Origin of the sequence: Paenibacillus thalictri, assembly GCF_004307995.1 — a bacterium.
GTDB lineage: Bacteria > Bacillota > Bacilli > Paenibacillales > NBRC-103111 > Paenibacillus_AF > Paenibacillus_AF thalictri.
The window spans coordinates 115,344-551,458 of sequence record NZ_SIRE01000003.1; the positions used below are offsets into that span (position 1 = coordinate 115,344).

A 436,115-nucleotide genomic window follows, 5' to 3' on the forward strand; every position below is an offset into this window, starting at 1 on the left:
ATCTTATTGTAAAAACTTTCGTCCGGCGCTGTCAATCTCGATCCGTTTTGCTCCTCCCGGAAGGAAAATGTTGACTGCTGATGCTCCTTTTAATATACTTCTAAACAATTAGATACTTTGTTGGTTACAATTAGCCGGCAAAGAAAATAAAGGAGATGAGCCATGTGTCAGTTAAGCCTTTGCTTGTGATCGTTGGATCGGGTCCGGGAGTCAGCTCCGGCATAACGTCGAAATTCGGCGGCAATGGATTCCGTATCGTACTTGTAGCTAGAAACGCAGCATCGCTGGAGAGCCGTGTTAAAGAACTGCATGAGCAGCATATTGAAGCTTACGGCGTTCCCGCTGACGCTTCTGACTCGAACTCGCTGAAAACAGCGTTCAGCCATATTCAATCGGTCTATGGAACCGTGGATGTGCTGGTGTACAATGCGGCCAACATTGTACCGGGAGATCCGCTTTCGTTAACCGAGCGGCAGCTTATCGATGATTTCAAAGTGAACACAGTTGGCGCCCTGACGAGTGCCCAGCAGGTGATTCCCGAAATGATCGAACGCAAGCAAGGCACGTTATTTTTCACCGGGGGCACTTTGGCTCTTAAGCCTAATCCGAAATATGCTTCATTGTCCGTAGGCAAGGCGGCGCTGCATTCACTCGCTCAATCGCTGACCGCAACGTTGTCACCGCACGGTATTTATGTTGGGCAAGTATTAATCGGCGGCTATGTTCAGAAGGGCAGCTTTTACGATCCGGAGCGCATTGCCGACATCTTTTGGGATTTATATACAACCCAAAGCCAAACCGAAGTTGTGTTTGAGGAATCATAAGATCGGCTGATTGCTGTAAAGCGATCGGCAACCGGAGCCTGCCAGAAATGGCGGGCTTTTTGTTTTTTTATTTCGTTTTACCGCGATTTTACTTTGCGATGTTAGCCTTAAGTGAAAAGTGTCAGCATTTACAACATAACACTTAAGGAGAGGTTCAAGTGCGTAATATTATAAAAATGTGGAAGGTATTGTTGGGACTGGCTATTATTGCGGTCGGGACGGCATGGCAGCGAAGCGATACTGCTTTAGCCAGCGAAGCAGCGTTTGTTGTGCAAGTAGCCGCCGGGAAATCGACGGGCACCGGTACGGCCCCTTCTCATAGCCTTGGTTTAAAAAGCGACGGCAGCATATGGGCATGGGGGGATAACAGCAAAGGGCAGCTCGGCGACGGCACAACGACCAACCGGACAGCCCCCGTACAGGTGACGGGCCTTGGCGGCGTCAAAGCGATCGCTGCAGGCTCCGAGCATAGTTTGGCGTTAAAAAGCGACGGCACGGTGTGGGCATGGGGAAGTAACGGAAACGGTCAAATAGGCAATGGCACGACGGTGAACGAATCATCTCCCATACAGGTAGCGGGACTTAGCGATGTCATTGCGATTTCCACCGGATATTATTACAACATAGCGCTGAAAAACGACGGCACCGCCTTCGCCTGGGGCGCCAATAACAGAGGGCAGCTCGGCGACGGCACGATGACCGATCGGCTGACTCCGGTGCAGGTTAACGGCCTTACGGATGCGGCGGCGATTTCGGCCGGCGGGACGTTCGCTTTGGCTTTAAAAAGCGACAAGACCGTGTGGGGATGGGGATTTAACTCAGTCGGCCAGCTTGGTATCGGCACAACCGCCACGAAGCTGGCTCCGGTGCAGGTGCCGGGGGTCAGCGATATTAAGGCAATTGCGGCAGGGGCTTCGCACGCTTTGGCTCTGGCAAGCGATGGCACGGTGCAGGCGTGGGGATATAATAGCAGCGGCCAATTAGGCGACGGTACCACTACAAATCGGTTGACTCCCGTCGCGGTGCCGGGTTTAAACGGCGTGACCTCCCTCTCCGCCGGGTTTGCCTTCAGTTTGGCTTTAAGAAGCGACGGCACGGTAAAAGCATGGGGCAGCAACAGTAAAGGACAATTGGGCATCGGCTCCTATACAAGCTCGTATACCCCCGTTTCGGTAGTAGGGCTTAGCGATGTGACCGCGGTCTCGGCCGGGGAATTTCAAAGCCTTGCTTTGCTGAAGAACGGCATGGTTGCCGCCTGGGGAGAAAACAAAAGCGGTCAGCTTGGCATAGGGAACGCCGTCTTCAGGACAAGTCCTGCGCAAGCGGCGATCACGGATGTCGTTTATTTGGAGGCCGGCTCCAATTACAGTCTTGCTTTAAAACGCGACGGTACGGTATGGGCTTGGGGATCAAACCAATACGGCATACTTGATGACGGTACGACGGTCAATCGTCCGGAACCATCGAGGACATCCGTTGCCGGAGCTGTATACATAGCGGCCGGGAGTTACCACAACTTGGCTTTAAAAAACGACGGCACGGTGTGGGCATGGGGGAATAATAGCTCGGGCGAACTGGGCATTGGCACGACAGATACGCAGTCAGCTCCTGTACAGACGTCAGGGCTCACCGGTGTCAAAGCGATTGCAGCCGGGGACAAATTCAATTTTGCCGTCAAAACCGACGGTACGGTGTGGGCGTGGGGGGCCAATTTTTACAATTCATTAGGGGACGGCACATCGACAGCGCGGTTAACTCCCGTGCAGGTTCCCAATTTAAGCGGAATTACCGCAGTATCGGCCGGATATGCCCATGGCCTGGCCCTAAAGAACGATGGCACGGTGTGGGCGTGGGGGTTTAATATGTATGGCCAGATGGGCAACGGTGTGGCAGGCGATTCGCAAGCAACCCCTGTACAGGTTGCCGGGCTGACCGACGTTGTTGCGATTGATTCGGGAAGTTACACTAATGTGGCTGTCAAAAGCGACGGTACGGTGTGGGCATGGGGTTATAATTCGGCCGGCCAAATCGGAAATGGCGTAACGGGCGGCAACCAGACGACCCCCACGCAGGTGACGGGTTTAACCGGAGGTACCGTTAAAGCGATTTTGGGGGGACTGTCGCACGGTCTGGTCTTGAAGAACGACGGCACGGTCTGGTCTTGGGGAACCAACAAATTTGGACAATTGGGTGACGGCACGACAGTCAATCGGACATCGGCCACGCAGGTACCGGACTTAAGCGGTATCACTGCAGTTTCCGGAGGAGCTGCGTTCAGCTTGGCATTGAAAGACGACGGTACGGTCTGGGGATGGGGATATGAATACGATGGACAGGTTGGCGACGGGGTCATCGGTTATCTCGTTTTGCCGGTTACTTTGTCCGCATTTCCTTCGAATAACGCCGACTTGTCGGATCTGCAGGTGAACGGCACGACGGTGGCGGGATTCACTTCCGGCAGTACCGGACCTTATCGCGTGAGCGTTCCGAACGGCTCCACCGCTGTGAGCGTAGCTTATACGAAAGCGGACAGCCAGGCAAGCGTTACGGTGAGCGGCGATACAAACTTAGCCGTAGGAGATAATACGGTCACGGTTACGGTGACAGCGGCGAACGGATCGACAAAAACGTATACGGTGATCGTGCATCGCATATCGGGCAATGCCGATTTGTCGGACCTTCAGGTGAACGGCACGACAGTGGCGGGATTTACGCCGAACCAAACCGGTCCGTATCGTGTAAACGTTCCAAACGATGCGACCGTTGTTAGCGTAACTTATACGAAAGCGGACAACCAAGCAAGCGTTGCGGTGAGCGGCGGTACGAATTTGTCCCTGGGGGACAATACGCTAACCGTAACGGTGACGGCAGAGAACGGAGCGACCCAGACGTACTCCGTGATTGTACGGAGATTATCGGACAATGCGGGTTTGACGGATCTGCAAGTAAACGGCGTAACGGTAGCGGGATTTGAACCGGGCAACACCGGTCCGTATCGTGTAAGTGTCCCGAACAGTTTCATCTCTGTCGACGTGGCTTATATTCAAGCGGATAGTCAAGCAAGTGTTGTGGTGAGCGGCGGTACAAATTTGTCCGTAGGGGACAATGCCGTGACCGTCACGGTGACGGCGGAGAACGGAGCGGCGATAACGTATTCCATCACGGTGCGGAGATTATCGGGCAACGCGGATTTGACGGACTTGCAGGTGAATGATTCGACGGTGGGGGGATTTGGATCGGACAATACCGGTCCGTATCGAGTTAGCGTCCCGAATGCGTCCGGCACGGCAGCCGTGACGTATACCCAAGCAGATAGCAAGGCAAACGTTATGGTGAGCGGTGATACGAACTTGACGGTTGGGGACAACGCATTTTCGGTGACGGTGACGGCGGAAGATGGAACAATTAAAACGTACAGCGTGATTGTAAACAGAGCGCAGATTTCCTTTTACCCGTCGTCGTCAAGCGGTTCCGGCAATTCAAGTCCTTCCCAGGGTTCTGTGAACCCATCCGATCCGTCAGAAAGTGCGGGCGGTGCAGCATCCGTTAGTCTGAATGGCGTACAAGTAAAAACCGCAGTAACCAAGGAAACGGCAAGTGGCGGTCAAACGGCCCTGAGGTTTACCGTAGATGGAGAGCAGTTGGAAGCGGCTCTTACAACGGCATCAAGCCCGGTGAAAGTGCTTGTTATTGATAATACGGATCCCGTCGTCATCGTGGATCTGCCGGTTAAGGCACTTCTGGCTGGGGCCGGAAGTAACCCGAATACGGTGTTCCAGATCAAGGTAAACGGAGCCTCTTACAGCCTTCCGAGCAGCTTGCTTAACTCTATTCCAAAAGAAACGTCGATTACCGTTACGATTGCCCAAGTGTCAGGGGCGGCGAAGGAAGCGGCGGATGCGGCGGCAGCCCGCCTGGGTGTACAGCCGTTGCTGGAACATCCGCTGGATTACTCCATAAGCACCGACGGCGGGGTGCCTGTATCAGACTTTAACGGAACGTTTGTGGAACGGACGATGACTGTAAACAAGCAGGTGGATCCGGCTAAAACAACAGCGGTATGGGTGGATGAAGACGGCCAAATGCATTTTATCCCGTCTTATTTTGAACAAGAGGGTGAAGCTGCTGTTGTAACGATCCGCTCGCCGCATGACAGCGTATATACGGTAGTTCAAGCAAATAAAACATTCGAAGATGTCAAAGGCCATTGGGCCCAAACGGCGATTGAATCGCTGGCTTCCAAACTCGTCGTAGACGGCGTGACCAAAACCGACTTTGCGCCAAACGCTCCAATTACACGCGCCGAATTCGCCGCTTTGCTCATCCGCTCCTTCGGTATATCCGCGAATGACCGTGGAAAGCCGTTCAGCGATGTCAAGCCGGACGATTGGTTTGCGGCGAATGTTCAGGCTGCGGTAAAAGCCGGGCTGGTCGAAGGATTCGAAGACGGGACATTCCGCCCGAATGCGCCGATTACCCGGGAACAGATGGCGGTTATGATTTCCAAGGCATTAAAATTCGCCGGGTATTCCGGCAGTTCCCCGGAATCGAAAGCTGTTCAAGGGCAGCCGATAGCCCGGTTTACGGATGCATCCACGATATCGGGTTGGGCTAAAGAAGCTGTCAATCTATCGGTTCAGGCAGGTGTTATCAACGGCAGAACCGATGCGATATTCGCGCCGGGGTCCAATGCGACACGCGCCGAAGCGGTCGAGATGTTGGACAGGATGCTGCGCAGCCTGAAGTTTATCAATTAGCGGCTTTCATAATCAAGGGGCAATTATGGAGATGATTATGGACTCCAATAAAATCAATTGCTTTCATAAAGTGGAATTATTCAATAAAGGATGATCTTGCAGTGCGGGTCCACGTCCATTAGGGCGTGGATTTCTTTTTGTTTACAACAGAAATTGTAAAATAGTACAATTAAACAAAAATATGGATCTGTTTTTTATTCGCATAAAAAGAGGTGGCAGCGATTGAGGAAAAAAGGAGCGTTATTGTTCGGAGCGTTTGTTTTGCTGGCGGGGATGTTGGCATTTCTGCTGAGATTCGACAAACAAGTTCAATCGTGGCTGGAAATGAACTCGTCTCTTCGCAGTGTGGAGTCCAAAGCTGCGAAACTCAAGCAAAGCAAGGACAAGCCTACTTTGGCTCAACTGGTCGACACATACAATGATTTGGGGCTGATCGACGCCCATAATCATGACGCCAGCGATTCCAAATATGCAAGCATGTTGGGAACTTGGAAAAGCCGCGGTGTGCACAAAGTCGTATTGTTCGGAGACGTATCCGAACCAAGCGCCATACAGACCGATATGAATGCGTGGCTTGCTTACCGGCAAAATCCGGAGCAGATCATTCCGTTTTTCTCGGGATTCGATCTGCATGACAAATGGAGCCTGGATACGGTGAAAAAATACTTGGAGAAAGGTTACTTCGGGCTGGGGGAAATCGCCGCCGCCTCGACCGTTTCGCCGGTTGTGTCGAAGGTGGCTTGGAAGGCGAGCGATCCGCTGGACGGGTACCTTCCGCAAATTTATGATCTTATCGCCGATTACAAAGCACCAATCCTGCTGCACATCGATCCGCCGAGCGGTCTGCCCGTTGCCAAGCTGGAACAGGCTTTGGAGGAACACCCGAAGACGATCTTTATTTTTGGGCACATCAATGCGTACACAACTCCTGAGCAAGTTGATCGGCTGCTCGCGAAACATCCGAATTTATACGCGGATTTTTTCGCCGGATTTTCAGTGTACGACCCGGCCGGAGGAAAGAAGCCGGAGCAGTTTATCCCTGTGATCAAAAAGTACGCCGACCGGTTTATGTTAAGCACCGATTCGGGATACGGCCTTGAAAGCGAAGAATTGGCGATTGACGCTATGTACAGGATCATCCACCTGCTGGACGATCCGAAGCTGGCCAGAAAAATAGCCCATGACAATCTCAATGCGATTATTCGCGCCCAGCCCGCTACAAACACGCAGCTTGAGTTGCTCCGCCAGCTAGAACAAGATACGGGGAAGAAATATCCGCTGGAGAACTTATCGAAGCTGGAAGCCGGCAAAATATTGGCGGAGATGAAAAAAGGGTGACGCGGTTGGTTGGAGCGCTAGGCGATGAACGGGACGGGATCAAGTCCGCTGTCCGCGAATTATATTCGCGAGCTTCAAAAACATTTCGACATTACGTCATTTCGTCACTCCTGCGTCCTATTCCTTTACTTTGGTCCAAATCTCGACGACGTTCTCGACCTCAAGACCGCCGAGATTCCCGACAGTAGTGGTCAATCGCAAGGTACCAGGGGAGAGCGAATCCCAGTGGCATTGGTCAATCAGTAGGCTACCGGGGGAGAGCGAATCCCAGCAGCCGTGTTCAATCACAAGCTAATCGCGGCAGAGGTTCGACCACTGCTGTGCGGCACCGGGATGCGCGTTTGGGAATCACGCACCTTGGAAAATTGGCGCACCCCGGCAGCCAAGAGGTCCATGGAGAAGGCCAAGAGGATCGGTCACAAATTCCTTACGGACACAGGAGGCGCTATATCTTCCTGAAGTGCTCTTTTAGAAAGCTAACGGACGCCAGATACCTTAATCGGGTATAAACTCCATAAAAGATGTCCATTTCCAGTGAATAGCGTCCTCTGCGTCCGTTAGCTTTTCAAAATCTCCAATCCTAAGCATATAGCGTTCCCTGTGTCCGATAAAATCATTTCGAGATCAGCTTGTGCGATCAATCCAAGATAAACCGTTTGAACACAGCGTAGCGGGCTCCGATAAATAAAAAAATCGAATCGGTGGTCTATTATTTGTTTCCAATGAATTACAACCGAAACTGGTAGTATAGTTAGTAGTCTCCAATAAATAGAAACCCGAACCAGTATTTTATTAGTAGTCTCGAATAAATCACAATATCGAACCATCGCTGTATTAGCAGTCTCCAAGAACTAACAACTCCAACCAGTTGCATAGTTAGTATCTTCCAATAAATCGCAACTCCAACCAATAGCACATTAGTAGTCTCCAAGAACTAACAACTCCAACCGGTGCGTTTTTAGCTGGCCGTCCATTAGCCGCTGCCCATTAGCTCACTGCGCATTTAGCCGCCGCCCACTAGCTCACCGCCCCACTAGCTTACCGTCCATTAGATTACAGCTTCAACTGAAATGTCCGATAACGCTGATGTCCTCCGGCTACAATGAAGATTTGTTTTTCAACTAATCGATGCAAAATTCGCCTGGTATGACGGTCGGTTAGATGAAGATGGGCAGCAAGCTCTGACGGCGTGAACGGCCGCAGCAGACGACGGGCGAAGCGCAAACTTTCGGCTTCCGCCCAATCCAATTCGGCTGACACGTCTGTTGATAGGAATTTTCCAATAAATGCGAGAATAAGCTGCTGGCATTGTTTAGGTTCTTCTTTAATCGAAGGAAACGCAACAGGCAAAAAAATCCACCCATCAAGAGCCAGCAAGCTGTGCCGCATGCATAAGTCCTTAAATCGTTTAACGTCGAGGTCTCTCGCATGAGAACCATATCCTTGAATTTCGATCCCTCCTTTCATCCCTCCGGGCATATAAGCAAGATCCAAATATCGAAATCCGTTATTGAAATCGCGCACCTCCCACTCCGGGTACAGGTAGTTAAAGTTTCCGATTGCAGGATACCAAACGCACCGTAGAAATTCGATGGTTCCGTAGCCCAAACCTTTCTCAAGCAATTCGCGCCTTCTGTGATTCACAGGTTCTGCAAGATGAGATTTTATCCAATCTTCTAACTTTTGCTCAAACATCGATAATGCCCTCCTTCAACAACTGGTCATAAAAAAAGCCGTTCCATTGCACCGCCCATAACGAGCTGAGTGCAAAGAAACGGTGTGTGCTTCACTCCGTGTATATCATACATAATCTGTAAAAATAGTATAAAAGAATAAGAACCGAATCACAAGTGAACTGTTTGACCGTTAACCGGAGCACCCTTTAGTTAATGTACATCGCAGTTTTTGAATCCATTTTCCAAATTGGATCTAAAAGTCCCGGTCACTTCGACACGATTCGTAGCATAATTGAGTGAAAAGCCATATTGAATCGCAGGGGTGGAAATACAATAATTACATTATGCTATATGTAAATTAGGAGGGTTTTCCATGCGGATGAACAGGGGCTGGGTATGCAGTCTGCTCGGATTATCGATGTGCTTCGGATGTATCACCGCACCCGTCTCGGCAGAACTCAAGCTCGATCCTTCTACGTTTGTGATCCCGGCGCCTATTATCGAGATCAACCCCGCCATCAAGGATTTGGTTACGTTCCAAAATTCCAGCGACGTGCGGTTGAAATGGAAAACTCCAACGCTTGCAGCCGTTTTTACCGGTGGTCCCGCTGTTGGACCCGATCATTCGCTCTATGTGGGATATTCGTTTCCTTATATACTTGTTGTAGTACATTTTATCACTGCATTTCATTCCGATGGGACGAAAAGCTGGACCTTCCAGCTCGATGAGGCCATCTTAACGCCTCCCACCGTTGGACCGGACGGTACGATCTATGTAGGTACTGGAAGCTATAATTCGGGTAAAATGACAGCCATTCGTCCGGATGGAACTAAGAAATGGGCTTTCGCATCGGGGCAATATATTACTTCTGCTCCTGTGTTTGGAGCGGACGGTACGATATATGCGGCATCCAAAGACGGCATCCTTCATGCCCTGAATCCTCAGGACGGATCGGAAATTTGGTGGTTGGATATGGAGACCCAGGCCCAGGCTTCCCTTGCGATGGGTCCCGACGGGACGATATACGCGACCAACGGTACTCCAACTCTTTATGCGATCAAACCTAACGGTACGTTGAAATGGAAGGTTCAAACAAGCGGAGCGTTGAGTGCGAATCCCGCTCTAGGGCCGGATGGCACCATCTATACCGGATCCGCCGATCATAACTTATACGCCATCTCGCCCAGCGGAGTTCAGAAGTGGGCTTACGATCAGGGCAGCAGCGTATATTCTCCTGCGGTTGGACAGGATGGGACTATCTTGTTCGGGTCAGAAGATACGAAGCTGAATGCCGTACTTCCCGATGGCAAGCTGAAATGGCAGTTTGCCGCAGGCGGCTCGAAGACTCCTCCGGCGCTCGGCCCGAACGGCCTTGTTTATACCCATTCTGCAAGCAATAAGGCGATTTATGCGCTTGGTCCGGATGGTACTGCACGATGGCAATACAGATTCGAAACCGAAGACCCACTGCCTTTTGCAGTTGGGAATGATGGTACTTTGTATGATGTATCCACCAAATTCCCCAAGGTGTATGATATTAACGATTTAGAGCACACTTTCGTAATGTACATTTATGCACTCAAGGTACCTGTGAAGACGATAACCTTGAATCAAACGGCGATTACTCTAACGGAGGGACAAAACACCAGCCTTACGGCCACCATGACCCCAAGTTATGCTTCCAATCCCAATGTGACTTGGAAAAGCAGTAATCCGAATATAGCTTCCGTGGACAGCAAGGGCAACGTGAGCGCTCTTATCACCGGTACCGTAGTGGTCACGGCAAGTTCAGGAGACGGCCCTCTTGCTCAGTCTAAAATTACGGTCACCAGCCGTCCGGTAACGACAACCGAAGTAAGCAGTGTTGTTGTGAACAAAAATGCGCTGTTCCTGCATGTCGGAGATAGCGAGTCACTTACCGCCAAGGTGATCCCCGATAACGCTTCGAATCAAAATGTATTGTGGATGAGCAGCAATCCGGGAGTGGCTGCCGTGAACATCAATGGAAAAGTAACTGCAAGCTCCACAGGTTCGGCGGACATTACGGTGAGGACTCAAGATGGGAATTTTACAGCTATAAGCAAGGTTGTCGTATCGGCGGGGGCTGCTTCGGACTCCAGCCCTTTCACCGACATCAAGGGAAATTGGGCCGGCCCCGAGATTGTGCGAGCGAACGAGATTAAAGTGGCTAGCGGTTATCCGGACTTCACTTTTCGGCCGAATGCGAACATTACCCGTTCTGAATTTACCGTTATGCTAATGAACGGATTGAAGCCATCTGAAGAAACTGCGAATCTTACGTTCAACGATACGGATCAGATCGAGGACTGGGCGGCAAAGGCCGTGAAGCAAGCCGTAAAGCTGGGTATCATTAGCGGTTATCCCGACGGAACTTTCCGGCCAACGGCAAATATTACCCATGCAGAGATGATTTCCATGGTAGTAAAAGCTTCAGGCATAACGCTCATTCCTGGAATAGCGACAGATTATGCCGACGACGCTGATATTCCCGACTGGGCCAAACCGGCGGCGGTTATTTCCGGCAAAAACAACCTGCTTGGCGGTACAGCTGACAATACATTTGTTCCCTCCGCTATGGCTACACGTGCCGAAGCGGTAACAGCCATTGTTAGGATGCTTGAGATTAAGCCCTGACTTCTCAGGTCAGCCAATGCTTGTCTGTAGTAAGAGCGGCCAACTTTAGGAATGGACCTTTCACGGTAAAATGAAGCGAACCGTTGGAAGGTCTATTTTCTTTTTCCAAAGCAAGGGCTGAGTGGGGGGAATGATGGATGTGAGTCGCATAAAGCGGATAAATGGAGCATGATTCACCATAATGGTTCTGTTCAAAATAGCCGGGAGCAACTACATTATTTATTGTAAGAACAAATTCGTTATAAAGGATTTGTAGAGGTGGAGAGCATATGACGACCAATAAACAGCTGTTAAATATGGAAGGCATAGTTACTGTCTTAAATACGCCATTTACCGCCTTGGATACAATTGATACGGACGCCGTCCGCGCTAATGTGAACCTGGCGATTCGCGCCGGGGTTGCCGGATTCCTTGTTCCCGCCATGGCCAGCGAAGTCGGCAAGCTGAGCGGCGAAGAAAGAAAGCTGCTGGTGCAAACCGTGGTAGAGGAAACAAAAGGCAGGGTGCCTGTCATCGGCGGCGGGTCTGCCCCGACAAGCGAAGAAAGGGTCTACACGGTAACCGGGTTGATTGAGCTGGGCTGCGACGGTGTGCTGGTCAGCATCCCTTATGAAAATGACGAGCAATACGAAAGGGAAGTATGGAGTATTGCCGAACTGAAGCCGCCTTTTCTTATGCTCCAGGATTGGGATTTTGGCGGTTACGGCATCCCCTTGCCGCTCATATGCAAGTTGTTCCGGGAAGTGGATGTGTTTCGCAGCATCAAAATCGAAGTCGTTCCGGCGGGTACCAAATACAGCGAGGTGCTCGCGGCAACGGAGGGCCGGCTGCATGTTGCCGGCGGATGGGCGGTAAGCCAAATGATCGACGGATTGGACCGCGGCGTGCACGCCTTTATGCCTACCGGCATGCACGATATTTACACGTGCATCTATTCCTTGTACAAGCAAGGCGAGCGGGACCGGGCGGTGCGGCTGTTCCACGATCTGCTGCCGGTGCTTGCTTTTGCCAATCAGCATCTGGACATCTCGATCCATTTTTTCAAACGGCTCTTATTTGCCCAAGGTATTTATTCGACGCCACACGTGCGGGAGCCAATCCTGCCGTTTGACAAGTACCACGAGAGAAGTACGGAAGAACTAATTGCGCTTGTGCAGAGATTATCCAAGGAAATAAGCGGGCTATTGTAATATGCTGTACTTCGGATATTCCGATTGCTATTTCTATAAAAATAGATATAATAAACGACATGGATACTTTATCTGTGATCAAAGCGTTGTCCAATGAGACAAGATACCATATTCTCGAATGGCTGAAGGACCCGGACCAGCATTTCGGTTCCATAAATCAGATGCCAAGCGGCTGTGATTTCGCAGGCGGCGTATGCGTCGGGGCGATTTCGGCGAAGTCGGGCTTGGCGCAGTCTGTCATCTCCAGTTATTTGGTGAAGATGCAGAAGGCCGGTTTGCTGGAAGCGAGAAGGCACTGCCAGTGGACCTATTACCGCCGCAATGAGCAAGGTATCGCCGCATTTAAAGAATCCATTCTTAAGGACCTGTAACGATGTGTCATTGTCTGAGAAGGGTCCATTGTTTTTAGCATGTGTATCTATTTTTATAGATATATAGAAATACATACAAAGATAAAGCTGGAGGGATTCCTATGGGAAATCAAGAGAAAACAACTGCAAGCGTGAAACCATTATTTACGCCGTTTGTGTCTGACAAGCTGGCGTTATCAAGCCGTATCGTCATGGCGCCGATGACGCGAAGTTTCTCACCCGGTGGCGTTCCGGGGCCTAACGTAGCGGCTTATTACAGAAGACGCGCGGAGAACGGCGTCGGGCTGATCGTTACCGAAGGAACGGTCATTAACGAACCGGCATCGACGGGAGATCCGAACGTGCCGAACTTCTACGGAGAGCAGGCTTTGGCGGGCTGGGCTCATGTCGTGCAGGAAGTGCACGCAGCCGGCGGCAAAATCGTGCCGCAGCTGTGGCACGTAGGCATGACGCGCAATAACGGCTCCCTGCCGTTTCCGGATGCTCCGTCGATCGGACCTTCCGGCTTGAATTTGGCCGGTGAACAAGTCAACGAACCGATCAGCCGGGAAAAAATCGGCGAGCTGATCCAAGCATTTGCGCAAGCGGCCGCCGACGCGAAGCGGATCGGCTTCGACGGCATCGAGCTGCATGGCGCTCACGGCTATTTGATCGACCAATTTTTGTGGGAGCAAACCAACCAGCGGACGGACGAATATGGAGGCAATCTCGTGAATCGCACCCGCTTTGCGGCGGAAGTCGTGAGCGCTTGCCGCGAGGCGGTTGGACCCGATTTTCCGATCATCTTAAGGTTATCGCAGTGGAAATCGGGATCTTATGATGCGAAACTCGCGGCGAATCCCGACGAGCTGCTGCAACTGCTCACACCGCTGGTTGAAGCCGGCGTTGATATATTCCACTGCTCGACCCGCCGGTTCTGGGAGCCCGAGTTCGCAGGTTCGCCATTGAACTTTGCCGGCTGGGTGAAGAAGCTGACTGGCAAACCGGTTATTACCGTCGGCTCCGTCGGACTGGATTCGGAGTTTATCAATTCGTTCCGCGGAGAAAGCGCCGGTACTTCGGATATTGATACATTGCTTTCCCGCTTGGAAGCTGAAGAGTTTGACCTCGTGGCAGTGGGCCGCGCCTTGCTGGTCGATCCGGCATGGGCTGCAAAAATTCGCGACGGTCGGCTTGACGAGCTTGTGCCGTTTACCGCGGAAGCTTTTAGAACGCTGAGTTAAGTACAGGAAGAGAAGAGGGTGCAGTTCAAAGTCATATCATGGCTCTGAACTGCACCCTCTTTTTCTTTGGAACAGCCTTATCTTGCGCAGCAGAGATACGTCATGCCCACCACTGCAGCGTAGTTCCGTTCGGCTTGTGTCAGCATGTCAGATGATTGTGCTGGCCGGCCGGCCGGCGGATTATACGCGATCAGTTAAGCGTGATCGAAGCGATGCTGCCGTCGGTAGCAAAATCGGTCGTATACACGACGTTGGCCGTTGCGGTGAATTCCCCGGCGGGGCCTTTGATTTTGATCGTCGGGGTAGAAGAATAACCGGCACCGGCTTGCACGACGGTTACTCCGGTGACAACGCCATCGGTAACTGTTGTAGCGAATTCGGCGGGCACTCTTTTCCAGACTTCACCTTTAACCCCGCTGTAACGGTAGTAGTTGGATACTTCATCCAGACGCTCGTTAGTGATGCCGTAAGGCGCGAGCACTTTCATTAAAGCGGCTTTGTTCGCCTGCGCTTCCTCTTGTGTCGGGCCGGAGCTTCCGGCTCCTGCAGGCCTTACGCCGCTGAATGCTTCTCTGAATACTTCGGACGGTACGCCCAGTGCGGCGGCGATAAGCACGATCGGTCTGCCGTGATCTTGAGGGTCGGTGTCATATCCCCCGGAGATCGTGATCGTGTAGCCATTCTGATCGGTGATGCTCGTACTTTCCGTTCCGTGCTGCGCCTGGTTTACAGGAGCAGTCGGCCTTGGTTGGCCGCTCTCCGGACCTGGAGGTTGTTGCTGCTGACCGCTGCCTTCAGGAGGTCTTGGCCCTGCCGGTTTTTGCTTTCGGGGAGGATTCTGGCCGGCTGCTTGTGCTTGTACGCCGTTTTTGTTATCGGATGGATCGCTGCAAGCATAAGCAAGCGGAACGGAGATGGCGCTGGCGGCGAGCAGAACGGTTAAAGCGGTAAGTACTTTTTTAGTTTTCATAATAAAAGCTCCTCTCGAATAGGGAATGGATGTGTTGTTGATAGACCTAGAATAAAGCGCCAATGTGTCAGTAATACGTCCAGATCCTATTCGCGAGAAAAAAGTTTGTTAAGCCGGCGGAAAGGCCTTGATCGGCCGGGGGCCACTGAAAAAGTAGCGTAGTGAGCGAAATCATGCTGGGGAAGCGCCAGCATTCGCTTTTGTCCCCGAATTTCTTGAATTTCACCTGCCAAAAGCAGGTAAAATTCAAGAAATTCGGGGACAATTGGCGATCGTAAGCATGATTCGTTCATGCAGCGTTCACTTTTTCAGTGGCCCCAACGACCGGGGGGCTTTTTATTCCGGCCGCTGTCCGGGAAGCAGGAACTCAAACGTGGTGTTTCCGGGAGAACTGCCGGCCAGACGGAGCTGGCCATTCATGGCGGTAGCGAGCATCCGGCTGTAGGTGAGCCCAAGCCCGAGGCCGCCGACGGCAAGTTTCTTTTGCCCGCCCCGGTAATATCTCTCAAAAATGTTGGCCTGCTCGTTTTCCGGTATGCCCGGCCCGTTGTCCCTGACTATGATTACATACCCGTGGTCCGAACGTTCCGATAACGCGACACGAATCGTGCCTCCGTTTTGGAACGCTTGCCTGCTGTTATTCAGCAAATTGACAATAATTTGCTGGATGCGTCCGGCATCCCCTACGGTCATGCAGGTACGGTCGGGAATATCGGTAACGATCTCCAGTCCTTCGTCTTGATAAAGCTGTTCCCATTGATAGACGATTTCGCCGAGCAGCTTGCCCAAATCGATGCGCTCCTGCCGGACTTTGATCGAACCGGAAGCAAAAGCGTTAAAATCGAGCAGGTCGGTGACCATATGCTGCAGCCTGCGTGTTTGCTCCAGCGAAATATCGAGAAATTCCTCCGCTTCGCGGTCTGCCACCACTTGGTCGCGAACCGCGCGAATCAAGCCGTGAATGGAGGCGACAGGCGTTTTGAGCTCATGGGTAACCCCAGCGAGCAGCTCCGTCCGCAGCTCCTCCAGCTTGCCCAGACGCGCGGCCAGCGTCCGAAACGATACAAGCAGCTCATGAATTTCTTTTTCCTTTACGTGATCCGGCACATCGACATCATAATCCCCAGCTTCCATCTTCCTCAGCGCTTCGGACAAGCGGACAACAGGCTTGCGCAAATTCCAAATCAGCAAATAAATGATCGTCCAGCCCAGCAAACCTGCGCACAAAAGCAAGGAACCGATCAGCATGTAGTTCTGGTTTACACTGGAAATATCGTGATAAGCGTAAGCGATCACCATGGTTCCGACAGGGGATTGTTTGTACAACACGGGAACGTTCAGGAGGTAATAATCTCCCGTTATTCCGGCGCTGAAACGATCGGGGGACGGCGGTTTCGCGCCGATATCCAGCGCCTGCGAGCCAGGCGGGCCTGGCGCTATTTTGTAAAACACGGGAGCCCCGCCGCGGTCAAATAAACTTAAGGAGAATTGCCCGGGAAGCTGATAACGGCGCTGCGTGCTGTCGATCCACTCATAGAAGCCGGGAGGAACCGCAATTTCGCCTTGTTTTTCGTCCGTTACATATCGGGCCGCCTCTTGGGCAAACTGCTCGAGGGATTGCTTGCGCTCACGAATCGTATCCTCCCTGATCCAAAATATACAGGTTAACCCGATTGTAAGCAGGCCGATAAAAAGTGTAAGCACGTACCGGAACGTCCACCGTTGAAGCAACGTTTGGCGTTTAATTGGTTTTGGCTGCATACAGCTGGTACCCCGTCCCTCTCAGCGTTCTGAGTTCTCCTTCTTCCGGGGGCCAATGCAGCAGCAGCTTCCGCAGCCGCTTGATCGCCAGATCTACGGCCCGGTCGCTGCCTTCGTAATCGATGCCCCATACTTTCTCAATCAACTGCTCCCGGCTGAAAATCTGATTCGGATGCTCGGCAAGGAACATCAGAAGCGACAAGTCACGGGGCGTGATCGACAAATTAGCCCCATTCAGAAAAACGCTGCGCGATTTAAAGTCGATGCGGAAGCTCCCGAATGTAACTTGGTCGGAGCCGACAATAGAATGGGTAGGACGTCTGAGCACAGCATGAATACGGGCCACGACTTCATCGGGCTCAAACGGCTTGGACATATAGTCGTCCGCTCCTTCGTTTAGCCCCATGATCCGGTCGCCGACTTCGCCTCGGGCGGTCAGCATAATGACCGGGCATGCGCTTTTGCGGCGGATATGCTGCAGCACCTCCCAGCCGTTCATACCCGGGAGCAGCACATCAAGAACGACAAGCGAAGGCGGATCGGCGTCAAATGACGCAGCGGCCTGTTTACCGTCCCGGCAAATACGGCAATCGTATCCCGCTTTGCGGATATAGGCGGCAAGGACCCGGGAAATGGCGTCTTCGTCTTCAACAATCAGAATTGTTTTCATAACGTGTCCTCCGATAAAGCTCAATGTTTTTGAAGCTATGATAAGCGAGCCATATTTGCCTAGCATTATATCAGGCAAATGTGTCAGCAGCGTGTCGGCGGCAGCCCAGGAATCCTGTATATCCGTAGGGACCTCGTTTTTCGTTTGTGCAAGAGCCGCCGCAGGCATTAAAGCGGAAAGCAAGACCACCCATAACGCCAAACCCTTTGCGGATCGGAATAAATGATGTGTCATTCATCTGTATAAAATGGCTATGAATAAATCCTTCCGTTCATTCAATAAGCCCCCCCATGGTAAAATTAGGGCATTATGTGTGGAAAGGGTGTTTTGATATGAAAACAAAAGCACAAGCCCAAATCAATTATTTTTGGAGGGCGGCTATGATCTAACCCTCCAATTAAGATGGAGGTGATGTCTTGAATTCGCGGACAAAAAAATTTTTATCGTATTATAAGCCCTATTTAGGTTTGTTGATTGCGGACATGGCATGCGCGGTTGCGGTATCGGCGATTACGCTGGCGCTCCCGTTGTGCGTGCGGTACATCACGGTGGATGTATTGGAAAAAAATCTGCCTGACGCACTGGGTCAAATTTATATGATGGGCGCAATTATGCTTGTATTGGTCATACTTCATACGGTTTGCAACATGTTTATTTCTTATCAGGGGCACATGATGGGGGCTATGATGGAAAGCGATATGCGCAGCGAACTGTTTGACCATTACCAGAAGCAGTCGTTTCGGTTTTACGACGAGCAAAAAACAGGGCAGTTGATGACCCGGACGACAAACGACATTTTGTCCTTGACCGAGCTGTATCATCACGGTCCCGAAGATCTGATGATCGCAGCTATGAAATTTATCGGCGCTTTCATCATTTTAGTGAATATCGATTTGAAACTTACGCTGATCGTTTTTCTTTTTTTGCCGGTTATCGCCGTTTATGCGGTTTATTTTAACAAGAAAATGAATGCGGCGTTAAGAAAAAGCAAAGACCGGATCGGCGATATTAACGCCCAGGTCGAAGATACGTTATCCGGCATCAGGGTGGTGCAGTCGTTTACAAACGAGCATATCGAACGCAGCAAGTTCGCTTATGAAAACAGCCGTTTTGTTGAAAGCAGGCGCGAAGGGTACAAAAGCGAAACTTATTTCCATGAAGGGCTGATCGCGTTTACGCAGCTCATCACCGTTGCTGTGGTCGTATTTGGCGGAGCCGCCATGCTGCACGTGGAATTGGCTTTAGCCGACCTGCTGACGTTTGTTTTATGTATCGGCATCCTAATCGAGCCGATTCAGCGTCTTGTGAACTTCGCCAGGCTGTATCAAGAAGGACTCACTGGGTTCGAGCGGTTTATGGAAATGCTGGAGATCGAACCGGACATTCAGGACGCGGCGGATGCTGCCGAGCTTGCTTGGGTGGAAGGAAACGTGGCGTTTCGTAACGTAAGCTTCAAGTACCAGAAAAACTACGTCTTGAAAAATTTGTCTCTCCATATCGGAGCCGGCGAATATGTGGCGCTGGTAGGCAGCTCCGGCGTCGGCAAAACGACGCTGTGCTCGCTGATTCCGCGGTTCTATGATGTGAGCGAAGGGGAAATTTTGCTGGACGGCGTGAATATCCGCGATATCCGCTTGCGCTCGCTGCGAAGCAGTATCGGTATCGTACAGCAGGATATTTATTTGTTTGCCGGAACCGTCTTGGACAATATCCGTTACGGCAGACCGGATGCCAGCAGGGACGAAATCGTCGAAGCGGCCCGTAAGGCCAGCGCGCACGATTTTATTATGCAGCTGCCGGATGGCTACGACACGGATATCGGCCAACGCGGCGTGAAATTGTCCGGGGGGCAGAAGCAGCGGCTGAGCATTGCGCGTGTTTTCTTGAAAGACCCGCCGATCCTTATTTTTGACGAAGCGACCAGCGCCCTTGACAATGAAAGCGAGAGAGCGATTCAAGAGGCGATGGAGAAGTTGTCCGACAACCGTACGACATTGGTGATCGCTCACCGTTTGTCGACCGTGCGTAACGCCGGGCGTATCGTTGTGCTGACGGAAAACGGGATTGGCGAGCAGGGCACGCACAAGGAACTGCTAGCGAAAGGCGGCGCTTATGCGCAGCTTTATAACATGCAGCTGACCATATGATCTATACGGAGCGGGGCTCATTTTGCACCGCAAGCAAAACACGCCGATTTTGGCGTGTTTTTGCTTTTGCGCCGATCAGCCCTGCAAGTCAGAAGCTGCAAAATTTGTTTTTAATTTATGTCACATCCGGGTTCCCTTCTCCGTCATACGTGTACAAAACACGAAAGGGATGATCCTGTGATGGAGAAATGGGATGTAGCGGTTGTCGGCGGAGGGATGGCGGGATTAACGGCCGCCGTTTATGCGGCTAAAGCGGGCAAACGAACGGTGGTGCTGGAGAAGCAGGAACGATTGGGTGGTCGCGCGATGACTAACCGCAAGCAAGGGGCTTATTTTAACTTGGGCGGCCACGCTTTGTTTGATGGGGATGCGCTTGCCACTTTTCGCGAGTTGGGGGTGCGCCTGCAAGGGAACCGGCCTTCGATCGACGCTTATGGGATTTGGAAAGATAAGTTGAATGTGCTGCCGACGGGAATCGGTTCATTGCTCGCCACGCCGCTATTGACTTGGAGAGGGAAGATGGAGTTTGCGTTATGGCTGGCCAAATTCGGCAGATTGGATACGCAGGCATACGACAGGATCAGCCTTCGCGAATGGCTGGAAGCCGGCGTGCAGGATCCGATGGTGCGGAACATCATGTATTCGCTGCTGCGCACAGCCAGCTATGTGGCGGCGCCCGATCTGCAGGCCGCTGGTCCGGTGCTAAGACATCTGAAGAACGCTATGCGCGGCGTGTTGTATTTGGATCGCGGCTGGGGCGCCATGATCGACGAATTAAGACGGCTGGCAGCCGCTCACGGAGTACGGATCATGACGGGCAGCCAAGCGGTTTCGGTCGAGCACATCGGCGGGGTTGCAAGCCATATTGTTTGCGATGACGGTGCGATGATCCAAGCGGATCATATCATCCTCGCCTGTCCGCCCGATGCCGCTTACAAGCTGGTGCCTCACGCGGATGCAACACGTCTTCGCGTATGGAAGGAACAAGCGATTGAAGTTACTGCCGCCTGTTTGGACGTCGCTTTGCGCCGTCTCCCGCAGCCGGAGCATCAGCTCGTGTATGGCATCGATCAGACGATTTTTCTCAGCAATCATTCTCGTGCCGCTTATCTCAGCGATGACGGCGCGCAAGTCGTTTCGTTAATTAAGTACCATGGAACGGATAAAAATCCGCAAAAGGATTTACACGATTTGGAGCACGCTTTAGACTTAAGTCAGCCGGGCTGGCGGAATGAAGTTGTGGAGAAGCAATATCTGCCTAACATCGCGGTTTGCTGCGATTTTCCCCATATCCGCAGGCAAGCGGCGCCGGGACCGGACGTACCGGAAATAGCCGGGTTGTATGTGGCCGGGGAATGGGCTTCCCACGGCGAACTGTTGGCGGACGCCGCCACGGCAAGCGCCAAAAGAGCCGTGAGCCATATTTTGCTGCAAGAGAGCATAGAGAGGACAGACGCCGATGATGGATATAGAAACGTTATATAAAACGTATCGCACGCCGCTGTTTTCACTGGCCTACCGGATGCTGGGAAGCGTTATGGACGCAGAGGATATCGTGCAGGAAACGTTTCTCGCTTACGGGGGGCTGCAAGACCCTGCCGCCATTCAAAATGAGCGGGCGTATTTATACAAAATCGTGACGAACCGCTGCCTGGATCTGCTGCGTTCGTCGGCCAAAAAACGGGAGCTGTACGTCGGACCTTGGCTTCCGGAGCCGTTAATCGGTAATGCTCACACCGAAGATGATCCATCCGGCGCCTACTTGCAGCGCGAATCGATTACAACGGCGTATTTGCTGCTTCTGCAGCAGCTGAACGCGGTGGAGCGGGCGATTTTCCTGCTTCGTGAAGTTTTCCATTATTCGTATGAGGAAATTGCCGAGATGACCGGCAAATCCGCCGCAAACTGCCGTCAAATTCATCACCGCGCCAAAAAAAGCATCCATTTCGATCCCGACCAGCGGCCGTCGATTACGGTTGCGGAGAAGCAAATCAAACAATTTGCAAGTTCATTGCTTGAGGGTAATACGAAAAAGCTGCTTGAGCTGCTGAGTGAAAATGTAGTGTTTTATTCGGACGGCGGAGGCAAGGTGAGAGCCGCGCGAGTTCCGGTTGCCGGAAGCAACCAGGTCGGCGTATTTTTGCAAAATCTGCTCAAAATGTATGCGGGCGCATTCAGCTATTTTTTCATTACCGTCAATGGACTGCCGGGCATACGTATCGTGATGGATGATAACATGCAATATGTATTTTCGTTCGCATTTCGAAATGACCGGATTGAGGCGATATATAGCGTAGCGAATCCGGATAAACTCCGGCATGTGTAGCCGCCCAAGGTTATGGTATAATTCCCATTAAATCCGAGGCATGAAATGAGCTGCGAGGAGCTGTGCGATAAATGCTTGATGATATCCGTTTCCATTTGGCCGGGGATGTGACCGTAAAAGCCGGGTATCAATTGCCTGAACGTGTAATTACCGACTATGAGCTGGTGTATTTTCCGGCCGGCACCCAAACTGTGTATACGGCCGCGGGCCAACGGGAAGTGCTCAGCCGTCCATGCGTCATTATGACAAGACCCGGCGAACCGCATTCGTACCAGTTCGATCCGAAGAAGCCGACCCGCCATATTTATATCCATTTTGACTGCGTGAAAGAAACGATTCAAGAGCGGTTCACGCTGCTGAACAGTACCGCCGTAACATCGGTTGCACTGCAGGATTATTCCCTTGTTCCCATATTAGCGAAGCAGCTGCTTTTTTACTTCCATCGCCGTCCGGAGAAATGGAAACGCCTTACGGAGTCGCTTTTTTTGGCCATTTTGGAAGAGCTGGAGAATCTTATTTTCCCCGATGCCCATTTAGCCGCTGACATCCCGATGCCGCTGCAGATTCATGATGCGCTGCAATATATAGACGACCACGTGACGGAAAAAATCGACATTTTGCTGCTCGCCAGGACCGTCGGATGGTCCCATGAGCATTTTACGAGGACGTTTCAACATCACACCGGTTATTCCCCCAAGAAGTGGATAACGAAACGCAAGCTTGATTGGGCGGCGCAGCAGCTGCTCCAAAGCACGGACAGCATCAAGGAAATCGCTATGAACGCTGGCTTCGCCGACGAATATTATTTTCATCGGCTGTTTAACCAACGCATGGGCATGACCGCAACCGAATACCGGCGCAGTTACGGGGACCGGAAGATGCTGGAGCTTGCTCCTCCGGAAGCGCACGGCCGATTTTATCCGCTGAATCATTTCTTCACTTTGGAACAACGCCAGAAGAAATAGCATATCAAATTTGTCCATCATTCCATCGGTTGCATCCATTGTACAGCGGCGGTTTCTCAAGCAAAATGAGGGTAAGTTAAAACGATATTTGCTAAGAGGAGCTGTATACGTATGACAAACCCGACAGTGGCTCGAGAACGTTATCTGGTATCCGTAGATGAGTATATCCGTTACCACCGGGACGGATTTCTTATTGTGAAAGGGATGCTGCCCGACGAAGATACGAAACGTCTTCAGGAATGGATGCAGCATATATACACCGGAGAAAATACTCAGCTGGATCATTTGACCCATTCCCCGAAGTGGACGACGGAAGCCGAGAAGCAGGCAAACCGTCTTCCATCGGCACGGCTGCACATGCCGCACCGGGAAGACGAAACCGCAGAATGGGGACTGCTGCATCCGCGTATTCTGGATGTGCTGGAAGCATTGATCGGACCGGATGTGCTGGCGCTGCAATCGATGTTGTTTTTTAATCCTCCGCAAAAAGGCGGGCAAGGCTGGCATCAAGATTCGTTCTACATTCAGACTCAGCCCGATTCCTTGATCGGGGCATGGATCGCGCTGGACCGCGCTGACACCGAAAATGGCTGCTTATGGGTCGCCCCCGGCTCGCACAACGAGCCGATCTACCCGCCGATTCAGATGTCCAATGCGTATATGCACGCGAATGAAAAGCAAATCAAAGGATTATTTCCCGCAAGCGCCGCCAGTGTGATGGACGATTCAGTGAACAAACTGTCCGAGGTCGCCGCTAAATATGGTGAAGCTGTTCCGGTTGTTCTGGAGCCTGGAGACGTACTTTTCTTCCATTCCCACCTCCTTCACCGTTCCTACAGGAATGAAACCAAAGAACGGTTCAGAAGGGCGTACGTGTGCCATTATTGTAACGCCCGTTCTTGGGTGCCGTGGAGCGGCGGGAATAAGCGGCACGTTCTGGCGCGGGGACGGACGCATCTGCCCCATGCTTTGCCGCAGTTTGGCACACCCGTAGAGCTTGCTTCCGAGTCGGATCAGCAAGGGGAAGGGGATAACGGCTCGATGATGGTAGCCATGCCGGACGATCTGATGGGGAAAATGCAGATGTAATGGATGGCGGACAAATTCAAGTAAGTGTTAAGAGAGGCCGGCAAAGTCATTTTGCCAGCCTCTTTTTTCGTCTGACGCTTTTATTTTTGCAATTGCCTATATGGCTGTTCGGTACTATGATAACACTGGGGGACAGGCTTCCGCCCGTCCGCAGCTTAAGAGGAACCGTTTCGGTTTTTACAGCCGCTTTTCGAGCGGATTGATTTTATACGGGAAAGTAGGACGGGCATGTTAAACGTATTCAAAATGGGATCGGGCAAAAGATCGGTGCGCTTTTACAAGCTGTTTTTGTCTTATTTGCTGCTTGTGCTGTTTGTTGTGACGGCTGTGGGCGGCATGGTCTATATCAACATTATCAGCGCGCTGCAAAACGAGGTGGAGCAGGCCCAGCTGTCTTCCGTTGCCCAATTCCGCGATACGATGGAGACACGGCTGCGTGAGCTGCAGCGGATTTCCGTGCAAATCTCGACCAACCCGCTGCTCACGCCGTATGTCCTGTCCCAATACGGCTACGATTCGTACCAGGCCGTAGCGGAGCTAAACAAATATCGCACCAGCAACTCGTTTATCCATAATATCGTGCTGAAGAACATGTCGTATGACAGCAGCAGGTTGTTTGCCGCCAGCGGCGTATATGAACAATCGGAATTTTTCAGCCGGATATACTCATACGAAAATTGGGGGGCCGAAGCGCTGGAGCAGCAAATCCGCACGATGACCGGTCCGGTCGTCAGACCGGCCGAGACCGTATATACATCCAGCCGCACTCAATATTCGACGTTTGTTACCTATATGTATCCGCTGCCGGCTTATTCGGGCAAACCTTATGGCGCCATCTTGTTTCTGCTGGACGTCGATGTGCTGCAAGCGATGGCGGAGCATCTGGTCAGCCGCCCCGGGACGTTCCTTTATTTGCTGGATGAAAAAGGGAACACCGTGTTTTCGGCGAACCGCGACAAGCTGGCGAATCCCCCGTTCGAGCGGGCTAACGCGGACAAACGGTCGATCTCGACACGTTCGGTCATGGGCATCACCTACACCGTAATCCGTCAGGAGTTCGCTTCGAACGGCTGGAGTTTGGTGCAAATGGTTCCGACTTCTCAATTTATCGAAAAGGTGGACGAGAGCCGGCGTTTATTTGGCATCGTGCTGCTCGCGCTGATCGTGATAGGCACTGCGCTTTCCTTTTTGCTGGCCAACAACAATTACCAGAAGCTGCGGCAGCTTGTACAGATGTTCTCGGACGGAAAAGGCCGCGTCAAGGAAAACGGCTCCATGGACGAGATGGTGTATTTATCAAATGCGATTCGCGAAATGTCCGGACAGGAAAGCATGATGATCGAGCTGAAGAGCAAAAAAAGCCTGATCCGCGAAAACGTGCTGTTGTCGCTGTTCAAAAATAAACCGCAGCCGCCGGAAGGGCTCGCTGCTACGCTGGAATTGGCCGAGATCCGGTTCGACTACGACCATTTTGTCAGTCTGCTGCTGGCAATTGACGACTACACGGGTTTTCAGACCGCTTATTCCGGCTCCATGCAGGAACTGCTTAAATTCAGCATTTTAAACGCCGCGGAGGAGCTTGCGTCGGAAACCGGCAGAGGTTACGGCGTCAGCATCGTTGACGACCGGGGAATCGCGCTGGCGATCAATATCAAGGACACTTCGAGCTACAAGCAGCAGTTGGAGTCTTTTGCATCGCGGCTGCAGACGTTTTTTCAATCCCACTATAAGTTCACCTTGAGCATCGGGGTCGGCAGGCTGTACCGCGAGCCGGGTTCGATCGGCCTTTCGTTTGAAGAGGCGCGTCAGGCGCTGCAGTACCGTTTTGTCAAAGGCAGCAATCAAATTTTGTTCCATGAACTGCTGCCGGCCGCGTCCAGAGAGCAGGCGCGCAGCTACCCGCATGAGCTGGAGGACCGCCTGTTCAAAAGCATGCGGCAGGGCAACGCGGAAGAAGCGGAGACGACGATCCGCAGCATGACCGATTCCATTCGCGTTTTATCGGTAACGCCGGAGTCGGCGCGGCTCGCCTGCGCCGGTCTGCTGCATTCACTGATGAAAATATCGGAGGAATTGCAGGGACACGTGCCGGAAGGGCTTTATGGAGATACGGGTTCGCTGAATGTGCAGCGGGCGGAAACGATGGATCAGTTGGAAACCGAAATGATCGGCATTTGCCGGCGCGTGTGCGAACATGTATGCAGCCGCATGGAAAGCCGCAATTTCAAGCTGCGGGACGATATTATTCAATTTCTGCATGAGCGTTATGCGGACAATTCGTTATCGCTGGATACCATCGCCGATCATTTCGGGATGTCGCCGTCTTATATCACCCGTTTCATCAAGGATCAGACAGGGTCATCGCTCATCCGTTATTTGGATCAGCTGCGCATGGCTAAAGCGAAGGAACTGCTCGTTACCGGAACTTTAAATTTGGCGGATGTCACAAGCGAAGTCGGTTATGTGGATGTTTCCAACTTCATCAAAAAATTTAAAAAGCAGGAGGGCGTTACGCCCGAACAGTATCGAAAGCTGCATGCAGCGGTTGAAAACCGGCCGAAACATAGCGAAAATCACGAAATGTAAAAAATAGACGATCCCGGAAATTGGTTTGTAAAACGTAGAATATCCCCACCCCATATTGCTTATGGTGGTCTCTGCTTAAGTTTTGCTATGCTGAGCGCAACTTAACGAAAGGAGAGACACCCATTGCCCGCAGTTCCTTCACCGCACGCGCCGGAAAGGGCAGCTTCCGGTCTCGGGTCCGTCCGTGCCCGCAACGGCACGTTAAAGACGGCAGCGAAAAACTGGCAGCTGTACCTGCTGATTGCCCCTGTTTTGGCGTACTTCATTATTTTTCATTATGCGCCGATGTACGGTCTGCAAATCGCTTTCAAAGATTTTATCGCCACCAAAGGAATTACCGGCAGCAGTTGGGTCGGGTTCAAGCATTTTAAGCAATTTTTTCAGTCGTATTATGCTTCCCGCATTATTCTCAATACGCTGGGGGTCAGCGCAATGCAGCTGATTATCGGTTTCCCGATGCCGATCCTGCTTGCGATCATGATTAATGAGCTCAGAGGCAGCAAGTTCAAAAGGACGGTGCAGACCGTTACGTACGCGCCTCACTTTTTATCGGCCGTCGTATTGGTCGGGATTATGATTATCTTTTTGTCGCCGCGAAGCGGGCTTGTTAACCAAATCATCGCGTTTTTCGGCGGAGAACGGATCGCTTTTTTCGGCGAACCCGGCTGGTTTAAAACGCTGTATGTGTTATCCGACGTTTGGCAAAATATGGGCTGGGCTTCGATTATTTATCTTGCCGCGCTCGCAGGCATCGACCCGCAGCAATATGAAGCGGCGGTCATCGACGGAGCCGGTAAACTCCAGAAAATCATCCATATAACGATTCCCGGTCTGCTGCCGACGGCTATTATTTTGCTGATTCTGAATTTGGGCACGCTGATGAGCGTAGGTTTCGAGAAAGTATATTTGATGCAAAACGATCTGAACCTGGACTCGTCGGAAATTATTTCGACATACGTGTACAAAAAAGGCTTGCTTGGCGCGCAATACAGCTTTAGTGCAGCCGTAGGTTTGTTCAATTCGGTCATCAACTTTATTTTGCTGATTGTTGTCAACGGCTTGTCCCGGCGGGTCAGCAAAACAAGTCTGTGGTAAAGGAGGCACCGTCATGTCATCAGGAGTATCCTCGGGAGCCCCTCAAAGCGGAAGCGACCGCCTGTTTGATATCATCAACTTTTTGCTGTTATGTCTTATTCTTGTCATTATTTTGTATCCGCTCTATTTTGTCGTGATTGCTTCGGTCAGCGATTCGATGCAGGTGATTTCCGGCAACGTATGGCTGTGGCCCAAAGGGATCAGTATGGAAGCATATGCGCGGGTATTTCAAAACCAGGACATTCTGGTCGGTTACCGCAATGTGATTGTATATACCGTGATCGGCACGCTGGTGAATGTGGCGCTGACAATTGCCGGAGCGTACCCGCTGTCGCGCAAAGATTTTGCCGGACGCAATGCGATCATGCTGCTTATTACCTTTACGATGTTTTTCAGCGGCGGGATCATTCCCACTTATATGGTCGTCAGAAGCCTCGGGCTGGTCAATTCGTTCTGGGCGCTGATTTTGCCCGGCGCGGTATCGGTGTGGAATCTGATCATCATGCGTACGTTTTTCCAAAATACGATTCCTCCGGAATTGCAGGAATCCGCCTTTATGGACGGCTGCTCCGATTTCAGGCTGCTGCGCAGCATCGTGCTTCCGCTTTCGATGCCGGTGATTGCCGTTGTTACCTTGTATTACGCCGTCGGGCATTGGAATTCGTATTTTCAAGCGCTTATTTATTTGTCGGAACGCGGCAAATACCCGCTGCAGATGTTTCTGCGGGAGCTGTTGATCCAAAATCAGATGCAAAACATGATGGAAACCGATTCGGAAACGATGGCCCGCCAGGTGATGGTGGCCGAAGGCCTGAAATATGCGGTTATCGTCGTATCCAGCTTGCCGGTGCTGATGTTGTATCCGCTGCTGCAGCGGTATTTTGCCAAAGGGGTTATGATCGGGGCCGTGAAAGGCTGACTTATTACATAAACAAAGGGGAGATTCATGATGAAATTCAAATCCAGGGACATGGTGCTTGGCGCGACTTCGCTGCTTTTGCTTGTCGGCGGCTGCTCCTCGGAGAGCAATAACGCGCCGGCTCCGGCTCAACAGAACGGTAAAGAGTCCGCATCGGCTAAAGAAGTGACGGCCAGCGGGTTTCCGATCGTCAATACGCCGGTTACGCTGACCGCGATGGCCGCTAAATTTTCCACACATGGCGAATGGAAAGATATGAAGGTATTAAACGAATATGCAAAAAAAACGAACATAACGATCAATTGGCAGACGGTGCCGGAAAACGCTTTTGAAGAGAAACGCAACATTGCTTTGGCCGGCGGGGATTTGCCGGATGTGTTCTACCGTGCTAAGCTGACGCCTTACGACGAGGTCAACTACGGTTCGCAAGGCGTGCTGCTGCCTCTCAACCAGCTGATCGATCAGTACGCGCCTAATCTGAAGGCGCTGTTCCAGAAATATCCCGAATTAAAGCGGAGCATTACCGCGCCGGACGGCAACATTTATTCGCTTCCTCAAGTGGCGGATTATCTCGCCCCGCGGATCGGCAGCAAGCAGTTCATCAACAAGAAGTGGCTGGATCAACTGAAGTTGGCCGTGCCGACGACAACGGAGGAATATTACCAGGTATTAAAAGCGTTTAAGGACAAAGACCCGAACGGAAACGGAAAAGCGGATGAAATCGGCTGGTCGGGCGATAAGTCGATGACGCTGTGGGCAGGTTTGCGCGGATCATGGGGACTTGGCACCGCCGGGGACAAAAACGCCAATATCGATATCGGGCCGGACGGCAAAATCCGTTTTTATACGATGGACCCGAACTACAAGGGGCTGCTGGAATACCTCAACAAGCTGTACAAGGAAGGCCTGATCGATAAAGAGGTATTTACCCAGGAAACGGCGCAGTTTCTCGCCAAAGGCACAGAGGGGCTGGTCGGCAGCCTGCATGTGTCCAATACGGGCATATTGGGACCGAAATATATGGACGATTACGTGCCAATGCCGGCCTTAAAGGGTCCTAACGGCGACCATCTGTATTCGCCGGTTAATCCGCTGACGCAGGTTCAGGGCACTTTTGCAATTACGAAAAACAATAAACACCCGGAGGCGACGATACGTTGGGTTGACTACTTCTATGGCGAAGAAGGCTCGAAGTTTTTCCGCATGGGCATCGAAGGCGAGACGTACGAGACGTTGCCTGACGGCAATGTGCAATACAAAGACCTGATCGTCAAAAATCCGAAGGGGCTTTCGCTGGACCAAGCAATCGGTCAATATACGCCGTGGCCCGGCGGCGGACTGCCGCAGCTGCTCACGGAGAAATATGACAAAACCGGCAATAGTCATCCGGCCGCGCTTGCCGGCGCCAAGCTGCTGCAGCCCGATATTCCGAAGGATGTTTTCCCAAGTTTCCTGTTTGCCAAAGATGAGCAGGACCGCCTGAATGCGCTCTCGAGCGATATTACAACTTATGTGAACGAGTCGCGGGTAAAATTCATTACCGGAGCTTTGCCGCTCACGGAATACGACAACTATGTGGCGACGCTGAAAAAGATGGGCGCCGAAGAGCTCAGAGGCATTTACCAGAAAGCTTACGACCGCTATAAGTGAGAGTTCAAAAAGTCGGCTTTTCAGCACCGAGGCTGGTCGTTCGCCTGACGGCGAACTGCTCGCCCATGCAACCAGGAAGGTTGCGAGAACCTGAAGAAGGAGGAGCGGAGTGTAGGCAAAACCTACATGAGCACCGGACTTCGAAGGTGAACGCAAGATTCGATGCCGATTCGCTTCCTGGCTTGCTTCGTGATCAAAAGACTCCTTTTTGAACGACCGATATAAGCAGAAATGAGGTATCCGCGATGAATATTGTTTACGTTCATTCACATGATACGGGGCGTTATATCGAACCGTACGGCCATGCCGTTCCGACGCCTTGCCTGCGGAAGCTGGCCGAAGACGGCGTGTTGTTCCGCCAGGCATTCTGCGCCGGGCCGACCTGCTCGCCGAGCCGCACAGGGCTGTTGACGGGCATGGCGCCGCATACGGCCGGCATGCTTGGCCTCGCCCACCGCGGTTTCCGCCTGCACGACTACTCGCAGCATCTGGCTTCGTTTCTTACCCGCAGCGGGTATGAAACGGCTTTGTGCGGCGAGCAGCATGAAGCGGCCGCCGATGAGATCGGGCGGCTTGGCTATAAGCGCAATTTAAGCGCGCTGAACACGGAGCCGGCGCATGAGGCGCGCGATGTGCAGACCGCGCGGATCGCCGCGGATTTCATCCGGGAGCGGCATGACAAGCCGTTTTTCGCTTCCGTGGGCTTTTACAATACGCACCGGGCCAAGGCGGGTTTCCCGGAGACGGGCGCGCCGGCCGATCCCCGCTACGTGATGCCGCCTTATCCGATGTACGATACGCCGGAAAATCGCGAGGATATGGCCGGCTTTATTGCCTCAGCGGGTGTCGTTGACCGCGGTGTCGGCATCGTGCGCCAAGCTTTGGAGGAAACGGGGCAATGGGAAAACACCATATTGATATACACGACCGACCATGGCATCGCTTTTCCGCACATGAAATGCAATTTGTACGATACCGGCATCGGCGTTTCGCTGCTGATGCATATCCCCGGAGTAGCCAAGGGTCAAGTGATCGATGCGATCGTTTCCCAGCTCGATCTGTTTCCGACGTTATGCGAGCTGGCGAAGCTGGAGAAGCCGGATTGGCTGCAAGGGACATCTATGGTGCCGCTTCTTACGGGCAGCGCGTCCGAGATCCGCAGCGAGTTGTTCGCCGAAGTGACGTACCATGCCGCTTACGAGCCGATGCGCTGCATCCGCACGAAACGATACAAGCTGATCCGCCTCTACGACGATTACGACAAGCTGGTTATGCCGAATATCGACGATGGCTTAAGCAAGCGCTTCCTTGTCGATCACGGTATCCGCGAGCGAACGCGCAGCAAAGCGATGTTGTTTGATTTGTACCTTGACCCCGTAGAACGTGAAAATGTGATCGGCGAGTCTGCTTATCGCGCTATTGCCGAAGAGCTGTCGGAGCGGTTGGATACGTGGATGCGGCAAACAGGCGACCCGCTGCTGAGCGGATCGGTGCCTTTGCCTGACGGGGCTTGGGCGAACGGCCTTGACGAGCTGAACCCTACCTGACCAGGGCAGCCGTCTCTCCTCGTGCGGACACCCTGCACGTAGCGTATCTCTATTCTTATAGCGATGTTCTCCATTGATCTTTGAGATGCTGGCCGGGATTCATTCCCGGCTTATCATCCCGGGGGCTGATGAAGTGGGGTTATTCGCCGGTTGCGAATCCGATGCTTAATATATCATGGAAATAAATGGTATCAATTCCGTCTTCATGCGAAAGTTTAAAGCAGCTCTGCTCCCGGTCGAATTTAATAATCAAACCGGTGATACTGCTGTCCCCGCATTCGTTATACAGTTTGACCGTTACGAACTCCTGACTGGATAATGCTGATTGTACAATTTGGCTTACCATGGCTTCATCGTTATGAAATGTAGACATAATTTCTCCTAATCCTATATGATTTTGATCCGACCAAGTCTTGAAACAACAAGAATCTTCGTGCGGGATGAGTATATATTAAGAAGTATACTATGACATACTAAACAAATTCTAAACCATTCATGTGAGAAAAGACCTCGAGCATGCAGGGCTGTCAAAAATCTTCCTTCAACAGCCCCATTCGCTGAGGTCTTTTAAACGCTGAGGTTCCATTTCAACCGGGTACCGTTTCCGTACATTGGAGCAAACCGAATGCGCAACTTTGACAGAGGATCGCTCTTATGTGATATCTCCGGTGTTTTTAATGATGCTTTCAATCGTAAACTCGGTTTCCAGTGTAGGATAATATGTGTCCCGCCAGTCCTGCAGCTTGTGGAACGGCATTTTGCTTCTGAAATATTGTCCGGTTCCCAAAGCGTCGGATTTGAGCGTTTTCAGCTGCTTGAACAACTCTTCATATCGTTTGGTCATATCTTTGGAGAAAGCGGCTTCGATTTGCCGTTCGTTGAAATTTCCGTTGTTTTCAATAAGATGCAAGGCCAGCTGCATATGGATTTGGAGCACGGGATGCTGATCGCGCCAATCGGCATGAATGCGGTTTTTGCAGTTGACAATGGCCACGCTCGCCTGATTGGTAACCTGTACCACCGAGTCTTGGAACAACTCCTCGTATAAATTGATTAATAGCGACTGCTCCCGCTTGATTTCGCCTTTCATTTTGCCTTTGGCCATCACCGCCGAGCCCATAAATTCAAGCATGGTCGACTTTCCGGAGCGCAGGATCGGGATAGTGACGTCTTCCGTATCGGATTGGATGGCGCCGAAGGTTTTCCAAAGATAAGCCAGATTAATTTCCGGGCTCCAGCCTGCATTTTTATTGAAAAAATTGATCAGCGAACTTCCGTCGGTTTGAATGACCCGTCCCGTATGGTTCAGAAACTCGCCTATTTCTTCCGAGGTGATAGCCAGAAGCGCTTTTGTAGGCATCTGCTGGCTTCTCATGATAAAGGTGACCGCTTCTTGAATTCCGTCTTCGGCCACTTTGCGGTCGAAGACAACCAGTTGCAGATGCATAAAATCGATGCCGGCTTCAATATCGGTGTCAATTTCGGTGAGTGCTTTACTGATGGTGTCGGCTTCCTTGTAATACACTCTCGAGACAAGCCCGCCCTGCATCGGAAACGGGATTTGAATATGGACTCTGTACTTGTTGGTTTTGCCGTAAGAAACGCCCATCACGATAGGAAGCACGCGGTGGTTTACGTCCTTGATGTCCCAGCAGCCGGCTAATACGGCAGAGCAGGCAATCAGCAGAGCGGCTGTACGAAGCTTATGAATCATTTTGAACAACCTGCTTTCTTGCCTGTTTTTGAATAAATTGACCGCGTATATAGACGGCAACCGGAATGCTTACAAAGATAATCATGCGAAACCAAGTATCGACGGTATAAATGTCCACATACCAGTCCCAATTCGGAATCATCAAGGCTGCTGTATAAATAATCAAGCTAAGGCAAGGTCTGATATACGATTCCTTCCAGCGCGGCACCATCTTATGAATCAGCACAGCGGAAGCCCATTGACTAAAGGAAGAGATGATCAGAATAAAGGCAAGCAAGGCGACGGCATAAAACAACGATACCCGGTTAAATATGGACCAGGTGATATTAACCGAGTCGATGCTTGTCACCAAAGGAAAATTCATCAGCACAGCGGCATTGACCCCATACACAAGAATAGGTATGTAAACGATATATACATACAATGCGCTTAAAGGCAGCATCGTCATCAGAATAGGCTTGATCCGAATCTTGCAAACGGGGGGCAGCATACCCAGAAGAAGAAAAGGACAGATGGAAAATAACGAAACGAGCAGCTTGCCATGCTGCAGAAAGTCCATGGTTGGATTCACAACCGGGAAGATGTTGAGCAGTTTAGAATTGTTGATACATGCGAACAGTGCAAATAAAAGAGCGGGAATATGCAGCAGCGAAAATAACGTGCTGGCTCTCATGATGCCTTGAGAGCCAATGGATGATCCAAGCAGCGTAATCAGGCACAACAAAGCCAATATGGCATATAACGGCGAACGCGCAACAAACACAATAATCATCAATTCGGCAAAACCGCGAAGCACCATGATGGCTATAAGAAGGATATAAAGGATAAGCGGCAGGAGCAGAGGGGTGCTGATCCATCTGCCAAGCGGAAGAAAAAGATCTGCGAAATCCTGATGACCTCCCTTTTTTAATCCATGAAGCAAAATGACCAAGAGAACCAGTTCTATCAGCATATTGATAACAGCCGGTTCCCAATGACCGTATTGGGTTGTATGCAGCAGCGCCCGGGGATAAAGCAGGAATATAATGCTGAAGTGGGTCCCTAGAAAAAATAAAGGGATAGTCAAGCTTGAAATCCATCGAGGGTTCAACTGGCAGCCTCTTTCCTGATTAAATTCATTGCCCTAGCTTCCTTGAGGCTAGAAAACTCATAAACGGGATACCGAAGCGTTGGATGCTGCAAGCATATAAACATATGGCTAAAAAAGCGGCGAACAAGCCATAAATACCGAAAATACCGGATAGTACCACGATGACGCATCTCATCACGCGAATGACCAGTGTGTTTAAATAGTTTGGAAAGGCGAAGTTGGCGGTTACGGAAGCGGACAACACGATAATCACAAGGCTGCTTACCAGCTTGGCTTCGACAATGGCCGTTCCCAGCACAATTCCCCCGATAACCGTATTGGCTCCGGCGATGCTTTTGGGCAGCCGCTGGGTCGCTTCAATGCTGATTTCGCTAATAATGAGCAGCAGCAGCATTTCCAAAAATGTAGGCAGCGGGATGCCGATCCGGCTTGTCGCAATGGAAAGGGCCAGCTCGATGCGCAGCGTCTCCGGATTCACCGAAACAAGGGCTACATAAAGTCCGGGTGTCAGCAGGGCAACCAACAAGCTCACTAGACGTAAAAAACGCAATGCGAGCATAATGAGCAAAGGGAATTGTTTATCCCACTCCAAAGCAATAAAATCGCTGAATATCAAGGGAAGCACATAAGCTACGGGTTCTCCGTCCATCATTAGCAGCACTCTTCCGTTCGTCATCGAAGAGACGGCTTGGCTGGGAACTTCCGTTTTATAATAAGGCGCCAGCAGTTCCAGCCGATTGTAGCCGAAAATTTGCATAAGTTCTTGTCCGTTATGTATAGCTTTACCCGAGGTTTTCTGCAAAGCGCTTTTCACTTGTTGTAGTAGCTCTTGGTCCACATGTTCCGTAAGGTAGATGAGGGAAGCCTCTTTATTGCCTACTCCTGTAAATTGAAAGCCCTCAGCTGTAAGCGACGGCGAATTGATCATTTTACGAAGGATTCCGATATTGGTGGCTAAAGGCTCCATAAAAGCGATCGCAGGAGCATACGGCATGGATTCGTTCTCCGGCCTGCTGACAGCTCTGGTCAACGTGTTGAGTTTTCCTTGAAAACTGAATGCATGCCTGCCGCCGGCATCGATAAAGACGGCTTGTCCTTGCAGCAGCTCATCCATCGCTTCGGGGCTCCATTCCTTGCCTGTCAAACGGCTGCATATGTCGCTGTAGGAGGCTTCAGGAGCAATGCCGGAGTTCCAAATATAAAGGATCGTTTCTTCCCAATCTACAATCGATTCATAAGCTACCATCCACATGTTTTCAGATCCGACTTGCAGCAGCTTCATTTTCAGATCGCGCTGGGATTCGGATTTTTGGCGTACGATCTCTACATATTGAGACATGGCATACCTCCTACAGGTAGTATTTTCTAACACATGAATAATATTCAGGGAAGACAATCCGCCGCGGCTGCCTTTCGATCCGAAATTGCGGCAATGCACGGTCTGCATGTGTGGACCCAATCATGGCGCTTGCGCAAAAAGCAGGGGCCGTCATTGCGGACCCTGCTTACGTACGTTCTGAGGCGGTTATTCCGGTCATTTCGCTGATTTCGGCAACCGCCTATGGGGAATTGTCTGGAATCCGGCGTGGGAAATGAATGATCAGATCAGGCGCCAGGTTATTTGAAATTGGCGGCTATCGTCTCTAGGTATTCTTCAATCGGCATGGAGCTGCGGAGAGCCAGCAGCTGCTTGGTAGTATCGCCAACCGGCGTTCTGAACTGTGTGCTGGCTCCAGTTGCAAGGTTGTAGATTGCGTCCACAATATCCTGCGGATCGTCCAAACGGCCGGCTACCGCTTGCTCCATGACACTTTTTAATTTGGCGGTCAAATCGTCGTAAGCGGTAATTTCTTCGTTTGTGTTCCAGATGATATTGTTCAAGAAATTGTTGCCGTTCGAGCCGGCCTGCTCAACTAGCCGCAGTTCAATATTCAGCGGCTTTAATTCGTAATACAGGGCTTCGGTCAAACCTTCCAACGCAAACTTGGACATGGTGTAAAGCGACCCAAGCGGCACGCTTGTCGTCAGTCCTACCTGCGAGCTGATATTAATGAACATGCCGCCTTGGTTGGCGCGGAAGTGCGGGAGGAAAGCACGGATCACATTGATGGGGCCACGTACATTAACGGCAAATTGCCAATCGATGGTTGCTTCCGCGGCTAATTCCAAAGCCCCGTAACTTCCCAATCCCGCGTTATTGACGACAACGTCGACGGTACCGAACGTTTCGATCGCCTGCTTCACCGCTTCGCCCACCTGCGGCACGTCGGTAACGTCCAGCTTAAAAATCCGTATGTTGTCATAGCCGTTAAGCTCTGTTTCGTTCTCCGGAGTGCGCATCGTGGCGGCCACGTTCCAGCCAAGTTTGGCGAAATGAATGGCGGTCAATTTTCCTAAACCTGAACTTGCTCCTGTAATAAAAACCGTTTTGCTCATGATTAATCTCCCTCTCGTTATTAAAATAGTCATTTTTTATAAAGAAATAGATCGAACGTTCATTCTAACCAATTTAAAAAAAGTTCCGGCGAATCGATTATGATTCCCCGGCATCCCAAGGCGTGCGGCTTACCGAATTCCAGCTCGATTGCAGCAATTGGCGAATGAAAGCATCAGTCAGCTCGAATTGTCCCTGAAGATGGCCTTTCATCAAAAAAACGATCGAACCGTAATGCATTTGAACCGCAAGCTGAGGGTCAAGAGCGATAAAAAGCCCTTCATCCATCGCATCTTGGTACAGCTTGTTCATGGGAGCGCACCATCCGCCGGTGTATGCTTCTTTTTTGATCTCCTCGTTAATATAAGGCGAGAAGGAATATTGCTCGATGAATTGGAATCCTTGAGGGTACATACGGCTTAATTCAATTACTTTGCCCCAGCCCAACTCGAATTTTTGACGGATGTCTTTGCCTTGATTTAAGCCTTGAATGACAAAATCTCCGTTGAAAGTTACAATTGCTCTGTACAGCTCGTTGACAATGTCTTCTTTACTGCGAAAATAATGATAAATATTCCCGGTGGAAACGCCGGATTCCTTGGCGATCAATGCCATGGACGTTGCCTGAAGTTCTTTCTGGATGATGATGCGAAGCGTAGTTTCCAATACGGCCTGTTGGGCTTTGTTATAACGGCCGAACATCAAATGCCTCCTTTCTTTTTTTATATCCTTAGATCGAATGTTCATTCTAATCGTATCATCTAAAATTCAAAATGTCAAAGCACTTTGCTGAAAAACGATATACTTCACCAAAATAACATTACAGCGGTAAGCTCAAGAGCAGCTTGCATGGATTGTTTGTGTGTTTGAAGGGGATGACGAATATAAAGCGAATCTGGAAAATAACGAAGAAACTTATGTATTGACTCTCCTCTCAGGGGAGCCTTTACACTCAATAACAGAAAGGAGCGAAACCACATGTTATATACGGTAAAAGAGGTATCGTCCATGTCGGGCGCAACCGTCAAAACGCTGCACCATTATCACAAAGTCGGTCTCCTTATGCCAAACGAGATCAGCGAATCCGGTTATCGGATGTACGGGAACAAAGAGCTGGAGCGTCTGCAGCAAATTCTCGTATACAAGGAACTGGATTTCACTTTGGAGCAAATCAAGCAGCTGGTGGACGAGGAGCAGGACAGAATCACCGTACTTCTGAAGCAAGATGAGCTGCTGCAGCTTCGCAAGATCAGGCTGGAGAACATCATTGAAACTTTGAGAAACACCATTTCTTGCTCGAAGAAAGGAGAAACTATGAACGAAAAAGAGATGTTTAGAGGTTTGGCAAGCGAAGATGCGTGGAAAGAGGCGTTAAAGGAGCAAAATGAACATTTAAAACAAACCTATGATTTTGATATGGTAAATTCGGCGCAAATCAATGTCCAAGAGATGAACGCGATGGCGGCGGAGGCCGTATCGTTTATGGGAGGCATGGCTGATGCATTGCGGGAAGGGGTTAAGCACAATGATGAACCTATTGCAGGTTTGCTGCGCAGCCATCTTGAGTTTTTGAATGAGCACGGCAATACCATAACCGCCGCCGACTTTGCTGTGCAAACCCAATTTTTCCTCGGCGACGATTTCCATCTTCGCATGCTTGAAGACCAACAGACCGGTCTCGCTTATTATTTATGCGCGGCGGCGGAATCATTTGCGGCCAGAGGTTAAGACAAACGGTGATCGCCGGCGGTATCCCGCTTAAGGATACTGGCCGGCGATTTTTGTTGCGGGCGGTGTGCATGTTGCTTCAGCGGCCAGAAATAGCCGAGGAATGCACATACTTGTTAAAAACCACGCAAGCTACCTCCGGTTATAGTTTGTAACCGAGCAGGACACCCTACTAAAATCCGGCTGCGCTGATCGTCCGTTTCTCCGGTTTTCCAGCCGCTGATCTTTTACATAATTCTTGAAGCGGTCGGCAATAAAAAAATAGATCCTTGAAGGAGAGATACAGCAATGGAAAACCAGCGTAAAATTGCACTTGTCACGGGCGGAAGCCGCGGACTGGGGAGAAATTCCGCTCTTGCTTTGGCCGATAAAGGAATTGATGTCATTATCACATACCATTCGCAAAAAGAAGAAGCCGCTTCGGTAGTCGAACAAATCGCAAATAAGGGCGGCAAAGCGGCCGCATTGCAGCTGGATGCAGGCCTGGTATCTTCCTTTGATGTATTTGTATCCGGGCTGCAAGATTTGCTGAAGGAAAAATGGGGCCGGGAGCATATCGATTTTCTCATCAACAACGCCGGATTTGGCATTAACACGCCTTTTCTCGAAACGACGGAAGAGCAGTTTGACAGCTTGATGAACGTGCATTTTAAAGGAGTTTTCTTCTTAACGCAGAAGCTGGTTCCGCTGATTGCCGAGCAAGGCGGCATCGTTAATATTTCAACCGGCTTAACCCGCTTCTCTATGGAAGGGTCCAGCGCATACGCGTCGATGAAAGGCGCAATCGAAGTGTTGACCAAATATATGGCTAAAGAGCTGGGGCGCCGGGGAATCCGGGTTAATGCAGTAGCGCCTGGAGCGATATTGACCGATTTCGGCGGCGGCCGTTTGAAACAAAATCAGGCGATAAGAGAATACATCGGTTCGCAAACGGCGTTAGGAAGAGTGGGAGAAGCCGATGACATCGGAGGTGTGGTCGCTTCGCTGTGCAGCGGCGATATGGGATGGGTCAATTCACAGCGGATCGAAGCTTCCGGCGGTATGTTTTTGTAAGATAAGGATATTGCTCATAGTTTAATAGATCAGCTCGCGAAAACGCGCGACGGTATGCAGTGTTATCAGGTTACCGTTATGCGCGTCTTTTGCATGCTCGTCTCCGGAGCGGCTTAAGATCAGCAAATCGTCGCCGTTGATCGCCATGCTGGCGTAATGGCGTGCTTGCCCCGCGGAGCGGGTCATACATACAAGACCGGCAAAACACCAATCGATACAGTTGCGCGAGAAATGCAGCTGCAGCCGATGGCGCTCGTTGTTCGGCAGATCGAACCGGTCTGGCGGCAGCTTGTCGATACGCGTCATGCTGTCCGTAGCTTGGGAGCTCAGCAGCCAATACAACTTCGTTGGCTCATCGTATAAGATATGGAATTTCATTTGCCCGCCGGGACAAGGGACAAAAACGACCGTTTTGCCGGATGGGACCGTTTCAAGCATCGTGGTCATCGAACCGTCTTCCTGCTCCACCACTTTGGCGATGGCAGCGTAACCCGTACCTCCTGTGTGCGCACGCATCCACAAGTGGAACGTCCTGCCCGTCGGGTCATGCCAGCAATGGTCCGGATCTGTAAACTGTACGACGTTGGTTTCCAGCCAGCCGATCGGCGCACAGTTTGCTTGGCTTGTCTTGGGTCCGGTATGCTCCGTATAAAAAGGCACTCCGAAATAATCGAGCTCAGCCGAGCTGAACGCATCGCGGGCAACAAGCGTTGTGGCGAATGTCCAATTCGCCGGGTCGGTCAGATCGTTTTGCACAGCGCCTCTCATCAACACCGGCGCCATCAGGCTGACGGGCCAGTTGGCCACATCGTGGTAATAAATGCGTTCCATGGCCAGGTAAACATGGCCGCCGGCCATATGCACATTACACGGGGCTTGGTGCCAGTCGCCTCCGGTTGTCAGCCGGACGGGCTCCGACCACGTATCTCCGCCATCGTCCGAGCGGACGATCATCAAGTCGCGGCAGTGACCGAGCACGTATAAAGCGCCCTCTACGAAGAACGGCCTGGCATGCATAAACGGGAAGCGGAGCCGCTGCCGCCACGTCCGGCCCCGGTCGTCGGAGACAAGCACACGGCCCTGAACTTGTTTGCCCCGGTTGGATACGCCAAAAGGGCCTCCCATCTGCGCCATGCCGGGACCGCCTAGATCAAGCGTCGCCACCAGCCGGCCGTTTGGCAGCACGGCAATGCCGGGACTGAAGCAATAGATGTGCGTTGGATCGGGAGATGCAAATACAGTGATATATTCATCGGCTAACGATTCTATCCTTTTCATAAGCGCGCCTCTTTTCTGATGGGACCAGCAACCAAAAATTAAAGTAATTGTATACCTCTTTTTACAAAATTTCTATGGTTTTCGCACAAAAATAAACGTTGATTTCATCCAGTTACTGGTATATACTTTGGATAAGTTTAATGATTAAGTAAATATTCTGCACTTACAGCTTGAATGATTAGGGAAAGATCGCTACTATATCTTAATCATTAAATTAAATTAAGCAGTGAGAAAAACAGTTGGGTCTCCGGCAGTACCGTCCATTTGTAAGCGCTTTAAAAAATGTGACGGATGAGAAGAGGTGGTTAGTTAGCGGATCAATAACGGATCGGATTTAAACATGAATTACCCGATTAGCTTATCTGCAATTAGATGCTTGTGCCGTGCGGCCATCACGAATAACTGCAAATTGTGTGAATTTTGTTTCCGTGCGGTATCGCGGAATACCTGCAATTCCAACAAATTTACAGGATAGGGAGGCTGTTTTTAGCATGAGAACCCAATTCAGCGTATCGTTTAGAACGATGATGATCGCTTCATTATGCGGATTGCTTTTTGGCTGCAGCTCAGGAACGGGCAATGGGAACACCGCTGCGGGCAGCGGCAGCGCGCCGTCCGCAACGCCGGCCAGTCCTGCCGCTGCTGCGGATAATGCGGCCAAACCGGCCGCCGACAGCAAACCTTTGACCATCACATTTTGGCACGACAAGACGGGTGTGGCAGGCGATGCGGTCAATCAGGTGGTCAAAGATTTTGAGAAGAAATATCCGAACATTAAAGTCAACAGCGTGTACGTTGCGCAAACCAAAGATGAGCGCTTATCGCAGAAGCTGCTGATTTCCATCGCCAGCAAAACGCCGCCGGACGCCGCTTATTTCGACCGCTTTCTTGTCGGCTCTTATGCCGGGGAAGATGCGCTGACCGACCTGACGGAAAGAGCGAAGAAAGACAATATTACGGCGGGCGATTATTATCCGTTTGCCTGGGATGAAGCGCATTACAAAGATAAGCTGTACGCGCTGCCGCTGGATACGGACGCAAGAATGATCTTCTACAACAAAGATTTGTTCAAAAGCGTAGGCCTTGATCCCGAGAATCCGCCCAAGACGATCGCCGAGCTGGATGCGGCAGCAGAAAAGCTGACCGTCATGAAAGGCAACAAAATCGAGCGGATGGGTTTTATCCCATGGTACAGCCAAGGCGTGTTGTACAGCTGGGGCTGGTCTTTTGGCGGCCAATTTTACGACGAGAAAACCGGCAAGGTTACGGCTAACGATCCGAAGATCGTTGAGGCGTTGACCTGGATGAACAAATATGCCGACAAATACGGCATCGAGAACGTCAACGGCTTTGTCGATTCTACGGGAGCGGATGCGCTTGACCCGTTTATTACGGGGCAGATCGCCATGGTCGCCGGGACGAACTCGAACATTTCGAAATACACGAAATTCAAGCCGGATCTGAAATACGGCGTTTTCCCGTTTCCGAATCCTGCGGGGGATAAATTCACGACCTGGTCCGGCGGACATGCGATGATCATTCCGAAATGGGCCAAAAACGAAGACGCCGCTTGGGAATTCATCAAATATTTTACCGGGCCGGAGGGCCAACTGACGTTTAACAAAGGAATCGCCGGTCTTGCCGTGACGCCGAAGCTGAACGATACGCTGGGCTACAAAACGGATCCGGTTCTGAGCAAGTTTATGGATTTGCTGCCTGTCGCGCATTTCCGTCCGGTGCTGCCGATCGGGGCGGTAATGTGGGATCAACTGCTTAAAGCGCCCGATCAGGTGGCCAGAAAAGCGGGAACGCCGCAGGCTATATTGGATAAAATCACAAACGATTTGAATGCGGAATTGGCGAAAAAGCAGGCGGCGAAGTAAGGAGGCAGGGCCATATGTCGAAGGCGATAACGGGCGGAGCACATCCACAGGCGAAGACGGTCAGCAGAGCTGGCGCGCTCGCGGGAAGGAAACTCAACCTGTACGGGTTGCTGTTTGCGTCTCCCTGGATACTGGGACTATTGATTTTTTATGCGCTGCCTCTTGTATTGTCGATTTATTACAGCTTTACTTCCTACAGCATTCTGAAGCCGGGGGAATGGGTCGGGCTGGACAACTACCGCAATCTGATGAACGATAAAAGCTTTTGGATCGGGATTTACAACACGATTTATTTCACCGTGATTTTTGTGCCGCTCAGCATCGTGATCGGTGTCGGCGTCGCCGTGCTGCTGAATATGAAAATCAAAGGCATGTCGGTATACCGCACGATATTTTTCCTGCCGACGCTTGTGCCGCATGTCGCCATTGCGATCATTTGGCTGTGGATTCTGAATCCCCGTCTCGGACTTATTAATTTGGCGCTCGAATGGGTCGGAATCCAAGGTCCGGCTTGGCTGAGCAGCGTTGCCTGGTCGAAGCCGGCGCTGATTTTCATGTCGCTGTGGGGGATCGGTAACGCCATCGTGATTTATTTGGCGGGTTTGCAGGATGTGCCGCAGGACTTGTACGACGCCGCTGCCGTAGACGGGGCAAACGCGTCGCAGCGCATTCGCCGGATTACGATTCCGATGCTGACGCCGGTTATCTTTTTTAACTTGGTCATGGGGATGATTCATGCCTTTCAGCAGTTCACGCTGCCTTATGCGCTGACGGGAGGGCAGGGGACGCCCGGCACATCGATGTTGTTTTATGTGATGTATTTGTACAACAACGCCTTTATTTATTTAAAGATGGGTTACGCTTCGGCGATGGCCTGGATTTTGTTTATCGTCATTATGATTCTGACGTGCATTATTTTTGTTACATCCAAACGGTGGGTCCATTATCAGGGGAAATAGGAGGTGTGGAGATATGGTCAAACCCGCGAGATGGAAACGCCTTTTTGCGCATGTTGTGCTGGTCATGATGAGTGTGTTTTTTATGGCGCCGTTTGTGTGGATGTTGTCCACCTCCTTAAAGCCGATTACCCAAGTGTTCGCATATCCGCCGGAATGGATTCCGCGTCCGTTTGAGTGGTCGAATTACGTCAAAGCGGTGAATTACATCCCCTTCTGGACGTATTGGAACAACACGTTGTTGATTGCCGCGGCCAGCACGGCCGGTGTCGTGTTATCGTGTCCGATTGTTGCGTACAGCATGGCGAGACTGCAATGGGCCGGGAGAAACGTGCTGTTTATGGTGACGGTGGCGGTGATGATGATCCCGGGCCAAGTGACGATGGTGCCGCTGTTTCTGATCTTCCGCGAGCTGAATTGGGTCGGTACGCCGCTGCCGCTCATTGTGCCGCATTTTTTCGGAGTGCCCTTCTATATTTTTCTGATGAGGCAGTTCTTTATGCAGATTCCTAAAGATCTGGAGGACGCGGCGCGGATCGACGGCGCTTCGGAATGGCGCATTTACTGGAACATCATGTTGCCCCTGGCGATGCCAGCGGCGCTGACGACGGGGTTGTTTCAATTTATGGCGAGCTGGACCGACTTCCTCGGGCCGCTGCTTTACTTGAAGGATCAGAAGCAATACACGTTGTCCTTGGGCTTGCAGCAGTTCCAATCGGAGCTCGGAACCGAATGGACGATGCTGATGGCGGTCAGCGTGATGATGACGCTGCCGATTATTATTTTGTTTTTCCTGCTGCAAAAACGCTTTATCCAAGGGATCTCGTTTAGCGGAGTCAAGGGCTGATTGCGGGCTGGCCGGGGCGATCGCACAAGGGCATATCCACAATGGGAGATGGTAACGGATGGACAGTATGAATCCGATGATGCTGACGAAAAAAAAGCTGGAACGGCGTATCGAGGAACTGGAGAAATACCGCTACAAGCAGCATGTGCCCATTCCCCAATACGAGTTTTGGGTGGATGAGCAAGCGGAGGTTGGCGTGATGCCGCCGCCGGAGGCGATCTGGAACACCATTCGGATCGGGGATCGCTGGAGAGGCCGGGACGTTACGGCCTGGATGCGGGCCGAAGCGGTCATTCCCGCCGAATGGGCGGGGCTGCGGACGCTTGGTTTATTCGATTTTGGCAAAACCAACGGCGGGCACACCTCCGGCTTCGAGTCGCTGCTGTATGTCAACGGCAAGCCGTTTCAGGGCGTCGGCGGATACCATCAGGAAGTGTTTTTTCCCGCTGAGCTGAGCGGGCAGAAGGTGCAGCTGCTGTTCAAAATATGGTCGGGCTTAAACGGCAATACCGGCATCCGCAGCGATCTGGAGCATGAAGTGAAAACTTCCGCTTTGGCCGTGCTTGACGTTGACTGCGACGATTTGTACTACACGGCGCTGGCCGCGCTTCACACCTTGGCTGTCGTGGAGCCAAGCGGCTACGAATACGACAGGCTGCTGCAGGCGTTGGACCGGGCGTTCCTGCTGCTCGACTGGCGCGAGCCGGGCGGCGCCGCCTTTTATGCCAGCGTTAGCGCAGCCTGCCGCAAGCTGCACGAGCAGCTGCGCGATATTCCGAAGACGGGTGAGGTGACGGTGCGCTGCATCGGCCATACGCATATCGACGTCGCTTGGCTGTGGAGGCTGAAGCATACCCGCGAGAAATCGGCCCGCTCGTTTTCCACGGTGCTGCGCTACATGGAACAGTTTCCCGAATACGTGTTTTTGCAAACCCAGCCGCACTTGTACGACGATCTGCAGCGCGATTATCCGGACATCTACGCGCAAATCGCGGAACGCGTCAAGGAAGGCCGCTGGGAGGCGGGCGGCGCGATGTGGCTGGAATCGGACTGCAATATTCCATCCGGCGAGTCGCTGGTCAGGCAGTTGGTGTACGGGCAGCGTTTTTTCGAAAAGCATTTCGGCGCGCGCTGCGAATATTTATGGCTTCCCGACGTGTTTGGATACAGCTGGGCGCTGCCGCAAATTTTGAAAAAAGCCGGGCTGCGTTATTTCATGACGACGAAAATCAGCTGGAACGTGTATAACCGCTTTCCGCACGATACGTTTTATTGGTCGGGCATCGACGGCACCGAAATTCTCACCCATTTTATCACGACGCCGGACCCGTTCCGCAGCCCGGAAAGCATCATGAAGTTTTATACGTACAACGGCCATGTGCTGCCGCAGACGGTGAAGGGCATATGGCGCGATTACCGCGACAAAGAAATCAACAACGAGCTGCTGTTGTCCTTTGGTTACGGCGACGGGGGCGGCGGGCCGACCCGCACGATGCTGGAGATGAGAAGGCGGCTTGAGCATATGCCGGGACTGCCCACCGTAACGACAGGCCGCGCCGATGAATATTTCAACAAGCTGGAGGAGCGGGTTGCTTCCACGGACCGGTATGTGCACCGCTGGGACGGCGAGCTGTATTTGGAGCTGCACCGGGGAACGTACACATCACAGGCGTACAACAAAAAGATGAACCGCCATATGGAAAACTTGCTGCGCAATGCGGAGATGGCTTCGACGTTTTACGGCACGGTAGCCGGATTCTCCGGTTACCGGCAATCGGCGCTGTACGACAGCTGGATTATCGTGCTGCGCAATCAGTTCCACGACATTTTGCCGGGATCGTCCATTGCCGAGGTATACGAGGACTGCCATATGGAGTACGCGGAAGCGGAGCGGTTGGCGCAGGCGCCGTTGCGGGAAAGCTTGCACGGACTGGCTCAGTCCATTGATACGGGGGGTGAAGCGGGCTATTTGCTGTTTAACGCTTTGCCTTGGGACCGCGAAGAGGTGATCGAGCTTGAGTCGGTTGCGGCTGCAGGGGCAGGTACTGTCGAAGATAGGGTAGCAGCTAAATCCGATAATGTAGCTGCAGAGGCAGCCGTAATTGCGGGCTTGGATGAGGCGGCAGGCACAACTGCGGCTGTAGGGGCAAACGAGGTCGAAGCCGCAAATGCAGACGCAGGTGCAGCGTCAGACGCGCCCGCTGGTGTGGCTGGAAAGACGGATAGACAGCTTGTGCAAGTCAAGGTTCCGGCGCTTGGATATGCGTTTGTTTCAAAAGATGAAATAGAGGCTCATCAAGCGGAATCGAATGGCCGAGTTTCTGCCGCTCAACCCGTCGGGCCAATGGCTATCACCGAATCCTGCGCAACTACGCCCTATTACGTGCTGGAATGGAACGAAACCGGGCAGCTGACGCGTCTCTACGATAAGGTCAACGACCGCGAGGTACTTGCGCCGGGCGAAACGGCCAACCGTTTCGATGTGCACGAAGATAAGCCGGCGGCACACGACGCTTGGGATATCGATATTTTTTATTATGAAAAAACCCGGTGTATCGATGATCTAAAATCGGTGGAGGTGGTGGAGGCGGGTCCGCTCCGCGGGATGGTCCGTTTCATCTGGTCTTACGGCAGGTCGGAGATCCGTCAGCTGATGACGCTCTACGCGGCCGATCCGCGGATCGACTTTGTAACCGAGGTGTCGTGGCACGAGCCGCAGCAGCTGCTGAAGGTGGCATTCCCGGTTAACGTCCGTTCCACCACGGCGACTTACGAAATTCAATACGGCAATGTCGAGCGGCCGACGCATTGGAACACCAGCTGGGACTTTGCCCGTTTTGAGACGTGTGCGCAGCGCTGGATTGATTTGTCGGAGCGCGATTACGGGGTCAGTCTGCTCAACGACTGCAAATACGGGCATGACGTCATCGGCCGGACGATGCGGATCACGCTGATCAAAGCGGCGATCAGTCCGGACGCGACGGCGGATATCGGCGAACATGAGTTTATATATTCGCTGCTGCCGCATGCCGGCGACTGGTTTGAGGCCGGCACGCAAAGACAAGCGCAGCGGCTGAATACGCCGCTGGTCGTTTGCCCGGTTGCAGCATCAGTGCATGGAGAGGCGGTAGCGGCCGGGGGTTCGGCACCCGGGCACGGCGGTGCGCCTGCGCCGCGGACGGCGGCGGCCTCTGCCGGGAAAGCTCCGCTGCCGCGGAAGCTCAGCTTTTTTGGCTGCAAAAGCAATCATGTGGCGGTTGACGCAATCAAGAAAGCGGAGGATGCCGACGCTTGGATTGTACGCTGCTACGAGTACGGCGGCAAACGCGGAAGCGCGCTTTTCAGCAGCTATGCGGAAATGGAGCTGGTCGAGGAAGTCAACCTGATGGAACGGGAAGAAGAACCGGTGGATGCCGACGTTCATCATTTTCAGGCGTATTTCAAGCCATATGAATTAAAAACTTTCAGAATCAGGATGAAAATGACATGACGATTAGGAAGATACCAATCAATTTGCGTTCCGTGTACAACAAGAACATTGCCGCTTTAACCGTAGACGATTGCTCGCAGACGGTCGTTGCCAACCGGCATCATTTATTGACCGGCGAGCAGGAGTTGTGGGGCATTCCTTTTCTGCTTGGACCGGACGGCGGTGCAGCCGAAAAATCGGATGCCGCCGCTAGCCCGGGATCCGAACCGACTTCACCTGCGGTGCCTTCTGTTGCTGCTGACCCGGCCAATGTGATCCTGTTGAAGGATGCCGACGTGCATATCCCGCTGCCGGGAGGTGTACATGACCGACAGCTTGTGTTTGTGCATGCCGCCGATTTCAAGGAAAGCCCGGCGCAGCCGGATGGAATGACAAGCCCGATGCTTGGCACGCCGAGACTAGGGGAAGTTGTCTGCACCTACGTGTTGAACTATGATGACGGCACCCGCGTTGAGGTGCCGATCCGGCGGCGTTACGAGATCAGCGAGTTCAACACGGCATGGGGGGAGAACAGCTTCGAAGCGGTGAAGCACCTGAAGCCGTTTGCGATTCCCGACAAATCGCTGGAGCGGGAAGGCATGGCGTCGTATCCGTGGGGCAAAACGCAAATCGCTACGACGTTTCAGGGGGAAGGAAGCCCGATGCACCACTGGCTGTACGCATTGGAAAATCCTTATCCGCAAAAGCTGCTGATTGCCTTGACGTTGCATCCTGTAGATGGCGCGGCATTTATTTTTGGCATCACCGGAGCTAACGCCTCTTCCCATCCGCTGCGCTGGGGCGAAAGAAAAAAGCTGAAGCTGAAAAGCGCCGCTGCGTTAAACCATTACGGAAAAGAAGCGGACATCTATATCGATATGGGAGCGGTCATTTCCGTAACGCCCATGCTCCGATACGATAACGAGCGGTGGTGCGGGGCAAGCCGCGATCCGCAGCCTGTGCCTTCGGCTGACGAGTGGATTGTGGAATACACCGCCCATCCCGACGCCTGCCTGCATGTGCGGGGAGCGCGTCCGGTCAGCTTGCCTATCCGTGAGTGGGAGCGGCGCGGCGAAGCGGAATTTGGTGAAAGCCAAACGTTGCCTGTCCGCTTGCGGGTGCTGGAGAAAAGCACAAACAAGCCGGTTGCGGCCAAAGTGCATATTCATGGCCGATGGGGCGAATATGTGGCTCCGGTGAACGGTCACCGGCAGCCTAACCCGCGCTGGTTCGAGGATTACGGTGCCGAGCATGTAAACGGCTTCCATTATTCCGTATATATCAACGGTGAAGCGGATTACAAGCTTCCCCGGGGCGAAGTATTTCTTGAAGTGACTAAAGGGCTGGAGATCACCCCAATCCGCAAGCGCATCGTGATCGACGAACATACTTCGGAGATTATCGTCGAATTGGAACGGGTGCTGCCTTGGCGGCAGAAGGGCTGGGTGACCGCGGATACGCATGTGCATTTTTTGTCCCCGCAGACGGCTTTGCTCGAAGGTGAAGCGGAAGGGGTTAACGTGGTCAATTTGCTGACCAGCCAGTGGGGCGAGATGTTCAGCAATATCGGCGATTTCGATGGGAAAACGACGATCGGCAGCGTGCAAAACGGCGGCACGGGCGAATATTTGGTCCGCGTCGGCACGGAGAACCGCCAGCACATTCTCGGCCATATTTCTTTGCTTGGTTATGAGGGCAGCATGATCCTTCCTTTATGTACGGGCGGTCCCGATGAATCGGCGCTGGGGGATCCGCTGGAGGCGACGATTACCCAGTGGGCGCGCATGTGCCGCGAGAAATTTGGCTTAGCTGTGCTGCCCCATCTGCCCAATCCGCGTGCGGAGGGGGCTGCGTCGATCGTGCTTGGGGAAATTGACGCGGTGGAGATATGCTCCTTCGAGGTCAGCGGAATCAGCCCGTATTCGTTGTCCGATTGGTACCGCTATCTGAACTGCGGTTACCAGGTGCCCGCGGTGGCGGGGACCGACAAGATGTCGCAGTCGACTGCCGTAGGGACAATCCGCACGTATTCCTTGATCCGGGGCGAACCTTTCACTTATGAAAGCTGGATGCGGTCGGTGCGTAAGGGATTGACGTTTGTCACTTACGGGCCGCTGATGGATTTTACGGTTAACGGCTGTGAAGCGGGGGCAACGATTGAAATGGCGGCTTCCGGCGGGACGGTCGATGTTGTCTGGCATGCCGCATCGGTGACCGTGCCGATTACCAGAATTGAGCTGGTGGTGAACGGCGAGCAACGTGAATGCAAGACAGCGGATGGCGAGCAGCCCAGTTGCGCCGGGGCGTGGACGGTAAATGTCAGCGAAAGCTGCTGGATTGCGCTGCGGATTAGAGGGGCTTACCCCGGCCAAGCGGAAATCATTACCGCCCATTCGAGCGCTGTATTTGTGAAAGTCGACGGCAAACCTGCCTTCCGGGCCGCTGACGCCGTCACCATTCTTGAGCAAATCGAAGGTTCGACCGCATATATTAAAACGCTGGCGACAAGGGCCGATGAACGCATCTTCAAGCAATTGCTCGATACGCTGCACAGCGCCCATTCGGCGCTGCATCGGCGGATGCATGAGCGCCATATTTACCACCGTCACGCCACACACGAGCATCACCGGCATTAGCGTAGGCGTCAGCGGCGCTTCGATACCGCTTTGCCGCCGACGGACTGCGAAAAAATTGTATAAGGCAGAGAGGGCTGATCCGTCATGGAATTGTTTATTATCCGCCACGGCCAATCGATCGGCAATCTGATTAAGGAAGATATGCCGGACGGCGAATTGACCGAGCTTGGCAGGCAGCAGGCTGCCGAGGTATGCGAAGGCATGAAAACGGCCAATGTCGCTTATATTGTATCCAGCCCTTTAATGCGGGCCATAGAGACGGCGCAGCCGCTGGCGCGCTGGATGAACTTGCCGATTGAAGTATGGAAGGACACGTGTGAAGTCCGCAGCAAAGGCCCTTACAAGGGGCCGTCCCCGCAGCGGCTTGCGGAAATGTACCCGGAAACGGTGTGCGGACCGGAGATAGAAGAGGACGGCTGGTTTTGTTCCGGCGACGATACCGAGGACACGGCCGCCGTCCGCGCTAAAGCGGTATACGCCCGGCTGCGCGAGCGGTTTATGGGTAAGCGGGTTGCATTGTTTGCCCATAGCGGCTTTAACCGCCACCTGCTGCTGGCCGCGCTGGGATTGAGCCATCATAACGGCGTTTCGTTTCATAATGATAACGGCAGTATCTTTTGGCTGACGGTGCAGCCGGATCGAACGGTATTAAATTATGTGGGCGGCCCGCGGGTCATATTGGAGCACGAAAATGTGAAGAAACCGAAGCTGAATTAACGGCCCAAGGAGGTTGACGATGGAACTGTATATCATTCGCCACGGCGAATCGCAGGGCAATCTGGTCACAAAGGATATGCCGGATGCGGAGCTGACCGAGCTTGGCCGGCGGCAGGCTGCGGAGGTTGCGGATTGCATGGCGCGTGTGCCGCTGGATCGCATTATCGCCAGTCCGCTGGTTCGAGCGATCGAAACGGCGCGGCCTCTGGCCCGCAAGTTGGGGATGCCGATTGAAATATGGAAAAACACCTATGAAGTCCGCAGCAAAGGACTCTATGTCGGCCCGGCGCGGCAGCAGTTGAAGGCTGCTTATCCCGAAGCGGTGTTCCCCGAGGAGATGGAAGCGGACGGCTGGATTTACCCGGGCGATGAAACGGCGGTAACGGGCAACCGCAGGGCAAGGGAGGTATACGCGGAACTGGTTCGCCGCTTCTCCGGGGAGCGGGTCGCAGTATTCGCCCATGGCGGGTTCAACCGCCATCTGCTGCTGGCCGCATTGGGGCTGGACGGCGACAGCGATGTGTACTTTCACCAAAACAACGGGTGTATTTATCATCTTTCCGTGCAAGCGGAGCGGACGCGCCTTCAATATTTGGGAGGCATGAAAGAGATGAGCGGGTAGCGAAAAACACGCCAATACGAGGCGTGTTTTATTTATTTTTTTGGTGGAAATATTGCAAATAAAAAAAACAAGACGCGGCTAGAAGCAAAGGCTTGGTTTGGAAATATATATGGTAAATTATGTAAAAAAATTGTTTTGGGCCCATAAGGCTGGGCTGGATCCGGCGGAGCAAGCGGCCAATAAGGTCGATATTTCGCTGTCTATCGATTTTTGGGAAAAAGCAGTGGAACGGCGGAAACGGCTGCAGAAATTGCTGGCATCCGCTTATTTCGGCAGGGTTGATTTTACCGAGGACGGAAGCGATGATCCAATTCTCCGAGCGAGTCTGAAATAAGGAACCATTATATGAATACGTAATAAAATAAATGGACTGCTTGTTTCTTCTCCAACCTGTTTACGGGAGGGATCATATGAACGACGACAAGGTTAAGATTACTGTTATCATTCCTGTGTACAACCGCGCGGCGTATTTACCTTTTGCCATTAAAAGCGTGCTGGCACAAAGCTTCGCAGCCTGGAAGCTGATCATTGCCGATGACGCTTCCACTGACAAAACTCAAGAGGCGGCCCGGCCTTTTCTCTCCGATCCAAGAGTCGAATATATACGGTTTGCCCAAAATCGCGGAACCGGGGCTAATCTTGCCGCTGCGCTGCAGCTCGTTCAGACGCCTTATTTTGTCATATTGGATTCCGACGATTGGCTGGACGTACGGGCTTTGGACATATTGCTGCATGAGATGGAAAACCAAGACGATTCGACAGGACTTGTGTATGGCAACAGCATCCATTGGTCTGAGCAAAAAGGCCGCATTCAAGCCAAGAAGGTAGAGAAGTACCGGACCTTTACAGACAAATATGATTTTATGCTGTATCATCCGATGGTCAGACCGAGATTTTTCCGCACGCAAGCCGTACGTGAGGTTGGCGGCTTCGAGCTGGACGATCCCCATCAGGGACGTTTTATGGAAGATCGGTATATTTTGCTTAAACTGATAGCCAAGTACCGCTTCCATCACGTTGACATTGTTTTATATAACCTGAGGCTTCATGAATCCAATATTTCCGGCGCCAAGAACATCGTCAAATTCGAAGAAACCCGTTTATATGTGTATCCGAAAATATTAAAGATGTGGAACGACGAATATGAGCCCGTATTTGAAAGGATTAAAGGCTGGCTGCACCTGAGCAAGCTGCTGCCTAAACGTAAGGGTATTCCCGTACGGCAACCCGCCGAGACCGCGGCGAACGCCGATCAAACGGATGCTCCAGGGCCCAAGGTGACGGTCGTTATGCCGACCTACAACCGCGCTCCTTTTATTAAAGAAGCCGTACAAAGCGTGCTGGACCAGATGTTGCAGGATTGGCGACTGCTCATAATCGATGATGCTTCTGCTGACGGGACGGAAGAGCTGCTGAGCGAATACTGGAGCGACCATCGGATTACTTATGTGAAACGTCCGATCAACGGAGGGATTGGCCCGGTTCTTAACGATGCATTAAAGCTGGTGACCACCCCTTATTTTATGCAGCTAGACGCGGACGATTGGATCGAGAAGGAGACGTTAAGCTTATTGCTGGGCGGGATGGAGCAAGCCGGAGAACATACAGCCTTGGCCTACGGAAACTCGATTTACCATAAGAAGAAAAAGGACGGCATCATAACCGATCCCCCCTTTAAGCATCGCGAGTTTACGGATAAATACGATGTGCTGCTGTACAGGTGGATGGTGGTACCCCGTTTTTACCGGACACAATCGGTCCGGGCGGTGGGCGGCTGGGATTTGAGTGTGCCGTTCCATGGGCGTTATATGGAAGACCGGCAGATGTTTTATAAACTGGCGGAGCACTTTAAGTTTCTGTATATCGACCGGGAGTTCTACCATTACCGTCTTCATGACACGAATCTTTCGCTGTCGAATAGAGAAAAGTATGCCGAAATCAGAGTGTATTTGGTACAATATTTTTTTCATAAATGGAAGGGCACAGAGCAGACGCATTGTGTCATTGAATGGCATTTGAATGCTGAAGGCTGGCCTCAGTTTCGTCTTGTTCCGGTCGAACAGCGGAAAAAACATCTATTTGTGCTTGCGTCAGCATCACGGGATGAGCTTACGGAACGGGTGAAACACCGTATTGCAGAACAAAGCAAAGAATACTTGCTGCGAGGATGTTCTGTCGTCGTGTTTACTTTGGATGGGGTGAATGAAAGAGGGAGATATATAAGAGGCATACCATTGGAGCAACTGAGCGGCAATCCTCCCAAAGAAGCGTTGTATCCCTTGCCTGACAAGCTTTATCTGGAAAACGCCAAGCTGTATGAAAAAGCCAAAAAGTGGGGAGAAACCGCCGGTTGCGAAGTATTGCTTAATTTCCCCCTTCTTCCGCCTCCATGATGGTCTCTACACAGCCTAGGAACTGCTTGGCACGAATGGCGGCGGAATGATGATTGTGTATGAAATGAAATCCGGCATCCGCAATCCGCTGCCGTTCCGCTTCGTGGTTTAAGTAATATTCGGCTTTTGTATAAAAATCATCCTTGGTGATCGGTACGAAATGTTTATCCGGCTCAAATCCCAAGTCCGTCAATTCTTGAACGTATGGAGCAAGCAGCAAAGTCCGGCAGGCCAGAACCTCAAAATATTTACGTACGGGATAATGGAAGACAGAATCGCATGTCAGGAAAATTTTAGCCTGATTGATTGTTTGGGCGTAAGTTTCACCAATCAAAATGTCTTTCTCCTCATCAACCGTGAAGTTACGGTAACCCGGGTGATTTTTGTGAAAAAAGCCGGAATGGTATTTCAGTTTATTCAGCATGTGCCATCTGAGCGGGTATATCGTTGGAGCGGTTGAGCCGAGCAGCATATAATTTACATGTTTCGGCTGTCCGTAGTCGCGGAATACGTTGGTATCCGCAAAGTGAGGAAACCAGTGAAGCCGGTCTGCAAATTGGGGATACGCCTGGAGAAACGGATCTCTGTAGATGGAAAAAATATGCCGTACGCCGTTCGAACTCAAATACCGTTCCCGCTCTTTTTTTCTGTTATGGATATCATGAACGATTACCCCGAAGGGGATAGCCAATTGATCCAAACCTTGAATAGCGGGGCTATGACCACGCCCACCCTGATACAATTCGTTGATCAGGATGAAATCAGGCTTGTACGGCAGCCGGTCCAAAATATCGCGGATGTGTCCGGGCTCGTGCCATTGTGTCAAATCCGCCAGCTTGGCAAGCTCTAGGGCAAAATAATGAAAGCTTCTTTGCACATATTTGCTGAAGTCGTGAGTAATAAATAAAATCCGTTTTCTCGGTATCATGTCCGTTCTCCTTCATACCCGCTGGTCACATACTAATTTATTCATGGGGGCCAATAGTGATACACAGAAGTGAGGGAGAGCGGAATGGTTCGGGCGGCGGCGAGAAACGAGCTTCAAGTTGCGTGGCCCGGCAAAAATGGAGCACAACGGAAGTTAAATATCTTGAATCGCGAATCGTCCTATGTCTATAATGAGACCAGTAAGGAAAGGAGAAGGGGCATGCGGCTTGCCGGCACATATATGGATTTAAAAATCAAACATAAGCTGTTTCTGTCATTTGTCGTCACGATTCTGTTTACGGTCTTGATCCTAAGCGTTGTTAACTATAATGTAAGCGCATTAACGATCAAGGAAAATACGCTGGAGCAATCGAAATATACGTTAAATCAAATATCGGTGAATTTGGAAAACAAAGCACGGTATGTCGACGAAAAAATATTTGCCCAATACAAGGATCAAATGTTGTACAAGTATGTAAGAGAAGGCGCCGATGCCGACTCGATCTCGTTTTCCAACGCGCTGCTTAATTTTTTTAATTATTTGGAGCCATATGTGCAATCCGCGCTGATTGTCGATCAGCGGTATAACGAACATTATATCAGCCGAGACGGTCAGCCTAACCCTAAACCTGATGACAGGCAGCGGAAGAGCGAGCTGGAAGGCGAGCTGCGCGAATTATGGGGAGCGGCCCGCTGGGCGAAGGGCTCCAAGGACACGGTATATCTGGAACGCGCATTGTACGATATCGAAACGACAAAATACATAGGGTACCTCATTGTTGGCGTCGATGCACAGTATTTGGCCGACGTATACAATCAACCAAGCTCACGGCCGATGGGCGACATTATCGTGCTGAATTCGCACAAAGAACCGATGTTGTACAAGGAGGACACGGAAGCCGGCATCGCACGCCAGCTTCTGGCCGGGGAGCTGCCGTCAAACATGAGCGGCGCCTTTATTTCCTCGACGGTTCCGTCGCCCAACAATGAATGGATTTTGCTGAATAGGATTCCTGTGAAAGACATTACCGGCAATTTGGATTCTCTGCGTTATTGGAGCGTGCTGACCTTCGCGGCTGCGGTCATTGCGGCTTCGGTATTGGCTTTGCTGATCTCCAGCCATATATCGGGCAATGTCAAACTGCTGCTGTCCAGTATCCGTTCGGTATCGAAAGGCGATTTCGAAGTCCGTATCCGTCCCAGAGGCAAAGACGAGGTAGGTTTGCTGGCCGAAGAATTTAACCGGATGTCGGAGAAGATCCGGGAGTTGATGGAGCAGGTCAAGGAGGAGCAAACGTTAAAGCAGCAGGCGGAGTACAGAATGCTCGAATTTCAATATAACGCGCTGCAAGCTCAGATGAATCCGCATTTTCTGTACAACACGCTGGAGTCGATCAATAGTTTGGCCAAAATTAGCGGGAATAAAGAAATCAGCAAACTGGTCATTGCGCTTGGCAATTTATTGCGGGAAAGCATCCGCAAGAAAAGCAAGTTTGTGACGCTTGAGGAAGAACTTGAGTATGTGAAAAATTACTTGTCCATCTATAAAATCATCTACGAAGACCGGCTTGAAGTGCGGTATGAATGCGATTTGCAGGAACGGGACACGACGATTCCCAATTTTATTTTGCAGCCGATTGTTGAGAATTGCATTGTTCATGGCATCGAGAAACAAACGGGTAACGGATTAATTCACATTCGGATTTATGCGCAGGACGCCTATTGCTGCATCGAAATCGAAGATAATGGGGTCGGCATGACGGAAGATCAGGTGGAAGCGCTCCGCAGGCTGGAGGATCACGGGAGCTTGCAGCATACAAAGCATACACGTGTGGGGATTCGCAGCGTAGCCGAGCGGCTGATGCTCATATACGGAACAAATTGCCGATTTGAAATTCAATCGGTTGTGCAGCAGGGAACGACTGTGCGGCTGACGCTGCCGCTTCACGCCAAAGTATCGTAGGGGGTTCAAGCAGATGAACAAAGTGATGATAATCGACGATAACGCCTTAATAAGAAAAGCGATCCGCAGCACGATGGACTGGAAGGGCATGGACTGCGAGGTCGTAGGCGAGGCCGGCGACGGGATGGAGGGCATGCAGCGGATACTGGCGAACGCGCCGGACCTTATTATTACGGATATCAAAATGCCCGGCATCGACGGTTTGGACATGATCCAAGCGATACGTTCCGCGCTCCCCGGCAGCAAAGTTATCGTCATTACCGCTTATGCGGAATTCGAATATGCTCAAAAAGCGATTCAGACGGGGGTTGCCGATCTGATCGTCAAGCCGATTGACGACGATCAGTTAGAGAAATCGATCCGCAAAGCGGTCGAAGAGCTGAGTGCGTTCCGGGAGAAACACCGGCAAATCGCCCATGTCGAGATTGAAAAAGAAAAGCTGGCGGGAATGGTCCAGGATGCGCTTCCGCTGATTCGCCAAGATTTTCTGCGGCAGCTGGTTAACGAGGACTGTACGGATAGCGGCAAAACACGCCAAACCGCCGACAGCTTGGGTCTGCATTCAAACGTGTACGCGCTGCTGTTGATTCGCGCCAAGAAACAAAACGACAGCGTCGCTAAAGTCAAGTCGATGGCGGCTGCCCGGTCCTTGAGCTGTGTCGAGTTATTGTCGGATGAGGTGCATATCCTGCTGCTGTATCCTTTTCATTCCGGATCTGTAGCGGAACCGGAATTTTCCGGCATCGTCGCCAAAATTCACGCTGCTCTGGTGTCTGAGCCGCATGCCGGCGAAGAGGCGGCTTGCAGCGCCGGCTATAGCGATTTGGCGCAAACACACGTGGTGTATGCTGCAACGGTCCGGAGCTGGCGGGAACAGCCGTACCGTTATGCCGAAGCGGCGGATGCGTCTTATTCCCTGTTGACCAGAAACGTATTAAAGTACGTCTCCGAGCATATTAAAGAGGACCTGACGCTCAGCCATACGGCGGCGTTGTTTGACATCAGCCCCGGCTACTTAAGCAGCTTGATTAAAAAAGATACCGGAGACACGTTCACCGAACTAGTGAGCCGGGGGAAAATTCAGCTGGCCAAACGCCTGCTGCTGGACCCCAAATGCCGCATCGGCGAGGTCGGGGGCATGTTGGGCTTCAAGGATTACGCTTATTTTTATCAGGTGTTTAAAAAATACGCCGGCTGCTCGCCCAAAGAATATCAGAAGGGGGCTATTGAGTGAAGGCGGCATGGGGCATCCCGTTTTGCTTATTGGCCTTGACGGCCGCAGCCGGGTGCAGCGCTTCAACGGAAGTCGCTCCCGACGTCCAACAGCAGGCCGCAGCCGGACAACCGGTAACACTGCGCATTATGCATGTTATGGACGGCTCGCATCCCGATGCGTTAAAAGCGGTGACCGATTCCGTGACAAGGCGGAATCCGCGCATCAAATTTGATATCCAGCAGACCAGCACGGTCCAATATGCCGAATTGCTTAAGACAAAGATGGCTTCCGGCGCCGCACCCGACATTGTGTTCGGGAAGGTCAGCGAATACACGGACATCGTAAAGGCGGGACAAATATTCGATCTGAGCGGCCAACCGTTTGTCGACCGCATGACCGATGAAGTGAAAAAGATGATGACCGTCGACGGCAAGATATACGGCATAGCTGAGGACGTATTTACGCTTGGGGTATTTTACAACAAAGACATGTTTAAGCAATACGGCCTTGAGGTGCCGGCGACGTACTCCGAATATGTGCGTGTGATGGAGACGTTTCGGAATAACGGCATACCGCCTTTCGCCAGAACTTATAAAGAGCAGCAGTGGATCCGGCTGGAATTTTTGAGCGAATGGCGGGTTATTGCCGCTCAGAAGTATCCGAACTTTTTCCTCGACATTCAATCCGGAGCGGCGAAGCTGTCGGACTATCCGGAGTTCAGAGATACGCTGGCCCGTTTTGCCAAGCGGCTTTCCTACAAATCGGGCGACGAGCTTGGCATGTATGCATATCAGGCGCTGCAGTCGTTTGCCGGAGGCAAATTTCCGATGATGATACTGCATTCGGGCAATTTGACGGATATCCGCAAAAATAACCCTGAAGGCCATTTCGGATTTTTCGCTTCCGCATTTTCCGACAATCCGGATGAAAACAAAATTTTCGAAAGCCCGGACAGCGCGTTTATGATTACTTCGCAAAGCAAACATAAGGCGGAGGCGCTGGAGCTGTTCGACTACATGTTGTCTCCCGAAGGCTGGAACGATTGGAGCACGCATGTATCCGCGATCCCGGCGATGAAAAACGCGGCTCCGGCCAAATCCGAGCCGATGATCGACGACATCCTTGCCTACCAGAAGGCCGGTAAAATAACCGGGGATGTGTTCCTGTACACGGGCGAAGCCAAAAAGAAAGAGTTTGAGATGTATCAGCAATTCGCTTCAAAGCCGGGCGTCAATGTGGACGAATTTGTCAAACAGTGGGAGAAGCAATTCCAGGGAACAAACGCTCCGTAACACGTCGTATGAATGTGGTTATGCGAAGTATCGCGTATTTGAAAAAAGCATCGCCTTCCGGTTGAAGCGCAAGCCGCGACCAAAGGAGGCTGCTGAAAAAGTGAACGCTGCATGAGCGAATTATTCCTCCGATCGCCGATTGTCTCCGAATTTCTTGGATTATACCCGCTTATGGCAGGCGAAATTCGGGGACAAAAGCGAACGCTGACGCTTCTCCGGAATAATCTCGCTCACTTCGCTGCTTTTTCAATGGCCCCCAGCCGGAGTGCGGTGCTTTTTGTCGTTCCAGTCGTTCCGATCGTGCTGGCGTTCCATTGCGGTTCGATTTGCCGAAACATAAAAATATCTAATAAATTCGCAAATGGCTCATATATGTTTTCTTCTGCAACCGCTTTAAAATAAAACTTGTTCGCGCGAATGCAAATACGGCTCAAATACGGATAACCGGAAAACGAATATACGCAGGGGGGATTCAAGGTGAATAAGAAGGCGGTATGGTTTGCCGGCGCAGCGCTTTTGTTGGCGCTCACCGGATGCAGCAGCGGCAATAGCAATGGCGGAAGCAGCGCGCCAAAGCCGGCGGACGGCAAAGGAACGGCGGAGACAGCGGCGCCTGCCAATACGGGAGCTGCCGGCGCAGGCGCTGCGGTGGGCAAGTCAATCGAGCTGAGAGTATCTTGGTGGGGTTCGGCGGCGCGTAATGAGAAGATGAATAAAATATTCGATCTTTACGAAAAGCAAAATCCGAATATTAAAATCGTCAGAGAATCTGCCGCAGACAATGGACCCAAGCTGCTGACCGATGCGGCGGCCCGCAATTTGCCGGATATTTTCGGCAATCAACTGCAAATTAACGGCGCGGAATACGCCAACAAAGGATTGTATGAGCCGCTGGACGATTATGTCAAAAAAGGGCTGATCAATCTCGACGGGTGGGATCCGAACTATGTGAAGGCCGGAATGATCGGCGGCAAGCAGGTTGCCGTTCCTTGGGGGCTCAGCTACCGGGCCATTCTGGTTAATGCGGACGGGCTCAAACGGGTGGGAATGGACCCTCCTCCTGCGGATTTAAGTTATAAAGACTTTATCGCGTACGGGGAACAGTTGAAGAGCAAGCTGCCAAAAGACGTCTATGTGATCGACGATGTTGGGGGACATATGGAGACGCTTGCCGTTTATTTGCGCCAGAAAGGCAAAGATTGGTTTACGCCGGACGGCAAAAGCCTTGGCTTCAGCAAAGAGGATCTTGCCGAATATTGGTCGTTCTGGACCGAGCTCCGCAAGAAAGGAATTGCTCCGCCGGCACAGTTTACAGCGGAGAATGCATCGGCGCTGTGGGAAAATTCTCCGATTGTCAAAGGCAAATTGATGCTGCAGAACGCCAACGGCAACTGGGCGAAAATTGTGCAGCCTTTCACCAAGGATAAAATTTTGCTGCACCGCGCTTTTGTGATGCCGGAAGGCAAATCCGTCGGCGGCGAAGAGATGCTTATCTTCGGCTTCGGCATCTCCCGGGATTCGAAACATAAGGAAGAAGCTGCGAAGCTGCTCAACTGGTTTGTGAACGACAGCGAAGCGCAGAAGCTGTATAACGCCGAGCTTGGCGTAATTGGCTCGCCTAAAGCGAAAGCGGCGATTGCATCCACATTGGACCCGCTGGACGCGGAAGGCTTCAAGCTGCTGGACACGATCTTAAAAACGGTGCCGAATACCGGCATCAGACCGGAAATCGAAAAATCGCCGAAGGTGCTGGACACGATCGGCAAATTTTACGAGCAGGTGATGTTCGACAAGATGACGGTCGATCAAGCGGCGGAGGCCGCATATAAAGCGGCGTCGGATGTGCTGAAATAACTGTGTAAGAAAGCGGCCTTGGTTCCTTTAACCGGACCAAGGCTGTTCATTTACAGCCAACCGCACAAATGCAATAAGGGGGTATATCATGCAATCGGCTTATGCGGATGTGAAACCGAATCGCCGTGCCAAATCTGCGGGATTATGGCTGAGATTGTGGCGGAAAAACAAATGGGCGCTGCTTTTTTTATCGCCTTGGTTCCTCGGACTTGTCGTTTTTAGCCTGGTGCCGATTTCACTTTCGCTTTATTTCTCGTTTACGAGTTACGATCTGCTCAGCACGCCGCATTGGAGCGGCATGGACAACTATAAGAAGCTGCTTGTGAACGACACGCGTTTTATTCAAGCATTAAAGGTCACGTGCCAATACGTATTTATCGGCGTTCCACTGCAATTGATCATGGCGCTTTCGCTGGCGCTTGCGTTAAATAAAGGAATCCGCGGCTTGTCTGTGCTGCGGGGTATCTATTACATTCCTTCTTTGCTGGGGCCCAGCGTCGCCATCGCTTTGCTGTGGAGGCAAATCTTCGGCCAAGATGGCGTGTTTAATCATGCAGCCGGGCTGCTCGGGATCGCCTCCAAAAGCTGGATCTCCGACCCAAACACGTCGCTTTTCACTTTGATTGCGCTGCTTGTTTGGCAGTTCGGCTCGCCGATGGTCATTTTTCTGGCGGGTTTAAAGCAAATACCCGGCGAATTGTACGAGGCGGCCGACATCGACGGCGCTTCCAAGCTGCAAAGCTTTCTCCGGATCACGTTGCCTTCGTTGTCGCCGGTGCTGTTTTTTAACCTGGTGATGCAGATGATCAACTCCTTTCAATCGTTTACGTCCGCTTATATCGTGACAAACGGAAGCGGGGGCGCGCTGGACTCTGCATTATTTTACACCTTGTATTTGTACATCAGCGCGTTCTCTCATTTCGAAATGGGCTACGCTTCGGCGATGGCGTGGGTGCTGCTGATTATTATCGCGGCATTTACCGCGCTTCTGTTCCTGACCTCGAGAAAATGGGTCCACTACGAGAGCTGAGGAGGCTGGAAACCGATATGAAAAAACATCGTCCGCTGCGGCAGGAAATTACGTTTGTATTTGTCCTTCTGGGGGCTGTGATCATGACGTATCCGCTTCTGTGGATGCTCGGCAGCTCCTTTAAGCCGGTATTTTGTATTTTCAACGATTCGGCCTCCTTATGGCCGTCGCCTTTCACGCTGGACAATTACATCAAAGGCTGGAAGGGCATTTCCGGCATTACTTTTTCCGCGTTTTACCTGAATTCCTTCGTGCTGGTCGCCTTGACGATCGCCGGCAATGTCGTCAGCTGCTCGCTGACGGCTTACGCTTTCGCGCGAATCGAATTTACGCTCAAAAGCTTGTTTTTTGCTCTGATGCTGGGAACGCTGATGCTGCCGCATCATGTGACGTTAATTCCGCAATATGTGTTTTTTTATAAGCTGGGCTGGATCAATACGTTCCTGCCCTTGACCGTGCCGAAATTTTTCGCTACGGACGCTTTTTTCATTTTTCTAATGGTGCAGTTTATCCGAGGATTGCCGCTGGAGCTGGACAATGCCGCCAAGATGGATGGCTGCAATCACGCGCAGACGTTTGTGCGGATCATTTTTCCGCTGCTGCTGCCTGCGCTTGTCACGACCGCTATTTTTACGTTCATATGGACGTGGAACGACTTTTTCAGCCAGGCGATTTATATCAGCGACCCTCATTTGTTTACGGTAACCTTGGCGCTGCGATCTTTTGTTGACACTTCCGGAGGCGAATCGTTATGGGGGTCGCTGTTTGCGATGTCGACCTTATCGCTGGTGCCGATCTTTGCTTTTTTTGTGATCTTCCAGCGGTTTCTTGTCGATGGCATTGCCACGTCCGGCATTAAGGGGTAAGCGTCTTAAGGAGTGTGTTGAACATGGGCTACGTGGAACAAATTACTGAAGATATGTACCGCTATCTTCCTCCACTAACGAAAAAGGACGATTTTGACGCGTTTTGGGCGGGGACGATCCGCCAAGCAAGGAGTGTGCCGCTGCGGCCGGAAATACAGCCGGTCGATTATCCGAGTCGTCATGTGAAAGTATACGATATTTCGTACAATGGGATGGATGAAACCCGGATTCATGGCTGGTTTCTTGTGCCGGCATTTGCCAAGCAGGATCGTTACCCTTGTCTGATCCATTATCACGGTTTTACCGGGAGTCGCGGGATGCCTTCCGACTTTATGCATTGGACGGCGATGGGGCTGGCCGTGCTGTCGATTGACTGCCGCGACCAAGGGGGCCGAACGGGCAACCACACGGCATACAGCCACGGGTTTGCGCTGAATGTGGCAAGCAAAGGCGTTCACGACAAGCTGGAGTATTATTACCGGTTTGCTTACATGGACTGTATGAAAGCGATCGATTTGGCCTGCGGGTTAGAGGAAGTGGATGTATCCAAAATCGTCATTGAAGGCGCCAGCCAAGGGGGCGCGTTAGGGATGGCGGTGTGTGCGCTGGACGGCAGGCCGGCGCTGGCCATGGTTGATGTCCCCAGCAACAGTAATCTGGTCAGCCGCATCGACGGGTATCACGGGGCTTTCTCCAGCGTTGCCGAATATTTGAAAAAACACCCGGACCAAACGGATCTTGTGTTGGATAATTTAAGTTACTTCGATACGATGAATATGGCGGACCGCATCAAGTGCCGTGTGTTGGCTTCGGTTGCGCTGAAAGACGAAGTATGTCCAGCGTTGATGTATTTTGCCACGTACAATCGGCTGCGCTGCGACAAGGAGATCGCGATCTACCCGTTTAACGGGCATGAAGGCGGAGGGGCGCTGCATACGGAACGGAAAATGGCTTTTTTGTTCAAACATTACCCCGGCTGGTTTGCTTAAGGCCACGTGGGGTTCGACCGCTGCTATGCGGCGCCGTGATGCGTGCTTGACTCGCTCGCGTTGGAATTTTAAATAAAATAAAGCGGCAACGAGCTGCCCCCAAGACCTGCCAAAAGGATTGGAGGCCACTGAAAAAGTAGCGTAGTGAGCGAAATCATTCTGGAGAAGCGCCAGCGTTCGCTTTTGTCCCCGGATTTCACCTGCCAAAAGCAGGTACAATTCAAGAAATTCGGGGACAATTGGCGATCGTAAGAATGATTCGTTCATGCAGCGTTCACTTTTTCAGTGGCCTCAAGGATTGGGGGCAGCTCTTTTTTGCCTATTGCCCGGATGCTGCGGGGCCCGATTTCACGCTTCCAGGCCCGGCTGTTTGGCTTGTCCGGCTGTTTTGCTGCTGCTGCGTCTCGGCAGGTTCGCTCCCAGTACCCCGGTAATGACCAATACGGAACCAATCAGATGGTACCACGTGATGATTTCCCCAAGAAACAGCGCCCCTGCGGCAATCGAAACAACGGTCGATAAGTTATTGAAGGCGCTCATTCGGGCCGCTTCGATTTTGGACAAAGCATAATTCGACGACAACGCGGTAACAAGTGAAGAAAGTATCCCCAAATAAAGCATGGCAGCGATAAAGGAACCGCTGGCAAGCGGGGCGAACAGGCGGTCGAGCGTTCCGGCAGCCGTATGGCTGAAGAAGGAAGCGGCCAAATAAACGGCGAATCCGGTGCCCAGCATAAAATAGGTGATTTCCGCCGGGCTGTACGACTTCACGAGCGAACGGGCCAGCACGCTGTAGCCGGCGGATGCCAAGCACGACAAGGTGAGCAGTAGGATGCCCGTCAGGTTGGATAGATTAAGGCCGCTGCCCTTCATGATAAAAATAAAGGCAACGCCAAACACCGACAGAAAAATCGCAAGCTGCTGCCGCACGGTTGTTTTTTCCTTCAGAAAGGCAAAAGCCAGCAGCATCGTCAGCACCGGCGTGAAGGCGAATAAAATGCCGCCTTCGGCGGAAGTCGCGTACTGCAGCCCAAACGCTTGAAACGTAAAAAATCCAAGCGGGTAAAAGACGGTCAGCAGCACCGCTTTAATCAAAGGTTTTCCGCGATAGTTCAACTTGACCCGGCCGCATGCGACGAGCAGCGTCATCACGCCGAACGATATGGCAAAGCGGTACGCCAGCGTGTCCAACGGACTGGCCTGTTCGAGCGCCACCTTGGTGAACAAAAATGAAAAGCCGACGATTATCGCGTTTAGGACCACACATACATATGCGAGTTTACGTCCTTGTTGTTGGAGCATTACGCCACCTCATCTCTAAAGTCGTTACTTGAATCGTAGAACAAACAGAGGAACCGAACAATACGATTTTCATGCAACTGTATCGATACAGTTGATCCGGGTAGTATATAATGAGAGGAAAAAGAGGAGGGGCGGCATGAACAAGTATTCGTTCATTTTGTCCGATATGGAGTTGAAAATTACGGAAGGGCAGTACAGGCCGGGACAGAAGTTGCCCTCGGTCCGCATTGCCGCGAAATCGTACGGCTGCAGCATTAGCACTATTGTGCGGGCTTACGCGGAACTGGAGAAACGCCACGTGATTTATTCGGTTTCGCAAAGCGGTTATTACGTAGTTGATAAGCCGGGGGAACAGGAGGCGGACAAGCACGACGAAACGATCGATTTTGCTTCGGCGTCCCCGGACTTAAACGTGTTTCCGTATTTGGATTTCCAGCATTGTTTAAATAAAGCGATCGACACTTACAAATACCATCTGTTCACTTATGGCGATTCGATTGGGCTGAAAAGTTTGCGCAGCACACTTTCGTCTCATTTGGCGGGAAGCCAGGTGTTTGCCCAAGCGGAACGGATTGTCGTTACCTCGGGTGTACAGCAGGCGCTTAGCATTTTGGCTAAAATGGAGTTTCCAAACGGGAATTCGACCATCTTGGTCGAGCAGCCAAGCTATGACATCTACTTGCGTTTTCTTGAGGAGGAAGGTTTACCGGTGCGCGGAATCGCCCGTACGTCGGCGGGCATCGATTTGCGGGAATTGGAGGAGACGTTTAAGCATGGCGGCATTAAATTTTTTTACACGATGTCAAGGTATCACAATCCGCTGGGCACTTCCTACAGCATGGAGGTGAGGAAGGCGATAGCCGGATTGGCAAGCAAATACAACGTGTATATCGTGGAAGACGATTATATGGCCGATCTGGGCGAAGAGCGCAGCTTTGACCCGATCTACACTTACAGCAAATCATCGCATGTCGTTTATTTAAAAAGTTTTTCCAAAATCATTTTTCCCGGCCTGCGCCTAGGGGCCGCCGTGCTGCCGGAACCGCTGCTCGCGGCGTTCTGCGCGCATAAAAGATATGCCGACACCTCGCTGTTATCTCAAGCGGCGCTTGAGGTGTATATCAAAAACGGGATGTACGAACGGCACAAACGCAAAATATATACGCAGTATACAGCACGCATTCAAGCGCTAAATGAGGCGGTGAAGCGGTACAACCATGCGGGACGGTTGGAGGTGTCGCAAGTAAGCTCAGGCGTTTATATGCAGTTTAAGCTGCCGAATACGGTCAATCTGGAACGGTTGATGAAAAGGCTGGCGGCGCGAAAAATTAGCGTTGTCCCCGGCAAAGGTTTTTATTTGGCCGGCTACTCGGAACGGGAGAAGTTTCTGCGTATCAGCATTTCGCGTGCCCGGCTGGAGCAAATCGAAGAAGGCGTTCAAGCGATCGTGGAGGAAATAAGCCGGGATATGCAGGTATTTTCGTAAAAAAGTCGTCCATTCATTCCAAAGATTAACATTTGTTATTTACAAACCGACGGTCTGTATATATAATGAGTGATAACAACATTTTATCCACGGTAAACGATGACGGAGGTTTGGCCATGAAACAGGAAGAACGCAGAGAACAAACGACACGCCAATTGCTTGACGCGACCAAAGCGCTGCTGCAGGAAAAAGGCTGCCATGCCATCACGATGAAGGACATTGTCGAGCGGTCGGAGTTGTCCAAGGGGGCGATCTTTCATTATGTGAAAAGCAAAGACGAGATTTTTGCCTGGGTGCTGCAAGACCGGCTTGAGGAAACAAACCGCAATTTTTTGCATGAAGTGGAGCGGGGACCGTCCTTCGAAGGGCCGATGGAGGTCATTTCCCGTAATCTGGCTTTATTGGAGAATACGCAAGATGTGACCAACAAGGTGCTGATGTATTTGCTGGGCAAGGAAGACGAACCCGCTGTCGCGGAGGTGCTGAAACAGTTCTATGAGCGTTCGGTTTCGCTTTCCAAGTCGTGGATTGTCAGCGGACAACATCATGGGGTTATTCCGGAATCGGTAGACCCGGAGCATGCCGCCGAGATGTTTGTGCTGTTATCGCTTGGCCTGCGTGTCCGCTCATCATTCCCGGTCATACCTCAATCCAGCAAAGCTGCGGATGTATCGTCTTTTATCGTCAGTATTTTGCAACGCCAATAATCATTGAACAGGAGAGGTTGTTGATGAAGCTGCTGCTGCTTTTACATTTGTTAGGTGTCGTGTTGTTTGTGGGGAACATCATTACGGCCGCTTTCTGGAAAGTGCGGGCGGATCTGCAGAAAAATCCCGCGCTCATTCATTCTGCGGTAAAAAACGTGATGCTCGCCGATTATGTGTTTACCCTCCCGGGACTTGTGCTGATCGTCGCCTCGGGAATTGCGATGGCCGTCCAGGCCAACTATCCGATGCACGGCTTTCATTGGCTGGGTTTGTCGCTGCTGCTGTTTGCAATTACCGGCGTCATTTGGCTGGCGGTCCTGATCCCTTTGCAGCGGGCCATGATCAAACACAGCGCGGCGTGTATCGCCAGCGGCAGCATGTCCAGCGCTTATTCGCGGGCGTCGCGATTATGGGCCGTATTCGGAGTTGCGGCCACGCTGCTGCCTATTGTCATTCTTTATCTGATGATCTCAAGGGGCTTTTAACGGCCGTTTACTGCAGCTTGAAGTTACCGTCAAGACACTTTAGCAAAGTGTATTGGCGGTTTTTTGCCGTGTTATTGCGACGAAGAAGGCGGTTGACGCGGATCGCTGGAAAATTGATGGAAAAATCGCCTTTCGCAGAGCGCTAATTTACAATTGAGCAATCGGTAAGAAATCCGCGCTTCTAAATCGTGGTAGTATAGCTGTTATAACCCTATTGGCGGAAGGTGGCATGTCGGTAATGACCAAAAGAATCTCGAGAGGCCGGCTTTGGACGGCACGTGTGATGAGCTGGCTTGTGATTTTATTTATGTTGTTTGACAGTATTTCCAAGCTGTTTAAACCGGCTCCCGTAGTTGAAGGAACCGTATCGCTTGGTTTTGCCGAGCATCATATTGTTGTACTTGGCATTCTGGGGCTTATTTCAACGATTCTTTACATCATTCCGCGGACCGCGTTTTTAGGCGCATTGCTGCTTACCGCTTATTTCGGCGGAGCGATTGCGGTTCAGGTTCGCGTGGATGCGCCGCTGTTTTCCAATATTTTGTTCTCCGTCTACCTTGCCATATTGGCATGGGGCGGACTATGGCTCAAGGATGAAAGAATCCGTAAACTGCTGCCTTTGAGCAATAAAGAAGATTAAAGAGCTGCAGATCTGCACGGCTGTAAAAGCCGCTCATGGTTGAAGCGCATCTCCCTCGGCAGCATTAGGTGTCCGGAGGATGGCGCTCCAAATGAGCGGCTTTTTTTTACTGCCGGGAGGCCCGGCGATTTCTTATCTTCTCGTGCAGCGCAAAAAACCGCCCGGAAAGGCGGTCTTTAATAAGGTTGAGCGAAGCGGTTATTCGTAAGTGTGATGGTAATAATACCAGCCGTTGCCGATCACCGGCTGCTGCGGATACTCGGGATATTGGCGGTGCATATTGACATTCGGCTGATTGGGATATATCGGATAGGTTTGATTGGCCGATGCGCCAACCTGCTTATTGGTTTGGCAGTCGCTTGGAGGCCCGATGACCACCGTTTGGGTGATTGGCGCCAAAGTCGCTTTGACTTGGGCTTCGTCAAGGCAATACGTATGCGCCAATACTTGAGCGGGTGTCAGCCGCAGCACATCCGAGCCGGGAATGAATTCCGGAATCGGCGCGTCGAAGATGGCCAGCAGATGCGTGTTGTCTACGGTAGCAATTTCGTAATGCCACCAGCCTTGCGGCACGTTGGCGACTTGGCCGGGCTGGATCGGGAAATTCAGCAGTTCTTTGGTGAACGGATTGATGATTGAAACGACGGCTGCTCCGGAAATACAGTAGACCAGCTCTGAAGCGTTCTGATGCGTATGAGGTTCAACGACATTGCTTGTGCTCAAAAAAATATCAAGCAGGGACGTATTGCCCAGCGTATTGAGCTGAACGACAGATAACGCATTAATGTAATTCTGGTTGTCTTTTTTGAAAAACTGGTTATTGTTTAAATCATAAGTAAACTGGACTGTAGGCGAAGTATAGTCCATATAAGAAACGGACACGGTATTCCCAACCCTTCATGTCATAATAGGCTTTTGACTTATGGAATACTTTATGTCAGTTCCTTGCCGGAGGTGCCGCTTTTCTGAACAGGATATTTGACGACAGGCGATTTTTCCTTATGCAGCGCGTCCAGCAGCTCGGGTCCGACGTTCAGATTGGATTTCACAAGCTCGCGTGGAGTAAGCGCCATCCATTGGTTTAAGGAAACATCGACAAATCGGTCGCTTTTGAACATCTCCAGAAACCACAACGTCTCGTCTCCCGTGTTCTGAATGTAGTGGCCGAACGCAAACGGCACGTAACCGACATCTCCGGCTCGATAGTCAAATGTTCTCGCTACGCCGTTGCCTCCGAAAACCGTCATGCGCCCTTGGCCGGTAAGGTAATATTGCCATTCATCGTTATTGGGGTGCCAATGCAGCTCTCTCATCCCCCCCGGTTTAATTTCCACAAGCGCCGCGGCGACCGTCCGCGAAATCGGGAAATTCGAGGAATCCGCAATCCGCACGCTGCCGCCGGAGAATATCATGGGAGGCTGCGCAAGCAGCCGATGCTTGAAGCTGAGCGGAATGGTTCCGTACGGCGATTGAACTTCCTGGCTTTTTAACGGAGGAGGCACTTGGTCTTGAAATATGTACACCTGGTCCGAAGGAATGGAGTGAAACGCGCTGGCGGGAACTCCGAAGTTGGCGGACAACACATCTTTGGGAGTATGCGCAAACCAATCGGATATGGATAATGTGTTCAAATCGGAGAAATGGCCGTCGTCAAACACGAGCAGAAATTCGCAGCCTTTCTCCAACCCTTGAATGGAATGGGGCAATCCGGCGGGAAAATACCACAGATCTCCCGGCCCAATATCGGCGATAAAATTGCGCCCGTCCTGGTCGACGGACGTGATCCGGGCGCTTCCCCATATCATATACGCCCACTCGGCTTGCTGATGCCAATGCAGCTCGCGCACTCCCCCGGGAGTAAGGCTCATATTGACGCCGGCCAGCGTGGTCGCGATCGGAAGATCGCGCACCGTAATTTCGCGCGACCAGCCGCCTTGATTCAGCTGCATATGCGTGTCGGAATACGAAAATTTCAAATTAGGCAGCAAGCCCGCATCCGTGACGGGAGGCACCAGCATATTCGGATTTTCGATATCGCGCATCACATCGCGCGGCCCGAAATCGGGACCGCCTGCGCCGTCGCTTCGGATGGGCTGCGGAATTTCCGCAGAACGGCCGTTTGGCCGGGACGAATTGCTCATCTCATGAGTCTCCTCTCGTATATGTTTTTTTCCAGCTGCAGTCAATATAAAAGTGTATGAGCAAGGTTTGGCCATTATGAGTCTTGCCTGGACAGTCTGTGCGCTGTATCATGTTAAGATATCGATCAGCTAGGAGTGACACATCATGCTGCAGCTTTCACGCACGCGTACCGCCGTTTATCTTGCTTTCCTGGTCTTGGTCTGGGGAGTGAACTGGCCTTTATCCAAATATGCGCTGCATTTCACGCCGCCTATCTTGTTTGCGGGCCTTCGGACGTTGATCGGAGGGCTTATTTTAATTATGCTGGCGCTTCCCGGCTATAAAAAGTTGAATTTTCAAAAGACGTGGCCGGTTTACGTCATCTCCTCCGTTTTAAATATCATTTTATATTACGGTTTGCAAACGATCGGTTTGGGATATTTGCCAGCCGGATTATTTTCCGCGATCGTCTTTTTTCAGCCGGTTCTGCTTGGTTTCTGCTCCTGGCTGTGGCTGGGCGAAGAGATGCACGCGTGGAAATGGCTGGGGCTGGTCGCCGGTTTTCTCGGCGTTGGGGTGATTAGCGCCGGCGGTTTTGCCGGACACCTGTCGTCGACGGGCATATTGCTTGCTCTCGGCAGCGCGGTGAGCTGGGCATTGGGTACGGTTTATACGAAAAAAATGGCAGCCCGGGTCGACTTAATCTGGAATGTTGCACTACAGCTCACGATTGGCGGCGTTTTTCTGCTCGCTTCCGGTTCGCTGCTTGAGCGCTGGCCGTCGATCGTGTGGAGCGGTTCATTTATATGGAGCCTGCTGTTTATTTCGGTGTTTGTCATCGCCTTGGGCTGGCTGGTGTTTTTTAAGCTGGTCGGTTCGGGAGAGGCAAGTAAAGTGGGGGCTTTCACTTTTCTGATTCCGGTCATTGCGATCGTATGCAGCGTGATTTTTATGGGCGAGTCGGTTACGTTTAATCTGGTGGCGGGATTTGTTCTCATTATCGCGAGCATCATGCTGGTCAATTTCAAAAAAGCCGGAGCATCTGCAGGGGGCGCCGAAAAAGCGGCAGAGTGAGCTGGTCCGTTCTTACGGAACGCCAGCGTTCATTTTGTCGCCCAATTTCACCCGCTGCTAGCCGGTACATCCAAGAAATTCGCGGATCATCAGCTACCCTCCTTGTTTGCAATTAGTAAAATCGCCATTGCAAACAGGCGGAAATTTGAAACATCGTGTGGCCAATTTGAAACATTACGACCCAAATCGGCGAATCGTTCGAAATGAAACATCCTGTACCTAAATGGATGTTTCTTTTTTATGTATTCCGGGCTACATTGGACGTATTCCTATCTCTTGCCGACAAGGAGCGTCCCATTATGACCATTGCTTCGCAAATGCTCGATTTCACGCATGCTCTGATTATTCACGCTTCCTCCACATCCGCACACGTCAACAAGGCATTAGCCGTATTGTCCGAGGAAATCGCTAAACGAACCGGGCTGGAGTTACCTTGCGGAAACGCGGATATCGCTGCCGCACCATCTTCGTCACCGCTGATCATCGTTGGATCGGAAGCGTCGCTGCAGGAGCTTCTGCAGGCGGAGCTGCCGCTGCGGCAGCTGCTGGACGGCTTGCCGAGACAAGGAGCCGAAGGCTACCGTATCGCCGCAGGCTCTGCGGACGGGCGACCCGTCGCCTGGATCGTTGGCGCCGACGACCGCGGGGTGCTGTTTGGCGTCGGCAAGCTGCTGCGCCAGCTGCACCTGACGGAAGGCAGCATCCTGCTGAGCCCGAATCTTCGGCTGTGCAGCACGCCGGCTTTTAAGCTGCGCGGCCATCAGCTCGGATACCGGCCGAAAACTAACGCTTACGATGCATGGTCGGTCGAGCAATTTGAGCAATATATCCGCGAGTTGGCTTTATTCGGCTCCAACAGCATTGAAATTTTGCCGCCCCGTACCGATGATGATGCGACAGGGGTTCATATGAAGGTGCCGCCGCTGGAGATGATGGTCCAGTTGTCGCACATCGTTGATGCCTATGGGCTCGACTTGTGGATATGGTATCCGAATATGGCGTCCGATTACAGCGATCCCGCGACGATTGAGGCCGAGCTGGCCGAACGCGAGGATATTTTTCGCCGGCTGCCGAGGATCGATCACATTTTGATTCCAAGCGGCGATCCGGGACATATCAAGCTGGACGAATTTTTTGCCTGGACGGACCGGGTAGCCGCATTGCTAAAGCGCTATCATCCGCAGGCCAAGCTATGGTTTTCGCCGCAGCATCCGCAGCCTACGGATGAATGGGTAAACGGCTTCATCGAGGGAGTCAACCGCCGGCCGGACTGGCTTGGCGGCGTGGTTCATGGCCCGTGGGTGAGAAAAACGCTGCCGGAGCTGAGAGCGCTGTTGGACCCGGCCATTCCGATTCGCAATTATCCCGATATTACGCACAATTTTGCCGCCCAATTCCCGATTCCGGATTGGGACTTGGCTCTGGCGATGACGCACGGGCGCGAATGCATCAATCCCCGGCCGCTGGCCATGAAGCAAATCCATAACCGGATTTCGCCTTATACGGTCGGCAGTCTTACCTATTCGGAAGGCATCTACGATGACGTCAACAAATTGATTTGGGGAGCTCAAGATTGGGACCCGTCTGCGGATGTTGCCGACACACTGCGCGAATATGCCCGGTTTTTCATCGGCAGCAGCTACGCAGAGGCGTTCGCCGTGGCGACTCTGGCGCTGGAGCGCAATTGGACAGGACCGCTGATCGCAAACGGCGAAGTGGAGGACACGCTGCGCCAATGGCGCGATATGGAGGAGACCGCTCCGCCTGCCGTGCAGGGCAATTACCGCTTCCAGATGGGGCTGCTGCGCGCTTATTATGACGCCTATATCCGGCGTCGTCTGCTCTATGAGACCGATCTGGAGCTGCGCGCCACGGCTGTTCTTGATGCCGCGCCCCGGATCGGGGCCGAGTCCGCTTTGGCTGAAGCGGAAGCGGTGCTGCAGTTGGCGTGGACCGCGCCGCCGGCGCCCGAGCTGCGTAAGGCATGCGACGAGCTGGCCGAACGCCTGTTCCATGCGATCGGCGCCCAGTCGTCGGTCGGCAAATACCAGGCGATCGCTTGGGACCGCGGCGCTTTTATGGACGATATCGACCAGCCGCTCAACAATGCGCATTGGCTGCTGGGCTGCTGCGAACGTGCCCGGCAAGCGGCCGATGAATCCAGCCGTCTGGAGCTCCTTCGCGCGGCGATCCGCAGGACCGATCCGGGCCCCGGCGGATATTACGACAATCTGGGTTCCCCGTCCGGCTGGCGGCGCGTTGTGTCGAAGCACGATTGGGATGAAGATCCGAGTTTTGGCGAGTCGGTATTTACCGCCTATTGCGTACATTTTCTGCATATGAGAGAAGAGCGGAAGCGGGAGGTCGGTCCGGTTCCTTTGGCTTGGCTTACTCAGCTGACCGCGTTTTATAAGGAGCCGCTTAAGCTCCGGTACGAGCATCTGGACGACGGTTCGGACTATGTGCTCAGAGTGACTTACAGCGGATTTATGACAGCGCGCAGCGGTCCAATGACGCTGAAGGCCGGAGATCGACATGTTCTTCAGGAACAATTGCGCATCAACGTGCCGGTTCAGCAGATAGAGTATGTTATCTCCCGCGAAGCCATCACGGACGGCGTGTTAACGTTGACCTGGAGCACGGCTTACGATCGGGTAGGCCCGTTTGCCGCGGAGGTTTGGCTAATGAGGGCCGAGTATCATCAGTCTATTCAAGGTTTGGCTTCGTCGGTTCCGCTTTTGTCGGAAGTGGAGCGGGCCTTGGTGAACGGTACCATGGGGTAGAACAAGGGGATAAAACGGCAAGCGCCGATTTGAAAAGGAGAGATCAAAGATGGAGCAGCGGATTTTAACGCACAGCGAGCTTTTGCAGCTGAAAAGATGGAATACGCCGACGGTTTACAACGGTTGGGAGCAGATTACGAATTATGATCGCAGGACGTGTTTTAACCGCGAGGAAACAAAAGATTATATGCCGCATATGGGCGTGATGATCGGTTATGCGGTGACGGTGCAGTGCCAGCCGAGCAATCCCGACCATCAGATCAATCAGCCGAACGCTCCGGCAGAGTACAGAGAATACATTGCCAGCATTCCCGGACCTAAGATCGTGATCGTGCAGGATTTGGATAAACCGGATGCATATGGTTCTTTCTGGGGCGAGGTCGGGGCCAACATCCACCGTTCGCTCGGCTGCGTAGGTACGATCACCGACGGGGCGGTCCGCGATTTGGACGAAATGAACAACGCCGGGTTCAAGGCGCTTGCAGCGAGAACTTGTGTTGGCCACGCTTACAGTTGGCCGGTGAAATGGAATTGCGAAGTTGAGGTGTTTGGCACGAAGGTGAAACCCGGGCAATTGATTCATGCCGACAAGCACGGATTTCTGATCATCCCCGAGGAGGATCAGGCTCATATTCTCGAAGCGACACGTTTCATGGACACAAATGAATGCAATACCGTCATTGTGAGCGGACGCAACACAGCCGGGAAATCGATGGAACAGGTGCTGGCAGGCATGCAGGAGGCAGGAAAGCTATTCGGAGCGGCAGCCCATGGGAAGTACGGGAAAAAAGGAGAATGGTGACGATTCCGAGCGGCCGGAGACGCGCGGCCATTAAGCATCGCATCGGCCGGCGTGCATGGCGCCGGGAGGCTGGAAGCGGCGGCATATAGCGCGCCCTTAGGACGGGAGGCAGGACGGGTTTCGGCTGCGGCACACAATAAGTATCGGATCGGAGAACGGGTAAGTGGAGCAGCCCCCTCTCTAACGGACGTGAGCTGCTGCTATGTAAACCAAATCCGGGGTTTGCTCAATGTGGCGGACACCAGCGCTCTTATTCGGCCAGTTATCGCGGTTTCCCGACTTTTTTTGGGCAAATAAAGTCGCCGGTGTCCGTTAAAAAAGCAACCCCCGGTTTTTGAGCCACATAGAGACACTCAGGTCCGTTAGCGTTGGAGCGTGCGTTCGCATCGTTCGCGTGCATAAGGCTAACCATAGCGACGAGGCAGTCCGTTACAGACGGCTGCTAACCCGCCTTGCCTACTCAGCCACGCTCCACGAGAAAAGGCAGCTCATTTCACAAAAAAAGCACTTAGCGACGATGTTTTCCGCTAGGTTTCCTTGTCTTATCCGATCAGCCCGTTGTGATGAGCTATTGTATGTGCGAATAAAGTGTGCTAAAATGAGCACATTAAATCAAAAGACGAGGAGGCTCCGATGGCACAATTAAAACGTTTTGGATTTGGCCTGCAGGCCTTAATTGTGCTGGCTGCGAATTCGGAGCAATGTTCCAGCGCCGAGATTGCCGAGCAGATCCGCTGCGAACCGACCGCCCTCCGCAAAATTTTGGCCCAACTGGTGGATGCGGGGATTGTGATGGTAAAGCAAGGCAGAACGGGCGGATACCAGTTGGCCCGTGATCCGGAGCACATCACATTGTCGGAGATATACAAATCGTTGCATGAAGAGGAACCGCGCTGGGACCGGATGATGGACACGACGGGCAATCACCTGTTCGGGCAAAAAGTGAACGAGTCGTTCCGCAAAATTATGACCGATATCAACGAGCAGGTGGATCGTGTGTTGGGTACGTATACGATTGCCGATCTGCTCGATTGATTTTTTTCGGAATAAAATGTGCAAAAAAATGCACACTTTATATGTCGACTCCATTAAAGGAGGTGATAACAAATGGATGAGCCCGCCCGGAAACGTTACGTTTCCATGGGTATATCCCTGATTACGGCGATTGTTGGAGGGATCGTTTTTAAGCTGCTGCATTTACCGATTCCATGGCTGCTGGGGCCGATGGTGTTTGTATTAATCGGCTCCAATGTGTTTAAAGGGAGTTATCAGTGGTCCGGGCAAATCCGCAACGGGGCGATGATTGTCGTCGGTTACACCATCGGATTGTCGATGACGGCCGCTGCGCTGAAGGAGATGTCTTATCAGCTGCCGGCGATGCTGTTAATGAACGTGCTGCTGCTGCTTGTTTGTTCGGCTATCGCTTTTATTGTTTCCAAGCTGTCGGATACAGACTTCAATACGGCGCTGCTCGGCAGCATGCCGGGAGGTCTCACGCAGATGGTGCTTTTGGCCGAAGAAAGCGAAGGGGTCGATCTTACGGTTGTGACCGTCACCCAAGTGATCCGGCTGATCATTATCATTGTATGTATCCCTATGCTCGTATTCAGCCCGATCTTCGGGCAAACGCACAGTGCCGTACCCGCGGCGCAAGCGTTAACGGGAAGTGCTGCAGGATGGAGCGGTTCGGTAACGAATCTGCTCGTATTCGCCGTAGTCTGCGTCATCTGCGCAGTAGGCGGGACCAAAATCAAATTTCCCACCGCCTTTCTGCTGGGGCCGATTATCGGCACAGCCGCGCTTCAGCTTTGCGGCTTGCAAGGCCCGACGCTTCCCACTTTTGTCATCAATGCGGTTCAACTGGCTATCGGCGTTAATGTTGGTTTGATGCTGAAGCCGGGAAAACTGGCGCGCAAAGGGCGGATCATCTCGCTTGCCGTTGCCAGCGGGCTCGCACTGATGCTGGGAGCATGGGGGCTCAGCGAACTTCTGACCTTGCTTCATCCGGTCTCCCGGGCGACCAGCTTGTTAAGTCTTGCCCCCGGAGGCGCGGATCAGATGGGCATCATCGCCCACGAAATTCATGCGGATTTATCGATGGTAGCCGGTTATCAGTTGTTCCGCGCCTTCTTTATTTTGTTTGCGGTGCCGCCGCTGATCAGAATGTTGTTCCGGCTGCAGCACAAAAGAAAAAGCGGCGCAGAAGCGCTCAAGCAAAATTAACGACCCGAATCGAATGCGGCGCAACCGCAAGCAGGGTAAACAAACGAACCATATGGAGGGATTTAGATGAGTTCACTGAACCTTAACTTTGAGAAAACCGCGCTGGTCATTATCGATTTGCAAAACGGAGTTGTTCAATTCTCAGACGGCCAGGAGATCGTGGAAAAAACAGTGCCGCTCGTAGATCTGTTTCGCGAAAAAGGCAGTTTGATCGCTTTTGTCAACGTTGAATTTCTCGATGGAAAAGACCGCCTGGAGCCGCTTACGGACCAGCCGGCGGCGCAAGGCGGCGCTCAAATGCCTGCAAACTGGGCGGACTTCGCTCCCGAGCTGAATGTCGGTGCGGGCGATTATAAGGTGACGAAACGGCAGTGGGGCGCCTTCTTTGGCACAGACCTCGATCTGCAGCTGCGCCGCCGCGGCATCGATACGATCGTGCTTTGCGGTATTGCAACAAACATCGGCGTGGAAAGCACGGCAAGAGAAGCGTTCCAATTTGGTTATAACCAAATTTTCCTGACCGATGCGATGAAAACATTCACGGCCGAGCAGCATGAAGCGACGTGCAATTATATTTTTCCGAAAATCGGCAAAGTGCGCACGGTACAGCAATTTTTGGCGGAAGCGGCGGCAAACGGCTGATCGTCCCGGCAAAAAAATGAAAATTGCTGCTTGTCCGGATGTTGACAAGGCCAAATCGTTGACCTATAATAACCAATAACTTCACAAACAAATGTTACGATTAGAAATAGTAGAAATGTCAAGACCTTTCAGAGAGCCGTTGGTTGGTGTGAAACGGCAGCGTCAGCCATTTCGAACTCGTCTATGAACAGCTGCCCGATCATGTAGGGTAAGACGGAATTCCACCGTTACAGGGATAGATGGTGATGGCCATCGAATTTGAGCTCATTCCGCAAGGAATGAATTAGAGTGGTACCGCGGGTTAAACCTCGTCTCTATACGTAGAGACGGGGTTTTTTTGTTGGTTAAATTCCGGGTTTAACCGGCCCCGCTTTATATATAGCAGCTTTTTTACCATAAAATCAGCGTCTTAAAATGGGGAGGAAATCACGATGAACTCAAAAATCATTGTATTGGATACAACTTTGCGCGATGGCGAACAGGTTCCTGGAGCCAAGCTGAACGTATATCAGAAGCTGGAGATCGCCCAGCAGTTGAAGCGGTTGAATGTGGACATTATCGAAGCGGGATTCCCGGCTTCTTCGGCGGGAGACTTTTACGCGGTGCAGGAAATTGTCCGTGCCGTAGGCAGCAGCGTGTCGATTACGGCTTTGGCGCGTGCCGTCAAAAGCGACATCGACGCGGTATACGAAAGCATTAAGCTGGCGCAAAATCCGCTGATTCATATCGTGCTTGGCACCTCCAACATCCATGTGGAGAAAAAGTTTAACCGTTCCAAGGACGCCGTGATGCAAATGGGGGTCGACGCGGTGAGATACGCCAAAACCTTGCTGCCGCATGTGCAGTATTCCACGGAAGACGCGTCGCGATCGGATTTTGAATATTTGTGGAGCACGATCAGAGCGGTCATTGAAGCCGGAGCTACGATGATTAACGTGCCCGATACCGTCGGATTCGCCGTGCCTGAAGAGTTCGGCGATCTTATCCGCAGGCTGAACGAACGAATCAAAAACTTAAACGATCAAGTGATTCTCAGCGTGCACTGCCATAACGACCTGGGGATGGCTACGGCCAATACGCTCAGCGCGGTCAAAAACGGCGCGGACAAAGTCGAATGCACGATCAACGGTCTCGGCGAAAGAGCGGGCAACGCTTCGCTGGAAGAAGTGGTGATGGGCCTCAAGGTCAGGGAGAGCTTCTACAAGCGTGCTACCGGCATTAACACGCAGGAGCTGAAACGCACATCCAGATTGGTAAGCCATCTGACGGGACTTGACGTGCAGGTGAACAAAGCGATTACCGGCGAGAACGCCTTCGCCCATTCTTCCGGCATTCACCAGGACGGTTTATTGAAGGATAAAAACGTATACGAGATCATGTCGCCCGAAGATGTAGGCGCAGACAGCATGGAGCTGATTCTTACCGCGCGTTCCGGACGTCATGCCTTTAAGAATACGGTGGAGAAAATGGGCTTTGATACCAGCGATGCCGTAGATTTCGAAGCGTTGTTCCAGAAGTTTCTGACCTTGGCCGACGCCAAAAAGGAAGTCTACGACCATGATGTATTTTATTTAGTGACCAACCACCGCACCTTGGACGAGGGCATCAAGGAGCTTTACGAGCTGGTTTCGTTCCAAGTCGTCACCAACGACATGTTCCCTACGGCCAGCGTCAAGCTGAAAAAAGGCGATGAAACGCTGAAGGGCAGCAGCGTCGGAGACGGCCCGATCGATGCTTTGTACAGCGTGATCAAATCGCTTGCCGGCATAGAGGTGCAGCTGAAGGACTACAAGATCAGCAGCTTGTCCAGGGGCAAAGATGCGGTCGGCCGCGTCAACATCCGCATCGAGCATGAAGGACGGACTTATTCCGGCCGGGCGATGGATACCGATATTATTAAAGCGAGCGCCAACGCCTTTTTGAACGGAATTAACGCCGTATTACTGGATGCTTCCAAGGAAGTATAGACTGGAGGGAAGCGATCGACGAGGAGCTTTTTCAGTTCGCGTCCTTATGGGCGGCAGCCGGTCACCACAAAGCGGTGTTCGAATTGACGCCGGAGCAGTTGGTATCGCGATGACAAAGGGGCAGATTATGTCCGTCAAATCATAAACAGTCCGGTTCAGGCGTTATCCTGCGGCGCGTAAAGCGCCGCCCGGCCGGCCTTTGGCCGACTTCAAGATCCCAGTTCCAGTGACTGGATTCAAGCGTCTGAAAAATGTTCGAGTGCAGCATTTATTTGCGATACGATTATAGGCAGCGTCAGCATCCTTGCAGCGAAGTGAGAGCGCAGTTTCTCGCTTGAAGCGCTGCCGGGATTTTTGGCGTTGAACAAAACCGGAATATCGCTTAATATAATTGCATCGGTGATAATGATTCTCAATCATGTTAAAAAGGGGTGACTTATGGCTGCCAACATGCTAGTAACCGACATTCATCATTATTTCGACCGTCTCGCCGACGTGGTACACAGCACCGTGCGAACGCAGGGATGGGTGCAGCAGTTCGCTTTGCCGGACGATGTCGGCAAAGGGACGGTGTCCCGGCTGCATATCCGCTCGGGCATGGAAATTGTCATCTCCGATATGGTGCTGGAGCAAAATTTGCAGCTGCGGATTCAAGAGTCCTGCCGGCTGTTTGAGCTCAATTATTGCGTAAACGGTGAAATCTACTGCGAATGGGGCGGCAAGGAAAGCGTGACGAGCCAGCGCACCGGCAATATTTGTTTTTTTGAAGACGAGCGGGTGTATATGGAGAAAAAAGCCGGTATTCCCCACCGGCTGCTGGAGGTGCGGCTGCGGCCCGAGGAATTGCTCAGCTACGCCGAAGACTCGGAAGACCGCCGTACGATGGAGCTGCTGCTGAAACGGCACAAAGGCAATCTTGACCGTTACCCGGACTCCCCGGCGATTCAACAATGCGTTTTTGAATTGATGGAGTGCGGTTATACCGGGGCCTTGAAGCGATTGTACATGGAGAGCAAAGCGATGGAGCTGATCTCGTTGTACGTTCAGGAAGCCGGGCAGCGATCCGCAGGGAAAGAGCTGGTGCTGCGGCCTGACGATATCGAGAAGCTGAAGACGGCCCGCGAATTGGCGCTCAGCCATCTGGAGAAGCCGTTATCGATCCGGGCATTGTCGAGCAAGGTAGGACTCAACGAATACAAGCTGAAAAAAGGTTTCCGCGAAGTGTTTGGCATGACCGTATTTGAGCTGGTGCGCAACGGGCGGATGGAGAAGGCGCTTGATTTAATGGAGACGGAGCGATTAAATGTAGGAGAAACGGCGGTTTCGCTTGGGTACAGTAATATGAGCAATTTTACGGCGGCCTTCCGCAAACGGTACGGCTGCAACCCCGGAGCGTATATGAAGCAGATCAACCGGCGGGAAAGCCATTACCGCAAGCAAAATCCCTTTGACACATAAACGTGTGCCGAAGGGATTTTTTCTATGTAACGGCATAAACGGGGAAAAAGGCTCCTTCTGCAGGTAGCGGCAAAGCGGAATTCAATTGATAATCATTATCATACCAAAGAGATAAGCTGCCGCTGCGGCTTGGGAGGAGACATCTATATGAAGAAACCATTTGTCGCTATTTTTATCACGGTGCTGGTTGCGATTATTTCCATCGCTACCTTTAATCCGATCATCGGGCCTCTGGCCCGTACGCTGGGGCTTTCTGCCATTCAATCCGGGAGTATGGTGACGATAACGGGCATTTTCTGGATTATCGGGAGTTTTCTGTGGGGCCGCTGGGCACAAGGCAGGGGCGGCAGGAAACGGATACTGATTGCGGCATTGCTTGGGTATGCTGTAACTGTGGCCATGTTCGCTTATATTGCGGACAACGTGGCGGTGCGTGAATCGGCCGGTCCATCGATCTTTTGGATTTTTATCGGGCTGCGGGCAGTGGCCGGATTTTTCTTCGGTGCCATTCCCGCTATGGCGCAAGGGTTTTTGATGGATTGGACAACGGCCGAAGATCGCGCCAAAGGCATGGCTTTGTACGGGGCGGCGAGCGGACTCGGTTTTGTGATTGGCCCGGCGATGGGAGCCGGTTTGGCCGCGGTGGGACTGACGGCCCCGATGTACGTGTCCGCCGTTTTGCTGGTGCTGGTTGTGCTGCTGAACGTATTTATGATAAAAAGCCGCAAAAACGTAACGACACGTCAAGCCGGCAGGAAGCTGTCGCCGACGGATTCGCGAATCCGCTTGTACATTGCGGTTGGCTTGGCATTTTCGACGGTGCTGATTTTGCTGCAGGTGACCGCGGGTTTGTATATGCAGGACCGGCTTTTCGCTTCCGCGAAGGAAGCGGCGATGATGACGGGAGCCGCTTTGTCGATCGCAGGGCTGGTTGTCGTCATTGCACAGGTGTGGATCGGCCGGGGAAGTAAAATGCAGCCAAGCCGTCTGCTGAAAATCGGATTATGCGCTTTAGGTTTAGGTTTCGCTTGTTTCCTTGTGTTGCCTTCTTATTATATGGCCGCTTTTGCCGTTATCGGGATCGGCATCGGGTTCACACAGCCGGGATATACTACGGCGGCTTCGCTTGCGGTTGGGGAGGAGGAGCAGACAGGGGTCGCATCATACGTCTCCGCCGCGCAAGGGGTCGGCTCCTTTGTCGGGCCGCTGATCGGCACGTTTCTGTATTCGCAGCATATTTATTTGCCATATTTGATTTGTGTCGCCTTCATTGGGGTACTTTACGGGTTTGTAGCGGCAACTGCGAAGTCCGCTCCCGCCTTCCTTTCATCCGGGGTTGACAGCAAAAAATAGGAATGTTATAAAAAAGTAGAATAGCACTCGACATGTGAGAGTGCTACTACGATGATGACCCGAAATTGGAGGGAGCGACCCGAATGGAAAAGAAGCAGTTTCAGGCCGAATCGAAGCGGCTGCTGGAAATGATGATTAATTCGATTTACACGCAAAAGGAAATTTTTTTGCGGGAGTTGATTTCGAATTCCAGCGATGCCATCGACAAAATTTATTACAAGGCGTTAACCGATGACAAGCTGGTGTTTGATAAAGACAATTATTACATCCAAGTCATTCCCGATAAGACCAACCGCACCTTGACGATTCGCGATACCGGTATCGGCATGACCGAAGAAGATTTGGAAAACAACCTTGGCATCATTGCCAAAAGCGGTTCCTTGGCGTTTAAGAAAGAAAACGAAGCGAAGGACGGCCACAACATTATCGGCCAATTCGGCGTCGGTTTTTATTCCGCGTTTATGGTCGCCGATGTTGTCACGGTGATCAGCAAGTCGCTGGAGACCGGCCGCGCGTACAAGTGGGAATCGACGGGGGCCGACGGTTATACGATCGAACCGTCCGAGAAAGAATCGGTCGGCACGGAAATCGTTTTGAAGATCAAGGACAATACCGAAGACGAAAGTTATGACGAATACTTAGAAGAATACCGTTTGCGCTCGATCATTAAGAAATACTCCGACTTCATCCGTTATCCGATCAAGATGGAAATTTCCGGGCGCAGACCAAAGGAAGGCAGCGAAGGCGAATACGAGGATTACCGCGAAGAGCAGCACGTCAACAGCATGGTGCCAATCTGGCGCAAAAACAAAAAGGAACTGACGACCGAAGACTACGAAAACTTCTACGCGGAGAAGCATTACGGCTTCGACAAACCGCTGAAGCATATCCATGTCAGCGCCGACGGGGCCGTCGTGTACCAGGCGATCCTGTTTATTCCGGAAAACAGTCCTTTCGACTACTATTCCAAGGAATATGAAAAAGGGCTCGAATTGTACGCCAACGGCGTGCTGATTATGAACAAATGCGCCGATCTGCTGCCCGACTACTTCGGTTTTGTCAAAGGTATGGTCGATTCGGAAAGCTTGTCGCTGAACATTTCCCGCGAAATGCTGCAGCATGACCGCCAGCTGAAGCTGATCGCCAAAAATATCGAAAGCAAAATCAAAAGCCAGTTGCTCAGCATGGTAAAGGACGAGCGCGACAAATACGAGCAGTTCTTTAAAGCATTCGGCAGACAAATTAAATTCGGCGTTTACAACGACTACGGCATGCATAAGGATACGCTGCAAGACCTGCTGCTGTTCACCTCCTCCAAGGAGAAAAAGCTGGTTACGCTGGACGACTACGTCTCCAGAATGCCGGAAGACCAGAAATATATTTACTACGCGACCGGCGAATCGAACGAACGGATCGAAAAGCTGCCGCAAACCGAACTTGTTGCCGACAAAGGGTACGAAATTCTGTACTTCACCGACGACATTGACGAGTTTGCGATCAAAGTGCTGATGAAATACAAAGATAAGGAGTTCAAATCCGTATCCAGCAGCGATCTGGGTCTGGAAGCGGACGAAAGCCAGAAGGAAGCCGATGCCGAAAATAACGAGCATAAAGAGCTGTTCGAGCAGATGACAAGCCTGCTGGACGGCAAAGTGACCGGCGTCAAAGCGTCCAAACGGTTGAAATCGCATCCCGTATGCCTTTCTACCGAAGGCGACGTCAGCATCGAGATGGAGAAAATCTTAAACGCGATGCCAAGCAATCCGGGCGTCAAAGCCAACAAGGTGCTTGAGATTAACATCCATCATTCGGTGTACCCATCGCTGAAGGAAGCTTACGCCAATGACAAGGACAAGCTGAGATTGTACACGAACTTGCTGTACAATCAGGCGCTGCTGATTGAAGGGCTGCCAGTGCAGGATCCGGTTGAATTTACGAACGATATTTGCAAAATTATGGTGTAACCCAATAGGCCATGTTTGATAAGAAACCTGCCGGAGCGAAGCTTCGCGCAGGTTTTTTTGCGTCGTCCGGGGGTTTCAATTGTTAAGCGCTTCCTCGAAAAAAAGCCCATTTGTTTGATGAATCGGCCGTTTTATGGTATAATTCAATTAAATTAGGCTGAAAAGGAGGTGAATATCGATGTTATCTCGCCGTATCTCTTTAAATCGTTTGTTTTCATTAATTTTAATTGCCGTATTCATGTTGTTTGCCACGCCTACCCCCAGCCTGGAGGGAAATGCGAACGAGTCCGCCCGGACCGCCGCAACGCAAGGCATCGAATACTTTACGAATAAAGCCACGGTTCGCAAAATGACTTCCGCTTCCGAAGGATTGCGTTTCGCAGCATTGCTCGCCGCACTTTCGACTGTTTTGCGCTCCTTGACGTATAGGCTTCGCCGTATGCTGCCCGAGTCTCGCCTCTCGTTTCGCCCCCACATTGCCCGCCGGCTGGCGCGGATGCTGTTAACCCCTGCCCGATTCAGTTCCTTGTACGTATAACCTGCCCCTCGCGTTTATCCTTTTATCCGTATTTGTCCATTTTTTAACCGTTTTTCAAATGGTTTCTTTGAGTTCGCCCAAAAACGTTTCTTACCGTTAACTCGTAAACTGAGTTTTCACCGCACCTGGCTTCGTTTTGAAAAAAACGGGCATCCATAGGGCTTATTTGCCGCTGCCTGGATTTACGCAGCCGGTTCCGAGTGCGGATCGGCATGTATTTGATGTGCGAACAGGTGAATTGAATTTGAGCCGGATGGCATGCCAACCATGAAAATCAGGAGGATATTTAGATATGAATATAAAAGAAACCGATCTCCCCGGCATCGGTAAGAAGTATCAACTGCTGGCAAGGGGAGGAGATAAGCTTGTTGTCGTCATTCACGACGACGGCCGGCGCGAATGCTACCATTACGACTATGCGAATGCGGACGACAGCGTTTCGATGGTCACGCTGGATGACGACGAGGCGCGCATGCTGGCGGCTATTCTCGGAGGGATGACCTATAAGCCAAAAGCGCTGGAAACGATCGAGATGGCGCTTGACGACCTGGTGATCGAATGGTACCGGGTCGAGCCGGATTATTTGTCCGTCGGCAAAACGATCGGCGAGCTGAACGTTCGCCATACTTCGGGAGCCACTATTATTGCGATAATCGGTAAACAACGAACGACCCAATATATCAATCCGGGGCCGGATGTGGTGATTACTGCGGATTGTACGCTTATCGTAGCCGGGGAAAGGAGGCAGCAAAAACTGTTCAAGACCATCTTAATGAATGGAAGTGAGTGAGCCTATGAACTACATTGTATTTGAAATCGGAATCGCGATCGCGCTCATTGCGCTTTCCGGCCTGTTGTCGGCAAAGCTCAGGTTTTCGGTCATTCCGTTTTATATATTGGTCGGTATGGCGGTAGGGCCGCATGCCATTGCGATTTGGCATATCGATCTGAAATTTATCGAAAGCGCGCCGCTGATCGAATTTATGGGCCGGATCGGGGTGTTGTTTCTCCTCTTTTATTTGGGACTGGAATTTTCGGTCGGCCGGCTTGTTAAATCGGGACGTTCGATTGTGGTTGGCGGAACGATCTATATTTTAATCAATTTTACGCTTGGTTTATTGTTAGGTTATGCCGCCGGACTGCCGCTGTTGGAGATGCTTGTGGTAGCCGGCATTACGACGATTTCCTCAAGCGCCATCGTAGCCAAGGTGCTGGTCGATTTGAAGCGGACGGCCAACCCGGAGACGGAAATGATTCTTGGCATCATCATGTTCGAAGACGTATTTCTTGCGATTTATATTTCCATCCTTTCGGGCCTTGTGCTCAGCGGATCGACGTCGATCGGCGGCATTGCGCTGTCCGCCCTCATTGCGCTTGGATTCATGCTGCTGGTGCTGATCGTTGGACGGAAACTCGTGCCGCTGCTCAACCGGCTTTTGAACATTCGTTCCAACGAACTGTTTATGCTTGTCATTTTTGCCGTGTTGTTTATCATTGCCGGTTTCTCCGAAACGATTCATGTCGCCGAAGCGATCGGCGCGCTGCTGGTCGGACTGGTGCTGGCCGAGACGGAGCATATGAAAAGGATTGAGCATCTTATTTTGCCGTTTCGCGATTTTTTCGGCGCAATCTTCTTTTTCAGCTTTGGCCTTACGATTGACCCGCTTTCGTTGGGAGGGGCGGTATGGCTGTCTTTGGCCGCGGTTGTCGTTACGCTGATAGGCAATTTTGCGGCGGGGATGTGGGCCGGACGCAGCGCAGGTTTATCCCCGAAAGCGTCGGTGAACATCGGCTTGACGATCGTGGCGCGCGGCGAGTTTTCGATCATTATGGCCAATCTCGCCAAAGCGGGCGGGCTGCTTCCGATCGTACAGCCTTTTGCGGCGCTTTACGTGCTGATATTGGCCGTCATCGGACCGCTGCTCACCAAGGAAACCAAAGTGATCTACAGCGGTTTGGATCGGGTGTTAAACATGTCCAAATGGAAATGGAGCAAGAAATTGTCGGATCAAGCAGCCCCTCAAGAATAATGACAAATTCGAGGAGGAATCGGTATGCGTTACGATCATGAAACAGGTAGGCATTCTGCTGGGAGATTTCTTTTGGCGCAAGGGGATTTCTGGGAACGGAAAATGCGGCTTCATACAACCCGTCCTGACTTGTTGGCGGACGCCATTCGGCAGGCTGTGGGGAGAGAAGCTTCAAGGGTGAGATCGTATCGGACCGAAAACGGAGAAACGGTGCATATCATGCAAGTGGTCATCAGCAGGCTGGAGGCGGTGCCGCTCACGGAACTGATCGTTGCCGCCGATCCGCAGGCGATTGTCGACGTGGTCCCGCTGCCCGGCTCTTTCGGGTTGCGCCGCAGCATCAGGCTGGCGAAACGCCATTCCCGCCGGGATCTGCCCGATGTCACGAAGTACGGCAACGAACTCAATGAAGATTAACCGATAATCCCTTGCCTTGATCCGTTGTTTTTAGCGGGTCAAGGCTGGGACAATCGCATTAGAAACGGGGGCCATTTGATCTTCCAACCGCTGTTAGAATGGCACATTCGGAAGCGGGAGGCCGGCGTCCGAGCAAGGACGCGCGGCAGATGACAATTTCGTTATCTTGCGCTTACAGCCGCGGAATATGTACATGATGCGGGTGCGAGGGGTAAACTAGGGGTAGAGGTGATCCGAATGAATGACAAAGATCAGCTGACCGAAGAGAAGTGGCAGGCCATTATAAACAACGACGCGGCGTACGACGGCAAGTTCATCTATGCGGTCAAATCGACGCACATTTTTTGCAAGCCGTCCTGCAAGTCGAGAGCGCCGAAGAAAGAACATGTGCGCATATTTTACAACGCCGGGGAAGCACAAGCGGCAAACTACCGGCCGTGCAAAAGATGCAAGCCGACCGGAGAGCGGCAGCCCGATTATGAATGGGTCGCGCAAATCACGCAATATATCGATTCGCATTACAGCTCGGCGCTTTCGCTGGAGAAGCTGGCTCTGGAATGCCATGGCAGTCCTTATCATCTGCAGCGCACTTTCAAGCGGATTCAAGGCGTAACGCCTGTCGAATACGTTCAGCAGCGCCGCATCGGCAAAGCCAAGGAGCTGCTGCGCGAAACGGAAGAGGCTGTTACGGACATCGCCCTGCATGTGGGCATCCCCAATACGTCTTATTTTATTACGCTGTTCAAAAAGAAAACCGGGCAAACGCCGGCCCATTACCGGCAAAACCGGGCACGGCCGTTTGAGTCTCAGGAGGAGGCATGACATGAAAGCAACGATGAAACCGACGATTTACTGGAGCCTGCTGCAATATGGCGGCTGGCGGTTCTATATTGCCGCGACAGAGAAGGGCTTATTATTTGTCGGTTCCGACAATAAGCCCTTCAGCGAGGTGAGCAAATGGGCGGAAGCCCGTCTTTCCGGGAGCGAGCTGGTGCAGGACGATGAAAAACTGCAGCCGTACGCCGTCCAATTAACGGAATATTTGCAAGGGGAGCGCACAAGTTTTACTTTTCCGCTTGATTTGCGCGGCACTCCGTTTCAGCTTGCCGTATGGGATGCGTTGTGCCAAATTCCGTATGGCGCAACTTGGTCTTATTCGGACATCGCCCGCTCCATCCAGCGGCCGTTGGCTGTGCGGGCGGTTGGCGCAGCCATCGGAGCGAATCCGGTTACGATAACCGTACCGTGCCACCGGGTTATCGGCAAAACCGGCGCTTTAACCGGCTATCGCGGCGGCTTGGCGATGAAGACGCGGCTGCTCGAGCTGGAAGGCGCAAGCACGGCCGGCGCAGAAAGCAAACGCCATGCCTGAGCGGGTAGCCGAACGGATTGCCGCGCTGGATTGGGATGCGCTGCAGCAAGCGATGGACACGCAAGGATATGCCGTGCTCCCGCCGCTGCTTGATCCGGCGGAATGCGAGGACATTATCGCTACGTACGGGCAGCCGGAATTGTTCCGCAATACGATTGATATGGCGAGATACCGGTTTGGTGTGGGAGAATATAAGTATTATGGGGCTCCCTTACCCGATTTGCTGCAGCAGCTTCGCGAAGGGCTGTATCCCGAGCTTGCCAAAACAGCTAACCGCTGGCTCGGACAGCTGGGGCAAGAAGCCGATTATCCCGCCTCGCTGGCGGAATTTCTCGAGCGGTGCCACCGGCATGGACAGCAGCGCTCCACACCGTTGATTTTGAAATATGAAACCGGCGGTTACAACTGCCTGCATCAGGATTTGTACGGCGACGTCTTTTTCCCGCTGCAAACGGTGTTTGTGCTAAACCGCAAAGAAGCGGACTACAGCGGCGGAGAGTTTCTGCTTGTGGAGCAGCGCCCCAGAGCGCAGAGCAGAGGGCATGTCATCACTATCGAACAAGGAGCTGGACTGATCTTCCCGACGAATTACCGGCCCGTGCAGGGGACGCGCGGGTATTACCGGACGACGCTGCGGCACGGCGTCGGTACGATCGTCTCGGGAACGCGGTACAGTCTGGGGATCATCTATCATGATGCAACGTGACATTTTATATAAGCAGCCCAAAACGATATTAAATAAAGGTACCGGTTTTCTCTCCGGGTACAGCCATTCGCTCAACCCGTATACGGGTTGTTCATTCGGCTGCTCGTATTGTTATGTGCGGCAGATGCCGGTGTCGTTATTCCGGCCGGCGGAATGGGGGAGCTGGGTCGACGTGAAGCTGGAGGCGGCGGAGCTGCTTCGCAAGGAGCTGCGCAAGGCGAAAGCGAAAGGCAAGGTGACGATTTTTATGTCATCCAGCACAGATCCGTACCAGCCAATCGAGCATAAGGAGCGGGTGACGCGATCGCTGCTTGAGGTTATGGCAGGGGATCCTCCGGATTTCCTGTTGGTGCAGACCCGCAGCCCGCTTGTTGTGCGGGATATCGATTTGTTCAAGCAGTTGGGGCAGAAGGTCCGGATCAGCATGACCGTCGAAACCGACCGAGAGGACATCCGCAAGCATTTCACTCCCGGCGCGCCGCCCTTAAGCGGCAGGTTCAAGGCGCTGCAAACGTTGGCGGAGGCTGGGATACCGGCCCAAGCGACAATCGCTCCGGTGCTGCCGAGCAGCGAGCAGTTTGCGCTTAAATTGTCCGGGCTGGTCGACCGCGTCTGCGTGGACGATTTTTATATGGGGGACGGCAGCGGCGGCAGAAGAACCCGCACTTTGGGCATCTACTCGTTGTACGAAGAGCTGCAATTAACGGAATGGTACGACACCTCCGCTTACCGCATCGTATATGACAGACTCAGAGAAGTGTTCCCGCATGACCGGGTGCTGCTCAGCCAAGATGGCTTTGCCCCGTAGAGAAGGACTTAGTATAGAAATTTGCATAGTTTGCATAAGAATAGCTGCATAGAAACTCACGTAGAAATAGTTGTATAGAAATTTGCGTAGAAATAGTTGCGGACAAGCTTAGTGGTGTGCTATAATACTCCTTGTCGACTTTTCTATTGCAGGTCCGTAGCTCAATGGCAGAGCAACCGGCTCTTAACCGGTAGGTTGTGGGTTCGACCCCCACCGGGCCTATATATGATCAAAAAATCCCCCGTTTGCTTAAAGCAGGCGGGGGATTTTTTTGTTCGTTGCGGCGGATGAGGCAAGTTGATCGGTTTCGGGATGGAGCTGTATCATTCAAGCCGCCACATCGGGAGGTTTGCTGCTTTCATCGGCTGCATTCAGCTTAACCAGCATGCTATCCAATGAGGATTTTCTTGCTTAGGGCTGGCGGGTTCCGTTTCTGATCAGTGTTGTTCTGCTTGCCGTGGGCATGCATGTTTATCCGGATTAAAATGACGGAAAGTCGCATCGCTTGTTTGGTTTGCGTTAATCAATGGTAGATTCTCGTATGCAATTCCTTTATTAAGGGGATTTGCGGAGGGCTGATATCGGCAGGGAGATCGGCGATGGATACGAACTTGGCCTCCCGGCTCTCTTCGTCCAGCGTCAGTTCACCGTTGTAATCATGCGCCGCAAAAACGATGTCCACAACATGCACTTCATCGCCGTTCGGATAAATATAATGCAGTTCAGGCCCCGAAAAGACGCCGAACAATTCCAAATGATCGACGCGCAGGCCGGTTTCCTCGTAAACTTCGCGCCGTGCGGCGTCTTCCACACATTCTCCAAGCTCAACGGATCCGCCGGGAAAACACCAGCAGTTATTATCGGTTCTGCGCAGCATCAGCACCTGGTCTTCCCGATTAAAAATGACGACACACGCTCCGCACAAAAGCAAGGGCCGGTGCCCGATCAACTCCCTCATCTGTTGGACGTATCCATTCATACGAAATCCCCCTTATTGGTAAATGTATACTGATTACAGCTTATTCTAAGGGATTCGTTGGATGTTGACCATGATGCCGGAATAACGGATTCATGATGGCTCCATCATATTTCGGGCGTAACGTTTCCGGGCGGCAAAAGAAAAAACCGCAACAAGCAAACTTGCAAAATAACACCCGCTTGCCACCCAAGGGTTGTACAGCACGGTGGAAGTTACCGTGACCAGCAGGCCTCCGAAAGCGGCGCCCCCGGCCAAACCGAGGTGAATCACCGATGTGTTCAGACTGAGCACGAGATTGGCGGATTGCGGCGCTTCTTGAATAAAATAAGTTTGAATGGCGGGAGCGGTCATAAACAGCGAAATCATCCATAAGACGATCCATACGAGCCCCATGGCCAGCGAGGCCGAAAACAAGGGCAGCAGGGCAAGAGAGATGATGGAAGCGGCCGTTCCCAGCGAAATGGTTTTGACAGGCCCCCATGTATCGACACTGTAACCGCCTGCTCGTGACCCAAGCATGCCAAATATGCCAAGCACAAACATGACGATTCCGATACGGGAAACTTCGAGATGCAGCACCGTATTTAAGATTGGCGTCAAATACGACAAGATGACGGATTGGCTTAAGCAGGTAATCAGCGAGAACAACAGGCCGCTGAGGATGACGGGATTTTTCAAAACTATAAATTGCCGGCGAAATGAAACCTGCGCGTCGCCTTCAATCGGCGGCAGCCAGCGGATCAGTCCGAGCATGACAAGCAAGCTGACGGCGCCTAAGACGGCAAAAATCGTCTGCCAGCCCCACCAGCCGGAAATCGCGATGCCAATCGGCACGCCTAACGTCATGGCCAGGCCAAACGCCAAGGCGACCGTGCTGACGGCGCTGCCGATTTTGTCCGGCGGCACCAGCTTGGCGACGGAGCCTAGCGCCACGACGCAAAATACGCCGGCGCTGACGCCAAGCACAATACGCGAGAGCAGCATCGCGGGGAAATGGGCACCGCTACCCCACGAAACAAAGCAGCCAACGATAAAAAGCGCCAATGCGCCGATCAGCAGCTTTTTAACCGGCAGGCGGGAGAAGACGGCGACCAGCACGGGGGTGCCGATGGCAAAGGCCAGCGAATATGCCGTGATGAGCTGGCCGGCTAACGCAATGGAAATACGCATATCTGCGGCGATAATGTGGAGAATGCCGGCCACAATCAGCTCGGCAACGCCTACCAAGAAACATCCTGAAGCAATCAAATATATAATCAGTCGGTTCATCTCATTCATCCCTTTGTTTCTTAGTTTTTTTTCTAAAATCACGGTACCGTTGATTGACATTATAAGGAGTTCACTTTCATAATGTAAGGAGGCAAACTATTTTGACATTGTCCTGTTATTTTGACTAACTAACTATAAGTAAGTAGGTGGTTGTATGAGCACTGCACCCGAGCAGGAAACGTTCAGCTCGAATATTTGCGACGTTTTGCAAATTTTGGGGGCGAAGTGGGCTTTTATGGTCATTGCGGAGCTGTATCGCGGCCCGTTGCGGTTTAAACAGCTGTTGCGCCAAACCGCGGTGATCAAAACACAATCGTTGACCGATGTGCTGCGCCATCTGGAAAGTATGGGCGTGGTGAACCGCGAAGTATTCCCTACCGTGCCGGTCAGCGTGCAGTATTCTTTGACGGAAAAAGGCGCGGATTTCTACACCGTGCTGGTCGAGATGGACAACTGGGCCAAGAAGTGGGGGAAGCAGGGCGGTAGCGATTGATCCTACATTTCGCGCATCCATCCAATATGGCGAGAAGAGCCCGCATGCACCAGAAGCTGCGGTCGGGGCACATTGGCTTCTGAATCGGACTGTAGACAAATAGGGTATCAGAACTTGTTCCTAAGTTCTGATACCCTATTATTTTTAAAGCTACCTGTTATGAAGTAGTTGCGGAAAGCTTCCAGCGAGTTACTAAACATCAACGGCTACTAAAGGTAGTTTACGTATTTACCTGAGTTCTTTTATATAACACGGGTATTGCCGCTGCTATAAGGATCATCCCCATAAAAGCGGGTGCGGCATGACCAAGCAATACATAGATTTGACCTCCAATGATCGGCCCAATCATTCTTGCTAATGCCTGAATCGATTGGCTGCCTCCTTGAATCCTTCCTTGTTCGCTGGAATCGACAGACTTGGAGAGCATCCCGTTAAAGGAAGGCCCAAAGATCGAATCGCCAAAACCAAATATAAACATTCCAGCGATAAAAAGCGGATAAAAGGAGAACAAAGCAGATAACGCAATAAGACCGTAACCGATAATCTCCGAAACCATGCCAAGAATTGCTATCTGTTTATCGCTAAGTTTGTTCAGAAGTTTGGGCATAATGAAACCTTGTGAAATGATATCCTGGACGCCCATAATTGAAAACATAAGTCCGATTAGTGCAGGCTGCCAACTGAAAGTATCCATTGTAAATTGTGAGAAAACGGCCTGTAAAGATCCGTTGGGTACCCACAGCAAGAACGCTGAGATCAGCAGTCTTTTTAAGTTTTTCATGGAAAGCAGGCTGGCGAGCTGTATGAATGGATTCAGTCTTGCCAAGGGAATCTCTTTCAGTTTATTCTGCTTGTCTAGGCTCTCAGGCATATAAAAGAAACCATAAGCGACATTCACTAAAGTGATGATCGCTCCAAAATACATCGGTGCTGAATAACCAAACTTGGCAAGGAATCCGCCTAGAGTGGGGCCAATGACGGTGCCTACGCCTACAACCGCGCTTACCCACCCAAAGTATTTGGTTCTCTGTTCTGCAGGAATGATATCTGCAAAATAGGCGAAGATTGTGCCTATGCTCCCGCCCGTTATACCTTCTATAATGCGTCCGACAAACAGCACCCATAAAGCCCCTCCTATGCCAAAAACGAAATACCCGATGGCGGAACCCAGCAGGCATACTAAGAGCAAGGGACGGCGGCCATATCGATCGCTTAATGCTCCAAGCACGGGGGCCGCAAAAAACACGCAGACGGCATAAACAGAGGTCAACAGCGTAACAACGATCGCTTGTTCTCCGGGATTGCTTGTATAAGGCTGCACCAAAAACGGGACGACAGGTGCTATGATACTGAAGCCTATTCCGCAAAGAAACACAGAAATAAGACCGAATAATAAAGCGTGTTTATCTACGGTTTGCTCTGTGTTCTGTTTATTGTGTGATCCAGATTTGAACACTTACATTCTCCCCTCAATAATGATGATTTTGATTCCGTGGAAACATATTTATCGTATTATTATTTTGTTTCCTTGTCAACAAAATAATAGCGATAAAAAAGCAGCCTGTTCTCGATAGAGCCCGGCTGCATGTAGTTTGATCCCCAGTATTCAAATTTATTCCGCATTCATATCCAGATCCACTTTCTTTATTTCTACATCCAAATGCCTGCTGTACTTATCCAAGAAGCTAAGCATACTGTCAAATTGCTCCTCGGTTATCTGCTCAAATACGGCCTTATCCCGCTCTTGAAATTCTTGATGCAAGTCCTCATGGATTTTATAAATGACTTCCCCTTGCTTAGTAAGTCTAAAATAAATTTCCTTCTTGTTATCCGACTTCTGGTAACTTTCGATAACGCCTTTATTTATGAGTTTCTTCGTTAATTTACTTATGGCACCGCGAGTCATATAAAAGGACTCCGCTAGTTTGGTCACATTGGAATCTGCATTTTTTCCAATGTATTCGATGCAATGTACTTCGGAAGGTTTGTAACCCTTAAGACTGGCTTCCATCTTATCTTTATTAAGCCAAACTATCTTGTTATACAGTTCCCTGAAAGCCATCATAACCTGGTCTTCTTTGTTCATGGCTTGTCCTCCCGCCCGTTGGTGCGTCCCTATTATTATACAGGGCTCGGCATGGGCTGTACAAGCTGCGCAAGTTCACCAAACCGACTTGTTCCGGTCACATATTGTTAACGGTAATAGCCCGTTTGAGTCATATCAAAACAAAACCGAACGGGTAAAATGGTACTAGGAAACAAAAAGGAAAGGAGAGCACTATCATGAAAAGCAAGTTTGCTGCAGCTGCGCTGTGCGGATTGCTGCTGATCGGCTGCGCCGCATGCTCACCGGCTCCGAAAGGGCAAGACCCGGCCCAAGTCAAGCTTGAATTGGCGGCGGAACCGGCGCCTGTCAAGACGGGAACGCCGACCAAGCTCACCGCAACAATAACAGGGCTGGAAAATACGGATGCAGGTAACGTACAGTTTGAAATTCGCAGATCGGACAACAGCGGTTTACCCGATACGAAGGAAGCAAGCCCGGTAGGCGGCGGACGGTATACTGCGGAAGAAACGTTTGACAAGACCGGGAAATACTCCATCTACATCCATATCTACCAAGGAGATCTGCATATTACGAAGAAAAAAGAGCTTGAAGTGTCATGATAGACCGCTTGAATTTATGGCGGAGCGCTGTGATTATCGTTATTGCTGCAGCGACCGCGCTGTTTGCCGAACCGTGGGATATCCGGGCTGACGCGGGGGAAGCGGGCCATGGACGCTCGCTCCAGCAGTTGATCGACGGGACACCGGCTGGAGGCACGCTGGTGCTCCCCGAAGGGGAGTATGAAGGAACAGCGGCCATAAGAAAGCCGTTGACCATTCGCGGAACAAGCGATGTGCGGATTTCCGGAGGCGGAAGCGATAAGCCGGTTATCGCGATTGAAGCGTCGGGCGTCCGGCTTGAGAATCTGCAGATCAGCCAAATGTCCAAAGCCGAAACGGCCGCCGTGCTTATTACGGCGGAACGCACGGTGATCGATTCGCTTCGTATCGATACCCGTTCTTTCGGCATTATGCTGCGTGACAGCGGACACAACGAGATCGTGAATTCCGTCATCCGCTGGCAAGCCTCCCCGGCTAAAGCAAATCAGGCGAAGCTTTCCGATAAGCGAAACGGGATCGATTTGTTTAATTCACACGACAACCGGATTTACGGCAATTCGATCTCAACGATGAACGACGGGATTTATCTCGAGAACAGCCACCGTAATACGGTTGAAAACAACCGGATCGATCATTCGCGCTACGGCGTGCACTGCATGTATACGGACGGAACAATCGTTCGCGGCAACATCGGTTCGTTTAACGTGACCGGCGCAATGGTAATGGGCGTGAAGGATGCGATAGTGTCGGGCAATACATTTACCAAGCAGAGCGAAAACGTCAATTCGCAAGGTTTGCTGCTGTTCGACGTCCAAACCTCCTTGATTGAAGACAACAAAGTGGAAGGCAATCGGGTCGGCTTTTATATTGAGCAGTCCCAGCGGAATGAAATTCGGCATAATGAGGTATTGCAAAATTTTGTCGGTATCCAGCTGCTGGAATCCGAGGGGAATCGGTTTCAAGAGAACCGGTTTACAGGCAATGTGATTGAATCCGAAGCAAGCGAAAGCTCTGCCAATCTATTTATTTCTAATATATGGGATTCATTTCAAGGGATCGATACGGACGGCGACGGCGTCAGCAACACAGCTTATGCGATGAATCCGTTTTTTCAAAAATTGACGTCAGCAACACCGGCGTATCAGCTGTTTTTCCATTCCCCCGGGATGCTGTTTCTGGAGAGCATGTTTACGGCGGGGAAAGAGGAGTGGACAGTTGATAAGACACCGCTGATGAGATCCGGAGACAAGCCCTCGGCCGCCCGGACCCAAGAGACGCTTACGATGCTGTGCGCTGCGCTGCTTTTGACCGTTAGTTCAATAACAACCATTATTTATTTGGGGGTAAGAAGAAAATGAAAAAATATATTGTAGTTGCCTTTATGATGACCCTTATTTTCACCTTATTATCCGCATGCGGAACGCCAAAATATGCGGCTGTGCCGATTAATGAAGATACTGACAAATGCGCTATCTGCAACATGCAGGTCAAGGATGACGCCTTTGCCGTTCAGCTGACGACCAAGGACGGCAAAACTTACAAGTTTGACGATATCGGTTGTATGAATGAGTGGACCGGCAAAAACGGCTTGGAGCAGGTAGGCGCTCAATTTGTCCGCGACTACAACAGTAAGGAATGGATTCCTTATGAAACCGCCGCTTATGTGTTTGATTCTTCATTCAAAACGCCGATGGCTTACGGGATTTATTCGTTCAAAAGCAAGCAAGACGCTCAGAAGTTTACCGATGAGCAGAAAAAAGGCAAGCTGATGACGGCGGCCGAGCTTAAAAACCATACCTGGGAGCGTACCAAAGGCATGATGGATATGGGAGGAAATCACGCGGATCAAGCGCATTCCGAAATGAACCATAACATGCAGATGGGTGGAGACGACAAAGGAATGCATGCCAAATGAATACTTGGCACATTGCCCTCCGTGAGGTGAAAATAGGCTTTAGAAACCCGTGGGCGTATTCCTTTATGGCTCTTTTCACCTTGTTCAGTTTGTCGCTGCAGCTCATCAACGCGCAAAATTTCACGTCCGGATACTCCAGCGCCACCTCCAACATGCTGAATCTTATATTATATTTGCTGCCCCTAATGACGCTGCTGATCGGCTCTTTCTCGCTGACCTCCGAGAAGGAGGAGGGCAGCTGGCAATTGCTGTCCACGTATCCGGTCAGTACGTTGTCGTATATAACGGGTAAATACGCGGGTCTGACCGCTGTGCTGCTGACGGTCATTTCTTTTGGCTACGGTATTTCAAGCCTAATCGGAATTGCCGCGGGGAGCAGCCTTGAGCTGAACACGTTTGTCATGATTTTTGTTTTTTCGGGCGGACTCGTCTTATTGTTTCTTGCCATTGCGTTGTGGATCGGCACTGTGGCCGGCAATCGCTGGCAGGCGCTGACCTATGGCGTGGCCGTCTGGTTTTTTGCGATTATCGGCTGGCCGACGCTGTTCATCGCTTTCCTTGGCTTGCTGCCGTATTTGTGGGTCAAGCCTGTTTTGGTCGCTTTCACTTTATGCAATCCGGCCGAGCTGGTGCGCTTGTTTGTCGTCGTCAAGCTGGGCGGCGGCTCGGCATTAGGGCCGGAATATTACGAATGGATTAAGTGGATCGGCAGCTCGTCAGGTACTTGGGGATTTATTGCGATTTGCCTGCTGTGGATCGGAGCGGCTGTCGGATTTGCCCGGTGGAGTTGGGAGAGGGGGCGTTACCGTGGGTGAAGTCGTATTGGCAGTTCATGAAGTAGACAAACACATCGCCAAACAGAAAATTATTCATTCCGTCAGTATGGAAGTCCGAGAGGGCCAGGTGCTTGCTTTGTGCGGAGGAAACGGGGCTGGGAAAAGCACGATGCTGCGGATGATCGTCGGCATTGCTCAGCCTACCGGCGGCACCATTGAAGTAGGCGGATTGCAGTGGAAAAAAGACCGGCGCGGCTATGCGGGCAGCATCGGATACATGCCCGACGATTATTTGTTCGGACATGGATTGTCGGCGGAAGAAACGCTGTCGTTCTGGGCTTCCTTGCGGAAAGTGTCAAAGATGAGAGTAGACGAGACATTACGGCTCGTCGGTCTGCATGACGTTCGCTCGAAAGCCGTCTCTTCTTTTTCCAAAGGGATGCGCCAGCGGCTGCTGTTCGCCCAAGCGCTGCTATCCAAACCGCGGCTGCTGGTTATGGACGAGCCGACAAACGGTCTGGACCCGTATTGGATGGAGTCGTTTGCCAAGCTTGTGCTGATGGCTAAGCGGGAAGGGCACGCAATTATATTCTCCACGCATCAACTGCAGGTGGCTGAGGCGATTGCCGATCAAGTCGTATTTCTCAAGCAGGGCCGCATTGTCGAAGAAGGAACAGTGTCCGTATTCCGGGAACGGTACGGCGATCAAGGGCTACAACAAGCGTTTCATCGGTTGTTCGGATTTCAAGCCGATGCGGCGGGGTTGCAGGAGGGAAATTCTCATGAGCTTTTTTAAGCGCAGAGAAGTGTTTCTGACCTTATGCGGGCTTGCAGCGCTGGCGCTGATTTATGCCGTCGTACAGTCCGCTTCGGGGCATGCGGTTGCGTCGCGTCTTGTTATCGGCGCCCAAGCTCCGGATTTTGAATTAGCCGATCTGAATGGCCGGCCGGTCAAATTGTCGGATTTCAGAGGGAAGGGCGTTATTCTTAATTTTTGGGGTTCATGGTGCGGCCCTTGCGTCAAAGAGATGCCTCTTCTGCAGCAGGCATATGAAGCCGGCATACCCGGAGTCGACGTCATTGCCGTCAATGTCGGTGAGAGCAAGGGCACCATTGCGGAGTTTATCAAGGCACACGGCTTGAGTTTTACCGTCCTGACCGATCCGAGCGGAGATGCGGCCAATCTATATAAAGTGAACGGTCTCCCCGCGACCTTTGTCGTAAATTCGCAAGGTATTGTCGTGCAAGCGGCGGCGGGAGAATTTACCGATGTCCGGCAAATCGAATCGCTGATGGGGAAGGTACAACCATAACCTATAATTCGGAAAAGAGGACAATCCGTGATTCAAGCTCCCATACGTATTTTGCTTGCAGACGATCATGCGCATGCGCGCGAGGCTATGAAAGAAATTATTTTGGCGGACGACTGCTTTGAAATAATCGGCGAGGCCGCAAATGGGCTTCAAGCGGTACAAATGGCTGAGCAATGGATGCCCGATCTGATCCTAATGGATATTTCCATGCCTGAAATGGATGGGCTCGAGGCGGCCAAGACGATTAAGATGAGGTTTCCGTATGTGAAAATCATTATGGTTACGGTTTCGGACGATATTACCCATTTGTTTGAAGCAATCAAGCGAGGAGCGCAAGGATATCTGCTCAAAAATCTTCATCCCGCCTCCTGGCACGAGTATTTGCGGGCTGTGGCGTTCGATGAGGCCCCGATGTCGCGTGAGGTTGCCGTAAGGCTGCTGCAGGAATTCTCGTCCCTAAAAACCTCTGTTCCCGAGCAATCTCCGCTCACTTCGCGCGAAAAGGAACTATTGGAATACGTGGCAAGAGGAAAATCAAATAAAGAAATTTCCGCGGAGCTTTCCATATCAGAGCATACGGTTAAAAACCATTTGAAAAATATTCTTCATAAGCTTCATCTGGACAACCGGGTTCAGCTCATGCGATACGCTTATGAAAAAGGCTGGATAAAAAGCTGACCGCAATCGGCATTGCGGTTTAAAAAAAATACGGACTTCAAAAATGGAAATATTCCGGGGAAAGCTGCTCTCTGTCGTTTGGCGCCGGGGGATCGAATCTGTAGCCGATTCCCCATACCGTCGTTATCATTTGCGATGCAACCGGAGTAACGGCGTGCATTTTCTCGCGAATTCGCTTGATATGGGAATCGACGGTGCGGTAATCGCCGCTAGGCTCGTGTTTCCATACCTCTATAAACAATTCCTCACGGCTGAACGTTTTTCTTTCGTTCATAGCGAGAAAACGCAGCAAATCATATTCTTTTAGCGTCAGCGATATTTCCGAGCCTTCGACCATGACGCGGCGTGCGTGGTGTTCGATCGAAACGGGCGAAAACGGAGACATGATCTTGTGCGCGCTTGAATTGTAATCGGGAAGCCGCAAATCCGTCTTGGTTCGCTTTAATATGGCATGGATCCGGCAGATCAGCTCTCTGGGACTGAACGGCTTGGAAACATAATCGTCGGCGCCGGCCTCAAAGCCTTTGATCCGGTAGCTTTCGTCACCATGCGCCGTTAACAGAATAACCGGCGTCGACTTCATGCATTTCAGCAGCTGGCATACTTCCAGCCCGGAGATGCCCGGCATCATCCAATCTAGCAGCACGATATCGTAATCTTGCGCGAGCGCCATCGTTAACGCATCTTCTCCGTTGTCCGCTTCATCGGCAGCTGCCGAATCGGCCTGCAAATACATGCGCAGCAATCGCCGCATGCGCTCTTCATCTTCCGCAATAAGCGCACGATATGTCATAACAACCCTCTCCATCATTAAAATTTCGCAGCGTGATTCCGCAGATGCCCACATGGACGCAGGGCATTCAATACGATCATTTTAATGCTGGGAAGCTTAAAAAACATGCCCCCGAAGTGCTATAAAGGCGTCGGTCCGGTGAACAAACAATGGCTTCTTTGTGAATTCAGGTTAGACCCAACGAGGCATTATGAACCATCAAATGATCATTTTGATTCGGCCAAGCTCCTGATCATTTTTATAATCTCCTCGTTATTCATGTCCTCCCCCATTGGGAACACTTTACGTATTATTCCGGCCTGATCGACAAGGAAAAGCGAAGTGACGTTGTGAACGAATGTGCCGTCCTGCATTTTTTGCACCATGACGCCGAAGCTCTTGGAAACGTCGGCGGTTTCCTTCTCCGTCCCCGTCAGCAAATTCCAGCCGCCGTAATCGATCCCCATCCGGTCTCCGTATTGCTTGAACACCGCGGGCGTATCATGCTCGGGGTCGAAGGTAACGGACATGAAATGAACCTTGCCGCCCCATAGATTTTGTTTTTTTTAGCTCATTTTGCAGCTGGACCATTTTGTACATGGTGATGGGGCAAATGTCGGGACAGCTTGTAAACAAAAATTCGACAAGCCTGACTTTGCCGTTCGTATCGCCGAATTGAAACGTCTTGCCCGAAATATCCTGCAAGGCAAAATCAGGCGCCGTTTTCACGACCGGCAGCGCGGGGCTGATCTGTTTGAACCAGCTGTAGAAGCTCCCGGCCAAAATGGCAAACAAAATAACAACCGACAGCTTAAAGCCATGCAGCTTCAGCCAATTTTTCATATGGTTTCGTCACTCCTTCAGCGAATATAAACGTTTAACGCGCCTAACGGCAATTTATTATAGCATGTCACGCAAATCCGCACCTATGGCTCAAAAGGGCTACGCCCCGAAAGGAAGGCTTGGATATAGCCCCTTTGAGTTATTACTTCCTCTCAAGCATTGTGCTACTGTATATATGGTTAAGATTTTGTGAAAGGCAAGGAAAGGAAGGCCGGTATGCCAAATAAAAAAGCGGCGCTGCGAATGGACGGCTGGTCTGCGGGATACGGAAACTCCCAGGTGCTGCGAAACTTGAAGCTTACCGCATTCAGCGGCGAAGTGGTCGCTATTCTTGGAGAAAACGGAGCCGGTAAAACGACGTTGTTTCGTTCTATTATGCAGCTGCTTCCTTATCAATCGGGCAAAATTGAAATTTTGGGCCGCCCGATCGAACGAACGGGCGACCGGCGATGGGCCAGATCGCAAATCGGTTACGTGCCGCAGACGCACGGGCAGGGCAGGTTCCCGATTTCCGTGGCGGAAGCCGTGCTGCTGGGAAGATGGGGAACTTCTTACGCTTATTTTCGCCGCCCGTCAAGCGCCGATAAGGACATTGCCGACCGCATGCTGCAAGTCGTAGGCCTGGAAGCGTTTAAAAATAAAGATTGCCGGTCGCTCTCCGGCGGGCAGAAGCAACGGCTGAATATCGCCAGAGCTCTAGTGAGAGAACCGCGAATTTTGCTTCTGGATGAACCTACAACCTATCTTGACCGCGATTCGCAGGAGATGCTGGCCTCCTTGATCGGGGAACTGCGCCAATTTGAAACGTCGGTGCTTATTATTACACATGAGCACAAGTATGCCCAGGCCGTAGCGGACCGTGTGCTGCTGTTGGAAGCGGGCGTTTTGGCGGAAAAAGCGGAGGCAGGGCAATGACGATCAGCGACTACATGCAGCTGCCGGTTTTTCAAAAAGCGCTTCTCGTATCCGTATTGGCAGGTGCGACGTTTTCCTTGCTTGGCATCGTGATTGTGATGCTTAATCTGACAACCATCCGATTTGCCTTAATGCATATGGCGCTTTTCGGAGGAGCCGTTGGTCTGGTGCTTGGCGGTACTTCGCTGGCGGGAGCGACAGCCGGCATTGTCGTTTGCTCCCTGCTGCTGGGGCCGATGTCAAGGCGCCTTCGCCTTGAGCCGGGATTGATCGGCGCATTTTTTATGACAGGTTCGATCGCCGCAGCTTTCCTCCTATTTTATATTGCTGGAATTCCCGCAATGGACGTGTTCGGAATGTTCGCCGGCAGCATTCTCACCTTGACGGAAGTGGACGTTGTCGCGATTGCGGGGCTTTCGCTTGTAATTTTGTTGGTGTACGTCTTCTTTTACCGGGAGCTGCAGCTCTTGCTGTATGACCACGAGCAGGCGGAATGGCTGGGCATTCCGGTCGAAAAAATCAAATATGGGATCAAATTTTTAACGGGCCTATGCATTGGGCTTGCGATGAAAATCGTGGGGGCTTTCATGATCGACGCCGTCATTTTGCTGCCGGCCATGGCGGCATTGCGCATCGGCCGCAGCTTTCTGCAGCTGCTGATTCTCTCCTCCGTCTTCGGAGCGGCAACGACATGTGGAGGGCTGCTGCTTTCCATGGTTTTCGATTTTCCGACCGGCGCGACAATCACTTTGGTTGGCGTTGCTTTGTTGGGGGCCACTTTGACGGTTCGCCGCTAATTATGTTAGGGGGATGTATAATGATAAAGAAAAGCAAATGGATGATGTCGTCCGCAGTAATCGCACTTGGGATTTCGTGTTTGATTTCGGGCTGCGGGGGCGCTAAACAAAGCAATCCGGAAAGTACAGCGCAGCAGCCGTCCAGCAAGACCGATGCCATACAGGTGGTCGCATCGACAAGTCTGATGGCTTATTTGGCTCAGGCCGCCGGAGCCAAAGACGTCACTTTTATCGCCCCGGCCGAGCTGAAGCATCCGCCCGAATACGACTTTCGTCCGAGCGATGTGGCTAAAGTAAAGGACGCCGCGCTTGTATATGCGGGTTACGAGCCGTTTATGACCAAGCTGATCGAAGCGACGAAAGTGCCCAAGGAGCGGCTAATTACCGTGAATGTCGAAAGCACGCCGGCAAGCATCATCGAAGCGGCACGCGGTTTGGCGGAGAAATGGGGAACGCAGGCGCAGGAAAAGGCATGGGAGGCTGAGTTTACGAAAGCGACGGCGGCGATTGAAGAAGCGGCCAAAAAGCAAAATACAAAAGGCAAAAAGGTGATCAGCCAAAAATTTGTTACGTCGGTCGTGAAATGGATGGGTTATGAGGTGATCGCGGAATACGGTCCGGATGAACTGACGCCGGCCAAGACGGCCGAGCTGGCTGCCCTCAAGCCGGACCTGATCGCAGATAATTTACATATGCCGCAAGGTCAAAGCATTGCCGATTTGGCCAAAGCGCCGAGAGTCGAAATTCGCAATTATCCCGATCCGGCGCAAAAAAATTTGGTGGATATGCTGAAGGGCAATGCATCAAGCTTGGGTGTATCCATTAAGTAGTGCGTTTGGACAATAATATCCGGCATAAAAAAGTGTGGAACTTAAGGTTCACACTTTTTTTATTGGCGCAAAAAACCTAATAAATGGTATAATTTGAAAACCATTGCATTCAGCCTGCGGCGAAAGAGAGCCATCTTATGAGAATATTGTTTATCCTTACCGTATCCGTCTGCTGCGTTGTTACGCTGTTGTTCAGCGGTTTCTACGCGTACCGGATTTATCAAAGCGCGGGGATCGAGCAAGCCGCTGTCGCTCCGGCTTCCGAACGGAAAATCCGTGTGGTCATGATCGCGCAGGAGTTGGAGAGCCCTTTTACGAAAGCGCTTCAAATCGGGTTTTCGCGGTTTGCCAAAGAAAACAACATGGAGGTATCCCTCTGGGGGACCTATCATGCCAACTTGATCGAGCTGCTTAAATATATGGACATTGCGATTGCTTCCAAGGTGGACGGCATCGTAGTTCAGGCGATGGACGGCCCGGAGTTTGTAGATAAGGTGCAGAAGGCGACGGGCAGAGGCATTCCCGTCATCACCGTTGGGGTCGACGCCCCGGACAGTCTCAGGAAATCGTATGTCGGTCCGGATCACCGGATCGAAGGCGCGCTGATCGGCTTTCAAATTGCCGGCAAGCTGCAGGGCAGCGGAATGGCTTGTATCATATCGGGCCGAAAGCTGACGCGGATGGAGGAACTGCGGCTGCAGGGCGTAAAAGAAGCGCTGGCCGCATATCCGGCGATCAAGCTGCTTGTGGAGGAGGGCGGCGACAGCGAGCAGGGCAGCGCCAAGCAGCTGGCCAGCACGGTGCTGAACCGCTACCCGGATCTCCGCGTATTCGCCGGTCTGAACGAAGAGGCGGGGATCGGCATCGTACAGGCGCTGAACGGCCGCGGTCGCGGCGACCATGAAAGCGTATATGCATTCGACGATACGCTGGAGCTGCGCAGGATGGTAGACGCCCGCCGGATGACGGCGACGCTGTCTAACGATAACACCTCCATCGGCGAAAAAAGCTTGATTCTGATCCGCCAATGGCAGCAAAACGTCAGCTTGCCGCTGCCCAGGGAAGTTTTTACGCAGGTCAGCCTTTATGAAGGAACGGATCGCCCATGAATACGATACGGCAAAAAATGATTTGGCTGTCGCTTAGCACGTGGATTGTTATGGCCGGAGTCTGGCTGCTTTTGAGCATTTACAATCAGCAAACGGTGGAAGCATACAATACGATTTTGCAAAGATACATCTTTATGAACGAAATTTCGCAGCTCAGCGCCAATTCGGTTACGGTTATCAACCGTTTTATGGATGAACATCAGGAACATCAATTCGAAGCGTACAGTAAATTGCGCCAGCAGCTGCTGGAAGCTGAAGCCGGTCTCGGCTCGTTGACCAACCCGAACAACGAGGTGGCGCTTGTCAACTACGGCAACATGATCGGCAGCCAGATTGAAGCGATGGAACTGACGGTGGCGAGCATGCGGATGAGCGACCGCGAAGCGGCGCAGGTGCATTTCGACGAGGCGACAAATATCTCCAAATACATAGCCGAAGCGACGCTTTCGCTGCTCAGCACGGAGCTGAAAACGTACAATACGTTTTACGAGTCGATCATTCAGCGCAGCCGGGATTTGCAAAAGATGGGTTTTTGGCTGCTGGGGATGGCCTCCTGCATATTGCTGCTGTTTTCTTACCGGATTGCCGGCGGCATCACCAAGCCGATCCTGTCGCTTTCGGTGGCGGCGCGGAAAATCGCCATGGGCAACTACAACGATCCGATTGATATCAAAACAAACGACGAAATTTCATTTTTGGCCAAAATGTTTAATCAGATGCGGTTGAACATCCAGCATTCGATTCAGGAAATCCAATATAACGCGCAGTTGGAGAACGATTTGCAGGAGCATAAGCTGAGATTGAAGGAAAACGAGCTGAAAAGCCTGCAAAGCCAGATCAACCCGCACTTCCTGTTTAATACGCTGAACATTTTGGCGAAAAAAGCGTACCTGGAAGGAGCGGAGGAAACCAGCGACCTGATCAGCTCGGTGTCGGGATTGCTGCGCTACAACCTGAAGCGGCTGGACAGCCCGGTTACGCTGAGAGACGAACTGCGCATATTGGATGAATATTTGACGATTCAGAAGGCGCGGTTTGCCGAACGGGTGCAGATCAGCAAAGACATCGACGAGTCGTGCCTGGATATTCTGATCCCGAACTTGACATTGCAGCCGTTTGTGGAGAACGCTTTCATCCATGCGATTGAACCTTCCGTGAGTGGAGGTCACATTGCTATTCGCACATACCGGCACAAGCGGAACGTGGTGGTGGAGATTGCCGATGACGGCGGCGGAATGGATGCGGAGCAGTTGGACGCCATTTTGCGGGGGTTGGGCCCGGCAACTGGACACGGTCATTCTACCGGGATCGGCATCGGGAACGTGATCCATCGGTTGGACCTGTTTTATGGAATTCCGGATATTGTATCGATTCGCAGCGTTCCGGGTGAGGGTACCTGTGTCATGCTGACATTTCCTGAGAAAGAAGGGGATAGCGATGCCGATCAAAGTGATGATCGTTGACGATGAAGCAATTGAAAGAACGGCGCTGAAAAAAATTATCGAACGGGGCATTCCCGGCGTAAGTATCGTCGGCGAGGCCGGGAACGGCAGCGAAGCGGTGCAGCTTGCGCATGAGCTTGAGCCCGACTTGATTCTCATGGACATCCAGATGCCCGGGCTCAGCGGCATAGAGGCGATCCGGCAGATACTGGAGCGTCAGCCGTTAGTCAAGTTTGTCATGGTGACCGCTTACGATACGTTTGATTATGCGCGCCAAGCGCTGCAGCTCGGGGTCAAGGATTATCTGCTCAAGCCGTGCAAAATCCAGGAAATCGTCTCCATGCTGCAAAACGTCGTTGGCGTCATCGAGCAGGAGCGCGCCGAGTTTCAGCAGCACGCGGCCGAACGGGAGAAGCTGCAGTATCTGCTGCCGGTGGTGGAAGCGGATCTCGTTACGCAGCTGTTGTTTGATCATGTGCACGATTTATTGCTTGGCGAGATGCTGAGACTGCTTCCGGACGATGCGCCCGGCTCTTTTTTCGTCATCGTGGTGAATGTCATTCCCGCTCTCTCATCCAACGCCGCCCCGGCTGAAGCAGACGCCGTTGTCACCCGGGCGTCGGTGATGGGAAGCGGCGAACTGTATAAAATCATCAAAGCGCAAATCCGCGCGGCGACAAGCGGCTGGATCGGCCCGATGTCCGCTTGGCAAATACCTGTTGTCGTGTTTAAGGATGCCGGGCAATCTTACCGCCTGCAAGCTGTCTCGATCGTTCGGCGGCTTCTCCAGCTGTCGTTCACGCTTGCTGAATACAAGCTGTTTATCGGGATCGGCGGGTTGTACCGCTCGCTGGACGACGTCAGAAGCTCCTATCACGAGGCGCTGCTTGCTTCGGCTAATCTTGCGATGCCGGCCAAACATCATTTCTACGAAGCCGCAGAACGGCAGAGCGAACCGCTAATGATATCCAATATTGAAAAGCAGCTGATTGAAGAAGCACGGCGGGGCAATTGGCTGAACGTCGAACACGAGCTGCTGCAGCTTATCCATCAATATGAAACGGCTAAAGCGGATATCGCGGATGCGCAGATCAAGGTGCACGAGCTGCTGTTTGTCCTCTCCAGGTTTATGCTGGAGCTGGGCATACAGGCGGAGCCGCAAGGGGCGATCGGGCAATCCGCAGCTTATCCGCAATTGAAGGCGCTGGCCGCCGTCCGCGTACAGGCGCTGGCCAAGGCGTTTCTGGAGGCCAAGCAGCGGCTTGCTCCCGATACAATGCAGCGCATCAAGATGTATATCCGCGAGCATGCGCATGAGGACATTTCGCTGGAGGCGGTGGCGGAGCATGTGCAGCTGAGCCCTTTTTACGTGAGCAAAATGTTCAAGGAGCAGATCGGCGCCAACTATATCGATTATTTGACCGAGTGCCGGATGGAGCATGCGAAGCGGCTGCTGTCCGATGCCGGCAAAAGCTTAAAAGAAATTGCATACGAGGTCGGCTACAAGGATCCGAATTATTTCAGCCGCGTGTTTAAGAAGTCGACAGGTCTTTCACCTAGTGACTACAGGAAGGACCTGGTAACCAGAACGATAAAATAATGCTGGCGATAGCAAAAAAATGAAGACGATCGCAGCCCGGCTCCGATTTGGGGCGTGGTATATTCGGTTTGTAAGGGGTTTCAATATACCAAATCGATTAAGGAGAGGGTTGCAGTATGCAAAAATGGTTCAAAAAAAGCGGAGTCGCCGTCATGGCGATGCTTTTCGCAGCATCGCTCACAGCTTGCTCGACAGGCCAAACCGGTTCTTCGGGAGCGGCGCCGGCGGCGAAAACCGATAGTTCTTCTCCGGCGAAGGCTCCTGCGGCGCCTGCCAAAGACGGCAAAATCGTGATTGGCTTGTCCATGGATACACTTCAGGAAGAACGCTGGCAGAAGGACCGCGACCTGTTCATCGAAGCGGCCAAAAAGCTGGGCGCCGAGGTCAATGTTCAGGCGGCCAACAGCGATGACGCCAAGCAGATCTCGCAAGCCGAAAACCTGATCAGCCAAGGCGTCAACGTGCTTGTTGTCATTCCGCATAATGCCGACGCGTCTGCGGCGATTGTAGAAAAAGCGCATGCCGCCGGCATTAAGGTACTTTCGTATGACCGGTTGATTACGAACTCCGATCTGGACATTTATTTGTCATTTGATAACGAGAAAGTCGGCGAGCTGCAGGCGAAAGCGATCACGGCCAAAGCGCCGAAAGGCAAATATGTATTGATCGAAGGCTCGGAAACCGACAACAATGCGCATTTGTTCCAGCAAGGCCAGATGAACATTTTGAACCCGCTGGTCAAAAGCGGCGACATTCAAATTGTATACAACCAATGGTCCAAAGATTGGAGCCCGGCTGCGGCGTTGTCCAACATGGAGAACGCGCTGACCGCCAACAACAATAAAATCGACGCCGTTGTAGCGGCAAACGACGGAACCGCCGGCGGAGTCATTCAAGCGTTGACCGCGCAGGGGCTGGCCGGCAAAATCCCGGTTTCCGGGCAGGACGCCGAACTTGCGGCCACACAGCGGATCGTGGAAGGCACGCAGACGATGACGGTTTACAAGCCGATTAAAAGCCTTGCGACCAAAGCCGCCGAAGTGGCCGTGAAAATGGCGAAAGGCGAAGACCCCGGCGCCGACAAAAAAATCAACAACAAGAAAAAGGACGTACCGTCGATTTTGCTTGAACCCATCGCCGTGACGAAGGACAACATCGACAGCACCGTTATCGCCGACGGTTTCCAGAAGAAAGAAGACGTGTACAAAAACGTGAAAAAATAAAGCAAAGCAGGCGGGGCGGACATAGGCCGCTCCGCTTTTTTAGATACGGAACTTATTTATTATAAGAAAGATGAGTATGGGGTGAAGAAGCGCAGCGTCCGTTTTTAAAATCGTGTCCCGACCGTTGTTCATTTTTTTGGGGGACACGATTTTAATTGACGGTCGGAACCGCATACTCATCGAAAGGAAAGGAGAGAAGCGGATGTCGGAGATCGCTTTGGAAATGCGCGGCATTACCAAGCAGTTTCCAGGGGTAAGGGCGTTAAACGACGTTACCTTTCAAGTGAAGAGAGGTCAGGTTCACGCGCTTTGCGGCGAGAACGGAGCCGGCAAATCGACGCTGATGAAGGTGCTGAGCGGGCTTTACCCTAAGGGAACGTATGAAGGGCAAATTTGGATCGACGGCAAAGAGGTATCTTTTCATAACGTGCGCGAAGCCGAGCAGGCGGGTATTGCTATCATTTATCAGGAGTTGGCTCTGGTTAAGGGGCTGTCGGTCGGCGAAAATTTGTTTCTCGGCAACGAGCGGGCGAAATACGGCATAATGCAGTGGAACCGGGTTTACCAGGAGACAGAGAAATGGCTGAATGAAGTCGGGTTGAAAGGGATTCGGGCGGAGCAAATTACGGGCCATCTCGGCATCGGGCAGCAGCAGCTTGTGGAAATTGCCAAGGCGCTTTCGAAGAACGCCAAGATCCTCATTCTTGATGAGCCGACGGCGGCTTTGACCGAGCAGGAAGTGGCGATCCTGCTTAATATATTGCGGGAATTCAAGAAACGCGGCGTAACGTGCATCTACATTTCCCACAAGTTAAACGAAGTGTTCGACGTTTGCGATACCATCACCATTTTGCGCGACGGACATACGATTACAACCGAACCAACCGCGCAATTGAGCGAAAATAAAGTGATCTCGTATATGGTCGGACGCGAGCTGAAAGAGCTGTTTCCGTATGTGCCTTCCAGCCCTGGGGAGGTGGCGTTGTCGGTGCAGAACTTTTCGTTATGGTCGCAAGGAATGAACCGCAAGGTGATCGACAACGTATCGTTTGAGGTGCGGCAAGGGGAAATTCTCGGCATCTCCGGTTTGATGGGAGCTGGCCGCACCGAGCTGATGATGGGGTTGTTTGGCGCTTATGGCGGGGTTATGCAAGGGAAGGTGGCCGTCTCCGGCAAAACGGTGAATATCAGAAGCCCGCAGGACGCCATTCGCGCCGGCATGGGCCTTGTATCCGAGGACCGCAAGAAGCTGGGACTTGTGCTGAATATGGACATTCGCAAAAATACGAGTATCGCCAGCCTTAAAGCCGTATCCGATTGGGGCGTCATTAACGAAAACAAAGAAATCCACAGCGCCAAAGCCTACCAGCAATCGCTTCGGATCAAAGCCAACTCGGTGGAAACGGTGGTGGGCACGTTAAGCGGCGGCAACCAGCAGAAGGTCGTGCTGGGCAAGTGGCTGATGACGAAACCGAAAGTGCTTATTTTGGATGAGCCGACCCGTGGGATCGACGTGGGGGCCAAATTTGAAATTTACAATATTATCAATCAACTGGTGCGCGAAGGCGTAGCCATTATTATGATTTCATCGGAGCTTCCCGAGGTGATGGGCATGAGCCACCGGATCATGGTGCTGTGCGAGGGCAGATTTACCGCCCATTTCCAGCGTGAGGAAGCGACGCAGGAAAAAATTATGCATGCGGCGACGGGGGGCAAATAAATGAGCGCAGATGTTGGCACGGAGACGGTCACCAGCATGTCCGAAACAAAACGCAAGTTGTTTCAGCTGGACGTGCGGGCTTTTACGATGATTGGCGCTTTAATTTTCATCTGGCTGTTGTTTACTTTATTAAACGATTCTTTCCTGACGCCGCGTAATTTGTCCAACCTGTTCCTGCAAATGTCGGTGACGGCGGTGCTGGCGATCGGCATGGTACTGGTCATCGTGGCGGGACAAATCGATTTGTCCATCGGCTCGCTTGTCGGGATGACCGGGGGAGTGGCGGCGATTCTCAACGTCTGGCATGGCTGGGATACGGTACCGGTGGTGATCGTGACCGTCGCTTTGGGCGCGTTGGTTGGTCTTATCCAAGGGTGGTGGGTTGCTTACCGGGCCGTTCCCGCTTTTATTGTCACATTAGGCGGCATGCTTGTGTATCGCGGGGTGCTGCTGATGATTAGCGGCAGTAAAACGATAGCCCCGATGTCCCCGGAGTTCCGCAAAATCGGCCAGGCGTATGTCGGCGCCAATGTGGGGCTGCTGCTTGCCGTTATCGCTTTTGCCGTGACGATATTTATCGTATTCCGCAAGCGGGCTTCCCGGATCAAATACGGCTTTGAAGCTCCGTCTGCAAGCGCGAGCATTATAAAATGTTTGTTTTACGGCGTGCTGATTATCGGTTTTGTGCTGCTGATGAATCAGTACCAGGGTATCCCGGTGCCTTTTGTGATTGTTATTTTACTCGCCGTTATTTTTACCTTTATTTCCAAAAACACCGTATTCGGCCGCCAGGTGTATGCCATCGGCGGTAATGCGGAAGCGTCCAGCTTGTCCGGCATCAACATCAAGCGCAGGCTGCTGCTTGTGTTTGTGTTGTGCAATACGCTCGCTGCAATAGCCGGCATTATTTTGACGGCAAGGCTTAATGCAGCTACCGGCACGAGCGGGGTAAATATGGAGTTGGATGCGATTGCGGCGTGTGTCATCGGCGGCACCAGTCTTGTCGGCGGCGCCGGCACGATTCCCGGAGCGATCATCGGAGCGCTGGTCATGGCCAGCCTCGACAATGGCATGAGCATCATGAATCTCGATTCGTTCTGGCAGTACATCGTCAAAGGGTTGATTCTTGTGCTTGCGGTGTGGGTCGATATCTACAGCCGGCAAAAGAAAAAGGTCGCGTAATCGTGCGGCCGGTCTACTAAAATAGCAGAAGCGGGTTTCCTGGCATTCGGGAAATCCGCTTTTTTGCGTGCTCTCATTTTTTTCCTGATTCTCATAACGGGCAGATGCACGGGTCATATTAAAAAAGCGCGGGAAATGCGGATAGGGTCAGAGATGGATGGGCTAAAAAAGTAAGCATGGAACGATAGATCAGGGCCGGGGAGGCGGACTTCATGTTGTTTACCGCAATAAAACCTATGACCGCCAGCAAAGGAAAGGAAGCTTTCGACGACGAGCAGTTCCTCTTTGAGCCTATGTACGGTGGCGTCAGGCTGCTGCTGCATAAGAAGGGTGGGCGGATTGAAGCCTACACCCGGTCGGGGAGCATCGTCACCTTCAAATTCCCGGAGCTGAAGGAAGCGGCTGCGCAAATGACCGCCGAATCAGCGATAGTCGACTGCGAAGGAATCGTCTTACGTGACGGCAAACCGGCGTTTGACGATACTTTGTACAGGCTGCGGATCAGTCAAGCGGCCAAAATCGCCGGCGCCCGCATGACGCATCCCGCAACGTTTGTTGCGATGGATGTCTTATATATGGATGGCCCGGTGCTCGAAGAACCGCTGACGATGCGAAAACAACGCTTAAATGAGCTGATTGCTCCCTCTCAGACCATTGCCCAAACGATGTTTGTGCAAGGACAAGGAAAAGCGCTATTTGATTTAACCGGGCAGATGGGCTTAAAAGGCGTAGTCGCCAAACGAAAGGACTCGCCTTATCTTCCTGGTGCGAGAAGCGAAGATTGGATCGGAATCACTCATCCCCGAACGATAGACGCCGTTATTCTGGGATATACAACCAACCCTCTGGCCTTGCGGATCGGCCTGCATTTTAGGACGGTTGCAAACAAGCCGGTAGGCGTTGTAAAGGATGGAATCAAGCCGCAAGAGGCGGCTGCGTTCCTGAAGACGGCTGTGCGTTTGCATACATTTAGCAATCATGGGACACAATGGATTGAACCCTGCTTATGCTGCAGGATCCAATATTTGGATTCCTCCGAATTGCACCAACTGCAGGATATTACCTTTTTAGGCTTTTTGCCGGAGAAACGGCCTGAAGATTGCATGTGGTCGTATTAAACAGGAAGACGAAGGCGCAGGAAAGGGGAGAGGAGCATGCTGCTTAATTGGCTGATGAGAAAAAAGAAGCTGCCGCACGAGCGGTCCGCACCGAGCAGTCCGGATGAGCCGCTGACGCGCATATCCGGCAATTTAGCCGATACCGTAACATGGATTCAAGCCACCTTGGGCAACCCCAGCGACCTTATTATCCGCTCGTTTACCATCGGAGACAGCGGCCGGGAGTGTGTTGTCGTATGCATTGACGGACTGGTCAATAAGGATCTCGTGAATGTGCAAATTATGGAAAACTTGCAGCTCCGTTTGTCGGCCGCCGATGTGCAGCTTCCGGCCGATGCCGAAGCCCTTGCGGGCAAATTGGAACGTGAAGTTTTGTCCACTCACGAGTTGAATAAAAAGGTCCATCTGGAAGATATCATTGCTGCTATCCTTTCCGGGGATACGGCGATATTGATCGATGGAGCAAGAGAAGCGCTGATCGTCGGCACTTCGGGCTGGGCCAGCAGAGGCATCGAGGAACCTGAAACGGAAACGCTTGTACGCGGGCCAAGAGAAGGGTTTGCCGAAAGCTTGCGCACCAATCTGTCGCTGATCCGCAAAAATTTGCGCGACCCCCATCTTCGTTTCCATTCGTTAACCGTCGGAAGAAGATCAAGAAGGCAGCTGGTTATCGCTTATGTGGAAGGAATTATCCACCCGCAGCTCGTGGCTGAAGCCAAGCGCCGGCTACAATCGCTGGATATGGATGATCCGCAAGAGTCGGGCGAAATCGAGCAGTGGATCGAAGACAGCTTTTTATCCCCTTTTCCGCAAATATTGCATACGGAAAGGCCGGATAAGGTGTTTTCTTCCTTGCTGCAGGGCAGGCTGGCGATACTGCTGGACGGAACTCCCTTTGTTTTGATCGCGCCGCTTACGTTTGTCTCTTTGTTTCAATCGCCGGAAGACTACTACGAACGTTGGCTTATCGGATCGCTCACCCGATTACTGAGATATGTGGCGGCGGCCGTTTCTTTATTTACACCGTCGCTGTATATCGCTTTGGTTTCATTTCATCAAGGGATGCTGCCGTCCAAATTAGCTTTTTCCATTGCCGCGGCAAGAGAAGGACTGCCTTTTCCCGCTGCGGTGGAAGCGTTCTTGATGGAGGCGACCATCGAACTGCTGCGCGAAGCGGGCCTTCGTCTGCCGAAACCGGTCGGCCAAACGATTGGTGTCGTCGGCGGGCTTGTTATCGGCGAAGCCGCAGTCAAAGCGGGAATTGTCAGCCCAACGATGGTCATCGTTGTTTCATTGACGGCGATTGCTTCGTTTACGATACCTTCCTACAGTGCGGGCATTACTTTTCGCATATTGCGTTTTGGGATGATGCTTGCTTCGGGAGTGTTTGGTTTGTTTGGCATGGTCCTGTATTTTATTATGATTTGTGTGCATCTGGCCAACTTAAAAAGTTTGGGTATTCCGTATACCGCACCGTTGTCGGTCAGCTTTAAAGATGATTGGAAAGATATGCTGATCCGAGCCCCTATCGCGATGCTGAAAAAACGACCGATCATCATGGAAACTAACAATGAAACCCGTATGAACAAGGAGGGAAATGGAACGTGAAGGCGTTTGAATACGGCGATCGCGAGGTAGGCTCGGGCGAAATGATGTTTGGCGTAGCCAATATGGTCATTGGGTTTGGCGTTCTGACATTGCCCAGATCGATTGCGGAGCAAACTCATACTTACGCAACCGGGTTGCTTGCTATTTTTGCCGGTGGCATGGTGGCCCTGCTGTTCACGTGGATAACGGCCAAGCTGGTCAGTCATTTTCCCAATCAGAACTTGTTCCAATTGTCGGCTGTGATCATCAATAAACCGGCGGCATACGTGCTGACCGTGCTGTTTGCATGTTACAGCTTGTTTTTTGCAAGCTACGAAATCAGGGGAGTGACTACGATATCCAAGCTTTATTTGTTGAATCGAACTCCCGACGAGGTCGTTTGCCTCGTATTTCTGCTTGTTATCGTTTATGCGGTGGCCGGCTCCAGCACGGCGCTGCTGCGTGTCAATCTGATCTTTTTTCCGCTTATCGTGATTATTGTCATCTTGCTGCTGCTTCTGAATCATGGATTTTTCGAGTTGAAAAATATAAAGCCGTTTTATTTGACAGGTTGGAAAAATATAGCCGCCGGCGCGAAAGAGACGACCTTTTCTTTTTTGGGTTTTGAGATTTTGCTATTTTACGGGGCATTTTCCAATAAACCTCATCAAATTGCAAAAGCGGCGATGATCGGGCTGTTGGTCCCCGTGCTTCTTTACATGCTTATATTTACTTTTGTTATCGGCTCCTTCGGAGTCGAGTCGACAAGCAATGTGTTATTTCCGACGATGGAGCTGGCCAAACAAGCGGAAGTGCCGGGAGGATTTCTGGAACGGTTCGAATCGTTGTTTTTTATCATCTGGGTCATGACCTTGTTCAGCACGGCGGCGATGGGACTTTGCGTTGTCATTATGGCATTGCAAGCGATGATGGGCAAGGTGCGCAAGCTGACGCTGCTTTATTGTGCAACCCCGGTATGTTACCTAATCGCCATGTCCCCGCAAGATCAGCAGCAAATGAATACGTTTGGAAAGTGGGTCAGTTACGCCGGTATCCTGATGGGAATGGTGGTTCCAGCTATGCTGTTAGTCTTGTTTAAGATGAGGGGCGGGAAACAGCATGGTTAAAAAATTGAAATGGGGTATGTTTTGCTGCTTTGCTATCGTGACGACCGGATGCTGGGACCGGGTCGAAATCGAAAGCCGCGGTTTTGTTACCGGCGCCGTCATCGATATGGAGGAGGCAAGCGCCTCCGGTTCCCAAGGGAATGATGGTTCAAACCAAGCACGAACAAGGAATTTTATCGCCACCTATCAGTTCGTTATCCCGGGACAATTGCAGGGCAATGGCGGAGAAGATGGTAAGGGCGGGCCGGGTAAAGCCTTTATTAACCTCACCTCCAAAGGCACAACGATTACGCAGATCGACAGAATAATGTCGGAACGGTTTAGTCGGCCGCCGTATATGGAGCATGCCAAAATGATCATTTTCTCCGACAGACTGGCGCAAAGCGCGGCCATGCCGGAAGCGCTGGATTTTTATCTGCGCAATATGGAGATACGGCGTGCCACAAGAGTCCTGGTCGCCAAAGGAAATGCCAGAGAGGTCATGGAGGTTAACGAAAAAGCGGAGCATTTGCCCGTCGACTACATTGAAAGCACATCTAGAAACTATTTGAAGAACGCCCGGATGTTAAAACCTACCGTGATTGGAGAGCTGCATAACTGGTATTTAACAGCCCGAAGTTTTGTATTGCCGCTGCTGACCGTCGAGAATCGTGAGGCTAAACTGAACGGCGCAGCCGTTTTTCAAGGAAAGACCCGCAAAATGCTTGGTTATTTGAATGGAGACGAAACGGTCGCTCTGAATTTGCTCACGAATCGATTTAAAGAAAGCGTGTTGGAGCAAGTGATGGATGGCGTCACCGTAGTTTTGGAGCTTAAATATGCAAAAACAAGCATTCAAGCCGACGCCACGGATATCGGACATATTGTGTTTAACGTCAAGATCGATGCCGCAGGCAACATCGCGGAAAGCTCGGACACACTGGATTTTATCCATTCGCAGGCCGTTCCCGAGATTGAACTTAAGGCGGCGGCTGAGCTCGAAAAAAAGGTCATGCAGCTTGTCTCGAAAATGCAGCACGATTTTAAAACGGATGTGATCGGTTTGGGGGATTACTTGAACGAGGAGCATTATGCCGTATGGCAAAAAATAAAAAACAATTGGGACAGCGGGGAACACCGTTTCGCCGATTGCCGGGTTGAGGTTCATGCGAAAATCAAAATCACGGATACCCGAGCCATAAATAAAGTGAACTCATCAACAAATTAAGGGCAGGTGTGCGGTATGTGGGAAGAGATCGCTAGGAAACTTTTGTCCAAATCGGTCATGATTAATGCGATTTTAAGTGTGCTCATTCCCTGGGGAGTCAGCAAAACAAATGAAGCGCTGCACCGCAATGGAGATCCTCCCTGGAAAAAAGACAAGGAGTAAATGCAAGGCAGATGGAAAATATTAAGCAATGAATCCTTCTTCTCCGAGTGATACAATGGGATACACTCATGAGCGGCTGCATATCTCCCGTTGACAGCCGCTTGTGAGTCAAACTAAAAAGGCCGAAGCTTTTTGCAAAAAAAAGCGCGGGGGAACCCTTCCATTGGGGTGAAGCCACGTCGTTGTGGCCGGGTGATTGCTCTTTGACCCGAATCCGTCAGCTAACCTCGCAGGCCGTCATAAGGAGAGGAAACCAAATGTTTCGTTTTAAAAAATCAGTTCTTACCGGTGCATTAGCTATCAGCACATTGATCGGAGCGACAGCGGCTTCAGCCGCCCCTTATACGGTAACAAGCAACGATACGATGTGGAAGATTTCCCAGAAATATGGCGTGGATTTGACTTCGTTACTGCAAATGAACCCTCAGGTGACAAATGCGAATAACATTTGGCCTGGAATCGTATTAAATATTCCCGGATGGAGCTTTGGCTCGGGTTACTGGTTCAGCGGCGGCTCGCAGCAAGGCGTGCCAACTACCGGATCCCAAACTCCAGGCTCCGGCAATGGCTCGACCTCCGGTTCCGGCTCCGTAGGCACAGGCTCCGGTTCGACTAACCCCGGTTCGGTTAACTCCGGTTCCGGCTCCGCAAACTCGGGATCGGCTAACTCCGGCTCAACTTCTGGTTCGGTGACAAGCACATCCGCATTTGCCAGCCAGGTGGTAGCGTTAGTTAACCAAGAGCGCGCCAAATCCGGACTTAAGTCGTTAGCCAGCGACAGCGCATTGTCTTCAATGGCGCTTGATAAAGCAAAGGACATGTATACCAATAACTATTTTGATCATACATCGCCAACTTACGGTTCTCCCTTTGATATGATGAGATCATACGGAATTTCGTACACCTACGCCGGCGAAAACATTGCCAAAGGGCAGCAATCGCCGCAAGAAGTGATGAATTCGTGGATGAACAGCGCAGGCCACCGTCAAAATATTTTAAGCCCGAATTATACCAAAATCGGTGTTGCTTATTATAACGGCGAGTGGGTTCAGGAATTTATCGCCAACTAATTTGGATATAAAGCAAAAGCTTCTCACGCTTATAATGGCGCGGGAAGCTTTTTTTCATGCTTATAACTTTAAAATTCTAAACAAAGATAACTTAACGTGCCGAGATCGTAATGGCGGTGCAGCACCTTGGCATGATGCTGCGGATCACCGCTGCCGAGTGCGATGAAAAACGGGACAAAATGCTCGGGTCTGGGTACGGCAGCTCTGGCGTTGGGAGCCAGCTTTTCGTATTGAAAAAGGGATTCCAGGTCGTTGGCGGCCAATTTCTCCAGCAGCCAGTCATCGAACTGGACGGCCCATGGCTCCGGTGTCGTTTGCCCCCAGCGTATCATTCGCAAATTATGCACGGTCACTCCGCTGCCGATCACCAGAATGTCTTCCGATCCAAGGCCCCGCAACGCTTCGCCGATCTTGTACTGCTGCTCTGCAGGCAAGTACGGATGAACCGATATTTGTACGACGGGAATGTTGGCTTCCGGGTACATCCGGTGAAGCAGCGTCCAGGAACCGTGGTCAAGCCCGCGGACCGTGTCGGTTTTTACTTGAATGCCATTAGCCTGAAGCCGCTGGGCAACCATCGAAGCAACGATGGAAGAACCACGCGCATTGTATTTGATCGCATACAGCTCGTCGGGAAATCCGCCGAAATCGTAGATCGTGTCGTAAATATCGTCCGAAGAGGAAATGGTGAGCGTTTCGCTTTCCCAGTGGGCGGTGAAAATCACAATGGCTTTTGGCGCTAGCTGGCTTGCCAACTTGCCCAGAAACTCCGTATACGGCGTATCTTCGACGGCCAGCATTGGTGAACCGTGAGCTAAAAATAATGATGGCATCATAATCAGCACCTCGCTTTATATACTAACTTTATGTAAGTTAGTATACTTTAATGCATATCAATTCGTCAAGCTCTGATTGTTTCAGTATGCTCCGATTGCCACACGAATACAATACAGATGGTGTGTATAGGCGCCGGCATTCGGAGCATACTATGTACGCTTGACCACATCTTTGGCTGACCAAGGAGGCGTACTGCTGATGGCTAAAGGGAAACACAAATCGATGGAGCAGCAGCTTCAATCCGAGCGCGCTCATTCCAAAGAGGCGGCGGAAAATTTATCGAATACGATGCCGACCTATCACAAAGATAAACATGAACCGAACCGTCCATCTACCGGCTAAACACGCAAAAACCCCTTCAAGACCGTAAAATGCGGTCCGGAGGGGTTTTATTATGAAACGGCAAATAATTTCATATTAGTCCTCGTCTTTTTCCCAACGCCTCGAATAAGCTTTATTTGTTACCCAAATCGTTGACCATACGACGGCGATGATGACGATAGCGGCTACAATCCATACCCCTGTCATGAGCTCTGCCTCCCGTTTTTCTTACAGCAATCTTTGAATCTTTGAACATTTTAGCACGTTACGCATCGCTGTGTAAATGAACCTTGTCTGGAGAATAAGGCGATTTGATTGCAGATTTGTCAATCGTTAGATAATATGAAGAAATATCTACTGCTAATACCCGATCACGGAAGGAGAATTTAAGTGTTATGGTATAAATTAAGGTCGATCAGGACAAAGATTCTCGCGGCTTTCATCGCACTTATAATGGTTCCGATGCTGCTCATCGCCGCTTTTAATTATTTGAAAAGCGCTTCCATTCTAGAAAAGCAGGCCGGTCAACAGTTTCATCATCTCTCGGAAATTACAAATCGCCAATTCGATCAATATTTTACGAATCTCGACGTTGTCTCGATGAACATCGTGGAATCGCCGGTTATTCAAAACCGTTTGCAGCAAAAATTCGTTCCGTCCATACTCTGGACGCCAAAGCAGATTGCCGAAGAAGCCGAGGTGAAAAGTTTTCTCTCGGGTATTCACAAACTTGTACCCGGCTTGTCGGGAATCGCCGTTTACGGCTTCAATGGCATTATCGATTATTATCATCCAAGCTGGACGATAAGTCTGGATTACAGTCCGACCCAAGAGTATTGGTACCGTGAAGCGGCAATGCGCAATGGAAGATGGCTGCTAAGCGGGAAACGGACGGAAAACGAGTTTTCTTTTTTCAAATCGAGGTCCGAAGAATCCGTCATCACTTTCGCACGGCTGGTTCGAAATCTGGATACACTCGAGCCCATGGGAGTGCTTGCCATCAATATTAAAGTTAACGCTCTTGAATCCATATTAGGCATTGCCGAAACCGCAAGGCCAACCGTTATAAAAAATGAAAACGGTCAATTGATTATGTCGACGGCCGGCGCGGAAGCGCATCTAAGCGACAACGATTGGCTGCAAACGAGCTCCGTATCCCCGGTAACCGGCTGGACCTCCATACAATTGGTATACAAGGAAGAGTTGTTTGCAGAATCCAAAAATATACGGAATTATATCATCGCAATTACCGTTGTACTATCGATTCTCGCGGTTGTGCTTGCGCATCTCCTTGCGTCAGGCATTGTCAAGCCGCTTTTGCTGCTGAAACGAAAAATGCAGGAAATCGAACAAGGCCAGTTTCAAGGGGACCTCGTCCCGATTCACCATGACGAGGTAGGCGAGCTGACGCAGAGGTTTAACCTGATGATGACCAGAATGAGGAGTCTTCTGGACGAAATTCGCAGCCGCGAACAACAGAAGGCACAGCTCGAGATGGATGCGCTGCAGGCTAGGATTAACCCCCATTTTTTATACAACACGCTGATGGCGCTTCGCATTCAGGCGGTAACAGATGGGAATCTGAAGCTTGGGGAGCTGATATCCTCGCTGGTGCATTTGTTGAAATTCAGCGCCAAAAATAAGCGAAAGGAAATTAAACTGAAGCATGAGCTTGAACTGTTAGGGGAATATGTTAAGCTGCTGCAATTACGCAACGAAAATTTTGATTTCTCTCAGAATGTGGAATCCGGCATGGAGGAGAACATGGTTTTTCCTTTTCTGCTGCAGCCGATCGTGGAAAATGCGATATTTCACGGTATTGGACCGCTTCAACGCAGGGGCAGGATTAGGGTTGCCCTTTATACTTCCCAAGGATGCAATATGGCTGTCATAGAAGATAACGGAGTCGGGATGGAAGAAGCAGCCGCCTTGAAGCTGCTGATGCCGGGGTACGAATCCGAAGAAAACGATCATTTGCACAAAATAGGGCTGCGAAATGTATATGAGCGGCTAAAACTGCAGTTTGGCGACAAAGCCGATATGGTCATAGACAGTGCCCCCGGAAACGGAACGAGGATAACGATACAATGGCCAATTAAAAAAGACGGGAAGGATTTCGAACATGAAAGTGCTATTGGTTGAAGACGAAACACTGGTCCGCAGATTTATTAAAACGCTGATCCATTGGGAAGCGAACGGTTTTACAGTCGTTGGTGAGGCTTCTAACGGCGAAGAAGCATGGGAACTGCTTCAGCATCATGCGGTGGATATCGTACTGACCGATATTCGCATGCCTGCCCTGAACGGTTTTGAGCTGATTGAGCGAATTCGCGGCTGCCGGCTGCCTTGCGAAGTGATTGTCTTAAGCAGCTACGACGACTTCGATTATGTGCGTAATGCGCTCAAGCTGCATGTAAGCGATTACGTGCACAAAGCGACGGTTTCCGGGGAAGAGCTGCTGGACAGCCTGAATAGAGCCAAGCGGGATTGGCTTAACCGGCATGAGCAGATGTTATACGACCGTTCGCTAGCACAGCAAATGATAAGCCGGAAAGCGACAGTCGCTGCCGGTCTGCTAACGCAGCTGCTTGAGCAGGGAGCAGATCGCGATTATCTGGAGCTGCTCGGCGAGCAGCTATCGATTTGGAAGGAGCCGTTCCAAGCGGCTTTACTGAGCGGTGACGAGTCCGTAATCGCTGCGGAACAAGCCGAAGGCGATATTGTTATGTTTCCTTATGAGGAATATTGGATCATTGCCGGAAAACATGGAGTGAAAGAATTCGCCGAGAAACGTAGTCCGGGCTGCCCTGCGGTTTACAGCGAAGAGGCGATTCGATTGGCGCAATGGCCGGATTTGTATAGAAAACTAAAGTGGGAGCTTGCTGAACATTTGCGAAAGCAGGATCATTTGTCAGCGCTGCATGTTTCGATCAGAGAGGCCGTTGAGTTTATTGAGGCCCATTATATGGATGAAATCACGCTGGAATTGATCAGCGACCGCGTTCACATCAGTTCCGCCTATTTTAGCCGCTTGTTTCAAAAGGAAACGGGATACACCTTTACCGATTACGTAACCTCAATACGTATCAACCGGGCGAAAGCTTATTTGCTGCAGACGAAGCTGCCGGTTTATGACATTGCCGAACGGGTCGGGTATCGGAACAGCAAGTATTTTTTGAAGCTTTTCAAGGAAACGGTCGGTTATACGCCAACCGAGTTTCGTGAGCTAACGACAAAATAATGAACCTGTATGTCAAAAAAAAGGACTTGAAAACGCTTTTTTTCTGTTAAAAAATACAGCAGGGTTCAAAACGGTCAAAATAGATGACCATTAAGTCATCGGAGTCTCCTTTTTTTCGTATGCCGGCTCTCTTACAATAATAATCAAGCGCAAACGCTTACAATATATACTGAAAGGAACATAGAAAAGATATGGCTAAAAAAGCTTTGCTCGTATTGATGAGCTCGATGCTCACCTTCGGTTTGGCCGCTTGCGGCAGCGGAGGCGAGGCCGGTTCAAAGCCGGCAGCTCAGCAGGATGCCGCTGCCTCAGGGTCGCCTGCCAAGAAAACAAAAATTAGTGTGATCACACAAGGTCTTGAACCGAAAAAAATGCTGGAGAAGTTTTACAAGGAAAATCCGAATATTGAGGTCAATTGGGAAACGATTGGCGGCGGCAAAGTTTCCGAGGTCATCAAGACAAGGCTTGCGGCAGGGGGTGACGGAGTCGACCTGATTACTCCGCTTCGGCCGGATTATTTGCAGCTTGCCAAGACAGGACAACTGGTCGATCTCAGCAGCTTGCCTTATCTTGATAATTACAACCCGGCAGTCATTGACAGCTCCAAGGTTGATGGCAAGCTGTACGCTTTGTCGTTATCGCTTAATTTTTATGTTACCTGGTACAATAAGTCGATCTTCAAGGAAAACAATTTGAATGAGCCGAAAAACTGGGAAGATTTTTTGGCAGTATGCGAAGCGTTGAAAGCCAAAGGCGTTCCGCCCATCGTTGTAGGAGCAAAAGATCAGGGAGAAAACAATCATTTGAGCGGCTTGCCGTTCGCAGGACTGCTCAGCAAAGATCCGACCTGGGTGCAGAAGGTTGGCGAAGGTAAAGCCAAATGGACGGACCCGGATGCGATTGCGGCGTTCGAAAAGTTCAAGCTGCTCGTAGACAAGGGATATTTACTGGACGGTGCGCTCGGGATCGGGCGAGATCAGGCATACCAGGCTTTCTACCAAGGAAAAGCGGCGATGATTTCACAGCAGGTCGGCGTTATTGAATTTCTCGCCTTAAATACACCTGGCTTCGAGGTTGGCGCTTTTGCTCCACCGGGGAACGATAAAGGTCAAGAATTAAGAATTCCGTTCTCTCCTGGCAATACGCTTGCTTTATATAACGGCAGTAAAAATAAAGAGGCAGCATTGAAGTTTATGGAGTTTATTTCAAAAACGGAAAACGCGCAGCTGATGTCGACGGAAACGGCGCTAATCAGCTCGGTGAAAGGCATCAAGCTGGATTTTCATCCGATCGCCGCCAGCCTGAATCCTCTGCTCGACATGAAAACGTCCGACTTGATGCATGCCGCAGTCACGACCCAAACAAAACCTGCTCTGGCTACGGCTTTGCAAAAAATCATCGGTAAGGTCGGCACACCTATTCCCGAATTGGCCAAGGAAATCCAAGCGGTAACGGATAAAGAAATAGTCAAATAACTAAACCGTTAGCTAAAGACAACAGCGATGATGCTCACGGGGATTGCCTCCTCGTGAGCATTGTATTGGATCGGAGTGAGAGCATCTGTTATGAAAGCAAGAAGAGTGGTAAATCTGCTCGTATTTCTGGTTCCGTCGACATTGATTTATACATTGTTTGTAATGTATCCAAGTATAAGCGGTCTTTATTATTCGCTGACGGACTGGGACGGGCTTTCGCCCCATTACAAAATCATCGGACTTGACAACTTTAAGGAGATTTTCCAGGATCCGCTGTTTTACAAAGTGTTGAAAAACTCGTTCCTATTTGCGGTTTTTGTCGTCCTAATCAAAAATGCGCTCGCCTTGTTTTTCGCAATCATGCTTGATAAAAAAATGAAAATGACCGGGTTTTTCCGAAGCGTCTATTTTATTCCGGCCATTTTGAGTTCGATTGTAGTGGCCTACACGTGGGTCACGATTTTTAATCCGGTGTTCGGGTCGTGGCAAATCTTTTTCCAGGCGCTGGGTCTGGATACGATCGCCAAGCTGGACCTGCTTGGCAATACGTCAACTTCGCTGCCTTCGGTCATTTTTGTTTCCATATGGCAGAACATGGGATATGCAATGGTCATTTATTTGGCCGGCCTGCAGACGATCCCGAGCGATCTGTACGAATCAGCGCAAATCGACGGGGCCGGACGATGGAAACAATTCGTCCATATCACGTTTCCGTTAATTGCGCCCGCGTTAACGATCAACATGATTTTATCGACCATCAATTCCTTAAAGGAATTCGATCTGGTCTATATTTTGACGGGGGGCGGGCCGTTCGATTCATCGCAAGTGATCGGAACGGCCATTTACAAGGTTGCCTTCGAGATGAACCGATTTGGTTACGGCATCGCCATGTCGCTTATTTTGTTCATTCTCATTGCCGTCATTTCCTTGGGCCAGCTGCGGTATTTGAAGAAGCGGGAGGTGGACTACTAGGATGAAAGCCGTTAAACGCATCGAACATGTGCTGATTTACATTGTTTTAGCGGCGACCAGTCTGCTTATTTTATACCCGATCGCGCTCATTCTCGTATCCTCCATGAAAACGAGTCCCGAGTTCATGAGCAATCCGTTCGGGTGGCCGCAGCATTGGACCTTCAGCAACTATACGATGGCCTGGGAAACCGCCAGCTTTTCCACTTACTTCGGCAACAGTATTCTGCTGACGTCCGTCAGCGTCATCTTTATCGTCCTGTTCGGATCGATGACCGCTTATGCGCTGAACTGGAACTTCAAGGGCAGCAAGCAGCTGTTCAGTTATTTTCTGCTCGGAATCATGATTCCGCTGCAGGCGAAAATCATTACGTTGTTTGTATTTATGAAACAGCTCGGCATCATCAATACGCATTTCGGACTCATTCTTGTGTTTATTGCCTTCAATTTGTCATTGGCGATATTTATCTTTTTCGGTTTTTTTAAAACGATCCCGAAGGAGCTCAAAGAGGCGGCGCTGCTTGACGGCTGCTCTGAAATCGGCACGTTTTGGCGCATCATTCTACCCGTATCGAGGCCGATTATCGCTACCGTCATCATTCTTACCGGGCTGTATGTATGGAACAGCTTTTTTCTGCCGCTCATTCTGCTGCAGGATAAAAAGCTTTTTCCGATCACGTTGGGCCTGCAGCGCCTGAAAGGCGAAATTTCGGTGAATTGGCCGCTGTTTTTTGCCGCAATGGTGATGCTGATGATTCCGATTATCACCGTGTTCGTCATTATGCAGAAGCAGTTTATTAAAGGTTTGACAAACGGCGCGGTAAAAGGTTAATTCCACAATCAGAAGAAGGAGCAAGGTTCATGAACAAGCAGGGAACAAAAGAAACATTTGAGAGCGTGCTGGCCCATGTTAACACGAATTCGCGGCCTTCCGAGCTGCGCATCACCGATATCCGCTTTGCCGATATTGTGGGCATACCGACGCACTGCAGCTTGATTAAAGTATACACAAATCAAGGAATCGTCGGTTTCGGCGAGGTACGCGACAATGCCGAAAAATTGTACGCCCTGATGCTGAAGAGCCGCCTGCTTGGCGAAAATCCTTGCAACATTGACAAATTGTTCCGGCGGATCAAGCAGTTCGGCAGTCACGGCCGCCAAGGGGGCGGGGTCAGCGGCCTGGAGATCGCTTTGTGGGATATCGCCGGCAAAGCTTATGGCATCCCTATCTACCAAATGCTGGGCGGCAAATTCCGCGATAAAATTCGCATGTACTGCGATACCGATGTGGACGGCAAAGATACGGGCACGGCGATGGGTGAAGCTTTAAAAAAGCGAATGGAGCAAGGATATACTTTTCTGAAAATGGACCTAGGCATCAATCAGATTGCGCATGAGCCGGGCACATTAAGCGGCCCCGCCGGATTCGTCCAGGAGGTAAGGGACCTTTCAGCGCAGTGGCGCAACCGGTTTAATGTCCCGATGTCCCGGGAGCTGCGCAGCAAGCACTTCGATCTCACCAATATCGCGCATCCTTTCACGGGAGTTCATGTCACCGAGCAAGGTCTCGACATGTTGGAGCAGTACGTCGCCGAGGTTCGGAATGTGATTGGCTACGAGGTTCCGCTAGCGATCGATCATTTTGGACATATCGGCGTGGAGGACTGCATCAAGCTTGGCAGACGGATTGAAAAATTCAACCTGGCATGGATGGAAGACATGATTCCGTGGCAGTACACCCAGCAATATGTAAGATTGGCTCAGTCGGTAACGACGCCTATATGTACCGGGGAAGACATTTATTTAAAGGAAAATTTCAGACCATTGCTTGAATCCGGCGGCATTTCCGTCGTACATCCTGATATGCTGACGGCCGGAGGCATTCTGGAAACCAAGAAATTGGGGGACATGGCGCAGGAATATGGTGTCGCGATGGCCATCCACATGGCAGAAAGTCCGATTGCATGTCTGGCGGCCGTTCATGCGGCGGCGGCGGTGGAAAACTTCCTTGCCTTGGAATTCCACTCGAATGATGTGCCGTGGTGGGATGACCTTATCATCAGCAAGCTGCCGAAGCCGCTGCTGCAAAACGGCTTCATCGCCGTACCCGATGCGCCGGGCCTTGGCATCGAAGAGCTGAACGACGAAGCGATCGCCCAGCATCTTCATCCGGAAATTCCCGGACTTTGGGAGCCGACGGACTCATGGAACAATTACTGGTCCAACGACCGGCAGTGGAGTTAAGTGAACGCGGCACATGGAATCTGTTCATATGCGTTTTCATATAACTGAATATTATGAAAATTCTAAAAAAAAATTTATCGACAGAAGGAAGGACCTCTCATGAAATTTGACAACGCCGAAGATATTATCCAGTTAACCCCATTATGGACGGGCGAACGCTTTCAGAACGGGCGCCCCAAAGTGCCGGACGATATACTGCGCAGAATGCGGCGCATTACATTGGAGGAGGCTTGGAGCCCGCTTTGGCATCGGGGCTACGACTATCAATTCCAGGGAGATTTTGAGTCTACGCACCCCGGAAAAGTGATTGTCGGCAGAGCGGTGACGGCGGTTTTTGTACCGGTGCGTCCCGAGCTGCATGACACATTGCTGCAGTACGGCAACGAACAGGAAAACAGAAAAGGCTTTTTTAATCAATGGGTGATTGACAGTCTGGTCGAAGACGATGTGGTCGTCGTCGACCTGTTCGATAAAATTTATAAAGGCACCTTTGTGGGAGGAAACCTGTCGACGGCAATCGCCGCAAGAACGAAGCGAGGCGGGGCGGTTATTTGGGGTGGTGTCCGCGATACGCAGCAGATTGCCAAAATCGAAAATATTAACATTTACCACAGGGGCATCGACCCGACGCCGATTCGGGAAGTGACGATGCTTGGGATGAACGTTCCGTGCCGAATCGGCCGGGCAGTTTGCCTGCCGGGCGATGTCGTATTGGCCACACCTGCGGGTGTTATCTTCATTCCGCCGCATTTGGCCGAGCTGGCTGTCGTTCTTGCGGAGAAGTCCCAAGCGCGTGATTTATTCGGTTTTCAGCGCTTGGATGAGGGTGTGTATACGACGGCGGACATTGACGGTTCTTGGGCTATGCCGGTTTGGAACGACTTCCTGAACTGGATCGCAACGTCCGAGAAAGCTGCAGAATACCGCTCCCTCACTTGGGACGAGGAGCTTGAGGAAGCACGCGCGCTGGAGGGCAAAGGACCGTCTAACGACGCTCGGGCTTAAAGAGGTTGTACAAAATACCTAAATTCCGATCCTCCTTTTTTTGAACACTCATTTAGAGCGGGAGCGGAATGATCCGGTTTCAAGCATTTTGGGGAGGAACAGTCATATGAAGAAAATTGCCTTGGAGCGGCGAGGTATCACCAGCAGCCGTTTATTGTTCGGCTGCATGAAATTTTGCGGCGGTATGCAGGCGAACCCGATCACCGAGGAAGAGATTTTGAAGACGGAAAGAGCCGTTGATGCAGCTCTCTCCATAGGCATTACGATGTTTGACCATGCGGATATTTACGCGCACGGGCAAGCGGAGGCTGTTTTCGGGGAAGTGCTGAAAAGAAGGCCCCAGCTCAGGGATCAAATCGTTATCCAGTCCAAATGCGGCTATCGCATGGAGCCGGGAACGACGAAAAGGTACGATTTTTCCAGAGAACATATACTCAATGCCGTTGATCGCAGCTTGAAAAGACTCGGAGTGGAGCGGCTTGATATATTGCTGCTGCACAGGCCGGACCCGTTGATGGAGCCGGAGGAAATCGCCGAGGCGTTCGATAAGCTGCTGTCAGCAGGCAAGGTAAGCCACTTCGGCGTTTCCAATGTAGGCTCGGATCAGATCAAGTACATTCAAAGCGCACTGCCCGTGCCGCTGATTGTCAACCAGCTGGATATGAGCCTAGGCAGACTGGATTGGGTGGATCATGGAATTCTGATGAACCGCAAGGTCGATAAGGTCATTCGTTTTCCAGAGGGCACATTGGAACATTGCAGAACGGAAAATATCCAACTCCAGGCGTGGGGCTCATTAGCACAGGGACGATTTACCGGCCGGGTCATGGAGCAGATGACGGAGGCCGAGCAGTTGACTGCAGAGTTGGTCCGGAACATGGCGAATGAGAAAGAAACAACTCCCGAGTCGATCGTGCTTGGTTGGCTGATGAAGCATCCGGCGATGGTTCAACCGGTCATCGGTACGGTGAATCCCGAACGGATAGCTGCTTGCGGCGATGCGGCCCGCCAGTCGGAGCTGATGACCCGCGAGGAATGGTATTTGCTGTATAAAACGAGCAGGGGGCAGGATATTCCATGAAAAAGCTGATTAATCACCCGGATCGCGTTGTTGATGACATGGTGGATGGGTACGCTGCTGCCTGCCCGCAATATATCAGACGGCTGGCAGGCAGCAAACGCGCCCTCGTGAGAACCGAATTGCAAAAGGGGAAGGTCGGTATAGTGATCGGCGGCGGCGCCGGACATGAGCCCGGTTTTATGGGGTATGTAGGGAAAGGTTTTGCTGACGGTGTTGCCGTAGGGAATATCTTCGCATCACCATCTCCCGAACCGATCGTCGAAGTAACGAAGGCGGTGGACCAAGGGGAGGGCGTTTTGTACATATACGGAAATTATGCCGGCGACTGCATGAATTTCGATATGAGCGCAGAACTTGCATCGTTGGAAGATATTCGTACAGCTACCGTCAGAGTAACGGATGACGTTGCATCCGCCCCGGCCGAGCAAACGGATAAAAGGAGAGGAATCGCGGGATTCGTGCTGCTGTTTAAAGTGGCTGGCGCTTCGGCCGAGCAAGGCTACAGCCTCGATGATGTGGTTAAAGTATGCACCAAAGCAAATGCCAACACACGAACCATGGGTGTAGCATTAAGTCCGTGCACGCTGCCGCAAACCCGCAAACAGGCATTCGAACTGGCGGACGACGAGATGGAAATCGGCCTGGGGATTCATGGCGAGCCTGGAATGGAAAGGGGGAAGCTGGAGACGGCCGACGAAGTAACGGTTCGTTTATTGGAAAGCATCGTAAGCGACTTGAAGCTGGCGGGAGGGGAACGGGTTGCCGTGCTGGTCAACGGCTTAGGTTCCACGACTTTAATGGAACTGTATATTGTTTTCCGGAAAACGGCTGAGTTTTTTGCCGGCCTAGGCGTGAAGATTCACAGATCGTATGTAGGGGAATATGTGACCTCGATGGAGATGGGGGGATGCTCGATCACCGTCATGAAGCTGGATGACGAGCTTGCGTCACTGATCGACCATCCTGCCGATTGCCCTGCGTTTACGCAGGTTTAAATGAAAGGAGCGAGCCGGTTTGGTCGTACAACCGCACGAGTGGAAACAAATTTTGCTGAAAATTGGCCAGAGAGTAGAGGAAGAAAAGGATTATTTGTCCGATTTGGACCGTGTGATCGGCGACGGTGACCACGGCGTCTCGATGGCGATAGGCTGGACGGCCATTAAGGATAAGCTGCAGGAACTCGAAAATGAAAACGATCTCGGAACCATCTGCCAGTCGGTGGCCAAAGCGTTTTTAAATGCGGTCGGTGCCTCTGTCGGTCCTCTGTATGGTACGGCATTTTTGCGAGGCAGTCAGATATTGAAAGGAAAGACAACACTTACCGAAGAGGAAATCGTCAAGTTTTGGTCGGCCGCGGTAGCCGGGATGCAGCAGATGGGCAAGGCGGAGGTCGGAGATAAAACGATGATGGATACATGGGTGCCGATTGCGGCTGCGCTGGAACATTCGCTGCGGAATGGAGAACAGTGGCCGGCCGCCCTCGATCGGGCTGTAGAAGCGGGCCGGAAGGGTATGGAATCGACTCGAGATATGGTATCAAATAAGGGCCGTTCGGGCCGTTTGGGCGATCGTTCAAAAGGCCATATCGATCCTGGGGCAGCTTCCGCCTTAATCATTTTTACAGCTTTTGCCGACGCCTGCAAGGAATTTCATTAAGTTATTAAATATATTAAAAAATCGAGGCTGCCGGGCACTTTGCCTCTCCGTCAGACAGCCGCATAGGAGGCTATTAACATGGACAAATCTTGTTTGCAGTATCAGCTTACAGAAGAGGAACGCCGCACCTTCGAAGAAACCGGTTATTTGATTGTGGAAAACGCCTTATCCGAGGAGCACGTTGCTGCTCTTACAGCGGAAACGGACCGGATCTTAGAGAAAAGTGTCCGGGAGGGCCACGATCCGAAGACTGCGATGTTTCATCCGAATTTCATTCCTGATCACAAGTTATTTCTGGATCTGGTCGACTATGAGAAAATTTTGCCCAAGGTGTGGGGGATTTTAGGCTCGAACATATACTTGTATCATTGTCATATGATTGTTACGCCGCCTTCTGGCCAGCCCAAAAATGACAAAACATTCGCCTGGCATCAGGACAGCGGTCACGTCAACCGGGATATCGAAACACATCCCCGTCCGCGCTTGTCTTTGAAGGTCGCTTATTTCCTATCGGATATTTCCGAACCGGACCGCGGCAATTTCTATATCGTGCCGAACAGCCATCTGAATGATACGATGCCGTTTCCGGAAGGCGGCCGCGGCCAATTGGAGGGAGCGATCCCGATTTGCGTGAAGCCGGGCACCGCCGTGTTTTTCGATCGTCGGTTGTGGCATACGGCAAGTCCGAACTGGTCGGATATTACCCGCAAAGTGCTGTTCTACGGCTACGGCTATCGCTGGCTGCGGACGAAGGACGATATGACGGTTTCTACTTTGCTGGAGCAAAGCAGCCCGATTCGCCGCCAGCTGCTGGGAGACGGGGTCAATTGCAACGGCTACTATACGCCGACGGATGCCGATGTGCCGCTGCGCGTTTGGCTGAGGGAGCATACTCCGGACCAGGCGTAAACTACGGGCCGATGATCCGATTATCGGCTAAGACGATGACTGAAGGGTTGTGAACTTAATGGAAAGTTTAAGCCGATTGTTGGACGAATTGCTGCAGCAGGAAACCGAACTTCAGTTTACCCGGTTTACGAATGAAACGGCATACCGGATCGGCTGCCGGATTGTAGAGAAAGCGGCCGAGCAGAACAAGTGTGTGACGGTGGATATTCAGAGGAACGGCCATCAGTTATTTCATTGCGCAATGGAAGGAAAAACGCCGAACAACGATCAGTGGATCCGACGAAAAAACAAGACCGTGCAGCATTTCGGTCACAGTTCTTATTATATCGGTATTTTGCTAAAATCGAAGGAAACGACGATGCGGGAGTGGGCCAATCTGGACCCTAACGAATACGCTGCCGTAGGCGGAGCGTTTCCGATCATGATTAAAGACGTCGGTGTCGTAGGTACTGTCACGGTGTCAGGACTTCCGCAGGCGGAAGATCATCAGCTGGTCATATCTGTTTTGGAGGAATTTTGCACATCTCATACGTGACCGGATTGCAGTTTTTCCGGGCGTTAGCTATGATAAAGCTATAGTACGGCGGCTTGTTTAGACTCATAGCCGCTATCCGGGGGGACATCGTGAATAATCCGAATATCCAGCATGCGCTGGCTGTAGCGATGCTGCTTGAGCGGCACAGGATCCGTTATTCACTGGGCGGAAGCGGTTTGTTGTACAGTCTGGGGCTTACCGATCGGGTAAGAGACTGGGACATGTTATGTGAGGCTCCCAAACAGGAGGTTCTTGACGCATTGCAGCCGTTGGCCGTAACCGAGATCCAAAGCGGAGATCACCCGTTTCACAGCGCATACAAGCTGCTCGTATTTAAGGATGAGCCCCAGGTGGAGTTGATTGGCCGTTTTGCGATCGCTACGGAACGCGGCGTCGTATCGCTGCCGAGCATCGCGTGCCGGACATGGCAAGGGCTGCAGATTGGCAGCCCGGAGGTGTGGTATGCCGCATATAGCTTGATGAACAGGGAAGAGAAAGCCGCGCTGCTGTTGTCTTATTTGCAAAAAAACGGCGCCGACCGCGGCATTGTCCAATTACTCACCGAGCAGCCGCTGCCGGAACCAATGGCCGGCGCATTATTGTCGTCAATCATTGAATGAAAAAAAGGCAGTCACGACTTTACAGTCTTGACTGCCTTTTGGTTATATATTCGTGCAGCTTATGCGATCGTAATAAAATTGCAGAAAAACACCATGAGGCCGATAATAAAGCCATGGCCCATTTTTTTGCGCAGGTGCTCTCTGCCGCGGTTTAACCGCGACTTGACCGTTGTTACCGGCAAATTCAGCTTTTCGCTGATTTCCAATAGCGACAATCCTTGAATGTAGTAAAGCAGCACAACGGTTCTGTATTTCTCCGACAGCTTGCTGATTACTTTCATCATCTGCGATTTGGTTTCTTTCTCGATCAGCCGATGCTCAGGGGTAGTTTCGTCGCTATGCAAACGCGCATAGTAGTTGGCGTCCTCATCTTCGGAAAATTCGGCATCCAGCGAGTAGACGTTTTTTTTCTTTTTGCGCAGCAGGTCGATGCACAAATTTTTGCCGATCCGGTAAATCCAAGTGGAAAAGTTTTGCGATTCGTCAAACCGATTGAGGTTTAAGTAGACGCGGATAAACGTTTCCTGCACAATATCTTCCGTGTCCAAACGGTTATTGAGCATTTTATAGGCAAGCTTTTGAATTTTCTCCTGGTAAAGCTCCACAAGCTCGGCAAAAGCGTTGCGGTCGCCGGATCTGGAAAGTTTAATTAAATTCGTTTCCGCATAGTTCATGGTAATCACCTGGCGCTATACTAAATTTTGTTTACTTACTAAAATAATATCATGTTTTGCCTGTGGATTGAAGTGATTTTTATGGAAAAAAGAAATAGAACCATCGCTTTTCCAATCAGCGTGGTTCCATTTCTTTTTGTGCTTATGCTGCTCGCGGTTCAGCCGTTCGGCGCGGGTTGGCGTAGTTCGTTCCACGGGAATGATGCCGCCCCAGCTGCCGCGGTTCGTTTCGGGAGAAAGTTTGCCTTCGCGGACCTGTTTCAGACGTTGGCGTTTTGCATGAGATTGAGCCATATCGGCACCCCTTCACAGTTTTGTCAATTGCACCGGCAAGCGGTATACTGTTACATTATATCATATGATGAAGTGCTGCAGGAGAGTGAATAAGTTGTCGAACGAAATGATCTATTGGCTGTTTATCGGTGCCGCTTTTATCGTTAGCTCCGTATTGGCTTTAGTATTGATGGTTAAATTGGACAAGATGGCCTGGGCGTTCTGGGTTTCGTTTGCGGTTAATGCCGTCATTACGGCGGCGGGCTGCTTTTGGTGGGACGGCCTATATACAGGGGTACAGCGGCTTTTTGGTATTTTCGGTTATTGGATTGCATTTGCGAACATTGAAATCATCCTGTTTTTCGCGTTGTTTATTATGAAGAAGCGAAAAACCAATTTGTAACATGGCATACGACATTTGTAACATAACTGTAATTTGTTTTTCATCCTGTTTTAATATTGCTTGCCTATAATAAAAGTCGACCCCCTTTTTAAATATATATTCCTTGAATGGCCTGTGATCCTTCGTGATTGCAGGCCTTTTTGTTTTCAACGGATGCCGGCCGGGCTGGCATAGTTTCCAGCGTTATGGGGGAACTTTAATGTAGGAGGTGCTGTGATGCTTATCCAAAATGCACGCTTTTTACGGATTACAGAACATGATGGGGAGATGTGCGCGGCCGTGGAAGTCGAGGCCGCGGGTTCATCAGATAAACTTACCGTTTTGTTCAGGGCGTCGGAAGACAACGACTTCGATATGGTGGCTGTTACGGAAGCAGGCTCCAATTACGAAGTTCAGATGCTTGACAACAACGTCCATGGGGCTTATATGGATATGCCGGGGGATCCTGTGACCAGCAGCGAAGAGCAAGCTTTTTGGGCGGCTCGCGAGGGGTATAAGGAAGAAATACTGAATTTCGGTTCGGTGCGTGAAGAAATTCTCAACCATTTGGCAGATGCTTTGTAGACTTTTCCGGCTCAATAAAAAACGAGCCATCCAGACCTTTTACGGTCCGATGTCTCGTTTATATCCGCTTTATTTGGCACCGCTTTGATGCAGCTTGAATTTTTGCTCCGAGGTGTTCCATCTGATTCCGGCCAAGAAGAAACCGATAAATCCGAATACGATCAATCTGGCGATGATCCATCTCCAGTTTATAACCCCTTGTGTCGTAAATTCAAGCAATGAGAACACGATGGCCAAAATAATTCCCCACGGCATTAAGCCGTAAAAAACGGCATATTTGATTTTGCCCAATTGCCTCTTTTTCTGCCAAACGGCAGCTTGTTTCTCGTTCAACAACATAACCCCCTGATCTTTCGAAGACATTCCTATCATTGAATATACCATAAACCTCGCTCAAGGAAAAAATAATTGAGATTCAATAACCAAGGTTCAAGAATAATTACCATTACAATCCATTTTTATGTGATATAATAGGCATTGCTTCAAAAAATTACATATTGTGAGGGTGTTCAACATGAATCGTCATTGTCTAACGTTTTTCCTTTTTTTACTATTTATAAGTTGGACATTCGCCGGAGCTGCTTCGGCAAACGCGGAAGCGGTTTCAACGGCATCCGGATACCGCGACGTTCCGGCCGGTCATTACGCCGCCAAGCAGATCGCTGATTTGTCGCGGTCGGGTATTATCGAAGGAGACGCTGACGGGCTGTTTCATCCTGATGAGGATGTCACCCGTGGTGTTGCCGCACTTTGGCTGAGCCGAGCTTTAAAACTTCCTGTTCCCGCATCCTTAAAAGGATTTACCGATGTGCCGGAGAGCAGTCCTTACGCAGTAGCGGTAAATGCGCTTAAGGAAAAAGAAGTCGTGCAAGGAGATGGCGGATTATTTTCGCCTGATGCGCCTCTGACCCGCGAACAAATGGCAAGTTTGCTTGTCCGTGCTTTTCAGCTCAAGGGCAGCGACCTGAATGTTTGGTTCAAAGACGAAGCATCGATCGGTGCAAGTCATTTTGACGATGTGGTCAAACTGAAGCAAAATTTCATTACCGAGCAAGCAGAATATATGCCCAAAAATAAAGTGACGCGGGCTCAGCTCGTATTGTTTCTGACTAGGGCGACAACCAAAGATGATCAGGACGGTAATGGAATCCCGCTCAAAGATTTTCTGCGCGGATCCGACCGGCTTGGCTCTGAGGTTTCACCTAATGGCAAACGTACTGCGTATTTGCAAATCAGCGACAATCATCCGCAGCTATATGTGAAAAAGGTAGGAGAGGAATCGGGAATCCGTATTACAAGCGTAGATAAGCGCAGTATCGAAGGTTTTTTCTGGTTCAACGACGAGCGTCTCGTCTACATGACTGACTTGTACGGTACGGAAAATTACCAATTCCATGCGGTCAACGCCGATGGCACGGATAGTAAAGACTTGACGCCGTTTGAAGGGAAACGGGCCCAATTTATGGACGATATTTCGTATTTGCCGGGCCATGAGAACGATATTCTGATCCAGTCCAATAAGGAAAACTCACGTTTCTTCGATGTGTATCAATTAAACGTTAAGACAGGAGCCTTAAAACTGGTCGCCCAGAACCCGGGCAATGTGTCGAGATGGCTGTCCGATATTTACGGAATTGTCCGGCTGGCCATAGCCACGGATGGAACTAATCAGACGGTCCTTTATCGCGAAACGGAAAACGATGAGTTCAAGCCTGTGCTTAAAGTCGATCCCGGCGATGCGTTTAATCCGATCATGTTTTCGTTAGACGGCCGTCAGGTGTACGTATTAACGAACATCGGCAGGGACAAGCAGGCGCTCATGACCTTTGGCCTGAATACCAAATCGCTTGTGGAGACGATTTATGAAAACCCGGACGCCAATGTAACCGGGCTTGTATTTTCGTATAAAAAAGAAGCGATTATCGCTGCAACCTATGAGACGGACAAACGGTATTATCACTTTCTGGACAAGGAATTCGAAAAGCTGAACCAGTCGATTTCGGCTAAATTAAACGGCGAGCAGTTTGTTATCCTTGGCAATCCGCTGCCGGAAAAAACGGTCAGACTGCGTACGGTCAGCGACACTTCACCGGGAACTTATTATTTCTACAACCGGTTGGAAGACAAGTTGACGAAAATCGACGACGTTAAACCTTGGATTGATCCGAGCAAGATGTCTCCTATGAAGCCGATTAAATATATGTCTCGTGATGGCTATACCATTAATGGTTATTTAACGATTCCAAAAGGAGCCGATCCGAAACAACTGCCGGTTGTCGTTTTGCCGCATGGCGGACCTTGGGCGCGCGATTCCTGGGGTTTCGATTCTGAAGTGCAGCTGCTGGCGTATCATGGTTACGCCGTATTGCAGATGAATTTTCGTGGTTCCACCGGCTATGGCAAAAAGTTCTTGAACGCAGGGAATAAGCAGTGGGGCAATACGATGCAAAACGATATTACCGACGGAGTGAAATGGCTGATCGATCAAGGCATTGCCGATCCGAAAAAAATCGCGATATACGGCGCTTCTTACGGCGGTTATGCCGCTTTGGCAGGTGTCACCTTTACCCCGGATTTGTATGCCGCGGGAGTGGATTATATGGGGCCGTCCAGCTTAACTACGTTCCTCGACACCATTCCGGATTACTGGGACAAAAATGAAATGTATGCCCAGGTAGGAGATCCGATTCGTGACAAGCAGATGATGGACGAATATTCTCCGGTGCTGCATGTAGATAAGATCAAAGTACCGGTTTTTATCGCACAAGGCTTTAACGATCCGCGGGTCAACAAAAACGAGTCGAACCAGATGGTCGTGGCGCTGCGGGCCAAAGGCATCGACGCACCTTACATGATTAAAATGGAAGAGGGCCATGGCTTTCAAAGCTTGCAGAACCGGATTGACTTTTACACGGCCTTATTAAAATTCCTCGATAATCATTTGAAAGACGGCAATTAGCGCCAATATTTTTAAAATTGAACAAAAGGTTTGGTAACCGTTCCTTCCACCATTTCACTGTATTTTTACCGGAACTTCTGAAATCAGCCTTGCTGCGCTAATGTGCGCGGCAAGGCTTTTTAATCACTTTAAACAGCCTTGCAGGATAAAAATGCGGTAGCATCAGCGCTGATCAAATGCAAAATAAAGCGAGGCCATCCCAGTCGTGTGGCGCTTCAAACGCGACGATGCACTTGTGAATCGCGAAATTTGCATTGCAAGCGACCGATGTTTATATCGATCTGCGGCAGTCAATACTTGATTTGAAGATGGGGTAAAGGGGAGGCTGTCATGAGTTTTCTCGATCAAGAAACGGCTGCGGCAGAGCCATTGCTTACAAGCCTCCAGGGGAATATTCAGAAGATTAAAGCAGCCCTCGGGAACAGTACGGATACGATTATTAGAGAGATCAGCACGGTCAAAGATAACAAGCTGCAGATGGCGATTATTTATACCAGCGGGCTGGCAGATGAAAAGGTGATCAGCGATTTTATTCTGGAATCCGTGTTGTTTGAACATGCGGCTGCAGATTATGCTGTGACCATTCAGACGCTGAAAACGGCGATTTTAACGGTCGGAGACGTCAAAGATATCAAAAATTTCACCAGCTTGTATTATGCGGTACGATCGGGAGATGCCGTGATTTTGCTGGAAGGGCAAGCCGTTGGCATCGCTGCAAGCACGCGCGGCTGGAAAGACCGCGGGGTCTCCGAGAATTCCACGGAATCTTCGGTGCGGGGGCCGCGGGAAGCATTTACGGAATCGCTGCGTACGAATACCGCCCTGATCCGGCGCAAAATCAAAAGTCCGGACCTTTGGATGGAAACCAAACCGATCGGTCAAGTCACTCAAACCGATGTAGCGATCATGTACATTAAAGGCATCGCAAGTGACAACATCGTCGAAGAAGTGCGCAACCGTCTGGACAAAATTAACATTGACGGGATTTTGGAGAGCGGTTATATCGAAGAGTTTATTCAAGACGTACAATATACGCCTTTTCCTACCGTTCAAAATTCGGAACGTCCGGATGTCATTGCCGCTGAGCTGTTGGAAGGCAAAATTGCCATCATTGTTGATGGCACCCCATTTGTTTTGCTTGTACCGGCTTTATTTGTTTCGTTTCTTCATGCCGCAGAGGACTATTATCACCGTGCGGATATCAGCAGCCTGGTTCGGATCCTCCGTTTCATCGGGATCTGCATTGCGTTGTTAGGCCCTTCGTTATACATTGCGATAACGACCTATCATCAGGAAATGCTGCCTACTGAGCTGCTGATCAGCTTGGCCGCCCAACGGGAAGGGGTTCCGTTCCCCGCTTTTGTTGAAGCTTTTATTATGGAGCTGGCCTTTGAAATCTTAAGGGAAGCGGGCCTTCGCATGCCAAGAACGATTGGTCCCGCCGTGTCTGTTGTTGGCACATTGGTGATTGGGGAAGCGGCGGTAGAGGCGGGTATCGTTTCGGCTGCCATGGTCATCGTTGTTGCGATCACCGCCATCAGCAGCTTTATATTCCCTTCCTACAGCTTGGCTAATTCCTTTCGTTTACTTCGTTTCCCGTTAATGGGGCTTGCAGCAACGTTTGGCCTGTTCGGAATCATCGTTGGGGTCATTGCGCTTGTGCTTCATCTTTGCAGTTTGCGCAGCTTCGGCATTCCGTACATGAGTCCGTTTGCCCCCACAATTCCTTCCGACCAGAAAGATGCACTCATTCGTGTGCCTTGGCGGGCCATGGTTTCGCGTCCCCGCTTAATCAACCGGACCAATAAGATCCGCAAGCAGCAATATCCGCCCCGCAAACCGGAACCATGATACCAACCCGAAAAGGAGCTTGCTCGTGAGAAAAAAGGCGATGTTATTTCTCTGCTTCCTTATAATGACTGCGCTTTTGACCGGTTGCTGGAGCCGCCGCGAGTTGAACGATCTGGGGATCGTATTGGGCATTGGAATCGATAAGTCGGGAAATGAATATGAGGTTTCCGTGCAAATTGTAAATCCGAGCGATATATCCTTGAAGAAAGGAGGAGGGGGCGGACGATCGCCGATCACTGTGTATAGTGCGAAAGGCAATACCGTGGTGGAAGCAATTAGAAGATTGACCATGCTGACTCCCAGAATAAGCTATTTTGCCCATATTCGGATTTTTATATTGTCTGAAGAGTTGGCCAGGGAAGGTATTAGTAAAACGTTGGATTATTTATCAAGAGACCATGAATTCCGGACTGATTTTTATATTGCCATCGCCAGAGGGACAACAGCCAAACAATTGCTTAGCTGCTTAACCCCGCTCGAGAAAATCCCTGCCAACAAAATGTATAATTCGCTGGATATAGCCGAGAAGGAATGGTCTCCGGTGGCAACGATCCAGCTTGACGAATTGATCAGAAGCGTGATAAGTAAAGGGAAAGATCCTGTGTTAACCGGCCTGCGTATTGTGGGGGATCAAGAACGGGGGAATACCAATGCCAATGTGGAAGCCAGCAATCCGCCGGCCAATATCCAAGTTTGGGGTTTAGCCGTATTTAAAAAGGATAAAATGATCGGCTGGTTAAATGAAACAGAGAGCAAAGGATTCACCGATCTTACGGATAAGCTGCACCGGACAATCATTGAAGCGGCATGTCCCCAAGGCGAGAGATTGGCTGTCGATGTCATCCGGTCGAACTCGACGGTGAAAGGCAGCGTGAACAACGGCAAACCCAAAGTGGAGATCACGATACGCAGCGAGGCCGATATTTCAGATGTGGAATGCCGCATTAATTTGTCCAGAAACGAAACGATAGCGTATTTGCAAAAAGAAATTGCGGCTACGATCAAACATAACAGCGAAGCAGCGGTGAAAAAGGCCAAATTTTTACAATCCGATATATTCGGTTTCGGAGAAGCCATTCGCCGGGCCAATCCAAGCTATTGGAAAACAATACAAAACGATTGGGAGGATCACTTTCAAAATCTGCAGGTCGATATCAAAGCAGATGTTAAAATCAGGCGTACGGGAACAACAGGGGATTCCTATTTAAATAAATTGACGGAGTGATTGCTATGTTGGCTGTTGCAGGAATACTTGCAGCGTCTGTGATGATCGTTGCAATCGAAGTGCCTTCTCTGCTGAAAAATGGTCAAATTAAAGAGCTGTGGGCATTTTCCGTGCTTCTGCTTCTAGGTATCGGATTATCCGTTGCAGTGGCGCTGCATGTCGACATTCCGAATCCGCTGAACGCATACATTGCCGTCTTCAAGCCGGTTAGCGATTTTCTTTTTGCATTTTTGAAATAAAGAAGGGGAAAACCGATGCAGGAAAAGGCAGCGATATCTTCAAGACAATTTATTATCTTGGTGGCACTTTTCACCGTGGGCAGCGCCATATTGGCTGTGCCGTCGTCGTTAGCCGCTCTCGCGCGGCAAGATGCCTGGTTTGCTGCGATGGCAGGGCTCATTGCGGGGATGTTATTGGTATGGCTGTATGGCGCGATCGGGAAGCGGTTTCCGCATATGACCTTAATCGAGATCATGGAAACCCTCTTAGGAAAATGGTTGGGAAAAACGGTTTCTCTGCTGTTTATTGTCAGCTTATTTCTAGCGGGCCCTGTCGTTGGATTGTTTTTTGTCGGAAATTTTATCACCACGGAGTTTATGGTTCAGACGCCGATTCAAGCGATTTATATTCTTTTTACAATCATTATCGTTATGGGCGCGCGTCTTGGTCTTGAAACGATTGCCCGTTCCTCTGAAATATTGTTTCCATTCGTATGTGTTCTGTTTATGCTGCTTGTTCTGTTTATCGCTCCGCAAATCAAGCTGGACAACGCGCTGCCTTTCATGGAGACGGGGGTAAAACCCATCTTGTTGTCTGTTTTGTCATTCTTAAGCTACTCGATTTTGCCGGACATCATCTTGTTGATGATCTTCCCGTACGTCGATAAGCCCAATGAAGCGCAGAAAGCGTTTTTTACCGGCAATGTCATCGCTGGCCTTATTTTAACGCTCATAACGGCTCTGAGCATCCTGGTACTTGGTCCTGAGCTTTCCGAAGGCAATATGTTTCCCAGTTATGCTTTGGCCAGAAAAATAAACATCGGGCAGTTTTTTCAAAGAATTGAAGCTTTCATGGCAGCGATATGGTTTATCTCACTTTATTTCCGCTTGACTCTGTATGTGTACGCCACAGTTATCGCAGCAGCACAAATATTCGGGCTGAAAAATTACCGGCCTCTTGTAATGCCGGTGGGGGGCATTCTGATCGTTCTTGCCCTTGTGGTATCGCCCAATGTGACCTACATGCAAACCTGGGATACGAAGACATGGGTACCTTATACGGTAACTATTGGATTTTTAATGCCTCTCTTATTGTTGATTGTAGCCAAATTTCGCAAATGAACAAGAAATTCAATCCCAAGATGAGGTCATAGACATGTTGGATAATGGCAAAATATCTCCCCGTCAATTTTCAGTTTTCGTTACATTATTTATTGTTGGCGGAAGCATTTTGTACGTGCCTTCGGGGCTTGCGCATGCCGTAAAACAAGATGCATGGATTTCCAGTATTATGGAAGTTGTCGGGGGACTGGCATTAGTTGTATTGTACAGTGCGCTGGGAAGCCGGTTTCCGAATATGACCCTTGCGGAATACAGCGAGAAGCTGCTGGGCAAATGGCTTGGAAAAGGAATCTCACTGCTTTATTTCATGTATTTTATGTTCAATACCGCTTCGTTTGTCCGTCAAATCGGCGATTTTCTGACCACCCAAATATTCCCCGACACACCGATTATGGCGCTTCATATTGTTTTATTTTTGCTAGTTGTGATGGGAGTGCGTGTGGGTTTGGAAGCTTTCGCCCGCGCTTCGGAAATTTTCTTCCCTTGGGTTGTGGCGCTTTTTCTCATTTTATTGGTTTCGATTTCCCCGCAAATTCAAATTCAGCTTATTCAACCCGTTTTTGAAGAAGGAGTACGGCCCGTCGCAGCCGCCGCTGTGAATTCCCTCGGCAACCCCTTCTTGCAGCTGGTGCTGCTGCTCATGTTGTTTCCTTACGTTAACCGTACAAAAGAAGCCCGAAAATCGTTTCTGCTTGGTACGATGATCGGCGGATTGGCTCTTATTCTTGTCACTTTATTAAGCATCCTGGTGCTCGGCAGCGAAATTACAGAAATCAATCAATTTATCAGTTATTCTTTAGTAAAGAAAATTAACGTAGGGGCTTTCTTTCAACGCATTGAAGCGATTATGGCGATCATTTGGTTTATTTCGATGTATGTTAAAATAACGATTTGTTTTTATGCGTCCACCTTAAGCCTTGCCCAGACTTTACAGGTTCGGCATTACCGCGCGTTAACTTATCCTCTGGGGATGATTATTCTGGTGCTTTCTCTTATTGTGAATGAGAATATTGTAGAGTCGAACCTGCAAGCGGAAGACTGGACATCGTTTTCTTTGCCTTTTGGGCTTATTTTCCCTCTGCTGTTATTAGCGGCAAGCCGGTTTAAAAAAAGCGAATAGCCTTTCTTGGCGGCACAATTTGTTCCTTCACTCCGGAACAATCACGGGCCGCTGCCGTCCGTTTCGACTCGGACGGTTTCCATATGGTAAAATGAAGCAGCATGAGCAACAAAAAGGAGTGAACTTTTCATGAGCAAAATTTTAATTTTTTCGCTGTTGTGGTGGTTGACAGGCAATCCGTTTTTGGCCGTTATCGTATTACTTATCATTTTATATGTGCTCGACCGCCGGTTTGTCGGCATATCGCCAAGTGTCGTCAAGCCGTTTAAGCTGCGCAGCAAGCTGTCCCGGCTGCGGCAGGAGCTCAGCTTGAATCGGCACAACCGCTCGGTAAAGCTGGAGGCCGCCCGGGTGGCGATGGAGCTGAACAAATATGCGCTAGCCAAAAAGTGGCTGGAGGAAATCGCCGACGTCGAAGACGATTCGGCCGACGTTTACAGCGAGCTGGGCCTTTGCTGCTTGAAGCTGGGAGAGCTGAAGGAGGGCGAGCGGCTGATTCTGAAAGCGCTGGACATCAATCCGCGCGTAAAATTCGGCGAACCTTATTTGCGCCTCGGGGAAGCATTGGCGGAGACGGATTCGGCGCAAGCGATCGCGTACCTGGAGCGGTTTAAGGAGCAGCATTCCTCGTCGTGCGAGGCGTATTACCGGCTAGGCAAGTTGTATAAGCGGCTGGGCAGGACGGAGAAAGCGAAAGAAGCGTTTGAGCAGACGATTGAAATCTACAGGGGATTGCCAAAATACAAAAAGCGGACCGAACGCCGCTACGCGCTGCTGGCCCGCTTTCAATAACAAGTTAGTAATCTGAGGGGCGGCGCGTTGTCCGCTTGGATTTAGGGCGCTTGGCTCGTTAATTGACGCTGACGCCGCTTGCCCGGGAAGGCGCATAAGGCGCGAGGTCCAGCGACGGCGTTTGTCCGGTTACAAGCTCTTGCATCAGCAGTCCTGTCACCGGAGCAAGCAAGATGCCGTTGCGGAAATGGCCGGTGGCGATCGTTAGGCCGGGCGCCTCCGCCAGCCGCCCCATATACGGGAGCCCGTCCGGTGTGCCGGGGCGCAGCCCTGTCCAAGTGGCGACGAATTCCGCTTCGCTTAAAGCGGGAACAAGCTGGCAGGCTTTGGCATGCAGCTCGGAAATCACCGCTACGGTCGGCTTTTTCACAAATCCGGCTTCTTCTTGCGTGGCGCCGATCGTCAGCGTACCGTCCAGTTTAGGCACGATATAGCAGCCTTTGGTGAATACCGTGGCTGAGATGGCGGGAGCTTGCATGCGCACGGAGATGCATTGGCCGCGCACGGGAAATACCGGCAGGTGAACGGGCAGAGGCTCAAGCAGCGCCGGACTCCATGCGCCGGCCGCCAGCACCACTTCATCGGCGTATAGGTCACCGTCCGTCGTTCTAACGCCGGTCACGCGGCCGTTGTCCACGATCAGCCGCAGCGCAGGGGTCCATTCGCGGATCGACACGCCAAGGCGGGATAAGGCTCCGCGCAGCGCGCGGGCGAGGTGGAGCGGGTGGATTTGATGATCCTGGGCAAAATGGACCCCGCCGCGCACCTGCCCGGTTATGCCGGGCTCAAGCGATTTGGCCTGCGCTGCGGTAATCCATTTGCCGTCGATCCAGGGCAGCCGGCTTTTTAATTCGGCTTCGTCTTCATCGTTCAGAGCGACACGGACGATCCCTTTGTTTATGTATTGCGGAGAAACGCCGCTTAATTCATGCAATTCGCGGGTCCATTGCTCATACAACCGCTGGCTTGCTTTGCACAACTCGTAAAACGGCCCGGGCTGATGGATTTCCACCTGTGCGCCAATCATGCCGGCCGCTGCCGTAGAAGCTTCCTTGGCGAACTCGCCTTTGTCCAGAAGGGTGACGCGAATATGTTGTTTGGCCAGCTCCAATGCGATAGAGCCGCCGATAATGCCTCCGCCGATAATAACGGCCGAAGTGGGTCGGTTCATGTGTAAAGCCTCCTTATGCAATTCCTTTTACCGGTTTAGCACTCTGTTCTTCTCGGCGGTATCGCCGCCTGGAACACTGCCGAAGTTCAACGCGCCGTGTAACGGTCCAACGCTTCGCGATAGCGGTACACCTGCCGTTCCGGGTCGGCGTGCAGGAAAACCGAAGACAATACGGCGATGCCAGCCGCCCCGGCGGAAAGCACTTCGCCCGTCTGCTCGGGGCCGATGCCGCCAATGGCAACCACCGGCACACCGGCGGCGCGCACAACTTCAGCCAAAGCATCGACGCCGCGCGGCGGAGCTCCTTCTTTCGACGCAGTTGCGTATATGTGGCCGAAGAAGACGTAATCTGCACCGTTCTGTCGCGCTTCCCGCGCCTCTGCGACGGAATGTACCGAACAGCCGATGTGCGTCCCTGCCGGCATCAGCTTGCGCGCCGTTTCAATCGGCACGCTGGTGTATCCGAGCTGGACGCCGACAGCCTGCACTGAGGCAGCCGCATCAACGCGGTCATTAATATAAATGGCCGTTCCGGGCAAAGCGGCGGACAACGCTTGATGCCAGTCCATGATTTCTCTGGCGGTACGGTGCTTCTCGCGGATATGTACAACGTCGATAAGCTCGGACGGAAGGCGGCGCGCAATAGCGGCAGCTTCCTCGAGCTTTTGTCGTCCTGTCGTTATTAGGTGCAGCGCATGTCGGCGCATCGTTTCACCATTTTCATTGATTTAGTTGCCTTCATCATAGCAAAGGGCGGAATTGTTCGTAAAGCTTTTTGCGGCGGCTGTCATAAAAAGTTCACTTCGCTTGACGCGAGAAGGATCAGAGAGATAAACTGAAATTTAGACATGTTGTGCGAGTTCCCAATCATCGGCTTATCTAGCACCAAAGGCGGCCAGGATCTTGAGAAGGGGAAGCGGAGTCAGGCAGCGCGATTCGTGCGGACTCTCTAAACAAGCAAGATTTGGCATAAAACAAGCTCGCTAGCGCCGTGGTGTGGTTCCAGGGGTACTTGTTGAACAGCCCATGAAACTTGATCTACAAATAAAGGAGTATTTGTGATGACACCGATATATAAAGCACTGACCATAGCCGGATCGGACAGCGGCGGCGGTGCCGGCATACAAGCCGATCTGAAAACGTTCCAAATGCTGGACGTCTACGGTATGTCCGCAATAACCGCCGTGACCGCGCAAAATACGCTAGGGGTTCACGGAATATATGATATTCCGCTTGAGGGCATAGAAAAGCAGCTCGATGCGGTCATCACCGACATCGGAGTGGATGCTGCCAAAACAGGCATGCTTTCGCAGCCGCAGGTGATCGAGCTGGTCGCCGCGAAAATCAAACAATACGGCATCCGGTCTCTGGTCGTAGATCCGGTCATGATCGCCAAAGGCGGAGCATCGCTGTTGGCGGATAACGCGCAGCATGCGCTGAGAACGCTGCTTCTGCCGGTGGCCGCGGTGGTCACGCCGAACATTCCGGAAGCCGAAGTGATTACCGGGATGAGCATTACGACGCTGGAAGAGATGAAAACGGCGGCACAACGCATCGTGGAACAATTCGGCGCAGGCGCGGCGATCGTGAAGGGCGGGCATATGGCCGGCGAGCCGACGGACGTGCTGTACGATGGCCGCGAGTTCCGGTTATATCAAGCCGAGCGTTATGCAACGCGGCATACGCACGGCACGGGCTGCACGTTTTCCGCGGCCATTACCGCGGAGCTGGCCAAAGGACGGCCGCTGGCTGAGGCGGTGGAGACGGCCAAGCAGTTTATTACGGAAGCGATCCGCAATGAGCTTGGCCTTGGAGCGGGGCACGGTCCTACAAATCATTGGGCGTATTCCCGCCGAACAAACCGCTAAAGTGAACGGAGTGGAAAATCATGAGTTACGAATATTTGATGCAGGCGGTGCTTTTAATCGTTTTGCTGGTAGCGACCTTTGCCGCCATGCTGATTTGGGCCAAATGGAGAAAAAAGAAACGGAGATCGTAAACGATGTATTATATCAACGAAAAGCAAATTGAAGAACGGCTGCATTTTATCGAGTTTATCAGCTCCTCTTTAAGCAAGCTGAGCGAATCGTGGGATGCAGGCGATCCGCTCAAGCAGCTGGCTCAGGAGCGCGTGCTGCACTTGGCGATTGAAACCGTAACCGATGTCGGCAGCCTGCTGATTGACGCGTTTATGATGCGAGACGCCAGCAGTTATGAGGATATCGTCGATATTTTGGCGGGAGAAGGCGTATTTTCACAAGAAGTGGCGGCCAAGCTGAGCGAATTGGTCAAGCTGCGTAAACCGCTTATTCAGGAATACGTCGGGTTCCCTAGAGAACGGCTGCAGCCGGTCATCGCGGGGCTTCCTGACGTCCTGCGGGAATTCGCCGCGATTGTGCCTGTTTTTATTCGCAAAGAGATGATTTAAGCTTTTGCATTGTTTTACCTATTTTCGAAACATGTATGTTTAATAATTTACTTATGACTTCAAATCGGGTAAGATGGTATTATTCAAAAGGGAATGTCATAAGTAAAATGGGGTGACACGGATGAATTCTGAACAGGATTCCTCCACGCGCAAGCTGATCTTGACGATGCTGAAAACACGGAGCTCCATGACCGTCAGCGAGATGGCCAAGGAGCTTGGAATTACGGAAATGGCGGTAAGACGCCATCTGAATACGCTGGAGAGAGACAGCTTGATCGAATCGAAGCTGGTCAGACAGGCGATGGGCAGGCCTACGCATTTGTATTCGCTCACGCTGCTCGCCGATGATTTGTTTCCGAAAAAGTACCATCACCTGACGTTGGATCTGCTCGGAGAACTAGCCGAGGAAGCCGGAGAAGACGTGGTCGACGGATTATTCGAAAGACGGAAGAAGAAGCTGATTTCCCGTTACGGCCAGCGTATGGAAGGGAAAGAGCTGAAGCAGCGGGTCGCTGAGCTGGCTGAGATTCAGAATTCCAACGGTTATATGGTAGAGTGGGAGCAAGACGGCGAAGGAAATTACGTTTTTAAAGAGCATAACTGCCCGATTTCCCAGGTTGCCAACCAGTACAATCACGCATGCGCATGCGAGCTGAACATGTTCGAGCAGCTGCTCAGCGCGGATGTGAAGCGCACGGAATGCCTGGCCAAGGGCGGCACCAAATGCATATATATCATTCAGGACAAATAAACCCGTCCTCACTTGCGAGAAGTGAGGCACGGGTTTTTATATGCCATGCGGGACAATACGAATTTCTACCTTCCAACCTTCGGAATATATCCGTCCCAAACAACTTCAATTTGCGATAAATACCATGTTTTTCCATTATCGTTGTTGCCTTGATAGAAAAGATAAGTTCGGCTGTCATCATCGGTGAACAAGAAGGGATGCCCCGACTCGCTGGAATTCCAGCTGCCTTCGGCACCGTTTGGCAGAAACGGCTCATCAAACAGCCGCTCCCAGCGGATACCGTCATCGCTCACCGCGCAGCCGATCTGCTGCGGGCAATTGTTGTAGGCTCCGCCGTAAAACATGATCAGTTTGCCGTCCCGCTTGCATAAGGCGGCAGCTTCGATGCATTGCCCTTCCCAAGGCAGCTCGGGCTTCAAGATCGTGTCGCCGCACGCCTCGCTCCAAGCTTCGCGGCCGAAGTCCGAATCAAGCGGCGCCGTGGCAACTCCTTGCATTTGAACCTGGCCTAACGGATCACGTGTGGCGTAGTAGAGGAACAGCTTGCCGTCATGAACAATGACGTCGGCATCAATTGCCCTGCCGTTGTTCCATGAACCGGTTGGCGCAAACACCGGATTCGTTTCATTTCTCGTAAAGTCGATGCCGTTATCTGATACGGCGTGGCAGATGGCGTCCTTCGGAAAGTTGCCGTAGGTTTGGTAGAACAAATGAATCTTGCCGTCCAAAACAATTGCGCCGGGAGCGCACAGCCCGTTTGCTTCGCAGCTTATCTTTGGCGTAAGCTCTCCGGCCCGCTCCCACTGCTGCAAGTCGCGGCTGGTGGCGATACCGATCGCCCAGCCGTCCCGCTCCCGTCCGTCGCCGTAAGGAGGGATGGAATAATACATCCAGTATTGTCCATTGAATTTGACGACGGCCGGATCCTTCGAGTAAGGTCTTCCCCGCGACGTATCCGCATAATACATCATCTGGCTTCACTCTCTTTCGCTGCTTGATCTTATTTCCTATTTCCTTATTTCTTGGCGAAATTCATCATATCCGCAGCCAGAAACGCTTTATCCTTCTGTTCGGCATACCATTTGCCGTAGAAGTCCTCGAGCTGCTTGCCGCCTTGATCGGCCCACATTTTTTTCGCGTCCTTCATTGCTTGTTCAACCGAATAATTGGCTCCGGCCACGATCGCTTTGTTGTAAATATCGGAGATTTGCGCCGTATTGGTAGCGACGGTCTGCAGATCGCTTGGCAATGAAGGGAAATGCTCGCTGTGCGTAATTCGGCCGTATTGTACGTCGGAAGCAAGGTTCGCTTCGTTGTTTTGCTTGATGAGCTCGATAAATTCCTTTTCTGCCGGTACATCCGGATTTAATTGGGCTTCCACTTGCGCGCAATCGCCCATTTCAATCTGCTGCAGCAGCAGCTGGAAGTCGACGTTCCAGGCGATTTCCGTTTTGTATTTCTCGGGGTCCTTCTGCACCGGGCAGCCGTTTTTGCCAAGCGTGTAGTGGACGTTCTCAAAGCCGTAGCGGAACGCTTTGGCGGCCTCGTCGGAAGCCATAAAGTCTACGTATTTCATGGCGGCTGCCGGATCTTTGGCGGCGGAGTTAATGACCGTTGTCATTTGCACCGGGTTGTTGACGCCGGCGGCAAAACGCCCAAACTTGCTTGCCGGCAGCTTGATGGCGATTACTTCCGCGTCGGGCACGTTTTTCTTTAACGGTTCGTAGTACGTTTTAAAATTGACCGTATCGATCGTTCTGCCGACAAAGATGCCGGTTTTGCCGCTGACCCAATCTTGAATCGATTTCTGGCCGTTTTTATCGGCGAGAAAATCTTTATCCGTTAATCCGCTGTCATAAATTTGTTTCTTGAAAGCAAGCGCGGCTTCGGCGCGGTCCCAGTCCTTGACCATCTTTCCGTTATCGCTAATCCAGCCGAAATTTTGGAACATCGCATCGACGGCCGAGCCGGTTTCGGAGCTTAAAGCGATGCCGTAGGTGTCTTTTTTGCCGTTGCCGTCAGGATCCAGCTCGGTAAATGCCTTGGCTACCTGCAGCAGCTCTTCGGTCGTTTGGGGGACCTTGAGATTCAGCTTTTTCAACCAGTCGTTGCGGATAAACAATGCTTGGAAGCCGACCAGCCGCTGCACCCGGCCGAATTCGTACATCTTGCCGTCCGGTTTTGTCGATGCTTTTTTCAGCTCCGGATATTTTTGCAGCAATTTTTTGTAGACGGTGCTGTTTTTCTCGATCAAATCGTCAATCGGCATAATTTGTTTGCTGGCATACAGCTGATTGCGGAACGGAGCGTCAAATTCGTGGATGACATCCGGCGCAGAACCGGAGGCAAAAAGCACGTTCAGCTTCTGTACGGATTCACCCCGCGGAATCGGAACAAACTTGACATCAACCGGTCCTTTTTCATTGACGTATTGAGTCCAGTTGTTTTTCTCCACATTCCCGACCTGCTGGGGTACGGTGCCCCGGTCATAGAAGGACGCCGAAATTTGTCCGCGCTTCGCTTTTGTTTCCGCTGCGTTCCCGGTGTCGGGGCTGCCGCCCGCTTGTTCTTTGGAGCATGCCGCCAATACAACCGCCAAAGCGGCGATACATGTAATACCGATGGCGGCCGTTTTTTTCGTATTGAAATTACCCATTAAAGTTCAACCCTCCTGAAATTAGTTTAATGAATTCGCTGGCGCCGTGAAAACTCCTGCTCCCGTCACCTCCCCTAGTTAATCTTCCGGCCGCAGATCAGCCTTTAATGGCGCCTAACATAATGCCTTTGACAAAATGTTTCTGCACAAACGGATACACGGCCAGCATAGGCAGCACCATCGTAATAATCCCGGAAGCTTTGATCGCTTCCGGCGTGAGCATGATCTGGTCGGAGGAGCTGCTCTGATTTAATTCCGCAAGCAGCGATTGACTCTGCACCATTTGCTGGACCAGCACCGCCATGTTGTATTTGCTTGTATCGTTGATGTAAATCAGCACGTTGAAGAATGCGTTCCAATAACCTACTCCGTAAAACAAGCTGAGCGCGGCGATGACCGGAACGGAAAGCGGAAGCACGATTTGCACCAAATACCGCCATTCCCCGCAGCCGTCCATTTGCGCAGCCTCATCCAGCTCTGCCGGAATATTTTTGAAGAAGCTCATCATCACAAGCATGTTATAAACGCTGACCAGCCCTGTAAACCAAACCGCTCCGTAAGTGTTGATCAGCCCTAATGCTTTAACGACCAGATAGGTAGGAATTAAGCCGCCCCCAAACATCATGGTGAACACGATCATGAGCGTGAAAAAACGCGCGCCGATAAAATAATGCCGGGACAGAGGATAAGCGGCCGCAATGGTAAATACCATGCTCAGCACCACTCCGGTTAAGGTCAGGATTACGCTGTTCTGAAAAGCGCCTTTCATGTTGGTGCCGGCAAACAGCGCTTTAAACGAATCGATGGACCAGCCGACCGGCCATAACGACACAATACCTGAGGCAACCGCGTGCGAATCGCTGAGCGACAGCGAAATCAGATGAACCAGCGGCAGCAGGCAGCTGAGTCCGGCCACCGTCAAAATGGCGTAATTGAAGCCGTAAAATAGTTTTTCACCCCATGTGTCTCTCATACCCAATCCTCCTACCATAAGCTTTTGTCGAATTTGCGCGCGATTCCGTTCACGCTGAACACAAGCAGCAATCCGACCACCGATTCGAACATCCCCAGCGCGGCCGATAAACTGAACTGAGCCCCCATCAGACCGACTTTATACATGTAGGTGCTGATGACTTCCGAGATGCGCGTAACGGTTGAGTTCTGCAGCATGTATACCTGATCAAAGCCAACTTCCATCACCCGGCCCATCGATAAAATAAACAAAATCACAATCGTTGAGCTGATGCCCGGTATCGTCACGTGGCTGATTTGCTTCCATTTGCCCGCGCCGTCCAGCCTAGCCGCTTCGTACAAGGAAGGGTCGATGCCGCTCAGCGCCGCCAAATAAATGATTGCGCTAAAGCCGGCTTCCTTCCATATGCCCGAGCTGACGAAGATCGCCGTCCAGGTGCTCTCCACATACAGGAAGGGGAAAGGGGCGCCTGTTATTGTTTGCACAACGTGATTAATAAAGCCGGTCTCTTGTGAAAATACGGTTAATACAATCCCGCCGACAATGACCCATGAGAAGAAATGGGGCAGGTAGACCAGCGTTTGCACCGCTTTTTTAAACCACATCCGCCTGGCCTCGTTAAGCAGCAGGGCAAGAATAATGGGGAACGGAAAACCGACAAATACATTAAGCAGACTCAGCACGATCGTATTTTTAATGATCGTTAGCGTTTGCGGATTGTGAAATATCGCTTTGAAATGCTTGAGCCCAACCCAAGGGCTGTTCATGATCCCGTTCATAAAATTGTAGTCCTTGAAAGCGATAATCAAACCAAACATGGGGGCATACTTAAAAATGAGAAAAAAAGCTAGTACAGGAAGAAACATGATGAATAATGGAATGTTGCGTTTCCATCGTTTCTTCGTTATCATCCGGCTCACCTCGACCTTGCTTTAATTTGTGTATGGATGAACTATAGTACGGCATCGGCTGAAGCGGCAACATACATGTTTCCTGGCATAAACGGGAAGTACACAAACGGCAAAAAGCCTGCTCTTGTTTCCTCCGTTTTGCTGAAGCAAAACGCGGGAAACAAGCAGCAGGCGGGTCCTGGAGCGATAAACAATTTTCGCATATAAACAATTTGGTTTATTCCTGGCTGTCCGCTTTGCGGAACTCGCCCGGCGTCTGGCCGACAATACGTTTGAAGGTGCGGATAAACGAAATCGCGTTGGCATATCCGACCTTATCGGCAATATCTTGAACGGAGCTGGAAGATTGCAGAAGCAGCAGCTTCGCTTGCTCCATTCGTACGGCGGTTAAGTAATCCACGAATTTCTCGCCGAAGGTGTCTTTGAACAGCTTGCTCACGTAACGCGGGCTCAGCCCGAATTCATCGCTCAGATGCTGCAGGGACAATTCCTTGTTGGCGTGATGCAAGGTGATGTATTCTTTGATTTTGACAATCAGAGAATAGTTCGATTGATCGTCGCGCCAGCTCGATATTCGCATGCTTAGTTGCTCAAACAAAGCCGTGAGCGGTCCTTCTATTTCCGCAACGGTATCCATTTTTTCGATGCATTCGTTAATTGCGGCGATGGTGCCGGCCAGGTCAAGGCCGGGCGACGTTTCTTCAAGCTTCTGCAGCTCCTTCTGAACATGAAAGACAAGATAGCTCAAAATGTTTTGAACTTCGTCTTTGGAGATCAGATTTTCCTTCATGCGGGCGAAAATTTCGGCCAGACGGCTTTGCCAATCTTCTCCCAATTTGAATTGCTGCGTCAGCGCTTTGGTCATCTGCATAAACGGATACATATCTTCTTTGGGCGCGGTTTGAATGTCCCAATGGCCAATAATGCGGTTAGATCCCAAGGACGACTTATAAGCAAGCGCTTCGTGCGCTTTCTCGAAAGATCCGGTTAATTCGGATGCATTGTTCACCTCGGAACCAATTCCAACCGAGACGGTAAATTGCAAGTTTTCCTCGACCCATGCCCTTAAGGCGTTATAAATGCCGTACAGCAGGTCCTGAGTCTCGCGCCGCTGATCCTTCATGATGCAGATCGAGCAGAGCTGATTTGCTTCGCGCCACTCGCTCCACACATACACCGGCGCTTCGGCGGATATTTCGCCGATGACGTTGTTAAGCACATATTTGAACAGCTGCTGGTCGCGGTGGGAATAAGTTTTTATATATTCCGCATATTTATCCAGCTCAACAATAACGACGGTCAAGCTGAAGTAATCGGAAGGCAGCTCGAGCTGTTCCATCTCGCTTCTCCAATATGTCTCCGAAACCGCTCTTGTGCCGTCCACCAGCTCCCGGAAAAACAGCTTGCGCCGGTAAATCAAGTCTTCCTTATGCTGCTTTTCGTAATTGTTCGATTGTTCAATCAGCTTGTCCAAGGCCGACATAATAAAGTTGAATTCTTGAGGCCCCTTTTTATGCGCCGCCTTTTTGTTCAGTTGCAGAGAGTAGGAATCGATCTTTTCGATAATCGTTTGCACAGGCTTATAATTGCGGTGTGTCACGTAGGTGAGCCAGCCGATGCCAATCACAATCGTGATCATGCCGATGATCGTCCATACATCCGAGAAGATCGACAGGAAGTGCATCGTTGCGGTGTCCTTGAGGCCGGTAGCCGTTACCCAGCCGGTATAAGCGGACTTTTCTTTATGAACCGAGTCTGCGGACAAGAAAGCGGTGTTCTGGTCGGAAAACGGCCGGTTGTCGGCATCAAGCAGCTGCACATGGCTGATCTTGGAGTCCGTCGCTTCTTCGATCATATGGATGATATTGCTTGTCCGCACATTGGCTACAATAATGCCTTGATCTTTCAGGCTGAGCGGGACCTTCTGCGCAATGGTGACGACGCTGGTGGCATTCACATCTTGAAATTCCTTGTAGGCTCTGGGGGCGCTCCAACGGTAAGGAGAGGGCCGGTTCAACACGCTTTCGATAAAAGGCCGGTCAAGAAACTGGCTTTTTTCAAAAACGGTGTTTTTGGTGATGACCTCATTAGTCGTTTTATTATAAACATAGACGTCGTTCAAATAAGGAAACATGTTCGACATGTCGCTGAGTTTTCTGGATATTTGGTAGGCGAGGAAAGGTTCGATTTCTTGCTTGGCATCGTAAAATAGCTTGATCTTCTCGTCGGTCAGCAGCTCATTAAGAATCACATATTCGGTCAATTGCAGCGAGGAATCGATGTTCCGGCTAATGTGCTGGGCAAGCAGCTCATTTGTGCGGTTGATCTGGTTTTGCGATTCATGATTGATTTTGACATAAAAAATAACGATCAGCACCGAGATGATCACAAAAAAGATCGGCGTGTAGGATAGCAAAATACGGTAAAACAGCGAATTTTTCAAGCGGGATACCTCCGGCGGGTGAAAGTTCTATTCCTGTAGTATCATATCCGGCATCATGTTTGCAATGCTGAATTTGATTTTCGGTATTCCGAAGGAGTCCGCCCGGTTGTTTTGCGGAATGCTTTAATAAAATAATTGTCGCTGGCAAATCCGGTTTTCTCGGCGATTTCGATAATGGGCAATTCCGTATTGGATAAATATCGCATCGCATGCTCAATGCGAATCTGGTGAAGATACTGCATGATGGATTGGCCTGTCTTTTTCTTGAATAGTCCACTTAAATAGTGCTTCTCGATATTGACCCGATCGGCCAATTCTTGAAGACTTAACGGGTTGCTGTAATGTTGCCGCATGAACACAATCAGGCGGTTGATTTCAGGATGATCTGTGGTCAGGCTTTTCTCGGCAGCCAGCGCTTGCAGCAGATAGGCTAGCTGATCTTGCATCAGTTTTTGCAATTCCGTATGGGAATAGCTGGCCCATATCTCTGCGGTTTTATTTTCTTCCGTATGGTTGGCGATCCGCAAACAAGTATGATAAATCCGCTCGGCCGCTTTTTTCACATGATACATAGGGACTTGTTCCTCTTTCATACGGCTCCATATATGCGACAGCAATTCCTCGCAGCGATCCTTTTGCAAATTTTCCAAAGCGACAAACAACTCGCGTTCCAACGGCCATGAGAAGAAGGGTGCCCCTTCCCGCGCGGAATGGATGTTGTTCATGATGATCTTGTATATACCGGGATGGGGGGCGTACCAGAACTCCGACAACTTGAGCAAAACCTGTTTCCACATGGAAGCCAGATTTCCGAAAGGTACGTCGGCGCAGACGATAGCAGGATATGGGATCATTGCGGTTGCCGATAATTGTAAAGCATTCGATTTTGTAATAAAAAATGTGGTATGTCCCATGCGGGAAAAAAAGGATACGAACGGCTCAATGCCCGTTTTTAAGACTCCCCAGCGGAGAAGATCGCTCACGGCCAGTTTGGCAGAGCCATGCATGACCGAACAAATACAAATGGTCTGACCGATAATTTCTGTTTGTGATCCGCCCGCAGCCATTTCTGCCGGTTGGCTGTTATTGGCGGTCATCATCTGATCCCAGGTATATTCAAGCCATGGATGCATGTCGCCAAAAAGCGCTTTGGTCTGCATCGTTGATCTTTGGCGAAGGAACTGATCGGCTTTCATCAACACTTCGCCGATCCGCTCCGGTGTAGTCGACAGTTTCAGGCAATACCCGATAGCGCCAAGCTCCAAAGCTTGCCGGGCATACTCAAATTCGTTCATGCAGGTGAGCATGATGAAGCAGCCGTCAAAACCTCGTTCCTTGGCCAGCTTTAATAACTGCAGCCCGTCCATCACCGGCATAATAATATCCGATATGACAAGATCGGGTTTTAACCGGGATATCATATCGAGCGCCGCTTTGCCATGATCGGCTTCCCCCACAATCTGGAATCCATAGGCCTCCCAATGAAGCTGCTGCTTCAATTGCTGCTTGACCAGATCTTCATCTTCCACAAGAAGTACGTTCCACATTAAACTTCACCTTCCTCAAATGGAGTGGATAATAACAAAGGCATTCGAATGGTAACCGTTGTGCCTGTTTCGGACGAGTGTATAATAAACTCGGCATTTTCCTTGAAGAGCAGGGACAAACGTTCTCTGAGATTGTTCAGACCGATCCCCTTGCGGGAAGAAACGGGTCCTGTGACCGGTTTGAAGCCGCTCCCATTATCAGAAACTTTCAAGATGATCTCATTCTGATTCTTGTAAGCGCTGATTTGGATCACGCCGGTTTGCTGCATTTCTGAAAAACCATGCCGAATCGCATTTTCCACCAATGGCTGCAAGCTGAATTTCGGAACCAGCGCATATTTCAGCTCATCAGGGGCAGATATATCAAATTGAAGCCGATTCCCGAATCGCAATTCCTGAATGCTCACAAAAGCTTTCATTAATTCGATTTCCCGATGCAGATGAATCAATTCAACATCTCCGAGCAAACTACTCTCCAACAGAGTACCCAGATTCGTGCAGATGTCAGCGATCGGGTTAACCTTATAATCTAATGCGATCCACTTGATTGTATTTAAGGTGTTAAGCAGAAAGTGAGGATCCATCTGCGAAAGCAGCATCTGGAAGCGAAGCGCTTCCTTTTTCCTTTCTTCCCGCTTAAGCTGTTCTATGAGTTGGCCCACATCGTCGACCATACGGTTGAAGGACCGAGTCACTTGTCGAATTTCGCGGCTGTTCGTATCTTCCCGGATATGCACGTGCATGTTGTTTTCGGCGACTAACTCCATCTGCTTCTGTAGATTCCGCAGCGGCCGGGTGACCAAAGAAGATAAGAAATAAGTCATCATCACAAAAGCGACGGTTAATGTAATTGTTGCAGTGAGAAAACCTTTGCCCATGGAGCGGATATCCCCAAGATAACGTGCCATATCGAAGCCGCTAACTAAAGTCCATCCGTACGATTTCAAATAAATCGAGCTGATGATGCGCGAATCGTCCGAATCGATATGATAGCTGCGATCACCGTTATGATCAAGCGCGTTGGCAGTCTGTTTACTGGAGAGCGACTGTGCGTTTTTACTGCGAATGATGGGATGGCCTTGATCGTCCAGCAGGTAATAATCCTGTTTGACGGGCAATACGGAGTTGATCTCTTCCAGCCACCCCGATATTTGAAAACCGAATCGGGCGACTCCGACCGGTTGGTTTGCCTTGTTGCGCAATAAGGCGTACAAGGTGATATACCCGTTGGAATCCGCTTTAAGCGAAGATTGATTGGAAGACTCAAGTACCCAAAGGTAAGGAGATTGAAAGGAACGTTGAAACCACTCCTCAGAGACAAACGATATATCGTGGCGGATATTGACTTCGGATGGGAATATACTGTATCTGTTGCCGTTCAAGTCGTATATGGAGTAGTAGAGCAAATTCGGCGGATAGCCGACGATCTGTGTTATTTGTTGGGATTTTTTGGATAAAAATTCCCCTTTTATCCCCTCGTCCAAGGCCGCCCGATCCTCCAAAATTTCCTGCAGCTCGGGATCGTACTCGAGTAGAATCAGGGACTGTAATACGCTCACCTTGATTTGTTCCAGCTCGTTCTTCAAATAGTCAAGATATTGAAAGTTTTGCTCTACGATATTCGTTTGAATCGTAGCTTCCGTGTGTTGATAATAGTAAATCTGCATCGCGGCAAACGGAAATAAAATAAAAAGCAGGAAAATCGCTAAAAAACGATGCCTTAAGGATGTCGGAAAAAAAAGACGAATTGTTCGCTTCATGTTACGGCCTCCATAAGGGAGTATGGTATTCCGGTAATCATTGTATCATGGAACGGGTGTTCCAGACAGAGAGGCAAGCATTTAGTTAATATTTTACCATCAACTCCTTAACCTGAGTCATGAAGGTTGGCCAGAGAGCGTGGTATAAATAAAGGGAGCTCAATTTATTAGAACAGGATGGTGTTAGACGCTGGTTAAATTTCGAATTGCCCTCCCCTTGTATCTTATGATGTTTCCGGGCATTCTCTGGTTTGTGATTTACAAATACTTCCCGATGTATGGAGCGGTTATCGCGTTTAAGGAATTCGATATTATGCAGGGAATTCTTCAAAGCTCGTGGGCTGACCCGTGGTATAAACATTTTCAGTTTTTTTTCGAATCTCCCTATTTCAACCAGTTATTGGCGAACACGTTCTTAATCAGTATTTATAAACTGATTTTCAACACGTTTCCTCCGATCCTGTTGGCGGTGTTGTTGAACGAATGCCGCAAAGAATGGTTTAAACGCACGGTTCAAACCATTATGTACATGCCTCATTTCTTATCCTGGGTAATTATATACGGCATTGTGCTGGCGTTTCTCTCGCAAAGCTCAGGATTGGTCAATCATTGGCTTACAGAGCTTGGTTTGAAGTCGGTTCCATTTCTAACTTCGACGGAATGGTTCCGCAGTATTCTGGTGGGGACAGAGGTATGGCAAAGCGCAGGATGGGGGGCGATCATCTATCTTGCCGCCATGACCGGCATCGATCCTTCCTTATATGAAGCGGCGCGGGTCGACGGAGCGGGAAGAATGCGGATGATTTGGCATATTACCTTACCGGGAATCCGATCGGTGATCATCCTCCTGCTAATTCTGCATTTGGGCAAAATTATGGAAGCGGGCTTTGAACAGGTATACGTATTCTACAATATCAGTGTCTATGAGGTAGGAGATATCATTGATACGTGGGTGTTTCGCACCGGGCTTGAGCAGCTTAACTTCAGCTTGTCGGCGGCTGTGGGAATATTCAAGTCGGTCATCGGATTGGTGCTGGTTGTTGTATCCAACAGGATTGCCAGACGATGGGGGGAAGGCATATGGTAATCGGCACAAAGGATAAATGGTTCGACGCGTCGCTCATCGCATTGCTGAGCCTTTCCTGTATCGTGGTCATATTTCCGTTGTTATTTGTCATATCCGCCTCGATCACGCCGTATGCCGAGGTCATGCGCAACGGGGGATTTGTTGTTATTCCCAGATCCGTAACATTTACGGCTTACGTCGAATTGTTTAAGAATGCGGAAATTAGCCATTCTTTGCTGGTAACATTGTTTATTACGGTAGTCGGAACGATACTGAACCTGGTGCTGACCAGTTTGCTTGCTTATCCGTTAAGCAGACGCAATTTGCCTTACCGCAAAATATTTCTGTTTCTTATTTTGTTCACCATGCTTTTTAACGGCGGGATTATTCCTACCTATCTGATTGTCAAGGCGACCGGCCTTATGAACACGGTGTGGGCGATGATGATTCCGAATGCAATTGGCGCATTCCATGTGTTAGTCATAAAGAGCTTCTTCGAAAGCTTGCCGGAAGAGTTATTTGAAAGCGCCAAAATAGACGGAGCTAAAGAGGTCAGACTGCTTCTGCAGATCGTGATCCCCTTATCCATCCCTGTATTGCTGACGGTAGGGCTGTTCTATGCGGTGAGTCATTGGAATGAGTTGTTTCAAGCCATCATGTATATCACGAACCGTGAATTGCTGCCGATTCAGGTCATCATCCGCGAAATCATCATGCTTAACGATTCTGTAAGCGATGTCGCGGTAAGCGTTCCCACACTCTCGCTGCAGATGGCCGCTGTCGTGATAGCCAGCGCTCCGATCATCGCTGTGTATCCCTTTATCCAACGACACTTTGTCAAAGGGATGATGATCGGGTCCATCAAGGGGTAATCCGTTGGCTTTACTTGTTCCATGACGAACGATTGACAGTGCAGCTAATCTATTTGAGGGGGATTGAAAATGAAACTGCTTGTTATGGGAGATTTTCATTATTCGCGTTTGGAGGACCCGACAGCGGATGTACTTGAGGTACAGGAGAAATTATACAGTTACATGTTAAAAACGTTTTTTGAAATTGAGGCCGACTATCATATCTCTGTAGGCGATTTTTCCAACAAAGGGTACCCGGAAGAGCTTCAATATCTGGTTGATAAAATGAAAGTTTACAACGGAGATTTGAAACGTCGGTTTATCCAGGTTCTCGGAAATCATGATACGATAACCCTTCCCAAGCAGGAGATCTTGGCGATAACGGGACAGCAGCTCTACCACTCCATCGATACGAACGAGGCTATTCTCGTGTTCCTTGATACTGCGAAAGAAATGAACTTGCGCGATGCCGGCGGAGAAGTGTCAGAGGAACAAATAGCTTGGTTGGAAGATTTGGTGCAAAAATCAGGAAACAAACCGATGTTGATTTTCGCCCATCATCCTGTGTATGCAACAACCGCGAGATCGGAATTGAACATGTTATCGATTCATCCAGATCAGGATATTTGGCCGATTCTGCAAAGAAAGCAAGGCTCCGGGTATTATTTTTGCGGACATAATCATGTTAATTCCATTGTACAGAGGGATCATTGGCATTTTATCCAAACTTCATCATGTCTAGATATCCCGGCTTACCGAATAATTGACATTAATGCAGATAAAGTAAGCATCGATATGGTATTCCTTGATGAACAGTTTATCCCCTTGGCCAAACAAATCAGCCCGCACATGCTGCATTTCAGACATATTGCCGAGGCGCTAGGCGATAAATCCGACCATAGCTTGGTCGTTAATCATATCCAATAAGGAGAGTGTACGTTGACAACTGTTACATTTGTCAGACATGGAAACACAGATTGGAATATAGAAAACAGAGTGCAAGGGCACATGAACAATCCGTTAAATCATACGGGCAGGGCACAAGCGGCAGCGGTAGCGAAACGTTTGGCAGCAGAAGCATGGGATGTCTTTTATTCGAGCGATCTTCTGCGGACGCGGGAAACGGCGGAAATTATCGCCACTGAATTGAAAATGCCGTTTATCGAGTACGACGCGCGGCTGCGGGAAATTGGTAAAGGTCAACTTGAAGGTACCATTGAGAAAGAACGAATTGAAAAATGGGGGGTAAATTGGGAGAAGCTTGATTTGGGAGTGGAAAGTATCGAATTTGTGCGAAATCGCGGTGTCGAATTTATTGAAGAGATGGTCGTCAAACATCCGGGCCAAAAAATTCTTGTCGTCAGCCATGGATTTTTCTTGGCGCAGCTGTTCGATGAGCTGCTCCAGGACGGCGGGGAAGATGTTCTGAAGAACACTTCGGTTACCATTCTTGAAAAGAAAGACGATCAATGGAACTACTTGCTCTATAATTGTACTCGTCATCTCGAATCACTATAATCGAAAGGAAGGCATGTCCATGAAACTGAAAAATAGAAGAAGTTCGATCATTACCGCAGGGTTAGCTTTGGTTGTTATTACCGCAGGTTGCTCCCAAGGAGGGACAAACTCTCCGGCAAAGGATTCAGCAGCGAGCACAGCGGCTGCAACTAAAGAAAAGGCAAGCGGAGCTGCATCGACAAAGAAGATTGCCATCGAATATTTTGCCGGAGCGACCGTCCCTATGTTACCTCCCAAAGAAGAAGATCAGATTATGAAAAAGATCAACGAAACCGTTAACGTCGATCTGAAGATGACGATCATGACTTCGACAGACGCCAAAAACAAACTAAATGTCCGGATCGCGGGGGGAGATGTCCCCGATATCATGAACCTTCCTTATCGTGATTATTTGGAATTTTCCAAACGTGGATTGCTGTTGGATTTGAGTCCGTATAAGGATCAATTGAAGGATATGCAGCAGCAATTGGGGGATAGCTGGGACGATGCGGCTATCGGAGGCAAACTGTACGGAATAAAAAATACTGCCAACATGGGTCCGCGTTATCGTACGTATTGGATACGCCAGGATTGGCTGAACAAACTGGGATTGAAGGCGCCGACGACCCTAGATGAATTGTTGAAGGTAGCAGAAGCATTTACCTTCAAGGATCCGGATGGCAACGGAAAACAGGATACGTATGGGATCACCGGCAATGGCATGGCGGGATTTGGCCCCATTTTCGGAGCATTTGGCGTCCCTATGACAATTACTGACGATCTACGCGGGGAATTTTACGTAGAGAATGGGAAAGTGCAGAACAGTTTGTATGCCCCAGGGATGAAAGAGGCGCTAACTTATATCAATAAGCTTATCTCCGCAGGTGTCGTCGAGCCTGAAATGGTTGCTAGTAAAGAAGCTCAGGTCCGGTCAAGCGCGTATCAGGGGAAGGTGGGCATCGTATTTTTACAATGGCCGAGTGTCGTGAAGGATGAATTCATGAAGGAATGGAAAAGTATCAACCCCAATGCAGACTGGGTTCAGGTGGCGGCGATCCAGGGTCCTTACGGCCGAAGCAATAATGCCTGGGATGTGGCCGCATCAACCGTAACGGCGGTATCTCAAACGCTTGCCAAAAATCCGGAGAAGCTGGAGCGAACTTTGCAACTGCTCAAATATATGGGATCGGCTGAAGGATATAGGCTTGGTAGTTTTGGGATCGAAGGCAAACATTATAACCTGCAAAATAATAAAGTAGTTCCTACGGAACTTATGGCCAAGGAAGGCGACTTATTTTTCCCGTACCAGTTTTATGGCCGAAACGATGAAACGTATTTGCCGGTCAAGTTTGAAAAACAGATCAAATGGATTGATTATTCCTTTAATGAACCTCATACTAAGGTATACACCGGTGGGGTAGATTATCCGGCTGGGTTTAACATTAGTGATGCAAACAGATATATTCAGGAAGAACTAATAAAATTTGCTTATGGGAAGACAACGGTTGGCCAATACGATCAGTTTATCTCCAAATTGGAACAAACCTTCAAATATAAAGACTATATGAACAGTGCGGAGCAATATTTTAAAGAGCAGCGGCTTATTCAGTGATAATAACTTACTGATGGTTATTGGTGTCAATATACGCGTGCGGGCGGTAGGATGCGATAATTGCCAAACGGGATCGTATTCCGCCCGCACGTTCCTCTAACTCGCTGATAGCTGCAAAAGCGCCCTTAAACGGGCCTTTTTTCGTGCGGCGGCCATAATCGTCCGAACAGTTCCGGTTTGGCAAGCGCAGCCGCGCGATTGATTCATCCAGACTGATAAAACTGGCGCGATAAAAAGGGACCCATCATTTCTTATCCAGCGTAACCTGCACCGACAGGTTCACATGGTTGAATCGCAGAAGCCTGAGGAACAATACATTATTTCAAGTGGGGGAGCCGATACGATCATGAACGCTCCAACTTTATGGAATCAATCATTACTACTTGTTTCTCACGCATACTTCGAACGTAAAGAACAATTTGAATTGCAGGTGGATTCTTATCCCATATGGGTGCTGTTCGCTATCGAATCGGGGAAATTCGAGTTTCGGATCGGTGCGGAAAGCGGAACGATAAGCGCCGGGGAGCTTGTTTTTTGTCCTCCAGGTTATACGTTTCAGCGTAAAACGTTGTCACAGCTTGGGCTTCATTATATCGGGTTTGAATTTGCGGGGGGTCAGCGGTCGGATTACGCACAGATGTTGCCGAAGTTCAAATCGCATCCAACAGACGGTAAACGACTCGCTTCGGATTTTGCTTGCTTGCGCAGTCTCCATCTAGCCGTTGATCCGCGCAGTACCCTGCGCAAGCAATTGATACTTAATGACATATGGCAACTCGCGTGTGAGGAATGGGAGGATGTCCAGCAACAGGAGACGCATGCCGGCCTGGCGACTTCGGATGATGAGCTGATGAATCGCGCATCGGAATGGTTATACCGGAATGCCCATACTCCCTTTTGCATGAGTGAGCTGTCCGGACTGCTCGGGCTTAGCCACGTCCAGTTTACTCGCCGCTTCCGGCGTGCGTTCCGCATGACTCCTTCGGAGCTTGTGCGCAACTTGCGCATCCGTAAAGCGGCTGAGTTGATACTCAATAACGACTTGACGTTGGATCAAATCGCAGATCGCTGCGGTTATGATAACGGTTTCTACTTAAGCCGTGTGTTCAAAAACAGTATGGGGATGAGTCCTTCAAAGTTCCGTAAGCAGAACCGGGTGTGACGCACACAACTGTAACATACTCGGGCGGAAAAACAAGCACCGTTGTTAAAGGGATGTTTGCCGTATTGACGGTGCTTTTTTTGTTTTACTCGCCCGCTTCAAACCATTGTTATCGGACAACGCAACCGTCTTCTAATGAAAGTATTGCTCCATATTGGCGTAATTTTTGTCTTATAGCCTGAACATCTACATCTTCAGGGGCAATATTTTGTTGTGCAGCCATAGCCGCTCCAATACCTACTCCTTCGCCAACCGCCATACATGTAGGCATAACTCGTGAAGAGCCAAACACAACTGGATCAACACTTATACATCTGCCACTTAACATAAGGCGTTTAACATCTTTTGAAATTGTTGCCCCATAGGTTATACCATAAGGACCTGCAAGTGACTTAATCATTGTTGAATCACCCGATCCACTATGAATATCAATAATATATGATCCTAAAGCAATCGTATCTTCAGGAATGACTCCATGAACAGCAGCTTCTTCGCGAATCATTTGCTTGCCTAAAATTCGGCGTGTTTCACGAATACCCAAAAATGGCGCTATAGAGGATAAATAAGCATTCTCGAAACCTGGAACATTTTCTTTAAGCATGTTAATTAATGGTAATATTTGTAAATACGACTCGATTTCCCCTCTACTCAACTCTTCAATTTTTGTACCGTCAAAGTTCAAAATACGGATACAATTTAAAGCGATATACCCTTCTTTTGGCAAATTGATATAAATAATTGTATCGCGTTCAATGGGGCATTTTCCTTCTTTTCTAAGTTTTGAAACCGTGTTTTTTAATCCAACAAAAACATGATTTTCACTAGCCCGTAAAAACTGAGCTGTGTAACCAGGACGAATTTTCATTGAAGATCCATGTTTTAATTCTTCCGGATGTTCTTCTAAGAAATCCATAAATTTCTCTAATTTAAAGCCTCCAAGTGTAAACATTAGCGTAGGCGGTTGGGTTTCCCCATTCGCATATTGCCCCTTCTCGTATTCGGCTCCCGCCAAATAAGCAACATCGCCATCACCTGTCGCATCAACAAATACATCGGCAAATATCTCGATTTCTTTTCCTTTACCTTTCACAATAACGGATTTTAGTTCACCATTTTCAACAGTTGTTCCAACAATTTCACAATGTAATAATGGACGAACCCCATATTGCTTGATTTTTTCAAAGATAACGATTTTCATTAAATTAGGGTCAATCACTGTCGTTGAATTATGCAATGGACATTCTCTATGTCCGAACGCACCACCCAATTCAATCAAACGATCAACAATCTCTTGAGGCAGACCTCTTGTTACTTGACGACCTTGCGCATCCAAAAAAGCCAGTAAAGGTAAACCTATAGTCATATTCCCGCCTAAAAAGCCTTGGCGATCAACTAAAATGGTCTCTGCTCCTTCACGTGCTGCTGAAATTGCTGCACCAATCCCCCCGGCGCCACCGCCAAGAACAAGAACTTGCGTTTTAATGACTTGTCTTTCTGCACGGTTTTCCATAAATTACCTTCCCTCTTCCGTTATCGTTGCGTACGTAAAGGCATGAACTGCGAGTTGACCAAATAAGGATGTTCTTTTTTGTCAGCTCTATTTCATCATACAAAGGAGAGCGAAGCCTGAACATGCAGTATTATTTCATATGAGATGCACTTTATTTCATCTTTCAAATCATCTATGTGGCGACCCGCTGTATTATGTCGTCAACGCACAACAAAATCCATCGAATAGGATCGGTTATGGACAAGGGTACCCTATTGTCGGATATAGATTCCGGTCTGCTTCGCCAAAAACTCATTGAACAAGACGCCATCTTTGACTTTGACAACTGCAAATAAGCAGTGTATGGCACATCGGCGTATGTTATATTGGTAATTGAATTGAAAATAAAACACAAATTCACTATAGATCCAAAGAAAGGATGACTGAAGATGAGACTATCCACCTCAACTAATTTCTTCTCACACCGTTTAAATGGGGAAGATACTCCCTACATCGAAGCGGTCCGCCGCTGTAAGGAAGCGGGGTTTCTCGTGCAAGACGTGAACTTCTGTCCTGCCCTTGATGGCCGGACAGAGCTGGCCAAGGACAATTGGCAGGCGTTAATCGAAGATGTGAGGAATGAAGCCGAAAAGCTTGGAGTTGAATTTACGCAATCCCACCCGGTGTTTATTTCCGGCCATCCGTCGAATCAACCGGCTGAAAAGCTGGAGTATTATCGTGAGATGATGAGACGTTCGATTATAGCCAGCTCCATCCTCGGCGTAAAGTGGGCTGTTCTGCATCCGACGGAGGAGAGGACGAGTACGGTATTCGATACGGAAGCCAGCGTCAAAGCGAATATGGAATTTCACGGATTTGCCGTGGAGTTGGCCATGAAACATAATGTAGGCATTGCTTTCGAAAATATGATTGAAGGACCCAAAAGCAAAAGACGCTTCTCCAGCAATGCGGCTGAATTAGTGGCGTTAATTGACGCCTTTAAAGATCCTGGAGTAGGAGCCTGCTGGGATTTCGGCCACGGCAATTTTCTGTACAAGGATCAGCGGATTGCGCTTCGTACGTTGGGCCACCATCTTAAAGCCACCCATATGAACGATAATTGCGGCACGGCGGATGATCATTTGTTCCCATTCCACGGTACAGTAGACTGGCATTCCGTTCTGCCGGTGCTTTCCGAAATCGGTTATTCGGGTGATCTGACCTATGAGGCTCATAATGAGTTTTCCAAGCTGCCGGAGCATTTGAAGGACCCTGTGGCTAAAGCGGGCTACGAGATCGGGATGTATTGTCTGTCCCTGGCTAATCATTGAAAGTAAGTAGGGAAGCTTCTTAAGCCTTAAAAGCAGGTAATGAAACGTTAAAAGTTATCATTTATCCTAATGGATTATCTTGGCATGAGACCGAACTTCGGGACCTGATCGAGCCGCCGATTCGTAATGGTGGCGATCTTCCAGCGGAATGGGAATGAATGTTCCCGTTGAATCTCGTCAATCTGAGGCTTGAGGAGAATTCCTTTGGGGAGGAAGGAACCGGTATTTCATATCAGTCATATGTTGACAAGGAAAAGGGGCTATCCCATAAGTAGTTTTTAACTACCTTTTGGGATAGCCCCCCTTTTTGGGAATCAATGGGCCCAATTCGTCAGGCAGCGCTCCTTCAAAAGCCGCGCCTCAGCGATCCATGCGCCGCCTTGTTCCCGGTAATGGGCGCTTAATTCGTCGTTTTTCATGCCGGGTAAATTGATTTCGGCCGTAAGCCAGGCCGATTGGACTGCGGCTTCCAGCATAATCAGCGCGATTCCGTGGTCGGAGGCGACATTTTTGTTCACCTGACCGGCGGCTTCGCCGAGCAGCCGCATCAACCCCACGCAGCGGCTCATCAAGCGAAACGGCACTTCCGCGGCCGCAGCGGCTGCTTGCATGAGCGCTGACGAACGCGCCGCTTTTTCTTCCGGCGAGCTTTTGGGCATGCCAAGCGCGTTCATGTAAGCCTGGAATGAATCGATATCCTCCCGGATCAGATGCTCGAATTCCCCGATTGCTTGATTCATTTGTCCGGCCAGCGCGATCATCTGTGTCTCCGCCGCCGCGAACTTCGGGCCTGTCGTCAAGTTGGCCACCATGGCGCCCATCGACGCGCCCAGCGCGGCAGCCAGCGCCGCGATGCTGCCTCCTCCCGGCGTAGGGGAACTTGAGGCGGCGTCCGTCAAAAATTGGCGTATGTTTTGGTTATAAGCGGACATCGGCATGCACCCCGCTTTCTTTTTGCAGCTTAACCGCTTTAAGCAAATGTTCAAACAGCAGCGTTGTCGTTACCGTGCCTACGCCGCCGGGGACGGGGGTCATCGCTTGCGCGGCGTCCATGGCATCCGGGCTGACGTCCCCGGCGATCCCGGTTTCCGTCTCATTAATGCCCGCATCGATAATGACAAGACGCGGGTGCACCATGTCAGCCGTGACCAAATTTGCTTTGCCCGCCGCCGCAATCAAAATATCCGCTTGCGCGATATGCCGGGTTAGCTGCTGCGTATGGGAGTGGCACACGGTAAGCGTGGCGTTCTCGCGCAGCAGCAGCTGCATCAGCGGCCGCCCGACCGTTTCCCCGCGGCCGATCAGCACGACATGTTTGCCCTGCAGCTCATAGCCGAAATACTTCAGGATGCGGATGCACGACTCTGGAGTGGCCGGATATAAACCTGGTTCCCCGGTGTAAACAGCCCATTTATTGGCGGAGCAAATGCCGTCGACGTCTTTAACCGGCAGCAAAGCATCGGAAACGGCGGCAACGTTAAGATGTTTGGGCAGCGGCAGCTCCAGCATAATGCCGTGAGTGTCCGGATCCTCGTTCAGCCGGTTGATTTCCGCCAGCAGCCGGTCTTCAGCGACATCCGCTTCGAGTATGATCAGGCGGTACTCAATCCCGAGCTTTTGCGCCAGCTTCATCTTGGAGTTCGCATAATATTCCGAGGCGGGATCGCCTTTCACGAGAATAACGGCCAGCGCCGGCCGTACCCCCTGCTTCTTCCAATCTTCCGCATCAAGTTTGACAGCTTCCTGCAGCGCGGCTGCAAATTGTTTCGTATTCAGCGACTTGCCCATCCATACCGCCTCCAATTGTTTTGAACGATAAACAAAAAAAGTATCCGGATGGATGAACCACCGAATACTTTTGCCCAGGCGTACGGCCGTATGTTCCATGTGCTCCCCCGCGGTTCCCCGCGTTACGCCAGTTACACATGGACTAAATCATATTACTGCCATTTTATCTCTTGCTCAAAATATCTGTCAAGACCGGAACGATTTGCGATTTGCGCGAAACAACGCCTTTCAGCAGCGCTTTATTGCCGTCCAGCTTCACGCTGTAGGCTTGCTCAACCGCGTCAGCGGAGCCGCCGAGTGCGATACCGATCGAATCGTTGTTCAAAATGTCGGTGACTACGAACAGGAATAAGTCCAAGCCTTTCTCGGAAATGATCGCGTTCAGCGAAGCTTCCAGCTCGGCTTGGCGGGACAATACGTCGTTCACGTCAACAGCGTTGACTTGAGCGATTTCTACTTTAGCGCTGCCCATGGAAAATTCCTTGGAGTCCGTAGAAATCAGCTGGGCGATCGTTTTGTCGCTGAGATCGGCGCCCGCTTTCAGCATGGCCAGACCGTATTCTTCCGCATTCACACCGGCAATGCCGGCAAGCTCGCGGGCAGCAGCGACGTCTTGATCGGTGCAGGTAGGCGATTTGAACAGCAGCGTGTCGGAGATGATAGCCGACAGCATCAAGCCGGCAATTTCCGGTTTAATGGCTACGCCGTTTTCTTTGTACAGTTTGTTCAAAATGGTTGCCGTGCAGCCAACCGGTTCGGCGCGGTAGTACAGCGGGCCGCTTGTTTCGAAGTTGGCGATGCGGTGATGGTCGATGACTTCCGCTACGCGCACTTGATCGATATCGGAGGCGCTTTGCTGGCGTTCGTTGTGGTCAACGAGAATAACGCTTTTTACTTCGTTAGCGACCGTTTCCACAAGGCGCGGCGCGGCAGCCTTGAATTGATCCAGCGCGTATTGGGTTTCTGAGCTGATGCTGCCCAGACGAACAGCCTCTACGTCAAAACCAAGGCTTGCTTTTAAATCAGCGTATGCGATAGCCGAACAGATCGTATCGGTATCCGGATTTTTATGACCGAAAATAAGTGTTTTTTCCATGCTCCTGCTCCTTATTCTTGTATTTGCATAAAAAGTATATCGTAGAACCTCGTTCACAATCAAGATACTCCGGGAAAAAAATCTGAAAATCCTATCAAATTAGTTGGTATAAGGTGTAGATATAAGGTGCGTTCGCGATTTGCGGCACATTTGATATAATAACGGCATGGCAGGATTATATAGATTACCGGCCTCAGACCGGCAGGAAGAGGTCCATGATATGAATATTTTAATATTAGGGGCGACAGGCAGGGTAGGAAGCCGGATTGCGGCTTTAGCGCTGCAAGACGGACATCATGTCACCGTGCTGGTGCGCAGCCCTGACAAGTTGGATTTGGTCCGCGGCAATGTGACTATAATCGAGGGCAATGCATTAAGTAAAACCGATATGCAGCGGGCGGCGGCCGGAAATGATGCGGTGATCAGCGCGTTAAGCACGGACGGGACAACCACCTTGTCGGAAACAACGCCGCTTATTGTGGAAACGATGCTTCAACAAAACATAAGGCGCATCGTGACGATCGGCACCGCCGGAATATTGCAAAGCAAGACGAGTCCGGGCATGCTCCGTTACCAGTCCGGCGAATCCAACCGTAAGCTGACCCGGGCGGCGGAAGAACATCACCGCGCTTTTGACGTTCTTTTGCAATCGCCGCTGGATTGGACTATCATTTGCCCGACCTATTTGCCTGACGGCCCGCCGCTTGGCGCGTACCGGACCGAACGGGACTTTTTGCCGGACGGGGCTGCGGCCATTTCCGTTTCGGACACTGCCGAGTTTGCTTACCGTCAATTAACAAGCGTGGAGTACGTAAAATCGCGTGTCGGAATCGCTTATTAAACAACACCGAAGGAATCGCGCCTCAGTCAAGCGAATCTATTATATGGATTGTATACGCCCAAAAATGTAAGCGGATAAACCGGTGAAAGGAGAGTTGACGATGGCATCCCAATCGGAGCAGCTGCCGCTGTTATTATGCCCGGACCAAGCATTCTGGGAAAGCTGGCTTGAAGAAAACGGAGAGACCTCTCCGGGGGTAAGATTGCATATTGCCAAAAAGCAGTCCGGCGTTGTGTCAGTAACGTATGCCGAAGCGTTGGAAAGCTCGCTTTGTTACGGCTGGATCGACAGCCGCAAGGAGGCTTACGACGACAAGACGTGGGTGCAGCGCTTTACGCCAAGAGGACCAAGAAGCATCTGGTCCAAGGTCAACAAGGAGAAGGTGGAACGGTTGATTGCCGAAGGCCGCATGAAACCGAAAGGATTACAGGCAATCGAAGCCGCCAAACGCAATGGGCAATGGGAAGCGGCTTACGCGCCGCAAAGCTCGGCCACCGTGCCTGACGATTTTGCCGCCGCGCTGCAAGCTCATCCGCAGGCGAAAGCTTTTTTCGAGGGGCTGAACAACCAGAACCGATATGCGATGTTGTTCCGGATTCAACAAGTTAAGAGACCGGAGACACGGGCCAAAAAAATCGCACAGTTTATCGACATGCTGGAAAAAGGCGAGAAAATACACTTAATGTAACAAACGGGCTGCGCTTGCCTATGTCTTTGAAAGACACAGGGAGCGCAGCCCGTTTCATTTATGCATATACGTACCGAATGCACGGCACCTTCCTTACAACTTACTGCTCGCCGTTCCACGAGAAGCCAATCGCGTTCAGGAACGCTCTGGCCAGCGTCATATGGCCGGTCGAATTCGGATGCACCCGATCCCACGCCAGCGTAGCCGGATATATATGCTCCAGCACCGGTTCAAAAGCTTTCTGCGTATCGACGAACACCGCGCCGTTTTCTTCAGCAATCCGCTTGACTACGGCTCCGTATTGGTCCATGGCGGCTCTCATCCAGTCGCTTGCATTGGGTTCGATGTAAAACGGAGTCATCAGAATAAGGCCCTTCACCGACGGTTTCGTGCGCTGCACCAAATCCCTCAAGGTGTTTTCGTATTCCTCGATATATACGTGTTTTTCCATAACCTGGGGCAGATCGTATTGACGCCATACATCGTTGATCCCGATCATGATCGACAGCCAGTCCGGCTGATGATCGATAACGTCCGTCTGCCAGCGGTCCGCCAAATCGCGAACCGTATTGCCGCTAATGCCCATATTAATGACACGTACGCCGAGCTGAGGGTACACCGATTGAAGAAATGCGTTGACCATATCGACATAACCGTGACCGTACGAATCGTTTCGGCCTTCGCCCTCCGGTTTTTTTCTCCCGCAATCGGTAATGGAGTCGCCGATCATGACCAATTTATCTTTTTTCTGGAGCAGCAAGGTAGTTCATCCTTTCGGTGGTTGTATTCATAGAAGATATTCGCTCCGTGGTGCCGATTTCCTCCCGTGCCTGCAATCCGTTTTCATATTGCTTGACCGCATCCAGCAATTTGCGCATCGCCGCGCTGACAAATGCGTCCTGCCTGCGGATAAACACGGTTTGCGCTTTGCTGAGAGACAGCTCGATTGCATGAGAGCGCAGATTGCCTTCAGCCTCCGCTTTGGCGATCACGGTTTTGGGCAGCATGGAGATACCGAGCCCGGCGGATACGCCCCCTATAATCGCTTCCAATGTGCCAAATTCCATGATCTGCGGCTGATGCACAGAGCATGCGTGCAGCCATTGCTCCATCAGTTCACGGTACGAACAGCCGCCGCTGAAGACGAGTGCGGGTCTGACCACCGCATCGTGCAAGCTGTTTATTGCAAATTCGCTGACGATGACGAGTTCTTCCTCGAAGATAAGCTCCTCGAGAAGTTCGGGATGATGGACGGGGCCGCTGACGAAGGCGCCGTCAAGCTCATAACGCAGCACTTTATCGATCAGCTGGCGGGTATGCCCGGCAATTAGCGACAAATGAACCTGCGGATAGGTTTTGAGATAAGCCGCCAGCGGCTTCGGCAACCGGACCGCCGCTGTCGTCTGCAGCGAGCCGATGGTCAATGCGCCGGACGGCTCGGTGGATTCCGTGACGACCTTATAGGCTTCTTCCAGCAGGCCAATGACTTTGTCTGCGTAGGAGAGCAGCAGCGAGCCGCTGGGCGTAAGTCTCATGCCGCGGTTATGGCGGGTAAATAACGTCGTCTGCAGCTCCGCTTCAAGCTGCTGAATCCGTGCCGTTACGTTGGACTGCACGTAATTCAATTCCGCCGCCGCTTTGGTAATCGAGCCTTCCCGGGCGACAATTTGGAACACTCGTAAGTCTCCGCTTTCCATGTTTCATTCCCTCCCGTTCATTTTGATATCATTTATATTGATGGATGTTATCGGTTATATTCATTTTACATGAAACGTAGTCCGCTTTACAATGAATCCATCAAATGCCAAGGGGATGGAGAAATGAATCGTTCCGTATACTGGATTTTTGTGCTGTTCACCACTTTTTTGATGGGTGTTGCGTTTCCAATAGGAAAAATCGGACTATCCGACGTGAGCCCTTTTCTGCTGATGGGAATCCGGTTTGTGCTGGCCGGGCTAATTATGGCGGTTGTCGTGATTAAGCGGCCTCACCCGCGCCAGGCCGCCGGCTGGCTGAAAATGTCCGCGATCGGGCTGTTTCAATCCGCCGGCGTCATGGGCTGCGCTTATTACAGCATGCATTGGATCACATCGGGAGAGTCGGCGATACTTACCTGCATGAATCCGCTGTTGGTCGTCATTTTGGATACGCTGTTGTCGAAGGCGAAATACCGTTTCGCCCAATGGGTTGGCGTAGTATTAGGTTTTGCCGGGGTGTTTGCGACGTTTGGTTTCCATCTGCAGTTTCAGCCCGGCACGGCGATCGGTTTTATGGGGGCTTTATCTTTTGCCGTTGCGACCTTGCTCTTTAAAAAGTGGGGGCCGGGACTGGATACATGGGTGCTGACCGCATATCAGATGTTGTTTGGAGGGATTGTGCTGCTTGGTGCCAGCGTGCTGCTGGAGCATCCCAGCTTCCGGTTTACGGCGTCATCGGCAGCCGTCATCGTTTGGCTGGCCGTGTTAGGTTCGATCGTGCAGTTTTCGATGTGGTATTATTTGCTGCAAAAAGGGGACCCCGGCAAAACAAGCGCCTACTTGTTTCTAGTGCCGCTCTTTGGCGTCATTTCAGGCTGGCTGCTGCTTGGCGAAAAACTGCATTGGTATGCAGGTTTCGGAGGCGCGTTAATCTGCATCAGTATTTTTCTGGTCAATTGGAGAGCCAAGCTTCCCCTTAAGATCAGAGGGAGTCTGGCAAAATTAAAAGCCTAGTATCTCTACTAGACTTTGATATAATAGATTTGGGTGAAAATCCCACCGGCGTATGCTTGATGGAAGAGCAGGAAGTGAATCCAGTAAGGACTGCGGTAAAATGGGTTACGCAGCAGCCGGGAATCACCCCGGCCATTATTGGCGCTAGTCGTCCGAAGCAATTGGATGCGAGCTTGCAGGCCGCTGACATGAATACCTTCACCGAACAGCAGCTAATATGGCTTGACGGACTGGTTCTCACTGCCACGCCGCTGCGAATTTAGTTAGCTCAGCGGAGGTAATGAAATGGAAAATGTGAAACTCGGAAATACCGGCATGGATATAGCTGGCTCCAGATTTGTAAAATCGGTGTAAGATTAGTTCTGATTTAAACATATTGCTTATCTCTCTTACTGGGAACGCTAGTTAAATCATCAGTTTAAAACCTTCTATTAGAAGCAAACTAGAATTAATTGCTCTAATAGGAGGTTTTATTATGAATTTAAGCGAGCTTTGGCATCATCATGAAGCGTAATGCTCGAGGTGATGAACGTCGGAAAGACGTATGAGGGGAAACCTCGCGTACGGTTTGATGAGGAGGGGCTGGATGCCCAGCCCCTCACTCTACTATTTTTCAAGTCTTGTTCCACCGCTGTTTCTGTTAATGAATCAGTCTAAAACTATATTTTCTTTGCACATTATAAGGAGGCATAGGCAATGACAAGTGTTCTCGTAGTTGAAGACGATACGCATATGTGGGAAATGATTTCAATGGTTTTGAACCATGAAGGTTTTCGTGTCCGGGGAGCGGTTAACGGCAAGGAAGCGCTTGTTGAAATAGAGAGCGCTCCTACGGATTTGGTTTTGCTAGATGTCATGATGCCAATCATGGATGGGTGGGATTTGTGCCAGGCACTTCGGCGCTTGAACCCCGAACTGCCGATTATCATGATTACGGCTAAGCATGAGACAAGTCAAAAGGTGAAAGGATTCGGCCTAGGCGCAGATGATTACCTGGTTAAGCCTTTTGACCCGCAGGAACTGGTGGCCCGAATCAAAGCGGTGCTGCGCCGGTACCGGATTGCGGCCGATAAGATGGTTAGATTGGGCAGTTTCAAGCTGGATCGGCTTCGGGGGACGGTTTCGGACGGAAACGCCAATTGGAACTTGCCGCTTAAGGAATTTGAACTATTATATCAACTTGCGAGTTATCCCGGCCAAATCTTTATGCGAGACCAGTTAATCGAAGCGGTATGGGGCTTCGACCACGAAGGGGATGAGCGGACGGTCGATGTTCATATTAAGCGGCTGCGGGAGCGATTTGCCGACTATGCTCACCTTTTTCGCATTGTAACGGTTCGCGGTCTCGGATACAGGTTAGTGACGGAAAGCTATGATTAAAAGCTTATATTTAAAAATTGTACTGCTCTTTTTCGCAGCTGTAGTGATAGGTATCGGAGGCGCCATTCCGGTAACCATTTATTTATTTAAAGATCAGATCACGCAATCCATCCAACAAGAGTATGCGGTGCGAAACGGGTTGATATCCGATGCTTTTTCCAGTTTGGCGCCAAACGAACGTGATCCTTTTCTAAAACAGTTGTCTGAAAAGCAGAAGATAAGCCTATGGGTATACGATCGGAACGGGCTTCGCTACGCTTATGGTCAAACAAACAAACCCAACCTGACAGGCGAGGATATCCACCGCATCCAGAACGGCGCTGAAGTCGTAAGACGCACATCCGTTCTGCCTCTACCAACGAGCTTGCACATGGGTTTCCCTTTACAAACTGCGGACGAACAGCTGGCACTCGTAATCCATCCGGAAGGTACTAATAATTCTCAGCTGTTTATGATTTTGGGTGTTTTGATTGTGATTGCAATTGTGATCGCTAACACCAAGTTTATCCTTTTTACTAGCGTAGTGGTGAAACCCTTAAAAGCATTGACCGCCGCAACCAGAAAAATTGCTAAGGGAGACTATAACATCCAACTTCAGACAAAAAATAAAGATGAATTGGGCGTCTTGTCGGAGCAATTTCAACAAATGGCCCACGAGATGAGCCAAGTCGAAAAGATGCGTCAGGAGTTTGTTTCCAACGTATCCCACGAACTTCAAACACCGCTGGCGTCCATTTCGGGTTTTGTCTCCATCTTGCAAAGGGGCGGGCTTGATGAAGCCGAGCAACAGCGCTGTCTGAACATAATCCGGCACGAAAGCATGCGACTGTCCCGACTCAGTGAGAACATGCTCCGACTGGCGACGATGGATTCTAACCATCTACCCTTCCATCCATCGCTCGTTCGACTTGATAGTCAGCTGCGCCGTATTGTCGTAGCCGCGGAGCCGCAATGGGCGCCCAAACGCTTAAATATTCACCTGGAGCTTCCAAAAACGGCGATTCATGCAGACGAAGACCTGCTAAGCCAAGTATGGCTAAACATTTTCAGCAACAGCATCAAATTTACACCCGAGGGCGGTGACATCTCCATCGAACTTCAGGCTGAAAATGGTGAAATCGGAGTTATCTTACGGGATACCGGAATTGGTATGACCGAGGAAGATCGCAAACGCGTCTTCGAACGCTTTTTTATGGCCGATAAATCGCGCAACCGCGAAGCGGAAGGGAGCGGGCTGGGACTTGCGATCGTAAAGCGCGTTGTCGAATTGCACGGCGGCCGAGTCGAGATAGACTGCGCTGTAGGCAAAGGAACGGCCGTAACCGTCTTCCTGCCAGCAATGTAACTCGAACAACAATACAATCGAAAATACGAGCGAGTAAAAAGGTGAACGATCCGTTCATCTTTTTTACATTTAAACCCATTTGATTCATGTTGCGTTCATAAAGGATACGTAGTATCGGTTGCGAAAGGAGACTTCAATCCACGAGAACTTACTGGAATTACAGGCAAGTCTATATCATTTTAAAAGTAAAAGGAGCTGCCTTCTATGGTAAACGAATCATGTATCGTACAAACTTCTCTTGGCTCGCTTCAGGGGATTCAAAGAAATGACGTCATTCAGTTTCGTGGTGTTCCCTATGCCGAGACACCCGAGGGAGAGTTTCGCTTTTCGCGGGCACGCACTGTCGCTGCTTGGACCGGAATTCGAGATGCAAGTAATCACGGCTTTATTGCCCCGCAACCGCCTTCTCCATTACGTCAAGCCATCGGAGAAGCTTCTGAACCGCCTCAAGGGGAGGATTGCCTATCGCTCACAATCTCAACCCCTGCCATCGATCGGGAAAAACGCCCTGTTGTCGTTTGGTTGCATGGCGGACATTATATGACCGGAGCCGGGTCACTGGACTGGTACGATGGAGCCGAGCTTTCCAAGGACGGTAATCTAGTGACCGTAGGCGTCAATTACCGACTTGGAGCTTTTGGATTCTTGCATTATCCGGGAGTTAGCGATGGGAAAATGGGGATTTTCGATATTCTCGAAGCTCTGAAATGGGTTCAAGATCATATTGCGCATTTTGGCGGCGATCCTGATCAGGTTACAGTCATGGGGCAATCCGCGGGAGCCCATGCCATTATGTGCCTATTGACTATGGAGGAGGCACGAGGTCTCTTCCGCAGAGCAATTCTACAAAGCGCGCCCGCAAGTCTTGCTCCAATGTCAGAAGAAAAAGCATTTGAACATGGAAGCCGGCTGTTGGAAATCTTGAATGTGAATCAGAGGGATCCACAAGAAATTACCGCACAATTGAATACCGTATCACCTGCCCAAATCATTCAAGCATCGGGAAAATTAGCTCAGGAAATTGCACGCTTTGGTCAAATTACCCTCCCTTTTATGCCTGTTTTTGATTCTCTTTCCACGGCGGATCGTTTTATTGAGATGGCTGCAAAAGGGGCCGGCGAAGCAGGCATTGATCTCATTATGGGTACCAATCGAGAGGAAGCCAATATTCTTTTAGGGAATGTAAAGACGCTCGATCCGGCTTTGGTTAACGAACGTTTCGCTGCCTTGACCGGGAACGAAAATGCAATCGAGCGATACCGTAGGAGGCGGCCCGGTAGTGCGGCAATTGCTCTGGTATCTGACTTGATTACTGACCACCTGTTCCTGCTCCCTGCTTTAAGGTTCGCATACACAGCTCATAAAGCCGGCTCACGTACTTGGGTATATCAATTCGATTGGTCACCGCCCGGATCTCCTTTTAAAGCGTGCCATGGCATAGAACTGCCGTTTATATTTGGAAATTTCGAATCGTACAAGGATGTACCCATATTGCAAGGGGCAGATCCAGAAATCGTTAGTGATTTAACAACGGTTATGCGCAAGGCATGGATTGGATTTATTCAAACTGGCAATCCCGGTGGTTACGTCTCATGGCCAGCTTATGAGCCGGTTCAGAGACAAACCATGCGATATGCTTCTATTGTCGGTACTGTAGGCGACTTGGCGGAGATAGGCCGCTTCCATGATGGCCAATAAAACCGGGATGGCTCGACTATTGGAAATCGCCGGAGAGAAGCGCGGACTGATGACCGTCTCGGTCCTGTTATCTTCGCTTAGCGCCGTTTGCATGCTGGTGCCTTACGCTTCCGTCTTTGTTATCTTAAAAGAGTTATTGGAGCACGCAGCTTCCCCTGTTTTGGCAGACGGAGCGAAAATGATCCGCTTTAGCGTTATCGCTTTAATCGGCCTGGCAGCCGGCTTGGCCACGATGTATGTAGGGGGAATGGTTTCTCATATCGCGGCCTTTCGTATTCTTTACGGTCTCAGGGTCAAGCTGGCAAGCCATATCGGCAAGCTTCCGCTTGGCTGGCTGAATAGTACGTCGACGGGTGCCGTCAAGAAAACGTTGGAACAAAACGTGGAGAAAGTGGAAACGTTCATTGCTCACCATTTGCCCGATCTCGTCCATGCTGCTGTGACCACGGTTCTGATGATTGTTGTGATGTTTTCGCTGAATGTTTGGTTGGCTCTAGCGTGCTTCCTGCCGATTGTCCTCGCGTTTGCGGTTCAGATCGCGCTGATCAGCGGACCGAAGACGAAAGAAAATCTTAAGCTTTGCCATGATTCGCTGGAACGGATGAATGCTTCTGCCGTCCAGTATGTTCGGGGAATGCCGGCCGTTAAGGTATTTGGGCAAACCGTGCAGTCGTTTCGTCAGTTTTATCAGGACATGCTTCGCTACCGTGACTATGGTGTGAAATTAACGGATCAATTTCAATACGGCTCCTTGATTTTCAAGGTGATTCTCGGTTCACTTGCCGCATTTATTCTGCCAGTAGGTGTGTTTTTATTGAGCCGCGACCCGGCCAACATCGCCTTCGCTTCCGTTCTGCTGTTTTTCCTTGTCATGGCGCCAGGGATTTCTGCCCCAATGGTTAAAATCATGTTTCTGGCTGAGACGCTCAGAGATATTGATGAGGGGGTCCGGCGTGTAGATCGTATACTAGCGGAAGAAGATGTGTCAGAGCCGGAACGCCCGATGCGGCCAACTTCATTTGATGTTTCATTCGATCACGTATTTTTTTCTTATGGAACGGAGCCTGTCCTTGCTGACATTTCCTTTACCGCTCGCCAAGGGGAAGTGACGGCGCTCGTCGGCCCGTCTGGAGCGGGCAAATCGACCATTGCCAATCTGGTACCTCGTTTTTGGGATGTGAGTACGGGAGCCATTCGCATTGGTGATGTGAATATCCGTGAAATCGCACCCACTGACTTGATGGACATCGTCGCGTTCGTGTTTCAGGAATCGTTTCTGTTTTATGATACCGTGTACAATAATATCGCGATCGGACGTCCGGATGCGTCGCCGGAAGAAGTGTATGCTGCGGCGAAGGCAGCGCAGTGTCATGCGTTCATCGACGAGACCCTTCCGTTTGGGTATGACACGTTGATAGGAGAAGGAGGTGTCTATTTGTCCGGCGGGGAAGAACAGCGAATCTCAGTAGCCAGGGCAATCCTGAAAAACGCCCCCATTCTCGTCCTAGATGAAGCGACGGCGTTTGCCGATCCGGAGAACGAGCATGAGATGCAGCTGGCGTTGAAAGCACTGATGAACAACAAGACGGTCATCGTCATCGCTCATCGCCTGTCCACCATTCAGGATGCGCAGCAAATTCTCGTGATGGAAAGCGGGAGAATCGTCGAGCGGGGGAGTCATGAAGCCCTTCTTTCAACGAACGGCTTGTATGGAGGCATGTGGCGTTCCTACCGTCATGCGACACAATGGCATTTGGGTAAAGGGGGGGCGGACAATGAACATGAGCATGCTGCGAAGCATTACGGCAGATAATCCGCGATCTCTCGTCAAACCTGTTTTGTACACGACCTTGGCCAACCTGGCTGGCTTAATCCCTTTTGCGCTGTTGGTAGAAGCGGCGAGATTGATCTTTAATCCGTTTATTTATTCCGATATGCCACTCGATTCAGAACGGCTCTGGTTCGTGTGCGGTGCTCTGGCGATTTCTCTCGTTCTCTTGATGGCTTGCGAAATCCCCGCCTATCGTGCCCAATACCGTGATGCCTACAGCGCGGCTGCGGACGGACGATCGCGGCTGGCCGAACATATGCGCAAGTTGTCCTTAGGGTACCTGAGCAAACGAGACCCGGGCGATCTGGCCAATAGAATGGTGGGCGATTTTTCGATGCTGGAGCACGGCATTTCCCACTTGGTTCCGCAGATGATCGGTGCCGCCGTCATGCCGGTTGTCGCCCTGGTCGGCTTGTGTTTCCTCGACTGGCGTCTGGCGCTTTCCCTGTTCGCGACGCTGCCGGTAGCCATCCTGCTGGTGATCCTGACGTCGGGCATTCAGCGCAAACTGGGCTCGAAGCATATAAGGGCCAAGATGAATGCCTCCAGCAGGCTGCAGGAATATTTGAACGGAATCCGAGTGATTAAAGCTTATAATTTGACCGGAGAACGTTTTGTCCGACTGGAACGGTCATTCAAGGAGTTGATGCGGCAGAGCATCCGTCTCGAAGGGACGATAGGGCCGATTGTGCTGAGCGCGATTACCTGTGTTCGTGCCGGTCTGACTCTGATGATCATGGCTGGCGTTTATCTGCTGACAGGCGGAAGCTTGGATGTTATCACATTCGTAGCTTTCCTGATCATCGGAACTCGTATTTTCGATCCACTGACGACAGCGCTTGCCGGTTACGCGGAGTTTCGCTATCTTGTGCAGGCGGGCGAACGCATCGTACAGCTTTTGCGGGAACCGGTTATGCGGGGAGAGCGGCAACCCCCTGAGATTCATGATGTCGTATTGAAGCAGGTTACGTTTGGCTATAATGATCAACCCATCTTGCGAGATGTGAGCGTAAGCATACCGGCAGGCTCCTTCACCGCATTGGTCGGCCCTTCGGGCAGCGGCAAAAGTACGATTCTTCGGCTCGTCGCCCGGTTTTACGACCCGGAACAGGGGATGGTAACGATGGGCGGGGAGGATGTTCGTGCCATGGATCCCGAAGCGTTGCTCAGAAAAGTATCTATGGTGTTTCAAGAGGTGTACCTCTTTCAGGATACGATCGCAGGCAATATCCGGTTCGGACGGAGCGACGCAACGCGCGAGGAAATCGAGGAAGCGGCGCGCCTTGCTTGTTGTCATGATTTTATCCTGAAGCTGCCAAACGGTTACGACACGATGGTAGGCGAAGGCGGAAGCACGCTGTCGGGCGGTGAAAAACAGCGAATTTCCATTGCTAGGGCGATATTGAAAAACGCGCCGATCATTCTACTCGATGAAGCAACGGCTTCGCTCGATTCTGAGAACGAAGCAGAGATTCAGAAAGCGATCGATCGACTGGTGCGTGGCCGAACCCTCATCGTAGTCGCTCACCGGCTCAAGACCGTGCAGCATGCAGACCAAATTGTTGTACTGGATCATGGGCGGATCGCGGAGCTAGGCTGTCATGAAGAATTACTCTCATCGAATGGCTTGTATGCCCGGCTTTGGCAACGCCAACATGGTGCAGGCGAGGAGCGCAACTCTGTGAAGTTATGAGGGTAACAACCCCGAAATTCTTGACTTCGGCTGGAGCTGTCGTCAGAACATAATGGAATATCGTTCCGAACTGAATCAGTACAAAAGCGAGCCCCATTGCAGTCGTCGTAGCCAGCCAAATGAGCGCATCCGTCCGCCTCCGATTCAAAATGCAGATGGTAGGGTTAAACGCTAATGAATCATTGTGTATCAACGGATTTCGGGGTTTGTTCGCATATCTAATTTAACTCCCGATCGGAAAACCGTTCAATCGTGGCATGTTCGTTCAGAGGATGCAACGATTTTGATTTGAATGACAAATATGAGATTATACGGGGTGTAAAAAAACGCCGGTGACCTTATGCAGGTGACCGGCTTTTTCATATTAGCGTTTCGGCATTTTGCTCTTATCCATGTACAGCAGGTTCCAGCGGTGACCGTCCAGGTCGGCAAATCCTGCGCCGTACATCCAGCCGTCAACTTCACTCGGCTTGTCAAAGATGCTTCCTCCGGCAAACTCTACTTTTTGAATAAAGGCATCTACTTCTTCTCTGCTTTCAGCGCCAATGGAAAATATGAGTTCTGCGCTACGGGAAGTATCTGCGGTTTTTGAACCTGTAAATTTCTCAAACGCCGCATCCGGGAACAGCAGAATCGTTGTTTGGCCTATGGCAAGCTTGGCTCTTTCGTTACCAACGCTCACCGCATGGAATCCAATCTCATTGAAAAAGGCAGTTGACTTCTCAACATCTTTGACCGGTAGGTTAATCCAAATCTCCTGTGACATGGCTGTAGCCTCCTGGAATATACTTTCAACTACTTTACTATACCCTACTACTGGCAGCAGAAGCGAATTTTATAAAAGAAACCGCATTATGAAGTTCTTAAACTGGATGGCGCTATCAAAAAATTGATGATTTTGGCAGTACGGTTTTTGGTAATAAACCTGGGGAAACATGCTCGAATTTACCCGCTGTTCAGCGATTCAAATTATTGTATTCTGCGCTTTACAATGGAATCTCTGATAGAATATATTGGTTTTATAAGATGCAATATGTTCGACCAAACGGCTCGCATAAACTTATACATTCAATAAGATTCAAAAAGGAGAGGTATCGGATGGTGGATTTTAGGAAGAGCAGGACCGTAGGCCGGACTTCCATTACGGTAAATCAATTGGGGCTTGGAACCGGATCGCTTGGTTTTCTGTATGAGGCCGTCAGTACGGAGGAGGCGCTTGGAGCCATTCAGCATGCTTTCGACAAGGGGGTACGGTTTTTCGATACGGCAGCGCTGTATGGTGAGGGATTGGCGGAGCAGAGGCTCGGACAGGTGTTGTCCCGGCTGCCGCGAGAAGCGTTTACCGTAGCGACAAAAGCAGGTTATGTGATCCCGGAAACGCCGCCCGAAACAATTAAGGGGACCGGCGAACGCGATTACAGCTATGACGGCATTATGAGATCGTTTGAAGCAAGCTTAAAACGGCTTGGTCTGAGCAGCGTCGATATTCTGCACATTCACGATGCGGACGATCATTTTGCGGAAGCGATGGAGGGGGCTTACAGAGCCGCTGACGAATTGCGCTCGCAAGGCGTTATTCGTGCTGTAGGCGCGGGGATGAACCAATCCGCCATGCTGGCGCGTTTTGCGCAAGAGGGGGATTTCGATTGTTTCCTGCTGGCGGGCAGATACACGCTTCTCGACCAAAGCGGCCTGCAGGATTTGATGCCGATTGCCGAGCGAAAAGGCATCTCCATTTTCGCGGGCGGGCCGCTCAATAGCGGCATATTGGCTGATCCTTACAGCAGCAGGCCGATGTTTAATTACGAACCTGCCTCCCAGGAATGGGTGGATAAGGCCAGAGGTTTGGATCGAGTGTGCCAGCGTTACAACGTGCCGCTTAAAGCGGCTGCGATGCAGTTTCCGCTTGCGCACCCGGCGGTGGTTTCGGTGCTTACAGGCGCCCGTTCCGGCGCGGAAATTACCGACAACATCAACATGCTCGAGTTTCCGATTCCACCCGATTTGTGGAAGGAAATGAAACACGAAGGATTGCTGCCCGAAGAAGCGCCAGTGCCTGCCGAGTAACCGCAGGAAATGATGTATGGCCATAACCGGTTTCAAACAGCCTGCCCGCCGCGGCAGGCTTTCTTTATAATAGCAGAATGATAAGTTTTGAGCGGAGCTCAAGGACTCTGATATTGCAAGAAAAGCTTCCGCTAAGACACGAAGGTACTTCATCGAAAGTGCTTCGATCAGAAGCTTTTCTTATTGTAGTATTGAACATACGTCTCAATGAAAAGATGAAATCAGATCCATTTCATTGTATGATAAAGCGTAATCACTTTTCGAAAATAAGGAGACTTAAGCAATGAGTGCACCTACAGCCAAGGGGCGGCCCAGTTTGACGGAAGGGCCAATTGCCAAAACGCTGCTGCTTTTTTCTTTGCCGATTTTGTTAGGAAACGTACTTCAGACGTTAAACGGCTCGATCAATACGATGTGGATCGGCAAATTCCTCGGCGAAACGGCGCTCGCGGCGACCTCAAACGCCAACATCATTATGTTTTTTCTGATCAGCGCGATCTTTGGCATCTCCATGGCCGGAGTCATTTTGATCGGTCAAAATTTGGGCGCGAAAAGGGTGGAGGAAGCCAAGAGGGTAGTCGGCACAAGCACCGTATTTTTTGCCATCTTATCAATAATCGTCGGCTTCATCGGAGTTGTGTTTTCTTCCACGATACTTGATTGGATGAACACTCCGGCGGATGCTAAGGAGCTGGCGGTCGCGTATACACGTATCATCTTTGCCGGCGTTCCGTTTATGTTTGGCTTCAATCTGGTGATGGCCGTGCTGCGGGGCTCCGGCGACGCCAAGACGCCTTTTTACTTCCTGCTTTTATCCGCTGTGCTTGATGTCATTCTGAATCCGCTGCTCATTAAAGGGTACGGCCCTTTTCCGGAAATGGGCATTTCGGGATCTGCGACGGCTACTTTTTTTGCCCAGATGGTCAGCTTTATCCTGCTGCTCTTCTACCTGTACGCCAAAAAGTATTTTCTGCGCATCACCAAAAACGATATCCACATGCTGCGCCTGAATTGGGCTATCATTCGCACGCTGATCAAAAAAGGTCTGCCGATGGGATTAAACATGGTGGTCGTATCGGTCAGCAATTTGTTTCTGATCCATCTTGTCAATTCGTATGGTTCCGAAGCGTCGGCGGCATTTGGGGTGGCGAATCAGATTTCCAGCTATGTTCAGATGCCTGCAATGGCCATTGGCGGTGCTGTGACCTCCATGGCGGCCCAGAACATCGGAGCCGGCAACTGGGAACGCGTACACCGCATTACGTGGACGGGCGTCGGCTTTAATATAGGCCTGACGGGACTGCTGGTTCTCTTGCTGCATTGGTTCGACCGCGGGGCGCTGGGGTTGTTTTTGCCGCAAACGGGCAAAGCGATCGAGCTGGGGCTTGTGATTAACGATATTTCGTTGTGGTCGTTTATATTATTTGGGGTTTTCAACGTTATTGCCGGTGTGGTTCGTTCCTCCGGTTCGGTCATTATGCCGCTTGTATTCAGCTTTGTCTCGCTGCTGATCGTACGTATACCGTTGTCTTATTTGCTTGGCGGACAATACGGCTTTGACGCAATCTGGTGGAGTTTCCCGGTCAGCTTTATGATCGCCATGACGCTTAATATTTGGTTTTACCGTTACGGCAACTGGAAAAAGGCCAATATGCTGGGTAAACCGGCTGCCGCGACCCGGTAAAAAACGAAGCCCTAGCGGCGGATCGCCAGCCTTGTGTTTGCTCAGGCTGAGCGGGTTACCGCGCTAGGGCTTTGGCTTTCCTTCGGGAGCCGTATGCTTATCTGAACCGCTCCGGGAACTGCTTGACAATCGCTTCCGTCAATGCATCGGCCATTTGCAGAGCTTCCGCTTCAATCTTATCGTACAACTGGATGCTCGTTTTATAGTCTTTATGGATCATCGCTACAGCTTCTTGTTTCGTTAAGGCCAAATGCTCGTAAAGCATGTTTCTGAATTCTTCCTTGGGCAAATAAGGATTAACGCTAGCTAAAAATTCGGCAATTTCATCCGCATTGGCGTACCACTTTTTCTCGTTGGCCGCAACCTGCCTTTTGTTGCCCTCCACCGCTGCTTTGACCAGGTCGGCGGCAATGACAAGATGTTCTTTGATCAGTTCATTGTAGGCCTGTGCGGCATCGGCGCCATAGAAAGGCCGGAGCGAATGGCCCATATCGGGCGCGTTTTGCAGCAGACGGGCGGTCACGGCATCCACATCGGGCAGCTTGAATACCAAGCTGATGATCGTCATTCGGGTCCAAGCGACATGCTGCTCCCAAAGCGAACGCATGAGGTTGTTTAATTCAACCTCCGCTTTGCTGATACAGCGGGGATCTCTGAACTGCGGATAGAGGGGAATCGATACCGGATACCGCCAATACGGCTGAAACGGTTGCCCGATATACGGATAGAAATCTGTCGGATAAGGCGATTCACTCATAGAATAAGAAAACATCATATTCTCTCCTTGACTTAAGGCAAAATCGTATAGAGTATTGTATACGAATGCCTCCGTCTGGGTGAACGTCCCGATATAAAAAAGCTCACGTCCTTCATCTAGAAGGAGCGCGAGCTTTTAACCGCAGCTTTAGCTGAATTTATCCCATTTTTTGAATCAGGCGGCGGGCCTTTTCGGTAACCCAAGCGTAGTTGCCGCTATGAATTTCTTTGACGTTGACAAGCGAGCCGCCGATTCCGAAACCGTAACAGCCGACATCGAGAAACTGGCGGATATTGTCTTCGTTCACGCCGCCGACAGCGACCATCGGGATGTGATTCAGCGGTCCTTGCAGTTCTTTGATGTAATTGATGCCGAGACTTGCGCCGGGGAAAATTTTTACCGCAGTTGCGCCGGCTTTCCAAGCCTTCACGATTTCCGTCGGTGTCATGGCTCCCGGAAAAACCGGTATATTGTGGGATACGCCATAGCGGATCACGTCTTCATCCATATTGGGTGTTACCAAATAAGCGGCTCCGGCTTCTATCGCCTTCTTCGCATCTTCCACATCGATGACGGTGCCTGCGCCGACATACATCCGGTCGCCGATCGTTTCTTGCAGCCGGGATATAGCCGTCAGTGCGCCGGGAGTGTTTAATGTAATTTCCATAGCTCTGATGCCGCCGTCGTACAGCGCACCCGCCAACCCATCCATATGTTGGGCTTCGACGCCTCGAACGATGGCGATAATGCGGGTTTGTTCGATCAAAGCCAGTCCTTGTTCTTTATTCACTTCATCCACCTCGTTCTAGCAAGATAGGTCTATTATGCCATTCTTTTCTCATCTTGCAAACTGTGATATTCTCTTGCATATGGCAACAATGTGACTCTTTTAATGCAAATCCGGCATTAAACAAACACTTTATTCAAATTATCCCAAAGGAGAGCGACATGATGAGTGAAAATGTTGTTGTAAAACTGACTTCTTTATCCAGCAAAGGAGGCTGCGGCTGTAAAATCGGCCCCGCCGATTTATCTCAAGTTTTGCGTGAGCTGCCTGCAGGAGAGCCGAATCCGGATCTGCTCGTCGGACTTGATACAAGCGACGATGCCGGGGTATACCGGCTTAATGACGAGCTTGCGTTAGTGCAAACCGTCGATTTTTTTACGCCGATTGTTGATGATCCGTATTCCTTCGGGCAAATTGCCGCGGCCAACGCGTTAAGCGACGTTTACGCCATGGGGGGACGGCCGCTAACGGTGCTGAACATCGTGGCATTTCCGATCCAGAAGCTGGACAAGAAGGTGCTCGCCGACATTTTGCGCGGCGCCGCCGATAAAGTAAAGGAAGCAGGAGCTACGCTTGCCGGCGGTCATTCGATTGACGACAACGAGCCGAAATTCGGCTTATCGGTCACCGGTTTGGTGCACCCTGCCAAGGTGAAGACCAATGCTGGGGCGCGGCCGGGAGATAAGCTGATTTTGACCAAACCGATCGGCGTTGGCATCATGACGACTTCGATTAAAAAGGACGCGCTCAGCGAAGCGGAAGTCCAGAGGGTGACCGAAGTGATGAGCACGTTGAATAAAAAAGCGGCGGAAATTATGGAACCTTATGATGTCCACGGATGTACGGATGTGACCGGGTTTGGGCTGCTTGGCCATGCGGCCGAAATGGCTAAAGCCAGCGGCGCCGGGATCCGCATTTCGCGCAGCGCGGTGCCCGTGCTGCCGCGTGTCCGCGAATTGGCGGAGGCCGGTTTTGTGCCGGGCGGCACCAAAAACAATTATGCCCATTTGCAAGGAACCGTTACGTTCTCCGATCATATGGATCAGATCGATCAATGGATGCTGTGTGATGCCGTCACCTCGGGTGGACTGCTGATTTCGGTAAGTGATGACAAGGCGGCTGCGCTGCACGCCGAATTGCGCGAAGCCGGAGTCGAAGCCGCGATCATCGGAGAAGTGGTGTCCGAGCATCCCGGGAAAATTACGGTCACTGAATAACGATAAGCGGTATTTTACAGAGGCTTCAAGACGTTCAAAGGAGTGAAACAGGTTGTTTCAAGATATCAGCGTGGAGGACATGCTAGCGCTGCGCAAAAAAGGCGAGCTTGAGCTTATTGACGTGCGATCCTCCGGTGAATATGAAACCTTTACGATACCCGGCAGCATCAACATTCCGTTTTTTACGAATGAGGAACGGGCCGAGATCGGAACTATTTATAAGATGATCAGCAAGCAGGCGGCCATGGAGCGGGGGCTGGAGATCATCTCCGCCAAATTACCGGCATTTATCAAGCAGTTTGCCGCCATTCCCGGACGTAAAGCGGTGTATTGCTGGAGAGGCGGAATGCGCAGCAAAACGACGGCGACACTGCTGTCATTGATGAACATTCACGTGTACCGGCTTCAGGGCGGCATTAGAGCATACCGCAAATGGGTTTCCGATACATTGGATCAGTTCGCGTTAAATCCGATTTGCGTTGTCGTGAGCGGTTATACAGGCAGCGGGAAAACGTCTGTCCTCCAGAAGCTGGCGATGCGCGGGCATCCGGTGCTTGATCTGGAGGCGTATGCCGGACATCGCGGCTCCATTTTCGGGCAAATCGGTCTGCGGCCCCATAATCAGAAGACGTTTGAATCGTTGCTGCTGGGCGCGCTTATTGAGGTTCAACATAAACCGTACGTATTGCTGGAAGCGGAAAGCAAACGGATCGGCAGATGTGTGATGCCGGACTTTTTGGCGGAGGGAAAAGCAAGAGGGCGCCAGATCGTTCTGGAAATGCCGCTAAGTCTGCGGGCCCGGCACATTATCGAGGATTATAAGCCGCATGCGCACAAGCAGGAAGTTATGGACGCCTTTGCTTTCATCAAGCGCCGGCTGCATACTCCCGTTGCCGCGGAGATCGAGCAGCATTTGCTGCTGGGCCGCTATGCGGAAGCTGTGCATTTGCTGCTGGAGCATTATTACGATCCACGGTATGAGCATTCATCACGACAATACGACGAAGCGCCGGAGCCGGTAATATACCACGCGAGCAGCGTCGAGGAAGCGGCGGATCAGATCGAGAGTTACTTGCAACAGCAATTTCCCATTTAAAACATACTGAATGTCCTGAAGGCATAACTTTCAGGGCATTTTCTTTTTTTCGGCATTTTCTTGAAGAAAAGTGTGTCAAAACCGGGCGCTCCTTCTTATACTGTACTATCCAATGGGCATTCGTCTAGGTCACATTGAAAGATCAGCCGACAGGGGTGAAGGTTATGGTGGTGGACATTTGCGCCGCAGCGGCAGCCATTGCTTTTATTGTGCTTGTCGTGTATGCAGTTCGGGCGCTCCATACGGTGCGTTTGACGCTGCAAAACGCGGACCGAACTTTACAGCGGACGGCAGAACGCGCTTGCGAAACCGCCGACCAATCCGTGCAGCTTATGCGCCAAACATCCGAGATTGCCGAGGATATGAAGCGCAAACTGGCAGTGCTGGATCGATTTATGGGCTCGATCGACGAATTGAGTCAAGGGTTTTCACAAGCCGGCATCTCCGTCCAGATGATGTCGCAGGCGGTTTCGCGTTCGGTGCAAGGCGTCGAACAGGCGGTACATAACCACCGGGACGCAATTGCCGAAATCGTGGAGTTGACGGGGGCCGGCTTCCAGCTTTGGCAAAGATGGCAAAGTTACCGAGACTCGAAGCAGAGTGAGGAAAGTGAACATCACAAAGGAGATGAGTGACAATGGCTAATCAAAAAGGAAAAGATCTGCTGGTAGGCGCAATCGTAGGGACGGTGCTTGGCGCAGTTACCGCTTTGCTGTTTGCCCCGAAATCGGGCCGCGAACTGCGCGCCGACATCGCTGAGCAATACAATAACGTAAGCGAAAAAACGCAAGAAATTGCCGGCCAGCTTGCTGAAAAATCAAAAGAAGTGGCCAAATCGGTAAGCGAACATACCGTTGAATGGGCCGGCAAAACAAAGGATGCCGCGCTGGGCATCGCCGATCAAGTAAAAACATGGAAAAACGGCAAACAAGAGAATGCTTCTGCTGAAGCGTCGGTAGCTGCAACAACTCAAGAGCAAGAAGACAAGTAAACACAACGGATCCGCTTATAAAAAAGACCTTCGCGGCACCGTGACATGAAGTGCCCCCCGTGGTTAGACAGAGACTAACCATTGGAGGAGCACTTCAAAAATCGGTATGCGATGGTCTTTTTGCATGTTTTAAAATCACGGGAACGCCGGATCTGCGGCGTAAATGCCGGGCGGCCCCTAAGAGAGGCCACTGAAAAAGCAGCTTAAGTGAGCGAAATCATGCTGGAGAAGCGCCAGCGTTCACTTTTTCAGTGGCCTCCATCTGGGGTCATAGCGCCTTTTACCACTTGGACGGGTCGATTTTCGATTTGTCCAGGCCTTCCCAGATGTTTTTGATTGCCGCATTAGCCGGATCTTCAAATACAAGCCAAGCCGTCGGCAAATAACGTTCCCCGTATTCGCTTGACGGTTTGTTCACAATCTTATTGTTGTGAACAAGTACAGTCGAGGAACCTCCGTCCAGATTTGCGGCAGTGACGGCGCCGTGCTCGAGAAATACGTTTTGGATGTCATATAACGTCGCTCCGATGCTGTAGCCCGGCTGTCTTCCGTCGATGATGGCAAACATAATCGTACCGTCCTGCTTTTGCGCCATCGAGGTGCGCGGCGCGATACCCCAGCCGTCGGCTTGATTTTTGATTAAGCCTTGACCGTTTACGATAAACCGCGGGGCAAAAGTGACCGCTTCCTGAACGCCCATTTTCAGCAGCTCATTGGGCGAGTACTTGCCGGTAATCATCAGGCCGTCCTTATCGATTCCCACAACATGGTTTGCGGTGTTCATCCCGCCGTCGTTATAGAAAATTTTCCCTCCGGACATCACAATTCCCGTCGGTTGAAACCCGTTGCCCATCCATTCCGGATCAACGAAGCCGCCGGCGTTCACTCCTGCAACGGCGCCCAGCCGCTGAACCATGGATGTCACTTTCTCGCCTTTGCCGACTTTCCCGGGGACGGCGATGCGAATTTTTTTCGGGTCGGAGACGGTGAGCAGATAACCTTTGAAATTTTTACCCTCGATGGGCTCGATCTGTACGAGCGGTTTTTCCGGTACATGCGGTTTGGCGGCCGCAGCGGAAGATGAAGGATTCGAGGAGGAAGGGACCTGTACAAGATGGTTGTCCTTCACATCGGAGTAATCGTCAAACCGCTTCCAATATTGCTCGACGCGTTTATCCAGCTCGTTTTGCCCGATCAAATAAGCACCCCAATGACGATGCTGGGTAGAGATCAGCGTATCCGCCATCATATACCGGAAATTAGTGCCGGACTCCGTTAAATAAAACCATACCGTAAAGATCATACCGAATAAAAACGTAACCAACAGCGTATAAAAAAACAGCGTTATCCAGGAGGAGCTTTTTTTACGGGAGGGTTTGCTTTTTTTGGCAGCAACCTTTGCGGACGCATTTGGTCTCGATGTTTGCAATTGTACGGACATTTGCGGCTTCCCTTCGTCAACGGATAGGTACTCTAAGTTTAATAACGTAAAAAAAAGAAAAAAGTTTCAGTATGCACTGAACCTTTTTCTTTTGGTTACTGTGGATATAGCTGTTTGTTCTCCTGCAGCAGCCGCTCGAAGTCTTTGGCCGGCACAGGTTTGCTGAATACGTAGCCTTGTATTTCATCGCAGCCTTGGCCGATCAGAAAGGCAAGCTGCTCTTGCGTTTCCACGCCTTCGGCCAGCGATTTGATTTTAAGCCGGTGAGACATTGCGATCAGTGCGGTCACAATGGCTGCATTATCTTCATCGGAGGTGACATCGCGTATAAAGGACTGGTCGATTTTGAGCGTATGTACTCTGAACCGTTTAAGATAACTTAAGGAAGAGTAGCCGGTGCCGAAATCATCTATCGAAATACGGACTCCCAATTCTCTCAGCTTGTTCATCGAATCGATGATATGGGGGACATTTTGCATGGCGATATTCTCAGTTATTTCCAGACAAAGCAGATTCGGATCGAGGCCGCTTTCATGCAATGCTTCTTCTACCACGTTGATAAAATTCGATTGATGAAACTGGCTCACCGAAATATTCACCGATACGCATAACGGTGGGTAACCTTGCTCCTGCCATTCTTTGTTTTGCTTGCAGGCCATCTTCAGCACCCAGTTGCCGATAGGGATGATAAGTCCCGTTTCTTCGGCCAGCGGAATAAATTCGCCTGGAGACACCAGCCCCCAAATCGGATGGTTCCAGCGCAGCAAACATTCCATTCCGAATACTTGGCCTGTCTTCAAATTGACAAGTGGTTGATAATGAATGCTGAATTCACGCCGTTCCAGCGCTCTGCGCATGTCAACTTCCAGGTTCAGCCGGTGCAAGGAACGTTTGTTCATATCGGGATGATATACTTGGTACGTATTGCCGCCTTTTTCCTTCGACCTGTACATGGCGATGTCGGCGTTCTTCAACAAAGTTTCCGATTCCGTGCCGTCCTGCGGATAAATGCTGATGCCGACGCTTGAAGTTACGAACAACTCGCAATTCTCCACGATAAAAGGTTCCTTCAAAAGCGTCGGAATGCCTCTGGCGAATTGCACAGCCTCATCGACATGCGCCATATCGTTTATGATAAAAATAAATTCGTCGCCGCTGTATCTTGCCACAAAATCTTTGGCTTTCACATAAACTTCCAGTCTTCGCGCCAACTGTTGAAGCAGTTGGTCCCCTACATGATGGCCAAGCGTATCGTTAATTACTTTAAACCGGTCCAAGTCAAAGAAAATAACGGCAAAACTCGTACCGTCTTTTTTCGACTTTTGAAACGACTCGTTTAATCGGTCGTGAAGCAAGGTCCGGTTCGGCAAATTCGTCAGGGAATCGTGATAGGCCATATGCACAAGTTTTTCTTCGGCTTTGCGGCGTTCATTTACAGCGCGGATGGTAGCGTACGATTTTAAAAATTGTTCATCTGCATGTTCGATCAAGTCTTTCAAGCGCTGATTGTAGAGCTTTTCATATTCTCCGTCATCTTGCTTGAGAGAGCTGGCGTCTTTCAGCAATTCCATGACATTCTCAATATGCTCCTTGTGAATGCGGGCGGCGGAAGCCGATTTGGTCCATTTAAGGTTGGGATTGCCCAAATGCACGATGCCTTTTTTGGCGTCGTAATCTTCAACATGGTTCATATTGACAATGTTAGAGCTGTCAAGCAAACGAAAACCGTCTTCGTACAACCATTCTTCCAGGTTGTCGAAAGAAAAGTCGAGGTAATATTGAGATTCCCTTGTATGAATAATGACTTCGCGGTCCTTGATACGATCGATTTTCACAACCTCGTTGGAATCTACAATTATTACGTCGGACCCTCGTTTGCCATCTCGAGTAACGGGAATTTTCTGCATCAGAGTTCAGCTCCAAGAGGGATTCTACAGTCTCGTAATCTTATCATAAAAGAAATGGATACATATGACATGATTAAATAGACTTATTTTAAAAAAGTCTTTAGGTTTAAGGCAATAGAGAGCATATTTGTGACATGTTTATACAAATATAAACTTTAATATACATAAAGACAAGAAACAAGTGGAATTTTGTCGAATTTTATTGTGAGAAATGATAGAACATGAAAAAGACCGATCTTCGTATAAGAAGATCGGTCTTTCAGAGCTTACAAAATAATTACTTCAGCAATTCTTGTGGAGTCTCAGGACGGTGCCCGATCCAGGAGTTTGTCCCTACGAAAAAAGCAGCGACAATAACAAGGACGGCGTTTGCGATGATAGCGGCTTTAGCTTTCATGAAATGACCTCCTTTCCACGAAATCTCTTAAATTGTAAGCTGGTGTAGTTGTTAAAACCGCTTGCATTAAAAATGCCGCGGAAAAAACCGGAGATTGGATGAAGAAGTTGCTCGCAGCCGTCACCATGCAAATCCATTTCAGAAGAGGGTAATATTTCGGCTTAATACGGCTTACGTTTTCGATGCCGTTCGGAGCGGTTTTGAAAAAGATCGCTATGGATGCAGCGTCACAGAAATAACCTGCATAATGATATGGAAAATCGACATGTCCCAAAATAACGAAAATGCCGATAGTGAAAATACAGCAAGATAACGAAGACGACATATGCAGTCCGCCGCTGAAATATCGGATGAATAAAAATGCGACGATGCCGACGGTAACTTGAGCCACATGAGAAGTGAAGAAACAGATGATGTACGTCACGATGAAGGCAACGATCGTATTGATCAACAAGCTCAGCGCGTATTTCAGCGCGGTCTCGGAAGCCGCATTCGGATTGTGCTTGCGGATGGAAACAGCAAAAAAATGAGCGGAACGATCAATAAAGTTCATTTTTTAGCCAACCTTTCTCGCCGTTGCTTCCACAGTCTTTTGTTGCGCCGATAGGATAGGTACAAGGTTACCAGAAATACGAGACAAAGGATAACCGGAATAAAAAAGTGAAGCGACAGCACTTCAAAAGAGATAAGTTCCGCCTGCATGATAGCTACGCTAATAATTAAAAAAGCCGATAACAAAAAATTGTAGCCTTTCAGCGCATCGGATGTCGTGATATGAAATCCGATCTTGGTTCTTTGCAGGAACGCGACGCAACACATCAGCAGAAGGGCGGTAACAAGCTGCAATGATATCACATGAGGCAAGGAGGTTTGAATCAGTTCTTCGGACGTCACTCCCAAACTGGTGCCGATCGATATGTACAAACCTTCAAATATCGAAATCGCTAGATTTCCTACAAAACATACCAGAAAGGAAAATAGAAGCGGCAACCGGAACATCAGCATGATCATAATCACTTCTACGGTCATGGTGGGTAGCACGGCAAAGCTGATCAGCTGCAGGAAATCACGTATGTAAAAGGAGATCGCCGATAAAGATACAGCGAGAGGAATGATTTTATGCCATGAATAACGGATATCCATTCTAAAGGCCGAAAGGGAGATTAATAACATAGCAGTGTATTCTATCGAGCTAAATAAGACCTTAATCAGGTAGGCGAACATATTGATCCCCTTTGAATAGATTGTAAAATAGGTAGGATGAGAAGAATATAGTAGAAAAGTCCTCTTTTTGAAAGAAGAAATTATATAATTATTTACTATATTACATTTTATTACACTTGTTGATACGAAACAAGCGGAAAAATGTCGAAAACTGTGACTTAGGTTCCTTTACAGATTACGATTTGACGGTCAGCATCACCAAGGAGATAAAGTTAAGCGCGGAATGCGCAAATATTGTAGTTCCAATAGAGCCGGACTTTTTGTAATAATGACAAAATAGCATACCCACCAGAAAATAGGTAACTAAACGGTCAGGGCTGAAATGACCTAAGGAAAATAAAGCGGAAGAGACCGACGCCCCCACCCAAAAGTTGTATTTTTCGCTTAAGAAGCCAAAAATAATTTTCCGGTATGCCACCTCTTCGACAATTGGTGCTACGACGATCGTATAAAACGGCATAATAACATAACTTTGAATCAGCGTGTCGGGCAAATTGGGCAGAGGTTTGAATATGACCGCGCAAACCAAGTGAACAATCAGTCCAGCCCTTAACGCCCTAAAAGTCCAAACGTAAAATCCCTTGTTTTTTAACACGGCGTCAAAGCTTGCGGACCTGATTTCATTGCGAAGCAAGTATATGTACAAAGCCAGGCTAATGCCGGGTAAAAGCGCAACTGTGTACTTATTTAAAATAAAAACGATGGGACCCGGTCCGACAATGAGAAAAAATACTAGAAGAACCCATTTATATTCGCGTGGCAATCGATGACGTCCTTTCCGTTATGTACTCATTTCGCCGGCAATCGGCTGAACTATTCCCGTTAAGTAAAGCTTATTATAATAGTGAATGCAAAAAGAAACCACCGTTAAAATAGTGGTACTGAGCATAATTTTGTATTTAAAAGGCTTGAGCTAAGGCCGTCATCACATACATATGTTCTCTCATATCGCGGCTCCTTCGCCCAATAACGCATGTTTTGTTTTCAACGGTTTCCTTGCCCGGTGGCGTTGGTTGCAGAATCCGACGTTTTCATAGCGAAGCGGAACTCCAGACTCGTGTTGGTATTGCTCGCAACCGATCTGAGAATGAGCCCGTGCAGCTTTTTTTGGCGAAGCAGGGGCATCGTGTCCGGTTCGATCATTCGCCAAGCGGCTTCTGCCAAGCTCCAAATCTCTAATATAGGTGCGGGGCAGCCCGCTTTTTTTGGCAGCTTCTCGAAGGGACATGTCACCGCGCAAGCTTTTTAAAATCATACCTAGATCGTGCGATATATTCATCTGTTTCAAGCCCCCCTCTGTTGTTATTGTACAACGCTCCCCTATGTAAAATAAATAATAACTTTTGGACATAGATGGCAATTACAGAAAAGAATGGAGGGAAATATTGACGCCTGCTGTGAATAAATTTAAACTAATAAGGAAATAAAAGGAATTTCTAGCGGAGGTGCGTCTTGAGATATAAAATGATGAACCGGTGGAATGTGTACGAGCCCTTCTATATCCATTTTAACGGCATGAGCATTGCCGACATCGTCATTACGGACCACGCTAAGCTGCGCTGGACGGAGCGGATTGACCGCAAACAAGACGGCATCGAGCATATATGCTCGTATTTATGGCATCATCTGAGGAACAGCACCATAGAGGCGTATCATGAGAAGGAAAAAGATGTTTATTTAATAGAAGGCGATATGGTGATGGTTGCGGAGTTTTTTGAAATGAACGATGAATTCGATCTTTCCGGAAATCCGCTGTATAAGATGGTAGTCATCACGTTCCTCGGAAAATTGTCTACCGATATCGGCCTGCGCGACTTGAAGACGTATTACTCATGGCTTCGGCACTCCCGCCGTATGACCTTAATGAAGCATGGACGCAAGCGGAGATAAACTACCTTTTTAAGTGGCGCAATCGTAAGGTTTAAAGTTTTGGTCGCAGCGGTAGTCGGAAGGCGAGCTGCCGTACCATTTTTTGAATTGTTTGGAGAAATACAGCGCGTCGGTAAAACCGACCGACGATGCAACCTGCTCAACGGTCAGCGGCTCAAGCAGCAGCAGCTTGGCGCGTTCCATCCGGATTTTAAGCAGAAACTGCGAGGGCGACATCCCGGTATATTGCTTGAACATTTTGGACAGATGGGTTCGATGGTAACCAAGCGTTTGCGCCATCTGCTCGATCGAAACAGGCTGATAATACTGCAAGGTCAGCCAGCGAATGGCTTGATCGACCTGCTGGCGGATGGCGGAAATCTCCTCTTTCAGAGGTTCAGTGGACGTCCGGTGACGGGCCAGTTCCGCAAAGATAAGCCGCAAATAAGCTCCGGCTTCCATATCGCAGCCTGCCGGGCCTTCCAGCAGCGTTTGCTCTACGTGCCGGTACAGCGAAGATACCTTTCTGCTGAACGGAGACTGAACGACGGGTTTATTTATGGAAATTCCGAGCGTGCTAAGAAATTCGTCGGCTCTTGTTCCTTTAAATCCGATCCAGCGGTAGCTCCAAGGGTCAGTTTCATCCGATACATAAGCTGTCAGTTCGCCCGGGAATATATAAAAGCTGGCACCCTTCTCCAGCGTATATTCATGGCCTGCGCAGCTAAACCGGCCCTTGCCGGACAATACGTAATGAACGAGATGGTAGTCGACCACTTTGGGGCCGACGTCATGAAGCGGAGGGGTTTGGGCATGGCCGCCGAACAATACGGTAAGCTCGCCTTTGCCGGAATGCGGATTGATGGTGACGGAGTGCGTCGGAGTGATCATGGCGTGTCATCGACCTTTCGCTGGATGGTGGCATGCAATTGCAACGGACTACATTTGTACTGAAAACTTTGGCGATTCCAGGCATTTCCTTCATTCGCCGGGAATCAGAAAACAGGCGATTTATCGGCATCTTACGTACACTACTTAACATTCACTCGTGATTATACCGGGGCCGCTGAAAATGCGCAATTATAAATTACTGCAAACAGACTACATTTCTCCATACGAAAATGGTATGTATCCATATGCTTGGGCGCAAGTTGGGAGTATAGTAAGTCGTAGATCGATTAATCCCTTATAGGAGGCTCTACACTTATGCCGAAGGTTACTTTCTTGGGTGCGGGAAGCACCGTATTTGCCAAAAATGTACTTGGAGATGTGATGCTGACTCCGGCATTGCAAGATTTCGAGATTGCTTTGTTCGACATTAGCCAAGAGCGGTTGAAAGATTCGGAGAACATGCTCAACAATATTAAGATGTCGTCAGGCAGCACCTGTACCGTGAAAGCGTATACGGACCGCAAGGAAGCGCTGCGCGGCGCCAAATATGTAGTAAACGCGATTCAGGTCGGCGGGTATGACCCTTGCACGATCACCGACTTTGAGATTCCCAAAAAATACGGCCTGCGTCAAACGATTGCCGATACGGTTGGCATCGGCGGTTTGTTCCGCAATTTGCGGACGATTCCGGTTATGCTTGATTTTGCCCGCGATATGCAAGAGGTTTGCCCGGATGCGCTGTTCTTGAATTATACGAATCCGATGGCTGTGCTGACTAATGTGATGAATACGCACGGAGGCATTAATACGATCGGTTTGTGCCACAGCGTGCAGACATGCGTATCGCATCTGTTCCGCGACCTCGGGATCGAAACCGAAGGCGTTAAATCCAAAATTGCCGGCATTAACCATATGGCTTGGCTGCTTGAGGTTTCCAAGGACGGCGTCGACCTGTATCCGGAAATCAAACGCCGCGCTGCCGAACGGCAGAAGGAAAAGCACAACGACATGGTGCGTTACGAATTGATGTTTAAGTTCGGCTATTACGTCACCGAATCTTCCGAGCATAACGCCGAATACCACCCGTATTTCATCAAGCACAATTATCCGGAGCTGATCGACGCGTTAAACATTCCGCTGGACGAATACCCGCGCCGCTGCATCCGCCAAATCGAAAGATGGAAAACGATGCGCGAAGAGCTGGTGAACGACCGTAATCTGGAGCACAAGCGTTCGCACGAATACGCTTCGTTTATTTTCGAGGCGATGGAAACGAACAATCCATATAAGCTGGGCGGCAATGTGATGAATACAGGCGGGCTGATTCCTAACCTGCCGAAGGAAGCTTGCGTTGAGGTGCCTTGTCTGATCGACCGCAGCGGCGTCAGCCCGACCTATGTCGGCAATTTGCCACCGCAGCTTGCCGCGCTGAACAGAACCAACATCAATACGCAGCTGCTCACAGTCGAAGCCGCTATCACCGGCAAAAAAGAGCATATCTACCATGCCGCGCTGCTAGATCCGCATACCAGCTCCGAGCTGTCGATGGACGATATTGTTTCGCTTTGCGACGACTTGATTGAGGCGCATGGCAGTTGGCTTCCGAAGTTTGTGTAACAAGCAAATCACAATAAACATAAGAACAGACTGTTTTGGCAGGCTCACAGGCTTGCTGAAACAGTCTGTTTCTTTTTCTGCATCCATGTATTTCCCCTCGCAATTAGACAGAGTCTCCTGTTATTCGGCCGCTGCTCTCCGGCATAAATGCTATACGACAATCTATCATTCCGATATAATAGAGTTGGCAGCACCTGCCTAGCATGGGAAATGAGGGAACAAATATGACCTTAAAAAGTGTAACCGTCTGTTTGTCATTGATCGCCATCAGCATGGCGTTGATTGCGTGCACGGAGACAACGCCATCGGCTCCGCCGCAGGCTTCGGCGCCTCCGCCGCAATCCGCACCGCCGGCGCCGGTGGCATCCGCTCCTGCCATACAGCCGTCTCCCTCTATTGCGCCGGCGCCGGCGCCAGCGGAGAAGCCGCCTGCGACCGCCGAGGCGAACCCGCCAGCGGAGTCTGCGGCAGCCGTAACTACACCAGCGCCTGCATCCGCCGTTTCTGCGGTTTATGGCGAGAAGAAGCCGGCTGCCGCGGATAAGCCGGCCAAACAAGCCGCTTCCGTGCAAGGGGACCGAACCGCGTTATCCTGGTATTACATGAAGAAGAAAAAAGGCGAGGTGCCGAATTTTCCTCCGGAAACGAAAAAATATACGGAGGATCAAAAAGCGCTGTGGGTCGGCAAAGGCAAAAAGGTGTACATCACCTTCGATACGGGCGGGCCGATGGGGGATACCGATCTTCTGCTGAAGACGCTCAAGGATAACGACGCTAAAGTGAATTTTTTCATCGCCGGCTATAATATGAAGAAATATCCGGACTTTATTCGCCAACTGGTTGACGACGGCCATTTGGTAGCCAACCATACGATGACGCATACGGATATGAATCTACAAACCGACGATCAGGTAAAGCAGGAAATCAACGATTTCGCTAAACTGTTCAAAGAGACGACGGGCAAAGACGTGCCGCCGTATTTCCGGTTCCCTTACGGCCGCTACAACATGCACCTGCTCAGTCTTGTATCGGATATGGGTTACACATCCGTATTCTGGTCTACGGCGATGGTGGACTGGCTGCCGCGCAAGAACGGACCGGAAGATCCGCTGAACGATATTTTAAACAATTTGCATGACGGGAATATCATATTAATGCATCAGGGTTCACCGGAAAATATTGAAGCGCTGGACCGCATCATTAAAGAGGTGCGCAAAGCCGGTTATGAGTTCGGATTGCTCGACGACATTTCCTAATGCCCGATTTGCTCCGTATCCCTTGGCCACGTGGTGGTTGTCCGGTACCTTTTACCGGCGGCATACATAGCTTAATATGTACGCTTCAACCATCCTTCAGACAAAGGAAGCGAGAGCTCGTGCAGCAAGCAGTTGCCATATTGGATTCCGGGGTAGGCGGTCTGACCGTGGTCAAGGAAGTATTGTGCCAGCTTCCGCAAGAAAAAATTATCTACTTTGGCGATACGGCCCGCGCTCCATACGGCCCAAGACCAGCCCGCGAGGTCTTGCTGTTTACACAACAAATCGTGGATTATTTAACTCAGTTCCAGCCTAAAATGCTTGTTATTGCTTGCAATACCGCTACGGCTATCGCACTGGAACATATTCGCTCGCGAGTATCCATACCGGTTGCCGGTGTGATTCATCCGGGAGCCAGAGCTGCGATTAAATCGACACGCGCCCGAAAAGTGGGGGTAATCGGTACGAAAGGCACGATTCAAACCGGAGCCTATGAGCAGGTGCTGAAACAAATAAGTCCCGGGATACAGGTGGTTGGGTTGGCATGCCCTGATTTGGTACCGCTTGTGGAGAGCGGCCGCTTTGACGGCTTGGAAGCAATTGAAACCGTCGAACGCTCGTTAGCCCCGATTCGTGAGCTGCCCATGGATTGTCTCATCCTTGGCTGCACCCATTATCCGTATTTATCCAAGCTGATTGGCCAGGTGATGGGTCCGGAAGTTGAGCTCATTAGCTCAGCCGACGAAACGGCGCGTGAAATCAGCACCATATTAGGACATAGAGGCATGTTGGCCGGTGCTGATGAAACTCCGCAGCATCAATTCTTTTGCAGCGGGCAACCCCAGCTGTTCAAACAAATCGCCGAGATGTGGCTGGAGCAGCCAATTGAAGTGACTCCCTTCGATTGGCAGATTACGAATTTGATTGTGTAAGCGTCATAACCTAATTTCATCCCCGTGTCTGCGGTCCATGCTTTGTGATGAAGCATGGATACGCAGACATTTTTCTTATCAAGGAGAAATATTTACGGCTATTTCTGGCAACGATAAATTTTTAACCCTTTCCCCTTGGAACCGGTTGTGATAAAAAAAGGGATGAGGTGAATGGAACATGCTGCGGTGGTTTTCACGCAAGCTGGCCGGCTTGCGTAATTTCAGTCTGGAATGGAAAGTGTTTCTCATGACGTCGATTGTCATTTTGCTGGCTGTGCCTTTAACCGGGATGATTTCCTTCTACCAGGCGGCCGGCAAACTGCAGAATTATGCTTATACGTCAGCGGAATCTACGGCATACCAGCTCAGCGTTTATATGAACAACGAGCTGAAAAACGTATCGGACAAGCTGTATTTGATTAATACAAGCAAGGACCTGCAGCAAACGATCGATTGGAGCCAAAATAAATACGACGCTTCGTATTCCGTCGTTTTTAATAAAGTGTTTTCGTTGTTTTCCAATATAAGGTTAACCTCAGGCACGATTCGCTCGATCTATTTGTACACGCCCAAAGGGGAATTTTATGCCGGACTCCCAATGGAAAGACTGGCTGCTCCGTTTAAACAGTCGGTTTATTACGAAGCGATCAGCGATTCGCCGACAAACCGGTGGATCTATTTGCAGCAGGATCCGCTGTTTGCCAGGGAGGGGGAGATCATCAGTCTGGTTACCCGGCCGGCGGTGGATACCGGTGCGTTGGACCTGGACAGCTATATCGTCATTACGCTGGCTGCCGAGCCGTTCATCAAAAATTTAAACAACATTCAGCTTGTGGACGGCGGCTTCTCGGCTATATTGGACGAGCAGGGGAACCCGATCATCAGCTCGTATGCCGGGCCGGTGCTGAAAGGGCTCCATTGGCGGGAAATCAGCCCGAATGCGGCGGCCAGCCCCGGATTTTTTGACATGGATTTGGACGGCCGCACGTATCTGGTGAACCATCAGCCGATTTCCTTTGCCGGTTGGCAGGCGGTTATTTTTCAGCCGAAGGACAAGCTGATGGAGCCGGTTTCTTATTTTCAATATGTTACGTTGGCGATGACGGCGATCCTGCTGGTCTGTTCGTTTCTGCTCAATAAATATATCGCCCGGCTGGTCACCAACCCGGTGCGCCGGCTGCAGCGGCTGATGAGCCAAGCGGGGCAAGGGAATTTGCAGGTGCGTTTCGCTTCGAGCAGCACGGATGAAATCGGGGAGCTCGGCAGCCGCTTCGACGAGCTGCTGGGGCAGATCCAGAAGCTGCTGCGTCAGGTGGTGGAGGAAAGCCAAGGCAAACGCCGGGCGGAGATGAGGGCGCTGCAGGCTCAGATCAATCCGCATTTTCTGTACAATACGCTGGACGAGATTTATTGGAAGGCGCTGGAGTTTCAGGATCCCGCGGCGGCCGATATTATTTTGTCGTTGTCGCGTTTTTTTCGCTTAAGCTTGAACCGCGGCGAAGAAGCGACAACGGTTGCCAAAGAAATGGAGCATGTGGAGCAATATTTGAAGCTGGTCAACTATCAGTACAAAAGGCAGTTTTCCTTCGACATCGCTGTCGGCGAACGAACGGGTCAGCTGGTTGTGCCCAAAATCATTTTGCAGCCGCTGGCCGAAAACAGCGTGCTTCATGCTTTTAAAGCGAATGAATATAAAAATTTCTTTATTAAGGTAAGCAGCCGGTTCGAGGAACCACATGTCATCGTGCTGCAGGTGGAGGACAACGGCAGCGGCATCGAACCGGCGCTGGTGCGGAAATTTAACGAACCTCATCATGCGGAAGCAATGGAAAGGCAAGCGGAAACTAACGGGGAAGGATATGCCGTCGCCAATATTAAGGAGCGGCTGGCTTATTTTTACGGAGAAAAAGCGTCGCTGCACGTCGAAAGCCGTCTGGGAGAAGGCACACGGATCGTAATTCGGATTGCTGCGGAAGCAGGAGAGGAGCGGCTCAGATGAAGGTGCTGCTGGTTGACGATAAGGAAAGCGTGGTGCAGGGCATCCGCAAGCATATCGATTGGGAAGCGCTGGGCGTCAGCGAAGTGGAGATCGCTTTGGACGGCAAGGAAGCGCTGGAGAAATTCGCGCATTTCCCCGCGGACCTGCTGGTGACGGATATAAAGATGCCCAACATGAACGGAATTGAGCTGATGGGCAAACTGCGGGCCACCGGACATGCGATGCGTTTTGTCGTGTTAAGCGGTTATGAGGAGTTTGAGTATGCCAAGCAGGCGCTCGCTTTAGGGGCTTCGGATTATGTGTTGAAGCCGGTCGATATTAACGAGCTTACGGAAATCGTGAGCAAGCAGCTGCAGGAACTTGTCAAAATGAAAGAGCAAGGCGAGCAGCGCCAGCGGTTTATGCAAACGATCCGCCGCAGTCTGCCGGCGCTCAGGCAGCAGTATTTAAACGAAATGATTCATTTTCCCGACCCGCGCCGGCTGCTCTCCAAAGATAAATGGGAGTTTGCGGAAATTCCGCTGCATCCGCAGTCGTTTGCGCTTCTGGCCATAGCGATCGATCATTTTCAACATATCGTCCACCAGAAGGTGGAAGAGATTGAGTTGTCCCGTTTTATTGTCGAGAACATCATCGGCGATTGCTTGCCATCATGGGGAATCGGCATTCCTTTTTTCTCTGAATGGGGCGTATTGACGCTGCTGCTGAATTATGACTTGGCCGAGCCGGAAAAGCAGGTGAAAGAGAAGCTGCTGGCGTTCGCTGAAGTCTGCCGCCAGTCAATCGAAACACACTCCAGCCTGACGGTGACGATCGGAATCAGCTCGTTGTGCCCTGAGCTCGGCGGTTTGCCCGGTGCTTATAAGGAAGCACGCGAGGCGATCGAACATGTGTACTTCTTCGGCGGCAACCAGGTGGCGCATTTTGAGGATTTGCTGCCTTACCGGTTAAAACGGACCGTATACCCCGTGCTCCAGGAGCACGAACTGATGACGATGCTGCGCCGCGGGCAGACGGATATGGTAGAAGAGGGGGTACGCTCTTTTTTCGAGGCGTTAAAAGATGAGGAGGCGTCGGCGCAGGATTTCAGATTAACCTGCATTCAACTGGCCGCGGCGCTGCACCGGGTGCTGCTTGACTCGGGATTGGATGAAAGCCGCCCCAGTCTGCTGTCGAAATCGTGGTATGAAACATGTGACACGGCCAGTTTGTCCGAGCTGCAGGATCACATCGCCCGCTGGTTCGCCGAAGCGGCTGCGCAAATCAAGATCACAATCCAGGCGGGATCGAAAAATATTGTAGGCGAAGCCAAGCTGTTTATCGAACAGTACCTGCTGCAAAACGTCAGCCTTGCCGCCGTAGCCGATCATGTCGGAGTCAGTCCGAACTATTTCAGCAGCTTGTTCAAACGCGAGACCGGGAGCACGTTTGTTGAATACGTCACCGACTGCAAGCTGAAGCAAGCCAAGGAATGGCTGGATGACGTTGGGCTGCCGATATACGAAATCGCCGAGCGGCTCGGTTATCACGACCGCAAATATTTTCGGGAAATTTTCAAGCGGAGGGTGGGCGTAACTCCTTCGGAGTACCGGGAACAGAGGTTGGGCACCGCGGGCGGAGAAGATCATCAGGAGTAATTCCCCCCCCTCCCTCATGAAAAATGCCTCCCTATTCATCATGGCGAATTCAGCTATACTTTTGTATATGGGAACGACATGAAACAACTTGATTCGACAAAATGGGAGGAAAGCTTTTTATGAAAAAGAATATGCGTTATGCCAGTATGGCCCTTTCTCTGGTGCTTGCATCTTCCGCTTTGGCAGCTTGCGGCCAAAACGACAAGACCCCGGCCGCTTCCGGCGACAGTGCGGCATCCGGGTCCGGACAGGCCGTTAAACTTAAATTTTGGACAAACGCCCGTCACGACGCCGACTTGATGAAAGAGAAAATCGATAAATTCAACGAAACCCATAAGGGTAAAATTGAAGTGGAAACACAGATCATGACCGATAACTACGAGCAGGCGCTGCAAACCGCGATTCAAGCCGACGAAGCCCCGGACGTATTTAACGCGAAGATGAAGCTGAAATTCGAGGATCTCGTGAAAATGAAAGCGATTGAACCTCTCGATTCTTATATGAACGACGATGTGACCAAACGTTTCGGCGAAAACCTGCTGAAGCTGGACCGCCAAAATGCGCTTGACGGCAAAACGTACAGCTTGCCCAACTACGGTACAACTTGGCGTTTGATCTATAATAAAGATTTGTTCGCCAAAGCGGGCATTGCCGAACCTCCGAAATCGCTCAGCGAGCTTGTCGAAGATGCGAAGAAAATTACGGAAGCGGGCAAAGCCGACAATGTGTACGGTTTTGCTTTGAACATGAAGACGCCGGCTGCGGCATTTGAACGCGGATTGCTGCCGATGGTTCGCCTGGACGGCAAAGACTACTACGATTGGAAAACGGGACAATACACGTTTGACGTGCTGAAGCCTTACGTCCAAACGCTGAAGCAAATCGTTGACAACAAGAGCATGCTGCCGGGTTACGAATCGCTTGATATCGACCCGCTGCGCAATCAATTCGCCGCCGGTAAAATCGGGATGTACTTCTCTCTTTCCGCTGAGCCTGGCGTATACGATTCCCAGTTCCCTACGAAAATCAACTGGGGCGTAGCGCAAGTTCCAACAGTCGACGGACAAGCTCCGAAGGGCGCTAACTATATTAACGGCGGCGCTTCCTGGCTGTATATGTCCGGCAAGTCGAAGAACAAACAAGCCGCTTGGGAATTCATGAACTACTTGTACAGCGACGAAGTGCTTGTACCTTATTATGAGCAAGGTAAAGGCGTAAGCGTAGTGCCTAGCGTTGTGGAAAAAGCGAAAGAGCCGACGCTCAAAAACTTCAAAGATTTTGCGCCGAAAGATGACGCCATGTGGCCGGCATACCCGGTTCATAAAGTCGAAGGCAAGCCATGGCAAAACGTCATCTCTGAAGTGATTCTTGGCTTAACTCCGTTGGACAATGCGATCCAGGATTTGAACAAGCGCTACAACGACGGCTTGAACACTGAGGAAAAAGCAGGCAACGTCAAACGTGTCGTTATTCCTGATTTTGACGCTCATGCCTTGATTAAAAAATAAAGCGGCACGCATTAAATATCCGGGCAGGCCGCTCTCACGGAAAGCATCTTACGGAGAGCGCCTGCTTTTGTTTTGCCAAAAACCCGAATATGAAAGGAGCGGAATAATCCATGGGCTTGAAAAAAAAGCTGAAAGCGTACGGCGGTCCGTACATGATGATTTTGCCTACTGTCATCATGCTCGCTTTGTTTGCTATTTATCCGTTGGCTTGGGCTTTTAAATATATGTTTTACGATTACGACGGATTTACCCAAGCCAAATACATTGGCTGGGACAATTTTGTCCGGTTGTTTACCCGCGATACGCAGTATTGGCAATCCGTCTGGAATACGCTTGTGTTCACCGCCGGTAAGCTGGTGATCACTTTGCCGTTGTCGCTGATTTTGGCGTTTATCCTCAATAACAAATTGTTCGGCAAAAATGCGCTCCGGGCGATCATCTTTATGCCGACCATCATCAGTACGGCGGTCATTTCGCTCGTATTTTACCTGATGTTCAACTCTTATAACGGGATCATTAACAATATGCTGAAATCGGCCGGGTTAATCGATCAGCCGATCGAATGGCTTGGTATCAAATATTCGATGCTGACGGCGATTCTCGTAGCGATCTGGGGTGCTGTCGGCAACTACATGGTGCTTTTTTTGGCAGGTCTGCAAGGCATTCCGAACGATTTGTATGAAAGTGCGTCGATCGACGGCGCAAACAAAATCCAGCAATTCTGGCACATTACGATTCCGCTGCTTGGTCCGGTACTGCAAATGATCGTTATGCTGGCGATCGTCAATACGCTGAAAAGCTATGAGAGCATCATGGTTCTAACGGCGGGCGGACCGGGGGGAAAGACGGAAGTCATGTACTTGTACATTTACAAGCTGTTTTTCCCTGTATCCGAAGGGGACGCGGTCGTGCAGCAGTATGGTTACGGCGCGGCGGTAGGATTCGTATCCGCACTGATCGTTGGTGTGCTGACCAGTCTCTATTTATATATTTCCAGAAAATCAAGCGAAGTTCATTAATGAGGAAAGGAGGCGCGGCTTATGAATGCCAGCACTAGCAAAATAAACTCCTCCGCGCGGATCGGGTCGGCTCTAGGCTGGACAGTGATTTGGGTCTTTCTGCTGGTCATCGTGGTGTTGATTGTTTATCCGGTTATATTTACTTTATTCGGCTCATTTAAGACGAATTTCGAGCTGCTGAACAGCACAAACCTGCTGCCGTCCAAATGGCAGTGGAAAAACTATTTCGATGCCTGGAAAATGGCCAACTTCGCTCAATACACGTGGAACAGCTTATTTATATCGGTTGCTTCCACCGTCATGAATATTGTTATTTGTTCGATGGGCGCTTATGCGCTGGCCAGACGAGCGTTCCCGGGACGCAAGCTCATTATGTTTATTCTTGCGGCTACGATGTTTGTGACGATTGGCGCGATTACGTTCCGTCCGCTGTACGATATGATGCGTGCGGTGCATATGCACACTACGTTATGGAGTGTCGTGCTTATATTTGTCGGCACTCACTTGTCTTTTGATATTTTCTTGCTGGAACGGTTCGTCCGGGCGATTCCGAAAGACCTTGACGAAGCGGCGACCATCGACGGGAGCGGATTTTTCGGGATTTACTGGCGTATTATTTTACCGCTGCTGGCTCCCGGCCTTGGCGTTGTCGGTTTGTTTACGTTCCGTGAAGCGTGGAACCAATACGTGCTTCCGCTCATCTTTACGATGACCCATCCGGAGATGCGGCCGCTTACGGTCGGCGTTATCTCCTTGAAATATTCGGCCAACGCGGCTGCGGAATGGCCGCTGATGATGGCCGGTTCGATGCTGTCGATCCTGCCGATTCTGATTGTCTATTTCTTAACGAACAAATCGTTTATTTCCGGAATGACAAGCGGTTCGGTCAAAGGCTAGGGAGCGGGTACGATGGGGATGCTTGAAAAAATACGGTGTATTAAAGGAAGTCTGCTGCGTATGCGGCAGGCTTTTTTGGCTGTAATTAGATGCGGCAGACTAGCGGAAAGCTGACCTAAGGGATGTGCAGGGGGGAGAAGCGATAGCGGCCGCTTTTATAATCATGTCCCGACCTCTTAAATATTCCATAGGGGACATGATTATAATGGGCGGTCGAAGCCCCCTGCTCATCCCCGCCCCAACGCGCAAAAAGTAACTCATCGCACATTAAAGGACCGTCCGGCGATCTTACCGGACGTTTTTTTAAAACTGTCGCAATCCAATAAATTATGTCCGAAGCGGTTGTGGATACAACACGGCGGGCATATACATAACATTGCAGACGGGAGGGATTGGACATGAACGGATATATCGTAGATCCTGTACGGCTGGGAGGTTATCGGTACGACACGTTGATGTGCGACTTGGAATTGCTGACATGCAAGTACCCTTTTGTGCAGGCGGCTGTGATTGGAGAAAGTGTGCTTGGCAATCCGATACCGGCAATCCGGATCGGCACGGGAGATACGGAAGTGCACTATAACGGGGCGGTACACGCCAATGAGTGGATCACGACACCACTTCTGATGCGATTCGCCGAGCAATACGCGATGGCCTGTGTGACCGGGATGCCGCTGTATGGCCGGAATATGGAAGAATGGTACGAGAAAACTTCGCTATGGATCGTACCTATGGTAAATCCCGATGGCGTTCAGCTAGTGCACGAAGGGGTTTCGCCGCTGCATCCGTTAGGCGAAGAGCTGGTTGCGTGGAATGGCGGTTCATGCGATTTTTCGGGATGGAAGGCAAATATCCGCGGCGTCGATCTGAACGATCAGTTTCCGGCACATTGGGAGGAGGAGAGGGAGCGACGGCAGGTGTTTGAACCGGGGCCGCGGGATTTCGGCGGTCTTGGACCGCTGTCGGAGCCGGAAGCTCAAGTTTTGGCCGTCTGGACGTGCAGCCGGAACTTCCGGCAGGTGCTTTCTTTTCATTCGCAAGGACGGGAAATCTATTGGAACTATCGTGATTGCGAGCCGCCGGAAGCGGAGCGGACCGCCAAAAGATTGGGACGGGCGAGCGGTTACGCGCCAGTGCATTTAACCGGCAGCGACGCGGGATATAAGGACTGGTTCATCCAACAATTTCGCAGGCCGGGGTTTACCGTGGAGGTTGGGCTTGGCGTTAACCCGCTGCCTGTTTCGCAATTCGAAGAACTGTATCATGAAGTCGCAGGGTTGATGCTGGAAGGTTTGAATGTGGAGCAGACCGGATGATTCCGGTCTGTTTCTATGTTTTTGCCGCTTCGATCTGCTATCATATAATAGAAACAGCAAAGGTTATTTACCTTGTACTTGTATGAAAGGATCACCATGATTATGAGCTTTCAATTAACCCAACGAGTGATCAGGCAGCTTTGCGGCCAAGTTTCCTACGAGCTCGGAGAAGAGGTTTTTTATGCCGGCAAAGTAACGATGGCTCATCGCGAACCCGATTCCTCCCTATATGAGGCGACGGTGAAAGGCCGCGCTGCTTATCATGTTGTAATTGAGATCGATAGCGACGGGGATGTAGTTGCCGAATGTACTTGTTCCGCCGCTTATTCATACGAAAACTACTGCAAGCATATTGCCGCTGTACTGCTGAGCATTCATGACATTAAGCAGGCTGGAGGGAGAGCGCCGGTGCGCTCGTACGCTTCGCTGCTGCATCCGCAAGAGGATGAAGTCCGGACGGGGCAGCTGACCCCGAGAATGGCCCGCGGCAGGTCGGCTGGATCCGACTCAGGGCGGCAGCTTACCCGCGACTTAATCGGTTTATTTGGCGAAAAGACGCCGCAGCCAAGCGGTTCCCGCACCTTTTTCGAAACAAGGACGCCCCTGGATGTTGAGTTCATCTGCAAACCTTGTGCTTACGGCTACCGGAAGCAGATTATGGGCATCGAGTTAAAGATAGGCTCCAAACGATTATACATTGTGCACAATCTTAAGGAATTTCTGGAGAAGGTCGATCGTTCGGAAGCTCATGTTTTTTCCAAACATTTCATATACGATCCGGCCGAACATTGTTTTCGCAAAGAAGACGATGCTGTCATTAGGCAGCTTATCGACATATACCACAATCAGAAAGTATACAACGAATCGGCAGGTATGTTTGCGCAGCATAAGACCAGTAGCGGCGGCGACCGGCTGCTGATTATTCCGCCGTATGCATGGGACAACCTCGTAACTCTGCTCTCCGCAGCATCTCTTGTGCGGGTTGAGCAAGACGGCGGCGTATACGAAGGCATTTGCGTAAGCGAAGATCCGATTCCGCTGCAGTTTGATTTTGATGAAACCGGAGAAGGGGATTACCGGCTGGATGTCGGCGGAATGGACAAGCTGGTGGTGTTGGAGGACTATGGACTGGTCCTTACGGAAGGGAAGCTGCTGAAGCTGCCGCCGGGTGGGGGCCGGCGTTTATCCGAGCTGAAGATGATGCTGGACTCGCAGCTTATGCAGCAAATCCGGATTGCCCCCGAACAGATGGAGCCGTTTATGCAAAATGTTGTACCCGGCTTCATGAAGCTGGGCAGCGTGCATATCGCCCAAGCGGTCTCGGACCGCATCGTCCAATCCAAATTGAAAGCCAAATTATATTTGGACAGAGTCAAGGATCGGCTGCTGGCGGGGCTGGAGTTTCAATATGGGGACATCGTCGTTAATCCTTTGGAGAGCGCCGAGCAGCGGCGTGGCGAAGGCCGAATTCTCATCCGCGACGGGGAGCGGGAACAGCAAATATTGGAGCTGCTGGAACAAAGCCGTTTTGCCAGAACGGAAGGCGGATATGTGCTGAACGAAGAAGAGGCGCAGTTTGATTTTCTGTACCACGTTATTCCGCGTCTGGAGAAGCTGGCCGATATATACGCTACATCAGCCGTAAAAGAGCGGGTGCTTGTTAAGATTACCGCACCTAAAGTGAAGGTGGATGTGGACGAACGGACGGATTGGCTGGAGTTCCGGTTCGACATCGATGGCATTCCGGAGAAAGAAATCCGCGATGTGCTGAAAGCGCTGGAGGAAAAAAGGAAATATTACCGCATGCCAAACGGGGCGTTATTGCCGCTGGAAAACGCGGAGTTTCAAGAAATCGCCCGTTTCTTTAATGAGATCGGCATTCGCCTAAACGATATTACCGGGAACGAGGCGAAGGTGCCGGTTTTCCGCGGGCTGCATCTGAGCGAAGCGGACCGGCACGGAAGCGCCGTGAAGATCGGCAAATCGTTGCGCCGTTTGCTGGACAATATGCGGAATCCCGACAGTTTGGATTTTTCCGTGCCGGATCATCTCGCGCCCGTGCTGCGGGATTATCAGAAGTTCGGCTTCGGTTGGATGAAAACATTGGCTTATTACCGCTTCGGGGGCATTTTGGCGGACGATATGGGGCTAGGCAAGACGCTGCAAAGCATCGCGCTGCTTGTCTCCGTACTGCCGGAAATCCGCAGCGAGAAGCTGCCGGCGCTGATTGTGGCGCCCGCCTCGCTGATGTACAATTGGCGCAATGAGCTGGCGAAATTCGCCCCCGAAATCAAAAGTATCATTGCCGACGGCGACAAAACGGAACGCAGCTTGTTATTGGAAGAAATGTCCGGCACGGATGTCGTTATCACTTCTTATCCGCTGCTGCGCAGGGATATCGCTTCATACAGTGGCCGCCGGTTTCATACGCTGATCCTCGACGAAGCGCAAGCCTTTAAAAACCATGCGACACAGACGGCGCAAACCGTGAAGGAGCTTCAGTCCAGGTACCGCTTTGCGCTGACAGGCACGCCTGTGGAAAATTCTCTGGAGGAGCTTTGGTCGATATTTGACGTCGTCTTTCCGCAGCTGTTTCCCAGCAGAAAGGCGTTTAACGAGATGCCGCGAGAGAGAATCGCCAGAATGGCCAGACCGTTTATGCTAAGACGGCTGAAAAGCGATGTGCTGCAGGAGCTCCCCGACAAAATCGAGACGATGCAAGCAAGCGAGCTGCTGCCTGAGCAGAAAAAGCTGTATGTAGGTTATTTGGCCAAGCTGCAGCAGGAGACGCTAAAGCATTTGAATGCGGAAACGTTTCATAAGAACCGGATCAAAATATTGGCCGGTTTGACCCGGCTGCGGCAGGTGATCTGTCATCCCGGATTGTTTATCGAAGATTACAAAGGTGGCTCGGCCAAATTCGAGCAGCTGCTGGACATTGTCGAGGACTGCCGCAGTGCGGGAAAACGGATGCTTGTTTTTTCCCAATTTACCGAAATGCTTGGCATGATCGGGAGAGAGCTCGGCTACCGGGGAGTGCCGTTCTTTTATCTCGACGGCAAAACTCCCGCTGCGCAGCGGGTCGAATTATGCGAAAGGTTTAATGATGGCGAACGGGAGTTATTTCTTATCTCGCTGAAAGCGGGAGGAACCGGACTGAATTTGACCGGAGCGGATACCGTGCTCTTATACGATTTATGGTGGAATCCGGCGGTTGAACAGCAAGCGATGGACCGCGCTCACCGGATCGGTCAAAAACATGTGGTGCAGGTGATCCGGCTGGTGGCGCAAGGAACCTTGGAGGAAAAAATGTACGCCCTGCAGCAAAGAAAAAAGCATCTGCTCGAGGATTTGGTCCAGCCGGGGCAAGAAGTTTTGTCTGCGCTGACGGAGCATGAAATTCGCGAGCTTTTAATGATATAATATAGACAAGCCGGCTAACATCAATAGCGATGCTGTCACCGTTCAGCCGATTCGATAGGGGGCGTAAAGATGAGGAAACTGTTGTCTTTAAGGCATTGGTCGCACATTTTTAAACGAGTGTATAAACTTATCGTTTCACCGCATGTGCCGTTTGCGCATAAGCTGCTGTTTATCATCCCGGTGCTGCTGTATTGGGTGCTGCCGGACGTGATGCCGTTTACGCCGATCGACGATATCGCCGTAACGATGCTGGCTGCAGGCTGGTTTGCCAAATGGATGGAAGGCAAGCATGGGATAAGCTGAAGTAAGATGAAGGCATACTGCATCGTCTTTGCATATTGAAACGCAAAAAGCTGCGCCGCGGGGCACAGCTTTTCTTTTTACAATGATTTAAACACTTCTTGCAGCCGTATAGTCAAATCTTCAAAAATGCCCACCTTAACGTCATCTTCTTTGGTGTATACCTCGGAGTTGGCGTATTTTCCGTTGTCATCGAGTTTGTATACGTGAACGATCTGTTCGGAGGGATATACAATCCAATATTCTTTGACACCCGAACGTTCGTAGAGGGTAAACTTGGTTTTGACGTCCTTACGGCTGGTCGAAGGCGAAAGAATTTCCACAATCAAATCCGGCGCGCCCTTGCAACCGCGGTCATCCAATTTGGAAGGGTCGCATACGACAACGATGTCCGGCTCGACGACCGTGTCGATGTCTTGTTCCTTTTCGCTGCCTTTAGGAAGACGGACGTCGAAGGGAGCAGGATAAACTTTGCAGGATTTGTCCTCCAGATAATTGGAAAATCGGGTGGCGATCGCCAGGAGAAGCTCCTGATGGATTCTTGACGGAGCTGGGGTCATGTTGTAAACGACACCGTCGATAATTTCGCAGCGAACATCGTAAGGCCATTGCAAGTAATCCTTGTAGGTGAAGTTTTTGCGTTCGAGAGGCATGCTCATAGGTTCAATACCTCCTAGCGTTTTTCTATAGTATAACATATAACATTTAAATCCGTTCCGGCTCGTACTCTTCTTCCGGCATCCGGATCCACTTCTTCAGATAACCCTGCTCGTACAACGCTTTAATCGTAATGATGAGTATCGGGGATAAAATCAATCCGGCGACGCCAAACAGCGACAAGGAAATCATCATAAACGAAAGCATCGTAAAAGCCGATACCCCCAGCGAATCTCCGGTAATTTTCGGTTCCATGATCTGCCGCACCAAAATGACGACGCCAAGCAATACGCTCAAACAAACAGCCAACGTGACGTTGCCGACAACAAACAAATAAATGATCCACGGGATAAACAATGTCGATACGCCAAGCAGCGGAAGCACGTCGAAGATAGCGGACAGCAGCGCGATCGAAAACGCATTGTGCACATTCAGGACAAGCAGCGCGATAAAAATTACGATAAACGTCAGGCTAATCAGCTTCAGCTGCGCTTTGACATAACCGAGGATACCGATCAGCACGTTTTCTTTCAGAAAATAATAAGCGGATTTAAACGTCTTTGGCGTCATCTCGCCGGCCACTCGTTTCCACGATTCAATCTCGATGCTAAGAAAGTAAGCGAGGATGATGCCAACGGCAAAATTAACGACAAACGTCGAGACGGAGGACAGCATATTAAAGGTGCCTGTAAGAAATCCGGCGAACAGTTTTGATGCTTTTTCCGTGATAGTGGTTATGTATTCTTTTATTTTGTCGATAACATCTTGGGGCAGCGCATCAAGATGGGTTTGGAAAAAATCGGTCCGCAGCAAAATTTGTTCTTGGAGCGCCCTTGTGTAGTCGGGCAACTTGTCCTTTAACGCAAGCAGTTGGGAAGTGAAAATAAAAGCGGCGCCGGTCAGCGCGCCTAAAATAATCAGAATAAACAAGATGACGGAGATGGCGGTCGCGATCGATTTTTTCATCCCCCGTTTATTCATGAAACGGGCGAATGGCTCGATAATCAGGTAAATCACAAAAGCCAAAAAGATCGGTGTGGCGATGCTGTACAAATAGCTGAACAGCAGCATGAACAGGTAGACGGTAAGCAGCAGCAAAGCAATGTCAAACACCGTTTTGTAATATTTCTTATAAAACGCGATCATAGGCCGCTCCTTAAGCTCCGGATGGACGGGCTAGCCCCACTTGGCCGCCCACAGCTTCATTTCTTTTAAAATTTGATGAAGATCTTCCCCTTTGGGAGTCAGCTTATATTCCACGGTGACAGGCACTGTCGGAAAAGCGGTGCGTTCCAGCACGCCTTGCTCCTCCAGATGGCGAAGCGTGTCGGTGAGCGATTTGGGGCTGATGTTGTTGACTTTGCGCTGCAGTTCGCCGAAGCGTTTGGTGCCGCTGAACAGCTCCCGCAAAACGAGAAACGACCATTTGCCGCCGATCACATCAAGTGTTTTTTCAATGGAGCATTCAATATGCGTTGGTTTTCTGGGTATGTAGTTGCTGGCTTTCAGCGGTCTTTCATTCTCCAGTGTGGACATGACGGACGCTCACCCTTTCTTTAGTTACTTGAAGGTAAGTAGGTAGCCGTTTTGAATTTATGTGAAAAAGCTTTCACTACTATCCATAATAAAGAACTATTGCGGCAATATCAATAGGACGCGCCGGGGAACACATGTTTCTCCGATTAACTGTAAACCCCGCCGGCTGCAGGCGTGCCAAGCAGGACGTCGGAGCGGAGGCGTGTGCTCACAGCTGCTCGACCTGCTCGCGGATATGCGTCAGCAGCTGCGCTAGAGCCGGCTTGTGCGGCTCGTCCGAACGTGTGCAGACGGCGATCGGATTCGCAGGCAGCTCGGCGTCAACATAGACGCGGGCGAGGCTGCCGCGCTCGACTTCGCCGCGCACTTCCAGCGCGGACAGCAGTCCCGCGCCGAGGCCGGCCGTAACGGCGCGGATCGTTTCGCTTGATCCGCCCAGCTTCAGCGCCGCGGCGGGCGCGGGCAGCCGGTGCATGCGGCAGACGGCGAGCAGCAGCTGCTGCATGGAGCTGCCGTCCTCCCGGACGATAAACGGTTCGGCCAGCAGCTCCGCAAGCGCAACCTGCCGCCCTGCCATCCGGTGCTCCGGCGGAACGACAAACCATACTTCGTCGGAGAGCACTTCCACACGCTCGACGGCGGCGGCTGAACGGGCCAAAGCGCTGGCTCCGCCGACGATGGCGAGATCCGCCTCGAAACGGGAGAGCTGCTCGCAGGCCATCTGCGAATTCATCGTCGCCACTTCCAGCGCGACATCGGGGAAGCGGCTGCGGAAGCCGGCTAGCCAGCGCGGCAGCAAATAATTGGCCGGCAAATAAGTCGCCGCGATGCGCAAGCTGCCGTACCGGCCGGCCGAATACAACGCCAGCTGCGCTTCCATGTCGCGCTCCAGGCCAAACAAGCGGCGGGCCTGCGCATACAGCAGCTCGCCGCCTTCCGTCAGCAGAATGCCGCGGCCTTTGGGAGCGAGCAGCGCAATGCCCAGCTCTTTCTCCAAATTGCGCAGCTGGGCGCTGACCGCAGGCTGGCTGATGTGAGCCGACTCCGCGGCTTTGGTGACGCTGCCGCATTTGGCCACCTCATAGAACAAACGCAGGGCATGCAAATTCATGCGCTCGACTCCTTACAGCTGATTCATCAAAAAAATTGATGATTAGAACAATAATATATATTAGATTTATATGATATTTTCGCATATTTTAAAAGGAGATTCAACAAGCACACAAGGAGCCGATTTAAAAATATACGGAATGGGGCTGGATACGATGAAATGGATATGCGAAACATGCAATTTGGAATACCCCGGCACACGTGTCGTGTACCGGTGCGATTGCGGAGAACTGCTCGATCTGCGGCAGGAAACGCCGGACGGTGATGCCGAACGGTTAAAACGCACGTTTGACAAGCGGTTGTCCGAGCGGTCGACCGTTTACGCCAGCGGCGTGTGGAGGTATAAGGAACTGATTTTACCCGAACTTCCGGATTCGGCGATTGTTACCAAATTCGAAGGAAACACCGGGATGTACGTCAGCCAACCGGTGAACCGTTTCGCCGGTCTCCGCCGGGTCCATCTCAAAGCGCTTTCGGAAAATCCGAGCGGTTCGTTTAAAGATCACGGCATGACGGCAGCGGTGTCGTATGGGAGCTACATGGGATACACCAAGTTTATCTGCTCTTCGACAGGCAACACGTCTTCATCACTGGCGATGTATGCGGCGATGGCGGGACATTCCGCTTACGTGCTGCTGCCCGACAAGAACGTTTCACCAAGCAAAATGCTGCAGACGTTAGCATACGGCGCGCAGGTGCTGACCTTCGGCGGCACCTACGACGACGGCATTCGCTTCAGCGAACGGCATGGCGCCGAGCTTGGCCTGTACAGCTGCAACTCAATCAATCCGCTGCGGATTGAAGGCCAGAAAAGCATCGTCTTCGAAGTAGCCCACGCTTTGGGCTGGACGCTTCCCGATTGGATTGTGCTGCCGGGCGGCGCGCTCAGCAATGCCACCGCGCTGGGCAAAGGTTTGGCCGATCTGCACCGGATCGGCTTGATCGACCGGGTGCCGCGGGTCGCTATCGTTCAGGCAGAGGGCGCCAGCCCGTTCCACCGTATGGTAGAAGGCGGCCGCGCCGAGCTGGTGCCGGAAGCGGCCCCGTCAACCCGCGCATCGGCGCTGAATATCGGCAACCCGCCCAGCTGGAAAAAAGCGCTGCGTTACGTCGTGGAGGCGGCGCGAGGCAACACGGTGTCGGTCAGCGACGAAGAGATCATGGAAGCCAAAACCGTGATCGACAGGAGCGGTATCGGCTGCGAGCCGGCTTCGGCCGCGTCGCTTGCCGGGTTGCGCAAGCTGGTGCAGCGGCAGGTGATCGATAAGGACGAGACCGCGGTTTGTCTGCTTACCGGCAATATGTTGAAAGATACCGCAGCGCTGGCTGAGGTGTGTTTGCACGGCGCATACGGACAAAGCGGATTAAATCAGCCGGTCCCGGTCGAACTGAAGCACGATGTAATTTCCCGCTGTATCCAAGATGAGGTACGCACCTAATGTTTGCTTTCCATCCTCTGTTTCATTACAATAGAGTTTAAATGTAGTAATTATGAAATGGGAGATGCATGGATGAACGTCAAAATTACTAGAAACGCCGCCAAGATGCTTCGCCAGGAGCTCGACAAAGAAGAAAACAAAGACCTGATTGTGCGTGTTGTCGTCACTCATAAGCATGGAGACCACGCTCATTACGGGCTGGGCCTTGATACGCCGACCGATAAAGATGAAGTCGTATCAACGGATAAAGAAATCGACGTGTTGGTGGAGAAAGACGAGCCGCTTCTGGACGGCATCAAAATCGACTACTTGTACATGCCGCAGGAAGGTTTTGTGATTACCAACCCGGGCAAAGGTAACCACGGCGATCACTAATGGCTAAGAATGATATAAGGGTTTGCGATAAATGCAAACATATGAAAATGAAAACATCAGTTTCCAAGCTGCAAAAGCTGGCTCCCGACACGGATATTAAAGTCGGCTGCAAGTCGTATTGCGGTCCGTGCTCGCGGTTTGCTTTTATCTATGTAAATGGCAGATACGTCACCGGCGCGACCGAAGATGAAGCGATCGAGAAGGCAAGCAAATATATCAAATAAGACGCGCCGCCTGGTGCGTCTTTTTTCTCGACTTCCGCCCGCTAGACTGTCGGATATACGGTGTTCGTCCGTGCTATGTTATAATGTGAAAATCTGCGATAAAGGAGCTCCGATCATGAACGAAACCATTGATTTAATGATGAGGCACCGGTCCATCCGCAAATTTACGAAGGAACAAGTGCCGCCAGAGCTGCTGCGGACGATTGTGCAGGCCGGGCAAATGGCCTCGACTTCCAGCAACGTTCAAGCGTACAGTATCATTCACGTCACCGATTCCGAGAAAAGGCGGCAGCTTGCCGCGCTTGCCGGAAACCAGGAGCATGTGACGGAAAGTCCGGTATTCCTAGTATGGTGCGCCGATTTGTACAGGTTGAAACAGGCCTGCGATTTTAAAGACGAGCCGGCTTACATCGGGACAACGGAAAATATGGTCGTATCGCTGGTCGACGTCGCATTGGCCGCGCAAAACGCCGCAGTCGCCGCTGAATCTCTTGGCCTTGGCATCGTGTATATCGGCGGAATCAGGAACAAGATCGCGGAAGCGGCGGAATTGCTGGGGCTGCCAGAACTGGTGACACCGGTATTTGGCATGTGTATCGGTTACCCGGATCAAAATACGTTAATTAGACCAAGGCTGCCGCTTGAAGCGGTCTTCCACGAAAACAGCTATTCGTCCGAACGTTACGAAGAGCAGTTGAACCGTTACGATATAATGACGGAGCAATACATGCTGAACCGGACAGGGGGCAAACGCTCCATTACATGGCGGCAGGCGATGAGGGATAAATTATCGAAGCCGGCCCGGCTTCATATGAAATCGTTCCTTGCATCCAAGCGGTTTTGGGAAGATGAAAAGTAAAAAACGCCAAGGTGTTCCGCCAGCAGGAACATCTTGTTTTCTTATATGCCCCAAACGTAGTATTTTAGTTTTATCACCAAGCACAGGAAGGAATGTTCGATTACTAAATAGGATGATTGCGCTTACAGATTAACTTGCGATGAAAAGTATGAGCTATTCCAAGAGACGGGGGAGGATAATCATGACAACAACTGCAACCATGCCGTTAATGAGCTTTGAAGGAATCAATGTCATATATAATCAGGGCCAGCCTAACCAGGTCCATGCGCTGAAAGACGTCACAGGCACCATTACCGAAGGGGAATTCATCTCTATTATCGGACCCAGCGGCTGTGGAAAATCAACATTGCTTCATACTTTAGACGGTTTGATTCATCCGACAGCGGGCCATGTGTACATTAACGGCAAACGGATTGAAGGGCCAAGCGGCGAGAAAGCGATGGTATTTCAGGATTTCGCACTGATGCCGTGGCAGACCGTATTTCAGAATGTCGCTTTCGGTTTGCGGTTGGCCGGCAAAAAAGACCGCGACGTCAAAGACCATGTGATGCGTTTTATCAAAATGGTCGGGCTCGAAGGTTTCGAACATAAATATCCGCATCAGTTGTCTGGCGGCATGAAGCAGCGTGTCGGCATTGCCCGGGCGTTTGCGGTGGAGCCGAAAATATTATTGATGGACGAACCGTTTTCCGCGATCGACGAGCAGACACGGGAGATCATGCAGGAGGAAGTACTAAAAATGCTGCAGCAGGAGAAAAAGACGGTCATTTTTATTACGCACTCGATCGACGAAGCCGTATTTATGTCGCACCGCGTATTTCTGATGTCGGTACGGCCGGGACGGATTATCGACGATTTGAAAATCGATATCCCTTATCCCAGAACGCTGGAAACGAAGCTGCTGCCGCAGTACCAAGAGTATAAATCGAAGATTTGGGACCATTTGAAGGGCGAAGTCACAAGGCAGTACCAGAAAGGGGAAGCATAATGGAAAAAACCGCAGCAGCAACAATACCGATGCCCACGGCAGCCCGCAAAAAAGCGAAACTGCCGCCCTCCGTCACTTATCCGGTCCTCACCATCGGATCGATATTTGTCGTCTGGGAGCTGATCGGACAACTTGGCGGCATCGATCCGTTTATGTTCAGCTGGCCGAGCAAAATTTTGGAGCAAGTTTGGCTGTTTCTTGTAAACGGTTCCGTGTTCGGACATTTGGCGATTAGCGGCATCGAGGTGGGCATTGGTTTTGCCATGGCGCTGATCGGCATTCCGCTTGGTTTGATACTTGGTTATTGGCGCAAAATTGAGTATGCGTTTGATCCGATTATTACAGCGCTTTATACGACTCCGGTCGTGGCATTGACACCGCTGTTTGTTCTTTGGTTCGGTTTGGAAACGTTTTCTAAGGTGATGATGGTGTTTACGATGTCGATTTTTCCGATCTTGATTAATACGATGGCTGGGGTGAAGACAACGGATCCGTCGTTGATTAAAGCGGCGCGTTCTTATGGAGCCAGCTCGTTTCAAATGTTTCGCGAAGTGATTTTTCCATCGACGATGTCTTATATCGTAACCGGGATCCGGCTTGCTATCGGCCGGGCGCTGATCGCTGTCGTAGTTGCGGAAATGCTGGCGGCCAATAAAGGGATCGGCTACGCGATTCGCCACGCCTCCGAGCTGTTCCGCACCTCCGAGTATTTGGGATATGTAGGCGTGCTGATGGTATTGTCGATTGTGCTTACACAGCTTTTGAAATATATCGAACGGTGGATCGCTCCTTGGAGAAATCACTAAATAAGGGGGAATATATTGTGAAAATGATGGAATTGACAAAAACAACGGCGGCTGTCCCGGCGCAAGCTTTTAAGACGGGAGCGAAGCGTGCGTTGACGCTGCTGGCATGCACAGCATTGTTCGCAGCAGTTGCAGGCTGCGGCGGGAAAGCGGCGACATCGGGGTCGGGGGCAAGCGAGAGCGCCGGAACGGCGGCGGCCAAGACGATGCCCGATCAGTTAACGACAATCAAGCTCGGACTTCCGTCCAAAAACATGAGTTATTTGCCGATCTATGTGGCTCAGAAAAAAGGGTTTTACAAGAAAAATAATCTCGAAGTCAATCTGGATTACGTAAAAGGCGGCGTTCTTGCGCTGCGCGGATTGCAAACGGGCGATTATCCGATTATCTCGACGCTGCCAGAATCGGTAATTACCGGGGTGGCCGAAGGCGCCAATGTCAAGCTGATCGGCACGCTGGACGATAAATCGATGTATTCGATTTATGTGGCCAAAGACATTAAAAGTGCCGCCGATTTAAAAGGAAAAAATGCGGCAAGCAACGTGCCGGGCAACGGTACCGATATTCAACTCCAATATTGGCTGAAGAAAAACGGTCTGGAGCCGAATAAAGACGTGCGTATTATCAACTCGGGCGAAAACGCCGGACGTTTGCAAGCGCTTCAAACCAATCAGGCGGCGGTGACGATTCTCAGCCAGCCGACCGATTTGAAGGCCGACGAACTGGGCTTCACCAAGCTGTCACTGATGCGCGACGAACTGAAGACTTACAATCACAACATGCTTGCGGCCAACGGCGACATTATCAAAAATAAGCCGGAGATCGTATACGGTTTTATGGCCGGACAAGCGGAAGCCGTCAAGTTTATTAAAGATCCCGCCAACCGCCAGGAGATCCTGAAGATCGCAATGGGCGAGCTGGAAATGAGCCAGCAGGATGCCGAAAAATCGCTTGATTTTGTTATGCCGGGTCTTGCCGATAAAGGGAAAATGAATATGGAAGGCATGAAATGGGCCATTGATACGGTGAAAGCAACGGGAGCGCTGGCCAAAGAAGTCAGTCTCGATAAAATTGTCGACGAACGTTTTTATGCAAAATGACCGGGATCCGGGACGCCTGAAGCAGTGCGCGTCCCAACCCTCCCCCGGGTAACGGGAAAGCCGAAACGCATATTTTTTTTGACTAACACGTGCTACTTTTTGAGAGATTTATGTTATTTGGAAAAATAACCAAAAATAGAGAAAGAAGGGTTCTGGAATGAACAACACCAATTCACCGCAGTACCGCTGGAGAGGGTATGGCATCGTGGTCGCATTACTCCACATCGCCGGCATCGGCTTGCTTATCGTCTCCATGCGCGATTATCCGACCTTACTTGGTCTCGGGTTTCTTGCTTACACGCTGGGGCTCAGACACGCTTTTGATGCGGACCATATCGCAGCCATCGACAACACGGTGCGCAAGCTGGTGCAGCAAAAGAAAAATCCGATGGGCGTCGGCTTCTATTTTTCACTGGGGCATTCTTCCGTCGTATGCTGCATGGCGGTTGTTACGGCATTTGCCGCCAAGTGGGCGGAGGCCAATATTTCGCAGCTCGCGGATATTGGCGGCATCATCGGCACATCGGTATCCGGGGTGTTCCTGGTGCTGATCGGCGTGCTCAATTTCTTTATCCTCTCCAGCATTTTTCAGGTTTTTCGTAAAATGCGCAATACCAAATATGACGAAAACCAGTTCGAGGAGCTGCTGCAAGCCCGCGGTTTCATGGCCCGGCTGTTAGGGCCGATGTTCAAATTCGTCAGTAAAAGCTGGCATGTATATCCGATCGGCTTCTTGTTTGGTCTGGGCTTCGATACGGCAAGCGAAGTTGCGCTTATGGCCATTTCCGCTGGAGCTGCCAAAAGCGCAATTCCGATCGCGGGCATCATTTCGCTTCCTTTGCTGTTTGCCGCAGGCATGAGTTTGCTGGACACCGCGGACGGCATCTTTATGACCACGGCCTACAAATGGGCGTTTCGCACGCCATTGCGCAAAGTATATTACAATTTGACAGTTACCGGCTTGTCCGTAGTTGCGGCGCTGGTCATCGGGATGATTGAGCTTGCGCAGGTGCTGGGTCCGAAACTAGGATTTTCGAACGGATTTTGGCAGTGGGTGGAGGAACTGGATTTCGGCAGTGTCGGGTATATCCTGGTCATTATCTTTGTTGTGTCGTGGGCGGTGTCGTATGGCATCTGGAAATGGATGAGAATCGAAGAGCGGTGGGGCGCGATAGATGCTTGAATACGGGAGAAAGCGGCTGCGGTGTGCCGGCTGCAGTCGTGCGGACGAATTTTTTTGCAGCGTTTCCGCATATGGGAACAAGTGTCTTGTACGAGGCCGTTGTCCGTTTTACGATGAGAAAGAGATGAACATGAAAGGAATATTCAGGAGGATAACAGTATGTCTAAAATGAAGGTAGCCATTTTAGGGTCAGGCAATATCGGCACAGACCTGATGATCAAACTGGCGCGATCCAGCGAGCTGGAACTGACGTCCATGATTGGCATTGACCCGCATTCCGACGGTTTGCGGCGGGCGAGGGACCTCGGCTGCGTTACATTTGACGGCGGACTGAAAGCTTTTTTGGAGCAAGCCCGCGATCAGGCGGATCTTATATTTGATGCGACTTCAGCCAAAGCGCATATCCGTCACGCCAAAATGTTGAAGGAAGCCGGGAAAATCGCCATTGATTTGACGCCGGCTGCGGTAGGGCCTTTTGTGATCCCGGCAGTCAATTTGGGAGAACATCTGAACGCCAAAAACATCAACTTGATTACTTGCGGCGGGCAAGCGACCATTCCGATCGTTCATGCGATCCACAAAGCGGCTCCAGTGGAATACGCGGAAATCGTGGCGACCATCTCCAGTAAAAGCGCCGGCCCGGGCACACGGGCGAATATCGATGAATTCACCGAAACGACGTCGCATGGCATCGAGTTGATCGGCGGCGCCAAAAAAGGCAAAGCGATCATCATCCTCAATCCGGCGGAGCCGCCGATCATCATGAGAGATACGGTGCATGCGATTGTCAGGGAAGGTACGATGAACGAAAGCGAAGTCGTGCGCTCGATTATGGAGACGGTCCGTTACATTCAAAGTTATGTGCCGGGCTACAGGCTGCGCAATGAACCGCTGATTGACGGCAACCGGATTACCGTCTTCCTGGAAGTGGAAGGAGCGGGGGACTATTTGCCGAAATACTCGGGTAATCTCGATATTATGACGGCGGCGGCAGTGAAAGTCGCCGAAGAACTGGCCAAACACCGGCTCGCCAAACAAGCCGTATGACGGGAAGGAGTGAAGAAAGTTTGAGTACGATGCGAGATATCATTGTGACAGAAGTAGCGCTTCGGGACGGCAGCCATGCCATTTCCCATCAATACACGACCGATCAGGTCGTTCGTGTGGCGAAAGCTTTGGATCAAGCGAACATCCCGTACATCGAAGTATCGCACGGCGATGGGCTTGCCGGTTCTTCGCTGCAATACGGCTTGTCCCGCACCCATGAGATGGAGCTGATTGAAGCGGCCGTATCGGTGTGCAGCAGATCGAAGATCGGTGTGCTGCTGCTGCCGGGGATCGGCACGATTAAGCATTTGAACGAAGCCGCCAAGCTTGGCGTGGGAATGGCGAGAATCGCCACCCATGTGACCGAAGCGGACGTCTCCGCCCAGCATATCGCCCGTTCGAAAGAACTGGGACTTGTTACGGTCGGATTTCTGATGATGTCTCATATGGCTCCTGTCGGCAAATTGGTCGAGCAGGCGAAATTGATGGAGAGCTACGGTGCGGATACGGTTTATGTGGTTGATTCGGCGGGGGCGCTGCTTCCTTATGAGGTAAAGGAACGCATTGAAGCGCTGAAAGAAAGCCTCCACGTTAACGTAGGATTCCATGGGCATAATAACTTGTCGTTAGCTATGGCCAATTCGCTTGCGGCGATCGAAGCCGGGGCGACCTGGATCGACGGCAGTGTGCGCTGTCTGGGCGCCGGAGCGGGGAACACGCAAACCGAGGTGCTTGCCGCCGTGTTGGATCGGCTTGGCATTCAAACGGGCATCGATGTATACAAGATGATGGATCTGGCGGAAGAAATCGTTGCGCCGATCTTAAATGCTCCTCAGGAAATCAACCGCGACAGTTTGGTGCTTGGCTACGCGGGAGTGTATTCGAGTTTCCTGCTTCACGCTCAGCGGGCGGCCAAACGATTTGGGCTTGACTCCCGGGACATTCTGGTGGAGTTGGGACAAAGGAAAGTGGTCGGCGGCCAAGAGGATATGATCGTCGACTTGGCGGCGGAAATTGCCCGAAGAGCTGCGCACAACGAAGCTCTGGCTTAAACGTATCGTTCGGGCGCAGTTGCGGATGCGCACGGACAACCAATAACCTCAAAACCTTCCGGACATCGTGTTCGGAAGGTTTTTTAGTAGCAGGGACGGAGCGGGCCTCTAACGAACCGTGCTAATTGCATACGTGCATAAGGAAACCAATTTCCGTCATAGCGTACCATCCGGTGATTTTTTCGCTAGGTTTTTCCTAGAAAGCAAAGCGCTCATTAGCGAAGCGCTGCAGAAGTAAACCGCGATGTTCCTGCACGCGGAATCTTAAAACTTTTTCCGCGCTGTTCCTTATAGAAGAACCGCGCGATGTTAGTCGTTCCGGTCGCGTTCTATACTTAAGTCATAGATGAGTCACTCAATCAAGGCAAAGGGAGAGATGGACATGTTAAGAAAAGAAGACAACGAAAGACTATGTAGAGTGGGTCCGGGAGAACCGATGAATGAATTGTTCCGCCGTTACTGGATTCCCGCCGTATTAAGCGAGGAACTGCCGGCTCCGGATTCCCCTCCTGTAAAAGTTCGCCTGCTCAGCGAGGATCTGATCGCTTTCCGCGATACGAACGGCAACGTAGGATTAATGGATGCGTATTGCCCTCACCGCCGGGCCCATTTGTTCTGGGGGCGCAATGAGGAGTGCGGCTTGCGCTGTGTCTATCACGGCTGGAAGTTCGATACGACCGGTCAATGTGTAGATACGCCAAACGAACCGAAGACAAGCGAGTTTAAGCATAGCGTAAAACTGAAAGCTTACCCTACCTATGAAAAAGCGGGCATTGTATGGACTTACATGGGACCGCCGGAAGAACAGCCGGGTTATCCCGACTATGAGTGGATGAGAGCGCCGGAAAATTACCGCAACGTGTCCAAGACGTTCGAAGCCTGCAACTGGCTGCAAGCGCTGGAAGGCGGTATCGACACGTCCCACTCTTCGTTTGCGCACAACAACGACATTGCCGACAAAAACGCGCTGCGCACGAGAGCAACTGCTCCGAAGCTGGAAGTTGTCAAAACCGACTACGGTTTTAAATACGCAGGCATCCGCGATTTAAAAGATGACGGCAATTATGTAAGGGCTTACCAATTCATTATGCCGGCCCAGCAAATGCGTGGCGCGATGGTCAAATGGAAAGACGGCAAGACGGAAGAGTTCCCGTCGATTGCCGGACACCTCTGGGTACCGATCGATGACGCGCACGTATGGGTATACAATTTCATATATTCCGCCGACGTCAACATTCCGTTCACTCCGGAATTTGTGGAAAAACATGAAACCGATTTCGGACGGGGCAAAGCGGATATGCTGCCCGGCTATAAATTGGTGCGTAATCCCGGCAACGACTACTTGATCGACCGTGAAGTGCAGCGCACCAAAACATTCACCGGCATCGCCGGCATCAACACGCAGGATTATGCATTGCAGGAAACGATGGAGCTGCCGTTCTGCGACCGTACGAGAGAAAAACTCGGCACCGCCGATACCGCGATTATTGCGGCGCGCCAGCTGCTGCTGGAAGCTACCAGAGTGGTTGAAGCCGGCAATACGCCGCGCGGGGCCAATCCTGAAACGCATAATAATGTAAGAGGCTGCGACAGGTTCCTGCCGAAAGGCGTGGATTGGAAAGAAGGATTAGTGGAAGATATGACCGCCAAATTTTAATATAAACGCATATTTTATACGTACGTATGAGGCCTCCTTCGGGAGGCCTTAAAAAAAATCTGCAATCGTTCCAAATAAAGGAACCGGTTGCATACCTCCGCTCATTTTCAGGGTAATATTATATTGTAAGCCGGATTGAAAAATAACTAAAAGGGAAGAGGTAGAAGATGGCTGTCATCAGAAGTGATGCGGGTGACTTCCCACCTTCGGTCAAAACCAGGAGACAGTGGGATTTAAAGTGGGTCATCATCGGTTTGGCGGTACTGACGGTTTCGTTCTTTGCATTAGTTCCTCTTGTTTTTCTGCTGCACCAAAGTTTCATGACGCCGGAGACGGCGTCTCAAGCGGCGACGTTTACTTTAGACAACTTTGTGAAAGCGTATTCTTCGGCGGAGACGCTAAGGCTCTTTGGGACGTCCGTGCAGTTTGCGACAGGAACGGCGCTGCTAGCTTTTACGATCGGGACGGTGCTCGCATGGATGAACGAACGGACGAATACGCCTTTTAAATCGTTATTTTATTCGTTGTCTATTGTGCCGTTGATCATTCCTGGTATTTTGTTTACGGTTTCATGGATTTTGTTGGCGAGCCCGGAGATCGGACTGCTCAACCTGTTTCTGCAAAAGGTGTTCCATACGAAATATGTGTTTTTTAATGCATATTCGATGGGCGGTATGATCTGGGTGGACGGCCTTCATTACTCGCCGATGGCGTTTCTGCTGATGAGCTCGGCCTTCAGAGCGATGGACCCGTCGCTTGAGGAATCGGCGATGATGAGCGGTGCGGGGATCCTGCGGATTGCTTATCAGATCACGCTGAAGTTGTCTTGGCCGGCCGTATTTGCCACGTTTCTCATTTTGTTTGTCCGCTCGATCGAATCGTTTGAAGTGCCGGCGCTGCTGGGACTGCCTGTAGGCATCGAGGTATTCACCTCCTCCATCTACAAGGCGATTCACTCTTACCCCAGCGATGTAGGATTGGCTTCGACTTACGCCATATCGCTGCTGCTTGTCACTTCGGTTGGGGTTTACCTGCAGTCGCGCTTATCCACCTCGGGCAGCAAATATTCGACGATGACCGGAAAGGGCTTCCGTCCGCGCGAAATGGATCTTGGCAAATGGAAATATGTAACCGCTGCGATTTTCATTTTGTATTTCATGTTTATCGTTATTTTGCCGGTGCTCGTCATGATATGGTCATCGCTGCAGAAGTTTTACAGCGTCCCGTCTATGGAAGCGCTTAAAAACTTGTCGTTTGACGCTTACGTTTATATTTTCAAATACCCGACGGCGGCCAAATCGGTTCTGAACAGCTTGGTTTTGTCGATCTCGACGGCGACGGTCATTATGATCCTGACCGCGATTATTACGTGGATTGTCGTTAAAACGAAAATCAAAGGCCGCTGGCTGCTGGACAACATCGCATCGATGCCGATGGTATTCCCGGGGCTGGTGCTCGGATTATCCATCATGATTTTTTATTTGAACGTCGATGTTGGGGTCTATGGAACGATGTGGATTATGTTTATCGCTTATTTCACCAGATTCCTGCCTTATGGCTTAAGGTACAATACGACCTCCATGCTTCAGGTTCATAAGGAGCTTGAGGAATCTGCAGCGATGAGCGGCGCTTCATGGGGCACTACGTTCCGCAGAATCATTTTGCCGCTGTTGAAGCCCGGTATGGTGGCCGGATGGATCTACATTATGATCGTATCCATACGCGAGCTGTCGAGTTCGATCCTGCTTTACAGCCCGGGGAACGAAGTTATTTCGATCGCGATCTGGGAACTATGGGAAAACGGCCAATACGTTCAGCTTTGCGCTCTTGGAGTGATGATGATTATCGCTTTGTTCGGACTTGTTCTGCTTGCCCAGTTCGTCAGCAAGAAATTCGGTGTTAAAGAAGCCTGATTTGTTTGTTAAAGTGAGAGTTCAAAAAGACGTCTTTTTGAACAACCTTAAAGAAACGCCGCACATTTTTTGGAGGTGGTCTTGAAGTGTTAATAGTTAAAGACATGTGCAAAGAGTACCCTAACGACCAAGGACAAGTGGTGAGAGCAGCGCAGCATATTTCGTTTGAGGTTGCGCAGGGCAAGCTGTTCACCCTGCTTGGTCCAAGCGGCTGCGGTAAAACGACGACGCTCCGTTCGATCGCGGGGCTGGAAAAGCCGTCGTCGGGTGAAATCATTGTCGGTGGCAGAGTGCTTTATTCATCGGACCGCAAAATATTCATTGCGCCGAATCAGCGCGATATCGGCATGGTGTTCCAATCTTATGCGATTTGGCCGCATATGAACGTGTTCGAGAATGCAGCGTTTCCACTGCGTGTAGGCAAGGTGAAGTATAGCAAAAAGCAGATCGAAGACAAGGTGCTTCGCGCTTTGCACGCTGTGGCGCTTGACGGGCTTGAGAGCCGCGAGGCCACAAAGCTGAGCGGCGGACAGCAGCAGCGGCTTGCGTTGGCTCGCGCCCTGGTCATGGAACCGCAGCTGCTGCTGCTTGACGAGCCGCTCAGTAACCTTGACGCCAAACTGCGCGAGCGGATGCGGTTTGAGCTGAAACGGCTGCAGCGCGATCTCGGTATTACGACCATCTACGTTACGCACGATCAAAGCGAAGCTTTGGCGCTGTCCAATGAGATTGCGGTGATGAAATCGGGCCATATCATGCAGTTGGGTTCACCTAGAGAAATTTACGAGCATCCGGCTAATGAATTTGTCGCCGATTTCATCGGAACGACCAATTTCCTGAAGGGCCATATAACATCGCTGAGCGAACGTTCCGGCTACTTCAACATCCAAACCCCGATCGGCAACTTGACCGCTTTCTCCGGAGAGTCGCTGCGTGTCGGCGAAGCGGTAATCGTTTCGGTTCGTCCGGAGAACATGCATCTTTCCATAGAACGTCCGGATACGACAAACGTGCTGCAGGCGGAAATCCATACGAAAATCTTTTTGGGCGAAACCCTCGACATGCAAGTTAAAGCAGCCGATCAAATCATGCTTGCCAGAGTACATCCAAACTTCTCGCCGCATGTGGGCACCCATGTATACGTGCATATTGATGAAGAAAAATGTATTGCCTTAAGCGATACTTCCGCATCCAGTCAAACACTTAAAATTTCCTAAAAGTGAGAGTTCAAAAAGTCGACTTTTTGAACAACCTCTAAAAGAAATAAGCAGGAACTTGCGAAGCCAGTATAGGCTGACGCTACCTTTTTAAGGGGGATATGTGATGACAAAGGTTAGTGTACAAAAAGGTAAAAAATGGATGACACCGGCGGCAGCTGTGGTTGCGCTTGGTATGATTCTCTCGGCATGCGGCGGGCAAAGCGCCAAACCTTCGGCGGCTCCTGCAGCCGCACCCGGGAAAGATGCCGGACAACCGGCAGCCAGCGCTCCCAAAGAGTTGAAGACGGCTCAAGATGTTGGGCTTTATGAAGGCGCAGACCGCAATGAGCGTCTTGTCGAAGCGGCGAAAAAGGAGGGCAAGGTAACGGTTTATACCTCCATGGCCGCTGAGGATATGCAGGTGCTTGCCGATATGTTTGAGAAAAAGTATGGCATTAAAGTAACGGTTTACCGTGCCAGCTCCGAAGACGTATTGCAGCGTGTCGTGCAGGAATCCAAAGCAAAGCGCTATGACGCCGATATCGTGGAGACCAACGGTCCCGAGATGGAAGCCGTATACCGCGAAAATCTGCTGCAGGAAGTGAAGTCGCCTAACCTGAAAGATCTAATCCCGGAAGCCATTCTTCCGCATAAGCAATGGGTAGCGACACGCCTTAACATCTTTGTGCAGAACTACAACACGAGCAAGGTGAAAAAAGAAGAACTGCCCAAAACGTGGGAGGATCTGCTTGATCCGAAGTGGAAAGGGCGCCTTGGGATCGAAGGAGCCGATCAGGATTGGTACGCCGCCGTCGTCAAAGATCTGGGCGAGGAAAAAGGAACCAAGCTGTTTAAAGATATAGCCGCCAAAAACGGACTTTCCGTTCGTAAAGGACATACATTGCTCGCTCAGCTTGTCGCTTCCGGCGAAGTGCCGATGGCGCTCACCGTGTACAACTACAAAGCGCAGCAGCTTAAGACACAAGGAGCTCCGGTGGATTGGTTTGCCGTTGAGCCGGCTTATGCGCGTCCCAATGGCGTCGGTTTGCTGAAAAATTCCACGCGTCCGAACGCAGCTGTTCTGTTCTATGATTTTATGATTACGGATGCTCAGCAAAAACTGCTGGAGAAGGAATTTGTTCCGACCAGCAAGCTGATCAAGACGCCGCTTACCGATTTAAAAATGAAATTCATCGACCCGGGCATCACTTTGGACGAAAAGTCGAAATGGGACAAATTGTACGAAGAGATGCTTAAAACTAAATAAATCCACTACAGAAACCGAAGGGAGCAGGGAAAACATGGGTGTAGAGTCACATTACCACAGTAAGAAAGACCGCGTTTTTGTCAGAGCAATTGCAGGGGAATATAGCTTGAAGGATGAGCTTAAGCGTCTTCGTTCCCAACCCCGCGTTATGAAAGGCAGCGAGATCAAGTTCAACGACGGACCGCAAGCGTTCAGCAAGCATTTCGTCGAGCCGGTGGATGGCATCACGCAGACGTTTCATATCCACTTGGAAGAGTATGGACCTGGCGGCAAATCGCAGAAACATGGTCACGTGAATGAAGCGGCGTTTTATATCCTTGATGGTAAGGGCTACGAAATTCACGATGCCATCCGCTACGATTGGGAAGCAGGCGATATCGCCATCGTTCACAATAACTGCGTGCATCAGCATTTTAACGCAAGCCCGACCGAACCTGCACGTGCGCTGGTCATTAAGACCAAGCCGATGTATATGTTCATGAATTTGTTATTTCAATCACAGGTGGAGCCGCGTCCGACAGAAGCGACACCTGAAGGCGTTGGCTTTAAGGCAAGAGAAGAAGGAGACAAATAAAACACCATTTGGGAGGAGCATGACACTATGGCATGGGATGAATCGAAAGTATGGCAGCAGGGCAATGAACAGGAGAACTTTTACCAGGACCTGCTGGATGACGCAGCAGAGCGCCCGGCGCGCGACGCCAAACGCAAAAAAATTGTAAGACCAAACGAAATGCCTTGGGAGATGTCCAAGCAAGGGCTGCTCAAGCATTTGCTGAACGAGCAAATGAATACCCGCATGGAAACCGTTGACGCTTATATGCAAATCATTCCTCCGGGCAGCAAATCAGGGAAACACCGCCATCTGGCGGAAGAATGCTTGTATGTGCTCGAAGGCAGCGGTTACGACTTGCATCAAGATTGCGATGTGGAAATTACCGATACGTATCACTGGAAGGCTCAAGACGAAGTGAAGCGGTTCGACTGGCAAGCGGGCGACGTTATTTATATACCGCCGAATACGATCCACCAGCATGTCAATGCGGATCCGGATAAACCGGTCCGGCTCATTTCCGCGATCAACCGGATTTATAAATATTGCGGTTTAAACGACGTGGAGCAAATTGAAAATGCGCCTGAATACGATCCGTCCGTCAAGCTGGATGCGGAAGTCGTATCGCAATATATTGCCCGTAAAGCCAACGTATAAAAACATACGAGGCGAGGAGGTGCGCAGTTGTTTTACCGGCTGCGCAGTTCTCCCCCGTTTATGCGGGGCTGCTGAAAAAGTAGCGGATTGAGCGAAATCATGCTGGAGAAGCACCAGCGTTCGCTTTTGTCCCCGAATTTCACTTGCCGGAAGCAGATAAATTCAAGAAATTCGGGGACAATTGGCGATCGTAAGCATGCTTCGCTCATGCAGCGTTCACTTTCCAGTGGCCACGCTTACTCAGCCCGTTTTTGCTGGCGCAAAAACTCAAAGTCTATCCTTACGCAGCTAGTTTTTGCTGCGCAAAAACTCAAAGTCTATCCTTACGCAGCTAGTTTTTGCTGCGCAAAAACTCAAAGTCTATCCTTACGCAGCTAGTTTTTGCTGCGCAAAAACTCAAAGTCTATCCTTACGTAGCCAGTTTTTGCTGCGCAAAAACTCAAAGTCTATCCTTACGTAGCCAGTTTTTGCTGGCGCAAAAACTCTTAGGAGGTCATCACATGGCAACACAGGAACCTAAAGTATCGGAAGAACTAGCCAAAAAATTTGCTACGGAAAAAGAATCCGCCTACACCCGATGGGTGCGCAATGAAGGCCTTGACATCATCGGGGCGCATTACATCTACGATCTTCATACCGTGGAATTGAAGCCTTGGGCGCGCAGAGGCGGCAACGGCGTATATATTAACCACGAAGCATCGCGCACAACCAACGACTGTTATGTCTGCGAAATCCCGACCGGCGGCAAGCTTGCTCCGCAGCGCCAATTGTACGAAGAAATGATCTACGTGCTCGACGGCAACGGTTCGACGACCGTATGGAACGGCGAAGGCAAACGCATCACTTTCGAGTGGCAGGCCGGTTCGCTGTTTGCGATTCCGCTGAACGTATGGCACCAGCATTTTAACGGCTCCGGCCAGGAACCGGCTCGTTTCCTCGCGGTAACGAACTCTCCGGTTGTGATTAACCTGTATGATGACGCCGACTTTATTTTTAATACCGAATATGATTTCAAAAACCGCTTCAACGGCGAACCGGACTATTTCACCAACGAAGGTACGCAAAAAGGCTTGCTGCTGGAAACGAATTTTGTGGCCAACGCCAAAACGATTCCGCTGATTTTTGCCAAAGAACGCGGTGCGGGCGGCGGACATATCCGCTTTAATCTGGCTAAGGGTTCGCTAAACAGCCATATTTCCCAATTCCCGGTAGCAACTTACAAAAAAGCGCATCTTCACGGTCCGGGCGCTCACGTTATCGTGCTTGGCGGCGAAGGGTATTCCTTGATGTGGCCGGAAGGCGGCACACCGCAGAAATACGAGTGGAAAGAAGGCAGTATGGTTGTGCCTCCGGACCGCTGGTATCACCAGCATTTCAACACAGGCACCTCGCCTGCGCGTTATTTGGCGCTGAAATACGAAGGTGTGGCGCTGCGCAACGAACAAGGCGTACCCAAAGCCTGGATCAGCAAACGTCTCGGCGGCGACCAAATCGACTACGCGGACGAAGAGCAAGTTGTTCGTCAATGGTTTGACGAAGCGTTGGATAAAGTCGGCTTAACGTCGAAGATGGAAGCGGCTTATGAGGCGGAGAAAGTTGATCTGCCGCCGAAGCAGTAAATAACAACATGTGCGCCGAATCTTAAGAATTTCTTGAGGTTCGGCGTTGTGCTACCCGGAGTCAGGTGTCTGGCTGAGGAAAAAAATTATGAAGATTTATTCATGAGGGACGTATTGCGGAAAGGGATGGCACTCCACCGCTCGTGAAAACCGTGTTTTTTTACAATTTACCTTGCGGTAAAAACACGGTTTTCAAAGGCGGACGTGAACTTTCCGTACCATTCCCTTGTCCTCCATACATCGCATGAATAAATCTTCATAAAAGCTCAGGCAGACACCTGAAGTAAATAATAATAAAAGGATGTGAGGGCTTGGACAAGAAGAAGGACAACAATGAATTGTTTCATTATATATACCACGACGGCAGCGAAGACCATAAACCACAACACAAGACCCGAGATCCGCTTGAAGCGAATCTGAATGAAAAGAAAACAAGCTCGCACACTCATCGGCACGAAGAGATGCGGCCGCACCGTCACAGCGGTAACATGGTCGTATTCCTTGATGTATACGATCACGATCATGACCACGATCACAGCCATGACGATGACGACCATCATCACGATCACCATCACGAACAGCCGTTGGAGGAAAATGGCTTATGGGTCATGGACAACTTTGAGCTGATGAGCGTAGGGATCGACATCGGCTCTTCGGGATCGCAAGTTATTTTTTCCAGGCTGGGTTTAAAAAGAATGGGTGAAGACCTGTCAAGCCGTTATGTTGTTGTATCCCGGGAGCCGGTATACATGTCGCCGGTAGAGTTAACGCCTTATCGTGACGAGGAATCCATCGACGAGAAGCTGCTGGCGCGTATTATCGACGACGCTTACCACAATGCCGGCCTGTCGCCGGAGCGGATCGATACGGGAGTTGTGCTGCTTACGGGCGAAGCGATTCGGCGGCATAATGCGCAGCCGATCGCGGATATTTTGGCGGAACGGGGAGGCGAGTTCGTGTGCGCCGCAGCCGGGCATAACATGGAAGCGCTGCTGGCGGCTTACGGTTCCGGCGCTGTGTATGCTTCGTTCGAACGCAATCAGCGGATCCTGAACATCGATATCGGCGGAGGCACGACGAAATTGGCCATCGTCGAGAACGGCAAGGTGCTGGAGACTGCGGCGCTGCATATCGGCGGCAGGCTGGCCGTCATTAACGATCAGTGGCAGCTGCAGCGTCTGGATCCTGCCGGCAAAGACTTGGCGAGCCGCATCGGCTGCGACTGGAATTTGCGGGATCAAGTCGGCGAAGAGGAGTTGGTCAGGCTGACGGCCTGGATGGCTAATGCTGTAATTGAAGCGGTCTCAGGCGAAGCGCTTGCTCCGGAAATCGAATCGCTGATGCTGACACCGCATCTCCAGGAGCTGCGCGGTATCGATGGCGTCATGTTCTCCGGCGGTGTCGGAGAATACGTATACGACCGGGAAGAACGCGATTTTGGCGACCTGGGCAAACGTCTCGGCGCAGCGCTGCGCAGCCGGATTGAAGGCGGGAGCTTTCCGTGGCCCGTGCTGCCGGCGGGCGAATGTATCCGGGCAACGGTCATCGGCGCCTCCCAGTATAGTTTGCAGGTTAGCGGCAATACCAACTATATTTCCGATCAGAAGTTACTTCCCTACAAAAATTTACAGGTTATACACCCTGAAATTGAATTTGGTGAACAAGTTGATCCGGGGCAAGTCGCCCAAGCGATTTGCGAGCATCTGGAGCGGTTTGATGTGAAGGAAGGCGAAGCGAATATCGCGCTTGCTTTTCATTGGACCGGAGTACCGGCGTATGAACGGATATTTGGCTTAGCTTCGGGCATATGTCAAGCCATGGTGAAGACAATCGCCAGCGGCAAGCCGCTTATCGTCGTTTTGGACGGAGATATCGCACGCAACCTGGGCCGTATGCTGCAGATGGAGCTGCAGGTAGCGGGTCCGATTCTTTCGATCGACGGGATTATGCTACAAAATTTTGATTATATCGATATTGGCAGAATGCTGTTTCCTTCGGAAACCGTTCCGGTTACGGTCAAATCGCTTGTATTTCAAATGTAACGTCACTCAAGACAACAACGGGAGGACCATTTAATGAGCAGCGTTGCTTCGGACACATTAAAGCAAAATCTCGTTTTGGCCATTATGATGCTGGAACGAGCCGAAATTATCGATTTTAACGGTCATGTGAGCACTCGTGATCTTGAAACGGGCCATATCTTCATTAATTCGGCCTCAAGCGCAAGGAACGCACTAACAGTACAGGATATCGTCGCTATCGATGAAACCGGCAAGCCGATGGATGGGGGCGCCGCGCCGCCGATGGAACTGCATATTCACACCGAAATTTATAAAAGAAGACCGGACGTTCATACCGTGATCCATGCGCATCCGCGCTGGTCGACTTATTTCAGCATGACCGGAGTTCAGATCAAACCGGTGTTTCCGCAAGCGGCCCTTCTTGGCCATATGCCTCTTCTCGACCGGATCGACTCGATTAATACCGCGGAGCTTGGCTCCGAACTGGCCGAGACGTTGGGGCGAAACCGGGTGGCGCTGCTGAAATCCCATGGCAGCGTTATTGCAGCCGGAACGCTCGAGGAAACATTTGCGCTCTGCATCTATCTGGAGGAAAACGCCAGAAGACAATATATGGCCGCTTCGCTGGGCACTCCATACATATTAACCGGGCAGGAAGTGGAGTCTTGCGCCCGCAATTTGGGCAAACCCCATTTATACCGCAAAGTCTGGGATTACTATCAAGCCAAGCTGCGGTAGCCATCGCATCAGTAATTTGGCCGTTTCGTTCCGTCTATAGGAACATGGAGTATCCTGCGATCAATGGATGGAGTAATGTTAATGTATAGAACAACTACATTTACTTTGGTTGCGTGAGGGAGGAGAACACAACATGGCGGTTCAAAAAGAGCTTTTGGGCAAAAAGGTAGCTGTGCTTGGCTACAACGAGGACGGAGCGGAATATGCCAAATCACTGATGGAGCAAGGCGTTGAGGTTGTCATCGGGCTGCGCGAAGTCGATGCGATGTGGCCTCAGGCCGAGCGGGATGGATTTCGGGTCATGAACCTTTGGAACGCCGTAGGCGCTTCCGACATTATTCAAGTATGGTAAGACGGGAGGGGTTGCCGCTTGAATGAAGCGGTTGAAACATCGCAAAAATCGATGAAGGAAATGTGGCTTATTACGATTGGCCACGGATTAACTCACTGGTATCCGGCGACTTTTTATCTGCTGCTTCCGATCATTGGCAAGGAATTGGGACTGAACTACACAGAAATTGGCATGGTGATTTCGTTTCAATATATTGCCAGTACGATTTCCAATGTACCGGGTGGCATGCTTGTTGATATGGTGGGCAGAAAAGGGCTGCTGATGGCGTTATCGTTGTTTTGGGTCGGTTTTCCGTACTTGTTCATGAATTTCTCCAACACCTACTGGATGCTGCTCTTGTGCACATCGCTTGTCGGGATAGGAAACAATTTATGGCATCCCACCGCAATTCCTACATTGGCGCAGCGTTATCCGGAACGTAAGGGTTTCGTGCTTTCGATACACGGTATGGGCGCCAACGTCGGCGACGCTTTGGCACCACTTGCGGCAGGTTCTTTGCTGGCGCTGCTTACTTGGAGACAGGTCGTTGTCATTAATATTATTCCCGGCATCTTGATGGCGCTGATTATTCTTATCCTGCTGCGCAATTTGCAGATGGGTCCCAAGAAGAAAAAGGACAAGGATCCGGCAGAAGCTGCAAGCAAACAAAAAGAAGATGGACAAAATTTGAAGGAATATACCAGCGGACTGAAGCAGCTGTTTAAAAATCGCAGTCTCGTGTTTATTTCAACCAGCTCAGCTTTCCGCTCGATGACGCAAAACGCCTTGCTTACATTTTTGCCGTTATATTTGGCTCATGAGCTTGGTTTCTCTCCATTGTGGGTCGGTGCCGGTATGTTTTTACTGCAGATGGGCGGATTTATCGCAGCCCCGATCTCCGGTCACTTATCCGATAAATGGGGACGTAAAAAGATTTTGTCGGCCAGTATGGCAATGACCGCAATCATCCTGGTCCTGCTTGCGATTATGGGTAAATCTCCGCTGTTTATTGTATTTATCGCTGTACTTGGTTTCTTTTTATACGCGGTTCGGCCTGTAATGCAGGCATGGTTGATGGAAACTTCTCCGAAGAAGATGGCGGGAACAAGCGTAGGTATTTTGTTCGGCATGCAGTCGCTTGGTCAAGCGATTTCTCCCATGATTGGAGGAATGATTTCCGATAAGTTCGGATTGTTTTCCGCCTTTTATTTTGTAGCCGGTACGATTGTGATTGCGAATTTGCTCATTTTATTGGCTCCTCAACAAGAAAAGCCGGCCGGCAAAAACCCGTCGGTATCCGCTTAAGCTGAAGCGAGACGAACGCCAGAAAGGAGATGTAGTTATGGAAGCGCAAACAAAAGAGGCTTCAAACCACTTGCATGAGCATCACGACGGAAACCTCGGCGATGGTCATCAGCACAATCACCACGATCATGGACATGCGCACGGCCAGCACGCACACGAGCATCACGATCATGGCCACCACGCGCATGATCACCATGAACACGAACATGACCACGGCCATCATGCGAATGATCACCACGATCATGGGCATGACCACGATCATCACGCGCACGAGCATCATGATCATGGACATGACCACGGCCATCACGCGCACGATCATCATGATCATGGGCATGACCATCACGCGTATGAGCATCATGACCACGGACATGACCACGGCCATCACGATCATGATCATAACGACCATCACCATGATCACGATCATGATGATGATTACAGCACCGAGCTGGACATCTACGCGGGGCCGTTTTTGGAGCGTTTTGAAACGGAACGGTTTGACGGCATGATTCTGGATGTTAGGGAACCTTGGGAAGTGGAGCAGATTTCGATCCATGGCAGCCTGCATATTCCGCTGCAAAAGCTGCAGATCAACGTCAGCAAGCTGGATCCCGATCAAGTCTATTACGTGCTTTGCACCTCTGGAATCCGCTCGAGTTACGCAGCCGCTTATTTATATGCCATCGGTTTCGAAAACGTTTACAACATCCAAGGCGGCTTAAACGGCATATTCGAGCATGTCAGCACCCGTCCCGACCAACCCGGGTGGCTGGCGATACCCGGCGCTGCCTTGACGGAGTAATCCGGATCATTGGTTAGCAAATGCTTACGAAGTAAGTTTTGCTACGCAAAACTCAAGCGAATGCTTACGAAGCAAGTTTTGCTTCGTAAAACTCAAGCAAATGCTTACGATGCTAGCTTTCCTACGGAAAGCTCTGAGGAGGATTATCATGAAGAAACTGCAGCTTAGCCTGGCCTGCTGGGACTACGACCGCGTTCAAGCATTAATCGACGGCTCGGTTCGGCCCAACGGCATCGAACTTAACTTTCTGAAAATGCCGGTAGAGGAAACTTTTTTCCGGATGATGCGCCATCAGGAGTTTGACGTATCGGAATTGTCCGCATCGTCGTATCTGATCGCCCGCGATCGCGGATTCCCTAATTTTACGGCAATCCCCGTATTTCCGTCCAGATTTTTCCGTCATTCCGGAATTTATGTGAACGTCAATTCGGGAATCGACAAACCTGAGGATTTAAAAGGCAAGCGGATCGGGCTTCCGGAATACCAGTTGACCGCCTGCGTATGGATTCGCGGATTTTTGCAAAACGAATATGGCGTTCATCCGTCCGAGGTGGAATGGTTTTTTGGCGGACAGGAAACGCCGGGCCGCATTGAGAAAATTAAACTGGAGTTGCCTTCCGATATCCGCTTGACGCCGATTGGGCCGGATCAGACGATTAACCAGATGCTCGAGGACGGCGAACTGGACGCTTTTATCGGACCGCGCGCCCCATCCTGCTTCCTGAACGGTTCTTCGCGTGTCAAACGGCTGTTTGCCAATTATGTCGAGGTAGAAAAGGCGTATTTCCAGAAAACGGGGATATTCCCGATCATGCATGTGGTGGCTATTCGCAATGAAATTTTGGAGCAGCACCCATGGGTTGCGCAGAACCTGTACCACGCTTTTGTGGAAGCCAAAAACAAAGTGTATGAAGGCTTTAATCAGACAGCCGCTTTAAAAGTGACGCTGCCGTGGCTGGTGTCGGAAATCGAGCAGACCAAAAAGCTGATGGGCGAGGATTTCTGGCCGTACGGTTTGAAAGAAAACCGCGCGACGCTGGAAGCGCTGACCAACTACTCGTATGAACAAGGTTTGATTAAAAGCAAGCTGTCGGTGGAGGACTTGTTTGTTAAGTCGACTCTCGAGCAATACACCATATAACGACGGGTGCTGTACCGGAGCATTCCGGACAGGAATGGAAAGATGCGCCGAAGGAACATGAGCATGCAGGAATGAGGTGGATGTTTTGAACAAAAAGACAATTGCGGCAGTCGCAACAGCTGTAAAAACGACGGAACTGCGGCAATTTGACCTGCCGGTTATTACCGACGATTCGGGATTGCTGCGGATCGAGACGGTTGGCGTGTGCGGCACGGATGTGTCCTATTATAAAAAATCGCAATCTCCCCGTATTCTGGGGCATCATATCGTCGGTTTTATTGAGAAAATCGGGGAAACGGCTGCTGCGCGTTGGGGTGTGCAAGAAGGCGATCGCGTGGCCCTTGAAGAATATATTCCGTGCGGCCAATGCTCGTTCTGCCGTACCGGCATGTATCGCTCCTGCAAGACAACCGATCCGCGCGCCGGAGGCATTCGTTACGGCGCTACGCCAATCGAGATCAATCCTTCTCTATGGGGGGGATTCAGCGAATACATGTATCTTCATCCGAATTCGGTGCTGCACCCGATGCCAAGGCATGTGCCTGCTGCGGAAGCCGCGCTTACGCTGCCGCTGGCCAACGGCTTTGAATGGATGTCGCTGCAAGGAGGTGCGGCTCCCGGCAAAACGGTTGTGATCCAGGGACCCGGCCAGCAGGGCTTGGCTTGTACGCTGGCCGCGAAAGCGGCGGGAGCTTCCTGTGTCATTGTCACCGGCAGAACGACAAGCATGAAGCGGCTTGAATTGTCCAAGCGTCTTGGTGCCGATCATATTGTCAATATTCAGACGGAAGATCTGGAAAGCAGAGTACGGGAAATCACCGGCGGCAAAATGGCCGATATCGTCATCGATGTGACTTCGGGCGGCACGGAGCCTGTGCAGTCTTCCATCGCAGTGGCCGGACGCGGAGCGACCGTGATGTTCGGGGCGTATAAATATATGAAAATGCCCGAATTCGACATCGATATGATCGTCACCAAGACACTGCAGCTGAAAGGAGTCCGGGGACACAGCTACCAGTCGGTCAAAATGGCTGTCGAATGCATCGCATCGGGCATGTTCCCGCTTGGCATCATGAACTCGCACGACTATGCGTTGGAAGAAACGGATATGGCTTTAAAGACGGCGGGAGGGGAAGGCGAGCCTAGTCCGCTGCTCGTCACCGTATCGCCAGGAAAAGCAGCCAGATGATTGTGCAGCCTTGTTAATTAAAAAGGGGGGGCAATAACGGATGACTTATCCAAATCTGACAAAACGACTGGTTTCCGTGGCGCTAGTTTCCGCGCTCACACTGGCTGCCGCAGGCTGCGGTGGCAAATCGGGCGCGCCGGCGGCCGGCGCGGACAAAGGGAACGCTGCGGGAGCGAGCGTTGAACTAAAGACGATACAAGATGTCGCCCAATATGAAGGGGCGGACCGGACAGACCGGATCGTAGCCGCAGCCAAAAAAGAAGGCTCGCTGAATCTGTACACTTCGATCGCGCAGACCGATACGGACGTCATCGTAAGTGATTTTGAGAAGAAATACGGCATTAAAGTGACCGTTTGGCGCGCATCCACCGACGAGGTGCTGCAGCGCAGCGTGCAGGAGGCCAAGGCGGGGAAAAACAATTTCGACGTTGTGCACATTTCCAGTCCGCAGATGGAAGCTCTGCACCGCGAGAAACTGCTGCAGCCTGTAAAATCGCCGTACACAAACGATTTGATCGATGGATCGACTCCGGCCCATAAGGAGTGGACCTCAACGCTGCTCAGTGTTTTTGTGCAAGCCTATAACACCAACAAGGTGAAAAAAGAAGAACTTCCGAAAACGTACGAAGAGCTGCTGAACCCGAAATGGAAAGGCATGCTGGGCATCGAAGCTTCCGACCAGGATTGGTTTGGGATGAACGTCAAGCGGATGGGTGGCGACAAGGGGCTGCAGTATTTTAAAGACTTGGCGTCCACAACCAACCTATCCGTCAGAAAAGGCCATTCGCTGCTTAACAATCTGGTTGTTTCCGGTGAAGTTCCGATGGGGCTGACCGTTTACAATTACATGCCGGAACAGGCTAAGCAGAAGGGGGCACCAATCGATTGGTTCGTTATCGAACCGGCGCTGGCCAGAGCAAACGGTATCGGCGTTTCCGTCAAAGCAGCGCATCCGAATGCGGCGATGCTGTTTTACGATTACATGATTTCCGATGCGCAGAAACTGCTGCTTGACTTGAATTATGTGCCGACCAGCAAAAAAATCGACTCGCCGTTGAAAAATATAAAGATCGACATCATGGACGCCGCAACGAGCCTTGACGAAATGGACAATTGGACCAAACAATTCGACAGCGCGATCGTCAAGCGCAAATAACACCGCTGATTTAACAAGCCGACCCGCTACAGGGCCGGCTTGAGCTTTTTGACAGTAGAAGAAGTAGAAGCGATGAGCACTAAACATGTGGGTACATGAGGTTACAGCTGTGGCTGTAGGGGCTGAGGCGAGCAGTGAGCACTACGGCAGATAAGCCGGAAATTGAATACATAGAATAGATAGAATAGATAGCAGAATAAAGCGGGATGTTTCCCGCTGCAAGAAGTGTGTAAAGAGGTTCGATTGCGGGTTCAACAATTTAGAGTACCGGAGGCATCCGGTAACGGGAGTAACGGGAAGTCAAGCTTTTGCGGACTAGCACAAAGCTGACATAGGGAAAAGCGTGGGGTGAAGAAGCGCAGCGCCCGCTTTTAAAATCATGGCCCGGCCGCTTATATCAATTTAAGGGGCATGATTTTAATTGGCGGTCGGAATCCCACGCTTTTCCCCGGATAACGCGCCGTAAACAACTCCTAGCTCCAAGGAGGCACTCGGTCGTACCATGCTTCTCCCCAGTTAACGCGCGAAAAGAAGCTCCCGGCGCCAAGGAGGCATTTCGCTCCGGAGTCCCACGTTTCACCAGATAACGCGCCCTAAGAAGCTCTTAGCACCAAAAACGGCACTTCGGATCCAGTCCAAAGTGCCGTTATCACACGGCCTTCCCAATCTCTACGATCCTTTCCCCGGCGAATCGACGCTTTGCCGCACCTCGGCGGAAACAAACGGCAGCGCCTTGCCCAGCGAATACCAGGAGCCGCACAATAACGTCAGTCCGCACGCCCAGAATACCGGCATCAATCCGAGAGAGCTGCCGACGACGCCAAGCATAAGCGGCCCCGAGAGCTGCCACGAGCGATTCAGCATGCTGCGCAGTCCCAACACCTCGCCTTCCCTGCCTTTTGGCGTATGCTCGATTAAATAAACCCAGCTTAAAGGCTGAACGAGGCCGATGCCGGCTCCCAAACAAATAGCCGTTGCGCAGAGCAGCCAAGGATGCTGTAGAAATGAGGCGGCAGTAAACGCCACTGCTCCGATAAAAAGCGCAGCTGCCATCAGCCGGTCCCGCTGCATCCACTGAACCAGCTTGAACTGCAGCAGCCGCACCGCAACCGAAGCTGCGGCCACAAACGATAATACAGCGCCCGTCTGAGTCGGGGAGAAGCCGTACCCGGAGGAAAGCACGGGGAAATACGCCGAGAAAATATCTTTCGAATAAACGGCGAGCCCGCTGACTAAAACGCCTTTGCGAATGTGGCGGTCCTTCAGCAGCCCCAGCGTGTTTTTCTTTTCTGCGTTGCCGGTTGCGGTTTTGCTTTTAAGCGGTTCGCTATCCATCATGCGGGCGAGAACGAGCAAAACAAGCTGCAGGAGCAGCAGCACCAAAAAGGTGATGCGGAAGCCGCCGTGCTCGTACAACATGCCTCCGGCAGCAGGGGCGACAAAGTCGGCCGCCGCTGCGATTGTCGTCATTCCGGTAACGGCTTTATCGCGGTTGCCGCCGGTGATGGATACCCGTTTTTGCGTGGCGGTCACAATGCAGTTGTTGGCCAGCCCCATGCAGATCTGCGAGAACAGGAGTCCGGCCAAAGTCGGCTGCCATATCGGAACGGCCAAAGCGACGGCGATGCCGGAGCCGCCCCAGACGGTTAACGTTTTGGTGCCAAAGCGGTCGACCCATTTGCCGATGCGAATCGCTAGAAACAACGGAAATACGGCAAAGGCGGCGACGAGCACCCCGATGTAAAAAGCGGATGCTCCAAGCCCGTGGGCATGAATCGAGACGATCGGCCGTGTTCCGCTGATCGCCAGGTTGGATAAGAAAAATATGGCGAGCAATAAATAAAATTGAAATTTTCCAGTCATGTGAGCCACCATGTCAATAATCCTATTGTCATTGCCCCTAATACAATCCATAACGGGGATATTCGTTTCCAAGCGACAATCAGGGCTACTAATGCCGCTTCGGCATATTCGATCCATGTAAAATGCATCGGAACCGCCGTATCCCATGCCGTCGCGGCAATCATCCCGGCGATAATGAACCCGGCCACCTTGCTCAGGCGGGAAATAACCGGCTTCATCTTTTGCATTCCCCGCTCGATCAAGGCGGCTCCGGCGCAGCTTGGCAGCATAACACCGGCCAGAGCCGCAACGGCTCCCGGAATGCCGTGAAGATAATATCCGGCTCCTGAGATAAATCCGACTTTAGGCCCCGGCGTCAAGTAGCTGAGCGCGAGCACCCACGAAAACAGCGAAGCATCCAGTTTTCCGCTCGAAACCCAGGCATACTGTATGATCGTAACCGTACCGTTTCCGCCGCCGATGCAAAATAAAGCACCCAGCAGCGTGTACAAAAAGATTTCGGCAATGCTTGCTTCATGCCCCATCTTGCGATCGCCCGCCCCGCTTTCCGATGAAATAGATGCCGGCGGCAAAACCAACGCCCGCCGCAATTAATAGCGGTATGCCCGCCATGGCTGCAGCCGCCACGGCAATCGCGATGATGATGCCCACGGTTTTGTCCCGGCCTTTATATTTGCCGCTTTGCAGCTGATGGTAAGCGTTCCCGAAAAGCACGCCGACGATGGCGACACCGATCGCCCGCTGCAGCGGGCGAAGCGGCCCGGCCAGCAGCTCGGGGCTCAGCAGTACGGCGGCAAGCAGCACCATCAGCGAGCCGGGCAGCAGCAGGGCCAGCACCGATACGACGCTGCCCTTCCAGCCGTTCAGTCGATACTTCACTTGAGCGGCAAGTCCGACGAACTTCGGCGAAGGAATAAGCGTTGCGGCAATGATGATGGCTTGCAGCTCCTGGGCGGTAAGCCAGCCTCTGCGGTCGACCAGTTCCTGCTCCAGCTTTTGCGTGCCGGCAAGCATCCCGCCAAACATCGTGGTGCCCAGCAACAGAAATAATCCGATTAGGCCGGTTAACGGGACTTGCTTGCAGAGCGGTTCGCGCTCGGGTTCAACTGCAGGACAAACGGTAACGGCAAGGCAATTGGCGGTCCGGCTTTTTGTGTTATCGGCGATGCTGTCGGCCGGGGATTGTTTGGATGCGGTATCCTTTTGGACATCGGGGGTTTCGGACATATCGTGCACCTCCCGGACGATTCATTTGTCTTTATCTTATCTGTTAAAGGCAAGAGAATTCAATCGGGTTGTTCTGTTATATGGAAATCCAAACGCGCTGAAATTGGCGGTTTCAACATAAAAAAGCCACCCCCAAACTTGCGAAAGGCCGCTGAAAAAGTGATTGATGTGTGCACGGATCATTGTTCCGTTCGCTGTTGTCCCCGAATTTTTCTGAATTTATCCGCTTATGACGGGTGGAATTCGGGGACAAATATTTTTGCGTATGATGTGACCGATCTTCATGCCGGCTTCGTCATTGCTGATCTCCCATTACGAAAAATTCGGTCTCACAGCTCAACAGGCTGGCCTATTTCCGAGTATTGCAAGAAATGTTAACATTAACTCGATGTCGGGCATGATTTGGGTCGAAGGGCTGAATTGGAGGAACATTAACTATGGCATGGGATGAAGCGAAAAAATGGTCGCAAGGCGAAGAATCAGGCAGCTTTTATCAAGATTTGCTGGACGACGCTGCGGCAAGACCGGCACGTGACGGCTTGCGCAAAAAAATCGTTAAACCGGATCAAATGCCGTGGGAAATGTCCAGGCAAGGGCTGCTCAAGCATTTGTTGAACGAGCAGATGAATACGAGAATGGAGACGGTGGACGCGTATATGATGATTATTCCGCCGGGCAGCCGTTCCGGTAAACACCGCCATTTGGCCGAGGAATGTTTGTATGTGCTGGAAGGCCAAGGCTACGATCTGCATCAGGATTGCGATGTGGAAATTACCGATACGTATCATTGGAAAGCGCAAGCTGAGGTGAAGCGGTTCGAGTGGCAGGCCGGCGACGTGATCTATATTCCGCCGAATACGATTCACCAGCACTTTAACGCGAATCCCGACAAACCGGTGCGATTGATTTCGGCGATCAACCGGATTTACAAATACTGCGGCCTCAATGACCTGGAGCAGCTGGAAAACGCTCCGGAATACGATCCGTCCGTGAAGCTGAACGCCGCGTTGGTTGAACGTTACTTGCAAGCCAAAGCGGTCCAATAAAACAGCGGTTGTCCGTTTTCAAAAGCCTCCAACTCGGAGGCTTTCTGGCGCGTTGCGGCATATTTTCTTGAAAGCCGATGCTTATTGGCGCCAGGTGCGGACCCTAGCCGGCACTGCGCGAACTGCAGAGACGACCTTAAGATTAGGTCAGCCGTTCGGTAATCAGCCGGCTGTACGTTTTTAAATCTTTTACATAATTTTGAATCTGAACCGGGTATAAATAAGATTTGGTCATCGCTAGGCTAATAGCGGCAATGACACGTCCGTTGTCGTTGACAACCGGTACGGCAATGGAGCATACGCCTTCATTATACTCCGCCATGCCGATGGCATATCCGTTTTTGCGGACATCGCGCAGCTGCTCCGTTAAGACGCCGCCGTCGGAAATCGTTTTTTGCGTATAACGCTCCAAACCGAGTTGAATGATCCGGTTGATTTCCTGGTCGGATTGATGGGCGAGCAGCACCTTGCCCGATGCCGTGCAGTGGCTAGGTATTCGTTTGCCGATTTTCGAGACGGTCCCCTTATGGTTGTCGGGCACTCTTTTGCACAAAAACACGACTTCGCCATGATCGTAAACACCCAAATGAACGGCTTCGCGAACCGTATTCATCAATTTGTTCAACAGCGGATAAGCGATGAGCCGAAGCTCATTGCCGTGATAAGCCGCAAATCCAAGCTCAAATGCGCCGATACCCAAATGATATTTATGGGTATACATGTTTTTTTCCACAAGATTGTTGCCGTTCAGTGTGTTGACCAACCGAAAAATCGTGCTTTTCGCCAAACCTAAACGCTGACTCAGTTCCGTTATGCCCAGTTCCTTATCCTCTAGCGTAAATTCGCGTAAAATCCGGATCGCATTGTAAACGGAAGAAAGGGGTTCCTGCTGTGCCAACCAAACACACCACCTTGGGAGATTTCTGTGATCTAGATCACAGATGTATGCGCTTTCTAACATTATGGCACATTTTGTAGAAAAATGAAAACATATTTGTTCCGTATAGAGGAAAACGTGGCTGATTATTGGATCATACTTTATGGCTTAGGAGAAAAGCCGGCCCTGCGCAGAGAACATTTTCATGCGCGGAACCGGCTTTTTTTGGATAAATGGATTTATTCTCAAATTATACGCTGCTTTTTGTTACTCATTTCCGTACATTTTTCTCAGCTGATCGGTTATAAGCTGTTTTGTTGTGTTGATTTGAGTGTCGATCATTCGAATGAGCAGCGAAAGATCCCTGGATTCCAGCGCCCTGGCGGTTTGCACATGGTTGTTGGCAATCACCTCGCGATTCTCGTATATGCGTGTTGTCACAATAATAATTGCCTTTATAACGGGGCTGATGGTTTTCCAGGTTTGCAGCAGGGCCCAGTTGTCGGCCATTCGGACAAATTCTAAGTGAAAGTCGATATCGAGCTCGGCCAACTGTTCATCGGACAGTTTCTCCAGAGACATTTGTTCCGCTATAGATAATAAAGGTTCCACACGGATATCTGTTTTGGCGACAATCAATTCTGCAGCTATTTTCTCCAAATGCTGGCGGACTTCGAATAAGTCCAAAGCGTGTTTCTCCGAGAACCCGACAACCTGCGCGCCGCCGCTTGGCAGAGAATGCACCAGGCCCTCTTGTTCAAGCGCATGCAGGGCGCTGCGCACCGGTCCGCGGCTGACGCCGTATTCTGCCGCCAATTGGCTTTCTACAAGACGATGGCCGGACGTTAGCTGCCCGGTAATGATTTCGGTTCTGAGCTGCTGGAGGATGTCCTTGGCGAATAAGCTTCTGGAAAAACGATTGGTTTTCTGATTGATCATGTGTTCACCTGATTTCCGTAAAATGCTTTTATAGTTAAAGTATAGATGTCAACAACTGGATGTCAAGAAGTGTACCGGAATGGAAAAATTATAGCAACAAAAAGATTAACGGTCAACTGTTGACGGTTAACCGTTTGTATAGTAACATTTTCCCAGGTAATAAATTACATGTGTTGCCATCGCAGGCTGACGCCTCATGGCGCTCAAATGGAGGGACCAGTATGAATTTTAAAGATGCCGTTGTGATGATTACCGGAGCGGGAGGAGGAATGGGACGCCAAGTAGCCAAAACATTTGCCCGGCAAGGAGCCCGGCTGGCTTTATGCGATGCATCTCCAAAAGGCTTGGAGGTCACCGTGGAAGAGCTGCGCAAGGAATATGGCGATATTCAAGTACGTGCAGGCATCGTTGACGTGCGGGATGTTCAGGCGATTCATCAGTGGGCAGGCGAAGTGCTAAGCGCCCTGGGTCCCGTGCAGACGCTTGTCAATTGCGCAGGCGTGTGGCATGCGGCAGACTACCAGGATGTGACGGAGCGGGATTGGGATTTTGTAGTCGATATTAACTTGAAGGGCTCATTTTTCTTTTGCCAGGCCGTGATGGATCAAATGCGGCAGGCAGGCGGCGGATCCATTGTTAATATCGCTTCTACAGCCGGGGAATATGGAAGCATTCGCGCTGCGGCCCATTATGCCGCTTCGAAAGGCGGCATCATTGCAATGAGCAAATCGCTGGCCCGTGAAGGCGCGCCTTCCATTCGCGTCAATGTCGTTTCTCCAGGTCCGATCGATACTCCCATGCTGGCAGCGACGGAAGAAGAAAAGCGGGAAGTCGGCAAGCGGCCTTTGGTCGGACGCCTCGGTCAGCCGGAAGATATCGCGGAGGCTGTGCTGTACTTAAGCGGGCCGCACGCCGGTTATGTGACAGGCGAAGTGCTCCGGGTCAACGGGGGCAGCTTAATATAAGCGCCAGAGTGCGGGGGGAGGTATGAAAATGATGAAAGATACGGCAATGATTAGACCGGGTGGAAGCGCATTCGATAAGCCGCTGGACGAACTGCTGCTGAATTTGAAAAAAAACGTATTTCGGATGGCGGAAGCGGCAGGTGGCGGATATGTTTCCCAAGGGTTATGCGCGGCCGAAATGGTAGCCGCATTGTTTTATCGGGTGCTGCGGCTCGACCCCAATCATCCGGAATGGCCCGATCGCGACCGATTTTTGCTTTCTGTCGGCCATTACGCCATTGGGGTGTATGCCGCAATGGCTGAGCTGGGCTTTTTCCCTCCGGAAAAACTCGATACATACAGCATGGACGGCAGCGAGCTTGAGATGATAGGCAGTGAGATCACCCCGGGGGTGGAAATAACCGGCGGATCGTTGGGACAGGGGTTGTCCCAAGGAATTGGTCTGGCGTTAGGGGCTAAGCTTCGCAATCAGCCATGGCGTGTTTACGTGCTGATGAGCGACGGCGAGCTTGAAGAAGGGCAAACCTGGGAAGCGGCGATGGTTGCCAAACATCATAAGTTGGATCAACTTACGGTTATCGTTGATGTGAACGACATGCAGGCCGATGGGCGAATCGGCGATGTGACCGGGATACTGCCGATCGCCGAAAAATGGCAGGCTTTTGGATGGAATGTGATTGAAATGAATGGAAATGATATTGACAGCGTTTTGAAAGCGCTTCAGAATAGTGCTGTCGTGAAAGATTTGCCTACGGTCATTATCGCCAATACGATAATGGGCAATGGAGTTTCTTTTTTAGCGGATAGGACAGATGTCCACTATGTAAAATGGTCCCATGAGCAGACGCAATTGGCGATAGCCGATCTGGAGGCAAGGGAGGTGCGGCATTCATGAAAGAGGCCATAGATGCAGTGAAGTATTCGGGAAAAGGGCTGCCGGAAACACGTTTGAAAACATACGGCAATACGCTGCTGGAAGCGGGACGTGTTAATGAACGGGTTGTTTGCTTAAGCGCCGATCTAACGAGTCAGACGGAAGCCGATCTATTTCGGGGGGCGATTCCCGAACGTTTTTTCAGCATGGGAATGGCCGAGCAGAACATGATCGGGGTAGCGGCCGGACTTGCGCGTTCGGGTGAAATTCCGTTTGTGCACAGCTTCGGGTGTTTCCTGACGAGAAGATGCTTCGATCAAGTGGCGATGTCGGTAGCTTACCCGCGGCTTAATGTGAAACTCGTGGGCGTGATGCCCGGAATCTCAAGTCCGGGAGGTGCGTCGCATCAAGCGATAGACGATTTGGCGCTGATGCGCGCCACTCCGAATATGACCATTATCGATTTGGGGGAAGCGACGGAAGTGGCCCAGTCGGTTTATGCCGCAATTCAGCATGAAGGCCCGGTTTATTTAAGACTGCGGCGCGGCGTGCTTCCCGTCTTGCTGGATGACAGCAAGTTCAAGCTGGAAATCGGTCAAAGCTACTTGTTACGGCGCGGCGCGGATGTCGGAATCATTACTTCGGGGCTCATGACGGAACGGGCGCTTCAAGCGGCAGCGCTGCTTGAACGGCAAGGGATCAGCACCAGCATCCTGCATGTTCCAAGCATAAAACCGCTGGATGAAGAAGGGATCGTCACCGTCGCCGCTGGCTGCCGGGTGCTTCTGGCGTTGGATAATCACAATATCATCGGCGGGCTTGGCAGCGCAGTGGCGGAAGTATTGGCCGAACGGCGGATAGCGGTTCCTTTTATCCGGGTTGGTTTGCGGGACGTGTACGGGAAAGCGGCGACCAACGCTTATTTATTCAGACATTTCGGGTTCGATCCGGATCAGATTGCTCAGCTCGCAGCCGAACGTCTCGAAGGGCATACGGCGGGATCGATGATCGGCAGCTGGCAGCAGCAACAAACGGAGCAAGCCGGCTGGGGCACGGATTGGACAGACGAGAAGAAGGGGTGAGCCATTGTGCGTAATTTGCGTTGGTATATCGGAGGACTTCTAGGCATCGGCGTTGTCATTAACTTTTTGGACCGCACCAATATTTCCGTTGCGGGCAGCCAGATGGCCGAATCCTATGGATGGAGCAACGTGCAGCTAGGAGTGTTGTATTCCGCTTTTTTCTGGACCTATGCGCTGCTGCAAATCCCCGTCGGCGTATTGCTTGATAAAATCGGAGTGAAATGGATCTTACGCACCTGTATGACACTTTGGGCGCTGGCTACCATTGGCACCAGCTTTATGGGCGGAATGTCCGGGGTTATCGTGATGCGGATGATTTTGGGCGCAGCCGAAGCTCCGGCGTTTCCGGCGAGCGCCAAGGCGACAGGCAACTGGTTCCCCCTTCATGAACGCGGCTTGGCTACCTCGATGTTTGAGGGTGCTGCGAAATTTGCCAACGTCATCGGCATCGGCATTTGCGTATGGTCCATTACCCATTGGGGCTGGCGTGGAGCTTTTATCGTTACCGGGGTCATTAATTTGCTGTATGCGATCGTATTTTGGCTGTTCTACCGCGATCCGGCGGAACATTCGAAATTATCGCGGGAAGAACGCGAATATATCGAAAACAACGGTTCCCGTGTGGCGAGCCAAATGGAAGGTTCGACATATCAAAACTTGCTTTTGCTCTTCGGCAACCGGAAAGTATGGGGCTTATCCATCGGTTTCGCTTCTTACGGCTACACCTTATATTTGTTCTTGACTTGGCTTCCTTCTTATATGACCAAACAACTTCATCTCAGCTTGGCTACCGGCGGCTGGTACACGGTCATACCTTGGATCGTGGCGACAATTACCGAAATTGCCATCGGCGGCTGGCTAGTCGACCATTTGATTAGAAAGGGACGTAATCCAAGCAAGGTTCGAAAGGGAATACTGATTATCGGGATGTTGTTTGGGGTATTTGTTTTGCTCGAACCAACGACGGTCAACCCGAACCTGGAGGTTGCCTTTTTATCGATTGCTTTGGGTGGCTTGGCTTTTGCCGCTTCGGTCAGCTGGTCGATTCCTTCGATTATTGCACCGCAAGGGATGGTCGGAACGGTCGGTTCGATTATGAATTTTTTTGCCCAGTTGATGGGTGTGGCAGCTCCGGTTATAACCGGCTATATCATCGACAAAACAGGCTCGTATAACAGTGCGTTTGGGCTCGCGGGCATTATTCTGATTATTGGGATACTCTGCTTTACTTTCCTGCTGGGAGATTTGAAACAAATACCAAGCCGGCCCGATGGCTCAGCGCAGAACCCGGGATTGGATCATGGAACGGAAAAAGCAAGCGGCTAGATATAAGGGGCATATGACAAAAAAGAAGCTTTCTGAATCACCTTGCGGCGGTTCTGAAAGCTTCTTTCTGTAGATTCGTATGATCCCGATAAGAGCGATTATTTCTCGAATTCGGCCAGCAAGCGTTTGGCGTCGCCGTTAGCGGTTGGGAAGATCTCAAACACCTTCAAGCGCAGCGGCGATTCGAACTGCTCGGAAGACCCGTCAAACGTGATGTTGTTTTCGCCGGAGACGAGGCGGCCTTGGCCGATCATCGCTTTGGTGCTTGTTCCGACAAGTCTGCCGATTCCGTCATACAGCTCGAACTGCAGCTTGGAGTAGTTGTTGTCGACTTGAGTTTCATTTTGTCGTTTGATGTCCAAGATGAACTTGCCTTTATAGGAGAACATCAGGTTCGAGAATAAATAGGATATGTCCCAATTTTCCACTGTAATATCAAACGGGTACATCGAAAATTTGTCGCCTTTAGGCGGCGCCTGAAGGGGTGCGGAATAAGCCGCGATCGTCGTTTTGTATGGTGCGGCGGTTACCGCGTCCTGAACCTTCACGGTCAGATTTTGTCCCGATTCCGTGGAAGGCAGCGTAAAGCCGAAGTTCACAATCACTCCCGAATTCGGAAGAATGGAGGCCGCTACCGTTTTTTGCCGTGCTCCCGAATATTCGTAGCCGTCGGTGCTAAGCAAGCTGACGTCAAAGTTCGGCACCGTCATCGGGCGATCGCTTTTATTTTTGAGCAGGAATTTGCCCGTTACTTTCTGGCTGCCTTCTTCATCGTTTTTGTCCATCGTAAACTCGACAAGCGATACTTGAAGATCAGGGTGAATCAGGTCGCTGCGCGAGTCGAATGCCATCGCTTGGCCCAATGTATAAGGCAGCGCACCGTTTTTCAGCGCATTCTCAAGCGCTATGTTGTAGCGTCCGACTTGATACTGCACAGCCGAAGACGCTCCCGTTGCGGAAGCCGAAGCAAATGTTTCGGATGTCAGCACGTTAAGGCTGGTCAGCAGCGTATCCTGATCCGTCGGGATGGCAAAATGAATGTATTTCTGTTCTTTCGATTCAATTACGATGGCGTCCTGCTCAACCCGTTTTCCGGCGAAATTCTTCGTTTTGGATTTGCCGTCCAATGTGAATGAAGGGACGGTTTCCCTTTTGTCCGACGGATTGACGGCGATCAGTTGAACTACATAAACCGTGCCTTTATCGGTCAGTTCCTTATGGATACCTGTCGGAGTATACTCGATTTTGGAATCGGAGTAGGGCAACGTAAATGTATCGGACCATTTCAGCAAAGCATTTTCGTCGGAAATGACCGAATCGCTGCCTTTCCATGGTGAGGTCGCGACAGGGGCGGATACAATCAGCGTTTCTTTTTTCGGATAAACGTAATAGTCGACGTCGATCCAGGATACATCGTTCAGCTGTACGTCATCCGTCCGGTCGATCACGGCAAGATAACTGAGCTGGGCTTCCGTCTTCGGCTGAACGGACTTTACGTTGGCGGCGCTAGGCTGCAGCGTGTAAGTCACATTGTCGGAAGTGGTAACTCTCAATTCGTAATCAGGGACACGTGTGACGGACGTGCCGTTGTTTCTCATCTTAATCGTAACGCCGATGCGTGTGCCGCTGTCCGCCCGCTCGTTAAGCATGCTGGTGATCTGTACATCCAATTTATCGGTCAGATTGTAATATTGCGCCGAAGCCGCCGACTTGACAATCTTGGCAGGGACAGGTTCGTCCGCCCATGCCGCATAGCTGCATACATTCATGAGAGAAGCTGTTAAAGCTATGGAAACAATCGTTTTTTTCAGCTTTTTATTCATTGGTTATTCCTCCTTCTATCCGCTCGGACAGACTCCAATTTTAATCTGTGCATTACTGGCTGATTTGGACCTTATCCTTATCTTTAAGCTGATGCTGACCAGAGACGATGAGCTGTTCGCCTTCCTTAACGCCGGAAAGCACTTCCTGATACGTTTCGTTCAGACGGCCAAGCGTAACTTTCCTTTTCTCCGCTTGATCTCCATTTGCAATAAATACGAATGTGTCGCCGCCTTCTCTTACGACGCTTAAAGTCGGCACGGTGACAACAACCTGGTCTTGTTCTTCCGAGAGCAGTACTTGGGCTTTCATTCCCGGCTTCAGCTTGCGGTCCGGGTTAGGAACCTCAAGCTCCAGCGAATACGACTTGGAATTGGCGCTCATCACGTCGGCCAAATAAGAAACTTTCGCTTTCGTTTTATCGATCGTTCCTGGAATGTAGAAGCTCAGCTCCTGTTTGCCGCGAATCAGCGCCGCGGAATCTTCCGTCAGCTCGGCCTTGATTTTGATCGGGTCGAGCTGTTGAATTTGCGCTGCTTTAAAGCCGGCTTGCAGCGTCATGCCGGTTTCAATCGGCAGGTCGGTAATGATACCGGAAACAGCCGCTTTCACTTCCATATTCTCCAGCGTGCGTTCCGTTTCGCGGATCGACACTTCGGCGGTTTGCAGCCCTTGTTCAAGCTGTGCCAAGGAATTGGTCGATTCCAGCGTCTTCAGTTTATTTTGATTGCTCTCTAAATCTAGACGCATATTGTTCAGCGAAGTTTCGGTTTGCTCCAATTGATTTTTGGTGACAAGCCCAAGATCGTAGTCGTTGCGCATTTTATTGTAATTTTTCTCGGCGTCCTTCAGCGATGCTTCCAGCTTGGCGATGCCGTTCTTGAGCTCCTGCTTGCCGTCCTCCACATCCTGCTTGGATTTAACAAGCTGCTGCTGTGTGCCGGAAACGGCGATTTTGGCTTTCTGTTGGGCGATTTGCACGTCGGTCGGGTCCATGCGGAAAATAATGTCGCCTTTATCGACGCGGTCCCCGCGGTGCTTCAGTATTTCTTGAATATCGCCGCCCGCTTTGGTGATGACGTCGATTTGCAGAGAGGAAGCCACATCGGCTACTTGCTCAAGCGGGTCGCTAATTTTTTTCTTTTCGATTTTGGCCGTCTTCACGGCTTTCGCTTGATTTTCAGTGACAGCCGTTTGCGCAGGTTTTGCTTCAGGTTGTGCGCTGCAGCCGGCGATGAGCGCCGTGCTGACGAGCAGGGCGCCTGCAAACTTGGCGCTTCTTTGAAAGGTGGTTGTCGATAACAGCTTCATATGGTCGTAATCTCCTTTATATACCGAATGCTTGATTTGGCGGGCTGCCAATAATTAATGGACGACGGTTGCCGACTTCGACTCGGCTTTAACGATTGACTTTCTATTGAGCAGACGGGATACCCGGTTTTTCATTCCGTCAATGATTTGGTACACGACCGGGACAACCAGAAGCGTCAATACCGTCGAAGTAATTAAACCGCCGATAACGACAACAGCCAGCCCTTTGGAAATAAGCGAGCCCTCTGACAACCCTAAGGCAAGCGGCATTAAGGAAAGAACGGTTGCGCCGGCTGTCATGATAATCGGGCGAAGCCGGGTGATGCCTGCTTTAACTAAAGCGTCGCGTGTCGATTGTCCCTCTTCGCGAAGCTGCTGCACGCGGTCGATGAGCACGATCGCATTGGTCACGACGACGCCGATCAGCATAAGGAAGCCGATCAAAGAGGTGATGTTGATGGACTCCTTGGCCACGAACAAACCGAGAAATCCGCCGATAGCGGCAAGCGGCAGCGAGAACAAGATGACGAAAGGCGCGCTTGCATTGCCAAATGCGATAACCATAACGAGATAAACGATAAAAATAGCGGCAACCATCGCAACAGCCATTTGGCCGAAGCTTTCTTGAATATCGTCGTTGACCCCCTGAACATCCGGGCGAACACCGCTAGGTAATTCAACCGTTTTTAAAGCCTCGGTTACTTTGGTGCTGACGCCGCCTTTATCTTTGCTGTCGATTTTGGCGGTGATTTTAACGAATTGCTCCTGCATTTCCCGGTTGATGGCGGCAGGCGCATCGATTTGATGAACTTTAGCTACTTCGTTGAGATGCAGCTTTGCACCCGTTGGCGCGGTAATGATGATGTTGCCAAGCTTATCGAGCGAGTTCTTGTACTGATCGTCGATCATGACCTTGGTTACAAAGTTGACATTGTCGAATTTAATTTCGCCCAAATCCTGTTTGGCCAGCCATTGGCTGACGGTATCGGTAATCTGAGCTGAGGAAAGTCCGTACAAACGCGCTTTGTTCTGGTCGACCGATACGTTGACCTGCATTTTCTTTTCGCTTAAATTGTCTTTAATTTCTTCAAGTTCGGGGAATTCCTTCATCTTGGCTTTGACCAGTTCGGCGCTGGCCATCAGCTGGTTGATGTCGTCACCCTTCAGCAAGTAGGCAAAATCGTCGCTGGAGCCGCCCATGCCGCCGCTGAGCAGCGCACCTTCCACCTCGGAGCCTTTCGGCACCATGAACTCAATTTTGGCCTGGTAATCCTTGGCCATTTGTTTCGCATCGGAATGCTGAGAAACGGCAGCCATAATCATCGCTTTGTAGGATGTGCGTTCGCCGCTCATATTGCCTTGGTCGTAACCGACCATCGATTCGTAATAATCGAATGCTGGAGCGCCGGTCGCATCTTTGGCGTCGCCCATCATTTTCTCAATTTCTTTTACCTTCTGGTCCATCGACTCAAAGGAAGTTTCCCGAGGCAGCTTTAAAGTGAACTGAACTTGTTTGTTCGAATCGCTGTCAGGCATAAACGAGGCAGCGAGAAACGGCACAGTCCCGCCAATCGCGATAACGAAAATAAGGAAAGAGGCAAACACGATTTTTTTCGGATTGTTTAAGGAATAAGTCAGTGCTTTCTTGTACTTCAACGTAAATGAACCGATATGTTCTTCGTCGTGATATTTGATTTTGTCGCTTCTCATGACCAGCAGTTTGGCGAGCATCGGAATGACCGTCAACGCTACGATCAGCGATGTCATCAAGGCAACGACAAGTGTGATGGCGAACGGGCGGAAAATATCGCCGAGAACGCCGCCGACAAAAGCGATCGGCAAGAAAACGCCGGCTGTCGTAATCGTGGAGGACGTGATAGCGGAAGCTACCTTCGACGTGGCCAGCTTGATGACCGATTCGTCGCGTTCCTTCGCTTTCTGCAGCTCGCTGTATATATTCTCGATGACAACGATACTGTCGTCGACGACCCGGCCGACGGCGATCGTGAGTCCCCCGAGGGTCATAATATTTAACGTTATATCCAGCGATGCCATGATACAAAGCGTGGTCAGGATCGATAACGGAATCGAGACAAGCACGATCAAGGTCATACGTATATTACGCAGGAACAGCAAAATCATGATGGAGGCGAGAATGGCGCCCGAAGAACCTTCTTTCAACATGCCGTTAATCGACTTCTTCACATCGGTCGCGGCATTGTATACGGTTGTGAACTTCAGATTCGGGAATTCCTTCTGCCATCCGGCCATCAGCTTCTCTACATCGTTCGAAAATTGGACCGTATTTGCGTCCTTGCTTTTATACAACGTGAGTCCGATTGCCGGCTCATTGTTCAGCCGTGTGATGAATTCCGAATCGGAAATCGCTTCGACTTTGGAGATTTGCTTCAGCAGGACGGTGCCGCCGGCGGGAAGCGCAATTTTCATATTCTCCAGATTGTAGATTGTGTTCAGATCGCTTTCGATCCGGACCGACTGGGTGGAACCGTTAAAATCGGCCGTACCGGCAGGGCTGCTCATGAGCGCGGTCTGAATGGTTTGCGTGACACCCGTTGGGGTCAATCCGAAACCGGCGATGGCGTTAATATCCAGCTTCAGCTTTAATGTGGCTTCCTGTTGGCCTACCGAATCGACGTGGTCGATGCCTTTCATGGCGCTGATCGTCGGCTCCATGACATCTTTATAGATCCGGTTGATTTCCTCGCGGTTTGTGTTGCTGTTGCCGTATAGGGCTGCGAAATATACCGGGAACTCGTTGCTGCCGAACTTGGATACTTTCGGCTTGCCCGCACCAAGCGGCAGTTTGATATCGGACAAAGCGGCTTCGATATCTTTCTTGGCGTCATCCGGACTGCGGCCGTTGACGAGCTGGATGGTGATAGCGGAGTAATTGTCGTTGGAGATGGACGATATTTTTTTCAATCCTTCGATCCCGACGATCCGCTTCTCCAGTTTTTTCGTTACGTTTTCCATCACGTCCGTTGGCGTAGCGGGGTAGATCGTACTTACAAATACAACCGGAAGCGAGATGTCCGGCATGCTTTCCTGCTTTAAGGTAGAAGCCGAGAAGGCCCCCGCGATAAACAAAAGCAGACTGATAATAATAATTGCGGCATTGTTTTTCAAGGAAAACCGGGTCAACAGGTTCATTTCTCTCTACTCCTCCACTCGTGTTCCTGCCTGTGCGTGTGCGATAAGCGGCTGTTTATAACTGTTCCCTTAGACAGATTGCTTGGACCACTCCTTGTCGATTTGTTTATAGCTGTCATAAATATCGTTATACAGCAGCGATAACTCCGTCATCCGTTTGCGGAACGCTTCAATGGAGTCCTGCTCCTGGGGGGCAGTTTCTGATAAGGAAGGAAGAGCCGTAAGAAAGTAATTCATGCAATCAAGCTGCTTGCCGAACTGGTCTATTTGATGGTGGATCATTTGCAGACACAATCGCTCGGTGATGTAATAATAATCGTTGCGGTCGTTATGTATCGGCACTTTATAGCATAATCCGGATTTCTCCAATATTCGGACCTGTACGCTGATGGCCGCTTTGGATACCCCTAGACTGGAAGCGATGGCGGTCAAACTGAGCGGTTCCTGAGCGAAAAGCAGCCGGCTGAAAATTTTCCCGGCCAGCTGGCTGTAGCCTTGCCGCTCAAATTGCGCGGACATGTACTGGTTTACTTTACGGGTTAAATCCGAATAGGTTTCTGGCAATTTCATCGCAATCTCCTTATGGGGTCTGAAAAACGGAATAACTGGTCAGTTTTAGTGAAAAAAACCAGTTGGTCAACTAGTACTATAATAAAAAAACATAGCAATTTCAATAAGATTATTCAGTTTATAATAAAAAATGACCAGTCGGTCAGTATTGACTTGTCTGGGTCTGACATATACAATAGCTTTAAATTCGATTGCACCGAAAATTTCCTTGGATCATGACGTTAGGACGTGAAGGTTATGAATGAGAAGAAAATGCAAATCATACGGGCCGCGATGAAGCTGTTCAGCGAACGTGATTATTATACGGCATCCGTACAAGATATCGTGAGTCTTGCAGGCGTGTCCAAGGGCGCCTTTTACCAGCACTTCCAATCCAAAGACGAGCTGCTGTTTTCGATCTACAACTATTTTTTTGAAAAATTCCGGGTACACCTCGAGGATTTGCAGAACCGGCTGGCGCTGCCGCCAAGGGAATTGATTATGGCGGCCTTTCAGACACAATGCCGGATGATCCAGGAAGATCAGGATTTTGTCAAAATGATGTTGAAGGGCACGGCTTTTGTCGACAATCCCTCGCTCAGAGAACTGTTTGTGAGCGAATCGCTGAGAAATTTACGCTGGTACCAGGAACGGATTATCCAATTGTACGGTCCCGACATTAAACCGTTTGCGCTGGATTGTTCGATTATGCTGAACGGCCTGCAAAAAGAATACATTTTTACGATGATCGCATGCGGATGTACCTTCGATTATATGAAGTTATCCGAATATTTGCTCGAAAGGCTGAACGATCTCGCCGGAGGTTTGCTGAACAGCCGGTTTGAGCCGCAAGTTTCCTCGGGCATTTTGGACCGCTTGTGCATTCCTACGAGTCTGGAAAAAAACAGGCAGAAAGTTCGGCAGCTGCGGGATTGGATGGAGGGGCACTTAACCGATCCGGGAACGATGATACAGTCGGTCGACGCGATTTTGCTGGAGATGAGCAAAGAGAAACCCAACGAGATTATTATTCGCGGCATGTATACCTTTCTGATGACGCTTGCCAAAGAAAACAGGCAGTGCAAGCAATATTTGGAACAAACGTTCGATTTTATACAGGAAAAGAAATAAATCTGCATATTTATTTAAGATGAACCTACCATTCAGCCGAGGCGCGGGATATGGGGGTTCTTTTTTTTGCATTGCGCTCTATAACTGAAATGGGTATAAAAATGGGTAAAAATTCAAAATATAAAGGAAATTCCTGTGTGTTCTTCAGAAAGAGGTGATCTCATGAACATCATGAACGAGCCTGAAGAAAACAAGCAGCCGCTAAGTTCGAAGCTTGCTTTCAACTTAAGCAGGATTCAAGAAGAAACCGGGAATAGCTGGGATATTAAAACCCGCGAAATTGAAATTTTTGCGGAATCCGGTGTGATATTTAAGGGAGCGATCGTCTATGTGGAGGGGCTCGTCAATCTGCATGACATGCTTCATTCGCTGCTGAGCAGCGACAGCAGTTTGCGGGTTCCGGACGTTGCCCATCCCGAGGAATTGCTGGCCCACCTCAGAAAAAGCATCATTGCCGAAGGCGCCATCGCTAGCGTAGATACATTCGAGAGCCTGTATGAAGCTTTATTTACAGGGTGCAGCATGATGCTGCTGGAAGGCTGCGCTTACGCTCTTTCCGTTGGAACCAAAGATCAGAAGGCGCGTCCGATCGAAGAACCAAATGTGCAGTCGGTCGTGCGTGGTCCGCGGGAAGGTTTTACGGAAGTGATCAGTTGGAACATCGCCATGGTGCGCCGTAAAATCAAATCCCGTCATCTGCGTGTGGAGCCGTATAAAATCGGCAAAGCGACGCAAACGGATATAGCTCTTCTATATATGGATAACATCGTAACGGATGGGATCTTGGATAAACTGCGGGAAAGAATGTCTGCGATCGATGTGGACGGCATCTTGGAAAGCAACTATATCGAAGAGTATATCCAAGATAAGCAGCCGACGCCGTTTCCAACGGTATTTAATACGGAGCGTCCCGACGTGGTAACTGCAGGCATGCTGGAGGGCAGAGTGGCCATTCTCGTTGACGGCACCCCGTTTGCTCTGCTTGTTCCGGCTTTGTTCACGCAGTTTTTTCAATCCAGCGAAGATTATTACCAGCGCGCCGATTTTGCGACATTAATCCGGCTGCTGCGGTTTTTTTCATTTTTCCTAGCGCTGCTGACGCCTTCCGTTTACATAGCGGTTTCGACATTCCATCAAGAAATGCTGCCGACCACCTTGCTGTACAATTTGGCAAGCCAGCGGGAGGCCACGCCGTTTCCGACTTTTGTAGAGGCGCTGTTGATGGAAATCACATTCGAAATTTTGCGTGAGGCCAGCGTCAGGATGCCGAAAACGGTCGGTCAATCGATCTCGATCGTGGGTACACTGGTCATCGGCCAATCGGCGGTTGAAGCGGGACTTGTCAGTGCGGCCATGGTCATCGTTGTATCCATCACGGCGATATCCAATTTTGTGCTGCCGGCCTTTAATATGGGGATCGCAGCGCGGATCGTCCGTTTTCTGCTGATGCTGCTGGCGGCTACATTTGGCTTGTACGGCATTTTTATCGGAATGATCCTCATTGTACTCCATCTGTGCAGCCTGACTTCCATCGGATTTCCATACATGGGGAGCCTCGCTCCTTTTAAATTGAAGGATCAGAAAGATACGTTCATGCGGGCCCCGATTCCCAGGATGATCACCAGACCGAAGAGCTTTCTGCTGAAAAATCTGGTGCGCCAAAAAAAACGTTGATGAAAGGAGCGATGGTATGGGACGGGTTTGGGCATTTGCGCTGCTGTTTGTGCTGCTTGCCTTGCCGCTGACCGGCTGCTGGAGCCGGCATGAACTGAATGATTTGAGCATCGTGGTTGGCCTGGGCATCGACAAGTTTAATGACAAATACAAAGTGACGTCGCAAATCGTCAATCCGGCCAAAGTAGCGTCGAAACGGGACGGGGGGCAAAATCTTTCCAGCCCGGTCGTCACCTATGAGGAGGAAGGGGCTACCGTGCCCGAGGCACTGGCCCGGATGACCGTCAAGGCGCCGCGGCGCATGTATTTCGCCCATCTGCGGATGCTGGTTATCGGCGAGGAACTGGCCAGAGAGGGAGTCGGCAAGCCGCTTGATTTTATTTCCAGAAACCGTGATATGCGGACGGATTTTTTTATCGTTGTGGCCAGACATTCAAGCGCGTCGCAAATCTTAAAAATGAACAGCGCCATCGACCCGATTCCCTCCAATAACTTGTACACAAAACTCGAGACGTCCGACAAATTATGGGCGGCTACAGGGAAAATTACACTGGACAAAATGATCGAGGAGCTGTTTAAGGAAGGCAAAAACCCTGTGCTGACAGGCATCGAAATTCTCGGAGACCCAAATCAGGGCAAGAAGCAGGCTAACGGTCAAAATGTAGAACCCCGGGTTCTGCTGCAATATTCCGGCATGGCGATCTTTAACGTGGACCGGATGGTGGACTGGCTGGACGAAAACGATGCCAAAACGTTTAATTATTTGCAAAATTCCGTGAAGGAAACAACGGCGTTTGTTCCGTGTCCCCAAAAAAAACCGGGCAACATGACCGCGCAAATTGTCAGGTCCCGCAACCGAATCGAAACGAAAATAAGTAATGACGGACAACCTGAGATTGATGTGTATCAAAACACGCAGATGGATATAAGCGACATTGAATGCGATGTCGACGTGTTGGATCCCAAAATTCAGGAGGAGCTGACGGAGGCAGTCAATCAGAAAATCATTAGAGTACTGTCCGCTTCTGTTCGAAAATCCCAGACAACCCTCGAATTGGATTATTTTGGATTCGGCGATGTAGTCCACCGGCAAAACCCGAAATACTGGCGTAAAATTAAAAATTGGAACAACGTATATAAAAATATGGAAATACGCATTCACTCTCATGTCGATCTGCGAAGAATCGGCACGACCTTGCAGCCAATAGAACACGCGAAGGTGGAATAAATTATGCTGATGTGGATCGGTATCGCTGCGGTGATCGTTCGCGCCGGGCTTAAGGATATTCCCGCATTATGGGGGCAGCGCAGCTATAAGGAGCTGATCATGCTTACAATGCTTATCGTTGTCATTGCTTCGGTATGCGGCGTGCAGATGGCCCATGTGAAGCTGCCCAATCCGCTGAAAGGAATCGAGACGATTCTAAAGCCTTATGTGCAAACGATTGAATCCCTGCTGACTTGAAAGGAAGCATCTTATGGAAAACGGCGGTAAAATCAACAGCCACACCTTTACGATACTTGTCGCTTTTTTTATGATCGGCACGTCGATACTGATTACTCCCGCCGGTTTGGCCGTGGATGCCCGGCAGGACGCATGGCTTGCATGTTTGACGGGTTTGCTGGTCAATCTGCTGCTTGTGCTGTTGTACGCTGCGTTGGGAAAGCGGTTCGGCGAGTTATCCGTCATAGGTTTTTGCGAAAGGGCATTCGGCAAGTGGCTGGGCAAAGCGGCAGGGCTGGTTCTGACGCTGTTTTATTATTTGCTGGCTTCGTTGATGGTCGGGGATTTGGGCTTTTTTCTGACGTCCCAGATTGTGCCGGAAACGCCGATTGAGATGCTGCAAATTTTATTTGTCCTCACCATTTCCGCCGCCGTGTATTATGGGGTAAAAATATACGGAAGGGCGGCCGAAATTTTCTTCCCTATCATGCTTGTATTATTTCTGCTGCTGATTGTGCCGCTGCTGCATAGATTCCATTTCAACAATGTCATGCCTCTCATGGAAAACGGAATCAAACCGGTGTTAAAGGGCGCTTATTCATTTTTCGGCCTTCAGGAGATGGGGGTGCTGCTTATGCTTTATCCGTTTGTCGGGGAAGGCAAGGGACGCGCTATGATCGTAGGGACGGTGATTGGAGGCATCGTTTTGGCGATCACGACGTTTAGCAGTATCGCGGTGCTGGGAGCATCGCTTACGGCGAATCAGTTATTTCCGGCGTATACGCTTGCGAAAAATATTAATATTGGGAATTTTATACAGAGGCTGGAAGGCAATATGATGCTGATCTGGGTGCTGACGATATTTATGAAGGTGGTCATCACTTTTCACGCTTCCCTCCTTGGCATGGTGCAGGTGTTTAATTTAAAAAGCGAGAAGCCGTACGTTGCGCCGCTTGCCCTGGGCATGGTTTCGCTGTCGCTGATCTGTTACCCGGATACGCTGTTTTCGACCCGTTTTCTCGCCCGCAATTGGACCGCGCTTGCTTCGTTTTTTATGATCTTTTTGCCGCTTCTGCTGCTGGCCGTTTCCGTCCTAAGACACAAATTAGCCGTGAAGAAACAGTAACGAAAACTTAACAAAATTTTCTTGTCGCGCCTTAATCGGAGCCCTTATAATAAACAAGAGTGATATAGTTCGTTAGAACTAAAAGGAGGGGCTCCATGCGGTTAGTAACACGTTCGGATCTTGACGGATTGGTATGCGCCATTCTGTTTAGAAAGCTCGGGATGATTGATCAGATGAAATTTGTTCATCCCAAAGATGTGCAGGACGGCCTGATTGAGGTTAGCGAAAACGATATTTTGGCCAATGTGCCGTTTGTTCCGGGGTGCGGCTTGTGGTTCGATCATCATTCCAGCGAGCTGGAACGAACCGGAGAGCAGGCGGAATTCAAAGGGGAAGTCCGCGTCGCGCCGAGCGCTGCGCGTGTCGTTTACGATTATTACGGCGGCAAGGAAACTTTCGGCGACATCGACGATATGATGGCCGGCGTAGATAAAGCGGATTCGGCGCAGTTTTCCGCTGACGACATCCTGCAGCCGCAAGGCTGGGATTTGCTGTCTTTTATATGCGACGCGAGAACCGGGCTTGGACGGTTTCATGACTACCGGATCAGCAACTACCAGCTGATGGAAGCGCTCGTAGACCACTGTGCGACGATGGGCATTGACGAGGTGCTGCAGCATCCGGACGTGCAGGAACGGGTGAAGCGGTATTTTGAATTGGACAAAGACTACAAGCAGATGCTTCAGCAATATACGCGGGTTGACGGCAACGTCATCGTGACCGATTTGCGTGGCGTGGAGACCATTTTTCCGGGCAATCGGTTTATGGTGTACGCGCTGTATCCCGAGCAAAATATTTCGATCTGGATGATAGACGGGCGCGGCAAGCAAAATTGCGTATTCGCATGCGGCTACAGCATCATCAATCGGAGCGCCAAAACCGATATCGGGGCGTTGATGCTGGCAAACGGCGGCGGCGGGCATAAAGCGGCCGGCACTTGCCAGGTGCCGTACGATCAAGCGGATACGGTGCTTGCACAGTTCGTCGAAACGATGAAACAAAACGGATAAATCGATTAGGACCGTTAAGGAGGACGTAAGCATTCAGTCTTAACGGTCTTTGATTTCTGTGACGGCCTGTGGATAGGCCCAAGGTCCGAAGCTTCATGAGCTTTAAGCTGAAGCTTCTTTTTTTGTGCCGCCATCAGGCTTGACGCTTCCATTAAGTGTAGTTATGATAAACTTATTTGAATAATATGAAAATAGGAGATTCCCATCATGGATCTAGGAAACAAAATCAAAAAGCTGCGCAAGGAGCAAAACCGTAATTTAGCCGAGATTGCGGATATTTGCGGTTTCTCCAAAAGTTTGCTGTCCAAAATCGAAAACGGCAAGACGATGCCGCCGATCTCCACATTGGTAAAAATCGCCGACGCTTTAGGGACCAAAGTGTCGATTTTGCTGGATGACCAGCAGCAGTCCGGCACCATCCATACAACCAGACAGACAAGCGAATCCAAGCTGGTCAAAACAGAAAAGGGCTACTCTTTCTTTGCATTTGCCGTCGAACGCGCGGAGAAGCTGATGCAGCCGTTCCTGTTTGTTTCACGCAAAGAGGAAAGCGACAACAGACATACGTTCAGCCATAACGGAGAAGAATTTATTTTTATTTTGGAAGGCCAGATGAAATATAAGGTCGGCAATGTTGAATATACGCTTGGGCCGGGCGACAGTCTTTACTTCGACTCGATCGAGAAGCATATGCTGTCTCCGATTACTGACGAAATCAAGTATGTGGCCGTGTTCACCCAATCCAAGCAGGAGCCGGCCAAATAAAAGGCAAGCAGTTTACCGTTGAAGCCTGCGTCAAGCGGTCGTGCACCCGATGGAGCCCGTGTACGACTGCGTAACCGGTTATGCCATTCCCATCTAACCATCTAGACCCATTCGTTTTCTCACGTTTTCTTCGATTTTATCCTCCGAACGTTATTCCAATTATCTTGCAAATCTCATCCAATCCCGATCCAACTCGCGTTATTGGCGATAAAAAAAGTATGTTTTTTGTGAAAGAAAGCGATTGCATTAACGGGCAAGTTGCTATATAATTTCATTAAACTTGGTTGAATATAATTATACATAATTTATTATTTATTAATTACGTTTCATTTAAGGAGGAGATGTGTATGTATCCTGGGTTAGGCCGCTTGTCTTTATTGTCCGACGCCCAAACCCGCTCAATCAGCCCTGAGAACTTTACCGGGGAAAAAGGAAAAGGAGGTATGGCGAGCGAAGGAACAGGCGCCGCATGCGCCCGCGATTTGGGGGTAGGCTGGAAAGTTTCGCCTTCGGTAAATATCCCGGCGAAATCGACGTTTACGCTTGCGGATATTTCCGCATCGGGGGTGATTCAGCATTTCTGGATCACTTGTTTCCCAGACCGCTGGAGAATGCTGATTTTGCGCATGTATTGGGATGAGGAGCAGCTTCCTTCCGTCGAAGTGCCGCTAGGCGACTTTTTCTGCAACGGCTGGTGCGAGCGGAGCAATGTCAACTCGCTGCCGATTGCCGTCAATCCGGCCGGAGGGATGAACAGCTATTGGGAGATGCCGTTTCGCAAGGCGGCCAAAATAACGCTGGAGAACATCTCGGAGCAAGAAGCTACCGTGTATTATCAAGTCAACTATGCCTTGACGGAAATCGATGACAAAGCGGCTTATTTTCATGCCCAGTGGCGGCGCAGCAACCCGCTGCCGTACAAAGAAGTGCACACCATTCTGGACGGGGTACAAGGAAAAGGCCATTATGTCGGCACCTACATGGCATGGCAGGTCAACAATACGGGCTGGTTTGGGGAAGGCGAAATCAAGTTCTATATGGATGGCGATGTCGACTACCCGACCATTTGCGGTACGGGAACGGAGGATTATTTCGGCGGGGCATGGAACTGGGAACAACCGCAAGGCCAATACGGCACCTACTCGACCGCATTTCTCGGCATGCACCAGGTGATTAAACCCGACGGATTATACAGAAGCCAGCAAAGGTTCGGCATGTACCGGTGGCATGTGATGGATCCGATCCGGTTCGAGCAAGAGCTGAAAGTAACGATTCAAGCATTGGGCTGGCGTTCGGGAAGAAGGTATCTGCCATTGCAGGACGATATTGCTTCCGTCGCGTATTGGTATCAGGCGGAACCTCATTCCGTTTATCCAAGGCTCCCGGATAAGGACGGTCTGGAAGTCATTTAATTAAACGCATAAGGACATACAAACAATTTGTATATGAAGGGGTGTTTTCATTGAAAAGCATTTCGTATCTATTGTTAACGTCCGTAATCGTCACGGCGGCGGCCGGCTGCAGCGCTGCGGCGCCGGGAGCCGTCAAACCTGCAGATACGGCTGCGCCCAAAACGTCAGGGACGGGCGCGCCGCCCGCGAGCGGGCCCGTTACCTTGAGGGTAGGGGGCATCGAGTACCCTTACACGAAAGCCGTCAATGAAGCGTTTGAGAAGAAGTATTCGAATATCAAGGTCGAATGGAATCCCGGGAACAACGATTTCGAGGACGGATCCATTCAAGCGTTGCTGCGTTCCGGCAGCGGGCCGGATGTGATGGTGGTCAGCTCGGGCCCGGGGCGTGTCGGCTTGCTTTCAAATGCGGGTCTGATTTTGCCGATTGAAGATGCGATGAAAAAATATAACATCGAAAGCCGTTATCAGAAGTGGGTTATCGATCAGACAAGGGTACAAGGAAACGGCAAGGTATATGAGCTGGTCGAAGGCGTCGATGTATTTTCCGTCTACTACAATAAAGAGATGTTTCAAAAGTACGGATTGAAACCGCCTTCAACGTGGGAGGAATTTCTCGACAATTGCGCCAAGCTGAAAAACGCCAATATTTTGCCGATTGCGGCCGGCTTCCGCAAAGGCATCGGCGGCGGCTGGATGCTCGGCAATCTGGTGGAAGCCGCAGCGGGAAAAGACCGGATGACGGACGTCATATTTGGCAAAGGCCCATTCGACCAGAAGGAAATCGTGCTCGGCGGGGAAATGCTGAAGCAGCTGCTTGACGCCGGATATGTCAATGGCAAGGACGCCAGCGCGATCGATCAAGCGCAAGCCCAAGCGGCGTTTCTGTCCGGGCAAGCGGCGATGACGATATCGTCGCAGGGCTTTATCGCTTCGGAACGGAAAAAAGGCAACGATGTCAACAAATTCGACACGTTCCTGCTGCCGTCGCGCGAAGCGGGACGTCCCGCACGGCCGAGCGCCGGGCTTGCCCACAGCTGGATCGTAAATGCCACAACGAAAAATATCGATGCCGCGGAAAAATGGCTGGATTGGGTGTCCAGCGAGGAGTATTTAAAGGTTGTTGCGGCCAATGCGGGAAGCCTCGTGCCCGTCGTTGAAGCGACAAGCAAAGTGAAAAACGATCCCGCGATTGAAAAAGCGTCGGAGATGCTGAAAAACGGAGCGGGTTACAACCCCAGCGTATACCTGCCTGCCAAAGCCAAAGATGCTTGGTATGCAGCGGTGGACAGCATTACGGCAGGCGGCTCGCCGGCAGAAGCGTTTAAAGCGATTGAAGCGGAGATGGCGAAGGCGAAACAAACGAAGTAAGCGGCTGAACGTCTTTGTGAAGGGAGGTGTGGCGTTTCATGGATGTAACGGTTTCGGACCGGAAAAAAACGTCGTCTTACGCAAAAGGACGTATAGCCAAGCTGGTTCCCGAATATGGATGGGCATTATTATTCTCTCTGCCGGCCTTATGTTTTTATGTCGCAATTATTTTATTGCCGCTGCTCGTTTCCGTGCAGCTCAGCTTGTTTAACTGGGACGGCATGATGCCTTCCATGGATTTCGTAGGTTTTTCCAATTACGTGCATCTGTGGTCGGAGCCCCGCTTTCTTGCGTCGCTCCTGCGCACTCTCATCTGGTGGGTGCTTCACGTTGTATTTGCCGTCGGCGGCGGGCTTGTGATGGCGCTGCTGATTGCGCAGGTCAGGTGGGGGCAGAGCATATTCCGCACATTATGCTTTTTGCCGCATGTATTGTCTTTATCCGTTGTAGGTATCATTTGGGCGCAGCTGTACCATCCGAACATCGGTTTTATCAACTTGACCTTAAAGCAGCTCGGATTAGGCTTTCTCGCCAAAACCTGGCTGGGGGACACGTCGCTTGTGCTGACTTCCATCAGTGTAGCAAGCTCTTGGCAGGCTTACGGCTTCTATATGGTCATTTTTTTGGCGGGACTGCAAAATATCGATCCCCTGCTTTATGAAGCATCGGTCGTCGACGGCGCATCGCCTTGGCAAAAGTTCCGTTATATTACGCTTCCGTCTTTGCGCAATACGCTTACGCTGGTGCTCAGCTTGGCGTTCATCAGCTCGCTCAAAGGTTTCGGCACCGTATGGGCGATGACGGGAGGCGGTCCGAACAACGCTTCCGAACTGGTGGCTGTATATGTATGGCGGGATGCTTTCCAAAGCTCCGAAATCGGGAAAGCTTCGGCGGCCGCATTAACGTTGGGGATCGCCGTTATCGTCTTGACGGTGTTATTTAATCAATGGCGCGATCGAAAAGGAGAGTAGATGATGTTTAAACAATCGATCCGCAACTATCAGATCACCGTGTTTTCCGTGCTTGCCATCTTTACGGCTGCAACGGTGCTGCCGTTTCTGTGGGTCATTGCCAGCGCGTTTAAAAGCGACGCCGAAATTTTCGGCAGCGCTTCGCTCATTCCGAAATCATGGAATTGGGTTAATTTTTACACCGCATGGACGGACGGCAAGTTTGGCGTCTATTTTTGGAACAGCCTGCTGATCGCGGTATCGGTAACGGTCATATTGGCGGCGATCGCTTGTCCGGCGGGTTACGCGTTTGCGAAGATGAAGCTGCGCAAGCATCCCTTTGTTTTCTATATCATCTTGTTTGGCATGACGATGCCGGCGCAATCGGTCATTATCCCTTTATTTTACCAGCTGAAAAGTTACGGTCTGATCGATCATAAATTGGGACTGATTATCGCCGAGGTAGGGCTGGAAGTTCCGTTTGCGATCTACTTGATGCGGAATTTTTTCCGCGATTTGCCCGACGAGCTGATCGAAGCCGCCGTCATTGACGGAGCGGGCACATGGGGAGCGTTCCGGCGTGTCATGCTGCCGTTGTCGAAGCCGGGGGTGCTGGCGCTTTCCGTGTTCAGTTTTCTTGGCTCATGGAACGAATTTCTGCTGTCGCTGCTAGTGCTTGTAAGCAATGATTCAAGAACGATCCCGCTGGGGCTCGTGCGTTTCTCCAGCTTGCATACGTCCGATTATGGCGTTGTGTTTGCCGGTGTCGTATTTGCTTTCATACCTTCGATGCTGATTTATATTTTGCTGCAAAAATCGTTTGTGCGCGGGATTTCCAGCGGTTCACTTAAGTGATGGAGTTCTTTCGCTGCCGGTTTAGCCGGCGTAATAACATTTAAGGAGTGTGTACCATGAATCTTGTACCCGTAAAATACAATTTTGAATACGAACGTAAGCTGAAGGTTTGTTTTATCGGGGCGGGCGGGCATTCGTTCCGCAACGTATACCCGACATTTCAATATGCGCCTGTCGATTTAGCGGCCATCTGCGACAGCGACGGAGATCGGGCTGCCGCTTATGCCCGGCAATTCGGAGCCAAAGCGCATTATACGGATTATAACGAGATGTTCGAGAAGGAAAAGCCGGATGCGGTGTTTATCGTCACTTCTTATCACCCCGACGGGCGGGTGCAGGCGACGGATATCGCCATGGATGCTCTGCGGGCGGGCGTGCACGTCTGGATGGAGAAACCTACGGCGGCCAGCGCCGAGGAAGTGCGGCAGCTGATGTTGGCCAGCGAGCAGAGCGGACGTTATGTGATGACCGGGTTGAAGAAGATGTTTTTCCCGGGCGTAGCCAAAGTGAAGGAGATTATCAGCTCCCCCGAGTTCGGGACGCCGTCTTCGATTTATGTCCGTTATCCGCAATCGATGCCGCCGTTCTCCGCGCGGGCCGATTTGAAGAACCTTACCAGTCTGCTCGATCACATCTATCATCCAGGCGCCATTATTTATTATTTAATGGGCAAAATCGGCAAAATGTCGTACGACTGGGAAGCTGTCAACGGCGGATCGGTGACCAATCTCCGTTTTTTGTCCGGGGCGATCGGAACGCTTCATATGACGGCCGGTATCGCCGGAAGCAGTCCGCTGGAACGTCTCGAGGTGATTGGGCAAGGCGCCAACGTCGTGCTGGAAAACGGGGTGCATCTGACCTACTACCGCAAACTGAGCGGCAAACGGCCGTACGGAAGAACGGGCAGCTATTTGGTCGACGAACAGGAAGCTCCGCTGCATTGGGAGCCGGAATTTTCGCTGGGCCAGTTGTATAACAAAAATATCTTTATGCTTGGATACGCGCCGGAGGTGCTGCATTTTTGCGAAAGCGTGCTCGCCGGACAGCCGCCGCAAAAAGGCACGCTTGACGCTTCGCTGGAAATCGCCAAGCTGTTTGAGGCGTATCGAACGACGCCGGAGGGCGTTGTCTCGGTCGTTAACGAAGCTTGAGATTTGGATACAAATACAAACATACGCAAAGGAGAATGAGGGAAATGGCGACAGTTTCGGATTTGAGGAAGCAGGACCCGGCACGTTTGATCAATGAAAATTGGGGTAAAATTCAATGGCTTTGCGGGCAGGACATCGACCCCGATAGCGAGATGACTTTTGGCATGGTGTATATCCACTCGGGAGAATCGAATCCGCGCCACGTGCATCCCAATTGCGAGGAGTACATTTTCGTGTTGTCCGGCGAATGCGACCACAGCTTAGGGGAGGAAATGATTCATTTGGAGCCGGGCATGATGCTGCGCATCCCGCGGGGCGTGCCGCATAACGCGATGACAACCAGTTGGGAGCCATGCCGGATGATTATCGCTTATTCTGCGCCGGATCGTCAGACGATCGGCGAATAATTTATAAAGTCCTTGAGAGGAGCTGAATAGATCGTTATGGGGAAAAAAGCGGTTCTGATCGGCGCTTTGGATACGAAAGGGCAGGAATATTTGTTTGTTAAGGAACAGCTTGAAGCATGCGGTTTGGAAACATTTGTGATTAATACCGGGGTACTTGGGGACCCGCTTTTTACGCCGGACGTTTCCGCGGATGAGGTGGCTGCTGTCGGCGGCTCCAGCTTGGCGGAGCTGCGGGAGAGAAGCGACCGCGGCACGGCGGTGGCCGTTATGACACGAGGAGCCGAACGCACGATGGCGGAGCTGGAGCGAAGCGGAATCATCGGCGGCGTATTCGGCATGGGCGGCACGGCCGGTACAACGGTGGCGGCCTCCGCGCTGCAGGCGCTGCCGATCGGCATTCCGAAGCTGCTTGTGTCCACTGTCGCGTCCGGCAATACCAAGCCGTATGTCGGAGTAAAAGATATTATGATGATGTATTCCGTCGTCGATATTTCCGGAATTAACAAGTTGTCCCGCCGTATTCTGAGCAATGCCGCCTATGCTCTTGCCGGGATGATCTCGCATCTTTCGCAGGAGCAAGCACCGACGGAAGACGAAGATAAGGTTACGCTGGGCATCACGATGTTTGGCGTAACGACGCCTTGCGCTACACGTGTGCGGGAGAAGCTGGAAGAGCGGGGTTACGATCTGCTGGTGTTCCATGCCACAGGCACGGGCGGCATGGCGATGGAAGAGCTGATTTCCGCGGGATACATTAAAGCCGTCGCCGACATTACGACAACCGAGCTGGCCGATGAGCTGGTTGGCGGCATTTTTAGTGCCGGTCCGAACCGGCTGGAAGCTTCGGGTTTGGCCGGCATCCCGCAGGTTATTTCGGTGGGGGCGCTTGATATGGTCAACTTCGGCCCGCCGGAGACGGTGCCCGAACGGTTTAAAGAACGGAAGTTTTACCAGCATAATCCGACCACCACGCTGATGCGCACCACAGTGGACGAAAACCATCAGCTTGGCACCATATTGGCCGAAAAATTGAACAAAAGCAGCTCCCCGACCGTTGTCATTTTCCCAAAAGGCGGAGTGTCGCTGCTGGATATGGAAGGCAAGGCGTTTGACGGCAAAGAGGAAAGAGCCGCTTTATATGAGGGGATAAAAGCTCATTTGCGAAGCGACATTCCGTTTATCGAACTGGAGCAGGACATCAACGACCCGTTGGTGGCCGATTGTATTACCGAAAGGCTGCTGAAGTTCCTAGAACAGAAAGAGGGGTAACACATATGGCATTGGAAAGGCAAGAAATATTGCGCCGATTGCGTTCGCAAATTGGGCAAGGGAAGTTTATCGTAGGCGCAGGGGCGGGAACCGGCTTATCGGCGAAATGCGCCGAAGCGGGCGGCGTCGATCTGATCATTATCTACAATTCCGGGCGTTACCGGATGGCCGGACGTGGTTCGTTGGCCGGGCTCATGCCGTATGGCGACGCCAACCAAATTGTGGTCGATATGGGCGGCGAAGTGCTGCCGATCGTACGTGATACGCCTGTACTGGCAGGCGTATGCGGCACGGATCCGTTCCGGCTGATGGACGTTTATTTAAAGCAGCTGAAGGAGATGGGCTTCTCCGGCGTACAAAATTTCCCTACCGTTGGCTTATGCGACGGCGTGTTCCGGCAAAACCTGGAGGAAACCGGCATGGGCTACGGGCTGGAGGTCGATATGATCCGCAAAGCGCATGAGCTTGATATGTTTACAACACCCTATGTATTCTGTGAGCAGGACGCGATTGACATGGCTACGGCAGGAGCGGATGTGCTGGTCGCCCATGTCGGCTTGACGACCAAAGGCAGCATCGGCGCCAAAACGGCACTGACGCTCGACGAATCCGCAGACCTCGTGCAGCGCATTCACGACGCCGGCAAAAGCGTCAATCCCGATATTTTGGTCATATGCCACGGCGGACCGATTTCTGAACCGGAAGATGTGCAATATGTGCTCGGCCGAACCAACGGCGTCGCCGGATTTTTCGGCGCCTCCAGCATCGAGCGTTTGCCGACGGAGCTGGCGATCACGGAGCAGGTCAGACGGTTTAAAAGTTTGTAAGAAGCTGTTTATTGAGGCTCCGGAGTTATAGTTATTGTGGCAAAAGGAGCTAGTTGGTGTTCTAAGATCATATCACACAAGTGGGAACGTATGTTCGCAATTAAAAAACCGCCGTACTTGGTAAATCGGAGTATCTCCGTGTTTACCAAGTACGGCGGTTTTATGCTGCTTGTGGACCAAATAAGCTAAGAGGCAGCTCTCTTAAGCATAAGAAAGCGCAGCGCACCTTAAGCTTAAGCGAAGCGAAAAGCAAAGGTGAGCAATGCGCGAGCCCGAGGCACACAGCCCCGACCCGCATCATCGCGCTGCAGTGGAGCACGGTGTGCTAAAGCCAAGCGCTAGCGATGGCAAAGCGCACCAAAGTGCGGGTCCGAGGCACACAGCCGCGCCCCGCGTCACCGCGCCGCAGTGGAGCACGGTGCGCTAAAGCCAAGCGCCAGCGATGGCAAAGCGCACCAAGATGCGGGTCCGAGGCACACTGCCGCTCCCCGCATCATCGCGCCGCAGTGAGCCGCAGCGCACCTAAGCTTAAGCGAAGCGAAAAGCAGGTGCGCAATGCGCGGGCCCGAGGCACACAGCCCCGACCCGCATCATCGCGCTGCAGTGGAGCACGGTGTGCTAAAGCCAAGCGCTAGCGATGGCAAAGCGCACCAAAGTGCGGGTCCGAGGCACACAGCCGCGCCCCGCGTCACCGCGCCGCAGTGGAGCACGGTGCGCTAAAGCCAAGCGCCAGCGATGGCAAAGCGCACCAAGATGCGGGTCCGAGGCACACAGCCGCTCCACCGAGGCGGGTCCAGGGCGCAGCGCCTGGGGTCCCCCTTTCAGGGGGATTTAGGGGGTCCCCCGCCCGTACACTCCACCAGACACCCAATATTGATACAGCTGGCATTCGATCCGGCCATTATACAGCTTCCGCTTGCGGGAAGCCGGGCGGCCCATGTAGTGCTCGAACTGCTTGCTCGGCGACAGTACAAACACGCTCCAGGAAGGCAGCTGCGCCGTGACGCTGCCCAGTTGGCGCAGCGCCCGCTCGACCTCGTCCTGCTCGCCGAGCCGCTCGCCGTAAGGCGGGTTCGTAATCAGGCAGCCGTATTCGCCTTGGGGCCGGATTTTCGCTACCGGCTCGGTATGAAAGCGCAGCTCCTTGGACAGCCCGGCCGCTTTGGCTGCGGCAAGGGCGACGTCGATCGCCGCCGGATCGATGTCGCTGCCTTGGATATCCAGCGGCACGTCGTCCGCCAGCAAATCGTAGGCTTCGTCGCGCGCTTCGAGCCACAGCTTCTCCGGCACGGTCGGCCAATGCTCCGCGTCGAAGGTGCGGCGCAGCCCGGGGGCGATGTTCCAGCCGATCATCGCAGCTTCGATCGCAATCGTGCCGGAACCGCAGAACGGGTCGTACAGCGGCCGCTCCGGCCGCCATTTGCTGAGCAGCACGAGGGCGGCGGCCATCGTTTCCTTCAGCGGCGCTTCCGTGACCAGTTTGCGGTAACCGCGTTTGTGCAGGCCGATGCCGGTCGTATCCAGCGTTAGCGTAGCGACGTCTTTCAGCAGCGAAACTTCGATTCGGAACATCGGACCGGTTTCCCCGAACCATTCGGTGTGATACCGGTCCTTCATCTTTTCGACAATCGCTTTTTTGACGATTCCCTGACAAGCGGGTACGCTGGACAGCTGGGATTTATGCGAACGGCCGTCTACCGGAAACTCCGCATCCTCCGGAATCCAATCCGGCCAAGGCAGCGCCTTGGTCCCTTCGAACAACTCGTCGAAAGTCCGAGCCGGAAACTGGCCCATCTTGACAAGCACCCGGTCAGCCGTCCGCAGCCACAGATTGGCCCGGCAGATGGCCGACTCGTCCCCGATAAACGTAACCCGCCCGTTCTCAACCGTGATCTGATCGTAGCCCAGCTGCCGCACCTCGCTTTCGACGACGGCTTCCAGCCCCATCGGGGCCGTGGCAATAAGCTCTATTTGCGCCATAACGTTTAATTCAACTCCATATCCATTTGAAGTCCGATAATAAAAACCATACAATATCATAGTATAGGCGAAAGGCATGCCTCTGACAAATGAACGGAATCACAAGATAATAAGGAGCGGGATCATATGGATGCGGAACAATATGTAGAATCGTTGTTTGCCCGGGATGAGATGCTGGAGCGGGTGGAAGAGGCGATTAGAGCCAATCATATGCCGGAGATTTCGATTGTACCGGGTTATGGGAGGCTGCTGACGCTGTTGGTCAAGCTGGTGCGGGCGAAACATGTGCTGGAGATCGGAGCGCTTGGAGGCTATAGCGGCATTTGTTTGGCCCGTGGGCTGGAGCAAGACGGAAGGCTTGTGTCGCTGGAGCTTAAGGCTGAATATGCCGAACTGGCTCATCGGCATTTGAAGGAAGCGGGCCTCGGCGATCGGGTCGAATACCGGGTGGGGGAGGCGCTTCACAGTTTGGAGCAGCTTGCTTCGGAAGGGAAACGATTTGATCTGTTTTTTATCGATGCGGATAAGGGCAATTACCCGAATTATTTGGAATGGGCGATCAAGCTGGCGGCGCCCGGAGCGCTTGTCGTTGGAGACAATGCGCTGCTGCACGGTAAAGTAGCGAATCCGGAAGAAAAAAGAAACGGAGTGGTGAAGCTGCGCCGATTTAATGAAATGATCGCCGGAGACGACAGGCTGGAAGGCGTGATTTTGCCCGCTTACGACGGTTTGGCTTTGGCCCGAATCAAATAACAAGCAGCGCAAAAAAGGTAAGTTTCGCATGTAGGAACGGCGTCAGCCGTGCATGCAGAACGATTGAGGTAGACCTCGTCTGACTTGCACAATCCGGCACGATTGCAGATGCTGCCGGAAAGATCAGCCGCAGCAGCAGTAGCGCATTTGCGGTACACGCTGCTGCGGAGGCTTGACGCTTAAGCCAGCAATTCCTCCAAAGCTTTCAAGAAAGCTTCGTTCTCCCCGTTATTTCCAACAGAGACTCTTATATACTCAGGCATTCCCCAAATTCCCGCATAACGCACGATAATGCCTTTGGCCATCAGGCCGTCGTATACTGCTTTGGCATCCTGTCCGAGATGGATAAGCACGAAATTCGCCATGCTTTTTGTGTACTGCAGATGCAGTTTGTGCAGCCCTTCATACAGCTGCTCGCGACCTGCGGCATTTACGCTCCGCGATCTTTCTACATGCTCGGTGTCGGAAAGCGCGACCACCGCGGCCGTTTGAGCCAGCGAGTTGACGTTGAAGGGTTCTTTGACGCGCAAAATGTGGTCGATCAAGCTGCTTTTTCCGATGGCGAAGCCAACCCGTATGCCTGCAAGACCGTAAATTTTTGAAAACGTCTGAAGCACGATGACCGGGTAGCCCTGCCTTATAAATTCAAAACCGTCGGTGTAGTCCTCTTCGGTTACAAAATGGGTATATGCCGAGTCGAAGATCACCAGAATATGTTCGGGCAGCGCCTCAAGCAGCTTCTGCAGCTGCGATTTCGTCATATAGGTGCCGGTCGGGTTGTTCGGCGAGCATATGTAGACCGCTTTGGTTTTTGGTGTGACTGCGGCCAGCAGCGCCTCGACCGAATAGCCGTATCCATCTCCAAGCGGCACAGGCACAGTAACGGCACCCATCAAATCGGCGCCGAATTCATATTCGCTGAATGATGGCGAAGGGACGATGATTTCATCACCCGCTTCCAAAAAGGTTTCCGAGATCAAAGTAATCAATTCATCGGCTCCATTGCCGACAATGATTTCTTCCGGAGCAAACCGGTAAGCATCCGCCAGCGCCTGCTTAAGTGTGTATGCTTGTGCATCGGGATAACGATGCAGCTCGCCAAGGCTCGAAGATATCGCCTCCACCGCTTTGGGCGAAGGGCCAAGCGGATTTTCGTTGGAAGCCAGCTTGATGACATGCGAGATGCCAAGCTCCCGCTGAACTTCCCAAATCGGTTTGCCGGGGGAGTAGGGCTTCAGTTTCTCCACGGCTTTGCGCGATGCGATTTTTAGTGTTTTTTCCATCAAGGTAATCCTCCTCTTTAAAAGTGCCTGAATCGGCAAACGGTACAAACAATCGCTTTATTGCGATAATAGTATAATACATTAACACGTTAACAAAGTAAAGCGATTTTTCGATCACTTCTCATCCTTGAAAGACTTCGCTACAGTTTTTCTCACACGAATTTAGGAGAGCAATATAAAAAAACAGCATGTGCCGATTCATTAGCGATTCGGCCATGCTGCCTGTTGCTTATACTTTATGATTCATGTTTCTTAAGCGGTTGAGGTGCTTTGTTGCCGGTCTTTTCAGGGCTGCTCACTTCAACTTGTTGTTGGTGAAAGACGATTTCTTGCTTCTGTTCCTTATATTCCGCACGCGTCCAATACAACAGCAGCAGCTCGGCGCATAAGGCGATAAACAACATTCGCTTTACATTCAGCTTCAATGTACAGCCCTCCACAGAGAGTAACCATATATTCCTTTTTTTGCTATTTTAACACGAACCGAATGCTGTTGGCTAGCTCATTTCACCGATGTTTCGGTTTCATGCGAAGGCTTCACGTACAATGTTTTGCGGACCCATGCGGCATTGACAAGCAGCAGGGCGCAGGACATGAGAAAAATACCTTTGATGCCGATCCACCCCGACAGCGCTCCGCCGATGACAGGTCCCAGCATATTGCCAAGACTTAACGCGCTTGAATTGTAACTAAAGGAGCGGCTTTCTTTGCCGTTAGGCGTAAACCGCCGAATCAGCGTCTGCACCGAAGGCAGCATGCCTCCCATAAACAAACCTAATATAAATCTGGAGGCCATCAGCTGCCAGATGTTAGTTACAAACGCTTGGGGGATAAAACTAAGCGCCGCGCCGATCAACGCGATGCTGAGCACCTTCTCCGGACCGATTTTATCGCTTAATTTGCCCAGCAGAGGCGAAGCGATCATATTGGAGAAGCCGGTGACCGACCCGACAAGACCGGCGTACAAGGCAAGCATCTTGTCTTGGCCGTGAAGCTCCTGAACAAACAGCGGGATCAGCGGCATCGCGCTGAGCATAGCGAATTGAATCAATAAGGTGACCGAATACAAGGACGGCAGCTGCGGCGTTTTGCTTAATTCCTTGAAGCCTTTCACGATCGATTCCTTTGGCTGCTTGACCGCTTTCTTGGCGTCAAACGACTCTTTGACAAAAAATAACGCGAGCAGCGAAGCGCCAAACAAACAAACGCCGGTGACGTAAAAAATCGGCCGATAGCCGATCCATTCCGCCATCAAGCCGCCGATTAACGGGCCAAGAATCGAACCGCCGACGGAACCGGATTGCAGCGTGCCAAGCGCAAAGCCCATTTTTTCCTTCGGGGTGTTGGCTGACATCAAGGACACGGCCGCTGGAGCGAAACCCGAGATCGTACCGTTGACCATCCGCAGCAGCAGCAGCTGCCAAGGGTGCGTCGCAAAACCCATCAGCACGATGACTAGCGCCATGCCGAAACCGGAACGCAGCAGCATCATTTTTCGGCCGTACCGGTCAGCCAAACTGCCCCAAATGGGCTGGGCAAAAAAGGAAGTGACAAAATTCGCGGCAAAGATAAGCCCGCCCCACAAGGCCACGGAGTGTGCATCCGTAATCCCGAGCTCCTGAATATAAAATGGCAAAAACGGGGTAATCATCGTCATTCCAGCCAGTACGAGGAATTGTCCGAGCCAAAGCACGACCAAGTTGAGTTTCCAATTTGACAAGTTTTCCGTACTCCCTTCCCATGACCGTAAGTCCGCCATTTGTATTTTAGCACATGTTGCCAGAAATTCACTAACGGATATCCGGCTTCGAAAAAATCCGCGCATAGATTTTCCTATTTCAGGAAAAAGTATGTACTGGTTTTTAATCTATTGCCGAGGAGCTGTTTAACTATGCCATTTGGAGCACATGAAACGATGGAAGTTCATGAGATACTAAGTGAAAAGCTGAATATGATGAATCATTTCTCGCTTTATGCGCAATTTGCGCAAGCTGCGGAACTGCGCGAGATGATTGAACGCCAGATGCAATCCGTAACAGGCTCTTATGACCAATTGGTCGCGTATACCCACGATTACAGTGCGGCGAACCAGCCGATGCCGGCATATCCGGACATCAGAGCGGGCGTACAGCCGCAGCAAATTCAATACGGCCTGCGAAACCCTGCACCGGTATCGCCCGAACTGCAAGGAAGAATGAACGACAGCCAAATTTTGTGCGCCATGCTCAGCTTCCATAAAAGTTCCGCCAAGCTGCATATGCAGGGGGCGCTGGAATGTGCCGATCCCAATGTGCGGCATATGCTGATCCAAGGCGCGATCACCTGCGCCGATCAGTCCTATGAGGTGTTTTTGCTGATGAACCGGCTTGGACAATACCAAGTCCCGACCATGAACGATCATACCGCCAAGACGTATCTGCACACCTATCAGCCGATGCAATCGATGCAGCCGATGCAGCACATGCAGCAATCAGGACAGCCATCCGGTATGGCTTTTAACGGAGGGCCGCAAGGCAGAATGAACCCGTTTGACGGGCCGCGCCCATTCGGAGGCATGATGCAGCAATAACGTCAGACTGACGGCGTCAGATACAGCGGCACAACCGCGATTCGCCGCCGAATTCAATGAAAAAGCCAATGCTCCGGCGCTTCACGCCTAAGAACATTGGCTTTTTTGCAGTTAGCGCCCGAATTTTACGATAGGAAGTATATATTCTTGTTTTTGGTAAATGAATGAAACGTAAGCCGGCTCATATGCATATGAAAATGGGTCGATATCGAAGATGACGGAGGTGGCCATGACACAACAGCGGCAAGCGGTTTGGCGCAGTCCTTATGTGGTGTACTCTTTGTTTATATGGTTAAAACTGGCGCTGCTCAGATATTTTCTGTTCAGCGAGATCAGCTTGAAGTGGTGGCTGCTTGATTTGGCGAGCGTATTGATTTTCACCGGGCTGATTGAAATGGTGTTCCGGGGCAGGTCGAAGCGTACGGTTTTCTGGCTGTTTAACGCTTTTCTTTCGCTTGTCTTTTTTGCGGCGGCACTGTATTATTCGCATTTCGGCTCGATCGTCACCTATACCGCGGCGCTGGAGCTGAAGCAAATTATGAAAATATCGTCCAGCGTCAAAGCGACGATTCAACCGCTGAATTATTTGTTTTTTGCCGATTTTGTGCTGATATTGCTTGTGCGCGTGGCGGTGGGACGGCAACGAATTCATATGTATTCGGCGCGCAGAGTGAACCGGATTCCGCTGCTTATCGTGACCGCTGCTGGGCTTGTTGTGTCGGCTTTTTTTATCAAATACGACAAAGGCATCGTCAACGAGCTGGTCCGGGCCGAACAGCTTGGGTTCCTAAACTATGAAGTTTCCGTAGCCGTGAACGGCATCAGGGATAAAAATAAAACGAGTTTCGCCAATGTGAATCAGGCCGGGCTTGTGATTAACGATTACGAAAATGATTACGGCTACCGGCCGCAGGCCGCTGCAGGCCAGGAGCTTCAGTATTTTGCCGCGGGAAAAGACAAGAACCTGATCGTTGTGCAGCTGGAGGCGTTTCAAAATTTCCCGATTCATTTGAAGTACAACGGCAGCGAGCTGACGCCCGTGCTGAACCGCTTGGCGGAGCAAAGCTTTTATTTCCCGCACATATTCCAGCAAATCGGTCAAGGGAATACGTCCGATGCGGAGTTTATGTCCAACACGTCGATTTATCCGACCGGCACGATACCGATGTCGACCGGCTATGGAGACCGCAATCTCCCCAGCCTGGCGAAGCTGCTTCAGTCGATCGGTTATGAAGCGGACACGTTTCACGTCAATGAAGTGCATTTCTGGGACCGCGATAAGCTGTACCCCGCCATCGGTTTTGACCATTATTACGATAAACCGAATTACAACAACGATAACTTCAATTCCTTCGGCGCTTCGGACGAGGAGCTATTCCGGGTTGGCACCGAGAAGCTGGCGGAGCTGGCTGCGCAAAACAAACCGTTTTATGCGCAGTTTATTACGGTTTCAAGCCATTTTCCGTTCACCGTTCCGGAACAATTTAGGAAAATGACGATCCCCGATTCGCTGAAAGGAAAGCAGCTCGGTGATTATTTGCTGGCGATCAACTATACCGATTATGCGATGGGCACATTTATTGACCGTCTAAAAAAGGCGGGACTATGGGACAATACGATTTTTGTCGCGTACGGCGATCATTTTGGGCTGCAGCCGGACGACAACGACCCGAAAGAAGTGAGCGCCGCGCTGGGCATCACTTATCATCCGGTCGTATCGCGGTTTAATATCCCGCTGATGATTCATATCCCCGGTCAGACGGAAGGGCAAGTCATCGAGCAGACCGGAGGGCAGCTCGACATCTTGCCGACGATTGCCAATTTGCTGGGCATCTCGCTTGCGGACCGGAATTTTGTGCATTTTGGGCAGGACCTGCTGAACATTCAAAAGACGTCGTTTGGCATGAGATATTACATGCCGACCGGTTCTTTTTTCAATAATCAAATCATGTTTACACCGGGAAAAGATTTTGACGACGGGACCGGCGTTTCCCTGGAAAACTTGCAGGATGCCAATGCCAAGCCGTATCGCAACGATTTCGACTACATCATGACGCTGATGAAAATGTCGGACGAATACGTCAAGCTGCTCCCTAAACGGTAAGGGTTTAGCCCCATCTTTTGGCGAATAAGTACCGGCTTCGCCATTCGCCGCTTAGCTCCGATACGGTAACGCCGTCCGCCCCGTAAGTGTGAATAAAGCGGTTGTTCCCGGTATATATCGCGACATGGCTGACATATCGGCTGCCGCTTGGCTCTTTCTGCATATCAAAAAACATCAAATCTCCCGGCTGCAGGTTCTCATCCGCTACGGTAGTGCCGAGCTCTGCTTGGGAAATCGCCCTACGCGGGAGGGTTATGCCGAAGTGCCCGAACACGTGCCGTACAAAAGAGGGAGCGTCAAACGCCGCCGCCGCGGATGTCGCTTCGGGATCAGCCGCGAATTGATACGGAGCTCCCTGCAGCGTCTTTGCATAAGCGACAATCGCCGCGGAGTTCGGTTTGGCCGCGCTGGTCATAGCCCGGTATTGGCCGGTTTGAAAATGACTCAACTGCGTAGGCGAGTTTGTATAGTTGTAGGCATTTAGCCAACTGGACAACTGCTTGTGATCGGCAGAAGCGATGCCGATTCGTTTCCGCTGCGAATCCCAATGGACCGGGAATGTCCATAAATCGGTTACCGTGCGGTCGCTTACGTATACTTCGTTTCCGATGTACTTAGGCGCATCCGCAACGGTTACCGGCTTATCTCCGAGAAAAGCGGCCGTTTGGCCGGGCTGCAGCGTGTAAGCAGGACCGGTCGATCCGATGAGCAAGGCATTGTCTTTTTCATAAACGGACATGCCCAGACACGAGGAAATAACGGACAGCGGTACCCACACCTTTCCCGAGCGGCCCTCCGGTACCACGTCGATCTGTTGTGCGATCATGCGATCCTCCATATAGACATCGGCGTGCTGAATACCGGCAATCGGACTGCAACCGGCCAGATGTATGCATAACGCAAAAAAACAGACGAGCTTGAACCGCTTCATTTTGGCCAACTCCTTCCTGGAAATTATTTTCCGTATACGATGTAAGTTGAACACATGTTTTGGAAGCCCGTTCCTTTTTGTTCAACTTACATAGCTTTACAGCTATTACTAATATCCGAAGTTGCTTGTCTATTTATCCCAAAAAAAACAGCCGCAACCGGTTAATTCCGGAAGCGGCCTTTACATTTCTACGCGCACAAATTCTGTGTGCGTGTCCTGGCGTCGCATGGCGGTGATCGAACCCCATACGGCCTGTCTGCTGTTCTGTTTTTTCGTATGTATTTAATAACTCTCCAATTTATGATGTTCAATCAATTCGAGATGCTGGTTGCGGCTTCGCGCGTATTGGACGATGTGCTCACGAATATTGGGGTACAGTTTTTTAACAGATGCCCATAAAAAAGACCGCTTCAAACGTTTGCGGCGCTTGAACGGTCTCGAAAATGAATGGTCTTGTAACCGGTATGTAAATCAGGCTGCTATTACACCCAATTGCCTTGGCGGACAAGCGGTTCCCGGGTACCGTCGGCGGTCTCACCGTCAATATCGAGTTCGCTGGAGCCGATCATAAAGTCGACATGGGTGAGGCTGCGGTTGACCCCGTGTTTGGCAAGCTCCTCCGGGTTCATCTGTACGCCGCCTTCAAGGCAGAAGGGATAAGCGCTGCCGATAGCCAAATGGGAAGAAGCATTTTCGTCATAGGCGGTGTTAAAAAAGATCCGGTCCATTCGCGAAATAGGAGAGTCGTGCGGGACGATGGCGACTTCGCCCAAATAAGCCGAACCTTCGTCGGTTTCGATCAGCCGCTTCAACGTCTCGTAGCCTTCTTGAGCGGTAAAGCCGGTAACCTTGCCGTTCTCGAATGTAAGGGAGAAGCCGTCGATCAGGCTGCCGTTGTAATTGAGCGGTTTGGTGCTGGACACCGTTCCGTTGATCCCATATTTGTCCGGCAATGTAAATACTTCTTCTGTCGGCATGTTAGGCACAAAAAAAGTTCCTTGCGCGTTGTTCATCCCCGCCGCAGCCCAAAGATGGCGATCCGGCAGCGCAATGCTTAAGTTGGTGCCGGGACCTGAATAATGCAGCTTTTTATATTTTTTGCGATTCAGCGTTTCGGTTTTCTCCGTTAAGGCGCGGAGATGCGTTTGCCAAGCCGACACCGGATCGTCCTGATCGATCCGCGTTGCGCGAAAAATATGCTCCCACAGCTGCTCTACGGCCTCATCCGGCTGAAGATCAGCGAACACTTTAGCTGCCCATGGTTTTGTGGCGGCGCATACGATCGACCAACTGACCCGGCTGTTCTGCTTGGCCGTGCGCAAACCGTGCATCGCGGTCATCGCCGCTTTGCTGGCCGCGGCAACCCGGGACGGATCGGCATCTTTCAGCAGGTCGGGATTCGGCGCGTAGACGGTGAGAAAAGCCGCGTTCTCATCGGCCATATCCATGTAACCTTTGGCTCGCCAAGGGAGCGGATATTGCTCCAAGGTGTCTTCCGGGGCGTGCAGCATGTACGTTCTGCGCAGCTCGTCGTCTTCCCAGTCGACATAGACGTATTTGGCCCCGGCGGCATAGGCTTGAGCGGCGATCAGCCGAACGAGCGGCGCCGTTTCCAGCGGCGCAGTAACGGCAAGCTGTTGGCCTTTCTGTACGTTGACACCGACTTTGACGGCAAGTTCGGCGTATTTTTCAAGCTGCTGTTGAAATGAATTCATGGGCGGGATACCTCCTAAGAGTTTTACGAAGTAAAACTCACTTCGTAAGGATGTGCTGAGTTTTACTAAGTAAAACTCACTTCGTAAGCATGTACTGAGTTTTACGAAGTAAAACTCACTTCGTAAGCATGTACTGAGTTTTACGAAGTAAAACTCACTTCGTAAGCATGTACTGAGTTTTACGAAGTAAAACTCACTTCGTAAGGATGTGCCGAGCTTTACGAAGTAAAGCTCACCTCGTAAGCATGTACTGAGCAAATTGGCATTTTCTTCATTATCATGCCCGAAAGGGGGAAAGTAAAGCGGAACAAGCATGTGAATTTTTCGACGCATTTCTGCTATAATGGGTTCAATATGCTGGATTTTGTCATATTATCAAGGGGGAGAACATGGAACCGAGATCCAAACGTCACAGGCGGACAACAAAACGCAGTCCTTTGATCACCATCAGTATTCTTTCCGTGCTTGTCGTTGCTTCATTCAGCGGGCTGATGTACTGGTTGTCCCATAAAGGCGACGTCCCGCAAGCGGATCCTCCGCCTGCAACGGCCTCTCAGACCGGCCCGTCCGCTGTCAAAACTGCAGAACAAATCGCGGGCGCGGGTTCAGATAGCCATGCCAATCCTGTCACTAACACCGGGGATAACGGAGCAAATGCCGCGGCCAAACCTCCGGAGCCGGTCAAGCAAGGGGATCCGCCTCAAGCTCAGGGAGGGACGAACGGATCGGTTAACGCCGAGCCGGTTTCGCAAGCCAAGCCGCCGGAAGACGGCGTTGTAAAGCTTGCTTTTACGGGAGATGTGATGTGGGCCAGCAAAGTGGAAGACCTGCTGAAACAAAATGGATACGACTATCCATATCAGGAAGTGAAGAGCTATTTGGAGTCGCCGGACGTAACGGTCGCCAATTTGGAAACGCCGGTGACCACTCGCGGCAAAGCGCAAACCAAAGATTACATATACCGCTCCTCTCCGCAGGCTATGCCGGCATTTGCGGAAGCGGGTTTCGACGTCGTCAATTTGGCCAACAACCATATTCTCGACTACGGTAAAGACGGGCTGCTTGATACCATCGACCAGCTAAAAGCGGCAAACATTCAATACGTCGGAGCGGGCAAAGACATTAAAGAAGCTTACCGTCCGGTGATTATGGAGAAAAATGGGCTGAAAATCGCCTTTCTCGGCTTCAGCAGAGTCGCCGAAGATAAAAGCTGGTACGCCACGAACACCACGCCGGGCGTAGCGCAAACGTATACCACCGATCTGGCGCTTGAGGCGATCCGCAATGCGAAGGAAACCGCCGACCTTGTGATTGTGCTTGCTCACTGGGGAGTGGAACGCCAGGATAAACCGGCAAAAGAACAAACCAATCTGGCGCATTTATATATCGATAACGGGGCCGATCTTGTCGTAGCAAGCCACCCGCATGTGCTGCAAAGTTTCGAGCAGTACAACGGCAAATGGATTGCTTACAGCCTCGGCAACTTCATCTTCACAACCAATAATACGTCATCCACCTGGGAAACGGTGATCATGAACGCAACCTGCAACAAAACGAAATCCTGCGGTATTCAATTGATTCCGATTTTCAGCAAATGGGCGCAGCCTGTTAAAATGACGGAGGAAGACGGTGCCAAGCTCTTCAACAGGCTCTCCGGCATCTCCATCAACGCCAAAATCGATACGGAGGGGAAACTGATCCCGGTCGAAAAACAAAACCAGCCCCGCTAAAGGCTGGTTTTGTTTTGGTCGGGCTTATTTCCATGAACGGTAAATGTCCCGTACGGTGCGGTAAACCTGCTTGGGCTTGCGATATTCGTTGACCAGTCCTTTATTGTTGAAGCTGCGGGCCCGGTCGCGGAAATGAGTGCCGCTGCTTTTCAGATCGGCACGGACATCGGAGAATTGCCAAATGTAAGTGCCGCCGATACGCGGATCTTCTTTAAAAATACGCAGCGCGGTGCTGACGACATGGGCTTGGTAATCTTCGCTGAACAAACGTGGCTCCCAGCCGACATCGCCGAAGATGCCGGCCGCCCCGAATTCGGTCATCAGCACCGGCTTATCTCCGGCGCCCAGCGCATCCGCGCGAGCGTGAAACTGCTCGAGCAGTTGGGCGAAACCTTCCACCTGGCCTTCATACCATCCGTTATATTTATTAATGCCGATCACGTCAAAAAGCGGCAGCAAAATATCTTTTAACGGGTGCATGGTCGCATAAGTAACAAGACGCGAGCTGTCTTTCCGCCTGACCAGGTCGACAAGCGGTTTGGTCAACCACTCGGCTTCCTCGCAGGTGGTGTCAATCTCATTGTGCACCGACCAGAAGACGATACAAGGATGATGATAGTCGCGTTCGATCATTTCGTCAATCATAGCCAGCGCGCGGTCTCGGAACAATGTATTGCCAAGCGTATCGCGCGGAATAAAGCAGCCCCACATCGGAATTTCGCTCCAGAATACGATGCCGTGTTCGTCCAGCAAATCCAGCCAATATTTGCTTTGCGGATAATGCGAGCCGCGCACCGTATTGCAGCCAAGCTCCAAAATGATGTCCAGGTCCTTCTGCATCAGCTTCGGCGGGAAAGCGAAACCCCACTCCGGATGCTCCTCGTGACGGTTAACGCCCTGCAAATAAACGGGCACCCCGTTAATGAGGATACGGTGGTCCTTCGTTTCGATGCGGCGGAATCCGATGCGGTCGATCACGTCGTCTTGTCCGGCGACGACCCGGATGGAATACAACTCGGGTTTTCCGACATTCCATAAGCGGACATCGCTCCACTTTTGCTTAATGCTCACCGATGTTTGCCCGGCGGAAACCTGTACCGTTTCGTTGTGAATGAGCCGGCCGCCTTCATACACCGACAGCGGCACTTGTTGTTCTTCAGCCGCTGCCGAGCGCAGACGAACCGTAATCGATACATCGGCGTCCCGGCCGGCCAGTTCATATTCCACACGCCAGGTGTCGATATATACATCAGGGAGAAGCTGAAGTTCGACCGGCCGAATGATGCCGCCGTAATGAAACCAGTCGACGACTTCCGTCGGAATGGTCAGTTTATCCAGCGTGCTGTCGGTCCGGACGATCAACTCGTGGTTGCCGGCGGATAAGCGTTCAAGATCAAATTGGAACGGGCTGTAGCCTCCGTAATGATAGCCAAGATGAATGCCGTCGACATATACGTCGGCATGTCCGAGCACGGCATGGAAAATCAGCCGTACGTGCTGCTCCTGCAGATTATGAAAGCTTGTCCGATACCAGGCAACACCTTCGTAATCGAATAAATTCAATTCGTTATTCCAGCAGGCCGGAACGAACATAGAACGATGGTCTTGCGGAAAACGCTCCTGCCATTTTTCAGACTGGCCGATGTTTTGCGGGTCGAGAATAAAGTCCCAGCTGCCATCAAGTTCCAGTGTCTGACGAATCAGATGCTCCTTAAACGTTCTTATCACTAGGTTGCCCTCCTGGGAAAATTATCTGTAATATGCCATTTTCGTGCGGCATGCGCCGGCTCATCCAAAAATTTATCATGCGATAGCCGGATTGAGAATGGGAAAAAGGCGTGTCATCCATGTGAAAAACGCTCCTGCATTGTCAGCCGACCGCTGAACAAGCAACTTAAGTGAGCGGAATCATACTGGAGCAGCGCCGCGATTGGAAGCATGATTTCGCTCATGCAGCTTTCACTTTTTCAGTGGCCTTCATTGTCAGCAGGATGAACTTGGCATATAATCGGTGCGTAAGCACCATTCGCAATTAGGGAAAGGGAAGTGAGCCATGATGACATCCATCCGCAACATATATTGTGTCGGCCGCAACTTCGGGCTGCATGCCGCTGAGCTGGGCAACGACATCCCGGACAAACCGATGATTTTTTTGAAGCCGACTCATTCTATTGTGCCCATGAACGGCGGGCCGATTGCATTGCCGACCGACCGGGGAGAAGTACATTTTGAGACCGAGCTGGTCATTCGGATTGCTGCGGATTATCGTCCCGGCATCACCGTCGACGAGTTGGTCGACGCCTTCGCGTTAGGCATCGATTTCACGCTGCGCGATGTACAGTCGGAGCTGAAAAAGAAAGGCCACCCGTGGACAGCCGCTAAAGGCTTCCTGAATTCGGCGCCGATTACGGAATTCAGAGCTTTTCCCGGATTTGAGCAGGTGAAGCAAACGGAGTTTACGCTGCTGAAAAACGGGGACGAAGCGCAAAGAGGCAATCTGAACGATATGATCTTTAACCTGCAGGTCATCGTCGATTTTATCGCGCGTCATTTCGGTCTGGGACAAGGAGACATCATTTACACGGGAACGCCGGCGGGCGTAGCGGCCGTGAGCGATGGCGACCGCCTGGAATTGCTGTGGGGCAACGAAACGTGGGGAGCATGCACCGTGCGATTGGAAAACGCATAAGTTGATCGTTTAGGTGGCAAGCGGCGTACAACGTACATATGATGCAGTATATGTAAGCGGGATGTGATGATATTGAAAATCAGATTCCAGACGACGCTGAATGTAAACCTCAAAAAGATTGTCGGAGATTGCGTTGTCAACGTGCCTGAAACGGAATTGCACTCGGAGATCAAACATATTGTCGGATTTTGGGCGGAACAGCGGCTGTATGATGAAAAATGGCCCCTGCCCAACGATTTCAGGGCGATCCGGGAACATTTGATCGAAAACGAGATCATTAGCGTCATAGATGAGCATGAAGATTTCTTGTCGATTTAAAATACCTCGGGCCGCATTAGAAGCGCCCGGCATGACTAAAGGAGGGGCGTGGACCCCTCCTTTTACCATGTAAGCAGCTTATTTCTTCTCATCTTCCAAGTTCGCGTCGGAATACTGGTCGCGGACTTTTAAAATTTGGGGCAGCTGCTCCATAAACACATCGACCACCTTCGGATCGAAGTGCTGACCGCGTTCTTCCTTAAACAGGTTTAATATGCGGTCAAGCTCCCAAGCTTTCTTGTACACACGGTCGCTCCCGAGCGCGTCAAACACGTCGGCAATGGCGGTAATCCGGCCGTAAACATGAATGTCGTCGCCGGCAATCCCGCGCGGGTATCCTTTGCCATTCCATTTCTCGTGATGCTCATAAGCCAGGATGGCCGCCGTCTTAAGCAATTGCCGGTGGGAATTGCGAAGCAGCCCGTAACCAATCGTCGTATGTGTTTTCATAACGGCGAATTCTTCTTCGTCGAGTTTGCCCGGCTTTTTCAGCACCGCGTCGGGAATCGCGACTTTACCGATATCGTGCATGGGGGAAGCGATCCGCAGCATCTCCGCTTCTTCATGGCTCATGCCGAGTCCAATCGCCAAGATAAACGAATATTCCGCTACCCGTTTCACGTGATTGCCGGTTTCCTTCGAGCGGCTTTCGCCGATTTCACCCATCGTAAAAATAATTTCCTTCTGCGTTTCTTCGATCTCATTGGTGAGCAGCGCCGATTCGAGCGACTTGCCCGCATAGGAGGCGGCAAGCGTCAAATATTCAAGATCTTTCTGCGAGAAATGCTCATGTTCGGTCAGTTTGTTGATCGCTTGATAAGCCCCCATAATTTCCCCCTCGTTGTTGCGAAAGGGAATGACCATCAGCGCTTTGGTGCGATAACCGGTTTGCTTATCCATTTTTAATGCGCCGTTCTCCAGCACCGGTTTAAATTCGACGTTCGTATATGCGTCATCGATAAATATGGGCTGCCCGGATGAAACGGCATGCCCAACCAGGCCGTGATGGCTCGGCAGCCGAAGCGGCGGGGCGCCGTGCGCAACCGTCGTGTACAGCTCGTTTTTGGCACGGTCGAGCAGCCAAACGCTGCAGCGGTCGGCGACGATCATTTCCCGTCCCATATCGGCCATCAGCATGAGCAGGTTATCGAGCCTGCGTTCGTTGGCGATCCTTGCGGCGTAATCAAAAATCACCTTCAGCATTTCTTCGGGTGCAAGATCTTTTTTGATTTTCACCGTAAGGAATTCATCTACTTCATACACGGCGTTCACTCCCATTTTATAGTAGCGCGTTGTAATAAAAATCATATTATATGGACCGTAGTCTGTAAACGGGGGTTTGCCGTGTTTTTGCGAAAAATGTATATTTAAATATAACTATGTTTAGAGAACGGAGGCGAAGCATGATCTGGGCAATCGGATTTGTGTGCAGCATAGCTGTAGCCGGATTGGCATATTGGAAAAAGTCGCTGTCCGCTTCCGGTGCGGCGGCTGCGGTCGCGGTCGGCACGTTGTTGTACGCCCTGGGCAATCTGGCCTGGTATGGCACTTTGCTCGCTTTTTTCATCTCTTCCACGTTGTGCTCCAAATGGAAACATCACCGCAAGGCAGCCGCCGAAAGCGGTTATGCCAAAGGAGGCCGGCGCGACGCAGGCCAGGTTGCAGCCAATGGAGGACTAGGCGCGCTGTTCTGCGTTGCTCATGCGTTGTGGCCGCATCCGTTATGGTGGAGCGCTTTTGTCGGGGTGATGGCGGCGGTCAACGCCGATACGTGGGCGACGGAAATCGGCGGCCTCAGCCGTTCGGCTCCGCGTTCGATCTTAACGGGCCGCGTGGTGACGGCAGGGACGTCGGGAGGCATTACCGGGCTGGGCCTTGCGGCATCGGCGGCCGGCGGGCTGTTTATCGGCGCCGCCGCATGGCTGCTGCAGCTTGGAGCAGCGGCGCATGAAGCGTTGATTGCGGAAGGGGCGGTCGCGGAGCTCCCGTTCCTGCTGCTGCTTGGCCTCATCGGCGGCATGTGCGGTTCGCTGACGGATTCGCTGCTGGGAGCGACGTATCAGGCGATGTACCGCTGCCCAAGCTGCGGCAGGGAAGTGGAGAAACCGCAGCACTGCGGTGTCCCCGCGAAGCGGATTCGCGGTTTAAGCTTCTTTACGAACGATACGGTGAATATGCTCAGCTCGCTGCTTGGCGCAGCGGTATGTGCCGGCATCGGCCTGCTTTTATCCTGACTGCGTTTTCCGCCGGGCTATTCGGGATTTGCCGTAACGCTGCTTATTATGCGTATATTCGCATAGTCCCCGGTTGAAATCGGTCAAAACGGTCAACAATGGAATTAAGCAGCAATAAAGAGGTGGGGACATATGTTACCGGTGCACTGGAGATTGGCCGAGTTATGGACGATTCGGCAAAAACGGGAGCTTACCGAGGCGGAAAATACGGAAATGTCGTTGTGCCTGCAGTTAAATGCGAATTTTGCGCGCAAGCTGGCTACACTCCACAATTGGTCTTATACGGCGGCGCTGATCGGCGATACGGTTTGGCAGCATGAAATTTGCCAAAGAATTGAGGAGCTGGAGAGCCAGTATTATGTTTCCGGTAAAATAGGCTGACGGCTGCAAAGCGAGCGACCGTTATGTAGCTGAAGTTTTTCTTGTGATAAGGGATTTGTTTACAAAAACCCGCAAGCCGGGATTCGAAATGCGCTCTTGTGGCAGACAGTTGAAATAAACTGTTTGCCGCAAGGTGGAGCATTCCATCCTGTTGTGCGGGTTTTTGTTTGCCGATGACGGTGCCGTCATTCGGGGAGTGGACGGGGGTAAGCCGTCCAGGCTTATTTCAGCTCCAGCTCGCCAAGCTGCTGCAGTGTATTCAGGTCGCTGGCTTTAAGCATCCCTTTGGATGCCGTATACAGATTGTCTCCGATATAAAGCAGCCGTTCAATGCTGTGGTCGCCGTTGTACCACGAGCCTGCTTTGGCCAATTCGTCGCTGGTCAGGTGGGTAATTTTCCCTCTCAGCTGAAAACCGCCGGTCAAGTCGATATGGTACACATAAGCCCCTTGGAACGCGAATTGCCCATATTTCAGCATTTCTTTCGGATCGGGATTCGCCGATTTGTCCGGAATTTCGGACACCGATACCGGGAAGGCCAGCAATCCCTTTTCTTTTGAGAAAAGCAGCGCTTTCGGATTGTGCAGCAGCGGAGAATCGGTGCCGCGGTCGCCAATCGTTTCCTTGAACAGCTCGGTTGGCTGCGTCACGTCGGTGACGTCGAACATCGCCAGCTTCATGCCTTGGTAATAGGCCATAGTGGCAGGAGCGCCGCCGGAACCGTTAAAGTCGTTTTTGATTTCCACCGTATCTTTGCCGAAACCGATGATATGGTTTTCGTCATAAGGGTGGAGGTAATCGCTGTAGCCGGGAATTTTCAGCTGGCCGAGTATTTTCGGCGCGGCGGCGTCCTTCAGATCGATAACAAACAGCGGATCGACGGTCCGGAACGTAACCATGTAAGCGCGGCTGCCCATAAAACGGACGGAATAAATCCGTTCTCCCGGCGCAATGTTCTCGATTTTGCCTGCAGTTTCGAGCTTATCGTTAAGCACATACATATTATTTTGGGAAGTAAATTCATCCCTCCGCCATTCCTCTCCCGAAGTGGTGGCGATCCGGAAATAACCGTTCGTTTCATCCATCGAATATTGGTTAAGCACCCGCCCGGGCACCGTTCCTTGAGCCGTATAACGGATTGAGCCTTGGTCCAGCGCGAATTTGTAGATGGCGCTGGCTGTATTGGTCGTCAGCGTCACCGAATCTGTCGTCAATCCGCTTGCGTCGGAGCTGTTTGTGACGGCAGGCACCCGTTCGTATTTTTGCATTGTTACATATAAATTGGATGTAGAGGCGTACACATTATCGCCGGCTCCAAGGTATGTTTGCACGCTGAGCTTCTGATCGGGTTGATCGAGATTGACGCCGGCGACGATCAAATAATTCGATTCCGCCGATTTAGGGAAATAACGGACATCCTCCAAACCAACCGAAATATAACTGTCTCCAGCGAGCGAATCGCGATATGTCGGCGTATCCGTTATGCTAGCCGTTGATCCGTCGGCAGCCGGTTTGGCGTTTAATATCTGATATCTGTTCATATATTTGTTCGCTACCAGATAAAAAGATGATCCGACTTTGCGGGAGGTAACATAATTGCCTTCCAGCTCGATTTCGCGCACTTTGGTCAATTGGGTTTTGTCGGAAAGATCGTACACAACCGCTTTGGTCATTGTTTTTCTGGCGAAGCGGGGCGGCACAATTTTAATCATCGTTTCGCTTGTCTTCACTTTAGAATCAGACTGGGGTGCATCGGAAGCAGCGGGAACGGCGGCTATAGGCGGGCTTGTCACGGCCGAACCGATAACGATCAAATGGCTGCCGTCCACGTACAATTCGCTGGGAATCATTTCGCGATTGTCAAACTGCAGCGTGCTGACGACCTTCATATTTCCCGGCGGGTTGGCTTCAACAACAAGAATGCGGTTACGGTTTACCTGATAAATGTAGTTCCCGTCGGTTTTGATCACATCGGCTTCGTCCACGCCTTCCACCTGCACGTTGGTTTTGGAATAATCGCCCGGTGCGGCGGTTTTGGCCGAGTTGGCTGCTGCGGATGCGCCGGCTGGGGGAGCGGTTGGCGCCGCGGAAGCGGAATCCTTGGCCATCGGGGCAACCTGGGCAATCGAACTCGATCCGCTCTGCGGAGCGGCTTCCGATTTCGCATTCACTTTTAGCTTCGCTCCGGCCTGATCGAGCACGGCGATCCCGCCGTTAACGTAAATACCGCCGTCCGGCGCCGACTCCTTTAACAGTGCTTGCAGCTTGTCGAAAGTGCCGACCGTAGGCAGACTGTCCGCCCCGTTCATGATCTCCACCGCTTTGTTGGCCCCGTCCCAATAGACGTTAAAGTCGAATGTTTCGCTGATCAGACGCAGCGGCACAAGCATCTGCCCTTGCTCCATTACGGGGGCGGAAGCCATCTCCAACTGCTTGCCGTTGCGGACCGCCGCTGCGCTGCCCAAGGTGAAACTGAGGTTTGCATCCCCTTTGCTGATGGTAGCCGATCCGGCTCCTTCTTCCCAAGTAATATCGGCTCCGAGAGCAGAGCCCAGATCACGCAGCGGGACAAACAGCGTACCATTTTGCATACGAGGCAACACCGCAAATTGCAGCTGTTGCCCGTCCAGCGTCAGTTTGACAGTTTCGGCGGATGCGGAGGCCGTTACCATAACTTGCGGGGCGATAACCGGACCGCTGGCTGCGCTTAAAAAAACAAGCGATCCCAAGATAACCAATTTCTTCATTATAATTTTCCCTCCATCAGTAGGCAGTTTGGCAGCTTTATCCTCTCAGACGTATGCAAGGAAAATTTTGTTTCAGCTTCACGAAAAAAGGTAAACAAAAAAGGTGCCGTTTATCAGCTTTGCGGCGCTGTGGTTTGTTCGTGCGGCTGCTCTTGGGAAGGCTCCGCGGGAATGGGCGGCTCTTCCAGCCCGGTCGCTTGTTTCCATGCTTGCAGCAGCCTGTCCTGCTGCCGGATGGTGCGCTGCATCTTATATCCGCGCAGCATGCCAAACGCGCCTACAATGAGCCCGCCAAGCAGCGTGGAACCGAGAATGACCAGAATAAGCGGCATATCCGGCTGAGCGAATAAAAAGTTGACTTTCACCTTGTCCACATTGATGACGGCGAATACGGCCGTAAGCAAGGCGAAGAGCATGCAGCATATAAGAATCCATTGTGTCTTCATCATCAATAATGCCCCTTTTCCGGACTAAAATAAAAAGCTGAGATCATGGTAGCATGATTCCCAGCTTTTTGGCAAAGCTTTCATGAATATTTATTTGGCGAGCTGCTCCATCTGATCGAGCAAATCCTTAAATACGCTCATAGCCTGCTTAACCGGTTCCGGTGTCGACATATCGACGCCGGCGCGTTTCAGAATGTTGATCGAATAGTCGCTTCCGCCGCTTTTCAGGAAACCGAGATAGCGGTCGACTGCCGGCTGGCCTTCCGTCAAAATTTGCTTGGCGAAGCTGGTCGCCGCGGAAAAGCCGGTTGCATATTTGTACACGTAAAAGCTGTTATAGAAATGCGGGATACGCGCCCATTCCATTTCGATGTCTTTATCGACGGCCATGTCCTTGCCGTAATATTGCAGGTTCAGGTCGTAATAAATTTGGCTCAGTTCCTGCGGTGTCAACGAATCGCCGGCTTCCACTTTTTCATGGATGATCTTCTCGAACTCGGCGAACATTGTTTGCCGGAATACGGTCGTCCGGAACTGATCCATGTAATAGGTGAGCAGATACATTTTAGCTTTCGGATCTGTCGAATGTTTCAGCATATAATCCATCAGCAGCGCTTCATTCAGCGTCGAAGCGACCTCTGCGAGGAAAATCGTATACTGCGCGTAACGATACGGCTGATTCGTGTCCGAGTAAAACGAATGCATCGCATGGCCCATTTCGTGCGTCAAGGTGAACATGCTGTTCAGATTATCCTTGTGGTTCAGCAGCACATAAGGATGTGTGCCGTAAGCGCCCCAGCTGTAAGCGCCGTTGCGTTTGCCGACGTTTTCGTAAATATCGATCCAGCCCCCGGACAGCCCCTCGCCCAGCACTTTCAAATAATCTTCGCCCAGCGGTTTCAAGCTATCAAGCACGGTTTTCTTCGCTTCTTCGTATGTAATGTTCATGTCGTATTCGTCGACCAATGGCACAAACAAGTCATACATGTGGAGTTCGTCGACCTTCAGCAGCTTCTTGCGCAAGGCCATATAGCGGTGCATTAGCGGAAGCGCGTCGTGGATCGCTCCGATCAGATTCGTATACACTTCCTTGTTGATGTTGTCGCCGAACAGCGACATTTCAAGCACCGAAGGATACTTGCGAACCTTGGAGTAAAACACGTTTTTGGTGACATTTGCCGCGAGTGTCGAGGCAATCGTATTTTTCTGCTTGGAATAAGTGCCGTATACCGCTTCAAAAGCGTTCTTGCGCACTTCGCGGTTGCGGCTTTCCAGAAACTGAATGTAAGAGCCGTGGGTCAGCTCGACTTCTTGGCCCTTATCGTTTTTAATTTTGGGAAACTTCATATCCGCGTTGTTGAGCATGCTGAAAATCGTTCCCGGCGCTTGCGAGATATTGCCTACCTGGGCAAGCAGCGCTTCTTCCGCACCGCTTAACACATGCTGCTTCTCGCGAATCAGCTCTTCCAGCGATCTTTTGTAGAAAGCCAGCTCCGGGCTTGCCACCAGCTTCTGCAGCTGCTCGTCGCTCATCGACAAAATTTCCGGTGAAATGAACGAGAGAGCTTCACCCACCTCGACGCTTAATCTTTTCGCTTTATCGGATAAGGCCATGTAGGTAGGGTCTGCGGTATCCTCATGATGTTTCATGCTTGCATATACATACAGCCGTTCGTTGTGCTGAGAAACGTCGTCCTCCAGCTCAAAACATTTCTTGATCGCCAGAGGTTCGCTCAGTTTTCCTTGCAGTTCTTTAAATTTGGGCAGTGCGTCTTTGACTTCCTGATATTCTTTGTCCCATGCCTTCTGATCGGAGAATAAATCCTCGAGCCTCCATTGGTGCTCTGCAGGTACGTCTTTGCGCTCTACTATTTGATTCATTGGAGCCCTCCTTGTCAATATTTTGGGCTTTTCCTGCGCTTTCCCGGCAGCGCCGGTGGATGCGAGCAGGCACGCCAGCATGCTGAGTGTTACGGTTATAGGAATCACTTTCATCCTCGGCTCACGCTCCTGAAGGACTTGTCAATGATTTCCGTAGTATAACCGTAACGCCTTTTCATTATTATATGAAAACATCATGCGCATGTAAAACTTTCCAAGAGCAGGAATCAGTCCGACGGGATTGATTTTCGTGAAAATTTATTCATGCTGGTGTATGGAGGGCAAGGGAATGGTATGGAAAGTCTACGTCCGCCTTGAAAACCGTGTTTTTACCGCAAGGTAAATTCAAGAGAAACACGGTTTTCACGAGCGGTGGAATGCCATCCCTTTCCCGAAATAGCCGCACTCATGAATAAATATTCACGGATTTACTATCGTCGGACAGACTCCTAGGACAGACCGAAGAAGCTGTACATGATCAGCCCAAACGAAAAAGCGATCATCACCAGCGCAAGCAATGCGAGTGGACGTTTCACTCCGCTTGGCAGCGAGTCCTTTTTCATAATAAGGATAAGCGCAAGTGCAAAGGACACGATAATAAACGTTAAAATAGACGCGCTGTTGCTCAAAAGCTTCACCTCAAATGATTCAAAGTCTGACTCTTAAGTATCATAAATTCGCCTATAAGCGGCGAAAATCCTCTTCAACGCCCAAAACGCCGAAAGGATGATGTATCCAAATGTCAGTTACAACGATATCGCCCCCTCAGCCGGTCAATGCCGGCAAACCTCAGACATCCTCTCATCTGAATGTAGCGCAGTTTATTATCGAGCAGTTGCGGGTCTGGGGAGTAAAAACAATTTACGGAGTCATCGGAGACGCTACGTTATTTTTATTGGATGAGCTGGCAAAACAGAACCATATCCGCTATGTGCCTTGCCGGCACGAGGGCGCGGCCGCGCTGATGGCCTCCAGCGAAGCGAAGCTGACCGGGAGGGTGGCGGTTTGTCTGGCGACAAGCGGCCCGGGAGCGGCAAATTTGCTGAACGGTTTGGCGGACGCCTACATGGACAAAGCCCCTGTGCTAGTGATAACCGGTCAAGTGGAAACGGGAAAAATCGGCACGCATGCGAAGCAATACGTCAATCAGCAGTTGCTGCTCGGCACGGTTTGCGCCAGCTCGGAATTGCTGGTTTCGCCGGATGCATTGCCCGAGCTGCTGCAAACAAGCCTCACCATGTCGCTTGTTCAAGGAACAGTGACCCATATCAGCATTCCGAAAAATATGTACCATGCCCCCGTGAAAGGAACTGTGGCACCGTACGGAGCTCATTTAAGCCAGAGGTTGCTCTCGCCGCCGGAAGTGGTCGCCCAAGCCGCATCGCTGCTGGCAGGGGCGGAGCGGCCCGTTATGATGATTGGCGGGGGCGCGGCGCAAGCCGCCGAGCCAATCAAACAGCTGGCCGAGTCGCTTGGCGCCGCCGTAGTGACCAGCTATCCTGCGCGCCCGCTGTTTCCGAACGATCACGAGCTGTATGCCGGCGGCTTGGGGCAGGGGGGAAGCGAAGCTTCCAGCACACTGCTTGCGGAAAGCGATCTGATCGCAATTCTCGGAGCCACGTGGTGGCCGGATGAATATACGCCTGCACGGGCCCGTATCGTGCAATTTGATATGTCGCCGGCCCATATCGGCGTTGGCCACGGGCTTGAGCTTGGCGTCGTCGGCGATTTGACGGACATCGTGCCGCAGTTGCTGCATAAGGCCGGGCTGGATAAAAAAGACCGCAGCGGCTGGCGGGCGAGAATCGCCGAAGTATGCGGCGATTGGAAGAAGCGTATCGAGCGGGAGGCGGGGCAGATGAGCTCGCCTTTGGCGCCGCAGCACATCGTAAGCTGCCTCTCCCGGCTTATCGCGGAGGACGCCATCGTGTGTGTCGATACCGGAGACCATACGCTGTGGTTTAACCGCATCTTTCAGGCCAAACGCCAGCAGGTGCTTCTGTCGGGGCGCTGGCGGACGCTGGGATTTGCGCTGCCTGCGGCCATTGCCGCACAGCTGGAATATCCGCAGCGGCAAGTGATCGCGATAGCCGGTGACGGCGGCGCGGTCCAGACGATTATGGAGTTTCAGACCGCCGTGGAAACCGGCGCACCTATCGTCATGCTCATATTCAACAACGGCTCGTACGCGATGGAGAAAAATCGTATGCAATTGGCCGGATTGCAGCCTCTTGGCAGCTCCATCCGAAACCCTGATTTCGCCAAGCTGGCGGAAGCATGCGGCGGCGTCGGAATGAAAGCCACTACTCCGCAAGAGCTGGAACAAGCGTTAACTCATGTTTTATCCTTGCGTAAACCTGCTATCGTCGAAATTGCAACAGCCGATACCTTGGTGCCGCATACGAAAATTTAACGAGCGGTACGACATTGCGCTTGTGAACAAAAAAAGCGGCGCAGCCTGCACTCGGCTGCGCCGCTAACCTATGCGGACCGCGGGTCCTTCATTAACCCGCGCTGCGGATCAGATCGTCATCGTCGGAACCGTCCGCCCGTTTGACCAGCACCAGGCGTCCGCGTTCGTCGGAGCGCACCATCAGCCGGTCTTCGGACTGAATGCCTGCGGCATGGCCCAACTCCATGGGGATGGTCAGCTCGCCGCGCTCGTTAATACGCGCGACGGAACCGGTCAATTGCTTCCAACGGCCGGCGAGCAAAACACCGGCGATAACTACGATAGTAAGCGCCCAGTTCATAAACGGATTTGCTTCAAAAAACGGTTTGACGAACAAGTCGCCTGTGAGCATATGTGCGGCCGTATAAGCAAGCACGCCTGCACCGGCATAGATTAGAACGGGGAACTGTTCGATCCAGCGTATAAACAACGTGCTGCCCCACACGACGACGGGCACGCTGATGAGCAAGCCGATCACGACAAGCGCGAAGCTGCCGTGCGATGCTCCGGCAACGGCAACGACATTGTCGAAGCCCATGACCGCATCGGCCATAACGATGGTCCAAATTGCTGCGCCCAGCTTGTTTTTCGCTTGTACGGCGCTATGATCCTTTTTGTCGGCGAGAAGTTGATATGCGATCCAGATCAGCATCAAACCGCCGATGAACAGCAGTCCCGGTATTTTCAGCAGCCATACTACAACAAGCGTTGCCGCGGCCCGAATCGCTATCGCTCCAACCGTGCCCCAGATGATCGCTTTCTTCTGCAGGTCCTTAGGTAAATTCCTTGCGGCAAGGCCAATTACGATGGCATTATCCCCCGCCAAAATAAGATCGATCATAATGATACTAACTAAAGCCGTCAACATTTCCATCGTGAACCATTCCATCATGAGCCCCACTCCTTTGTTTGGATAATAAAAACGGCCTCTACCGTGGAATCGGTAAAGGCCGAACAAACAAGTAAAGACCTTTACCATCATCATGGCAAAGGTCTTGCTAACAACGATAAACGTTGCCAATAAAGCCGGGGCGGAAGGGCAACTCCCTTAAACCCGAATTGACGACTTTACTGTGACAGCTACTCCCCTTTGGAGGACGTCCTATGAAGTTAAGGTTATTATAGGTTGCGGACAAGCTTGTTGTCAAGCCTTTTACGCACCTGTTAAAGCAGCCGCTTGAAGTTCTGGTCATACTTCCTTGAAGGCTTTCAGAATCGCTTCGCGTTCTTCTTCGGTGCCGGAATACTTATCTTTGCGGAACCGTTCTTCGGCCCAATGCATTAATGCCGGGCGGCTTAAAAATTCATGGCATTCCTCGCCCCATTGATCGGAAATTTCCCGCAGCACAAAGCGGGTGCCGTTGACCTCGACGGTCATCATATTCCATTTGTCTATTTTGTAAATCTGATGTTTTTTAATCATCTTCATAGCTCCAATCTGCAGCTGTTTCCAGCTTAAAGGTTATGGGAGCATCATACTCGAAGACGTGCGCGAAATCAAGCCGTTTGCGCCGTTCTATCCAGTTCAAGAAAGAGATCATCCATATGAAGTTCATAATAGGAAAAAAGTAGAAAAAAGTGGTTGTCAAAGCGGGTGTCAGATGCTAAAATCCATGTACCGGCGCATAGGCGCCGCGGAGATCTGTTTTTAGCCAGAGTAGATGAGCCGAGATGAGGAGAGATGAAGATGAGTAACACCAATCCGCTGCAGCGGTATGAGCAGGTAGGCGTAGCCATGACCTGCCGGTCTTTTGCCGAGTATGAGCGCATGTTTGATCTGGATGAGGAATTGCTTTCGAGAGGGCCTATATTGGATGTCGCCGCCGGAGCGTCGTCATTCACCGCGGAAGCGAGAAGCAAGGGTTATGAAGCCATGGCGGTTGACCCGCAGTATGCTTTAACCCGCGACGAGCTTTACGCCAACGGGCGTGAGGAAATTGAAGTTTCCACCGCCAAGCTGGCCAAACTTCAGCATCAATACGACTGGTCTTTTTATGGGAATATCGACCTGCATAAGCAGGGAAGATTGCGTTCGCTGGAGACGTTTATTGCCGATTTTAATTCTGTGAACGGCGAAAAAGTTTACAGAAACGGGCGGCTGCCGCATTTACCGTTGGAAGAAAGCCGTTATGCTTTGATTTTGTGCAGTCACTTTCTGTTTCTATATCATCATCAGTTCAATTACGAATTCCATCGCGATGCGGTGCTGGGGCTGCTTGGTTTGTGCAGGCCTGGAGGAGAAATCAGGTTGTACCCGGTGTTTACGCTTTCATGGGTAGCGTATCCTTGCATGGAACGCCTCCTTGCCGACCTTCATCAGGCGGGTGCGGAAACGGCCTTTTTGCCTTCTAAATTGCCGTTTATTCCGGGTTCCGGGGAGCTGTTGCAGGTGGTAAAACAGGCCATTTGAATATTTACCCGGCGTTGATTTATCCTAGAATTGATGTTATAATTTGTTTACTCGCCCACGAAGGCGATATTTTTAGGAGGTTGTTTACTTGAAAGGTACAGTTAAATGGTTTAACGCAGAAAAAGGCTACGGATTCATTCAAGTAGAAGGCGGCGACGACGTATTCGTTCACTTCTCCGCAATCCAAGGCGATGGCTTCAAAACTTTGGAAGAAGGCCAACAAGTAGAATTCGACATCACGCAAGGTAATCGTGGTCCTCAAGCAGCTAACGTCATTAAGTTATAAGATCGATTCTCCTGACAAGGAGACGATTTTCTTATATTAGTGTCGAGCGCAAGGCGATTTCCCGGCATAGCCGGGAAATCGCCTTTTTTTGAGCGTTAGACGAATGTGCGGTGTTTTTTTATAAAAGTGATGTCAACATATAAAGCCCTCCTGTTTTCAATGACAGCGAGGGCTATATTTATGATCAGGTCCGTTGCGCAGACTGATCATAAATTTGTTGGAGGCTTCCATTGTGCACAAGTTTGAGAAATTCCAAAGCGGTGTGGAGAACTGGAAGTAACAGGCAGCTTTAAGCAAAAGCCGTTCATTAGCGATGATAAGCTAATGGACGGCTTTTGCTTTAGGGCATGGGCATTAAGGGGGGAGGATGTCACGTTGTTGAGCGTAAAAGGCGCCTCGGCTTACGCGTTTTGAAGTGTCGGAAGTTCGTGCCGATACAACGCGGTTTCGGCGCGTTCGACGATACGGGACATGCAGGCGATCGTTTCAACCGGAAATTTGCCGACGGCCGTTTCGCCGGACAACATCACGGCACTGCTGCCGTCCCATACGGCGTTGGCGACATCGCCGGCTTCCGCGCGGGTAGGGCGGGGCTGCGACTGCATCGATTCGAGCATATGGGTTGCGGTGATAACCATTTTCCCGGCGGCGTTGCATTTGCGGATCATTTGTTTTTGCGCGATCGGCACTTCCTCCACGGGGATTTCAACTCCAAGGTCTCCGCGGGCCACCATGATACCGTCCGCCGCCGCAATAATCTCGTCCAGGTTGTCCAGGCCTTCCTGGTTTTCGATTTTGGCGATAATTTTGATATTTGGCTTGCCGCCTTCGTTTAACATGGAGCGGACTTCAAGGACGTCGGCTGCTTTACGTACGAACGACATGGCGATGTAATCGGCATTGTGCTTGATGCCGAACCGGATGTGCTCGCGGTCGCGCTCGGTTACTCCGGGCAGCGAGGTGTGGACACCGGGCAGATTTACGCCTTTTCTCGGCTTTAGGCGGCCTCCGGCGACGACACGGCATATGATGTTGCTGCCTTCGATTTGCTCTACGCGAAGTTCCAGCATGCCGTCGTCAATCAGCACGACGGAACCGGGAACAACTTCGGAGGGCATGTTCGGGTGGTTGACGGAAACCCGGCTGGCATCGCCCAAGACGAGATCCGTGGTAAGAATAAACGATTGCCCGGCTGTCAATTCGACAAAGTCATCGGCCAGTTTGCCGATCCGGATTTCCGGGCCTTTTATGTCAAGCAGGATGCTTACTTGTTCATTTAAATTGCGAGCCGCTTCGCGAACCTCTTCGATGGCGGCCAAATGATCTTCCATTTCGCCATGGGCGAAATTAACGCGAGCGATGTTCATGCCGGCCTCGATAGCTTTGGTCATAGTTGATCCGGCCCGAATGGCAGGACCGAGGGTGCAGACGATCGTAGTTTTGCGCATGTTCCCACTCCTTGAGGTTTTTGTAAGATTTAATTGATTTGTACAGTATGGTTTCTCTCTATGGAACAAGATAATCGAGTTTATTGTAATCCACATTCTTGAACATAACTATGAAATATAGTACGGTATATGAATAATAGTATGGATGGAGTGGGAGTGAGATGATTCGTATTGCTGACGTTCGCCGCTGCTCGGGAGCGGATTGGTATGAAGAAGAGGGGAGCCGATTTCCCCAGGCCGTCAGGCTTTCGCTTGTGCATTACGGGCGCTGTTTATACCGGGTGGGAAACGATAAATTGATTGTGGAGAAGGGAGATGTGCTGCTAATTCCGGAGACGGTCCCTTATTACGGAAAAAGCATTCCGACGGTGACCCATGAGCAGTTTGCGGTATTTTTTCACACCGATACCACCGCAGCCGATGAGTTGCCCTTATTGGGCATTAGGGAAATCGTCAAGCTGCGGCCCGTCCGTTTTGCGCAAATCGCACAGCGGTTGAAGGAAACGTTCGATTGCTGGAAGGAGTCCGCTCCGTACAAAGAAGCGCTTTGCAGAGGCATTGTGCTGGAACAGCTTGCGCTGCTGAACAGGGAATGGGACGGGCGAAGCAGGCAGGATTCCAGAAGCGAGCTGGCCGAATTGATGAAATCGTTTATTCATAACCATTACCGGGAAAAAGTGACGAAACATGAGCTGGGGATGTTTATTGGCAAAAGCCCGAATCATACGGCGGTGCTGTTTCGGGAGACGACCGGCCAGACCATCAGCGATTATGTTCATACCGCCCGGATCAGGGCGGCTCAATCTCTGCTTGCCCAATCGCAGATGACCGTCGAGGAAATTGCCGATTATGTAGGGTACGGGGACGTATCGTATTTCTACCGGATTTTCAAACGCAAGCTTGGGGCGCTGCCTACCCTGTACATGCAGCCGCGCAGCGCAAACAAACTTTAGAAGCCGTGTGTCCCCGTCGCAGATCAGCTGCGCTAATATGATTTTATATCCGTTCCGATCAACCAACGGGGATTACAAGGTTTGAGTCGTCTGGGTCAACCGTTCGGCTGAATCGGTAACCTTTTCCGCCGCGGAGCCGATTTCTTCGATAGCGGCGGAAAGCGACGTCATTTCCTGCTCAATTCTGCCGATTTCGGAAATGCTTTGTTCCATGGAGGTGACGATTTGATCGAACATGCCGTTGGTGGCCTGTGCTTCCGCCTGGCCATGGCCTACCAGCATCTGGACATTTCTCACGGCTGCGACGACATCCCGCGTATAATCTCCGGAGGCTGCGATAAGTCCGCTGATCTGCGAAACGGCTTGTTTGGTATCTTCGGAAAGCTTCTGCACTTCAGTTGCAACAACGGCAAATCCTCTCCCTTGTTCGCCGGCTCTTGCCGCTTCGATCGACGCATTCAGCGACAGAAGTTTGGTTTGGTCGGCGATTTCTTGCACCATCCCGACAATACTGTTGATTTGTACGGAGGAAGCGTCCAGTTGTTCCGCCGATTTCTCCATGCCCATTGCGCTTTCATGAATAAGGCCGATTTGCGAGTTCAGATGGCTCATTTTTTGCTGTCCGTTCGAAGCCAGCTCTTTGGATTGATGCGACTTGTCGACGCTGCCCCGAAATGTTCCAAGCATGGTGCCGCTGCTGGCAATGAGCTCCTGCACGGAGGCGTTCACTTGACCTGTCAGCAGCACAAGCTCTTCGCTTACCGCGGCGATCTGCGCTTTCAAGTCGTCTTTGATTTGCCGGTCCCGCTTTTCCCTCATCCGCATTTCTTCATTTTCGTACGCTTCAAGCACCAGCTGCTGTTCAAAGTTAAGCAATTTGGTAATCGCTTTGCTTACGATCAAGCTTTCTTCGGGGTTGCTGATCTCTTTATGTACAACTTCCAGCAGCTTGTCCTGCAAATTTTGAAAAGCGCCCAAATACCATTTCGGCTTTAGGCCGATGGACTGGTGCACCTTGGCGATTTTGAGGCGTTTGCCAATAAATTCGTTATCGATAATTCCGTTAAACATTTCGGATATGTGTGTTTCCAAAGTTAATCTTAACCGGTCAACCGAGCTGTTTTGGTGAATAATCCGTCCTAATTGATCGATGCCAAGCACGGTATCATAGAAAGATGAGGTGATTTCTTCAATATGGCTGCGGATAAGGGGCTGGAGCGCTTTGAGCAGCTTTAAGTCGGGCTCGGCCAAGCGGATCATCGTCATCTGGCTGGCAATTTCGGGGTGGCCTTTCAGCGAGACCGTCACGGATTGGCTTTGCGCTTTCTCCAGCCAAGATCCTTCCGTCGCGGCTGAAGCCGGCTTGCGGTTCAGTTTGCCGGCTAGTTTTTGTAAGGGCGAGTAATTAATGGTTAACAGTCCTTTCATAGAAGAAGTGTATGATTATTAAATAAGCTGCTTACTAAATACAATCATTCTAATATCTAAAAAACGGAATGACAAGGTGCGTCAATTACTTTTTATAAACATCAAAAAACCTGCTCCCCAAAAGGGGAGCAGGCTGGAATCTGCAGCATTATTTGACAATTGTTAAAATGTCGTCAATTTCTTTGCGCGCAAGTTTGCCGGGACGTTCGGAAGGATGGCCCAGCGCTATAACCATGTTGATTTGGCTCTCCGCCGGTATGTTCAAATATTCCCTTAATTGCTCGTGCGCCAGCAGCACCGGCCCGGTCATCGGACAAGTCGCCAGTCCGCGGGCATGTGCGGCTAACATCAAATTTTGCGCGGCGAGACAGCTGCTTTTGATGCCTTCTTCGGCCCATACCGCATCGTCTACAAGTTCAATCGGATCAAAGATCCGGTCGCGGAATTTGGATTGGTACGGCGTCGCCAAGCAAACGATCAGCACGGGAGCGTCGGAGAAGGCGGTCGCGTAAGGCCCAAACGATTTGACAAGCAAACGCCCTTCGCGGGAAAGTCCCTTTTGCTCGGCTTCGGCGGCACGTTTATGCAGCTGCTCCCAAGTCATCTCTTCGATATGTTTTATTTTTTCGCGGTTCATAACGGCGATAAAAGCCCATGTTTGGGAATTCGTATCGCTGGGGGCGTAGCGGGCGCAATCGATGATCTCGCGGACGTCCTCTACGGCTACCTCCTGCTCGGTAAAAGCGCGAATGCTTCGGCGTTCTTGTACAATATTTTTGAATTCGTCGTAGTTCATTAGATATCTCCTTTGTTACTTGGTGCTATAAGCTAATACTAGTCATTATATGTCTTTCGCCGGAAAAAAGCTATGTGAAACATCGGAAGATACGGTGACCTCTCCTTCTGAGGAAGGATACGGCGGCTGGGCCGCGAAAATAAATGGGGAGAATATATTGTAACCTGGAGGCTCACAAACATGTCTTTTTTAATCCGCGAAACCTTACATACGGTCAACACAGAATTGAACCGCATCGAAATTTGCTTGAACCGCTTGAGCGAGGAACAGGTCTGGGCAAAATCCCGGCCGGATATGAACAGCGTAGGGAGTTTATGTGTCCATTTGGCCGGCAACGAATATCAGAATATGGTCAGCGGGATCGGCGGCAGGCCGTTCGTCCGCAAGAGAACGGAAGAATTTACTGCGAATCGCAGTCATTCGAAGGCGGAATTGCTTGCCTTGCTGAAGTCGGTTCGGCATGAGACGGAACTTATTTTAACCAGCCTGTCGGAAGCGGATTTAACCAAAGAGGTTACGATTCACTACGGATCCGAAGACTGGAACGCGATGAAAAATAGAGGGACCGGCGACGCCAAACCTTATTATACGCGCCAGGTAGGCGCTCTGCTGCTGCAATTATGCAATCATTACGGCTACCACACCGGTCAAATCGTGATATTGACCAAGCTGCTGCAGGCGGGCGAAGAGCATGTCACGGAATATAAGCACTAACATGCGCATTTGTTGTTTACATTGAGTTTATATGGATGCGGTATCCTTTGACTGTAACCGGCACATGATAGGCGTAACCAACCGCCGATTGGACCGTGCCGATGCAGAAGGAGGAAAGGCAATCATGACAAACCTATCTGAGCGGGTAGAGCCGAGTGGCGCGGCACCTTCAAAATCGTTGGGCTGGCGTGCGTTCGTCAGACTGATTATGCAGACCAATCCGTCGAAATCGTGGATCGCCGCGGCTTTGCTGCTTAACCTAATAACAACGCTGACGGGATTGATTGTCCCGTTGTTTATGAAAAATGTCGTCGATCGCTTCAGCGTCGAAAGCCTGAATGTATGGCAGATTCTCGGCATCGGGGCGGCCTTCCTGGCCCAAGCTTTGGCGGCGGGAGCGTCCCTGTACATGCTGAGCCGGGTGGGCCAGCAAGTTGTGGCAAACTTAAGAGAACGATTGTGGAAGAAATATTTGGTTCTTCCCGTACCTTATTACGACCGGCATCAAACCGGCGAAACGATCAGCCGGCTCACGAACGACACGGGAGTGATAAAAGGGCTGATTACGGAACATATGGCCCACTTTTTTACCGGTATGATCTCGATTGCCGGGTCGCTTGTCATGCTGATTTATTTGGATTGGAAAATGACGCTGCTCATGCTGATCGTGATCCCGCTGACCGCTGTTGTATTGGTGCCGCTGGGAAAACGGATGTATCATGTCTCGAAGGACGTGCAGGATGAGACGGCGGGTTTCACCTCGGTGCTAAGCCGTGTCTTGTCGGAGATCAGGCTGGTCAAATCGTCCAACGCCGAGCCAAGCGAATATGAATTGGGACGTCGCGGCATTGCCAATCTGCTGCGGCTGGGGATCAAGGAAGGGCGTTACCAGGCGTGGATTTCGCCGGTCATTACGCTGGTTATCATGCTGATGTTTGTCGTAATCGTCGGTTACGGCGGGATGCGGGTCTCCTCCGGGGCGTTGACTGCCGGAGCGCTGGTGGCGTTTCTGTTGTACCTGTTTCAGATTGTGATGCCAATTACCCAGCTTACACAATTTTTTGCCCAATTTCAAAAGGCGCAAGGAGCTACGGAACGTATTGTCGAAACACTGCAGGAGGCGGAGGAAGCGGCATCCGGCAAGAACCTGGAGGCGGCGAACATGAATATGCCGCTTAAGCTGGAACGCGTTTCCTTCGGTTACGGTAACGATGAAACGGTTTTGTCCGGCATTTCGTTTACGGCGGAGCCGGGCAAGGTGACGGCTATCGTCGGACCTAGCGGCGGCGGGAAAACGACGCTGTTCTCCTTAATCGAGCGTTTCTACATCCCGTCTTCTGGCGTTATACGGCTCGGCGACACGCCGGTTGAGGAATATGCGCTTGCTTCATGGCGCAGCCGGATCGGTTACGTTTCCCAGGAAAGCCCGTTGGTGGCCGGAACGATTCGGGAAAACATCACGTATGGGCTGGACCGCAGCATCAGCCGCGAAGAACTGCAGCATGCCGTGGAGATGGCTTATGCCGACGAATTTATTGCCAAACTTCCCGGCGGTTACGAAACACAGGTAGGCGAACGCGGAATCAAACTTTCCGGCGGCCAACGCCAGCGTATCGCCATTGCCCGGGCATTGCTGCGCAATCCGCAAATCTTAATGCTGGACGAAGCGACCTCAAGTCTGGACAGCAAATCGGAAATCGTCGTGCAGCAGGCGCTTCATAATCTGATGCAGGGGCGTACGACATTCATTATCGCGCACCGGCTGTCAACCGTCGTGGATGCCGACCAGATCGTTTTTATCGAAAAAGGGCGTGTCACCGGCATCGGCACACATCATGAGTTGTTTGTTTCCCATCCGTTGTACCGGGAATTTACGGCTCAGCAGCTGCGGCTTCAAGAGCAGCCGTAACCGGGCGGCTTTTGCAATTGGGGCAGGACGTTACCGCGAGGAGGCTTCACCGTGAAAATGAGTCGCAGGAGACGCGATGATGCGTCAAATACCGGCCTCCGCCGCAGGAGCCGTGACGATGAACTATATACCGGCCGCCACCGCCAGAGAACTGAAGGCTGGAAGGGCAAGCTGTTTATTGCTTTGAAATTTATATGGGCGCTGTGCACCGTTATTATCGCTATCTCCTTGTGCCATACCGCGGCGTATTATGGAATGCCTTATGTGTATAAAGCGGCAGGTTTGGAACTTTCCGGACTGCTGCTGCAAATTGCCAATGCGATCGCCGCTTTTCTCTTGATTGTGCTCATCATATCGATTATCAGCTTTTTTGCCCGCGATAAAAATATGGTCGTACTCCGCTCGATCATCGATGCCATACGGCAAATCGCCAAAGGAAACTTCAATGTCAAGCTGGATGACGATCCGCGGAAAGCCGGTCATTTCGCGCCGATTCTTGAAAGCATCAATCACATGGCCGGAGAACTGGGGCAGATGGAGATGATGCGGCAGGAGTTTATCTCCAATGTGTCCCATGAGCTGCAGTCTCCGCTTACCTCGATTAGCGGTTTTGCACGCGCTTTGCAGAAGGAGGGGCTTGACGAGCGGGAGCGGCTCCATTATCTGCAAATTATTGAACAGGAGAGCGTGCGTTTGTCCAAGCTGAGCGACAATTTGTTGAAGCTGACGTCGCTGGAATCCGAGCTTCAGCCTTTTGAACCGAAGCGGTACCGCCTCGACAAGCAGATGATTCATCTTGTTCTTGCATGCGAGCCGCAATGGCAGCCGAAGGAGCTGGACATCGATGTCGCTTTTGAAGAAACGTATATTGTTGCCGACGAAGAACTGATGAGCCAGGTATGGCTTAATCTGCTCCATAACAGCATCAAGTTTACGCCGCGCGGCGGCTCGATCCGCATTGAGCTCGCGCAGGAACCGCAGCAGCTGAACATATTGTTCAAAGATACAGGCATCGGCATTGCCAACGAGCATTTGGAGCATGTCTTCGAACGGTTCTATAAAAGCGACGTTTCCCGCAACAAAGCGGTAGGTGGCAGCGGGCTGGGCCTGGCCATTGTGAAGCGGATCGTTGATTTGCATCAAGGCACGGTGCGGGCGATAAGCGAACCGGGGGAAGGCGCAACGATAATTGTGGCGTTACCGAATCACTCGGGCTCGGGGGCATCAGGGAATAACGGAAAGACGGGAGGCGGCGGCAATGGCTAAGCTGCTAGTGGTGGACGATGATTCGAATATACGCGAGCTCGTACGCTTTTTTATGAAAAACGAAGGATTTGACATGGCGGAGGCTTCGGATGGTGTAGAGGCGTTAACCGTCATGGAGACGGAACGGATCGATCTAGTCATTCTCGATATTATGATGCCGAATATGGACGGCTGGGAGTTGTGCATGAAGCTGCGCGAGCATTACGATCTGCCGCTGCTGATGCTGACGGCCAAAGGGGATACTGCGCAGAAGGTAAAAGGCTTCAGGCTGGGAACGGACGATTACCTAGTCAAGCCGTTCGAACCCGAGGAGCTGATCGCCCGCGTCAAAGCGCTGCTCAAGCGCTACCGCATCGAGTCGTCGCAAACGGTGCAGCTGGCGGGCTTGACGCTCAACCGCAAAACGTACGAAGCTGTTGCCGCAGGGCGGCCGATCACTTTGCCGCTTAAAGAGTTTGATCTGTTGTTTAAGCTGGCCAGTTATCCGGGCAAAACATTTTCCCGCGATCAGTTGATCGAAAGCATATGGGGTTTTGATTTTGAGGGCAATGAAAGAACCGTCGACGTGCATATTAATCGGCTGCGGGAAAAATTCCCCGAGCACCTGCATGCGTTCCGAATCAGTACGATCCGGGGGCTCGGATATCGGCTGGAGCTGAAGCTGAGCGATTAACTTTCTTCCAGCGAGACGTCATCGCGCTCCGTTATGTGCAGTCCCCAGAAGCCAAGCATGGCAATAAAAGCAAGCAAAGCGCTGCTGGCATACAGCATATGCGGTCCGAGCAGCTGATAAATGCCGCCCCCAACCGCTCCGCTGATCAATCCGCCCAGCCCCGTCCAAATGACGGCATACAAGGCTTGCCCTGAGGCTCTGTATTGATCGGGGACGGCTTGCGAGATGTAACGGAGCACGGTGGGCATAAAGATGCCAAATGACAAGCTGTGCATCGCCTGAATGGCAAGCACCCAACCCGGCTCGTGCGTCAAACTCATCAGCACGAAACGCAAGCAATACATCGCGCTAGCGACCATCAGCAGCGGCAGTTCCTTATATTTATGGCCGTATTTGCTCATCAGGAAAAAGACCGGAATTTCGCTGAGGGCGGACATCATCCAGGAATTACCGATCAGCGTCGTGCTTGCCCCAAGCTGCTGCAAAAACAAAGCGAGAAACGTATCGTTGGTGCGAGTGCTGATCGATACGGCGAGCATGGTCAGCATGAACAGGATAAATCTTTTTCTTGTAATGATGTGAAAAAGTCCGTTAAACCCGATCTTTTTGACAGAACCTTGCTTGTCCTGTAAAAAAAACGAAACAATCAGGGTGAGAACGACCGTTGCCAGACATAACGAGGGAATCGCGCTTGCTCCTTTAGCGGTTAAATACATGCCAAATACAAGCGCTGCGATCGCAAACCCCACCGAGCCGAATATGCGGATCGAGGCATAACTTCGCTTGGTTCCGGCCACAGTGAGCAAGGTCAAGCTGTCGGAAAGCGAGCTTACCGGCGTTTGAAAAAAGTAAAATAAAGAAATCAGCACAAGCAGCACCATATAGGAGTCGCTGCGGAACATGACGAAAGCCATAATCAGCTGTCCTGCCAAAATGATGATAAGCAGCTTTTTGACCGTTCTCCATTTATCGCTTAGAACTCCCCAAAATAAATTGGACACGATCCCGACCAGCGGCCCCATCGAAAAGAGCAGCCCGATTTGCACGGTCGAAAGACCTTTCGCTTGAAAATACAAAGCGAAAAACGAAGTAATCACTGCTGTTGTGGTATATAAAGAAAAAGAAAACGCCCTGAGCACGTTTTCGTGAAAAGTTGCTTTCATGGAAACTCACTCTCTTGTATTCTGTCTTTTCATGGAGAAAACCATTATACCGCCGATTTCAGCGTCCGGTCGGAATGCAGCGTTACCCGCAGCATATAGAGGACGACCCCGGCCTCCGCGGCAAGTCCGAGCGATTGCGCTAAAGCGCCGATAGCCCCGTTCCAACCGCTGTTAATAAAGATGCAGGCGACTAAGGAAATCAGCGTGACCGTCACATTGGCCGCCTGCGACCAAACCATCAGCTTGGTTTCGCCCTGCAGCATAATGATGCCGTTGCCGAAATCGAGCCATGGGAAAATGAGTGTGGTCAGCATAAAGATGCGGAGCGTTTCGATGCTGGCGACCATCAGCCGCTCGTTTACCCCCATTACATTCGCCATAAACCACGTGCCCAGCGGCGTATAGGCCAGAATCGCGATCAGCAGCGTCGGAATGAAAGCGACGACCATCAGAAACCGGTGCACCTGGCGGCTGTCTTTGCGGTAAAAGTTCAGCACAATTTGATGAATGTAGCTGAAGAAGCTTTGCACCAGCTGCGTTAAGCTGGAAGCAATCGCAAAGGAAGCGATTGCCAGCTGCACATTGTCCGACTTCCCCAACGCGGCGTTGATCGAAGGCCCGATTACAACGGCGATAAAGGAAGAGAACAGCAGCGGCTTGTAGAAACGGAAGATGTGGCCGACCGTTTCGACGGGGTGGTCCGCTTTTTTGCGCGGAATGGTGTGCTTGAGCAGAGACCGGCCTTCGATGAAACTGACGGCGCTTTCGATCGCCATGCCGACCAGAAAGATAATCGCTCCGACCATGCCGCTTGTCACTGAATCGGTGGATATGAAATATAACGACAATAAGTACATTGCGGCCAACCGCACAATCATGCCGATGGTCAGCCATTTTGTACGAAGGTTCGATATGATGATGCCGTGAAATACGCAGCGAAGTCCGGAAAAGATACTGACGAACATCAGTACGCGGTATACGCTCATCACCGGGTCAAGCAGTTCCGGCTGCACTCCGAGCAAATGTTGGAAAATCGCGCGGCCCAGCGGCGTATAAGCAACAATCAGTCCTGCAACCAGGACGCTGGACAAAACATAAACGGTCAGCCTGGACATGGCCGTAAACGAGATGCGGTCTCTTACGAGCGCCGAACACGTTTGCCGCAGCAGAATGGCGGGCCGTTCCGTAATGCCGAGCAGACTCATGGGAAGCGCGTAGCTAGCGATAATGATTTCCGGATGCGCTGAGCGAGCCAATGTGCTGTTGATGATGACATGGGAAATCGTTACAAGACTCGCAGAAATCCCGAGCGGGATAAAAAAGGCGAGCAGCTGCTTAAGCGTGACCTGAACCTTGCCGTCGCTGTACATGTATAGTATCCTCTCGATATTGAATTTTACAATTGCTCATTATAACACCAGCGTGGGGGGCTGGGTATCATTTTTTTTCGTCCGGCACTGGCTTGCGTCAGCAAATACATGTTACATTATAAGGATAGAAGCAACGAAGCAGATTTTACACATGGGAAATGGGGAGTAAAGGGTGAACTATGGCTTTGTGCTCGATGAACGATTGGGCATTCCGCTGCCTGAGCTTCATCTGGAGTGGGAGGAGTACGCCGAAGCGGAAAGGTCGGCTATTTTGCTGCGGTGGGAAGAAATCCGCGGGACGATTCCGGATCGCATTATGGCGATCGAACGTGTGATTGTGGTGAAGCAAAGCCAGCTGAGCATGGAGGAAAACTTTGCGTTATCCTGCCAGCTGAACAGCGAAATTGCGGAGCTGGCGAGCACCATCAACGAACTTCATATCTGGTTTCGGATTAACCAGGATATTGCTCCGGGCGCGGCGCATCATTAAGCGGGCGACGGTGTTTTTGCATAAGGATTAACGCTTTACTGGCGGATCTATTCTTATCGGGCTTGCCGCGGCAGGTATACTATAAGAAAATAAGGAAACAATTACCGGATAAAGGAGGTGCTCCGTATGCCGGAAGCACCGGGAGCGCTTCAATCGATCGTTAATAAATTACTTGCCCACGAGCCTGAGCTTTATCCCACAGAAGAATGGGATGAGCTTCTCGATATAAAAATTGCCCGCATTGCCTTTGCAGACGTTTCGGCGGCTCAGAGGCCTTTTCTTATGGCGGTGAAGGCCGGACTTCACTTATGGAATGACAGCTTGGACGCCTCGCATACGCTGTCCCAAGAGCTGCACAGCAAAGAAGGCAGTTATTGGCACGGAATGATGCATCGGATGGAAGGCGACTACAGCAATGCGAAATATTGGTTTCATCAAGTCGGGTCTCATCCCAATTTCTCCAGATTGTTCAGCAAGCTCAGAGAGCGGCAGGAGACGGCGATCGGCACGGTCGGTCACGACGGACTGCGCGCTAAATTGGAGCAGCTTTTGACGGCGGACAGCTGGAACCCGTATTTATTTATCGATATTGTCGAGCTGCAAGTAACCACAGCGCACGACACGGCTGCGGAATCTGTCTTGAAGCGGATCCAAAGCCTGGAACTGAAGCTGCTGCTGCAGAGCTGCTCCGAGCAAGCCGGTGGAGGTATTTCTCTTGAGTTTTCTTAAGTCAAGCAAGGTTTCGGTTCCTCACGGACCTGTTTCTTTAATGCTGCGCGTATATCGCTATGTGCTGCCTGAGGTGCACAAGCAGCTCCATATGTGGCGTAATACAGCGGAGCGGATTCCCGACCCGGAGCTTCGCAAGCAGGCGATCGACAGCATGACTTCCAAGAAATTCCATTGTGAAGGCGGCGCGGTGTACGCTGCGGCTAACCTGCCGATGCGCCATGTGTTAATTCCGTTAATTGTAGCTTTCCAGACGATCAGCGATTATTTGGACAACCTGTGCGACCGCAGCACTTCCCTGGATGCGGAAGACTTTCGGCAGCTGCACCAGGCGATGCTCGACGCGGTCAATCCGTCAGCGCCCATTCACGATTACTACAAGTTTCATCAGGAGAAAGACGACGGGCTTTATTTGGAGCAGCTGGTCAAAATGTGCCAAACCTGCATCCGCCAGCTGCCCTCGTACAGCAAAGCGGCTTTGCGTATCGCCGAATTGGTAGGGCTGTACTGCGACCTGCAGGTGCATAAGCATATCAAACATGAGCTGCGGGAACCCGAACTGCTCGGCTGGTGGGAAAGTCACAAACACCATTTTCCACACATCAGATGGAACGAATTCGCCGCGGCGACCGGCTCGACGCTGGGCGTTTTTATGCTGTTTCTAGCGGCTGCCTCTCCCCGTTTGGACGAGCGTTTCGTAGAGCAAATATACGAAACTTATTTTCCTTATATTTGCGGTTTACATATTTTGCTTGATTATTTGATCGACCAGGAAGAGGATCTGGCAGGCGGCGATTTGAATTTCTGCAGCTATTACGAGAACCGGGAAACGACCGTGAACCGAATCGCGCTGATTGCGGAAGAGGCCCGAAGCAAGGCGCTTCAGCTGGAGCATTCATCGTTTCACCGGATGATTATCGAAGGTTTGCTGGCGCTTTATTTGTCGGATCCGAAGGTCAAAGATCAGCCGGAGGTGCGGCATATTTCCCGCCAGTTGATGAAGGGCAGCCCGCTTACAAGACTTTTCTTTTTTGTAAATAGTATGTGGATCCGCAAAATTTCATAGCACATCGTCATATTTTCGAGTAAAATGTGAATATGTATTTTCAGCATGGGAGGATTAATGACATGTCAGCGGTAAAATCAATAGCGGTTTTGACAAGCGGGGGCGACTCGCAAGGGATGAATGCGGCGGTACGTGCAGTGGTGCGGAGCGCATTGTTCCACGGACTTGAAGTATATGCGGTGCAAAGAGGTTATTCCGGGCTCATTAACGACGATATTCGGCAAATGGACCTGCGCAGCGTGGGCGATATCATTCAGCGGGGCGGTACGATTTTGCAGACAGCCCGCTGCAAGGAGTTTACGACAGAGGAAGGCCAACGCCTCGGAGCGGACAACCTGCGCAGACGCGGAATCGACGGGCTTGTCGTCATCGGCGGCGACGGTTCCTACCAAGGCGCCAACAAGCTCAGCAAGCTTGGCATCAAAACAATGGGTCTTCCGGGGACGATCGACAACGACATTCCTTTTACAGACTATACGATTGGCTTTGATACGGCGGTCAGCATCGTTGTAGACGCGATCAACAAACTGCGCGATACGATGAGTTCGCATGAACGTTCGTCGGTGGTGGAAGTCATGGGCCGTCATTGCGGCGACATCGCCTTGTATTCGGGACTGGCGAGTGGTGCGGAAACGATTCTTGTGCCTGAAGTCAATTACGATCTTGACGAAATCGCTTCGCGGATGAAGACCAACTTTGCGCTTGGCAAACGTCACAGTATCGTTCTTGTAGCCGAAGGTGTGGGCAAAGGCGAAGACATTGCCCGGGAAATTACGCTGCGCAACGGCATCGAACCACGTGTAACGGTGCTTGGCCACATTCAGCGCGGAGGCACGCCAACCCATAACGACCGGGTGCTGGCCAGCCGGCTCGGCGATTTTGCCGTTCGCAAGCTGATTGAAGGCGATTCCGGCAAAGGCTGCGGCGTAATGGAGAACAAACTCGTAACTACCGACATCGATAAAGTCGTTAACTCGAAGAAAGAATTTAATCTCGATTTGTACCAGCTCGCTATGCGTTTATCGCAATAATCATAAGCCTATGCATCACAAGGGCCGCTATTCCGGGATGGGAACAGCGGCCCTTGTGCGTCTAGAAAGCGGCCCGGCCGCCGCAGCGCGTTTAGGATTCGCGTGCAAGCTGCGGCTTTACGGCGTGCCGCGCAGCACCGCGACAATTTCATCGGTAGGCCGGTTTCCTTTGCGCGCATAAGCGATTTTTCCGTCTTTGCCGATTACAAAAACAATCCGCTGCTGGCCAAGCAGTCCGAACAGCAGCTCGCCGACGCCGTATTTCTGCCGGATCGCTTGGTCATGGTCGGAGATGAGGGGGAAGTCGTACCTATGTTTTGCGGCAAAACGGCGGTGTTCATCGATACTGCCGGGATTAACGCCCAGCACCAGCGCGTCGAATTCCGCGTAGCGGGTTTTGGAATCGCGCACCGCGCAAAGTTGTTTTGTGCAGATCGGCGTTTCATCTTTCGGGTAAAAAATAAGCACAATCGGCCTTTTGCCTAAATGATCTGCAAGACGTACCTCGCCTTGTGTGCTTTCGGCCGTAAAATCAGGTGCATGGCTTCCGATTTCCAGCATAACCGCTGTCACTCCTTCAGCTTCAAAATGGGATGCAATGGGGTCTGTCGGCGGTAGTTCTTCTCGCGGCGAATATATCATGACGGGGCGTGGAAAGCAACCGGATCGATGGAATTTACGGCAGCGCGCAAAAGTGGTGGATATCATTGACTTTATTTACTTTTTATACTATTATGTATGTAAAGTGACAGAAGAGGGTGGAGACATTGAAAATAACGATTATTGCCGGAAGCAACCGCGAGAATGCTACAAGCACGATGTTGTGCCGTTATATGGCCAGAGTACTGGAAGAGATGGGCTGTTCCGTGAACTTATTTGAACTTTATCATCATCCCTTGCCTTTATACGCTCCTAAAGTCGAGTGTGCCGATCCGAATGTACGCCATCTGGAACGAATCGTAAAGGAAGCGGACGGTGTCATATTGGCGACTCCGGACTACCATGGTTCCTTATCGGGCGTGTTGAAGAACGCTTTGGATTATTTGGGCTTCGACCATTTTGACGGCAAAATCGTGCTTTCGGCAAGCTCCTCCGGCGGCGCGGTAGGCGTGAGCCCGCTGACTCACCTGCAGACGGTCGTCCGCAACGTGCACGGGATCAACTGCCCCGAATGGATATCCATCGGCGGAGAATTCCGCCGTTTTACACCGGAAGGCGAACCCGAACATGAGAAAACGAAAGAACGGATTGCTCGAGCGTTACAATACTTTTTGCGTATGGTTCAAACCTTTGCTAAATGATTGAATGATACTAGCAATTAGCGTATAATGGAAAAAACGAAAATAGGCGGAGGAATCCACATGGATATCGCGGCACTTTCGATGCAGATGAAGCAAAGCAGCTTAGGAGACGCCGTCGGAGTCAGACTGCTTTCCATCGCCAAGGACCAGATGCAGCAGCAAGGTCAGGAGCTGGCGCAAATGCTTCAGCAAAGCGTTCAGCCTCATTTGGGCGGGAATATCGATATACGATTATAATAAAAGCCCGTCAGGGCTTTTTTTGTTGGGGGACGATGGAGTTATGTCAAATGTCATATTAAAAAACGATTGGGCGCAGCTCCTGGAACCGGAGTTCGCCAAGCCCTATTACAAGGAATTACGCCAATTTTTGCGCCAAGAATACAGTACACGCAGGGTGTATCCGGATATGTACGATATTTACAACGCGCTGCACTATACCTCTTATGCCGACGTCAAGGTGGTCATTCTCGGCCAAGATCCTTACCATGGCCCGGGCCAAGCGCACGGACTGAGCTTTTCGGTCAAACCGGGAATTCCTGCGCCGCCTTCCCTGCAAAATATGTATAAGGAACTGCGAAGCGATCTTGGCTGCAGCATTCCGGATAACGGTTATTTGCTGAAATGGGCCAAGCAGGGGGTTATGCTGCTTAACACGGTGCTGACCGTAAGGGAAAGCACGCCCAATTCGCATAAGGGCCAAGGGTGGGAAATGTTTACCGACCGGGTAATCTCGCTTTTGGCCGAACGCGAAAAACCGGTGGTGTTTATTCTTTGGGGCAGCCATGCCCAGCAAAAACAGCAGCTGATTCAGGGACGGCATCATTTTATTATCAAATCGCCGCATCCGAGTCCGCTTTCGGCGCATCGCGGATTTTTCGGCAGCCGGCCGTTTTCCAAGGCAAATCAATTTTTAGAGCAAGCCGGCATGGGAGCCATTGATTGGCAAATTCCCGATTTGGCGATGTACGATCAATTGCAGGAGTCCGACGCCTATGCATGACGCGGCTGAAATGAAGCGGCACGAACAACGCGTTCTGGCAGCTGCGGAAGCTTATGCAAAGCAGGAACTGGCACAAGAAGCAAGCGGCCACGACTGGTGGCATGTGTACCGGGTGGACCGGCTGGCCGAACGGATAGCGCGGGAGGAGAACGCCGACGTCTTTATCTGCCGTTTGGCGGCATTGCTTCACGATCTCGCCGATGAGAAGCTGTTCGGTGATGAAGCGGCGGGTTTGCGCAAAATCAGCGAATGGATGGAGCGGCACGAGGTTTCTCCGGACGCCGTCCGGCATGTCATTGAAATTGTCAGCACCATGTCGTTTAAGGGTGGCGGGCGTCCGCCGATGCGTACGCTGGAAGGCCGGGTTGTGCAGGATGCGGACCGGCTGGATGCGATTGGGGCCGTCGGCATCGCCCGGGTGTTCGCCTATTCCGGCGCTAAGGGCAGACTCATCCACGATCCGGATTTCGTGCCGCGTACGGATATGACAAAAGAGCAATACCGCAGCGCCGACGGATCGGCTGTTGCGCATTTTTACGAAAAGCTGCTTAAACTTAAAGACCTGATGAACACGGATCATGCCAAGCGGCTGGCTGAAGGAAGGCACGAAACGTTAACTCGGTATTTGGAATGTTTTTATGAGGAATGGGAAGGCTTGAGGTAACTGGAAGGTAATATGAACAACGGAAGTAAAGGATGACAATCGATGGATTTGCGAAAATTACGACTGAATGAGGCGCCTCCAATCAAATCTAGCGAAGAGCGCAATGAATACGAAAAAGACTACGCGCGGCTGATCCAATCCCCGGCTTTTCGCCGTTTGCAGGGCAAATCCCAGGTGTTTGGCGCAGGTTCCGGCGACTATTACCGCACGCGTCTGACTCACTCGCTGGAAGTTTCGCAAATCGCCAGAGAAATCGCAGGCCGCATCGGGAGTGCTTATCCTTTCTTAAGCAAAAAGGAGCATCCCGGGCTTGTCATCAATCCTGCTGTGGTGGAGTGCGCATCGCTGGCCCATGATTTGGGCCACCCGCCTTTTGGGCATAAAGGCGAAGACGTGCTGAACCGGCTGCTGGAACCCGAAGGATTTGCCTACGAGGGGAATGCGCAAAACTTTCGGCTCCTGATGTTTTTGGAAAAACGCGCCGACAGCGGCAACGGTCTGGATCTGACCGCCGCCGTATTGCTTGGCATCAACAAATATCCGTATTCGCTTGATGAACCCGGCCGTATGAAAGGGGTATACGGCTCTGAATGGGAAGGCATCCGTTATTTACGCGAGCTGTGGAACATGCCGGAAAACTGTCCGACGCTGGAAGCGCAGCTGATGGATTTGTGCGACGACATCGCTTATTCGACTCACGACATCGAAGACGGCATCCGCGCCGGCAAAATCCAAATGAACCGCACTTTTTTCGAGGACCGCAGGCTGGTGCGCCATCTTGTCGAGGAAATCGTGCAGGATAAAGGCAACGGCGCGCTGGGCTGGGACAAAGTGGATGTGGCGGAGTTTGTCAAACTGGTGCTGGCCGCGTACTTCGAACAGTGGGAGAAAATTTACGCCGCTTGCCACGAAGAAGCGTCCCGTACCCGCAGGGAGATGAAAGCGCGTTGGGTTAACCTGTTTGCCGGCCGCATCGGCATCATCGACGATCCTGAGAAGAGCTGGAAAAAGGTCACTTTCGTCCGGGACGGACAACAGGATTTGGATCTGCTGCGCACGATGGAGGTATTGAAGAAAATGGCCTGGGTCACGATGATCAAGGATTTTCGCGTCCAACGTTTGCAAAAGCGCAGCGAGATCATGCTCCACCGGCTGTGGATCAGCTTCAGCGCCCAGGATACGGGCCGGCTGATCGTTCCTCCCGACTGGACCGAAGAATATGAGCAGCAAAAAGGAAAATGGCCGTGGCAGCGGTTTATGGCCGATTATATTTCCGGCATGACGGACGCATATGCCGAGAAAGTATATTCAGAGCTGTATGCCAGTAAGACCGGCTCCATCTACGAGATGGATTAAAGGAATGTAGCAAGGTATGGCAAGACGTTAAAAAAGGCTCTCCTGAGCCCGGGTAACCGGGGAGGGAGAGCCTTCTGCTTGTTAGTTGTTAAAAGCAGAACGCTGTTCATAGTAGAGCACAGGTGGGCCAATGCCAAGCGAAGCAATGGCAAGGCCCACGAAGGTGCGAACCCGAGGCACACAAGCCGCGCCCCGCATCATCGCGCCGTAGTAAAGCACAGGTGGGCCAATGCCAAGCGAAGCGCTGGCAAGGCCCACCAAGGTGCGAGCCCGAGGCACATAGCGGCGCCCCGCATCATCGCGCCGTAGTAAAGCACAGGTGGGCCAAAGCCAAGCGAAGCAATGGCAAGGCCCACCAAGGTGCGAGCCCGAGGCACATAGCGGCGCCCCGCATCATCGCGCCGTAGTAAAGCACAGGTGGGCCAAAGCCAAGCGAAGCGTCGGCAAGGCCCACCAAGGTGCGAGCCCGAGGCACATAGCCGCACCCCGCATCACCGCGCCGGAGTAGAGCACAGGTGGGCCAAAGCCAAGCGAAGCGTCGGCAAGGCCCACCAAAGTGCGAGCCCGAGGCACACAGCGGCGCCCCGCATCATCGCGCTGAAGTAAAGCACGGTGTGCCAAAGCCAAGCGAAGCGTTGGCAAGGCCCACCAAGGTGCGAGCCCGAGGCACATAAGCCGCTCCACCGCAGGCGGGTCCAGGGCGCAGCGCCTGGAGTCCCCCGACGGGGGGATTGAGGGGGGCTAATAACTATATGAATTCCCCGCGTTCCACAGCAAAAACTCTTCAACCCCGTTATCATGCAACGCGCGAATCTGCTCATCGACTTCTTTTTTGCCGTATTTGATGTATCCGGGCACCCAAGTTGCCGTAAAGTCCTGCAGCCATGGACGGACAACCGGCTTCAATGCTTCAATCGGATCCAGCTTTTTGTGGGTGTCCTTCATCGCGCCGTTGATCGTGGCATAAGGAGCGGCGTCGGGAACCTTCTGGCCAAACCAGCCGGTCGAATAATGGCTCGGGTAGATCATCGGCGAAATCACATCGACGTTTTGCGATATTTTTTCAAAATCCTGCCCAATCCCTTCCGCGGCGGGAACCGATGCGGCGTAACCGAAGATGTCGACGGACACCCGTACGCCAAGAGGCGTCAGCTGCTCACGGGCATATTTGACGAAAGCGGAGACGGCATCGATCCGGCTGCGCTCGTCTTTGTCGTATTGCAGCGTATCGGCGCGGGTCTCAAAACCTTCGGGAAAACGCACATAATCAAACTGGATTTCTTTAAAACCCGCTTTGACCGCCTCTTTGGCAACCGCGATATTGTAGTCCCATACTTCTTTTTTGTACGGATTGACGAAGCTGTCTTTTTTGCCGTTTGTCCACAGCGACCCGTCAGGATTCAGGAACGACAGGTCCTGGCGTTTGTTGGCCAGCATGGTGTCCTTAAATACGACGATCCGGGCGATCGGATAAATACCGTGTTCTTTTAATTCGCTCATAAGTTTTGGCATGTCGGGAATGATTTTTTGTTTCGAGCCGAGCGCTTCCAGTTCGGGGTTAGACGTATCGTAAGTGATGTAACCCCAGTCGTCTTTAATATCGATCACCATCGCGTTTAATTCCGTCTCGTCGGTAAGCTTAAGCAGCGAGTTAAGCCGCGAACCTCCGGCACTGTGGGCGGTGACATAGATGCCCTTCACCGAAGGGGCGTCTTTTTGCGGGTCTATTTTGTTCACCGGAACAAGCGGGTCCGACGTAGACGCATTAGGCGCCGGTGCTTGAACGATGGCAGGCTTGGAAGAATCGACGGCGGCTTGAGCCAGCTGTTCGAAAGTCATGTTGGGTTGGTCCGACGCAAGGCCTCCCCACAACATCAGCATTGATGCAAGTAACAGGTCCATTTTTCTCTCTCCCAGAAGGTTGATTCTCTTAATCTTCTATTTATTATAGGTGACAAACAAATGCTCGGATAGTAAAATTTGCGGCAATTTGTCAAAAAAACTAGGATTATCATAGCGGGCTGTCGAAACGGCGAACCTATAAAATTGCGCTTCTCTTTTTCCGAGAAGTGGGTTAGGATAGAGATTGTGTATTTTTGAGCAAAAGAGGGTAATGATGAACAAGCAGCTGCTGACATTGCGCGCATTAAACATGTTTTATTTCGCGACCAACGCGATTTTAACGCCGTTTTTACCGGTTTATTTTGCAGAAAAAGGTTACAGCTCTTCAGAGATCGGCCTGCTTATGATGTTTGGCCCTTTTGTCGCCATCTTCGCGCAGCCGCTGTGGGGTTATTTAAGCGATAGGTACCACAAATTGAAGCTGATCATCTTTGTGCTTTGGAGTTTGAGCGTTATGGCCAGCGTCGGCGTGTTTATGTTGGACGGATTTACGTATTCGTTTGTGTTCATGCTGCTGCTGAATTTTTTCCTGCTGCCTTCCAATCCGCTGCTGGACAGCATCGTGATCAAAACAACGCTGCAAGCGGGCGTGCCTTACGGAACCGTGCGTATGTTCGGATCGCTTGGCTTTACGCTTGTAGCGATGAGCTCCGGGTTTATATTGGCCAAGCTCGGCGGTGTGCACAATATCCCGTATTTGTACTGGGGTTTATGGGTTATGCCGCTGCTTTTGCTGCTGCTGCTTCGGGATGAGAGAAGCGGAGGGACGCGCATCACGCTACGGTCGTTCGGCAGCGTGATGGGGAACAAGCCGTTTTTGTGGTTTTTAGTCATGATATTTATTTTGACGGTGCCGCACCGGATGAACGACGTTTTGGCCGGATTGTACTTGAAGGAGCTTGGGGCTTCCGATTCGATGTTAGGTTGGGCGTGGGCGCTTGCCGCATTAAGTGAAGTGCCTACCTTTGCGCTGCTGGGCCGGTATTTGCATAGGTTTCACGAGCTGGCGCTGCTCAGCATCGTTGCCGTTCTGTATACGGTGCGGTGGCTGTTATATTATGCGATCAGCGATCCTTTCCTGATCATGCTGCTTCAAGCGTCGCATTGCATCACCTACGCCGTCTTCTGGATTGTGTCGGTTCAATACGCGGTGCGGTTGGTTCCGGAAGAGCTCCGTTCCACGGGTCAATCGTTGTTGTCTGCCGTTTTTCTGGGATTAGCGGGAATTACAGGCGGGACCATAGGGGGATTGATTCAAGATCGCTGGGGTGGACAATATATGTATGCTTTCGGGGCCGTGCTGACTTTGCTTGCCGCGCTGTTGTTGATTGGAACTCACGTTTATATGCGCAAAGGAACAAAAAAACCATCTGGACTTTTCCTCTAAAGGTCCGATGGTTTTTCAGCTGATTATTAGTGTTTGCTCTGCGAAGCTTCCGCAGCGCTGGCCGCCGCCGGCGCTTCTTTATGCGCTTCCGCAGCGGTAGGACCGACTTCTTTTCTTGCGGTTGTATCTTCTGAAGCGGCGTTGGAACCGCCACCAGTCGTCGCATCCTTAAATTCGCGGAACATTTTGCCGAAACCTCGTCCGAGTTCAGGCAGTTTATTGGGCCCAAACAAAAGAAGGGCGACCAGTGCGATCAATATGATATGCCATGGCGATAGTGCTCCCATTTAATGACACCCCCTTCGGTAACATCAATCCGATGTAGCTTAATCATAACATGTTCTAATCATACTATATAGCATAAATATTACAAAATAAGAAACTTCCGCGTGGTAATTTCAGGGGTATAAAAAAACGGCCGCCCATTTATGGAGACCGTTTTTTTATTACATCAATTTAATTTAAAGACCTTTTGGTGCTCGGAAATGCTGAATTGAATAATTTCAAGGACATCGTCCGCTTCCAGCGCGGCAAGTCCATTTCTCAGCACGATGTAGGAATCGAGTTCCACAGGTGTGAGGGAAGAATACAGTTCTGGCGTCAATTTCATTACAATCTCGGACAACTTTACTGTTTCCATACGCATCCCCCTTCCGATTCGTCATCAAACGAAAACTGAAAAAGAATTACGAGAATATCAGATAAAGCCGCAATTCATGTTTATGAAATTACAACTTTCATTATAACACATTTGTCGAAATTATGAATGGGAAAAAATCATCCCTCGCGCCGGAAAAGCCCCATAACGCCAGCCGTTTCCACGATATTGACGAAAGCGCCGGGATCCGCTTCTCTAATGAGCTCTTTTAGCTCGCCAAGCTCGTATTTGGTGGTTACCGTCATCAGCATGTGATGGCCTTGCTTCGTATAGGCGCCTTCGGTTTGAATGGCGGTTACGCCGCGCTGAATGCTCAGCATACGTTCCAATAACTGATCCTTGCGGCAGGTTATGATAAATACGGTAACTTTAAGGTGCCGTATATGTATGGCGTCGATCACTTTCACAGTAATGAATATCGAAAAGATAGAGCCAAGGGCCAGGTCCCAATCGTTCTTAAAATATCCTAACGCTAAAATGACCACTCCGTTCAAAGCAAACAACGCGGAGCCAAGGGGGAAATCGCGGTTGCGGGTTAAAATCGAGCCAATCACGTCAAAACCCCCGGTCGATCCGCCCGCCCGCAGCGAGATGCCGGAGCCAAGCCCGATCAGCACGCCGCCGCTAATCGCCGTTAAAATTTTATCGTGAGTGAGCGTAATGACCGGCACGAACTGCAGCATCCAAGAGGTCAACACGACGGATACGGTGCTTAAAATGATGAATGTGCGCCCGACCCGCAAGAGGCCTAGGATCATCACCGGAATATTGCTGATTAAGTACAGCAGCCCGACATTCCAACCGGTAAAATAGCTGATGATTAGGGCGATGCCCGATAAACCCCCGCTAAGTAAAGAATGGGGCACAAGAAAAAAGTTAAATCCTACCGTCACGAGCAGCGCGCCTATAGCAGTAACAAACAGCCGGCTTAATGCTTTCATCATATGGCAGCCCTCCAACCGCTAGTATTTGTTAGCCGGCCGGATTCATGCGCTAATGATGCAAAAAGCAAAAAGGCTTCCCAAACCCGTAACAATTAAGCAGGGAGGAAAGCCTTAAGCAATGCGGTTATTTTCGTTTCGTAAATGAACCTGACCGCGACCCGGTGCTTGGTTTGCTGGATCCGCTGCTTGGCGCCTTATAGGTCGGAGTCGACCCGTCGCTTTTGCGGACTCCGCTGCTGCTTGGCGGTGTTGTCGTTTTGCTGCTGCCGCTGCCAAAAGAACCTTGCCGGTCGGAGGTCGTCGGCGTTTTCGTAGTCGGGCTCGTTGGCGTTGGCGTTTGAGTCCGCTGACCGCTTCCGGATGAAGACGCAGGCGGAGTATATCCCCGATAATCGTTGCCGTTGCGGGAATTAAACCAGCCGCCTCCCAGAACGGACTGCAGCAAAGAAGCGGTAATATAGCCTTGCAGAAACGAGGAATCGTAATGCTCCTTGGCATACTCCACCGTGTCCATTTCCACTAGGGAGTTGCTTTCGTTGCTTGGATCCTTATGAACGTTAACGATCTTATCCTTGTAAACAAGGAACATCTGATCGGTTGATTCCTTGCTTATTTCTTGAGGTTTTTCTTTGCTGGCGATCTCTTTGGCGGCCGTCGGCACATTTTTCCCTTCGGCGACGTATACTTTTGCTGTGTTTTTGCCCGTTCCTTGGACATCGACCAGCGGATAGGTTTCCTTGACGTAAGAACCTGCGTCCGTACAACCGACAAGCAAGGTAAAAATGACCGTGCAAGCGATCCATGATACCCATCTGTTCAAGCGACTCACCCCAGACTTATTTGGATTTCATGAACTGAATCAAGCCGGAGGGTATTTTTGCTCCTTCCAAGGCAACATATTTACCATCCTGCCACTGCAGAAAAAAGTATCTGTCCTGATCGGCAAAATAACGCCAAATCAGTAAATCGTCGTTGTTTCTGAAATCGGTGTTCCCTTCCGTACGCGCCATATCGGTACGGTAATGCTCCAGTTCATAGACCAGGTTGTCGCCGACTTCCAGGCGGGTCGGCACATCATTGGGATCATCCAGCGAACCTTCCACAAATTCAAGCATAAAACATTCGTAAGTGCGTCCTTTTTCAATTAGCAGACATGATATATGCTTCCCGTTTTGCAAATAATAAGCGAACCGGTGAGGCGCAAATCCCCGGTCAAAATATACCACCTTGCCGGATACGACGTACTCCTCCAAATCAATGATAAGAATATCGCCGAGATTGGTTTCTTCGAAAGAATTGGTCGTTTTGACAGGCTGATCGGGCTGCTTGTTGCTTTTTAAGATGGAACCGACGCGTTTAAAAATAGACATGAGAGCCACTCCTTACTAAATATGCTCGTTATACGCTTGTTTGCCCTATAATCATTATACGTAAATTCGCGTCTGGAGTTTCATTTTAAAATAATTCCTCCATTAACTTGGGAAATGAATGGAATATGAATTCCGACTGTGATATAATATAAAAGATATTCTTAAGTACGGCCATAATGTTGCCGGGAGTCCGGCTTGTCTTTTACATGTGTTCGGTATTTTAAGCGGCGCTGCGGATGAAATCCAAGAAAAGCTATCCGCTTAAAACGGTCTGGCTGCCTGGGAAAACTTCGGTAACTTGAAGTTTTTCATAAGTTTTAGATAGGAGTCGCACTTAAGGGTATAAATAAAGAGAACCCCATAAGAAAAAGGAGATTGAAATCATTTGAAAACTTTTTACGAATTCGGCCTTGAGCCGAAAGTTTTGCGTGCCATTACGGAAATGGGATTTGAAGAGTCGACGCCAATTCAGGACAAGGCGATTCCTATCGCAATGGATGGCAGAGACTTGATCGGTCAGGCGCAAACTGGTACAGGAAAAACAGCGGCGTTTGGTATTCCGCTTGTGAATAAAATCGATGTCAAAGAAGAAAAAATCGTTGCGTTGATTATGTGCCCTACCCGCGAATTAGCTATCCAAGTCGCCGAAGAAATCGAAAAGCTAGGCCGTTTCAAAGGCATCAGATCGCTGCCGATTTACGGTGGACAGGATATCGTGAAGCAGATTCGCGCGCTGCGCAAAAAACCGCAAATCATCATCGGTACGCCGGGCCGTTTGCTTGACCATATTAACCGCAAAACGATTAAACTCGACGATGTGACTAACGTCATTTTGGACGAAGCGGACGAAATGCTCGACATGGGCTTCCTGGACGATATCCAATCGATCCTCCAACTCTGCCCGGCAGAACGCCAAACGATGCTGTTCTCGGCCACGATGCCTGCGAATATCCGCAAGCTGGCGGACCGTTTCTTGACGAATCCGGAGCATGTATCCGTGATTCCGAAGCAAATCAGCGCGCCGCTTATCGACCAAGCATACATCGAAGTGAACGAACGTCAAAAATTCGAAGCGCTTTGCCGTTTGATCGATATGGAAGCGCCGGATCTTGCGATTATTTTTGGCCGTACCAAACGCCGCGTAGACGAACTGGCTGAAGCGCTGCAAAAACGCGGTTATTCCGCGGAAGGATTGCACGGCGACCTTTCGCAAAATCAACGTGACAATGTGATGCGCAAATTCCGCGATAACAGCATCGACGTGCTTGTAGCTACCGACGTGGCGGCAAGAGGCCTCGACGTATCGGGTGTATCTCACGTTATCAACTTCGACCTTCCGCAAGATCCTGAGAGTTACGTTCACCGGATCGGCAGAACGGGCCGCGCAGGCAAGGAAGGTACGGCATGGACGTTCGTAACGCCTAGAGAGATCGACCATTTGTACTTCATCGAGAAAGTGACTCGCCAAAAAATCGCCCGCAAGCCGATGCCAAGTCTGGCTGAAGCTATTGAAGGCAAGCAGAAGCTGACTGCGGAGCGGGTACTGGAAGTAGTGCAAAAAGAAGAACACAACGAATTTAAAGGAACTGCTATCCAGCTCCTTGAACAATACGATTCCGTGCACTTGCTCGCCGCTGCGCTCAAATTGCTGACCGGCGGAGACAAGAAGGACGTTCAGATCGACTTGACGCCGGAAGAACCGCTCCGCGCTAAGAAACGCCGGGTGGATGTACGCAGCTCCGGACGCAAAGTGGGCGGCAGCTACGGCGGCGGCAGCGGTTCGCAAGGCGGCAGCTCCTACGGCGGACAACGCCGCGGCGGTTACGGCGACCGTGATCGCAACGGTTCCCGCGGCCCGCGTAAAGACAGCCGCGATTTTCAACGCAGCGACAACAAGGACCGCGATTACAAATCCCGTCCTAGAAGCTCGGAAGGCCGCAGCTATGCGCGTTCCGAAGAGCACGGCGAGAACTTGGTCCGCAGCTAATTTAAACGCATAGGGGTCGCTTTGGCCCCTCCTGTTACCTAAAGCAAAAAGGTGAAGCTTTGCAGCTTCACCTTTTTGCATACATATTTGAAATTACAGAATGAACGCGCTGGTGACGATAACAAGCAGTATGAACAATACAAGAATACTGCCTGTAGAAGTCCAAGCTCCATATCCAAAGTTAGACATGTGTACATCCTCCTTTGTTTTAAATAGTCTGTTGTTCCGGGGGGATAATATAACATATGTACATCAGCCTCTTTGGATTAGACGTCTACCTAAACGTATCAAAATAGGCTATAATGAAAAAAGATCGACATAATACGTCAAATCCATTGCAAGCTTAAGGTCGGAAACTATGTAGGAGGTTGTCCAAGTTGGAGTTTAAAGGAGTTATGGGCGGTTTTTACCGTATATCGGAATGGATTATGCGGCTTTCCGTCATCAATGTTTTATGGGTTATTTGCTCCATACCGGTATTTTTACTGCTGCTGATGACACTCCAATCGGAGAGCGTCGACCAATTGATGTCCACGCTTGTGCTGATTGCCGCAGTTTCGCCGTTTACGTTATTTCCCGCGACAACCGCAATGTTTGCTGTCGTGCGCAAATGGCTGACGGGCGAAGAAGACGCGCCGCTTTTGAAAACGTTTTTTCGCGGCTATAAAGAAAATTATGTGCAAAGCATGCTGGGTGGACTGATTTATGTATTGATCGGCGCCATCTTATATACAAACTTAAGATTTTACGGTTCGCAAACGTCGACGATCGGCGTTCTTAAGTTTTTGGTGCTGTCGCTTTCGGTCATTTTATCGGTTTCCATGTTCCATTTCTTCTCCATCACGGTGCATCTTCATATGAAGTTGTTCCAAATCATTAAAAATTCGATTCTGATTTCGATTGGTAATCCGATCCGCTCCATCTTTATGCTGGTGGCAAACGGTATTATTTTGTACATTAGTTTTCTAAAGTTCACATTTTTAATTCCATTTTTCATGGGATCATTAATGGCGGTCGTTTCATTCTGGAATTTCAACTTTATTTTTGCCAAAATCCAAGAAAAGCAGCAGAAATGGGCTGAGGAAGCGGAAGAGAAGGCGGCAGCGGGGAAAAAAGACGACTCCGATTCCGGGGACTCTCAGCTGCAAGGCGCTCCCGATGCGGACGAGCCGCTGCAAAGAGAGGCGCTTCCCGACGGAAAACCGGCCGAACCCGGCCCTGATGGCGATGCCAACTCAAAGAATGAAAAAAACGATGGCCGGGCATAATAAAAAAGCCAAATGGTAACAGCCTTTCCATGGCAACAAGTATTGCAGGCGAAACATTTACTTTCGCCGCGATACACTCTATAATAAAGATAAATCAAATGGCGGCAACATTTTCACAAATGCGGCTTGCCAATTGAACAATTAAATCCTGCGATGTACGTTTCGATTTCTATGTCGTTTTGAACCAATGACTGTTTCTAGGGAGACCTACATTCCTGCGCGGCTGACATGCCCTCGAAAAGGGACTTCAAAAGCGCCGGTGCGGACACCCACCTGCGAGAGCGGGTTTGAAACGCAAAATCGGACGGCATATGCGGGTTTTTTTGTACCCTTTTTACAAGCAAAACGCTCTTAGCTCGCCAATATGGCAGGCCGAGAGCGTTTTTTGCGTTTGAATTTATTTTTGGACAAGATCGCTTAGCTCGTGGAAGGTGTTTTTTAATGTGTCGTACAACGAGCGGTATATCGCATAATACCGGTTGTATTGCTCGTGGCGTCCGGCGTCCGGCTCCACACGGTCGACGACCTGAATCCATTCTCCGCATAAGCTGTCCACGCTGCGGTTTAAGACGCCGGAAGCGGCCATTACAGCGGCGCCGTAAGCCGGTCCGTCCGTAGAATTGACGGTGACGACGGGATAACCGAAAATATCAGCGATCATCTGCCGCCAGAAGAGGCTGCGCGCGCCGCCTCCGTTCACTCGAAGTTCGGTAATTTCGATGCCGGACGCTTTCATCAGCTCGAGCGAGTCGCGCAGCCCAAAGGTAATGCCTTCCAGAACGGCGCGGGTCAAGTGGGCTTTGCCGTGGCGCAGATTCAAGCCGATAAACCCGCCGCGCGCCTTCGGATCGGGATGGGGGGTTCGCTCACCGGTCAAATAAGGCAGGAACAGCAAACCTTCGCTGCCGAGCGGGGCGGTTTCCGCCAAAGCCGTCAAGAACTCATATACGTCGCGTCCCGAGTTGCGCGCTTGCTCCAGCTCTTCATAAGCAAAATGGTTCTTCCACCACTGAAAGGAGCCTCCAGCGGCCAGCATGACGCCCATACGGTGCCATTTGCCGGGTACCCCGTGGCAAAAAGCGTGAAGCCGGCACTCCGGTTCCGGCTGATAGCTGTCGTCATGGACAAATACGACGCCGGAGGTGCCTAAGGCGACGGAAGCGATGCCTTGCTTCACGACGCCGACGCCGACAGCGCCGCAGGCCTGATCGCCGCCTCCGGCAACAACCGGGGTTCCTGCGGCAAGTCCTGTAAGTTTTGCCGCTTCTGCCGTCAAATGGCCGGCGATATCGGTGCTCTCGAACAGCGGAGGCAGCCAGCCGAGCGGAATGCCAAGTTGTTCGGCGACATCTTGCGACCAGCGGCGCCCGGCTACATCAAGCAGCAGCGTACCGCTGGCATCGGCCATATCCATGCCGAAAGCGCCGGTTAATTGAAGCCGCACATAATCTTTAGGCAGCATAAGATGGGCAACCTTGGCGTAGAGCTCCGGCTCATGATTGCGCATCCAGATGAGTTTGGGCGCCGTAAAACCGGTTAAAGCCCGGTTCCCGGTCAATTGACCGAGCCGGTCGCGTCCAATGGTCGCTTCAATCCATTCGCATTCCGCTCCGGTCCGCTGATCGCACCAAAGCATGGCCGGACGCACAACGCTTAACTGTTCGTCGAGAAGAACGGCGCCGTGCATTTGACCGGACAGTCCGATGCCTTTCACCAGATGTCCGTCCACTTTCGATTCAAGCAGAAGCTGGCGGATGCAGTTCAAGGAGCCGTTCCACCAATCTTCCGGATGCTGCTCAGCCCAACCCGGCTGCGGCTGGAGCAGAGGATATTCAGCGCTTCCACTTGCCGTGACGTTCCCTTCGGCATCCACCAAAATGCATTTTACCGCTGAAGTTCCCAAATCAATGCCCAAAAAATAATCCATCGCCGTCACCCCGTCATATGATCTTTCAAACTTAGTTTAATCATTGAACTTAAACTGTAAATTATATATTCGGAATAAAACGATGAATTCCTTCTTTCTCTTCCATAGAAAGAGTGGTAATATAAAACAGAGTATTAGGGATAAGCATCGGTGCACTTCTTTGAAGGGGGAACAAGCTTTTGTTAAAGAGAATCTTGATCGGCTTAATTCGCAGCCATGACACCACGGGCGAAAAGGCGAAAGATCCTGCTTTAAAGACTCGCAATTACAAACTCTCCAGAGACCAGGTATGGGACGAAGTCGTGAGCATGTTTAAGAAAATGAAAGGCTACAAGCTGCTTCATGAAGTGAAGAACGTCGGAGAGATCGTGCTGGAGAAACGGACGATTACCGGGCGGATTCAGGACATCACGGTGACGATCATATCCATCAATCCTGTGAAGACCTCCGTTGATATTTATTCGGCTTCACGCGGCTCGCTCGGAGACCTTGGCTCCAATTACCGTACGATCTTGGAGATTTACAATCAGCTTGACAAGAAGCTCGCGGCGTATAAAGATTCCTACTAACCGCGGGATGGGGCGCTGGACGATTCATCTGCATGAACTTCCCGATAATGAACATAAAAACAGCGAGGTCGCATTGCGCCTCGCTGTTTTTTCCTAAGTACGCGTTACACCAATTTCTTAACAGCTTCAACAGCCGCTTCGTAATTCGGGTGCTCCGTCATTTCTTTTAAGTATTCTACATATTGGATCGTATCGTTAGCGTCGACGACAAAGATAGCACGGAAATCAAGCTGGAATTCATTGATCAGCACGCCGTAAGCTTGTCCGAAGTTACGGTCCTTGTAGTCGGACAAAGTAACAACTCTGTCGACGCCGGCAGCGCCGCACCAGCGGGCTTGAGCGAAAGGAAGATCCACGCTGACAGTCAGAACAACTACATTTTCGCCGAGCTTGGAAGCTTCTTCGTTAAAACGGCGGGTTTGCGCATCGCATACGCCGGTATCAAGCGAAGGAACAACGCTGATCAGCTTTACTTTGCCGGCATAATTAGCCAGCGATACTTGCTCCAGCAGGTTGGCGTTAAGCTTGAAATCTGGAGCCTTGTCTCCTGCCTTCAACTCCGGTCCTACGAGGGTAAGCGGATTTCCTTTAAAAGTTGCAACACCAGTACGCTCTTGCGCCATGATTGGTTGTCCTCCTTGAAAATAGGTATAATTGGTATTTCACCACAACTTATTATAAACTGTATAAAAGGAAAAAGTCCAATGCCATGACCAAAGGAGAATCCCCCTTGTTATTTTTGCGGAATGAAAAATTTTCGGATTACATCCGGCTTTATCCGATTACTTCGCTGATCTTGACGGTTAACATAGGCTTGTTCATCGCGATGACGCTGCTTGGCGGTTCTCAGAACCAGGAGACGCTGCTCCGGTTCGGGGCCCTTGTCAATGATCCGCCGTTTATTTCCGAATATTGGCGGTATATCGCTTCCTGCTTTTTGCATATCGGGTTTGACCATCTGTTGTTTAATATGTTTTCGGTGCTCGTATTTGCGCCTCCGTTGGAGCGGCTCCTGGGTAAAGCGCAATATACGCTGTTATACCTCGGAAGCGGCTTTCTAGGCAACGTAGCGAGTGTGCTGCTATCGCAGAAGGTGCTGCTGTCTGCAGGCGCTTCTGGGGCGATTTACGGCGTTTACGCGGCTTATATTTTTCTGGGGCTGTTTCGCAGGCAGATGCTTGATCCGTCCTCACGCAAAACAATTTATATTGTTGTGGGCATTGGGGTCGTGTATTCCATCTTTATGCCGCAAATTAATTATTACGGGCATCTGGGCGGTTTTGTCGGGGGATTTATTTTATTCTGCATGATGAGACTGCGGATTCGGGGTTAACCGCTAACGTTCTTGCAGCCGCTTGCTTATGAAATATTGCAAATGACAAGTACGTATTTACAGATTAGGTTGGAGGTTTTTGTGTTTGGAACTGCGACAGCTTCAATATTTTGCGAAAGTGGCAAAAAAACAGCACGTCACGCAAGCTTCGGAGGAGCTGCATATCGCCCAATCGGCGGTTAGCCGGCAAATCCATCAACTGGAAGAAGAATTGGGCGTACAGCTGTTCGTGCAAAAGGGACGCAAGCTGCAGCTGACGCCTGTCGGCAAGCTGTTTTTAAACAGAGTGGAAGAAATATTGGCTTCGCTGGATCGCGCGGTCAACGAAGTGCATGAGTTCATGGATCCGGAAGCCGGCGAAATCAGAGTCGGCTTTCCTCACAGTCTCGGCATTTATTTTCTGCCGACGGTTGTCGCGCATTTCCGCAAAAGCCATCCGGGTGTCAAATTCCGCCTACGGCAAGGCACGTTTAACAGCTTGATCCGCGACGTGATGAAAGGCGAGATCGACCTGGCCTTTATTTCTCCTTTTCCTGAAAAACACGATCATGTGACCGGGGAGCTGCTGTTGCAGGAGGAGCTTTATGCCATCTTGCCGGTAGGGCATCCTCTCGCGCAACTGGAGTCGATTAAGCTGAATCAATTAAAAGATGAGCCGTTTGTCATGTTCAGCGATGAGTATTCGCTGCGGACGATCGTGCTGGACGCTTGCTCAAGCGCCGGATTTACCCCCAAGATCGATTTTGAAGGTGAAGAAACCGATACGATTCGCGGTTTGGTGGCCGCGGGGATGGGAGTCAGTCTGCTGCCGGAGATGGCGTTAACCGAGATCAGCCAGCTGCATCCGGCAAGAGTTCGTGTTGTGGAGCCGCAAGTCACACGCAGCGTCGGATTGATTCATCGTTCCGGCGAAAAACTTCCGCTTGTGGCTGAAGTGTTCCAGCGTTTTTTGCTGGAATTTATTAAAGAAATGAAGTAATGAATACCTAGGCATATTGGAATAATGTGACTATAATCATAGGAATTACCTCCTGGTTTTGTTTTAATGAGTGTATCTGGGCGCTGACATGACACAATGGACAGGCTTCGCGGCGGGACATGGCGGGTTCGGATATATGGAATAAACAAAATGCGGAGGTCAGCTAGGAATGAAACGTTGGTTTGCCAAGCTATATTCCGGGACGGAAAGCGAAGCCGCAAGAAAGCCTGGCGCTTTCGACTACGGTCTGGTGAAAATGGAAGTGAGCGGAGAGGACACGGTCAATCAGATTCGGATGATCGATTTGACTGTAGCCGATCTGGCCTATATCCGCAGCGTCAAGCCCCTTATTGAGCAGCATATTGAAGAGATCGCCGGCACCTTTTACGTCAAGGTGCTGCAAGTGAAAGAGCTTAACTCCATTATTGTAGGACACAGCACGGTAGATCGTCTGATCAGCACGCTGAAGAAACATGTGCTGGAGATGTTCGATGGGGTCGTGGACGAATCGTTTATTGCGAAGAGAACGATCATCGCGGAGGTTCACGTTAAGGTCGGACTGGAGCCGAAATGGTACATCGGCGCCTTTCAGAATCTGCAAAATGCGATTCTGCGCGTATTGCACGATAACGTGCCCCGCAATGAATATATGGAGATTAGCCTGGCCGTTACCAAGCTGCTTAATTTTGAACAGCAGCTTGTGCTGGAAGCCTACGAGAAACAATATTTGGGTAAAGTCAACGCTCAATACGATAAAATAAAAGCCGAGGTTAAAGCGAGCATTTACGGCGTCAGTGCAGAGCTTGCCGCGCTTACCGAACAAACGGCCGCCTCGATACAGGAACTGCTGGCCAGCAGCAACGAAGTGAACGGCTCCGTCCAAGCCACAACCTTAAACTCGGAGCGGGTGCAGCAATTCTCGCATGGCGGCGCCGCCCACATTAACGCATTGGAAGCGCAAATTGCCACGATATTCAACAAAGCCGTGGAGATGGAGCAATCGCTGCTTCAGTTGGAAAGCTACTCCGCTAACATTTCGCAGATCGTTCAAATGGTCCGCGAGCTTGCCGATCAAACCAACTTGCTTTCATTAAATGCGGCGATCGAAGCGGCCAGAGCCGGGGACGAGGGAAGAGGTTTTTCGGTGGTAGCCGATGAAGTGCGCAAGCTGTCGGTGCAGACAAAGAAGTCGATAGCGGCGATCTCCAGCAATATGGCCGGATCGGCGCAGCTGCTTCAGGACGCCGTTCAGAAAGTATGCGCCGTCAAAACCTCCGTTGAGAACGGCAAGCAGATTGCAATAGACACCAAGCAGGTTTTCCAAGCGATCGTCGAGTCGACGGACCACAGCATCAGCAGAATCAAGCGGGTCGAAAGCGAGGTGGCGATGCTGGTCAAATCGATTGGCGAAATTAGTGCAGCTTCGGAAAAAGTAACATCCTCCGCCGAAACGCTTCATCATACAGCCGTCCATTTCTAATCTGACTCCGGACTGCCTTATTTGGTTTTCAAAAAAACAGCCTCCTTAAGCTGTACGCTTGGAGGCTGTTTTTACGTCATGCCTTGGCATAAACAAATCTGCATATTTCCCTGAAGTAATAGTGATCGTTAATTTTGATCGCTTCATTCGTAATTTCCATTATGATTCCGCTGCCTACCAACTCGCTTCCATGAAAAGCAAGAACGGGTGTTTGATTAATTGCGGCGGTGTGCAGATGGATCGTACTGGTCAATTCCTTGAACTTTCTTTTTTTCAATTTTGTCACCTCATTCGCCATAGTTCGACGTCGAATCGGAAATTCCTGTTTAATTCAAATTAATTTTATTAAAACATTTTAAAGTCCTTAGTTTTATTTCTTTACTTTGTACCTTGATTAAGCGCTTATGCCGCTTAAAAAGGGGCCTGATTTGAAGTTTTTTTTAGAAAAAATATTGAAAAATAATTTTAAACGACAAGATTCTACAATTTCTTTAGATATTTTTTAATATAATATGGTTAGTCCTTTGGTACTACGATGAATAATGTCTACCCGGCAGAAGGGGGGATTCCAGTGAGAAAGGTTCATATTAGCTTCGCCAAGCAAGGAGATGTCCTTGCCAGACCGGTCTTATCTGCGAATGGCTCCAACTTGATCGGGGTTGGAGTGAAACTGACAGACCGGTACATTGAGCGCCTGCAATCTTATGGCGTAGATTACCTCTTCTTAGAGGATCGACATACGACTGATATTTTTCCGGAGGAAATTGTCAGGGACGAAACTAGAAAAAAAGCAATCGAAACCGTCTATAAAACTATGGTTGATCTCACATCCTCCCCTAGTGTCAAGAATAAAGCGATTTCTAAAGATATGGGCCTTACTTATCAGAAAATATTTTCTGAAATATTAACTGACTTGACCAGCAACAGGGGACTCATGGTTAGCTTGTCCAACCTGCATGTCAAAGAGGGATATTTGTTTCATCATTCCGTCAATGTCGGGATCCTGGCAGGAATTATGGGCATGGCCAAAGGTTATAATCGCATTCAACTCACTGAGCTTGGCGTAGGGGCCCTGTTGTTTGATATCGGAATGACGGTGTTTCCCGATGAGCTGTGGCAGAAAAATACCGATTTTACCGGAGAGCAGCGGGAGCGGATCAAGAAACATACGGAAGAGGGCTTCAATTTGCTGCGCAAGCAGTTTGATGTCTCGTTATTGTCCGCGCATTGCGCGCTGCAGCATCACGAGCGCTATGACGGTACCGGTTATCCGCGTGGGCTCAAGCAGGACGAAATTCACGAGTATGCCCAAATCGTAGCCATTGCCGATGTATACGATGCGCTGACTTCGCCGCGTCCTTACCGTATCGGATATTCTCCGGGTGAAGCGATCGAATTTCTTTACGCCAACGGCAACCAATGGTTTAATGTCGAGCTGATCAAAATTTTTTGCAGCCATATTGCCGTATATCCGATCGCTACGACCGTGCAATTAAATACCGGGCAAATCGGAGTTGTAACGGCGCTGAATGCGTCCGCCTCGCATAGACCGATTGTTAGAATCATCCAGGAACCGGGCGGCCACCCCGTATATTCCGCTTATGAAATCGATTTGCAGAAACAAATGAATATCACGATTGCCAGAACGATATAGCTGCCTCCGGAGCAGCTTTTTTTGTTGTTACTTGGTCATTGGCGGGGCGTCAGTCTGTTGTGACTGTTGAATCATTTTGTTTATGGTTAAGATGAGGTATTATGGGGAGGTAACATTTATTTAGAACAATCGGGGTTTGGAAGGATGGAGGTATCGGCTTGGAGACGTTTGCTTGTCTTTACATAATCAGGGGAGAGCCATACCGACCGGGCACCTGCGTCAATCTATCGGCGGAGGAAACCGTTGCCGGACGTTCATCCAAACATTCTTCACCGGATATATCATTTAGCAATGCGTTTATATCCCGCAAACATTTTATGATCCGCAAAGAACAAGGGCGAGCGGTTCTTTACGATATGGGGAGCCGGCACGGTACGGAGGTCAACGGCAATCGGTTGCCGGAGAATACGCCATACCGCCTGCAATCGTCGGACATCATCAAATTGGCTAAGGGCATGATTGTTATCCATTTTTCTTATATATTTGAAGACCAGACGCTTGAGTTCGAGCCGATGCTGAATACAGAGCGGCTGCATGCGATAGAAGAGCCGATTGTGATCCATTGGGAGAAAAGGGAATGCATCGTAGAAGGCAAGAAAATTACGATGTCCGAGAAAGAATACAGCCTTATGAAGGTGCTGTTCGATAACGCCAACCAACTGGTGCCGGTAGAAGATATCAAAAGGAATGTGTGGCCTGAACGCAGCGCCGGACCGGACGGCGCTCCCGATGTCAGCATCGATGAATTGAACGCGCTGGTCTACCGTATCCGCAAAAAATACGGCAAGCATTCCTTCATCATCAGCGCTGTCCGCGGCAGCGGGTACATTTTGGAGAAAGATTGAGGGGCGCTTATGAATGCAAAAACGATCCATGTAGCAACGTCGGGACCGCTAAACGGCACAGTCACGATTCCCGGCTCCAAAAACAGTTCGCTTGCGCTGCTTGCGGCTACGTGTCTTGCTGATTCGCAAGTTGTGCTGGAAGGGGTTCCCGATATTTACGATTTCCGCATCATTACGCAAATCGGCAAAGATATCGGACTTCACATGGAACGCGACAGTTCAGGGGATATCTTGATCGATCCGCGATACATATACAATTCGGTTATCGATCCGGGCTTATCTTCCGCATACCGCGCTTCCTATTACTTTATCGGAGCATTGCTTGCCGGGTTCGGGAAGGTGACGATCGGATTTCCGGGCGGCGATGATTTCAGCTCCAGACCGATAGACCAGCATGTGAAAGCGCTCAGGGCGCTTGGCGCCGAATTCACTTTTTATACGGACCATTATGTGGTGTCGGCCAAGCAGTTGACCGGTGCGGATATTTATTTCGATACGATCACGTCCGGGGGCACCATTAATGCCATGCTGGCAGCCGTGAAAGCCAGGGGCCGCACCTATTTGCGCAATGCGGCGAGAGACCCTGAGGTTGTCGATACGGCAAACTTGTTGAATCAGATGGGGGCAAAAGTATACGGAGCGGGCACGGAGACAATTCGTATCGAAGGTGTTCCGTATTTATCCGGGGTCCGTTATCAGGTCATCCCGGACCGGCTGATTGCCGGCGCATTTCTGATGTCGGCGGGCATTACCGGAGGAACGGTTACGGTGGCGGATGTGATTCCGGAGCATTTGGAAGCTTGTATCGCCAAATTGAAGGAAATCGGGCTCCAGATCGAATGCGGCGAGCAAAGCATCACCGCATACGGGGCATCCCGGCTGAAGCCAAGCCGGGTCAGCACCGATATGTATCCCGGCTTCGCTACGGATTTGCAGCAGCCGCTGACGGCGCTGCTCACGCAAATCCCCGGCAAAAGCATCGTGACCGACCGGGTGTACCCGAAACGGTACAATCACGTGCTGCAGCTCAACCGTATGGGAGCGGATATCGAAATCCGCAAGGATAGCGCGCTGATCCGCGGCGGCCGGCCTTTGCGGGGGGCGCAAGTGCACGCTACCGATGTGCGCGCCGGCACCTGTCTTATTTTGGCCGGACTGGCGGCTGAAGGGGAAACGGTCATTTCCGGTGTGGAACATATCGAAAGAGGTTATGAAGACGCTATCGGACTGTTTCGCGCGATCGGGGCGCCCGTCTGGATGCGAAGCGGCGATATGGGGCAAGGCCAGTTTGCAGAAGATCAATACAATGTAAGGTGATAATATGAGAATTGCCGTTTTTGATTCCGGGCTTGGCGGATTGACGGTGTTGAATGAAGCGGTGCGGCTGCTTCCGAACGAACGTTTTGTCTATTATGCCGACACGCTTCATGTTCCTTACGGCACAAAGCCTAAACATGAAGTGAAACAATATATATTTGAAGCGGTGGAGTCGCTGCGCCGATACGATGTGAAGGCGCTTGTGATCGCCTGCAACACGGCAACCAGCATTGCGGTTAAGGAGCTGAGGGAAACCTACGAATTTCCGATCATCGGGATGGAGCCGGCAGTTAAACCTGCTGTAGAAACAAGCCGGGCCGATAAGCGGCGCGTGCTGGTGACGGCAACGCCGCTGACATTGCGCGAAGCGAAGTTTCAGGAGCTTGTCGCCAAAATCGACGAGGACCATCTGGTCGATTCGCTGCCGCTTCCGGAGCTGGTGCAGTATTGCGAGCGGCTGCAGTTTGACGATGAAATCATTATTCCGTACTTGCGGGATAAACTCGCGGCTTTCAATATGAACGAATACGGGGCGATTGTGCTGGGCTGCACGCATTTTCCGTTTTACCGGGAGCATTTCCGCCGGTTGCTTCCCAGTCATGTCACGATTATGGACGGCAGTGCGGGCACGGTGAAACGGCTGAAGCAAGTGCTGGGAGCGGAAGGGATGCCGGGCGGAACCGGTTCGGGCAACGCCGACATCGTTTGGCTCAGCTCGCAGCAGGAGCCGGGGGAAGTTGTGAAAATGCAGACAGCGATGAAGTTTTTGCAACGCGAACCAAGGCCGCTTTGTTTTGAATGAAGCGGTCTTGATTGCGTTTAGTGCATGCTCCCGAGTCAAATTATGAGAACACTCTCTCTACAGCTTTCTTAAATAAATGTTCCGTATGCTGTGGTCGGCGTCTTTGCGTAAAATGAGCTGTGCCCGCCCCTTGGTCGGCAGGATGTTCTCCGATAAGTTCCGGGAGTTGATTTCCTTCCATATTCGGGTTGCCGTTTGTACGGCTTCTTCTTTGGTTAAGCTGCCGTATTTATGGAAATAGGAAGTTGGGTTGCGAAAAGCGGTATCCCGCAGCATAAGAAACCTTTCGATGTACCACTGTTCGATATCGCGTTCTTGCGCATCCACAAAAATCGAGAAGTCAAAGAAATCGCTCACAAATATTTGAGCTTCTTTATTCACCTGCAGCACATTAATGCCTTCGAGGATTAGAATGTCAGGATTCCTTACAACTTGAACCTCATCTTGCAGAATATCGTAATACAAATGCGAATAAACGGGTGCATGGGCTTCGGCGGCGCCGGATTTGACGGTCGCTATGAATTTCAGCAGCTTCTTGATATCATAACTTTCCGGGAAACCTTTTTTGTTCATCATTCCCCGTTCCTCCAAAACCCGATTCGGATACAAAAATCCGTCGGTCGTTACGAGGTCGACGTTTCGGTGGCCGTCCCATCTGGACAGCAAAGACTGAAGCAGCCGCGAAGTCGTGCTTTTGCCGACGGCGACGCTTCCTGCAATACCGATAATATAAGGCACCTTCTGCGTTTGTTTGCCGTGAAATGCGGTGGAGGCGAGATGCAGCCGTCTGGAGGCTTCCACATATAAGTGGATCAAGCGGGTCAAAGGCAAATACATCTGCTCAACTTCTTGGATGGACACTTGCTCGTTTAACCCTTTCAAATGCTCCAGTTCCGCTTCCGTCATGGGCAGCGGCGTATGATCCCGCAGTGCGGACCAGTCGTTGCGGTCAAATTCGATGTAAAGTGAATGAGGCTTCATGGTGTGCTCGCTTTCTTCTATGTAATTTAAAAGAACCCCCAGCAAATGAGCTTCCATCCGCTGGGGGTTGCTGTTTTTGCGATTGTCAATCGTTGTTGCGGTTGTTGAAAATCATCACATATTTGAGCAGCTCAAGTATGGAAATCAGCGCAGCCGCTACATAGGTGAGCGCCGCGGCGTTCAATACCTTGGCAACCCCGCGCTCCTCCTCGTTGGAGATGTAGCCTTCGGCTACCATCAATTCGCGCGCTCTGCTGCTGGCGTTAAACTCGACAGGCAACGTTACGACTTGGAAAGCAACCGCTGCGGAGAAAAAGATGATGCCAAGACCCAACAAGAAGTTGAACTGCTGGAAAAACAATCCCGCCAAAATCATCAGCGGCGCTACGCCTGAAGCGAAATTGACGACAGGGAACATATTGTGCCGCAGCACCAGCATCGGATAATGCACCTTATGCTGGATAGCATGGCCGACCTCGTGGCATGCCACCGACACGGCGGAGATGGAGCTTTCGTAGTACACCGGCTCCGACAAGCGGACAACGCGCTGAACCGGATCGTAATGGTCGGTCAGTCTGCCCTGCACCGGCTCTACCGGGACGTCGTATAATCCGTTGGCGTCCAGCATCCTGCGTGCGGCTTCGTAACCGGTCATGCCCGATGCGACCGGAACCTCCGACCACTTGTTAAACGTTCCTTTGACCCGAAATGAAGCCCACAATGAAAGTCCAAAGGCAATGAGAATCAAAATGTCCATGGGATGAAAAAACATATGCTTTTCCTCCGTTTCAAAATTATCCTAAGGGACCTTTGCCAAGAAGGAGCAGTAAAGCCTCGATGCAAGCGGCCATGGACGGTGTGAGCATCTTATGAAACCGTTTGGCTTGCGACGGTTTCAGCTGATCCAGGAGCGGGCTGATTTCTTTGGCTTCTTTTTCTAACTGCTGAAGATGGATTTGCAGCGATGTTAGCTTATTTGCCGTGAATTCATCCTGACTCATCCTGCTCCACTGCGACAGGCTCATCTTGATTTCCTCCAGGGTATATTTCTCCCTTTTCAATAATTCAATACGTTTCAAGCGCGTTAAGGTTTCATCGCTGTATAATCGATAATTTGTTCCGGACCTTGTTTCCGGCTCGATAAGTCCCAGCTTCGTATAATAGTCGATCGTTCGCGGATTAACTTCTGAAAGCCTCGCTAACTCCCCAATGCGGTACAGTTTCATATCCCCATCCGATTTCACCCCTCTATTTATTATAGATACTCTTTTGTCTGCTAATTTTATGATACTGAAATCAAACCATACAGTCAAACGTTATGCTTTTTGCGCTTATATATAATGAAGAGATTGAAATGTAAGGGGAGAATATATTACATGTCCGTATTAATCTAGCATCTATTATATTTAAAAACCGAATTATGGGTGGCTTATGTCAGGTTATTTTTCGTATTTTTCAATTTCTTAACGAAAAATCTATTGTCAAACAAGAAAAAGCTGTATATAATGACAATATGAGTTTCATTATATGTTATATAAATTAACATTAAGGATGTGGTCGCCATGTTGAAGAAGTTTTTGTTAAGTTTAGGCATTACTTCAATGCTAGTCCCTGCCTCGTTTGCTTTCGCAGCGGATGATGCAACACCGGCTCAACTGCAAGGAGCTATCGATGCCGTGTGGGTCATGCTCGCTGCGATACTCGTCATTTTCATGCAGGCCGGTTTTGCGCTGCTGGAAGCGGGTTCCACAAGAATGAAAAACGCGGGCCACGTCGCCGGTAAAACTGTACTCACTTTCGGATTATGTGCTATCGCTTTTTGGGCAATCGGCTTTGGTCTCGCCTTTGGCGACGATGGGGGCAACGGCTTTCTGGGAACGACCGGATTTTTTGTAGACGGCTCTGAAGAGCAAGCGAAAGCCGCTTTCGGCGCGTTGTCCGGCTCCGATGTTCCGATCAGCATCAAATTTTTGTTCCAATTGGCGTTTGCCGGCGTATCCTTGGCAATCGCATGGGGCGGTTTTGCAGAAAGAGGCAAACTTCCGGTTTACTTCATCTTCGGCATTTTGTTCACTGTATTGATTTACCCGATCGTTGCTCACTGGGTGTGGGGCGGCGGCTGGCTGGCCAAACTGGGCATGCAGGATTTCGCGGGTTCTACGGTCGTTCACTTGCAAGGTGCGACCGCGGCGCTTGTTGCTACATTGTTGCTTAAACCTCGTATCGGCAAATTCAATAAAGATAAGACGCCAAACCTGATTCCCGGCCACAACCAAGTATATTCCGTCCTAGGCGTTATCATCTTATGGATCGGCTGGTTCGGATTCAACCCGGGTAGTACGCTCAGCGCGATGGGCGACGGGTTCTTCGGATATATCGCATTGACAACCAACCTAGCGGCAGCCGCGGGAGCTGTTGCAGCGATGATTGTTTCTTGGATGTATTTCGGCAAAGCGGACATTCCCAGCATGCTGAACGGCGTTCTGGCGGCACTGGTTGCCATCACGGCTGCTTGCGCATTCGTAACGCCACGCGATGCGGTTATTATCGGCGCAATTTCAGGTATCATCACCTTTTTTACAGCGCAATGGTTTGAGAAAGCAGGGCTTGACGATCCGGTATATGCCTTCTCCGTACACGGTATCGCCGGTATTTGGGGCACATTGTCCACAGGCATTTTTGCAACACCTGAGCTTGCGGCCAAAGTTGGCGTAGGCGGTGCGGGTTTGCTGTATGGCGGCGGTCTTGGACAATTGGGTGTGCAAGCGCTGGGCGTTTTCGGAGCATTTATCTTCGTGCTCGTGCTTTCTTATATTATCCTTGCTATTATTAAAGCAACTATGGGGCTGCGCGTTACGGAAGAAGAAGAAATTGTCGGTCTGGACTTGTCCGAACACGGCACGTACGGCTATCCTGAGCAAATGAAAAAGGCCGCTCAAAGCGCTGCCCAAACGGTTTAATAGCTTATACATTCGTGCCAATGACCGCCGGGCCGAAGCGATATCCGCTTACGGCGGTTGCAGGTAAAGGAGAACCTCGTCATGGAACATTTCTCGATGGAATCAATTTTGGAGCTTATTCATCAAGCAGCTACGTTCGAACGACTGCGCGAGCTCCGGGATAAGATACATGAGGAATTAGGCGAGGGGCTCCTTTTTCCGTATGATCTTGAATGGAACGAAAAGTTGAATACCGCGCACGACGCATTAATTCAGCGTGTTGTATACCTCTCCGAGAAAGAGACAGAGCGGAATGGGATAGGAGCGCCGCCGGTTCCTTATGCATTTGTGTTGTTCGGGAGCGGCGGGAGAAAAGAGCAAACCTTGTGGAGCGATCAGGATAACGGAATTATTTATGCGGAACCGCCGGCGGCAAAAGCGTCGGAAACGGACGAATATTTTAAGCTGTTGAGCGGTTGTATCGAAATGGGGATGTCAATTGTCGGCTATCCTCCTTGCAGCGGGAATGTGATCAGTACAAACGCAAGATGGAGGCAGACGCTGCCGCAGTATTGCAGCATGCTGCTGGAGTGGCTGCAGGAGCCGGAGTGGGAGAATGTGCGGTATTTGCTGATTGTGGCCGACATGCGCTGCGTTTACGGTGACGTGACCTTAGCTGACGCTCTGATCGATCAATTGTACGATTACCGCCAGAAGCACCCGGAGATCTTGTTTCACATGCTGCAAAATACGCTGCATCACAAAATTTCGCTTGGTGTCTTCGGACAGTTGATTAAAGAACGGTACGGCGAAGATGCGGGCGGCGTCGATATTAAATACGGCGCCTACATCCCGATCGTCAACGGCGTGCGTTTGCTGGCGCTGGAGGCGGGGATATGCAGTTCTTCCACCCGGGAGCGTATCGAACGGCTGATTAGCGGCGGATTCGTGGAGGATGAGCTCGGCCATGACTGGCTTGATGCGCTTGCGCTTGTGCTTAAGCTCAGATCGGAGACTCCTTATCAGATGGAACAAGGACAATATACGACCCGCGGCAAACTTCCCGCGGATATGCTGACCAAAGAACGGACCAATGAGCTGAAATTTTGTCTCCGGATTGGAAAGGACTTGCAGAAATACGTGCAAAGCAAAATAAAAGAGCGCGGATAAGCGATGAAAAAACGTTAGAACTAGGGAAGAAGGGTAACTCCATTTAATCGGGTGAGGTGGTCGGCGGTATGAAAGACATGCGGCCTGCGGGCAGATTTTTGCATCTATACAGGATGGGCGGGCTTACACCTGCAATAGCTTCGATGTTTGATGCGCAAAATGCCCAGCAGATGGCCTTCATCCGCTCCATCATGAAAGAGCAGCGCAAACATTCATTGTACGATATTCCGCTGGATACGGTGGAGCTGGTCGTTTTCGATCTGGAAACGACCGGCTTTTCGCCGTACAACGGGGACGAGATCATTTCGTTCGGCGCAGTGGCTGTGCAGGGCGGCAGCGTTTTGGAGGAGCAGAAATATTACAGCTTGGCCAATCCGAAAAGAACGATTCCGTCCAATATCGTCGAATTGACCGGGATTACGAACGAAATGGCGGAGGCGGCTCCCGAGCTGATCCAAGCGCTAAGCGGTTTTCTGGAATTTGTCCAGCGCAAAATATTAATCGCTCACGGTACGGGACATGACAAGCATTTTCTTAATTCGGCGTTATGGAAAACGTCGCGCATACAATTGCAGCACCGGCTGATCGACACCATTATGATAGCGAAATGGTTGAATCCGAAGCTTCCGAGTTACGATCTGGACTACTTGCTGGACATGTATGAAGTGCCGGTTACGGTACGGCATCACGCTTTGGAGGATGCAGTGATGACCGCCAAACTTTGGTCGAAATTTATGGCGGAAATCAAAGCGAGGGATGTGCTCACGTTAGGCGACTTGTACTCTCATTTAAGCAAATAAAGGCCGTTACGCTCTGATAGGAGGGTGTGACGGCCTTTTTGCAGCTTGAACCGATGTTGTTGCAGTATGCCAAAAAGACACGGCCCTTTAAGAGAGGCCGCGGAAAAAGTAGCTTAAGTGAGCGGAATCATGCTGGAGAAGCGCCAGCGTTCGCTTTTGTCCCTGAATTTCACCTGCCGCAAGCAGGTACATTCAAGAAACTCGGGGACAATGGGCGATCGTAAATATGATTCGCTCATGCGGCGTTCTCTTTTTCCGTGGCCTCCTTTAAGCGGGCGTGTCTTTTTTCGCATACGGGCGCCGAAAAGGAGAAGCGATTATTCCCGATAGCCAAGCTCGGCGGATATTTGCTTTGCCGTAGCGGTAACCTGCTCTACAAACTTGTCCCGCGAGACGCTTACGCGGTCGTTGGGGCCGATCATGCTGATTGCGGCGTTAACGGAGCCGTCCGCATCGTAAATCGGCGCGGCGATTCCGGATACGCCGACATTGCGCAGATTGGAGCTGAATTCATAGCCGTTGCTACGGATTAGCTTAAGCCGCTGCTTGATTTCCTCCGGCTCTCTGATGGAATGGGGAGTAAACGTCCGGATGCCTTCAGACAGCACGGTATCGATGAAGGCGTCGTCCCGGAAAGCGAGAATGGCTCTGGCCGCGGATGTAGCGTACAAAGGGAAACGCCGGTAGATTTCGACGTTAAACCGAATCGGGTGTGGCGAATCGATTTTATCGACATAAATGGCGTCGTACATATCTCTCACGCAAAGACAAGCAAGCTCTTGGGTCTTCTCCACCAGACTGCTTAAGAACGGCTTGGCAAACTCCACAAGATTGTGATTTTTGAGCACTTTATTGCCGAGCTCAAGCAATGTATATCCGAGGGAATACTGTTTATTAACCGGGTTCTGCTTAATGAAACCGTCGCTTTCCAGCGTCATCAGAAGCTTGTGAACCGCTCCTTTGGAAAGCTGCAAGCGGCGGCTTAATTCGCTCACGCCCATTTCTTTGGGAGCGTCGAGAAACAATTTCAGCAGCCTGCTGCCGTTTTTGACGGATGATAGATGGTTGTCCATAGTTTTGCGACTCCTTACATAATGCTGCTGCCGTATTTCTAATAAGCCACGCGACCCGCGTGTGCCCGGAGCTTTTTCGGCCGAGCGCTTGCTGTTGAAGTTGTTTTGTTCAGCTGCTTACGGTCAAAGAGATGAGACGAATGATGTCATGTTTAGAGGTTAGTTTATCATAAGATCCTTGTTTTTCCCACATGAACATCAAAAAATCCGTAACATCGCTGCCGCTGTCTTAGTTTTAAATTTTTGTATTGCAGCATGCCGGAATCGCGTGTTAAAATAAGTAACATGTTTACACATAGTAAACGATGTTCGTGTATAGAGAACGAAAATCTGAGGAGGACGATTGGGATGAAAAGATTAGGAACGCTGGTAACAGTTGCCGCATTGTGCGGCTCATTAATGGCGGGGTGCGGATCGAACGGCAAAGGGGCGGAAAACACAGGGACAGGCGGCGCTCCCGCTGCGGCTCCAAGCAAAGAAGCCGCACAGACGTTAACTCCGGAAAAACAGCTCATTGTTGCAGGCAACGGAGCGACAGTAGAGCAAATGATGAAAGACGATATTTTCAAAAAGTTCAATCAGAAATACCCTGATGTCAAGCTGACTTACGTATCCGGCGTATCTACCGAAATCGTCGCCAAAGCCAAGGCGCAAAAGGCCTCTCCTCAGATGGACGTTGCGATTGTCGAAGGCGGGGAACAGGAAGCGGGCCGTGTGGAAGGTTTATGGGCGCCGCTTTCCGAGCAAGATATCCCTAATATGAAAAAAGTCGCCGCGGATCTCAAGGTGAAGGATAACAGCGGGGTTGCCGTCAACTTCACGCCGATGGGGATCTCGTACAATGCGGAGACAGTGAAAGCCAAAGGCCTGCCTGTACCTGAATCGTGGAACGATCTGGCCAAGCCGGAAATGAAGGGCAATCTGACCATGACGGAAATTTCCAGCAACTTCGGCCGTTCGACTACCATTATGCTTGCTTACGCCAATGGAGGCTCGGAAAAAAATATCGATCCCGGCTTCGATAAACTGAAAACGATTGCGGGATATATGCCAACCTTCGCCAAGAGTGCGGCCCAGCTGCAGCAAAATATGCAGGACAAGACGGCGGCCTACACAACCTGGACGATGGCAAGAAGTCTTGTGCAGAAAGATGCCGGTCTTGATCTGCAGTTTGTCATTCCGAAGGAAGGCACCAATCTTGTGCCTAACGTAGCGACTATGATTCAGGGGGCAAAAAATCCGAACGCAGCCAAGCTGTTTATCGATTTTCTGCTGACCGACGAAATTCAGCAAATGTATGGAACAAAGCTGTATTACAACCCGGCTGCTTCGGTGAAGCTGCCTGACGACATTGCCAAGAAGCTTGATTTTGACCGCAAAAAGGTCGTTAACTTCGATCTGCAGGTTGTAGGCTCCAAAACGCCGGAATGGCTTGACCGTTTTAATAAAGAAATAGCTCCAAAGGTAGGTAAATAAACTCGATTGTTCGTGTAGATACGAGACTGCAAATATGGCGACTACAGGATAGGTGATATGGTGAATTCCCGCTTTGATGTCGAATTAAACAACATCCAGAAGAAGTTCGGCTCCAATATCGTTGTAGACAATTTCAATCTGCAAATCGAACAAGGAGAATGCGTGTCTTTTCTCGGGCCTTCGGGCTGCGGTAAAACGACTACGCTGAACATGATCGCCGGCTTCCTTGAGCCCGATCAAGGCGATCTGCTGATTAAAGGCCGCCGGATGAACGGCGTCCCTTCCAACAAACGCGAGCTTGGCATGGTATTCCAGACGTATTCGCTTTTTCCCCATATGACGATTTTTGAAAATGTGGCGTATGGTCTTAAGCTGAGAAAAACAGCCAAGGCGGAAATCGCCGAGCGGGTAAAAAAAGTGCTCGATGTCGTCAAGCTGCCGCAAGTCGGCGACCGTTACCCGAAGCAGCTGTCCGGCGGGCAGCGTCAGCGTATTGCGATTGCGCGGGCGCTTGTGACCGAGCCGTCCCTGCTGCTGCTTGACGAGCCGCTCAGTAATCTGGATGCGAAGCTGCGTGAAGAGCTGCGGGACGAGCTGAAGCGTCTGCAGCAGGAAATCGGGGTGACGACCATCTTTGTCACCCATGATCAGGAGGAGGCGTTGTATTTGTCCAACCGCATCGTTGTGCTTGACCACGGAAAAGTTGAACAGATCGGCACCCCATGGGACATCTATAACCGACCTGCTTCCGAATTCGTGCATACGTTTATCGGCAAGTCCAATCGGCTTGAGGTTATGGTGAATGAGCTTCGCGGCAGTGAAATTGCGCTTGAGACGGCAGAGGGAGTCCGGCTGGAAGGAAATGCCCGCGGGTTAAGTTTTCATGTTGGCGAGCCGGTGTCAGCTTATGTCCGACCTGAGAAAATACGCTTGCGCACTGCCGACGAGCGGATGAGCGACCGCGTCGGCGCCAACGAAGCGCAGGGCAAGGTGAAGCTGACTTCGTTCCTCGGCGCACATACGGAATGCGAGGTGGAGGTTGGCCGCAGCGATGTGATCGTACGGATTCCGGCAAGTCAAGAGCAGGAACGTTTTACGCCGGGCCAGCCCGTTGTATTATCGTGGGACTCCGATGATGTATTTGTCTTCGCTCGGAAAGAGAGCAAGCCATGAGCGGGGGGCGCAGCCGGTCGATGAAGACCGCCGCTTTGCTGCTGGCTCCGGGACTGATTGTCATTCTCGGGGTGTTTTTACTTCCGATGTTTTACATTTTCATATTAAGCTTGCAGGATAAGCATGAGCAATTTTCATTGGAAAATTATATATTGTTTTTTCAAGACTCGTATTATATCCAAATTTTGTGGAGAACGATCAAGATGAGCTTGCTTACGGTCATAGCGTGTTTTGTGCTTGGTTATCCGGTAGCGATGTATATGGCGCAAGCCTCCGGAAAAATGCGCGGGTTTATTACGTTTCTGATCATCTCCCCGCATTTGATCAGCGTGGTCATCCGCAATTTCGGATGGGTCGTTATTCTTGGAGACAAGGGCTGGATCAACAGCTCGCTTCTGAAGCTTGGTTTGATCGACAAGCCGCTTAAGCTGCTGTATAACGAGCTTGGCGTAGTGATCGGCTTGACCGACTCTTTTATCGTTTATATGATTTTGGCGATTGCGACAAGCCTGTATCAAATTGACGGCTCGTTGTATAAAGCTTCCGGTATTTTAGGCGCAAGCAAGCTGCGGACATTTTTATCGGTAACGCTGCCGCTGACGCTTCCCGGCATTATTGCCGGAACAACGCTTGTGTTCAGCCTCTCGATGAGCTCGTTTGTGACTCCGGCCCTGATGGGAGGCACTTCCGTCAAGGTGCTGCCTGTGATCGCTTACGAGAAGGTGATGGCGCAGCTGAATTGGCCGCTTGGCGCAGCCCTGTCGTTTATGCTGCTTTTCTTCACTATCGCCCTGGTCACGCTGTTTACGCGGCTGGTGGAAACAAAGCGTTATAAAGAGGTGTTCTCCTCATGAAAAAGTGGTCGCCTCTTGGAATCATTACCTTTATCGTTGTTTTGTTTGTTATCTCGCCGCTGCTTGTCATCATCCCGACATCGCTGACGTCGGTAAAATTTTTATCGTTCCCGCCGGTCGGATTTTCGCTGATGTGGTACGAGAAAATTTTGGACCGTCCGGAGTTTGTCGATTCGTTTATATTCAGCTTGGAGCTGGCTGCGTTATCCGCTATCATCGCTACACTGGTCGGGACGCTGGCGGCCATGGCGCTCCATCGTTACTCATTCCCGGGGCGTGGCGCGATTAATGCTCTCCTGCTTTCGCCGCTGACGGTTCCATCGCTGATTATCGGGATCGCCGCGCTGCTGTTTTTCACAAAATACGGTCTTGCCGGCACGTTCACCGGCCTGTTGTTGGCGCATGTGCTGATCTCGATTCCGTATGTCGTGCGGCTTGTGCTAACCGGTCTCAGCTCCTTCGACTATACGCTGGAGCGGGCTGCTTATATGCTTGGGGCGAAGCAGCTTAACGTGTTCTGGGACATTATGCTGCCGCTGATGAAACCGGCGATCATGTCGGGCATGATTTTTTCGTTCCTGACTTCCTTTGACAACGTAACCGTATCGCTGTTTCTCGTGTCGCCGTCCACAACGACGCTGCCGCTCGCTATATTCAGCTATATGCAGGAAACGTTGGATCCGCTGGTTGCCTCAATCTCATCGGTCGTTATTTTGCTGAGTCTTGTATTTATTATTATTCTGGAGCGCGTTTACGGGCTGGACCGGCTGTTCGGCACCAACTCGCACTCCCACTAACGGAGTTGCCATTACATCTATGTCATTGATTGAAAAAATAAAGTCCAACCTGCCGGAACTGCTGCACCTGCTCGAACAAAGCGTCAATATGGACTCGCCGTCGCGAAGCAAGCCGCACAACGACCGGATGGCCGACTGGTTTACGCAGCAATTTATCCGGTTGACCGGCGGCCGCGTGCAGCGATTGTGTCATGATACGGCCGGCGATCGGCTTGTATGCACTGTCGGAGACGGTCCCAGCCAGGTTCTGCTTGTCGGCCACTACGATACGGTATGGCCGATTGGCGAAGCGCAGCGGCGTCCGTTCCGCATCGAAGACGGCATCGCCTACGGTCCCGGGGTTTACGATATGAAAGCCGGCCTGCTGCAGGCTATGTTTGCCCTTAAGGCGCTGCTTGATGAAGGGCGTTTCCCGCAGGGAAAACGCGTGACGCTGCTCATTAACAGCGACGAGGAAATCGGCAGCCCGACCTCCCGGGAGCTGATTGAAGAGCTGGCGCGAGTCTCGTCCGCTTCGCTGGTGCTTGAGCCGCCAATGGAGCCTAACGGCGCGCTCAAAACGGCGCGCAAAGGAAGCGGCCGCTACAAGCTGGCCGTTCGCGGCGTCTCGGCCCATGCCGGGGTCAACCCGGAGAAAGGCGTCTCGGCTATTCAAGAGCTGGCCTGCCAAGTTCAGAGGCTGCATGCGCTGACGAATTATCAGGTTGGCACGACGGTTAATGTCGGAGTTGTCCATGGAGGCATTGGCAGCAATGTCGTCGCCGATTATGCCGAAGCGGAAATTGATGTGCGCGTAGCTAGCGGAGAAGAAGCGGAGCGTATCGACGCCGCGCTGAAAAGTTTGTCCCCCTTTATGGAGCATGCCGAGATCTGCGTGACCGGCGGCATGACGCGGCCGCCGATGGAGCGTACCGGGGAAGGCGCGGCATTGTACGAGTTGGCCAAACGTATTGCCTGCGACGAGCTGGCTTTTGCTTTGGAAGAAACCGCAACAGGCGGCGTTAGCGATGGCAATTTCACAGCCGCCGCAGGTACGCCCACGCTGGACGGCCTCGGCGCCCGCGGCGATCATGCCCACTCGCCGCTTGAATTTGTGCGCATCGACGAAATACCGCTTAGAACTGTTTTGCTTGCTAGATTAATTGAAAGCTGCTGATGCAAAAAAAGGTCTCCGCACAATCAAGGAGGCCACTGAAAAAGTGAACGCTGCATGAACGAATCATTCTTACGATCGCCAATTGTCCCCGAATTTCTTGAATTGTACCTGCTTTTGGCAGGTGATATTCGGGGACAAAAGCGAACGCTGGCGCTTCTCCAGAATGATTTCGCTCACTACGCTACTTTTTCAGTGGCCTCCAATCAAGAGCGGAGACCTTTTTGCATTGGTTTTATCGTAAAAGATTGCTGCAGTTATTGTTTATTAATGGAAATTTACGCATTATTTAGTGATTTATAACCGTGTGGGTGTAGGCTAACGGAGCTACCCGAATCCGAGTAAAAGTCTTCAGCTTTCCAATACTCTAGCTTGAATTTTTCGATGTTCTGCTTTGCGTTAGCAGATTCAAGCTTGCTTGTAACGTTTATTCTATACATGAAGTCAAAAAAAGCATTATATCTAAATAACTGTGAACGCAGCAATTCTGGGATTGCATTGTCTCTGAAAAGGTGTCCACTTTTTATTCTAATCGTATATTCATCGATATGAATCGGACATCTTTGTCGCTATGACAAGCTGCCACCAGAATTACATATGCAAACATCACGCGCCAAAGCTAACGGACAGCAGCGTCGCTATATGGCAAAAAAATCGGGGTTTTCTTTTCTAACGGACAGCAGCGACTCTATTTGCCCAAAAAAGTCGGGAAAATCGCGATGGCAGGCCAAATAAGAGCGTCGGTGTCCGTTACAATTAGCAAGCCTTGAATTTGGTTTACATAGCAGCGTGCATGTCCGTTAGAGGGGTTTCTCCAATATTGGAGATGCACGGGTAGCAAACCTTGTCTAGCTGATGGGTTCCCACTCATGACACGCACAAAAGTTTGTTAATTCCTGTGACACAACTTGGTCAATTGGCTTCTTACCTGACAACATCACCTGCTTTTCTCCTGATTACGCGCCAAAACAAACTCACCGTATCAGGACCGTCGGGCGATTTGGCCAGACGTTTATTTGTTTGTGACAAATGCTGCTTGTTAAGTGCGATTGTTCCAGCAAACTCGAGGAACCAGGACCGTCAGGCGCTTTCATCAGACTGCCCTTATTTGCTTGTGATAAAGGAACTGCTTGCTAAGTGCGATTGTCCTCGCAAACCGAAAAGCAAACTGATTCATAGACAGTTCCGCGGCCGATTGAGTCATAGCGGTAACATCGCACGTGCGGGTTGCTGGGGGCGGCATACGAAACGATCCAATGTGTCGGGACAGTATGCCATTCCGTCAATAAATCTTGTTCGGAGGGAATAGCGGGAGCCAGCGGGTGGGTGTGATAAAAGCCTGCCAGCCGAGGCGCTCCCGAAGTTTCCTTAATGTATGGCAGCAGATGCAGCGGATCCATGAGAAAATGGTTTAGCGGCCCGGTTGAGATATTGGGGACGGGCACAAACGTATGCACAAACGTGGCTGCCGCCTCGACGTCCCCTAGCAACACGCCGCATGCTTCATAGGGCAGCTGTGTTTGGCCGTATTCGATCATACGCTTCAGAACGGACCGGTATATAAAAGCTTTCATATGTATGCCCCCGATACATCTAAGCTTATAGATGGATAAGCTCATTATATCCGGGGGAAGGGCGATCGTTCAACCGATCTGCCCTGCAGGTTTGATAAGGAAGAACGTAAGCGCAAATGCAACGAAAGCCAGTGACGAAACGGTGATAAACACCATCTGATCGGAGATATCCATCAACCAGCTGAACAAAGGCGGTCCGAAAGCGACCCCGAGGAATCGCAGAGAGCTGTAGATCGAAGTAATCATCCCTCTTTCCTGCTTCTCGACCGAACCGGTTATCATCGTATTTAAACAAGGGAGAAGCAGCCCTGTGCCGATGCTGCTTGCCGTGAGCAGTCCGATAAATAGGTATAGATTTTGCTTGTTGAACCAAATACATAAGGCCAGCGAGATCGTCATCAGGACAAGCCCGATGTTGATTACCCAACGCATCGCCGTGCCGTTCTTTTTGATTAATGCGCCTGTCGTGTAGGAAGTCACGACCATACCTAGAAGCGGTATGGCAAGGACCAGGCCTTTTTTCACCCCATCAATGTTAAACGGAGGTTTCTCTAAAATTTGCGACAAATAAAAAAGTACGCCAAACAGGACAAACAACGCCATGGCCCCGGTAAAAAAAGAAGTGATCAGCCAGCGGCCTTTTTTCTTTAACGTTGCCCCGACTTTTTGCAGGTAAGGCTTGAGGGCGGGGGCTTCCTGTTTTTTCTTCGGTTCTTTTAACATAAAAATCGTCGCCAGCAGCGAAAGCAGGCAAAATACCGGGAATGCAAAAAATGCCGCATACCAGACGATTAAAGCAAGCAGCGATCCCAGAATCGGGCTGACTACCTTGCCGGTTCCGTTAGAGGCTTCAGTCAAACCAAGCGCTTTGCTTTCCATCCCCCCGCTGTATAAATCACCGGCTAAAGCCATCGCAATGGGGGCCGTTCCGGCGGCTCCTAACCCTTGTATTGCCCGGGCAATGATGATGACGGTGTACGAGTTCCAGATCGCGCCGAAGCCTGCCAGTACGCCTGCTGCGCCGTATACGATAAGGGATGGAATGATGATTGCCTTGCGGCCAAATCGGTCCGATAAGTAACCTGCAACTGGAATAACAAGTCCTGCGGTAACGGAAAATAATGATATGATCAGGCTGCTTTGGAATTTGGAGATCCCCAGCTTTTCCTCCATGTCCGGCAAAATAGGCACCAGCATGGAATTGCCCAGAACAAGAACAAGCGGGATCGTAGCCAGAGCGATAAATTCCCAGATATGGCCTTTGGAAGAAGCTCCGCTTTGGTTTTCTTTAGTTTTTTCGGCGGCTTGCGGGCTGTCTTCAATATCGCTTTCGAACACAATACTTAACTTGCGCTGCTTTGTTTTTTCCATTTCGTACAGTTCCTCCTGCCTGCCAAATGTACAATTAATTTATCCTGATCCGAAAACGCTCATACTGCCGAACATATTCCAGCAAAAAAAGGTTGGATTTTGTTATGTTTTGGCGATAATATATAAAACGACATCTTTTGTAAGGGGATCAATGCGATGCTGAAACGCAATCTGATTGTTTGTTTGCTTATTATAGCGCTGGCCGGCTTTGCGGTGTACGAGCATATGTCGGTAAGCAGCGCCAAAGAGTCTACAGCCGCCGGTTTTGATGAGCCGGCTACGGAGCAGCTCCAGAAGCCCGCACCTTCTTTTACGCTTAAAAGTTTGGACGGGACCAGCTACACTGTTGGCGGCCCCAGAGAAAAACCGCTAATCGTCAACTTCTGGGCTTCATGGTGCGACCCGTGTCATCAAGAAGCGCCTGACTTGAAGAAAATAGCCGATCAATATAAAAACGATCTTGATTTCTATGCCGTTAACGTAACCAAAGGGGATACGGAGAAAAACGCCAAGGATTTCGTCAAACAATATGATTTTAAAATGCCTGTGCTGATGGATATGGACGGGAAAGTCTCCGAACAATACCGCGTCTTATTTATACCGACTACTTATTTGATTGACCGCGACGGCACCATCCGTGAAGTCGTTCATGTACTTACGCCGCAGCAGTGGGAGAAGAAAATTAAGGCGCTGCTCAAAAAATAGCGGATACCGCAAAAACAACAAACGAAAAAAGCCCTCATGATCCCGCAGGCATAAACCTGTTGAATCATGGGGGCTTTCATTTACGCTCCGACTTGGTTGCGGCTGCTGGATGCAGCTTGTTGGAACGCGATAGTGACGTATGGATGGCCTTATCTTAAAGCTTCATGGTCCAGCCGAAAGGATCGGGCAGTACGCCGCGCTGAATACCGGTTAAAGTATCGTAGAGCTTAGCCGAAAGCTCGCCGGTTTCTCCGCCGTTTAAAGTAATCTCCTCATCTTTCCAGCAGAGCTGTCCGATTGGGGAAATAACAGCGGCCGTACCTGTGCCAAAAGCTTCTTCCAGCGTACCGTTTTTGTGTGCTTCATAAAGCTCTTCGATCGAAATGGTGCGTTCTTCGACAGGAACGTTCCAGGATGCTAGCAGCTCAAGAATGGATTTGCGCGTGATGCCGTCCAAAATGCTGCCGTTCAGCTCCGGGGTAATTACGGTGCCGTTTACTTTGAAGAATACGTTCATGCTGCCGACTTCTTCAATATATTTATGATGCACGCCGTCGAGCCACAGGACTTGGGAATATCCTTTGCCGGACGCTTCCTCCTGGGCTTTCAGGCTGGCTGCATAGTTTCCGCCTGTTTTTGCCGTGCCGACGCCGCCTTTGACCGTACGGACATAATCGGATTCCACATAAATTTTGACCGGATGAATGCCTTCGGCGTAATAAGCGCCGACCGGCGACATAATGATCAGAAATTGGTACGTATGCGACGGGGCCACACCTAAGGAAGCTTGAGTGGCGATGACGAAAGGACGGATGTATAAAGACGTGCCTTCGACTTCCGGAATCCAGTCCTGATCGATTTCGACAAGCTTGCGTAAGCCTTCAATCGCCAATTCTTCATCAAGCTCAGGAATGCTCATTCTGACGTTCGAACGGTTTAAGCGTTTGAAATTTTGATCCGGACGGAACAGCAAGGTGCGTCCTTCGGAAGTGCGATAAGCCTTCAAACCTTCGAATACCGTTTGGCCGTAATGAAATACGCGCGCAGCGGGATCCAATGTAATCGGTTGGTAAGGAATGATGCGCGGGTTGTACCAGCCTTGTTCGACACTGTAATCCAAGATGAACATATGATCGGTGAAATGTTTGCCGAAAATAAGATGGTTTGGATCCGGCTTTTGTTTTCTGGTGGTTGACTGGGTGATTTCAATAGAATACGCCATTGTTCTTTAACAGCTCCCTTATTTAAGCAAAATGAATAGACCCTCCCGCTAGCACGGTCGTTGTCCCGAGAAGAACCATTATACAAGTTTTCTAATGATGCGACGATCCTATACTAGATACATTTAATGCTATCACATAATATAGCATATTCAAAATATTTGTTTTGTGGGATAATCATACCTAAGAGGTATGATGCAGTAGAAAAGGAGTTTGGTGGATACCATGGATATTCGTCAGATGCGGTATTTTTTGGCTATCGCCAGCGAGCAGCAAATTACAAGGGCGGCGAAACGCCTGAATATGGAACAGCCGCCGCTCAGCAGGCAATTGAAGCAAATGGAAGAGCAGCTTGGCGTAACTTTGTTCGACAGGTCGGGCAAACGGCTTACGCTTACGCCTGCGGGGGAGCTTCTGCGCCAGAAGGCGGAGCGGTTTATTCACGAATTTGATGAAACGATGAAAGAAGTGCAGGAGCTGGACGAGGGGATCAAAGGCGTTCTTGGCATTGGCGCGGTGGTCTCCTGTATATCGCTATTGCCTAGCCGGATTGAAAGATTCCGCAAAAGCTACCCGGAGGTCACGTACAAAATATGGGAGGGAGATCACTTCCTGCTTGCCGATTTGCTCGAGAGGCGCAACATCGAACTGGTTGTCGCAAGACTGCCGTACGAAGCGGATGCGGGACAAGAGTCATATTCCGTGCTGCCGCTGCCGTCGGATCCATTTGTCGCTGTCATTCCCGCGGGATGGCATTCAAACGCTGGCACCGAAGCCATCCAGATGAAAGAGCTGGCCGATTTCCCGTTTCTGACGTTAAAAACGGACCGGACGGTTGGCATGCACGAAAGGGTCATTAAAGAATGCCGCGACCACGGATTTGAGCCCCAGGTGATCTGCGAATGCTCAAGCGTCACGATTATTTTGTCGCTGGTTGCTGCGGGGATCGGCGCCACGGTTTTTCCCAAGTCGGTTATGTCGTCGTTTACGTTGCTCGGCATTAAAGTGCTGGCCATCTCGGACACCGATTTTCAATCGGATGTGGGCGTGCTTTGGCTCAAGGACCGGTATTTGTCCAAAAGCGCCAGGCGATTTATCGATATATTTGCCGAATAGCGGTGCAAAACAAACAACCTTGGCCTGCGGGCCAAGGTTGTTCTATTTCTGCGGAGCTATGGTTAGCGCACGCGGCCTTTAGTGATTGACCAGTCCGACTCTTTCCTTCTGATCGTCTGCGGATTGGGGTGTGCATTCTTGTCCGATCAATGCGTAGCGGAAGCTGTCGATCAAGGCGTGCCAGCTTGCTTCGATGACGTTCTCCGAGACGCCAACCGTGCTCCACGAGTTATTGAAGTCGGTTGATTCAATCAACACGCGGACTTTAGCGGCGGTTGTGTCTTTTTCGTCAAGCACACGGACCTTGTAATCGGACAGATGGATTTGCTGCAGATTCGGAAAGTATTGCAGCAAACATTTGCGCAGCGCGTTGTCGAGCGCGTTAACCGGCCCGTTGCCTTCGGCGGCGTTGTATACCGTCTCGTTGCCGATTTTGATTTTGACAATCGCTTCGGATACGCTCGGATTATCGGCCGATTTTTCAACAAGCAGTTTAAAAGATTCAACCGTAAACATTTCTTCGATCTTGCCGTATGCGTCGCGAATCAGCAGCTCCAGGCTGGCATCGGCTCCTTCGAATTGGTAGCCTTCATGCTCCATCTGTTTGATTTTTTCGATCAGCTGCTTCGATTGCGAGTTGTCGTTGCTGAACTCCAGTCCCATTTCCTGCGCTTTAAACACAAGGTTGCTTTGGCCTGCAAGCTCGGATACGAGCACCCGCTGTTTGTTGCCGACCAGCTCCGGTCTGATATGCTCGTATGTGCTGGCATTGCGCAGGATCGCCGATACGTGGATTCCGCCTTTATGGGCGAAAGCGGCAGCGCCGACAAACGGCTGATTAACCGGCAGGGCCATATTCGCAATCTCGCTGACATACCGCGCAACTGGAGTCAATCCTTGAAGCTGCTCGCTGCTGATGACGTTATAGCCTAATTTCAGCTGCAAGTTAGGAATGATCGAAACTAGATTGGCATTGCCGCAGCGTTCGCCGAAGCCGTTGATTGTGCCCTGCACCTGAGTGGCGCCGGCCATAACGGCGGCCAAGCTGTTGGCTACCCCCAGCTCGCAATCGTTGTGGGCGTGAATGCCGACGGGGCAAGCTTTGATTTCGGCGCATACATGGGTTACGATCGCAGAAACCTCGTGTGGCATCGTTCCGCCGTTGGTGTCGCATAATACGATCCAGTCGGCGCCGGCTTCTTCGGCTTTTTTGATCGTTTGCACGGCATAATCCTTGTTGTTCTTATATCCGTCAAAGAAGTGCTCGGCGTCATAAATGACCTCAAGCCCTTGGTTTTTTAAATATTTCACCGAGTCGTAAATCATCGACAAGTTTTCTTCCAGCGTGGTCTGGATCGCTTTATGCACATGGAAGTCCCACGACTTGCCGAAGATGGTTGCAACCTTAACGCCGACTTCCAGAATCCGGCGCAAATTAACGTCCTCTTCGGGTTTGGTGTCTTTGCGCCGCGTGCTGCCAAACGCTGTAATTTTGGCATGCGTCAAATGAAGCTCGCTTGCGCGGTTGAAAAATTCAATGTCTTTATTGTTGCTGCCAGGCCATCCGCCTTCAATATATGTAACGCCCAAAGCGTCTAGTTTTTGCGCGATTTTTAATTTGTCCTCGACGGATAAGCTGATTCCTTCGCCTTGCGTTCCGTCCCTCAACGTCGTATCGAATATTTTTACCGTATTCGTCATTAAAAGGTCCTCCTGTTTTTTCTCGAAACTCGTAGTCTTTGAAATTAGATTAAATTATTATACCATAATTGAACAAGACTGCACATGAATATGTTGTTCAGGCGGTATTGGGGAAGTAAGCAGGTACATACCCATTGTCCCATTCTTTAAGAATGGAAAGAAGCAGGAAAAGAACTGGCAGTTCGCTTGACCGCGGCGGGCATCAATTGTATGCTGATAATGTTATATTTTATTTAATATGTTGGAGGTTATCTTAAGCAATGACTACAAAGCCGTCTAGAACTATGCAGCCTGTTCCGAATCCGCATCCAGATCGTGAATACGAAGTGGAAATCGAATGCCCGGAATTTACGGCTCTATGCCCGGTTACCGGCCAGCCGGACTTCGCCACGATTACGTTTAAATATATTCCGGGTCCGTCCATCGTTGAACTGAAATCTTTGAAGCTGTATATGTGGAGTTTCCGTGACGAAGGGCACTTTCATGAAGATGTAACCAATCAGATTCTGAAAGACTTCGTACAATTCATTCAGCCGAAGAAGCTGCAGGTTGTCGGTAAATTTAACGTAAGAGGCGGTATTTATACGACCGTCAGGGCGGAGTATGAAGCCGGCAAGTGACAGCTACCCGAAGGCCGGCCGTGTCATTCTGCATATTGATATGAATGCATTTTATTGTTCTGTGCATGAAGCGGTCGAGCCCGAGAAGTACGCCGGCAAACCGATTGCGGTGGCCGGCAGCGTCGAGCTGCGCAAAGGCATTATTGTGACGTGCTCCTACGCCGCCCGCGGCAAAGGAGTGCGCACAGGGATGCTTGTCCGGGAAGCTGTCAAGTTTTGTCCGGAAATTGTGCTGATTAAACCCAATTTTGAGCTGTACCGCCAATTTTCGCGGGAGTTTATGAAAATCGCTTACGATTATTCGCCGCTTGTCGAAACGATGTCGATCGATGAGTGTTATGTGGATATTACCGGTTCCAAGCAGTTCGGAACACCTCTGGAGATTGCGGAGCGAATCCAGTACCGGGTGCGTGAAGAACTGGGCTTGCCTTGTTCGATCGGAGTTGCTCCCAATAAACTGCTGGCCAAAATGGCATCGGATATGAAAAAACCTAACGGAATAACGGTATTACGCAAAAGGGATGTTCCAGCATTGTTGTGGGATAAGCCCTGTTCGTATTTGTTCGGCATTGGTAAGAAGACGGCTGAGAAGCTGGAGAAAATGAATATCAGAACGCTTGGCCAGCTGGCGGCGGCTGACGAAAGCAAGCTGAACGCCGCATTTGGCGTGCTGGGGAGCTGGCTGAAGCAGGCCGCAAACGGTATTGATTTGTCCCCCGTCAATCCCGAACGGGAGCAAAGCAAATCGATCGGGCACACAACCACTTTACCGTCGAATTACAGCGAATGGGAACCGATTCAGCGCGTTTTTCTGAACTTGGCCGACCAAGTGGCCCGCCGGTTGAGACGCCAAGAGCTGGTGGCGGAAACCGTGCAGATCACCATCCGCAATCCGGATATGAAGACGATTACAAGATCCGTTACGCTGGAAGCGCCGACAGAACGCATGGATGAAATTTACAAGATGGCGTGCCAGCTATTTCAGCGTCACTGGCGGCTTCCGGCTCCCGTCAGGCTGCTTGGCATTACGCTGCAGGGCTTGCAGTTGAAAACGGATGCCGCGATCCAGCTTGATTTGTTCAGTTATACCCAGGAGCCAAACAAGGAGCGGCTGACCAAAGCGATGGACGCCATCCGCGACAAATTCGGCGAAAGCGCGATTTTAACCGCAGGCATGCTGGGGGATGACCCTTCGGCGCTTATACGAAATTACAAGGAGCGGGGAACTTCGCTGCAGATGGACCATCTGAGGCAGCAGCCTCTTGGCGAAGAGTAGCCTGCAGAATGAGAGGATTACAAGGTGGCGGCTGTGATCGGTTTTGCAGGTTTTTCGAATAGCGGGAAGACAACGTTGATTGCCGGACTGATTCCGCATCTGAGGGGACGGGGCCTCTCCGTTGCGGTCATTAAGCATGATGCCCACGGGCATTATAAGGAAGCGGAAGGGACGGATACGGCGGCATTTGCCGATGCCGGCGCTGATGGCTTTATGGCATTGTCTCCGAACGGGTATTATATGCATGAGCGGCGGAACCTCGCATTGGACGATGCTGTCCGGAAACTTCAACATTATGACCTGATTTTGGCGGAAGGATTCAAACGCGAGCCGCATCCGAAAATTGCCGTGTTTTTGCGCCACGATCAATCGGCAATTATGGAGCTGCTTCCTCATCCGCCGATCGCAATTGCCGCTGTTTGTCCTTATGAATGCGGAAATATCCCTGTATTTAATATCAATAATTATTCCGGCCTTTCTGCATGGATGATTGCTTATTTGGGGAAACTGGGACAGTAACAGCCGGATGCAGAAGTGCTGTTTGTTTGATTTGGGCGGTTTGCAAAGATTATATGTTTGAACTTTTGTCCGTTTTATATTATATTTTATGTTGAGGTTACATTTGAGGGAGGAAATTAGACATGGCAAAATACACTTGGGTAGACAAAGATACCTGTATCGCTTGCGGCGCTTGCGGCGCCACAGCGCCAGATATTTACGATTACGACGATGAGGGTTTGGCTGAAGTTATTTTTGACGGGGACGGAAACTCAGGAAACACAGAAATTCCAGAGGACCTGTACGATGATCTTCAAGATGCTCAAGACGGCTGCCCTACGGACTCCATCAAAGTGGCGGACGGCGCTTTCGGCAAATAATAATGATAGACCCAGACAAGCCTTTTCCTTATTTTAGGGAAAGGCTTTTTTGTGCGGTATTTTCATAAAATTTATCTCTGTGCGGTATGCATTTATGTTAAAATAAGGAACAAAATCAATGTGGTAGAACCAAGGGGGCTCTTATGAAATTCGTTCTCAACAAATCCGCTGTCATCGCAGCGGGTAATGTGCTGGTTGTGCTTATATGCTTATTCCTGTTCGCTTCAGGTGTTCTGGGCGTATTAAGCCATGCGGTATACGATTTTAACATGAAAAATTCGATGTCCCATGAGCCGCATGAGGATATTGTCGTTGTTGGAATCGATACGGAATCGATCAAGACCGTAGGACCGTATCCGTGGGACCGCAAAGTGTATGCCAAGCTGATCGATCTCCTGGAAAAAGCGGGAGCGAAGGTTATCGCCTTTGATATCGAGCTTTATACGGAGAGCAATAATCCGGACAGCGACAAGGCGTTGGCGCAGGAACTGAGCAAATACAAAAACATTATCGTTCCTTCACATGCCGATTTGGAAGGTCAAATATCCCGTTCCACCGTGGTGAAAAAAGGCGAGCTTATCATGGCCGAGAAAGTGGTGCAGCCGATCCCGATATTTGCCAGCTCCGTGCAAAAGGCGCATATCAACGCGGCTTTCGACGATGACGGCGTAGTGCGCAACAACTGGCTGCAAATCAATTCGCCTGATGGCATCTTTCCTTCCATGGGTTTTAAAGCCGCAGAGATGGCGGGGACCAACGTGCAGCCGTATCTTAATCTGCCGACGCTTCCCAATCATCCCAAGTCGGAGATTGCAATCAAGTGGGATGCGGGAGAATACGACTTCGAAACGATTCCATTTGCGAAGGTGCTGAATGGCGGAGTTCCGGCCAGCATTTTCAAAGACCGCATCGTATTTGTCGGTTATACGGCGCCCGGCTCCGATGAAGGCATCACGCCGATCGAAAAACATATTCATATGGTGTACGCGCATGCGAATATCGCCAACCAGATTTTAAAGGGCACAAAAGTTACATTTGCAAACAGCTGGATTCCGATCCTGCTCGCTGCTCTCGCCATTGCGGTTATCGGACTTTTGACCTGGAGACTTAAAGCGATTATGGGTGTGCTGCTCGTTCTTGTAGCTGTGATTGCTTTGTTTGCCGTACAGTTTTTCGTATTCAAATCTTCATCCGTATTTGTCGATGTGGTAGGCGTCATCATCAGCGGTCTTGTAGCGTACGTGGGCAACATTGCGATGAAAACTTACTTTGAAACGAAACAGAAAAACTATATTACGAAACAATTCGGCCGTTATATTTCTCCCGATCTGGTTAAGGAAATCGCTAGCAGCGACAAAGAGATTCAGCTGGGCGGCATCAGCAAGGAGCTGACCGTGTTGTTTTTGGACGTGAGGGGTTTTACGCCGTTGTCCGAGAAGTTGAATCCGGAAGAAGTGGTCGGATTCTTGAACATGATGTTCGACTTAATTACGGAGCGGGCGCTCGTAAACCACGGGACCATCGATAAATTTATCGGCGACGCGGCTATGATTTTGTACAATGCGCCGCTTGACGTGCCAAATCATCCTTATTACGCGGTAAAGACTGCGTATGACATTCAGAAGGGGATGGAGAAGGTTCGTGCCGACGTCCTGGAAAAATACGGCGTTACGATAGCCGTCGGAATCGGGATTAACACGGGCAATGTGGTCGTGGGCAACATCGGGTCTTATTTGCGGGTCGATTATACAGCGATTGGAGATAACGTGAATACCGCGGCCAGAATCGAGTCCAACACAAGCCCGAACCAAGTGTTGGTATCGGAAGTGACCTATGAACTGACGAAAGAATATTTTGAGTATAACTATGCCGGCGAGAAACTGATGAAAGGGAAAAGCGTGCCGCTGAAGTTATTTGAGGTGCTTGGCGTCAAAGGCGCCCCGGCCGATGCTGCGGAACGCGGAGACGCGCAAACTCCCGGCAGGGCATCCTAATGCATTACCCTTCTTTTGCGAGCTGCGAAAGAAGGGGTTTTTTTGTGAAAAAAGTCGTATAACCTATAAAAATATGAATTTCTGCGGAAACAATTATTGTCAATTGGAATCTAGCACCTTAAAATGAGAATAGTACCTATTGGGGAGGATTTTTGCCGCTTTCAATTGCTTCCTATGACACTCGACAACGTACGGATAGGTCAATTGATAGAATACGAGAGGAGATTTTCAGTGGAGAACATAACGGAATACCGAATGAAAAGCAAGGCCTTTATGTCATTACTTATTGTTTTTACGCTTGTTTTCAGTCTTTTCTCATCGATCGCCGCCAAGCCGGCAGAGGCTAAAGCATCGGCCCGGGCTGCCGTTGTGGTGACAGTAAAAGGCGATGTCAGCGTGAAAAAAGCCGGAGGATCCAAGTCTTATTCCGCATACGAGGATATGAGCCTGAATCAAGGCGACTATATTTCCACAGGTTCCGGCGCAGCGGTTACTTTGCGCGTAGCGGATCGTCAGGATGAAATTACAGTCGGCGAGAACTCCGAATTCTACATATCCGACTTGGCCGAACAAGGCGGCGGAACGGTTTCCAAGTTCAAGATGTGGGCAGGTTCGGCCTGGACCAAAGTAAAAAGCCTTGTCAGCTCCGACGATGAATTTGAGATGGAGACGCCTACCGCGGTCATGGGTGTGCGCGGCACACAGCTTGGGGTTAACATCAATCCCGAGACAGGCGGTTCATCTACGCTGGTCGGTTCGGGGATTGTCACCGCTACGACAACGACAAATCAAGCGGCCCCGGACGGTCAATCGACACAAACAAGCCAAGATGTAACCGTCTATCCGACACAACAATTCAGCATGGGTTCCCGCGACGAGGTGACCGACCTTCGGGCATCGGTCAATACGGTGGATGTTAACAACTTTGTTCAAAATGCGCCGCCTGACATCGTTAATTCGTTTATTCAAGGCGCTTCCGATATGCAAGCTGAAAATAATCAAATTATGAACAACTTAAGCGCCAATGCTCAAAACGGAACAACTCCGCCCGGCAACACGACTTTAAATTTGAGCGATCCAAACGCTTTGAGCCAGTTCTCTGGCAATATTAACGGTCTTATCCCGAACTTTGCACAGTCTGCGGTGAATTCCGGGGCTGCATCCCAGTCTACAATTGATCAATTAAACAGCACTCTTCCCCCGGGCCAGCAAGTTGATCTGAATAATGTAACGCCTCTTGATCCGAATGCGGGTGTTGATCCGGCCGTTGCGCAAATCGTTCAGGAACAACAGGCCAATAAGGCTGCGGCAGCTGAGCGGACAGGGCAAGAGCAGCAGCAGGTAACGGCTGCCCAGCAGAACATGCCTAACCTTGTGAGTCAGGTGACGGAGCAGCGTCAGCAAGTGCAGGCGGCTAACGAGCAAGCGAAGGCGCAAGCGACACAACAAGCGCAGCAGAACGCACAGCAGCAATCGCAGCAGACAACGCCGAATAATCCGACAACCACGCCGTCGACACCACCAACAACAACTCCATCGACGACGACGTCTAATTCGGGGAACTCTTCGTCCGGTTCCAGCACGATCTTTGTTCCGGTTCCAACCGTCACAAGTCCTTCAACCGTTGTTACGGTAGGCAATCCGGTTGTTATCAAGGCCAAAGCGGCGAATATTTACACGATCAAAGTGTTCAACGGATCGGACGAATTAGGTTCTGCACAAGGTGCAGGAGATACGGAGTCCAATATCACTTTGAGGAATCTTCCTGAGGGCACGTACAATCTGACTGTTCGTTCATTCCTCGGGGCTTATACAAGCACTAACGTTGCTTTGCCGGCCATTACCGTAGTTGAACCGGGTTCCGTTCAGGTGGTTTATCCGACAAGTAATGTGACGACGTCCAGCCCTTATGTGACGGCAAGAGCTTCCAAAAGCGACTCGTTAATCAAAGTATTTAACGGTGAAACGCTTGTAGGTTCCGCAACCGGAATCGCAAATCAAGATGTTACCGTTCCGCTGGCGTTGGCTGCAGGTAGCAGCTATTCCAATCTTTATGTAGCGGTCGAGAAATCCGGTATTCAAAGCGAGAGAAGCAAAATTAACGTTACGATCACGGTCACAAGCACGGGCGGCACCGCTAAACTTACAGTGGAGCCTGGCACATATGCAAACGGCACGGCCAAAGCAGTTCTGTCGCTGGAAAACTTCCCGCAAACAAACGAGTTTTACGCTTTGGAAGTGCATTTGACATATGCGCCTTCCAAATTGAAATATTCCGGTCCCGAGACGCTGATTAAGGACAATAGCACTATTTTCGGCGCTCAAGCGCAAAGCGCCGAAACCTTAAAAGAATATACCGGAACTACGTCGAACTCAGAGTTGATTTATGCGGCATCCAACTACGATTTGGCGAATGTATCGTCGAACATAACTGTGGACGGCAAAAAGACGCTGGTTACGATCCCGCTCACCGTCGGAACGGGTGCGGCAGCGGATACGACTGTGCCTATCACCGTGGTCTATTACAAAATCGTCAATAAAAGCGGAGCTACCGTCTTGGAAGTCACTCCAAACAACTCAATAACGATAAACGTACCTGTCAAATAATCCATTTGTAAGGAGAACTATATGAGAAAAGTAGGTAAACTGCTTGCTGCGTCTGTACTTTCCGCCGCGTTGCTTGGCGGCAACGGCGCTTGGGCCGCTTCGCTCAGCAAAGACGGTGTCGCGGGCAGCGACGACCAGATTTTAACCAACGTATCAACTTATGCGGGTACAGGCGATTTCGGCAGTTATAATGCCGAGCGCCTGGGCTCCTCTTTCCGCGGAGTATTTGGTCTCCTTGCGGCAAAAGACGGTTCCATGATCGCAACCGATCAGAAAAATCACCTGCTCCGTCAAGTAGCCGGAGCCAAGGTGAACACATTTGCAGGGATTATTTTGCAGAAGGACGTTAAGGGGTTTCCCGTTGGCGCCAGAATTGACGGGAAAGCGGACAGCTCGTTGTTTCAAGAACCGGCCGGCATAGCGGCGGATGCTCAGGGCAACATCTACGTCGCGGATTCCGCGAACAATGCCATTCGTAAAATCGATACGCAGGGACAGGTTACCACTCTAGCCGGCAACGGCGTGTTGGGTAGTATGGACGGAGTAGGCGAGAAGGCCGGATTTTATAATCCCGAGGATGTTGCGGTAGCGGCGGACGGTACGATTTATGTAGCCGACTCGCTGAACCACTTGATTCGCAGCATCAGCCCGGCAGGGGCAGTGACCACATTAACCGGCGCTTCGACGCGTGCGGTTGAAGTGGCTCCGGGCCAGTATACGATGGCCGGCGATTACAAAGACGGAGATATCAAGACGGCGTTGTTTAACGAACCGACAGGCCTTGCTCTTGACGCCAAGGGCAATCTGTACGTCAGCGATTCGGGCAACCAAAGAATCCGTTATATCGATTTTGCCGCAGGGAAAGTAACGACGGTTGCCGGCGCCGCCGTATCGGGGGACAACTCTTTATACGGTAAAAACGCCTTGTATGCGCCCGGTGACTTTGCGGACGGAGACGCTTTGAAGTCATTGTTTAATTATCCGATGGGGATCGCTGTAACCGATGAAGGCGGCCTTGTCATTGCCGACAGCCTCAATCATTCCGTACGTTATTTGCTTGGCGGCAAAGTTACGACGCTGGCTGGAGATGCCGCCCAAAAATCCGGAGAGCTTGACGGTGCCGACCGTTCCGCGGAATTTAACAGACCTACGGATGTTGCGGTAGCGACGGACGGCAGTATTTTTGTAGCGGATTCGTTTAATAACAAGATTCGGAAGATTGATCTTTACCATCTGCCGGCCAACTTGCCGCAAAACGACAATGTAAAAGTAGTCAACGGATCGATTCTGATTCAATTCGATGTCCAACCTGAAATTGCCAACGGGCGGACCATGGTGCCTGTAAGAGCGATTACCGAAGCGTTGGGTTATACGGTTTCGTTCCGCGATAGCGATCGCAGCGTGCAATTGACGAAAGGCAACGTAACCATCGAGTTGTATATCGACAAAACAGGCATCAAACGGGTTGAAAAAGGCAAACCGGAGGTCGCCAAAGAAACCGATGTTGCTCCTTACATTAAAGAGGACAGCACTTTCGTGCCTATTCGTTTCTTTGCTGAAGAAATCGGATTAAATGTGCAATGGAATAATGCGACAAGAACGGCCATTATTCGATAATCGGCGGAAATTAAATACGTCATGCGACAGAAAAAGACTTATTTTGTGGAAGGGCCGCGGGCAACTTCACAGAATAAGTCTTTTCGTTTAAGATAGAAGAAAAAGTGCTGCTGCATAGGCACAATGGTCCGTGCGGGAAAACGGACAACTGCAAAAGGAACCAATTTGCAGGAATGGATAGGAGGAAAAAGCTGTGTCTGAGTTGCAGCGTTTGGAAGCGCGCATTCGGGAGCTGGAGATTAGAAACCGGGAGCTAACCTTATTGCTTGAATCGACAAGCGAGCTTACGACAGCAACAATGTCCGACCATCCGGTCACAATAAGCGTGATTCATTCCCTTGTGCTTGCCTTGGATTCCCGTGACCCTTATACTGCAGGTCATTCCTCAAGGGTTGCGCTTTATTCGTTATGGATCGCCAGAAAACTTGGCGTGGAAGCGGAGGAGTGCAGACATTTTCACCGATCGGCGTTGATGCACGACATCGGCAAGATCGGAGTGCCCGATCGAATTTTATTAAAAGCGAACAGTCTGGACGATGAAGAATTTGCCGTAATGGCTTCGCACACTACGATCGGCGCTCGTATTTTATCGAAAATGGAACCAAGGGAACGAATGATTCAAGCCACTGAAGTGGCTAAATACCATCATGAAAAAATGGACGGCTCCGGTTATCCGAATGGTCTTTCCGGTGAGGACATCCCGTTTTATGCGCGAATTGTCGCCGTGGCCGACGCTTTTGACGCAATGACAACCGACCGGCCTTACGCCAAGGGCCGCAGCTTCCGCGAAGGCGTAGCGGAATTGATCCGCTGCAAGGGAAGCCATTTTGACCCTCATGTTGTCGAAGCATTCGAAAGTGTGATGGAGGAAAAGCATTACTTAAATGACAGAGAGACGTTGTACAGCAAAATCATAGAGTAACGTTCGCAAGCGCTCCGTTCAACGGGCGCTTTTTCTATGCGGAAAAACCGCCGCTCAGTTGAAGACTCGGGACAGCGGCTAGTTCCCGCTTAAGCGATATTCAAGGGGTGATTTTTACCTATTTATATTTTAAGGGAAAATGCCGATAAACGAGGTGAAAGCGAAGGAAGGGATCGATGATGAGAGAGAAAAATCACGAAGAGCAGCTGAAGGATTTTTTCAGCCAGCATCCAGTCGATAATCCGCAGTACTTAAAACGATATGTAAAGCAGCATCCTAACAATAAGATGGCCTGGTATTTGCTGGGTAGAGAATATGCCGCGCAAGGGAAGCAAGGAAAGGCGTTGTATTGCTTTACCCAGGCGGGGGAAGTGTATGAAGCGTTCGAAGAGCAAGCTGCGCCGGTAATCCCGGAGATGGAGGCGGACGCAAGCGCAAGCGGTGCTGCTACGCGAAAAAGATGGGGGCCGTTGTTCTGGTTCAGAGCGCTGGTTGCGGCTGTCGCCGCTGTGCTGCTGCTGCTTTATATTCCGCCTGCGCCTACTCCTGCAGACAGCGGAAACGATGCGCAGATCAAGACCAGTCCGCCGCCCGCTCAATTGAAGGAAACGAAAGTGTATTACATCGCCAAAGAAAAAACAAAAGAAAACGTCGGCGCGGCGCTTCAGGAAATTCTCGTCAAGGAGCAAATCAGCAGTTATTCGATTCTTGTACAAGGGCAGCCAACACCCGACGGCCGGTACATAGATTGGCTTAAACCGCCGACGGTGCTGCTTTCCGTAGAAGGCAAAGCCGATACGGCGCAAAAAAACATTCAATATCACGATGCCTTGAGCTGCGATTGCCAACCGACGGAGCCGCTTAAACCGCTGTCCATTCTGACGCCATGGCTGGCACAGCAGGAGCAGGAGCTGGTATTGCATTCTTCACTTCAAGCGTTCTATTCCCGTTACGGCAAGCTGCCGCAGGCTCCCGGAGAGCTGAACCGCCCTTATCCCGATAATGTGCTGCCGGGGCTGACGCCGTATATGGAGGAGCGGTTCCAACAGTCCGCCGAGTCGATGCTCGCCGAAATCGCCGGGAAGCCGGCTGAAGCCGCAGCTCTGCCGGCAGGAGCCAGCGGCGCGCCTCTGCTTACGAAACCGCTAAGCGAACCGCTTCGCATTATTGTCGACAAAACAGCGCATAGGCTCGCGTTAGTCAGCGGGAATGTGATTATCCGCAATTATCCGGTTGGTCTCGGAGGCGACAAAACCCCGGTTGGAGAGTATGCCATCTCGGAAAAGGTGAGAAACCCAAACGGCAAATCAAACGGGGAATTCGGGAGCCGAGGCATGACGTTGTCCGACACGCTGTACGCCATCCACGGCACAAATAAACCGTCCAGCGTCGGCAAGGACGAATCCCACGGGTGCATCCGGATGCTGCAGCAGGATGTTGAAGAATTGTTCGATATGGCGCCGATGGGAACCAAGGTGACGATCGGCAGCGGGCTGCTGCCCGAAGGCATAGAAAGGAGCGGCAATCCGTTTCAGATGCCGCTGTTTAGCGAGGAGACGAACCCGAACAAAGTATACAAGTGGCTTGATTAAAGCTCTTACTTCTGAACAATAAGCAGAACGGCCATTAGCGCAACAACTACGACAAAAGCGGCGGATAAGCCGATGATCAGCTTTTTATTCGGTTCTTCTTTTGCTTTGCGATGCACGGTCGTGGGTTTGCGCTTTTGCGACATGGAAGACACCTCTTGGACATGTATTTATTGTCTTTAGTTTAACATATTGTAAAGCGATTGGGCAGAGGGGGCGATTCGCTCCCTTTTTTGCGTTGATATGAAGATGAACCGATGAAATGAGCTCCAATGTTCTTTGGTTTTACGTATATAGTTTGTTAATTGCAACGAATATGACTTTATTTTTTAACGTGAAAGGGATAAACTGTCTGGTAGAGCTTTTTTTACAGAACGGATAGGGGAGTGGGACAAACGTATGTTATACAAACATATCGTCAAACCGGTGTTGTTTCGAATGGATCCGGAGAAGGCGCATCATTTGACGATTAACGGCCTTGGCCTGATGGCGAATTTTCCGGGGGGCAAAGGTTTGCTGCAGGGTTTATATGGGGTGCCGCAGTATAAAGAGCTGTCTTCCGAGTTATGGGGCATCACATTTCCGAATCCGATCGGCCTTGCCGCAGGATTGGACAAGAACGCCAAAGCGGTGCCCGGTTTTTCGTCCGTTGGCTTTGGTTTTATGGAGGTCGGCACGGTCACGCCAAAACCGCAGGCAGGCAACGAACAGCCGCGGTTGTTCCGGTTGCCTACCGATACGGCGCTTATTAATCGAATGGGTTTCAATAACGTCGGTGTCGCCGAAATGGCCGGCAATTTGCAGAAAGCGGGTAAACACCTGATTCCGCTGGCCATCAATATCGGCAAAAATAAAACAACGCCGAATGAGCAGGCGGAAGACGATTATCGGGCATGTATTGCCGCGTTATATACATATGGGGACTTTTTCGTAGTAAACATAAGCTCGCCCAATACGCCGGATTTGCGCAATCTGCAGCACGGAGACGATTTGTCGCGGCTGCTTGCCGCGGTGAAAGAAGAGATGGCGGCGCAGCATAAGCAAAGCGGCGGTCCGGCCAAGCCGGTGCTTGTCAAAATAGCGCCCGACGTGGAGGACGAGCAGTTAAGTTACATGATCGATACGATCCAACGCAGCGGCATCTCCGGTATCATCGCATCGAATACGACGATTGGGCGGGAAGGGCTGACGCATCGTCACCGCGGGGAAACCGGCGGTTTAAGCGGGAAGCCGCTGACCGAACGCTCGACAAGGTTAATCCATAGAATATATGAACGGACCGGCGGGACGTTGCCGATTATCGGCTCCGGGGGTATTTTTTCCGCGGAGGACGCATATGACAAAATACGGGCCGGGGCCAGCCTGGTCGAAGTATATACCGCGCTCATATACGAAGGGCCGGAACTGTTAAGGAGCATCAACGAACGTTTGAGGGAACTGCTGCGGCGAGACGGTTTTACGCATATTTCTCAAGCGGTCGGATCCGCACATCGGGGGAAGTAAAGGAGGACCACGTATGGATGGACGCGATTGGAGAAGGTTTTTAATGCCATATGAGCAAGCGGTGGAGGAGCTCAAGGTCAAGTTCAAGACGCTGCGCACCGAGCTCAAAAGCCGTGAGGAATACGCCCCAATCGAATTTGTAACGGGACGGGTTAAGAAAATATCGAGTGTGCTGGAGAAGGCCAAACGGCTGAATGTCCCGATGGACCAGCTGGAAACCGGGATTGAAGATATTGCAGGCATACGCATCATGTGTCAATTCGTGGAGGACATCGACAGAATCGCCGATCTGGTACGCACGCGCGAAGATATGACGCTTCTTTACGAAAAAGACTATATCCGCAATAAAAAACCAAGCGGTTACCGCAGTTTTCATATGATTGTCGAATATCCGGTGCAGACGGCCCTAGGCATGAAGCGGGTGCTGGCGGAAGTTCAGGTCCGCACGCTGGCGATGAATTTCTGGGCGACGATCGAACATTCGCTAAATTATAAATATAAAGAAGCGCTGCCTGAAGACGTGCGCAACCGGTTAAGCCGGGCTGCCGAAGCGGCTCATGTGCTCGATGAAGAAATGAGCAGCATTCGTGACGAAATCATGGAATCGCAGAAACTGTTCGAGGATAATTCCAACATTGTAAACCGGGTCTTAAACGGGATTCAAGCGCTGTATTTTTACCATCGCGTCAGAGAAGCCGCACAGTTTCAGCTGCGCTTCAACGAGCTGTGGGAAATGGAAGATACGTGGCATTTGAAAGAGTTGTCCAATGAAATCGAGGCGGCGATCGCCCGCGCGAAAAAAGGTTAACGGAACGATCGTTTTGGCGGAAAGGACCGTTTATCATGCCATATGACAGGTTGTACGTGCAGTTTATATATTACTTTAATGTGGAGAGAAACTACTTTGAATGCCATGAGGTGATGGAGGAACTGTGGCTGGAGGAAGGCCGCAATCCTCTATACCAGGGCATGCTGCAGGTTGCCGTGGGCTTGTACCACCATTGGAACGGCAATCCGGGAGGCGCGGTGAAGCTGCTTACGGCTGCGGCCGAAAAGCTGGCGGGTTATCCGGATCTCATCGGGGGCATCCGGCTGGATCGGCTTAAAGCGGACAGCGGCTTATATTTGACAAAGCTGCACCGGCTGGCGCAGGAGCCTTTTGCTCCATACGATTTGGATATTGAGATCGTTGACCCGGAGCTGGAGCTGCTGGTGGAGGAGCTGCGCTTGCATCCGCCCGAGCATGATGAAGAATCGTAAGCGGGAGCTTACCATACTTGATTTACCAGTTCCTAAGTTTACATAATATGAAGGGATTCAAGGCCTTGGTGTGGAATTAATGGCATTACACGGATGAATAAGGCCATGGATCGTTCAGGGGGGCGGCAACATGAAGACAACACGGAATAAAATAAACCCTGTCGCATTATGGCTTTTGGCGCTTGCGTTTCTGTGCGGCTTAGGTTCGTGTTTTCTAGCCCTTTCGTTTATGCATAGAGAACATACGAAGCCGGATTCTGAGACAGCGGAACCGGCAAGCCAGCTCGTCAAACAAGAAAGTTATCGTGTGCTGGAATACCAGAAGACGCATTATAAACAGCTGCCGCAATACGAGTTTCCGGAACTGAATATCGCCAAGGGAAAAGGCAAAGTACTGCAGCTAACTGCAAAGGGAGCGCATGTGGTCCGCAGCATCGCCACTTTTGACAACGCGGGGATGATGTATGCCGTTTCCCGAACCCATCAACAGGACAGCGATGAATGGACCGAACTGGATGCGGTTACAGTCAACCCCCAAACCGGCGCAATCGGTACGCAAGCGCTGGCCGTTGTGAACGGCCCGTATCGGGAGGCTGCGGAAAAAGCGACGGTTTTTGCAGGATTTATGAATAACGACGAACTGCTGTATGCCAGTGTCCGTAATGCCGGAGAAGATCTGCAGCATTATATCGGCAAAATCCAACTGTCGGATGGTTTAGTCACTCCGCTCATTGATCTGGGCAGCACAAAGAAAGGCGATACGCCAAGTGTGGCTCTGACCGATGTATGGGTTTCTCCGGACAAAAAACGTGTGTATGTTCGCGACAACCAGCATGCCATAGTCTCCTACAATCTGACTACCGGCGCAAAAACAGCGCTTGTCCAGCCGGATTCGAAAGACGACGGCGCTTTCTGGTTGTCGGAGCAGGATGGCCTGGCCTACAACTCGCCGGATCGCTTCGGAACGGACGGATCGCTGATTATGCTTGGCAGCGGCGAGGTGAAAAAGCCTTATGCCGCGGAGAAAGGTTTTGTTGAACCGGGTCTCGTGGCCAAAGGAAGTATGCTATATTATAATTTCACCACTGACCGCGAGCCGCAGCAAGTGGTGAAAGGGGACAAGCGAACGCTGCTGCTGCCGCAAGGCTTACAATTGCTGGACCTTTCCGGCAATCCGCTTAGACGGTTCACACTGCCGGCCGATGCCAAGGAAAAAATCGAATACGGCGGCTACAGCGCTGAGCAAATGGCTCTGATTTTGCATAAATATACGGTCGCAGTCAATAAAAAGGGACAAACTATTAAAAAAACGGCCGGCTGGGTGCTAGGCGATATCCAGACAGGGAAGCTGACCGATTTGACCAGAATCGACGTGCCTGACAGCTGGGACCGGAAAGATATCGTTTATGCGGAATGCACGGTTAACGGCTCGGGTGAAAATGGTTATGAACAAGCATTTGTCAATATGCTGGACAATACCTATTATCCGACGAAGTGGAATACGCAGGAAATGAAATCATGGCCCGAACAGGATGCCGTATTTTTCTCGGAAACCGAAAATAACCGCGTTTTTGTCAGCTCGTTTACCCGGCCTGATCTTGTAGTCTCGGCGCTTGGTTACCAGAAATACAAGTGGGACAACGCCTATTACCAATTGCTGGACGGCGGCTGGATGGCACGAATCCGGACGCTGCCGGACGGGGATAAAATGTTCTTTTTTCCGATGAACTAACGGCCCCGCAATCAAGTGATTAAAGGATGGAATTGATGATGGGCATCCAATTGCCTAAAGCTTTCAGCGATAAAATGAAGCGGCTGCTGGGAACGGAATATGCCGATTTTCTGGCTTCTTACGACGACCCGAGATGGTTCGGATTAAGAGTGAACACGTTAAAACTTCCGGCCGAAGCGTTTCAGCGGTTGTCTTCGTTTCGTTTAACGCCGATCCCGTGGACTTCCACGGGGTTTTACTATGAAGACGGAGACCGTCCGGGCAAACATCCGTATTATCATGCCGGATTGTATTATATCCAGGAACCAAGCGCAATGGCTCCGGCAGAACTGCTGGACGCCGTTCCAGGGGACCGTGTACTTGATCTTTGCGCTGCGCCGGGAGGCAAATCGACGCAGATTGCCGCCAAGCTGCAAGGCGAGGGGCTGCTGGTCGTAAACGATATTCACGCCGACCGGGTGAAAGCGCTGGTGAAAAATTTGGAGCTGGCCGGGGTACGTAACGCGGTGGTGCTGAATGAACGGCCGGATAAGCTGACTGGGCCGTTTGCCGCCTACTTCGATAAAATATTAATCGACGCTCCTTGCTCCGGGGAAGGCATGTTCCGCAAAGATGAAGAGATGGCCAAACAGTGGCAGCCGGACCATCCGCAGCATTACGCCGCGATGCAGCGGGAATTGCTCGACCAGGCGGCGGAGATGCTGAAGCCGGGCGGCCGGATCGTTTATTCTACGTGCACGTTTTCGCCGGAGGAAAATGAAGCGATGATCGCACAGTTTGCGGCGCGTCATCCGGAGTTTATGATCGAGCCGATTCCAGCGGCGCATGGCTTTCGCTACGGGATTTTGGACTGGGCGGATGAACAGCAAGATGCTGATGAGGAAACCGGTGCCGGAGCTTGGAATAGCCTAACCGGGCAATCCGCCGCGGCTGTGAAAGGGACGGTGCGGTTATGGCCGCATGAACTAAAAGGTGAGGGGCATTTTGTCGCCTCATTGCGTAAAACCGGGGATCATTCCGCTCATGTAGAGAACATGCCGGATAGATTGGAAACCAAGGGCGGCGGCAACGGGGAGGAACGGAAGGGACGTCCGTTCTCCTCACCGGGATTGTCTGCGGAACCTGAGTATATTGCGGCGACAGCGAAACCCGAGCGAACCGCTCGCAACGGAAAAGCGGAAACGCGTCTCACCGCTATGGGCGGGAATCGTTCAACCGTCCGTTCGGATAAAAAAGGCAGAAGCAAACCACATGAAGCAAACGAGCGGGAAGAGATCCGCATGGACCCGTTACAGGCATTTTGGCAGGAGCATTTGACGCTTGCAATTCCGGAACAATTGACGGCATACGGCGACCACATCTACGCTCAGCCTGCCGGGCTGCCGGACTTAAGCGGAATTCGCGTCATTCGACCCGGCTGGTATCTCGGCTCGGTACATAAGCAAAGATTCGAGCCGTCGCATGCCCTTGCTTTGGGGCTAAGACGCGGCGATTATTTACGCGTATTGGACATACCGTCCGACTCCCCGGACACGCTGCGGTATTTAAAAGGCGAAACGCTGGAAATGCCCAAGGAGCGGCTTGATTATCCCGCGGCCATCGGACCAAAGGGGTATTGTCTCGTATGTATCGGCGGATTTCCGGCCGGATGGGGAAAATGGGTGGACGGCATTGTAAAAAATGAATACCCGCCGGGGTGGAGGTGGACTTAAACAATGAAAGCAACGCAAAGATTGGATAAGCTGCTTGCGCATACGGGATTTGGCACCCGCAGTGAAATTAAGCTGCTGGTCAAGCAGGGAGCCGTCGAAGTGAACGGGAAACAAGTGAAGGACAGCGGGCTGCAAGTCAATCCGCAAAAAGATGTCATTATGGTCGAGGGCAAACGGGCCGTATATAAAGAGTTCGTGTACCTGATGCTGAACAAACCGCAAGGTGTCGTTTCGGCTACGGAGGATAATCGGGACCGTACCGTCATTGATCTGCTTGACGACGAATACGCCCACTTCGCTCCGTTCCCGGTCGGCCGCCTCGATAAGGACACGGAAGGGCTGCTGCTGCTGACCAATGATGGAAAGCTCGCGCACAATTTATTGTCGCCGCGCAAGCATGTGCCAAAGACGTATTACGCCGAGGTGGAAGGCGCGGTCGGCGAAGAGGATGCCCGTGCGTTTGCTGCGGGGGTGGCGCTTGACGACGGTTATGAAACGATGCCGGCGAAGCTGAACATTCTTGTGCCCGGCGATCCGCTGCTCGGCAAACCGTCCAAAATCGAACTGACGATTATGGAAGGCAAGTTTCATCAAGTGAAGCGGATGTTTCAAGCCGTGGGCAAAAAGGTCGTGTTTTTAAAGCGCATCTCCATGGGCAATTTGCTGCTCGACGAATATTTATCTCCGGGCGAATACCGGGAGCTGACCGAAGCTGAGCTCGCCGAGCTGCAGCAGGCGGATGTTACGAAAAAAGGCTAGCACTTTATTCAAAGTGCCAGCCTTTTTTTTCGATTGTGAGTTACATTAGATCAGGAAGGAGCGGGAAACGATAACAAGCAATATAAACAACACTAAGATCACGCCTGCAGAAGTAAATCCTCCACCAAGTGCGGACATTGTAATTCCTCCTTTAAGATGGTCATTCACCGGGTGGCTCGCATCGAGTAGTCAACTGATCGTGGAGGCTTAAGGCCTATCTCCACGAATGTACACCGGTTAATTCATCATATGTTGCTGCCGGGATTTGGTATGGACGTTTGCCTGTTTTGCATAACATTTGGGCTGATCGGGACATGCTACAAAAAGTGGTCTGCTATATGTAAGGCCCATCATTTCCTTTTGGAGGCGAGGATCGAATGTCCAATGTAAGCTTAAGGCCTGATTTGAAAACATCGGGTGGTGAAGTGCAAGATATTGTCTGGAAGGGACGTTATATCGGGACGATGACTCTCGTATACAGGGAGTCGGATCGGTTATCCGGTGCCATCCAACTGGAAGCAGCGAGCTTGGGTGCCCGCGACAAGGAAGAGGTTGCCGAGTTTTTGCAGGACTACGTGCAGTATATGGCGGGGGCGCTGAATGTAATGGAATGCGACGTTGTGATGACTTACAGCCCATATGACCGGATTTTCGCCGACAAAAACGAGTCCGAAGCGATTCGCCTCGGAGGTAATGTATATTACGCTGCCGATGAGGATTACGATTACGATACTTGGGAGGATCCCGAACGTTTCGAGGATCCGGATGCATCCGAACAAGATGAAATCAGTATGAAAGACACAATTCCCAGCGTGCAACGCCGCGGTCCGCTCACGGACGACGATGAGATCACCGAGATGTTCGAAACCGAAGAGTGGGACCGTCCGGATTACGAATTGGTAGTGGTCGGTGAAGATCAGGAAAGCGTCGAATATCATGTCTATGACCAGGATGATATATGGATTGCGGAGGCGCTGCTGCATATAGAGGGACGGGATGTCTACGGTTCGGTCAATTGGCTGCTGGAGCCGCTGGATGAAGAAATCGATCAGGTTGCCGATTTGATCGTCTCGGATTTTGACGAACATGAGATGGATACGTTTGTGATCAACATGATCTTCGAAAATGATGTAATTGAAACGATAGAGCTGACGCATCAAGATTTATTGGACGACGCCGATACGGCCGAATGGCCGTATGAGAAGAATGGATATGAATGGGAGCAAAAATACTCCGACCTGGACGACGAATACACCATCGTACTGGCGCGCGATGACGGAGATATGCTGACTTATGAGATTTATCAGCAATCGCGCGGCGGACTGCCGATCGGCACAGCGACCATCGATATCAGCCAGAGGCTCTTAAGCGGGTTTATCGACTTCCGCGAGCCGGGGGATGAAAACGATCGCGAGCACATTGCGGCGCTGCTGATGCAGGAACTGGACAAAGAGAAAGATTTTGAACAGATGAACCTGACGATGCTCCATAAAAACGAACCATTCGAAGAATTGATGCTGGAAAGCGAGCCGATTCACTAAAATATTGCAGTTGCGCAAAAGGCAGGCGCCTTCGCCGGATAACCGGGGGGCGCTTGTTTTTTGTTGGAATTCAGCGGGCCCTCTTTATGAAGGGGCTTTTTCGTGTTATTATAGGAACGTGTGTTCCGTATCTCGAATCATAATGCTTGGAATGAACCTATATAGCCAAAGTTTCCGTTCCGCTTTGCAAAATATTTTGATAGTGTGGGAACATGTGGAAAATGACTTGCGTCTATATTCATGGGAAGCCAAGCTTATATAAGCAATCCGTTTGAATGAAGAGCTGCAAAAAAGGGGGACAGATTAGATGTTAACGGTTCTAGGCAAGCTGAAATGGTTTTTTCGCTTGGAATGGAGAAGGTATGCGATAGCGATTCCGCTGCTCATTATAGCAGGGTTATTGGAAGTGATTCCGCCCAAAGTCGTCGGGGAAATGATTGACCGCATTCAACAAAACGCGCTGAACTGGCAAATGGTTACGCAAACGCTGCTGCTGCTAGGCGGGCTAGCCGTGACGATTTATTTTCTTACTTATTTCTGGATGTACCGTTTGTTCGGCGGCGCTTTCATTTTGGAGAGACTGCTGCGTTCGCAGCTGATGCGGCATTTTTTGAAAATGACCCCGACCTTTTACGAGAAAAACCGCACCGGCGACTTGATGGCCCGCGCGACCAACGATTTGAAGGACGTGTCGATGACCGCCGGATTTGGTATTTTGACGCTGATGGATTCGACGGTATGGATGCTCACGCTGCTAGGCGTGATGACCGTGCTGGTCTCGTGGAAGCTGACGTTAGCGGCGGTGCTGCCGCTTCCGATCCTTGCCTTGGCGATGCAGTCGTATGGAAAAAGAATTCATAAGCGATTTAAGGAAGCGCAAAACGCCTTTGGCGTGATGAACGACGGCGTGCTGGAGACGATTTCCGGAACTCGTGTCATCCGCGCTTTTGTTCAGGAGCGGGCGGCGGAACGGAATTTCGCCGGTGTGACAAGCGACGTGTTGGCCAAAAACATTGAAGTCGCCAAAATCGACGCGTTGTTCGAACCAACGATCAAAATCATTGTTGGCGCAAGTTATATGATCGGTCTCGGGTACGGCGCTTATCTTGTTTTTCAAAATGAATTGACGGTCGGTGGTCTCGTCTCGTTTAACGTGTACCTCGGCATGCTCATATGGCCGATGTTTGCCATCGGCGAGCTGATTAACATTATGCAGCGCGGCAACGCTTCGCTGGACCGCGTGAACGAAACGCTGTCATATCCGGCAGATGTGGAGGAGAGTTCCGATCCGCTTCGGCTCGCGCAGCCGGGTACGCTTGAATTCAACCGGGTGACGTTCCGGTACCCGTCATCCGCGGAAAACAATCTAAGCGGTCTCACGATCCGTCTGCAGCGCGGTTCGACGTTGGGTATCGTCGGACGGACGGGAAGCGGAAAAACGACGCTGATCAAGCAGCTGCTGAGGGAATACCCGACGGGCGAAGGATTGCTGTCCGTTTCCGGGGAACCGCTGGAGAAAGTGGCGTTTGACGATTTGAAGGGCTGGATCGGTTATGTGCCGCAAACTCCGTTTTTGTTCTCGCGCACGGTACGGGAAAACATTTTGTTCGCCAAAGGGGAGCAGGCGGCAGGCCAATTGGATGAAGCCGTCAGGCTGTCGGCGTTCAAGAAAGATCTGGAGTTTCTGCCGCAAGGGCTGGAAACATTGGTTGGGGAAAAAGGCGTGGCGCTGTCGGGCGGACAAAAGCAGCGGGTATCGATTGCCCGCGCTTTGATCGCGAGTCCGCAAATACTGATTTTGGATGACGCTTTATCCGCGGTGGACGCCAAGACGGAAGCCGAAATCATCGGCAATATCCGACGTTCCCGCGCCGGAAAAACGACGCTGATCGCGACGCACCGCCTGTCAGCGGTTCAGCATGCCGAGCATATCGTTGTGCTGGACGAAGGACGGATCGTCGAAGAGGGTTCGCATCGGGAGCTGCTGGACATGGGCGGCTGGTACGCCGAACAATGGGAGCGGCAGCAGGCGGAAGCATCGCTGGAAGGCGCATGAACCATATAACGTAAAACGTATCGAAGGATGGCAGCGGCTGCGTTACGGTCAATCCATGTGTCGCTGCGTTTGCGTAATACGCATAAACCCGGTGCCGTTTTTGCTTGAACAGGAAGGGTGGGAAATACGAAAGTGAACGACAATATGGATATGGAGATCGACCGCGAAGCGGTGAAACGGGCGCGTCCGGGACAGAAATTGTGGCGTTACGCGCTGCATTATAAAAAAACGATGATCCTGGCGCTAATTATGCTTGCGCTGGCGATTGGCACCGAGTTGACCGGGCCTTTTATCGCCAAACGGATTATCGACGATCATGTGGCCGGCATCGAGAAGCCGTGGTACCGCGTGAATGAACAGACCGCGGACAGCGTTTCATACGGCGGCGGCTACTGGAAGCGGGCAGACCGGCTGGCGGACGAAACGCGGCAGCCTGCCGGCAAGGAAGAGGCGGCGGCTCCGGCGGCCATCGACGTCAGCACAGGAGCGGTGAACCGGGCCGCAGCGGATGGCGGGAAACAGTCTGCGGCAACCGGCAAGGACGAGGCAGCGGCCGCAAACGATGAAGCGCGGGTGCTGCAAGTCGGGCGCGAGTTCGTTTTTGTGCCCGGGGGCATCCGGGAGGACGGTGAGCGAACGGTTTCCGTTAAGGAAGGCGGGATGGTTGTGTTGTCCGTCGCCAAAAATGGCAAAACGGCAGACTACGAAGCCAAGCTTTTGTCGAAAACGGAGCTGTTTGCGTTTTACAAGCCGGAAATGGCCGGGATCATGAACCTGACCGTCATTTATTTGGTGCTGCTGGCCGTGTCGGCCGTATTCAGCTACGGACAGCGGTATTATTTGCAAACGTCGGCGAACCGGGTTATTCAAAACATGCGGACCGATATTTTCGCGCATATCAACCGGCTGCCGATCCGTTATTTCGATAATTTGCCGGCAGGCAAAGTCGTATCGCGCATCACCAACGATACGGAAGCGATCAAGGATATGTACGTCAACGTGCTGGCGAACTTTTTTTCAGGCACATTGTATATCATCGCCATTCTTGGCGCGATGTTTTTGCTGGATGTGCGGTTGTCGCTGATTTGTATGCTCATCATCCCGATCCTCGCGCTATGGATTGTCATTTATCGCAAATTTGCGGCCCATTATAACCGGGTAATTCGTTCCACGCTGTCGGAAATGAACGGCATGATTAACGAATCGATTGCCGGGATGACGATCATTCAGGCGTTCCGGCGGGAGCGGAAGCAAGCGGATGAGTTCGAGCAGTTTAACAAGCGGTATTTCGATTACCGCAATAAGATGCTGAATCTGAACTCGCTTACTTCGCATAATTTGGTCGGCGTTATTCGCAACGTGTCGTTTGTCGCGTTAATTGCTTATTTCTCCGGGGTATCGCTCGGAACGGTGACCGGCGGTGTTTCTCTGGGCATACTTTACGCGTTTGTCGATTTGCTGAACCGGATGTTCCAGCCGATCGTCAATATCGTCAACCAACTGCCCAACATGGAGCAGGCTTTTGTCAGCGCCGAACGTGTATTTGTGCTGATGAACGAAGCGGGAGAAGACGTTTCCGACGAAACGATGCCGCGCTACAAGGGGAATGTGGCGTTTGACAACGTCTGGTTTTCTTATAAGGATGGCGAACCCGTGTTAAAAGGAGTATCGCTTGAAGCGCGGCAAGGTCAAACCGTGGCGCTTGTCGGACATACCGGCTCGGGCAAAAGCTCGATTCTGAACCTGCTGTTCCGCTTTTACGACCCGGACGCCGGGACGATATCGATCGACGGCCAAGATATCCGCAGCTTGCCGCGCCAAACGCTGCGCCAGCATATGGGCATCGTGCTGCAGGATCCGTTTCTGTTTACGGGTACGATTGCTTCCAACGTATCGCTGGGCGAACCTTCCATTTCCCGGGAGCGGATCGAACGTGCGTTGTGTGATGTCGGTGCGGGCCGGCTGATCGACCAGTTGCCTGCAGGCATCGATGAACCGGTGATCGAAAAGGGAAGCACGTTGTCGGCAGGGCAGCGGCAGCTGGTTTCGTTTGCACGGGCGCTGGCGTTTGACCCGGCGATCCTGATCTTGGATGAAGCGACCTCCAACATCGATACGGAGACTGAGGCGGTGATTCAAGAAGCGTTGGATGTGGTCAAGAAAGGACGCACAACCTTTGTTATCGCCCACCGGTTGTCGACGATCAAAAGCGCGGACCAGATTCTTGTGCTCGAGCGGGGGGAAGTGGCGGAGCGCGGCACACACGACGAGCTGATGGCTGCAGGCGGCTTCTATTATCAAATGTATGAGCTGCAGCAGGGCAAACGTACGGCGGATCACAAGATGGAGCCGGGAACGGCGGCTTCGGCCAAATCGGCCGCATCGCCGGCGGCGTTATAACGCCTAGAGAACATCAACTTACGACTGATGAAAATTTTTATTGACTTAAACCAAGGTTTAAGTCGTATCATATTCCTGTCGACGTCGAAAGATATTTGGAGGTCTCCAGGTGAAGTATTGTTCAATTAGCGAAGCCGCGGCCAAATTCAACATTCCGGAATCCACATTGCGGTATTATGAAAAAAAGGGACTGCTGCCGTTAATCCAGCGGGACGAAGCCGGCAGGCGGCTATTCTCGGAAGATCAAATCGCGCTGCTTGGAACCGTCATTTGTTTAAAAAACACGCACATGCCCATACGTGATATTAAGCAATATATGGACTGGGTAGTAGAAGGAGATAACACCATTCCACTCCGGCTTGATATGATGGAGAAGCACAAACGGGCTGTGCAGGCCGAAATTTCTTTGATGACGGAATCTTTAAAAGGAATTGACGTGAAAATCAATCGTTACACTAACAAATAGGCTCGGGAAAGATAATCGAATTGGGCTTATATAGATGGGAGAGAAAAATGATATGAAACTTTCAGGCAATACGATATTGATTACCGGCGGAAGCGCCGGAATTGGTTTCGCTTTTGCAGAGCGTTTTATCGCAGCCGGAAATAAAGTCATTATTTGCGGCCGGCGGGAGAGTGCGCTTCAACGTGCGCAAGACAAGGTCCCCGGTCTTATTACCCGGATAAGTGATTTGGATATTGAATCCGAGCGCACGGCATTGTTTGATTGGGTGACGGCGAATTATCCGGAAGTGAATGTGCTGGTTAACAATGCGGGGATTCAGCAACGTTTTCACGTGTTAAAAGCGGATGCGAAGCACAATTGGAGTTATTTCGCCAAAGAAATGACAACAAACATAGAGGCTCCCCTTCATCTTTCGATGCTGTTTGCTCCTTATTTTGCGGCAAAAGAAGAAGCGGCCATCATAAATGTGACCTCCGGATTGGCTTTTACACCACTTGCGATTGCTCCGATTTATTCAGCGACCAAAGCGGCGCTTCATTCGTTCACCATGAGTCTGAGACACCAGCTTTCCGATACGTCTGTAGAAGTTATCGAAATTGCTCCGCCGGCAGTAAATACAGATTTAGGCGGAGCCGGGCTTCATACGCACGGAGAGCCGCTCAATGCATTCGCAGACGGTATCTTTCAAGGTTTGGAAGAGGGGAAAGAAGAAGTTGGATACGGCACTTCCGTAAACCGTCTGCGCATGTCGCGGGATGAAATTGACGAATACGCCAAAAATATGTATGCGGCATTAAAAAATCTTATCGAATAAATACTCTCGCACAAACGAAATGGGAGACTTACCATCACATTGGCATATAGACACAAAACTCGCCGGTACTGCGGCGAGTTTTGTTGTGTGAGGCGTTTGGGTTCGGGGAATCCGAACGCCCGATTGAGGATCAAGTATTATAAGTCATGTTCTGTTCGAGATGGGGATCAATAACGGGTGTGCCGGCTTCCATTCGAATCGCTGCCGGGTCAGCTTGGCAGTTTCTACAGCCAGCGCAGCCCTTTGGGGTAGTGGTTTTTGACCTGGCCGCCGCTGGCTTTGCCCCAGCCGAGCGGGTAGCCGTCCACGCTGACGGCGAGCCAGCCGCTTGACCCGGCTTCCGCCGGCAGCGTCTCGCCGCGCAAATACGCCGCGGCTTCCGCGGAGCCCGCGGCCAGCCGCAGCTCGCGGCTCGCTCCGCCGCGCGGCAGGGCCAGCGCCAGCGCGTGCGCCGGCTCCGCGCGGCCTTTTTTCGCCTCGGCCAAGTGCAGGCCGGGGCGCAGCACTTTCAGGCCCGCGAGCCGGGCCTGGCCAAGCTGGCTGCCCGCCGGCACGGGCAGCCAATACAACTGCCCGCCGTAGAGCAGCGGCTCGCCGGCGGGCAATGCCAGTTCCGGCACCGCGTCGCGCCGGAACTGCTCGAACAGCGCGAGCGCGTCGCGCAGCGCGCTGGCGGTTTCGCGCCGGGCCCCGCGGGCGCCGGCGGCAGGGTCCGGGCGGCTGCTGCGCCCGCCCGGCGGCTCTTCGGCGGTGCCGCTGCAGCGCAGCACCGCCACAAAATGGCCCTCACCGCGGTCCCGGTGCGGCCATATCCGTTCCGTGCGCTCGACCTCGAAGGCCGGATGCTCGCGCACGAACCGTTCAATCGTCCGCTCGTTTTCCTCGCGGTTAAACGTGCAGGTCGAATATGCGAGCACACCTCCGGGCTTCAGCATTTTGGCCGCCTCGTTCAAAATATCGCTTTGCCTTGCCGCGCACATCGCGACATGATCCGGCGACCATTCGGTTATGGCATCCGGGTCTTTACGGAACATGCCTTCTCCCGAACAAGGAGCGTCCAGCATAATTTTATCGAAAAATTGCGGGAATTTTGCAGCCAAGCGGTCCGGCGGCTCGCTTGTGACAATCGCGTTGGCAATGCCCATACGCTCGATGTTTTCAGACAATATTTTGGCCCGGGCGGGGTGAATTTCGTTGGCGACCAGCAGCCCTTGTCCTTGCAGTTTGCCTGCAATTTGTGTGGATTTCCCGCCGGGAGCACCCGCCAAATCAAGCACGATATCGCCGGGCTGGGGCTGCAGCAGCTCGACCGACGACATGGCCGACGGTTCTTGAATGTAATATAAGCCTGCGGCGTGATAAGAATGTTTTCCGGGCCGCGACATCTCTCCGTAATAATATCCGTCTTCGCACCAGGGCACAGGCTCCAGTGCGAACAAAGCACGGATGTGTGCCGCCGCTTCGTCACCGGGCCGCAGTTTGAGTGGATTCAGACGGAGCCCGAATGTTCGCGGCTCATCGTAACTATGTAAAAAAGCCGGAGCTTCTTCTCCCAATTGATCTTTCATTTGCCCGATAAAAAATTCAGGCAGTGCAAGTGAGGTGGTCATCTGGCAATTCTCCTTTTTACAAACTCATCCTCATATTATAGGATAATCGGCGCTTGAAACAAAGAATAAGCTTGAAGATGGCCATTTGAGCGGGAAAAGACTGCTTGCTCCCGAGAAGAGGACATGCAGTAAACGAAGCGAATACTAGTATAGGTATGAGGTTGACAGCCGCCATGCGCTGTCGCATCTCGCCCTGGGACTGCGGGTGGGTGGTGCTGAAAGTATTTATGGGAAGGAGGCAGCGGATGAGGGATATTGCGGCCTATTTAAGAGAAAATCAAATTCTTTATGAAATCATCGAACATGATGTAACACTTCGGTCCGCCCAGGAGGGCGCAGCTTATTTCGGTATTGAGATGGGGCAAACGGCGCCGACGCTTATACTAAAATCAGATACGGAATACTTCGCGATGATTGTGTCAGGAGATTACGGCCACATCGATTTTGAACAAATGAAAGATCGTCTGCGTTGCGATCAGCTCAAATTGGCAAAACCTAAAGAGGTGGAGCAGGCAACGGGTTTTGCCATAGGGGCGGTACCCTTAGTGGGCCACGGTTTGCCTGTCGTCATGGACAGGCAGTTGTACCGTTATGCGCATATTTACGGTGGAACGGGATACGCCAATTCCACACTAAAGCTGGCCCCGGGCGATGTGGAAAAACTGAACCGGGTTGTGGCGATGGTCCGATAAAGCAGTGGGGATGTTACTGCTTTGATGAAAGGTATTTACTTAACCGGTGATGCCCGCGAGCTTATGAAGCTTCGATGACAAACTAGGATATGACAGTGGAAATTCATCTTTATTTACACAAACAGAGGTGTATTATGAAACCGACTATACGGCTAATTTTATTTTTATCGTTGTTTGCTTTTTTTCTTATTCCCCGCGTTTATGCGGATGAGCCGGTCCGGGTTTTCGTCAACGGATATCAAGTGATCTATAATCAGCTGCCTATTGTGGAGGAAGGGAATACGATAGTGCCATTCAAACCTTCCATGGAGGCGTTAGGATATACCGTGCAATGGGACGAGGCGACCCAGACGATCACGGGCACCGCGCCTAATATGAAAGTGGAGCTGCAAGTGAATCGGCTCACCGGCTACATCAATGGAGAGTCCGCGGAATTGTCCGCGGCGCCGGCTATCGTCAAAGGTTCAACGTTTGTGCCGATTCGTTTTTTAGGCGAAATATCCGGTGGGGACGTAACATGGGATCCGAAAACCAATCACATCGATATCGTTACGGATAAAGGTTATTACGTGTATAACGAAGTGATCCGGAATAACACGGAAGGAGCAAAGTATTGGCTTGAACAAGGCGCTAGCGCTAATTTTGCCAATAAGAACGATGGAGTCTCCTCCTTGGATTTGGCCGTGCATCATAAAAATGTCGAAATGGTAAAGCTGCTGCTCGAACACGGGGCGATCCCGGATATGATGAATCCCGTGCATCCGTTCATCGGAATCCAGCAAATCGATAGCGCCATCTATTACAAAAGCCCGGAGATTGTCAAATTGCTCATTCAATACGGCGCAAACCCGCAGAAGAAAGACCGGAACGGCGCAACATTGGCTGAGCAGGTCAACCAAAACATAAAAGCGGCGAATTCCGAGGATGCAGCGACTTTTAAGGAAATTGCCGCCATTTTAAACGCTGCCGCAGATATTCCGAAGAGCAGCAGGTATGCCCGGTATTTTGCCGCAGGACCTTCGATGGAACCTACCGTTGCGGACAACGAACGGTTATGGATCGACAAGCAGTATTATCAGCTTCATTCCGTTTTGAGAAACGATCTGATTTTATTTGAGACGCAAGGCAAGTTGTATACAAAAAGAGTCATCGGACTTCCCACAGAAAACGTCAGCATTAACCAAGAGCAGTTATTGATTAATGGTCAACGGTTTCCTTCCCTGGTTTTCCCGGGGAATATGAGGAATCGTAATGAGCTCTCTCTTGGGGATAACGAGGTATTTGTGATAGGAGATAATTACAATAACAGTTTCGACAGCCGCGATATAGGTCCGGTTCCACTGGACCACATTGTTGGCAAAGTCATTCATATTGAGCATACCGCCAAACAAAGCGCTAAACAAAACACCGGACAAACCGCCGGGGAGAACCAAACTGCAATCCAGCCTGCGACCGTTAAGCAGTATAAACACGCTCCTGAAATGACGATTGATGATGCCAAGAAGTATACGGCAGTGATACATACGAATAAAGGCGATTTTACGATAGAGCTGTTTGCCGGCTCGACTCCAAAAACAGTAAACAATTTTGTATTTCTTGCCAAGGAAGGTTTCTATGACGATGTCATTTTTCACCGCGTCATCCAATCCTTTATGATTCAAACCGGGGACCCTACGGGAACGGGCCGAGGCGGTCCAGGCTACAAATTCGAAGACGAATTAAATTCACCTTATTCTTATGAGCCGGGGATTGTCGCTATGGCCAATGCCGGCCCCAATACGAACGGAAGCCAGTTTTTCATCTGCACGGGTGAGGATAGCCGGAATTTGGCGCAAATTCCGAATTACACGATATTCGGGCGAGTGACGGACGGGATGGATACGGTGCTGGCTATCGCAGCCGTACCTGTCGCCACTCAAAAAGTAACGGCGGAAAAAAGCAGCCCGACAGAAAAAGTAGTTATCCAAAACGTGGATATTATCGAATCGGAGTAAAAACAGCCGCGAAACGGATGCCGGGCACGTCGGAGTGCCTCTCATGAATTTTCGCCCGCCGCATGGTATAATGGTAGTTGTTTTACGTGCGGAAGGAGACAACAGGCGTATGATGAATATCAAACTGCCGATGGTGGAAATATTTGAAACCGTCGAAGGGGAAGGCACCCGTGCCGGATTCCCGACGGTGTTCGTAAGATTGTTTGGCTGCAATTTGCGCTGCTCATGGTGCGACACCAAATACAGCTATCCGCCCGAAGAAGCGGAATCGGTCATGACAATTGGCGAAATTGTGGAGGCCGTACGTGGTTATCGATCAACGCATATTTGCTTGACCGGCGGTGAACCGCTTTTGTACGGAGAGAAATCGCTTGCGCTGGTCCAGGCGCTGCTGACGATTGAACGAATCGCCGATTTGCATATCGAAACCAACGGTGCCGTCGATCTGGCTCCTTTTATGCGGAAGATCGATTCGCCGAAGGTCAGATACATTATGGACTACAAGCTGCCCGACTCCGGGGAAAACGATAAGATGATCGTCGATAATTTCGGCTTGCTGCGCGGGCAGGACGAATTGAAGTTTGTGATCGGCAGCGAGGCGGATTTCGAGGCGGCATGCGGCATATTGGAATGTCATTCGACCCGTGCGCTCCCGTTGTTCAGTCCCGTCTGGGAGACGATGCCTCCGGCCAAACTTGTGGAGCTTATGTTATCGAGGGGCTTATCGGGGGTTAAATTGAATATGCAGCTGCACAAAATCATTTGGGATCCGGCGGCAAGAGGCGTTTAACACCGCACAAGGAACGATAATCAGAAAGGTGAAATGCAAAGATGACCGATTCAAAAAAAGCCGTCGTTATATTAAGCGGGGGGTTGGACAGCACAACCTGCATGGGGATTGCCGAAAAAGCCGGCTATGAGCTGCTGCCCCTGACCTTCGATTATGGCCAGCGCCACCGCTTGGAGCTGGAGAATGCGCGGCGGGTGGCCGAACATTATGGCGTCAGCGACCGCCATAAAGTGATTAGCCTCGGTTTCTTGAAAGATTTCGGCGGCAGCGCGTTGACAGACGAAAACATCGATGTGCCGGATATGACCAAGGAAGGCAGCAATCAGGAAAGCATCCCGGTGACTTATGTGCCAGGCCGGAATTTGCTGTTTCTGTCGATTGCCACTTCTTACGCCGAAGCCAAAGGAGCGGAGGCGATCTACATCGGAGTTAACGCGTTGGATTACAGCGGGTATCCCGATTGCCGGCCCGAGTTTATCCGCAAAGTGGAGGAAGTGGTGGCGCTGGCGACAAAAGTCGGTGTGGAAGGGAAACCAATCCGCATCGAAACGCCGCTAGTCGAGTGGACCAAAGCCGATATCATCCGTGAAGGCACCCGGCTTGGCGTGCCGTATCAGCTCACGACTTCATGTTACAACGGCAAGCAGGACGCTTGCGGCGTTTGCGACAGCTGCCGTCTTCGCCTAAAGGGTTTCGCCGAGGCGGGGCTAACCGATCCGATTTCTTATGCCGTTCACAGCTGAAGCAGCTGTTTGCCGATGCGCGCTGCAGGAAGTGCGCCGCTATGTATGAAATGGTCATGCCTGCAGTAATCATATCCCGCAATACAAAAAACCGTCAGGAGAGCTGTTCTCCCGACGGTTTTTTGTTTGTGGTGCCGGAAACTTGCTGCACGCAATAAAAACTTTCTCTCCAAAAGCGAATGTACTTCATCGAGAAGGCTGCTCATTTTTGCGCGCGCAGCTGCTTTTCCTTCCAGAATAGAGTGCTGAGCATTCGCTCTATCCATTCTTTATCCTGCTCGGTCAGCTCCATGCCGTCAAAGACCAGATCGTTTTCCCGCAAAAATCTCCGCAAATTCACCGGCGCTTTTTTGTGCACAGCAAGCGTCTCGCGGGAGCGGTCCAAGTAGCCGGCCAGCTGCATCAGCTCCGGGTAGGGGATGTTTAAGCCCTCTGACAATTTCTGCAGCACATCCGGGGACGGAACTCCGCGGTTGCCATTCTCCAATTGCGAGATATACGCGGCGGAGACGCCAGATCGGTCTGAAAGCTCACGAATCGTATAACCTTTCAGCTTGCGGTAATCTTTTAATTTACCATAGAAATCCATAGTTTCGGCACTCCATTGTAATAAATATGTGGATAATTGTAGAGAAAAGTAAAATATTGTTAACATACATATAATACCAGTAACCATTAGGGTGGGGCAATATGGATTTTTTTCGCATTTGCTTGAAAATGTCTTCAGGGGAAAAGTATCATTTACATATGAAAACAAAAAAAGTTGCTTATGCAAATATAAATGATATAATATAAATGGTAATTAATAGTAACATCTGGGGAGCGTTTGGAAAATGAAAATTAAAGCGAATACGGCTGAATTTGTGAAAGCACGGGTTTTGAAAGGCATGTCGCAGCGTCAATTGGCTTTGGAGTCCGGCTTAAGCCACTCTTATATCAGTCTGCTGGAGCGATCCGTCAAAACGGTTGGGCCTCAAACGGCTAAGAAGCTTAGCGATATCCTGGAGAAACCGCTGGACCAGCTGTTTATCATAGAAATGTAAAAGAGTAGAAAAAAAGGTTTACTTCGGAAGGCTCGAGAGCTACGATAAGATGAGTAGGCAAACCTGCGAGAACAGCCGCTTCATTAACAAGCTCGGCCATTTACGCTTTACCGAAGCGGGCATCCATGAGAAGGTGAAGCTCTATTTCCATCATCATTTTTTGAAATGGAGGGCTTGAAGGTATGCAAAGTTTGGTTTCTGTAAAAGTTGCGGTACAACCTTCGTTTAAGGCTCTGGCCGTACGGACTTCCGTAGACACGAGCAAAAGCGGCACACGGGAAGCATGGCGGATTTTGGAGGAACAACTTCAAGCGGGCGATCCTCGCCGGGTAAACTCGGATACCGCTTATGTATTCATTCCCCAGAAGGAATGGGCGGAAGGCGTACAGACGCTTTGGGTCGGACTGGCTGTTCATGAATTCGGCGAAGTTCCGCCGAAATTGGAACCGTTGACGATTCCTGAGACGCTTTGCGCCACGGTACGGGTACACGGCGGCGAAGCGCATATGAATGAGGCTTATGATGCGATGTTTTGGTGGCTGCAAGAATCGGAGGAATACGAACTCAATACCGGACAAGGCGTGCTGGGCATAGAGGCGAACCGGCTTTCTCCGGTCAATCCGTTTGTGATTCCTTATTCGCAAATGGATTTATTCGATTACGACATGTTATATCCGATCCGTAAACGCCGGAACTAACCGATCAGTTCACAAAAATGTAATGTTCGGCATTGTTTTATTTCGGCAGCTGAGTATGATACAATAGGTCCGTAGAACCATCTCGATAATGGCAAACCTGACGAAAGTCCGGGACGCAAAGCTAAAGGGACTAAAGTGTGGACTATGTCAGCCAGCTGCCGAAAGAAGGAGTCGAACGTTTTTGCCTCCCTTTTGGCTTTGTTTGGGGAGGATTTTTTACGTTTGTAAAAACCTCTTCGGTTTATCGGGTTTTATAAAGATAGAGGAGGAGATCGATCACAGATGGTCACAAAAATCAGATTGGATCAGTTGGAGAAGGAGCTTAGCGAGTTAGTCGGGGGAAAAGCGACGTTGGAAATTATGAGGCAGATGGAACATTCCTCCGAACAGGAACTGGTTGAAATGAGAGAGGCGTTTGGTAATCTGCTGGCGGCAACGATCCCGGCGGAAACCATCGTAAGTTAATTGCTAGCAGCACAGTAAATGCATACTTATACTCTAGAGTCCGGCGACGAGCCGGGCTTTTTTGCGTCGTTTGCTTCCGGGGCGGTAGCCCGTTCCAGCACTTCAAGAAATACGAACGCCTGTTCGTTTGAATCGCCGCACATATCGATTGCCGCTTGTAAACTGGAGCATACGGCGGGACGCTCGGGCCGGCCGAACAGAAGGCATTTGTTGTCGCCAGTCAACTGTACGCAGCGCACTCCCGGCGGCTTGCCATTAGGCATGCCCGGTATCGGAGAAGAGATGGAAATGACGATGCAGCATGCGGCGCATCCCTGCCTGCATTCCATACGTTTGGCCTCCATTCGGCTGTCATCTTTGAAACTAGTATACCATAATAGGAACATCATCGAATGGAAGCTTTCAGCTAACTTTCAGCGAACATTCAATAGACGTTAAGCTTTCCTTAATGTACCATTAAGATACTAAACCTATAATTCAAAGTATCAAATAAAACCAAAGCAAAGGTGGCTAATATATGAAATCGTTAAGCAAAAAGATGATAACCGGTACGATTGCAGCAAGTTTGTTGATTGGGGGAGCGGCTTTCGTTCAGAACCAGGCATTCGCTGACACGACTTCCACCTCTTCGACCCAAACCAAAGCGGATGCACGCGCGCAAAAAGACCACGCACCTCGTAAAGATGCGGGATACCGGGGCATTAACATATTTAAAGAAGCGGCAACGATACTTAACACAGATGAGAAATCGATCATGGAAGCTCTCAAATCGGGAAAAACGCTGGTCCAATTCGCACAAGACAAAGGCGTCACCGAAGATGCGCTGCTGCAAAAGCTGTCCGATGCGGAGTCGGCGGCAATCACCCAAGCGGTCACAGACGGCAAGCTGACCCAAGAGCAGGCCGATAAACAAACCGCAAATTTGGCCGATCGTTTGAAGAAAATGGTCGAAAATAGCGGAATGAACCGCGGTGGCGGAGACGGCAAAGGTTTTCCGGGAGCCGGCGGCCCGCAAAGAGGTCCGGGAGGCCACGGCTTCGCAGGGGGAGGCACCCTCAAAGAAGCGGCGACGATTCTCGGCTCCGATGAAAAAACGATTATGGAAGCAATCAAATCCGGCAAAACGCTGGCGCAAATCGCGCAAGATAAAGGAATCACCGAAGATGATTTCCTGCAAAAGCTGGTCGCTGCGGAAACGGCTTCGCTGGACAAAGCGGTTACGGACGGCAAGCTGAAACAAGAGCAAGCCGATAAGATGAAAACAGGTCTTTCCGACCGCTTGAAAAAAGAAATTGAAAACAAGCAAATGTTTGGTTTCTCTGGACAAATGCGTAAACCTGGTGGTTTTGGACCGATGGGCAACGTGAAACAGCTGGCGCAAACGATCGGTATCACCGAAGATGAGTTGACTGCAGGGATGAAAGCGGGCAAATCGTTGGTGGAAATTGCAGAGGAAAAAGGCATCAGCCGCGATCAATTGATCAGCAAGCTGAAAGACAGCTTGACTGAGCAGCTGAACAAAATGGTAGACCGCAAAGCTCAGCCTCGAGCCGACAAAAAAGCGGACCACACTTCTTCGGAACAGCCGGCTGCAACTACGAATTAATTAACAGACTTTCATATAAAGCTTGCGGCAACGTCCGGCCTTGTTTGGCCGGACGTTGTTTGGTGTTTGCGGGATGCGGCGGTTTTGCGCAGCAAGCAAATCTTGACAAATGAAAAGCAGAGAGCTAATCTAATACATAGATTTACTATGCATATATAATCTATGTATGGAGTGAATGAAAGATAAAGCTAGGAAAGGAGCGGGAAGATGAGCGTTTCTAAAGAGCTGCTGAAAGGCAGCACGGGTACGATGGTTCTTACCATGCTGGAGAAAGGCGATTTATACGGCTATGAGCTTATCAAGGAGCTTGAACGCCGGTCCGGCGGCGTATTTGCGCTGAAGGAAGGAACGTTATACCCAATTCTTCATGCAATGGAATCGGAGCATTGGGTGGAAGCTTATTGGCAGGAGGCGCAAGGGCGCAAGCGCAAATATTACCGGATTACGGAAACAGGTCGGCAGCAGCTAAGCGGAAAAAAAGCGGAGTGGCGGATGTTTCGCAACGCCGTTGACGGTGTTCTGGGGGAGGGGCAAGTATGATACGTCATCACGATGCGATCAGAGCTTACTTAAACGAAGTGTGCTCCCGCATCCGGGCGCGGGAAGCGCATCGGGACATTCGCCGGGAACTGGAGAGCCATCTGGAGGAGCTTGTATTGGAGCGGGAAACGGCGGGGGCAAGCCGTGACGAGGCCGTTGGCTGGGCTGTGCAGCAGATGGGCAGCGCAACGGAAGTCGGGGACAAACTGCACCGCATTCATCGTCCGCGTATCCATTGGGGCTTACTGGCCGGGGTACTGCTTTTTCTGTCTTTAGGCATTTTGGCTATGTATACGGTGGAAGCGGGCACAACCGCCGAATTTAAAGTCCGCTACATGCAGCGGACGCTGGTATATGCAAGTGTCGGATTGCTTGTTATGACCGGACTGTATTTTTTCAATTATGCGAAGCTTAGAAAGTACTCCATGGCGATCTACGTGGTCACCGTTTGCGGGATAATCGGAACTCAAATTTTTGGAGCTCAAGTGAATGGGCTTAAATATTGGCATATTGCTTCTTTTACGTTAGATTGGGTTGGTATTAGCCCTTATCTGTTAATCATTTCCGCCCCGGGGCTGCTGATGAAATGGCGCAAGCAAAACAGATTCTGGCTTCGTGCGCTGCTTGCCTTTTTTGTCATACCGGCCGTTTTGTTTATGCTTGTTTCATCGCTGTCGAATCTGCTTTTGTATATGACCGGGTATTTGATCCTGCTGATCTTTGTCACCGGCGGTTTCAAAGCGACCCTGGCTCATGGAGCCGCCATGGCGGTCGCCTTTACGCTACTTATTGCTAGTAACCCTCATTCGTACATACTAAACAGACTATTTGCTTTTCTGAATGCCGCCGATGACCCGCGAGGTGCAGGGTATGTATACATGATGCTTGATTCGGTCCTTAAATCCGCCGGTTGGCTGGGACATGGCATTTCGGCGCCTGCCGGCTTGCGGTTGCCCGGGATTGCCACGGACAACGTATTGGCTTATTTGATTTATTGTTTTGGCTGGTGGTTTGGCATTGCCGTTCTATTCTGTTTTGTTTATTTTATCGGGCGTTTGGTTCATTCGAATCGTGCCGTTACAGATCCTTACGGACAACTGTTGAGTGCGGCTGTGGCCGGGATGCTCGGATTCCAAATGTTGTATTGTTTTATGATGCCGTTTGGTTGGGTGCCTTTTCTTGGTATTCCGTTTCCTTTTCTCAGTTACGGCGGCAGCCACCTGCTCGTGGAAATGGCGGTGGTCGGGCTGCTGCTTGGCATTTATCGGCGCAAAGATTTGCTGCGGATTAGCGACAGCCAAGCGATAGAAGATTAACCGCGTAGTTCTTCCGATCCCGTGAATGTACGGAAACGTACATAACGGGATTTTATTGTTCGATATGGGATTGACGCTATATTTTACATTATTTAAGATGGAGGTAATGTTCCGAATATAATGGTGAGCGAAAATGGAGGAACCTTTTATGCTGCAGGCAGCTTTGCTTGGCGCAGGTCGCAGAGGGATGTTTGCTTACGCTTCTTATGCTCTGAAGAGGCCGGATGAAATTCAATTTGTTGCCGTTGCGGAGCCGGATGAGGAAAGGAGACAGATGTTCGCCAGACAGCACGGGATTCCGCCGGAGCGGCAGTTTGCGTCTTGGGAGGAACTGCTTGCCGAGCCGCGTTTATGCGAAGCGCTGCTGATCTGCACGCAGGACCGCATGCATTTTGAACCGACGATGAAAGCGCTGGAGATGGGGTATCACATCCTGCTGGAAAAACCGATGTCGCACGACCCGCTGGAATCGATACTTTTGGCGGAGGAAGCGGAGCGAAGACAGCGGATTTTGACCATCTGCCATGTATCCCGTTACGATACGTACTACAGTGAGGTTAAGGCGTTGCTCGATACAGGGGTTATCGGGCGGATTATGAGCATCCAATGGACGGAAAACGTAGGTTTCTGGCATCATTCGCATAGCTTTGTTCGCGGGAACTGGCGCAATTCCGATGAGACCAGCGCGATGATATTGCAGAAAAGCTGCCACGATATGGACCTGCTCCAATGGTTTGTCGGAGAGGAATGCACAAGTGTGTCTTCATACGGCAGCTTGAGTTATTTTCGTCCGGAAAATGCGCCCAAAGGTTCCACGGAACGCTGCACCAGCGGTTGCGAGGTGGAGCACGAGTGTTCTTTTTCCGCGATCAAGCATTATTACAACGAAGACGATACCGGCTTCCCGATGGCCGTCTGTTTAACCCCGACATTGGAGGCCAGATTGAAAGCGATTACGGAAGGTCCTTACGGCAGATGTGTGTTTCGCTGCGATAACAATGTGGTCGATCACCAGGTCGTTAACCTGGTTTTTGACAATGAAGCTACCGTATCCTTTACGATGTCGGCGTTTACGACGGAAAATACGCGGACCTTTAAGATTATGGGAACAAGCGGGGAAATAAGGGGACATCATCAAAATAACGAAATAGAAATCAGGCATTTCTCCGGCAAAACGGAGCTGATTCGCCCGAAACGTTTTGAAGGCGGACATGGCGGGGCGGACTTCCTCATTATGCGGGAATTCGTGCGCCAGGTGCGCCGCGGCGATCTGAACGGGAAAACTCCCGCTGCGGTATCGGCACGCAGCCATATTATGGCATTTGCCGCCGAGCACTCCAGATTAACCGGGCAAACCGTCAATCTGAACCATTATATGGCCGAACTTAAAGAAGGCAGTTCTGCCAGAGGGTGATTTTCAGTCAACGGCTACAGCCGAAAACCGGCATTGTCAAAAATAAATTTGAATGACCGCGCCAGCAGTTCCTCTGTGTTCTGCTTGTGCGGTTTTTATTTTGTATGAGTTTCATGTGAATTATTGAAATTTAATTTCACAATATGAGATAAAATTGTATAATACGATTGAAATGCAAGCGGGGCCTATTCCATAAAGGAATAGAACATTTTTTTGATGCAAATGAAACAAATTTTTCATGCGGCCCAAAGGAAAGGTGAGAAACATGGCAAGGCTAATCGGACTGCTGATTCCCGCTACTTTAAGAACCCGGCTATTTATGGCTTTTATACTGCTGATTTTTTTTCCGTTTTCCATACTCAACTTGTACAATTTTCAGGAAGTCAAAAACGTCATGCAGCAAAAGGCCAGTGAGCAAAGCCATGAGCAGCTGGAGAAAATGATTCAGGATTTAAAAAATTTCATGAGCCTTTCCTTTAAAACGACCATCATGCTGGAGCAGGACTCAACGGTATTATCCATTCTGAAATCCCCCCAAAACTATTCTCCGTTGGAACGCAAGCACCAGATCGAAGATAAATTCAAAACGATCAACAACAGCTTCTTTTTTAACGGACCACAGGTGTACTATACGCTGATCGATTATTACGGAAACGCATACACCTCTTATCAGCCTATGGAGTCCATACATGCCGAAGCTTTGACCAGAGAGGATTGGTTTGTTTCGTTAAAAAGCGGACAGCCGTACCGATGGATCTCCAACGATCCTAATTATGTCCATCCCGACGCCTCCAAAAGCCCGGAATTATTGTCGTTGACCGCCAGACTAAGCGACATGTATCAAGTGCCTTACGGCGTAGCCCGGGTTAGTCTCGATTATTCGTTTTGGTTTAAAAATATAACAAGGGACCCGTCGATCAACCAAGATTTCTACATCATTACACAGAACGGGGAAGTTATTGCCGAGTCCAGGTCCGATGCCGGCCTGCCGATTGAAAGCTTAAAAGCCGATCTGCATTCCGCTGCAGACGGTTATGTGATCGATAAAGGCTCCAACTCCATTCTGAATTACAGCTACATCGATTCTGCCGGCTGGTATATGGTAAGCAAGATGTCCCTTGATTTTTTATTTCAGGAAATGGAGGCCATGAAGCGCCGGTTTTTTATTACCATGCTGTTATCCACAACATTGTTTATCGGTGCAACGTATGTTGTCTCCTTGGCGATGACAAGACCTTTGCAGATGCTGCAGAAGAGGATGGCTCAGGCGGTCCGGCTGGACATGAAGGCCGCTTTTCCTACAAGCCAGTTGAAGGGGGAAGTGCTTGACCTGACGCTTACTTTCAACAAAATGATTCATGATGCAAATGAACTTATTCAGCGCTTGAAAATGGAGGAGCGCCAGAAGGAAGCCGTCCGTTTTCAAATGCTGCTTACGCAGATGAACCCGCATTTTTTGCTGAATACGTTAAATACGGTTAAATGGATTGCCATCCGCAAAGAAATTCCGGAAATCCGCGAAATTTGCATTTCGCTTGGCACGCTGCTCGAAACAAGCCTGAACTCCAAGATGGAAATGATCCATTTGCAGGACGAGCTCCAGTTGGTCAAAGCGTATGAATATATCCAAAGTTTTAAATACAAAAACCAATTCCATGTCGAGTATTTGCTGTCGGACCAGGTGAAATATGCGCTTGTTCCTAAATTGTGCCTTCAGCCTCTAGTTGAAAATTCGATTCTGCACGGTTTTGACGGCATGGAAGAACAAGGATTTATCCGAATTCGCGTGTATGCCGAGGACAAATATTTGGTCATGGAAATTGAAGATAACGGAGTGGGCTTGAATCCGGAACACCAAAGCACTCCATTGCGGAAGAGAGAAGGCATCGGCATGAAAAATATTAACGAACGTTTGAAGCTTTTATTTAAGTCGGAAGCTTCCTTGGAGGTTCTGAGCCTAAACCAAGGAACATTAGTGCGGATGCGTTTCCCTTTGCTTATATCAGAACCGTTTCGGGAAGGAGAGCGGCGTCATGTGGAAGGTTTTATTGGTTGAAGATGAAATATTCGTCAGGGAATCGATCAGAGAAACGATTCAATGGAATTTATGCGGATTCGAGCTTGCCGCCGAAGCCGGGAACGGGTTGGAAGCGCTGAATCTCATGAAAAAGCGCCATTTCGATCTTGTCATTGCAGATATTATGATGCCAACTATGGACGGGCTGGAGCTGCTGAAGCAAGCAAGAGCGCTTGGGATGGCATCCCGTTTTGTCATGCTGACCTGCATGGGCGAATTTGATTATGTCCGGCAGGCACTGGAATACGGCGCCTCCAATTATATTTTGAAGTTGTCTATGAACGTACAGTCGCTCAGGGACATATTGGACAAAATGAATGGCGAATTATCGGCGGAACGCCGGAAGCTGGCCGGGCAGGCGGACTGGTATTATGCCGCTGTGTGGGAAAGGTTGTTTCAAGCGGAACTCATGCCGGAGGTGGCGGACATGGCGCTTCCCGCTTACCGCAACTGGGCTTCGCTGCATCTTCGGATGTTTGTTGCGCTGCACGGTGATACGCCGTATTCCATCGGCGAGCTTTGCGAAAACTTCGTCTTGGAACGCGAGCGAATAAGCGAGATGCATGTGTTCAGCCATTTGGGCATAATGACGTTTTTTTGCTGGTCGGACCAGGAGCTGGCCGTAATCCCGCAGGAAAGCGCTGCTGTGCCAATGGTTTATTCGCCGTCGACCCGGATGAATGAGCTGCAGGAGGTATGGATTTCGCTAATCCGGGCGCTTGAGTTTTATTGGTATGAAGACAATGAAGGCTTGAGCAAAACCGTTCATTGTTCGTCGCCGGGACAAACGGCCGCTTATTTTTTACATGGGGAAATGGAGCTGGTCAGGCAATTCGAGCAGGGACAGCTTGACGTCTGCATTCGCTGGATTAAGCGCATGTGGGAGCAGATGAAAACGGAAAGCTGGCCGATTCCGAAAGTCAAACATATGGCCGTTCAGCTTCGCAGGGAGATGGCGCGGCTTGCCCAAGCAGGCGATCCGGACGACCGGCAGGTCGATGGTTTTGTCCGGCACCGGCAGCTGGAAGCATGGATGTTAGATCAGCTGAAGCTGGACCTTGAGCTGTATATGCGGCATACAAAGATGTGGTCGGACCACCCGGAAATCAACAAAATTATCGATTACATTAACCAGCATTACGCCCAGAACATTACCCTTCGCTTTATGGCGCAATACGTTGCGTTGGACGAAAATTATGTCAGTTCGTTATTCAAAAAGAAGACCGGGGAATCGTTGATTCATTATGTGCAGCGGACCCGGGTGGAGCAAGCTAAAGCGCTGCTCCTTGAAACGGAATCGCCGGTATCGGATATCGGCCTCAGGGTCGGATTTGAAAACGACAATTATTTTATTAAAATTTTCCGCCGGTTTATGGATGTGACGCCAAGCCAATATCGCAAATCGGCAAATCAATAATTTTGTTCTATCAGGTTGTTAAATTTGTTCCTACAGTCGGGCCGATCCTCCCGGTAATATAAAGCTGAATTCACAAGTCAGGGGGATATGTTATGAAGTTGAAAAAACAGCTCGCGGCCGCCGTATCGACGGCACTGCTTTCAAGCATGGTATTGGCCGCATGCTCCCAGCAGTCGCCGGCTCCTAAAGACGGGGCGGCGGCGTCCGCGAAAAAGCAGCCGGTAAAGCTGAAATTCTGGGGAGGGGTTCCGCCGGAATCGGGTCCGCAGGAGGCCGTTGACGCCTGGAATGCGCAAAATCCGGATATTCAGGTGGAGTATGTACGGTATGTCAATAACGATGAAGGCAACCTGAAGCTGGACACGGCATTATTGACCAGCCAAGACGTCGATTTATTCGTCAATTACCGTTTGCCGCAGTATAAGAAAAGAATCGAAGCCGGTATGATTTACGACATCAGCCAATACAAGGATTTTGACATTGAAGGAAAGATGGGACCGTCCGCCAAGGAGTATGTGTACAACGGTAAATACTTCGGCGTGCCGACCGTGCTTGATTTGAAGTATGTGATGCTGAACAAGGATCTGCTGGATGCGGCGGGGTTGCCCGTACCGTTTGATTGGACCTGGGACGATATGAAGCAGTATGCCAACAAGCTGAAACAGGACAAGCGATGGGGACTCGTGCAGTTTGATTATGTGTTGTACGATCCGATCGACGGATCATTGGACAGCCTGGGCTTCACGAAAAGCGACAACACCTCCAACTTCGACCATCCGTACGTGAAGCAGCATTTGCAAACATTACACGACATGATGCTCAAAGATAAATCAACACCAACGCTGGTGGAGCAATTAACGACCAAAATGCCGGTAGACACGGTGTTTTTGAAAGGAGAAGCGGGGATTCTGAATGCCGGGTATTGGGTTTTCCGCAACTCCAACGATCTGAAAAACTTCCCCCGCAACTTCAAGATCGCTTTTGCCCCGGTACCGCGTTTGAGCAAGGACCAGAAGGATTTTAAAATTCTCGGCGGCGTAGCCGATACGTTGTGCATCAGCTCAAAAACAAAGTATCCGGAAGAAGCTTGGAAGTTCATCAAATGGTATGCTGACGGCGGTATGCTGCCGATGGCCAAAGGCGGCAGAATTCCAGCCTCCAAGGATATCAACATGGATCAGGTGCTGAAGCTGCTGATGGGCGATGCGGAAAAGACGTATGATGTGGAATCGTTCAAAAAAGTGCTCGCAGACACGACGCCAAGGTATCAGCTGAAAATCGAACAGCAAGTAGTCGATCTCAGAAACGAAGAGATGGAGAAATTTTTCGGCGGCAATAAAACGTTGGATCAAGCTGTAAATGATATGGTCAAACGGCACAATGATTTCTTGAAGCAGCAAAAGAAATAAGACATTAGCGGTGTCGCTTTCGGTTGCGCACTTCGGGTATCGATCAAGGGGAAGCTGTCCTCAACTTAAGGATAACTTCCCTTTTTTTCGTCATTTAGCTTATCGAATCAGCATGACAGCAAAGGCGGGGATAACGTGAAATGGTCGGCAAAACAGAAGTTTCTCGGCTACATCTTTATTTTTCCTAATATGCTTGGAGTTGCGGTATTCTTTTTGATTCCGGCTCTGTTTTCGCTTTATTTGGTATTTACGAATTGGAATTTTCTGAAGAAGACAGGCAGCTTTGTCGGATTGGACAATTTTCGGAGACTGTTTGCCGACGAGCTGCTGTACACTTCGTTAAAAAATACGCTGATTTTTCTGGCTTCCGTACCGGTTTCCATATTTCTGGCGTTTCTCGCGGCGCTTGTTTTAAACTGGGCGGTATTTTTTAAGAAAACGCTGCGGGCGATGTTTTTCCTTCCGTATATTACAAGCGGGGTGGCCGTAGCGTTTGTGTGGATGCTTTTGTTTCATCCAAAGCTCGGGCCGATCAATGAAATATTAAAAAGCTTAGGTATCGTGAATCCACCCGGCTGGCTGGCGGATATGAATACCTCCATGTATGCCATCGACATCATTTGGATTTGGTTTATGCTCGGCTACAACATGATTATTTATTTGGCCGCTTTGCAGGAGATTTCTCCGGATTTAATGGAAGCGGCGAGAATCGACGGGGCCAGGACAACGGGGATCGTGAGGCACGTGATACTGCCGCTTGTAAGTCCGACAACGTTTCTGCTGCTGGTCACCGGATTCATTATGACCATCAAAACATTCGGGATGATCCAAGCCGTGACACAAGGCGGACCCGGCAACAGCACAACGATTCTTTCCTTGTTTGTATACCGTACGGCGTTTAGGTATTACGAAATGGGATATGCTTCGGCGATATCTTGGATTTTATTTGCGATTATTTTGCTGATCACCTTCGTTCAATGGTTTGGTCAAAAAAGATGGGTGCATTATTAAAATCGGGGAAAGGGGGAACTTTAATGAGCTTAAGCAAACAAGCAATCCAGCGGGGTACGGGCAAGCTGATCGTGACTGCAATCATGTTTGGTCTTGGTTATCTCATGATTATTCCATTTCTATGGATGATTAGCACATCGTTTAAATCGCCCACCGATGTGTTTGTTTTCCCGATTCGGTGGATTCCGGATCATATGAATTGGGAACATCATTACAAAGTGTGGTTTGGTCCATACAGCTTTGTGAAATATTATGTAAACTCGTTAAAAATTTCGATTATTTGTATGGTCGGCGGAACGTTTTTGGCTGCGTTTGCCGCATACGGGTTTGCCAAAATCGAATTTAAAGGCCGGGAAACGTTGTTTTTGATGTATTTATCGATGATGATGATTCCGCCCCAAGTTTTATTTGTGCCCAAGTTTGTAATGTTTGATTGGATGGGCATCTACAATACGCATTGGGCTTTGATTATTCCCGGGCTTTTTACAATCTTCGGCGTATTTATGCTGAGGCAGTTTTTTGCGGGAATTCCGAAAGATATTTCGGAATCCGCGTTAATCGACGGAGCGGGTCATTTTCGGATTTTTTGGCAGCTGATATTGCCTTTGTCCAAGCCGGCGCTTTCCACTTTGGCGATCATCGAATTTTCCTGGCATTGGAACGATTATGAAAATGCGCTTGTGTTTTTACTGGACAAAAATTTGTATACCGTCCCTTTGGGCATGCAAAACTTTATCCTGGAGTCGAATATTGATTATAACGGAATGATGGCGGCTGCCATGGCGGGGATCGTTCCTATGCTGCTTGTGTTCCTGATCGGCCAGAAATACATCATTCAAGGCATCTCCAGCACCGCTGTCAAAGGATAATGTAAGGTGCGCCGCGGCTAAAGTGAATAATCGCCGGCCATATCGCCAAAAATAAAAGCAGTCCCTTATCCGCGCGTTGTAACGCGGATAAAGACTGCTTTTTTTAATGAGTGTTATTTCGCAAAAATGTGATTGCCGATCGTCACGGTTTGCGGTCTGGACCAAATCCAGGCGCTGGTCGCCGTTTTCGGATTAAAATAATATAAGGAACCGCCCGTAGGGTCCCAGCCGCGAACGGCATCTTGGGCCGCGAGATACGCTGTACTGTTCGGAGTCAGATAGTATTGGCCGTCGGCTACGGCTGTAAAAGCTCTGTTCTGGAACACGACATCGTGAATATTGTCGGGAAATTGGCCCGATGCAATCCGGTTCATCACAACCGCACCCACCGCCACTTGGCCTTGGTATGGTTCTCCCCGCGCTTCGCTGTAAATGACCTTAGCCAGAATGTCCAATTCGCTGCGATTTAACGAATATTTTTTCAGCGCCTTCCACGTTTGCGCGCCTACATTGCCATCAACCGTTAATCCGTAATTGATTTGAAATTTGCTGACTGCGGACATCGTTTTATTTCCATATACGCCATCCAATATATCGTCATAATACCCGAGCAGCTTCAAGCGAAACTGCAAATCCCATACATCCCCGTTTGCGCTGCCCTGCGTGAGCTGCGAGGGCGCCTGCGCGTGGACGACACCGGTAAACTGACTGCCGGTAAATACGAACATAAACGCAAAAAGGATCGCGAGAGTTTTCCATGTTTTCAAGTTGATCGCTCCTTTCGAGTTCTCATTATAGGCGCCCCCCGTTGTGCCGTTCAACCTACACTTTTTGGAGAAGCGGCCTAAAACCGCGCAGCATCCGGCTTCCCGTCCCGTCGTTTCCGACAGACGGGATTTTTGGCGTGCTGATAAGTTGCTGAATGAAAACTGAACGATAACTGAATGTTTGCTGAAAGCCATCTATCCAATAAGTATGGAAAAAACGCCAAATCCGTGCATTTTACGCCTTTTTTCATCTTCAGTAATCTTTCAGCCAGCGATCATGTGTGTTTCAGATTCATCGCTCATAATGAAATCAACCTATAAGAAGTGAGATAAGTTGAAAATCAGCTCGTCAGCAAAAGAAATAGAGAGGGCGTTTTCGGGATGAAAATGAAAAAAGGAATTATTATCGCGGTAGTGGCGGTGTTGGCATGCGGAGGCGGCACTTACACTTATTTTTACAAATATGCGAACACAACAAAAAAGCAGACCGCCGTTCAAGAAACGGTATACACGGTGAAAAAAGGCAATATCCGTTCGGTTATATCCGGAACCGCCCAACTAGAACCACAACAGCAGCAGACGATAGTGCCTCCTAAGGAAGGCATGATCAAAACGATTAATCTGCAGCGGAATATGAACGTGAAGAAAGGCGACTTGCTGCTTGAGCTCAGCGATTCCTCGCTTGACGAGAAACTCGACTCCGCCAGACTTACGCTCAGCCAGCAGCAATCCGACTTGGCCGATCTCCAGAAGCAATATGACGCTCAAACGATTGTCGCCCCTGCAGGAGGGAAATTTATTTTAGCGACAAATGTCAGTGAAGGCGCCGGAGTGTCCAAAACGACCAAAATCGGTACGATCGCCAACAGCTCGCTGCTGACGGTAACCTTGCCTTTCTTGCAGGACGAAGCCGCGCAAATTCACAAGGGAGATACGGTGCAGCTTACTATCGACGGATACATGCTGACGAAGACCGGGACGGTCGACTCCGTATCGTCGTCGGTGAAATCGGACAGCAAGGGTAACCGGCTGCTTGATGTTAAGATCAATATAGACAACGATGGAACAATGGATGAAGGACAAATTGTTAAAGGGACTGTCCCTAATGGCGGTATCAACATCGAGTCCAAAGCGACGGCTGCGCTGCAATACAGAACTTCGCAGATCGTTATGGCCGGCGTTTCCGGCACTATCGACAGCTTGGACATCAAAGAGAACCGTCAGGTTAACAAAGGGGAGCGGATCGGAACGATCGTCAACGATACCCTTAAGAATGATATTACGAACAAGCAGAACCAGATCAACCAGTCGAATAAAAGCATCGCCGATCTGGAAGACCAGCTTGAAAAGCTGAAGGTGTACGCTCCGTTTGACGGCGTGTTCTCCACCGACTTTGCCGATCAGAAGAAAAACGTGCTGACTTCTTATCCTGTCGGAACGACGATTTCGCAAGGGGTGTCGCTGGGCGCAGTGGCCAACATGGATGTGCTTCAGCTCCCGGTCAAGGTCGATGAGCTTGATTTGCTGAAAGTCAAGGTCGGGCAAAAAGCGGAAGTGAAGGTTGACGCGATCACCGGCAAAACCTTTACGGGCGAGGTCACCCAGCTCTCCACTGTCGGTACGACAACCAACGGAGTAACGACCTATACGGCAGTTGTTTCTATTAAAAATGAAGGCGATTTGAAAAATGCGATGACCGCAACGGCGGATATTCTTGTCGAAGACAAGAAAAATGTGCTTGTCGCTCCGGTTGAGGCGGTTAAACAAAAAGCGGGCAAACGTATCGTTACATTGAAAAAAGCGGACGGTACGGTCGAGCAGGATCACGAGGTGCAGGTCGGCGCCAATACAAGCACGCTGGTTGAGATTACAAGCGGTTTGAGCGAAGGCGATACGATCGTCATGCAGGCGGCCAGAACGCAAACTAAAATGAATCAGCAGCAAATCGATCAAATGCGCCAACAATTCCAGCAGGGCGCCCGCGGCGGAAACAGCGGCGGTGGTGGCGGAGGCGGCGGTATGGGCGGACCTCCCCCTGGCTTCTAAAATCGGAATGGATGGTGAGCGTCGATGAACATGATCAAGCTGGATAACATCAAAAAAACATACTTTCGCGGAAACGAAGAGCTGCCGATCCTGAAATCCGTCTCGCTTTCCGTGGATGAGGGCGAATTTGTCGCCATCGTGGGTCCCAGCGGTTCGGGCAAATCTACGCTGATGAATACGATCGGACTGCTCGATGTGCCGACCTCCGGTTCCTATACCCTGGACGGCGTCGTTACGGAAAAGCTTAAGGACGACGATCTGGCAGTGCTCAGAAACCGCAAAATCGGTTTTATATTTCAGCAGTTTAATTTGCTGCCGCGCCTTTCGGCCATTGAAAATGTCGAGCTGCCGATGATTTATCAAGGCATCCCGCGCAAAGAACGGCGCGAGCGGGCACAACAGACGCTGGAAAATCTGGGCATGGGACAGCGTTCCCACCATAAGCCCAGCGAATTATCCGGCGGACAGCAGCAGCGTGTGGCCATCGCCCGCGCTTTGGCCGTCGGACCGTCGCTGCTGCTCGCCGACGAACCTACAGGCGCGCTGGACTCCAGAACGGGTCAAGAGGTGCTGGAGCTGATGCTGCATTTGAACGAAGCAGGCAATACGATTGTGCTTATTACACATGATCTTCATATCGCGGAGAACGCCAAGCGGGTAGTTACAATCCGCGACGGGCTGATCGTCAGCGACAGCATGAACAAGCTTGCAGTCGATCCGCAAGAGGCGGTGGTGGCACACGTATGAGAATGATGGAATTAATTCAAATGGCCATGAAAACGGTCACCGCCAGCTGGATGCGGACGCTGCTCACGATGCTTGGCGTCATTATCGGCGTCGCTTCCGTCGTTACGCTTGTATCGATCGGTAAGGGCACTCAAGCGCAGATCGAAAAGCAATACGAAAATATGGGCACCAACATGATTGTCGCCAACCTGCTTGGCGTCGGGCGGGCGCAGCAGCTGGAATACAACGATATTATGGAGCTTGAGGGATTCCCCGAGATCAGCTCGATCGCGCCGACGGTTTCATCGAGCCTGAACGTCAAATACGATACGGAACAAGATTCGTTTACTGTGCTTGGATCGAATGAAAGATACCAATATGTACAGAAGCTGTCGATGGCGCAGGGCAGGTTCATCACCGATGCCGATCTTGATTTTCGCACCAATGTGGCTCTGCTGGGGCCCAATGTGGCCAAAACGCTGTTCGGCAGCGTGAATCCGATCGATAAAACGATTAATATCAACGGTTTACAGTTTTCCGTTGTCGGCGTATTGGCCTCCAAAGGTTCGACGACAAGCGGCACTTCGCCGGACGATATGGTTATCGTTCCGCTCACGACAGGCCAGCGCCAGCTGGGCATGGGCAGCATCCGCACCACTTATGTGGAGGCGACGTCGAAGGACGATATTACGCAGGCGCAAGAAACGCTGACCTCTTTTTTAACCTACAAATTCAAAAGCAGCAACGGGTTCCGCTTGATGAACCAGGATCAGCTGCTTTCGGCGAGGACTGAAGCAGCCAATACGCTGACGACACAACTGGTGAGCGTCGCTTGTATCTCGCTGCTCGTCGGCGGTATCGGGATCATGAACATTATGCTGGTCACCGTAAGCGAACGGACAAGAGAAATCGGGATCCGTAAATCCATAGGCGCCCGGCGCAAAAATATTTTGATGCAGTTTCTAGTCGAAGCCGTTGTCATAAGCGGTATGGGCGGATTGATCGGCTTGGGGCTGGGTATCTCCTTAGCCAAGCTGTGGCCGTACTTCAATAAAAGCCAAACGACGGTCGTATCGCTTGATATCAGCATGTATGCTTTTCTATTCTCGGTTCTGGTCGGTGTCATTTTTGGCCTCTATCCCGCGAATAAAGCATCCAAGCTCAGACCGATCGATGCGCTGCGCACCGACTGATGCCGGAAAGTCAACCAGATTACACAACAGGATTATCAGGTAAACGAGGAGGTATTATGATGCATATTTCGGAAGGTAACGGTGCGAAGCGGCCCGTTTTGGTCAGAATTACTGCACTTCTGCTTGCGGTGCTCTGCATCGCGTTATATATCCCCGGCACTTCTTTTGCAGGGAAGGAAGGGGTGTTCATCAACAATTCGGTGTATTTCACGCTGGAGCAGGTTTCCATATCGAAAGCAGCCGACAGTCAGATGATGCGCTTTAATGTGACCTTAAACAATAACGGCGAATCTTATATCGATTTCAACCGCTACGGAGTGAAAGTAACGACAGAAGCCGGAGCGGCGTATTCCGCCCAACTGAGCGAGAAAGCCGACGCGCTTTCAGCGCCGAACTCCGCGGTTCCCTACTATTTTGTCGCCAAAATTCCAGGCAATCTAACAGCCGAACAGTTGAAAGTAACGATTTTTGAGCGCAACGGCGACAGCACCCGCGATATCGGCTCGTTATCCGTAGCCAGCGCCCAAGCTTTCACCGAAAACGCTCATCAACTGCTTGTTAATTTATCCGATGTGGATTCCACATTAAAAGGAAATACGTTTATCGCTTTTCAAGCGATGCGTGCATTTGCATTCCCTCAAGACGGCAAATGGACGGTCACGCTGGATCTGACCGCCAGTCCTTCCGGTACGGACAGCGTCACGCTGCCGACCGCGTTGAAATATTCGCTGCTGGATGGCCAAGGCCAGGCTGTTGACATGACGGCTAACGCCGTTGAAGGCAATACGATCGGTTCCGGGCAAACCAAACATATCGTGCTGAGCGCAACGATGAAAAGCTTGCCGGGAACGGATAAGCTGCAGCTGGAATTCAAGCCGGACGGCAGCACAACCAGCCTCGGTAAGCTGGCATTAGGTTCGGTGTTCCAAAATGCCAAGGCAGGGGATCGCGTTTCATATTTGCTGCAAGGGCAAGACGGCATCACGGTTGAAGTGCAGAAAGCGGAAATTCAGCAGCAGAACGGCAAAAATCAAACCATTGCAACGGCCGTGCTGCATAACGACAGCAAACGCACCGTGCAGTCGCCTGATTTGCTGGGAGCGTTCGTATCCGCGAATGATGTGCTGACCATCAATGCATCGACAGTTGGCACGCCAAAAACATACATCGCGGCGGGAGATACGGGGGTATACCGTTTTGCTGCCGAACTGCCCGACGGCGTCAACAAAGATAATCTGCAACTGTTTGTCGCCGAAAAGCCGGCTTCGACTACAGGCAACAACACGTCGCAGACAAGCAGCAACAGCGGATCGAGCACTCAACAAACCGGAACGTCGGCAGCTGCCACGCAAACGGGCTCGACAACAAGCTCGTCGCAATCGAATTCGCAGACTTCGGGCGTAAGCTCCGGCAATACGATTCCGGTACTGGCCGCGGCTTTGCAAGACGCATTTACGGCGGCGGGAAATTATGTCTATGTGCCGCAATACAAGATCGGCGAGCCGTTTGTATTCGACAACGCCAGCCGCTTGATCGATTCGAATCTGGAAGTTTCCGTCGTCGAGCTGAGCTCGCATACCGATTCGGAAAACGGCTTCCAAACGGCCGTCGCCAAATTCAAGCTGCTGAACAAAAGCAGCGAAACGTTAACCATTCCGGCGTTTGATACGCAGCTTACGGATGCCAGCGGCACCTCGTATCCGGGCACACGGCAAACGACGACGCTGCAGCAGCTCATCCCTAATACGGCGTACGTTTTCAGTTACACGTATATGCTGCCTCCTTCGGTAAAAGGCGATTTCAAATTGAGCATTTTGGACAATTCCAGCTCTGCCGGGGTCAAGGTGCCGATTTCCGAAAACTTGGTGACCGTGGCAGAAAGCGGCTCCGAAGATCCGACCGCGCTGCAAAAAGTCATGTCGTTTTATCCGTTTAACGTAACGGTGCAAGACTGGACGATTTCCGCCACCTACAGCGGCAGCGCTTATAACTACAAGCTGAAACTGGGTCTGGATATTAAGAAAGTCGAGCAGGTTATTGTTGACGATTCCTTCTCCAAGCTGGAATTCGAGGTTGTCGACGCGACCAACCGTGTGCTTGGCAGCACCACGCAAGTGCTGCAGGGCGCTAACAAGCTGATCAACGGCACACAGACGATTACGTTCGACAGCATCAAATCCGAACAGCTGGAATATCCAGTTACGATTAAAGTATACGAAGATATTACGACTTCGACAGGTACGGCAAGAAGATTGGTCGCTACCTTCTCGCAATAAACCGCCGGCAGGCGCTTAAAGCCGCGCTAGCAGTCCAAATGGGCCGCTAGCGCGGCTTTTGTTGTAATAAAAATAGCAGCCAAGAATTGCAGATGATAGGTCAAGTGGCGGACTGGCAAATAGCTGAACAAAGGGATGGGCACGGGGCGGAGAAGCGTAAGCGGCCGCTTTTGAAATCATGGCCCGACCGTGCTCTCATCATTCAAAGGGCCATGATTTTAATTGGCGGCTCTCATCCCCTTACCACGCGCAAAGAGTAACTCAGCACACCAAATAATGCTCCAACTGCGTACGCAGTATAAGCGTATAAGAGAACCATACTTTAAGCTGGCGTTCACACTCTATTAACACACTCCTGGTATTGTTTGGTTGTACATCAATTCAGGAGGCGAGCGCATTGAATATTTCTAGTTATGGAAGCTACAACAGAGCGAATACGCTGCATATCTCGGCAACCGGATATGGCACGCAAACTGGCTCCGTCTCAACCGGCACAAGCTCTGCCGCGGGCAAAAAGACGGACTCGGTGCAGTTCAGTCCGGAGGCTATGGAGCGGTTTGCAAAAATGCAGGAAAATTCGGGTTCGATGAGCCCGTCCAAAGTCGATCTCAGCACCGACGACAAGAAGCGGATTTTATCACGTATTCAGCATGATTACGGCACTACGACGGCTTCTGCCGGAGAAAACGCGGAAGGAACGGAGGAGACGGACAGCGCTTCGGAGACCGGATCGGACGAATCCGACGTGCTGGCGGCTCTGAAGGAGCAACTGAGCTCACTGGACCTCGATAGCGCGTCGGATGATGAAATCAACAGCGCATTTGAGCAGGTCGGGCAAATTTTGCATGTGGCAGGCAGTGATGGAAGCGATGCTGCCGGCAGCGTGCAAGCGGGAAGCCAAGGAAGACCACCCGGAGGCCCGCCTCCAGGTGGAATGCCCCCGGGCGGACCTCCTCCCGGCGGCGGGGTGAACGGAACGGACAGCTCTTCGGAAAGCGAGACGAAGAAGCTGCTTGAGCTGCTGCTTCAAGGAGATGACGACGATTCCGACGATGATTCCAGCTCCGATGACGAAGACGATACGACCACCGCAAGCTCAACGGATTACGCCAGCAAGCTGAAGGAGCAACTGGCTAAGTACAATAACGAAAGCCTTTCGCAGCTTGACGACGATACGTTAAATGCGCTGATTCAAGAGTTGTCGGGAGACGATGACGAAAGCTGATCTATTGTAAGCACTAACTGCAACACGCTTGTTTCGGGCTGCCGCCGGGAGCAGGCGTTGTTGTCTTTTTTGTGACTGCGTTCTTATTAACCGCCGGAATAGAGGGACTTAAGTTTCATTTTCGAAGGTTGTTCATATTCCGTTCATAAACATTTGATATTGTAAACTACGTATGCAATCGAAAATTGCAGGATTAGGCAAACTTCTGTCGAAGTTTTTCATGGACAGGAGACCGCAAATTAGCGGAAGTTTTAGAAAACAGAAAGGAGTGCGTTTTTTGAAGACTAGCAAAAGATGGAGATGGGGAAGCGTTGCTTTGGTGCTGGCGTTGCTGTTCAGTTTATGCGGACAAGCATTTGCCGCGGACGAAGTATCTCGCTTGATATTATCCAAGAACGATCTGACGCTTGAAATCGGCGACACCTATTCTATTACCGCCACGGCGATCACGGTCAGCGGCGCCACGGATGACGTCACGATCAAAACGGATTGGACATCGGGCACGCCGTCTATCGCGTCCGTTTATGCAGGCGTGATTACCGCAAAAGCGGAAGGGACAGCCACGATCACTGCGACATATGCCGGTAAAACGGTCGTTGTTAATGTGAATGTGGAGAAAAAGGTGCGCACTCTTACCAAAAACAAAACGAGCAGCTCTCTTCGAGTCGGCGCATCGGATCAAATTTCGCTCGTAGCTACATATACGGATGGAACTACCGCCAATGTGACCGATAAAGCAAATTGGTCTACAACCAACGATTCGATCGCTTCGGTTAACGACGGTTTGATTACCGGGGTCAGCAGCGGCTCGGCAACAATCAACGCGACTTACGGCAGTCAGAACGTGTCGATTTCCGTTGCGGTTGATTCCGTGCGCAGACTTGATTTGGACCAGACCGATCTGATCATGAAAGTCGGCGGTACCAAGCAGATGAAATTGATGGCGCTGTTTGACAACGGCGATTACGAGGATATGGCGGAGAAAGCTGAATGGTCCTCGAACAAAGGCAGCGTGGCCGATGCTTTTAAAGGTTTGATTACAGCTTACGGAACCGGCCAAGCGACGATTACCGGTAAATACGGAAATAAATCCGTTACCGTTGTGGTGAATGTGGATGTCGCCAAACGGCTGGATATGGACAAGTCGGACTTATTTTTAAAGGTCAACGGCACCGAGCAAGTTAAAGTTACTGCGGTGTATGCAGATGGAAGCAGCGAAGACGTAACCTCCAAGGCGACGTGGACTTCCGATAACGAAGACGTAGCCAGCGTGGAGAAAGGTAATATTACCGGTTATTCCAGCGGGCAAACGACGATTAACGCAAGTTACGGAGGCAAAACGACGACCGTTAGCGTCGACGTTGAAACGGCGCGCAAGCTGGAAATGAAGGTATCTTCGGTTCAGTTGAACACCGGAGATTCCTACAGCGCGGAGCTTACGGCTACATATGCCGACGGCACAACGGAGAATGTGACGGATAGAGCCAAATGGACGTCCGACAAAGAATCCGTTGCTTATGCCACGAAAGGCACGATCAAAGCGATTTCCGCAGGCGAAGCGATTGTGACTGCGCAATTCGGTTCGGTTACGGCCAAGCTGGTTGTTGATGTCGATGTGGCGCGCAGCTTGACGGTGAATAAGAAAACGGTCAGCTTGCGGACCGGCGGCACGGAGCAGCTTACGGTAACCGCTTTGCGCGCGGACAGCAGCAAAGTCGATGTCACGGACCAAGTGGAATGGTCGGTCGACAATATCGCGGCGGTGAAAGTGACCAAAGGGAAAATTGAAGCCCTTGCCACAGGCCAAGCTGTTGTGACCGCCAAATACGGCGATACGACAGCGGTTGTCACGGTTCAGGTGGAAATTCCAAGCAAGCTGGAACTCGATGTGACCGACGTATTTTTGAAGGAAAACAATACGAAGCAATTGGAGCTTACGGCTACGTTTGCAGACGGTACCAGCGAGAAAGTAACCAGCAAAGCGGATTGGACTTCCAGCAACGAAAACAATGCGATCGTTACAGGCGGTTTGATCCGCAGCATTAAGATGGGTCAAGCGACGATCACCGCATCGTATGGCGGCAAGACGGCTACCGCCACGGTTGATGTGGAGGTGCCGCGCAAGATCAGCTTGAACAAAACGGCGATTGATCTGCGGACCGGTGTTTCCGAGCAACTTACGGTGACGGCTGTTTATGCCGAAGGCGATCCTGTCATAGTGACGGATAAAGCGGTCTGGTCCATTGACAATCAAGACGTGGCAATGGTCAGCAAAGGCAATGTAACTGCTTATAAATCCGGCTCGGCGGTTGTTACGGTGACGTTTGGCGGTAAAACGGCGACAGTCCAGGTAGCGGTCGATCAAGCTACCTATTTGACGGCGAACTTAACCAAGATCAGCCTGCAAGCCGGAGGTACTTCGCAGTTAACGGTCACAGCGACCTATCCGAACGGCCAAACTGAAGATGTTACGCAGAAAGTCGTTTGGACAAGCAAGACCACTTCCGTAGCCGGTGTCAATAAAGGCTTGGTAACGGCAATCGACCGTGGTGCTACGACCATTACGGCAACCTACGGCGATAAGACCGTGTCAGTCTCCGTAACGGTAGGTGAAGTGACAGGTCTTACCGTAAGCCAGAACAAGCTGCTCCTTTCCGAAGGACAGTCGGCTGCTATTACGGTAACAGCAGCTTTCAAGGACGGCACATCCAAGGGTGTTACCGATGATGCCGATTGGAGCTCATCGCAGGAAAAAGTAGCCAAGGTGTATGGCGGCGTCATTCGTGCGATTTCCGGCGGCACGGCTACGATCACCGTGAAATACGGCGACAAAACGGAAACCGTCTCGGTTGAAGTCGATATGGCGAACAGACTTTCTCTGAACACCAAGCTGCTTGTCATGGACAAAGACGGGCAAGCCCAGCTGGTGCTGACGGCGACCAATTCCAATAATGAGACCGAAACGGTGACCGATAAAGCGCAATGGAAAACAAACGCTGACAAAGTTGCCGATGTGGACCGCGGTCTGGTAACGGCTTATAGCGGGGGAAAAGCGACGATTACGGCAACCTATGGCGGCAAATCCGTTGCGGTCACTGTCGAAGTTGGCGTTCCGCAGAAATTGGCCTTCAACAAAAGGTTGTTGTCGTTGAAATCCGGCGGCAGCGAAGCGCTGGAGTTAACTGCGACGTATTCCGACGGTTCCACAAGAGACGTAACCTCCGAAGCGGAGTGGGCGTCAAGCAATATTAAAGTTGCCGATGTCGTAAACGGCGTTGTTACGGCGATTGAATACGGCAAATCGACGATTTCGGCCAAATACGGCGGCAAACGGATTACGATCCAGCTTGCCATCGACGAATTAAAGTACTTGAAATCCGCCGACAAGAAGCTGACGTTAAGCGTAGAAGATACAAAGCAGGTGTCTTTGATCGCAACGTATAAGGACGGCGTTGATGCCGAGGTAGCTTCGCAGGCGATGTGGAAAAGCTCCAATGACAAGGTCGCCGATGTCAAGGATGGACTCATTACGGCATACGGCAAAGGCAATGCTGTCGTTACGGCGAGATTTGCCGGGATGACGGTCACTGTTAATGTGACGGTCAAGTAAAAGCACGCACTTATCATGTTCCAGATCCGGATACTGCGCAAGTTTAGGGTACAGCCCTAAACCTTGCGCAGTTCTTTTTTTTGTGCGGCGAAAACGCATCTGCGGATTTATGATAAACTGAAATGGAACGTTTTACCACGATCAGAAAGGAGATTTATACATGACCTTTATTGATGTTCTGGGAATCATTGCCGCGTTTATTGTAATCGCAGTGGCCGCATTATTGCTGCAGTTGTTTATTATTTCGCGAAGGCCGCAACATTCCATTATCAGATCTCACCCGTTTTTGGGTTGGGTGCGTTATTTGCTGGAGAAGCTTGGACCCGAGTTTCGGCAATATTGGTTTGACGACGATGCCGATGGCAAACCATTTTCAAGGTATGACTATGTAGGTTTGGTGTTTTCCGCCAAATACCGCACGGACCTGATCGGTTTTGGCTCCAAACGTGATTTTGACAAACCCGGTTTTTACATTGCCAATGCCATGTTCCCTTTATTAAGCGATCAGCTTAGTGTGGCTCAAGAAGAAAATGTAAAATCCAAAAAATACCAAATTGAACGTGAAGGTCTCTTCAGCCGCACAGAACGGATGATCGACGATACAACGCCGCGTTGGCTGTATAATGAAACCGATGCGGTAATTGTCGGCAAAAACCGGAGGCATCCGTGGAAACTGCAAGGGATGTTTGGCGCTTCGGCTACTTCGTATGGGGCTATCGGGGAAAATTATATTTTGTCCACCGGTCAAGGAGCAGCTTTGGCGGGCGGTTCCTGGATCAATACGGGCGAAGGCGGGGTAGTGCCGGAGCATCTGGCTTCGGGAGCCGATGTAGTGGCGCAAATCGGGCCGGGTTTATTTGGCTATCGGGATGAAAAGGGACAATTTTCCAAAGAACAATTTGCGTTGTACGCCGCGGAGGACCACGTAAAGGCGTTTGAGCTGAAGTTCGCGCAAGGAGCCAAAATCCGCGGCGGCCATCTGGAAGGCAGCAAGGTGACAGCAAAAATAGCCGCAATCCGCAAAGTTCCCATAGGACAGACGGTCAATTCGCCGAACCGGTTCGCTTTTTTGGATAATGCGGAACACACGCTTGCTTTTGTCCGGGAGATGCAGGAGCTCGGCGGCAAACCGGTCGGTTTGAAAATCGTCATCGGCCAGCAGGACGAATTGGAACGATTGATGGAAGCGATGGTTCGTTTGGACATTTATCCCGATTTTATTACAGTTGACGGAAGCGAAGGCGGTTCGGGAGCGACCTACAAATCGATGGCCGATACAATGGGCATGCCGCTTATTCCGGCGCTGATCACGTTTATCGATACGGCGCATAAATTCGGCGTCCGCGATCAATTTGCGGTTTTTGCTTCAGGTAAGCTGATCTCTCCCGATAAAGTGGCGATTGCGCTGGCGATTGGCGCCGATGCGGTAAATTCAGCGAGAGGATTTATGATGGCGAACGGCTGTATTATGGCGCTCCAATGCCATACCGGCAAATGTCCTTCAGGAATTGCCACGACCCATCCGAAATATCAGGATGCGCTTGTTCCCGCGGAAAAGCAGTGGAGAGTCATGAACTACATCATCAGCATGCGTTACGGTTTATATTCGTTGGCCGCTGCGGCGGGGCTCGACAGCCCGCGGAAATTTACGCGGGAGCATATTCAGTTTATTAACGAATTTGGCGCGGCCCGGAAGCTCAGCGACTTGTTCCCGATCCCGGCGCCGTATTTGCAGCGGAAACAAGGGACGGTCCGGCCGGAACAGCAGCCGCATCTAGGAGCGGAACAAAGCGGACTCAGCCTTTAAATGATAAGCCTGCGAGAAAAAGGACTTCGGCTTCCACTGTGTGTTGCAGTGGAGGTAGCCGAAGTCCTTTTACTATAGATGGGGATATTCACGTGTCGTACGATCAATCAGGACCAGGCGTCTTCAGTGGAGTGGGTAGTTCAACTCGTTAGGACAAGGGGAGACGGTTTTTGAAAAAACTTGCGATTTGTTACCCGAGTTCCTCATTAAACAAGCTGTTGGCTGTTTCGATAATGACCGTGCGGATATCTTTGGGCACATGTTTGCGGAACAGCAGGGAGATCGGCGTTGTCGGCAGCGCTAGCAGCAGCGGCACTTCCACCAGCTTGCCGCTCTCCAGCTCCTTGCTAACGATATTCCGCTGCAAAAAAGAGATGCCAAGGCCGTTTTCGATCATTTTTTTCATCCATTCGATTCGTTCGACCTTGAATTAAAGCTGATCGTTGCTGGCTGGCTGAAGCCGACATCCTCGTCGCTATGGCTAGCCTGCGACTAGAATTATGCATGCGAACGTCGTGCCCCAACGCTTACGGACAGGAGCGCCTTTATTTGGCGAAAAAATCGGGGTTATCATGTCTAACGGACGCAGGAGACTTTATTTGCCCAAAAAAGTCGGGGAAACCGCGATGGTAGGCCGAATAAGTGCGCCGGTGTCCGTTACATGCAGCAAACCCCAGATTTGGTTTACATTGCGGCGCCTGTGTCCGTTAGAGTGTTAGAGTGGGGGCTTCCTCCAAGCTAGGGTTGCATAACCAATCTACAGTTTCACTCCAGTCCGCTATCGATCACAATGGGTTCTATGTCCAGAACGGGCCACGACGCATAAAAGAAGCTTGATCATTCCCGTAACGACTGTGGCCCATAGACAACTTTGGTCCATCGACAACTTCAGTCCATCGACTTCTTATCCTGACAACATTGCCCGCCTGATTCAAGGCTCGCCTATAGACGCGGAAAGGTTGGCGGAAACAACCGCTGGAACGGTTTAACGCGGCGGCGGTTTCGGCTCCGTTTTTTTCGGTTTCATCTCGGCGCGGCAGGTAGTATAATAGTTGCAAAATAGACTGAATACAAGAATGGGAGTGGGAGATTTGGTTAAACTGGCTGCTTTTGATGTGGATGGTACGCTTAGGGACCGGGATTATTTACCGGATTCCACCCGCGAGGCGCTTTTTAAGCTGAAAGAAACCGGCGTTTCGCTTACTTTGTGCACCGGCCGCAGCGAATACGAAATGAAAGAGCTGAGAGAGGCTCTTGGCATAGATTGGGCAGTGACCTGCAACGGCAGCCATATCGGTTACCGCGGGCAAACTGTCTTCGGCAATGCTTTCCCGGCAGAGACGATTCGAGAATGGCTTGAGGAAGCGGAAAAACGCGGCCATACGTTTCTTCTCTACGGCGCCGAACAAATGTTCATCAACCGGCAGGATGACCCCTATTTCCGTCAGGCCCAGCAGGAAATCGGATTTATGGAACCGCTGCTTATTGAGTCGGCGGAGCAAGTGCCCGCCATATACCAATGTATTGTGTTTTGCAGCGAAACCGAAGAATCGGCTTATATCGGCAACGAGCCGGACTATTATCTCCACCGCTGGCGGACATGGGCGCTCGACATTAATCCGGGCGGCATGAACAAGGCGGTCGGCTTGCAGAAATTATGCGAGCACCTCAATATCGAAGCTGCCGAAGCGGCGGCTTTCGGAGACGGCTTAAACGATATGGAAATGATTGAAGCCGTCGGGATGGGAATCGCCATGGGCAACGCGGGAGACGGGCTCAAACAAAAAGCGCGTTTTGTTACGAAATCACTGCATGAGGATGGCATTTCCTATGCGGTGGAAAAGTGGATTTTTGCAGCCGGTTCCGCAGGCAGCGACCCTGCCCGGCGAGCGTAAAAGGAGAGCTGCGGCAAATGAAAAACAGAGCATCCGAATTGCTGATTATCCCGCTGACGATGGATCATTACCGCAGCTTGCTGCGGTTGTATTCGGCCGTGAAACGCGACTTGCGGGCTAAGCGGATCTACCAGTGGGATTGGTTTTACCCAAATCGCTTTGTGATCCGCGGCGATATCAAGTCGGAAATTTTGTACGGAATCGTACGTGGGGGCGTTGTCCTCGGGGCTGTCGCCTTGGATGAGCAGCTCATGCAGAAGACGGCCGCTTTGCCTTGGGAAGATACGGCAGGCCGGCCTGCGTGCATACACCGCCTGGCGGTGCACCCGGATCATCAAGGAAAAGGCATCGGCAAGAGATTGCTGCAATTTGCCGAAGTGCTTGCCGGAACACGCGGGAACACAAGCATCCGGCTTGACGTATATTCGCAGAATGAGACTGCGGTGGCGATGTACGAGCGGGCAGGCTACACAGAAAGAGGCTATGTGTATTACCCGCTGCGCAAAGTGCCTTATGTGTGTATGGAGAAAAGTTTGATCGTGCAGCCGCAGCGTGTCGCCAGGAATGGCTGAAGGCTGATCGGACGCCAAGACGAAACAAAAAACATCCCTGCCGGTTGTTCGGCAGGGATGTGTGGCGTAAAGGAACGATTAGAGCCGGCTATGTAGCGCAGATCAGTCTAAAACCGTTGCGCCAATTGCTGCTCGGCAATTTCCACCAAGCGGCGGGTAATATGTCCGCCGATAGCGCCTGTATCACGGGTGGCCATATAGCCATAGTAGCCGTCTTGCGGAATTTGAATGCCAAGCTGCTGCGCTACTTCGTACTTCAACTGGTTCATTGCGGATGCAGCTTGTTGTACGACAAGCTGATTGCTGGAACGACTTTGACCTTTTGCCATAGATGAATCCCTCCTGGTGCAAATCTTCATTGGTCTGTTTACCAATGTTAGGGTTATCATCCCCGCGGACGCGATGAATTATGCAAACTTTTGTCATAAAGAAGCGTCGTCATTTACTTTTTGTCCCCGAATTTCATCTGACAACGCCGGAAGTTACTCAACGGCGGCCGCTACCGCTTTTGGAGCCGATTTGCTATATTTGACAACTTTGTTTTTGCCGGTTTTTTTGGCAGTATACATCGCATCGTCCGCTTGCTTGATCAGCTCGTCCCGCGTGACGCCTTGTTTGTATTTGCTGTAGCCCATACTGACCGTCGCAATAGTTTCCGCTTCGATCCGCAAGCGGATCCGCTCGGCCAACTCGCCGCAGTTGGCGTCAGGGTCGGTGACCAGCACGACCATCTCCTCGCCTCCGTAACGGCCGCAGATCCCGTATTCTTCGGACTCTTCCCGCAAGATGTTCGCCACCTGCTTCAGCACCTTGTCGCCCATATCATGGCCTTTTGTATCGTTCAGCTTCTTGAAATTATCGATATCGCTAAAAATGACGGACACCGGAACGTGGCGCTGAATGAACTTTCCGGCAACATTATCGAAGTATTTGCGGTTATACAGCCGGGTCAAACCATCCGTGATCGATGAGGTGTAAATCGCCTGCATCAGCTCAATGACCCGTTCGAACAAAAGCAGGAACATAATCATGAAAAAGGCCACAGGCAGCATATTTTCCACCAGTGTGTAAAACGGCTGCTTGCCGGCGAACATGTACGTGTTGACCATATGTGCGGTGTGAGCGAAAAAATAAATGGTCAGACCGACCTGGTATTTGCCGGCTTGACCGATTCTTGGAGCGATCAGCGTAAAGCCGAGAAAAATCAGCACATATAAATACAAGTTCATCCACAACTGCTGCAGCAGCACCAGTTGGGTTCCCGTGGACGAGACCCAGTCCGGCGTCAGGAAATAAGTGCCGGATACCGCGAAGCTGCCGAGCAAAAAAGCCGAAAACAGCAGGCTGTGACGTTTGCGGGTCGTGTTGTATACCTGGAAAACGCCCAAATTCAGAAAAGTAAAAGAGACAATCTTCAGCATCAATAGGCTGTAATCGGTGAGGTTGTCCAATGTTTCGGCGTAGGAAGCGCGTATATTCAGCACGTATTGGCACATCAGGATCATAACGGACAACGTCATGGACAAATAAGCCTTTTTTCTGCGGCTGAACATCAAACGTAAAGAAACAAGCAGCATCATCGTCAATATCGTAAGAATGATCGTAAACCAGTAGACACTGCTCATCTGCCCGAAGGCGATGTCGGAAAATTTCATATAACTCCCCCAATGGAAGCAGTAGACATTTAATGACCTAAAGCATATACAATTAATATACTGTGAACGTGATCTGTTTGGCAATGAATCGGATGAACTAGGAAGTCATTCGGAAAGTCATTTGTATACGCTTACAAACGAAAGTCTTTTCTGCGGGCCATGGAGCGAGTACAATAGACATGTGACCTTAGCAGGCTGTGGGCCGAAAAGGTGGATTTACCTTGGGAGGGGTACCATGAATATTTTACAAGCATTATTTTTTCCGCCAGAGCAACCCGGAGGGGTTTCCTCAATGGTTCCCTATATTTTAGAGCGTTTTAATAGAAGAGGCTGGAATATGGAGCTGTTCTCGCTGCCCAAAAGGGTGAGGCAGAAAGGGACAGAGGAAGTATCGTTTCAAACGTTTGATTGGCGCAAATTTGAAGGAGTCCCTATTGTGGACAAATATATACAGACCTACAAGGACTATGTATGGTGGACAAAACTCAGGTTGCGCGGCACTTATGACGTGATTCACGCACATCATCCGATTACGGGGCTTGTCATGAAGCAGCTTTATCCGGACACGCCGGTCATTATGACGATTCACTCCAGCTTTGAACGCGAGCTGATTCTAAACGGAAAAATAGCCGAGAACGGTCCGGAGCATACGTTCCTGACGTCGATATACAGAGAACTGGAAGATCGGGTCGATCAGCTGATCACCGTGTCCAATTCTTTCAAGATGTATTTGTCCGAGTACGTACAGGAACCGGAGCGGATCGGCGTCATACCAAACGGCTATGATGAAAAGCGGTTTCGCCCGGTTTCTCACGAAAATCACATTCCGCAGTTGATTACCGTCTGCCGCCTTGTTCCGGCAAAAGGGCTCGATATTTTGCTCAAGGCATGCGCCGAATTGAAACAAAAAGGACTTCCGTTTGTGCTTCATCTGATCGGCGACGGTCCGATCCGCCAAGAGCTGGAGGAAATGGCGCTTCAGCTGAACATTTACGAAGAAATCATTTTTTACGGATACATGCTGCACCCTGAAGATTTTATGCCGTTTTTTGATGTGTTTGTACTGCCGTCCCGGGCGGAGGCGTTTGGTTCCGTGTTTGCGGAAGCGGCTCTTTGCGGTTTGGCCGTCGTCGGCACCAACGTCGGCGGTATCGCCGAACAGATCGAACATGGGCAAAATGGCCTGCTTGTCCCGGTTGACGATGCGCATGCGCTGGCGGGCGCGCTTGAAAAGGTGATGTCCGATCCGCAATACCGGTACAACTTGTCCCGGGTCGCTTGGGAGAAAGCGAAAAATACGTATTCGCTGACCCGGGTCATTCAGCAGTTGCGGGCAGTATACCGCAGCTACCGCAAAGATTAGAATCATGCGGCGGCATGGTCCGAAAATACCGGAGGTGCGGCAAAGGCTACTGAAAAAGCAGCGAAGTAAGCGAAATCATGCTGGAGAAGTGCCAGCGTTCACTTTTTCAGTGGCCTTGTGCGGCGTGAGGAGTGACATATAATGAAAGCTTTCCGATTTCTGCATACCGCGGATCTGCATCTGGACAGTCCGTTTCGCGGGCTGGCCGGACTGCCGCCGGTCATACGCGACAGGCTGAGAGATTCGACCTTTGCCGCTCTGGAGCGGATGGTCCGGCTCGCAGCCGAGCAGCAGGCAGATTTTGTCGTTATTGCAGGAGATGTATACGATACGGCGGACCGGTCGCTTAAAGCGCAGATCCGCTTTCAAAAAGCGATGGAACAGCTGGCGGGTAAACAGATACCCGCCTTTATTGTTCATGGGAATCACGATCCGTTGAAGGGCAAATCGGCCCGGCTGCGGTATCCCGACTCGGTCTATTTTTTCAGCGGGGAGGCGGCAAGCATCACCGCAATGACGCCCGATCGGGGGGCTGTGGCCGAAATATTCGGCATTTCATATGAGACGGCGGCGGTGCAGGAAAATTTGGCGCTGCGTTTTCAGCCCAATCCCGGGGAGCTGTACCGGATTGGCCTGCTGCACGCCAATGTGGACGGTGACGCCTCTCACGATAACTACGCGCCGTGCCGCCTGAACGATTTGCTGGACCGAGGGATCCACTACTGGGCTTTGGGACATATACATACGCGGCGTACGCTGCATGAGCATCCCCATGTCGTCTACCCGGGGAATACGCAGGGCAGACACAGCAATGAAACCGGAGCCAAGGGCTGTTATATCGTTGATGTGAATCATGCCGGAGATACCTCGCTTGTGTTCCACCCGCTGGATACGGTGAGATGGATGCGGCACAGCCTGTCGATTGAAGGGATGGATACGGAGCAGCATCTGAAAGAAGCGGTGGAGAGCGTATTGGAGCAGCTGCGCAGCGAAGCCGAAGGACGAGCTTGCATTGTCCGGCTTCAGCTGGAAGGGCGCGGCAAGCTGCATGCGGCCATATCGCAAGGTCCGGCGCTGGAAGAGCTGGCAGCCGAGCTGCGGCTGCAGGAAACGGCGGCAGCGGAAGGAGCGGACGGTTATCCGTTCGTATGGATCGAAGCGATCGAGAACCGGACCGGTGCAGGGCTTGACATGTCTGTGTTAGCCCAGGAAACGAGCTTTCTGGGGGACCTGCTGCGTCTTTCGCAAAGTTTGGCCGAAGACCGGGAGCGGTTTGAGCCGTTTTGCGAGGAGGCGCTGGCGGCGCTAAAAAGCCAACCAGCGCTTGCCCGGCTGCTGCGTGATTTGCCGCCGAAAGAGCGGCTGGAGCTGCTCAAAGCCGCGGAAACGCTGGCGGTCGACATGCTGGCGGAGACGGGGGGAAGCGAATGAAATTAACGTATATTCATGTGCGGGATTATGGAGCGCTGCGCGACCTGCAGCTCGATTGCAGCCAGCCGTTAACGCTGGTGTACGGGCGCAATGAAGCGGGCAAGTCGACGCTGCTGCAATTCATCCGCGCCGTATTGTTCGGATTTCCGTCACGGCAGCAGGGAGCTGCCGGAGGCGCGATCGGCGTTCTCGATTCGCAGGGCCGCCCGGCGCGAATCGAAAGGTATGCTGCCGCTAACGGAAAATCGGCGGCTTCTTCGGCGCTTCGTATCGTCTATGAAGACGGAACGGCGGCAGGGGAAGCCAAACTCGCCGAGCTGCTCGGCGGCATTTCGGCTCAGCTGTTCGGGCAAGTATTCGCTTTTGGCCTCGGCGAGCTGCAGGAGTTGAGCACCTTGCAAGGAGAAGAGATCAGCGGTTACATATATAGTGCGGGGCTCGGCGCAAGCGCAAGCCGAATCCGCCAGGCGGAGAAAAAACTTGCCGCCGGGCTGGACCAAATGTACAAGCCGAGAGGCAAACTTCAGCCGATCAACAAGCTCGTACAGCGGGTCGCCGAGCTGGAGGCCGCGCTGCGCAGCGATCCTGACGCGGTGGCCGAATACGATCATCTACGGACGCGGATTCAAGAAACGGAACAACGTATCCTGCAGCTTTCGGATCGCAAGGATCAGCTTGCTGCGGGGCTGCAGATGGTCCGTACCGCGCTTCAATTAAGCGACTCCTGGTCGCGCTGGCTGGCTGTGCAGGCACAGCTGTCCGGGCTGCCTGTCACGGAGCATTTTCCGGAAGAAGCGGTGCCGCGGCTTGACGCTTATCTTGCCGAGCAGGAGCGGCTGTTTGGCGAACTGGACAAGCTGGCGCTGAAGCGGGAGCAGTTGCAAAGGGAGCTGGACAAGCCGGAGCGCAGCGAAGTTTCGTTTGCTCCGGAAGCGCAAGCGGAATTGAGCGGTCTGCTGGAACGGTCGGCCGCTTACCGCGACAATCAGGCCGCGGCAGCCGAGCTGCGTGCCGAACTGGAACATGCTGAGACGGAGCTAGGTAAACTGTTGAAGCGAATCGATCCTGGATGGGATGAAGCGGCGTTGGCCGCATTTCCGCAGACGATCGCGCTGCGCGAGCAAATCCGCGAATTCCGCGAAGCGTTTGCGGAATTGGCGCAGCGGCAACTGCACGCCGAAGCGGAGGAGATGATGTTGGCCCGAGAGGCGGGTTACGCCGCCGCCGAACGGGAACAAGCCGAAACTGCGCTGAACGGGTATCGCGAGCGGCACAGCGAAAGTTTGTCGCTGTTTGCCAGGTTTCCCGCGCAGGAGTGGAAAGCGCAGCTGGACGAGCTGCGGCGGCTTGCCGCGGACTGGCAGCAGGCGGAGGCCGAGCTGCGCTTCGCTGAGGAGCGCGCGGCGCATGACAGCGCCGCCCGCGAGCAGCTGCGCAGCGAGCAGCGCGCTTCCGCGCGGCGGCTCGCGCTGGTGCTGGCCGCGCTGGCGCTGGCCGCGCCCGGGGCGCTGCTCGCCGCCG

At 51.0% G+C, this 436,115-nt stretch carries 396 protein-coding genes, 1 tRNA gene, 1 other RNA gene, 3 riboswitches and 1 other annotated feature; of the genes, 284 read left to right on the top strand and 114 right to left on the bottom strand.

Going from position 1 to position 436,115, the window contains the following annotated elements:
* Positions 1 to 164: 164 nt before the first annotated feature.
* From EYB31_RS02740 to EYB31_RS02750, 3 genes are all read left to right on the top strand, one after another.
* On the top strand, positions 165 to 824 hold the full coding sequence (locus EYB31_RS02740; protein WP_420819415.1) for an SDR family NAD(P)-dependent oxidoreductase: 660 nt from the start codon (positions 165 to 167) through the stop codon (positions 822 to 824).
* Between the two features lie 158 nt (positions 825 to 982).
* Positions 983 to 5,581 carry an RCC1 domain-containing protein gene (locus tag EYB31_RS02745; RefSeq protein WP_131011745.1) on the top strand — a complete coding sequence of 1,533 codons (4,599 nt, stop codon included), beginning with the start codon at positions 983 to 985 and terminating at the stop codon, positions 5,579 to 5,581.
* 222 nt (positions 5,582 to 5,803) lie between these two features.
* On the top strand, positions 5,804 to 6,919 hold the full coding sequence (locus EYB31_RS02750; RefSeq protein ID WP_240762023.1) for an amidohydrolase family protein: 1,116 nt from the start codon (positions 5,804 to 5,806) through the stop codon (positions 6,917 to 6,919).
* A 1,053-nt stretch (positions 6,920 to 7,972) separates the two neighbouring features.
* Here the strand turns inward: EYB31_RS02750 and EYB31_RS02755 are convergent.
* Positions 7,973 to 8,614: a transcriptional regulator gene (locus tag EYB31_RS02755; protein ID WP_131011746.1), complete on the bottom strand. Its 642-nt coding sequence runs from the start codon at positions 8,612 to 8,614 to the stop codon at positions 7,973 to 7,975.
* A gap of 354 nt (positions 8,615 to 8,968) precedes the next feature.
* On the opposite strand from EYB31_RS02755, the gene EYB31_RS02760 reads away from it, so the two are divergent.
* The 4 genes from EYB31_RS02760 to EYB31_RS02775 all read left to right on the top strand — a co-directional run bounded on the left by EYB31_RS02760 (position 8,969) and on the right by EYB31_RS02775 (position 14,035).
* Positions 8,969 to 11,251 carry an S-layer homology domain-containing protein gene (locus tag EYB31_RS02760; protein ID WP_131011747.1) on the top strand — a complete coding sequence of 761 codons (2,283 nt, stop codon included), beginning with the start codon at positions 8,969 to 8,971 and terminating at the stop codon, positions 11,249 to 11,251.
* Positions 11,252 to 11,520: 269 nt separating this feature from the next.
* Positions 11,521 to 12,441 (top strand): dihydrodipicolinate synthase family protein, encoded by a 921-nt coding sequence (locus tag EYB31_RS02765; protein ID WP_131011748.1) that lies wholly within the window; start codon positions 11,521 to 11,523, stop codon positions 12,439 to 12,441.
* Between the two features lie 59 nt (positions 12,442 to 12,500).
* On the top strand, positions 12,501 to 12,812 hold the full coding sequence (locus EYB31_RS02770) for an ArsR/SmtB family transcription factor (protein WP_131011749.1): 312 nt from the start codon (positions 12,501 to 12,503) through the stop codon (positions 12,810 to 12,812).
* Between the two features lie 101 nt (positions 12,813 to 12,913).
* The gene (locus EYB31_RS02775; RefSeq protein WP_131011750.1) at positions 12,914 to 14,035 is read left to right on the top strand and encodes an NADH:flavin oxidoreductase; all 1,122 of its coding nucleotides are present in this window, start codon (positions 12,914 to 12,916) and stop codon (positions 14,033 to 14,035) included.
* Between the two features lie 190 nt (positions 14,036 to 14,225).
* Here EYB31_RS02775 and EYB31_RS02780 read toward each other — a convergent pair whose 3' ends face one another.
* From EYB31_RS02780 to EYB31_RS02790, 3 genes are all read right to left on the bottom strand, one after another.
* Positions 14,226 to 15,005: a transcription initiation factor TFIID subunit 12 family protein gene (locus EYB31_RS02780; protein WP_131011751.1), complete on the bottom strand. Its 780-nt coding sequence runs from the start codon at positions 15,003 to 15,005 to the stop codon at positions 14,226 to 14,228.
* Positions 15,006 to 15,341: 336 nt separating this feature from the next.
* Positions 15,342 to 16,766, bottom strand: a complete 1,425-nt coding sequence (locus tag EYB31_RS02785; protein WP_131011752.1) for a sensor histidine kinase — start codon at positions 16,764 to 16,766, stop codon at positions 15,342 to 15,344.
* Entirely contained in the window at positions 16,747 to 17,436 is a 690-nt protein-coding gene (locus EYB31_RS02790) for a response regulator transcription factor (RefSeq protein ID WP_131011753.1), read from the bottom strand. Before EYB31_RS02790 ends, EYB31_RS02785 begins: the two co-directional genes overlap by 20 nt.
* 416 nt (positions 17,437 to 17,852) lie before the next feature.
* Between EYB31_RS02790 and EYB31_RS02795 the strand changes: the two genes are divergently transcribed.
* From EYB31_RS02795 to EYB31_RS02840, 10 genes are all read left to right on the top strand, one after another.
* Positions 17,853 to 19,583 carry an ABC transporter ATP-binding protein gene (locus EYB31_RS02795; RefSeq protein WP_131011754.1) on the top strand — a complete coding sequence of 577 codons (1,731 nt, stop codon included), beginning with the start codon at positions 17,853 to 17,855 and terminating at the stop codon, positions 19,581 to 19,583.
* A gap of 180 nt (positions 19,584 to 19,763) precedes the next feature.
* Positions 19,764 to 21,068 carry a phytoene desaturase family protein gene (locus EYB31_RS02800; RefSeq protein ID WP_131011755.1) on the top strand — a complete coding sequence of 435 codons (1,305 nt, stop codon included), beginning with the start codon at positions 19,764 to 19,766 and terminating at the stop codon, positions 21,066 to 21,068.
* Complete coding sequence (locus EYB31_RS02805; RefSeq protein ID WP_338119895.1) at positions 21,043 to 21,909, top strand: RNA polymerase sigma-70 factor; 867 nt, start codon at positions 21,043 to 21,045, stop codon at positions 21,907 to 21,909. Before EYB31_RS02800 ends, EYB31_RS02805 begins: the two co-directional genes overlap by 26 nt.
* A 71-nt stretch (positions 21,910 to 21,980) precedes the next feature.
* Positions 21,981 to 22,874: a helix-turn-helix domain-containing protein gene (locus EYB31_RS02810; protein WP_131011756.1), complete on the top strand. Its 894-nt coding sequence runs from the start codon at positions 21,981 to 21,983 to the stop codon at positions 22,872 to 22,874.
* Positions 22,875 to 22,985: 111 nt separating this feature from the next.
* On the top strand, positions 22,986 to 23,963 hold the full coding sequence (locus tag EYB31_RS02815; protein WP_131011757.1) for a phytanoyl-CoA dioxygenase family protein: 978 nt from the start codon (positions 22,986 to 22,988) through the stop codon (positions 23,961 to 23,963).
* Between the two features lie 228 nt (positions 23,964 to 24,191).
* A complete protein-coding gene (locus EYB31_RS02820) occupies positions 24,192 to 26,549 on the top strand; it encodes a helix-turn-helix domain-containing protein (RefSeq protein WP_131011758.1) in 2,358 nt (785 codons plus the stop codon).
* Between the two features lie 123 nt (positions 26,550 to 26,672).
* A complete protein-coding gene (locus EYB31_RS02825) occupies positions 26,673 to 27,644 on the top strand; it encodes an ABC transporter permease (protein WP_420819416.1) in 972 nt (323 codons plus the stop codon).
* Positions 27,645 to 27,657: 13 nt separating this feature from the next.
* A complete protein-coding gene (locus EYB31_RS02830) occupies positions 27,658 to 28,563 on the top strand; it encodes a carbohydrate ABC transporter permease (RefSeq protein WP_131011759.1) in 906 nt (301 codons plus the stop codon).
* Between the two features lie 27 nt (positions 28,564 to 28,590).
* Positions 28,591 to 30,213 (top strand): extracellular solute-binding protein, encoded by a 1,623-nt coding sequence (locus tag EYB31_RS02835; RefSeq protein ID WP_131011760.1) that lies wholly within the window; start codon positions 28,591 to 28,593, stop codon positions 30,211 to 30,213.
* A 245-nt stretch (positions 30,214 to 30,458) separates the two neighbouring features.
* Positions 30,459 to 31,760, top strand: a complete 1,302-nt coding sequence (locus tag EYB31_RS02840; RefSeq protein WP_131011761.1) for a sulfatase family protein — start codon at positions 30,459 to 30,461, stop codon at positions 31,758 to 31,760.
* 139 nt (positions 31,761 to 31,899) lie between these two features.
* On the opposite strand, the gene EYB31_RS02845 is transcribed toward EYB31_RS02840, so the two are convergent.
* The 4 genes from EYB31_RS02845 to EYB31_RS02860 form a co-directional block, all read right to left on the bottom strand.
* A complete protein-coding gene (locus EYB31_RS02845) occupies positions 31,900 to 32,133 on the bottom strand; it encodes a YolD-like family protein (protein WP_131011762.1) in 234 nt (77 codons plus the stop codon).
* Between the two features lie 279 nt (positions 32,134 to 32,412).
* On the bottom strand, positions 32,413 to 33,474 hold the full coding sequence (locus EYB31_RS02850; protein ID WP_131011763.1) for a Ger(x)C family spore germination protein: 1,062 nt from the start codon (positions 33,472 to 33,474) through the stop codon (positions 32,413 to 32,415).
* Positions 33,464 to 34,540, bottom strand: a complete 1,077-nt coding sequence (locus EYB31_RS02855; RefSeq protein WP_165452171.1) for a GerAB/ArcD/ProY family transporter — start codon at positions 34,538 to 34,540, stop codon at positions 33,464 to 33,466. Before EYB31_RS02855 ends, EYB31_RS02850 begins: the two co-directional genes overlap by 11 nt.
* A gap of 49 nt (positions 34,541 to 34,589) precedes the next feature.
* Entirely contained in the window at positions 34,590 to 35,903 is a 1,314-nt protein-coding gene (locus tag EYB31_RS02860; RefSeq protein WP_165452173.1) for a spore germination protein, read from the bottom strand.
* 122 nt (positions 35,904 to 36,025) lie between these two features.
* Here EYB31_RS02860 and EYB31_RS41210 point away from each other — a divergent pair, with 122 nt between their 5' ends.
* A complete protein-coding gene (locus EYB31_RS41210) occupies positions 36,026 to 36,160 on the top strand; it encodes a hypothetical protein (protein WP_276322035.1) in 135 nt (44 codons plus the stop codon).
* A gap of 21 nt (positions 36,161 to 36,181) precedes the next feature.
* Here the strand turns inward: EYB31_RS41210 and EYB31_RS02865 are convergent, their stop codons facing one another.
* Positions 36,182 to 37,000, bottom strand: coding sequence for an SDR family oxidoreductase (locus EYB31_RS02865; RefSeq protein WP_131011766.1), 819 nt, complete (start codon positions 36,998 to 37,000; stop codon positions 36,182 to 36,184).
* Positions 37,001 to 37,097: 97 nt separating this feature from the next.
* Complete coding sequence (locus tag EYB31_RS02870; RefSeq protein ID WP_131011767.1) at positions 37,098 to 37,700, bottom strand: TetR/AcrR family transcriptional regulator; 603 nt, start codon at positions 37,698 to 37,700, stop codon at positions 37,098 to 37,100.
* A 276-nt stretch (positions 37,701 to 37,976) separates the two neighbouring features.
* Between EYB31_RS02870 and EYB31_RS02875 the strand changes: the two genes are divergently transcribed.
* Positions 37,977 to 38,726, top strand: a complete 750-nt coding sequence (locus EYB31_RS02875; RefSeq protein ID WP_131011768.1) for a MerR family transcriptional regulator — start codon at positions 37,977 to 37,979, stop codon at positions 38,724 to 38,726.
* Positions 38,727 to 39,014: 288 nt separating this feature from the next.
* Complete coding sequence (locus EYB31_RS02880; RefSeq protein WP_131011769.1) at positions 39,015 to 39,779, top strand: SDR family NAD(P)-dependent oxidoreductase; 765 nt, start codon at positions 39,015 to 39,017, stop codon at positions 39,777 to 39,779.
* A 21-nt stretch (positions 39,780 to 39,800) separates the two neighbouring features.
* Here EYB31_RS02880 and EYB31_RS02885 read toward each other — a convergent pair whose 3' ends face one another.
* Entirely contained in the window at positions 39,801 to 41,057 is a 1,257-nt protein-coding gene (locus tag EYB31_RS02885; RefSeq protein WP_131011770.1) for a sialidase family protein, read from the bottom strand.
* 491 nt (positions 41,058 to 41,548) lie between these two features.
* On the opposite strand from EYB31_RS02885, the gene EYB31_RS02890 reads away from it, so the two are divergent.
* The 9 genes from EYB31_RS02890 (at position 41,549) to EYB31_RS40050 (ending at position 54,580) form a co-directional block, all read left to right on the top strand.
* Positions 41,549 to 42,940, top strand: a complete 1,392-nt coding sequence (locus EYB31_RS02890; protein ID WP_131011771.1) for an ABC transporter substrate-binding protein — start codon at positions 41,549 to 41,551, stop codon at positions 42,938 to 42,940.
* A gap of 14 nt (positions 42,941 to 42,954) precedes the next feature.
* On the top strand, positions 42,955 to 43,899 hold the full coding sequence (locus EYB31_RS02895) for a carbohydrate ABC transporter permease (protein ID WP_131011772.1): 945 nt from the start codon (positions 42,955 to 42,957) through the stop codon (positions 43,897 to 43,899).
* A 13-nt stretch (positions 43,900 to 43,912) separates the two neighbouring features.
* Positions 43,913 to 44,743, top strand: coding sequence for a carbohydrate ABC transporter permease (locus EYB31_RS02900; RefSeq protein ID WP_131011773.1), 831 nt, complete (start codon positions 43,913 to 43,915; stop codon positions 44,741 to 44,743).
* A gap of 58 nt (positions 44,744 to 44,801) precedes the next feature.
* Positions 44,802 to 48,233: an alpha-mannosidase gene (locus tag EYB31_RS40045; protein ID WP_165452174.1), complete on the top strand. Its 3,432-nt coding sequence runs from the start codon at positions 44,802 to 44,804 to the stop codon at positions 48,231 to 48,233.
* A complete protein-coding gene (locus EYB31_RS02910; RefSeq protein ID WP_131011774.1) occupies positions 48,230 to 50,848 on the top strand; it encodes a CehA/McbA family metallohydrolase in 2,619 nt (872 codons plus the stop codon). Before EYB31_RS40045 ends, EYB31_RS02910 begins: the two co-directional genes overlap by 4 nt.
* Before the next feature lie 84 nt (positions 50,849 to 50,932).
* Positions 50,933 to 51,565, top strand: coding sequence for a histidine phosphatase family protein (locus EYB31_RS02915; RefSeq protein WP_131011775.1), 633 nt, complete (start codon positions 50,933 to 50,935; stop codon positions 51,563 to 51,565).
* 19 nt (positions 51,566 to 51,584) lie between these two features.
* Entirely contained in the window at positions 51,585 to 52,187 is a 603-nt protein-coding gene (locus EYB31_RS02920) for a histidine phosphatase family protein (RefSeq protein ID WP_131011776.1), read from the top strand.
* Positions 52,188 to 52,296: 109 nt separating this feature from the next.
* A complete protein-coding gene (locus tag EYB31_RS02925) occupies positions 52,297 to 52,521 on the top strand; it encodes a hypothetical protein (RefSeq protein WP_131011777.1) in 225 nt (74 codons plus the stop codon).
* Between the two features lie 76 nt (positions 52,522 to 52,597).
* A complete protein-coding gene (locus EYB31_RS40050) occupies positions 52,598 to 54,580 on the top strand; it encodes a glycosyltransferase family 2 protein (RefSeq protein WP_165452175.1) in 1,983 nt (660 codons plus the stop codon).
* On the opposite strand, the gene EYB31_RS02935 is transcribed toward EYB31_RS40050, so the two are convergent.
* On the bottom strand, positions 54,552 to 55,508 hold the full coding sequence (locus tag EYB31_RS02935; RefSeq protein ID WP_131011778.1) for a glycosyltransferase family protein: 957 nt from the start codon (positions 55,506 to 55,508) through the stop codon (positions 54,552 to 54,554). The two genes, EYB31_RS40050 and EYB31_RS02935, sit on opposite strands and share 29 nt — an antisense overlap.
* A gap of 240 nt (positions 55,509 to 55,748) precedes the next feature.
* On the opposite strand from EYB31_RS02935, the gene EYB31_RS02940 reads away from it, so the two are divergent.
* The 7 genes from EYB31_RS02940 to EYB31_RS02970 all read left to right on the top strand — a co-directional run bounded on the left by EYB31_RS02940 (position 55,749) and on the right by EYB31_RS02970 (position 64,717).
* Positions 55,749 to 57,470 (top strand): sensor histidine kinase, encoded by a 1,722-nt coding sequence (locus EYB31_RS02940; RefSeq protein WP_165452177.1) that lies wholly within the window; start codon positions 55,749 to 55,751, stop codon positions 57,468 to 57,470.
* 13 nt (positions 57,471 to 57,483) lie between these two features.
* On the top strand, positions 57,484 to 58,704 hold the full coding sequence (locus tag EYB31_RS02945) for a response regulator transcription factor (RefSeq protein WP_131011780.1): 1,221 nt from the start codon (positions 57,484 to 57,486) through the stop codon (positions 58,702 to 58,704).
* A complete protein-coding gene (locus EYB31_RS02950) occupies positions 58,701 to 59,978 on the top strand; it encodes an ABC transporter substrate-binding protein (protein WP_131011781.1) in 1,278 nt (425 codons plus the stop codon). Before EYB31_RS02945 ends, EYB31_RS02950 begins: the two co-directional genes overlap by 4 nt.
* A gap of 477 nt (positions 59,979 to 60,455) precedes the next feature.
* Positions 60,456 to 61,832: an ABC transporter substrate-binding protein gene (locus tag EYB31_RS02955; protein WP_131011782.1), complete on the top strand. Its 1,377-nt coding sequence runs from the start codon at positions 60,456 to 60,458 to the stop codon at positions 61,830 to 61,832.
* 88 nt (positions 61,833 to 61,920) lie between these two features.
* Complete coding sequence (locus EYB31_RS02960; RefSeq protein WP_131011783.1) at positions 61,921 to 62,862, top strand: carbohydrate ABC transporter permease; 942 nt, start codon at positions 61,921 to 61,923, stop codon at positions 62,860 to 62,862.
* Positions 62,863 to 62,879: 17 nt separating this feature from the next.
* On the top strand, positions 62,880 to 63,728 hold the full coding sequence (locus EYB31_RS02965; RefSeq protein WP_131011784.1) for a carbohydrate ABC transporter permease: 849 nt from the start codon (positions 62,880 to 62,882) through the stop codon (positions 63,726 to 63,728).
* Between the two features lie 23 nt (positions 63,729 to 63,751).
* Complete coding sequence (locus tag EYB31_RS02970) at positions 63,752 to 64,717, top strand: acetylxylan esterase (RefSeq protein WP_131011785.1); 966 nt, start codon at positions 63,752 to 63,754, stop codon at positions 64,715 to 64,717.
* A gap of 348 nt (positions 64,718 to 65,065) precedes the next feature.
* Here EYB31_RS02970 and EYB31_RS02975 read toward each other — a convergent pair whose 3' ends face one another.
* Entirely contained in the window at positions 65,066 to 66,019 is a 954-nt protein-coding gene (locus tag EYB31_RS02975; RefSeq protein ID WP_131011786.1) for a DMT family transporter, read from the bottom strand.
* A 136-nt stretch (positions 66,020 to 66,155) separates the two neighbouring features.
* Here EYB31_RS02975 and EYB31_RS02980 point away from each other — a divergent pair, with 136 nt between their 5' ends.
* The 4 genes from EYB31_RS02980 to EYB31_RS02995 all read left to right on the top strand — a co-directional run bounded on the left by EYB31_RS02980 (position 66,156) and on the right by EYB31_RS02995 (position 69,337).
* Positions 66,156 to 67,505 carry an aminotransferase-like domain-containing protein gene (locus tag EYB31_RS02980; RefSeq protein ID WP_131011787.1) on the top strand — a complete coding sequence of 450 codons (1,350 nt, stop codon included), beginning with the start codon at positions 66,156 to 66,158 and terminating at the stop codon, positions 67,503 to 67,505.
* A gap of 116 nt (positions 67,506 to 67,621) precedes the next feature.
* The gene (locus EYB31_RS02985) at positions 67,622 to 68,212 is read left to right on the top strand and encodes a TetR/AcrR family transcriptional regulator (protein WP_131012102.1); all 591 of its coding nucleotides are present in this window, start codon (positions 67,622 to 67,624) and stop codon (positions 68,210 to 68,212) included.
* A 23-nt stretch (positions 68,213 to 68,235) separates the two neighbouring features.
* Positions 68,236 to 68,697, top strand: a complete 462-nt coding sequence (locus tag EYB31_RS02990; RefSeq protein WP_131011788.1) for a DUF2269 family protein — start codon at positions 68,236 to 68,238, stop codon at positions 68,695 to 68,697.
* Positions 68,698 to 68,935: 238 nt separating this feature from the next.
* Positions 68,936 to 69,337, top strand: coding sequence for a DoxX family protein (locus EYB31_RS02995; protein WP_131011789.1), 402 nt, complete (start codon positions 68,936 to 68,938; stop codon positions 69,335 to 69,337).
* Between the two features lie 198 nt (positions 69,338 to 69,535).
* On the opposite strand, the gene EYB31_RS03000 is transcribed toward EYB31_RS02995, so the two are convergent.
* Together EYB31_RS03000 and EYB31_RS03005 are read right to left on the bottom strand one after the other, a co-directional pair.
* A complete protein-coding gene (locus EYB31_RS03000; protein WP_131011790.1) occupies positions 69,536 to 70,219 on the bottom strand; it encodes a cupin domain-containing protein in 684 nt (227 codons plus the stop codon).
* A gap of 50 nt (positions 70,220 to 70,269) precedes the next feature.
* The gene (locus tag EYB31_RS03005) at positions 70,270 to 71,478 is read right to left on the bottom strand and encodes an oxalate decarboxylase family bicupin (protein WP_131011791.1); all 1,209 of its coding nucleotides are present in this window, start codon (positions 71,476 to 71,478) and stop codon (positions 70,270 to 70,272) included.
* Between the two features lie 145 nt (positions 71,479 to 71,623).
* Between EYB31_RS03005 and EYB31_RS03010 the strand changes: the two genes are divergently transcribed.
* The 19 genes from EYB31_RS03010 to EYB31_RS03105 all read left to right on the top strand — a co-directional run bounded on the left by EYB31_RS03010 (position 71,624) and on the right by EYB31_RS03105 (position 91,817).
* The gene (locus EYB31_RS03010; RefSeq protein WP_131011792.1) at positions 71,624 to 72,532 is read left to right on the top strand and encodes a DMT family transporter; all 909 of its coding nucleotides are present in this window, start codon (positions 71,624 to 71,626) and stop codon (positions 72,530 to 72,532) included.
* A gap of 299 nt (positions 72,533 to 72,831) precedes the next feature.
* Positions 72,832 to 75,315, top strand: a complete 2,484-nt coding sequence (locus EYB31_RS03015) for a hypothetical protein (protein WP_131011793.1) — start codon at positions 72,832 to 72,834, stop codon at positions 75,313 to 75,315.
* Between the two features lie 49 nt (positions 75,316 to 75,364).
* Positions 75,365 to 76,117 carry an RraA family protein gene (locus EYB31_RS03020; RefSeq protein ID WP_131011794.1) on the top strand — a complete coding sequence of 251 codons (753 nt, stop codon included), beginning with the start codon at positions 75,365 to 75,367 and terminating at the stop codon, positions 76,115 to 76,117.
* A 633-nt stretch (positions 76,118 to 76,750) separates the two neighbouring features.
* A complete protein-coding gene (locus tag EYB31_RS03025) occupies positions 76,751 to 77,152 on the top strand; it encodes an Rrf2 family transcriptional regulator (RefSeq protein WP_131011795.1) in 402 nt (133 codons plus the stop codon).
* A 72-nt stretch (positions 77,153 to 77,224) separates the two neighbouring features.
* Complete coding sequence (locus EYB31_RS03030) at positions 77,225 to 78,340, top strand: AbrB family transcriptional regulator (protein ID WP_131011796.1); 1,116 nt, start codon at positions 77,225 to 77,227, stop codon at positions 78,338 to 78,340.
* A 66-nt stretch (positions 78,341 to 78,406) separates the two neighbouring features.
* Positions 78,407 to 78,982, top strand: coding sequence for an isochorismatase family protein (locus EYB31_RS03035; RefSeq protein WP_131011797.1), 576 nt, complete (start codon positions 78,407 to 78,409; stop codon positions 78,980 to 78,982).
* A gap of 87 nt (positions 78,983 to 79,069) precedes the next feature.
* Positions 79,070 to 79,301: a binding site (T-box leader), on the top strand.
* Between the two features lie 112 nt (positions 79,302 to 79,413).
* Positions 79,414 to 80,949, top strand: coding sequence for a 2-isopropylmalate synthase (locus tag EYB31_RS03040; protein ID WP_131011798.1), 1,536 nt, complete (start codon positions 79,414 to 79,416; stop codon positions 80,947 to 80,949).
* 438 nt (positions 80,950 to 81,387) lie between these two features.
* Complete coding sequence (locus EYB31_RS03050) at positions 81,388 to 82,407, top strand: helix-turn-helix domain-containing protein (RefSeq protein WP_131011799.1); 1,020 nt, start codon at positions 81,388 to 81,390, stop codon at positions 82,405 to 82,407.
* Positions 82,408 to 82,554: 147 nt separating this feature from the next.
* Positions 82,555 to 83,760, top strand: a complete 1,206-nt coding sequence (locus tag EYB31_RS03055) for an MFS transporter (RefSeq protein WP_131011800.1) — start codon at positions 82,555 to 82,557, stop codon at positions 83,758 to 83,760.
* A gap of 83 nt (positions 83,761 to 83,843) precedes the next feature.
* On the top strand, positions 83,844 to 85,724 hold the full coding sequence (htpG, locus tag EYB31_RS03060; RefSeq protein WP_131011801.1) for a molecular chaperone HtpG: 1,881 nt from the start codon (positions 83,844 to 83,846) through the stop codon (positions 85,722 to 85,724).
* A 178-nt stretch (positions 85,725 to 85,902) separates the two neighbouring features.
* Positions 85,903 to 86,262, top strand: coding sequence for a hypothetical protein (locus tag EYB31_RS03065; RefSeq protein ID WP_131011802.1), 360 nt, complete (start codon positions 85,903 to 85,905; stop codon positions 86,260 to 86,262).
* A gap of 292 nt (positions 86,263 to 86,554) precedes the next feature.
* Positions 86,555 to 87,052: a cation:proton antiporter regulatory subunit gene (locus tag EYB31_RS03070; RefSeq protein WP_131011803.1), complete on the top strand. Its 498-nt coding sequence runs from the start codon at positions 86,555 to 86,557 to the stop codon at positions 87,050 to 87,052.
* 4 nt (positions 87,053 to 87,056) lie between these two features.
* Positions 87,057 to 88,292: a cation:proton antiporter gene (locus EYB31_RS03075; RefSeq protein ID WP_131012103.1), complete on the top strand. Its 1,236-nt coding sequence runs from the start codon at positions 87,057 to 87,059 to the stop codon at positions 88,290 to 88,292.
* A 132-nt stretch (positions 88,293 to 88,424) separates the two neighbouring features.
* Positions 88,425 to 88,709 (top strand): hypothetical protein, encoded by a 285-nt coding sequence (locus EYB31_RS03080; protein WP_165452178.1) that lies wholly within the window; start codon positions 88,425 to 88,427, stop codon positions 88,707 to 88,709.
* A gap of 237 nt (positions 88,710 to 88,946) precedes the next feature.
* Positions 88,947 to 89,531 (top strand): bifunctional transcriptional activator/DNA repair enzyme AdaA, encoded by a 585-nt coding sequence (locus EYB31_RS03085; RefSeq protein WP_131011805.1) that lies wholly within the window; start codon positions 88,947 to 88,949, stop codon positions 89,529 to 89,531.
* Position 89,532: 1 nt separating this feature from the next.
* Positions 89,533 to 90,081 (top strand): methylated-DNA--[protein]-cysteine S-methyltransferase, encoded by a 549-nt coding sequence (locus EYB31_RS03090; protein ID WP_131011806.1) that lies wholly within the window; start codon positions 89,533 to 89,535, stop codon positions 90,079 to 90,081.
* On the top strand, positions 90,074 to 90,787 hold the full coding sequence (locus EYB31_RS03095) for a 2OG-Fe(II) oxygenase (RefSeq protein ID WP_131011807.1): 714 nt from the start codon (positions 90,074 to 90,076) through the stop codon (positions 90,785 to 90,787). The genes EYB31_RS03090 and EYB31_RS03095 overlap by 8 nt, the downstream gene beginning before the upstream one ends.
* Positions 90,777 to 91,595, top strand: a complete 819-nt coding sequence (locus EYB31_RS03100) for an SPL family radical SAM protein (protein WP_131012104.1) — start codon at positions 90,777 to 90,779, stop codon at positions 91,593 to 91,595. The genes EYB31_RS03095 and EYB31_RS03100 overlap by 11 nt, the downstream gene beginning before the upstream one ends.
* A gap of 150 nt (positions 91,596 to 91,745) precedes the next feature.
* Positions 91,746 to 91,817: transfer RNA gene (locus EYB31_RS03105), tRNA-Lys, on the top strand.
* Positions 91,818 to 92,118: 301 nt separating this feature from the next.
* Here the strand turns inward: EYB31_RS03105 and EYB31_RS03110 are convergent.
* Positions 92,119 to 92,574 (bottom strand): NUDIX hydrolase, encoded by a 456-nt coding sequence (locus EYB31_RS03110; RefSeq protein WP_131011808.1) that lies wholly within the window; start codon positions 92,572 to 92,574, stop codon positions 92,119 to 92,121.
* Positions 92,575 to 92,664: 90 nt separating this feature from the next.
* Positions 92,665 to 93,843, bottom strand: coding sequence for an MFS transporter (locus EYB31_RS03115; protein ID WP_131011809.1), 1,179 nt, complete (start codon positions 93,841 to 93,843; stop codon positions 92,665 to 92,667).
* 154 nt (positions 93,844 to 93,997) lie between these two features.
* Here EYB31_RS03115 and EYB31_RS03120 point away from each other — a divergent pair, with 154 nt between their 5' ends.
* Positions 93,998 to 94,336, top strand: coding sequence for a winged helix-turn-helix transcriptional regulator (locus tag EYB31_RS03120; protein WP_131011810.1), 339 nt, complete (start codon positions 93,998 to 94,000; stop codon positions 94,334 to 94,336).
* Positions 94,337 to 94,556: 220 nt separating this feature from the next.
* On the opposite strand, the gene EYB31_RS03125 is transcribed toward EYB31_RS03120, so the two are convergent.
* Both EYB31_RS03125 and EYB31_RS03130 read right to left on the bottom strand, forming a co-directional pair.
* Positions 94,557 to 95,792: an MFS transporter gene (locus EYB31_RS03125; protein WP_131011811.1), complete on the bottom strand. Its 1,236-nt coding sequence runs from the start codon at positions 95,790 to 95,792 to the stop codon at positions 94,557 to 94,559.
* Between the two features lie 156 nt (positions 95,793 to 95,948).
* Positions 95,949 to 96,422, bottom strand: a complete 474-nt coding sequence (locus EYB31_RS03130; protein WP_131011812.1) for a MarR family transcriptional regulator — start codon at positions 96,420 to 96,422, stop codon at positions 95,949 to 95,951.
* Between the two features lie 197 nt (positions 96,423 to 96,619).
* Between EYB31_RS03130 and EYB31_RS03135 the strand changes: the two genes are divergently transcribed.
* The 7 genes from EYB31_RS03135 to EYB31_RS03165 are packed head-to-tail and all read left to right on the top strand — an operon-like array spanning position 96,620 to position 101,685.
* On the top strand, positions 96,620 to 97,003 hold the full coding sequence (locus EYB31_RS03135) for a FixH family protein (RefSeq protein ID WP_131011813.1): 384 nt from the start codon (positions 96,620 to 96,622) through the stop codon (positions 97,001 to 97,003).
* A gap of 8 nt (positions 97,004 to 97,011) precedes the next feature.
* Positions 97,012 to 98,361 carry a right-handed parallel beta-helix repeat-containing protein gene (locus tag EYB31_RS03140; RefSeq protein WP_165452179.1) on the top strand — a complete coding sequence of 450 codons (1,350 nt, stop codon included), beginning with the start codon at positions 97,012 to 97,014 and terminating at the stop codon, positions 98,359 to 98,361.
* Positions 98,358 to 98,918, top strand: coding sequence for a nitrous oxide reductase accessory protein NosL (locus EYB31_RS03145; protein WP_131011815.1), 561 nt, complete (start codon positions 98,358 to 98,360; stop codon positions 98,916 to 98,918). Before EYB31_RS03140 ends, EYB31_RS03145 begins: the two co-directional genes overlap by 4 nt.
* Positions 98,915 to 99,733 (top strand): ABC transporter permease, encoded by an 819-nt coding sequence (locus EYB31_RS03150; RefSeq protein WP_131011816.1) that lies wholly within the window; start codon positions 98,915 to 98,917, stop codon positions 99,731 to 99,733. Before EYB31_RS03145 ends, EYB31_RS03150 begins: the two co-directional genes overlap by 4 nt.
* Positions 99,726 to 100,490: an ABC transporter ATP-binding protein gene (locus tag EYB31_RS03155; protein ID WP_131011817.1), complete on the top strand. Its 765-nt coding sequence runs from the start codon at positions 99,726 to 99,728 to the stop codon at positions 100,488 to 100,490. The genes EYB31_RS03150 and EYB31_RS03155 overlap by 8 nt, the downstream gene beginning before the upstream one ends.
* On the top strand, positions 100,477 to 101,007 hold the full coding sequence (locus EYB31_RS03160; protein WP_165452181.1) for a redoxin domain-containing protein: 531 nt from the start codon (positions 100,477 to 100,479) through the stop codon (positions 101,005 to 101,007). The genes EYB31_RS03155 and EYB31_RS03160 overlap by 14 nt, the downstream gene beginning before the upstream one ends.
* 30 nt (positions 101,008 to 101,037) lie before the next feature.
* Positions 101,038 to 101,685 carry a response regulator gene (locus tag EYB31_RS03165; RefSeq protein WP_170318210.1) on the top strand — a complete coding sequence of 216 codons (648 nt, stop codon included), beginning with the start codon at positions 101,038 to 101,040 and terminating at the stop codon, positions 101,683 to 101,685.
* Between the two features lie 37 nt (positions 101,686 to 101,722).
* Here the strand turns inward: EYB31_RS03165 and EYB31_RS03170 are convergent, their stop codons facing one another.
* The 3 genes from EYB31_RS03170 to EYB31_RS41220 all read right to left on the bottom strand — a co-directional run bounded on the left by EYB31_RS03170 (position 101,723) and on the right by EYB31_RS41220 (position 103,300).
* Positions 101,723 to 102,478 (bottom strand): response regulator transcription factor, encoded by a 756-nt coding sequence (locus EYB31_RS03170; protein ID WP_420819417.1) that lies wholly within the window; start codon positions 102,476 to 102,478, stop codon positions 101,723 to 101,725.
* A gap of 206 nt (positions 102,479 to 102,684) precedes the next feature.
* The gene (locus tag EYB31_RS41215; RefSeq protein ID WP_131011820.1) at positions 102,685 to 102,987 is read right to left on the bottom strand and encodes an SCO family protein; all 303 of its coding nucleotides are present in this window, start codon (positions 102,985 to 102,987) and stop codon (positions 102,685 to 102,687) included.
* A complete protein-coding gene (locus EYB31_RS41220) occupies positions 102,959 to 103,300 on the bottom strand; it encodes an SCO family protein (RefSeq protein WP_131011821.1) in 342 nt (113 codons plus the stop codon). The genes EYB31_RS41215 and EYB31_RS41220 overlap by 29 nt, the downstream gene beginning before the upstream one ends.
* Positions 103,301 to 103,516: 216 nt before the next feature.
* On the opposite strand from EYB31_RS41220, the gene EYB31_RS03185 reads away from it, so the two are divergent.
* From EYB31_RS03185 to EYB31_RS03250, 15 genes are all read left to right on the top strand, one after another.
* Complete coding sequence (locus tag EYB31_RS03185; RefSeq protein WP_131011822.1) at positions 103,517 to 104,215, top strand: metal ABC transporter ATP-binding protein; 699 nt, start codon at positions 103,517 to 103,519, stop codon at positions 104,213 to 104,215.
* On the top strand, positions 104,212 to 105,012 hold the full coding sequence (locus EYB31_RS03190; protein WP_131011823.1) for a metal ABC transporter permease: 801 nt from the start codon (positions 104,212 to 104,214) through the stop codon (positions 105,010 to 105,012). The genes EYB31_RS03185 and EYB31_RS03190 overlap by 4 nt, the downstream gene beginning before the upstream one ends.
* Before the next feature lie 20 nt (positions 105,013 to 105,032).
* Complete coding sequence (locus EYB31_RS03195; RefSeq protein WP_131011824.1) at positions 105,033 to 105,842, top strand: metal ABC transporter substrate-binding protein; 810 nt, start codon at positions 105,033 to 105,035, stop codon at positions 105,840 to 105,842.
* A gap of 137 nt (positions 105,843 to 105,979) precedes the next feature.
* The gene (locus EYB31_RS03200) at positions 105,980 to 106,951 is read left to right on the top strand and encodes a sugar ABC transporter substrate-binding protein (protein WP_131011825.1); all 972 of its coding nucleotides are present in this window, start codon (positions 105,980 to 105,982) and stop codon (positions 106,949 to 106,951) included.
* Complete coding sequence (locus EYB31_RS03205) at positions 106,948 to 108,414, top strand: sensor histidine kinase (RefSeq protein WP_131011826.1); 1,467 nt, start codon at positions 106,948 to 106,950, stop codon at positions 108,412 to 108,414. The genes EYB31_RS03200 and EYB31_RS03205 overlap by 4 nt, the downstream gene beginning before the upstream one ends.
* Complete coding sequence (locus EYB31_RS03210) at positions 108,389 to 109,993, top strand: response regulator (protein ID WP_131011827.1); 1,605 nt, start codon at positions 108,389 to 108,391, stop codon at positions 109,991 to 109,993. The genes EYB31_RS03205 and EYB31_RS03210 overlap by 26 nt, the downstream gene beginning before the upstream one ends.
* Before the next feature lie 116 nt (positions 109,994 to 110,109).
* Positions 110,110 to 111,216, top strand: a complete 1,107-nt coding sequence (xylF, locus tag EYB31_RS03215) for a D-xylose ABC transporter substrate-binding protein (protein ID WP_131011828.1) — start codon at positions 110,110 to 110,112, stop codon at positions 111,214 to 111,216.
* Between the two features lie 202 nt (positions 111,217 to 111,418).
* A complete protein-coding gene (locus tag EYB31_RS03220) occupies positions 111,419 to 112,936 on the top strand; it encodes a xylose ABC transporter ATP-binding protein (protein WP_131011829.1) in 1,518 nt (505 codons plus the stop codon).
* Positions 112,937 to 114,118 carry a sugar ABC transporter permease gene (locus tag EYB31_RS03225; protein ID WP_131011830.1) on the top strand — a complete coding sequence of 394 codons (1,182 nt, stop codon included), beginning with the start codon at positions 112,937 to 112,939 and terminating at the stop codon, positions 114,116 to 114,118.
* 212 nt (positions 114,119 to 114,330) lie between these two features.
* Positions 114,331 to 115,236, top strand: a complete 906-nt coding sequence (locus EYB31_RS03230) for an ATP-dependent DNA ligase (RefSeq protein ID WP_131011831.1) — start codon at positions 114,331 to 114,333, stop codon at positions 115,234 to 115,236.
* A gap of 36 nt (positions 115,237 to 115,272) precedes the next feature.
* Entirely contained in the window at positions 115,273 to 116,844 is a 1,572-nt protein-coding gene (locus EYB31_RS03235; RefSeq protein WP_131011832.1) for a spore germination protein, read from the top strand.
* On the top strand, positions 116,841 to 117,950 hold the full coding sequence (locus EYB31_RS03240; protein ID WP_131011833.1) for a GerAB/ArcD/ProY family transporter: 1,110 nt from the start codon (positions 116,841 to 116,843) through the stop codon (positions 117,948 to 117,950). The genes EYB31_RS03235 and EYB31_RS03240 overlap by 4 nt, the downstream gene beginning before the upstream one ends.
* Complete coding sequence (locus tag EYB31_RS03245; protein WP_131011834.1) at positions 117,943 to 119,157, top strand: Ger(x)C family spore germination protein; 1,215 nt, start codon at positions 117,943 to 117,945, stop codon at positions 119,155 to 119,157. Before EYB31_RS03240 ends, EYB31_RS03245 begins: the two co-directional genes overlap by 8 nt.
* A gap of 15 nt (positions 119,158 to 119,172) precedes the next feature.
* Positions 119,173 to 119,319, top strand: a complete 147-nt coding sequence (locus tag EYB31_RS40055) for a hypothetical protein (RefSeq protein WP_165452183.1) — start codon at positions 119,173 to 119,175, stop codon at positions 119,317 to 119,319.
* 110 nt (positions 119,320 to 119,429) lie between these two features.
* A riboswitch (cyclic di-AMP (ydaO/yuaA leader) is annotated at positions 119,430 to 119,570 on the top strand.
* Between the two features lie 6 nt (positions 119,571 to 119,576).
* Positions 119,577 to 120,389 (top strand): CAP domain-containing protein, encoded by an 813-nt coding sequence (locus EYB31_RS03250; protein WP_131011835.1) that lies wholly within the window; start codon positions 119,577 to 119,579, stop codon positions 120,387 to 120,389.
* 68 nt (positions 120,390 to 120,457) lie between these two features.
* Here EYB31_RS03250 and EYB31_RS03255 read toward each other — a convergent pair whose 3' ends face one another.
* Complete coding sequence (locus tag EYB31_RS03255; protein ID WP_131011836.1) at positions 120,458 to 121,225, bottom strand: DODA-type extradiol aromatic ring-opening family dioxygenase; 768 nt, start codon at positions 121,223 to 121,225, stop codon at positions 120,458 to 120,460.
* Between the two features lie 199 nt (positions 121,226 to 121,424).
* Here EYB31_RS03255 and EYB31_RS40060 point away from each other — a divergent pair, with 199 nt between their 5' ends.
* From EYB31_RS40060 to EYB31_RS03320, 14 genes are all read left to right on the top strand, one after another.
* Entirely contained in the window at positions 121,425 to 121,568 is a 144-nt protein-coding gene (locus EYB31_RS40060; protein ID WP_165452184.1) for a hypothetical protein, read from the top strand.
* Between the two features lie 369 nt (positions 121,569 to 121,937).
* Positions 121,938 to 123,689 carry a sensor histidine kinase gene (locus tag EYB31_RS03260; RefSeq protein ID WP_131011837.1) on the top strand — a complete coding sequence of 584 codons (1,752 nt, stop codon included), beginning with the start codon at positions 121,938 to 121,940 and terminating at the stop codon, positions 123,687 to 123,689.
* Positions 123,670 to 124,788: a response regulator transcription factor gene (locus tag EYB31_RS03265; RefSeq protein ID WP_131011838.1), complete on the top strand. Its 1,119-nt coding sequence runs from the start codon at positions 123,670 to 123,672 to the stop codon at positions 124,786 to 124,788. The genes EYB31_RS03260 and EYB31_RS03265 overlap by 20 nt, the downstream gene beginning before the upstream one ends.
* Positions 124,789 to 124,979: 191 nt before the next feature.
* On the top strand, positions 124,980 to 126,263 hold the full coding sequence (locus EYB31_RS03270) for an ABC transporter substrate-binding protein (protein ID WP_131011839.1): 1,284 nt from the start codon (positions 124,980 to 124,982) through the stop codon (positions 126,261 to 126,263).
* A 90-nt stretch (positions 126,264 to 126,353) separates the two neighbouring features.
* Positions 126,354 to 127,235, top strand: coding sequence for a carbohydrate ABC transporter permease (locus EYB31_RS03275; RefSeq protein ID WP_131011840.1), 882 nt, complete (start codon positions 126,354 to 126,356; stop codon positions 127,233 to 127,235).
* A 1-nt stretch (position 127,236) separates the two neighbouring features.
* Positions 127,237 to 128,064 carry a carbohydrate ABC transporter permease gene (locus EYB31_RS03280; RefSeq protein ID WP_131011841.1) on the top strand — a complete coding sequence of 276 codons (828 nt, stop codon included), beginning with the start codon at positions 127,237 to 127,239 and terminating at the stop codon, positions 128,062 to 128,064.
* 29 nt (positions 128,065 to 128,093) lie between these two features.
* The gene (locus tag EYB31_RS03285) at positions 128,094 to 129,476 is read left to right on the top strand and encodes a mandelate racemase/muconate lactonizing enzyme family protein (RefSeq protein ID WP_131011842.1); all 1,383 of its coding nucleotides are present in this window, start codon (positions 128,094 to 128,096) and stop codon (positions 129,474 to 129,476) included.
* A 99-nt stretch (positions 129,477 to 129,575) separates the two neighbouring features.
* Positions 129,576 to 130,481 (top strand): RraA family protein, encoded by a 906-nt coding sequence (locus tag EYB31_RS03290; protein WP_131011843.1) that lies wholly within the window; start codon positions 129,576 to 129,578, stop codon positions 130,479 to 130,481.
* 106 nt (positions 130,482 to 130,587) lie between these two features.
* Positions 130,588 to 131,562 carry an aldo/keto reductase gene (locus EYB31_RS03295; protein ID WP_131011844.1) on the top strand — a complete coding sequence of 325 codons (975 nt, stop codon included), beginning with the start codon at positions 130,588 to 130,590 and terminating at the stop codon, positions 131,560 to 131,562.
* Positions 131,559 to 132,557, top strand: coding sequence for a dihydroxyacetone kinase subunit DhaK (locus EYB31_RS03300; protein ID WP_131011845.1), 999 nt, complete (start codon positions 131,559 to 131,561; stop codon positions 132,555 to 132,557). Before EYB31_RS03295 ends, EYB31_RS03300 begins: the two co-directional genes overlap by 4 nt.
* A 19-nt stretch (positions 132,558 to 132,576) precedes the next feature.
* Positions 132,577 to 133,218 carry a dihydroxyacetone kinase subunit DhaL gene (gene dhaL / locus EYB31_RS03305; protein ID WP_131011846.1) on the top strand — a complete coding sequence of 214 codons (642 nt, stop codon included), beginning with the start codon at positions 132,577 to 132,579 and terminating at the stop codon, positions 133,216 to 133,218.
* Between the two features lie 78 nt (positions 133,219 to 133,296).
* Positions 133,297 to 134,127: a phytanoyl-CoA dioxygenase family protein gene (locus tag EYB31_RS03310; RefSeq protein WP_131011847.1), complete on the top strand. Its 831-nt coding sequence runs from the start codon at positions 133,297 to 133,299 to the stop codon at positions 134,125 to 134,127.
* 58 nt (positions 134,128 to 134,185) lie between these two features.
* Positions 134,186 to 134,662: a heme-degrading domain-containing protein gene (locus tag EYB31_RS03315; RefSeq protein ID WP_131012106.1), complete on the top strand. Its 477-nt coding sequence runs from the start codon at positions 134,186 to 134,188 to the stop codon at positions 134,660 to 134,662.
* An 89-nt stretch (positions 134,663 to 134,751) separates the two neighbouring features.
* Positions 134,752 to 135,282: a hypothetical protein gene (locus tag EYB31_RS03320; protein WP_131011848.1), complete on the top strand. Its 531-nt coding sequence runs from the start codon at positions 134,752 to 134,754 to the stop codon at positions 135,280 to 135,282.
* A gap of 59 nt (positions 135,283 to 135,341) precedes the next feature.
* On the opposite strand, the gene sigW is transcribed toward EYB31_RS03320, so the two are convergent.
* Together sigW and EYB31_RS03330 are read right to left on the bottom strand one after the other, a co-directional pair.
* Positions 135,342 to 135,956 carry an RNA polymerase sigma factor SigW gene (sigW, locus tag EYB31_RS03325; protein ID WP_131011849.1) on the bottom strand — a complete coding sequence of 205 codons (615 nt, stop codon included), beginning with the start codon at positions 135,954 to 135,956 and terminating at the stop codon, positions 135,342 to 135,344.
* Between the two features lie 15 nt (positions 135,957 to 135,971).
* On the bottom strand, positions 135,972 to 136,250 hold the full coding sequence (locus EYB31_RS03330) for a hypothetical protein (protein ID WP_131011850.1): 279 nt from the start codon (positions 136,248 to 136,250) through the stop codon (positions 135,972 to 135,974).
* A 94-nt stretch (positions 136,251 to 136,344) separates the two neighbouring features.
* On the opposite strand from EYB31_RS03330, the gene EYB31_RS03335 reads away from it, so the two are divergent.
* Positions 136,345 to 136,632: a hypothetical protein gene (locus EYB31_RS03335; RefSeq protein ID WP_131011851.1), complete on the top strand. Its 288-nt coding sequence runs from the start codon at positions 136,345 to 136,347 to the stop codon at positions 136,630 to 136,632.
* A 216-nt stretch (positions 136,633 to 136,848) separates the two neighbouring features.
* Positions 136,849 to 137,196 (top strand): hypothetical protein, encoded by a 348-nt coding sequence (locus tag EYB31_RS03340; RefSeq protein WP_131011852.1) that lies wholly within the window; start codon positions 136,849 to 136,851, stop codon positions 137,194 to 137,196.
* A gap of 69 nt (positions 137,197 to 137,265) precedes the next feature.
* Here EYB31_RS03340 and EYB31_RS03345 read toward each other — a convergent pair whose 3' ends face one another.
* Entirely contained in the window at positions 137,266 to 137,529 is a 264-nt protein-coding gene (locus tag EYB31_RS03345; RefSeq protein ID WP_131011853.1) for a hypothetical protein, read from the bottom strand.
* Positions 137,530 to 137,710: 181 nt separating this feature from the next.
* Between EYB31_RS03345 and EYB31_RS03350 the strand changes: the two genes are divergently transcribed.
* From EYB31_RS03350 to EYB31_RS03380, 7 genes are all read left to right on the top strand, one after another.
* Positions 137,711 to 140,155 (top strand): S9 family peptidase, encoded by a 2,445-nt coding sequence (locus EYB31_RS03350; RefSeq protein WP_131011854.1) that lies wholly within the window; start codon positions 137,711 to 137,713, stop codon positions 140,153 to 140,155.
* A 330-nt stretch (positions 140,156 to 140,485) separates the two neighbouring features.
* On the top strand, positions 140,486 to 142,006 hold the full coding sequence (locus EYB31_RS03355) for a spore germination protein (RefSeq protein WP_131011855.1): 1,521 nt from the start codon (positions 140,486 to 140,488) through the stop codon (positions 142,004 to 142,006).
* A 40-nt stretch (positions 142,007 to 142,046) separates the two neighbouring features.
* Positions 142,047 to 143,231, top strand: coding sequence for a Ger(x)C family spore germination protein (locus EYB31_RS03360; protein WP_276322033.1), 1,185 nt, complete (start codon positions 142,047 to 142,049; stop codon positions 143,229 to 143,231).
* Between the two features lie 5 nt (positions 143,232 to 143,236).
* Positions 143,237 to 143,470, top strand: a complete 234-nt coding sequence (locus EYB31_RS03365) for a hypothetical protein (RefSeq protein WP_131011857.1) — start codon at positions 143,237 to 143,239, stop codon at positions 143,468 to 143,470.
* A 15-nt stretch (positions 143,471 to 143,485) separates the two neighbouring features.
* Positions 143,486 to 144,571 carry a GerAB/ArcD/ProY family transporter gene (locus tag EYB31_RS03370; RefSeq protein ID WP_131011858.1) on the top strand — a complete coding sequence of 362 codons (1,086 nt, stop codon included), beginning with the start codon at positions 143,486 to 143,488 and terminating at the stop codon, positions 144,569 to 144,571.
* Between the two features lie 34 nt (positions 144,572 to 144,605).
* The gene (locus tag EYB31_RS03375; protein ID WP_131011859.1) at positions 144,606 to 145,691 is read left to right on the top strand and encodes a GerAB/ArcD/ProY family transporter; all 1,086 of its coding nucleotides are present in this window, start codon (positions 144,606 to 144,608) and stop codon (positions 145,689 to 145,691) included.
* A gap of 129 nt (positions 145,692 to 145,820) precedes the next feature.
* The gene (locus EYB31_RS03380) at positions 145,821 to 146,483 is read left to right on the top strand and encodes a tetratricopeptide repeat protein (RefSeq protein WP_131011860.1); all 663 of its coding nucleotides are present in this window, start codon (positions 145,821 to 145,823) and stop codon (positions 146,481 to 146,483) included.
* Between the two features lie 58 nt (positions 146,484 to 146,541).
* Here EYB31_RS03380 and thiO read toward each other — a convergent pair whose 3' ends face one another.
* Together thiO and EYB31_RS03390 are read right to left on the bottom strand one after the other, a co-directional pair.
* Positions 146,542 to 147,654, bottom strand: a complete 1,113-nt coding sequence (thiO, locus tag EYB31_RS03385) for a glycine oxidase ThiO (protein ID WP_131011861.1) — start codon at positions 147,652 to 147,654, stop codon at positions 146,542 to 146,544.
* An 86-nt stretch (positions 147,655 to 147,740) separates the two neighbouring features.
* Positions 147,741 to 148,361, bottom strand: a complete 621-nt coding sequence (locus tag EYB31_RS03390; RefSeq protein ID WP_131011862.1) for a thiamine phosphate synthase — start codon at positions 148,359 to 148,361, stop codon at positions 147,741 to 147,743.
* Between the two features lie 354 nt (positions 148,362 to 148,715).
* Here EYB31_RS03390 and thiD point away from each other — a divergent pair, with 354 nt between their 5' ends.
* The 3 genes from thiD to EYB31_RS03405 all read left to right on the top strand — a co-directional run bounded on the left by thiD (position 148,716) and on the right by EYB31_RS03405 (position 150,833).
* Positions 148,716 to 149,522: a bifunctional hydroxymethylpyrimidine kinase/phosphomethylpyrimidine kinase gene (gene thiD, locus EYB31_RS03395; RefSeq protein WP_131011863.1), complete on the top strand. Its 807-nt coding sequence runs from the start codon at positions 148,716 to 148,718 to the stop codon at positions 149,520 to 149,522.
* A 134-nt stretch (positions 149,523 to 149,656) separates the two neighbouring features.
* A complete protein-coding gene (locus EYB31_RS03400) occupies positions 149,657 to 150,082 on the top strand; it encodes a DUF86 domain-containing protein (protein WP_131011864.1) in 426 nt (141 codons plus the stop codon).
* 121 nt (positions 150,083 to 150,203) lie between these two features.
* Positions 150,204 to 150,833 (top strand): helix-turn-helix transcriptional regulator, encoded by a 630-nt coding sequence (locus EYB31_RS03405; RefSeq protein WP_131011865.1) that lies wholly within the window; start codon positions 150,204 to 150,206, stop codon positions 150,831 to 150,833.
* A 65-nt stretch (positions 150,834 to 150,898) separates the two neighbouring features.
* Here EYB31_RS03405 and EYB31_RS03410 read toward each other — a convergent pair whose 3' ends face one another.
* The 7 genes from EYB31_RS03410 to EYB31_RS03440 form a co-directional block, all read right to left on the bottom strand.
* Positions 150,899 to 151,804, bottom strand: a complete 906-nt coding sequence (locus EYB31_RS03410; RefSeq protein WP_240762028.1) for a family 43 glycosylhydrolase — start codon at positions 151,802 to 151,804, stop codon at positions 150,899 to 150,901.
* A 44-nt stretch (positions 151,805 to 151,848) separates the two neighbouring features.
* Entirely contained in the window at positions 151,849 to 153,489 is a 1,641-nt protein-coding gene (locus tag EYB31_RS03415; RefSeq protein ID WP_131011866.1) for an extracellular solute-binding protein, read from the bottom strand.
* A gap of 97 nt (positions 153,490 to 153,586) precedes the next feature.
* Entirely contained in the window at positions 153,587 to 154,462 is an 876-nt protein-coding gene (locus EYB31_RS03420) for a carbohydrate ABC transporter permease (RefSeq protein ID WP_131011867.1), read from the bottom strand.
* A gap of 11 nt (positions 154,463 to 154,473) precedes the next feature.
* Positions 154,474 to 155,373 carry an ABC transporter permease gene (locus EYB31_RS03425; RefSeq protein ID WP_131011868.1) on the bottom strand — a complete coding sequence of 300 codons (900 nt, stop codon included), beginning with the start codon at positions 155,371 to 155,373 and terminating at the stop codon, positions 154,474 to 154,476.
* A 217-nt stretch (positions 155,374 to 155,590) separates the two neighbouring features.
* On the bottom strand, positions 155,591 to 157,816 hold the full coding sequence (locus EYB31_RS03430) for an AraC family transcriptional regulator (RefSeq protein ID WP_131011869.1): 2,226 nt from the start codon (positions 157,814 to 157,816) through the stop codon (positions 155,591 to 155,593).
* Positions 157,817 to 157,869: 53 nt separating this feature from the next.
* On the bottom strand, positions 157,870 to 159,363 hold the full coding sequence (locus EYB31_RS03435; RefSeq protein ID WP_131011870.1) for a helix-turn-helix domain-containing protein: 1,494 nt from the start codon (positions 159,361 to 159,363) through the stop codon (positions 157,870 to 157,872).
* Positions 159,363 to 161,123, bottom strand: a complete 1,761-nt coding sequence (locus tag EYB31_RS03440) for a sensor histidine kinase (RefSeq protein ID WP_131011871.1) — start codon at positions 161,121 to 161,123, stop codon at positions 159,363 to 159,365. Before EYB31_RS03440 ends, EYB31_RS03435 begins: the two co-directional genes overlap by 1 nt.
* A gap of 226 nt (positions 161,124 to 161,349) precedes the next feature.
* Between EYB31_RS03440 and EYB31_RS03445 the strand changes: the two genes are divergently transcribed.
* From EYB31_RS03445 to EYB31_RS03470, 6 genes are all read left to right on the top strand, one after another.
* Positions 161,350 to 162,210: an ABC transporter permease gene (locus tag EYB31_RS03445; protein ID WP_131011872.1), complete on the top strand. Its 861-nt coding sequence runs from the start codon at positions 161,350 to 161,352 to the stop codon at positions 162,208 to 162,210.
* Positions 162,204 to 163,061 (top strand): carbohydrate ABC transporter permease, encoded by an 858-nt coding sequence (locus EYB31_RS03450; protein WP_131011873.1) that lies wholly within the window; start codon positions 162,204 to 162,206, stop codon positions 163,059 to 163,061. The genes EYB31_RS03445 and EYB31_RS03450 overlap by 7 nt, the downstream gene beginning before the upstream one ends.
* A 69-nt stretch (positions 163,062 to 163,130) precedes the next feature.
* A complete protein-coding gene (locus tag EYB31_RS03455; RefSeq protein ID WP_131011874.1) occupies positions 163,131 to 163,967 on the top strand; it encodes a metallophosphoesterase family protein in 837 nt (278 codons plus the stop codon).
* A gap of 12 nt (positions 163,968 to 163,979) precedes the next feature.
* Entirely contained in the window at positions 163,980 to 164,558 is a 579-nt protein-coding gene (locus tag EYB31_RS03460; protein ID WP_131011875.1) for a histidine phosphatase family protein, read from the top strand.
* Positions 164,559 to 164,577: 19 nt separating this feature from the next.
* Positions 164,578 to 166,149, top strand: a complete 1,572-nt coding sequence (locus tag EYB31_RS03465) for an extracellular solute-binding protein (RefSeq protein ID WP_165452186.1) — start codon at positions 164,578 to 164,580, stop codon at positions 166,147 to 166,149.
* 346 nt (positions 166,150 to 166,495) lie between these two features.
* Positions 166,496 to 167,311 (top strand): helix-turn-helix domain-containing protein, encoded by an 816-nt coding sequence (locus tag EYB31_RS03470; protein ID WP_165452188.1) that lies wholly within the window; start codon positions 166,496 to 166,498, stop codon positions 167,309 to 167,311.
* Positions 167,312 to 167,420: 109 nt separating this feature from the next.
* On the opposite strand, the gene EYB31_RS03475 is transcribed toward EYB31_RS03470, so the two are convergent.
* Entirely contained in the window at positions 167,421 to 168,821 is a 1,401-nt protein-coding gene (locus tag EYB31_RS03475; protein WP_131011878.1) for an FAD-dependent oxidoreductase, read from the bottom strand.
* 428 nt (positions 168,822 to 169,249) lie between these two features.
* Here EYB31_RS03475 and EYB31_RS03480 point away from each other — a divergent pair, with 428 nt between their 5' ends.
* Positions 169,250 to 170,131 carry a sugar phosphate isomerase/epimerase family protein gene (locus EYB31_RS03480; protein ID WP_131011879.1) on the top strand — a complete coding sequence of 294 codons (882 nt, stop codon included), beginning with the start codon at positions 169,250 to 169,252 and terminating at the stop codon, positions 170,129 to 170,131.
* A gap of 314 nt (positions 170,132 to 170,445) precedes the next feature.
* Here EYB31_RS03480 and EYB31_RS03485 read toward each other — a convergent pair whose 3' ends face one another.
* The 3 genes from EYB31_RS03485 to EYB31_RS03495 form a co-directional block, all read right to left on the bottom strand.
* The gene (locus EYB31_RS03485) at positions 170,446 to 171,063 is read right to left on the bottom strand and encodes a cyclodeaminase/cyclohydrolase family protein (protein WP_165452189.1); all 618 of its coding nucleotides are present in this window, start codon (positions 171,061 to 171,063) and stop codon (positions 170,446 to 170,448) included.
* Positions 171,050 to 171,919, bottom strand: coding sequence for a bifunctional 5,10-methylenetetrahydrofolate dehydrogenase/5,10-methenyltetrahydrofolate cyclohydrolase (locus EYB31_RS03490; RefSeq protein WP_131011881.1), 870 nt, complete (start codon positions 171,917 to 171,919; stop codon positions 171,050 to 171,052). The genes EYB31_RS03485 and EYB31_RS03490 overlap by 14 nt, the downstream gene beginning before the upstream one ends.
* Before the next feature lie 65 nt (positions 171,920 to 171,984).
* Positions 171,985 to 172,064, bottom strand: a riboswitch (ZMP/ZTP riboswitch).
* Between the two features lie 18 nt (positions 172,065 to 172,082).
* A complete protein-coding gene (locus EYB31_RS03495; RefSeq protein ID WP_131011882.1) occupies positions 172,083 to 173,015 on the bottom strand; it encodes a manganese-dependent inorganic pyrophosphatase in 933 nt (310 codons plus the stop codon).
* Positions 173,016 to 173,235: 220 nt separating this feature from the next.
* Between EYB31_RS03495 and EYB31_RS03500 the strand changes: the two genes are divergently transcribed.
* A complete protein-coding gene (locus tag EYB31_RS03500; RefSeq protein WP_131011883.1) occupies positions 173,236 to 173,856 on the top strand; it encodes an NAD(P)-dependent oxidoreductase in 621 nt (206 codons plus the stop codon).
* A gap of 100 nt (positions 173,857 to 173,956) precedes the next feature.
* Positions 173,957 to 174,544: a YdeI/OmpD-associated family protein gene (locus EYB31_RS03505; protein ID WP_131011884.1), complete on the top strand. Its 588-nt coding sequence runs from the start codon at positions 173,957 to 173,959 to the stop codon at positions 174,542 to 174,544.
* A 100-nt stretch (positions 174,545 to 174,644) separates the two neighbouring features.
* Here the strand turns inward: EYB31_RS03505 and EYB31_RS03510 are convergent, their stop codons facing one another.
* The gene (locus EYB31_RS03510; protein WP_420819422.1) at positions 174,645 to 175,274 is read right to left on the bottom strand and encodes an SGNH/GDSL hydrolase family protein; all 630 of its coding nucleotides are present in this window, start codon (positions 175,272 to 175,274) and stop codon (positions 174,645 to 174,647) included.
* Between the two features lie 7 nt (positions 175,275 to 175,281).
* Positions 175,282 to 176,241: a LysR substrate-binding domain-containing protein gene (locus EYB31_RS03515; RefSeq protein ID WP_131011886.1), complete on the bottom strand. Its 960-nt coding sequence runs from the start codon at positions 176,239 to 176,241 to the stop codon at positions 175,282 to 175,284.
* Positions 176,242 to 176,364: 123 nt separating this feature from the next.
* Between EYB31_RS03515 and EYB31_RS03520 the strand changes: the two genes are divergently transcribed.
* From EYB31_RS03520 to EYB31_RS03550, 7 genes are all read left to right on the top strand, one after another.
* Complete coding sequence (locus EYB31_RS03520) at positions 176,365 to 177,255, top strand: DMT family transporter (protein ID WP_131011887.1); 891 nt, start codon at positions 176,365 to 176,367, stop codon at positions 177,253 to 177,255.
* Positions 177,256 to 177,284: 29 nt separating this feature from the next.
* Positions 177,285 to 177,518, top strand: a complete 234-nt coding sequence (locus EYB31_RS03525) for an aldo/keto reductase (RefSeq protein WP_206105429.1) — start codon at positions 177,285 to 177,287, stop codon at positions 177,516 to 177,518.
* Positions 177,519 to 177,951: 433 nt separating this feature from the next.
* The gene (locus EYB31_RS03530; RefSeq protein ID WP_131011888.1) at positions 177,952 to 178,635 is read left to right on the top strand and encodes a response regulator transcription factor; all 684 of its coding nucleotides are present in this window, start codon (positions 177,952 to 177,954) and stop codon (positions 178,633 to 178,635) included.
* Positions 178,628 to 179,980 carry a sensor histidine kinase gene (locus EYB31_RS03535; protein ID WP_131011889.1) on the top strand — a complete coding sequence of 451 codons (1,353 nt, stop codon included), beginning with the start codon at positions 178,628 to 178,630 and terminating at the stop codon, positions 179,978 to 179,980. The genes EYB31_RS03530 and EYB31_RS03535 overlap by 8 nt, the downstream gene beginning before the upstream one ends.
* A 204-nt stretch (positions 179,981 to 180,184) precedes the next feature.
* Entirely contained in the window at positions 180,185 to 181,678 is a 1,494-nt protein-coding gene (locus EYB31_RS03540) for a carboxylesterase/lipase family protein (RefSeq protein WP_131011890.1), read from the top strand.
* Positions 181,668 to 183,491 carry an ABC transporter ATP-binding protein gene (locus tag EYB31_RS03545; RefSeq protein WP_131012109.1) on the top strand — a complete coding sequence of 608 codons (1,824 nt, stop codon included), beginning with the start codon at positions 181,668 to 181,670 and terminating at the stop codon, positions 183,489 to 183,491. The genes EYB31_RS03540 and EYB31_RS03545 overlap by 11 nt, the downstream gene beginning before the upstream one ends.
* Complete coding sequence (locus EYB31_RS03550; protein WP_131011891.1) at positions 183,460 to 185,202, top strand: ABC transporter ATP-binding protein; 1,743 nt, start codon at positions 183,460 to 183,462, stop codon at positions 185,200 to 185,202. The genes EYB31_RS03545 and EYB31_RS03550 overlap by 32 nt, the downstream gene beginning before the upstream one ends.
* Before the next feature lie 364 nt (positions 185,203 to 185,566).
* Here EYB31_RS03550 and EYB31_RS03555 read toward each other — a convergent pair whose 3' ends face one another.
* Positions 185,567 to 185,968, bottom strand: a complete 402-nt coding sequence (locus EYB31_RS03555) for a VOC family protein (RefSeq protein WP_131011892.1) — start codon at positions 185,966 to 185,968, stop codon at positions 185,567 to 185,569.
* Positions 185,969 to 186,300: 332 nt separating this feature from the next.
* Between EYB31_RS03555 and EYB31_RS03560 the strand changes: the two genes are divergently transcribed.
* The gene (locus tag EYB31_RS03560; RefSeq protein ID WP_131011893.1) at positions 186,301 to 187,269 is read left to right on the top strand and encodes an aldo/keto reductase; all 969 of its coding nucleotides are present in this window, start codon (positions 186,301 to 186,303) and stop codon (positions 187,267 to 187,269) included.
* A 283-nt stretch (positions 187,270 to 187,552) separates the two neighbouring features.
* Positions 187,553 to 188,953 (top strand): MATE family efflux transporter, encoded by a 1,401-nt coding sequence (locus tag EYB31_RS03565; protein ID WP_131011894.1) that lies wholly within the window; start codon positions 187,553 to 187,555, stop codon positions 188,951 to 188,953.
* A gap of 97 nt (positions 188,954 to 189,050) precedes the next feature.
* On the opposite strand, the gene EYB31_RS03570 is transcribed toward EYB31_RS03565, so the two are convergent.
* Together EYB31_RS03570 and EYB31_RS03575 are read right to left on the bottom strand one after the other, a co-directional pair.
* Positions 189,051 to 189,728, bottom strand: coding sequence for an acetylglutamate kinase (locus tag EYB31_RS03570; RefSeq protein WP_420819418.1), 678 nt, complete (start codon positions 189,726 to 189,728; stop codon positions 189,051 to 189,053).
* Between the two features lie 139 nt (positions 189,729 to 189,867).
* Positions 189,868 to 190,500 carry a bifunctional 4-hydroxy-2-oxoglutarate aldolase/2-dehydro-3-deoxy-phosphogluconate aldolase gene (locus EYB31_RS03575; RefSeq protein ID WP_131011895.1) on the bottom strand — a complete coding sequence of 211 codons (633 nt, stop codon included), beginning with the start codon at positions 190,498 to 190,500 and terminating at the stop codon, positions 189,868 to 189,870.
* Between the two features lie 158 nt (positions 190,501 to 190,658).
* Between EYB31_RS03575 and selD the strand changes: the two genes are divergently transcribed.
* The 4 genes from selD to EYB31_RS03595 all read left to right on the top strand — a co-directional run bounded on the left by selD (position 190,659) and on the right by EYB31_RS03595 (position 193,801).
* Entirely contained in the window at positions 190,659 to 191,714 is a 1,056-nt protein-coding gene (selD, locus tag EYB31_RS03580; protein ID WP_420819419.1) for a selenide, water dikinase SelD, read from the top strand.
* 52 nt (positions 191,715 to 191,766) lie between these two features.
* Positions 191,767 to 192,810, top strand: a complete 1,044-nt coding sequence (mnmH, locus tag EYB31_RS03585) for a tRNA 2-selenouridine(34) synthase MnmH (RefSeq protein WP_131011896.1) — start codon at positions 191,767 to 191,769, stop codon at positions 192,808 to 192,810.
* A gap of 164 nt (positions 192,811 to 192,974) precedes the next feature.
* Positions 192,975 to 193,445: a DUF948 domain-containing protein gene (locus tag EYB31_RS03590; protein WP_131011897.1), complete on the top strand. Its 471-nt coding sequence runs from the start codon at positions 192,975 to 192,977 to the stop codon at positions 193,443 to 193,445.
* A 2-nt stretch (positions 193,446 to 193,447) separates the two neighbouring features.
* The gene (locus EYB31_RS03595) at positions 193,448 to 193,801 is read left to right on the top strand and encodes a YtxH domain-containing protein (protein ID WP_131011898.1); all 354 of its coding nucleotides are present in this window, start codon (positions 193,448 to 193,450) and stop codon (positions 193,799 to 193,801) included.
* A gap of 280 nt (positions 193,802 to 194,081) precedes the next feature.
* Here the strand turns inward: EYB31_RS03595 and EYB31_RS03600 are convergent, their stop codons facing one another.
* The 7 genes from EYB31_RS03600 to EYB31_RS03630 form a co-directional block, all read right to left on the bottom strand.
* The gene (locus EYB31_RS03600) at positions 194,082 to 195,242 is read right to left on the bottom strand and encodes a phosphodiester glycosidase family protein (RefSeq protein WP_131011899.1); all 1,161 of its coding nucleotides are present in this window, start codon (positions 195,240 to 195,242) and stop codon (positions 194,082 to 194,084) included.
* 95 nt (positions 195,243 to 195,337) lie between these two features.
* A complete protein-coding gene (locus EYB31_RS03605; protein WP_131011900.1) occupies positions 195,338 to 197,149 on the bottom strand; it encodes an EAL domain-containing protein in 1,812 nt (603 codons plus the stop codon).
* Between the two features lie 277 nt (positions 197,150 to 197,426).
* Positions 197,427 to 197,546 carry an AgrD family cyclic lactone autoinducer peptide gene (locus tag EYB31_RS03610; RefSeq protein ID WP_131011901.1) on the bottom strand — a complete coding sequence of 40 codons (120 nt, stop codon included), beginning with the start codon at positions 197,544 to 197,546 and terminating at the stop codon, positions 197,427 to 197,429.
* Positions 197,536 to 198,099, bottom strand: coding sequence for an accessory gene regulator B family protein (locus tag EYB31_RS03615; RefSeq protein WP_131011902.1), 564 nt, complete (start codon positions 198,097 to 198,099; stop codon positions 197,536 to 197,538). The genes EYB31_RS03610 and EYB31_RS03615 overlap by 11 nt, the downstream gene beginning before the upstream one ends.
* Positions 198,096 to 198,689, bottom strand: coding sequence for a hypothetical protein (locus EYB31_RS03620; RefSeq protein WP_131011903.1), 594 nt, complete (start codon positions 198,687 to 198,689; stop codon positions 198,096 to 198,098). The genes EYB31_RS03615 and EYB31_RS03620 overlap by 4 nt, the downstream gene beginning before the upstream one ends.
* A 256-nt stretch (positions 198,690 to 198,945) precedes the next feature.
* The gene (locus tag EYB31_RS03625) at positions 198,946 to 199,365 is read right to left on the bottom strand and encodes a CPBP family intramembrane glutamic endopeptidase (protein ID WP_131011904.1); all 420 of its coding nucleotides are present in this window, start codon (positions 199,363 to 199,365) and stop codon (positions 198,946 to 198,948) included.
* 389 nt (positions 199,366 to 199,754) lie between these two features.
* Entirely contained in the window at positions 199,755 to 199,934 is a 180-nt protein-coding gene (locus EYB31_RS03630; protein ID WP_131011905.1) for a hypothetical protein, read from the bottom strand.
* A 288-nt stretch (positions 199,935 to 200,222) separates the two neighbouring features.
* Between EYB31_RS03630 and EYB31_RS03635 the strand changes: the two genes are divergently transcribed.
* Positions 200,223 to 200,660: a hypothetical protein gene (locus EYB31_RS03635; RefSeq protein WP_131011906.1), complete on the top strand. Its 438-nt coding sequence runs from the start codon at positions 200,223 to 200,225 to the stop codon at positions 200,658 to 200,660.
* A 9-nt stretch (positions 200,661 to 200,669) separates the two neighbouring features.
* Here the strand turns inward: EYB31_RS03635 and EYB31_RS03640 are convergent, their stop codons facing one another.
* Entirely contained in the window at positions 200,670 to 201,530 is an 861-nt protein-coding gene (locus tag EYB31_RS03640; protein WP_131011907.1) for a helix-turn-helix transcriptional regulator, read from the bottom strand.
* Positions 201,531 to 201,845: 315 nt separating this feature from the next.
* Here EYB31_RS03640 and melA point away from each other — a divergent pair, with 315 nt between their 5' ends.
* The 11 genes from melA (at position 201,846) to EYB31_RS03695 (ending at position 217,437) form a co-directional block, all read left to right on the top strand.
* Positions 201,846 to 203,147 (top strand): alpha-glucosidase/alpha-galactosidase, encoded by a 1,302-nt coding sequence (melA, locus tag EYB31_RS03645; protein ID WP_131011908.1) that lies wholly within the window; start codon positions 201,846 to 201,848, stop codon positions 203,145 to 203,147.
* A 224-nt stretch (positions 203,148 to 203,371) separates the two neighbouring features.
* Positions 203,372 to 204,403, top strand: a complete 1,032-nt coding sequence (locus tag EYB31_RS03650; RefSeq protein ID WP_240762031.1) for a polysaccharide deacetylase family protein — start codon at positions 203,372 to 203,374, stop codon at positions 204,401 to 204,403.
* A gap of 119 nt (positions 204,404 to 204,522) precedes the next feature.
* Complete coding sequence (gene racE / locus EYB31_RS03655) at positions 204,523 to 205,335, top strand: glutamate racemase (protein WP_131011909.1); 813 nt, start codon at positions 204,523 to 204,525, stop codon at positions 205,333 to 205,335.
* 178 nt (positions 205,336 to 205,513) lie between these two features.
* Positions 205,514 to 207,334 carry a cache domain-containing sensor histidine kinase gene (locus EYB31_RS03660; protein ID WP_131011910.1) on the top strand — a complete coding sequence of 607 codons (1,821 nt, stop codon included), beginning with the start codon at positions 205,514 to 205,516 and terminating at the stop codon, positions 207,332 to 207,334.
* A complete protein-coding gene (locus EYB31_RS03665; protein ID WP_131011911.1) occupies positions 207,331 to 208,971 on the top strand; it encodes a response regulator in 1,641 nt (546 codons plus the stop codon). Before EYB31_RS03660 ends, EYB31_RS03665 begins: the two co-directional genes overlap by 4 nt.
* Positions 208,972 to 209,090: 119 nt before the next feature.
* The gene (locus tag EYB31_RS03670) at positions 209,091 to 210,479 is read left to right on the top strand and encodes an ABC transporter substrate-binding protein (protein ID WP_165452191.1); all 1,389 of its coding nucleotides are present in this window, start codon (positions 209,091 to 209,093) and stop codon (positions 210,477 to 210,479) included.
* Positions 210,480 to 210,589: 110 nt separating this feature from the next.
* The gene (locus EYB31_RS03675) at positions 210,590 to 211,498 is read left to right on the top strand and encodes a carbohydrate ABC transporter permease (protein ID WP_131011913.1); all 909 of its coding nucleotides are present in this window, start codon (positions 210,590 to 210,592) and stop codon (positions 211,496 to 211,498) included.
* A gap of 21 nt (positions 211,499 to 211,519) precedes the next feature.
* Entirely contained in the window at positions 211,520 to 212,395 is an 876-nt protein-coding gene (locus EYB31_RS03680; protein WP_131011914.1) for a carbohydrate ABC transporter permease, read from the top strand.
* A 398-nt stretch (positions 212,396 to 212,793) separates the two neighbouring features.
* Positions 212,794 to 213,711 (top strand): M14 family metallopeptidase, encoded by a 918-nt coding sequence (locus tag EYB31_RS03685; RefSeq protein ID WP_131011915.1) that lies wholly within the window; start codon positions 212,794 to 212,796, stop codon positions 213,709 to 213,711.
* Positions 213,712 to 213,813: 102 nt separating this feature from the next.
* Entirely contained in the window at positions 213,814 to 217,134 is a 3,321-nt protein-coding gene (locus EYB31_RS03690) for a DEAD/DEAH box helicase (protein ID WP_131011916.1), read from the top strand.
* A gap of 69 nt (positions 217,135 to 217,203) precedes the next feature.
* Entirely contained in the window at positions 217,204 to 217,437 is a 234-nt protein-coding gene (locus tag EYB31_RS03695; RefSeq protein ID WP_131011917.1) for a hypothetical protein, read from the top strand.
* A gap of 77 nt (positions 217,438 to 217,514) precedes the next feature.
* Here the strand turns inward: EYB31_RS03695 and EYB31_RS03700 are convergent, their stop codons facing one another.
* The 4 genes from EYB31_RS03700 to EYB31_RS03715 form a co-directional block, all read right to left on the bottom strand.
* Positions 217,515 to 218,093 (bottom strand): Uma2 family endonuclease, encoded by a 579-nt coding sequence (locus EYB31_RS03700; protein ID WP_131011918.1) that lies wholly within the window; start codon positions 218,091 to 218,093, stop codon positions 217,515 to 217,517.
* A gap of 46 nt (positions 218,094 to 218,139) precedes the next feature.
* Positions 218,140 to 219,237: a sporulation integral membrane protein YtvI gene (gene ytvI / locus EYB31_RS03705; protein WP_131011919.1), complete on the bottom strand. Its 1,098-nt coding sequence runs from the start codon at positions 219,235 to 219,237 to the stop codon at positions 218,140 to 218,142.
* Between the two features lie 30 nt (positions 219,238 to 219,267).
* A complete protein-coding gene (locus tag EYB31_RS03710; protein ID WP_131011920.1) occupies positions 219,268 to 219,627 on the bottom strand; it encodes a winged helix-turn-helix transcriptional regulator in 360 nt (119 codons plus the stop codon).
* 208 nt (positions 219,628 to 219,835) lie between these two features.
* Positions 219,836 to 220,738, bottom strand: coding sequence for a LysR family transcriptional regulator (locus EYB31_RS03715; RefSeq protein ID WP_131011921.1), 903 nt, complete (start codon positions 220,736 to 220,738; stop codon positions 219,836 to 219,838).
* Positions 220,739 to 220,892: 154 nt separating this feature from the next.
* Here EYB31_RS03715 and thrC point away from each other — a divergent pair, with 154 nt between their 5' ends.
* The 22 genes from thrC (at position 220,893) to EYB31_RS03820 (ending at position 243,070) form a co-directional block, all read left to right on the top strand.
* The gene (gene thrC / locus EYB31_RS03720) at positions 220,893 to 222,176 is read left to right on the top strand and encodes a threonine synthase (protein WP_131011922.1); all 1,284 of its coding nucleotides are present in this window, start codon (positions 220,893 to 220,895) and stop codon (positions 222,174 to 222,176) included.
* Positions 222,177 to 222,248: 72 nt separating this feature from the next.
* Positions 222,249 to 222,551: a HesB/IscA family protein gene (locus tag EYB31_RS03725; RefSeq protein ID WP_131011923.1), complete on the top strand. Its 303-nt coding sequence runs from the start codon at positions 222,249 to 222,251 to the stop codon at positions 222,549 to 222,551.
* On the top strand, positions 222,551 to 222,775 hold the full coding sequence (locus EYB31_RS03730; RefSeq protein ID WP_131011924.1) for a YuzB family protein: 225 nt from the start codon (positions 222,551 to 222,553) through the stop codon (positions 222,773 to 222,775). Before EYB31_RS03725 ends, EYB31_RS03730 begins: the two co-directional genes overlap by 1 nt.
* Before the next feature lie 115 nt (positions 222,776 to 222,890).
* Positions 222,891 to 223,634 carry an oxygen-insensitive NADPH nitroreductase gene (nfsA, locus tag EYB31_RS03735; protein WP_131011925.1) on the top strand — a complete coding sequence of 248 codons (744 nt, stop codon included), beginning with the start codon at positions 222,891 to 222,893 and terminating at the stop codon, positions 223,632 to 223,634.
* Between the two features lie 181 nt (positions 223,635 to 223,815).
* A complete protein-coding gene (locus EYB31_RS03740) occupies positions 223,816 to 224,622 on the top strand; it encodes an ABC transporter ATP-binding protein (RefSeq protein ID WP_206105430.1) in 807 nt (268 codons plus the stop codon).
* Positions 224,622 to 225,428 carry an ABC transporter permease gene (locus EYB31_RS03745; protein ID WP_131011926.1) on the top strand — a complete coding sequence of 269 codons (807 nt, stop codon included), beginning with the start codon at positions 224,622 to 224,624 and terminating at the stop codon, positions 225,426 to 225,428. Before EYB31_RS03740 ends, EYB31_RS03745 begins: the two co-directional genes overlap by 1 nt.
* A gap of 23 nt (positions 225,429 to 225,451) precedes the next feature.
* Positions 225,452 to 226,528: an ABC transporter substrate-binding protein gene (locus EYB31_RS03750; RefSeq protein WP_240762059.1), complete on the top strand. Its 1,077-nt coding sequence runs from the start codon at positions 225,452 to 225,454 to the stop codon at positions 226,526 to 226,528.
* Between the two features lie 157 nt (positions 226,529 to 226,685).
* Positions 226,686 to 227,711: a HoxN/HupN/NixA family nickel/cobalt transporter gene (locus tag EYB31_RS03755; protein ID WP_131011928.1), complete on the top strand. Its 1,026-nt coding sequence runs from the start codon at positions 226,686 to 226,688 to the stop codon at positions 227,709 to 227,711.
* Positions 227,708 to 227,839: a hypothetical protein gene (locus EYB31_RS41225; protein WP_276322031.1), complete on the top strand. Its 132-nt coding sequence runs from the start codon at positions 227,708 to 227,710 to the stop codon at positions 227,837 to 227,839. Before EYB31_RS03755 ends, EYB31_RS41225 begins: the two co-directional genes overlap by 4 nt.
* Positions 227,840 to 227,870: 31 nt before the next feature.
* Positions 227,871 to 228,758 (top strand): acetaldehyde dehydrogenase (acetylating), encoded by an 888-nt coding sequence (locus tag EYB31_RS03760; protein ID WP_131011929.1) that lies wholly within the window; start codon positions 227,871 to 227,873, stop codon positions 228,756 to 228,758.
* 20 nt (positions 228,759 to 228,778) lie between these two features.
* The gene (gene dmpG / locus EYB31_RS03765) at positions 228,779 to 229,810 is read left to right on the top strand and encodes a 4-hydroxy-2-oxovalerate aldolase (protein ID WP_131011930.1); all 1,032 of its coding nucleotides are present in this window, start codon (positions 228,779 to 228,781) and stop codon (positions 229,808 to 229,810) included.
* Between the two features lie 382 nt (positions 229,811 to 230,192).
* Positions 230,193 to 231,467 (top strand): Rieske 2Fe-2S domain-containing protein, encoded by a 1,275-nt coding sequence (locus tag EYB31_RS03770; RefSeq protein ID WP_165452192.1) that lies wholly within the window; start codon positions 230,193 to 230,195, stop codon positions 231,465 to 231,467.
* A gap of 167 nt (positions 231,468 to 231,634) precedes the next feature.
* A complete protein-coding gene (locus EYB31_RS03775; protein ID WP_131011932.1) occupies positions 231,635 to 233,380 on the top strand; it encodes an ABC transporter permease in 1,746 nt (581 codons plus the stop codon).
* 86 nt (positions 233,381 to 233,466) lie between these two features.
* Complete coding sequence (locus EYB31_RS03780) at positions 233,467 to 234,597, top strand: ABC transporter ATP-binding protein (protein ID WP_131011933.1); 1,131 nt, start codon at positions 233,467 to 233,469, stop codon at positions 234,595 to 234,597.
* Between the two features lie 106 nt (positions 234,598 to 234,703).
* Positions 234,704 to 235,846: an extracellular solute-binding protein gene (locus EYB31_RS03785; RefSeq protein ID WP_206105431.1), complete on the top strand. Its 1,143-nt coding sequence runs from the start codon at positions 234,704 to 234,706 to the stop codon at positions 235,844 to 235,846.
* A 34-nt stretch (positions 235,847 to 235,880) separates the two neighbouring features.
* The gene (locus tag EYB31_RS03790; RefSeq protein ID WP_131011934.1) at positions 235,881 to 236,420 is read left to right on the top strand and encodes a cupin domain-containing protein; all 540 of its coding nucleotides are present in this window, start codon (positions 235,881 to 235,883) and stop codon (positions 236,418 to 236,420) included.
* A gap of 27 nt (positions 236,421 to 236,447) precedes the next feature.
* Entirely contained in the window at positions 236,448 to 237,056 is a 609-nt protein-coding gene (locus EYB31_RS03795; protein ID WP_131011935.1) for a cupin domain-containing protein, read from the top strand.
* A 500-nt stretch (positions 237,057 to 237,556) separates the two neighbouring features.
* A complete protein-coding gene (locus EYB31_RS03800; RefSeq protein ID WP_131011936.1) occupies positions 237,557 to 238,675 on the top strand; it encodes a cupin domain-containing protein in 1,119 nt (372 codons plus the stop codon).
* A gap of 311 nt (positions 238,676 to 238,986) precedes the next feature.
* Positions 238,987 to 240,717 (top strand): ethanolamine ammonia-lyase reactivating factor EutA, encoded by a 1,731-nt coding sequence (locus EYB31_RS03805; RefSeq protein ID WP_206105432.1) that lies wholly within the window; start codon positions 238,987 to 238,989, stop codon positions 240,715 to 240,717.
* A 33-nt stretch (positions 240,718 to 240,750) separates the two neighbouring features.
* On the top strand, positions 240,751 to 241,434 hold the full coding sequence (locus EYB31_RS03810) for a class II aldolase/adducin family protein (RefSeq protein ID WP_131011937.1): 684 nt from the start codon (positions 240,751 to 240,753) through the stop codon (positions 241,432 to 241,434).
* A gap of 133 nt (positions 241,435 to 241,567) precedes the next feature.
* Positions 241,568 to 241,786 (top strand): hypothetical protein, encoded by a 219-nt coding sequence (locus tag EYB31_RS03815; protein ID WP_131011938.1) that lies wholly within the window; start codon positions 241,568 to 241,570, stop codon positions 241,784 to 241,786.
* Between the two features lie 18 nt (positions 241,787 to 241,804).
* The gene (locus tag EYB31_RS03820; RefSeq protein WP_206105433.1) at positions 241,805 to 243,070 is read left to right on the top strand and encodes an MFS transporter; all 1,266 of its coding nucleotides are present in this window, start codon (positions 241,805 to 241,807) and stop codon (positions 243,068 to 243,070) included.
* Between the two features lie 61 nt (positions 243,071 to 243,131).
* Here the strand turns inward: EYB31_RS03820 and EYB31_RS40815 are convergent, their stop codons facing one another.
* A complete protein-coding gene (locus tag EYB31_RS40815; RefSeq protein WP_240762032.1) occupies positions 243,132 to 243,494 on the bottom strand; it encodes a hypothetical protein in 363 nt (120 codons plus the stop codon).
* 45 nt (positions 243,495 to 243,539) lie between these two features.
* Between EYB31_RS40815 and EYB31_RS40820 the strand changes: the two genes are divergently transcribed.
* From EYB31_RS40820 to EYB31_RS03840, 4 genes are all read left to right on the top strand, one after another.
* A complete protein-coding gene (locus EYB31_RS40820; protein WP_240762034.1) occupies positions 243,540 to 243,869 on the top strand; it encodes a rhodanese-like domain-containing protein in 330 nt (109 codons plus the stop codon).
* Between the two features lie 148 nt (positions 243,870 to 244,017).
* A complete protein-coding gene (locus EYB31_RS03830) occupies positions 244,018 to 245,010 on the top strand; it encodes an ABC transporter substrate-binding protein (protein ID WP_131011940.1) in 993 nt (330 codons plus the stop codon).
* Between the two features lie 85 nt (positions 245,011 to 245,095).
* Complete coding sequence (locus EYB31_RS03835) at positions 245,096 to 246,199, top strand: zinc-dependent alcohol dehydrogenase (protein WP_131011941.1); 1,104 nt, start codon at positions 245,096 to 245,098, stop codon at positions 246,197 to 246,199.
* Between the two features lie 40 nt (positions 246,200 to 246,239).
* On the top strand, positions 246,240 to 247,355 hold the full coding sequence (locus tag EYB31_RS03840; protein WP_131011942.1) for an extracellular solute-binding protein: 1,116 nt from the start codon (positions 246,240 to 246,242) through the stop codon (positions 247,353 to 247,355).
* 669 nt (positions 247,356 to 248,024) lie between these two features.
* On the opposite strand, the gene EYB31_RS03845 is transcribed toward EYB31_RS03840, so the two are convergent.
* From EYB31_RS03845 to EYB31_RS03855, 3 genes are read right to left on the bottom strand one after another with little or no spacing between them, the layout of a single operon-like run.
* Entirely contained in the window at positions 248,025 to 249,218 is a 1,194-nt protein-coding gene (locus EYB31_RS03845; protein WP_165452196.1) for an MFS transporter, read from the bottom strand.
* Complete coding sequence (locus EYB31_RS03850; RefSeq protein ID WP_131011944.1) at positions 249,215 to 249,742, bottom strand: chromate transporter; 528 nt, start codon at positions 249,740 to 249,742, stop codon at positions 249,215 to 249,217. The genes EYB31_RS03845 and EYB31_RS03850 overlap by 4 nt, the downstream gene beginning before the upstream one ends.
* Positions 249,732 to 250,445 (bottom strand): chromate transporter, encoded by a 714-nt coding sequence (locus EYB31_RS03855; RefSeq protein ID WP_131011945.1) that lies wholly within the window; start codon positions 250,443 to 250,445, stop codon positions 249,732 to 249,734. Before EYB31_RS03855 ends, EYB31_RS03850 begins: the two co-directional genes overlap by 11 nt.
* Positions 250,446 to 250,882: 437 nt before the next feature.
* Here EYB31_RS03855 and EYB31_RS03860 point away from each other — a divergent pair, with 437 nt between their 5' ends.
* Positions 250,883 to 251,491, top strand: a complete 609-nt coding sequence (locus EYB31_RS03860) for a cupin domain-containing protein (RefSeq protein ID WP_131011946.1) — start codon at positions 250,883 to 250,885, stop codon at positions 251,489 to 251,491.
* A gap of 142 nt (positions 251,492 to 251,633) precedes the next feature.
* Here EYB31_RS03860 and EYB31_RS03865 read toward each other — a convergent pair whose 3' ends face one another.
* Complete coding sequence (locus EYB31_RS03865; protein ID WP_165452197.1) at positions 251,634 to 252,389, bottom strand: IclR family transcriptional regulator; 756 nt, start codon at positions 252,387 to 252,389, stop codon at positions 251,634 to 251,636.
* Positions 252,390 to 252,635: 246 nt separating this feature from the next.
* Positions 252,636 to 253,307, bottom strand: coding sequence for a GntR family transcriptional regulator (locus tag EYB31_RS03870; protein WP_131011948.1), 672 nt, complete (start codon positions 253,305 to 253,307; stop codon positions 252,636 to 252,638).
* A 221-nt stretch (positions 253,308 to 253,528) separates the two neighbouring features.
* Between EYB31_RS03870 and EYB31_RS03875 the strand changes: the two genes are divergently transcribed.
* From EYB31_RS03875 to EYB31_RS03890, 4 genes are read left to right on the top strand one after another with little or no spacing between them, the layout of a single operon-like run.
* The gene (locus EYB31_RS03875) at positions 253,529 to 254,272 is read left to right on the top strand and encodes an SDR family NAD(P)-dependent oxidoreductase (RefSeq protein ID WP_165452198.1); all 744 of its coding nucleotides are present in this window, start codon (positions 253,529 to 253,531) and stop codon (positions 254,270 to 254,272) included.
* A 28-nt stretch (positions 254,273 to 254,300) separates the two neighbouring features.
* Positions 254,301 to 255,167 (top strand): transketolase, encoded by an 867-nt coding sequence (locus tag EYB31_RS03880; RefSeq protein ID WP_165452199.1) that lies wholly within the window; start codon positions 254,301 to 254,303, stop codon positions 255,165 to 255,167.
* The gene (locus tag EYB31_RS03885) at positions 255,164 to 256,228 is read left to right on the top strand and encodes a transketolase family protein (protein WP_131011951.1); all 1,065 of its coding nucleotides are present in this window, start codon (positions 255,164 to 255,166) and stop codon (positions 256,226 to 256,228) included. The genes EYB31_RS03880 and EYB31_RS03885 overlap by 4 nt, the downstream gene beginning before the upstream one ends.
* A 6-nt stretch (positions 256,229 to 256,234) precedes the next feature.
* A complete protein-coding gene (locus EYB31_RS03890; protein ID WP_240762035.1) occupies positions 256,235 to 257,554 on the top strand; it encodes an MFS transporter in 1,320 nt (439 codons plus the stop codon).
* Between the two features lie 98 nt (positions 257,555 to 257,652).
* Here the strand turns inward: EYB31_RS03890 and EYB31_RS03895 are convergent, their stop codons facing one another.
* The 4 genes from EYB31_RS03895 to EYB31_RS03910 all read right to left on the bottom strand — a co-directional run bounded on the left by EYB31_RS03895 (position 257,653) and on the right by EYB31_RS03910 (position 264,427).
* Positions 257,653 to 259,377, bottom strand: a complete 1,725-nt coding sequence (locus EYB31_RS03895; protein ID WP_131011952.1) for a hypothetical protein — start codon at positions 259,375 to 259,377, stop codon at positions 257,653 to 257,655.
* A gap of 52 nt (positions 259,378 to 259,429) precedes the next feature.
* Positions 259,430 to 260,686: an efflux RND transporter periplasmic adaptor subunit gene (locus EYB31_RS03900; RefSeq protein ID WP_131011953.1), complete on the bottom strand. Its 1,257-nt coding sequence runs from the start codon at positions 260,684 to 260,686 to the stop codon at positions 259,430 to 259,432.
* Positions 260,687 to 260,740: 54 nt separating this feature from the next.
* Positions 260,741 to 263,857 (bottom strand): efflux RND transporter permease subunit, encoded by a 3,117-nt coding sequence (locus EYB31_RS03905; RefSeq protein ID WP_131011954.1) that lies wholly within the window; start codon positions 263,855 to 263,857, stop codon positions 260,741 to 260,743.
* Positions 263,858 to 263,926: 69 nt separating this feature from the next.
* The gene (locus EYB31_RS03910; RefSeq protein ID WP_131011955.1) at positions 263,927 to 264,427 is read right to left on the bottom strand and encodes a GbsR/MarR family transcriptional regulator; all 501 of its coding nucleotides are present in this window, start codon (positions 264,425 to 264,427) and stop codon (positions 263,927 to 263,929) included.
* Between the two features lie 237 nt (positions 264,428 to 264,664).
* On the opposite strand from EYB31_RS03910, the gene EYB31_RS03915 reads away from it, so the two are divergent.
* The 15 genes from EYB31_RS03915 (at position 264,665) to EYB31_RS03985 (ending at position 279,797) form a co-directional block, all read left to right on the top strand.
* Positions 264,665 to 265,537: a TetR/AcrR family transcriptional regulator gene (locus EYB31_RS03915; protein WP_131011956.1), complete on the top strand. Its 873-nt coding sequence runs from the start codon at positions 264,665 to 264,667 to the stop codon at positions 265,535 to 265,537.
* Positions 265,538 to 265,699: 162 nt separating this feature from the next.
* Positions 265,700 to 267,211 carry a spore germination protein gene (locus EYB31_RS03920; RefSeq protein WP_240762036.1) on the top strand — a complete coding sequence of 504 codons (1,512 nt, stop codon included), beginning with the start codon at positions 265,700 to 265,702 and terminating at the stop codon, positions 267,209 to 267,211.
* Positions 267,212 to 267,227: 16 nt separating this feature from the next.
* On the top strand, positions 267,228 to 268,439 hold the full coding sequence (locus EYB31_RS03925) for a Ger(x)C family spore germination protein (protein WP_131011957.1): 1,212 nt from the start codon (positions 267,228 to 267,230) through the stop codon (positions 268,437 to 268,439).
* Positions 268,440 to 268,442: 3 nt separating this feature from the next.
* Positions 268,443 to 268,676: a hypothetical protein gene (locus EYB31_RS03930; RefSeq protein WP_131011958.1), complete on the top strand. Its 234-nt coding sequence runs from the start codon at positions 268,443 to 268,445 to the stop codon at positions 268,674 to 268,676.
* 13 nt (positions 268,677 to 268,689) lie between these two features.
* Positions 268,690 to 269,781: a GerAB/ArcD/ProY family transporter gene (locus EYB31_RS03935; RefSeq protein ID WP_131011959.1), complete on the top strand. Its 1,092-nt coding sequence runs from the start codon at positions 268,690 to 268,692 to the stop codon at positions 269,779 to 269,781.
* 95 nt (positions 269,782 to 269,876) lie between these two features.
* Positions 269,877 to 270,791 carry a DHH family phosphoesterase gene (locus EYB31_RS03940; protein WP_131011960.1) on the top strand — a complete coding sequence of 305 codons (915 nt, stop codon included), beginning with the start codon at positions 269,877 to 269,879 and terminating at the stop codon, positions 270,789 to 270,791.
* A 207-nt stretch (positions 270,792 to 270,998) separates the two neighbouring features.
* Complete coding sequence (locus tag EYB31_RS03945; RefSeq protein ID WP_131011961.1) at positions 270,999 to 271,556, top strand: helix-turn-helix domain-containing protein; 558 nt, start codon at positions 270,999 to 271,001, stop codon at positions 271,554 to 271,556.
* 347 nt (positions 271,557 to 271,903) lie between these two features.
* Positions 271,904 to 272,968 (top strand): glycoside hydrolase family 172 protein, encoded by a 1,065-nt coding sequence (locus EYB31_RS03950; protein ID WP_240762037.1) that lies wholly within the window; start codon positions 271,904 to 271,906, stop codon positions 272,966 to 272,968.
* 71 nt (positions 272,969 to 273,039) lie between these two features.
* On the top strand, positions 273,040 to 274,338 hold the full coding sequence (locus tag EYB31_RS03955) for an ABC transporter substrate-binding protein (RefSeq protein ID WP_165452200.1): 1,299 nt from the start codon (positions 273,040 to 273,042) through the stop codon (positions 274,336 to 274,338).
* Positions 274,339 to 274,376: 38 nt separating this feature from the next.
* Positions 274,377 to 275,309 carry a carbohydrate ABC transporter permease gene (locus tag EYB31_RS03960; protein ID WP_131011964.1) on the top strand — a complete coding sequence of 311 codons (933 nt, stop codon included), beginning with the start codon at positions 274,377 to 274,379 and terminating at the stop codon, positions 275,307 to 275,309.
* Positions 275,310 to 276,143, top strand: a complete 834-nt coding sequence (locus tag EYB31_RS03965) for a carbohydrate ABC transporter permease (RefSeq protein WP_131011965.1) — start codon at positions 275,310 to 275,312, stop codon at positions 276,141 to 276,143.
* Between the two features lie 56 nt (positions 276,144 to 276,199).
* Complete coding sequence (locus tag EYB31_RS03970) at positions 276,200 to 277,294, top strand: Gfo/Idh/MocA family protein (RefSeq protein ID WP_131011966.1); 1,095 nt, start codon at positions 276,200 to 276,202, stop codon at positions 277,292 to 277,294.
* Between the two features lie 44 nt (positions 277,295 to 277,338).
* Complete coding sequence (locus EYB31_RS03975; protein WP_131011967.1) at positions 277,339 to 277,701, top strand: cupin domain-containing protein; 363 nt, start codon at positions 277,339 to 277,341, stop codon at positions 277,699 to 277,701.
* A 36-nt stretch (positions 277,702 to 277,737) separates the two neighbouring features.
* The gene (locus EYB31_RS03980) at positions 277,738 to 278,970 is read left to right on the top strand and encodes a Tm-1-like ATP-binding domain-containing protein (protein WP_131011968.1); all 1,233 of its coding nucleotides are present in this window, start codon (positions 277,738 to 277,740) and stop codon (positions 278,968 to 278,970) included.
* 5 nt (positions 278,971 to 278,975) lie between these two features.
* Positions 278,976 to 279,797: a phosphoenolpyruvate hydrolase family protein gene (locus EYB31_RS03985; RefSeq protein ID WP_131011969.1), complete on the top strand. Its 822-nt coding sequence runs from the start codon at positions 278,976 to 278,978 to the stop codon at positions 279,795 to 279,797.
* Between the two features lie 831 nt (positions 279,798 to 280,628).
* On the opposite strand, the gene EYB31_RS03990 is transcribed toward EYB31_RS03985, so the two are convergent.
* Positions 280,629 to 281,777 carry a THUMP domain-containing class I SAM-dependent RNA methyltransferase gene (locus EYB31_RS03990; RefSeq protein WP_131011970.1) on the bottom strand — a complete coding sequence of 383 codons (1,149 nt, stop codon included), beginning with the start codon at positions 281,775 to 281,777 and terminating at the stop codon, positions 280,629 to 280,631.
* A 126-nt stretch (positions 281,778 to 281,903) separates the two neighbouring features.
* Between EYB31_RS03990 and EYB31_RS03995 the strand changes: the two genes are divergently transcribed.
* Positions 281,904 to 282,530, top strand: a complete 627-nt coding sequence (locus EYB31_RS03995; RefSeq protein WP_131011971.1) for an O-methyltransferase — start codon at positions 281,904 to 281,906, stop codon at positions 282,528 to 282,530.
* A 179-nt stretch (positions 282,531 to 282,709) separates the two neighbouring features.
* Here EYB31_RS03995 and hisC read toward each other — a convergent pair whose 3' ends face one another.
* The 3 genes from hisC to EYB31_RS04010 form a co-directional block, all read right to left on the bottom strand.
* Positions 282,710 to 283,813, bottom strand: coding sequence for a histidinol-phosphate transaminase (hisC, locus tag EYB31_RS04000; RefSeq protein WP_131011972.1), 1,104 nt, complete (start codon positions 283,811 to 283,813; stop codon positions 282,710 to 282,712).
* Between the two features lie 236 nt (positions 283,814 to 284,049).
* The gene (locus EYB31_RS04005) at positions 284,050 to 284,238 is read right to left on the bottom strand and encodes a hypothetical protein (protein ID WP_131011973.1); all 189 of its coding nucleotides are present in this window, start codon (positions 284,236 to 284,238) and stop codon (positions 284,050 to 284,052) included.
* A 77-nt stretch (positions 284,239 to 284,315) separates the two neighbouring features.
* A complete protein-coding gene (locus EYB31_RS04010) occupies positions 284,316 to 285,533 on the bottom strand; it encodes an MFS transporter (protein WP_131011974.1) in 1,218 nt (405 codons plus the stop codon).
* Between the two features lie 171 nt (positions 285,534 to 285,704).
* On the opposite strand from EYB31_RS04010, the gene EYB31_RS04015 reads away from it, so the two are divergent.
* On the top strand, positions 285,705 to 286,382 hold the full coding sequence (locus tag EYB31_RS04015) for a spore coat protein (protein WP_131011975.1): 678 nt from the start codon (positions 285,705 to 285,707) through the stop codon (positions 286,380 to 286,382).
* A gap of 229 nt (positions 286,383 to 286,611) precedes the next feature.
* Positions 286,612 to 288,486, top strand: a complete 1,875-nt coding sequence (locus EYB31_RS04020) for an LTA synthase family protein (RefSeq protein WP_131011976.1) — start codon at positions 286,612 to 286,614, stop codon at positions 288,484 to 288,486.
* Between the two features lie 4 nt (positions 288,487 to 288,490).
* On the opposite strand, the gene EYB31_RS04025 is transcribed toward EYB31_RS04020, so the two are convergent.
* Together EYB31_RS04025 and EYB31_RS04030 are read right to left on the bottom strand one after the other, a co-directional pair.
* Positions 288,491 to 289,417, bottom strand: a complete 927-nt coding sequence (locus EYB31_RS04025) for a C40 family peptidase (protein WP_131011977.1) — start codon at positions 289,415 to 289,417, stop codon at positions 288,491 to 288,493.
* 482 nt (positions 289,418 to 289,899) lie between these two features.
* Positions 289,900 to 291,132 (bottom strand): aminopeptidase, encoded by a 1,233-nt coding sequence (locus EYB31_RS04030; protein WP_131011978.1) that lies wholly within the window; start codon positions 291,130 to 291,132, stop codon positions 289,900 to 289,902.
* 389 nt (positions 291,133 to 291,521) lie between these two features.
* On the opposite strand from EYB31_RS04030, the gene EYB31_RS04035 reads away from it, so the two are divergent.
* Positions 291,522 to 292,862: a CapA family protein gene (locus tag EYB31_RS04035; protein WP_240762038.1), complete on the top strand. Its 1,341-nt coding sequence runs from the start codon at positions 291,522 to 291,524 to the stop codon at positions 292,860 to 292,862.
* Positions 292,863 to 292,886: 24 nt separating this feature from the next.
* On the opposite strand, the gene EYB31_RS04040 is transcribed toward EYB31_RS04035, so the two are convergent.
* Positions 292,887 to 294,590: a glycoside hydrolase family 2 protein gene (locus EYB31_RS04040; RefSeq protein ID WP_131011979.1), complete on the bottom strand. Its 1,704-nt coding sequence runs from the start codon at positions 294,588 to 294,590 to the stop codon at positions 292,887 to 292,889.
* A gap of 325 nt (positions 294,591 to 294,915) precedes the next feature.
* On the opposite strand from EYB31_RS04040, the gene EYB31_RS04045 reads away from it, so the two are divergent.
* Complete coding sequence (locus EYB31_RS04045) at positions 294,916 to 295,551, top strand: fumarylacetoacetate hydrolase family protein (RefSeq protein ID WP_131011980.1); 636 nt, start codon at positions 294,916 to 294,918, stop codon at positions 295,549 to 295,551.
* Positions 295,552 to 295,623: 72 nt separating this feature from the next.
* Positions 295,624 to 295,869, top strand: a complete 246-nt coding sequence (locus EYB31_RS04050; RefSeq protein WP_131011981.1) for a hypothetical protein — start codon at positions 295,624 to 295,626, stop codon at positions 295,867 to 295,869.
* 78 nt (positions 295,870 to 295,947) lie between these two features.
* On the opposite strand, the gene EYB31_RS04055 is transcribed toward EYB31_RS04050, so the two are convergent.
* Positions 295,948 to 297,132 carry an HD domain-containing phosphohydrolase gene (locus EYB31_RS04055; protein ID WP_240762040.1) on the bottom strand — a complete coding sequence of 395 codons (1,185 nt, stop codon included), beginning with the start codon at positions 297,130 to 297,132 and terminating at the stop codon, positions 295,948 to 295,950.
* Positions 297,133 to 297,272: 140 nt separating this feature from the next.
* Between EYB31_RS04055 and EYB31_RS04060 the strand changes: the two genes are divergently transcribed.
* Both EYB31_RS04060 and EYB31_RS04065 read left to right on the top strand, forming a co-directional pair.
* A complete protein-coding gene (locus EYB31_RS04060) occupies positions 297,273 to 298,103 on the top strand; it encodes a DUF92 domain-containing protein (RefSeq protein ID WP_131011983.1) in 831 nt (276 codons plus the stop codon).
* Between the two features lie 132 nt (positions 298,104 to 298,235).
* Complete coding sequence (locus EYB31_RS04065; protein WP_131011984.1) at positions 298,236 to 298,484, top strand: DUF7667 family protein; 249 nt, start codon at positions 298,236 to 298,238, stop codon at positions 298,482 to 298,484.
* A 221-nt stretch (positions 298,485 to 298,705) separates the two neighbouring features.
* Here EYB31_RS04065 and EYB31_RS04070 read toward each other — a convergent pair whose 3' ends face one another.
* From EYB31_RS04070 to EYB31_RS04085, 4 genes are all read right to left on the bottom strand, one after another.
* The gene (locus EYB31_RS04070; RefSeq protein WP_131011985.1) at positions 298,706 to 301,231 is read right to left on the bottom strand and encodes a beta-propeller domain-containing protein; all 2,526 of its coding nucleotides are present in this window, start codon (positions 301,229 to 301,231) and stop codon (positions 298,706 to 298,708) included.
* A 113-nt stretch (positions 301,232 to 301,344) separates the two neighbouring features.
* Positions 301,345 to 301,680, bottom strand: coding sequence for a LapA family protein (locus EYB31_RS04075; RefSeq protein WP_420819420.1), 336 nt, complete (start codon positions 301,678 to 301,680; stop codon positions 301,345 to 301,347).
* 87 nt (positions 301,681 to 301,767) lie between these two features.
* A complete protein-coding gene (gene pepF / locus EYB31_RS04080; RefSeq protein WP_170318208.1) occupies positions 301,768 to 303,558 on the bottom strand; it encodes an oligoendopeptidase F in 1,791 nt (596 codons plus the stop codon).
* 449 nt (positions 303,559 to 304,007) lie between these two features.
* The gene (locus EYB31_RS04085) at positions 304,008 to 304,196 is read right to left on the bottom strand and encodes a hypothetical protein (protein WP_240762041.1); all 189 of its coding nucleotides are present in this window, start codon (positions 304,194 to 304,196) and stop codon (positions 304,008 to 304,010) included.
* 101 nt (positions 304,197 to 304,297) lie between these two features.
* Here EYB31_RS04085 and EYB31_RS04090 point away from each other — a divergent pair, with 101 nt between their 5' ends.
* Positions 304,298 to 305,971, top strand: a complete 1,674-nt coding sequence (locus EYB31_RS04090) for a thiamine pyrophosphate-binding protein (protein ID WP_131011988.1) — start codon at positions 304,298 to 304,300, stop codon at positions 305,969 to 305,971.
* 91 nt (positions 305,972 to 306,062) lie between these two features.
* Here EYB31_RS04090 and EYB31_RS04095 read toward each other — a convergent pair whose 3' ends face one another.
* Complete coding sequence (locus EYB31_RS04095; RefSeq protein WP_240762042.1) at positions 306,063 to 306,902, bottom strand: TerC family protein; 840 nt, start codon at positions 306,900 to 306,902, stop codon at positions 306,063 to 306,065.
* Positions 306,903 to 307,199: 297 nt separating this feature from the next.
* A complete protein-coding gene (locus EYB31_RS04100) occupies positions 307,200 to 307,433 on the bottom strand; it encodes a hypothetical protein (protein ID WP_131011989.1) in 234 nt (77 codons plus the stop codon).
* 264 nt (positions 307,434 to 307,697) lie between these two features.
* Between EYB31_RS04100 and EYB31_RS04105 the strand changes: the two genes are divergently transcribed.
* Both EYB31_RS04105 and EYB31_RS04110 read left to right on the top strand, forming a co-directional pair.
* Complete coding sequence (locus EYB31_RS04105) at positions 307,698 to 308,420, top strand: methylase (RefSeq protein ID WP_170318209.1); 723 nt, start codon at positions 307,698 to 307,700, stop codon at positions 308,418 to 308,420.
* A gap of 88 nt (positions 308,421 to 308,508) precedes the next feature.
* Positions 308,509 to 308,706: a cold shock domain-containing protein gene (locus tag EYB31_RS04110; RefSeq protein ID WP_113036874.1), complete on the top strand. Its 198-nt coding sequence runs from the start codon at positions 308,509 to 308,511 to the stop codon at positions 308,704 to 308,706.
* Between the two features lie 401 nt (positions 308,707 to 309,107).
* On the opposite strand, the gene pyk is transcribed toward EYB31_RS04110, so the two are convergent.
* Positions 309,108 to 310,154 carry a pyruvate kinase gene (gene pyk, locus EYB31_RS04115; RefSeq protein WP_131011991.1) on the bottom strand — a complete coding sequence of 349 codons (1,047 nt, stop codon included), beginning with the start codon at positions 310,152 to 310,154 and terminating at the stop codon, positions 309,108 to 309,110.
* Positions 310,155 to 310,315: 161 nt separating this feature from the next.
* Between pyk and EYB31_RS04120 the strand changes: the two genes are divergently transcribed.
* Positions 310,316 to 311,107 carry a helix-turn-helix transcriptional regulator gene (locus EYB31_RS04120; protein WP_131011992.1) on the top strand — a complete coding sequence of 264 codons (792 nt, stop codon included), beginning with the start codon at positions 310,316 to 310,318 and terminating at the stop codon, positions 311,105 to 311,107.
* 72 nt (positions 311,108 to 311,179) lie between these two features.
* Here EYB31_RS04120 and EYB31_RS04125 read toward each other — a convergent pair whose 3' ends face one another.
* Together EYB31_RS04125 and EYB31_RS04130 are read right to left on the bottom strand one after the other, a co-directional pair.
* Positions 311,180 to 312,535 (bottom strand): globin-coupled sensor protein, encoded by a 1,356-nt coding sequence (locus tag EYB31_RS04125; RefSeq protein WP_131011993.1) that lies wholly within the window; start codon positions 312,533 to 312,535, stop codon positions 311,180 to 311,182.
* A gap of 148 nt (positions 312,536 to 312,683) precedes the next feature.
* Positions 312,684 to 313,331 carry a nitroreductase family protein gene (locus EYB31_RS04130; RefSeq protein WP_131011994.1) on the bottom strand — a complete coding sequence of 216 codons (648 nt, stop codon included), beginning with the start codon at positions 313,329 to 313,331 and terminating at the stop codon, positions 312,684 to 312,686.
* A gap of 180 nt (positions 313,332 to 313,511) precedes the next feature.
* On the opposite strand from EYB31_RS04130, the gene EYB31_RS04135 reads away from it, so the two are divergent.
* From EYB31_RS04135 to EYB31_RS04150, 4 genes are all read left to right on the top strand, one after another.
* Complete coding sequence (locus EYB31_RS04135) at positions 313,512 to 314,045, top strand: DinB family protein (protein WP_131011995.1); 534 nt, start codon at positions 313,512 to 313,514, stop codon at positions 314,043 to 314,045.
* A 124-nt stretch (positions 314,046 to 314,169) separates the two neighbouring features.
* A complete protein-coding gene (locus tag EYB31_RS04140) occupies positions 314,170 to 315,954 on the top strand; it encodes an ABC transporter ATP-binding protein (protein WP_131011996.1) in 1,785 nt (594 codons plus the stop codon).
* A 57-nt stretch (positions 315,955 to 316,011) separates the two neighbouring features.
* The gene (locus EYB31_RS04145; protein ID WP_240762062.1) at positions 316,012 to 317,220 is read left to right on the top strand and encodes a sensor histidine kinase; all 1,209 of its coding nucleotides are present in this window, start codon (positions 316,012 to 316,014) and stop codon (positions 317,218 to 317,220) included.
* Positions 317,213 to 317,893, top strand: a complete 681-nt coding sequence (locus EYB31_RS04150; protein ID WP_131011997.1) for a response regulator transcription factor — start codon at positions 317,213 to 317,215, stop codon at positions 317,891 to 317,893. Before EYB31_RS04145 ends, EYB31_RS04150 begins: the two co-directional genes overlap by 8 nt.
* On the opposite strand, the gene EYB31_RS04155 is transcribed toward EYB31_RS04150, so the two are convergent.
* Positions 317,890 to 319,056 (bottom strand): MFS transporter, encoded by a 1,167-nt coding sequence (locus EYB31_RS04155; protein WP_131011998.1) that lies wholly within the window; start codon positions 319,054 to 319,056, stop codon positions 317,890 to 317,892. The two genes, EYB31_RS04150 and EYB31_RS04155, sit on opposite strands and share 4 nt — an antisense overlap.
* 44 nt (positions 319,057 to 319,100) lie before the next feature.
* Entirely contained in the window at positions 319,101 to 320,426 is a 1,326-nt protein-coding gene (locus EYB31_RS04160; protein ID WP_131011999.1) for a multi antimicrobial extrusion protein MatE, read from the bottom strand.
* A 172-nt stretch (positions 320,427 to 320,598) separates the two neighbouring features.
* On the opposite strand from EYB31_RS04160, the gene EYB31_RS04165 reads away from it, so the two are divergent.
* From EYB31_RS04165 to pfkA, 4 genes are all read left to right on the top strand, one after another.
* Positions 320,599 to 320,916 carry a hypothetical protein gene (locus EYB31_RS04165; RefSeq protein ID WP_131012000.1) on the top strand — a complete coding sequence of 106 codons (318 nt, stop codon included), beginning with the start codon at positions 320,599 to 320,601 and terminating at the stop codon, positions 320,914 to 320,916.
* Between the two features lie 126 nt (positions 320,917 to 321,042).
* Complete coding sequence (locus tag EYB31_RS04170; protein ID WP_131012001.1) at positions 321,043 to 321,645, top strand: hypothetical protein; 603 nt, start codon at positions 321,043 to 321,045, stop codon at positions 321,643 to 321,645.
* A 40-nt stretch (positions 321,646 to 321,685) separates the two neighbouring features.
* On the top strand, positions 321,686 to 322,711 hold the full coding sequence (locus EYB31_RS04175) for a tetraprenyl-beta-curcumene synthase family protein (protein WP_131012123.1): 1,026 nt from the start codon (positions 321,686 to 321,688) through the stop codon (positions 322,709 to 322,711).
* 62 nt (positions 322,712 to 322,773) lie between these two features.
* Positions 322,774 to 323,742: a 6-phosphofructokinase gene (gene pfkA / locus EYB31_RS04180; RefSeq protein ID WP_131012002.1), complete on the top strand. Its 969-nt coding sequence runs from the start codon at positions 322,774 to 322,776 to the stop codon at positions 323,740 to 323,742.
* 117 nt (positions 323,743 to 323,859) lie between these two features.
* Here the strand turns inward: pfkA and EYB31_RS04185 are convergent, their stop codons facing one another.
* Complete coding sequence (locus EYB31_RS04185; protein ID WP_131012003.1) at positions 323,860 to 324,303, bottom strand: peroxiredoxin; 444 nt, start codon at positions 324,301 to 324,303, stop codon at positions 323,860 to 323,862.
* A gap of 206 nt (positions 324,304 to 324,509) precedes the next feature.
* Between EYB31_RS04185 and EYB31_RS04190 the strand changes: the two genes are divergently transcribed.
* The 5 genes from EYB31_RS04190 to EYB31_RS04210 are packed head-to-tail and all read left to right on the top strand — an operon-like array spanning position 324,510 to position 328,063.
* On the top strand, positions 324,510 to 325,043 hold the full coding sequence (locus EYB31_RS04190; protein WP_131012004.1) for an NADPH-dependent FMN reductase: 534 nt from the start codon (positions 324,510 to 324,512) through the stop codon (positions 325,041 to 325,043).
* 60 nt (positions 325,044 to 325,103) lie between these two features.
* On the top strand, positions 325,104 to 325,280 hold the full coding sequence (locus EYB31_RS04195; RefSeq protein ID WP_131012005.1) for a YjfB family protein: 177 nt from the start codon (positions 325,104 to 325,106) through the stop codon (positions 325,278 to 325,280).
* A gap of 43 nt (positions 325,281 to 325,323) precedes the next feature.
* Positions 325,324 to 326,043 (top strand): uracil-DNA glycosylase, encoded by a 720-nt coding sequence (locus tag EYB31_RS04200; RefSeq protein WP_131012006.1) that lies wholly within the window; start codon positions 325,324 to 325,326, stop codon positions 326,041 to 326,043.
* Positions 326,036 to 326,707, top strand: a complete 672-nt coding sequence (locus tag EYB31_RS04205; protein WP_240762043.1) for an HD domain-containing protein — start codon at positions 326,036 to 326,038, stop codon at positions 326,705 to 326,707. The genes EYB31_RS04200 and EYB31_RS04205 overlap by 8 nt, the downstream gene beginning before the upstream one ends.
* 42 nt (positions 326,708 to 326,749) lie before the next feature.
* Positions 326,750 to 328,063: a deoxyguanosinetriphosphate triphosphohydrolase family protein gene (locus EYB31_RS04210; protein ID WP_131012007.1), complete on the top strand. Its 1,314-nt coding sequence runs from the start codon at positions 326,750 to 326,752 to the stop codon at positions 328,061 to 328,063.
* 81 nt (positions 328,064 to 328,144) lie between these two features.
* Here the strand turns inward: EYB31_RS04210 and EYB31_RS04215 are convergent, their stop codons facing one another.
* A complete protein-coding gene (locus EYB31_RS04215; protein ID WP_131012008.1) occupies positions 328,145 to 328,342 on the bottom strand; it encodes a hypothetical protein in 198 nt (65 codons plus the stop codon).
* A gap of 462 nt (positions 328,343 to 328,804) precedes the next feature.
* Positions 328,805 to 329,965, bottom strand: a complete 1,161-nt coding sequence (locus tag EYB31_RS04220) for a putative glycoside hydrolase (RefSeq protein ID WP_131012009.1) — start codon at positions 329,963 to 329,965, stop codon at positions 328,805 to 328,807.
* Positions 329,966 to 330,176: 211 nt separating this feature from the next.
* Between EYB31_RS04220 and EYB31_RS04225 the strand changes: the two genes are divergently transcribed.
* Positions 330,177 to 331,352, top strand: a complete 1,176-nt coding sequence (locus EYB31_RS04225; protein ID WP_240762045.1) for an MFS transporter — start codon at positions 330,177 to 330,179, stop codon at positions 331,350 to 331,352.
* 26 nt (positions 331,353 to 331,378) lie between these two features.
* Here the strand turns inward: EYB31_RS04225 and tatA are convergent, their stop codons facing one another.
* The 5 genes from tatA to EYB31_RS04250 form a co-directional block, all read right to left on the bottom strand.
* Positions 331,379 to 331,639 (bottom strand): twin-arginine translocase TatA/TatE family subunit, encoded by a 261-nt coding sequence (gene tatA / locus EYB31_RS04230; RefSeq protein ID WP_131012010.1) that lies wholly within the window; start codon positions 331,637 to 331,639, stop codon positions 331,379 to 331,381.
* Between the two features lie 164 nt (positions 331,640 to 331,803).
* The gene (locus EYB31_RS04235; RefSeq protein WP_131012011.1) at positions 331,804 to 331,998 is read right to left on the bottom strand and encodes a hypothetical protein; all 195 of its coding nucleotides are present in this window, start codon (positions 331,996 to 331,998) and stop codon (positions 331,804 to 331,806) included.
* A gap of 131 nt (positions 331,999 to 332,129) precedes the next feature.
* Positions 332,130 to 332,954 (bottom strand): YitT family protein, encoded by an 825-nt coding sequence (locus tag EYB31_RS04240; protein ID WP_131012012.1) that lies wholly within the window; start codon positions 332,952 to 332,954, stop codon positions 332,130 to 332,132.
* A 124-nt stretch (positions 332,955 to 333,078) separates the two neighbouring features.
* Positions 333,079 to 333,783 carry a DUF4247 domain-containing protein gene (locus EYB31_RS04245; RefSeq protein ID WP_420819421.1) on the bottom strand — a complete coding sequence of 235 codons (705 nt, stop codon included), beginning with the start codon at positions 333,781 to 333,783 and terminating at the stop codon, positions 333,079 to 333,081.
* A 7-nt stretch (positions 333,784 to 333,790) separates the two neighbouring features.
* Positions 333,791 to 334,324, bottom strand: a complete 534-nt coding sequence (locus EYB31_RS04250) for a DUF4178 domain-containing protein (RefSeq protein WP_131012014.1) — start codon at positions 334,322 to 334,324, stop codon at positions 333,791 to 333,793.
* Positions 334,325 to 334,709: 385 nt separating this feature from the next.
* Between EYB31_RS04250 and cshA the strand changes: the two genes are divergently transcribed.
* On the top strand, positions 334,710 to 336,311 hold the full coding sequence (gene cshA / locus EYB31_RS04255; RefSeq protein WP_131012015.1) for a degradosome RNA helicase CshA: 1,602 nt from the start codon (positions 334,710 to 334,712) through the stop codon (positions 336,309 to 336,311).
* A gap of 93 nt (positions 336,312 to 336,404) precedes the next feature.
* Here the strand turns inward: cshA and EYB31_RS04260 are convergent, their stop codons facing one another.
* On the bottom strand, positions 336,405 to 336,500 hold the full coding sequence (locus EYB31_RS04260) for a dihydroorotate dehydrogenase (protein WP_131012016.1): 96 nt from the start codon (positions 336,498 to 336,500) through the stop codon (positions 336,405 to 336,407).
* A 188-nt stretch (positions 336,501 to 336,688) separates the two neighbouring features.
* Here EYB31_RS04260 and EYB31_RS04265 point away from each other — a divergent pair, with 188 nt between their 5' ends.
* On the top strand, positions 336,689 to 337,579 hold the full coding sequence (locus EYB31_RS04265; RefSeq protein WP_131012017.1) for a YesL family protein: 891 nt from the start codon (positions 336,689 to 336,691) through the stop codon (positions 337,577 to 337,579).
* 142 nt (positions 337,580 to 337,721) lie between these two features.
* A non-coding RNA gene (ssrS, locus tag EYB31_RS04270) (6S RNA) lies at positions 337,722 to 337,903 on the top strand.
* Between the two features lie 73 nt (positions 337,904 to 337,976).
* On the opposite strand, the gene xylB is transcribed toward ssrS, so the two are convergent.
* Positions 337,977 to 339,506 carry a xylulokinase gene (gene xylB, locus EYB31_RS04275; protein WP_131012018.1) on the bottom strand — a complete coding sequence of 510 codons (1,530 nt, stop codon included), beginning with the start codon at positions 339,504 to 339,506 and terminating at the stop codon, positions 337,977 to 337,979.
* Between the two features lie 179 nt (positions 339,507 to 339,685).
* Here xylB and EYB31_RS04280 point away from each other — a divergent pair, with 179 nt between their 5' ends.
* On the top strand, positions 339,686 to 340,075 hold the full coding sequence (locus tag EYB31_RS04280; protein WP_131012019.1) for a DUF1499 domain-containing protein: 390 nt from the start codon (positions 339,686 to 339,688) through the stop codon (positions 340,073 to 340,075).
* A gap of 104 nt (positions 340,076 to 340,179) precedes the next feature.
* Here EYB31_RS04280 and tpx read toward each other — a convergent pair whose 3' ends face one another.
* Positions 340,180 to 340,698 carry a thiol peroxidase gene (gene tpx / locus EYB31_RS04285; protein ID WP_131012020.1) on the bottom strand — a complete coding sequence of 173 codons (519 nt, stop codon included), beginning with the start codon at positions 340,696 to 340,698 and terminating at the stop codon, positions 340,180 to 340,182.
* A 107-nt stretch (positions 340,699 to 340,805) separates the two neighbouring features.
* On the opposite strand from tpx, the gene EYB31_RS04290 reads away from it, so the two are divergent.
* From EYB31_RS04290 to EYB31_RS04300, 3 genes are all read left to right on the top strand, one after another.
* Positions 340,806 to 341,408 (top strand): rhomboid family intramembrane serine protease, encoded by a 603-nt coding sequence (locus tag EYB31_RS04290; protein WP_131012021.1) that lies wholly within the window; start codon positions 340,806 to 340,808, stop codon positions 341,406 to 341,408.
* A gap of 85 nt (positions 341,409 to 341,493) precedes the next feature.
* Positions 341,494 to 342,387, top strand: coding sequence for a glutamate biosynthesis transcriptional regulator GltC (gltC, locus tag EYB31_RS04295; RefSeq protein WP_131012022.1), 894 nt, complete (start codon positions 341,494 to 341,496; stop codon positions 342,385 to 342,387).
* A 169-nt stretch (positions 342,388 to 342,556) separates the two neighbouring features.
* On the top strand, positions 342,557 to 343,867 hold the full coding sequence (locus EYB31_RS04300) for a globin-coupled sensor protein (RefSeq protein WP_131012023.1): 1,311 nt from the start codon (positions 342,557 to 342,559) through the stop codon (positions 343,865 to 343,867).
* Positions 343,868 to 343,943: 76 nt separating this feature from the next.
* Here EYB31_RS04300 and EYB31_RS04305 read toward each other — a convergent pair whose 3' ends face one another.
* A complete protein-coding gene (locus EYB31_RS04305; protein WP_131012024.1) occupies positions 343,944 to 344,144 on the bottom strand; it encodes a hypothetical protein in 201 nt (66 codons plus the stop codon).
* 294 nt (positions 344,145 to 344,438) lie between these two features.
* Between EYB31_RS04305 and EYB31_RS04310 the strand changes: the two genes are divergently transcribed.
* From EYB31_RS04310 to murI, 4 genes are all read left to right on the top strand, one after another.
* The gene (locus EYB31_RS04310) at positions 344,439 to 345,521 is read left to right on the top strand and encodes an HD-GYP domain-containing protein (protein ID WP_131012025.1); all 1,083 of its coding nucleotides are present in this window, start codon (positions 344,439 to 344,441) and stop codon (positions 345,519 to 345,521) included.
* Positions 345,522 to 345,679: 158 nt separating this feature from the next.
* On the top strand, positions 345,680 to 346,366 hold the full coding sequence (locus EYB31_RS04315) for an FHA domain-containing protein (RefSeq protein WP_131012026.1): 687 nt from the start codon (positions 345,680 to 345,682) through the stop codon (positions 346,364 to 346,366).
* Positions 346,367 to 346,375: 9 nt separating this feature from the next.
* Positions 346,376 to 347,683 carry a UDP-N-acetylglucosamine 1-carboxyvinyltransferase gene (murA, locus tag EYB31_RS04320; protein WP_131012027.1) on the top strand — a complete coding sequence of 436 codons (1,308 nt, stop codon included), beginning with the start codon at positions 346,376 to 346,378 and terminating at the stop codon, positions 347,681 to 347,683.
* Between the two features lie 4 nt (positions 347,684 to 347,687).
* Positions 347,688 to 348,485 (top strand): glutamate racemase, encoded by a 798-nt coding sequence (gene murI / locus EYB31_RS04325; protein WP_131012028.1) that lies wholly within the window; start codon positions 347,688 to 347,690, stop codon positions 348,483 to 348,485.
* Positions 348,486 to 348,542: 57 nt separating this feature from the next.
* On the opposite strand, the gene coaA is transcribed toward murI, so the two are convergent.
* The 3 genes from coaA to EYB31_RS04340 form a co-directional block, all read right to left on the bottom strand.
* A complete protein-coding gene (gene coaA / locus EYB31_RS04330) occupies positions 348,543 to 349,466 on the bottom strand; it encodes a type I pantothenate kinase (RefSeq protein WP_131012029.1) in 924 nt (307 codons plus the stop codon).
* Between the two features lie 85 nt (positions 349,467 to 349,551).
* Entirely contained in the window at positions 349,552 to 350,238 is a 687-nt protein-coding gene (locus EYB31_RS04335) for a zinc metallopeptidase (protein WP_131012030.1), read from the bottom strand.
* Between the two features lie 22 nt (positions 350,239 to 350,260).
* Complete coding sequence (locus EYB31_RS04340) at positions 350,261 to 350,692, bottom strand: MerR family transcriptional regulator (protein ID WP_131012126.1); 432 nt, start codon at positions 350,690 to 350,692, stop codon at positions 350,261 to 350,263.
* Positions 350,693 to 351,028: 336 nt separating this feature from the next.
* Between EYB31_RS04340 and EYB31_RS04345 the strand changes: the two genes are divergently transcribed.
* The 3 genes from EYB31_RS04345 to EYB31_RS04355 all read left to right on the top strand — a co-directional run bounded on the left by EYB31_RS04345 (position 351,029) and on the right by EYB31_RS04355 (position 354,375).
* Positions 351,029 to 352,426, top strand: coding sequence for an ammonium transporter (locus tag EYB31_RS04345; RefSeq protein WP_131012031.1), 1,398 nt, complete (start codon positions 351,029 to 351,031; stop codon positions 352,424 to 352,426).
* A gap of 81 nt (positions 352,427 to 352,507) precedes the next feature.
* A complete protein-coding gene (locus EYB31_RS04350; RefSeq protein ID WP_131012032.1) occupies positions 352,508 to 353,575 on the top strand; it encodes a DUF294 nucleotidyltransferase-like domain-containing protein in 1,068 nt (355 codons plus the stop codon).
* 68 nt (positions 353,576 to 353,643) lie between these two features.
* On the top strand, positions 353,644 to 354,375 hold the full coding sequence (locus tag EYB31_RS04355) for an exonuclease domain-containing protein (protein WP_131012033.1): 732 nt from the start codon (positions 353,644 to 353,646) through the stop codon (positions 354,373 to 354,375).
* 317 nt (positions 354,376 to 354,692) lie between these two features.
* Here the strand turns inward: EYB31_RS04355 and EYB31_RS04360 are convergent, their stop codons facing one another.
* Positions 354,693 to 355,448, bottom strand: coding sequence for an IclR family transcriptional regulator (locus EYB31_RS04360; protein ID WP_131012034.1), 756 nt, complete (start codon positions 355,446 to 355,448; stop codon positions 354,693 to 354,695).
* A 348-nt stretch (positions 355,449 to 355,796) separates the two neighbouring features.
* On the opposite strand from EYB31_RS04360, the gene EYB31_RS04365 reads away from it, so the two are divergent.
* From EYB31_RS04365 to EYB31_RS04385, 5 genes are read left to right on the top strand one after another with little or no spacing between them, the layout of a single operon-like run.
* A complete protein-coding gene (locus EYB31_RS04365; RefSeq protein ID WP_131012035.1) occupies positions 355,797 to 356,924 on the top strand; it encodes an ABC transporter substrate-binding protein in 1,128 nt (375 codons plus the stop codon).
* A 57-nt stretch (positions 356,925 to 356,981) separates the two neighbouring features.
* Complete coding sequence (locus tag EYB31_RS04370) at positions 356,982 to 358,097, top strand: ABC transporter ATP-binding protein (protein ID WP_131012036.1); 1,116 nt, start codon at positions 356,982 to 356,984, stop codon at positions 358,095 to 358,097.
* Entirely contained in the window at positions 358,094 to 358,951 is an 858-nt protein-coding gene (locus EYB31_RS04375; RefSeq protein WP_131012037.1) for an ABC transporter permease, read from the top strand. Before EYB31_RS04370 ends, EYB31_RS04375 begins: the two co-directional genes overlap by 4 nt.
* On the top strand, positions 358,948 to 359,748 hold the full coding sequence (locus EYB31_RS04380) for an ABC transporter permease (RefSeq protein ID WP_131012038.1): 801 nt from the start codon (positions 358,948 to 358,950) through the stop codon (positions 359,746 to 359,748). Before EYB31_RS04375 ends, EYB31_RS04380 begins: the two co-directional genes overlap by 4 nt.
* 19 nt (positions 359,749 to 359,767) lie before the next feature.
* Complete coding sequence (locus EYB31_RS04385) at positions 359,768 to 360,904, top strand: M20 family metallopeptidase (RefSeq protein ID WP_131012039.1); 1,137 nt, start codon at positions 359,768 to 359,770, stop codon at positions 360,902 to 360,904.
* A gap of 1,130 nt (positions 360,905 to 362,034) precedes the next feature.
* On the opposite strand, the gene EYB31_RS04395 is transcribed toward EYB31_RS04385, so the two are convergent.
* The gene (locus tag EYB31_RS04395) at positions 362,035 to 362,475 is read right to left on the bottom strand and encodes a M67 family metallopeptidase (protein ID WP_165452201.1); all 441 of its coding nucleotides are present in this window, start codon (positions 362,473 to 362,475) and stop codon (positions 362,035 to 362,037) included.
* A 69-nt stretch (positions 362,476 to 362,544) separates the two neighbouring features.
* Entirely contained in the window at positions 362,545 to 363,846 is a 1,302-nt protein-coding gene (locus tag EYB31_RS04400; protein WP_131012042.1) for an MFS transporter, read from the bottom strand.
* 156 nt (positions 363,847 to 364,002) lie between these two features.
* Between EYB31_RS04400 and EYB31_RS04405 the strand changes: the two genes are divergently transcribed.
* Complete coding sequence (locus EYB31_RS04405; protein ID WP_240762046.1) at positions 364,003 to 364,551, top strand: TlpA family protein disulfide reductase; 549 nt, start codon at positions 364,003 to 364,005, stop codon at positions 364,549 to 364,551.
* Positions 364,552 to 364,705: 154 nt separating this feature from the next.
* Here EYB31_RS04405 and EYB31_RS04410 read toward each other — a convergent pair whose 3' ends face one another.
* Positions 364,706 to 365,773, bottom strand: a complete 1,068-nt coding sequence (locus EYB31_RS04410) for a branched-chain amino acid aminotransferase (RefSeq protein WP_131012043.1) — start codon at positions 365,771 to 365,773, stop codon at positions 364,706 to 364,708.
* Between the two features lie 223 nt (positions 365,774 to 365,996).
* Here EYB31_RS04410 and EYB31_RS04415 point away from each other — a divergent pair, with 223 nt between their 5' ends.
* A complete protein-coding gene (locus EYB31_RS04415; RefSeq protein ID WP_131012044.1) occupies positions 365,997 to 366,887 on the top strand; it encodes a LysR family transcriptional regulator in 891 nt (296 codons plus the stop codon).
* 78 nt (positions 366,888 to 366,965) lie between these two features.
* Here EYB31_RS04415 and cimA read toward each other — a convergent pair whose 3' ends face one another.
* Entirely contained in the window at positions 366,966 to 368,588 is a 1,623-nt protein-coding gene (cimA, locus tag EYB31_RS04420; RefSeq protein WP_131012045.1) for a citramalate synthase, read from the bottom strand.
* A gap of 260 nt (positions 368,589 to 368,848) precedes the next feature.
* On the opposite strand from cimA, the gene queF reads away from it, so the two are divergent.
* From queF to EYB31_RS04465, 9 genes are all read left to right on the top strand, one after another.
* Complete coding sequence (queF, locus tag EYB31_RS04425; protein ID WP_131012046.1) at positions 368,849 to 369,208, top strand: preQ(1) synthase; 360 nt, start codon at positions 368,849 to 368,851, stop codon at positions 369,206 to 369,208.
* Complete coding sequence (locus EYB31_RS04430; RefSeq protein ID WP_131012047.1) at positions 369,192 to 370,484, top strand: DNA polymerase IV; 1,293 nt, start codon at positions 369,192 to 369,194, stop codon at positions 370,482 to 370,484. The genes queF and EYB31_RS04430 overlap by 17 nt, the downstream gene beginning before the upstream one ends.
* 24 nt (positions 370,485 to 370,508) lie before the next feature.
* Positions 370,509 to 371,003 carry a molybdopterin-guanine dinucleotide biosynthesis protein B gene (gene mobB / locus EYB31_RS04435; RefSeq protein ID WP_131012048.1) on the top strand — a complete coding sequence of 165 codons (495 nt, stop codon included), beginning with the start codon at positions 370,509 to 370,511 and terminating at the stop codon, positions 371,001 to 371,003.
* A 122-nt stretch (positions 371,004 to 371,125) separates the two neighbouring features.
* Positions 371,126 to 371,362 carry a ferredoxin gene (locus tag EYB31_RS04440; RefSeq protein ID WP_131012049.1) on the top strand — a complete coding sequence of 79 codons (237 nt, stop codon included), beginning with the start codon at positions 371,126 to 371,128 and terminating at the stop codon, positions 371,360 to 371,362.
* Positions 371,363 to 371,505: 143 nt separating this feature from the next.
* Positions 371,506 to 373,356, top strand: a complete 1,851-nt coding sequence (locus tag EYB31_RS04445; protein ID WP_131012050.1) for a CHASE2 domain-containing protein — start codon at positions 371,506 to 371,508, stop codon at positions 373,354 to 373,356.
* 255 nt (positions 373,357 to 373,611) lie between these two features.
* The gene (locus EYB31_RS04450; RefSeq protein ID WP_165452202.1) at positions 373,612 to 375,963 is read left to right on the top strand and encodes a FecR family protein; all 2,352 of its coding nucleotides are present in this window, start codon (positions 373,612 to 373,614) and stop codon (positions 375,961 to 375,963) included.
* A 21-nt stretch (positions 375,964 to 375,984) separates the two neighbouring features.
* Complete coding sequence (locus tag EYB31_RS04455; protein ID WP_131012052.1) at positions 375,985 to 377,580, top strand: stalk domain-containing protein; 1,596 nt, start codon at positions 375,985 to 375,987, stop codon at positions 377,578 to 377,580.
* A 193-nt stretch (positions 377,581 to 377,773) separates the two neighbouring features.
* Positions 377,774 to 378,502: an HD-GYP domain-containing protein gene (locus tag EYB31_RS04460; protein WP_131012053.1), complete on the top strand. Its 729-nt coding sequence runs from the start codon at positions 377,774 to 377,776 to the stop codon at positions 378,500 to 378,502.
* A 176-nt stretch (positions 378,503 to 378,678) separates the two neighbouring features.
* Positions 378,679 to 380,094, top strand: coding sequence for a L,D-transpeptidase family protein (locus tag EYB31_RS04465; RefSeq protein WP_240762047.1), 1,416 nt, complete (start codon positions 378,679 to 378,681; stop codon positions 380,092 to 380,094).
* 5 nt (positions 380,095 to 380,099) lie between these two features.
* Here the strand turns inward: EYB31_RS04465 and EYB31_RS40065 are convergent, their stop codons facing one another.
* Positions 380,100 to 380,237, bottom strand: coding sequence for a hypothetical protein (locus EYB31_RS40065; protein WP_165452203.1), 138 nt, complete (start codon positions 380,235 to 380,237; stop codon positions 380,100 to 380,102).
* A gap of 253 nt (positions 380,238 to 380,490) precedes the next feature.
* Between EYB31_RS40065 and EYB31_RS04470 the strand changes: the two genes are divergently transcribed.
* From EYB31_RS04470 to EYB31_RS04495, 6 genes are all read left to right on the top strand, one after another.
* Positions 380,491 to 381,594 carry a quinone-dependent dihydroorotate dehydrogenase gene (locus tag EYB31_RS04470; RefSeq protein ID WP_131012054.1) on the top strand — a complete coding sequence of 368 codons (1,104 nt, stop codon included), beginning with the start codon at positions 380,491 to 380,493 and terminating at the stop codon, positions 381,592 to 381,594.
* 13 nt (positions 381,595 to 381,607) lie between these two features.
* A complete protein-coding gene (gene yjbM, locus EYB31_RS04475; RefSeq protein WP_131012055.1) occupies positions 381,608 to 382,402 on the top strand; it encodes a GTP diphosphokinase in 795 nt (264 codons plus the stop codon).
* Positions 382,403 to 382,437: 35 nt separating this feature from the next.
* Complete coding sequence (locus EYB31_RS04480) at positions 382,438 to 382,854, top strand: DUF309 domain-containing protein (protein ID WP_131012056.1); 417 nt, start codon at positions 382,438 to 382,440, stop codon at positions 382,852 to 382,854.
* Positions 382,855 to 382,984: 130 nt separating this feature from the next.
* Complete coding sequence (locus EYB31_RS04485; protein ID WP_131012057.1) at positions 382,985 to 384,586, top strand: hypothetical protein; 1,602 nt, start codon at positions 382,985 to 382,987, stop codon at positions 384,584 to 384,586.
* A 26-nt stretch (positions 384,587 to 384,612) separates the two neighbouring features.
* Positions 384,613 to 386,298: an RsmB/NOP family class I SAM-dependent RNA methyltransferase gene (locus EYB31_RS04490; protein ID WP_240762049.1), complete on the top strand. Its 1,686-nt coding sequence runs from the start codon at positions 384,613 to 384,615 to the stop codon at positions 386,296 to 386,298.
* 3 nt (positions 386,299 to 386,301) lie between these two features.
* Positions 386,302 to 387,057: a pseudouridine synthase gene (locus EYB31_RS04495; RefSeq protein ID WP_131012058.1), complete on the top strand. Its 756-nt coding sequence runs from the start codon at positions 386,302 to 386,304 to the stop codon at positions 387,055 to 387,057.
* 45 nt (positions 387,058 to 387,102) lie between these two features.
* Here the strand turns inward: EYB31_RS04495 and EYB31_RS04500 are convergent, their stop codons facing one another.
* Entirely contained in the window at positions 387,103 to 387,195 is a 93-nt protein-coding gene (locus tag EYB31_RS04500) for a sporulation protein YjcZ (RefSeq protein WP_131012059.1), read from the bottom strand.
* A 239-nt stretch (positions 387,196 to 387,434) separates the two neighbouring features.
* Here EYB31_RS04500 and EYB31_RS04505 point away from each other — a divergent pair, with 239 nt between their 5' ends.
* From EYB31_RS04505 to EYB31_RS04525, 5 genes are all read left to right on the top strand, one after another.
* The gene (locus EYB31_RS04505; protein ID WP_131012060.1) at positions 387,435 to 388,598 is read left to right on the top strand and encodes a hypothetical protein; all 1,164 of its coding nucleotides are present in this window, start codon (positions 387,435 to 387,437) and stop codon (positions 388,596 to 388,598) included.
* Between the two features lie 307 nt (positions 388,599 to 388,905).
* Positions 388,906 to 390,654 carry an ABC transporter ATP-binding protein gene (locus EYB31_RS04510; RefSeq protein WP_131012061.1) on the top strand — a complete coding sequence of 583 codons (1,749 nt, stop codon included), beginning with the start codon at positions 388,906 to 388,908 and terminating at the stop codon, positions 390,652 to 390,654.
* Positions 390,655 to 390,798: 144 nt separating this feature from the next.
* Positions 390,799 to 393,054 (top strand): ABC transporter ATP-binding protein, encoded by a 2,256-nt coding sequence (locus EYB31_RS04515; protein ID WP_420819423.1) that lies wholly within the window; start codon positions 390,799 to 390,801, stop codon positions 393,052 to 393,054.
* Positions 393,055 to 393,163: 109 nt separating this feature from the next.
* The gene (locus tag EYB31_RS04520; RefSeq protein ID WP_131012062.1) at positions 393,164 to 393,520 is read left to right on the top strand and encodes a MerR family transcriptional regulator; all 357 of its coding nucleotides are present in this window, start codon (positions 393,164 to 393,166) and stop codon (positions 393,518 to 393,520) included.
* Positions 393,521 to 393,572: 52 nt separating this feature from the next.
* Positions 393,573 to 394,334: an SDR family oxidoreductase gene (locus EYB31_RS04525; protein WP_131012063.1), complete on the top strand. Its 762-nt coding sequence runs from the start codon at positions 393,573 to 393,575 to the stop codon at positions 394,332 to 394,334.
* A gap of 224 nt (positions 394,335 to 394,558) precedes the next feature.
* Here the strand turns inward: EYB31_RS04525 and EYB31_RS04530 are convergent, their stop codons facing one another.
* Positions 394,559 to 395,944 (bottom strand): RsmB/NOP family class I SAM-dependent RNA methyltransferase, encoded by a 1,386-nt coding sequence (locus tag EYB31_RS04530; protein ID WP_131012064.1) that lies wholly within the window; start codon positions 395,942 to 395,944, stop codon positions 394,559 to 394,561.
* A 245-nt stretch (positions 395,945 to 396,189) separates the two neighbouring features.
* Here EYB31_RS04530 and EYB31_RS04535 point away from each other — a divergent pair, with 245 nt between their 5' ends.
* The 4 genes from EYB31_RS04535 (at position 396,190) to queC (ending at position 400,163) form a co-directional block, all read left to right on the top strand.
* Complete coding sequence (locus tag EYB31_RS04535; protein WP_131012065.1) at positions 396,190 to 396,636, top strand: aminoacyl-tRNA deacylase; 447 nt, start codon at positions 396,190 to 396,192, stop codon at positions 396,634 to 396,636.
* Positions 396,637 to 396,770: 134 nt separating this feature from the next.
* Positions 396,771 to 398,630 (top strand): signal peptidase I, encoded by a 1,860-nt coding sequence (gene lepB / locus EYB31_RS40825; RefSeq protein ID WP_165452205.1) that lies wholly within the window; start codon positions 396,771 to 396,773, stop codon positions 398,628 to 398,630.
* A 109-nt stretch (positions 398,631 to 398,739) separates the two neighbouring features.
* Complete coding sequence (locus tag EYB31_RS04545) at positions 398,740 to 399,420, top strand: 7-carboxy-7-deazaguanine synthase QueE (RefSeq protein WP_240762052.1); 681 nt, start codon at positions 398,740 to 398,742, stop codon at positions 399,418 to 399,420.
* Between the two features lie 41 nt (positions 399,421 to 399,461).
* Positions 399,462 to 400,163 carry a 7-cyano-7-deazaguanine synthase QueC gene (queC, locus tag EYB31_RS04550; RefSeq protein WP_131012067.1) on the top strand — a complete coding sequence of 234 codons (702 nt, stop codon included), beginning with the start codon at positions 399,462 to 399,464 and terminating at the stop codon, positions 400,161 to 400,163.
* A 202-nt stretch (positions 400,164 to 400,365) separates the two neighbouring features.
* Here the strand turns inward: queC and EYB31_RS04560 are convergent, their stop codons facing one another.
* On the bottom strand, positions 400,366 to 400,752 hold the full coding sequence (locus EYB31_RS04560) for a helix-turn-helix domain-containing protein (protein WP_131012069.1): 387 nt from the start codon (positions 400,750 to 400,752) through the stop codon (positions 400,366 to 400,368).
* Between the two features lie 244 nt (positions 400,753 to 400,996).
* Between EYB31_RS04560 and EYB31_RS04565 the strand changes: the two genes are divergently transcribed.
* From EYB31_RS04565 to EYB31_RS04575, 3 genes are all read left to right on the top strand, one after another.
* Positions 400,997 to 401,206 (top strand): helix-turn-helix domain-containing protein, encoded by a 210-nt coding sequence (locus tag EYB31_RS04565; protein ID WP_131012070.1) that lies wholly within the window; start codon positions 400,997 to 400,999, stop codon positions 401,204 to 401,206.
* Positions 401,207 to 401,388: 182 nt separating this feature from the next.
* A complete protein-coding gene (locus tag EYB31_RS04570; RefSeq protein WP_131012071.1) occupies positions 401,389 to 401,904 on the top strand; it encodes a GyrI-like domain-containing protein in 516 nt (171 codons plus the stop codon).
* An 80-nt stretch (positions 401,905 to 401,984) separates the two neighbouring features.
* A riboswitch (cyclic di-GMP riboswitch) is annotated at positions 401,985 to 402,067 on the top strand.
* Positions 402,068 to 402,186: 119 nt separating this feature from the next.
* Positions 402,187 to 402,369 (top strand): hypothetical protein, encoded by a 183-nt coding sequence (locus EYB31_RS04575; protein ID WP_131012072.1) that lies wholly within the window; start codon positions 402,187 to 402,189, stop codon positions 402,367 to 402,369.
* Positions 402,370 to 402,395: 26 nt separating this feature from the next.
* Here the strand turns inward: EYB31_RS04575 and EYB31_RS04580 are convergent, their stop codons facing one another.
* Positions 402,396 to 402,698 carry a YkgJ family cysteine cluster protein gene (locus EYB31_RS04580; RefSeq protein ID WP_131012073.1) on the bottom strand — a complete coding sequence of 101 codons (303 nt, stop codon included), beginning with the start codon at positions 402,696 to 402,698 and terminating at the stop codon, positions 402,396 to 402,398.
* Positions 402,699 to 402,886: 188 nt separating this feature from the next.
* On the opposite strand from EYB31_RS04580, the gene EYB31_RS04585 reads away from it, so the two are divergent.
* From EYB31_RS04585 to EYB31_RS04630, 9 genes are all read left to right on the top strand, one after another.
* A complete protein-coding gene (locus EYB31_RS04585; RefSeq protein ID WP_131012074.1) occupies positions 402,887 to 403,975 on the top strand; it encodes a hypothetical protein in 1,089 nt (362 codons plus the stop codon).
* Positions 403,976 to 404,182: 207 nt separating this feature from the next.
* Entirely contained in the window at positions 404,183 to 404,515 is a 333-nt protein-coding gene (locus tag EYB31_RS04590; RefSeq protein ID WP_131012075.1) for a PadR family transcriptional regulator, read from the top strand.
* Positions 404,512 to 405,831 carry an FtsW/RodA/SpoVE family cell cycle protein gene (locus EYB31_RS04595; protein WP_131012076.1) on the top strand — a complete coding sequence of 440 codons (1,320 nt, stop codon included), beginning with the start codon at positions 404,512 to 404,514 and terminating at the stop codon, positions 405,829 to 405,831. Before EYB31_RS04590 ends, EYB31_RS04595 begins: the two co-directional genes overlap by 4 nt.
* Before the next feature lie 148 nt (positions 405,832 to 405,979).
* A complete protein-coding gene (locus EYB31_RS04600; protein WP_131012077.1) occupies positions 405,980 to 407,245 on the top strand; it encodes a Gfo/Idh/MocA family protein in 1,266 nt (421 codons plus the stop codon).
* A gap of 265 nt (positions 407,246 to 407,510) precedes the next feature.
* The gene (locus EYB31_RS04605; protein WP_165452206.1) at positions 407,511 to 409,301 is read left to right on the top strand and encodes a sensor histidine kinase; all 1,791 of its coding nucleotides are present in this window, start codon (positions 407,511 to 407,513) and stop codon (positions 409,299 to 409,301) included.
* The gene (locus EYB31_RS40835; RefSeq protein WP_240762053.1) at positions 409,279 to 410,739 is read left to right on the top strand and encodes a response regulator; all 1,461 of its coding nucleotides are present in this window, start codon (positions 409,279 to 409,281) and stop codon (positions 410,737 to 410,739) included. The genes EYB31_RS04605 and EYB31_RS40835 overlap by 23 nt, the downstream gene beginning before the upstream one ends.
* Before the next feature lie 92 nt (positions 410,740 to 410,831).
* A complete protein-coding gene (locus tag EYB31_RS04620; protein ID WP_131012079.1) occupies positions 410,832 to 412,148 on the top strand; it encodes an ABC transporter substrate-binding protein in 1,317 nt (438 codons plus the stop codon).
* A gap of 135 nt (positions 412,149 to 412,283) precedes the next feature.
* Entirely contained in the window at positions 412,284 to 413,159 is an 876-nt protein-coding gene (locus tag EYB31_RS04625; RefSeq protein ID WP_338119898.1) for a carbohydrate ABC transporter permease, read from the top strand.
* 23 nt (positions 413,160 to 413,182) lie between these two features.
* Positions 413,183 to 414,028 carry a carbohydrate ABC transporter permease gene (locus EYB31_RS04630; RefSeq protein WP_131012080.1) on the top strand — a complete coding sequence of 282 codons (846 nt, stop codon included), beginning with the start codon at positions 413,183 to 413,185 and terminating at the stop codon, positions 414,026 to 414,028.
* A 113-nt stretch (positions 414,029 to 414,141) separates the two neighbouring features.
* On the opposite strand, the gene sleB is transcribed toward EYB31_RS04630, so the two are convergent.
* A complete protein-coding gene (sleB, locus tag EYB31_RS04635) occupies positions 414,142 to 414,756 on the bottom strand; it encodes a spore cortex-lytic enzyme (protein WP_131012134.1) in 615 nt (204 codons plus the stop codon).
* 420 nt (positions 414,757 to 415,176) lie between these two features.
* On the opposite strand from sleB, the gene EYB31_RS04640 reads away from it, so the two are divergent.
* The 7 genes from EYB31_RS04640 (at position 415,177) to EYB31_RS04670 (ending at position 427,678) form a co-directional block, all read left to right on the top strand.
* Positions 415,177 to 416,841, top strand: coding sequence for a permuted SH3 domain-containing protein (locus EYB31_RS04640; protein ID WP_131012081.1), 1,665 nt, complete (start codon positions 415,177 to 415,179; stop codon positions 416,839 to 416,841).
* Positions 416,842 to 416,865: 24 nt separating this feature from the next.
* The gene (locus tag EYB31_RS04645) at positions 416,866 to 417,588 is read left to right on the top strand and encodes an ABC transporter ATP-binding protein (protein ID WP_131012082.1); all 723 of its coding nucleotides are present in this window, start codon (positions 416,866 to 416,868) and stop codon (positions 417,586 to 417,588) included.
* Complete coding sequence (locus tag EYB31_RS04650; protein WP_131012083.1) at positions 417,585 to 418,760, top strand: ABC transporter permease; 1,176 nt, start codon at positions 417,585 to 417,587, stop codon at positions 418,758 to 418,760. Before EYB31_RS04645 ends, EYB31_RS04650 begins: the two co-directional genes overlap by 4 nt.
* Before the next feature lie 56 nt (positions 418,761 to 418,816).
* Entirely contained in the window at positions 418,817 to 421,036 is a 2,220-nt protein-coding gene (locus tag EYB31_RS04655; protein WP_131012084.1) for a hypothetical protein, read from the top strand.
* Between the two features lie 397 nt (positions 421,037 to 421,433).
* A complete protein-coding gene (locus tag EYB31_RS04660) occupies positions 421,434 to 422,261 on the top strand; it encodes a hypothetical protein (RefSeq protein ID WP_131012085.1) in 828 nt (275 codons plus the stop codon).
* A 277-nt stretch (positions 422,262 to 422,538) separates the two neighbouring features.
* Positions 422,539 to 425,871: an Ig-like domain-containing protein gene (locus EYB31_RS04665; RefSeq protein ID WP_165452207.1), complete on the top strand. Its 3,333-nt coding sequence runs from the start codon at positions 422,539 to 422,541 to the stop codon at positions 425,869 to 425,871.
* Positions 425,872 to 426,031: 160 nt separating this feature from the next.
* Positions 426,032 to 427,678, top strand: a complete 1,647-nt coding sequence (locus EYB31_RS04670; protein ID WP_131012087.1) for an FMN-binding glutamate synthase family protein — start codon at positions 426,032 to 426,034, stop codon at positions 427,676 to 427,678.
* Positions 427,679 to 427,868: 190 nt separating this feature from the next.
* Here EYB31_RS04670 and EYB31_RS04675 read toward each other — a convergent pair whose 3' ends face one another.
* Positions 427,869 to 428,093, bottom strand: a complete 225-nt coding sequence (locus EYB31_RS04675; protein ID WP_276322034.1) for a LysR substrate-binding domain-containing protein — start codon at positions 428,091 to 428,093, stop codon at positions 427,869 to 427,871.
* Between the two features lie 439 nt (positions 428,094 to 428,532).
* Here EYB31_RS04675 and EYB31_RS41230 point away from each other — a divergent pair, with 439 nt between their 5' ends.
* From EYB31_RS41230 to EYB31_RS04685, 3 genes are all read left to right on the top strand, one after another.
* A complete protein-coding gene (locus EYB31_RS41230; protein WP_276322032.1) occupies positions 428,533 to 428,667 on the top strand; it encodes a hypothetical protein in 135 nt (44 codons plus the stop codon).
* A gap of 102 nt (positions 428,668 to 428,769) precedes the next feature.
* Complete coding sequence (locus EYB31_RS04680) at positions 428,770 to 429,573, top strand: Cof-type HAD-IIB family hydrolase (protein WP_165452208.1); 804 nt, start codon at positions 428,770 to 428,772, stop codon at positions 429,571 to 429,573.
* A 17-nt stretch (positions 429,574 to 429,590) separates the two neighbouring features.
* Complete coding sequence (locus EYB31_RS04685) at positions 429,591 to 430,145, top strand: GNAT family N-acetyltransferase (RefSeq protein ID WP_240762054.1); 555 nt, start codon at positions 429,591 to 429,593, stop codon at positions 430,143 to 430,145.
* A gap of 107 nt (positions 430,146 to 430,252) precedes the next feature.
* On the opposite strand, the gene EYB31_RS04690 is transcribed toward EYB31_RS04685, so the two are convergent.
* Together EYB31_RS04690 and EYB31_RS04695 are read right to left on the bottom strand one after the other, a co-directional pair.
* Positions 430,253 to 430,474 carry an alpha/beta-type small acid-soluble spore protein gene (locus EYB31_RS04690; protein ID WP_131012090.1) on the bottom strand — a complete coding sequence of 74 codons (222 nt, stop codon included), beginning with the start codon at positions 430,472 to 430,474 and terminating at the stop codon, positions 430,253 to 430,255.
* A 153-nt stretch (positions 430,475 to 430,627) separates the two neighbouring features.
* Entirely contained in the window at positions 430,628 to 431,800 is a 1,173-nt protein-coding gene (locus tag EYB31_RS04695) for a GGDEF domain-containing protein (RefSeq protein ID WP_131012091.1), read from the bottom strand.
* Between the two features lie 235 nt (positions 431,801 to 432,035).
* Here EYB31_RS04695 and EYB31_RS04700 point away from each other — a divergent pair, with 235 nt between their 5' ends.
* From EYB31_RS04700 to EYB31_RS04710, 3 genes are all read left to right on the top strand, one after another.
* On the top strand, positions 432,036 to 433,163 hold the full coding sequence (locus EYB31_RS04700) for a glycosyltransferase family 4 protein (protein WP_131012092.1): 1,128 nt from the start codon (positions 432,036 to 432,038) through the stop codon (positions 433,161 to 433,163).
* A gap of 141 nt (positions 433,164 to 433,304) precedes the next feature.
* Complete coding sequence (locus tag EYB31_RS04705) at positions 433,305 to 434,594, top strand: metallophosphoesterase family protein (RefSeq protein WP_131012093.1); 1,290 nt, start codon at positions 433,305 to 433,307, stop codon at positions 434,592 to 434,594.
* Positions 434,591 to 436,115 (top strand): AAA family ATPase (locus EYB31_RS04710; RefSeq protein WP_165452209.1); only part of this gene is annotated, 1,525 nt, incomplete at its 3' end. The genes EYB31_RS04705 and EYB31_RS04710, both read left to right, overlap by 4 nt.

Excerpts from the sequence above, each read along its gene's own strand:
- EYB31_RS02755 (WP_131011746.1), bottom strand. The coding sequence starts at position 8,614 with ATGTTTGAGCAAAAGTTAGAAGATTGGATAAAATCTCATCTTGCAGAA.
- EYB31_RS02760 (WP_131011747.1), top strand. The coding sequence starts at position 8,969 with ATGCGGATGAACAGGGGCTGGGTATGCAGTCTGCTCGGATTATCGATG.
- EYB31_RS02765 (WP_131011748.1), top strand. The coding sequence starts at position 11,521 with ATGACGACCAATAAACAGCTGTTAAATATGGAAGGCATAGTTACTGTC.
- EYB31_RS02770 (WP_131011749.1), top strand. The coding sequence starts at position 12,501 with ATGGATACTTTATCTGTGATCAAAGCGTTGTCCAATGAGACAAGATAC.
- EYB31_RS02775 (WP_131011750.1), top strand. The coding sequence starts at position 12,914 with ATGGGAAATCAAGAGAAAACAACTGCAAGCGTGAAACCATTATTTACG.
- EYB31_RS02780 (WP_131011751.1), bottom strand. The coding sequence starts at position 15,005 with ATGAAAACTAAAAAAGTACTTACCGCTTTAACCGTTCTGCTCGCCGCC.
- EYB31_RS02785 (WP_131011752.1), bottom strand. The coding sequence starts at position 16,766 with ATGCAGCCAAAACCAATTAAACGCCAAACGTTGCTTCAACGGTGGACG.
- EYB31_RS02790 (WP_131011753.1), bottom strand. The coding sequence starts at position 17,436 with ATGAAAACAATTCTGATTGTTGAAGACGAAGACGCCATTTCCCGGGTC.
- EYB31_RS02800 (WP_131011755.1), top strand. The coding sequence starts at position 19,764 with ATGGAGAAATGGGATGTAGCGGTTGTCGGCGGAGGGATGGCGGGATTA.
- EYB31_RS02805 (WP_338119895.1), top strand. The coding sequence starts at position 21,043 with ATGATGGATATAGAAACGTTATATAAAACGTATCGCACGCCGCTGTTT.
- EYB31_RS02810 (WP_131011756.1), top strand. The coding sequence starts at position 21,981 with ATGCTTGATGATATCCGTTTCCATTTGGCCGGGGATGTGACCGTAAAA.
- EYB31_RS02815 (WP_131011757.1), top strand. The coding sequence starts at position 22,986 with ATGACAAACCCGACAGTGGCTCGAGAACGTTATCTGGTATCCGTAGAT.
- EYB31_RS02820 (WP_131011758.1), top strand. The coding sequence starts at position 24,192 with ATGTTAAACGTATTCAAAATGGGATCGGGCAAAAGATCGGTGCGCTTT.
- EYB31_RS02830 (WP_131011759.1), top strand. The coding sequence starts at position 27,658 with ATGTCATCAGGAGTATCCTCGGGAGCCCCTCAAAGCGGAAGCGACCGC.
- EYB31_RS02835 (WP_131011760.1), top strand. The coding sequence starts at position 28,591 with ATGATGAAATTCAAATCCAGGGACATGGTGCTTGGCGCGACTTCGCTG.
- EYB31_RS02840 (WP_131011761.1), top strand. The coding sequence starts at position 30,459 with ATGAATATTGTTTACGTTCATTCACATGATACGGGGCGTTATATCGAA.
- EYB31_RS02845 (WP_131011762.1), bottom strand. The coding sequence starts at position 32,133 with ATGTCTACATTTCATAACGATGAAGCCATGGTAAGCCAAATTGTACAA.
- EYB31_RS02850 (WP_131011763.1), bottom strand. The coding sequence starts at position 33,474 with ATGATTCATAAGCTTCGTACAGCCGCTCTGCTGATTGCCTGCTCTGCC.
- EYB31_RS02860 (WP_165452173.1), bottom strand. The coding sequence starts at position 35,903 with ATGTCTCAATATGTAGAGATCGTACGCCAAAAATCCGAATCCCAGCGC.
- EYB31_RS41210 (WP_276322035.1), top strand. The coding sequence starts at position 36,026 with ATGGCGCTTGCGCAAAAAGCAGGGGCCGTCATTGCGGACCCTGCTTAC.
- EYB31_RS02865 (WP_131011766.1), bottom strand. The coding sequence starts at position 37,000 with ATGAGCAAAACGGTTTTTATTACAGGAGCAAGTTCAGGTTTAGGAAAA.
- EYB31_RS02870 (WP_131011767.1), bottom strand. The coding sequence starts at position 37,700 with ATGTTCGGCCGTTATAACAAAGCCCAACAGGCCGTATTGGAAACTACG.
- EYB31_RS02875 (WP_131011768.1), top strand. The coding sequence starts at position 37,977 with ATGTTATATACGGTAAAAGAGGTATCGTCCATGTCGGGCGCAACCGTC.
- EYB31_RS02880 (WP_131011769.1), top strand. The coding sequence starts at position 39,015 with ATGGAAAACCAGCGTAAAATTGCACTTGTCACGGGCGGAAGCCGCGGA.
- EYB31_RS02885 (WP_131011770.1), bottom strand. The coding sequence starts at position 41,057 with ATGAAAAGGATAGAATCGTTAGCCGATGAATATATCACTGTATTTGCA.
- EYB31_RS02890 (WP_131011771.1), top strand. The coding sequence starts at position 41,549 with ATGAGAACCCAATTCAGCGTATCGTTTAGAACGATGATGATCGCTTCA.
- EYB31_RS02895 (WP_131011772.1), top strand. The coding sequence starts at position 42,955 with ATGTCGAAGGCGATAACGGGCGGAGCACATCCACAGGCGAAGACGGTC.
- EYB31_RS02900 (WP_131011773.1), top strand. The coding sequence starts at position 43,913 with ATGGTCAAACCCGCGAGATGGAAACGCCTTTTTGCGCATGTTGTGCTG.
- EYB31_RS40045 (WP_165452174.1), top strand. The coding sequence starts at position 44,802 with ATGGACAGTATGAATCCGATGATGCTGACGAAAAAAAAGCTGGAACGG.
- EYB31_RS02910 (WP_131011774.1), top strand. The coding sequence starts at position 48,230 with ATGACGATTAGGAAGATACCAATCAATTTGCGTTCCGTGTACAACAAG.
- EYB31_RS02915 (WP_131011775.1), top strand. The coding sequence starts at position 50,933 with ATGGAATTGTTTATTATCCGCCACGGCCAATCGATCGGCAATCTGATT.
- EYB31_RS02920 (WP_131011776.1), top strand. The coding sequence starts at position 51,585 with ATGGAACTGTATATCATTCGCCACGGCGAATCGCAGGGCAATCTGGTC.
- EYB31_RS02925 (WP_131011777.1), top strand. The coding sequence starts at position 52,297 with ATGGTAAATTATGTAAAAAAATTGTTTTGGGCCCATAAGGCTGGGCTG.
- EYB31_RS40050 (WP_165452175.1), top strand. The coding sequence starts at position 52,598 with ATGAACGACGACAAGGTTAAGATTACTGTTATCATTCCTGTGTACAAC.
- EYB31_RS02935 (WP_131011778.1), bottom strand. The coding sequence starts at position 55,508 with ATGATACCGAGAAAACGGATTTTATTTATTACTCACGACTTCAGCAAA.
- EYB31_RS02940 (WP_165452177.1), top strand. The coding sequence starts at position 55,749 with ATGGATTTAAAAATCAAACATAAGCTGTTTCTGTCATTTGTCGTCACG.
- EYB31_RS02945 (WP_131011780.1), top strand. The coding sequence starts at position 57,484 with ATGAACAAAGTGATGATAATCGACGATAACGCCTTAATAAGAAAAGCG.
- EYB31_RS02960 (WP_131011783.1), top strand. The coding sequence starts at position 61,921 with ATGCAATCGGCTTATGCGGATGTGAAACCGAATCGCCGTGCCAAATCT.
- EYB31_RS02965 (WP_131011784.1), top strand. The coding sequence starts at position 62,880 with ATGAAAAAACATCGTCCGCTGCGGCAGGAAATTACGTTTGTATTTGTC.
- EYB31_RS02970 (WP_131011785.1), top strand. The coding sequence starts at position 63,752 with ATGGGCTACGTGGAACAAATTACTGAAGATATGTACCGCTATCTTCCT.
- EYB31_RS02975 (WP_131011786.1), bottom strand. The coding sequence starts at position 66,019 with ATGCTCCAACAACAAGGACGTAAACTCGCATATGTATGTGTGGTCCTA.
- EYB31_RS02980 (WP_131011787.1), top strand. The coding sequence starts at position 66,156 with ATGAACAAGTATTCGTTCATTTTGTCCGATATGGAGTTGAAAATTACG.
- EYB31_RS02985 (WP_131012102.1), top strand. The coding sequence starts at position 67,622 with ATGAAACAGGAAGAACGCAGAGAACAAACGACACGCCAATTGCTTGAC.
- EYB31_RS02990 (WP_131011788.1), top strand. The coding sequence starts at position 68,236 with ATGAAGCTGCTGCTGCTTTTACATTTGTTAGGTGTCGTGTTGTTTGTG.
- EYB31_RS02995 (WP_131011789.1), top strand. The coding sequence starts at position 68,936 with ATGACCAAAAGAATCTCGAGAGGCCGGCTTTGGACGGCACGTGTGATG.
- EYB31_RS03005 (WP_131011791.1), bottom strand. The coding sequence starts at position 71,478 with ATGAGCAATTCGTCCCGGCCAAACGGCCGTTCTGCGGAAATTCCGCAG.
- EYB31_RS03010 (WP_131011792.1), top strand. The coding sequence starts at position 71,624 with ATGCTGCAGCTTTCACGCACGCGTACCGCCGTTTATCTTGCTTTCCTG.
- EYB31_RS03015 (WP_131011793.1), top strand. The coding sequence starts at position 72,832 with ATGACCATTGCTTCGCAAATGCTCGATTTCACGCATGCTCTGATTATT.
- EYB31_RS03020 (WP_131011794.1), top strand. The coding sequence starts at position 75,365 with ATGGAGCAGCGGATTTTAACGCACAGCGAGCTTTTGCAGCTGAAAAGA.
- EYB31_RS03025 (WP_131011795.1), top strand. The coding sequence starts at position 76,751 with ATGGCACAATTAAAACGTTTTGGATTTGGCCTGCAGGCCTTAATTGTG.
- EYB31_RS03030 (WP_131011796.1), top strand. The coding sequence starts at position 77,225 with ATGGATGAGCCCGCCCGGAAACGTTACGTTTCCATGGGTATATCCCTG.
- EYB31_RS03035 (WP_131011797.1), top strand. The coding sequence starts at position 78,407 with ATGAGTTCACTGAACCTTAACTTTGAGAAAACCGCGCTGGTCATTATC.
- EYB31_RS03040 (WP_131011798.1), top strand. The coding sequence starts at position 79,414 with ATGAACTCAAAAATCATTGTATTGGATACAACTTTGCGCGATGGCGAA.
- EYB31_RS03050 (WP_131011799.1), top strand. The coding sequence starts at position 81,388 with ATGGCTGCCAACATGCTAGTAACCGACATTCATCATTATTTCGACCGT.
- EYB31_RS03055 (WP_131011800.1), top strand. The coding sequence starts at position 82,555 with ATGAAGAAACCATTTGTCGCTATTTTTATCACGGTGCTGGTTGCGATT.
- htpG (WP_131011801.1), top strand. The coding sequence starts at position 83,844 with ATGGAAAAGAAGCAGTTTCAGGCCGAATCGAAGCGGCTGCTGGAAATG.
- EYB31_RS03065 (WP_131011802.1), top strand. The coding sequence starts at position 85,903 with ATGTTATCTCGCCGTATCTCTTTAAATCGTTTGTTTTCATTAATTTTA.
- EYB31_RS03070 (WP_131011803.1), top strand. The coding sequence starts at position 86,555 with ATGAATATAAAAGAAACCGATCTCCCCGGCATCGGTAAGAAGTATCAA.
- EYB31_RS03075 (WP_131012103.1), top strand. The coding sequence starts at position 87,057 with ATGAACTACATTGTATTTGAAATCGGAATCGCGATCGCGCTCATTGCG.
- EYB31_RS03085 (WP_131011805.1), top strand. The coding sequence starts at position 88,947 with ATGAATGACAAAGATCAGCTGACCGAAGAGAAGTGGCAGGCCATTATA.
- EYB31_RS03090 (WP_131011806.1), top strand. The coding sequence starts at position 89,533 with ATGAAAGCAACGATGAAACCGACGATTTACTGGAGCCTGCTGCAATAT.
- EYB31_RS03095 (WP_131011807.1), top strand. The coding sequence starts at position 90,074 with ATGCCTGAGCGGGTAGCCGAACGGATTGCCGCGCTGGATTGGGATGCG.
- EYB31_RS03100 (WP_131012104.1), top strand. The coding sequence starts at position 90,777 with ATGCAACGTGACATTTTATATAAGCAGCCCAAAACGATATTAAATAAA.
- EYB31_RS03110 (WP_131011808.1), bottom strand. The coding sequence starts at position 92,574 with ATGAATGGATACGTCCAACAGATGAGGGAGTTGATCGGGCACCGGCCC.
- EYB31_RS03115 (WP_131011809.1), bottom strand. The coding sequence starts at position 93,843 with ATGAACCGACTGATTATATATTTGATTGCTTCAGGATGTTTCTTGGTA.
- EYB31_RS03120 (WP_131011810.1), top strand. The coding sequence starts at position 93,998 with ATGAGCACTGCACCCGAGCAGGAAACGTTCAGCTCGAATATTTGCGAC.
- EYB31_RS03130 (WP_131011812.1), bottom strand. The coding sequence starts at position 96,422 with ATGAACAAAGAAGACCAGGTTATGATGGCTTTCAGGGAACTGTATAAC.
- EYB31_RS03135 (WP_131011813.1), top strand. The coding sequence starts at position 96,620 with ATGAAAAGCAAGTTTGCTGCAGCTGCGCTGTGCGGATTGCTGCTGATC.
- EYB31_RS03145 (WP_131011815.1), top strand. The coding sequence starts at position 98,358 with ATGAAAAAATATATTGTAGTTGCCTTTATGATGACCCTTATTTTCACC.
- EYB31_RS03150 (WP_131011816.1), top strand. The coding sequence starts at position 98,915 with ATGAATACTTGGCACATTGCCCTCCGTGAGGTGAAAATAGGCTTTAGA.
- EYB31_RS03160 (WP_165452181.1), top strand. The coding sequence starts at position 100,477 with ATGAGCTTTTTTAAGCGCAGAGAAGTGTTTCTGACCTTATGCGGGCTT.
- EYB31_RS03170 (WP_420819417.1), bottom strand. The coding sequence starts at position 102,478 with ATGACATATCGTGCGCTTATTGCGGAAGATGAAGAGCGCATGCGGCGA.
- EYB31_RS41215 (WP_131011820.1), bottom strand. The coding sequence starts at position 102,987 with ATGTCCGTTACCTTCGACCCCGAGCATGATACGCCCGCGGTGTTCAAG.
- EYB31_RS41220 (WP_131011821.1), bottom strand. The coding sequence starts at position 103,300 with ATGAAAAATTGGCTGAAGCTGCATGGCTTTAAGCTGTCGGTTGTTATT.
- EYB31_RS03185 (WP_131011822.1), top strand. The coding sequence starts at position 103,517 with ATGCCAAATAAAAAAGCGGCGCTGCGAATGGACGGCTGGTCTGCGGGA.
- EYB31_RS03190 (WP_131011823.1), top strand. The coding sequence starts at position 104,212 with ATGACGATCAGCGACTACATGCAGCTGCCGGTTTTTCAAAAAGCGCTT.
- EYB31_RS03195 (WP_131011824.1), top strand. The coding sequence starts at position 105,033 with ATGATAAAGAAAAGCAAATGGATGATGTCGTCCGCAGTAATCGCACTT.
- EYB31_RS03200 (WP_131011825.1), top strand. The coding sequence starts at position 105,980 with ATGAGAATATTGTTTATCCTTACCGTATCCGTCTGCTGCGTTGTTACG.
- EYB31_RS03205 (WP_131011826.1), top strand. The coding sequence starts at position 106,948 with ATGAATACGATACGGCAAAAAATGATTTGGCTGTCGCTTAGCACGTGG.
- EYB31_RS03210 (WP_131011827.1), top strand. The coding sequence starts at position 108,389 with ATGCCGATCAAAGTGATGATCGTTGACGATGAAGCAATTGAAAGAACG.
- xylF (WP_131011828.1), top strand. The coding sequence starts at position 110,110 with ATGCAAAAATGGTTCAAAAAAAGCGGAGTCGCCGTCATGGCGATGCTT.
- EYB31_RS03220 (WP_131011829.1), top strand. The coding sequence starts at position 111,419 with ATGTCGGAGATCGCTTTGGAAATGCGCGGCATTACCAAGCAGTTTCCA.
- EYB31_RS03225 (WP_131011830.1), top strand. The coding sequence starts at position 112,937 with ATGAGCGCAGATGTTGGCACGGAGACGGTCACCAGCATGTCCGAAACA.
- EYB31_RS03230 (WP_131011831.1), top strand. The coding sequence starts at position 114,331 with ATGTTGTTTACCGCAATAAAACCTATGACCGCCAGCAAAGGAAAGGAA.
- EYB31_RS03235 (WP_131011832.1), top strand. The coding sequence starts at position 115,273 with ATGCTGCTTAATTGGCTGATGAGAAAAAAGAAGCTGCCGCACGAGCGG.
- EYB31_RS03245 (WP_131011834.1), top strand. The coding sequence starts at position 117,943 with ATGGTTAAAAAATTGAAATGGGGTATGTTTTGCTGCTTTGCTATCGTG.
- EYB31_RS40055 (WP_165452183.1), top strand. The coding sequence starts at position 119,173 with ATGTGGGAAGAGATCGCTAGGAAACTTTTGTCCAAATCGGTCATGATT.
- EYB31_RS03250 (WP_131011835.1), top strand. The coding sequence starts at position 119,577 with ATGTTTCGTTTTAAAAAATCAGTTCTTACCGGTGCATTAGCTATCAGC.
- EYB31_RS03255 (WP_131011836.1), bottom strand. The coding sequence starts at position 121,225 with ATGATGCCATCATTATTTTTAGCTCACGGTTCACCAATGCTGGCCGTC.
- EYB31_RS40060 (WP_165452184.1), top strand. The coding sequence starts at position 121,425 with ATGGCTAAAGGGAAACACAAATCGATGGAGCAGCAGCTTCAATCCGAG.
- EYB31_RS03265 (WP_131011838.1), top strand. The coding sequence starts at position 123,670 with ATGAAAGTGCTATTGGTTGAAGACGAAACACTGGTCCGCAGATTTATT.
- EYB31_RS03270 (WP_131011839.1), top strand. The coding sequence starts at position 124,980 with ATGGCTAAAAAAGCTTTGCTCGTATTGATGAGCTCGATGCTCACCTTC.
- EYB31_RS03275 (WP_131011840.1), top strand. The coding sequence starts at position 126,354 with ATGAAAGCAAGAAGAGTGGTAAATCTGCTCGTATTTCTGGTTCCGTCG.
- EYB31_RS03280 (WP_131011841.1), top strand. The coding sequence starts at position 127,237 with ATGAAAGCCGTTAAACGCATCGAACATGTGCTGATTTACATTGTTTTA.
- EYB31_RS03285 (WP_131011842.1), top strand. The coding sequence starts at position 128,094 with ATGAACAAGCAGGGAACAAAAGAAACATTTGAGAGCGTGCTGGCCCAT.
- EYB31_RS03290 (WP_131011843.1), top strand. The coding sequence starts at position 129,576 with ATGAAATTTGACAACGCCGAAGATATTATCCAGTTAACCCCATTATGG.
- EYB31_RS03295 (WP_131011844.1), top strand. The coding sequence starts at position 130,588 with ATGAAGAAAATTGCCTTGGAGCGGCGAGGTATCACCAGCAGCCGTTTA.
- EYB31_RS03300 (WP_131011845.1), top strand. The coding sequence starts at position 131,559 with ATGAAAAAGCTGATTAATCACCCGGATCGCGTTGTTGATGACATGGTG.
- EYB31_RS03310 (WP_131011847.1), top strand. The coding sequence starts at position 133,297 with ATGGACAAATCTTGTTTGCAGTATCAGCTTACAGAAGAGGAACGCCGC.
- EYB31_RS03315 (WP_131012106.1), top strand. The coding sequence starts at position 134,186 with ATGGAAAGTTTAAGCCGATTGTTGGACGAATTGCTGCAGCAGGAAACC.
- sigW (WP_131011849.1), bottom strand. The coding sequence starts at position 135,956 with ATGAACTATGCGGAAACGAATTTAATTAAACTTTCCAGATCCGGCGAC.
- EYB31_RS03330 (WP_131011850.1), bottom strand. The coding sequence starts at position 136,250 with ATGGCTCAATCTCATGCAAAACGCCAACGTCTGAAACAGGTCCGCGAA.
- EYB31_RS03340 (WP_131011852.1), top strand. The coding sequence starts at position 136,849 with ATGCTTATCCAAAATGCACGCTTTTTACGGATTACAGAACATGATGGG.
- EYB31_RS03350 (WP_131011854.1), top strand. The coding sequence starts at position 137,711 with ATGAATCGTCATTGTCTAACGTTTTTCCTTTTTTTACTATTTATAAGT.
- EYB31_RS03355 (WP_131011855.1), top strand. The coding sequence starts at position 140,486 with ATGAGTTTTCTCGATCAAGAAACGGCTGCGGCAGAGCCATTGCTTACA.
- EYB31_RS03360 (WP_276322033.1), top strand. The coding sequence starts at position 142,047 with ATGTTATTTCTCTGCTTCCTTATAATGACTGCGCTTTTGACCGGTTGC.
- EYB31_RS03365 (WP_131011857.1), top strand. The coding sequence starts at position 143,237 with ATGTTGGCTGTTGCAGGAATACTTGCAGCGTCTGTGATGATCGTTGCA.
- EYB31_RS03370 (WP_131011858.1), top strand. The coding sequence starts at position 143,486 with ATGCAGGAAAAGGCAGCGATATCTTCAAGACAATTTATTATCTTGGTG.
- EYB31_RS03375 (WP_131011859.1), top strand. The coding sequence starts at position 144,606 with ATGTTGGATAATGGCAAAATATCTCCCCGTCAATTTTCAGTTTTCGTT.
- EYB31_RS03380 (WP_131011860.1), top strand. The coding sequence starts at position 145,821 with ATGAGCAAAATTTTAATTTTTTCGCTGTTGTGGTGGTTGACAGGCAAT.
- thiO (WP_131011861.1), bottom strand. The coding sequence starts at position 147,654 with ATGAACCGACCCACTTCGGCCGTTATTATCGGCGGAGGCATTATCGGC.
- EYB31_RS03390 (WP_131011862.1), bottom strand. The coding sequence starts at position 148,361 with ATGCGCCGACATGCGCTGCACCTAATAACGACAGGACGACAAAAGCTC.
- thiD (WP_131011863.1), top strand. The coding sequence starts at position 148,716 with ATGACACCGATATATAAAGCACTGACCATAGCCGGATCGGACAGCGGC.
- EYB31_RS03400 (WP_131011864.1), top strand. The coding sequence starts at position 149,657 with ATGTATTATATCAACGAAAAGCAAATTGAAGAACGGCTGCATTTTATC.
- EYB31_RS03405 (WP_131011865.1), top strand. The coding sequence starts at position 150,204 with ATGAATTCTGAACAGGATTCCTCCACGCGCAAGCTGATCTTGACGATG.
- EYB31_RS03410 (WP_240762028.1), bottom strand. The coding sequence starts at position 151,804 with ATGATGTATTATGCGGATACGTCGCGGGGAAGACCTTACTCGAAGGAT.
- EYB31_RS03415 (WP_131011866.1), bottom strand. The coding sequence starts at position 153,489 with ATGGGTAATTTCAATACGAAAAAAACGGCCGCCATCGGTATTACATGT.
- EYB31_RS03420 (WP_131011867.1), bottom strand. The coding sequence starts at position 154,462 with ATGAGAGACACATGGGGTGAAAAACTATTTTACGGCTTCAATTACGCC.
- EYB31_RS03425 (WP_131011868.1), bottom strand. The coding sequence starts at position 155,373 with ATGATAACGAAGAAACGATGGAAACGCAACATTCCATTATTCATCATG.
- EYB31_RS03435 (WP_131011870.1), bottom strand. The coding sequence starts at position 159,363 with ATGTGGAACGTACTTCTTGTGGAAGATGAAGATCTGGTCAAGCAGCAA.
- EYB31_RS03440 (WP_131011871.1), bottom strand. The coding sequence starts at position 161,123 with ATGAAGCGAACAATTCGTCTTTTTTTTCCGACATCCTTAAGGCATCGT.
- EYB31_RS03445 (WP_131011872.1), top strand. The coding sequence starts at position 161,350 with ATGATGTTTCCGGGCATTCTCTGGTTTGTGATTTACAAATACTTCCCG.
- EYB31_RS03450 (WP_131011873.1), top strand. The coding sequence starts at position 162,204 with ATGGTAATCGGCACAAAGGATAAATGGTTCGACGCGTCGCTCATCGCA.
- EYB31_RS03455 (WP_131011874.1), top strand. The coding sequence starts at position 163,131 with ATGAAACTGCTTGTTATGGGAGATTTTCATTATTCGCGTTTGGAGGAC.
- EYB31_RS03465 (WP_165452186.1), top strand. The coding sequence starts at position 164,578 with ATGAAACTGAAAAATAGAAGAAGTTCGATCATTACCGCAGGGTTAGCT.
- EYB31_RS03470 (WP_165452188.1), top strand. The coding sequence starts at position 166,496 with ATGAACGCTCCAACTTTATGGAATCAATCATTACTACTTGTTTCTCAC.
- EYB31_RS03475 (WP_131011878.1), bottom strand. The coding sequence starts at position 168,821 with ATGGAAAACCGTGCAGAAAGACAAGTCATTAAAACGCAAGTTCTTGTT.
- EYB31_RS03480 (WP_131011879.1), top strand. The coding sequence starts at position 169,250 with ATGAGACTATCCACCTCAACTAATTTCTTCTCACACCGTTTAAATGGG.
- EYB31_RS03485 (WP_165452189.1), bottom strand. The coding sequence starts at position 171,063 with ATGTCCGCTTATAACCAAAACATACGCCAATTTTTGACGGACGCCGCC.
- EYB31_RS03490 (WP_131011881.1), bottom strand. The coding sequence starts at position 171,919 with ATGGGCAAGTCGCTGAATACGAAACAATTTGCAGCCGCGCTGCAGGAA.
- EYB31_RS03495 (WP_131011882.1), bottom strand. The coding sequence starts at position 173,015 with ATGGAAAAAACACTTATTTTCGGTCATAAAAATCCGGATACCGATACG.
- EYB31_RS03500 (WP_131011883.1), top strand. The coding sequence starts at position 173,236 with ATGAATATTTTAATATTAGGGGCGACAGGCAGGGTAGGAAGCCGGATT.
- EYB31_RS03505 (WP_131011884.1), top strand. The coding sequence starts at position 173,957 with ATGGCATCCCAATCGGAGCAGCTGCCGCTGTTATTATGCCCGGACCAA.
- EYB31_RS03510 (WP_420819422.1), bottom strand. The coding sequence starts at position 175,274 with ATGATCGGCGACTCCATTACCGATTGCGGGAGAAAAAAACCGGAGGGC.
- EYB31_RS03515 (WP_131011886.1), bottom strand. The coding sequence starts at position 176,241 with ATGGAAAGCGGAGACTTACGAGTGTTCCAAATTGTCGCCCGGGAAGGC.
- EYB31_RS03520 (WP_131011887.1), top strand. The coding sequence starts at position 176,365 with ATGAATCGTTCCGTATACTGGATTTTTGTGCTGTTCACCACTTTTTTG.
- EYB31_RS03530 (WP_131011888.1), top strand. The coding sequence starts at position 177,952 with ATGACAAGTGTTCTCGTAGTTGAAGACGATACGCATATGTGGGAAATG.
- EYB31_RS03535 (WP_131011889.1), top strand. The coding sequence starts at position 178,628 with ATGATTAAAAGCTTATATTTAAAAATTGTACTGCTCTTTTTCGCAGCT.
- EYB31_RS03540 (WP_131011890.1), top strand. The coding sequence starts at position 180,185 with ATGGTAAACGAATCATGTATCGTACAAACTTCTCTTGGCTCGCTTCAG.
- EYB31_RS03545 (WP_131012109.1), top strand. The coding sequence starts at position 181,668 with ATGGCCAATAAAACCGGGATGGCTCGACTATTGGAAATCGCCGGAGAG.
- EYB31_RS03550 (WP_131011891.1), top strand. The coding sequence starts at position 183,460 with ATGAGCATGCTGCGAAGCATTACGGCAGATAATCCGCGATCTCTCGTC.
- EYB31_RS03555 (WP_131011892.1), bottom strand. The coding sequence starts at position 185,968 with ATGTCACAGGAGATTTGGATTAACCTACCGGTCAAAGATGTTGAGAAG.
- EYB31_RS03560 (WP_131011893.1), top strand. The coding sequence starts at position 186,301 with ATGGTGGATTTTAGGAAGAGCAGGACCGTAGGCCGGACTTCCATTACG.
- EYB31_RS03565 (WP_131011894.1), top strand. The coding sequence starts at position 187,553 with ATGAGTGCACCTACAGCCAAGGGGCGGCCCAGTTTGACGGAAGGGCCA.
- EYB31_RS03570 (WP_420819418.1), bottom strand. The coding sequence starts at position 189,728 with ATGATGTTTTCTTATTCTATGAGTGAATCGCCTTATCCGACAGATTTC.
- selD (WP_420819419.1), top strand. The coding sequence starts at position 190,659 with ATGATGAGTGAAAATGTTGTTGTAAAACTGACTTCTTTATCCAGCAAA.
- EYB31_RS03590 (WP_131011897.1), top strand. The coding sequence starts at position 192,975 with ATGGTGGTGGACATTTGCGCCGCAGCGGCAGCCATTGCTTTTATTGTG.
- EYB31_RS03595 (WP_131011898.1), top strand. The coding sequence starts at position 193,448 with ATGGCTAATCAAAAAGGAAAAGATCTGCTGGTAGGCGCAATCGTAGGG.
- EYB31_RS03600 (WP_131011899.1), bottom strand. The coding sequence starts at position 195,242 with ATGTCCGTACAATTGCAAACATCGAGACCAAATGCGTCCGCAAAGGTT.
- EYB31_RS03605 (WP_131011900.1), bottom strand. The coding sequence starts at position 197,149 with ATGCAGAAAATTCCCGTTACTCGAGATGGCAAACGAGGGTCCGACGTA.
- EYB31_RS03610 (WP_131011901.1), bottom strand. The coding sequence starts at position 197,546 with ATGAAAGCTAAAGCCGCTATCATCGCAAACGCCGTCCTTGTTATTGTC.
- EYB31_RS03615 (WP_131011902.1), bottom strand. The coding sequence starts at position 198,099 with ATGAACTTTATTGATCGTTCCGCTCATTTTTTTGCTGTTTCCATCCGC.
- EYB31_RS03620 (WP_131011903.1), bottom strand. The coding sequence starts at position 198,689 with ATGGATATCCGTTATTCATGGCATAAAATCATTCCTCTCGCTGTATCT.
- EYB31_RS03640 (WP_131011907.1), bottom strand. The coding sequence starts at position 201,530 with ATGATCACTCCGACGCACTCCGTCACCATCAATCCGCATTCCGGCAAA.
- melA (WP_131011908.1), top strand. The coding sequence starts at position 201,846 with ATGCCGAAGGTTACTTTCTTGGGTGCGGGAAGCACCGTATTTGCCAAA.
- EYB31_RS03650 (WP_240762031.1), top strand. The coding sequence starts at position 203,372 with ATGACCTTAAAAAGTGTAACCGTCTGTTTGTCATTGATCGCCATCAGC.
- EYB31_RS03660 (WP_131011910.1), top strand. The coding sequence starts at position 205,514 with ATGCTGCGGTGGTTTTCACGCAAGCTGGCCGGCTTGCGTAATTTCAGT.
- EYB31_RS03665 (WP_131011911.1), top strand. The coding sequence starts at position 207,331 with ATGAAGGTGCTGCTGGTTGACGATAAGGAAAGCGTGGTGCAGGGCATC.
- EYB31_RS03670 (WP_165452191.1), top strand. The coding sequence starts at position 209,091 with ATGAAAAAGAATATGCGTTATGCCAGTATGGCCCTTTCTCTGGTGCTT.
- EYB31_RS03675 (WP_131011913.1), top strand. The coding sequence starts at position 210,590 with ATGGGCTTGAAAAAAAAGCTGAAAGCGTACGGCGGTCCGTACATGATG.
- EYB31_RS03680 (WP_131011914.1), top strand. The coding sequence starts at position 211,520 with ATGAATGCCAGCACTAGCAAAATAAACTCCTCCGCGCGGATCGGGTCG.
- EYB31_RS03685 (WP_131011915.1), top strand. The coding sequence starts at position 212,794 with ATGAACGGATATATCGTAGATCCTGTACGGCTGGGAGGTTATCGGTAC.
- EYB31_RS03690 (WP_131011916.1), top strand. The coding sequence starts at position 213,814 with ATGAGCTTTCAATTAACCCAACGAGTGATCAGGCAGCTTTGCGGCCAA.
- EYB31_RS03695 (WP_131011917.1), top strand. The coding sequence starts at position 217,204 with ATGAGGAAACTGTTGTCTTTAAGGCATTGGTCGCACATTTTTAAACGA.
- EYB31_RS03700 (WP_131011918.1), bottom strand. The coding sequence starts at position 218,093 with ATGAGCATGCCTCTCGAACGCAAAAACTTCACCTACAAGGATTACTTG.
- ytvI (WP_131011919.1), bottom strand. The coding sequence starts at position 219,237 with ATGATCGCGTTTTATAAGAAATATTACAAAACGGTGTTTGACATTGCT.
- EYB31_RS03710 (WP_131011920.1), bottom strand. The coding sequence starts at position 219,627 with ATGTCCACACTGGAGAATGAAAGACCGCTGAAAGCCAGCAACTACATA.
- EYB31_RS03715 (WP_131011921.1), bottom strand. The coding sequence starts at position 220,738 with ATGAATTTGCATGCCCTGCGTTTGTTCTATGAGGTGGCCAAATGCGGC.
- thrC (WP_131011922.1), top strand. The coding sequence starts at position 220,893 with ATGAAATGGATATGCGAAACATGCAATTTGGAATACCCCGGCACACGT.
- EYB31_RS03725 (WP_131011923.1), top strand. The coding sequence starts at position 222,249 with ATGAACGTCAAAATTACTAGAAACGCCGCCAAGATGCTTCGCCAGGAG.
- EYB31_RS03730 (WP_131011924.1), top strand. The coding sequence starts at position 222,551 with ATGGCTAAGAATGATATAAGGGTTTGCGATAAATGCAAACATATGAAA.
- nfsA (WP_131011925.1), top strand. The coding sequence starts at position 222,891 with ATGAACGAAACCATTGATTTAATGATGAGGCACCGGTCCATCCGCAAA.
- EYB31_RS03740 (WP_206105430.1), top strand. The coding sequence starts at position 223,816 with ATGACAACAACTGCAACCATGCCGTTAATGAGCTTTGAAGGAATCAAT.
- EYB31_RS03745 (WP_131011926.1), top strand. The coding sequence starts at position 224,622 with ATGGAAAAAACCGCAGCAGCAACAATACCGATGCCCACGGCAGCCCGC.
- EYB31_RS03750 (WP_240762059.1), top strand. The coding sequence starts at position 225,452 with ATGATGGAATTGACAAAAACAACGGCGGCTGTCCCGGCGCAAGCTTTT.
- EYB31_RS03755 (WP_131011928.1), top strand. The coding sequence starts at position 226,686 with ATGAACAACACCAATTCACCGCAGTACCGCTGGAGAGGGTATGGCATC.
- EYB31_RS03760 (WP_131011929.1), top strand. The coding sequence starts at position 227,871 with ATGTCTAAAATGAAGGTAGCCATTTTAGGGTCAGGCAATATCGGCACA.
- EYB31_RS03770 (WP_165452192.1), top strand. The coding sequence starts at position 230,193 with ATGTTAAGAAAAGAAGACAACGAAAGACTATGTAGAGTGGGTCCGGGA.
- EYB31_RS03775 (WP_131011932.1), top strand. The coding sequence starts at position 231,635 with ATGGCTGTCATCAGAAGTGATGCGGGTGACTTCCCACCTTCGGTCAAA.
- EYB31_RS03785 (WP_206105431.1), top strand. The coding sequence starts at position 234,704 with ATGACAAAGGTTAGTGTACAAAAAGGTAAAAAATGGATGACACCGGCG.
- EYB31_RS03790 (WP_131011934.1), top strand. The coding sequence starts at position 235,881 with ATGGGTGTAGAGTCACATTACCACAGTAAGAAAGACCGCGTTTTTGTC.
- EYB31_RS03795 (WP_131011935.1), top strand. The coding sequence starts at position 236,448 with ATGGCATGGGATGAATCGAAAGTATGGCAGCAGGGCAATGAACAGGAG.
- EYB31_RS03800 (WP_131011936.1), top strand. The coding sequence starts at position 237,557 with ATGGCAACACAGGAACCTAAAGTATCGGAAGAACTAGCCAAAAAATTT.
- EYB31_RS03810 (WP_131011937.1), top strand. The coding sequence starts at position 240,751 with ATGAGCAGCGTTGCTTCGGACACATTAAAGCAAAATCTCGTTTTGGCC.
- EYB31_RS03815 (WP_131011938.1), top strand. The coding sequence starts at position 241,568 with ATGGCGGTTCAAAAAGAGCTTTTGGGCAAAAAGGTAGCTGTGCTTGGC.
- EYB31_RS40815 (WP_240762032.1), bottom strand. The coding sequence starts at position 243,494 with ATGATCGTGATCATGGTGATGGTCGTTATGATCATGATCGTGATGGCC.
- EYB31_RS03830 (WP_131011940.1), top strand. The coding sequence starts at position 244,018 with ATGAAGAAACTGCAGCTTAGCCTGGCCTGCTGGGACTACGACCGCGTT.
- EYB31_RS03840 (WP_131011942.1), top strand. The coding sequence starts at position 246,240 with ATGACTTATCCAAATCTGACAAAACGACTGGTTTCCGTGGCGCTAGTT.
- EYB31_RS03845 (WP_165452196.1), bottom strand. The coding sequence starts at position 249,218 with ATGACTGGAAAATTTCAATTTTATTTATTGCTCGCCATATTTTTCTTA.
- EYB31_RS03850 (WP_131011944.1), bottom strand. The coding sequence starts at position 249,742 with ATGGGGCATGAAGCAAGCATTGCCGAAATCTTTTTGTACACGCTGCTG.
- EYB31_RS03855 (WP_131011945.1), bottom strand. The coding sequence starts at position 250,445 with ATGTCCGAAACCCCCGATGTCCAAAAGGATACCGCATCCAAACAATCC.
- EYB31_RS03860 (WP_131011946.1), top strand. The coding sequence starts at position 250,883 with ATGGCATGGGATGAAGCGAAAAAATGGTCGCAAGGCGAAGAATCAGGC.
- EYB31_RS03870 (WP_131011948.1), bottom strand. The coding sequence starts at position 253,307 with ATGATCAATCAGAAAACCAATCGTTTTTCCAGAAGCTTATTCGCCAAG.
- EYB31_RS03875 (WP_165452198.1), top strand. The coding sequence starts at position 253,529 with ATGAATTTTAAAGATGCCGTTGTGATGATTACCGGAGCGGGAGGAGGA.
- EYB31_RS03880 (WP_165452199.1), top strand. The coding sequence starts at position 254,301 with ATGATGAAAGATACGGCAATGATTAGACCGGGTGGAAGCGCATTCGAT.
- EYB31_RS03885 (WP_131011951.1), top strand. The coding sequence starts at position 255,164 with ATGAAAGAGGCCATAGATGCAGTGAAGTATTCGGGAAAAGGGCTGCCG.
- EYB31_RS03895 (WP_131011952.1), bottom strand. The coding sequence starts at position 259,377 with ATGAATAAAAAGCTGAAAAAAACGATTGTTTCCATAGCTTTAACAGCT.
- EYB31_RS03900 (WP_131011953.1), bottom strand. The coding sequence starts at position 260,686 with ATGAAGCTGTTATCGACAACCACCTTTCAAAGAAGCGCCAAGTTTGCA.
- EYB31_RS03905 (WP_131011954.1), bottom strand. The coding sequence starts at position 263,857 with ATGAACCTGTTGACCCGGTTTTCCTTGAAAAACAATGCCGCAATTATT.
- EYB31_RS03910 (WP_131011955.1), bottom strand. The coding sequence starts at position 264,427 with ATGAAATTGCCAGAAACCTATTCGGATTTAACCCGTAAAGTAAACCAG.
- EYB31_RS03915 (WP_131011956.1), top strand. The coding sequence starts at position 264,665 with ATGAATGAGAAGAAAATGCAAATCATACGGGCCGCGATGAAGCTGTTC.
- EYB31_RS03920 (WP_240762036.1), top strand. The coding sequence starts at position 265,700 with ATGAACATCATGAACGAGCCTGAAGAAAACAAGCAGCCGCTAAGTTCG.
- EYB31_RS03925 (WP_131011957.1), top strand. The coding sequence starts at position 267,228 with ATGGGACGGGTTTGGGCATTTGCGCTGCTGTTTGTGCTGCTTGCCTTG.
- EYB31_RS03930 (WP_131011958.1), top strand. The coding sequence starts at position 268,443 with ATGCTGATGTGGATCGGTATCGCTGCGGTGATCGTTCGCGCCGGGCTT.
- EYB31_RS03935 (WP_131011959.1), top strand. The coding sequence starts at position 268,690 with ATGGAAAACGGCGGTAAAATCAACAGCCACACCTTTACGATACTTGTC.
- EYB31_RS03940 (WP_131011960.1), top strand. The coding sequence starts at position 269,877 with ATGCGGTTAGTAACACGTTCGGATCTTGACGGATTGGTATGCGCCATT.
- EYB31_RS03945 (WP_131011961.1), top strand. The coding sequence starts at position 270,999 with ATGGATCTAGGAAACAAAATCAAAAAGCTGCGCAAGGAGCAAAACCGT.
- EYB31_RS03950 (WP_240762037.1), top strand. The coding sequence starts at position 271,904 with ATGTATCCTGGGTTAGGCCGCTTGTCTTTATTGTCCGACGCCCAAACC.
- EYB31_RS03960 (WP_131011964.1), top strand. The coding sequence starts at position 274,377 with ATGGATGTAACGGTTTCGGACCGGAAAAAAACGTCGTCTTACGCAAAA.
- EYB31_RS03965 (WP_131011965.1), top strand. The coding sequence starts at position 275,310 with ATGATGTTTAAACAATCGATCCGCAACTATCAGATCACCGTGTTTTCC.
- EYB31_RS03970 (WP_131011966.1), top strand. The coding sequence starts at position 276,200 with ATGAATCTTGTACCCGTAAAATACAATTTTGAATACGAACGTAAGCTG.
- EYB31_RS03975 (WP_131011967.1), top strand. The coding sequence starts at position 277,339 with ATGGCGACAGTTTCGGATTTGAGGAAGCAGGACCCGGCACGTTTGATC.
- EYB31_RS03980 (WP_131011968.1), top strand. The coding sequence starts at position 277,738 with ATGGGGAAAAAAGCGGTTCTGATCGGCGCTTTGGATACGAAAGGGCAG.
- EYB31_RS03985 (WP_131011969.1), top strand. The coding sequence starts at position 278,976 with ATGGCATTGGAAAGGCAAGAAATATTGCGCCGATTGCGTTCGCAAATT.
- EYB31_RS03990 (WP_131011970.1), bottom strand. The coding sequence starts at position 281,777 with ATGGCGCAAATAGAGCTTATTGCCACGGCCCCGATGGGGCTGGAAGCC.
- EYB31_RS03995 (WP_131011971.1), top strand. The coding sequence starts at position 281,904 with ATGGATGCGGAACAATATGTAGAATCGTTGTTTGCCCGGGATGAGATG.
- hisC (WP_131011972.1), bottom strand. The coding sequence starts at position 283,813 with ATGGAAAAAACACTAAAAATCGCATCGCGCAAAGCCGTGGAGAAACTG.
- EYB31_RS04015 (WP_131011975.1), top strand. The coding sequence starts at position 285,705 with ATGCCATTTGGAGCACATGAAACGATGGAAGTTCATGAGATACTAAGT.
- EYB31_RS04020 (WP_131011976.1), top strand. The coding sequence starts at position 286,612 with ATGACACAACAGCGGCAAGCGGTTTGGCGCAGTCCTTATGTGGTGTAC.
- EYB31_RS04025 (WP_131011977.1), bottom strand. The coding sequence starts at position 289,417 with ATGAAGCGGTTCAAGCTCGTCTGTTTTTTTGCGTTATGCATACATCTG.
- EYB31_RS04030 (WP_131011978.1), bottom strand. The coding sequence starts at position 291,132 with ATGAATTCATTTCAACAGCAGCTTGAAAAATACGCCGAACTTGCCGTC.
- EYB31_RS04035 (WP_240762038.1), top strand. The coding sequence starts at position 291,522 with ATGGAACCGAGATCCAAACGTCACAGGCGGACAACAAAACGCAGTCCT.
- EYB31_RS04045 (WP_131011980.1), top strand. The coding sequence starts at position 294,916 with ATGATGACATCCATCCGCAACATATATTGTGTCGGCCGCAACTTCGGG.
- EYB31_RS04060 (WP_131011983.1), top strand. The coding sequence starts at position 297,273 with ATGATCTGGGCAATCGGATTTGTGTGCAGCATAGCTGTAGCCGGATTG.
- EYB31_RS04065 (WP_131011984.1), top strand. The coding sequence starts at position 298,236 with ATGTTACCGGTGCACTGGAGATTGGCCGAGTTATGGACGATTCGGCAA.
- EYB31_RS04070 (WP_131011985.1), bottom strand. The coding sequence starts at position 301,231 with ATGAAGAAATTGGTTATCTTGGGATCGCTTGTTTTTTTAAGCGCAGCC.
- EYB31_RS04075 (WP_420819420.1), bottom strand. The coding sequence starts at position 301,680 with ATGATGAAGACACAATGGATTCTTATATGCTGCATGCTCTTCGCCTTG.
- pepF (WP_170318208.1), bottom strand. The coding sequence starts at position 303,558 with ATGAATCAAATAGTAGAGCGCAAAGACGTACCTGCAGAGCACCAATGG.
- EYB31_RS04090 (WP_131011988.1), top strand. The coding sequence starts at position 304,298 with ATGTCAGTTACAACGATATCGCCCCCTCAGCCGGTCAATGCCGGCAAA.
- EYB31_RS04095 (WP_240762042.1), bottom strand. The coding sequence starts at position 306,902 with ATGATGGAATGGTTCACGATGGAAATGTTGACGGCTTTAGTTAGTATC.
- EYB31_RS04100 (WP_131011989.1), bottom strand. The coding sequence starts at position 307,433 with ATGATTAAAAAACATCAGATTTACAAAATAGACAAATGGAATATGATG.
- EYB31_RS04105 (WP_170318209.1), top strand. The coding sequence starts at position 307,698 with ATGAGTAACACCAATCCGCTGCAGCGGTATGAGCAGGTAGGCGTAGCC.
- pyk (WP_131011991.1), bottom strand. The coding sequence starts at position 310,154 with ATGCGCAAAACTACGATCGTCTGCACCCTCGGTCCTGCCATTCGGGCC.
- EYB31_RS04120 (WP_131011992.1), top strand. The coding sequence starts at position 310,316 with ATGATTCGTATTGCTGACGTTCGCCGCTGCTCGGGAGCGGATTGGTAT.
- EYB31_RS04125 (WP_131011993.1), bottom strand. The coding sequence starts at position 312,535 with ATGAAAGGACTGTTAACCATTAATTACTCGCCCTTACAAAAACTAGCC.
- EYB31_RS04130 (WP_131011994.1), bottom strand. The coding sequence starts at position 313,331 with ATGAACTACGACGAATTCAAAAATATTGTACAAGAACGCCGAAGCATT.
- EYB31_RS04135 (WP_131011995.1), top strand. The coding sequence starts at position 313,512 with ATGTCTTTTTTAATCCGCGAAACCTTACATACGGTCAACACAGAATTG.
- EYB31_RS04140 (WP_131011996.1), top strand. The coding sequence starts at position 314,170 with ATGACAAACCTATCTGAGCGGGTAGAGCCGAGTGGCGCGGCACCTTCA.
- EYB31_RS04145 (WP_240762062.1), top strand. The coding sequence starts at position 316,012 with ATGAGTCGCAGGAGACGCGATGATGCGTCAAATACCGGCCTCCGCCGC.
- EYB31_RS04150 (WP_131011997.1), top strand. The coding sequence starts at position 317,213 with ATGGCTAAGCTGCTAGTGGTGGACGATGATTCGAATATACGCGAGCTC.
- EYB31_RS04155 (WP_131011998.1), bottom strand. The coding sequence starts at position 319,056 with ATGAAAGCAACTTTTCACGAAAACGTGCTCAGGGCGTTTTCTTTTTCT.
- EYB31_RS04160 (WP_131011999.1), bottom strand. The coding sequence starts at position 320,426 with ATGTACAGCGACGGCAAGGTTCAGGTCACGCTTAAGCAGCTGCTCGCC.
- EYB31_RS04170 (WP_131012001.1), top strand. The coding sequence starts at position 321,043 with ATGCCGGAAGCACCGGGAGCGCTTCAATCGATCGTTAATAAATTACTT.
- EYB31_RS04175 (WP_131012123.1), top strand. The coding sequence starts at position 321,686 with ATGCTGCGCGTATATCGCTATGTGCTGCCTGAGGTGCACAAGCAGCTC.
- pfkA (WP_131012002.1), top strand. The coding sequence starts at position 322,774 with ATGTCAGCGGTAAAATCAATAGCGGTTTTGACAAGCGGGGGCGACTCG.
- EYB31_RS04185 (WP_131012003.1), bottom strand. The coding sequence starts at position 324,303 with ATGCTGGAAATCGGAAGCCATGCACCTGATTTTACGGCCGAAAGCACA.
- EYB31_RS04195 (WP_131012005.1), top strand. The coding sequence starts at position 325,104 with ATGGATATCGCGGCACTTTCGATGCAGATGAAGCAAAGCAGCTTAGGA.
- EYB31_RS04200 (WP_131012006.1), top strand. The coding sequence starts at position 325,324 with ATGTCAAATGTCATATTAAAAAACGATTGGGCGCAGCTCCTGGAACCG.
- EYB31_RS04205 (WP_240762043.1), top strand. The coding sequence starts at position 326,036 with ATGCATGACGCGGCTGAAATGAAGCGGCACGAACAACGCGTTCTGGCA.
- EYB31_RS04210 (WP_131012007.1), top strand. The coding sequence starts at position 326,750 with ATGGATTTGCGAAAATTACGACTGAATGAGGCGCCTCCAATCAAATCT.
- EYB31_RS04220 (WP_131012009.1), bottom strand. The coding sequence starts at position 329,965 with ATGGACCTGTTACTTGCATCAATGCTGATGTTGTGGGGAGGCCTTGCG.
- EYB31_RS04225 (WP_240762045.1), top strand. The coding sequence starts at position 330,177 with ATGATGAACAAGCAGCTGCTGACATTGCGCGCATTAAACATGTTTTAT.
- tatA (WP_131012010.1), bottom strand. The coding sequence starts at position 331,639 with ATGGGAGCACTATCGCCATGGCATATCATATTGATCGCACTGGTCGCC.
- EYB31_RS04235 (WP_131012011.1), bottom strand. The coding sequence starts at position 331,998 with ATGCGTATGGAAACAGTAAAGTTGTCCGAGATTGTAATGAAATTGACG.
- EYB31_RS04240 (WP_131012012.1), bottom strand. The coding sequence starts at position 332,954 with ATGATGAAAGCATTAAGCCGGCTGTTTGTTACTGCTATAGGCGCGCTG.
- EYB31_RS04250 (WP_131012014.1), bottom strand. The coding sequence starts at position 334,324 with ATGTCTATTTTTAAACGCGTCGGTTCCATCTTAAAAAGCAACAAGCAG.
- EYB31_RS04260 (WP_131012016.1), bottom strand. The coding sequence starts at position 336,500 with ATGTCTAACTTTGGATATGGAGCTTGGACTTCTACAGGCAGTATTCTT.
- xylB (WP_131012018.1), bottom strand. The coding sequence starts at position 339,506 with ATGGATTATTTTTTGGGCATTGATTTGGGAACTTCAGCGGTAAAATGC.
- tpx (WP_131012020.1), bottom strand. The coding sequence starts at position 340,698 with ATGGCGCAAGAGCGTACTGGTGTTGCAACTTTTAAAGGAAATCCGCTT.
- EYB31_RS04300 (WP_131012023.1), top strand. The coding sequence starts at position 342,557 with ATGAAACGTTGGTTTGCCAAGCTATATTCCGGGACGGAAAGCGAAGCC.
- murA (WP_131012027.1), top strand. The coding sequence starts at position 346,376 with ATGAATGCAAAAACGATCCATGTAGCAACGTCGGGACCGCTAAACGGC.
- murI (WP_131012028.1), top strand. The coding sequence starts at position 347,688 with ATGAGAATTGCCGTTTTTGATTCCGGGCTTGGCGGATTGACGGTGTTG.
- coaA (WP_131012029.1), bottom strand. The coding sequence starts at position 349,466 with ATGAAGCCTCATTCACTTTACATCGAATTTGACCGCAACGACTGGTCC.
- EYB31_RS04335 (WP_131012030.1), bottom strand. The coding sequence starts at position 350,238 with ATGTTTTTTCATCCCATGGACATTTTGATTCTCATTGCCTTTGGACTT.
- EYB31_RS04340 (WP_131012126.1), bottom strand. The coding sequence starts at position 350,692 with ATGAAACTGTACCGCATTGGGGAGTTAGCGAGGCTTTCAGAAGTTAAT.
- EYB31_RS04345 (WP_131012031.1), top strand. The coding sequence starts at position 351,029 with ATGTTGAAGAAGTTTTTGTTAAGTTTAGGCATTACTTCAATGCTAGTC.
- EYB31_RS04350 (WP_131012032.1), top strand. The coding sequence starts at position 352,508 with ATGGAACATTTCTCGATGGAATCAATTTTGGAGCTTATTCATCAAGCA.
- EYB31_RS04355 (WP_131012033.1), top strand. The coding sequence starts at position 353,644 with ATGAAAGACATGCGGCCTGCGGGCAGATTTTTGCATCTATACAGGATG.
- EYB31_RS04360 (WP_131012034.1), bottom strand. The coding sequence starts at position 355,448 with ATGGACAACCATCTATCATCCGTCAAAAACGGCAGCAGGCTGCTGAAA.
- EYB31_RS04365 (WP_131012035.1), top strand. The coding sequence starts at position 355,797 with ATGAAAAGATTAGGAACGCTGGTAACAGTTGCCGCATTGTGCGGCTCA.
- EYB31_RS04370 (WP_131012036.1), top strand. The coding sequence starts at position 356,982 with ATGGTGAATTCCCGCTTTGATGTCGAATTAAACAACATCCAGAAGAAG.
- EYB31_RS04375 (WP_131012037.1), top strand. The coding sequence starts at position 358,094 with ATGAGCGGGGGGCGCAGCCGGTCGATGAAGACCGCCGCTTTGCTGCTG.
- EYB31_RS04380 (WP_131012038.1), top strand. The coding sequence starts at position 358,948 with ATGAAAAAGTGGTCGCCTCTTGGAATCATTACCTTTATCGTTGTTTTG.
- EYB31_RS04385 (WP_131012039.1), top strand. The coding sequence starts at position 359,768 with ATGTCATTGATTGAAAAAATAAAGTCCAACCTGCCGGAACTGCTGCAC.
- EYB31_RS04395 (WP_165452201.1), bottom strand. The coding sequence starts at position 362,475 with ATGAAAGCTTTTATATACCGGTCCGTTCTGAAGCGTATGATCGAATAC.
- EYB31_RS04400 (WP_131012042.1), bottom strand. The coding sequence starts at position 363,846 with ATGGAAAAAACAAAGCAGCGCAAGTTAAGTATTGTGTTCGAAAGCGAT.
- EYB31_RS04405 (WP_240762046.1), top strand. The coding sequence starts at position 364,003 with ATGCTGAAACGCAATCTGATTGTTTGTTTGCTTATTATAGCGCTGGCC.
- EYB31_RS04410 (WP_131012043.1), bottom strand. The coding sequence starts at position 365,773 with ATGGCGTATTCTATTGAAATCACCCAGTCAACCACCAGAAAACAAAAG.
- EYB31_RS04415 (WP_131012044.1), top strand. The coding sequence starts at position 365,997 with ATGGATATTCGTCAGATGCGGTATTTTTTGGCTATCGCCAGCGAGCAG.
- cimA (WP_131012045.1), bottom strand. The coding sequence starts at position 368,588 with ATGACGAATACGGTAAAAATATTCGATACGACGTTGAGGGACGGAACG.
- queF (WP_131012046.1), top strand. The coding sequence starts at position 368,849 with ATGACTACAAAGCCGTCTAGAACTATGCAGCCTGTTCCGAATCCGCAT.
- EYB31_RS04430 (WP_131012047.1), top strand. The coding sequence starts at position 369,192 with ATGAAGCCGGCAAGTGACAGCTACCCGAAGGCCGGCCGTGTCATTCTG.
- EYB31_RS04440 (WP_131012049.1), top strand. The coding sequence starts at position 371,126 with ATGGCAAAATACACTTGGGTAGACAAAGATACCTGTATCGCTTGCGGC.
- EYB31_RS04445 (WP_131012050.1), top strand. The coding sequence starts at position 371,506 with ATGAAATTCGTTCTCAACAAATCCGCTGTCATCGCAGCGGGTAATGTG.
- EYB31_RS04450 (WP_165452202.1), top strand. The coding sequence starts at position 373,612 with ATGAAAAGCAAGGCCTTTATGTCATTACTTATTGTTTTTACGCTTGTT.
- EYB31_RS04455 (WP_131012052.1), top strand. The coding sequence starts at position 375,985 with ATGAGAAAAGTAGGTAAACTGCTTGCTGCGTCTGTACTTTCCGCCGCG.
- EYB31_RS04465 (WP_240762047.1), top strand. The coding sequence starts at position 378,679 with ATGATGAGAGAGAAAAATCACGAAGAGCAGCTGAAGGATTTTTTCAGC.
- EYB31_RS40065 (WP_165452203.1), bottom strand. The coding sequence starts at position 380,237 with ATGTCGCAAAAGCGCAAACCCACGACCGTGCATCGCAAAGCAAAAGAA.
- EYB31_RS04470 (WP_131012054.1), top strand. The coding sequence starts at position 380,491 with ATGTTATACAAACATATCGTCAAACCGGTGTTGTTTCGAATGGATCCG.
- yjbM (WP_131012055.1), top strand. The coding sequence starts at position 381,608 with ATGGATGGACGCGATTGGAGAAGGTTTTTAATGCCATATGAGCAAGCG.
- EYB31_RS04480 (WP_131012056.1), top strand. The coding sequence starts at position 382,438 with ATGCCATATGACAGGTTGTACGTGCAGTTTATATATTACTTTAATGTG.
- EYB31_RS04485 (WP_131012057.1), top strand. The coding sequence starts at position 382,985 with ATGAAGACAACACGGAATAAAATAAACCCTGTCGCATTATGGCTTTTG.
- EYB31_RS04490 (WP_240762049.1), top strand. The coding sequence starts at position 384,613 with ATGGAATTGATGATGGGCATCCAATTGCCTAAAGCTTTCAGCGATAAA.
- EYB31_RS04495 (WP_131012058.1), top strand. The coding sequence starts at position 386,302 with ATGAAAGCAACGCAAAGATTGGATAAGCTGCTTGCGCATACGGGATTT.
- EYB31_RS04500 (WP_131012059.1), bottom strand. The coding sequence starts at position 387,195 with ATGTCCGCACTTGGTGGAGGATTTACTTCTGCAGGCGTGATCTTAGTG.
- EYB31_RS04505 (WP_131012060.1), top strand. The coding sequence starts at position 387,435 with ATGTCCAATGTAAGCTTAAGGCCTGATTTGAAAACATCGGGTGGTGAA.
- EYB31_RS04510 (WP_131012061.1), top strand. The coding sequence starts at position 388,906 with ATGTTAACGGTTCTAGGCAAGCTGAAATGGTTTTTTCGCTTGGAATGG.
- EYB31_RS04515 (WP_420819423.1), top strand. The coding sequence starts at position 390,799 with ATGGATATGGAGATCGACCGCGAAGCGGTGAAACGGGCGCGTCCGGGA.
- EYB31_RS04525 (WP_131012063.1), top strand. The coding sequence starts at position 393,573 with ATGAAACTTTCAGGCAATACGATATTGATTACCGGCGGAAGCGCCGGA.
- EYB31_RS04530 (WP_131012064.1), bottom strand. The coding sequence starts at position 395,944 with ATGACCACCTCACTTGCACTGCCTGAATTTTTTATCGGGCAAATGAAA.
- EYB31_RS04535 (WP_131012065.1), top strand. The coding sequence starts at position 396,190 with ATGAGGGATATTGCGGCCTATTTAAGAGAAAATCAAATTCTTTATGAA.
- lepB (WP_165452205.1), top strand. The coding sequence starts at position 396,771 with ATGAAACCGACTATACGGCTAATTTTATTTTTATCGTTGTTTGCTTTT.
- EYB31_RS04545 (WP_240762052.1), top strand. The coding sequence starts at position 398,740 with ATGATGAATATCAAACTGCCGATGGTGGAAATATTTGAAACCGTCGAA.
- queC (WP_131012067.1), top strand. The coding sequence starts at position 399,462 with ATGACCGATTCAAAAAAAGCCGTCGTTATATTAAGCGGGGGGTTGGAC.
- EYB31_RS04560 (WP_131012069.1), bottom strand. The coding sequence starts at position 400,752 with ATGGATTTCTATGGTAAATTAAAAGATTACCGCAAGCTGAAAGGTTAT.
- EYB31_RS04565 (WP_131012070.1), top strand. The coding sequence starts at position 400,997 with ATGAAAATTAAAGCGAATACGGCTGAATTTGTGAAAGCACGGGTTTTG.
- EYB31_RS04570 (WP_131012071.1), top strand. The coding sequence starts at position 401,389 with ATGCAAAGTTTGGTTTCTGTAAAAGTTGCGGTACAACCTTCGTTTAAG.
- EYB31_RS04575 (WP_131012072.1), top strand. The coding sequence starts at position 402,187 with ATGGTCACAAAAATCAGATTGGATCAGTTGGAGAAGGAGCTTAGCGAG.
- EYB31_RS04580 (WP_131012073.1), bottom strand. The coding sequence starts at position 402,698 with ATGGAATGCAGGCAGGGATGCGCCGCATGCTGCATCGTCATTTCCATC.
- EYB31_RS04585 (WP_131012074.1), top strand. The coding sequence starts at position 402,887 with ATGAAATCGTTAAGCAAAAAGATGATAACCGGTACGATTGCAGCAAGT.
- EYB31_RS04590 (WP_131012075.1), top strand. The coding sequence starts at position 404,183 with ATGAGCGTTTCTAAAGAGCTGCTGAAAGGCAGCACGGGTACGATGGTT.
- EYB31_RS04595 (WP_131012076.1), top strand. The coding sequence starts at position 404,512 with ATGATACGTCATCACGATGCGATCAGAGCTTACTTAAACGAAGTGTGC.
- EYB31_RS04600 (WP_131012077.1), top strand. The coding sequence starts at position 405,980 with ATGCTGCAGGCAGCTTTGCTTGGCGCAGGTCGCAGAGGGATGTTTGCT.
- EYB31_RS04605 (WP_165452206.1), top strand. The coding sequence starts at position 407,511 with ATGGCAAGGCTAATCGGACTGCTGATTCCCGCTACTTTAAGAACCCGG.
- EYB31_RS40835 (WP_240762053.1), top strand. The coding sequence starts at position 409,279 with ATGTGGAAGGTTTTATTGGTTGAAGATGAAATATTCGTCAGGGAATCG.
- EYB31_RS04620 (WP_131012079.1), top strand. The coding sequence starts at position 410,832 with ATGAAGTTGAAAAAACAGCTCGCGGCCGCCGTATCGACGGCACTGCTT.
- EYB31_RS04630 (WP_131012080.1), top strand. The coding sequence starts at position 413,183 with ATGAGCTTAAGCAAACAAGCAATCCAGCGGGGTACGGGCAAGCTGATC.
- sleB (WP_131012134.1), bottom strand. The coding sequence starts at position 414,756 with ATGTTCGTATTTACCGGCAGTCAGTTTACCGGTGTCGTCCACGCGCAG.
- EYB31_RS04640 (WP_131012081.1), top strand. The coding sequence starts at position 415,177 with ATGAAAATGAAAAAAGGAATTATTATCGCGGTAGTGGCGGTGTTGGCA.
- EYB31_RS04645 (WP_131012082.1), top strand. The coding sequence starts at position 416,866 with ATGAACATGATCAAGCTGGATAACATCAAAAAAACATACTTTCGCGGA.
- EYB31_RS04650 (WP_131012083.1), top strand. The coding sequence starts at position 417,585 with ATGAGAATGATGGAATTAATTCAAATGGCCATGAAAACGGTCACCGCC.
- EYB31_RS04655 (WP_131012084.1), top strand. The coding sequence starts at position 418,817 with ATGATGCATATTTCGGAAGGTAACGGTGCGAAGCGGCCCGTTTTGGTC.
- EYB31_RS04670 (WP_131012087.1), top strand. The coding sequence starts at position 426,032 with ATGACCTTTATTGATGTTCTGGGAATCATTGCCGCGTTTATTGTAATC.
- EYB31_RS04685 (WP_240762054.1), top strand. The coding sequence starts at position 429,591 with ATGAAAAACAGAGCATCCGAATTGCTGATTATCCCGCTGACGATGGAT.
- EYB31_RS04690 (WP_131012090.1), bottom strand. The coding sequence starts at position 430,474 with ATGGCAAAAGGTCAAAGTCGTTCCAGCAATCAGCTTGTCGTACAACAA.
- EYB31_RS04695 (WP_131012091.1), bottom strand. The coding sequence starts at position 431,800 with ATGAAATTTTCCGACATCGCCTTCGGGCAGATGAGCAGTGTCTACTGG.
- EYB31_RS04700 (WP_131012092.1), top strand. The coding sequence starts at position 432,036 with ATGAATATTTTACAAGCATTATTTTTTCCGCCAGAGCAACCCGGAGGG.
- EYB31_RS04705 (WP_131012093.1), top strand. The coding sequence starts at position 433,305 with ATGAAAGCTTTCCGATTTCTGCATACCGCGGATCTGCATCTGGACAGT.